Here is a 461,373-nt window from a genome sequence, read left to right on the forward strand (position 1 = left end):
GCGCAGAACCGCCAGGACGACAGGGACCGGGTCAATCTGGAGCAGGACCGCAACCAGAACGAACGGTCCATCGCCGACACCGAGTACCTCACCCGGGAGATCGCCGCGCTCCGGATGGGCCTGGGCGAGGTCGCCACCCGTGACTGGATCCGGTCCGAACTCCAGGACCTGGTGAAGGACATGGCGGAGCGGCGTCAGATATTCCCGCGGGAAAGTGACGAAGCCGACCACTGACCGCTCTTTCCCGGGTCCGCTGTCGGCGCCGTACCATCGACGCATGGCTATGGAAGACGCGGTGCGTGAAGCACTGGCGACAGTGAACGACCCCGAGATCCACCGTCCGATCACCGAACTCGGCATGGTCAAATCGGTCGACATCGGAGCGGACGGGGCGGTCGCTGTCACGGTCTACCTCACCGTCTCCGGCTGCCCGATGCGCGAGACCATCACCACCAACGTCACCGACGCGGTCGCCCGTGTCGAGGGTGTGACAGCGGTCAGCGTCGAGCTGGACGTGATGAGCGACGAGCAGCGCAAGGAGCTCGCGACCTCGCTGCGCGGCGGCACAGCGGAGCGCGAGGTGCCCTTCGCCAAGCCCGGCTCGCTGACCCGGGTGTACGCGGTCGCGTCCGGGAAGGGCGGCGTCGGCAAGTCGTCGGTGACGGTCAACCTGGCCGCCGCGCTGGCCGCCGACGGCCTGAAGGTCGGCGTGGTCGACGCGGACATCTACGGACACAGCGTGCCGCGGATGCTCGGTGCGGACGGCCGGCCGACCCAGGTCGAGAACATGATCATGCCGCCGTCGGCGCACGGCGTGAAGGTCATCTCGATCGGCATGTTCACCCCGGGCAACGCCCCGGTGGTGTGGCGCGGGCCGATGCTGCACCGCGCGCTCCAGCAGTTCCTGGCGGACGTCTACTGGGGCGACCTCGACGTGCTCCTGCTCGACCTGCCGCCGGGCACCGGCGACATCGCGATCTCGGTGGCGCAGCTCGTGCCGAACGCCGAGATCCTGGTGGTCACCACCCCGCAGCAGGCCGCGGCCGAGGTGGCGGAGCGGGCCGGCTCCATCGCCGTGCAGACGCACCAGAAGATCGTCGGTGTCGTCGAGAACATGTCGGGCCTGCCCTGCCCGCACTGCGACGAGATGGTCGACGTCTTCGGTACGGGCGGCGGGCAGAAGGTCGCCGACGGCCTGACGAAGACCACCGGGGCGACCGTGCCGGTGCTCGGCTCCATCCCGATCGACGTACGGCTGCGCGAGGGCGGCGACGAGGGCAAGCCCGTCGTGCTGACCGACCCCGACTCCCCGGCGGGCACCGCGCTGCGCGAGATCGCCAACAAGCTGAGCAGCCGCCAGCGGGGTCTGGCGGGCATGTCGCTCGGGGTCACCCCGCGCAACAAGTTCTAGGTCCTGTCCGGCCGAAGGGGACACACACGCACACCCGGGGGCGGTCCGCTTCGGCGGCCGCCCCCGGGTGTGTTCCGCAGTCGCGGTGTACGGCCGGCTGTGGTGCGGTTCTGTCTCTTGTCCGGTCTGTCTCTTGTCCGGTCTGTCTCGTGTCCGGTCTGTCTCTTGTCCGGGCCCGCTGTCACGTCACACGTACGTGGTGATGTCCTTGACCACGGCGAAGCCCAGCCCGTACGCGCTCATCCCGCGCCCGTACGCCCCCAGGTGGACCCCGGTCTCGGTGGCCCCGGCCAGCACCCAGCCGAACTCGGTCTCGCGGTAGGCGAACGGCGTCGGCACCCCGTCCACCGGCAGCGTCAGCTCCGACCACTCCGGGCCGGACAGGTCGTCCGCCAGCTCGAACGCGGCCTCGGTCTGCTGGTCGAGCCAGTCGTCGCGCAGGGAGTGGTCCAGCTGCGCGGGCCAGGTGCAGGCCAGCAGGCCGGAGCCCGCGAGCCAGGCCGCGGAGGAGACCGTGGTGGCCTCCAGCACGCCCGTACCGTCCCCGCTGCGCCGCACGGGGCTGGACGCGATGGTCACGACTGCCGCGAAGTGTTCCTTGTCCGGTTGTGCGTCCGGTCTGACAGCCGGCTCGTCACCGTGCCCAAGGGAGCCGTGCTGGACCGCGCCGTCCGCCGCGACGCCCACCTGCATCAGCCGCCGCGGGCCGGTGAACGCCTCGTCCAGTCCGTACCAGGAAAAGGGCGCCCTCAGATAGTCGTCGACCGCGTGGGTCCCTGTCCGACTCGTCGTCTCCATGTGCCGGCCGCCTCCTCGATCCTCAGCGTCCGAAGCGGCCCACCCCCACGGGCGCCCTCACTGCCGGACAGATGGAGAATACTCAGGTGGCGTCGGCGTCGAACGGCGGACGCACTTCGGTGTCGACCGTCACACTCTTCTTCTGCAGGTCAGGGCCGCTCTTCTTCAGCAGGTCCGGGCCTGTCGATGAGCCATTGGCACTACTCGGGGCGATCTCGGCCGCGGTCTCCGTGTCACTCCCGTCGGCGATCGACCTGCCGTTCACCACGTCGGTGATCTCGGAGATCTCCTTCTTCAGGTCGAAGCTGCTGCGGATCTCCTTGAGCCCGAGCTCATCACTGCCGTCCATGAGCTGCTTGCGCACGAACGTCTTGGGGTTCAGGTCCTCGAACTCGAAGTCCTTGAACTCGGGGCCGAGTTCGGTGCGGATGTCCTCCTTGGCGCTCTCGGAGAACTCGCGGATCTTCCGGATCGTACGAGTGACGTCCTGGATGACCTTCGGCAGCTTGTCCGGGCCGAAAACAATCACGGCGAGGACCACGAGCGTCACGATCTCAAGGGGGCCTACGTCATTGAACACTTTTGCTCCTGGTGTTCTCCGCGGCCCGCAGGTCGGGGTGTGGTCCGGGCCCCGACCACGGTACCCGGCGAATATGTCCGGACGGTACCTTCCGCCGGTCTTTCATGTGCCGTCGGCCGATCCAAGAGTCAAGGTCACAGGCCGGTCCCGGCCGTCCCGGCGGACGGTGAGGGCCAGCTCGTCGCCCGGCCGGTGCGCCCGGATCCTGACGATCAGATCCGGTGCGCTGTGCACCGGTTCACCGTCCACACCTGTGACGATGTCCCCCGCCTCGATGCCGGCGGCGGCCCCCGCACCCCCCGCTGCCACGGCCGCGCCGCCGTCGTTCGCCCGGTCCGCCACCCGGGCACCGTCACCCGCGTACTTCATGTCGAGTGTGACACCGATCACGGGGTGCGCGGCCCTGCCGTTGTTGATGAGTTCCTCGGCGACACGCTTCGCCTGGTTGATGGGGATCGCGAACCCGAGCCCGATCGAGCCGCCCTGGCCGCTCTCTGAGTCCGAGCTGCCGTCGGCGGCGCGGATCGCGCTGTTGATGCCGATGACCTGGGCCCTGGCGTCGACCAGCGGGCCCCCCGAGTTGCCCGGGTTGATCGGGGCGTCGGTCTGGAGCGCGTCGACATAGCTGACGTCGCTTCCCTCGTCCTTGCCGCCTCCCGAGGTGATCGGGCGGTCCTTGGCGCTGATGATGCCGGAGGTCACCGTGTTGGGGAGGTCGAAGGGGGCGCCGATGGCGACGACCGGGTCGCCGACCTGCACGTTGTCGGAGTTGCCCAACGGCAGCGGGGTGAGCCCGGCGACCCCGCTGACCTTGACCACGGCCAGGTCGTAACCGCTGTCCCGGCCGACGACCTGAGCCTTGGCGGTCTCGCCGCTGCTGAACGTGACGGTGATGTCGCCGGCGGATCCTGCGGGTTCGACCACGTGGTTGTTGGTGAGGATGCGCCCCTCACGGTCGAGGACGAAACCGGTACCGGTGTCCGCCTCGCTGCTTCCCCTCACATGCAGGGTGACGACGCTGGGCAGCGCGCTCGCCGCGATCCCGGCCACGGTGCCCCGCGCGCGGGCGGGGCTCTCCTTGGCGGCCTGCGGGAGCCGGACGTCCGCGAACGAGCCGTTCAGTACGGAGTACGCGCCGAGACCGCCGCCGATGACACCGGTGACCAGCGCGACCACCACCATGACCACGACCGTTCCGCGTCGGCGCCTCTCCCTGACCGGCGGCGGAGGCGGTGACGGGGGCGCGCCCCACGGGTCGTGGCGCAGCCACTGCGAGGGCTGCTGTACGGGGAACTGGACCGGCTGCTGCGCGGGCTGCTGCGCGGGCTGCTGCCCCGGCTGGTGCGGTGGTTGTGGGTGGGGTGGTTGTGGGTGGGGCGGTTGCGAGTGGGGCGGCTGTGGGTGGTGCGGTTGTTGTGGCGGGAGGGGCTGGTGATGCGTCTGCGGTATGTGGTGCTGCGGAGGCTGCACGGCACCCGTGTAGGGCGGTGGGACGTGAGTGCCACCGGCGGGGGTGGGGACGGGCCGCTGGACGGGCGGTGCGGGGGCCCAGGGGCCCGGACCACCGTAGGGCGGGGTGCCATAGGGGTCCGGGTCGTGCAGCGGGCGTGGGCGACCGGCAGGGCCGTCGCTCCGTACGGGCGGCGCGTGGGTACCGCTCGCCGGGGCCTCCGCGGATGGCAGGGGCTCAGCAGGTGCCGGCGGCTCCGCAGGTGCCGGGGCCTTCCCGGATATCAGGCGCTCCGCAGACGCCGGCGGCTCAGCAGATGCCGAGGCCTCATCGGATGCCCGCGGCTCGGCCAGGGGCAGCGGGTGGGCCGGCGACGGCTGGGGCTGGGGCTGGGGCTGGGCGCGAGGTTCGGACTCCAGCGGGGGCAGCGGCTCGCGCAGAGGCGATCCGGCCCCGGATATGTGGGGTGACACGACCCCGGCCGGAGTCCCGTCGGCCGGCGGGTGCGGCAACGGCGGCGCGGGACGTCCCGCCGCAGGGCTGCTCCACCACTTGACGTCCGGCCCGGTGGGCTTCCCGTCGTCCATGCTCTCCCCGCACCTGCCCCGCGCTCCGCGTGCCCTGTGGCGGGCAGCCTTTCAGGGATTCAACCAGGTTTCCAGGTGTCCGGAGCCCGCTCAGTGCCCGGCAGAAGCCGGCAGACCCGAGGCCCCCGGAGCGGCCAGCGGGGCGGGTGGCGGCGTGGTCGTGGGGCTTGCCTGCGCGCTCGGCCGGGCGGGCCCGGGCGGGGTGGCGGCCATCGGAGGACGTATGGCGGACAGCGACGAGACGGTGACCAGGGGCGTCGTGAGCGAGTACAGGGACTGCCGGGCCGGGCGGGCGCCGGATGCGGACGTCGAGTGCCGTCCGGCGAAGGCGGTGGGCAGGACCGGGGGCCGTCCATCGTTGGTCAGCCGGGCGCCGTCGCCGCTGCGGCGGCGGTGCAGGTCCGTCCCGATGCCGACCGGGTCGGTGGCGCTCATCGGGGTCACGTTGTTGGGCGGGCCGTCCGTGTGCACCGGGGCTTCCGCGCCGTCGAACGGCAGCGTGCCGCCCAGTGCGATGGCGGCCAGCGAGAACGCGCTGGCGGCCGCAAACGCGAATCTCCGGCCCCGCCAGGCCGACCGCTCCTGATCGCTGCGGCCCACGGGGTGGACCCGGAATCCGCTGGCCGGGCCGCTGTCCGGAATCGTGGTGGCGTGCGGTCCGGCGGGCACATAGCCGAAGGTGTCGATCCGGGGGTCGGACGAGCGCCCGTCCGACGACCGGGCAGGTCCGAAGATTTCGTCGGCGAAGCGGCCGCCGAAAGGTCCACGCCGACCGGGGTCGTCGGCGCCGGGTCCGCCGGGCAGTCCCTGGAGACGGGCGAGCAGTCCTTCGGAGGGCGGCGGGGGCGCGGTCTCGGCGAAAACGCTCTTCAGCCGACGCTGCGCGTCAGCTTCGGTCTTGCACTTCGCGCAGGTGGCCAGGTGCGCGAGCACCCGCTCGCGGGCGTCGTGCTTCAGCTCACCGTCGACCAGTGCGGCGAGCCGGTCCCCGAGGTGCTGCTCGGCCGGGGTCGGACTGGATCCACTCACGCGGTCCCATCCTCTCCATCCAGGCCGGGAGCCACCCCGGCCAGCGCGCGCTGCTCGGCGCGACGGGCCTCGGGCGAACGGTGCTTGAGAGCCTTGCGCAGGTGGGAGCGGCCGCGGTGGATCCTGCTGCGTACGGTGCCGAGCTTGACGCCCAGCGTCGCGGCGATCTCCTCGTACGACAGCCCCTCGATGTCGCAGAGGACCACGGCCGCGCGGAACTCCGGAGCGAGGGTGTCCAGCGCCTGCTGGACGTCCGCGTCGAAGTGGGTGTCGTGGAAGACCTGCTGCGGCGACGGCTCACGGCTCGGCAGCCGCTCGGCAGCGTCGTCCCCGAGGGCGTCGAAGCGGATCCGCTGCTTGCGGCGGACCATGTCCAGGAAGAGGTTGGTGGTGATGCGGTGCAGCCAGCCCTCGAAGGTGCCCGGGGTGTACGTCGACAGCGAGCGGAAGACGCGGACGAAGACTTCCTGTGTGAGGTCCTCGGCGTCGTGCTGGTTGCCGGTCAGGCGGTAAGCGAGCCGGTAGACCCGGCCGCTGTGCGTACTGACGATCTCCTCCCACGAGGGCGGAGTCCATGTCTGCGCGTCCGCGTCTGAGGCGAAGGTCGCGGTCTGTACGGAGTCAGCAGCGCTGGAGCTGTCAGCAATGTCGGTCACGGATTTCGGCTCACCCGCCGACCTGAGAAAGCGCCGCAGCACTCCTCCCCGATCCACAGGCGCAGCCGCACCTCCCCTGTCGGCTCTGGTGGTGTCCAGTGGAGCCCCTACCATAGCCACCTCGCCCGTTAGCTCCGGATAAGCCTGATTGCCGGACTGATTGCCGGAATCCTCGTACATCCGCATCCCCCCCTGCCCTCCTACAACGCCCGGTCCCATCTGCGGGTTCCCGGGCGCAGCGGATACAGTCACGAGTGCGCCAACTACGGGGACAGGAGAGGGCCATTACCGCCAACCGGCAGACGAGCTGGGCCTTCGCCGACGCTTTTGTCGCCGAGGACGAAGCCCTGCGCTGGGCCCGTGACCGGGCCCGCGACTCAGGCCTGCCCTCGGTCTCGCCAGGCACCGGAGCGGCGCTGCGGCTGCTCGCCGCCACCACGGACGCGAAATCGGTGGCCGAAATCGGTACGGGCACCGGCGTATCGGGCATCTATCTGCTGCAGGGAATGCGGCCGGACGGCGTGCTGACCACCGTCGACCCGGAGCCCGAGCGCCAGGGCTTCGCCCGGCAGGCGTTCCGCTCGGCCGGCTTCGCGGCGAACCGGTCGCGCTTCATCCCCGGCCGCGCTCTCGACGTACTGCCGCGCCTCGCGGACGGCGGGTACGACCTCGTGTTCTGCGACGGCGACCGGCTGGAGTCGCTCGATGTGCTCGCTGAATCGTTGCGTCTGCTGCGGCCCGGCGGACTGGTGTGCTTCGAGGGGGTTTTCGCGGACGGCCGCACCGTCGACTCCGCCGCCCAGCCCGCCGAAGTGCTGCATCTGCGGGACCTGCTGCGCACCGTGCGCGAGAGCCAGGAGCTGCTGCCCTCGCTGCTCCCGGTCGGCGACGGGCTGCTCTGCGCCGTACGCCTGGGCTGACCCAACGGCCGTCCCGGAAATCCGCCACCGCCGCAGACACCCGGACCGAGGCGCCGCGAACACCACACCGCGGAAGATCACGCCGCGGAAGATCACAGCCTCAAACACCACTGCCCCGGCCGGAGCCGGGGCAGTGGAGAGAACAATGGGGGGCGTCCGCGTCAGCCGACGACCTTCTTCAGCGCGTCGCCGAGTGCATCGGCCTCGTCCGGAGTCAGCTCGACAACGAGTCGTCCGCCGCCTTCGAGCGGAACGCGCATGACGATGCCCCGCCCCTCCTTGGTCACCTCGAGCGGGCCGTCGCCCGTCCGCGGCTTCATGGCCGCCATGCTCGTTCCCCTTCCTGAAACCAGCTCATCGCAGCCGACAACCCAGGTGTCACCGGCATCGAACATATTGCTTCCCAGCCATTATCCCGCATCCCAGGACCCGATGACCAACATCGGTCTGCATCGCTTGCGCAACGCACTTCCCCAAAACCACTCAATTCGGCGTTCCCCCTGCGATACTGCGCCGCCTCGTCCACCATTCTTGACCAGCATTGTTTGACGCAGGTCACATGTTCGCCGCTGATGATCTCCGGCATGCTGAGCTGCGGACGACGAATCAGCACCATCAGCAGCCGACAACCAGCAGCGGAGGGCCCCATGGCGGACACCGTGCTCTACGAGGTGACCGACGGACTCGCGACGGTCACCATCAACCGTCCCGACTCCATGAACGCGATGAACACCGAGGCGAAGGTCGCCCTGCGCGACGCGGTACGGACCGCGGCTGCGGCCTCCGACGTACGGGCCGTACTGCTCACCGCCACCGGGCGCGCCTTCTGCGTCGGGCAGGACCTCAAGGAGCACATCTCCTCGCTGACGGCCGACCGCGAGGCGGGCACCGGGCGCACCATGTCCACCGTGCAGGAGCACTACAACCCGATCGTGCGGGCCCTCACGGAGATGCCGAAGCCGGTCGTCGCCGGGGTCAACGGCGTCGCTGCGGGGGCAGGGCTCGGCTTCGCGCTCGCCGCCGATTACCGGGTCGTGGCCGACACCGCGAAATTCACCACGTCGTTCGCGGGTGTCGCGCTCACCGCGGACTCGGGCGTCTCCTGGACGCTCCCCCGGCTGATCGGCCAGAGCCGCGCAGCCGATCTGCTGCTGTTCCCGCGCTCGTTCGGCGCGCAGGAGGCGTACGAGCTGGGCATCGCCAACAAGCTGGTGCCGGAGGCCGATCTGGCGTCGGAGGCGCTGGCCGTGGCCCGCGCGCTCGCCGACGGCCCGACGGTCGCGTACGCGGCGATCAAGGAGTCCCTCGCTTACGGAGCCGGCCACCCGCTCCGCGAGGCTCTGGAGAAGGAGGACGAACTCCAGACGCGTGCGGGGGCGTCGGAGGACCACCTGATCGCGGTCGAGGCCTTCGTCGGCAAGACGAAGCCGCGGTATCTGGGGCGCTGACACCGCCGCCGCGGGGCAGCCCTTCGGTACAGGCCGGCCGGCCGCGCTGATCAGCCCGCCGGTACGAGCCGGCCGCACCCCCGGATCAGCCCGCCCCCGCCGGCGGTGTCAGCCGCCCGTGGAGGTCCGCCCGGCGAAGCAGTCCGCCAGGTGGTCGTCGACCAGGCCGCACGCCTGCATCAGGGCATAGGCCGTGGTCGGGCCGACGAAGCGCAGGCCGCGTTTTTTGAGTGCCCCGGCCAGCGCCGTGGACTCCGGCGTCACCGCGGGGATGTCGGCGATGCGGCGGGGCGCCCGGCGGGTGGCCGGATCCGGGGCGTACGACCAGATCAGCTCGTCGAGTACGCCGGGCTCCCAGCCCGCGAGCTCCCGGGCATTGGCGAGGGTCGCGTCGATCTTGGCGCGATTGCGGATGATCCCGGGGTCGGCGAGCAGCCGGTCCCGGTCTCCGTCGGTGAACGCGGCCACCGCGGCGATGGAGAACCCGGAGAAGGCCTTACGGAATCCCTCACGGCGGCGCAGGATGGTGATCCACGAGAGCCCCGACTGGAACGCCTCCAGGCAGAGCCGCTCGTACAGCGCGTCGTCGCCGTGGAGCGGACGGCCCCACTCGCTGTCGTGGTACTCGACGTAGTCCACGGTTGACACCCCCCACGGACAGCGCAGCTTCCCGTCGGCTCCCGGGACGGCGTCCGAGGTCATCGACCCGGGTCCTCGTCGTTGACGGCCGCTGCCCGCGCACCGGCGAGCGCCGCTTCCAGCTCGGCGATCCGCGCGTCGCGCTCGGCCAGTTCGGCGCCCAGCCTGCCCAGCACGTCGTCCACGTCGGACATCCGGTAGCCGCGCACCACCATGGGCAGCCGCAGCGCCTCGATGTCCGCGCGGCCGACCGGGCGGGCGGCGGGCAGCGGATCGACGGGCAGTTCGGGGGAAGCATCGGACAGTACGGCGCCGTCACTGCCGCCGATCACCGCGAGAGTGACCGCGGCGACCACCACGACCATCGCGATCAGCAAGAACCAGAACACGAGTGAGCCTCTCCCCGGATAGCGGAACCGTGCGGATCCGATCGTGCCATGCGTACCTGGCCGTTAGGGTCGCAGGCGACTCAGCGGGTGAATTCAGAGGGTGAGGAGCAGGCGGATGCTGCGGTTGGGACGGCGCGAGTTCGACGCGCACGAACCGGTGATCATGGCGATCGTCAACCGGACCCCGGACTCGTTCTACGACCAGGGGGCGACCTTCCGCGACGAGCCGGCGCTCTCCCGGGTGGAGCAGGCGGTGTCCGAAGGGGCGGCCATCATCGACATCGGCGGGGTCAAGGCGGGCCCCGGCGAGGAGGTGACGGCCGAGGAGGAGGCGCGGCGTACGGTCGGTTTCGTCGCCGAGGTGCGGCGGCGCCACCCCGATGTGGTGATCAGCGTGGACACCTGGCGCCACGATGTCGGTGCGGCGGTGTGCGAGGCGGGCGCGGATGTGCTGAACGACGCGTGGGGCGGGGTCGATCCGGAACTGGCCGCTGTCGCCGCCCGGTTCGGCGCGGGCCTGGTCTGTACGCACGCGGGCGGCGCCGAACCGCGTACCCGGCCGCACCGGGTCACGTACGACGACGTCATGGACGACATCCTGCGGGTCACGGTCGGCCTCGCGGAGCGGGCGGTCGCGCTGGGCGTCAGGCCCGACGGGATCATGATCGACCCCGGCCACGACTTCGGGAAGAACACCCGGCACTCACTGGAGGCCACCCGCAGGCTGGGCGAGATGACCGCGACGGGGTGGCCGGTGCTGGTCTCCCTGTCCAACAAGGACTTCGTGGGCGAGACGCTCGACAAGCCGGTCAAGGAACGGCTGCTCGGGACGCTGGCCACGACGGCGGTGTCGGCGTGGCTGGGGGCGCAGGTGTACCGGGTGCACGAAGTGGCCGAGACCCGGCAGGTGCTGGACATGGTGGCGACGATCGCGGGCCACCGGGCGCCGGCGGTGGCCCGGCGGGGGCTGGCCTAGGGGCTGTCCGTCCTCTGCGACTGAGCGCTCTGCCCGGCCTGTCCGGCCGTGCAGAGCGCTCGGTCGCACTCGTCATGTGCGCGGGCCGGACGTCAGCCCATCGTCACCGTCAGGTACGTCTCCCCGGAACCGGGCGGGCGTGTCCAGGACACCGACTCGAAGGAATGCAGTCGGCCCTCGGTCAAGGCGAGGCGTGGCAGTGTGACGCCGTACTCATCCGCGACGGCGTCCAGCGCACGAGCCGCTGCGGCCGCATGGGCAGCCATGTCCGGGGGGCCGAAACCCAGGACGGCCGGGTCCAGTTCGGCCGGGATGGCGCCGGAGCTGTCCTCCACTGCTCCGGCCCGCACCGTGAACGCGTACAGCGGCGCCCCGCCCCGGGCGACCGAGACATGGAAGAGCGGGGCGGGCCGGTTCCACTCGCTCCACACCACGATCGCCCGGCCGCCGCCCGCGGAAGCTGCCTGCGCGGGAGAGACGAACCGGTCGCTGGAGAACCTGGCCGGGGACTCCTCCACTCCGAAGCTCCAGCCCGCTCCCGCCCGTCCGACGCTGAGCAGCGCCTTGTCGTCGTAACTGGAGAAACTCCGCTGACCGGGCCGGTGGTGACCGCTGACGTCCCAGCGTCTCAGCGGTGGGGAGAGCGCGGTGCCGGGCGACGAGCCGAGGAGTCCGGGCAGTTCGTCCGGGGCGGCCCCTTCGACCAGGACCATGCGGTAGTCGCACGGCGACGACTGCCCCGGTCGCAGTCCTCCGCCGCGTACGAGCCAGGACAGGCCGCCCGGGTCCTGGTCGCGGGCGGGGACCGGAGCCGGCCCCTGCTCGCCGCCGCGCGGGGTTGCCAGCAGCTCCGATCGCCGCTCGGCGGTGAGCACGGGAGCGAGCACGGGGTCGGCGAGCAGACCCACCGGGGCGATGTGGTCGGGGCCGAGCGGCTCCCACATCGGGACCACGGTGCGCAGGATCCGCCAGGCGGCGTCGGTGTCGCCCCAACGGGCCAGTTCGCGGGCCTCGTCGACCGCCTCGCCGAACGCGCCGCCCGGCCGGTAGCGGAAAGTCCCCTCGGTCATCTCGCGCAGGATGTCCGCCGCGGCCCGCGCGGTTTCGGGGAAGCGGTCGGCGTCGGCGAAGGGCAGGCCGTCCACGGAGCGGTGGCTGCCGAGCAGGTCGGCGGCGTGCAGGGGGAGCAACTCGGTGAGGAAGCGGGGGTCGCTGGGGTGCGGTGGCCGCCGGCCCGCCCCGTACGGCCCGCCCAGCTGTCCGATCTGGTGCAGCAGCTCGGTCACGCGCGGCCGGCCGTACCGCTGGGCCTCTCTCAGCAGTTCGGCCGCCTCTTCGTAACGGCCGCGCAGCGCCGCGATCCGGGCCCGGTCCACAGCGGCGTCCTGGGCTCGCGTCGTCCCGTTGACGAAGGCGGCGGCGCCCCGCTCCCCGTCCCGGCCTGCCTCCAGGTGGTGGAACTCCTGGTGCATGGCGACCATGAATTCCGCGAACGACGGGTACCGCTCGGGGTCCGAGGCCCGCCAGGACGACCACACCCGCACCGCCCACTCGCCGTCCGGCCCGACGTCCTCCGGGTCGAGCAGCACATAGGTGGCGTCCGACTGGACATCCAGCTGGAGCGCGCGGGACCACAGGCCGACCTGCGCGCGCGTCTCCTCCGGGTTGTCCTCGTCGCCCCAGAACTCGTCGTAGTCCTCACCGAGACCGCTCGCGTCCTCGTGCCAGTGGGCCTCGCGGGTGCCTGCCAGCATCCAGACGAAGCCGCCCGCATGCCGCCAGCCGTCACTGACCCGTAAGAACTCCCGGTAGGACGGCGGTATTTCGCATCCGAGCCGCGCCTCCATGCGGGCGATGTCCGTATCGGTGGCAGGCGCGGCCCCGAGCCATCTGCGCTGTTGGTCCTCCAGGTCGTCCGGGCTCAAGTCCCCCGAGCGGCCCTGCGCGTCGGCCCACTCCTCGCTCCACCGGGTGAGGAACTGCCGCCAGTCGAAAGTCTTCGTATCCATACCGGTGAATGCTTCCACCGGGCACTGACAGTCGGTCTGGCCGGCGTTCCGCGTACCCCACCGCGCGGAGCGGGAGCGTGCTGTCAGTGCCAGTTCCAGTCGATGAGGGTGCGCAGCGTGTCCGAGTGGAAGTCCGGGAAGTCCATGGGGACGACGCCGAGGTGCGTGGTGTCCGACAGCCGGCCGTTCAGATAGCTCTGCACTCCGGGCATGATCGCGTCCGCGTTGGTCTTGGGCCAGCCGCCGCCCGCGTAGCTGGTGAAGTTGATGTACATCAGCGCCGAATTCTGGTCGCCGGTGGCGTTGTCGAACTGCTGGGTGACCTTCGCGGTCTTCCGGGACGGCAGGGACAGCCCCTGGTAGATGTCCTGGAGCGAGAACCACTGGTTGGACAGGAAGTCGTTGTCGCCGCCCGGCCATTGCAGGATCGGCAGGTCGTTGTCGAACTGGGCGATCAGGACGATGCGGCCGCGCGCCTCGCCGAGCGTCGGCGCCCGGTCGGTGAGGAGGAACCAGGGGCGCCAGCCCTTGGTGTCGAGGTAGCCGTTCAGGACGTCCTTGAAGCCCGCGCCGACATCGTTGTTGGTGCCGTCCTCCTTCTTCAGTCGCATCACGATCGTCTCTCCGGGATGCTGCTGAAGGAAGTCGCGGCACTGGGTGAGCACCCCGTCGAAGGTGATGCCCTGGTAGAACCCGGCGTGGTAGATCCCGAACGAGTCGCCCATATGGTCCTGGAGGCCGTTGGCCCGGATGTCCAGGAACCGTATGCCGCGCTGGAGTTGCTCGGTGATCCCCCAGTTCTGGGTGTGCGACCACTCGGTGCCGTTGGCGGGATCGGTACAGCAGGAGTCGTGAGTACCGGGGATCGTCATCCGCAGCAGGGACAGCGCGTCGGGCAGCGCGCCCATCCAGTCGGCGGGAACCGCACTGCCGGTGGCGGCGGCCGCGCGCCGGGCGGTCGCGGCGTGCGCGGTGCCGCCGCCGGTCACGAGGGCGGCGGTGGTGACAGCGGCGGCGGAGCGTATGAGGGAGCGACGGCTCAGTGTCATGGGGCGGTTCCTGCCCCGCCGGAAGGCGTTCGCAACATCGGGCCGCGCTTGTTGCGCCTGCCCGCCGCTCAGGTCCTGTCCGGCCGGTCCTCATGGGCCGTGATCCGGCCTTCGGCACCGCGGTCCCGGCGCCCCGTTGCCTCGGCGCTCCGCGGCCGGCAGGCCGGGTCCGCGAAGTCGCTCCTGGCTCACGACTTTCGCGGACCCGGCCTGCCGGGAGGAGCGGGCTACAGTCCCGTCTCCTTGGTCACCAGGGCGACCGCCTCGTCCACGTCGTCCGTGACGTGGAACAGCAGCAGATCGCGCTCCGACGCCTTGCCCTGGGCGATCACCGTCCCGCGCAGCCAGTCGACCAGGCCGCCCCAGTACTCCGTACCGAAGAGCACGATCGGGAACCGGGTGACCTTCCGGGTCTGGACCAGGGTCAGTGCCTCGAACAGTTCGTCCAGGGTGCCGAGGCCGCCCGGCAGGACCACGAAGCCCTGCGCGTACTTCACGAACATCGTCTTGCGGACGAAGAAGTAGCGGAAGTTCACCCCGATGTCGACGTGCTGGTTGAGGCCCTGCTCGAAGGGCAGCTCGATCCCCAGCCCGACCGAGACGCCGTTGGCCTCCCTGGCGCCCTTGTTCGCCGCCTCCATCGCACCGGGGCCGCCGCCGGTGATGACCGCGAAGCCCGCGTCGACCAGCGCGCGGCCGATCCGTACCCCCGCCTCGTACTCCGGTGAACCCGGCGCGGTGCGGGCCGACCCGAAGACGCTGATCGCGCTGGGCAGTTCGGCCAGTGCGCCGAAGCCCTCCACGAACTCCGACTGGATGCGCATGACCCGCCAGGGGTCGGTGTGCAGCCAGTCGGCCGGGCCCTTCTCCGTGGTGTCGAGCAGCCGCTGGTCGGTGGTGCCGGGCTGGACCTGGTCCCGGCGGCGCACCACCGGGCCGAGCCGCTGTTCCTCCGGCGCCGGTGCTCCCTCAGGGTTGCCCATGTTGTGCTCCCTCCGCTGTACGTGTTCACACAGCCTAGGTCTGCACGTGTGACGAATGAGGAAATTCAGGCCGTCAGCCAGGCGCGGAGTCGTTCCTCGGTGTGCGAGATCCTGGTGATGTCGACCCGCTCGTCGCGCTTGTGCGCGAGCAGCGGGTTGCCGGGGCCGTAGTTCACCGCGGGGACCCCGAGCGCGCTGAAGCGCGACACGTCCGTCCAGCCGAACTTGGGGCGGGCCTCGCCGCCGACCGCCGCCATGAAGGCCGCCGCCGCCGGGTGCGAGAGGCCGGGGAGCGCGCCGCCGGTGTGGTCGTCGACGATGAACTCGTCGATGTCGCAGTCGGCGAAGAACTCCTTCACGTACGCCAGTGCCTGCTCCTCGCTGCGGTCCGGCGCGTAACGGAAGTTGACCACCACCGTGCAGGCGTCCGGGATGACGTTGTTGGCCACGCCCCCCTCGATCCGTACGGCGTTGAGGCCCTCGTGGAACTCCAGGCCGTCGATCACCGGCCTGCGCGGCTCGTACGCGGCCAGCTTCGCCAGGATCGGGGCGGCGGAGTGGATCGCGTTGGACCCCATCCAGGCGCGCGCCGAGTGGGAGCGCTCGCCCTTGGTGCGCAGGATGACCCGGAGCGTGCCCTGGCAGCCGCCCTCGACCTCGCCGTCGGAGGATTCGAGCAGGACGGCGAAGTCCGCCGCGAGCCAGTCGGGGTGCGTCTCGGACACGTGCTTGAGGCCGTTGAGTTCGGCCGCGACCTCTTCGTTGTCGTAGAAGACGAAGGTGAGGTCCCGGTTGGGCTCGGGCACGGTCGCCGCGATCCGCAGCTGTACCGCCACGCCCGACTTCATGTCACAGCTGCCGCAGCCCCACAGGACGCCGTTCTCGTCGAGCCGCGACGGGACGTTGTCCGCGATCGGCACGGTGTCGAGGTGTCCGGCCAGCACGACCCGCTCGGCGCGGCCGAGGTGTGTCCGGGCGACGACGTTGTTGCCGTACCGGTCGACCGTCAGGTGCGGCAGTGCCCTCAGCGCCTCCTCCACAGCGTCGGCGAGGGGCTTCTCGGTGCCGCTCACGGACGGGAAGTCGACCAGCTGTGCGGTCAGGGCCGGGGCATCGAGTGCGAGGTCAAGCGGGGTCTCTGACATGGCTCTGACCCTAACCCGGCTCCAGTACGGTGGGCCTCGTGTCCCAGCCCACTGCCGCGCCACACTGCGGCCGCTTCTTCCGGATCGTGGCCGCCGTCGCCGTGCTGCTGGCGCTGGCGGGCTATGTCCTGGTGCAGTACATCAGCGGTGGCGGCAGTGGTCCGCGCTGCACGGCTCAGGGCGGCGACGGGACCAGCTACCGGCTGAGCCCGGAGCAGGCCGTCAACGCGGCGACGATCTCCGCAGTGGGAACCTCGCGCGGAATGCCGGAGCGCGCGGTGACCATCGCGCTGGCGACCGCGCTCCAGGAGTCGGAGCTGCACAATCTCGACCACGGCGACCGCGACTCGCTCGGGCTCTTCCAGCAGCGGCCGTCGCAGGGCTGGGGCACGGCCAAGCAGGTCATGGATCCGGTCTACGCGTCGGGGAAGTTCTACGAGCACCTCGGGAAGATCCACGACTACTCGCGGCTGCCGCTGACGGTCGCCGCGCAGGAGGTGCAGCGCAGCGGCTTCCCGCAGGCGTACGCGAAGCAGGAGCCGGACGCCCAGCTGCTCGCGGCCGCACTGACCGGCAGGTCGCCCGCCTCGTTCTCCTGCGCGGCGACGAAGAGCAGCCTGGCGGGCGATCCGGCCGCGGTGCGCGCCGCGCTGAAGCGGGACTTCGGGTCCGGCGTGCTGCCCTCCGGGAAGTCGGCGCAGCCTTCGGAGGTCCGGCTGCCGGTCCGTACGACCACGGCGCGGGCCGTCGGGGCGCCAGGCACCGGGTCCGTCCAGCAGCGCGGCTGGGAGCTCGCGTACTGGGCGGTGGCCAACTCGGCCGCCCTCCACATCCAGCAGGTCTCCTACGCGGGCCAGGAGTGGACCGCGGCGACAAACCACGCACCGTGGCGCAGAACGGACACCACGCAGACCGTTTCGACGGGGCGGAGTGCGGGCCAGGGCGCCACCGAAGTCCGTATCGCCCTCACGAAATAGCGCCGGAAACGGACTCGTACGGGTACGCGATCCGTCACCCGGAAGCGGCTCCCCCGGCCCGCCGGGGGCGCCTTTCGCGGCCCCTCCGGGCGTTCTCGGCGAGCCTCCGGGGACCCCGTGGGAGGCAAGGGGAGTGACGGTTCAGCAGCCCCGCCGACGGGCCTCTGTTTGTCCGTTTTTATCCGAAAACGATAATGCGACGCATTGCAGACTCTTTACCTTGGTGCACCGCAACTTCCCCCTCCCCCCGAGCGGTTGTCACAGCGTCCGAACGCCGGACAGTCCAGTCCCCTCCCGCTCAAGGAGCACCATGTCCCTCTCCCTGACCCGTCGGATCGCCCGTACCGCGCTGCTGATCGCGGCGGGCGCGGCCCCCGTGGTCGGTGCGGCCGGCGTCGCAAGCGCCGCGGAACTCCCGCAGACCCCGAACCTGGGCGGCGTGACCGCCCTCGACGGCGCCGGCCTGGGCAACTCCGTCGACAGTGCGGCCCGGACGACCACCGGTATGGCCGGTGACACCGGCAGCAAGGCCGTCAAGAAGACCGTCCCGGCCGCGGGCAAGACCGTCGGCGCCGTCGGCAAGACCGCCGCTCCGGCCGCCCAGAAGGCCGCGGGCGACACCGCGGGCAGCGCGGGCACCCTGGTCGGCGGCACCGCGCAGAGCGCCGGCGGCACCCTGCCGTCCGCGGGCAAGCTGCCGGTCAACGGCGGCCTGCCGCTCGGCCAGTAGGACCCGGCCGGCATTCGGCCGGCAGGACCGGCCACTACGACTCGGCCGACAGCAAGGGGCCCCGGGGAGTTCACAGCTCACTCCCCGGGGCCCCTTCCGCGTACGGACCGCGCTCTCGCAGCCGGCGGGCTGCTCAGTCGGTGGACTGCTTCTCGCCCAGCCGCTTCACCGCGGCGGCCACCCGCTCGTCCGTGGCCGTCAGTGCGACGCGGACGAAGCGCTCGCCCGCCACGCCGTAGAAGTCACCGGGCGCCACCAGGATGCCCAGCTCCGCGAGGTGGGCGACGGTGTCCCAGCACTCCTCGTCGCGGGTCGCCCACAGGTAGAGGCTGGCCTCGCTGTGCTCGATCCGGAAGCCGTGCGCCTCCAGCGCGGTCCGCAGCGCGGTGCGCCGGGCCAGGTACCGCTCCCGCTGCTCCGTCACATGGGCGTCGTCGCCGAGCGCGGCCACCACCGCGGCCTGTACGGGCGCGGCCGTCATCATCCCGCCGTGCTTGCGGATCTGGAGCAGCTCGCCGAGTACGGCGGAGTCGCCCGCGATGAACGCGGCACGGTAGCCGGCCAGGTTGGAGCGCTTGGAGAGCGAGTGGACGGCGACCAGACCCTCGTACGTACCGCCGCAGACATCGGGGTGGAGCACGGAGACCGGTTCGGCCTCCCAGCCCAGCTCGAAGTAGCACTCGTCGCTCGCGATCAGGATGCCGTGCTCACGCGCCCAGGCCACGATCCGGACCAGCTCGTCCCGGCCGAGTACCTGACCGGTCGGGTTCGACGGCGAGTTGAGCCAGAGCAGCCTGAGCCCCTCGGGGTCCAGCTCCGTCGGGTCGTCGTACACGACCGGCTCCGCGCCGCAGAGCCGCGCGCCCACCTCGTACGTCGGGTAGGCGAGCCGCGGGTACGCCACCCGGTCACCGGCGCCCAGGCCGAGCTGCGTGGGCAGCCAGGCCACCAGCTCCTTGGAGCCGACGACGGGCAGCACGTTGGTGTGCGCGACCTCGCTCGCGCCGAGCCTGCGCTCGCACCAGCCGCTGATCGCGTCCCGCAGCTCGCGGGTCCCCCACACCGTGGGATACCCCGGCGAGTCGGCCGCCGCGACGAGCGCCTCGCGCACGATCAGGGGGACCGGGTCGACCGGTGTGCCGACGGAGAGGTCCACGATGCCGTCCGGGTGGGCGGCGGCCGTCGCCTTGTACGGCTCCAGCTTGTCCCAGGGGAAGGCGGGGAGGCGCGATGAGAGTGCGGACACGGGCTTTCACTTTCTCGTACGGGCGGACAGCGAATGCCGCGGTCCCGTACGGCGAGAGTGCCGTACGGGACCGGTTCGCTACGGGGTCAGCCGTTCTGCGGAGGCAGCGCCGCGATGAAGGGGTGGTCGCGCTCGATCAGGCCGAGCTTGGAGGCGCCACCGGGCGAGCCGAGCTCGTCGAAGTATTCGACGTTCGCCTTGTAGTAGTCCTTCCACTCCTCCGGGGTGTCGTCCTCGTAGAAGATCGCTTCCACCGGACAGACCGGCTCACAGGCACCACAGTCGACGCATTCGTCCGGGTGGATGTACAAGGACCGGGAGCCCTCGTAGATGCAGTCGACGGGGCACTCCTCGATGCACGCCTTGTCCTTGACGTCGACACAAGGCTGCGCGATGACGTAAGTCACGCTGTCGTTCCTCCTCGGTAGGGCTGCTCTGCGCGGGAGCGCGGCGTCGTCGATGCCCGCACCTAGTATCTCCGTTCCTGGGCGCGATCCGAACAGGAGGGGCGGAGAGAGCTGTGGAATTCACTACCGGCGGACGGCTCAAGGTCCGAATTACACCTGTTGACGTGGGCAAACGGGTATCAGTCAGGCAGCTGGCCAACGAGGCCGCACCAGGTGCGAAGTTCACCGACACGGTGGGTGTTCTCACATCATGGGACGACGGTGTGCTGTCCATCACACAACGGTCGGGCGTGTCGGTCCGCATCCCGGAATCGGCGCTCGTGGCGGGGAAGACGGTGCCCCCCGCGCCCGCGCGCCGGCGGGGCCCGTCGGCGACCTTCCCCGAACTGGCGCGGGCGGCGGCCCGCGCCTGGCAGCCGGTGGAGAGCGAGCAGCTCGGCGACTGGCAGCTGCGGGCCGCAGTCGAGGAGGTGCCGAGCGAAGCGCGTCGTCGGGGGGCGGAGGTCGGGCGACGGGAGGGATTCACCCGCCGCGCCAACTCCGTACTGCCGCTCGGCGATCCGGGCCGGCCGCTGGACGAGGCGCTGGAGCGGGTGACCGCCTGGTACGCGGAGCGCGGCCTGCCCGCGTACGTCCAGGTCTCCACCGGGCACGAGGGCACCCAGGAACTGCTCGCCGCCGCCCTCGAACAGCGCGGCTGGACCCGTGAGGTGAGCGCGCTCGTCCGGACCGGCGCACTGGCCCCCATCGGCGATCCGGTCCGCCCGCTGGACGATGCGGTCTCCCGGGTCGCGCTCTCCCGGACCTTCGACACGTCCTGGCTCGCCCGCTACCAGCGCTTCAGGACTGCGGATTCCGGGACCGCGGATCCGGCCGTCGCGAAGGTGCTCGGCAGCGGCCCTTCGACCTGGTTCGCCTCGGTCGCCGGTCCCGGCGATGTGCCCGCGGCCATCGGCCGCTGTGTGGTCGACGGGCGGTGGGCGGGGTTCATGGCGGTGGAGGTGGACCCGGCGGCCCGCCGCCAGGGGCTGGCGAGCGCCGTCATGACCGCACTGGCCTGCCGGGCGCTCGACGAGGGCGCGTCGGCGGCCTGGCTCCAGGTCGAGGAGGACAACGCCGGGGCCCGCGCCCTCTACGACGGTATGGGCTTCCGGACCCACCACAGCTATCACCACTACCGGCAGCACATCCCCACGGCATAGGCGGGTACGAGACCGATATGGACGAGCAATCCACCGACTGGCGCCAGCAGTTCGCCGAGGAGGCCCGCGCCGAGCGGCCCGATCTCGCCCTGCTCTGCCTGCTGGTGGGCACGGAGGCCGATCCCTCACTCGGCCAGGTCGGCATCGACACGGCCCAGATCGAACTGGACCGGCTGGCCGGGATGGTGCCGTACGGGGTGACCGGTGCCCGCGCCTGGGCCACCGCGCTCGGTGAACTCCTCGGCGTACAGCACGACTTCAGAGGCGGCGCCGCCGACTACCAGCGGCTGGAGTCCTCACTGCTGCACGAGGTGCTGCGGCGCAGGCGCGGGCTGCCGATCCTGCTCTCGGTGGTGTGGACCGAGGTCGCGCGGCGGGCCGGGGCCCCGGTGTACGGCGTGGCGCTGCCGGGCCACTTCGTGGTCGGCTTCGGCGATCCGTCGGGCCCGCCGGACGAGCAGGTGCTCGCCGATCCCTTCGGCGGCGGCCGGCTGCTCAGCGGCGAGGACGCGGGGGCCCTGGTCGCCGGAGCGACGGGGGCGCCCTTCGACCCGTCCATGCTCGCCCCGGCGGGTCCACTGGAGATCATCCTGCGGGTCCTGAACAACATCCGCGCCTGGGCGGCGGCCCGTCCGGAGCGCACGGACGTCCAGCTCTGGGCGATCGAACTCTCCCTGCTGCTGCCCGCCCACCCGGCGCGGCTGCGCTTCGAGCACGCCCAGCTGCTGGTCGAGCGAGGCGAATTCGTGCGCGGTGCGGTGGAGATGGAGGAGTACGCGGAGGTGGTCGCCGCGATCGACCCGGGAACGGCCGAGGCGGTCCGCGGACAGGCGAGGTCGGCCCGCGCGATGCTCAACTGACGGTGGCCCGGGCCTTTCGTCCGGATGGGGCCGGTCCGTTACGGGCGTAGCGGCCCGGCGCGATGCCCACGACGCGCTTGAAGTGCCGGGTCAGATGGGACTGGTCGTAGAACCCGGTGGCCACGGCCACCTCACCGGGCTGCTGTCCTTCGAGCAGCAGCCCCCGGGCCCGGTCGACCCGGCGGGATGTCAGGTACTGGTGCGGGGTGATACCGAAGGCGGCGCTGAACGCCCGTACCAGATGGGCGGGGTGGGCATGCACCTCCGCGGCTGCCTCCTGAAGCGTCACCCCCTGGACCAGCCGTGCGTCGAGCAGCTCCCGCAGCCGGTCCGCGACGGACCTGCCGTCGTCCTCCCGGCTGCGGGCCGCGGCGCCGGGCGCCAGGTGTCCGCGCAGCCGCTCGCTGATCAGGGCCAGCCGGCTCTCCGCCTCCAGCTCGTCGCCCCGGGAGGCCAGGGACGTGTGCAGCCGGCCGACGCGGCTGCGCAGCACCGGGTCGACGAGGTCGGGCCGGTCGACGGCGGCGCCGATGTACCCGGCGCCCAGCTGTGTCATGTCCAGATAGAGCACCCGTTTGCGGAAGCCCCGCGGGGTGGCGGGCGAACCGTTGTGGGGCACGTGCGGAGGCAGCAGCGAGACGGTGTCGTGCGGGGTGCCGTGCTCATGGCGGTCGAGGTCGTACCGCACCGCCCCGTCGTCGACGATCAGCAGGGTCCAGGCGTCATGGACATGCATCGGGTAGGCGTGCTCGGTGAAGTGCGCATGGAAGACCTCCACGACACCCGCCACGGGCGGGCGCCATGCGGAGACCTCCGGCCCGGACACCATGCAAAGAACGTACAAGACGGCGCGCGGGACCGGTCGGCAGTCTCGGAGCATGAGAACCGAGACCGCCCCCGACCGCGCCGTCCCCGGCCACACCACTCCCGACCTCGCCGTGCCCGGCCCCGCCGCCGACAGCCTCACGGGCAGCGCCCGCGACGGCGCACCGGTCCGCTTCGACACCAAGATCGCTGTACTGCTGCACGAGGACCTGGAGACCTGGCAGCGGCTGAATGTCACCGCGTTCCTGGTCAGCGGCCTGGGCCTGACGGTGCCCGAGGTGGTCGGCGAACCGTACGCCGACGCCGACGACACCGCCTATCTGCCGATGTTCCGGCAGCCCGTGCTGGTCTTCGAGGGCACTGGCGCGACGCTGACCACCGCGCACTCCCGAGTCCTGTCCCGCGCACTCCCCCGGGCCGTCTTCACCCGCGATCTGTTCCGTACGGGCAATGACCGGGACAATCGGGCGGCGGTCCGGGCGGTCGGGCGTGACCAGCTCGATCTGGTGGGGCTCGCGGTGTACGGCCCGCGCAACGCGGTGGACAAGGTGCTGAAGGGGGCCCGGATGCACCCGTGAGCCGCTTCTCCGGTCCGTAGCGCCGGGCAGGGCAGGGCCGTAGCGCCGGGCAGGGCAGGGCCGTACTGCCGGGCAGGGCCGGACTGTACTGCCGGGCAGGGCCCGGGGCTTGTCCTCACAGGCGCCGCACAGGCGGATATCGCGGTTGCTTACGATGCGTGTCGGTGAGGCGCCCTCGCGGCTCCGACCCTCCGTCCTGTGCCGCAGCCGCTCCGGAAGCCTCCTTCATGTCCCTTGCCCACATATCGCGTCCGTCGCCCTGCTTCCCGGAGGCCGGACCGACGTCCGCCGCCGCTCCGGCCGGCCCGGACCGCCGCCGCGTTCTCGTCTGGTCGATACCGATGCTGTGGACCTTCTGTCTGGGGCTGTGGGGGCTGTCGCGACAGGGCAGTGTGTGGCGGGACGAGGCCGCGACCTGGCAGGTGGCCCAGCGCTCCACGGCTGAGATATGGCACATGCTGGGGAACGTCGACGTCGTGCACGGGTGCTACTACCTGCTGATGCACTGGCTGTTCGAGTGCTTCGGACCCAGCACCACCACGCTGCGGCTGCCCTCGGTACTGGCCACCGGGGTGGCGGCGGCCTGTGTGGCGGTTGTCGGCCGCCGGCTGGCCGGTATGTGGGCCGGCCTGGCGGGCGGGATGGCCTTCGGGCTGCTTCCGGCCGTGCAGTTCTATCTCCAGGAGGGTCGGCCGTACGCACTGGTCGCGGCCGGGGCCGGGATCTCCACGGCACTGCTGGTGACCCTGTTGCAGGGGCGGGGCCGGACGGCGTACTGGGCGGCCTACGGCGGCACCGTCCTGCTGGGCGGGCTCCTGAACTGGCTCTCGCTCATGATCCTCCCGGCCCATCTGGCGACTCTGGCCTGGAGCCGGGCCGGCCGCGCGGTGTGGAAACGCTGGGCGGCCGGCTCCGTGGCCGCCACGGTCTGTGTGCTGCCGTTGATCCTCTTCAGCCGGGGCCAGGCCGCGCAGGTGTCCTGGATACCGCCGCTGACCTGGCACATGATGATCGGCCCCGCCGTGCTGCTGGTGATCGGCGGAGTCTGCGTACTGTTCGACCGCCCCCGGGCGAGCCGGCTGTCGGTGACAGCCGTCGGGCTGCCGCTGCTGGCGGTGCCGCAGCTCGGCCTCATCGGTCTCTCGCTGATCCAGCCGCTGTTCCTGGACCGGTACATCCTCTTCAGTCTGCTGGGGCTCGCGCTGCTCATCGGTGCGGGGATCGGCTCGGCGATACGGGCGGTGAGACCCCGGCACCCGAGAGCGTCGATATGGGTCCTGCCCGCGGTGATCGCCGTGGCGACGGTGGCGTTACTGCCGCAGTCGCTGGCCAAGCGGTCCCCGTCGAGCCGGGTGGACGACGTCATGGCTGTGGCCTCGGACGTACGGCGGCTGAAGCAGAACGGGAACGCAGTGCTCTTCGTCCCGTCGGCGCGCCGGGACACCAAGTCCGTTTCCCCGAGCGCCTTTTCGGGGCTGCGGGACATAGCTCTGGTGCAGAGCCCGGAGAAGTCCGGGACCCTGAAGGGCCTGGAGGCCGACCCCGGCCGCATACGTGCGGCGATGCTGGCCCAGCAGTGGATCCTGCTGGTGACGGACACACCGGAGGTGGCGAAACCGGTGGCCGGCGAACGGGACAGGACGAAGACCGCCGTGCTGAAGAAGTACTTCAGGGCCGTTGCCGACCAGCAGGTCCATGGCCGCCGGGTCACGGTGTACGAGCGGCGGGCGACGGCTCACTGAGCCGCGGCTCCGGGGCGCCGCCCGGGCGCGCGGCAGCGCACCTCGCCACGACGGCGGGAGAGCCCCTCAGAGCCAGCCCTTCTCACGGGCGATCCGCACCGCCTCGGCCCGGTTGCGGGCCGTCAGTTTCTGGATCGCCGTCGAGAGGTAGTTGCGGACGGTCCCCTGCGACAGGTGCAGCGCCGCCGCCAGTTCCGCGTTGGTCGAGCCGTCCGCAGCCGCCCGCAGCACGTCGCGCTCGCGGTCCGTCAGCGGGTTCGCGCCGTCCGAGAGGGCCGCGGCCGCCAGGGTGGGGTCGATGACCCGCTCGCCGTCGAGCACCTTCCGTACCGCGGTGGCCAGTTGGGCCGCCGGTGCGTCCTTGACCAGGAAGGCGTGGGCGCCCGACTCCATGGCCCGGCGCAGATAGCCGGGGCGGCCGAAGGTGGTCAGGACGACGACCTTGAGCGCGGGCAGTTCACGGTGGAGCTGGGCCGCGGCGTCGATGCCGGTCATGCCCGGCATCTCGATGTCGAGCAGCGCGACGTCCACGGAGTGGGTCCTGGCCGCGGCCAGGACCTCGTCGCCGCGGGCCACCTGGGCCACGACCTCGAAATCCGGCTCCAGGCCGAGCAGCGCGGCAAGGGCCTCCCGGACCATGGCCTGGTCCTCGGCGAGCAAGAGCCTGATCATGCCCCGGATCCTATGGGGACGCGGGCGGTGAGGGTGAAGCCGGGACCGGCCTGCGTATCGAGCGTGCCGCCGGCCTGGGCGAGGCGCTCGGCCAGGCCGGTGAGCCCGTTCCCGCGCGGTCCGGCCACGGCGTGCCTGCCGTCGTCACGCACCATGAGTTCGAGGCGGCGGCCGTCCAGGGTCTGCCGGGAGCTGAGCGCCACCGTGCAGTGGCGGGCCGCGCTGTGCCGGACGACGTTGGTGATGCCCTCGCGCAGCGCCCAGGCCAGGGCGGCCTCCTGGTCCTCGTCCAGGTCGCCGGTCCGGCAGTCCTCCGGCACATCGGTGGGCACATCGGCCGCGATGCCCGCGGCCGCCAGCGCGGTGCGGGCGCCCGCCAGTTCACCGGGCAGGGTGGGGCGGCGGTAGCCGGTGACCGCTTCCCGTACGTCCGCCAGCGCCTGTCTGCTGACCTGCTCGATGTCCGCGACCTGGGCGGCAGCCTGCCCCGGCCGGTCGGGGAGCATCCGGCCGGCCAGCTCGGACTTGAGGGTGATCAGCGACAGGGAGTGGCCGAGGAGGTCATGGAGGTCGCGGGCCATCCGCAGCCGCTCCTCGTTGGCGGCGAGCTGGGCGACCGTGGCGCGGGCCTGCTTCAGCTCGACCGTCGTACGGATCAGCTGCCGCACCCCGGTCATCGCGAACCCGCCGAGCAGCGCCGGGATGAGCAGTGGTCCCGCGAGCTCCAGCGGATGGTCGTCGCGGAGCGAGAGGAGGCACATCAGCGCCGTGGTCCCGAGGATCCCCCAGGTCGCCCTGCGCAGGGGCAGGACCGCACCGCAGTTGACCGCCACGTACACGAAGAGCACGAGCCAGGGGGAGCCGAGGGTGAGGTTGAGGCCGATGGCGAGGGCGCCGAGGACGGCCAGGGTGAGGTGGATCGTCCTCGTCGGGAGCGAGCGGCTGGTGTTGCGGAAGACCATGACGAGATACAGGCCGACGAAGACGGTCAGCCCGGTCCAGCCGAGCGCCTGCTCGGCAGCCGAGTAGCGGCCGTCGAGCAGCGCGTTCAGCGGGGTGCTCAGGAAGATCAGCCAGATGCCGATCCAGACCATCTTCCTGGCGGCCTCCCGGCGGTTCTCGGGTACTTTTCCGATACCGACCGCTCTTTCCTCGTTCACGCCTTCAGTGTGTCCTTCCGGTACAGCCAGGCGGCGCCGCCTGCGAAGATCACGAAGTACACGAACAGGATGGCGACGTCCTTGATGTGCGGGGCGTTGCCCACCTCGATGGCCTGGCCGAGGCCGGCGTACGCATGGGTGGGCAGCCACTCCGCGATGTTCTGCAGCCACTGCGGGAAGGACGTCGTGGGCAGCCACAGGCCGCCGAGGATCGACAGGCCGAAGTAGATGATCATCGTGATCGGGCGGACCGCGTCACCGCTCGCGACGTACCCGATGGCGACCCCCAGCGCGGCGAAGACCAGGCTGCCGGCCCAGATGACTCCGGTCAGGGCCAGCCACTGCCAGGCGTCGAACCGTACGTCCTTGGCGAGCGCCGCGACGATGAAGACCACGACGATGCAGGGCAGGGTGACCACCGCCGCACTGCCGATCTTCGCGAGGACATAGCCGCGGCCCGGCAGCGAGGTGAGGCGCAGCTGGCGCACCCAGCCCTTCTCGCGCTCCTTGGCGATGCGCTCGCTGTTGCCCATCAGGACTGCGGTGAGCGCGCCGAAGGAGGCCATCGCGACCACGTAGAAGTTCTGCAGCGTGAGGTTGGTGCCGCCCACCTTGTCCGACGAGGACGCGCCGCTCGCGATGATCAGATAGAGCATCGACGGGTAGAGGATCGAGAAGAACATGAACTTCTTGTTCCGCAGGGTCCGGGTGATTTCGAGCTTGACCAGGGTGCTCATACTGCTTTGGCCTCCTCGGCCTCGGTGATGGCGACGAAGGCCTGCTCCAGGCCGAGCCCTGAGACTTCGAGGTTGCGGGGGAAGAGCCCGAGTCCGTACAGCGCGTGGACGGTGGCGTCGGCGTCGGACGACTGGATACGGACGGTGCGGCCCGAGACGTCGAAGGCCGTCAGGAACGGGAGACCGCGCAGCACGCCCTCGTCGATGGCGCCCTCCAGGTCGAAGGCGATCCGCCGGGCACCGGCCTTGGCCTTGATCTCGGACGCGGTCCCGTCGGCGAGCAGCCGGCCCTTGTGGAGGACCAGGACGCGGTCGGCGATGGCGTCCGCCTCCTCCAGGTAGTGCGTGGCGAAGAGGACCGTACGGCCCTGGTCGGCCTGTTCACGCATGGTGGCCCAGAAGGCGTGGCGCGCGGAGACGTCCATCCCGGTGGTCGGCTCGTCGAGGACGATCAGGTCGTTGTCCCCGGCCGTCGCCAGCGCGAAGCGGACGCGCTGCTCCTGGCCGCCGGAGAGCTTGTTGACCATGCGGTCGGCGATCTGTGTGATGCCCGCGCGGTCCAGTACGTCGGCGACCGGGCGCGGGTGGCTGTGCAGGTCGCAGGCCAGCTGGACCAGCTCGCGGACCTTGACGTCCTCCATCAGGCCACCGCTCTGCAGCATCGCGCCGACCCGGCCGTCCCTGATGGCCTGCTCGGGGGTGGTGCCGAAGACCCGGACGGTGCCCGAGTCGGCATTGCGCAGTCCGAGCAGCAGGTCGAGCGTCGATGACTTGCCCGCCCCGTTGGGGCCGAGGAGTGCGACGGTCTCGCCGGGGTGCAGGTCAAGGGTGAGACCGGCTACGGCGTGTACCTCGCCGTAGCTCTTGTTCACGTTCTCGAAGCTCACCACGGTGGTGGGCGGTGCTGTCGTCTTCGTCATGAGAACAGCGTCGCTCACCGGGCTGTGCGGCGGCAGAGCCGCCTGTCGTGAATCGTCGATGACAGATGTCATAGCGGGGCCCATGACACGGCCCCCGCCGATGTGGTGACGCCGCCGGTCGGCGTCAGGTGGTCGGCGGGGGCCGGGCAGTCCTGGTCGGACGCGGCTGCGGTCAGCTCGGGTTGAGGTTGATCGTGGCGACGCGCTCCGCCGGCGTCTTGCCGAGCAGCGCGGTCTGCATGGCCTGCGCCACGTCCGTCGCCGAGACCGGGTGCTTCTGCCCGTCGCCCTTGGTGATCATCACGCCGTCGAAGACGCCTTCCAGGAGCTGGGTGATGGCGGTCCGGTTGTAGACCTGTTCGAGCCGGCCGTTGACGGGCTTCATGGAGAGGATCTTGGGGAGCGACTTCTCCGGCCCGAACTGGATCTGCTTGCCACCCGCCTTGATCGTGATCAGACCGGACATCGCGGGCTGCGCGAAGTCCTTCATGGCCCGGTCGATCTCGGTCTGGGTGATCGTCGGCTGCCTGGCGGCGACGGGGAGTTGCACGGTGTGCGGCTTCCCGGTCTGGACCTGCGCGCGGAACGCGTCCCGGACGGCGACCATCGACTTGTTGACGTCCAGCGTCTTGCCCGCCTTGCCCGGTACGGCGACGGCCTTGCCGGGCTCGAACTTGATCGTGCCGTCGGACGCGGAGCCGGAGACACCCGCCAGATCGGTGAGCGCGACGCCGAGCTTCTCGTTGTCGGTGGGCAGGACGGGCTCGACCTGGCGCCGGTCGCCGAAGAGCGAACCGATCACCGAGACGGGGTTGTAGTCGCTGCCCGCGGCACCGCGGACGGTCGCCTGGGTGTCCAGGGTGAGCCCCGCCGTGGCCGGCCTGAGCTCGGTCCTGCGGCCGTCGACGCTCAGCTGGATCGGGGAGTTGACCCGGGTGCCGAGCGTGCTGTCGAGCTTGTTGACGGCCTCGTCCCGGGTGCCGCCGCCGATGTCGACGCCGAGCACGGTGGTGCCCTTGGGCACGTCGGAGTGGTTCATCAGCAGTCCTGCGCCGTACGCCACACCGGCGAGCACGACGATACCGACGCCGATGAGGCCCAGCTTCGAGCGGCCCTTCCTGGCCGGTGCGGCCGGGCGGACCGGGGCCGGCGCCGGGGTGGGGACCACGCCGGGGTGCTCGGACGGGCTGTACGGAGAGGGGCCGCCGGAGAGCCGCGGCCCGTCGGGACCGTCCGTACCGGGACCCGGACCGCCGCCGGGACCGGGCGGGAACGGCGCACGGCGATCGGACGGGGCCACCGGGACCCCGCTGCTGAGCGTGGAGCCCGAGACGTTGCCGCCGGCCGGCGGGCCGCTCTGGCCGCCGGGGCCGGTGCCGAACTCCGGCGCGGGCTGCTGCGGTGTCAGTACGGCGGTGTCGTCCGACAGCGGCGTCCCGGCGCCCCCCAGAGGGGACGGGGCGTCGCCGAGCGGCGGCGTCAGCGGGCTGGTGCCGGTGACGGGTCCGGTGGTCGGCCCGGAGGGGCCGGCGAGCCCGGCGGCACCGAGCGGCCCGAGCGAGCCGAGGGCCCCGGGAGGACCGGAGAGACCTGATGTGCCGGGCGCACCGGGTCCGCCGGTGTTCCGCTGCGGCGGCTCGGAGAAGTAGGGCAGGTCGGAGCGTGGAGCGCCGCCGTCCTGCGCTCCGGGTCCGCTCGGGGCGGACGGCCCCGACGCCCCCGGCAGGCCCGACAGCCCCGAGGATGCGGCGGAACGCGGCGCTCCGACCGCTCCGTTGGCCCCGGCCGGGGCGGAAGACGCGGAAGGCGCAGAAGGCGCGGCGGGCTTGCGCGGCGCGAACCAGTCGCTGGTCGGCCGCTCGGCCGGCGGCTCATCGGCCTCCGGCTCAGGACCGGGCTCGGGCGGCAGCTGCATCGCCGCGGTGCGCTCCTGGTCGGCGCCGCCGGCGCCACCGGCGCCACCGTTGATGGGCTCGCTCTCGCCCATCGGTGTCCGCATGACGACCGGCGGAATCGGCCGCGAGCCAGGGATGTTGATCCGGATACGCGTCGTCAGCGTGGTCTCGGTCCTGGGCTCGTCCGGCTGCGGCTCGGGGGCCGGCGCTGCGGCCTCCTCCGGAGACTGGCGGGTTCCGTACGGCGGCGTGCCCGAGGGGTACGCGGCCCCGCCACGCCCCTGGGGACCGGTGGACGAACTGTCAGTTTCACGACTCAAGGCAGGTTCTCCCGGTTGGCTCCGCCGCCCGTTCTTACTTGTGCGGGAGGTTCGGCGGCGCGCACCACCATACTGGCCACGGCGCGATCGCACCCCCCACCCAGTGGAATGCGAGGTTCCGACAGCCCCGCAGCCGCGCCCGGTTCACCGGGCGAAGCGGCACATCACTTGCCAGGTCGGGCGGAATCCGGCTCCGGCCGCGGCACCTTGCGCACGGTGGCACAGATCACAGCGGCCGCCATCCCGCCCAGCAGGAAGACGTACGAGCCCGTTCCCGCGCCGAAGACGAAGTCGCCCTCGGGGCGGGTGGCGGTCAGCAGTATGACGGCGACCAGCCAGCCGACGGCGGCGGCACCTGCCCCGATCGCCGTGCCGGTCGCCACCCGGCCGCCGTAGAAGACGGCCGCCGCGCCCAGCAGGGCGAGCACCAGGCCGCCGGGGAACCAGCCGGCCTGTACGAGCGCGCCCGCGAGGCCGGTGAGCGCGCCGAGGACGGCCAGCCCGAAGTAGGCAGCGATACGGCGGGGGTTCGGCGGTGCCGCCATGCCCGTATAGCCCTGGTTCATACTCATTCGTCCGCTCCTGCAGTGCTCGTCGTGCTGTCCGCCGGGATGCCCGCGAAGAGGTCCGTCTCACGCTCGCCGGCCGGCGCTCCCGGCGTGCCCCGCACCAGTTCGTAGTACTCGCGCGTGAAGAGCGGCTGGCCCAGGTCGTTGGAGAGCGCGAAGAACGGGCCGTCCACCGCGATCTGGCTGGCGTGCGCGCGCATCGCGGCCGACTTGGCGGCGGCGTACGCGGTGCCGTCGATCTCCGCCGTGATGACCGCGTCGTCCACGACCCCCGGCACATCTCCGATGTCCGCGACCCCCGGGAACCCGGCACCGGCCGCCCGCAGCCGGGCGAAGCCCTCCTCGGCCACTGACCGCGGGACCCGGTTCCAGTAGATTTTCGCGATCGTGTGCGGCTCGCCGAGGTCCGCCCGGAAGGCCTTCTCGGCGGCGAGTTCGGCGGCGCGCATCGCGACACGGTGCGCCTGGATGTGGTCGGGGTGGCCGTAGCCGCCGTTGGTGTCGTACGTCACCAGGACCTGCGGCCGTACGGAGCGGATCACCTCGACGAGATACACCGCCGCGTCGTCCACCGCCGTGTTCCAGAAGGCGCCCTCGCGGTGGTTCTGCGCGACGCCCATCATCCCCGAGTCCCGGAAGCGGCCGGGACCGCCGAGGAAGCGGTGGTCCGTGACGCCCAGCTCCCGCATCGCGGCGGCCAGTTCGCCGATGCGATGGGCGCCCAGACCGTCCTCGCGGTCGGACGCCAGATGCGCGAGTCCGGGCGGGATGACCTCGCCCTCCTCGCCGAGAGTGCAGGTCACCAGGGCGACGTGGGCACCCTGGGCCGCATACGCGGCCATGGTGACGCCGTTGTTGATCGACTCGTCGTCGGGGTGCGCGTGCACCAGGAGCAGGCGCCGGCCGGGGAGGTCCGTCGGCCGGCCGGGAAGGTCCGTCATGGGAACAGCCTACGAGCCGCGCCCGCTCCCGGAGCCGCCCACCCGCTGCCTCCGGTGTCTCTGGTGTCTCTGGTGTCTCTGGTGTCTCTGGTGTCTCAGAACTTGATACCGCCGATCATTCCAGCCACATTGGTCGTGAGCGAGTGAATGGTGGGCGCCACGGACGAGCTGGCCAGATAGAAGCCCAGGAGCGCACAGACCACCGCGTGCCCCGCTTTGAGCCCCGACTTCCTGACCATGAGCACGACGATGATCGTCAGCAGCACCACCGCCGAGATCGAGAGCGCCATGACGGTTCACCTCCACTTGCGTACGGTCCAGGGGCATGCCACAACTGCCGGTAGCGTCATACCCACCTAGCGCTACGGATCATAACTATCCGGCGGCGTGCATGATCGATGCACGGCAGCACGAGGGGCGCATGGACGTACGCCCCCGGCAGAACCGGTCGGCACATGCCCGCCGTCGGGGGCACTCCGCAGCACCTCCTCCGGTCCCGCCGGTCCCGCACTAGGTTCAGGCGCATGACATCGAACGAACACTCCTTTCCGCGCCGGTTCGCCAGGACCCAGCGCTTCACGCTCGGTGCCCCGCGCGCCTTCACGGTGTCGCCCGACGGCAACCGGGTCGTCTACCTGCGCTCCCCCACCGGAACGGACCGCGCGAACCGGCTCTGGGTGCTCGACCTCGCACAGGGCGCACAGGAGCGCGTCGCCGCCGACCCGGAGGCGCTGCTCGGCGGTGCGGCCGAGCAGCTCTCGGCCGGGGAGCGGGCCCGCCGTGAACGGAGCAGGGAGGGCTCGGCGGGCATCGTCGGGTACGCGGTCGACGGCGCGGCCGAACTGGCCGTATTCGCCCTGTCCGGACGCCTGTTCACGGCCGGGCTGCGGACCGGCCCCGGCCCGAGCACCCGGGAGATCCCGGTGCCGGGGCCGGTCATCGACCCCAGGCCGTCCCCGGACGGCAGCCTCATCGCCTATGTGACCGGCGGCGCGCTGCGCGTCGTGGGGGCTGACGACTCGGCCGGTACGGACGACAGGGCGCTCGCCGAGCCGGAGGACGCGCACATCACGTACGGGCTCGCCGAGTTCGTCGCGGCCGAGGAGATGCAGCGCTCACGCGGCTTCTGGTGGGCGCCCGACTCGCGGAGCCTGCTGGTGGCGCGGGCCGACGACAGCGCCGTACAGCGCTGGTGGATCGCCGATCCGGCGCATCCGGAACGGGAACCGGCGCAGGTCGGATATCCGGCGGCCGGCACCCCCAACGCCGAGGTGCGGCTCTTCCTCTACGCCCTCGACGGGACACGCACCGAGGTGGTCTGGGACCGCGCCCGCCACCCGTATCTGGCGGCCGTGCACTGGTCGTCCGACGGCGCCCCGCTGCTGCTGGTCCAGGCCCGTGACCAGCGCAGCCAGCGCTATCTGGGGGTCGACACGGAGTCCGGCACCACCAGGACCCTCCATGTCGACGAGGACCCGGTGTGGCTCGACCTCTTCCCCGGGGTGCCCGCCAGGTCGCCCGCGGGCGGTCTGGTCCGGATCGCCGACGAGGGCGGTGCCCGGGTGCTCGCGGTCGGCGACCGGCTGCTCACCGGACCGGAGTTGCACGTACGGGCGGTGCTGGACATCTCGGTTGACGACGTGCTGGTTTCCGCGTCGGCGGGCGAGGCTGCGGCCGCCCCCGAGACCGGCGAAATCCACGTCTACCGGGTCAACGAGCTGGGGGTCGAGCGTCTTTCGGCGGGGCCCGGCGTGCACTCGGCGGTGCGCTCGGGCGGTGTCACGGTGCTCCTGTCGGCCCGTACGGAGCGGCCGGGCACGGACGTCCGGGTGCTGCGGGACGGCAAGGAGGTGGCGACGATCGCCTCCTACGCGGAGACGCCGGGCCTCACCCCCCGCGTGAAGTTCGCCGAGGGGGGCGCACGGAAAATTCCGTGCGCCGTCCTGCTCCCCAGCGGCCACCGGGAATCCGACGGCGCGCTCCCGGTGCTCCTCGACCCGTACGGTGGCCCGCACGGCCAGCGGGTGGTCGCGGCGCACAACGCGCACCTCACGTCACAGTGGTTCGCGGACCAGGGATTCGCGGTGGTCGTCGCGGACGGCCGGGGCACCCCGGGCCGCTCCCCCGCGTGGGAGAAGGCGATCAGGGACGACTTCACGCTCACGCTCGACGACCAGATCGACGCCCTGCACGGCCTGGCCGGCCAGGGCTTCCCGCTGGACCTGGACCGGGTGGCCATCCGCGGCTGGTCGTACGGCGGCTATCTCGCCGCGCTCGCGGTGCTGCGCCGCCCCGATGTGTTCCACGCGGGTGTCGCCGGCGCCCCGGTCACCGACTGGCGGCTGTACGACACGCACTACACCGAGCGCTATCTCGGCGACCCGGCCGAGCAGCCCGGGGTGTACGCGGCGAGCGCGCTCGTCACCGACGACGGCCTCTCGGCCCCGGAGAACCCCGCCCGGCCGCTGATGGTGATCCACGGACTGGCGGACGACAACGTGGTCGCGGCCCACACCCTGCGGCTCTCGTCGGCGCTGCTCGCCGCGGGCCGTCCGCACGAGGTGCTGCCGCTCTCCGGTGTCACGCATATGACGCCGCAGGAACAGGTGGCGGAGAATCTGCTGCTGCTCCAGGTCGACTTCATCAGGCGGTCCCTGGGCCTGGCACCGCGACAGGACCGGTGACCGACCGGTTGCACGACCGGCCGGGGCGACACCTCGCCCCGGCCGGTCCACGGCACCCGCACGCCGTACGCTCTTCAGTCTGATGGTTCCGCATATCGGTCTCACGACAGGCGAGTTGCCGCCTTGTTAAGGAATTCGATCGCGCTTTGTCGGCCTTTGTCGCCCGACCGGACAACACGTCAAGCACGTCCGCGCGTCAGTCTGCAAAACCTTCACCCAAGAAGCGCGGGGACTGCGCCCCGGACGCCGCCAGGCCCTTGACTCGCGTCGTCGGGCCGGGCCACGCTCCGCTCAGCTGCGATGATTCCGGACAGCGGGGGCGGAGCAACGAAGAGCCCATATCGCACCGCTGGCAAGGGAGTTGATGGATCAAGCCACGGCCGGACCCACCGGCCGGGGCCAGGGCACCACACCTAGGAAGCGATACGACATGGCGCACGAGGCCACCATTCCCGCTCCCCGCGACAAGGCGCCCCGCCAGGGTGAGGTTCTGCTCTCCGCCGAGGGGCTGACCAAGCACTTCCCCATCATGGGCGGCTTTCCCTTCAAGCGCAGGATCGGCGCCGTCCAGGCCGTCGACGGTATCGACCTCTCGTTGCACGCCGGCGAGAGCTTCGGCCTGGTGGGCGAGTCGGGGTGCGGAAAGTCCACCACCGGACGGGTGTTGACCCGGCTGCTCGAACCGACCGCGGGCCGGCTGGTCTACCGGGGCCAGGACATCACCCGCGCGGGCCGCAGACAGCTCGCGCCGATCCGCCCCGAGATCCAGATGATCTTCCAGGACCCCTACTCGTCGCTCAACCCCCGTCAGACCGTCGGCAAGATCATCGGCGGGCCGATGGAGATCAACGGCATCCACCCCAAGGGCGGCCGGGAACACCGGATCCGTGAGCTCCTGGAGATCGTCGGCCTCAACCCGGAGCACTACAACCGCTTCCCGCACGAGTTCTCCGGCGGCCAGCGCCAGCGCATCGGCGTAGCCCGCGCCCTCGCGCTCGAACCGAAGCTCATCGTCGCCGACGAACCGGTCTCCGCACTCGACGTCTCCATCCAGGCCCAGGTCGTCAACCTCCTCCAGGAACTCCAGCGCGAACTGGACATCGCGTTCCTCTTCATCGCCCACGACCTGGCGATCGTCCGGCACTTCTCGGACCGGGTCGCCGTGATGTACCTCGGCAAGATCGTCGAGGTGGGCGACCGGGACTCCATCTACCAGCAGCCGCGCCACCCGTACACGCACGCCCTGCTCTCGGCGGTCCCGGAGGCCGCGCTCGTCAGCGACGAGGAGCGCGCGGCCCATCAGCGCATCCGGCTCGCGGGCGATGTACCGTCCCCGATCTCGCCGCCTTCGGGCTGCCGCTTCCGTACCCGCTGCTGGAAGGCGCAGGACAAGTGCGCGGCCGAAGAACCCCCGCTGGTACGGATCGACGGCAGCCGGGACGGGCACCTGACGGCCTGCCACTTCCCGGAGGACCCGACGACCGAGCGCGAGGCGGAGATCATCCTCGACCCGGCGCTGCGGGACCTGGAGGATCTGGGGGACCAGACCGGTCCGGGCGCACCCGGGGTGGAGGCCCAGGACCCCGCGTAAGAGCCCAGGACCCCTCGTAAGGTCGGGCCTCTAGGCGGGCGTCGCCCCGGACGGGGGCCCGGCCTGCCCTGTCGGCGTAGCGCCCGTGGCCGGTGCTGCGGGCGTCGCGCCGGTGGGCCCCGGCGTGCCACCGGACGGGCCCGGCGTGCCGCCACCGGAAGGCCCCGGGGCACCGCCCGTCGGCCCTGCCGGGCCGCCCTCGTCCGGTCCGCCGCCCGTGGTGTCCGGCACGACCTGGATCTCTTCGGCGAAGTGGCAGGCCGAGTCGTGGTGCACCGGTCCCTGCACGGTCCGGAACAGCGCGGGCACCGCGAGCGCCGGCACCTCCTGCGCACACCGCTCCTGCGCCTTCCAGCAGCGGGTACGGAAGCGGCAGCCGGACGGCGGGTTGGCGGGCGACGGCACATCGCCGGCCAGGATGATCCGCTCGCGCCGGTCCCGCGCCTCCGGGTCGGGCACCGGCACCGCCGAGAGCAGCGCCTGTGTGTACGGATGGGTGGGGTGCTCGTAGATCTCCGCGTCCGAGCCGACCTCGACGATCCGGCCCAGATACATCACGCCGACCCGGCTGGAGATGTGCCGGACGATCGACAGGTCGTGCGCGATGAACACGTACGCCAGGTCGAACTCCTTCTGGAGCCGCCCCAGCAGGTTGATGACCTGTGCCTGCACGGACACGTCGAGCGCGGATACCGGCTCGTCGGCCACGATGATCTCGGGGTTGAGGGCGAGGCCGCGCGCGATGCCGATGCGCTGGCGCTGGCCGCCGGAGAACTGGTGCGGATAGCGGTTGATGTACTCCGGGTTGAGCCCGACGACGTCCAGCAGGTCCTGGACCTTCCGGCGCCGGTCGCCCTTGGGCGCGACCTCGGGGTGGATCTCGTACGGCTCCCCGATGATGTCGCCGACCGTCATCCGGGGGTTGAGCGAGGTGTAGGGGTCCTGGAAGACCATCTGGATGTTCCGGCGTACGGCCTTGAGGGCGCGCCCGGACATCTTGGTGATGTCCTCGCCCTTGTAACGGATCGAACCGTGCGTCGAGGCCTCCAGGTTGACCAGCATCCTGGCCACGGTCGACTTGCCGCAGCCGGACTCGCCCACGATGCCGAGTGTCTCGCCCTGGGTGAGCGCGAACGACACCCCGTCGACGGCCTTGACCGCGCCGACCTGCTTCTTGAACAGGATTCCCTGAGTGAGCGGGTAGTGCTTGACCAGGTCGCGGACTTCGAGGATGGGCTCCTTGTCGTGGAAGGCCATCTCCGCGTGCGACTTCTCCATCAGGTCGCGTTCCGCCTCGGCCTCCTCACGCGCCGCGTCACGTGCCGCGTTACGCCGCGAGTGGTCAGCGTGCATTGAGCGTCTCCTTCCAGAAGTGGCAGGCGCTCCGGCGCTCCGGGGACACTTCGTACAGCGGCGGTACGTCGGTGCGGCACACCTCCTGGGCCAGCGGGCAGCGGGGGTTGAAGGCGCACCCGGGCGGGATGTGCAGCAGGTTCGGGGGCAGGCCCTTGATCGCGTAGAGCTCCTGGCCCTTCTGGTCGAGGCGCGGGATCGATTCGAGGAGGCCCTTGGTGTACGGGTGCGCCGGGGCCTTGTAGATCTGGTGGACCGGCGATGTCTCGACGATCCGGCCCGCGTACATCACCGCGATCTTGTCCGCGACGTCCGCCACCACGCCCAGGTCATGGGTGATCAGGATCAGCCCCATGTTGAACTCCCGCTGGAGTTCGGCGAGCAGGTCCATCACCTGGGCCTGGACGGTCACATCCAGGGCGGTGGTCGGCTCGTCGGCGATGATCAGGTCGGGCTCCAGGGCCAGCGCCATGGCGATCATGATGCGCTGGCGCATCCCGCCGGAGAACTGGTGCGGGTACTGGCCGACCCGTTCCTTGGCCGCCGGGATCCTTACCGTGTCCATCAGCTCGACGGCCTTGGCCTTGGCCTCCTTGCGGGACATGCCCCGGTGGACGGTGAACATCTCACCGAGCTGCTCGCCCACGCTGAGCACCGGGTTGAGCGAGGAGAGGGCGTCCTGGAAGATCATCGCCATCCTGGCGCCGCGGATCTTGCGCCGCTCCTCCTCCTTGAGCTTCAGCAGGTCCTGCCCCTGGAAGAGGATCTCGCCGCCGGCGATCCTGCCCGGTGGCACATCGAGGATGCCCATGATGGCCTGGGCGGTCACCGACTTGCCGGAGCCCGATTCACCGAGGACGGCGAGCGTCTCGCCGGAGTCCACCGTGTAGTCGACACCGTTCACCGCCTTCGCGACCCCGTCGCGGGTGTGGAACTCCACGTGCAGATCGCGTACTTCGAGCAGCATGGTCCGGACTCCTCAGCGCAGCTTGGGGTCGAGGGCGTCGCGCACCGCGTCGCCGAGCATGATGAAGGCGAGCACCGTGATCGCCAGCGCGCCGGCCGGCCAGAGCAGCATGTGCGGGGCGTTGCGGATGTACGGGGAGGCCGCGGAGATGTCGATGCCCCAGGAGACGGTGGGGGGCTTCAGGCCGACGCCGAGGAAGGACAGGGTCGCCTCCAGCGAGATGTACGTACCGAGTGCGATGGTCGCCACGACGATCACCGGGGCGACCGCGTTCGGCGCGATGTGGCGCAGCAGCATCCGGGAGTTGGAGGCGCCGAGCGCCCGCGCGGCCTGGACGTAGTCGTTCTGTTTGGCGGTGATGACGGAGCCGCGCGCGATCCGCGCGATCTGCGGCCAGCCGAGGAGCACCATGAAGCCGATCACCGGCCAGACGGTGCTGCTGGTGACCACGGACAGCAGCACCAGACCGCCGAGCACCACCGGGATGCCGAAGAAGATGTCGGTGACCCGGGAGAGGACCGCGTCGCCCGCGCCGCCGAAGAAGCCGGCGAGGCCGCCCAGGACACTGCCGATGAGGGCCACCCCGACCGTCGCGCAGACACCGACCGTCACGGACTGCCGGGCGCCGTAGACCGTACGGGTGTAGACGTCGCAGCCCTGTCCGGTGAAGCCGAAGGGGTGACCGGGCTGGGGGCCCTCCTGGGCCTTGTCCAGGTTGCAGGCGAGCGGGTTCTGGGTGGCGATGAGCTGGGGCCAGATCGAGATCACCACGAGGAAGATGATGATCAGCCCCGAGATGATGAAGATGGGGTTGCGGCGCAGGTCGCGCCAGGCGTCGGACCAGAGACTGCGGGCCGGTTCGTCGGGGCCGGGTCCGCCCCCGTCCTGCGGGTTCTCCAGCGTGACGCCCTCGCCCATGGCGAGGTCGGTGGCGCCGCCGGCCCCCGCGGCGGAGATCGCTTCGTCGGAATTCTGCGGCTCAGGCATACCGGATCCTCGGGTCGAGAACGGCGTAGAGGAGGTCGACGATGAGGTTCGCCACCAGGAAGACGATGACGAGGACGGTGACGAAGCCGACGACGGTCTGGCTGTTCTGGCGGACGATGCCCTGGTAGAGCTGGTAGCCGACGCCGTGGATGTTGAAGATGCGCTCGGTGACGATGGCACCGCCCATCAGGGCCCCGATGTCGGTCCCGATGAAGGTCACGACGGGGATCAGCGAGTTGCGCAGCAGGTGCCGGACGATGATGCGGCGCTTGCGGAGCCCTTTTGCGGTGGCCGTTCTGACGTAGTCGGCGCGTCGGTTCTCCGCGATCGAGGTCCTGGTCAGCCGGGTGACGTACGCGAGTGACACGGACGCGAGCACCAGACCGGGGAGGATCAGCTCGTTGAACGGGGCCGCCGGTGAGACCGCGGGTTTGATGAGCCCCCACTGCACCCCGAACAGCAGCTGGGCCAGCAGGCCGGTGACGAAGGTCGGCACCGAGATGACGACCAGGGTGAGCAGCAGGACGGACGAGTCGACCGGATGTCCGCGCTTGAGCCCCGTGATCACACCGAAGGCGATGCCGATGATCACCTCGAAGATGATGGCGACGATGGTGAGCCGGATGGTGACCGGGAAGGCGCTGCCCATCAGGTCGGTGACCTTCTCACCGTTGAACGCGGTGCCGAAGTCGCCGGTGAAGACGTTGCCCATGTAGGTCAGGTACTGCTGCCACACGGGCTTGTCGAGGCCGAACTCGCTGCGCAGCTGGGCGGCGGTCGCCGGGTCGCAGGCGCGGTCGCCGCAGAGTCCCGCGACGGGGTCGCCCATCACGTTCACCATCAGGAAGATCAGCAGCGTCGCGCCGATGAAGACCGGGATCATCTGCAGCAGACGCCTGATCACATAACGTCCCATGAGGGGCTCCGGGGGTCGTCGTTCCGGGAAGGTGTGCGGCCCGGCGCGCTCGGCGCGCCGGGCCGTGCCTCCTCAGGCGTCAGTGGACCTTGATCTCGTTGTAGACCGGCACGCTGAACGGGTTCAGCGCGACGTTCGAGACGCGGTCGGAGTAGCCGGCGCTGCCGTTCTGGTACCAGAGCGGGATGGCCGCCATGTTGTCCCGGACCACACCTTCGGCGTCCTGGAACTTCTTGACGGCTGTCGCCTTGTCGGTCTCCGCGTTGGCCTGGTTGACGAGGCTGTCGAACGACTTGTTGGTCCAGTGGCCGTCGTTGGACGAGGCGTTGGTGTAGTACAGCGGTTGCAGGAAGTTCTGGATCAGCGGGTAGTCCATCTGCCAGCCGGCCCGGAAGGGGCCCGTCATCTTCTTCGCCGTGATCTGGTTGCGGAAGTCGGCGAAGGTACCGATGGGGTTGCCGACACACGCCTTGTCGTTGCCGAGGGTGTTGTTGATGTTGTTGCAGATGGCGTCGATCCACTCCTTGTGCGAGCCGGTGTCCGCGTTGTACGAGATCTTCAGCTGGCCGCCGGGGATGCCGCCGCCCTCCTTGACCAGCTTCTTCGCCTGGGTGGGGTTGTACGTGCAGGAGGCACCGCACAGGCCCGCCTTGTAACCGCCGGCGGCGCCGAGGACCGGGGACGTCCAGTCGGTGGCCGGGGTCCTGGTGTTCTGGAAGATCGTCTTGGTGATCTGCGGGCGGTTGATCGCCATCGACAGCCCGATCCGCACCTTCTTGGCGCCCGCGGTGTTCCACTCGGGGCGGTAGAAGGGGAACGCGAGTGTCTGGATGATGCCCGCGGGGGTGTTGATGTAGCGCCCGTTCAGGTCGGCCTTGACGTTCTTGAGCTGCGCGGCGGGGACGTCGTCGACCAGGTCGAGGTTGCCCGCGGTCAGGTCGGTGTAGGCGGTGTTGTTGTCCGTGTAGACCTTGAGGTCGACGCCGCCGTTCTGGGCCTTGTCGGGGCCCGGGTACTTGTCCCACTTGCGCAGGCTCATCTGCGAGCCCTTGGTGTACGACTTCACGGTGTACGGGCCGTTGCCGATCGGCTTGGACAGCCAGGCGGAGTGGTTCTTGTAGAACGCGGTGGGCAGCGGGGCGAAGGCCGGGTACCCGAGGGTGTCCGGGAAGGTGGAGAACTTCTGGTTCAGCTTCACCGTGAAGGTGTTGTCGTTGACCACCTTCAGCCCGGAGAGCGTGGAGGCCTTGGCGCTGCCGGAGTCCGGGTGGACCTTGTCGTAACCGTCGATGTAGGCGAAGAAGTAGGCGTCCTTCTGGTTGTGCTTCAGATCCGCGCCGTAGTTCCAGGCGTCGACGAAGGACTTGGCGGTGATCTTCTCGCCGTTGCTGAACGTCCAGCCCTTCTTGATCGTGATCTTGAAGTTGACCGAGTCGCTGGTCGTGACGCTGGAGGCCAGCATGTTCTCGGCCTTGCCGGTCTTCGGGTCGTACTTCTTGAGGCCCCGGAAGATCATGTCGAGGACCTTGCCGCCCTGGACCTCGTTGGTGTTCGCCGGCTCCAGCGGGTTCTGCGGATCACCCCAGGAGGAGCTGAGGACCCCGTTCGCCCCGCCACTTCCGCCACTGCTTCCGCCGCCGCCGCAGGCCGTCGCCGCGAGGGCGACGGCGACCGCGCATGCGGCCCACTTGGCGTGTGTGGCTCCGCGCATGGAGTGCCTCCTCTAGGTCCTAAATCCCACTTAGGGCCCAATATCACTGGATAGCACCATCAATGCACCTTCTCTGCGGCCGTCTGTGTCCATCCGTCACCAGAAACGCCCGGATGCCCCGCATAACGAAATGGACACACCTTTGACCGGACGCAGCTGTCCGTGATCACACGATTTGCGGTTTTCAGAAATCACCTGTCCACCTTGAGGGCACCTTTTCTTTCCCAAGGCCGGGTCAAGAACCTAAAGACCAGGTGTGGAGTTGCTACGCGCATTGACCGTTGTCAACTCGATTGATTGGGTCCGTTCCAACCCCTTAGCTCCTCCTGCCCGGAGGATGCCGCTTTCCGTACGGGGACAGGAGTTCGATGACCACGCCATCCCCGGCCCCCCTCGTTCCGGTGGACACCACTTCCATCGGCATCGTTGAGGAGTCCCGGCAGCCCGACAGCCCCAACAAGGGCGCCGAAGCCCGGAGCCCGAGCCAACTGGCTTGGCGGCGATTCAAGCGCGACAAGACAGGCTTCGTGTCCGCCTGCATCGTCGTGTTCTTCTTCGTGATCGCCCTTGCCGCACCGCTGATCGCCAAGCTGTACGGGAAGAACCCGTACGACACGTACGGCCAGGACACCCCCGGGCTGCTCAACGGTTTCGGCTATCCGGTGAAGCCCAACGGCGGTATCAGCAGCGACTTCTGGTTCGGTCTTGAGCCGTCGCTCGGGCGGGACGTCTTCACGTTCCTGCTCTACGGGATACGCACCTCGCTGATGATCGCCAGCGCGATCACGATCCTCCTGACCCTCGTCGGTGTGGTCGTCGGCGTCACGGCCGGTTATCTGGGCGGCAAGACGGACTACTTCATCGGCCGGATCATCGACATCCTGCTGTCCTTCCCGTCGACGCTGTTCTTCATCGCCTTCATGCCGGTGATGTACGGGCTCTTCGTCGGCCCGGACGACGACATCCCCACCTCGCTGCGGGCGATCTCGCTGATCCTCGTCCTCGCGGGCTTCGGCTGGGCATCGATGGCACGTCTGCTGCGCGGTCAGGTACTGGCCCTGCGTGAACGTGAGTTCGTGGAAGCAGCGAAGGTGACCGGTGCGTCCCCCGCCCGGATCATCTTCAAGGAACTGCTTCCGAACCTCTGGACGCCGATCCTGATCCAGTCCACCCTGGCCCTGCCCGCCATGGTGACGGCAGAGGCGGGCCTCGCCTTCCTCGGTGTCGGCATGATCGACCCGACCCCGGACTGGGGCGTCATGATCGCGCGCGGTTCGTCCTACTACACGAACGACATCACCTTCATGCTCTTCCCGGGCATCTCCATGGTCATCTTCGTGCTCGCCTTCAATCTGCTCGGCGACTCGGTACGCGACGCGCTCGACCCCAAGTCGAGGCGCTGACCCTCCGCTCCAACAGCCCGGCCGCTGTGGTCCGGCCTGTCGCACCTGCCTCGTCCACCGATCCCAAGGACCGATACGCCATGTCTTTCTCCCGTAGAAACTTCCTCATCGCCACCGGAGTAGCAGCCGCCAGCTCCTCCGTCCTCAGCGCATGCAGCAGCGGCGGCGGTGGCGGCGACGGCAGCGACAAGGGCGCCCCGAACGTCAGCAAGGGCAAGGCCAGCAAGATCGTCATAGGCACCAAGGCCGACTCCGTCGGTCCCGCCCCCGAGGTTCCGGGCGCGGTCAAGGGCGGCACGATCTGGACGATGGACCAGCTCGACTGCGACCACCTGGACCCGGCGCAGATCTGGTCCAGCTACGAGGGCTGGATCACCCCGCTCTTCATGCGCGGTCTGGTCGGCTACAAGGTCTCCGCCGACGGCACGTCCACCCTGGTGGGCGACCTCGCCACGGACGCGGGCACGATGAAGGACGGCGGCAAGACCTGGTCCTTCACGCTGAAGGACGGCGGCAAGTGGGAGGACGGCTCCGACGTCACGATCGAGGACGTCCGCCACACCTTCGAGCGGCTCTTCGCCACCTTCATCACGTACGGTCCGCGCTACCCGCAGCAGTGGCTGGTCGGCGGCAAGGGCTACAAGGGCCCGTACGAAGGCAAGCACCTCGACTCGATCGAGATCAGCGGCAACACCGTCACCTTCCACCTCAACACGGCCCGCGCCGACTTCAACCTGTGTCTCGGTATGCGCGCCTTCTCCCTCGTGCCCAAGAAGCACGACACCAAGGCGGAGTACGACAAGAAGCCGTTCTCCTGCGGCCCGTACAAGATCGACGCCCGCCAGCCCGGCAAGTCGATGTCGATCTCCCGCAACCCGCACTGGGACCCGAAGACGGACCCGATCCGCAACGCGTACCCGGACAAGTGGCAGCTCCAGTTCGGCTTCCAGCTGCTCGCGTCCACGGACCGCTACATCGCCGACCAGGGCAACGACCAGCACACCGTGTCGATGTTCAACGAGGTCGCCCCCGAGCGCATGCAGAAGGTGCTCAGCGACCCGGCGATGAAGAAGCGTGTCTTCACGCACCTCGACAACGCGACGTACTACTACGCCATCAACACGACGCGGATCAAGGACGTCAAGGTCCGCCAGGCGCTCAACTACGCGTGGCCGTCGCAGCAGTGCCAGCTGATCCGCGGTGGCACCGCGTCCTCCGAGATCGCCACCACGATCATCAGCCCGCTCACCCCGGGCCACACCGACTTCGACCTCTACGGCAAGCGGAAGAAGCCGACCGGAGACCCGGAGAAGGCCAAGGCCATGCTCAAGGAGGCCGGCAAGCTCGGCCAGAAGGTCGTCATCGCCTTCCAGGCGTCGGACTACGCCGTCAAGACGGCCGTGGCCATCAAGAACGCCCTCACCAAGGCGGGCTTCAACCCGATCACCAAGCAGGTCGACAAGACGACCTTCTACACTCAGATCGCCCAGATCGACAACACCTACGACATGTTCGCGGCCGGCTGGTCCGCCGACTGGCCGGGCGGCTACACCGCCCTGCAGCCCACCTTCGACGGCCGCGTGATCGCCAACGGCGCCTCGAACTGGCCGCAGCTGAACAACGCGAGCGTCAACAAGGCCATCGACGCGGCGGCCCTGATCACCGATCAGAAGAAGGCCGACGCGGCCTTCGGCGCCATCGACCGCCAGATCATGGAACTCGCCGCGGTCGTCCCGGACTACTGGCCGATCCGTAACTGGTTCCACGGCTCCAAGGTCGGCGGCATGTTCTACGACGCCGGCGCGACCGGTATGGCGATCTGCAAGATGTACACCACGGCGTAGCACGTCACCCGGGGGCGGGCGGCCCGATCGGCTGCCCTCCCCCGGACCCGGCCCTCCCCCGCTCCCTACACCTCGGCGACGGCGCCCCACCCGGAAAGTCACGACCCCATGCTTCGATTTCTTCTCCGCCGCGTGACCGGCGCTATCGTCATCCTGCTGGTCATCAGCGCCATCGTCTTCTACCTCTTCTACGCGATCCCCCGTGACCCGGCGCGCCTGGCCTGCGGCAAGACCTGCACGCCCGAGCTGCTCAAGCAGATCCGGCTGAACCTGGGGATAGCCGACCCGATGCCCGTCCAGTACTGGCACTGGCTCGAAGGCATCTTCATGGGGCGTGACTACGGCAACTACGGCCACTGCCCGGCCCCCTGCCTCGGTTACTCCTTCACCAACCGCCAGCCCGTCCTCGGCACGATCCTGGACCGGCTGCCGCTGACGATCTCGCTCGCGCTGGGCTCCGCCGTCTTCTTCCTGGTCATCGGCGTCGGCGCCGGCATGATCGCCGCCGTCAAGCAGGGCAAGGCGCTCGACAAGATCGCCAGCTCGATCTCGCTGCTCGGCTCCTCGCTGCAGATCTACTTCGTCGGCTACATCGCGATGTTCATCCTGGTCCAGCAGATGGGGCTGCTCGACCAGCCCTCGTACACACCGCTGACGGAGGACCCGGTCAAGTGGGCGTCCGGACTGCTGCTGCCGTGGCTGGTGCTCTCGATCATCTTCACGGCGAACTACACCCGTATGACCCGCTCGCAGCTGGTCGAACAGCTCACCGAGGACTACGTCCGCACGGCGCGTGCCAAGGGACTCTCCCGGGCCTCGGTCTTCTTCCGCTTCGCCTGGCGCGGTGCCATGGGACCGATCGTCACCATCTTCGGCATCGACCTGGGCACGCTGATCGGCGGCGCGATCATCACCGAACAGGTCTTCAGCATCCAGGGGATCGGCCGGCTCGCGGTGCAGTCCGTCGACACGAGCGACCTGCCCATGCTCCTCGGTGTCACGCTCGTGGCGGCCGCGGCGATCGTCTTCTTCAACATCTTCGTGGACGCCATCTACGGCCTCATCGACCCGCGGATCCGTCTCGCCTGACCCGCTCCCGCCGTCTCCGCCCCACCCCCGATCCCCGCAACACTTCCTGGAGCGTCCTCGTGACGAGCACCGATCAGCAGCCCTTCCTCTCTGTCAGGGACCTACAGGTCCACTTCTCGACCGAGGACGGCACAGTCAAGGCCGTCGACGGCCTCTCCTTCGACGTGGAGAAGGGCAAGACTCTCGGCATCGTCGGCGAGTCCGGCTCGGGCAAGTCCGTCACCAACCTGACGATCCTGGGCCTGCACGACCGGGAACGCACCCAGATCAACGGTGAGATCACGCTCGACGGCAAGGAGCTGCTCGGCGCCACCGAGCGGGAGCTGGAGCGGCTGCGCGGCAACAAGATGGCGATGATCTTCCAGGACGCCCTGGCCTCGCTGTCGCCGTTCCACACCGTCGGCCGGCAGATCAGCGAGACGTACCGGAAGCACACCGGCGCCTCCAAGCAGGAGGCCCGGAAGCGGGCCATCGAGATGCTCACCCGGGTCGGCATTCCGCAGCCGGACCTGCGGGTCGACGACTTCCCGCACCAGTTCTCCGGTGGTATGCGGCAGCGCGCGATGATCGCGATGGCGCTGGTCTGCGACCCCGAGCTGCTGATCGCCGACGAGCCGACGACCGCCCTGGACGTCACCGTCCAGGCGCAGATCATGGACCTCCTCAAGGATCTCCAGCAGGAGTTCGGCACGGCCATCGTCTTCATCACCCACGACCTCGGCGTGATCGCCGACATCGCGGACGACGTGCTGGTGATGTACGGCGGCCGCTGTGTGGAGCGCGGCACCAAGCGCGAGGTGCTGCGGGCGCCCCAGCACCCGTACACCTGGGGACTGCTCGGCTCGATGCCGAGCCTGACGGGTCCGGTCGACATCCCGCTGATGCCGATCCCGGGCTCGCCGCCCAGCCTGCTGAACCCGCCGACGGGCTGCCGCTTCCACCCCCGGTGCACCTTCAAGGACCAGGTCGAGGGCGGTATCTGCTCCTCCGAGCAGCCGCCTCTGGAACTCGCCGCGGGGCGCGGTTCCGCCTGTCACCTCAGCCCAGCCCAGAAGAAGGACATCTTCGCCGACCAGATCCAGCCCCGGCTGAGCTGACCCAGAGCCAAAGGGAAAGAACGAACATGACCACCGACACCCCCCTGCTCGAAGTCACCGGCCTGACCAAGTACTTCCCGGTGATGGGCGGATTCCCGTTCAAGCGCAAGGTCGCGGACGTCCAAGCGGTCGACGGCCTCGACTTCGCCGTCCACCAGGGCGAGTCGCTCGGCCTGGTGGGCGAGTCCGGCTGCGGCAAGTCCACCACCGGACGGCTCATAACCCGCCTGATGGAGCCGACCGCCGGCAAGATCACGTACCAGGGCCAGGACATCACGCACGCCTCCCGCAAGGAACTGGCGCCGGTCCGCTCCGAGATCCAGATGATCTTCCAGGACCCCTACTCGTCGCTCAACCCCCGTCAGACCGTCGGCAAGATCGTCGGTGGTCCGATGGAGGTCAACAACATCAACCCCAAGGGCGGCCGGGAACACCGGATCCGTGAGCTCCTGGAGATCGTCGGCCTCAACCCGGAGCACTACAACCGCTTCCCGCACGAGTTCTCCGGCGGCCAGCGCCAGCGCATCGGCGTCGCCCGCGCCCTCGCCCTGGAGCCCAAGCTCATCGTCGCCGACGAGCCGGTCTCCGCGCTCGACGTCTCCATCCAGGCCCAGGTTGTCAACCTCCTTCAGAAGCTCCAGAAGGAGATGGGGATCTCCTTCCTCTTCATCGCCCACGACCTGGCGATCGTCCGGCACTTCTCGCACCGGGTCGCCGTGATGTACCTCGGCAAGATCGTCGAGATCGCCGACCGCGAGACGCTCTACAGCGCTCCGCGGCACCCGTACACGCGGGCGCTGCTCTCCGCCGTCCCGGAGGCCACGGTCTCCGACGAGGGCACGGAGAAGGAGGACACCCGCATCCGGCTGGTCGGTGACGTCCCGTCGCCGCTGAACCCGCCGAGCGGCTGCCGGTTCCGTACGCGCTGCTGGAAGGCCACCGAGAAGTGCGCCACCGACGAGCCGCCGCTCGTCCAGCTGACGGACAGCAAGCCCGGTCACCTCACGGCGTGCCACTTCCCCGAGGAGCCCCCGGCCGCTGCCTGACCCTCTCCACCCCGCACCTGGCCCTGCCCGGACCGCACGCGCGTCCTGGCAGCCCTTCCCGGCCACTCCCACAGCGCCCCGCACCCACCGTGCGGGGCTCTGTGCTGTGCTGTCGCCACACGGCTCACAAGCGCTGGGCCCGGCCAACTGCCCGGTCCCTCGCCGATCGGGCGGCATCCCTCGCCGTATGGCTGACACCGGCCGCTGCGGCACTACGTTCCGCAGTCAGAATACGGACATCCGGGAGATTATTCGCGAGGTGTGACACTCGGTGAAATCAAAAGCCGGGCCATTGCAACCGGTCCAAGCCTTTCCGTGACGGGCACTTGACGCCCGCACAGACCGCTGCCTATCGTCCTCCTGCCGCCGGTTGATATTTCGGACACTCGTGCGGAGATCCTCCAAGTCACTCTTTTTGTTCTTCTGTTCTCGGCAATCGTCGGACGACCAGCACGGACAGGCTTGAAAGGAGGATCGATGTCGACGCACGGCAAAAAGACCCCGCTCACCCAGGAATCCCTGCCGGATTCCGCTGTGCCGCGCTGGGACGTCTCATCCCTCTTTCCCGATCCGCAGTCCGCCACCGTGGACGCATTACTCGACGGCCCGCTCCGCGAGGCGCGGTGCATGGCCGACGACTACGCCGGCACGCTGGCCGGCCTGGACGCGGAATCCTTACGGACCGCCATCCAGCGGTACGAGCACTGCGTCGCACGGATCCAGGAGGCCTCCTGCTACGGCGAGCTCCTCCGGACGGACGTCGAGCTGCGCCCACGAGCGATGGCCCTGCTCTCCCGCTGCGACCAGGCCTGGGCGGAACTGACCTCCACGCTGGCCTTCTTCGAAACGGAACTGGGCACCCGGGGGCCCAACGCACCGCACGACCTGGGCCCCTACGCGAACTTCGTCGGCAAGGTGCGAGCCGGATCCACCGGACACCTCCCTGACGTGCAGGAATCCATTCTCGCCCAGCTGCTGCCGACGGGCGGGGAGGGCTGGGAACGGCTGTCCCAGCAGCTGCTGCACGACATCTCGGTCGACCTGAACGGCGCCTCGCACAGCATCGCGGAGACCGTCCCGGGTCTGTACGAGGCGGACCGCGACGCCCGGCGGGCGACCCACGCGGCCATCGGAGCCGCCCTCGCCGGCCAGGCCGGGCTGCGCGCCTTCGCCCTGTCGATGACGGTGGCGGACAGCGAGACCAGGGCCGGGCTCCGGGGGACGGACTGGCTGCGTGAACGGCTCCTGTTCGACCAGGTGACCCCGGCAGAGCTCGACGCGCTACTGGCGGCATCGGATGAATGTCTTCCGCTTGTCCACTCCTATTACGCCCTGAAGCGAGAAATCCTGGGAGTCGGCGACTTCGCGGACTACGACAGGTACGCGCCCGTCGTAACGACCCCGCCCGAAATATCATGGCCGGCAGCCAAGAACACAGCCATAGCAGTCATGGAATCCATATCGCCGACGGTCGCCGATCTTTCCCGCACCATGTTCGACAGCGGAAGAATCGATGCGGCACCTCGCCCCGGAAAGGCCAGAAGCGCCTTCACCCAGGCAATTCCGGGACAGCTCCCCTGCATTTCCATGAATTTCCGCGGAAAGCCGAGGGACGTACTGACCCTCGTCCACGAGCTGGGGCACGCCGTCCACCTTCAGCTCGCTGCGGAGCAGCCCTACCTGGCGGCCACCCCGGCTCCCGTGATGGCCGAAACCTTCGCCTTGTTCTGCGAAGGGCTGGCCGTACGGCAGCTGCTGGCCGGCACCGCCGACCCCGGGGTGCGGTTGCAGTGGCTGGCGCGCTGGCTGGAGGACCAGATGGTCGCGATCGGCCGTCATGCGACGCTGCACCGGTTCGAGGTGGCCCTGCACGACCGGGCGCGCGACGGGCAGGCCCTCGACGCGGCGCACATCGGCGAGGTGTGGACCGAGGGGCAGCGCCGGCTCTACGGTCCCGCGGTGCGGCTGACCGAGGGGTACCGCCTGTGGTGGAGCTATCTGGATTCGCTCTTCACCGCCCCTGGTTCGAACTACGCCTATGTGTACGGCCAGTTGTCCGCGCTCACCCTGCTGCGCCACTTCGAGGCCGATCCGCAGGGCGTCGGCGCACGGCTGACGGCGACGCTGCGGCTGGGCGACACCCGGAAGCCGACGGACCTGCTGACCCTGGCCACCGGTGACCCCGGCCGTACCTGGCACGACGCGGTCGCACAGCTCACGCTCTCCCTGGACGAGCTGCGCAGCCTCACAGACTTCCGCTCCCCGCATCTCGCGGGCAGCGGGAAATCCACGCCCTGAGGGGCCCCGAGGAGGTGATCACTATGTCCGTTGCCATGACGACCCGTAAGGCCAGCATCGCCGGCCAGGCGAACGAGGGCTGAGCCCTCGCGTGAGGGGCACCGACCCCTTGCTGTCTGTGACTCCGCGGGTGGGCGCGCCAATCGCCCACCCGCGGAGGTCCATTGGACGGTCCGGCAGCCGGTCCGTCCCAGCATCAGTATCGCGGAAGGAAGACGACCATGCCCCCCGACGGGACACGCAGGCCCCAGCTCAAGCACACCTCGCCCACCTTCGGCTCGGGCGACACGGTCTTCATCGGCGGCTACGGCGAGGTGACCGAGATCGCCGACCCGACCGGAGCCATCCGCCGGCTGCTCGATCTGCTGGACGGCACGCGTACCACCGGCGAGGTGCACCAGGCGCTGACGGCCGACTTCCCCGAGGTCACACGCCAGGACGTCGAGGAGGCGGTGGCCCAGTTCGACGAGGCGCAGTTCCTGCTGGACGCCCAGCTGACCTCGGACGGTGTCCTCGAAGCGCATGAACTGAAGCGCTGGGAACGCAATATCAACTTCTTCGGTTCGTTCGCGCGGATGGACGACAACAGGTACGACCAGCAGCGCAAGCTCCGTGACTGCCGGGTCACGCTGCTCGGCCTGGGCGGCCTGGGGTCCCACATCCTGCTGGACATGGCGGCGATGGGGATCGGGCACGTACGGGCGGTGGAGTTCGACCGGGTGGAGCTGTCCAACCTCAACCGGCAGATCCTGTACCGGGAGGAGGACATCGGGGAGCAGAAGCTGCACCTGGCGGTCGAGCGGGTGAAGCAGTTCAATCCGCACATCGACATCGAACCGGTCGACATGAAGATCGGCTCCGTCGAGGACGTACTGCGCGTGCTGGACGGGACGGACGTGGTCATCTCCGTCGCGGACCGGCCCAAGATGGAGATCGCGAACTGGGTGAACGAAGCCTGTGTACGGACCGGGGTACCGCTGATCACCGGCGGTCTCGAAACCCAGCGCGCGGTGTACTACACCATGCTGCCGGGCCGGACGGGCTGCATCGAGTGCTGGCGGCGCCAGACCTTCGCGTCCGACGCGGTCGCCGGGCAGCTCCTCGACGAGAAGCGGGAGCGGCAGATCGGCGGGGACAACGCGGCGTTCTGCCCGCTCGTCACGATGACCACCGGGTTCCTCATCGGTGAACTGACCAGGCTGGTCACGGGGATCGCTCCGCCGGTCGCCGCCGGGCGGCTGATGGAGCTGCGGTTCGCGGACTACGCCATGGGTGAGAGCGAGCGCTGGGAGCGGCAGAGCGACTGCCCGGTGTGCGGCACCGCGGCCGGCTCCGGTGCGCCGGTGGCGGGTCTGGCCGTATCGGGCTGAGCCGCCCGCTCCACGCCCGGCCGGCTTTCCGCCCAACCACCTGACATTTCAGCCCTGTTGACACATCGCGGGCCGCCCCGCGCGGGGCGGCCCGCCGGTCCTTCCGCCGCAACGGGCTGCCCGGGACCGGGCCTTTCACCGCCTGCCGGCGCCCGGAAAAATATAGAGTGTCGCCCGGCCCTCGCCGTCGGCGACCGCGGACGGGGCCCGGCTTCCCTGCCCAGAACTGGCTCGACTCCTGCGCACCGGCGCCGATTCGTCACGGACTCTCTGGAGAAGCGCCTGTGGGAAGTCGTTACTACACCCTGCTGACCGCCTACATCACGTCCTCGCTCGGCAACTGGCTCTACCGGCTCGCCCTGCCCCTGCTGGTACTCAAACTCACCGGGTCGGCGCTCAGTACGGGCGCGGTCTACGCGATCGAGTACATCCCCTTCTTACTGCTGTCCCTGCCCGGCGGGGTGTTCGCCGACCGCTTCGACCGCCGCAAGATGCTCGTCTTCGGTGACCTCACCGCGGCCGTCATCGCCACCGGGCTCGCCCTGGTGGTCTCGGCGGGCAGCCACGCCCTGTGGCCCATCTACCTCACGGCGTTCCTGCTGGCCTGCGTGGAGCCGGTCTACCACCCGGCGTTCCAGAGTTTCCTGCCGGAGATCGTGCCCGCTGACCGGCTCGGCCCGGCCAACAGCTGGATGCAGTCGGGCGACAACATCATGAGCATGATCGGTCCGGCCGCCGCGGGCGGGCTGGTGATGTTCCTCGGTTACGAGACCACGATCTACGTCAACGCGGCGACGTTCGTCATCTCGGCGGGCGCCATCCTGCTCATCCGGCACACCGCGGCCCCGGGCGAACGGCAGCCGCCCCGCAAGGCCACCTTCGTCCAGGACATCCGGGTGGCCCTGCGCTATGTGTTCCGGCGGAACCGGGTGCTCGCCGCGGGCTCGCTGATGTTCACCGGAACCAACTTCGCGATCTGGCTGATCCAGGCCAACTTCGTCTTCTACCTGACCACTTACCGGCATCTGACCCCGCAGGTGATCGGGGTGGTGCTGGCCGCTCAGGGCGTCGGCGCGGTGCTCGGCGCGGCGGTCGCGGGCCGTCTGGTGCAGAAGTTCCCGCCCGGCCGGATCCTGATCGCCACCACGGCGATGGCCGGTCTGGCCACCCTGCTGCTGATCCCGCTGCGCGGCGCCTTCGCCATCGGGGTCGTATGGGGGCTGCTGTACGCGCTGGGTTCCATCAACCCGGTGGCCTGGTTCACCCTGCGCCAGAAGATCGTTCCACGGGAACTGCTCGGCCGGGTGGTCGCCACCACCCGCATGCTGGCCTTCGCCTCCATCCCGGTATCCGCCCTGCTGGCGGGCGCCCTGGAGTCCGCCTTCCACGACATGTATCTGATCATCGCGGTCGGCGCGGTGCTCCGCCTGGGCATCGCCGGGCTCGCGTACCTCTCCCCGCTGCGCACCCCGGTCGAGGGCGTGATCGAGGCCGACGGCACCGGCCCCCGGTCGGCAGCGGGAGCGGCGGGCGCGGAACAGGCGTCCTGACAGGGCAGGAGGGCTGCTGCGTCAGTGCTCGTAAGGACCGCGCCGGTCCAGCAGCCTCCGGAAGGCGGTCGGGCGCGGGCGGACCGGCAGGAGGTCCCTGATCCGCTCCGCGCACTCCAGTGGGGTCAGCACGCTGGTGTCGCATTCGATGTCGTAGACGCCGTGGGCATGGACCTGGCCGAACTGCATCGCCGCCTGCCCCGGTGTGCGGTCCCCCGCGCTCCCGCTCGCGCCGCTCCAGTTCGGGGAGCGGGCAGCGGACCCCGACGAGCAGGACGTCGTCCGGGGCGAAGACGGAGAGGCAGTCGTCCAGCCGCCAGCTCCGGCTGAGCACATGGTCCACGACGATGTCGTTCCCGCCGGCCGCCATGCCGGCCGCAGCGCGGTGGAAACCTCGGGCGGTGCTGTCGATGACGTCCTGGAGCTCGTGCGGCAGGATCTCCCGCTCCGAACGCATCGCGTGGAAGGCGTCCACCGGGAAGTGGAAGTACCGCCCGTCCAGGATGCGCAGCAGCTCGGTGGCGATGCTCGACTTCCCCGAACTGGACGTCCCGTTCAGGAAGATGACGGTTCCGCCGGGTGGCGCGTGCGTACGGCCGGGGTTGCGCTGATCGATGCCGCTGTTCATCCGGTCAGCCAACAGGGCGGGCTCCGGCCCCGAAAGCCGTCTGTGTTTCGATGCTCCGATGACTGCTCACATCCGCCTGCGCCGGGACGCGGACCTGGCTGCCTGCGTCCGGATCCTCTCCGACGTACACACCAGGGACAGCTACCCCCTCAACTGGCCCGCCGACCCGGCCGGCTGGCTCACGCCGGACGGCCTGCTCGGTGCCTGGGTGGCCGAACTCGGCGGAGAGGTGACGGGGCACGCGGTGCTGTCACCGGGCGACGAGGCGGGCACCTGTCAGGTGAACAGGCTGTACGTGTCCCCGGCCGCACGCGGCCACCGCGTGGGTGAGCTGCTGATGGACCGTGTCACCTGCGCGGCAAGGAAGTCGGGGCTGCGCCCGGTCCTGGACGTGGTCACCACCAACACCGCGGCGGTCGCGCTCTACGAACGCCTGGGTTGGATCCGTACGGCCACCGTGCACGCGTACTGGACTGCGGACCCCGCGGTGATGATGCACCAGTACCGGGGACCGGTCTGACATCGTCCGGCAGACCGGCTGGACGCCGCTGCGTACCGAAAGTGCCCGGACGTCGCTCTCGCTACCCTTCGCGTATGGACTACGCGAAGATGCGCGCGATCGCAGAGGACCTCAGTGCTTACGCCGAGCACCTTGAGGGATCCTGGAGTGTCGAGATCGGCCCCGGCGGGCCGTTCCTCGCCATGATCAGCCCCTCGAAGCGCCACGAGGGGACAGTTCACCGCATCCGGAACCAGCTCAATCAGCAGCTTCCCGCCACTCATCCCGGCTACGTCTGCGCCAACGGCCCGGAGATCGAGCACCCCGAGATCGGCCGTATGCGGCGCCCCGACGCTCTCGTCATCCCCGAGGAGGCGCTCGACGAACCGGGGCTCGCCGTCGACGCCACCCAGGTCCTGGCCGTCATCGAGATCGTGTCCCCCTCCAACCCCGAGAACGACTACGGCGAGAAGCTAGCCGAGTATCCGGCCATGGGGATCGGGCTCTACATGATCGTCGATCCGCGCACCGGGACCATCGAGGTCCACTCCGACCCCTGCGGGGACCGCTACCGGCAGAAGGCCCCGTACATCTTCGGCGACACCGTCGCGCTCGGGCCGTGGACCGTGGACTCCAGCGGCTTCCGGCGGTACGGGAAGCCGGGCGACCGGGCACTCTGACCAGCACGCAGAACGCCCGGCCCCCCACCAGTCGTGGTGGAGGGCCGGGCGGGGTCCCAGTAAGGGCGGAGCGGTGTCAGCGCTTGGCGCGCGAGGCGCTGCGGCCGCGCTCCTTCTGGTCCAGGACGACCTTGCGGATACGCACGGTCTCCGGGGTCACCTCGATGCACTCGTCGTCGCGGCAGAACTCCAGCGACTGCTCCAGCGACAGCTTCCTGGCCGGCACCACGTTCTCCGTGGTGTCCGCGGACGCGGCACGCATGTTGGTGAGCTTCTTCTCCTTGGTGATGTTCACGTCCATGTCGTCGGCGCGCGAGTTCTCGCCGATGATCATGCCCTCGTAGACCTCCGTGGTGGCCTCGGTGAAGATGACACCGCGCTCCTGGAGGTTGACCATCGCGAACGGCGTCACGACGCCCGCGCGGTCCGCGACCAGCGAGCCGTTGTGGCGGGTCCGCAGGTCACCGAACCACGGCTCGTGGCCCTCGAAGATCGAGTGCGCGATGCCGGTGCCACGGGTCTGGGTGAGGAACTCCGTACGGAAGCCGATGAGGCCGCGGGACGGGACGATCCACTCCATGCGGACCCAGCCCGAACCGTGGTTCGTCATGGTCTCCATGCGGCCCTTGCGGGTCGCCATCAGCTGGGTGATGGCGCCGAGGTGCTCCTCGGGCGAGTCGATCGTCATGCGCTCGATCGGCTCGTGCGTCTTGCCGTCGATCTGCTTGGTGACGACCTCGGGCTTGCCGACGGTCAGCTCGAAGCCCTCGCGGCGCATCTGCTCGACCAGGATGGCGAGCGCCAGCTCACCACGGCCCTGGACCTCCCAGGCGTCGGGGCGCTCGGTGTCCAGGACGCGGAGCGAGACGTTACCGACCAGCTCGCGGTCCAGACGGTCCTTGATCTGCCGGGCAGTGACCTTGTGGCCCTTGCCGCCCTTGCCGACCAGCGGCGAGGTGTTGGCGCCGATGGTCATCGAGATGGCCGGCTCGTCCACCGTGATCAGCGGCAGCGCGATCGGGTTCTCGGGGTCGGCCAGGGTCTCGCCGATCATGATGTCCGGGATACCGGCGATGGCGCAGATGTCGCCGGGACCGGCCTTCTCGGCCGGCTTGCGGGTGAGCGCCTCGGTCATCAGCAGCTCGGTGATGCGGACGTTGGCGATCGTGCCGTCGCGCTTGATCCACGCGACGGTCTGGCCCTTGCGCAGCTCGCCCTGCTCGACGCGGCAGAGCGCGATACGGCCGAGGAAGTTGTCCGCGTCGAGGTTGGTGACGTGCGCCTGAAGCGGGGCGTCCTCGTCGTACTCCGGCGCCGGGACGCTGGAGAGGATCGTGGAGAAGAACGGCTCCAGGTTCTCGCTGTCCTGCGGGACGGTGCCGTCGTCGGGCTTGGTCAGCGAGGCGACGCCGTCACGGGCGCACGCGTAGACGATCGGGAACTCGATCTGGTCCTCGTCGGCGTCCAGGTCCAGGAAGAGATCGTACGTCTCGTTGACGATCTCGTCGATCCGGGAGTCCGGGCGGTCCGTCTTGTTCACGCAGAGGATGACCGGCAGCTTGGCGTCCAGGGCCTTGCGGAGCACGAAGCGGGTCTGCGGCAGCGGTCCCTCGGAGGCGTCGACGAGGAGAACGACCGCGTCCACCATCGAGAGACCGCGCTCGACCTCACCACCGAAGTCGGCGTGGCCGGGGGTGTCGATGATGTTGATCGTGATGACGTCGCCGCCATCCTTCGGGTGGTACTTCACGGCCGTGTTCTTGGCCAGGATCGTGATGCCCTTCTCACGCTCCAGGTCGTTCGAGTCCATCATGCGGTCGTCGAGGTGCTCGGCGGCGTGCGCGGCGAAGGCGCCGGCCTGCTTGAGCATGGCGTCGACCAGGGTGGTCTTGCCGTGGTCGACGTGGGCGACGATGGCTACGTTACGGATGTCGTGGCGCGTGGGCATGGGTGGCTTGCGCTTCTCTCAGCTCGTGGGATGCGGCGTCTGTCCTGGTACGCCCGCCGGGCGGACGCGCCACGGCCAGTCCCATGGTACGGGGCCTGCGCGCCCGGGGCTTCCCGGGCGATGGTTACCGGCCCCCGGCCCTTGCGTACCAAGGGTCGTACGGGGGCGGGACGGTTTTCCCGGCGGCCTGTGAGGCGGCCTGCGGCGCGAGAACCCAGCTTGCCCGCCGACAGGGCCGGCGGGCAAGTGGAGGGATTGACTCCGTTAGGCGCTCAGGACCTCTTGTAACTGCTCAGGACCTCTTGGCGGACTTCAGGAAGCCGATGTCCTGGTAGACGGGGGCGGCGAAACCGAAGGCTCCGGCGTTCGCGACGCCCCGCTTGGCCGCGACGAGGTCCGGGCGCTGATAGAGCGGAATCGATCCTGCGGTGGCCCAGATATGGGCGTCGGCCTGCTTCACCAGATCCCGCTCGGTCTTCTGGTTCAGCTCGCCCGACGCGCGGTCGAAGAGCTGGTCGATGCGCTCGGTGCCGACCCGGGTGTAGTTCTGGTCGACCAGGAGCGAGCCGTCGGACGCGACGGCCGGCTTGGCGTAGATCGGCCGGGCGTCGGTGGCCGGGTAGGCGCTGGCGGGCCAGGAGTAGAGAGCCAGGTCGTAGTCGCCGGACGCGATGTGGTCCTTGAAGTAACCGGCGCTGTCGACCTTGCTGACCACCGTGCGGATACCGACGGCGTCCAGCTCCTGCGTGATCTTGGCGCCGACGCTGTTGATCACCTCCGAGCCGGGTCCTGAGGGCAGCACGAACCGCAGGGTCAGCGACTTGCCGTTCTTGCCGAGCGCGGCGGCCGGTGCGGCGGCGGCCGGAGCCGCGGTGCCCTTGGGGGCGTACGCACCCGCCACCTGGTGCTTCTCGTCGCCGGACGCGGCACCGGACTTCGAGTCGCCGGACGTGGCACCGGGCTTCGAGTCGTCGAGGGAGCCCGCCGCGGGCTTGGCCGAGGCGTCGGACTTGGCGGACGCCTCGGGCTTGGCGGACGCATCCGGCTTCCCCGAAGCCTCCGGCTTGCCCGAGGCGGCAGGCTTGCCGGACGCATCCGGCTTGCTTCCCGCCTTGGTGCCCTGGTCCGTTTCGCGCGCGCCCTGGGCCGTCCAGCCCGCGTCGGCCAGCAGCGCCTGGGCCTGCCGCGCGTCATGGCCGCCGATGGCCCCGCTGTTGTCCGCGTAGTCCTCCTGGCCCGCCAGCGCCAGATGGCTGCCGGGCGGCAGGGCGGGCAGCCCCAGCGGCTTCAGTACGTCGGACGCGATCTCCTTGCGGTCCAGCGCCCTGGCGACCGCCCGGCGCACCCGCTCGTCCTGGAGCGGGCCCGAGCTGCCGTTCATGGCCAGCTGGGTGAAGGCCGGCTCCAGGGACTTGCGGACCACATAGCCGTGCAGGGCCGCCTGCTGCCGCGCGTACTCCTGGCGGTCCTTGCGGGTCTGCTCGGCGGCCCGGCTCGCGGCCTCCTGGGCCTCCGGGCCATCAGCGCCGTGCGCCGCGGCCCAGTTCAGCAGGGCGTCGGCGGGCTGCACATCGCTGCCGGGGCCGTGGGTCAGCGGCTGCCCGTTGTGCCCGTCCTTGCCCGCGAGGGTGATCCGGCCTGCGGCCTGTCCGTCGATGTCCGCCAGGTCCAGGGACCCTGCCGTGAGGGCCGCGGTGCGCTCCTCGGCCGGTACGGCGGTCAGGACGAGCGAGTCGAGCTTGGCCTCCCGCCCCCACCAGTGCGGGTTGCGGACCAGCTTGACCTGCTTGGCGTCCGTGTCCACGCTCTTGATACTGAACGGCCCCGCCGTCGCCGCGAGCGTCTTGCGCGCCCCGTCGTTGAAGGTGTCCGGGGTGCTCATGACCTCCTTCGGATACAGCGGCGTGAAGAGCGAACGCCAGTCTGCGTACGGCTTGTTGAAGGTGACCTGGACCTCCAGGTCGTTCTTGCCCTTCTCGATCTTCTCGATCCGGTCGTACCCGGCGTTGCGCGCGGTCCAGAACCCCGAGTCCCTGCCGCTGAGCGCCCGCCACTGGGCCACGAAGTCGGGCGCCCCGATCTCCCGGCCGTTGCTCCAGACCGCCTTCTGGTTGATCCGGTAGCGGACCACCTGCTTCGGCTCCTGCTTGATGACGTCGGCCGACTCCAGGTAGTCGCCGTTCAGCTTCGGCCGCCCCGAGCGGTCGAGCGTGAACAGCGAGGGCAGCGTCGCGCCCGCGATCCGCGAGGTGGACGCGTCGGCGTCGGCCTGGAAGGTGTTCAGCGTGGCGGGCATCGCGTCGACCGCCCAGCGCAGGGTGCCGCCGTCGGCCACCCGGGAACGCGACGCCGTACCGATGTCCGGCGCCACCGCCTTCGCGTTACTGCTGTGGTCATCACTCGAACCGCACCCGGCCAGCACGGGCAGCGCGAGTACACCGGTGGCGAGGAGCGCGACGCTGCGACGCTTCGCTCTCCCGTGTGGGACGCCGACGTGGGACATGGCTGATACCTCCGGGGCCGACCCCCGCCCATCCCTGCTGGGAATCCCATCCCTGCTGCGAATGAACGTGGATCTTCGGGTTTGGTGGCATTTCATGTTGATCACACCTATGACCCCTTCACTGAAGGGGAGGCCCCGCAGCGTCCGTGGGAGACACGTCGGGACACCGCCCGAACCCCACCCGTGCGGAGCAATGGGGGGGCGCTCGCCGGGGCCCGCGCCACCCGGTCGCACCCCTGACTCCTGGCGGATCCGTCCGTATCCCTTCCCAAGCGTGATGTGACGCGCGACACTCTCCGACGCGCGATCGTTTGCCGTCCGCACCGGCGGAAGTGAGGCAAGTCATGCCCCTGCACGACGATTTGACCGCCGCTCAGCGCTCTCTCGATGAGCTGGTCCGCTCGCTCGGCCTGCTGGAGGAGCGGCTCGGCAGCGGCCTGGAGGTCCGCCGGGTCCGCACGGACGCCGGCCATCTGCGCGAGAGCCTCGCCCTGCTGCGTGCAGCCGTACCGGCCGCCCGCCCCGCGGCCGGACCCGATCTGGTCACCATCTCCGACACCCCGTACGACACGGCCCTCTGGTCGTCCGCCGCGTCCTCCGCGACCGACGGCTACGTGGACGACGAGGGGATCGGCGCCCGCGACCGGCACGCCCCCTGATCCCAGATCGGCCGACGAAGTGGAGTCCCCGTTGGCAACAAGTACGGAACCCCGGCCCCGTCCCGGCAGGGGCGTGCACGACGCGTCGCGCGCCGCCATCGCCGCCCGCCATCTGCGGACCGACCGCTGGTGGCTCTCGCCCGCGGCCACCGCCGCCGGACTGCTCGCCTTCGTCGTCTACTCGACCTGGCGGGCCTTCGCGAACGCCGACTACTACACGGCGCCCTACGTCTCGCCCTTCTACTCCCCCTGCCTGGCGCAGAAGTGCGTGCCCATGCGGCACGGACCGAACTGGGACCTCTTCGGCAGCTGGTGGGGCATCTCCCCCGCCATCCTGATCCTGGTCTTCCCGCTGGGCTTCCGGCTGACCTGCTACTACTACCGCAAGGCCTACTACCGGGGCTTCTGGGCGTCCCCGCCGGCCTGCGCGGTCGCCGAACCGCACAAGAAGTACAGCGGCGAGACCCGCTTCCCGCTGATCATGCAGAACATCCACCGGTACTTCTTCTACGCGGCCGTGGTCATCGCCGGGATCCTGACGTACGACACCGTGATGACCTTCCGCGACGAGCGGTACCACTGGGGCCATATGGGCCTCGGCTCCGTGGTCTTCCTGGTCAACGCCGTGCTGATCTGGGCGTACACCGCCTCCTGCCACTCCTGCCGGCACATCGTGGGCGGTCGGCTGAAGCACTTCTCCCGGCATCCGGTCCGCTACCGGCTCTGGGGCTGGGTCAGCGCGCTGAATGCCCGTCATATGCAGCTTGCCTGGGCGTCGTTGGTCAGCATCGCGGTCGCCGACTTCTACGTCTATCTGGTCGCTTCCGGTGTCTTCGACGATCCGAGGTTCTTCTAGATGAGGTTTTTTGGATGACGACTCAGCTCGACCGGCAGCAGTGGGACGTCGTGGTCGTGGGCGCGGGCGGCGCCGGGCTGCGCGCCGCCATCGCCGCCCGCGAACAGGGCGCCAGGACCGCCGTGATCTGCAAGTCGCTCTTCGGCAAGGCCCACACGGTCATGGCCGAGGGCGGGATCGCGGCCTCCATGGGCAATGTGAACTCGGGCGACAACTGGCAGGTGCACTTCCGCGACACCCTGCGCGGCGGGAAGTTCCTCAACCAGTGGCGGATGGCCGAGCTGCACGCCCAGGAGGCCCCCGACCGGGTCTGGGAGCTGGAGACCTGGGGCGCGCTCTTCGACCGCACGCCCGAGGGGAAGATCTCCCAGCGCAACTTCGGCGGCCACGAATACCCGCGGCTCGCCCATGTCGGCGACCGGACCGGCCTTGAGCTCATCCGTACCCTCCAGCAGAAGATCGTCTCGCTCCAGCAGGAGGACGCGCGCGAATTCGGCGACCCCGAGGCGCGGTTGAAGGTCTTCCAGGAGTGCACGGTCACCCGCATCCTCACCTCGGCGCCGGACGGCTCCACCCCCACGACCGCCCCGGACGCCGCCTCCGCGGCCACGCCGGACGGCGGCTCCGCCACGGGCGATCGGGTCGCCGGGACCTTCTGCTACCAGCGCGAGTCGGGCCGGTTCTTCGTCCTGGAGGCGCCCAGCGTGGTCCTCGCCACCGGCGGCATCGGCAAGTCCTTCAAGGTCACATCGAACTCCTGGGAGTACACCGGTGACGGCCACGCGCTGGCGCTGCTGGCGGGCGCACCGCTGCTGAACATGGAGTTCGTGCAGTTCCACCCGACCGGGATGATCTGGCCGCCCTCGGTGAAGGGGCTGCTTGTCACCGAGTCGGTGCGCGGCGACGGCGGGGTGCTGCGCAACAGCGAGGGCAAGCGGTTCATGTTCGACTACATCCCCGATGTCTTCAAGGAGAAGTACGCGGAGTCCGAGGAGGAGGGCGACCGCTGGTACGAGGACCCGGACAGCAACCGCCGCCCGCCCGAGCTGCTGCCGCGCGACGAGGTCGCCCGGGCCATCAACTCCGAGGTCAAGGCGGGCCGCGGCTCACCGCACGGCGGGGTCTACCTCGATGTGTCGACGCGGATGTCCGCCGAGGTCATCAAACGCCGACTGCCCTCGATGTACCACCAGTTCAGGGAGCTGGCCGATGTCGACATCACCGCGGAGGCGATGGAGGTCGGTCCGACCTGCCACTACGTGATGGGCGGGATCGCGGTCGACTCGGAGACCGCGGCCGCGCTCGGGGTGCCGGGGCTCTACGCGGCGGGCGAGGTCGCGGGCGGGATGCACGGGTCCAACAGGCTCGGCGGGAACTCCCTCTCCGACCTGCTGGTCTTCGGCCGCCGCGCCGGGCTCCACGCGGCGCGGCACTCGGCGTCGCTCACCGTACGGCCGCAGGTCGACGAGGAACGGATCGACGCGGCGGCCGCCGAGGCGTTGCGGCCCTTCAGCGCCGAGAGTCCGGATGACGGGGGCGCCGATGCGGGAAGCGGGCCGGCAGCGGCGGCGGAGAACCCGTACACCCTCCACCAGGAGCTCCAGCAGACCATGAACGATCTGGTCGGCATCATCCGCCGCGAGGCCGAGATGGAACAGGCCCTGGAGAAACTGGCGGCGCTGCGGGTACGGGCCCGCCGGGCCGGGGTCGAGGGGCACCGGCAGTTCAACCCGGGCTGGCACCTCGCGCTGGACCTGCGGAACATGCTGCTGGTCAGCGAGTGCATCGCGCGCGCCGCGCTGGAGCGGACCGAGAGCCGCGGCGGGCACACCCGCGAGGACTGGCCCGCCATGGAGCGCACCTGGCGCGGGATCAATCTGCTGTGCCGGCTGGCCGCCCCGGCGGCGGCCGATCCGGCCCCGGCCGAGCCGGACACGGGCCAGATCGTGCTGGTCCGCAAGCAGACCGTGCCGATCCGTCAGGACCTGCTCGCCCTCTTCGAGCGGGATGAGCTGGTCAAGTACCTCGCCGAAGAGGAGTTGTACGAGTGAGTTCGTACGAAGCACGCTTCAGGGTCTGGCGCGGGGACACGGACGGCGGGGAGCTGCGGGACTTCACCGTCGAGGTGAACGACGGCGAGGTGGTCCTCGACATCATCCACCGCATCCAGGCGACCCAGGCGTCCGATCTGGCGGTTCGCTGGAACTGCAAGGCCGGCAAGTGCGGTTCGTGCAGCGCGGAGGTCAACGGGCGGCCGCGCCTCATGTGCATGACGCGGATGTCCGTCTTCGCGCGGACGGACACGATCACGGTGACCCCGCTGCGGGCGTTCCCGGTCGTCCGGGACCTGGTGACGGATGTGTCCTTCAACTACGCGAAGGCCCGGGAGGTGCCGGCGTTCGTACCGCCGGAGGGGGTGAAGCCGGGCGAGTACCGGATGCAGCAGGTGGATGTGGAGCGCTCGCAGGAGTTCCGCAAGTGCATCGAGTGCTTCCTCTGCCAGGACACCTGCCATGTGGTGCGCGACCACGAGGAGAACAAGGCGGCCTTCGCAGGCCCGCGGTTCCTGATGCGGGTCGCCGAGCTGGACATGCACCCGCTGGACGCCGCGGCCGAGGCGGGGCTCGACCGGAAGCGGACCGCGCAGGAGGAGCACGGCCTTGGCTACTGCAACATCACCAAGTGCTGCACGGATGTCTGCCCCGAGGGCATCAAGATCACCGACAACGCCCTGATCCCCCTGAAGGAGCGGGCCGTGGACCGGAAGTACGACCCGCTGGTCTGGCTGGGAAACAAGATCGGCCGCCGCCGCGAGTGAGCGGGGTCCGGGGCCGGTGCCCGGGTCAGGCACCCGGGCGCAGACCGGCAGGCCCCAGCGCCCGTCAGTTCCAGCCCTTCCGGTACGCCGTCCAGTCGGCCTCGGTCGCCGCGAAGTCGACGTACAGCGCGACACCGAAGTGCTCCCGGTCGCGGTCCTGCCTGCCGAGCGCGAGCCGCACCCCGCGCACCGCTGCCGCAACCGTCTCCGCGGACGCCAGATGACCGGGCTTGGTCTCGTGGTAGAAGGGCAGCCCCATCAGCAAGTCCGTTGATTCCGGGGTGACTTCGAGGGCCAGCGCGGTCTGCTCGGCGACATAGCCGCCGTACAGGCTCTGGAGCGGCAGCGCGGTGTCGTACGACATGACGGCTATCTGGTCCACCCGGCGGGCCACCTCGCCGAAGTACTTCTGCGACCAGTACTTGGGGTGCCCGGTGAGTGTGCCCGCGACGGTGTGCAGGGCGGGCAGCGGGTCGATCTGGTGGGAGGCCACGGAGAGCAGGACGCCCCGGTCCCTGGTGAGTGTGCGCAGGCGGTCGAGAAGTGCCAGATAGTCGCGGTCGCCCGAGTGCAGCGGCTCCAGGTCGAAGTGCGTCCCTTCGAACCCCGCGTCGATGATCCCGCGCGCGGAGCCGACGATGGCGCTGCGGGACGCGGCCCGGGTGAGGTCGAGGCCGTCCGGGGTCTCGGTGTTCAGCTGGTCGCCGAGCCAGGCCTGGACGCGTACGCCGGGGAGCTCGCGGTGCACGGCGGCGATGAGCCACTTCGCCCCGGCGTAGCGGGCGGGCGGCAGCGTGCCGTCGTGCTCCAGCGGGCCCGCGTGCACATAGAGGTCCCGCAGGCCGGTCCCCCGCAGCCGGGCCGCGAGTGCCTGCACGTCGGTGTCCTTCTTCCGGCCGTCGACCCAGGCGTGGCCGAGCCAGATGGCGTCCCGGCCGCGGGTGCGGGTGCCGTCGTGGTAGTCGCCCGCGTAGTTCGCGCGCAGGGCGATGCCCGCGGTGAGCGCGGGGACGAGAAGGAGTAGGGCGACCCCGAGTGCGGTCCGCTTGAGCCAGGTGAGCCAGGTGCGGCTGGGTCCTCGCGGCGTTCGTCTGCTCCGGACGGCCCAGTTCCGGACGGCCCAGTTCCGGCCGCCGAAGTGTCGCACCTGCACCCATGCCCCCCACGAGCTCGTACGGTAGGCCCCACAGAGTAGCTGCGGTCGCGGGGCGCCCAGGACGGCCATACGCTCCCCCATGTGACGCCGCACGAGCCATCCGCACGGCCGCACACCGCCGTCATCGCCACGCTGGCCGCGGCGCTCACCGCGGTGTTCCTGCTGGTGGCCCCGGTACCGGCCGCGCGCGCGGCCGACCCGCCCGTCCTCTCGGCGAAGGGACAGATCACCGACCAGGTCAACGCGCTCGGCGACCGCAGGGGCGCGGTGGCACGAGCCATCGACGCGCTGTACGAGAAGCGGCACATCCAGCTCTTCGTCGTCTACGTCAGGGACTTCTCCGGGCGGGCCGCGCAGGACTGGGTTCGGGCCACGGCGAACCGCAACGGCCTGGGCCAGGACGACATCCTGCTGGCGATCGGCACGCAGGCGCGCCAGTACGCGTACACGGGGCAGAGCGGCACCACCAAGTTCACCAATGCCCAGCTGGAGGCCGTCGCCCGTACGGCCATCGATCCGCCGCTCGCCCAGCACGACTGGGCGGGCACCGCGATCGGCGCAGCGAACGGATACAGCGCGGTCGTCGCCGGGCAGCCCGTCCCCACCCCGGCCATCACTCCGGGTGCGTCCGATCCGGGCGGCCACCACACCGTCGGCATGGGCAACGGCGCCCTGCTGGTGCCGCTCGCGCTGGTGGTCGTGGTCGGCGGTCTGGCGATCTACGCGTACACCCGCAGAAGGCGGCGCGCCGAGAGCAGGACCACCCCCGCGGGCAGCGCGCAGCAGCAGGGCTGGAGCGGCGAGGCCGAGGGGATCGCACTGGCCCAGCTCGACACGGAGGCCGGGAAGCTGCTGGTCACCACGGACGACGCGGTCCGGACGAGTACGGAGGAGCTGGGCCTGGCCGCCGCCCGGTTCGGGGACGGAGCGGTGGAGCCGTACACGGCGGCGCTGACGTATGCCAGGAGCGAGCTGGCCACGGCGTTCCGGCTCCGCCAGCAGCTCGACGACTCGCATCCCGGGGACGAACCGGCCCGGCGGCAGATGCTGGAGGAGCTCGTCGCCCGGTGTACGGAGGCCGGCCGGCGCCTGGACGAGGAGTCCGAGGGCTTCGACCGGCTGCGCGCCCTGGAACAGGATGCCCCGCAGGCACTGGCAGCGGTGGAGACGGCCTTCCGGGCAACCGCCGGGCGTACCGGAGCCGCCGAGTCCACGCTTACGGCGCTGCGTGAGCGGTACGCGGAACAGGCATCGGCGCCGGTCGCCGGGAACGTCGAACAGGCCAAGGACCGGCTGCTCTTCGCGACGAACGCCCTCAACCGGGCCCGGCAGGCAGCGGACATCGGGGAGCACGCGGAGGCCGCGCTGTACGTACGGGCCGCGGAGAGCGCGGTGGGCCAGGCGGCCACGCTCATCGACGCGGTCGACCGGCTGGCCCGGGAGGTGGCCGAGGCGGAGGTCCGGCTGACCGGTGCGCTCACCGAGACGGAGGCGGACCTGACGGAGGCCCGCGGCCTTCCCGAGGCCACCGCCGCAGGGGCCGCGGGGGCCGATCTCCAGGGCCGGATCGCGCGCGCGGAAACGGTCACGGCCGGTGTACGGCAGGAGCAGCGGACGGGCCCGTACGATCCGGTCGACGCGCTGCGCCGGGTCGGGGAGGCCGACGCCTCACTGGACAAGGCGCTGGCGGGCGGGGCGCCCGGGACGGGCCCCCGCCGGGCCGCCGAACTCCTCGAAGCAGCCACCCTGACGGCACGTTCCACGACGGGGGTGGCGGCCGACTTCATCACGACCCACCGCGGCGCGGTCGGCAGCCAGGCCCGCACCCGGCTGGCGGAGGCCCAGCGCCACCTGGAGGAGTCCGGCACGCTCGCCGCCGCCGACGCCCGGCAGGCCCTGTCCGCCGCCCGGCAGGCCGACTCACTGGCCGGACAGGCCCAGTACCTGGCCGAACAGGACGTGCGGACTTACGGAAGCCACCACGCCGGGGACCCGGTCGGCGCGGCCCTGGGCGGCATCATCCTCGGCGGACCGCTCGGCGCGGGCGGCGTCCCGGGCCGCTTCGGCGGCGCCGGAACCCGCGAGCGGATGCGCGGCGACCGGTGATCAGGCGGGCAACTCGCCGTTCCTGACGGCGGAGACGAACGACGCCCAGCCACCTGCGGCGAACGCGAGCACCGGCCCATGCGGGTCCTTGCTGTCGCGGACCGGCACGACTGCGCCGGAGCCCTCGGCGACCTCGACGCACTCGCCGCCGTCCTGATTGCTGTAGCTGCTCTTTCGCCATTTGACGGCGCTCAGGTCGGATCGCACGGCACTACCTCCAACACGCGCAGGCTGCGGTCATGCCCTCAACTCGCCGTCCCGCAGGGCGGATACGAACGACGACCAGCGGTCCGCAGCGAACGTGACCACAGGACCGTCCGGGTTCTTGCTGTCGCGGACCGGCACGAGTGCGCCACAGCCCGCGGCGACCTCGACGCACTGGCCGCCGTCCGAGTTGCTGTAGCTGCTCTTTCGCCATCGGAGGGCGCTCAGCTCGGTGGATCGCACGGTACTTCCTCCAACACGCGCAGGATGTGTTTACGCGACTCGCCCGGGGACAACGCCAAGTCACGTACCGAATCGTACATTTGCTGGAGTTCCTCGACGGGTGCCGTTCCTTCGATCAATTCGCCCTTGCTGGCCCCCTCCACGTACGCCACCGTGCGACCTTCGGGCACTCGCAGAAACATCACGTCGGTGTGCGCCAGGCTGTGTGGACCGGCGCTGTGGAGCAGCACCTGAAGGGCGACCCTGGGGCGCTGGGACATTTCGACCAAGTCCTCCAGCTGCTCACGCCAGGCGGCCCTGTTTCGCAACGGAGTCCGGAGCACCGTCTCCGAGAGAATGGAACGGAACTGGGGTGCAGAGTCCCCGTCCAACAGCTCACGTCGGGTCAACCGAGCCTGCACCTGCTTCTCGATCTCCTCGCCCAGAAGTCGCCCGGCAGCCAGCACTTCCCGCGCATAGGCTTCGGTCTGAAGTAGCCCAGGAAGCAATCCCACCGCAAAGTGCCACAGGCTGGTCGCATCCGACTCCAGCGCCATGTACTGCCGGTACCGCTCCCGGAACTGCGTACGGTCCCGCATCGCCAGCTCCCACAGGACCAGCAACATCCCCTGAGTGCCGAAGTAATGGTCCAGCGCCTGGGCCACCTCGGGCCCGCCCAGCGTCTCGCCCTTCTCCATCTTGCCGAAGAGCGAATAGTCCCAGCCGACGCGCTCGCCGAGCTGCCGCAGGCTGACCCCGCGTTCGGCACGCAGTTTCCGTAACTCTTCCGCGAACCGCTGACGCGGCTCCTGGCTGCGGCTGGTGACAAGGCGTCGTTGCGGCATGGCGCTCCTTCCGGGGCGCCCGTCCCACCCGGACGGTTCTTCCCGTAACGCCCCGGCTACGCAGCGTAGTTCATGGCGGGAGGGGCCGTCAGCGGAACCGCGCAGCACCCGCGCCCGGACGGCGTCACCCGGGAAGGCGGACAGCGAGGGCGAGGAGCAGCAGCACACACATCGCCATGCACGCGGCCCCGGCGACCGCCCACAGCGCCCTCAGCCGGGGCTGACCGCGCCACCACTGCTGCACCTTGCTGGTACTGCACGCCCACACCAGGAACAGCAGGGAGGCCATCGCGGCGCCCAGCACGCACACCCCGTTCCATCCGGCGTGCGCGTGGACCGTGCCGACCAGGGCCGAGCCGAGCGCGCCGCCGACGAAGTAGCACGTCATGTAGGCGGAGGTGATACGGCCACGGGAGTCCGGCCGCAGGGCGTAGATCAGTGACTGGTTGGTGATGTGTACGCCCTGGTGCGCCAGGTCGAGCAGCACGATCCCGGCGATCAGCGCGGCCAGGCTGTGGGCCCCCAGGGCCAGCAGCCCCCAGGAGCCGAGCAGCAGGAGGGCGCTCGCCACCGTGGTCAGGGTGGTCCGTCCGCGGTCCGCCAGCCGCCCGGCCAGCTGAGCGGCGATCGCTCCCGCCGCGCCGGCCAGGCCGAGCAGGCCGATCTCGGCGTCCGACCAGCCGTAGCCGGGCCCGGACAGCAGAAAGGCGAGGGACGTCCACAGCGCGCTGAAGCAGGCGAACGCCAGCAGTCCGATCAACGCCCGTGCGCGCAGCACCGGTTCGTCCGCGAGAAGGCGGGCGGTGGAGCGCAGCAGCTGTCCGTAGTTGAGGCCTGCGGATCCCCGGTACTGCGGGAGCGCCCGGTGGAGTGCCGCGGTCAGTACGAGCATCGCCAGGGCGGCGACCCAGTACACCGTGCGCCAGCCGCCGACCTCGGCCAGCGCACCGGACGCGGTGCGGGCGAGCAGCATCCCCAGGACCAGGCCGCTCATCACCGTGCCCACGGCGCGGCCGCGCTGGTGCGGGGCGGCCAGGTCCGCGGCGAACGGCACCAGGACCTGCGCCGTCACCGAGAGGAGCCCGGTGAGTGCGGTGCCTGCCAGGAGCAGTCCGGTGTTCGGCGCGATCGCGGTCAGTGCCAGCGAGCACGCCGTCGCCAGGGTCAGCCCGCAGACCAGCCGGCGGCGTTCCAGCAGGTCGCCCAGTGGCAGCAGCAGGACGAGGCCCAGGGCGTAACCGACCTGGGAGACCGTCACCACGAGCGAGGCACCGGTGGACGACAGGTGCAGATCGCGGGCGATGGTGTCGAGGAGCGGCTGGGCGTAGTAGTTGCTCGCCACGCACAGTCCCACGGCCACGGACATCAGCAGGAGCGTGCCGCGTCCGGCGCCACCGGCGGTGTCCGTGCCCGGACGGAGGTCCTGAGTGCCTGACGGGGAAATCGGTTGCGGGGTCGGGGAGGAAGCTGGGGAGGAAGCCACGTCCGTTTCCTTCCGGGAGTGCTCGTACGCGGGCCCTCTCGGAGCACCTGCGGAGCGGGGCGGTTCCGGCTCCCGTTCATGCTGGCTGAGCAGTGTGCATGAGTCCAACAGATGGTTGCCATCACAGCGATCTCGAATCACGATGAATCCATGGAACTCCGCCAGCTCACCTACGCCGTCGCTGTCGCCGAGACCGGCAGCTTCACCCGCGCGGCACACCGTTGTTTCGTGGTCCAGTCCGCGCTGAGCCACCAGATCGCCCGGCTTGAGGACGAGTTGGGCACCCGGCTGTTCGAACGCACCAGCCGACGGGTGCAGATCACTCCGGCCGGCGAGGTGTTCCTGGGCCCTGCCAGGGAAGCGCTGGCGGCCGTCGAGCGGGCGCGCAGCGAAGTGATCGCGTGCGGCAGCGAGGTGCGCGGCCGGCTGAGCATCGGCACCATCACGCCGCTGGCCGCGGTGGACCTGCCGGACCTGCTCGGCGCCTACCGGGACCGGTATCCGGCGGTACGCGTCACACTCCGCGCCCGTCTGGTCAGGGACCTGCTGCGGGAGGTGCGCGAGCACGCCTGCGACATCGCCTTCGTCGACAGCAGGCCGGAGAGCACGGCCGGGCTCGCCGTGCGGGTCCTGGCGCACGAGGACCTGGTCGCGATCGTCCCGCGCGGGCACCGGCTGGCCGGGGCGGACCGGGTGGCTCCGGCCCGGCTGGCGGAGGAGCACATGGTCGACATGCCGCCCGGCTCCGGCCTCCGCCGCCACAACGACGCCGCTTTCGCCGCGGCCGGTGTCCCCCGCACGGTCGCTTTCGAGGCAGACACCATGGCGCTGCTGGAACAGCTGGTGGCACGCGGCTTCGGCATCGGACTGATCTCGGCGCCGACGGCCGCCGGGATGCCCGCGGTGAGCACGGTGGCGCTGACCGATGTGCCTCCCCGGACGGTCCAGGCGGTGTGGCGCGCCTCCGGGGCCTCACCGGCGACGCGGGCCTTCCTCCAGCTCCTGCGGGAACGGACACCGGACACGCCGGCGCATGAGGCGTCGGAGTAGCGGCGGGGGCCGCCCCGCCGGAAGGCCCCGAGGGGCCCGGCCCGCGCGGAACCCCTCTCCGTCTCAGTACATGCTCAGCAGCTGCTCCACGCTCAGCTCCGGCGCCGACGCCCCGTCCGGCAGGGCCAGTTCGAACCAGACCGTCTTCCCGCGCGGAGTCCGCCGGGAGCCCCAGGCCGCGCTGAGCATTCCGACCAGCTGAAGCCCCCGGCCCCCCTCGTCCGTGTCGCGGGCGCGACGCCGGCGGGGCTGGATCAGGCCCGCGTCCCAGACCTCGCAGACCAGGGTGCGGTCGAGCAGCAGCCGGAGCCTGATCTCACCCTCGCCGTACCGCAGGGCGTTGGTGACCAGTTCGCTGACCAGGAGTTCGGTCGTGTCGACCAGATCTTCCAGACCCCAGGAGATCAGCTGCCCCCGGGCCAGTTCGCGGGCCCGGCCCACCGAGCGTGGTTCGCGGGGCAGTTGCCAGTCGCCGACCGCTTCGGACGGCAGGCCCTGGATACGCGCCATCAGCAGGGCGATGTCGTCCTCACCGTGCGAGGTGTCCAGCGTGTTGAGCACGTGGTCGCAGACGTCTTCGAGCGGGCGCTCCGAGTGGGTGAGGGCGTCGCGGAAGGCGCTCAGGCCCTCGTCCAGCGGATGTTCGCGGGACTCGACCAGGCCGTCGGTGTAGAGCGCGAGGAGTGCGCCCTCGGGGATCTCGACCTCGACCTCCTCGAACGGTTCGCCGCCGACGCCCAGCGGCATACCGGGCGGCACGTCGAGCAGCAGCGCCGGTTCGCCCGGTTCGACCAGGACGGGTGGCAGATGCCCGGCGTTGGCGAAGGTGCAGCGCCGGGTGACCGGGTCGTACACCGCGTAGACGGCGGTCGCGAGATAGACCTCGGAGAGGTCGGCCTCACGTGTCTTGTGCGCGGCGCGCGAAGCCTGCTGGGTGCCGCTCGGGGTACCCAGGCCGCGGGCGATCTCGTCCAGCGCTTCGAGTACTTCGGCGGGCTCCAGGTCCAGCAGGGCCAGCGTCCGTACGGCGGTGCGCAGTTCGCCCATCGCGACGGCGGCCCGCAGCCCGTGGCCCATGACGTCGCCGACGACCAGCGCGGTGCGGTGACCGGGCAGCTCGATGACGTCGAACCAGTCGCCGCCGACCTCGCTCGCCGTGTTGCCGGGCAGATAGCGGCAGGCGATGTCGAGCCCGGCCGCCTCGGGGTCGCCGGGCGGCAGCAGGGAACGCTGGAGTATCAGGGCGCGTTCGTGTTCGCGCCGGTACAGCCGGGCGTTGTCCATACAGACGGCGGCGCGGGCGGCCAGCTCCACGGCCAGCGAACGGTCCCGCTCCCCGAACGGCTCGCTCCCCTTCGTCCGGGAGAACTGCACCAGACCGACCACCGTGTCATGGGCCACCATCGGCACGGCGAGGGTGGACTGTACGTGGCTGCCCTGGGAGCCCGGTACGGAGCGCACCTTGCCGGTGCGCAGAGCGCTCGCGCACGGCGAGTGGAAGGCGTAGCGGTGGACGGCGCCCAGCGCAGGACCGTCGTCCGCCTCCTTCAGCAGGACGTCGGAGACAGCGCTGGCATAGGCGACGCGGCGCAGCTCGGCGCTGCCGTCCGCGCTGCCCTTCGGGGACTCGTCACCGGCCAGCAGGCCCTGGTACAGGTCGACGGACGCCAGGTCGCAGAAGCCGGGGACGGACACGTCGAGGAGTTCCCGGGCGGTGGTCTCCAGATCGAGCGAGTTCCCTATCCGGGCGCCCGCCTCGTTGAGCAGGGCGAGATTGCGCCGGGCGTTGGCGGCCTCGCGGGCCGCGACATGACGGCGGGTGACATCGGTCCCCAGACCGGCGACACCGATGGGGAGGCCCGCCCCGCTGTGCACGCGGTAGAGGTTGACCGACCAGTGCCTGCGCTCGGAGCTGCCCGGCGCCGAGCCGATCAGCTGGAGGTCGGTGACGGGACGTCCGGACTCCAGGACCCGCTTCAGCGCCGCCGTCATCCGGTCGGCCTCGGCGCGGGCGAGATAGTCGTGGACCGTACGGCCGCGGTGCTCCGCGACCTCGTCGCCGAAAAGCTCCGCGAACCGCTTGTTGACACGGCGCACCGTGAGGTCCGTACCGAACAGCAGGAAGCCGAAAGGAGATTGGCCGAATATGGCCTGCGAGGACGCGAGGTCGGTTTCGATCCGGCGCAGCACCCTGACGTCAACAATGATGCAGACAGCGGCCCTTCCACCGTCGGCCGTCTCCGTGGGCATCACATAGAGCTCGGCGAGCCCCTGTGTCTCCGGCCGGTCCGGCATCCGGAAGGGGACCAGACCGGTCCACTCCTTGCCGTCGAGGATTTCGGTGACCGCGCCGTGCCCTCTGCCGCGCAACTCCACGGGCAGGAAGACCTCGACCGGGTCCACGCCCACGGCGTCGCGTGCGTCCACCCCGAACAGCTCTTCGGCCCGCTTGCTCCACTGCTCCACCAGCCCGTCGGACCCGATCGAGAACGACGCAACCCTGATGTAGTCATAGATCGAACCGGGCGGACTGCTCTGCCATACGACATCGCCCGTCGCACCGGATATATCGCTCACGCGACCGTCCCCTCCAGCTCACCACGCACCGAACCGACCAAGGTGGCACCCGCAGTATTCAGCACTACGGACCCCAGCGACACGGCGTTCACGATCACAGCACGGTCTCAGTCACTTTCGGACACTTCGACCGCGATCGCGTCCCACCCTTCTCCTAACCAGGCTGGGCCAGCTCGAACCACACCGTCTTGCCCGATCTGCCGCGCGCCGTCCCCCAACGCTTCGCCGAACAGGCCACGAGCTGCATTCCCCGGCCACTCTCGTCGTCGGGCCCTGCCGTCCTCTCGCGGGGCGGATCCGGAATCGGATCGGAAACCTCCACCCGCAGCGTGGCTTGATCCAGTCGCGCGACCCTGACACCGATCGGGCCGGACGCGTGCCGCATGGAGTTGGTGACCAGCTCACTCACGAGCAGCGTGGCGACGTCACCGAAGGCACCGTCGAGCTCCCAGGTGCGCAGAGTGTCCCGAACCGCCCGGCGCGCGACGCGTACGGCATCGGGCTCGGCGGGGAAAGTCCACTCGGCGCATCCGCCTTCGGTGCCGATCAAGCCGATCACTTCCCCAGGCCGAGCACGGACATGCGCACTGACGAACAGGTACTAACCAGCACATACCCTGTATTACTCGCAGATATCGACAATGCCGTGCCATATGCCCTACAGGGCCACTAACGGCGCACATCGGCGCGCGCCTACGCGCACCTGTCGGGCGCGGTGCGCGCGGCTCCGTCCGCGCGTCACTCGTGGAGCCCGCCCCTCAGGCGGCGCGCCGCCTCGGCCACCGCGGGGCGGTCCTGGTCCAGCCAGTCCACGGTGCCGATCTCGTCCGGCCCGAGCCACCGCAGCTCGTCGTGGTCCTCCAGCGGACGCACCTCACCGGAGATCAGCCGTGCGGTCCACACCTGCAGCACGAAGCCCCGGCCGAGCGGCCATTCGCCGGGGATGCGCTCCAGCGGCTCCGTCTCGACGCCCAGTTCCTCGCGCAGCTCACGCACCAGCGCCTGCCCGGCGCTCTCCCCCGGCTCCAGCTTCCCGCCGGGCAGCTCCCAGCGGCCCGCGAGCTCGGGCGGCGCGCTGCGGCGCGCGGCGAGCAGCCGCCCCTGGTCGTACAACGCTCCACCCACGACGACGCGATCAGCCATGGGGCGAGCCTACCGAGACCCCGGCGGGCGCCCCCGGCCCACCAGGACCCGAACACCCGCCGCGGGGCCGCTACCGCGCTCTACTGCACACTCTGGCCGATGCGTTCGATCCAGTACATCTGCCGGTGCCCACGGGCACCGAGGGTGTCGGCGGTCTGCTGCGCCTCGTCCCTCGTCGCGTACCTTCCGACGCGATAGCGATTGCCGTTGTCGTCCTCTCGTATGACCTGCCACGGGAGCATGGCGTTCCCGCTGTCCGTCATCGCGTGCCCCCGTCGTACGCCGGCGTGCAGGCCATCTCTAATCCCCAGGAAACCGCAGTCTGCATATGCCCGAGCGTACGCCTGACCCTTACTGAGCGAATACGTGTTTTCACAAAGAGGTACGCATCAAGCCACTCTGCAATTTCCATTGAGTACACGGCGGAGCGCCAGGCACCGCCGGGGGCCCGCCCCGGGGCACACCACGGACACCCTTCAGTTACCCAAGAGAGCAGGCGCCGCAACGGATTCGGGCATGGCTCCGCCCAACTCCCGTTCAGGGAGCGGCATCCCCGGCCCTGCGGCGTCAACCGGTCCGGCGGATCACTTCACCGGCAGGTGGTACGCGATGCGGTAGCGGTCGGCCGGGACGACGATGTCCGCGGTCTCCACCGCACGCCCCGACGCGTAGTACGTACGGGAGATGACGACCACCACATGACCGGGCACCCCGCCGAGTGTCAGCAGTTCCTCGGCCAGACCGGGCCGGGCGCCGACCTCCTCGACGACGTTGTCCACGACGATGTCGATCGCGGCCATCCGTTCGACGACGCCGCAGCCGCCGAGCGGGCCCTCCTCGGGGAGCATCACCGGTGTGCGCCCGGTGATCCCCAGCGGCTCCCAGGAGGTGGACAGCATCATCGTTTCGCCTGCGTCGCGGTAGACGTACCGCGTGCGCATCACCCGCTCGCCCGGCGGGATGGCGAGCCGCAGTGCGATGTCGGTGTCCGCGACGTCCTGCTCGCTGCTGGACTCCCAGGTGCCGCGCACGCTCTCGTCGGCCTGCTCCTGACGGAACGGCGTCGCGCCCTCCGGCAGCCGGTAGCCGGAGCGGGCGATACGGCGCGGGACGAGCCGCTCCCGGACATACGTACCCGAACCGGAGCGGCCCTCGACCAGCCCCTCGGCCATCAGCACCTTGCGCGCTTCGAGAGCCACCGTGTCGGAGACCCCGTACTCCTCGCGGATGCGGGCCTGTGAGGGCAGTCTCGTGTGCGGTGGCAGCGAACCGTCGGTGATCTTCTGCCGAAGATCACTCGCGACGCGCAGATAGGCCGGCTGCTCACCGAAAGTCACTGGCCACTCCCCATGCAGGTTGACAGACCGCAACAGCGTGACAACCGTGGGTTGTTGGCCGCAAGCAGGGGCCAGGGTTTCACCCGAAGTGATGAAGGGTGCCCGGCGAAACCCTCCACCAGCACGACGGATGCGGCTGCGGCTGCGGCTGCGGCTGCGGCTGCGGCTGCGGCTGCGGCTGCGGCTGCGGCTGCGGCGCACGGCTCCCGGCCCCGGCTTCCGTACCGGGCGGGAAGAACAGCCGTGCGCCGCAACGGCGGTGAACGCCGGTGCGCCGTCACCGCGGCAGGTGAGCGGCAGGCGATCAGCCGAGCAGCTTGATGACCGCGTCCGTGGTGTCCGTCTCGCCGAGGCGCGGGAAGATCCGCTCGACGGCGTTGCGGTGGGCCTCCGGGTCCATGTCGGTGACGGCGTCGGTGGCGACGGTCACGTGGTACCCGTGCTCCTGCGCCGAGCGGGCCGTCGACTCGACGCCGATGGCCGTGGCGATCCCGGCCAGGACGACCTGGGTGATGCCCCGGCGACGGAGCTGCATGTCGAGGTCGGTTCCGTAGAAGGCGCCCCAGGTCTGCTTGGTGACGACGATGTCGCTGTCCTGCTGGTTCAGCTCGGGGACCAGATCGGCCCAGTCCGCCGGGGGCGTGCCCTGCCCGGCGGGCGACTCGTTACGGCCGGGCGCACCGCCCGTGACGCGTACGAGGACGACCGGCAGGTCGTGCGCGCGGAAGGCGTCGGCCAGCCGCGCGGCACGCTCGACGATCTCGGCGGCGGGGTGCGCGGTCGGCAGGCCGACGATGCCCTTCTGGAGATCGACGAGGATCAGCGCGGTCCGGGTGTCGAGGGTGGTGGCTGTCATGGAGTGGCTCACTTTCGGTTACGGGCACGGAGCGCCCGGTCGGAGACGGTCAGTGCGACGAGCACCAGACCGAGGACAACGGAGACGGCGGCCATCAGGTGCAGTCCGCCGTCGCTCGCCCGCTGCCCGTAGGCGAGGGCGATGAGGCTGGAGGCCGTGATGGCGCCGATGTACTGGGCGGTCCGCTGGAGGCCGGCGGCCGAGCCGACGGCGTCGGCGGGTGCGTACTGATAGACGGCGGCCTGGTTACTGGTGCCGATCAGCCCCTGCGGGATGCCGAAGCAGGCGCCGGTGAGTAGCAGTACGGCGACCGGGGTGGCGCCGGTGGCGAGGATCAGCAGGGCGCTGCCCGCCGTGACCAGGACGGCGGCGGTGACGAGCGGGGCCCGGATCCCCTTCGTACGGGCTCCGAGCAGCGAACACACCAGCGCGGCCACCGACATGGGAAGCATCAGCAGACCGGTGTGCAGGGAGGAGAAGCCGCGGCCCTCCTCCAGCCACTGGGTGAATCCGTACATCACGCAGTAGATGACGAGATAGCTCAGACCGTGGCGGAGGTAGGTGCGGGCGAGTGCGTGGTTGCGGCCGAGCATCCGCAGATCGATGAAGGGGTTCGGGCACCGCAGCTGCCACCGGGTGAGGGCGGCGGCGAGGACGGCGACGGGGCCGAGCAGCCACCACACCGGGTGGGCCAGGTCGAGGAGGAAGAAGACCAGGGCGGTGAGGGTGCCGGTGAAGAGCACGATGCCGAGCGGGTCGAGCCCGGCGGGTTCGCGCGTCGCGCGGTCGCCGGTGCCCGCGACCGCCCGCCGGCCGTCGTCCTTCGGGATCCACCACATGGCACAGACGAAGGCGACGAACGCGAGCGGCACATTGACGGCGAAGATCGCCCGCCAGCCCCAGGTCGCGACGAGCAGCCCGCCGAGGGTGGGACCGACCGCCGCGCTGCCGAGCGCGGCGAAGGAGAGGCGGCCCAGGACGGTACGGGGGGTCGGGCGTCCGAGCCTGCGGGACTCGGAACGCAGTACGGCCATGGCAGCCGGATAGGCGGCGGACGTGCCGATTCCGAGGAGCAGCCGGGAGGCGATCAGCCAGCCGAAGCCGGGCGCGAAAGCACCGACGAGCCCGGAGGCGGCCACGACGGCCAGCCCGGCGAGGAACACCCGGCGCGGGCCGATCGAATCGGCGAGCCTGCCGAGCACGGGCTGGGCGACGGCGCTGGCCAGGTAGAGCACGGACACCAGCCAGACGGTGCTGGATGCGCCGATCCCGAAGTGGTGGCCGATCGACACCAGGGCGGTGGAGATCATGGTGGTGTTGAGCGGATTGAGCAACGAGCCGAGCAGCAGGGGGGCGGTGAGGCGGCCCCCGAACCCGGCGTCGGCGGCCGACCCGGTGGCGGGGACCGGCCCGGTGGCTCGACGGGTGTCCGTGTCCGCGCCGGTGACTGCGTCCGTGCCTATGTGCGCATCGCCTGTGCCCGCATCGCCTGTGTCCGTGTCCGTGTCCGTGTCCGTGTCCGTGTCCGTGTCCGTGTCCGTGTCCGTGTCCGTGTCCGCGTCCATGTCCGCATCCGTCACCTCTGCACCAGCCGTTCGAGCAGCGCGACGGCGTCGGTGAGCGTGCGTCGCTCTGCCGAGTCCAGTTCGTCGCTGATGGCGAGCGCGAGCCAGCCCTGCTTGTCGGCGCGTACGCCTTCGAGCGTGCGGCGGCCGAGATGGGTGAGCGACATGACGGACTGCCGTCCGTCCCTCGGGTCGGGGGCGCGCCCCACCAGTTCCCGGGCCTCCAGGGCGGCGACGGTCAGTCGCATGGACTGCGGCCTGACCAGTTCGGCGCGCGCCAGTGCGGCCGTGGTCATCGGCCCCTCCCGGTCCAGCAGGGAGAGGGCCGACCGCTGCGAGTGCGTCAGCTCAAGCCCGGGCGACGTCTGCCGCAGCCGCCGTGCGACGTGCCCGAGAACGACCGCGAGCTCGGCTGCGATCTGCTCGGGACTGGGGTCGTCGTGGGAGGTGGCCATGGCATCACCGTAAAAGGTAGACAGGTAGCCTTGCAAGTTTCCCTGCCCATCTACTTCTGCCCATCTACTTCTGTCCACCTACTTCTGTCCACCTCCGCGCCCACCGCAGCACCCGCATCAGCGTGGCGTTCCGGCCGCCGGGTAGCCGTACCCCCATGGACTTCCACTCGAAGGCGCTGCTGGCACTCGTCGCGCTCGTACTCCTGGCAACGCTGGCAGTCACGGTCGTCCTCGCCGTACGCCTGTTCCGCGCCCGGCGCTTCCTGCGCGACGCGGGCATCCCCCTCCAGAACAAGCTCGCCTTCTGGGGTGCGCTGATCTACACCATCAGCCCGGTGGACCTGCTCCCCGATCCGGTCTACCTGGACGACATCGGCGTCCTGCTGTTCGCGCTGCACTCACTGGAGCGGGCGGCCCGCCGGGGAGTGCAGCGGAAGCCCGGACACCCGGCTGGAGAATTCGGCCCGGCAGGGCCGCAGGCCCCGTAACCGAACGACGGCCGGGCCTTCGCGGCTCCTCGCCACCTGCAAGGGATCTCATGGCCGACGGACAGCATGACCGCTACGGTTGGAGCATGACCGCGCTCCCCGACTGGATGCTCCCGCCTCGCGCCGAGGGCTGGTATGCGGAGGACCTGGACCGGCTGCCGGAAGCACCACGCCACACCGAGCTGATCGACGGAGCGCTCGTCTTCCTGATGTCCCCCCAGCGGTCGTGGCACGGCCGCGTCGTCACTGGCCTGACCGCGGCGCTGATGCAGCAGGCACCGGACGGTATCGAGGTCGAGCGGGAGATGACGATCCGCCTGGACGCGCGCAACCGCCCCGAGCCGGACCTTCTGCTGACCAGCGCTCCGTACGATCCGGACCGGACGTGGTACGCACCGGCGGATGTACTGCTCGTGGTCGAAGTCGTGTCACCCGAGTCCGCCCACCGCGATCGCACGGTCAAGCTGCGCAAGTACGCCGAGGCCGGGATCGGACACTACTGGCGCGTCGAGGACGAGAGTTCCGCCCCCGTCGCGCACGTATACGAGTTGGATGGTCCGACCGGGACATACGTCCCGGCCGGAATCGTACGTGGCGTACTGAGGCGGACGGTGCCCGTCGACGTCAAGATCGACCTGGACCGTCTCGCACCCGGCAGAAAGTTCTGACTTCACCTGACTCCAGGGGACGTTGGACACCGCAGACTCCGCTGATCTGTCGGGGCGGGGGTCGCGGTAGCGCGTCACGGCGGGGGACGACGGGTTCGAGGCCATCGGCGCAGGCGCGCGGCACACGGGGCGCGGCACACCCGGTGCAAGCGGCGTCGGGTGCAGGCGCGTCGGGAATCCCGCCGGGCGGAATTCGACCGCTGGAAAGGGTATCCGGGCGCGACATCGGGAGATTATGCTCGCGCAGTATCGCAGGCCCGATTGCGGCCGTCCCAGGGGGGATTCAACGCGTGCGCGATCCCATTTTCCCGTTCCTGCTCGCCAGCAGACCGACGCAGCACGAACGGGTTTTCGCGCCGACGCTGTGAGACTCGGTACCGGAAATGGACTTCCGGATACTTCCCTCCCTTTCTCCGAATACGGAACAGCGATATCGGCAATGTCCGGATCGATCCGGCCAGTCCGATCGGTCCGATCGGTCCGATCGGCACCAGCCGCCAGTCCCGACAGATTCGACTAAGTGAGGACGAACTCGATGAAGAAGCGGACGGTCTCCGCATTACGGCGCGTCGCGGCGCTATCTGCCGCGGTGACGCTTCTCTCGATCGGCGTGGCGGGTTCCGCTCCCGCCTCCGAACCCACCGCCCCCAACTGCCAGGCCACTACCGTCGACGTCCCGCTGGGCTCGGGCACCGGGCAGATGTGGGGCGAGCTGTGCCGTCCGGCCGGGACGTCACCGAGCACCGTGGTGACGATGGTGCACGGCGCCACCTACAACCACAACTACTGGGATTTCCCTTATAAGCCGGACACCTACTCGTTCAGCCGGATGCTGAACCGGGCCGGGTACGCCACCTTCGTCGTCGACCGGCTCGGCGCCGGCAAGAGCACCGTCCCGCCGAGCTCCGAGTTGAACCTGACCGTCGAGGCCGGCCAAATGCACAAGGTCGTACAGGACTTGCGGGCCGGCCGAATAGGCGGAACCGGCTTCAGCAAGGTGGTGATGGGCGGCTACTCCCTCGGCTCCGCGGTGTCGGAGATCGAGGCATCCACGTTCCACGACGTCGACGCGTTGCTGGTCACCGCCCTGGGCCACTACAACAACCCGGCGGGCACGCAGGCGATCATCGAGAACGGCCAGGACCCGAACACCGACCCGGTGACCGGTGGACGGCACCAGTACGACGCGGGCTACGCCACCACCAAGCCGGGCAGCCGCAAGACCATCTTCTACGCCGACCAGCCGATGGACGCGGGTGTGCTCGCCACGGACGAACTCACCAAGGACGCCAACGTCTTCGGTGAGGCGGGCGACCCGCTCATCTTGGATCCTTCGGTCAGCAAGGCGATCAACGTCCCGGTCATGTTCGCCCTCGGCGACCACGACCCGCTGATGTGCGGTGCCGGCTACGAGGACTGCACGTCGACGGCGGCTCTGCGCGCCCAGGAGGCGCCGTTCTGGAGCTCCGCGCCCAGCTTCGACGCACTGCTGCTCCCGCACTCCGGACACGGCCTGAACCTGGTGCCGAACACCGGCGTCTACCAGGCGGCGGCCAGGTCCTGGCTGGACCGAGTCGTCGGACACGGCTGACAGCCGGCCGGCTCCCGGAGCGCACGGGAAGCCCGCACTGAACCGAAGCCCCCGGTCGGCCGTGCCCCGAGGCGCGGCGGACCGGGGGCTTCGGTGCGGGCCCGTGCCGGACGTACGAGTGCCCGATGGCCCTGGTAGGGGCGCCATCGGGCACGCGTACGTCCGCCGGCTTCGAGCGAAGCTCAGGCAGCGGGGTCACCCGCTCAACCGGCCGGCCCGTCTCCGTCCGGGTCCGGCGGTCCGTCCTTGAACAGGAACACCGCGTTGGCCGGGCAGACCCGCGCCGCTTCGCGTACGGAGTCGGCCAGTTCGGGTCCGGGCCGGGGCCGCAGCACCTCGGCGACCTCCGCGACGTCGCTCATCCGGAAGACCTCGGGAGCGGCATCCACACAGTGGCCGTACCCCGCGCAACGGGTCAGGTCCACCTCGACGCGCGCCACCCGTCGCTGCCCGCCCTCCCGGCGCAGCGGCATCAGAGCAGCACGCCCATGTTGCCGGGCAGGGTCTCGGCGTCGAGGACGACGCGGTGCTCGACGAAGCGGAGCCCGCTGTCCGTCCGCGTGAGGAGGTCGTCGTAGCGACCGCAGACGTGGAAGCGGGACATTTCGATGCGGTCGGTGACGTACAGGACGACATACGCCTCGGCCTTGATCCGGCCGTCCTCGGTCTCCCGGGCGCGCACGTTGGTGACGGTGTGCAGGGTCCGGGTCGGGTTGTGGCGCAGATAGCCGTTCATGTAGGCGGCGCGCTCCTTCAGAGCGCCCAGGCCCCGGTCGGTGTACCACCACATGCCGGTCGTCGAGACATTGTTGTGCGTGCCGACGGCGTACAGCCCGGTGCCGAGGAACAGGCCGACCCAGTCATTGGGGCGTTTGTCGTCCATCGTCAGGGCGTAGGACACGTAATGGTCCTCGACCTCGCTGCGCAGGCCGGGTGGGGTCGTGACCACTGTGGACATAGCGGCGTCGTGCCTTCCTTCCGTCGTCCGGCTGCTCACGACTCGTCCTGGAGGTACTGCTGGTAGACCCGGAAGAATTCGCGCTGCGAGTACTCGTCCCGTACGTCGGCGCCCTCACCGCCACGGCCGGGCTCAACCCCGCGGGTGAAGAGGTTGTACCGGCCGCCCTCGCCGCGCACGCCGATCTGGCAGCGGGCGGCCGCCTCGGTGTCGTCGCAGCTGAGCTTGCCCCAGGAGCCCTGGGTGTCGGCGAGGTTCTCCAGCAGTTCCTGCCGCGTCGCCTCGTCGTCCTCGATGTCCGAGTAGACGGTGATGTCGACCCGGGCACGATCGACGCTGATCGGGGTGACCGTCTGGATGTACCCCGCCTTCATGCCGCGCGGGGTGTCCTTGGGGCCGGGCTGGACGTCGAGGTTGGGGAAGAGCGCGAGCACTTCCTGCCGGATCTCCGGCGGTTCGCCGCCCTCGAAACCCTCGGGCGGGCCGGGCGGCCCCTGGGCGAGCATGCTGCTCCAGCCGACCGGCATGGTGCCGTCCGAGAAGTCCACTCCGCTGAAGCGCTGCAGGGCGCGGGCGTACTTCGGCGGGTCGAGGGGCGGGAAGGCCCACTGGAGGACCGAGTGCCCCGGCGACGCGCCCCAGTTCCAGCCTTGTGCGGTGGTGCCGGCCAGCAGGTCGCGGATGCTGCGGTGGGTGAATTCGGCGTGGTAGTCGTCCTGGAAGTTCTCGTGCCAGAACTTCCAGTTGCCCTCGTATATCCAGCTGTTGCGGCCGATCGGCTCGATGCCCTGCACATACGGCGCGAGGTGGTCGGTCATCTCACCGAGGAAGTCGGTGAGTGACGGCACCGCCGGCCGGAGCGCGACGAAGACCAGGTCGTGGAAGGTGTCGCAGTGCACCGGCTTCAGGCCGTGGGCGCCGCGGTCGAAGTCCGGTCCGTAGCCCTCCTCGTAGGGCACGCCGGTGAGGTCGCCCTTCAGGTTGAACGACCAGGCGTGGTACATGCACTTGAGGACCTGACCCTGGTTGCCGCACCGCTCGCCGGTCAGGACCGCGCCGCGGTGGGTGCAGGCGTTGTGGAACGCGCGGATCTCCCCGTCATTGCCCCGCACCACGAGCACCGGCTGGTCGGCGATGGAAACCGTGAAGTAATCGCCGGGCTTTTTCAGATCGCGGGTCAAGCAGGCATAGTGCCAACTCCGGGCGAATATCCTGTCTTTCTCCAGCGCGAAGATCTTCTCGCTGGTGTAGATTTCCCGGTCCACCACCCCCGTGGCGAGATCGGTGCGAAAATCCGGGCTCAACTTCATGGTGCGACCTCCATATGGGCACGCGAACGTCGGCATACCCGCACAAGATTCGTGACGATTGTGGCAACCGCGTGAGTTCATCGTCAATGATCAGCGAAGCAGCGGCCCCCCTTGTCCGACTGGGGAAATTCCCCAGTCGGACAACCCCCTGGAACATTTCCCCTCTTCATTGACAGGCGACGGATTCCCGATGACCCTCGGACAGGGCATCGACCTGCCCGGGAAAACACTGACCAGCCGTCTCCAGCCGTTCGAGGGCGCCGCCCGCAGGGGCGGGGGCTGATGTTCCCGGCACGCCCGCACACACCCGACCTCCGGAGTACGTGATGTCTCTCTTCCGGCTGGACACCAGCATCCTCGGCACCCAGTCCAGCACCAGCACGCTCGCCGACCTCGTGGAGCAGGAGTGGCGCGCCGCGACCCCGGACGCACCGGTGGTCCGGCGCCACCTCGGTGAGGCCCCGCTGCCGCCGACCGCCTGGGCCGCCGCGGTCGCCACCCAGTTCGCTCCCCCGGACCGGCACACGCCCGAGCAGCGGGACGCCGTGGCGCTGGCCGCGTCGCTGGCCGACGAGCTGATCGCTGCCGACGCCGTGATCCTCGCGGCGCCGCTCTACAACTTCGGTGTCTCCCAGCACCTGAAGGCCTGGGTGGACCTCGTCATCACCGATCCGCGGATGGCCCCGGGCGGGGAGAAACCACTGACGGGCAAGCCGGCGGTGCTGCTGACCGCCCGGGGCGGCGCCTACGGGCCGGGGACCCCGCGGGATGGCTGGGACCACGCCATCGGCTGGATGCGCCGCATCTTCAGCGATACCTGGAACCTGCAACTCACCGTGGTCGAGCGCGAGTTGACCCTTGTCGGTTTCGATCCGGCGCTGGACCGGTTCGCCGAGCCGGCCGCGCGGTCCCGGATCGCCGCCGAGGAACAGGCCCGCGCGGCCGGCCGGGACCTCGCCCTGCGCGAGAGCGCCTCCCTCGGCTGAGCCGCAACTCCCACCCACCGCCCGACAAGGAGGACATCGTGCCCGCACGCACGGGGAAGCAGTACCTCGACAATCTGAAGTCGCTCAACCCCGAGATCTATCTCAACGGCCGCCGCATCGCACACGTCACCGAGGAGCCGGTCTTCGCCGGCCCGCTGCGGACCGTCGCGGAGCAGTACGACCTCCAGCTGGACCCGCGGTACGTCGACGTCTGCACCTATGTGTCCCCCACGACGGGTGAACGGCTTTCGCGCTCGTTCCAGCCGTGCCGGAGCAAGGAGGAACTGGTCGCCAAGCGGCGGCACTTCCAGCTCCGCGCCGGCCACACCTTCGGGATGATGGGCCGGACCCCGGACTTCATGAACGCCTTCGTCCTGGGCTGGAACACCAACGCCCCGGTGTTCGGTGAACTGGACGAGCGGTTCGGCGAGAACGCCCGCCGCTACTACGAGCGGGTGCGGGACAACGACCTCTTCCTGACGCATGTGCTGATCAACCCGGCGATCGACCGGTCGAAGACCTCCTCCCAGCAGGAGGACCCGTTCCTGCACCTGGGGAAGGTACGGGAGACCGACGAGGGAATCGTCGTCCGCGGCGCCAAGATGCTCAGCACCATGGCGCCGTTCGCGGAGGAGCTCGTGGTCGTCCCCTTCGGGGGCATCGCCCCGGGCGACGACGACTACGCGGTGGTGTTCGCGATCCCCATCGACACACCCGGCCTGAAGTTCATCTGCCGCGAGCCGGTGGCCCCGGCCGGCCGGACGGAGTTCGACCACCCGCTCAGCAGCCGGTTCGAGGAGATGGACTGCATCGCCGTCTTCGACGACGTGCTGGTCCCGTGGGACCGGGTCGTCGTCGACGGCCGGCCCGGCAGCCGTGACCTGGTCAACCGGGTGCTCGGCAGTGACCCGAGCGTCCTGGTGGTCAACGGCGCCCGGAGCCTCGCCTCGCTGGAACTGCTCTGCGGCATCGCGACGAAGATCGCCGACGCGACCGGGATCGACACCTTCCTGCATGTCCAGGAGAAGCTCGGCGACCTGATCTCCCGGCTCGAAACCCTGCGGACGCTGTTCCACGGCGCCGAAGCCATGGCCGCGCCCCTGCCGGACGGCACCTGGGTGCCGTACCTGCCGGGGATCATGGCCTTCCATATGCAGACCGCGCCGACGCACCGCCGGATGGTCGAGGTCATCCAGATCCTGGCGGCGGGCAACTTCTTCTACGCGCCGTCCGGCGGGGACTTCGCCAACGAGGAGCTGCGCCCGTTCATCGACCGGTTCGTCCGGGGCCGTCCGGGCGTCCCGGCGGAGGAGCGGGTCCGGCTGTTCAAACTCGCCTGGGACGTGGCCGGCGACGGGTTCGGCCAGCGGCTCATGCAGTACGTGAACTACTACAGCGGCGACCCGGTGCGGCTGACCGCCGGGCTCTACCTCGGCGCGGACAAGACGGAGATCCACCGGGCGGTCGACCGGGCACTGGCCGGCTCGGACCGGAGCCTGGACATCCCGCTCCCGCCGGAGGTTCTGGAAATGGCGCCCCCTCCCCCGCCGGCCAGGCCTCTCACCGGGATGTACCCGGCGAAGAGCCAGCCGTCGTCGTAGCGGCCGTGGCGGTGTGCGAGCGGGGAATCTCCCCACTCGCACACCGCGATCACCAGGCACTCCGGAGGCCGGAGGGCTAGCATTTACAGCCTCCGGCCCCTTTCCCGGCCGGCGCACGGCGGACACCTCGATTCCCGGCGCGGCCGGGGACACGGAAGGACGACGATGGCGAGCACGGGCCGGTTGATCATCAGGGGCGTCGTCGGCGGACTGGCCATCGGCTTCGGCGGCCGGAAGCTGTTCGGCTGGTTCGGCGGAGCGGGCCATGAGCGGACGGCGGAGACCTTCGAGTCGTTCGGGTACCGCAACGGCAGGGTGATGGCCACCCTGGCCGGAGCCACCGAACTGGCCGCGGGCGTGGGCCTGGTGACCGGGACGGCGACCCCGCTGGCCGCGTCCGCCCTCATCGGGGAGATGGTCAACGCCGCGGCCGTGCACCGGCGGCAGGGCCTGTGGGCCGAGAACGGCGGCTACGAGTACCCACTGGTTCTGGCCACGGCGGCGGTCTGCCTGGCCTGGGACGGCCCGGGGCCGCTCTCCGTCGACAGCGCGCTCGGCCGCGAGCGGACGGGTCCCGCCTGGGGGCTGGGCGCTCTCGCGCTCGGCGTCACCACCGGAACGGCCGTGTGGCGCCTGTTCCGCGACGAAGAGAAGTGATCTCACGCGGCCCGGCTCCCGCGCCGGAGCCGAGCCGCATCATCCCATCGGGTGAACGCGGCACGGTGGTGCGGGCCGGCGGAACACCGGCCGGGCAGGGTGGGTCCGCCCCCTCACGGACGGCGCGGGCGCAGTGCCTGCCCTGACGTGATCGGTGACCCGAACCGAGAGCGAGTACGTCATGCCTGCCCAGCGAACAGTCGCGCCCGAGTCGACAGCCGCGCGAGTGGCCCTCTGGCGGGCCATGCACGTCCAGGTCGACGAGCCCCCGCATGTCCTTGAGGACGAGATCGGCCTGGAACTCGTCGCGCCGGGTGAGAACTGGCGCCGCCGTCCCGACATGGGCAAGAACGCCACCAGCGGGTTCCGCGCGGGCGTCGTCGCCCGGGCGCGGTTCGTGGAGGACCTGGTCGCCGAGCGGTTCGCCGACGGCGTGCGGCAGTACGTGATCCTCGGCGCCGGTCTGGACACCTTCGCCCAGCGGCATCCGGAACGCGCCGCCGAGATGCGGGTGTTCGAGATCGACCAGTACGGCCCGCAGGAGTGGAAGCGGAAGCGGCTGGACGAGCTCGGCTACGGCATGCCCGAATGGCTGCGGATGGTACCGGTCGACTTCGAGGCGGACGAGGACTGGTGGGAGCGGCTCGTCGAGGCCGGCTTCGACCAGGACCGGCCGGCGGTGCTGGCCAGCACCGGAGTCAGCATGTACCTCACCAAGGACGCGGTCGCGGACACCCTGGCCAAGGCGGCGAAGACGGCGCCGGGCTCCGCCTTCGCCATGACCTTCCTGCTGCCGCCCGACACGGTCACTGCCGATGGCGAGAAGCCGCGGCACCCGATCCGGTTCCGCAGCTGCTTCACCGCCGACGAGATGCTGCAACTGGCGCGCGAGTCCGGGTTCCGCGAGGTCCGGCACCTCTCGACGGCGGACCTCACCGAGCGCTACTTCGCCGGGCGCCCGGACGGGCTGCTGCCGGAAGTCGGCGAGTCGTTCCTGCTGGCTGAGAGCTGAGGGCTGTCCCGTAATCCCTTGCGGACAGCCCTCAGCGACTACCTGACACCCCGGTGCCCGGACGCTCCGCCGGTTCCGCCGGTGGCGGCTGGGGAGCGGCGAAGTCCCGGCTGCGGATCAGTACGGTGGCCAGCGCGCCGCCCACCAGCGCCAGCAGGCCGGCGGCGAGCAGCACGGCGTTGAGGGAGTCGGCGTATCCGGTACGGATCGCGTCGGCCAGCGCGCCCCGGACGTCCGGCGGCGCCAGTGCCACCGCCTGATCGGCGACTCCCTGGTGCACCGCGCCAGTGATCTGCTCGACCCGGCCGCGCAGCGCCGGTACGCCGGCCAGCCGCTGCCGGAGCGTCGTGTGCAGGGACGCCACGAAGATGGTGCCGTAGCAGGCGACCCCGACCGCGATACCGATCTGCCGGAAGGTCTGGTTGGCTCCCGAGGCCATCCCGGACCGCTGCGGCGGCACAACGCCCACTGCCGTCGAGGCGAGCGGTGGGTTGACCAGACCGGCGCCGATACCGGAGACGACAAGCCCGGGGATCAGATGGGTCCAGTCGGACCCGGCGGTCAGGCCCCGCATCAGCAGCAGGCCGGCGCCCACCAGGCCCAGACCCGGGCCTATCAGCCACCGCACCGGGACCCGGCTGGTCAGCCGGCCCGCGGCGAAGGCGGCGACGAAGGTGAAGGCGGAGCCTGCCAGCAGCCGGACGCCGGTGGCCGTCGGGCTGCCACCCAGGCCGTTCTGGAGATAGAGCACGAGATAGAGGAAGACCGCGTACAGCGAGGCATTCATCGCGAAGGCCGCCACCGAGCCGCCGAGAAAGGTCGGGATGCGCAACAGCGACAGGCTGAACATCGGCTCCGGAACCCGCCGTTCGACCACCGCGAACGCCACCAGGCAGAGCACCGCCAGGCCGAGCCAGAGAGGCACACCGTGTCCGCCCCAGCCGGCCTCGCTCGCCGTGATCAGCCCGTAGACCAGGCTGAACAGCCCGGCGGTCAGGGTCACCACACCCGGCCAGTCGATCCGGCCGCCCCGCGGGGCGCGGGACTCGTCCACCCTGCACACCGTGACGACCAGTGCGGCGATTCCGACCGGCACGTTCACCAGGAAGATCCCCCGCCAGCCGACGCTGCCGGTGAGCACGCCGCCGAGCAGCGGACCCAGACCGGTCGCGATGCCCGCGACGGCGCCCCAGACGCCGAAGGCCACCCCCCGCTGTCTGCCCTGGAAGGAACCGGCGAGCAGGGCGAGGGAGGTGGCCGACAGGATGGCGCCGCCGATTCCCTGCACCGCGCGGCACAGGACCAGCACCGACGCGTTCGGCGCGAGGCCGCAGAGCAGTGAGCCACCGGTGAAGACCACCAGTCCGATGGCGAACACCCGCCGCCGGCCGTACTTGTCGGCGAGGAAACCTGCGGTGAGCAGCAGCGCGGCCAGCGTGAGGGCGTAGGCGTCCGTCATCCACTGCAGGCTGCCGAAGCTCGCGTCGAGCGCGTGCTGGATGTCCGGCAGGGCGACGACGACCACGTTGACGTCGATCAGCAGCATGAACATCGCCGCGCACACCACCAGCAGCGTCCACCATCGGCGTTCCATCGGGCGGGCCCCCTCGATTCGCTCGCAGTAGCTGCCGCGCCGTGGCCGCGGCGATGTCCGGGATCAGCCGCTCGCCGCCGTAGTACATCTCTTCAGGTGACCCGATTCGTCGGCACGGGCAGCGGCACCCTGCCGATTCTGGCACCGGCGCACCGCACACGGGAAAACAGCCTGAGGCTTCGTCAACTCGTATGGACAGCTCCGACTTGACGCACCCAGGGCCCCTGCTTTGACTGCGGGCGCCACCCCCGCGAAATTCAGAACCATGACCCCAACGAACACCGAGAGCCCGCTGTTGTGCGATGTCCGGGCGCGAACACAGGTCGCCGAGAAGGCATGACCGGGAGGAGGGGCGGAACATGCTGCTGCAACGAGTGGGAAATCGCGGAATCCGGCTGGGCACGCTTTTCGACCGGGCGGCCGCCCGCCACCCGGCCAACGTCGTGGCCCTCGACCACGATCTGGACCTGGCACCCGATCTGGGCCGCCGGCTGACCGTCGCGGAAATCGCGGACCTGGTCGCCGACTTCGCGTCCCGGCTGTGGGCGGCCGGGGTCCGCCCGGGGGACCGGGTGGTCGTCTACAAGACGAACAGCTTCGACATCACCCTGCTGGCATGTATGGCGTCCCGCATCGGCGCGGTGCCGGTACTGCTGTCGCCGAAGCTCGACGGCACGACCGTCGCCGAGCTGGTGCGCCGGGTCGACCGGCCGTATCTCATCACGGACCAGGCCAAGTTGGACGGCGAGCTGCCCGCCGCGGTCTTCGGCCATGCGCGCCGGGTGCTGCTCGCAGCGGGCGACCACCCCGACGCCCTGCGGCTGCACGACCTGGCCGGTGCGCCGCGGGTGGCCCCGGTCGCCATGTCCGCCCACCACCCGACGCTGATCACTCACACGTCCGGCACCACCGGCCTCCCGAAGCTTGCCGTGCACACCGGGTGGACACTGCAGGCCCGTTACCGGCCGCAGGCCGCTGCGGTCGCCCCGGTCCGCAAGCGCCGCCCGGTGGCGATGCATGTGTCCTTCGTGCACTCCCGGCTCTTCACCGCGGTGGCCATCGCGCTGCTGCGCGGCTTCCCGCTCGTCCTGCTGGCCGACGACGACCCGCGTCGGACCGCCGACCTGTTCGCACGGCTGCGCCCGGGGGTGGTCGAGGCCCACCCCAACACGTTCATGCGGTGGGAGGAGCTGGTGGACGACCCGCGGCGGCCGCTGGCCCAGGTGAAGTACTTCAGCAGCACCTTCGACGCCATCCACCCCCGGACCGTGCAGCGGATGCTGCGGGCCTCCCGGCACCGGATGCCGGTCTTCGCCCAGCTCTACGGCCAGAGCGAGGCCGGGCCTGTGGTCGGTCGGATCTTCACCCGCTGGCGCGGCAAGGGCGCCGACGGCCGCTGCGTCGGGCATGCGTTCCCCGGCATGACCACGGTCCGGGTGGTCAGCCAGGACGGGCAGCCGGTGTCCGAGGCCTCCCCCGGATACATCGAGGTCCGCACCAACGGCAGGGTCCTGACGTACCTGGGCGAAGCCGAGCGGTACGCCAGGCAGGAGCACGACACCTGGTGGCGGATGGGCGACGTGGGCTACCGCACCCGGTGGGGCTGTCTGCACCTGCTCGACCGCGAGGTCGATGTCATCCCCGGCTTCGGCAGCACGCTGGCCGCCGAGGACGCCCTCTTCTCCGCGCTGGACGAGCTGGTGGAGGTCATCATCGTGCCCGGCCCGGACGGCGCGCCGGTCCCGGTGGTGTGCACCCGGGACAACAAGCCGCTCGACATGGTCGCGTGGGCCCGCGCCACGGCCGGTCTGGCCCCGATGTCGGAGCCTGTCCAGTGGAGCCGGGCCGACCTGCCGCAGACCGCCACCACCAAGATCAAACGGCTGGAGCTGGCCGAGGCTCTGAGCAACGGGAACCGGGGCCGGTAGACATGGCGAAGGTAGTGATCGCCGGCGGCGGCATCGGTGGGCTGGCCGCCGCGCTGAGCATCGCGCGACGGGGCCACTCCGTGGTGGTACTCGAACGCGGCGAGCACTTCGCCGAACTCGGCGCCGGACTCCAGCTGGCGCCGAACGGGATGCACGCCCTCGCCCGCCTCGGGCTGGGCGCCGAGGTCCGGGCCCACGCGGTGCACGTCGACGAGCTGCGGTTCATGGACGGCGTCACCGGCGAGCACGTCACCAGCGTGCCTCTCACCGAGGGATACCGGCAGCGGTTCCGCAACCCGTACGTGGTCGTGCACCGCGGCGAACTCCACGGGCTGCTGCTCGCGGCCTGCCGCGACACCGCGCGGATCGAGCTGTGCCCGAGCCGGTCGGTCGCCGGATACGAGCAGGACGGCACAAGTGCGACGGCCGTCCTCGACAACGGCGAGCGGATCACCGGCTCCGCGCTGATCGGGGCGGACGGCATCCACTCCGCGCTCCGCCGGCAGCTGGTCGGCGACGGTCCGCCGCGCGTCTCCGGCATCACCGTCTACCGCGCGGTCATCCCGATGGACCAGGTGCCGGAGCGGCTCCGGTGGAACGCTGTGACGTGGTGGGCAGGACCCAGGTGCCACTTCGTGCACTACGCGATCGCTGGGGGCAAGTACCTCAACATGGCGGCCAGTTACGACGGTGGTGCCACCCGGGCGCTCGCCGGCGTCCCGGTGGGAGAGCACGTCATCCGTGACCTGTTCATGGTGCTCGACGAGACGCCGCGGCAGCTCCTCGGCCTCGGTGAGCAGTGGAAGTCCTGGGTGCTGATCGACCGGGCACCGGTCGACGTCTGGACCGACGGCCCGGTCGCCCTGCTCGGGGACGCGGCCCATCCGATGCTGCACTACGCGGCCCAGGGGGCCTGCCAGGCGCTTGAGGACGCGGTGGTACTGGGCGACCTGCTGGACGGCAGCGGAACGGATTTCGCCCGGTGCTTCGCGGCGTACAACCGGCTGCGGCGCGACCGCACCGCCGCGGTGCAGCGGATCTCCCGCGCGAGCATCGCGCTGTGGCACCCGGCCGGGGCGGCGGCAGCGGCCAGGAACGCGGCGCTGTCCGGGATGTCGCCGGCCGATCTGCACGACCGACTCGCGTGGATGCACGGCGCACGGGACTTCACCACGGACGTCCCGCCCGCCCTCCCCCACCGGGAAGCGGCCCGGTGACCGGCCGGCGCCTGGGGCTGTGCATCATCGAGGCCGGTCCCCCGCGGCCCGTCCGTCCTGGAGCGGCTGTGCGCCCACGCCCGGCGTGATCCAGGGCAGGGGCCCGCCTCGGCTCCCTTGCCGAGGCGGGCCCCTGCTGCTGTCTTCCTGCGTCACTGGCCCAGGACTTCACCGATCCGGTCGGCGGTGATGCGGACGCCGTCGACGGTGAGCACCGACTCCGCGTGGAACTGCACCGATGCGAACCGGGGTCCGCGCAGTGCGTGCACCTCCCCCGTCGCCGGATCGCGGCTGATCTCCACCACACCGGTCCCCGGGTACTCGATCTTGTCGTCGTCGCTGCGGGCGGCGAAGGAGTTGTAGAAGCCGACCCGTTCCGGGCGGCCGAACAGGTCGATCTCCCGCTGGAGGCCCTGGTTCGGCACTTCCTTGCGTATCACCTCCAGCCCGAGCCGGGCGCTGAGCACCTGGTGGCTGAGGCACACCGCGAGGAACGGCCGTCGCTCAGCCAGCAGCCGGTCGATCGCGTGGCGCAGCCGGTCGATCTTGGGGTGTCCGGCATCCAGCGGGTCACCCGGCCCCGGGCCCATGACGACCAGGTCGTATCCGTCGAAGGTGTACTGGTCGTCGAACCGGCGGACCGTCACCTCAAGGCCCAGAGCGCCGAGCTGGTGGTACAGCATGGCGGTGAAGGTGTCCTCGGCGTCGATGACCAGCACCCGGCGGCCGCGCATCGCGGGCCGGGGGCTCTTCCGCCGGTCCGCGTGGGTCAGCCAGAAGTCGGCGATGCCGGTGTTGCGGCGGGCCAGCGCGGCCTGGACGCGCGGGTCGTCGGCGAGGCGCGCGGGCCGGTCGGCCTGCAACGCGGCGAGCAGCCCCGCGGCCTTGGCCCGCGTTTCGGCGACCTCCGACGCCGGGTCGGAGTGGCGGACCAGGGTCGCCCCGACCCCGATCCGGAGCCGGCCGGCCCGGTCGATGTCGGCGGTGCGGATCAGGATGGCGGAGTCCAGCGTGCGGTCGCCGCCGGCGTCGCGGCCGATGAGCGCGACGGCCCCGCTGTAGTACCCGCGGCCTGCCGGCTCGTACCGGCTGATGATCCGGCAGGCGTTCTCCAGCGGGCTCCCGGTCACGGTGGGGGCGAACATCGTCTGCCGGAGGATCTCGCGCGGGTCGCGGTTGGTGCGTCCCTCGATGAAGTACTCGGTGTGCGCCAGCCGGGCCATCTCCTTGAGGTACGGGCCGACGACGCGGCCCCCGCCGTCGCAGATCCCGGCCATCATCTTGAGCTCCTCGTCGAGGACCATGTAGAGCTCGTCGGTCTCCTTGCGGTCGTCGAGGAAGGAGAGCACCTCCGGCAGGGCCGGGCCGCTCGGCGGGTAGCGGTAGGTGCCGCTGATCGGGTTCATCACGGCGGTGCCGCCGTGCACGCTGATGTGCCGCTCCGGGGTGGCGCCTACGAACGTCCGGTCGCCGGTGTGCACGATGAACGTCCAGTACGCGCCGCTCTCCTGCTGGAGCAGCCGGCGGAACAGCGACAGGCCGTGCCGGGGCGTGTAGTCGGTGATCTCCGCGACGTAGGAGCGCTTGAGGACGAAGTTGCCGCCCTCGCCCCGGCCGATCTCCTCGGTGACGACCGTCCGCACCAGGTCGGCGTAGGCGTCGTCGGAGATGTCGAAGTGCTGGCCGGAGAGCCCGGTCGGCAGGTCGGGCAGCTGTTCCAGCGCCTCGTGGCAGTCCACCGCGGCCTGTGCGGTGATGGTCATCGCCAGCAGCGGCTCGCCGTCGTCAGTGCAGGCGAAGCCTCGCTCGGCGAGCTGCCGGAACGGCACCATCACCAGCACGGAGTGCCCCGCGCCTTCGGCCCGTTCGGGCAGCGGAATGTCGGCCAGGGCGGCCACCTCGGACACCTCACCGACGAGGACGTCCAGGACCGGGCCGCCGGTCCGCTCCGGGCGGTGGATCAGCGCGAACGCCGGTGGCCGCGGCGACAGGACCAGGTCGAGCAGGTCCGGCGCCGCGGGCGTGGTGGGCTCGGTCATGGGCAGATCTCCTTGACCGTGGTGACCACCGCGCAGCGCTGGGCGGCGTAGCTGAGGGTGAGCCGGTGGTGCTCCGCTGAGAAGTCCCCGATCGCGTCGGCGACGAGGAACGTCTGGAGGTCGTGGGTGAACGCCTCGACCGCGGTCATCAGCACCCCGACGTGTCCGTACACACCGCAGATGACGAGTTGGTCGCGGCCGTGCCGCGCCATGCGTTCGCGCAGGTCCGACCGGAAGAAGGCGCTGTAGCGCCACTTGGTGAACTGCCAGTCGTCCGGGGCCGCCGCCAGTTCGTCGACGATCCGGCGGTCGGCGGGGTCGACCTGCATACCGGGTCCCCAGAAGTCCTTGAGCAGGCCGCGGTCGTCGTCGGTCATCCCGCCCGGCTGGGCGGTGTAGGCGACCGGGATGCCGAGGCTCACGCAGTGTTCCCGGAGCTGCGCCGTGTTGCGCACCAGTTGTTTGCGGACGGTGTCCGGGAACGGGCGCAGGAAGTAGCGCTGCATGTCGTGGATGAGCAGCACCGCCCGGTCCGGGTCGGCTTCCCACCCGGCGACGTTCTCGGGCAGGTCGCCCGCGGCCGGCATCGGGTAGGGCTCAATGGGGGGTATTCCTGCCATGACCATCTCCTTCACGCCCAAGGTTCCTCACACGCCCAGAGTGGCGCCGCCGTCGACGGTCAGGTCGTGCATGGTGATGTGCCCGGCCTGTTCGGAGAGCAGGAAGACCACGGCGTCCGCGATGTCCGCGGGCCGGGCCAGCTTGCCCAGCGGGATGCCCAGCTTGTAGGCATCGGGCCGGCCGTCGATCGTCGCCTGCGGGCCGGACTCGTCGTGCCACATGGACCGGAGCATCGCGGTGTCGGTGGAGCCGGGGGCGACGACGTTGCAGCGGATGCCGTGGCGGGCTACTTCCAGGGCCAGGCACTTGGTGAACATCGTCGCCGCGGCCTTCGACGCGGCGTAGGCCGCCATCTCCGTACGGGGCGTACCGGCCGCGTTGGACGCCACGGTGACGATGGCGCCGCGGGAGCGCGGCACCATGCGTTTGACCACCGCGCGCGACACCTGCATCACGCCGGTGGTGTTGACGGCGAAGGTCGCGGCCCAGTCCTCGTCGGCCAGTTGGCTCACGGGGCTCATGCGCAGCACACCGGCGGCGTTGACCAGGTGGTCCACCGGCCCCAGCGCGCTCTCCACGCCGTCCACCAGTTCTTCCACCTCGGCGGCGCTGGTGACGTCGGCGGGGAACGCCTCGACGGAGAGGCCGTCGGCGACCATCTTGCCCACCACCTCGTCGAGCCGACCGGCGTCCCGGTCCACCGCGGCCACCCGCATGCCACGCCTGCCCAGCGCGCGGACGACGGCAGCGCCGATACCGCCCGCTGCCCCGGTGACCAGGGCGATTGCGTCCTCCATTGTTCAGACCTCCATTGCTGGGTGGGCACGGGTACGTTCCGGTTCCTGTTGGCCTGTTGTGAGCCGGCCGGTGCTCACGCCCGCCATGCCGAGACCACCTCGACGGCCTGGTCCGGGTTGAGGCGCGGATCGCAGAGGCTGGTGTACTTGTCACCGACGTGCGGGATGTCCTCCCAGGTCCGGGCACATTCCGTGACGTCGTCCGGGGTGGTCTCAAGATGCAGGCCGCCGGCGATACCGCCGCCGTCACCGACCGCGTCCTGGAAGCGGGTCACCTCCTGCACGATCCTGTGCAGGAGCCGGGTCTTGAACCCGTCCGGTGTGGCGAAGGTGTTGCCGTGCATCGGGTCGCAGAGCCAGATCACCGGGTGCCCTGCGGTCCGCACCGCCGCGACGAGGGCGGGCAGCCGGCCACCGATCTCGTCGGCTCCCATCCGGGCGATCAGGGTGAGCCGGCCCGGCTCCCTGCGCGGGTCGAGCCGTGCGCACAGGGCCAGCAGTTCCCCGGTCGTCATGGTGGGGCCGACCTTGCAGGCCACCGGGTTGACGACCTGGGCGAGCAGCGCGACATGGGCCCCGTCGACCTGCCGGGTGCGCTCGCCGATCCACGGCCAGTGCGTGGACGACAGCCACGCCCGGCCCGACGCCGAGCGGCGCACCATCGGCAGCTCGTAGTCGAGCAGCAGGGCCTCGTGGCTGGTCCACACCTCGGGTGCGGTGCGCGGGCGCGTGCCCCGGTCTGCCCAGCCCAGGTACCGCATGACGGCGTCGGCGAGCCGGTAGCCGGAGAGGATCCGGGTCGGATCGGGGCGCCGGCGCTCCGGGGTGGGCTCGGGGCCGTTCACCATGTGCCCGCGGTACGGGGGCAGTTCGAGGCCGCCGACCTGTTCGGTCCGCACGGAACGGGGCTTGGCGAACTGGCCGGCCAGCCGGCCGGCCCGCAGCACCGGCCGGCCGGTGTTCTGCTCCATCCGGACCGCGAGGAGTTCCAGCAGATGGGACTTGCGGGCGACGTCGGCAGGGGTGCAGTCGGCGGGATCCTCCGCGCAGTCACCGGCCTGGACCACCTGGGCCGCACCGGTGGCGACCGCGGCGAGCCGGGTGCGCAGCGCGAGCACCTGCTGGGCTTCGAGGAGCCCCGGGAGGGTGGCCAGTTGGCCGCGGACCCGCCGGACGAGTGCCGCGTCGGGCCACTGGGGCTGCTGCCTCGCCGGACCCAGCTCCAGGTCGCATGCGGCGGCGGCCGGTGCGTCCTTGGGTGATGAACGAGTGAGCACGGTGATCTCCCGGACTTGCTCGACGGATGTCCGGCTGCGCGGGGGCAGCTGACATGTGGCCCGCACACGGCCACCCGGCGGCGGGAGGCGCACACGGTCTGATGGGGATGGACGGCATGGGGCGCCGGCGAAATCCACCTCGCCGGCGGGGCTACCCGGTCGATCTCCGTCGATCGGACGCCGGCTGACTGCGCCTCAGTCTTATGGCCCGTTCACGGCGGGGCCAATGTCCGTCGGGGAACTGTGTCAGGTGAGGTGCTTCCACATCAGGTCGGCCGCAGGCTGCGGATCCGGGGGGCCGACAGGGAATCCGGGGGTGGTGCCCGGCCGCCCCGATCGCCGTTCCGGAAATGCTGCCGGGCTGTCCGGGCCGCCGCCCGACCTGGTTGCGGGCGGGGCCGGTCCGACGTAGCGTCCGGGACGGCGACCGACCGCCGCCGCACATTCCGTGGATTCAACATCTCCCGTCCGACTGGGTATTCAGGCACTCCGTCCGACTGGGGAGAAACAAATCCAGCAGCGCGCTCGACGCGGTGATCAACTCACACACTTGTCGTCCATCGAAGGCCTGTATAGCCTGACGACAATATCTGCTTATTCAGCATGAGCCGGGGATCCGACGGGGGAATCTCTCGAAATCCGTTATAGCGTGCCTGAGTTCCCTCGCGCGGCGGGTGTTCTGCACACCGGCCGGCCACCCCACCATGACGTTTTCTCCAGGTACACCGACACGGATTTACTGGATGAGGGGACACCGATGCGCTGGGAACAAGCTGCGGTCACTCAAGTCGACAGCCCGGATGAGGTCATTTCGCCACCCGAGCAGCCAACGGCCCTGCAGACCTGCACCATTCCCATTCGCATTCTGCGGCACGGGGAAAATCTCAGAGCGCGCGGGGAGAACAAGGAATACGTCACCACGCTAGCTCTTTCACCGGTCAAACTCCCGCCCATCTTCGTGCACCGCAAGACCATGCGGATCCTGGACGGAATGCACCGGCTGAAGGCCGCGGAACTACGCGGTGACCAGTCGATCGAAGTGGTCTTCTTCGACGGGGACGAGGAGGACGCGTTCGTCGCCGCGGTGTCGTCCAACGCCCGGCACGGAATGCCCCTCTCCTTCGACGACCGCACCGCGGCGGCCACCCGGATCCTCAACTCGCGCCCGCACTGGCCGGATCCCACGATCGCCGCGGTGACCGGACTCGACCCGAGGACCGTACGTGCGCTCCGCGGCCTCCTGGACGTCCCCGACCCGCAGCCGACCAATCTGGTCCCGCTGCAACGCCCCCGCCCGGCGGCGGCGCCGCGGTACACCGGACTCCCCGGGAAGACGCCGGCCTCGCGGCTCTCCACCCCGGTCCACCAGGTGGCGCAGGAATTCGAACTGGAGCCGCGCACCGTCGTCGACGTGCTGAACCGGCTGCGCCGGGGCCTGCGCGAGGTACCCGAAGTCCCGTACGGCACCGGGCCGGAGAGCCCGTCCGTGGCACTGCCCGCCCCGGCGGCGCCGGCACCGCGCGCCCCGGGCGGCCGGGCGCCCCTGCTGGGGCACACCGGCCTGTCCGACGCGACGGAGATCCTCCTCGACCGGGTCTGCGACGAGTTGTTCGCCACCCTCACCCGGCGCGACCAACGGCTGAGGGCCCGCCAGTACCTGCGGGGGCTGCTGGGCACGCCCGGCCGGAAGAGCATCCGGAACATCGCGGCCTCCGTCGACGACCCGGGGATCGACCAGCGGCTGCACCACTTCATCAGCGACTCCACCTGGAACTGGGAACCCGTCCGCACCGCGCTCACCCGCTACGTGGCGCGGACCATGGAGCCCGAGGCATGGGTGATCCGCCCGGTGCTCATCCCCAAGGCGGGCCAGCAGGCGGTGGCGGTGAGCCGGCGGTTCTGCCCGACCCGGGGGAAGGCCGTCAACGGCCAGCAGGCGGTGGGCGTCCTCGCGGCGTCCGAGACGGCCAGCACCCCGGTGAGCTGGCGCCTCCAAGTGCCCAAGGACTGGGTCGAGGACCCGCACCGGCGCGGGCGGGCGGGGATGCCCGACGACATCAGCGCCGAGTCCCTCGGCGAGTGCACGGCCCATGCCCTTCTGCACGTACTGGCCCGCACCGGGGGCCCCGACCGTCCGGTGGTGCTCGACGGGCGCGACATGGAACACGTCCAGATCCTCCGGCCGCTGCACGCCGCGGAAGTGCCCCTGCTCGTACGGATCCCGGCGGCCATGCCCCTGCAGATCAACGACCCGGCGCTGGCCGGGCACCGCTCGCACGGGCCGCTCACCGCGCGCCGGATCGTGGAGGTGGCCCGGTTCCGCCGCCGGCCGGTCGACGGCCCCGATCCCGCGGTCGAGAAGGGCCACTTGATCACCACCGTCGGCGTCCAGTGGCCCGCCGGCTCCCAGCACCTCCACCCGGGCGCGGAGGCGCCGCTGCGGCTGATCGCGGTCAGCCCGGTGGGGGAGAACGTGTGCGAGGAGCTGTGGCTGACGACATTGACGACGGTGCCGGCCGCGACCGTACTGAAATTGTCCAGGCTCGTGCGCCGGGTGGACCGAGATCTGGATTCGGTTTCCCAGCACGTCGGAATCTGGGATTTCAGCGGCCGGTCCTTTCCCGGCTGGCACCGGCACGTCACGCTCGCTTCCATTGCGAATCTCGTGCGTTTGCTGGCCCGGACCGATTACCGGGCCGACCTTGCGTAACACCATTGCACGGGGAAATTCTCATCGACAGGGGAGGGCATATGCCTCGCCAGGGGAACACCACTGACATGCTCATCGTCGGCGGCGGAGTGACGGCGCTTTCGATCGCATATCACTGCGCACGGGCGGACATCGATGTCATCCTGCTCGGTCCTGACGACGCCGAGACCGCCGCCGCACCGGCCGCCCGCCCGGTACGCACCTATCAACCGGGGAAAGTCCACAACTCCGAGCTGACGGTACGCAGCCTCGCGGACTACCGTGCGTTCACCCCGGCCGGGGGCGCCGACCTGGTGCTCTCGGACGTCGGGTGGCTGGTCGTGCCGAACGGCCGGCGGGAAGCCGCCGAGCTGGAGCGGGAGCTGACGGCCCAGCGCGCCGCAGGCGTGGAACTGGAGCCGCTGACCGCGGACCGGGCCCGCGCGTACAACCCCTGGCTGGACCCGGCCGGCGACGGGTCCGCGATCTGGTGCCCGCAGTCCTATCTCCTCGACGTGGACAAGGTGATGCGGGGCTATGCCGCCGGCGCGCGGGAACACGGCGCCCGGCTGCTGACCGGCCATACGGTGACCGGGCTGGACGCGAAGAGCGGCCGGGTCACCACCGCCCGCGGTGAGTTCACCGCGGAGACCGTCGTCCTCGCGGCCGAGGCCGGCAGCGGCGAACTCGCGGCCTCGGCCGGGCTGGAACTCCCGCTGTGGGCGCAGTCCGCCGAGCTGTTCCGCACCGACCCGGTCCTCGCCGACGGAGAGCTCGGCGTGCCCTTCACCGTGCACCCGGCGACCGGGCTGAAGACACTGGGCGCCGGACGCTCCTTCCTGGTCGGTCTGGAGCGCATCTCCCGGCGGCAGGACATGCGGGACGTGTGGTTCAAGGAGGCCGCCGGTGAGCTGGCCACGCGGTATCCGAAGCTCAAGGGCGTCGGGCTGCACACCGTGTGGACCGGGACGGTGGACGTCACCCCGGCCAGGACGGCGTGCATCGGCAGAGCGAGCGGCGTGCACGAGCGGATCTTCGTCGCGGCCGGGTACACGGGCCAGGATCTCGGCCAGGCGCCCGCCACCGGCCGGATCATCCGCGATCTGTACCTCGGCCGCTCCCCCGGTGTCGACCTCACGCCGTTCGCGCTCAGTCCGTCCGCGCCGAAATGATCCGGTCCCGCCTGTGTCAGGTCGGGCCCCGAAATACCGACAAAGGCGCAGCGGAGCCCGGCAGACTGACAAACACCGAGTTTATCGCCGAGATATCGACGTGACAAAGTCAGCAGCTCTTCAGTGGTGTGGTCCTGTTTTCCCTACCGTGCGGTTCCGGCCGCTGATAACGTCCCGATGTCACTATCCGACCGACCCTCCAAACCTTTTGAACACATGCACGTAATTGGAGGAACGAGGAGAACGGGGTAGGAATAATGCGCCAAATTGAGATCGCCTGGCAGTCGATCGGCGCCAGGGTACGCATCACTCTGGACGAAGGCCGCAATGCCCAGATCGTCGAGCCGCTCTGGGCGTCACTTCCGTATCGGACCTTGCAGGGCCACGCACTCGTGGCCGGTGACTGCATTTATCACGTCCCGCCGGCGCACGACCTCCTCCATGCCGTGCCGGACTACAAGGTCGACCGCAAGATCCAGCCCGACGGCACGGTGTTCTGCTCCGCGGTGCAGCACCTCACCATCAAGTACGGCGACCTGACAGAACCGATGCCCACGGCGCCGATCGGTTCCGTCGTCCCGGAGGACCTCGACGCGCTGCCGAAGATCGGCCAGATGGTCTGGGACGCCGTGCACGGCAACGGCGCCCCGATCCTCGCCCAGGTGCGGCGGGTGGGCGGCGAGGCCGGCCACGCGGTACGGCGTATGCCGGCCGAGTCCGCCCGGGCGCGCGACCTGATCGAGCGGATCGCCGCGGAGACCGAGCGGGTTCTGATCGAGCCGCCCGAGGAACTGATCGCCGCGCACGAGGGCCGCTTCGACAGCGGGGCCGGGACCAAGGGCTCGGTACTGACCTCGCTCGTCTGCATCAACGGGGAGACCCGGCCGCTGGGTTATGTGTCCCACACCGGACTGGTGCGGGCCGCCCGGCTGACCGATGTGCCGTTCTCCGCACTGGTCGAGATGGCCAGGATCCTGCTCGTCAAGCCCACCGAATTCCTCGGCTACTGCGGGCTGAACACGCTGTGGGACCTCACCCGGGAAGTGGTCGCCGTCATCGAGGAGACCACCTCCAAAGAGGACTTCATCGCGCTGCTCTCCCACATGGCCACCTACACCAACGCCCTCGGTGCCTGGAACCTGCAGCTGTTCCCGTGGGAACTGGGGGGCGACACCTGGACGTTCCGTCCGACCATCACGAGGAGTGCGCATGCCTGACCGGAAGAACTCCACCGAACTGCTGATCATAGGCGGCGGCGTGATCGGCGTGTCGATCGCCTACCACTGCGCCAAGGCCGGCATCGACGTGATCCTGCTGGAGAAGGACCAGTTCGGCACGGCCACCACGTCGCAGACCGCGCGGGCGTTCCGCACCTACTTCCCGAAGAAGCCGCACGACACCGAACTGGCCGTCCGGAGCCTGCCCGACTTCAACTCGTTCGCGGCGACGATGAACACCGACCTCGGGATGAAGCGCCTCGGGCTGCTCACGATCCTGACCAGCCCCGAGCAGACGGCCGAGATCGAGGCGCTGCTGCCGGCCCACCGCGAGGTGGGCGCCGACGTCCAGCTGCTCACCCCCGCCCAGGCCGTCGAGTACAACCCCTGGCTGGACGCCTCCACCATCGAGGCCGCGGTCTGGTCCCCGGAGTGCTACCGCATCAAGCCGGAAGCGATGGTCAAGGGGTACGCGGACGCGGCGACGAAGCTCGGCGCCCGGCTGCTGACCGGCACCGAGGTGACCGGCATCGATGCCCGTACCGGTGAAGTGACCACCACGGCAGGCGAGTTCACGGCGGACGCGATCGTCATCGCGGCCGGGCCGTGGGGTGGCGACGTCGCCAAGCTCGCCGGCATGGAGCTGCCGGTGTGGGGCCAGTTCGCCGAACTGCTCTACACCGACCCGATCTCCGACCAGGAGGTCGATACGCCCTTCACCTTCCACCCCGTCTCCGGCCTGAAGACGATGGGGCGCGGCAACGGCTTCCTGGTCGGCCTGGAGCGCATCTCCAAGCAGAAGGGGTTGCGGGACCTCTGGTTCGAGGCGGCCGTCGATGAGCTGCCGAAGTGGTACCCCAAGGCGGCGGGCGCCAAGCTGCACAGCGCCTGGACCGGGACACTGGACGTCACCCCGACGAAGTCGGCGCTGATGGGCCGGGGCGAGGGCGAGCACGAGCGGATCCTCTTCGCGGCCGGCTTCACCGGTCACGGCCTGGCCCACGCACCGACCGCCGGCCGGATCGTCCGCGACCTGCACCGCGGCGTCAAGCCGGAGGTCGATCTGACCCCCTTCTCCCTCGCCACCAACCTGGCGCAGAAGCCGGCCTGAGCACGTTCCCGTGGCGGGCGGCCCATGCTGCCCGCCGCTCCCCCAGCCGCGGGACGGCGCCGGCGGGGGCGGGCCTCGGCACCGCCCCCGCCGCTGCACCGGTATCCGCGGTGAGATCTGAGAGGTGTGAATTGTCGTCGGCATACGCACTCCCTGCGGAATGGCAGGGCCAGGCGCTGACCCCGTTGAATCCGGACACCGCGTTCAACGGCTATATCTGCGCACATGTGGTGCACGCGCTCGAACAGCTCGGAGTTTTCCAGCAGTTGGCAGCTGACCGGACGCTCGACATTTCCTCGTTCTGCGAGAAGAACGCACTGGACGGCGCCGTTTTCCGGTCGCTCGTCCAGGCCGCGGAATCGTTCGGGTACCTCGACGTCCACGGTGACCGGGTCCAGGCGACCACCGTCAGCGAGGACATCGCCCGGGCCCTTGGTTTCTTCACCTGGGGCGTCGGCGGCTACCACGACGTGTTCGCCAACGCGGCGCCCCTCGCCCGCGGCGACCGCCGGTTCGGCGTCGATCTGCACCGCGACGAGGCCATGGTCGCGCTCGGCTCCGCCCAGGCGGACACCGCGCTGATGCGCCACATCCTCGACGAGGAGATCGCCGGCATCGACTTCCGTACCCTGGTCGACCTCGGCGCGGGCGTCAGCGAGCGGGTCTCCCGACTGGTCAAGAACCGGCCCGGCAGCCGCGGGGTCGGCATCGACATCAGCCGGCCCGCCACCGAGCTGGCGCACCGGACGGTCGCCAAGTACGGCCTGGACGGCACCGTGCAGCCGGTCTGCGCGGACGTACTCGACATCCTCTTCAAGGAGCACGAGGTCGACGGCAGCGGCGCGGCCGACATCGTGATGAGCTTCATGTTCCTGCACGACCTGCTGGCCGATCCGAAGCGCCGCGAAGAGGTCATCCCCCGGCTGCGCAAGGCATTCCCGCAGGCGCACACCTTTCTGCTGGCCGACACCACGATCCGGCCGCGCAGCGAAGGCGAGGACTCCCGGCTGCCGGTCTTCTCCAGTGGTTTCGAACTCGCCCACGCGCTGATGGGCGTGCCCATCTACACCCGCGAGGAGTACGAGCAGCTCTTCCAGCGCGGCGGGATGCAGTTGCGCCGCACGGTGCCGTTCGGCGCTCCGCACACGTATCTGTTCGTCCTGGAGGCGGCGTGACGGTACAGGACCCGTCGACCGCTGCGAATGCGGAGATCATCACCGCACTGCCCATCCCCCTCGCGATCGCCGGGCATCACCGGCCCGCGCCCTTCTACGTCACCGCGGACATGTTCGGCGGGCTGCCGGTGCAGCTCGCCGGCGGCGAGCTCAGCAAGCTCGTGGGCCGGCCCGTCGCCGCTCCGCACACCCATGACGTCGACGAGCTCTACGTCCTGGTCTCACCCGAGCCCGGCCAGGCCCGTATCGAGGTCCAACTCGACGGCGTGCGCCACACGCTGGTCTCACCGGCGGTGATGCGGATACCGGCCGGCAGTGAGCACTGCTTCCTCACCCTGGAGGCAGCGGTGGGGAGTTACTGCTTCGGGATCCTGGTGGGAGATCATCTGTGAGTTCCCCGGACCGGCCGCCCCGGCGTCAGGACAGGAGCGTCCGTCCATGAGCGCTCCGGCCCGGCAAGCGGCCCAGACCTACAACACCAGTGTGCCGTCGGCGGATTCGCTGGTGCGGTTGCACCTCAGTGAGAGTCCGTTCGGCGCGAGCCCGGCTGCGGTCGTGGCAGTGACCGGGGAGCTGGACCGGATCAACCGCTATCCGTCGCCGGAGCGCGAGGGGCTCGTCCAACGCCTCAGCAGGTACTGGGAGGTGCCCGAGGAGCAGATCGCGGTGGCCAACGGCAGCGACGAGCTGGTGCTGGCGACCGCGCTCACCCTCGGCGACCTGGAGCGCCCCGGTCTCGTCACCGCCGGCACCTTCCCCGGCTACCCGGCGGCGCTGGAGCGCATCGGCCGGGGCGCCGTCCAGGTACCGCTCGACGGTCCCCGGATCGACTCCGCGGCGTTCGCGGAGCGGCTCCCCGAATGCGGAATCGGCTATGTGTGCAACCCGCACAACCCGTGCGGCACCGCGCTGCCGGGGTCTGCGCTCGACACGCTGGTCGCCGCGGCGCGCAGCAGCGGCACCCCGCTCGTTTTCGACGAGGCGTACCACGAGTTCTGCCCGCCGGACCAGCCGCAGGCCAGGAGCCGGCTGCGGGACGGCACCCCGGTGCTCGCCCTGCGCACCTTCTCCAAGGCCTACGGTCTCGCGGCCCTGCGGGTCGGCTATGCGCTCGGTCCCGCCGAGCTGATCGCCGAGGTGCGCCGGACGCTGACGGTGCTGCCGTTCAGCGTGAACCGTGCCGCGCAGGCCGCGGCGGTGGCGGCCCTCGCGGACCAGGAGTTCCTGGGCCGCGTCCGGCAGGAGAGCGCGGAGCGGCGCCGCTGGTTCTGCGCCGAGCTCGACCGCCGCGGGTACCGCTATCTGCCCTCGGTCACCAACTTCGTGGCTGTCACGGTCGCCGCATCCGGCAAGGCCCAGGACATCCTTGCCAGGGACCACGGCATCCTCGTGCGCGACACCGGGATGTTCGGCTTCCCCGGTCATCTGCGGGTCTCCCTCGGCACCGAGGAGGAGCTGCGGACGTTCCTCGACGCGCTCGACCAGGTCACCGCGGGCGCGCGGTAGCCGCGCCCCAGCATCCGATCCATCTTTGGAGGTCAACCGTGGTCAAGCCGATTCCGGACGGCTACGCCGAACTGACGGCGTATCTGTCCGTGGCCGACGCGGACGAGGCGATCGCCTTCTACACCCGGGCTTTCGGGGCGAAGGAACTACAGCGGTACACCGCGCCCAACGGCACGGTGCCGCACGCGCAGATCCAGATCGGCGGCACCGTCGTGATGCTGTCCGACGAGTCCCCCGCGGCCGGACTGCCCGGCCCCAGGGCCCTCGGCGGCACGCCGGTCACCCTGTACCTGTTCGTGCCGGACGTGGACGCCGCCTTCGACCGGGCCGTGCAGGCCGGGGCGGAGGAGAAGCGCCCGGTCGAGAACCATTTCTTCGGCGAACGGACCGGGCAGGTCGTCGACCCGTTCGGCCACCGCTGGACGCTCGCCACCCGTATCGAGGACGTGAGCCCGGAGGAGTTCGAACGCCGCGCGAACGCGTACGTCCAGGGCAGGAGCTGACACCCCACCCTCACCCCCACAGACTCCGGGCCTGCCGCATCCGCGCGGCAGGCCCGGAGTCGTCTGCCGCACCCCGCAGGCCCGGCAGCCGTGCAGTTCAGGTGGTGGCGAGCAGCAGTTCCTCGATGGTCGACGGCCGGAGGCCGTCGGTCCGGCCGGCGAAGTAGCGCGCGGCGAGATCGCCCGCGGAGACATGCTCGGCGTCCCGGAACCCGGCTTCCTTGGCCAGCGCCAGGATGTCGTCCGGGCCGAAGAAGCTGTGGAACGGCGTCCCGTCGGCGCGCGCGGCGCGCTCCACGCCTTCCCGGGCGGCCCGCTCCTCCGGGTCGACCAGGCCGGCCGGCTGCATGAACGTGATGGCCACGGCGGAACCCTCGGCGAGGGCCGCGGCCTTGCGGAGTGTGGCGGCCACCGCGTCCCTGGTGAGGTACATGGTGACCCCGGAGCAGGCCAGCACCGCCGGCCGGCCGGGGTCGAAGCCGTTCTCCGTCAGGCGCTGCCACCAGTCGTCGTCCGCCTCGAAGTCGACAGGGACCATGCGGAGCCCCTCGGGGATCCCGTAGCCCAGCTCGTTCAGCCGCGCCCGCTTCCACGCCTGCGTCTCCGGCTGGTCCACCTCGAAGACCCGCACTCCCCCGGCGCCCTCCGGCCGCCGCTGCGCGAAGGTGTCGAGCCCGGCGCCGAGGATGACGTACTGGTCGATGCCCCGGGCGGCCTGCTCGACGACCAGGTCCTCGGTGAACCGGGCCCGGGCCACGATGGATGCGCGCGCCCGGGCGCTGCGCACCGGGTCCATGTCCGGCCGGGACCGCCAGTCGCCGCCCGGCGCCACCAGCCGTGCGCCGAGTTCGTCCTCGAACACATGCGGCCCGGGATCGGCCTGGACGTGCAGAGCACGCCACAACGCGGTCCGAATCGCGGTCTTGTCCGCCGTCGCCGTCACTGGTGGTTCCTTTCCGTTGGGGCCCGTCCGGGCCTCATGGTCGCGAGCTCCCGGTTGCGGCCGGGAGTCAGTCCGTCATCACGCGGGTGTGGGGCCGGTGCCGCCGGTGCCGGCGGCAACCTCGGATGGCAGGTACTCCGACTCCAGCACCAGGTCCTTGACCCACGACTGGTATTCGACGTGGGTGTGGCGCTCACGGGTGCGCCACTCCGTGCCCTCCCGCTCGCGCAGATACGCGCGGTAGCGCGGCGCGCCGGGCACCTTCATGTTGTCGGCGAGCACGGTCGAGCCCGGGTGCAGCCACCGCTGGTCGAGGATGCGTTGCAGGTCCGGCAGATAGGCCCGGGCGATGTGGTCGACGAAGACGAAGTCCAGCCGGCCGGGGCCGAAGCCGTGCTCGCTGGTGAGGCGCTCGATGGTGCGGCCGTCGTCCCCGAGCGTGCCGTGCAGCACGCTGACCCGGTCGCCCAACCCGGCGTGCTTCCAGATGCGTTCGGCCACCGAGGCGTTCGCCGCGCTGAACTCGATCGAGCAGAGTCGGGCCTCCGGCGGCATCACCCGGGCCATCCGCAGCGCGCTGTACCCGCAGTACGTACCGAGCTCCAGCAGCAGCCGGGGCTTGACCCGCCGCACCGCGGCGTCCAGCAGCAGCCCCTTCTCGTCGCCGATGTTGATCAGCGAGGCCTGCTGGTAGGCGTACTTGTCGATCAGCCGGATCGCGTCGTCGACGTCCCCGGGGACCGCGTGCGAGAGCACATAGTCGGCGAGCGCCTCCTCCCGCCCGTCACCGACCTGACCCGTCCGGGTCAGGTGCCCCATCCGCATCAGCATTCGCAGCCGTTTCGCCATCACCGATCTCCGATCCGGGTCCGCTCATAGGGGTACATGCCATCAGCGGCGGTGCGGGACGTCGCCGCCCGCCGGGCCGGCGGCTCGGCGTCACCGCGCGAGGTCCGCAGGAATCCGCACCGCGCCGGTGGTGGGCATACGCGTCAAGGCAGCATCATCTGAAGGCTTTTGACGCTCCGTGATGTCAGCGCCGACGGATCTCCGCCGGGCGACGGCTCCGGGAACGCAGTGCGGTTCGGCAGTCGGAATTGTTCCAGGTGGGTCCGCTCACGGGGAACCCCCAGCGCAGCCAGGGCGTCGACCGCACCGGCCACGAACGGCTCCGGGCCGCACACAAACGCGTCGCGGTCGCGGAACGGTGCGGCCGGCGCCCGCAGTCCGGCGGCGTCCGGCAGCCCGTGCCGGGACTCCAGCCAGTGCCGGACGGTGAACCGGTCCGGATGGGCGGCGGCCAGTCCGGCCAGCTGCTTCCCGAAGATCACCGAACGCTCGTCGCGGTTGGCGTAGATCAGGGTGAGCCGGCCGGAACCGGCGGCCAGCACCGACTTGATGATCGACATCACCGGGGTGATACCGCTTCCGGCAGCCAGGAAGAGGAAGTCGCCGTCGAGCGAGGCAGGGGTGAACCGACCCTCCGGCGGCTGGACGTGCACCACACTGCCGACACGCACGCCGCTGAGCAGCCAGTCGGAGCCGCGGCCGGCCGGCGTCCGCTTGACCGTCACCATCAAGGGATCCGCGGTGTGCGGTGAACTCGACAGCGAATAGCAGCGGGGGACGGACCCGTGCTCGGCATCGGGAATGCGCACCGTGAGGAACTGCCCAGGCCGGTAATGGAATTCCCCGGCGAGGTCGTCGGGAACGTCGAACACCAGCGAGCGGGCGTCCTCCGTCTCGACGATCACGTCGGCCACCCGTAACGCGTGGAAACGCTGGTTCATCGCCGTGCTCCTTCGTGAAGTGCGACGAGAAAGTGCTGGCAACGCTACCGTGCACGCCCCTGGCCGCGTACGCGTGTCCGACCGGGGATTCCGCCCAGTCGGACACCCGGATTTCCCGCTCGGCGTTCGCTTTCCGCCCCGTCCGTCAGAGCCGGTTGACGGGCTGGGCCCCGACTCGCGCGGGCGTACGGCGAGCGCCGGGAAGCCGGGATTCCGCCGACCCGGCCGGATCGGAGTGCCGGACCAGCCGGGGCAGGTCGTACCGGCCGCTCTCCGGCGCGGGGTAGCGCGCTCCGGACGACAGCGGCCGGCTGAGGTGTTCCAGCACCCACTCGGAAGCGCAGGAATCGAAGACCAGCCCGCCCGCGCGCACCATCTCCACCCCGAGCACCAGGTCCTGCCAGCGGGCGCCGTTGAGCAGATAGCCGCGGGCCCCGGCGCGCATCGCGGAGAGCAGGGCCTCCCGTTCGTCGAGCGGGCTGATGATGAGCACGGCCGTGTCCGGGCAGGAGCCGGTGATCGGGGTGATCACCTCGGCGATGCTCTGCCCCGGCTGGACGATGTCCATCACTACAACCTGGGGGCGCAGGGTGTGCGCCATGGCCACCGCGTCCGAACCCGTTCCGGACTCACCGACGACGTGGAACGACTCCACCTCGTCGAGCAGCATCCGCAACCCGGATCGGTAGATCGGGTGGTCACCTGCGAGCAGCACGGTGGTGCGCGTGACACCAGGTGGATTACGCGTGACGCCAGGCGAATTCAACATCGCTGTCCTGATCACCATTCTCCCGCGAACTAGTCGGTCGACAGTTGCCTTGCTGCCCGCCGCCGGGGGATGCGTGAGGCCCGGCACTCGGGACCGGGAGACGGTCCCCGGCGGCGCAACGGGCTCCGCTACAGACGGCTCTTGCGGCCCGTGCCACGGAGGGCCGAGAGGATCGCCGCGAGGATCATGATCCCCATCATCGTGTAGAAGGCCGCCCTGAGGCCCTCGGCGAAGGCGACCGCCAGCCGGCCGTCCAGCTTGCTGGTGCCGACGAAGATGGCGAACGCCATGTTCCGCGGGATCGAGTGCGAAGCCACGAGCATGGCCGTGGTGAAGGAGAAGACCATGCCGATGCTGGAGAAGGTGCGCAGCACACCGGAGGCGATACCCAGCCGGTCGGGCGGGGCCGCCTTCATCACGGCGGTGCTGTTGGCCGGGAAGAAGAAGCTGCCCCCGATCATGATCACGAGGTTGCCGATGGCGGCCAGCCACAGGCTGCTCGTCGCGGTCATCTGAGCGAAGATCGCCATCGCGACGACCGAGATGCCGAGCCCGATGGTCGCGGGGACGACAGAGCCGAGCTTGTCGGTGAGCCGCCCGGAGTAGGGCCCCACCACCGCCCCGACCACATAGCCCGGGACCAGCAGCAGCGAGGCGTCGATCGGATCCATCCCGCGGGTGCCCTGGAGATACATGATGACCAGGAAGAGCACCGCGAAGCTGCCGACGCCCTGGAGCATCGAGGCCAGCAGCGAGGGTGCCATCGTCGGAATGCGGAACAGGGACAGATCGAGGGTCGGCTCCTTCTGCTTCAGTTCGACGAAGACGAAGGCCACCAGGAGCACGATGCCGCCGACCAAGTACCCGATCAGGGTCCCGTCGAGCGGATGGGACGCCAGTCCGGTCATCGCCCAGAGCACCCCGAAGAGGCCCAGGCCCAGCGTGATCATGCCGGCGAAGTCGAACTTCCGGCGCTGCCGCTCGCCGTGGTCGCGCAGCACCCGCTGAGCCAGCACCAGCGCGACGACGCCGATCGGCACGTTGATCCAGAAGATCCACTGCCACGACACATAGGTCACCACGACGCCGCCGAGCAGGACACCGAGGACCGAGCCGAACGAGAAGCCGAAGGCGTTGAAGCCGTAGGCGCGGCCGCGTTCCTGCGGCGGATAGAGCTCCGAGATGATCGCGCCGCTGTTGGCCGCGATCAGTGCGGCGCCGACGCCCTGGACGAGCCGGAAGCCGATGAGGCTCGGCGCGTTCCAGGCCACCGCGCAGAGCACCGAGCCGATGGTGAACACCAGGAAGCCGGCTTTGTACATGCGCACCCGGCCGAACATGTCACCGAACCGGCCCAGCTGTGTGGCGAGCACGGTGACCACGAGCAGGTAGCCGACGACCACCCACGTGACGGCGGCCAGGGTGATGTTCAGGTCCTCTTCGATCGCCGGCAGGGCGAGTACCACGATCGTGCCGTCGACCGCGGAGATGAGCACTCCGATCATCACGACGAACATGCCGAGACCACGCCGCGGCGGTGGGGACGGCGCCGAGGCGTCCGCCGCCCTGGTCGAGATCTTTTCGCTGACCATCGATAACCCCGCATCTCGTTTCGTGACTACTTCCCTAGATTGCTAGCATCCTCGCACAGAAGGGGCCACGCAACACAAGGTCGATAGTCGGCCATTTCCAGCGGTCCGCTTCCCGCGGTTTCCGCCGTTCCCGCCGTTCAGAAAATTCGCCAGCCCGTTCGAGAGCTTTCCGTTACGGATAAGCACCGATAAGGGGGAACCGCGCCGGTGGGCCGGGTTCGAAGCACAATGCTCGCAGCGCATTGCTCGCAGCCCATTGCTTGCAGCGCATTCAGCGAATGCCGCCGCCGTTTCGGCCCTTTTCAGGGGCCGGAAAAAGGGAACGCCCCCGACCTCAGAAGGAATCGGGGGCGTTCGGCGAGACGGGAGCGCGCCGCACGTCAGGGGATACCACCGGGAGCCGGCGGCCGGCGGCCGCTCCCGCCTCGCGACAGACCCGCTCAGCCCTTGAGCGGCGCTTCGATGCTCCATTCGCGCCCGTCCGGGTCGCGCACCACCATCCGCTGGGTGCCGTAGTGGGTCTCCTCGAACGGGGAGACCACCTCGACGATCGGGTCGGGCTTGAAGGTCTCCGCGTCCTCGACGCGGAGGACGAGCTGCACCTGCGGCTCACGGTCCTCGGGGATCTCACCGACGACGAAGTACGGCCCGTCGTCGTTCTTGAGCATCCCGGAGCCGTGCTCGGTCGCGAACTCGACCTTGTAGCCCAACGACTCCAGGAATTTGGCCGTCTTCCCCCAGCTGCGGGTCTCAACGTAGACGCCTTCGACACCACGGGTCGTCATATCAGAACTCCTCTCACGAAACGGTTCCGTCTTGATCCTGCCTCGGGCGCTCGTCGAGATAAGCACGCAGCGCCTCGGCAACCAGCGCCGACAATGACAGTTCGCGGTCGATGGCGTGATGCTTCACCTGCCGAATGAGCTCTACCGGCAAGTAGACGTTGAACTGCCTAACCTCCTCAGCAGTCATGCTAGCAATCTAGCAGCCAGGGAGCAGGTTGCCAACCACCGCGTGCGGGGTGGCGACGAGAGCCCTGACGACCGGGGGCAGGGGCCCTGACGACCGGGCGCCTCTCTCGCCGGCCCCGTACGTCCGCGCAGAGACCGGTTGAAATCGCCGCACCGACACGGGAGACTCCGGGTCGGCCGCGGTCGGCCCCGGAGCAGCGTTTCCCCCGCTGCCGAAGTCCGCGTGGTCCAATGTCCGCTCGGCACAAGCCCGTTGACACCCACGGGACACCGCACCCCGGGTTGCCGCGAGCCCTGCCGTGCCGGCCCCGGCTCCTTCCCCTTCACTCGGCTCGGGCCGCTCCGCGTGCCGGTGCGGCGCCGCCGCCGTGCAGCGGGCGCGCGTGACGCGCGCCCCGACCACCGCCGACAACCTTCGCTGACAGGCGCATTCGAGAGCACACAGCTGAACCGACTTCCGGCCCACAGGTCAAAAGGAGGCTTCCATGGGAGGCGGCAGGACTGGTCAGGCCGAGAACGTGGAAGGGGGCGGCGCGGGGATTGCGGAGCAGCGCGCCACGACGGACCTCGATGCGCTGGTGGGCCGTTGCCGCGAACGCGACGCCGCCGCGTGGGAACGCCTCGTCCGCCTCTGCAGCCCTGTGGTGTGGACGGTGGCGCGCTCGCACGGCCTCAGCCACGCGGACTCGGAGGACGTCTGCCAGTTCACCTGGCAGCGCCTGGTCGAGCACATCGGCAGCCTCAAGCAGCCCGGCCGGGTGGCCTCCTGGCTGGTGACCGTGGCCAAGCGGGAGGCCATCCAGCACTCCCGGCAGAGCCGCCGCACCCTGAGCGTGTCCGACCCGGCCGAACTGACCGTGGCCGCCGCGCTGACCTCCGCGTCGCCGGAGGAACAGGCGCTCGCCCGGGTCGACAGTGCCCGCCTACGGGCCGCCGTCCGGAGCCTGCCGGACGACCACAAGGTGCTGCTGGGGCTGCTCTTCGCGGAGCCCGCGCTCAGTTACGACGCCATCGCCGCGGCGTCCGGGATGGCCCGCGGCTCCATCGGGCCGACGCGCAGCCGCATTCTGGCGAGCATCCGCGCCACGTTGAAAGCGCAGGCGGATCCCGATTAGAGGCTGTCGGGCCGCCTGGCGGTCAGCCGCAGGACGGGCCGCGGGACGGCCGGGCCGGCCGTCCCGGAAAAAGAAAATCCGCCCCTCGTGTATCCAGCGGCGCTCCCGCCCCTCTGTTCAGGCAAGAACGCAGCGCCACCACGAGGGGCTGCTGCGGGGAGCGACACGGGAAGGGAGCCAGACACATGGCCGGCGCCACCATCTGGAGTTTGCTCGAACCGAGTGCGCTGCTGAACCCTCACCCCATCTACCGCGAATGGTACGAACGTTCGCCAGTGCTGTGGGACCCGGACATCGAAGCCTGGCTCATCACCGGCTACGACGAGGCGTTCACCGTGCTGCGTGACGCCGACCGGTTCTGCCAGGACTGGCGCCGGGTGGGGGTGGACACTCCGCCCTCCCTGCTCAGCCTCCAGACCCTCGACCCGCCCGAGCACACCCGCATCCGCCACCTGATGCTGGAGGGGTTCAGGACCGCGGGCCTCGACGGCGTCGAACAGCACACCCGGGCCAGGCTCGACGAGCTCCTCGCCGAGGCCGAGGGGGCCGCCGGCTTCGACTTCGTCACGAGGATCGCCGAACCACTCACCCTGTACGCCGTCACCGGGCTGCTCGGCGTCCCGGACATCGACCCCGCCTGGTTCGTCCCCCGCTCGCACACCATCGTCGACAGCATGGACTCCAGCCTGCGACCCGAGTGCTACGAGCCCGGAGTGGCGGCGCGCGCCGAACTCTCCGCGCTGGTCGGCGCATGGATCGACGCGCCGCTGCCCGAGGGCTTCACCGCCCACGTGGTGCGCCGCGCCAAGGAGGTCGGCGTCGAACGGGACATACTGCACAACTCGCTGCGTGTCGTGCTCCAGGCCGGGTTCCAGACCGCGAGCCGCTTCCTCACCACCGGACTGCACGCGCTGCTGCGCCTGCCGCCGGAGCAGCGCGGACCGGTCGACAACGATCTCGCCGTCAACGAACTCGTCCGCTACGCCGGCCCCGTGCACGTCGAGAGCCGCGCCTGCGTCGAGGACACCGTGCTCGGCGGCCGGCAGATCCGCAGGGGCCAGATCGTGTCCATGTTTCTCGGTGCCGCCAACCGGGACCCGAGGACGTTCGACGACTCCGCCACGGTGCGCTGGGACCGCACACCCAACCGCCATCTCGCCTTCGGCCGCGGACCGCACGCCTGCCTGGGCGCCCAGGTGGCCACCGTGATCGCCCGGACCGTGTTCGGCACCATCGGACACCGCTACCCCGGCGCGCGCCTCCTCGCCGAGCCGCGCCCCCGGCCCAACGTCACCGAGCACGGGATGTTCGAGCTCCATGTGGCGCTCTGAGCCCCGGCCGCATCACCCCGAGTCTCGTCACGGGACCTCGTCCTCCGAGCAGGTCCCGCGGCGATGTCCCTGCCGCTCGCACAGAGAGGAGACCATCATGCGTCACGCCCACTGACTCCACTGACGTCCGGGACGGCCCCGATGCCGGACCCGGACGGAAGCGACCGAGCACCGCTCGGCGCACCGCAACACCAGCACCAAGCACCACCCCCGAGCACAACCCGGGGAACACCTCGTGGGGCCCGGCGAACGGAGCCCCACGAGGCACCCCACGGACCCACCACAAGGGGCAGACACGTGGCCCGGACGCTACCGTCCACCCGGCGCACCACCGGAATGAGCGCGGTGCTGCGCGTCCCCGGTATGCCCGTCGTCCTCACCGCTCACGCGGTGTCCATGGCCGGCACCCTAGCCGCCGAAGTCGCCCTGTCCATCCTGATCTTCCAGCGCACCGGCTCCGCGTTCCTCTCCGCGCTGGTGCTGGTCTGCTCCTTCCTCCCCTACGCGGTCGGCGGCACCCTGCTGTCCTCCCTGGCCGACCGGTTCCCGCCCCGCCGCCTGCTGGTCTGCTGCGATCTGCTGAGCGCCGCCTGCATCGCCGCCATGCTCGTCCCGGGCCTGCCGGTTCTCGCACTGCTCGGGCTGCTCCTCGTCACCGGGTTCGTCGCCCCGCTCTTCCAAGGGGCCCGCGCGGCCAGCCTCTCCCATCTGCTCGACGCCGACCTCTTCCCGGTCGGCCGCTCGCTGCTGCGCACCATCAGCCAGACCGCCGTGGTCTCCGGCTTCGCCCTCGGCAGCGTCCTGGTCGCCGCCGTCGGCCCGCTGTGGCTGCTGGCAAGCGACGCGGCAAGCTTCCTGCTGTCCGCCGCACTCATCGGCTGGGGCACCCGGGCCACCCCGGCCGCCGACCCCGACGGGGAACGCACCCTCCGTACCGTCGTCCGCGCCTCAGCCGACGGGCTGCGCCACCTGTGCGGCAACCCACCACTGCGCCGCCTCATCCTGCTGACCTGGGCCGTCCCAGGATTCTCCGCGGTGGGCGACGGGCTCGCCGTCGCCTACACCGCCCAGGCACACGCACCGGTCAGCACGGCCGGCGTCCTCTTCACCGGCTACGCGGTCGGCACGGTACTCGGCGAACTGCTCGTCGCCCGGCTGCGCCCCGAAACCCGCGGCCGTCTCGTCCTGCCTCTCGTACTGCTCTCCCAACTCCCCTTGCTCGTCTTCGTGTTCACTCCGCCCCTCCCCCTCGCCGGAGCCCTTCTGCTGCTCTCCGGCGCCGGGTTCGCCTGCAACCAGGGCATCGACCCACTGATCCTCAGAGAGAGCGAACCGGCCCTGCGCGGAAGGCTGTTCACCGTCCAGACGAGTGGGCTGATGACGGTCCAGGGGGTGGTCATCGCGGTGTCCGGGGCGCTGGGATCCCACGCCCGTCCGGGGCTCGTCATCGCCGCCTTCGGCGCGCTCGGCGCGTGCACCGTCCTCTGGCTGGCATTGCACAGCCCGGTGACCGAATAGGGGGGATCTCCCCCTGTCACGCGGAAATACGTGGCGGAAATGAATGGGATAGCGCGAACAACCGCGCACAGAACGGCAATTCACCGACTCCATGAGTTACCCGGCAGGGCACCCCACGTTATGCTCGGACCATGCGATTCGGCTTAATGGCAAGCAATCCACTTGAATGGCTGCTGGTCAAGTTCAATTTGATCGCGCGGCCCGTCCTCGACACCCAGGTAGCGGGCACGTACGTCCACGTCATCATGGCGGCCGTCAAGGTCGGCCTGTTCGACGCACTGGCCGACGGCCCCGCCACCGCCGAAAAGATCGCGGCCGGCTGCGGCACCCACCCCGACAGCACCGCGAAACTACTGCCCGCGCTGGCGGCGTCGGGATATCTGCGCGCCAGGGGCGATCAGTACGAGTTGAGCCCGCTGTCCCGCAAATGGCTGGTCACCACGAGCCCGCACGCGGTGAACGACAAGCTGCTGCTGCAGTTCTACGAGCTGGGGCTGATGCAGCGGGCCGACGAGTACCTGCGCAGCGGGAAGCCGCTGGACTTCCATACAGGTATGAGCGATGACGTGTGGGACTCCTACCAGCGCGGCATGAAGTGCCTGACGACAGGTCAGACCGATCTGGTGGCCAAGGCCATTCCGGTCCCCGAAGGGGCCACCGACATGCTCGACATCGGCGGTTCGCACGGGGCCTACTCGGTCGCGCTGTGCCGCCGCCACCCGTCGCTGAGCGCCGTCGTCCTCGACCTGCCCGACGCGGTGCGGCACGCCGCGCCGCTGCTGGCCGAGGAGGGGATGGGCGACCGGGTACGGCACCGTGCCGGGAACGCACTGACCGACGATTTCGGCGAGGAGTGCTACGACGCGGTAGTGATCATCGGTGTGGCGCACCACTTCAGCGACGAACAGAACCGCGAACTCGCCGCCAAGGTGGCCCGGGCGCTGCGACCCAACGGGGTCTACACGATCGCCGAGTTCCCCGCCGCCAGCGGCGGGGGAAAGACCCAGCAGCTGGCCGCGCTGCGGGACTTCTACTTCGCGCTGGCCAGCGAGTCCGGCACCTGGTCGCCTTCGCAGATGGCCTCCTGGCAGCGCGCCGCCGGCCTCCGGCCCGCCAAGACGGTACGGCTGGCCGCCGGCGGCGGCCTCAACGTCCAGTCGGGCCGCAAACCCCGGTGACATGACAGTTCCTGGCCCGGTCTCCACACGAACGGAGACCGGGCCAGGAACATGTCGCGGGGTGGGGATATTTCCCGGCCGGACAGGGGAATTCATCCCGTACTGCCGGAAGACGGCATGTCGAAAGAGCCGTCGGAACAGTGGCCAGCAGCCAGTTCCATTTATGCATGGCGCAGTTGACGGCCGTCGGGACAGAAGGGCTGAAGAAAAGCCCGGCTGTCCGACTGGGGAATCTTCCCAGCCCATCGGTGACTGCCGGGAAACGGGGGCGGAACGGCCGGACCGGGGGTGGCGGCCCGGCCGCTCGATCAGAGGTCGGAGGCCAGCGTTCCGCCGCGGCCCCAATGGTCCGTCTCGACATCGTTGATGATCACGGTGACGGCGACCTCGGGACACTTCGCGATCCGGGCGACCGTTTCCGTGACCTCTTCGACGAGCTGACGGCGTTCGGCCGCTCCGACGCCCTTCCACCAGTTCACTTGTACCAGGGGCATTGCTGCTTCCTCTCTGTTCGGTCCCGCTGTCCTCGCGGCTGCCGGCGCCATTGCCGACCGCCGCACCTGTCGGCGTCGCGGACGGTCCGCCCCGCCAAGATGTATGTGCCGGACCCCGGCCCTGATTCACCCGAAGGACCCCGGTCCCTACGCCTCCACCGCCTGCCGCTGCCGCTGCTCCACCGCGGCCGCGAAGTTCTGCCATATCCGGCCGCACTCCCGGGCCAACTGCGCGATGTCGGAAGCCCGGTGGGCGGGCAGATCCCCGCTGATCCGGGCCCAGTCGTCCGGGTCCAGTGCGTACAGGTCCAGCAGGCGCAGCAGGATGCGCCCCGATTCGGAGAACCGCAGTGAGGGATCGCTGCGCAGGCTGCGCACCAGCATGGACCGGTCCGCCGGACCGGACGGCTGGATCCGTACGCAGGCGCTGGTCCGCTTGGGCGCCTCCTGCCGCTCGTGGTCCGCGTCCGGCACGCTCCGGGGTTCGGGCGCCGTCAGGGTCTCGGCACGGCGCGAGTCGTCCCGCACGTTCCGCACGGTGTCCGGGCTGACCCCGGCCTCCCTCGCGATTTCGCGCAGCGAAGCGCCCTGCCGGTCAGCGAGCAGGCTGCTCACCCTGGCCCGGGCAGCGGCACCGTTGACCGGCCGCAGTCTGCCGTCCCTGCCGCGGCGATGGGTGACCGGCTCGGAGTCCTTGCTGAAACGCCGGCGGATCGACCCCACCGTCTTGTGCGAGAGCCCCACGACCGCGGCGACCGCACGGTCGGACCACTCCGGGTAGGCGCCGAGGATCCGCTCGGTGGCCGCCGTCCGTTCGGCCCGCGACAGCGGCAGCCCGTGCGTCGCGTTCTTCTCGACGGCGAGTACGAACGCCTCGTCGTTGTCGCATTCGCAGAAGTCGACGTCGATGGACTCCTGGCCACGCAGTTTCGCCGCCAGGAGGCGATGGGCGCCGTCGACGACGCGCATCGTGCAGCGGTTGACGAGGATGGGCGGCAGCGCGGCATCGGAGTTCGCCAGCAGACGGGCATGCTCGTCGTTGAGTCCGGACAGGCGAGGGGAATCAGGCTGCAAGATGTCGGTGAGCGGCAGCCGGGTCAGGGCCGCCGAGGGCACGGACTCTCCACCATCACTCTTCTCGACCGCGCCGACAACGGGCTGAGCGTTCACATTGAGGCCTTCCTGCTCGAAGCGACCGGCGCTGCTGATGCAGCTGGTCCTGCGGACTTCCTGACTCGGTGAGCGGTGCTGCGCCTGCTGAATCTCCTTACCTCCGCTGTCGGTTCGCCCGGTGCGCTCCCTCCGCGGGAGCCGGATGCGCCGGCGCACGCCGGTGCCAGTGGGCGACGAGCGGCCTGATCGTCACCGACCTTCCCAGCACGCTGCCAGGTGAGTTGTCCTATCGCCATGAGTCAGATATCCCGACCCCTCCCGGGTCCTATGGGATTCATGGCGGGCCCGGAGTTCCCACGCCGCCCGGGCCAGATGACTCACGACACCGCGGCGCCACGCCCGGTTCGATGGCCACCGTGCCTACCGGACAGGAGGTAGCGGAATGTGCCGTATCTACGGCTCTTTCAACTCAGTTGTGCCGTCGGACGACCTGGCCCGAGTCAGCGAGCTGCAACGTCACGGCGGCCCCGACTCGCAGGGCTGCTCGACCGGCCCCACCTGGGCGCTGGGCAGCAACCGGCTCGCCGTCATGGATCCCGCCGGCGGACGCCAGCCCTACCGCTCCGCGTCCGGGGCCGTCCACGTCGTCCTCAACGGCGAGATCTACAACCACGCCGAACTGCGCAGCCGGCTGGGCGCGTTCGGCCACCGGTTCACCGACCACTGCGACGGTTCGGTCCTTCCGGCGCTCTACGAGCGGTACGGGGACGCGTTCGTCGACCACATCGACGGCATGTACGCCATCGCCGTCCTGGACCTGCGCGCCGAACCGCGGCTGGTGCTGGCCACCGACCACCTGGGCATGAAGCCCCTCTTCTACCACTGGGACGAGCGCCGGAGCGCGCTGTACTTCTCGTCCGAGATCCCGGCACTCCTCGCGTTCCCGCACGTGTCCACCAGCATCTGGACGCCGGGCCTCGATTCCTACCTCGCGACCAGGACGCCGTTCGGCGAACAGACGATGTTCCGGGATGTCGCGGTGCTGCCGCCTGCCGTCACGGCGGTCTTCGACCGCGCGGGAGGGCTGCGCGTCCACCGCCGCCCGTCGCCCGGTCCTGTGGCAGGCCACCGGCCCGGCGACCTGCGCGCGCTCCTGCACCGGGAGGTCGACGGGCTGCTGGAGGCGGACGTGCCGGTCGCGTCGATCACCTCCGGGGGCCTGGACTCCAGCCTGGTGACCACCCTCGCCACCGGCAAGGCGCCGGGGCTGCACACGTTCAACATGGCCTACACCGGCTCATGGCCCGACGACGAGCGGCACTTCGCGCGCCAGGTCTCCGACCACGCAGGGACCCGGTACCACCAGGTCGAGCTGGATCCCGATGAGTTGCCCGAGCTGCTGCCGCGCGTCGTGTGGCACCTGGGCCAGCCCAACGCCGATCCGATCACGGTGAGCAGCTACGCCCTGTTCGCCGCGGTGCGGGAGGCCGGTTTCACCGTGGCGCTGACCGGAGACGGCGCGGACGAGGTGTTCGGCGGGTACCGGCGTATGCGGGCTGCGGCGGAAGCCGCCGAGATGGGCAAGGACTGGTACGAGGCGTATCTCGACGAGTTGGCCGTCCTGCCCGCCGCGCAGCGCAAGCGGCTCTACACCGCGGACTACGCCGCCGCTGTCGGCTCCGCGCCCCCGCTGCCCGAGCCGGCGACCGACGCGCTGCGGTCCGGGCCCGGCACCGTACTCGACCGGATCACCGCGTTCGAGATCGGCTACCGGCTCCCTGCGTACCACCTCCGGCGGGTCGACCACCTCAGCATGGCCAGCGCCGTCGAGGTCCGGCTGCCGTTCTGCCAGCAGAACGTCGTCCGGCACGCGGTGCGGCTGCCCGACCGGGACCGTATCCACGGCGGGGCGGTCAAGCGCGCCCTGTACGCCGCCGCGCGCGGCCTCCTCCCCGATGCCGTAATGGCCCGCGAGAAGCAGCCGTTCACCCTGCCGATCGCGGCCATGCTGACGCCCGGCCTGCGGCTCTGGGACTACGCCAGGGATCTGCTGGCCACCGACCGGTTACGGCAGGCCGGCCAACTCGACCCCCGCGCGGTGGACCGGCTCTTCGCGGACCAGGCCGCCCGACCGGGCAACACCACCGCCGTCGCCCTGTGGGCCCTGCTGGTCCACGAGATCTGGCGCGAGCAGTTCAACGTCGCGCCGCCCGTCTCACCGCCCCGGGAACCCAAGGTCGTGGCGTCATGATCGGGCACGTCGTCTACGCGCACGGGAGCCCGTGCCCCACCCTCGTCCTCGACGCGCGCCGTCTGCCGCGCACCGACGACGCGCTGCTCGACCGACTCGCCGTGGCCCGGAAGTGGCTCGACGACATCGGCGCCGGGCACATCCTGAAGTTCGCGCTGGTCGAGCCCGCCGAGCACCCGCTGTTCGACCTGGACTACCGGTTCGTACAGGCGCTGCCGGCCGGGCCGGGCGCGTTCGACCTGCGCGGCTCGTGCGGGCACTCCATCCTCGCGTCCATCGTCGCCGGTGCCGAGTCGGGGTCGCTGCCCCGGCTGAGCCCGGGTCTGCGGGTGCGCGTCATGGTCCGCAACAACGGCGACCACATCGTGTGCGAGATCACCGAGGCCGGCCGGGATTCGGCGCTGTTCGACATCCACTTCGTCCAGCCGGCGCCGAAACCGCTCAGCGAACTGCTGCTGGCCGGCGCGGCCACCACGACGGTCGAGGTGGACGGCAGGCCGATACCGGTCTCGCTGGTGTCCATGGGCAATCCGTACGCCTTCGTGGCGGCCTCCACCCTGGGGCTGTCCCGCACGGAGGACCTGTTCGCCGATGACCAGGGGATGTTCGACCGGCTGGTGCGGATCAGGCGGGCGACCGCCGCCCTGCTCGGCTGGCCCGCCGACGGCGCCTTCCCCAAGGTGGCCGTGGTCATGGCCGCGGAGAGCGGCCGGCTCGCCGTCCGCGCGATCTCGGTGCCCACCTGGCACCCGACCATCGCGCTGACCGGGGCCGCCTGCCTCGCCGCGGCCGTCCGGATCGAGGGCACCGTGCCCTGGGTCGCCGCGCAGCAGGCAGGCGTGCCCGACGGCGCGGTCGACATCGTCACCTCCGGTGGAAGCTCGCGCGTCACCTCCACGGTGCGCGACGGCGCCGACGAGCCGGAACTCACCTGGATCACGGTCCGCGGCAAGCGCACCACCACTCTCGGTTCGTTTCCGATCGAGCCCCTCGCCGGCCTCCAGTCGAAGGAGATCACCGCATGTCTGTCGCTCTACAGGTGATCGACCCCGAAGGCGCGCTGCCGGCCGCTCTCGTCGAGCGCCTCGACGCATCGGCGGCACGCAGCGCGTGCAACGGCAGGCCCGACGAGACGCTCCTGGCCGAGCTGGACCAGACCGGCCTGCTCGGCATCGCCGTCCCCTCCGCGTACGGCGGGGCCGGCGGGGACGCCACGCTGACCAATCACGTCGTCGCCCAGGTGGCCCGGGTCAACCCGTCCGCCGCGATCATGCTGTTCCAGCACTACGCCGTCAGCGCGCGCATCGCCGAATGGGGCGACGCGGCACAGCAGGCCCGGTTGCTGCCCGCACTGGCCAAAGGCGATCTGCTCGCCGCGTCCGGGTGGAGCGAACCCGGCGCGGGCGCGGCCAAGAAGCGCCTGAACACCACCGCGGTCCGGCTGCCGGACGGCCGCTGGCGGCTCAACGGCGCCAAGTCCTTCACCACCAGCGCCGGCGTGGCGGGGCTCTACCTCATCCTCGCGCGGACCTCCGACAGCGTGGCCGAGCCGAGCGGCGGCTACGGCTCGGCCGGCCAGACGTTCTTCCTCGTACCGGCCGGCATCGAAGGGGTACGCCCCGACCAGAGCCTCGACCTGATCGGTATGCGCGGCTCGGCGACCGGGTTTGTGTCACTGCACGACTGCGTCGTCGGCGACGAGGACCGGCTCGGCCCGGTCGGTGAGGCCACCCGCCTCATCGCCGGGGTCCGCCGGACCGGGGCGACGCTGGGCGCGGTCTCCCTCGGCATCGCGTCGGCGCTGCTGGACCTCGCGGTCGAACAGATACACCGCCGTTCGCAACCACCCGACGCGGTCACCCGCTTCCGGCTCGTCGACCTGGCCACCCGGATCGAGGCGACGCGCGCCGTCATCGACCGGTCCGGACGGCGGGACGCGGCCGATCCGGGCCTGGCCACCCTCCACAGCAAGCTGTTCGCCTCGGAGACGGCCGAGCAGGTGGGCGTCGAGGTGGCGCGCCTGCTGGGTTCCGCGGGGTACGTGGTCACCAACGGCATCAACCGGCTGATGGCCGATGCCCGCGCGGTCGCCCACATGGGCCCCACCAACGACCTGTGCCGGGAGCTGGTGAGCGCCACATGGCTCGGGTGAACGTGCAGCTCGCGGTGGTCAACGGGCGTCTGGTGACCCCGTCCGGCGTTCGCCCGGGCGTGGTGCTCGTCGCGGACGGACGGATCCTCCGGATCGCCGACTCCGCGCCCGACCACGTCCCCGTCCTGGACGCGGCGGGCCGGTATGTGCTCCCCGGGCTGATCGACTCGCACGTCCACTTCCGCACCCCCGGTCTGGAGCACAAGGAGGACTGGGAACACGGCAGCCGCGCCGCGGTCGCCGGTGGCGTGACCACCGTCATGGATATGCCGAACACGGTGCCCCCGGCCCTCCGTCCGGACGCGGTGGTCGCCAAGGCACAGCAGATCGCCGGCCGTTCACTGGTCGACTTCGCCTTCCACATCGGCGCGGACCCGCTGCACCCGGAGGTCCTGGCCGGCCTCGATCCGGCGATCGCCCGCAGCGCCAAGGTGTTCATGGCCGGGCACCACACCGCGCCCACGGTCTTCAGCGATCCCGCTGCCCTCGACACGGTGTTCGCCACCGCGGCCGCCTCCGGTGTGCGGCTCGTCCTGCACGCGGAGGACCAGCGGCTGCACGACCTGCTGGATGCCTGGCGAGGCGGTCCCCCCAGCTCCTACCGGGATTACGAGCGGTGGCGGCCTCGCAGCAGTCCCATCTCGGCGGTCGTCCGGGTGCTGGAACTGGTCCGGCGCCACGGCACCATGGCGCACATCCTGCATCTGTCGAGCGCGGAGGAAGCCGACCTGGTAGCGGCGGCCGCCGCCGACGGACTCCCGGTCACCTTCGAACTCACCGCCCACCACCTCTCGTTCACCGACGCCGACACGGTGCGGGGCGGCGCGCGGACCCGGCTGGCCCCGGCGATCCGCGGTCCGCACGACCAGGACCGGCTGTGGGCGGCCCTGCGGGCGGGAGAAGTGGCCACGCTGGGCAGCGACCACGCGCCGCACACCAAGGCCGAGAAGGAGCTCCCGGTCGCCGACGCGCCGCCGGGGCTGCCCGGTGTGCAGGAGCTGGCGACCGCGGTGTGGACCGGGATGCGGCGGCGCTGGCCCGACGAGGACCAGGACACCGCTGTCCGCCGGCTGGTGCGCCACCTGGGGGAAGTGCCCGCCGATCTGTTCGGGCTGACCGGCAAGGGACAGCTGGTCGCCGGGGCCGACGGCGACCTGGTGGTCTTCGACCCGGACCGCCGCTGGATGCTGTCCGCGCCGGACATCGCATCCAAGTGCGGCTGGTCCGCCTACGAGGGCTGGACGTTCACCGGCCAGGTGCAGGTGACGGTCAAGTCCGGGCAGATCGTCTACGACCGGGAGCGGGACATGTTCGGTGCCCCGGTGGGGCGTTGGCTGTCGCCGCTCGACCGACAGAAGGGACGCACCGGCAATGGCTGAACAGTCCGTGGTCATCGCGGGCGGCGGTATCGGCGGCCTCGCCCTCGGTATCGCACTCCGCCGCGGGGGCATACCCGTGACGGTCATCGAACGGACCGCGGCCCTGCGGGACGCGGGCGCGGGCCTCGTGCTGTACCCGAACGCGCTGCACGCACTGGCGGAGATCGACACCTCGCTCGCCTCGGCGGTGCGGGCCGCCGGGCACGTCCCGGAGGCGGACGAGGTCCGCCCGATCGTCAACACCCGCGGCGTGGTCGTCACCACCGACCGGGTGGGCGAACTGGCCCGGAAGTTCGGCGCGCCACAAGTATCGCTGCTGCGCACGGCGTTGCAGTCCCTGCTGCTGCGGTACGCCTGCGAAGCCGGAGTGCGGATGCGGCGCGGGACCAGCGTGACCGGCTGCACCGACCTGGGTGACAGGGTCGAGGTCGGTCTGTCCGACGGGAACACGGCGACGGCGGCGGCCCTCATCGGCGCGGACGGGCTGCATTCCGTGGTGCGGCGGTACCTGCTCGGTGTGGAGCCTCCCCGCTACTGCGGATACACGACCCTGCGAGGCCGCTCCCCCGCACCGGCGTTGTTCCCGCACGGGTTCATCGTGACCGCGGACGGCATCGGCGTCTTCGCCGCCCCGACCGGCTCCGGACGGCTGTACTGGACGGCGAAGGTGGCCGCACTGGCCGGCGTCTGGCCCGCCAAGTCCCCGGAGGAGGCATGGGCCGATCTTCTGACCCTGCTCAGCGGTTGGCACCCGGCGCTCGTGGACGTGGTGCGGTGCACCGATCCCGACGCGCCGGTCGTGGTCACCGACATCAACGACCGGGAACCCGTCGCCGACTGGAGCCGGGGCCGGGTCAGCCTCCTCGGCGACGCCGCGCACCCGATGTCACCGGGTGCCGGGCAGGGGGCGGGCATGGCGCTGGAGGACGCGGCCGTACTGGGCGGACTGCTGTCCCGCACCGCGAACATCCCTGATGCCCTGAGGAGTTACGTCAGACACCGGGCGCCGCGGACCGCCGTCGTCGTCAACCAGTCACGCCACCGCGATCACGTCGTACGCGACGAGCGGGGCGAGTTCAGCACGCATGACACAGAACTGACCGATCTGTTCGGCTGGCGCGCGGATTTCGGCCAAGCCACTGAGTGACGCAGCGACCGCACCGGACCGGCACGGACACGTACCGGACGAATGAAGGGTGGACCGTTATGGCATCGGACACGACTCACTGGAACAACGTCAAGATCGACTACGACAAGGTACTCAGCACCGACGCGTCCAATGTGGCCTTGCTGTCCGCGGCCGTGGACCAACTGCCGTCGGACACCGCCGACATCCTGGACATCGGCTCGGGCACCGGGCGGCTCACCTCGCTGTGCCGCACAGCGCTGCCCAAGGCCAGGATCGTCGGGGTCGACCCCGCCCCGGCCATGGTCGAGGAGGCGGTGGCCAAGTTCGCCGCCGACCCGCTGGCCTCCTTCCAGGACGGAGTGGCCGAGGACCTGTCGGCCTTCCCCGACGAGAGCTTCGATGTGGCCATCAGCAGCTTCGCGCTGCACCACCTCGAACTCGACACCTACCCGAAGGCCGCGGCGGAGCTGCTGCGCGTGCTGCGCCCGGGGGGCGTGTTCATCAACGCCGACCAGTTCTGCCGGGTGATGGGGCCGGCCGGCAGCAAACCGCGGGCCACCGACGTCCTGGAGCTGCTGACCGACAAGGCCAAGTACTACATGCGGGAGGCGAGCTTCGAACGCATGCTGCTCCAGCTCGATCTGCTGCCCCGGTTCCTGCGGGAGGACGGGGAAATCCTCACCACACCGGAGTTCTGGCGCGACTGTCTCCTCGACGCGGGCTTCGACCGGGCCGAGATCGTCGCGACCGAACCCGAGGAGCTGTACAACCGGGTGATCGTGGCGCGGAAGGCACCCCGCGCGGATTCCTGACGGGCCGGCCGCGGTGGTGGGTGTCACCGGTGGACCCCCACCACCACGTCGCCGTCCGGTTCAGTGGCCGAGACCGGCCTGTCTGGCCCGGACTGCGGCTTCGGCACGGTCGACCAGGCGGAGCTTGGCGAATATTCGCGACAAGTAGTTGCGCACTGTCTTGATGGACAGGCCGAGCTGATGGGCGATCGCCGCCGTACCCAGGCCGTCGGCGACGAGTTCCAGCACTTCCAGTTCCCGGTCGGTCAACTCGGGGAAAGGCTTGACCACCCTCGCGGGCTGGGCCAGATGCTCGGTGACCCACTCCGACGTGCTGGAGTCGAAGACCAGGCCGCCGGACTGGACGATCCTGATGGCCAGCACGAGATTTTGAGGGGGTGCGCCCCGGGACAGATAGCCACGTACGCCTGCTCGCATGGCGGCGAGGAAAGTCTCCCGGTCATGGGCGATGCTCACGATCAGCACGGCCGTATCCGGGCAGTGTCGCGCAATGGAGGTGATCATTTCGACAGTGGCGGCGCTCGACGGGGCCACGTGCAACAGCACCACGTCCGGGCGTAAGCGGTGAATTGCGGCCACCGTATCGGGCCCCGTGTCGACATCCTCGACCACTTCCAGTGCGTCGACACCGTCGAGCAGACTTCTCAGACTCGCTCTGTATACCGGTCGGTCTCCCGCGATCAGTACGGCGACTGAATCCGTGCGAGCAGACTTCATAGCCACTTGATCGAACACGTCAATCCCCCTGATGACAGCTCAGATAGCAGCCATCACAGTACCAAAGCAGGTTGCGCAGCACCGCTGATAAATACAACACAATCGAACATGATATTTCGGGCACTCAAAGACCTTGTCAAAAAAAGCACTTGCCTTCGAACTCGGACTTCCTGAACACCCCTTCATAAATCCCCCCGCAGTCATCCGCCACAACGACAGGAGCGGCGCACCCCCGAGCGGATTCCTCAGGTCACACCCGGCCCGGCCCCGCCTGTCGGGCGCCCGGCAGCTCACCCACCCGCCCTCCTTCCAAAAAAGGAGCCACACCATGCCGTACCTGGATAAATCAGCCGGGCACACGGGGCAGCACATCCGCCGAAACCGTCAGCCTGTCGCCACTCCAGGGGTAGCCTTCTCATATTCCAAAGTCCTATAGAACTTGGGAGTGGTGAATGTGACGTCCCAATCTCGAACTCCGGCTTTATCCCCAGCGGCACTGGACGAACCCGCGTCGCGGGGGCGGCTGTGGTGGCTGCTGGCCGCGCTGGTCGTGGTTTCCCTGAATCTGCGGGCCCCGATCTCGGCGGTATCCGCACTCCTGACCCCCATCGCGTCCGAGCTGGGCCTGTCCGGCCTGAGCCGGACAGGTCTGACCGTGCTGCCCACGGTCTGTCTCGCCCTGTTCGCCTTCGCCGGGCCCGCGCTGGTCCGCCGGATGGGCGAGGAACGCCTGGTGGCGACCGGCCTGGTCGTGCTGCTCGTCGGCAACCTGGTCCGTACGGTGCGGAGCGAGGCCGGGCTCTTCCTCGGCACACTGCTGGCGGTCGCCGCGATCGGGGCGATCAATGGCACCATCCCCGGCCTGATCAAGCGGAGGTTCAGCAGCCGGCTCGCGCCGGTGATGACGCTCTACACGATCGTCCTGACGCTGGGCGCGGCAGGCGCCTCCGCGCTCGCCCCCCGGCTGAGCGGCGGCGGGGGTACGCACTGGCTGGCCTCGCTCGCCTGGATCACCGTCCCGGTGGCGGTCGTCGCCTGCGTGGCCTGGCTGCCCGTCCTGCGGCAGCGCACTGTGGCCGCCGGGCGGGCCCGGATCCCCGCCGCGCTGTGGCGGGACGGGCTGGCCTGGCAGGTCACCGCCTTCTTCGGATTCATGGGCCTGTCCTTCTACTTCGTCCTCGGCTGGCTTCCCACGATCTGCCACCAGCGGGGCATGACGCTCGCCGAGGGCGGTCTTGTGCAGGCGGTCACCTCCCTGATCCAGGTGGCCGGCTCGCTCGCGGTTCCGGTACTGATCCGGCGGCTGCCCGACCAGCGGGGCATCGCAGTCGTCGTCGCCGTGCTCAACGCCGGCGGGCTGATCGCGCTGGTGCTGGCGCCGGTCTCCGCCGGCGCGTGGATCGCCGCGGTACTGCTCGGCCTGTCCCAGGGGGCCGGGTTCGCACTGGGGCTGACCTTCATCGGGCTGCGCGCCAAGGACGCGGACACAGCCGTCGGCCTCTCGGGCATGGCCCAGGGCGTCGGCTACCTCATCGCCATCCTGGGACCACTGATCGGCGGGATGCTGATCACCGCCTCCGCCGGCCTCCCGGCAGCGCTCGTCCTGCTGCTGGTCGTCACGGTCGGCGAACTGATCGCCGGCCTGGGCGCCGGGCGCAACCGTCACGTCCTCGAACCAGCCGAGCCCCGCTCCGGCGCCACCCGATAGGTCTGTCATGTCCGAGCTGAACACACAGAAGCTGAGCGCCCCGATCTACACCGAGCTGGCCCGGGTCGGCAAGGTGCTGGCCAGCCCCGTCCGGCTCCGTCTGCTCGACCTGCTCGACGGGCGCGAACGCACCGTCGAGCAGCTCTCCCAGGAGTCCGGCATCCCGTTCAAGAACACCTCGGCCCAGTTGCAGCAGCTCCGTTCGGCCCATCTGGTCAGCAACCGGAAGGACGGCACCCGCGTCCTGTACCGCCTGGCCGACGACGAAGTGGCCCGGTTCATCGGCGTGTTCCAGGAGTTCGCCGAACGGCGCCTGGCCGACCTGCGCGACGTCATCAACGACCAGCTCGGCGACCTGAGCGAGCTGGAGCCGGTGACCGTGGACGAGCTGACCAGCCGGGTCGGCGGCGGGGCGCTGGTCGTCGACGTCCGCCCGAGCGACGACTACGCGATGGGGCACGTGCCCGGCGCCTTCTCCCTCCCGTCCGACCAGTTGCTGAGCAGACTCGGCGAACTACCGGACGACGCCGAGATCATCGCCTACTGCCACGGGCCCTTCTGCGTGACCTCGGCCGCATGCGTCCAGCTGCTCCGGGAGCAGAACCGCAACGCACGTCACCTCGTGGGTGGCTTCACCCGCTGGCACCGCACCGGACACCCCGTACACACCGAGACCAGACCGTAGGGCCGAGCCGTTACGTCCCACCGAGGAGAGGGCAACCATGCGCATACGAGGAAGTCGGGTCGCCGTCGTGGGCGGCAGTATCGCCGGCTGTGCCACGGCCGTCGCCCTGGCGCGGGCAGGCTGCGAGGTCACCGTGCTGGAGCGCAGCCGGGGCGGCCTGCGCGACCGCGGCGCCGGGATCACGCTCCCTGCTTCGCTCTACGGTGAGCTGCTCGACGCGGGATACCTCGCTCCCGATATGCGGGTGCTGCAACGTCCCGAGCTGATCTGGCTCACCCGCGCGGGGCGGTCGGCCGAGGGCCGGGTGGTCGGCCGGCAGCCGTACCCGTCGATCATGGCGAGCTGGGCACTGGTCTGGCGAGGGCTGCGCGGACAGGTACCCGACCGCGATTACCACGAGGGCGCGACGGTCACCGACGTCCGGCAGCGGGAGGACGGCGTCGGGCTCCGGATCAACGGCCGCCCCGCCGGAACGTACGACGCCGTCGTCGGCGCCGACGGCTATCGCTCCACGGTGCGTCCGGTCGTCGCACCGGAGGCCGCCGTGCAGTACGCCGGGTACGCCGTGTGGCGCGGCGACTACCCCGCCGACCGGGGGGCGGACGGCCCGCAGTCCCCGTTGCTCGACGACTTCGTCGCGGTGGGCTTCCGCGGCGGCCACGCCGTGTTCTACCGCATTCCCGACGCCGGCCCCGGCGGCTTCCGGCAGAACTGGGCGCTGTACGGCAGCGTGCCGCAGGACCTCTACCCGGGCGGGGCCGCCCCGATCCCCCGGGGGCAGGTCACCGAGACCGCCGCGGCCTACCTGGACGAGCTCATCGCCCGCGAACTGCCGCCCCTGTGGGCCGACGCGATGCGGCGCACCGAGCGGCACGAACTGTCCATCAACCCCATGTACGACACCACGGTCTCCCGCTACGCCAAGGGCACTCTGCTGCTGGCCGGTGACGCCGGGGCGATCGCCCGCCCGCACACCGGCGCCGGCGCGGTGAAGGCGATCCAGGACGCCTGCGCCCTCGAACACGCCTGCCGGGAACACGGGACATGGGCGGAGGCACTAGCCGCCTTCGACACCGCGCGGCGCGGCGCCGGCAACGCCCTCACCGAACTCGGCAAGCACCTCGGAAGGATGCGCATCGCGGATTCCCCCGACTGGGCCGCCCTGACTCCGGCCGACTTCGATTCCTGGCTGCACGCGAACACGTACGGCTGGCAGAGCGCGTACGACCCGACCTGACCCGCCTGACCGCCCATAAGGAACGACGTCCACCACCCACCCAGGAGGAAGAGATGTTCACCCTGCCACCCATCACCCTGCCCGGCATCGACGAGTACGCGGAGGCCCACTCGGCCCCGGACCCGGCCCAGTTGGCCGGCGTCACCGGGAACGACCTGGGCATGGGCCACTTGGTCAGCGGCCAGCTCGTGAGCGGTCTGCTGCGGATGTTCATCCACACCCTCCAGCCGAAGCTGATCCTCGACATCGGCACCTTCACCGGCTATTCGGCGCTGTCCATGGCCGTCGCCCTGCCCGAGGACGCCCGGGTGATCAGTTGTGAGATCGACCCGGAGCGGGCCGAGGTCGCCCGGAAGAACATCGCGGAGGCCGGCTACGCCGACGTCATCAGCGTGCGGGTCGGTCCCGCGCTCGACACGATCGCCGGGATCGAGGAGCCGCTGGACCTGGTCTTCATCGACGCGGACAAGCCGAACTACCACACGTACTACTCCGCGACGCTGCCCAAGCTCGCCCCCCGGGGACTGATCGCGTGCGACAACACGCTGTGGCGCGGGGAGATCATCGATGCGGACAGCACCGATTCCGATGTCCGGGCGCTCCGGCAGTTCAACGACGCCGTCGCCGCCGACCCGCGGTGCGAGTCCGTGATGCTCACCGTCCGGGACGGGGTCACGCTCATCCGCCGCGTCTGAGGCGGGTCGAACGGTCGTGGGCGACGGACCTCACGCCTCGCCCAGGCCGTCCACCAGCTTCCTGGGCGCGATGAGCCGGTACGCGTCGACAACGAGTTCGCGCACTTCCGCCCAGTCGACCGGCCCGTCGAGGTAGACACCGACCCAGTCGCGCCCGCCGTAGGGCGGTGAGAAGAACCGGTCGGGTTCGGCGGCGACCATCGCCTCTTTGGCACCCACCGGAGCCGGTACCCAGAAGCTCCGCCGCCCGGCCGGGTGCCGTTCCGAGATCTGGGCCAGGGTCCGCCGCCGGATCCGCCACGACGGCTCACCGTGGTGGTTGGTCCCCTCAACCACCTCCGGCAGGCCCAGACAGACTGCGCGCAGCCGGTCCTCCACCTCGTCCACATCGCCCTTGTCCATACTGTGTTCGTCACTGTGTTCGTCAGCCATACGTATTCGTCCCCTCTCCGCCACGACCGTTACCGCACACTTCCGGCCATTCCCGCGCCGGCGGCGCACGGGCCCCTGGACTTCCACCAGTTGAGCACCCGTCACTTCGGTCGGAGAGTATAAGCAGCGCACACCTCCGGAACCGCTCACCGCAAAAGGGGCCCGTCTCGAAAAGACGGACCCCTTTTGGCCTGCACCTTCGCAGGGTGTTTCGAGTTAAGTTTAACTTTAATTAAACGTTGAACCGGAACTCCACGACATCCCCGTCCTGCATCACGTACTCCTTGCCCTCCATCCGGGCCTTGCCCTTGGCCCGGGCCTCGGCCACCGAGCCCATGTCGACCAGGTCGGCGAACGAGATGACCTCGGCCTTGATGAAGCCCTTCTGGAAGTCGGTGTGGATCACACCGGCCGCCTCCGGGGCCGTGGCGCCCTTCTTGATCGTCCAGGCGCGGGACTCCTTCGGGCCGGCCGTCAAGTAGGTCTGGAGGCCCAGCGTGGCGAAGCCGACACGGCCGAGGGTGGCCAGGCCCGGCTCCTCCTGGCCCATCGACTGGAGGAGTTCCAGCGCCTCCGCGTCGTCGAGCTCGATCAGCTCGGACTCGATCTTGGCGTTGAGGAAGATCGCCTCCGCCGGGGCGACCAGGGCGCGCTGCTCGTTCTTGAAGTCCTCGTCGACCAGTTCGTCCTCGTCGACGTTGAAGACGTACAGGAAGGGCTTGGTGGTGAGCAGGTGCAGCTCGTGGAGGAGGCGGCCCTTCTCGGTGTTGGCCGTGATACCCGCCGCGAACAGCGTGGTGCCCGCTTCGAGGATCTTCTGGGCCTCCTCGACGGCTGCCAGCACCGCGACCTTCTCCTTCTGGAGACGGGACTCCTTCGTGAGGCGCGGGACCGCCTTCTCCACCGACTGGAGGTCGGCGAGGATCAGCTCGGTGTTGATTGTCTCGATGTCGTCCTTGGGCGAGACCTTGCCGTCGACGTGGACGACGTTCTCGTCCTTGAAGGCCCGGATGACCTGGCAGATCGCATCGGACTCGCGGATGTTGGCCAGGAACTTGTTGCCGAGCCCCTCGCCCTCGCTCGCGCCCCGGACGATGCCCGCGATGTCGACGAAGTCGACGGTCGCCGGGATGACCTTCTGCGAGCTGAAGACCTCGGCCAGCACGGCCAGCCGGCTGTCGGGGACCCCGACGACGCCGACGTTCGGCTCGATGGTGGCGAACGGGTAGTTGGCCGCCAGCACGTCGTTCTTGGTCAGGGCGTTGAACAGGGTCGACTTGCCGACATTCGGCAGACCGACGATTCCGATCGTGAGCGACACGTTGGCGACTTCCCGTAGCGAGAGCTGATGTAGCGGCCCGGGGGTGGGCCGATCCCCCAGTTTACGGGCGTGTCGTACGGGTCCCGGCGCCCCGTCGGGTCGAACTGATCGCCAAGCTCGCCCAAAGCGCGTGTCCAACGCCGGATTCCTCCCGCCTTGCGACCTACTTTGGTCACGTGGAGCAGCGACCCAGGATTCGTACGACTCAGGCCGACGGTCCTCCCGAGAGCAGCATCGCGGCGCCCGCGCCGGCGACCGTCTACCGGGCGGCCCCGGTACGGGCCGCCCGCCCGGCGCCGCCGGTGGTGATCGCGCTGCGCCGGTTCCCCAACCCCCGGCTGACCGGTCTCGGCGGCGGGATCTTCAGCGCGGCGGTGATGTTCCTGCTCGGCTGCCTGGACTCGCTGCTGTTCGACGGCGGGCCGCTGATGTACGGGCTGCTGTTCCTGCCGGTCGCGGCGCTGACCGCGCTCTGGGTGCGCCCCGCCGACCTGGTGACCGCGCCGATCAGCGTGCCGATCTCGTTCGCCTTCGGCTCGCTGCCGATCGCCGGGGGCACCGGTGGGACCGGCGGCCGCATCGTGGCCGTGATCACGACACTCGCGCTGAATGCCGGCTGGCTGTACGGCGGAACGCTCGTCGCCGGGGTGATCGCCACCGTACGGAAGATCCGGATGATCCGGCGGCGCTACCGCTGACCCTGGCGCCGGCCCGGGCGGGGAGGCCTGCTGCGGCTGACGGGGCGGGCGCCACCTGCTCGTCGCCCCGCCCTCGCCCCCGCCTCCGTGCTCAGCGGCTGGACGCCGCCATCGCCGCGCCCACGATGCCCGCGTTGTTCTCCAGTTCGGCCGGCACGATCTCGGCCCGGGCCCCCTCGATCAGGGGCAGGAACTTGTCGGCCTTGCGGCTCACGCCGCCCCCGATGATGAACAGCTCGGGCGAGAACAGCATCTCGACGTGCTCCAGGTACTTCTGCACCCGGTGCGCCCAGTGGTGCCAGCTCAGATCCTCGTCCTCCTTGGCCTTCGTCGACGCGCGCGTCTCGGCGTCGTGGCCGTGCAGTTCGAGATGGCCCAGCTCCGTGTTGGGGACCAGGCGGCCGTTGCGGAAGACCGCCGAACCGATACCCGTACCGAAGGTGAGCAGGATGACCGTGCCCTTGCGGTCCCGGCCCGCTCCGAAGGTCATCTCCGCGATGCCCGCGGCGTCGGCGTCGTTGAGCACGGTCACCGGGAGACCGAGTCTGCCGCCGATCAGCGTGGCCGCGTCGACGTCGATCCAGCTCTTGTCGACATTGGCCGCGGTACGGACCGTGCCGTCGGTGACCACGCCCGGGAAGGTGATCCCCACCGTGCCCGACCAGTCGAAGTGCTTGACGACGTCGGCGACCCCGTCGGCCACACCGTCGGGCGTGGCCGGATGCGGGGTCAGCACTTTGTGGCGCTCCTGCGCCAGGTCTCCGCGGTCCAGGTCAACGGGAGCGCCCTTGATCCCGGATCCGCCGATATCCACACCGAAGATCTGCATGACTCCACGTTACGGCGTGGAGCCCTCCGTCACTTGTCGGAGCGGCTTCCGGGGCGCAGGAGCGTGAAAGCCCCCGGACACAAGCGCCTGGACACGAGCCCCCGGACGCTCCCGGACGCCCCCCGCTCCGCTGCGGCTACTTGCCCGAACGGTCGGCGGCCTCGGCGCGCAGGTCGCGGCGGAGCTCCTTGGGCAGCGAGAAGGTGATCGACTCCTCGGCCGCCTTCACGATCTCCACGTCGCCGAAGCCCCGGGCGGCGAGCCACTCCAGTACGCCGTCGACCAGGATCTCCGGGACGGAGGCACCCGAGGTCACGCCGACCGTGGTGACGCCCTCCAGCCAGGCCTCGTCCAGTTCCTCGGCGAAGTCCACCAGGTGGGAGGCGCGGGCACCGGCGCCGAGGGCGACCTCGACCAGCCGTACCGAGTTGGACGAGTTCTTGGAGCCGACGACGATGACCAGGTCGGCGTCCGCGCCCATCTGCTTCACGGCGGTCTGGCGGTTCTGCGTGGCGTAGCAGATGTCGTCGCTGGGCGGCGAGATCAGCTGCGGGAACTTCTCCTTGAGCGCGTCGACCGTCTCCATCGTCTCGTCCACGGAGAGCGTGGTCTGGGAGAGCCAGACGACCTTGGACTCGTCACGCACGGAGACGTTGGCGACGTCCTCGGGGCCGTCGACGAGCGTGATGTGCTCGGGCGCCTCGCCGCTCGTGCCCACGACCTCCTCATGGCCTTCGTGGCCGATCAGCAGGATGTCGTAGTCGTCGTTCGCGAAGCGGACGGCTTCCTTGTGGACCTTCGTCACCAGGGGGCAGGTGGCATCGATGGTGGCGAGACTGCGCTGGGCGGCCTCGTCGTGGACGACGGGGGCCACACCGTGCGCGGAGAAGACGACGATGGAGCCCTCGGGGACCTCCTGCGTCTCGTCGACGAAGACGGCGCCCTTCTTCTCCAGGGTCTGTACGACGTACTTGTTGTGGACGATCTCCTTGCGGACGTAGACCGGCGCGCCGTACTGCTCAAGGGCCTTCTCGACGGCGATCACGGCGCGGTCCACACCCGCGCAGTACCCGCGCGGGGCGGCCAGCAGGACACGGCGGGCGCCGCTGCCCCGCGCGGCGTCTCCGGTCGGGGTGGCGGCGGGTGACGGGCTGGGCGTAGCAGTCATGCGGTCCATCGTAACGGCCGGGCCTGCGGCAGGCGGCGGGTCGGCGGGCCCGCCGCCCGCAAGGGGGAACGCGCTGAGCCGTGTCAGGTGGGACGGGGTCCGCAGTTGTGGGAAGACTGATGCCATGACTTCTGACGAGACGGCTGCGGGCAGTGGTGTGAAGGCGCCTGAACTACACCGGAATCTAGGGTTCCGGGACCTGGTCGTGTACGGGCTGCTCTTCATCGCCCCGATGGCCCCGGTCGGCATCTTCGGCACCCTCGACGCCAAGTCGCACGGCGCCGTCGTACTCGTCTACATCGTGGCGACGATCGCGATGGGCTTCACCGCGTTCAGTTACGCACAGATGGTGCGGGTCGTCCCGCTGGCGGGATCGGTCTTCGCGTACGCCCGCAAGGGGCTCGGCCAGGGGCCCGGGTTCATCGCCGGGTGGATGGCGATGCTCGACTATCTGCTGATCCCGGCCGTCGCGTACCTCTTCTCGGGAATCGCGATGAACTCGCTGGTGCCCTCGGTCTCGCGGTGGGTGTGGACCGCGCTGGCCGTGGTGGTGACCACGGCGCTGAACCTGTGGGGCGTACGGGCGGCGGCCCGGGTCGGTTTCGCGGTGCTCATGCTGGAGATCGCGGTCCTGGGGGTGTTCGTGGTGGCCGCCGTCGTGGTGCTCGTCCAGGACGGCTCGCAGCGCGGCTGGCTGACGCCCTTCACCGGCGACGGCGGATTCTCGCTGACGGCGGTGCTCGGGGCGGTGTCCGTGGCGGTGCTGTCGTATCTGGGCTTCGACGCGATCGCCTCGTTCGCCGAGGAGGTCACCGGCGGGTCGGCGAAGGTCGCCAGGGCGGTGCTGTTCTGCCTGGTGCTCGCGGGTGTGCTCTTCATCGTGCAGTCGTATCTGGCGGCGGTCCTGGAGCCGATGTCCTCCGCCCAGCTGGCCGCGAAGCCCGCCGCGCAGGGTTCGGCCTTCTACGACACGGTGGACGCGTCGGTCGGCAGCTGGCTGCACGACCTGGTCGCGGTGAGCAAGGCGATCGGTGCCGCCTTCGCCGCCCTCGCGGGTCAGGCGGCGGCGGGCCGGCTGCTCTTCGCGATGGGACGCGACCGGCGGCTGCCGCACGTCCTGTCCAGGGTGAACGGCCCGTCCGGGGTGCCGCGGCTCGCGGTGCTGCTCGCGGCGGTGGTGACGCTGATCGCCGCGGTGTGGGCGGCGCGCCGCGACGACGGCCTGGACCGGCTGGTCTCGGTGGTCGACATCGGAGCGCTGACCGCGTTCCTGCTGCTGCACGCGTCGGTGGTGGGCTGGTTCGCGGTGCGGAAGGCGGAGGGGCCGCCGGTGTGGTGGCGGCATGTGCTGATGCCGGTGCTGGGCGCGGCGGTGACGATCGCGGTGATCGTGGAGGCGACGAGCACGGCCCAGTGGGTCGGGCTGATCTGGCTGGTGGCGGGGCTGATGGTGTTCGGTGTGCAGCGGAGCCGCCGCGCCGACAGCGAGGTGTGAAACCGGCGGCCGGACTGTCAGTGGCACGGCTTAACCTGCGTACATGGCTCTGAATACGAGTGCGGACGCGCCGCTGCCCGTCGGCGAGGTGTCACGGCTCATCGGGGGGTGGATCGACCGGCTCGGTGCGGTGTGGGTCGAGGGGCAGATCACCCAGCTCTCGCGCCGGCCGGGCGCGGGGGTGGTGTTCCTGACGCTGCGCGACCCCTCGTACGACATCTCGGTGTCCGTGACGTGCTTCCGCCAGGTCTTCGACGCGGTCGCCGACGTGGTGTCGGAGGGTGCACGGGTCGTGGTCCACGCGAAGCCTGAGTGGTACGCGCCGCGCGGCCAGCTGTCTCTGCGGGCCGTGGAGATCAAGCCGGTGGGAATCGGTGAACTGCTCGCGCGCCTTGAGCAGTTGAAGCGGACACTGGCCGCCGAGGGGCTCTTCGCCCCGGACCGCAAGAGGCCCGTCCCGTTTCTGCCGCAGCTGATCGGTCTGGTGACCGGCCGCGCGAGCGCGGCGGAACGGGACGTCCTGGAGAACGCACGGCGGCGCTGGCCCGCCGTCCGGTTCGAGGTGCGGAATGTGGCGGTGCAGGGGGTGCACGCGGTGCCCCAGGTGGTCGACGCCGTGCAGGAGCTGGACCGGCTGCCGGACGTGGACGTGATCATCGTGGCGCGGGGCGGGGGCAGCGTGGAGGACCTGCTCCCCTTCTCGGACGAACAGCTGATCCGCGCAGTGGCCGCGTGCGGTACACCGGTGGTGTCGGCGATCGGCCATGAGCCGGACTCACCGCTGCTCGACCTGGTGGCCGATGTCCGGGCGTCCACACCGACGGACGCGGCGAAGAAGGCGGTACCGGACGTCGGGGAGGAACTGGAGCGTGTACGGCTGCTGCGGGACCGCTCCCTGCGGACCGTGCAGGGGCTGCTCGACCGGGAGCAGCGCGGGCTGGCCGCCGCGCTCGCCAGACCGTCGATGGAGCGGCCGCAGCGGATGGTCGAGGAGCGGGAGGAAGCCGTCGACGCCCTCGTGGAGCGCAGTCGGCGGACCCTGCGGCATCTGCTGGACCGCGCGGACTCGGAGCTCTCCCACACCCGCGCCCGCGTCGTGGCGCTCTCCCCGGCGGCGACGCTGGAGCGGGGGTACGCGGTGCTGCAACGGGAGAACGGGGCGGTGGTGCGCGCACCCGGCGAGGTCACGGACGGGGAGCCGCTGCGGGCCAGGGTCGCCGGGGGCGAGCTGGGCGTGACGGTGAGCCCGCAGCCTCCGCAGCCCCGGGAGCCCGAAGAGCCGCAGTAGCCGCAGCAGGTTCAGCGGCTTCCGGGCTTCCGGGGCTTCCGGAGTGGGATTCAGTGTGGATGCGGCCCGAGTGAATGAGGCCGACGAGATCAGGGTGGATGAGATGGCAGAGGCGAAGACGGACGGAACGGCCCCCGGGTACGAGCAGGCGCGAGACGAGCTGATCGAAGTCGTACGGCGGCTGGAGACCGGGGGGACGACCCTGGAGGAGTCCCTGGCACTGTGGGAGCGAGGCGAGGAGCTGGCCAAGGTGTGCCGCGGCTGGCTGGAGGGGGCGCGGGCCCGGCTGGACGCGGCACTGGGGGAAGGTACGGAACCGGGCGAGGGGTGAGAGGCCGCCCGGCGCGACCCCTGCCTGCGCGACCCCTGCCTGCGCGATCCCTGCCTGCGCGATCCCTGCCGGCTCGATCTCCACGGCCCACATGCCGTCCCGGCCCGCTCACTGTCCCGGCCCGCATGCCGTGAGGCACGGACCGCTCACTGTGAGGCACGGCCCGCACGCTGTGAGGACGATCACGTCGGGCCAGATTTAGTTGAATCTTAATACATCCTGGTCGTACAGTCGGAGCATCCCTTGATCCACTGCATGTCCGGAAGGTACGAAAGATGTCGCTCGTTCTCGACCCCGCCGCCCAGGACCTCCTCTTCCGTGAGGCCCGCACCGCGAACACCTTCACCGACGAGCCGGTGACCGAGGAGCAGGTGCAGGCGATCTACGACCTGGTCAAGTACGGGCCGACCGCCTTCAACCAGTCGCCGCTGCGCATCACCCTGGTCCGCTCCCCCGAGGCCCGTGAGCGCCTGGTGCAGCACATGGCCGAGGGCAACCAGCCGAAGACCGCCACCGCCCCGCTGGTCGCGATCCTCTCCGCGGACAACGAGTTCCACGAGGAGCTCCCGCAGCTGTTCCCGCACTTCCCGCAGGCCAAGGACGCGTTCTTCTCGGAGCGCCCGGCCCGCGAGCAGGCCGCCCACCTCAACGCCACCCTGCAGGCCGGTTACTTCATCGTCGGCGTGCGCGCCGCCGGTCTGGCCGCGGGCCCGATGACGGGCTTCGACTTCGCCGGTGTCCAGAAGGAGTTCCTGGACGACGACCACACCCCGCTGATGATCGTCAACATCGGCAAGCCGGGCGAGGACGCCTGGTTCCCGCGCTCCCCGCGCCTCCCGCTCGACGAGGTCATCACGACCGTCTGAGCCACCCGCACGGCACATGGAGAGGCCGCCGCACCCCGAGGGATGCGGCGGCCTCTCCATGTCTCCCGGGCCACGGGCCACTCGGGCCCCGGGCCACGACTACGTCGCGGAACTCCCCGACTTGGCGGGGGTCGGCTTTGAGGAGCCCTCCGGCTTCGAGGAGTTCTCCGGCTTCGCGGGGGTGTCCGGCTTCTCGGCCTTCAGCGCCGCAGCCATCTGCGCCAGCTGCCCGTACGGCGCCGTCCCCGTCACCGCCGTCGTCGAGCCGTGGTCCCGGCGTACGAGCGCGTTGTACTTGGGGCCCTTCCAGCGCTGCCAGGTCTCGCCGCCCACCTGCTGGGTCTGCGACGTCTTCGACGCACCCTTGCTCACGGTCGTGACGAACCCGCCCGAGGGCCCGGTGCTCTGCTCCACCGCGACGTACTGCTCCTCCGGGTCCAGGAACCCCAGGTGCCACGCATGGCCGCTGTCCTGGTCGTACGAGACCGAGGTCGCCTTCCAGCCCTTCGGCAGCCCCACCGGCGCCTGTACCGGATACGGTGCCGCGCGCTGCGCGGTGAGCTGTTCCACGCGGTAGTCGACGGTCTTCACCGGCTCCGAAGTCCCACCGTGCGGAACGAACACGTAGATGACCGCGACGGCGGCCAGGATGACCACCATCGACTGGATCATTCCGCGCACTGTCTGCTTGCTTCGCGTACCTGCCACGGACCCATGGTCTCAGGTGGCCGCGCTGCTCATGCGTGGGCCCCGGTGCTCATTTTGTCGACCGGACGATAGAATCGAACGAACCCTCTACATACGGCCGTCGTCGTATCAGAAAGGTGCGTGCCGATGACCGAGCATCATCTCCCTTCCCAGCTGGAGGTCTCCCCGGAGGCCCCCGACCGCAACCTCGCCCTGGAGCTCGTCCGGGTCACCGAGGCCGCCGCCATGGCCGCCGGCCGTTGGGTCGGGCGCGGCGACAAGATCGGCGCGGACGGTGCCGCGGTCAACGCGATGCGTACGCTCGTCTCCACCGTCTCCATGAACGGCGTCGTCGTCATCGGCGAGGGCGAGAAGGACGAAGCCCCGATGCTCTTCAACGGGGAGCACATCGGCGACGGCACCGGCCCGGAGGTCGACATCGCCGTCGACCCGATCGACGGCACCACGCTCAACGCCAAGGGCATGCCGAACGCCATCGCCGTACTGGCCGCCGCCGACCGCGGCTCCATGTTCGACCCGTCCGCCGTGTTCTACATGGACAAGCTGGTCACCGGCCCCGAGGCAGCCGACTTCGTCGACATCAACGCCCCCGTCTCGGTCAACATCCGCCGGGTCGCCAAGGCGAAGCACTCCTCGCCCGAGGACGTGACGGTGGTCATCCTCGACCGCCCCCGCCACGAGGGCATCGTCAAGGAGATCCGGGAGACCGGCGCCCGGATCAAGTTCATTTCGGACGGCGACGTCGCCGGCTCGATCATGGCCGTACGGGAAGGAACCGGCGTCGATCTGCTGATGGGCATCGGCGGTACGCCCGAGGGCATCATCAGCGCCTGCGCGATCAAGTGCCTCGGCGGCACGATCCAGGGCAAGCTCTGGCCCAAGGACGACGCCGAGCGCCAGCGCGCCATCGACGCGGGCCACGACCTGGACCGGGTGCTCTCCACGACCGACCTGGTCAGCGGCGACAACGTGTTCTTCGTGGCCACCGGCATCACCGACGGTGAACTGCTGCGCGGGGTGCGCTACCGGGCCGAGACCGCGACGACCCAGTCGCTGGTCATGCGCTCCAAGTCGGGCACGATCCGTCAGATCGACTCGACGCACCGGCTGTCGAAGCTGCGCGCCTACAGCACGGTGGACTTCGACCGCGCCAAGTAGGCCCGGGCAGGACCAAGCAGGAAGGGGCGCCCCCCGTGTGCGGCTGGGGGCGCCCCTTCCGTGTGCCCGGTCAGCCCGCCTGTGCCATCGGATCCTGGACCGTGCTCCTGAGCTCCACCTCGCGGCGCCTGCGCCGGGCCAGGACCACGCGGCGCTCGGCGGCCGTCAGCCCGCCCCAGACCCCGTACGGCTCGGGCTGCACCAGCGCGTGTTCGCGGCACTCCACGAGCACCGGGCAGCGGGCGCAGACCCGCTTCGCCGCCTCTTCGCGGGCGAGTCTGGCGGCTGTCGGCTCCTTGGACGGGGCGAAGAAGAGCCCCGCCTCGTCCCGGCGGCACACCGCCTCCGAATGCCAGGGCCCTGCCTGATCCTCCCGTGCCGGAGCGCGCTGCGGCGGCACGGCAGCGGCCTGCAAGGACTGATGCGGCGGATGCAGCACGGTCTACTCCTGACGACGGATTCGCGAGCGAGAGACGATGCTGCAGTCCCTACCCGCTGTGCGCACGCCTATGCACTGAGTTCCGGCCGTCACGAACCCGTCCGCGGCACCGGTACCGGCGCGCGCCCGGCCCGAAGCGCCCGGGCGGTCCCGGGCTGCCCGGCGCGTGCTACCCGAGGTGCTTGCGCAGCTTCTTGTCGACCATGGAGCGCAGGTCCGCCACCAGCTTGCCCCGCTTCGGCTTGGCCTCGATGTTGCTGAAGACCGCGCACCCGTTCACCACCACGACCGGCGCCTCCGGGTTCTCCGATTCGAGCGTGCTGACCTCGAAGTTGCCGAAGATCCCGGTGCCGCTGCCGCGCAGAGTGACGTTCTCCGGAACCTTGACCTCGATGTTCCCGAAGATCGCGGTGGCGTTGATGACGGTCAGCCGCTGCTCGAACAGCGCCTCGGTGAGGTCGATCTCGACAGAGCCGAAGAGCGAGAAGGCGTTCGTCCTGCGGCCGACGCGCCAACGGCCCTTCCGGGTCGAGCTGGAGAAGACCGCGACCAGGTTGTCCGCGGTGACCGGAGTGTCCGGGTCGTCCGCGACCGCGTACGCCGCTGCGCCCGGGTCGGGACGGCTCCCGGTGGTGGCGGCCGGCAGATCCTGCACCAGCGGCTCCAGCTCGGCGAGGGTCTTCGCGCGGTAGACCGACTCGATCCGCTCGGAGTGCTCATCGGCGTCGAGGCGCCCCTCTGCCAGGGCGTCCCTGAGGATGTCCGCGATCCGGTCGCGGTCGGCGTCGGACGCGCGGATGCCGACGGGCTGCGGCTGCTGGGGGTGCTTTTCGAGGTCCACCGACCCAGCGTACCCAAACGCGATAGATCGCGACTAGTGCACGGGACGCGCAACTCCGCCCCGGGCGCGGGGAAACCGCCGCCTCCCGCCGCCCCGGGGCCGGGAAAGCCGCCGCCCCGCGCGGGACGGTGCCCGGGTACGGCCCCTTCGCGGGAGGTGAGTCCTACCTCACCACCGCGGGCCCCTCCCGTGGTTCTACGCTGGTGAATGCTGTGCCGATGGAGGCCAGCCCGCGTCTGCCGAGTGAGGAATGGCCGTCATGCCAGAGTTTGCGTACTCCGATCTGCTTCCCGTGGGAGCGGACACCACGCCGTACCGGCTGGTGACCGCCGAGGGCGTCTCCACCTTCGAAGCCGACGGGCGTACGTTCCTCAAGGTCGAGCCCGAGGCGCTGCGCACGCTCGCCGCCGCGGCCATGCATGACATCTCGCACTATCTGCGCCCGGCCCACCTCACCCAGCTGCGCAAGATCATCGACGACCCCGAGGCCTCGTCCAACGACAAGTTCGTCGCGCTCGACCTGCTGAAGAACGCCAACATCGCGGCCGCGGGCGTCCTCCCGATGTGCCAGGACACCGGCACCGCGATCGTCATGGGCAAGCGCGGCCAGAACGTGCTGACCGCGGGCGGCGACGAGGAAGCCCTGTCCCACGGCATCTTCGACGCGTACACCAAGCTCAACCTGCGGTACTCGCAGATGGCCCCGCTCACCATGTGGGAGGAGAAGAACACCGGCTCGAACCTGCCCGCGCAGATCGAGCTGTACGCCACCGACGGCGGCGCGTACAAGTTCCTCTTCATGGCCAAGGGCGGCGGCTCCGCCAACAAGTCGTTCCTCTACCAGGAGACCAAGGCCGTCCTCAACGAGGCGTCCATGATGAAGTTCCTGGAGGAGAAGATCCGCTCGCTGGGGACGGCCGCCTGCCCGCCGTACCACCTGGCGATCACCGTGGGCGGCACGTCGGCCGAGTTCGCGCTGAAGACCGCCAAGTACGCCTCCGCGCACTACCTGGACGAGCTGCCCACCGAGGGCTCCCCGACCGGGCACGGCTTCCGTGACACGGAGCTGGAGCAGAAGGTCTTCGAGCTGACGCAGAAGATCGGCATCGGCGCGCAGTTCGGCGGGAAGTACTTCTGCCACGACGTCCGCGTCGTCCGGCTGCCCCGGCACGGCGCCTCGCTGCCCGTCGCCATCGCCGTATCGTGCTCGGCCGACCGGCAGGCCGTCGCGAAGATCACCGCCGAGGGCGTCTTCCTGGAACAGTTGGAGACCGACCCGGCGCGCTTCCTGCCCGACACCACGGACGAGCACCTGGAGGACGGCGACGTCGTATCCGTCGACCTGAACCGGCCGATGGACGACGTCCTCGCCGAGCTGACCAAGTTCCCGGTCAAGACCCGGCTCTCGCTGACCGGGCCGCTGGTCGTGGCGCGCGACATCGCGCACGCCAAGATCAAGGAGCGGCTGGACGCGGGCGAGGAGATGCCGCAGTACCTGAAGGACCACCCGGTCTACTACGCGGGCCCCGCCAAGACCCCCGAGGGCTACGCGTCCGGCTCGTTCGGCCCGACGACGGCGGGCCGGATGGACTCGTACGTGGAGCAGTTCCAGGCCGCGGGCGGCTCCAAGGTGATGCTCGCCAAGGGCAACCGCTCGAAGCAGGTCACCGACGCGTGCGGCAGCCACGGCGGCTTCTACCTCGGCTCGATCGGCGGCCCGGCGGCCCGGCTCGCCCAGGACTGCATCAAGAAGGTCGAGGTCCTGGAGTACGAGGAGCTGGGCATGGAGGCCGTGTGGAAGATCGAGGTCGAGGACTTCCCGGCGTTCATCGTGGTGGACGACAAGGGCAACGACTTCTTCCAGGCGCCCGCCGAGTCCCCGACCATCCTCAGCATCCCGGTCCGCGCCCCCGGCCAGGCGTAGCAGCGGCAGCAGACCACGGATCACCCCTCACGGCCGGACGGCGGTGAGGGGTGATCTTCTCTCCGGGGCCGGGAACACCTCTCCGTCAGACGTTGCTGTCCGATGTGGAGGTACGACGATGACTGAGCAGTACCGGATCGAGCACGACTCCATGGGCGAGGTACGGGTGCCCGCCGGCGCCAAGTGGCGCGCCCAGACCCAGCGGGCCGTGGAGAACTTCCCCGTCTCGGGCCAGACCCTGGAGCGGGCGCACATCGAGGCGCTGGCCCGGATCAAGGCGGCGGCCGCGAAGGTCAACGCCGGGCTCGGGGTCATCGAGGACGATCTCGCGCAGGCGGTCCAGGACGCGGCGGCCGAGGTCGCCGACGGGCGGTGGGACGGCGAGTTCCCGGTGGACGTCTTCCAGACCGGGTCCGGCACGTCCTCCAACATGAACATGAACGAGGTCCTGGCCACGCTCGCCACCGAGCGGCTGGGGCGCCTGGTGCACCCCAACGACCATGTGAACGCCTCGCAGTCGTCCAACGACGTGTTCCCGTCGTCGATCCACATCGCGGCGACCGCGGCCGTCACCCGTGATCTGATCCCGGCGCTCGACCACCTCGCCGAGGCGCTGGAGCGCAAGGCCGCGGAGTTCTCGGACGTGGTCAAGTCCGGGCGTACGCATCTGATGGACGCCACACCGGTGACGCTCGGCCAGGAGTTCGGCGGGTACGCGGCGCAGATCAGGTACGGCGTCGAGCGGCTCAACTCCTCGCTGCCCCGCCTCGCCGAACTGCCCCTGGGCGGTACGGCGGTGGGCACCGGCATCAACACCCCGCCCGGCTTCTCGGCCGCTGTCATCGCCGAGGTGGCCGGGGCCACGGGACTCCCGCTGACCGAGGCCCGCAACCACTTCGAGGCGCAGAGCGCCCGGGACGGGATCGTCGAGACGTCCGGCCAGCTGCGGACGATCGGAGCCGGGCTGACGAAGATCTCCAACGATCTGCGCTGGATGGCCTCGGGCCCACGCACCGGCCTCGCCGAGATCTCACTGCCCGACCTCCAGCCCGGTTCGTCCATCATGCCCGGCAAGGTCAATCCGGTGATCCCGGAGGCGGTGCTGATGGTGGCGGCGCAGGTCACGGGCAACGACGCGACGGTCGCCGCGGCCGGGGCCGCCGGCAACTTCGAGCTGAACGTGATGCTGCCGGTCATCGCCAAGAACGTCCTGGAGTCGGTGCGGCTGCTGGCCAACGTCTCCCGGCTGCTCGCGGACCGCACGGTCGACGGGATCACCGCGCACCCGGAGCGGGCCCGGGAGTACGCGGAGTCCTCGCCGTCGGTCGTCACGCCGCTGAACAAGTACATCGGGTACGAGGAGGCCGCGAAGGTCGCCAAGCGGGCGGTGGCCGAGCGCAGGACCATCCGGGACGTCGTGCTGGACGAGGGGTATGTCGAGCGGGGCGATCTGACGGCGGAGGAACTGGACGCGGCGCTGGACGTCCTGAGCATGACGCGGCCGTGAACAGCGGCTGTGATCAGGCGGTCACCCGGGCATCCGGGTGACCCGCATCGCTGCGCCGCACCGTCCGTACTCCTAAGATCTCCGCATGACAGGTGCAGGAGGAACACAACGCTGGAAGCCCGGGGACCACATTCTCTGGCGTTACCGCGGCAACGCGTCCGACCACCTGCACATCTGCCGCCCGGTGACCGTCGTGCAGGACACGGACGACCTGCTCGCGGTCTGGCTGGCACCGGGTACCGAGTGCATGAAGCCCGCGCTCGCCGACGGGACCCCGGTGCACCGGGAGCCGCTCGCCACCCGGTACACCAAGCCGCGCACCGTCGTGCGGGACCACTGGTGGGGCATGGGTGTGCTGAAACTGGTGCGGCCCCGTGAGCCCTGGTCCGTGTGGCTGTGGTGGGACCGCGGCTGGCACTTCAAGAGCTGGTACGTGAATCTGGAGGAACCGCACCTCCGGTGGGCCGGCGGCGTCGATTCCGAGGACCACTTCCTGGACATCTCGGTGCTGCCCGACCGCAGTTGGCAGTGGCTGGACGAGGACGAGTTCGCCCAGGCCCAGCAGGTCGGCCTGATGGGCGCCGGTCAGGCGCGGCGCGTGCGGCGGGCGGGCCGGGCGGCGGTCGGGCTGATCGAGTCCTGGGGGTCGCCGTTCACCGACGGCTGGGAGGCCTGGCGGCCCGATCCGCGGTGGACCGTGCCCGTCCTTCCGGACGACTGGGACCGCACGCCCGCGCACGTGCCGTCGTGAGACCCTTGATGCGCCCCCGGGGATCAAACGTAGGATCGTCCTCCGCAAGGCTGCGCCCTACAGCGATCCCATGACAACAAACCCGTGCAGCAGTTGAACTGACCGAATGTCACTACAGGGGGGTGCAGCCATGACAGCGGGTATACGACCCCTCGAAGCGGTTGCATCGCACACCTGCCTCGGACGGACGGAATCCCTCGCGTGACGGAGCACACCACCTCCCACGAAGGCCGGCAGCCCACGGCTGCCCGGCCGCACGAACCCACTCGCCCCCGGCAGCAGGACGCCGACGTGGCGGCCGCGGGGGCCATCCCCGCGCCCCCACCGGCGCCCGCGGTCTCACCCGGACGCAGCGAGGGCGACAGACTCCGGTTCGTGGGGGCTGCCACCCGGCGTATCGCCCGGGGCATAGACCTGGACGAGATCGTCCTCGGCCTGTGCAGAGCGACCGTGCCGACGTTCGCCGACGCGATACTCGTCTTCCTCCGCGATCCGCTGCCGGTGGGCGACGAGCGGCCGGTGGTCCCGTTCGTGCTGCGGCTGCGGCGCACCGACCGGCTCCGTTTAGTGGACGAGGAAGCCTCCGACGAGCAGCCGGAGCCGCTCGCCGCCCAGCTGTGCGAGGTGGCCTCCGGGGGCGCACTGGCCGAAGTACTCCGGGGCGTGCGCCCGGTCTTCGGGGACTCCGCCGCGGCCCGCGCCGCGCTGCCCGAACTGCTGGGCCCCGACCGGACCGTACCGAACGGGCACCGCACGATCCTCGCCCCGCTGCGCGGCAGACGCCGGGTGATCGGCGCCGCCGTCTTCGTCCGCCGCCCCGACCGGTCCACGTTCGAGCCCAACGACCTGCTGGTCGCGGCCCAGCTGGCCACCCACACCGCGCTGGGCATCGACAAAGCCGTGCTGTACGGGCGCGAGGCGTACATCGCCGACGAGCTCCAGCGCACCATGCTGCCGGACTCGCTGCCCCAGCCGACCGGCGTCAAGCTGGCGTCCCGCTATCTGCCGGCGGCCGAGACCGCCCGGGTCGGCGGCGACTGGTACGACGCGATTCCGCTGCCCGGCAGCCGGGTCGCGCTGGTGGTGGGCGATGTGATGGGGCACTCCATGACATCGGCCGCGATCATGGGCCAGCTCAGGACGACGGCCCAGACGCTGGCGCAGCTGGACCTGCCGCCCGCCGAGGTGCTGCACCATCTGGACGAGCAGGCCCAGCGGCTCGGCTCGGACCGGATGGCGACCTGCCTGTACGCCGTGTACGACCCGGTGGCGCACCGGATCACCATCGCCAACGCGGGCCATCCGCCGCCCGTGCTGCTCCATCTGGGCGGCCGTGCGGAGGTCCTGGTGGTCCCGCCGGGCGCCCCGATCGGGGTGGGTGGCGTGGACTTCGAGGCGGTCGAGCTGGACGCGCCCGCCGGTGCCACCCTGCTGCTCTACACGGACGGCCTGGTCGAGTCACGGCTGCGGGATGTCTGGACCGGGATCGAGCAGCTGCGGGAGCGGCTCGCGGCCACCGCCGAGCTCACGGGGCCCGACCACTCACCGCCGCTCGAAGCCCTCTGCGACGACGTGCTGGACATGCTGGGTCCCGGCGACCGGGACGACGACATCGCGCTGCTCGCGGCGCGCTTCGACGGGATCGCGCCGAGCGACGTCGCGTACTGGTTCCTCGACCCGGAGGAGCAGGCCCCGGGCCGCGCCCGGCGGCTGGTGCGCAGGGCGCTGGAGCGCTGGGGCCTGGAGGAGATGTCGGACGCGGTGGAGCTGCTGGTCAGTGAGGTCGTGACCAACGCCGTGCGGTACGCGGAGCGGCCGGTGACGCTGCGGCTGCTACGTACCGACGTACTGCGCTGCGAGGTCGGTGACGACTCCCCGCAGCTGCCGCGCCAGCGCCGGGCCCGGGACACCGACGAGGGCGGCCGGGGCCTGTTCCTGGTGAACCGGCTGGCCCGGCGGTGGGGTGCGACCCGGCTCTCCACCGGCAAGGTGGTCTGGTTCGAGATCCAGGTGCCGGCCGCGCCGCCCGAGTAGGCCCGCCGAGCAGGCCCGGCCACTGAACCCGGTGGGCCCCCGGAAGCTCCGGGGCCCCACCGGGTTCAGTGCTGTCCGGGCCCGTACCCCCAACGGAACCAAATGTTGCCGACCGGGTGTCGGGGCGGTTCACTGGGGCACGCGGACGAAGCGACCTCAACCCCCTCGAACGATGGGAAGACGCTCGTGAGCGAGGCATCCCAGAAGGCCACCTACACCACCACCAACGCGGGAATCCCGGTGGAGAGCGACGAACACTCGCTCACTGTCGGCGCCGACGGCCCGATCCTGTTGCAGGACGCCTATCTGATCGAGAAGATGGCGCAGTTCAACCGGGAGCGGGTCCCCGAGCGGGTGGTGCACGCCAAGGGCTCCGGTGCGTACGGGACCTTCGAAGTGACCAACGACGTCAGCCAGTTCACCAAGGCCGACGTCTTCCAGCCGGGCAAGCGCACCGAGATGCTGGCCCGCTTCTCGACGGTCGCCGGCGAGATGGGCTCCCCCGACACCTGGCGCGACCCGCGTGGTTTCGCGCTCAAGTTCTATACGGAGCACGGCAATTACGACCTGGTCGGCAACAACACGCCGGTCTTCTTCGTCCGTGACACGATCAAGTTCCAGGACTTCATCCGCAGCCAGAAGCGCCGTCCGGACAGCGGGCTGCGCGACAACGACATGCAGTGGGACTTCTGGACGCTCTCGCCCGAGTCCGCGCACCAGGTGACGTGGCTGATGGGTGACCGGGGCATCCCCAAGACCTGGCGCCATATGAACGGCTACGGCTCGCACACCTACATGTGGGTGAACGGCGCGGGCGAGAAGTTCTGGGTGAAGTACCACTTCAAGACCGACCAGGGCATCGACTTCCTGACACAGGCCGACGCCGACGCGATGGCCGGGTGCGACACGGACTACCACCGCCGGGACCTCTTCGAGTCGATCAAGTCGGGGAACGCCCCTACGTGGACGCTCAAGGTCCAGGTCATGCCGTTCGAGGACGCCCCGGACTACCGCTTCAACCCGTTCGATCTCACCAAGGTGTGGCCGCACAGCGACTACCCGCTGATCGACGTCGGCCGGATGACGCTCGACAAGAACCCGGACGACCACTTCGTCCATATCGAGCAGGCGTCCTTCGAGCCGTCGAACATGGTGCCCGGCATCGGACCGTCGCCGGACAAGATGCTGCTGGGCCGGCTGTTCTCGTATCCGGACACGCACCGCTACCGGATCGGGCCGAACTACATGCAGCTGCCGCCCAACAGGCCGCGCTCGCCCGTGAACTCGTACGCGAAGGACGGGCCCATGCGGTACGAGCCGTCCGCGGCGTCCAGGCCGTACGCCCCCAACTCGTACGGCGGCCCGGCGGCCGACACCGCCCGCTACGGCGAGCCCGCCGGCTGGCAGACGGCTGCGGGCGAGATGGTCCGTGAGGCCTACACGCTGCACAGGGACGACGACGACTGGGGCCAGCCGGGCACGATGGTGCGCCAGGTCCTCAACGACGAGCAGCGCGCACGGCTCGTCGACAATGTCGTCGGCCATCTGGCGCAGGGCGTCTCGGCTCCGGTCCTCGACCGGACGCTGCAGTACTGGCGCAACATCGACCAGGCGACCGGTGACCGGATCGCGGCGAAGGCCAAGCCGGCGTAGCCGGCAGCAGAGACGACGGAGCAGGACCGGCGAGGCCGGTCCTGCTCCGTCGTTGTCAGTCCTGCTCCGTCGCCGTCAGTTCTGCCAGTCCAGCGGCCCACCGTTGGTGGTGCCGTTGTTCGTGCCGGCGTTGGTACCGGCATTGGTGCCGGCGTTGGTACCGGCGTTCGTATTGCCCCCGGCAGCGTTGCCGCCTCCACCGCCCGTCGACGGCCCGGCGTTCGAACTGCCCCCGGCGGCGTTGCCGCCTCCACCGTCCGACGACGTACCGGCGTTCGAACTGCCCCCGGTGGACGAGTTGCCCCCTCCCCCGTCCGTCGTGCTGTGGCCCGGATCGGGGCTGCCCGGCGGAGACGCCGGCGGTGACGACGGCGGCGGGGCCGCGGGGCTGGACGGCGGCGGGGTCGACGGGGGCGGCGGTGTGTTCGAGGGCGGCGGAGCGGTCGGTGCGACCGCCGCGCCCTGGTCGGTGTCCAGGCTGAACTTGCTCGGCTTCATATCGAGACCGAAGGTGTACGCGGCCCAGATCTCGGCCGGGAAGCCACCACCGTTGACCCGGGTGCCACTGCCGGCCGCGCCGCTGATGGTGACCTGGGCGCCTGCCTGGACCTTCTTGCCGTCCTCCACGTGCGCCTTGGCAGCCTCACCGAACATGCCGACCGAGGTCACCAGGTTCGGGGTGTAGCCGGTGAACCAGGCGGACTTGTTGTTGTCCGATGTACCGGTCTTGCCCGCGACCGGCTGTGCCTTGTTCTTGACGACGGTGCCGGTGCCCTGGTCGACCACACCGGTCAGGACCGAGGTGACCGCGTCCGCCGTCTGCGGGCTGATCACCTGGTCGCCGATCGCCTTCTGCGGCTTGAACGGCTCCAGTCCGGGGTGCGTGGCCGACTTCACGATGGTCGGGGTGACCTTCTTGCCGTGGTTGTCGAAGGTCGCGTAGATCCCGGCCATCTCCATCGGACTCGCGCCGTAGGAACCGAGGGTCATCGCGGGCACCGCCGGGGCGTTCTTCAGGGAGCTCATGCCCAGGTCGACACCGAGCTGCTTGACCTTGTCGAGGCCCACGTCCACGCCCATCTGGGCGAACACCGAGTTGACCGAGTTGTTCATGGCGGTCTGGACGTTGATCTGGCCGTAGCTCTGGTTGTCCTCGTTGGGTGGTGCGAAGCCGACCTTGTTGCCGTTGCTGTCGACCACCGGACGGCGGCTGTCACCGTCGTACACGGTGCTCGCCTTGATCGGCTGGCCCTCCTGCGTCTTCGCGCCGGACTCCAGGGCGGCCGCCAGGATCAGCGGCTTGAAGGTGGAGGCGGGCTGGTAGTCGACGCGCTTGGCGTTGCTGTACTCGTGCTTGAGGTAGTCCTCGCCGCCGTAGAGCGCCTCGATGGCGCCGGTGTGCGGGTTGACCGAGACCGCGCCCGCCTGGGTGTCCGCGTCGACCGTACTGGTCTTGGGGTGCAGTTTGCTGGTCAGCTGCTGCCGCAGCGTCTTCTCCAGCTGGGCCTGCTTCTTCGGGTCGATGTTGAGCGTGACCGTCCAGCCGCCGGCGTCGATCTGCGCCTCGGAGATGCCCTGCGCCTCAAGCTCCTGGTTGGCGGCCTTGACCAGATACCCGGTCTGGCCCTTCAGGCCGCTTTCGGGCTTGGGCTTCTGCGGGATCGGGAACTTCTGCTCGGCTCGCTTGGTCGGGTCGATCCACTTCTTCTCGACCATGTTGTCCAGGGTGTAACCCCAGCGCGCCTTGACCAGCTTCTTGCCCTCGGCGGTCGCGGACGACCAGTCGTACTGGCTCGGCGCCTGGAGCAGCGAGGCGAGATACGCGCCCTGGCTCACATTCAGGTTCTTGGCGTCGATCCCGTAGTACGCCTGGGACGCGGCCTGGATACCGAAGGCCCCCCGGCCGTAGTAGCTGGTGTTGATGTACCCGGCGAGGATCTGCTGCTTGGAGAACTTCTGGTCGATCTTGAGGGAGACCACCAGCTCCTTGAGCTTCCGGGTGACCGTCTGGTCGGAGCTGAGGTAGTAGTTCTTCACGTACTGCTGGGTGATCGTCGAGCCACCCTGCTTCCGGCCCTGGACCGTGTTGTAGAGCCCTCGGGCAGTGCCCTTGAAGTCGACTCCGTGGTCCTGGTAGAAGGTCTTGTTCTCGGCGGCGACGAAGGTGTGCTGGACGTCCAGGGGGACCTCGGAGAGGTCGACCTTCTCCCGGTTGACCTTGCCCGTGCGGGCGATCACCTTGCCGTTGCTGAGCTTGTAGACGTTGCTCTGGAGCTCCGCGTCGGCGTTCGCCTTCGGCACCGGCACGTACATGTAGAACACGACGAACGCGCCCATCAGCAGCAGGCAGAAGACGAAGAACCCGCCCAGGACCTTCTTCCAGGTGAAGAGCCTGCGTATCCCGCTCTTCCCGCTCTGCTTGCTGTTCGTTGATTTGCCCCGGCGCGCCCCGCGCTGCCGGGCTCGTCGATCGTCCGCACGGCCCATCGCTCTGTGACTCCGCCTTCTCTCACCCAGTCCAGCTGTCGAAAGCTAACACCGCTTCCTGAGCACCTTTGGACAGGGACCACTCCCAAGGGGCCCTTTCCACACGTGACAATCAGCACCTGTGTCATAGGGAACCGACGAGCAGGAAGCCCACAAGGTTGCCACTCCCGGACGATCTCCCTCTCAAGTCGCCCTGATTGCCCGTGAATGTCATGATTCTGCGGCACTATGCACCCCGGGTATACACAGTGGGTATACGTAGTGCGTATAGTCCCGGTCATGCCATCCCAGTCTCCGTTGCTCAGCGCAATAGACCTTCACAAGGTCTACGGACCGACCCCCGCCCTGGCCGGCGCGGACTTCGCCATCGCATCCGGCGAGATCGTCGCGGTGATGGGCCCGTCCGGGTCCGGCAAGTCGACACTGCTGCACTGCCTGGCCGGAATAGTGAGCCCCGACACCGGCACCATCCGGTACGCGGACCACGACCTCACCGCGATGAACGACATGGGCCGCAGCGCTCTGCGCCGTACGGACTTCGGCTTCGTCTTCCAGTTCGGCCAGCTCGTACCCGAACTGTCCTGTGTGCAGAACGTCGCACTGCCGCTGCGACTCAACGGCGTCCGGCGCAAGGAGGCCGAGCGCAGGGCGCTGGAGTGGATGGAGCGCCTGGAGGTCGCCGAGCTGGGGCACAAGCGCCCCGGCGAGGTCTCCGGCGGGCAGGGCCAGCGCGTCGCCATCGCCCGCTCGCTGGTGACCGGTCCGCGGGTGCTCTTCGCCGACGAGCCGACCGGCGCGCTCGACTCCCTCAACGGCGAGCGCGTCATGGAACTCTTCACCCAGGCCGCCCGCTCCACCGACGCCGCCGTCGTCCTCGTCACCCATGAAGCGCGCGTCGCCGCCTACTCGGACCGTGAGGTCGTCGTACGCGACGGCAAGTCCCGCGACCGCTTCGCGCAGAGCGCCGCATGAACCGCATGAGCAGCACGAGCCGCATCGACGACCTCGCCATGGGGGTCCGGTTCGCGGTGACCGGCGGCCGGGAGAGCTGGGTGCGCACCACGCTCACCGCCGTCGGTGTCGCGCTCGGGGTGGCGCTGCTGCTCGCCGCGTCCGCACTGCCCAACGCGGTGAGCACCCAGTCGGCGCGCGGAGCCGCCCGCACCTTCTCCGCAGCGGGGAATCCGGTCCCGCGCAGCGACACGACCCTGCTGTACGGGCAGGCCGGGAGCGAGTACCACGGCAACAGCCTGAACGGCTATCTGCTCCGCCCCGACGGCGGCCACCCGGTCGTCCCGCCCGGTATCGGCGCGATCCCCGCCCCCGGCACCATGGTGGTCTCGCCCGCCCTGAAGGACCTGCTGAGCTCGGCCGGCGGCAAGCTGCTGCGCGAGCGCCTTCCGTACCGGATCACCGGCACCATCGGCCAGTCCGGGCTGAGCGATCCGGGCGAGCTGTACTACTACGCGGGCAGCTCCACCCTCACTGTGGCGACCGGTGCCCACCGGATCGCGCACTTCGGCGGCGGTCCGCTGAGCCCGCCGCTCTCCTCCGCGCTGGTGGTGCTCACCATCCTGGGCTGTGTCGTCCTGCTCACCCCGGTGGCCATCTTCATCGCCACCGCGGTCCGCTTCGGCGGCGACCGCCGCGACCGGCGGCTCGCCTCGCTGCGGCTGGTCGGCGCGGACATCCGGATGACCCGGCGGATCGCGGCGGGCGAGGCGTTCGCGGGATCCGTCCTGGGGGTGCTGCTCGGCTGGGCGGTCTTCCTCGTCGGCCGGCAGTTCACCGGCGGAATCCGGCTCTGGAAGATGTCCGCGTTCCCGTCCGACCTGGCCCCGGTTCCCGCGCTGGCGGCGCTGATCTCGCTGGCCGTGCCGTTCTCGGCGGTGCTGGTCACGCTGTTCGCGATGCGGTCGGTCACCGTCGAACCGCTCGGTGTCGCCCGGCAGGGCGCCACCCGCGCCCGCCGCCTCTGGTGGCGTCTGGTGATGCCGGTCGCCGGTCTCGGCCTGCTGCTGCACACGGGCCGGATCACCGGCACGGCCGTCTCCGTCAATCCGTACCCCATCGCGATCGGCGCGATCCTGGTGCTGGCCGGGCTGACCACCCTGCTGCCGTGGGTCGTCGAGGCGGTCGTCGCCAGGCTGAAGGGCGGCCCCGTCCCCTTCCAGCTGGCCACCCGCAGGCTCCAGCTGAGCAGCGGATCGGCTGCCCGCGCGGTCAGCGGCATCACGGTCGCCGTCGCCGGGGCGGTCGCGCTCCAGATGTACTTCGTCGGGCTGCACGACGACTTCGACAAGAACACGAACCAGGACCCGAGCCGCGCCCAGATGCACATCGACGCGGACTACCCCAGCGCCGCACGGGCCCGGCAGATGATCCACGCGTTCCAGGGCACCAAGGGCGTCGAGGCGGTCATCGGCACCATCGAGTCCTACGCCGACAAGCCCGGCGGCGACCCCGATCCGAACGCGATGGGCCCCTGGCCCACCACCATGATCACCATGGGTGACTGCCCGACCCTGCGCGAGCTGGCCCACCTCCCGTCCTGCGAGGACGGCGACACCTTCGTCGCCCACGTCGAGGGGCAGAAGGAGATGAACGCCTGGGTGGACAAGACCGTACGGCCGGGCGGCAAGCTCAACGTCGGCCGGGACGCCAAGCCCGTGCTGTGGACGCTCCCGAAGGACTCGCCCACGGTCATGGCCCGCCCCGACCCGATGGGCGAGAAGCGCAACGGCATCCTCGTCACACCGTCCGCGATCAGCGCGGACCGGCTCCCGCAGGCGCAGACCCGCGCCCTGGTCAAGGTCGACCAGTCAGTGCCGGACGCCGCCGAGTACGTACGGAACACCGCCGCCCGCATCGACCCGGCCATGCGCGTGTGGGACCTCACCCTGGTCGACCGCGACAAGCAGTACGCGAGCATCGAGAACGGGCTGCTCGCGGGCGCCGTCGCGACCATGGCGCTGATCGCCGCCTCCATGCTCGTGTCGCAGCTGGAGCAGCTGCGCGAGCGCCGGAAGCTGCTGTCGGTCCTGGTGGCCTTCGGCACCCGCCGGCCCACCCTGGGCTGGTCGGTGCTCTGGCAGACCGCGGTCCCCGTGGCCCTCGGCCTGGCGCTCGCCGTCGCCGGCGGTCTCGGGCTCGGCACCGCGCTGCTGTGGCTGGTCGGCAAGTCCGTGACGGACTGGTGGGGTTTCGTCCCGCTGGCCGGTGCCGGGGGCGCGCTGATCCTGCTCGTCACCCTGCTCAGCCTTCCTCCGCTGTGGCGCATGATGCGCCCCGACGGCCTCCGTACCGAGTAACACCGTCCGGCCCGAACAAGGCCGGCCGGCCCCACACGACCGTCCAGCGAAGAAAGGTCCTCCCCCATGTCCATCGGTCACACCCTGCTCGGCATCCTGGAGTCGGGGCCGCGCCACGGCTACGACCTCAAGCGCGCCTTCGACGAGAAGTTCGGCCACGACCGGCCGCTGCACTACGGGCAGGTCTACTCGACCATGTCCCGGCTCCTGAAGAACGGTCTCGTCGAGGTCGACGCGATGGAGGCCGGGGGCGGTCCCGAGCGCAAGCGGTACGCGATCACCGACGCCGGCATCAGCGATGTCGACCAGTGGCTCGCCACACCCGAGAAGCCCGAGCCGTACCTCCAGTCGACGCTCTACACCAAGGTCGTCCTCGCGCTGCTCACCGGCCGCCCCGCGGCCGATCTGCTGGACACCCAGCGCGCGGAGCATCTGCGGCTGATGCGCGTCCTCACGGACCGCAAGCGCCGCGGGGACCTCGCGGACCAACTGATCTGCGACCACGCCCTGTTCCACCTCGAAGCCGATCTGCGCTGGCTCGAACTGACCGCGGCGCGCCTCGGCCAGCTCGCCAAGGAGGTAAGCCCGTGACCCCCGCCGGTTCACTGCTGTACGCCGACGACCTGCACAAGGCGTACGGCCCGACCACCGCGCTCGACGGCGCCGCGTTCTCCGTCCACGCGGGCGAAGTGGTCGCGATCATGGGGCCTTCGGGCTCCGGCAAGTCGACGCTGCTGCACTGCCTCGCCGGTATCGTCCGCCCCGACTCGGGCTCCATCACGTACCAGGGGCAGGAGCTGTCCGCGCTGCCGGAAGCCGAGCGGAGCGCTCTGCGCCGTACGGACTTCGGCTTCGTCTTCCAGTTCGGCCAGCTCGTACCCGAGCTGACCTGCACGGAGAACGTCGCGCTGCCGCTGCGGCTCAACGGGACCAAGCGCAAGGAGGCGGAGCGCCGGGCGCTGGAGTGGATGGAGCGCCTGGAGGTCGCCGAGCTGGGGCACAAGCGCCCCGGCGAGGTCTCCGGCGGGCAGGGCCAGCGGGTGGCCGTGGCACGGTCGCTGGTGACCGGCCCGCGGGTGCTCTTCGCCGACGAGCCGACCGGCGCACTCGACTCCCTCAACGGCGAGCGCGTCATGGAACTCCTGACCCAGGCCGCCCGCTCCACCAACGCCGCTGTCGTCCTCGTCACCCACGAGGCGCGCGTCGCCGCCTACTCGGACCGTGAAGTCGTCGTACGCGACGGCAAGTCCCGCGATCTGGAGCACCTGGTATGAGCTGGACCCAAGACCTCACGATGGGCATGAAGTTCGCTGTCGGCGGGGGCCGCGAGGGCTGGACCCGGACACTGCTGACCGCGGTCGGCGTCGGCCTCGGTGTGGCGCTGCTGCTGATCACCACCGCGATACCGAGCGCGCTCGCCGCCCGGGACGCGCGGGAGGACAACCGCAACGACTTCGGCGCGACGATGATCGACAAGCCGGGTGACAACACGATGCTGCTGGGCGTCGTGGACACCGTGTACAAGGGCACCGATGTCCGCGGCCGGCTGGTCCGCGGCGAGGGCCCGAGAGCGCCGATACCGCCCGGCACGTCCGCACTGCCCGGCGACGGCGAGATGCTGGCGTCGCCGGCGCTGCGCAGGCTGCTGGCGTCGGACAAGGGCGCACTGCTGCGTGAGCGCCTCCCGTACCGGATCACCGGCACCATCGCCGACGCCGGTCTGACCGGCCCGAACGAACTGGCCTACTACGCGGGCGACAAGCACCTCGCCCTGGACGAGACCGGCATGGTGCGGCGCATCACCTCCTTCGCGCATCTGCCGCCCCGCGAGGCCATGGACCCGGTCCTGAGACTGCTCGTCGTCATCATCTTCGTGGTGCTGCTGATGCCGGTGGGTGTCTTCATCGCGGCGGCCGTGCGCTTCGGCAGCGACAGCAGGGACCGCAGGCTGGCCGCACTGCGGCTGGTCGGTACGGATTCCCGGATGACCCGCCGTATCGCGGCCGGCGAGGCGCTGGCGGGCTCGCTGCTCGGCGTGCTTTTCGGCGCGGGTTTCTTCCTGATCGGCCGGGCGTTCGTCGGCGACATCGACGTGGCGGGGATCAACCTCTTCCCCGCTGACCTGGACCCGAGTGCGGCGCTGGCCGTCCTGGTCGCACTCGCGGTGCCCGCGGCGGCCATCGCGGTCACCCTGCTCGCCATGCGCGGTGTCGTCATCGAGCCGCTCGGTGTCGTCCGCACCTCGGTCCCGCGCCGCCGCCGGATCTGGTGGCGGGTGCTCCCGCCGGTCGCCGGACTCGCCCTGCTGGTGCCGATGCTGGGCAAGGGCCGCGACTCGGGCCACTTCAATAGCACGCTGGTGATCGGCGGCAGCGTGCTGCTGCTGGTCGGCGTGACGGCGCTGCTGCCCTGGCTGATCGAAGCCGTGGTGAACCGTCTGGGCGGCGGCAGCACCGCCTGGCAACTGGCCGTCCGCAGGCTCCAGATGACAAGCGGCACCGCCGCCCGGCTCGTCAACGGCATCGCCGTCGCGGTCGCCGGCGCCATCGCGCTCCAGATGCTGTTCGCGGGGATCGACGGCGACTACAGCAAGGAGACCGGGGCCGACACCTCACGTGCCCAGATGATCGTCCAGAGCGACCTCACGAAGACCCGGATGGTCGAAGCGCTGCGCTCCACGCACGGTGTGCGGAAGGTGCTCACATTCGGCCGGGCCACCGCCGGGGGGACGAAGAACGCTGAGGAGACCAGCGACATGTACACCGGCGACTGCGCGTCGCTCCGGGTCCTGGCCGCGCTCCCGTCCTGCGAGAACGGCGACGCGTTCATCGCCACCGGTGGGTGGGACGAGAACCTCACGAAGATCGCCGCGCCCGGCAAACGGCTGTTCATCAAAGCGCCCTTCGGTGACCGGCAGGACCGCACCCTCACCTGGACCGTCCCGGCCAGGACCCACACGGTGCAGGTCCTGGCCGACCCGGCCGGCGGCCCCGCCTCGGGGGGCATCCTGCTCACGCCGGGGGCCCTCCCCGCGCTGCGGCACCTCGCCCTGGTCAACACGGACTACATCTCGCTCGACCCTTCGGAGCCGGACGCCGTCGACCTGGTCCGTAACAGTGCGGCGAAGGTCACTCCGCTGACCTCGGTCGACGCCCTGCACGAGACACGCGAGGACAACCGCTTCGCGAGCGTCCGCAAGGGCCTGTACATCGGCGCCGCCGCGGTGCTGCTGCTGATCGGCGCGAGCCTGCTCGTCTCGGTCCTGGAGCAGCTGCGTGACCGCCGGAAGCTGCTGGCCGCCCTGACGGCCTTCGGCACCCGCCGCTCCACGATGAGCTGGTCGGTGCTGTGGCAGACGGCCGTCCCGGTCGCCCTGGGCCTGCTGCTCGCCACGGTGGTGGGCCTGGGGCTCGGCTCGGTCCTGCTCGACATGGTCGGCCACTCGGTCTCGGTCGACTGGACCGCGGTCGCGGCGATGGCCGGTATCGGCGGCGGCGTGGTCGTCCTCGTCACACTGCTGAGCCTGCCGCCGCTGTGGCGGCTGATGCGGCCGGAGGGACTGCGCACGGAGTAGCGGGGAGGGCTCCTGACGGTGCGGGGCCCGCACCGTCAGGCCAGCCAGACCGGCAGCGGCCGGACCCCTTCCCGCAGCGCCGCGGCGAACGCGGTGAACTCCCCCTGGCGCGCCGCCCCGGCCCGCATCGCCAGTGCGATCCGCCGCATCGGCGCGGGCTCCGCGAAGTACGCCGTGGCCAGCTGCTCGTTGCGCCCGGTCTCCACCCGTACCGCCGTACGCGGCAGCAGCGTCACCCCGAGCCCGCCGGCCACCAGCTGGACCAGCGTGGAGAGCCCGGCGGCCGTGGTCGTCACCGGCACACCGCCGGCGCGCCCGGCCTCCCGGCAGATGTCCAGCGTCTGGTCCCGCAGGCAGTGCCCCTCGTCGAGCAGCAGCAGATCCAGCTCGCGCAGGGCGTCACGCGGGATGTCGGTGCGCCCGGCCAGCCAGTGCTCGCGCGGGGTGACCAGGACGAACTCCTCGTCGAACAGCGGCAGTTCCACCACCCCGGGCATCCCGAGCGGCACCGCGAGCAGCAGCAGGTCGAGCCGCCCCGCGGTCAGCCCGTCGAGGAGCGAGGACGTCTGCTCCTCGTGCACCTGGAGGTCGAGATCCGGGTACTCGCGGTGGACGAGCCGCAGCACGGTCGGCAGCAGATAGGGGGCGACGGTGGGGATCACCCCGAGCCGCAGCACCCCGGTGAAGGGCGCCCGTACCGCGTCGGCCTCGTCCATCAGCGCGCCGACCGCGTCGAGGACCGCCCCGGCCCGCACCGCGAGCCGCTCCCCGGCGGGCGACAGCAGCACCCTGCGGGTGGTCCGCTCCAGGAGCTGTACGCCGAGGGCGTCCTCCAACGCCGATACGGCACCCGACAGAGCGGGCTGGCTCATGCCGATCGCCGCCGCCGCGTCCCGGAAGTGCAGATGCTCCGCCACGGCCGCGAAGGCACGCAGCTGCGACAGAGTGGGCTGCTTCCCCTTGTGGACGGTTCCGCCCGTATATACGTGGGTCACTGATAGGTACCTCCGATCACGACAAGCAAGTCTAGCTATTTCTGTGATCAATAGATCCTGTGTCACTCTGTAACCCGTCCAACCCCCAGGAACGCCCCAAAAGGGAATTCCGCAGCTGCAAGGAGAGTACGTGCTCACTGTCGGTGACCAGTTCCCCCAGTTCGACCTGACTGCCTGTGTGTCGCTGGAGAGCGGCAAGGAGTTCGCGCAGATCGACCACAAGACCTACGAAGGCAAGTGGAAGATCGTCTTCGCGTGGCCCAAGGACTTCACCTTCGTGTGCCCGACCGAGATCGCCGCCTTCGGCAAGCTGAACGAGGAGTTCGCCGACCGCGACGCCCAGGTCCTCGGCTTCTCCGGTGACTCCGAGTTCGTGCACCACGCCTGGCGCAAGGACCACCCGGACCTCACCGACCTGCCCTTCCCGATGCTCGCCGACTCGAAGCACGAGCTGATGCGCGACCTCGGCATCGAGGGCGAGGACGGCTTCGCGCAGCGCGCCGTCTTCATCGTCGACCAGAACAACGAGATCCAGTTCACGATGGTGACCGCCGGTTCCGTGGGCCGTAACCCCAAGGAGGTCCTGCGGGTCCTCGACGCCCTGCAGACCGACGAGCTGTGCCCCTGCAACTGGACCAAGGGCGAGAACACCCTGGACCCGGTCGCGCTCCTCTCGGGCGAGTGAGCTGATTCCACGATGTCACTCGACGAACTGAAGTCCGCAATACCGGACTACGCCAAGGACCTGAAGCTGAACCTCGGTTCGGTGATCGGCAACAGCGACCTGCCGAAGCAGCAGCTGTGGGGCACCGTCCTCGCCTGCGCCATCGCTTCGCGCTCCCCGCTGGTGCTGCGCGAGCTGGAGCCGGAGGCGAAGGCGAACCTCTCCCCCGAGGCGTACACCGCGGCCCGGTCCGCGGCGGCCGTCATGGCGATGAACAACGTCTTCTACCGGACCCGGCACCTGCTGTCGGACCCGGAGTACGGGACGCTCCGCGCCGGTCTGCGGATGAACGTGATCGGCAACCCCGGTGTGGAGAAGGCCGACTTCGAGCTCTGGTCGCTCGCCGTCTCCGCGATCAACGGCTGCGGCCAGTGCCTCGACTCGCACGAGCAGGTGCTCCGCAAGGCGGGCGTGGACCGCGAGACCATCCAGGAGGCCTTCAAGATCGCCTCCGTGCTGCAGGCGGTCGGCGTGACACTCGACGCCGAGGCCGTCCTGGCCGAGTAACGGTAACGGCATCCACGAAAGCCCCGGTGATGTGCGGAAACGCACCACCGGGGCTTTCTGCTGCCGTTGCGGGGCCGGCGGAGGACAGCTGTTCCTGACGCCGCCTCCGCCCCGGCTGTCACTCGGGCAGCTCGGTCCCGAGTGCCGGGCTCCCGACGTCGGGCTCCGGACCGGGCTCGGGCTCGGACTCCGGGGGTGCCGGAGCCTGAGCCGCCGCCTGGGGCGCTGTCCGGTCCGCTGCCTGAGCCGCCGCCTGGGCCGCCGCCTGAGCCTGGGTCTCCTTCTGCTGCTGGGGTGCGGCCCGCAGAGCGGTCTCCATGCTGTACGCACGGAGGTAGCCGACCACCGTGTTGGTCACCGCCACCAGCGGAACCGCCACCACCGCTCCGCCGATTCCGGCGATCATGCCGCCGGCGGCCACCGAGAGGACCACCGCCAGCGGATGGACCCGCACCGCACGGCCGAGGATGAACGGCTGGAGCACATGGCCCTCGATCTGCTGTACGGCCAGTACCACGATCAGGACCATCAGCGCCGTGAACGGGCCCTGGGTCACCAGCGCGACGACCACCGCGAGCGCACCGGACATCACCGCGCCCACCAGCGGGATGAACGCGAACAGAAAGATGAAGACGGCCAGCGGCACGGCCAGCGGCACATCGAGGAAGAACAGCCCAAGACCGATGAAGATCGCGTCGATCAGCGCCACTATCACCGTGCCGCGCACATACGCGGTCAGCGTCCGCCAGGCACGCGGCCCGGCGCCCGCGACCCCCGGACGGGCCTGCGCCGGGACGAGCTTGAGCATCCACTGCCAGATGCGCGCCCCGTCGTACAGCAGGAAGAGGGTCGAGAACATCGCCAGCAGCATCCCGGTGAGGAACTCCACCATGACCGTGACCCCTTGGAGGCCGGCCGACGTGATCTCGTTCGTGTTGGTGCCGACGGTGTCGCTGAGGTTCTTGGCGATCTCATTGATCTGCTTGTCCGTCACATGGAACGGGCTGTGCAGCAGCCAGCGCCGCAGCTCCTGGATGCCCTCCTGGACCCGGCTGGAGACCGTGTCCAGGTTCTCCATCACCTGCCAGACCACGAACCAGCCGACCAGGCCCATGATGACGAAGCCCAGGATCGCGGTCAGCGCGGTGGCCAGCCCCCGTGGCAGGCCGGCCCGCCGGAGCCTGGCGACCGTCGGCTGGAGGAGCGCGGTGACGAGCAGCGCGCCGACGAACGCGAGGACGACCAGCTGGATGGTGCTGATGACCCGCATCAGCACCCAGAGGGTCCCCGCGAGGACGAGGAGACGCCAGCCCGCCTCGGCGGCCACCCGCATCCCCCACGGCACGGCGGCCACCGGGTCGGGGCGGGCCGCGACGGCCGGCGCGTAGTCCGGGGGCGGCGGCACCTGACCGGGCGCCGGATGGCCGGGCCCGCCGGGTCCGCCGTGCGACGCGGTCCCCGTTCCGTCGGCGGCGCCGTCCGCATCGTCCGCGGAACGGCGTTCCTCCAACCTTTCACCCATGTGGGTGAGTTCAGAGCCCACGCGTCCGAGCCAGTCCGGCAGTTTCGACATCCTTTTCCTCTTCCCCCGAACGCGCGCCCCATCCGGAGCCGACCGTACACGCATGGAGCCCCCCACCGAAGGACGGCGGGGGGCTCCATGGAGTTGAGCGGACAAGCCGCTCTAATACCAGCTGTTGGCCTGCCAGAACGACCACGCACCACAGGGGCTCTGGTAGCGGCTGTTCATGTAGTTCAGGCCCCACTTTATCTGCGTGGCCGGATTGGTCTGCCAGTCGGCACCCGCGCTCGACATCTTCGAGCCCGGGAGAGCCTGCACGAGACCGTAGGCGCCGGAACCGGGGTTGGTCGCCTTGTAGTTCCAGCCGGACTCATGGCTCACGATGTTGCTGAAGCACTGGAACTGGTCGGACGGCATCATCTGCCGTGCCATGGCCTGGACCTGTGCGGCCGTGTACGAGCCCTGCGACGAGAAGCTGCTGGCGTCACGGACAGAAGAGCGGCTGGATTCCAGCTTCTTCTGCTCGGCACGCTTCTTCGCGGCCTCCTTGGCCTTGGCAACTGCCTCGTCAGCAGCTTCCTTCTTGGACTTCGCGTCCTTGGCGGCCTGGATGCGGGCCGACTCCTCCGCGGACTTCTTCGCTGCCGCGTCGGCCTGCACCGCCTGGGTGTCTGCCTGCTCCGTCAGCGACGCGACCTGGGCCTGCTGACCATCAGGAATGTCTGCGAGAGTCGTCGTGTCCGCGGCGGAGGCTGCATCGATGTTGTCGCCTGCGGGCATCGTGCTGCCCGATGCGACGCCGACAACTGCTCCTACGGTGGTGACCGCAGTGGCTGACGCCACCGCGAATCCCCGGACCGAAATCCGGCTCACACGGTTTCCTTCCAGCAGCGACCGCTCGTGACCTCGCGGACGCAATCGTGCCCCTGGCGCGGGCCTCCCTGGCGTACAGGTCACGGGAGGCACTGACCCGGTGGGCAACTCCCTTACGGAAGTGCCGCGTGGTGCTCGGGCGGCATACGGCGGCAAGTGTTGAGTTGTGTGGTGCTACACCCCTGAGGGTGGACGTGTGCCGTATGCGGGGCCTGACGGAAGCAAGACTCTGCCCGAAGCCCACGCTTCAAGGCAAACGTCGGCCGAGTGTTAAAGCTCACACCCCGTTTGGCGCACGAGTTTTCTGGAGAACGCTGCGCAACAGAGAACCGCCCGGCTAGGCTCCTGCGCCTTGCCGGGCGGCTTCAACTGACCAGTACCGTACGGGCCGGTGTCTGGCAATACCTACTGGCCACACCTTCTGGCCATACCTTCTCCGGCCGTATCTTCCGGCAGTCCCTCTAGAGCTGTCCGTCCTCCAGCATTTCGGTCACCAGCGCGGCGATCTGCGAGCGCTCGGACCGGGTGAGGGTGACATGGGCGAAGAGCGGATGCCCCTTCAGTTTCTCCACTACAGCGACCACTCCGTCGTACCGGCCGACCCGCAGGTTGTCCCGCTGGGCGACGTCGTGGGTCAGTACGACCCGCGAGTTCGAGCCAATCCGGGAGAGCACCGTCAGCAGGACGTTCCGCTCCAGGGACTGGGCCTCGTCCACGATGACGAACGCGTCGTGCAGTGAGCGGCCCCGGATATGAGTGAGCGGCAGGACTTCGAGCATGCCCCGTCCGACCACTTCCTCGATCACGTCCCGGCTCGTCACCGAGGAGAGCGTGTCGAAGACCGCCTGCGCCCAGGGCCCCATCTTCTCGGACTCGGAGCCGGGCAGATAGCCGAGTTCCTGCCCGCCGACCGCGTACAGCGGACGGAAGACCATCACCTTCTGGTGCTGCCTGCGCTCCAGGACGGCCTCAAGCCCCGCGCAGAGCGCCAGTGCGGACTTGCCGGTGCCGGCCCTGCCGCCCATCGAGATGATGCCGATGTCCGGATCGAGGAGCAGATCGAGCGCGATGCGCTGCTCGGCGCTGCGGCCGTGCAGCCCGAAGGCCTCGCGGTCGCCCCGTACGAGTTTCACATTGCCCTCGGCCGTGATCCGGCCCAGCGCCTTGCCGCGCTCGGACTGGAGCACCATGCCGGTGTGTACGGGCAGTTCGGCGGCCTCCGGTACATACAGGGTGTCCTCGGAGAAGAGCAGGTCCACCTGGTCGGGCGAGAGGGTCAGTTCGCTCATCCCCGTGTAGCCGGAGTCCGTGATCGCCAGTTCGGCGCGGTACTCCTCGGCGAGGAGTCCCACGGACGAGGCCTTGATGCGCAGCGGCAGGTCCTTGGAGACGACGGTGACGTCGAATCCCTCGGCCTGGAGGTTGCGCGCGACCGCGAGGATGCGTGAGTCGTTGTCCCCGAGCCGGTAGCCGGCCGGGAGCACGCTGGGATCCGAGTGGTTGAGTTCGACACGGAGGGTCCCGCCGAGTTCGCCCATGGGAAGAGGGGCGTCGAGACGTCCGTACCTCACCCGGAAGTCGTCCAGCAGGCGCAGCGCCTGCCGGGCGAAGTATCCGAGCTCCGGATGGTGCCTCTTGGCCTCCAGTTCCGTGACCACGACGATCGGGAGCACGACCTCGTGCTCGTCGAACCGGGTCATGGCGTTGGGATCGGCCAGCAGGACGCTGGTGTCAAGAACATAAGTGCGCCTGTCGGGCATGCGGCGCTTAGTGCTGGTCACCACGGAAGGACGTACCCCCTTTGGACACAAGCCTGAGGTCGGGGAGCGACGGCGTCGCGGGCTGCTGGGACCGGGGCGGGCCCCCACCAGCGCGGAGGCCGGACCCGGCCCTCCACGTCGCCCGCGCTCACCGCACGGTCGTCCTGGTGCAAAGGGCCTCCCGGGCGAGCGGACCGGGCCGCTCACTGAGATACGACATCCGTGGACCGGACGTCGACCTGGAAGGGGTATTCCCGCGAACGCCCGTTGCCATGCCAAGGCGTACGACCGGTTCCTGCCAGCGGCGGTGCGTACCGGGAGGTTTTCATCCGGCCGTCACCCTTGGCTGACCGGCGCGACGTCTGCGCGCCACCGGGTGTCCACCCTCGGAAAGCGCATAGTTCAGGCCATAACCCGAAAGGGTGCAAAGAGAGCGCGAACGGGGGTGCGGCGGGCGCGGGCCGGGGAGGCTCAGGCGCCGTAGCGCCGGTGGCGGGCCGCGTAGTCGCGCAGCGCCCGCAGGAAGTCGACCTTGCGGAAAGCGGGCCAGAAAACTTCGCAGAAGTAATATTCGGAGTGCGCGCTCTGCCAGAGCATGAACCCGGAGAGTCGCTGCTCCCCGCTGGTACGGATCACCAGATCCGGGTCGGGCTGGCCGCGCGTGTAGAGGTGTTCCGAGATGCGCTCGACGTCGACGGTCTCGGCCAGCTCCTCGAAGGAGGTGCCCTTCTGGGCGTGCTCCAGCAGGAGCGAGCGGACCGCGTCGGCGATCTCCTGGCGCCCGCCGTAGCCGACCGCGACATTGACGAGTATCCCGGTGTTGCCCGTGGTCGCCTCTTCGGCTTCCTTGAGGACGGCCTGGGTGTGGCCGGGGAGCAGGTCGAGCGCACCGACGTGGTGGACCCGCCAGCGGCCGTCCGCCGCGAGGCCCCTGACCGTGTCCTCGATGATGCCGAAGAGCGCGGTCAGCTCCTCCTGCGGGCGGTCGAAGTTGTCCGTCGACAGCAGCCAGAGCGTGGCGACCTCGACCTCGGTCTCGGCGCACCAGCCGAGGAACTCGGTGATCTTGTCGGCCCCGGCCTTGTGGCCCTCCGCGGCAGTGCCTCCGGACGCCTTGGCCCAGCGCCGGTTGCCGTCCAGAATGAGTCCGATGTGCTTGGGCACCTGGTCGTGGTCGAGGCGGCCTTCCACCCGACGTGCGTAGAGCCCGTACACCAGGTCGCGCAAGTTCACTGCGATTCACCTCGCGATGTCGTGCCGGACGCCCTGCCCGACGTGCTTTTCGGCTGGGGTCCCGGGAGGCGTACCCCCAGGACGGCACAGCACTGAGTCCGGACCTCCGTGCGGTGGCAATCGCCCGAGCCGCCACAGTACTGCGCAGGGGTCATGACAGCCCAACCCGGCCTGTCACAAGTCCGTGATAAGGAGGGGCCTGTGACTGATTCTCTTCGTTATTCCGCCGCTGATGACCGATACGACTCCATGGAGTACCGGCGCAGCGGCCGCAGCGGGCTGAAACTCCCCGCTGTCTCGCTCGGCCTGTGGCACAACTTCGGCGACGACCGCACGCTCGACTCGCAGCGTGAGATCCTCCGCCGCGCCTTCGACACCGGTGTGACCCATTTCGACCTTGCCAACAACTACGGCCCGCCGGCCGGCTCCGCCGAGCTCAACTTCGGCAAGCTCTTCGCCCAGGACTTCACCCCCTACCGGGACGAACTGGTCATTTCGACCAAGGCCGGCTATCTGATGCACCCCGGCCCGTACGGCGAGTGGGGCTCGCGCAAGTACCTGCTGTCCTCGCTGGACGCCTCGCTCACGCGGATGGGTCTCGACTACGTCGACATCTTCTACTCCCACCGCTTCGACCCGGACACTCCTCTTGAGGAGACGATGGGCGCGCTGGCCTCCGCCGTGCAGCAGGGCAAGGCGCTGTACGTCGGGGTCTCCTCGTACAACAGCGAGCAGACCGCGGAGGCCGCCCGCATCCTCAAGGAGATGGGCGTCCCCGCCCTGATCCACCAGCCCTCGTACTCCATGATCAACCGCTGGACCGAGGACGACGGGCTGCTCGACACCCTGGAGACGGCCGGAATGGGCTGCATCTCCTTCGTGCCGCTCGCGCAGGGCCTGCTCACCGGCAAGTATCTGAAGGGCATCCCGGAGGGTTCGCGTGCCACTCAGGGCAAGTCGCTCGACCCGGATCTGCTCTCGGACGAGGTCGTACGCCGGCTCAACGGGCTCAACGAGATCGCGAAGCGGCGGGGCCAGTCCCTGGCGCAGCTGGCACTCAACTGGGTGCTGCGCGATCCGCGGATGACCTCCGCGCTGATCGGCGCCTCCAGCGTGAAGCAACTGGACGAGAACGTCGCGGCCCTCGCGGCGGCTCCGCTCTCCGCCGAGGAGCTGACCGAGATCGACTCGTTCGCCGTCGACACCGCGGGCACCAACATCTGGGCCGGCCGGAGCTGACCCCCGGAAGCGGCGCGGGGCGGGAAAGCGCAGCGCCGGGAATCGGGGCATAAAAAAACGGGCCGGTCCGTGGGGGGGGATACGGACCGGCCCGAGGGGGGGGTTTCCACCATAACCCTTCATAAGTCGTGCTGGGGCCACGCCGTGCCCCCCGGCGCTCCGGGATTACGCTCCGAAGCCGCCGAGCAGCAGACCGGTGAGCGCGCCCGCCACCATGAAGGGGCTGAACGGCATCGCGGTCTTGCGGCCCGCGCGCCCCCGCAGGATCAGGCCGACGCCGTAGAGCGCGCCGTAGACGAACCCGGCGAAGGTGCCGAGCAGCAGCACCCCCCAGCCGTACCAGCCGAGGGCCACCCCGAGACCGGCCGCCAGTTTGACGTCGCCGAAGCCCATGCCGTTGGGGTTGATGAGGAAGAGCACGAAGTAACCGCCGCCCAGGGCGAGTCCGCCGAGCAGGGCGCCCGTCCACGAGCCCCGCGCGCCGGGCAGCAGCGCCGCGGCTCCCAGCAGGGCCGCGGTCGCCGCGACGATGGGCAGGGTGAGGACGTCGGGCAGCCGCTGCACGGCGCGGTCCACCAGGGCCAGCAGAACGAGGGCGGGCGCGAGCAGCACCCAGACGGCCGCTTCGGGGACCGGCCCAGCCGCCGCGGCGAGCGCGGCGCAGCACAGGGCGGTGACCGCGGCGGTCACCGGTGTACTGGGCCCGTACCAGCCGCCGGTCCCGCGCGCCGGGCCGAGCCAGCCGGCGATGGGCTGCCCCGACGGGGTGGCCCCGTGCCAGGGAGTCCCGGGGGCCACCGCGAGGCGGTAGGCGGGGCGCGGCAGCAGAGTCCCCACGGCGGCGCCGAAGCAGGCGGCGAGTACGACGATCAGCGCGGCAGACACCCGGCCGAGTTTAGACCGGCCGGGGGAACGGGGTCCGGGTCATGCGCCGCCCTCCCGGAAGGGGCGGGCACGGGCCGGGGAGGGGCGTGCGGGCGTGCGGGCGGGCGGGCGGGCGGGCCACTACAGCCGGTGGACACCGGGCCAAGGGATCAAAGGGGGGATCACCGCGGCTTGCGGGCCTCGATGAGGAAGCGCGTCGTGTGCGCGAGGAACGGTCCCTCGGCCTCGATCCGCTCGTGCAGGGCCCGGAGCTGCGGCAGATACGCCTCCGTGGTGAAACCGGGCACCATCCAGATCACCTTGCGCAGGAAGTAGATGACAGCGCCGATGTCGAAGAACTCGGTGCGCAGGCTCTCCAGCCGCAGATCGGTCACCTCCAGCCCCGCCGCCCGCGCCGCGGTGCGCGCCGCCTCCGGGTCGCGTCCCTTGCGCGCTTCGGGCTGCGGGCCGAGGAAGTACTCGACGAGCTCGAAGACGCTGGCCGGGCCGACCTCCTGGGAGAAGTACGTACCGCCGGGGGCCAGTACCCGGGCGATCTCCTCCCAGTGGGCCTTCACCGGATGGCGGCTGACGACCAGGTCGAAGGCCCCGTCGGCGAAGGGCAGCGGCGGCTCGTCCGGGTCGGCCACCACCGCCGCACCCAGCGGATGCAGCAGGGCGGTGGCCTTGGCCACGTTCGGCGGCCAGGCCTCGGTGGCCACCGTCAGCGGCGGCAGCTTCGCCACCCCGGCCAGCACCTCCCCGCCGCCGGTCTGGATGTCGAGGGCGGCCGATGCCCGGCCCATCCGCTCCCCCATCGCACGGGCGTACCCCCACGACGGGCGCTCCTCGGTGGCACGCCCGTCCAGCCAGGAGAAGTCCCAGCCGTCGACGGATACGGAGTCGGCCTCGGCCACCAGCTCTTCAAAGGTCCTGGACGTGACTCCTCCTCCGGCTGTAGCCGGGGGCTTCTCGCTAGGCCGGGTTGGCGTCGCGGCGGACCAGCCCGGCCCGTAGAACGTTGGTGGCTCCCACTGTATCGGCGTGCGCGTTGTGGCCGCAGCTGACGCAGTGGAACTTCTCCTGGGTAGGCCGGTTCTCCGCTGAGACGTGCCCGCATTCGGGGCAGGTCCGGGAGGTGTTGCAGGGGTCCACGGCGATCACTTCCCGTCCGGCGCTTTCAGCCTTGGCGTGCAGGATCATCAGGAACACCCCCCATCCGGCATCGGCGATGCTGCGGTTGAGTCCGGCCTTCGCCGCCGCTCCGTTGGGCAGGAATCCGCCTGCCTGCTCGGGATCGGGCTTCGGTGCCGGGGCCTTGATCATGTTGCGGATCTTCAGGTCTTCGTGCGTTTTGACCCTGCCGACCACCGGACGGTGCTGGTTGACCTTGATGTGTCCGACGCCCTGGAACCGGACACGAGTCACAGGGTCGCGCGGGGTGAAGTTCCGGATGACGGCCCGTAGTCGCGGTTCGACCGGTTCGTCCCCGTGCTGCGGGAAGGGCTCATCGAGCTGGTGGCGCTGCTCGGCCTGCGCAGCCATGACCCGAACCACGGCGACGAACCGCACACCGCACTGGTGGCGGCGGTCCGCCGGGGCGACGCGGACGCCGCGGGCCGGATCCTTCAGGCCGAGATCTCGGCCACGGTGGGGCTGCTCGGGAAGTAACCGGCCAGGCCGGTGACCCGCAGCATCCGCAGATGCAGCGCGCGGGTGCAGACCAGGTCGATGGAGCCGCCGCGGTCGAGCACCCGCCGTCTGGCACGGCAGAGCAACCCCAGCGCCGCGCAGTCGATGAAGGTCGCGGGGCGGAGGTCGACGATCACGCGCGCGCCCTGGGGCGCGGTGGCGGCGTCGGTGCACTCACGGATGTGGCCCGCCGCGAGGAGGTCGATCTCGCCGCGCAGCTCGACCACGGTGAAACGGCCCGCGGTGTAACTGCGGGCGGCCGGGCCCGACGGCTCCGTGCGCTGTGACTTCTCTGTGTGTTCCGTGTGCTCGTCCTTCGTATCCATGACGGACCCCCGTTCGGTCGCTGTGGCATCGGTCCGGTCGGCGGCAACGGGCCGGCCTGCGAGGGCCTGGGCGACGTGACACACCTTAGGAAGCGCCGCGGTGCAGAAACGTGCATGCTTGCCCTGATTCACCTGGCTGGGTGAAGCAGCCGGTGAACCGCCGCCCGCCCGAGCCGAGTTGTCCGCACAGGTCCGGGTCCATGGGTGGCGCGAATGACCCCGTGCGGGTGGGCCGGACACGCCCTAGGGTGGGCCGTACGGCATCGCGCGTCGGTCACCGGCCGGGTGAGGCGTGGAGGTGGCCCGTGAGATGCCCGTTGGAGGCATTCCACAGTGTCGGAATCAGAAGCAGCAGCAACAGAAGCAGCAGTAGCGGTGGAAGAAACAACAGCAGGGCCAGGGGCAGTGGTACCGGGATCAGCATCACAGCCCGGGGCCGATCCGGCATCCCGGCCCTTCCCCGTCGAGCTGAACCACACCATCGTTCCCTCCCGGGACAACCGGGAGTCCGCCGAGTTCCTGGCCACCGTGCTCGGTCTGCGGGCCGGGGCCGAATGGGGCCCCTTCGTCCCGGTGGAGCTGAGCAACGGCGTGACCCTGGACTTCGCGACCGTACCGCCCGGGTCGCCACTCCCCGTCCAGCACTACGCCTTCCTCGTCCCCGAGGAGGCTTTCGACGGGATCTTCGCCAGGATGCGGGCCACCGGTACGGACTTCTACGCCGACCCGTACAAGAAGCAGCCCGGCGAGATCAACCATCTGCACGGCGGCCGCGGGGTCTACTTCCTGGATCCGTCGGGGCACGCCATGGAAGTCATCACCCAGCCGTACGGCAACGCGGGCTGAACCGCGCCCGCCGGCGGGCGGCCCACCGGGGCCGGTGAGCCGGCCGCCGGTGAGTCGACCCCGGTGGGGCGGGCCCCCGGTGGGCGGGCCGCCTGATGGTCAGGTGCCGTACCGTACGCGGACCTCCCGCGGCCCCCGGGTGAACACCCCCTGCTCGACGGGGACATAACCGTCCTCGAAGCGCATGTCCGGCAGGGCGTCCAGGAGTTGGCCGACCCCGGTCGACACCTCCGCCCTGGCGAGCAGGGCGCCCACACAGAAGTGCCGGCCCAGCGCGAAGGCCAGATGGTCGGCCGCCGCCGAGAACGCGGTGGCCGACGTCAGGTCCGTACGGAAGATGTCGAACGTGTCGGGGTCGGCGTACCGCTCGCCGTCGCGGTTGGCCGAGCCGATCAGACAGGTCACGGTGGCGCCGGCCGGGACCGTGCCGCCGCTCAGGGTGACCTCCTTCGCGGTCTGCCGCATGATCATGTGGACGGGCGGGGTGAAACGCAGGGTCTCGGCGAAGGCCCGGTCGATGAGGGTGCGGTCGACCCGTACCGCGGCGAGCTGCTCCGGGTGGGCCAGCAGATTGGCGAAGATGCTCGCGATGGCCTTGTCGGTGGTCTCGCCGCCGGCCGCGAGGAGCAGGCTGCAGAAGGCCTTGATGTCCTCGTCACTCATCCGCACCCCGTCGACCTCGGCAGCGCAGAGCGCGGAGAGCAGGTCGTCGCCCGGGTGCTCCCTGCGGTGCTGGATCACCGGGATCATGTACGCGGCGAACTCCTGGCGGGTGCGCTCGCCCGCCGCAGCGACCTCCGGGTCCCCGGTCAGGTTCCCGAGGAACGCGATCACCGACGTGTACCAGCCGTGGAACTTGGCGTGGTCGGCCTTGTCCAGACCGAGCATGTCGGCGATGACGTTGACGGGGAAGCGCGTGGCGAACCCCTCCACGAGGTCCACGGTCCCCGACCCTGTCCCCGGAGCGGCCCCGTCGAGCAGCGTGTCGATCAGCTCGCGGGCGTTGCGCTCGATGACCGGCAGGAACTTCTGCTCCAGGTCGCTGCCCCGGAAGGCCGGCGCGACCAGGGCCCGGCGGACCGCGTGCTCACGCCCGCTGAGCTGAAGAATCGTCCGGCCGTGTACCGGTTCGAGCTGCCAGTCGTAGTTGTCCGTGGTGAAGGCGGCCTCGCGGTCCTTGAAGACCCGCTCCACGTCCTCGTACCGCGAGACGACATAGCTCTGCATGGCCTCGTGCCAGAGCAACGGCTTGTGCTCGCGCAAGGCGCGGTAGACGGGGTACGGGTCCGCAGCGAACTCCGGCGAGAGGATGTCCGGGATGTTCGGGGTGTTCGGGATGTCCTGGGCGGTGGACATGGTCACTCCTCGGGTGGGCGGACTCCCGGTCCGCGAGAGCGGGTCACCAGCACGGTAGTTGAAGGGCCGGGTCACGTTCAGGGGTGTCTCGGGACTGACCCGGAGCCGGGCGCAGGGCCGGGCTCGGGGCTTGTCATCGGATGGTCCGCGCCGGGCTCCGGCGGGTGCGGGCCGGAGATCACCCCGTCCGGTCCCTTGGCATGATGGTCTCCGGTCGGGCGGCCGTCGGCCGACCGGAGTACCGAGCATGAGGGAGCCCCTGTGGCGCGCCATCTGATCGTCGTGGACCCGGCAGGCGCGGGCGACCACCGCACCATCGGCGAGGCGCTGAACGCGGCGCGCGGCGGCTCGGTGATCAGCGTCAGGGCCGGGCGGTACGACGAGAACCTGGTCGTCACGAAGCTGGTCACCGTCGTGGCCCACGAGCCGGGCGGCACGGTCGAGATCGCACCGCGCAGCGGCAGCGCCGTACAGGTGCTCGCCGAGGCGGTGAAGCTCTCCGGTCTGCGGTTGGTCGCGGGCGGGGGCGGCGACGAGGACGAGCCGGTGGTGGATGTGCCGCACGGTCAGGCGGCCCTGGAGGAGTGCGAGGTGTTCGGCAACTCCTGGGCCGCGCTGCTCTCCAGGGACGAGGGCTCGCTCGCCATCCGCGACACCACCGTGAGCAATCCGGCGGGCGCGGGGATCGTCGACCTGTCGTCGCGGACCAGCGTCGTCGAGGGCTGTGTGCTGGAGCGGCTGGGCAGTTCGGGCATCGTGCTGGGCGAGGACGCCGCTACCGAGGTGCGCGGCTGCACGGTCCGGGACGCCGGGGGCAACGGCGTGCTGGCCAACGGCCGGGCGCGCGGCTCGTTCACCGATGTCACCGTGGAGCGGACCGTCAAGCCCGGTGTCGCCGTGGAGGAGAACGCCACGACCAGGTTCACCGGTGTACGGGCCGTCGACTGCGTGATCGGTTTCCACATATCGACGGCCGCGCAGACCGTACTGACCGACTGCGCGGCCACCGGGTCCACCACCCACGGCGTCACCCTGTCGGGCGCCACGGATCCCGAGCTGACCGGGCTGCGGGTCGACCGGCCCGGCGGTCACGGCATCGCGGTCACCGGGCGCTCGCGCGGCACGTTCACCGACGCCCGTGTCACCGGGGCCCGTTCGGCCGGCGTGCTCGTCCAGGACGGTTCGTCCACCGTGCTGGTCCGCACCGAGGTGGCCGAGGGCGCGGCGGACGGCATCCTGCTCACCGGCGCCAGCACCGCGCGGCTTGACCGGGTCACCGTGACGGGGGCGGCCGGGCACGGGATCGTCGTCACGAACGGTGCGGATCCGGTGCTGCGCCGGGTCGAGGTGACGGACACCGGCGGGCACGGCATCGACGTACGGGACGGGGCCCGCGGGAAGGCCGAGGCGTGCACGGTCACGTCGGCGGGCGGCTGCGGCATCCGCGCCGGGGAGGCCAGGCCGTCCTTCCAGGGCACGGCCGTGCGGTCCGCGGCACGGGCCGGTGTCTCGGTCCTGGCGGGCGGCGCAGTCACGCTCGTCGACTGCGAGATCGGGACACCCGGCACCGACGGGCTCGAATTGGAGGGCGCGGGGGCCGAGTTGACGGCCGTACGGGTACGGGTGCGCGGTGCGGGCCGGCACGGGGCGAGCATCGGGGCGGACGCGAGCGCCGAGCTGACCGAGTGCGTGTTCGCGGCGGGCGGCGGGGACGGACTGCGGACGGTGAGCGGGCTGCGGGTGCGCGCCGCCGGGTGCACGGTCACCGGGAACAAGGGCGCGGGCGTACGCCGCGGGTCCACCGCGGGCGAGCTGGTGCTCGACCGGCTGACCAGCGAGGAGAACGGCGAGCCCGACATCACGGGCGAGAGCGACGGGCAGGAAGGCGCCCCCGGTGACCCGCGCGGCCCGCTGGCGCGGCTGGACGAACTGGTCGGTCTGCGCGCCGTGAAGGAGCAGGTCGCCACCCTGGTCAACCTCAACCGGCTGGCCGAACGGCGCCGCGAGGCGGGGCTCCCCGTCCCGGCCACCGCCCGCCATCTGGTGTTCGCGGGCCCGCCCGGCACCGGCAAGACGTCGGTGGCCCGGCTGTACGGGAGCATCCTCGCGACGCTGGGGGTCCTGCGGTCCGGCCATCTGGTCGAGGTGGCCCGCGCCGACCTGGTGGCGAAGGTGGTCGGCGGTACCGCGATCAAGACCACCGAGGTCTTCGAAGAGGCCCTGGGCGGTGTGCTGTTCATCGACGAGGCCTATGCGCTGACCCAGGGCGGCCCTTCGGGCGGCGGCGCGGACTTCGGGCGGGAGGCGGTCGACACGCTGGTGAAGCTGATGGAGGACCACCGGGACGACGTGGTGGTCATCGCGGCCGGCTACTCCTCCGAGATGCACACCTTCCTGGCCTCCAACCCGGGCCTGGCGTCGCGTTTCAACCGTACGGTCGAGTTCGAGAACTACACGGTCCCCGAGCTGATCACCATCGTCCGGCTGCTGTGCGAGCAGAACCGCTACACGGTGGGCGAGGAGACCGAACGGGCGCTGGCCGTGCACTTCGAGCGGATGCACAAGGACACGTCGTTCGGCAACGCGCGCGCGGCCCGCAAGGTCTTCGAGGAGCTGATCGACCGGCAGGCGCTGCGGCTCGCCGTCATGCCTGAGGTCTCCGAGGAGGACCTCACGACGCTGCTCCCTTCGGACGTGGGCGAGCAGGCAGCGGCGGCGATCGGCGCGGGCGAGAGCGAGCCGGCCGACGCCGCCAGACTCGACGCGATCATGGCGGAACTGGCCTCGCTGGTGGGCCTCGACGACGCCAAGTCGCAGGTGCAGGACCTGGTCAATCTGCTGGCGACGGCGCGCAGACGGCGGGCGGCCGGGCTGCCTGCCCCTTCGGTCGGCCACCATCTGGTCTTCACCGGCCCGCCCGGCACCGGCAAGACGTCGGTGGCCCGGCTGTACGGGGAACTGCTCGGCGCGCTCGGGGTGCTGCCGCGCGGCCAGCTGATCGAGGTGGCGCGGGCGGACCTGGTGGGCCGCTATGTGGGGCACACCGCCCAGCTCACCCAGGAGGTCTTCGCGCGGGCGCGCGGCGGTGTGCTCTTCGTCGACGAGGCGTACGCGCTGACCCCGGCGGGCGGCTCGGGCTCGGACTTCGGCCAGGAGGCGGTCGACACCCTGGTGAAGCTGATGGAGGACCACCGGGACGACACGGCGGTGGTGGTCGCGGGTTACGAGCGCGAGATGGACCGCTTCCTCGGCTCCAACCCCGGTCTGGGCTCGCGCTTCTCGCGCCGGGTGACGTTCGGCGCGTACTCGGCGGAAGATCTGGTGGAGATCGTGCGGCGCCAGTGCGAACGCGACGGGTACGACTGCGCACCGGAGACGGTGGTGCGGCTCGGGCGGCACTTCGACGAGGTGCCGCGCGACGCGAACTTCGGCAACGCGAGGTACGCGCGGCGGGTGCTGGAGTCGATGATGACGCGGCAGGCGGGCCGGCTGAGCGGGATGCCGGATGCGGGGCCGCGGGAACTGCGGCTGCTGCTGCCGGAGGACCTGGTGGTGTGAGCTGATCCGGCCCGCCGCGAGCGGCAGCCACCTGTGATGTCGCATGAGGAAGCCCGGGACAGGACACTCCCGGCCCGCTCCTCCAGGGGGCCCAGGGAGCCGGACGCTGAATCCCGGGTCGGGGGGCTAGCCCCCGGGAAGGTGTCGGGCCGGCCCCAGCGCGCCCGGGCCGCTGCACGCGCGACGATCTTCTCGGCAGCGCTCGACAGCACACACCTTGGGAGTGATCACACATGATCGGCAACGGGAAGCGGCTCGCGGCAGCGGCTCTCGCCCTGGCCGCGACGCTGGCCCCCGCGGCGGCCGCGTACGCAGCGCCGGCGGCGTCCGCACCGGCCGTCGCGTCGGCCCCCGTCCGCGCACTGGACCGGATCGCCCATCCGCTGCGGTCGACGGAGCCGGGCGCCGGCACGGCCGACCTGCACGCCCTGGGGGTGATGGCCGGCGACGCCAAGGTGGTCGGCGTGGGCGAGGCCACGCACGGCTCGCACGAGTTCTTCGCCCTGAAGGACCGGGTCTTCCGCTACCTCGTGGAGCAGAAGGGATTCACCACCTTCGCCCTGGAGATCAGCTGGTCGGCGGGTATGCGGATCGACGACTACCTCCAGCACGGCGACGGTGACCGCGACGCGCGGCAGGTCGTGCACGAGGTGATGGCCGGATCTCCCTGGGACCGCGAGGAGTTCGTGACCCTCGTCCGGTGGATGCGCGACCACAACCGCCGGCACCCCGACCGCCCGGTCCACTTCCTGGGCGACGACATCGGTGCGCCCAAGCTCGACGAGCAGGTCTTCGACAGCGTCACCGACTACGTACGGCGGACCCGTCCGGAGTCCCTGCCGCGCCTGAACGAGATCCTCACCGGTCTGCGCCCGCTCGACGACGCCATCGCCTATCTGAACCGGCCGCTCGCGGAGCGGCAGCAGAACGCGGCCAAGGCGCGGCAAGTACTGGAACTCGTACAGGGCCAGAGGTCGGGGGGCGGCGACAACTACGAGTTCGCCCTGCAGAACGCCCGTAACATCGCCCAGACCTACACCTTCCTGACCGTCGACCCCGGCGACCAGGAGTCGCTGACCGCCATGGAGCGCTACCGCGACCAGGTGATGGCCGAGACCACGGCATGGTGGCAGCGGCACACCGGCGGCAGGATCCTGCTGTCGGCCCACGACGACCACGCAGGCTATGTGGCCTCCGACCCCACGACGTACCCGAAGACCCAGGGCTCGTTCCTCCGCGACACCCTGGGCGCGGACTACCTCGCCATCGGCACCACCTTCGACCGGGGCGCGTTCCTCTCCAAGGACGAGGCGCTCGGCGGCGAGTGGAAGAAGTTCACCGTCGGCCCGGCCGGTCCCGGCACGAACGAGTACACGCTCGACCAGGTCCGGTACCGCGACTACTACGCCGACCTGCGCAAGGCCCCTGCCGCAGCCCGCAGCTGGCTGGACATCTCGCGGCCGACATACAACGTCGGCACGCAGTACCCGAACGACAAGACGCCCGAGATCGCCGTCGGCAGGGCCTACGACGTCCTGGTCCACCTCCACACCGTCCGGGAGGCAGGCAAGCTGTAGCGCCCCGGCGCGAACCGGGCGTCAGCCGGTCACCGGGCGGGCCGGCCGACGCCCATCAGCGTCTGCTGCCCGTTCGCGACGAGCTGGCGCGTACCGTCACCGTGCACGCCGTACACCTCCAACTGGCAGACGGTCAGCGTGCGTCCGGACTTCAGCACCGTCCCGATGGCCTCGATGTGCTCGCCCACGGCGGGCGCCGGCAGGTTGATCTTGTACTCGACGGTGAGGATCTCGCTGTCCTCCCGCAACAAGGTCGGGCCCGCGTAGCCACCGGCCGGGTCACGCGGGCAATTCGTCCGCCGTCCACCGGGCGTCCACAACGGAGAGGCCGGGTGCGGCCCGGACCGCGGGACGCAGCACCGGCCCGCGCCGCACGGTCGATAGGATCACGCACATGCCGCCCCGCCTCGCTCAACTCCCGGCCACAGCCGCCCTCGTCACGCTCCTCGCGGGCGCGGCCACCGTCGCGGGGGCGGCCGCTCCCGCGGTGGCCGACGACTCCCCGACGCTGCCCGCCGTCTCGTCCGCGCCGCCCGCGGCGGGCGGTTGTGTCCGGCCGTCGAAGAAGCACTCCGACCTGACTCCCTGGCCGCAGCGGTACATCGCGCCCTCCCGGGCCTGGCCCTCCGCGCGCGGCGCCGGGGTGACCGTCGCCGTGGTCGACACCGGGGTCGATGCCGGCGGGGCACCCGCGCTGGCGGGGCGGGTGACCGCCGGGCCCGATGTCGTGTCGGGCGGGACCGCGGGCAAGGACTGCGTCGGGCACGGCACCTTCGTGGCGGGGATCGTCGCGGCCGGGCAGAAGTCCGGCGTCGGGTTCGCAGGGGTCGCGCCCGACGCGCGGATCCTGGCGGTCCGGGTGACCGGCGCGGACGGGTCGGCGACCGCCGACAAGGTGGCCGCCGGAATCCGGGCGGCGGTGGCGGGCGGGGCCCGGGTGGTGGATGTGCCGCTCGCGCTGAACCGCGGCAGCGCCTCGCTCACCTCGGCCGTACGGGATGCGGTGCGGCACGACGCACTGGTCGTGGCCCCGGCGTACGGGCCGAGCAACTCGTCCGGGGAGGCGGCACCGGCCGCCTATCCGGCAGCGCTGCCGGGCGTGCTGGCCGTCGCCGCGCTCACTCCCGGGGGTGGCCCCGACCAGAAGGCCGCGCCCGCGACGGCCCCCGGCATCGCGGCCCCCGGCACCAGCCTCATGAGCATCGGCCCGGGCGGAGGCGGGCACTTCAGCGGCAGCGGCGCCGACCTGGCGACCGGTTTCGTGGCGGGTACGGCCGCACTGGTGGACAGCTACCGTCCCGGCCTGACCGCCCAGCAGCTCACGGACCGGCTGACGTCGACGGCGTACCCGGGGGCGGCGGGCACCCGGTCACTGACGGGCGCCGGAACGGTCGACCCGGCGGGCGCGGTGACAGCCGTACTGCCCACGTCGGCGCCCCGCCCCGCACGCCCCGAACCCGCACCGCAGCTCGCGGCAAGTACCGGGCACAGCGCCCACGCGGGCGCGGTCGCGGTGGCCGGTGGCGCGGCGGGGCTCATCGCGCTGACGGCGTTCTTCGCGGTGGTGCTCCCGCGTGCACGGCGCCGGGGCTGGCGCGCGGGGGTCTGACTCCGGGGCCGCAGGGCTCCTGTACCCAGCCGTCCCGGGACTGTCGTCCCGGGGGCCTGCCGTGCACGTGTCTGCCGTGCACGGGCCTGCCGTGTGGGGTCGCCGCGACCAGGTTGATGAGAGTGTCCCCGCCGGTGAATGCGAAAGATCCGAAACCGAGGGGGCCCACCGCGCCGGTCACGGCGTGACGATGGCGAAATCGGGGTCGGGGGTGTCGAGCAGGCCGACCAGGGTCGCGAGGACCTGGGGATCACCCTGGACGTGGACGCCGTCCAGTCCCTTGCCGGCCAGGACGGCGAGGAGTTGCGGTTTGGTCAGGGTCAAGGTCAGGTCGGCGGCCGGGACCGGGTCGCTCGCCTCCGGGCCGGTGCTGCGGTAGGTGAGGGCTCCGTTGGACAGCAGCAGGTGCCAGGTACGGCCCTCGTCGGTGACGTTCCAGCTCATCGTGAGCTTCTCGTTCCACGCGCGCGGGCCGTCGACGCGGATGGCGAGGGAGTCGATGAGCATGTCGACGGTGAGCGCCATCGCCATCTCGGGGTTGGTCGTCTCCAGCGCGGTGTGCGCGACGGTGCCGCGCAGCTCCTGGGCGCCCATCAGGTAGAAGTTGCGCCAGGTGCCGTTCTCCGCGCCGTGGCCGAGCTTTTCGTACACCGCGGCCAGTGCCTGCGTGGCGGTGGCGTCGTCGGGGGCGGCGAAGACGGCGTGCCCCAGCAGGGTCGCGGCGAAGCGCAGGTCCCCGGAGGCCGCGTACTCCTGGCCCTTGGCGACCAGCGCGGACACGCCGCCGTAGTCGGCGGCGAACCGCTTGGCCTGCTCGACCGGCGGGTGCTCCCACAGGTGGGCGGGGTTGCCGTCGAACCAGCCCATGTAGCGCTGGTAGATGGCCTTCACGTTGTGACTGACCGAGCCGTAGTAACCACGGTTGGCCCACCGGTTCGCGATCGCCGGCGGCAGCTCGATCCGCTCGGCGATCTCCATGCCGGTCAGTCCCTGGTTGGTCATGCGCAGGGTCTGGTCGTGCAGGTACGCCCACATGTCCCGCTGGCCTGCCAGATGTTCGACGATGCGGTCCCGGCCCCAGGTGGGCCAGTGGTGGGAGGCGAACGCGACCTCCGCCCGGTCGCCGAACAGGGTGATCGTCTCGCCCAGGTAGTGGGCCCAGACGCGGGTGTCGCGGACCACCGCGCCGCGCAGGGTCAGGATGTTGTGCATGTTGTGGGTCGCGTTCTCCGCCATGCACAGCGTGCGCCGGTCGGGGAAGTAGAAGTTCATCTCCGAGGGGGCCTCGGTGCCCGGCGTCATCTGGAAGACGATCCGCACCCCGTCGAGGGTCTCCTCCTGCCCGGTTCGGGTGATGTCCACCGTCGGCGGCACGAGGGTGATGGTGCCCTTGGACGTCGTCATCCCCAGCCCCGCGCCGATGTGCCCGGCGGGGCCCTTGTCCAGTTCGGCGCCGTACATGTAGACCGCGCGGCGGGTCATCGCACCGCCCGCGTACACGTTCTCCGCGACCGCGTGCTCCAGGAACCCGGCCGGGGCGAGGACAGGCACCGGCGGGTGGCCGTGCGGCAGGATCCCGCGGGAGCCGCCGAAGTGGTCGCCGTGCGAGTGCGTGTAGATCATCCCGGTGACCGGGCGCTTCCCGCGGTGCTCGCGGTACAGGGCGAGCGCGGCGGCCGCGGTCTCGGCGGAGATCAGCGGGTCGATGACGATGACCCCGGTGTCGCCCTCGACCAGGGTCATGTTCGACAGGTCCAGGTCGCGGACCTGGTAGATCCCCTCGGTGACTTCGAACAGACCCTGTTTGTTGCACAGTTGACTCTGCCGCCAGAGGCTGGGGTGCGCGGTGCCGGGGCAGTCATCGTCGAGGAACGCGTACGCGTCGCTGTCCCAGATCACCCGGCGGTCGTCCGCCCGGACGACCCCCGGGGTGAGGGCGGCGACGAAGCCCCGCTCGGCGTCCTCGAAGTCGGACCTGTCTGCGTAGTCGAGATCATCCATGGACAATGAATAGCCCAAAAGGCACATTTTTCCCCGTACGCACGTCTCGCGCGCCATGCGACCACCGAAGCCGAGGAGGCCGCGGCGGACGACGGCCTGCCGCTGCGGTCCGGGGCCGGCTGTGGAGAACCATGCATTCCGGTACCGCGTCTGTTCTTGGTGAGGGAACGGAACGGCCCCGGGCCGATCCGCGCGGAACGCAGCCGAGAGGGAGATGAGAGTTCATGGGTCCAGAACAGGGGTCGATATCCGTCATGGCGTTCGGCTTGCTCTTCGGGGCCGTGGGCGGCGCGAGCCTGTTCAAGGCGCGTTGGCTGCGACGCCACGGGGCGCGGGCGTACGGCACCGTCGTCCGGCTGGCCAGGACATCCGGTGAAGGCGGGTCGAGCTACCACCCGGTGGTGCAGTATCAGACCGCCAACGGCCAGGTGATGGAGGTCAGGTCCTCGCAAGGGAAAAGCCGGCGGAGCAGCCTTCGTGCCGGCTCGCCCGTCACCGTCCACTACGACCCGGCCAAGCCGCAGCGGATGGCCATCGACGGCTACTCCGGCGGCGGTGGCATGGTCGTCTTCTGTGTCTTCGGAGCCGTGATCTTCCTGATTGGCGCGCGGGTGCTGTTGTCGACGGTGGCGTGACGGACCGCCCCGTGCCCGGCGGGTGATCCGGCGAGCTAGTGCCGCGGCAGGCAAGGTTTGCCCGTCAAGGAGCGGCGTTCGGTGCGTGCTCTCGGCGTGCCGGCCGGAAGCCCCCGTACTGGACGTACTTGGGCTTTCGGCCGGTGCGGCGAGAGTGTGTGCCGGGCGTCGCGACGGGGCAAACGTTGCCTGCCGTGGCACTAGCTCTGCGCCGTGGGGCGGACGACGATGTCGCCCACGTCGACACTGTCCGGCTGCTCGATGGCGAAGGCGATCGCGCGGGCGATGGCGTCCGGCGGGATGGCGATGTCGCCCATACGGGCGAGGGTTTCGGCCCTCATCTCCGGAGCCATGGAATCCGAGAACTCCGTGCGCGTGAACCCGGGCGAGACAACGGTGACGCGCAGACTGCCCCCGGCCTCCTGGCGCAGCCCCTCGGAGATGGTGCGTACGGCGTTCTTGGTGCCGGCGTACACCGACTGGAGCGGCACGATGCGCAGCCCGGCGGTGGAGACCGTGTTCACGAAGTGCCCGAAGCCCTGCTCCCGGAAGACAGGCAGCGCTGCGGCGATCCCGTACAGGACCCCCTTGAGGTTGACGTCGATCATCTCCTCCCAGTCCTCGACGCGCAGTTCGTCCAGCGGGGAGATCCGGCCGACCCCGGCATTGCTGACGAGGACATCGACCTTGCCGTAGCGGTCACGGGCCAGCGCGACCAGACCGGTCAGGTCCTCCCGGCGCTTCACGTCCGTACGTGCGTGCGCGGCCTGGCCGCCGGCCTGCTCGATGCGGGCGGCCAGCGCCTCAAGACGCTCCGGCCGACGTGCGCCGAGCACCACTTTCGCCCCCCGCTCGGCCAACAGCAGCGCGGTCGCCTCGCCGATCCCGCTGCTGGCGCCCGTGATCACAACGACCTTGCCTTCGATTCCCGACATGAGATCCTCCGAAGCCCCGACAGGGGTATGAGTGCAGCGCACCGTCCACAGCGTCTACAGTGGAAGTGGAGGCGCCGCCGGTTAGCTGCACTGTAAGTGGACACGCCTCCACTTCGCAAACAGGCATGAGGGAGCGAGCCGTTGACGGCACGGGATGCGGGACGGCCACTGAGGGCTGACGCACAGCGCAACCGGGACAAGATCCTGGCCACCGCGGTGCGGGTGTTCACCGAAGAGGGACTGGACGCCCACCTCGAACGGATCGCCAGGGAGGCGGGCGTGGGGACCGGCACGCTCTACCGCAACTTCCCGACCCGGGAGGTCCTGATCGAGGCGGCCTACCGCAACGAAGTGGCGCGGCTGTGCGACGCCGTCCCCGAGCTCCTGGCGACGATGCCGCCACGTGAGGCCCTGCGCGCCTGGACAGGTCGTTTCATCGACTACGTCACCGCCAAACTCGGCATGGCCGAAGCCCTGCGCGCCGTCGTCGCCTCGGGAGGCGACCCGTACGGCCACAGCCGCGACATGATCCAGGCCGCCATCACGACCCTCATGGAAGCCGGTACCGCCGCCGGCGCGCTGCGCTCCGACATCCGCCCGACCGACATGTTCGCCGCCCTCGCCGGCATCGCCGTCACTTCGGCGAAACCCGAGCAACGGGACCAGGCCGAACGCCTCCTCGACCTCATCCTGGACGGGCTGAAACCGCCACAGCTCCCCCAAAGCTGACGGCACGCATCGCGGGCCTCGGTTCAGTACGGCCCGCGTCGTGAGGTCGGCTCCGTGTTCGCTGCGTCAGACATGCAGGGTGGGGCGGTAGGTGAGTTCCTGGATATGGCTGTCGAGCGTTCGGGACTCGATCAGTTCCAGGTCGAAGTCGGCCGCACCCCGGAAGATCGGATTCTCTCCGGTGCGGCCGGTGACCACAGGGAAGAGCGTCACCTGTACGCGGTCGACCAGACCGGCGGCCATCAGCGCCCGGTTCATCGACAGGCTGCCGTGCGAGCGCAGCGGCACCCCGGACTCCTCCTTGAGCCGGGCGACGACGTCGACGGCGTCTCCGGCCACGACGGTCGCGTCCGGCCAGTCGAGGGGGCCTTCCAGAGTGCTCGACACCACCGTTGCGGGCAGGCTCCTCATCCGTGTCACCCAGGGGTCACGTACGTCCGACTCCTCGCTGCTCGCGGCCAGCAGCTGTGCGAACGCCCGGTAGGTGTTGGCCCCGAGGACCATCCGCTGCTCCTCGGCGTACAGGGCGAGGCGATGGGCCAGAAGCTCGGGGCCCTGCTTGCCCCAGTAGCCGCTCCACCCGCTGCTCGCGGTGCCGAAGCCGTCGAGGGTGGAGAAGACGTCGAAGGTGTAGGCGGCGGTCATGATGCGCTCCTCAGATGCGGCTGATCGCGTGGTGGGGTGCCGAGGTTAGGGGCGCGGCGCTGCGCCTGCCGGTAGACCCGCAGGGCCGTTCGGATAGGGGGGCTGACTCCGGAGTCAGCCCCACCTCGGCATCCCGCTCCGCCTACTCCCCCGCTTCCTGCTCCGCCCGCTCGTCGCGCAGCGCCGTCTGTACCTGCACCGTGCTGCGGCGCGTGATGTACAGACCCCGGCCGGGCGGGAGCAGCCTCGGCTTGGTGCCGGTGATGATCTGCCCCTCGGTGGGCGGGCAGGACAGCTGGAGCACCGGGGTGTTGGCCTCGACGAGGCGGCGCAGCAGCTGGTCGGTCATCATCGAGCGGGACGCGCCGTTGGCGCTGCGGGCCACGATGACGTGCAGCCCGACCTCGGTGCCCTGCGCCAGATACGGCAGCAGCGGGGCGAACGGGTCGGGTCCGCCGCTGCCGATCAGCTCGTAGTCGTCGATGACGACGAACAGCCGCGGGCCCTTCCACCAGTCGCGTTTCGCCAGCCGCTCCGGTGCGATGTCCGGGCCCGGCACCCGGTCGGCCATGGCGCGGGCGGAGCCGCTGACCATCTCCTGGAGCTGGGCCGGACCGACGGCGTACCCGAGGCGGTAGGGCTCCGGTACGGCTCCGGCCAGGCGGCGGCGGTAGTCGGTGACCATGACCCGGGCCTCGCCGGGGCCGTACCGCCGGGTGACGGCTTCGCAGACCATGGCGAGCAGGTTGGTCTTGCCGGACTCGGCGTCGCCGACCACGACCAGGTGCGGGTTCTCCTCGAAGTCGTGGCGGAAGGTGTCCAGTTGGACGTCCCGCAGGCCGATCGGGACGCGCAGGTCACCGTCCGGTTCGGGCAGTTCGGACGCGGGCAGGGTGAGCGGCAGCATCCGTACGGGCGGTGCCTTGGGCCCGTCCCAGGCGGCGGCCGTCTCGCGGACCAGGGCGTCCACGCCGTCCGAGAGGGTGTCGACCGAGGGGTCTCCGTCGATACGGGGCAGCGCGGCCAGGAAGTGCAGCCGCTCGTCGGTGAGCCCCCGGCCGGGGATCTTCGGCACGGTCGCGGCGGCCCGCATGTTGATCGCGGAGTCGACCGGGTCACCGAGCCGCAGTTCGAAGCGGGTGCCGAGCTGGTCGCGCAGGGCGCTGCCGATCTCGCCCCAGCGGGTGGCGGCGATGATCAGGTGGACGCCGAAGTTGAGCCCGCGGGACGCGATGAGGGTGAAGGTCGGCACCAGATCCATGAAGTCCTGGCGGATCGTGCTCCAGCCGTCGACGACGAGGAAGACGTCACCGTAGGCGTCGTCGGCGAACTCACCGGCCGCACGCTTGCGCCGGAAGTCGGCCATGGAGGCCAGGCCGTGATCGGCGAACTGCCGCTCACGGCGGGCGATCAGCGCGGTGATCTCGGCGACGGTGCGGAGCAGCCGCTCCGGGTCGAGACGGCCGGTGACACCGCCGACGTGCGGGAGTCCGGAGAGCGCGGAGAGCCCGCCGCCTCCCAGGTCGAGGCAGTAGAACTGCACCTCGCGCGGGGTGTGGGTGCGGGCGACGGCGGTGATGAGCGTACGGACGAGGGTGCTCTTGCCGCTCTGCGGGCCACCGGCGATGCCGACGTGCCCGCCCGCACCGGAGAGGTCCGCGGTCAGCTCGTCGCGCCGCTGGTCGAACGGCCGGTCCACGATGCCGACCGGCACGGTGAGAGGGCGGCGCGCTTCGGGCGATCCGGGCGGGGGCAGCAGCAGATCGAGCGTGGGCGGTTCGGCGAGCGGGGGCAGCCACACCTGGTGGGCGTGCGGGCCCGAATCCTCCAGGCGCTCGACGGCGATGGTGAGCAGGCTGGCGGTGGCCTCATCGGCCGGAGCCGTCTCGGCGGGCGTGCCTTCCGGCTCGACTTCACTCTTCGGCAGTTGCCTCGGCGGAACCCAGCCGGCCTGGAACGGCACGACCTGTCCGGCGACGACCGCCTGGCGTACCGCGGGGCGGACGACCCGGTAGGGCCCGGAGACGAAGGCGGCCTTGAACCGGGTGAGCGTGCCGACGTCGTTCTTCAGCAGGCCGCTGCCCGGCTGCGGCGGCAGCTCGTAGGCGTCCGGGACGCCGAGCACGCCGCGGCTCTCCATCGCGGAGAAGGTCCGCAGCCCCACCCGGTAGGAGAGATGGGACTCCAGCTGGTGGATGCGGCCCTCGTCCAGGCGCTGCGATGCCAGCAGCAGATGCACCCCGAGGCTGCGGCCGAGCCGCCCGATCATGACGAACAGGTCGAGGAAGTCCCGGTGGGCGGCGAGGAGTTCACTGAACTCGTCGACGACGACGAAGAGCGTGGGCAGCGGCGCGAGATCGGCGCCGCCTTCGCGGGCCTTCTCGTACTCAAGGAGCGAGGCGTAGTTGCCCGCCTTGCGCAGGAGTTCCTGGCGGCGCATCAGTTCACCGTGCAGGGCGTCCCGCATACGGTCCACGAGCGCTACCTCGTCGGCGAGGTTGGTGATGACGGCGGAGGTGTGCGGCAGCCGGTCGAGACCGAGGAAGGTCGCGCCGCCCTTGAAGTCGACGAGTACGAAGTTGAGCGTCTCGGACGAGTGGGTGAGCGCGAGGCCGAGCACCAGGGTGCGCAGCAGCTCCGACTTGCCCGATCCGGTGGCGCCGATGAGCATCCCGTGCGGGCCCATGCCGCCCTGCGCCGACTCCTTGATGTCCAGGACCACTTGGCTGCCGTCGGCGGCGAGACCGACGGGGACGCGCAGCCGGTCGCCGGACGCACGCCGTTCGTGCAGCCGGGTGAGGTCGGCGGAGTGCAGATCGTGGATGCCGAGCAGACCGGTCAGCTCCATGTCCTCCTGGAGCGGCTGCTCGGAGCGGGCGGTGGCGCCCAGCCGGTACGGGGCCACGGCCGCGGCCAGTGCGCGCGCGGCACGCGGGCCGAGGGTCTCGGGGCGGCCCACGGGCGTCTCAGCGGTCTTGCCGTCCGGGTCGGTGGTGACCATCGAGAGTTCGTCGGGGGTGACGCGGAAGCGCAGTGTGCCGCGCGCGGAGGCCCCGTCGAGGGCCCCGCGTACGTCGAGGACCAGGGCGTTGCGGTAGCCGGGCCCGGCTATCCGCGCGCCGGCGGGGACCGCGGCGGTGTCCAGGACGATGACGGTGTACGGCTCGTCGCGGCTCGGTTCGGCGCCCGGCTCGAACGCCGGGCGCCCGCCGAACTCCTCGCCCAGCAGCGGCTCCAGCTCGGAGACGGCTTCGGCGACGAGGCGGGAGGTGCCCGCGCCGTCGGTGTCGGACGGGTGCTGGGCGTGCGGCAGCCACTTCACCCACTCCCAGTCCGGGATCGCACCGCCGTCGGCGACGACCACGACGGCGAGATCCTCCGGTGCGTGCAGCACGGCGAGCTGTCCGACCATGGCGCGGGCGGCGCCGCGGGCGGTCTCCAGATTGCGCGCGGCCGTCGCGGCGGCGTCCGCGCCATGGGGTCCGGTCTCCTCCCCGGCCTTGCTGCCGGACAGCAGGATCACCCGGGCGAAGGAGCGCATCCGGACGGCGATCGGCTGCCCCGGCACCGTCGAGTACGCCCGGATGAAGCGGCGCAGCGCGTGTGCGCAGAGCGGTTCGAGGTCTTCGACGGGCTTGGTGGAGAGCGGGTTGAGGGTGAGCGCGAGCTGACGGGTGCCGGTGGCGACCCGGATCTCGGCGAAGTCCTCATGAGTGGTGCGGCGTTCCCAGAGCCGCCCGCCGCGCACCAGCGAGACGAGCGAACCGGGCTCGGGGTGGTGCCAGGCATCGGCGCGCCGCTGCTCGTCGATGGCCTTGCGGATACGGCGGCGGCTGGTGGCCAGGTAGCGCAGGTAGTCGCGCCGTTCGCCGCGCAGCCGCCGTTTGCGGTCTCCGGCCGCGCGGATGAACTGGCTGATGAGCATGCCGACCGCGGACAGCAGCATCATCCCGATGGCGACCCACATCAGGATGCCGCTGCTCTCGCCGGGCCTGATGAAGATCAGTACCATGCCGAGCGAGCTCAGCGCCATGGGCAGATAGGTGATGACGCCGCTCATGGCGCTCTGAGACTCGGGCAGTGCGGGTGGTTCCTGGAGGGTCAGCTCGCCCTGCGGCAGCTGCGGGCCCGGCCGGCGCGGGGGGCGCCTGAACGTGACGGTGCTCAAGAGGGCAGGGCCTTCCTGGTCCAAGGAGACAGAGTTGAATTACCTGTGGGTTAACGGGCGGATAAGAAACAGTTGTCCGTTGTGCCGCAGGAGAATTTCATCAACCACCCACCATTGACGGCCAGGTAGTTGATCCGATGATCGGTTCGAACTCACGATAGTGTTCGCCCCGTTCCCGGGTCGACCCGCACCCCCGGACGGGAGAGAATCGAAACGCCGTGAGCGACACCACCGTCGGATTGTGCCGAATAGCCGTAAGAGCGCCTGAAAATTCCTATGAGTTGGGCGTACCGGTCGACGTACCGCTGGCCGACCTCATCCCCGTCCTCGTCGAGTACGCCGGCGGGGAGCCGCACGAGCAGGGCGCCGTCCATGGCGGCTGGACCCTCCAGCGGCTGGGCGCCGCCCCCCTGGACGAGGAAGGGACCCCGCAGTCGCTGGAGTTGCGCGACGGCGAGACGCTGTACCTGCGGGCCCGTCACGAGACGCTTCCCGAAGTCGACTTCGACGATCTGGTCGACGGAATCGGCGAGACGCTGCGGGCCCGGCCCGACACCTGGCGTCCCGCGCTGACCAGACGGCTGCTGATCGGTCTTGCCGTGGCCGGTCTGACGGCGGCTCTGTTCACCGTCGCGCTGCCCGGCCCCACCGGATGGCGGGCCGCCGCTGCCGCCGTACTCGCCGTACTGCTGCTCGCCGGGGCCACGGCCGCGTCGCGCGCTGTCGGGGACGCGGGGGCGGGCGCCGCTCTCGGGCTGATGGCCGTGCCCCATCTGGCGCTGGCCGGGGCGCTGTTGCCGACCGCCGGGCACGGCGAGTCCGTGTTCGGGCCGCGGCTGCTGGCAGGCGGCGCTGCCGCGGCGGGCGCCGCGGTCCTCGCGCTGGCCGCGGTCGGCGCGTTCGCCCCGCTGTTCCTGGGGGCCTTCACGGTCGCCCTGTTCGCCGCGGTCGGCGGCATCGTCTGCGCGGGCGGTGTGCCGTTGTCGCACACCGCCGGCTATCTCGCGGTGGGCGCGGTCGCCACCGGAAGCTTCGTACCGGGTCTGGCCTTCCGCCTGGCCGGGCTGCGGCTGCCACCGCTGCCGTCCAGCGCCGACGAACTCCAGGAGGGCATCGAGCCCTTCGAGGCCGAGCGGGTCCGGGTGCGCGCCCGGTCCGCCGACGCCTACGCCACCGGCTGCTCCGCCGCGCTCGGGCTGATCCTCGCGGGCTGTGTGACGGCGCTGCTCACCGGGCCCGAATCCGACGGCTGGCCGGCGCCGGTCCTCGCGGTGACGCTCGGCCTCCTGCTGCTGCTGCACACCCGGACCGTCGGCGGTGCCTGGCAGCGTCTGGTCATGGCGGTGCCCGGGGCGTACGCCCTGGTACTCGCGGCCTGCACGGACGCGGTCGGTACCGGCCTGCCGGGGCGGCTGGAGGTCACCGGCATCCTGACGGCCGCAGCGGCGGTCACGGTGATCGCCGCCTGGACCGTGCCCGGCCGCAGGCTCGTGCCGTACTGGGGGCGCGCGGCCGACATGCTGCACAGCCTGACGGCGCTCGTGCTGCTGCCGCTCGCACTGCTGCTGGCCGGGGTGTTCGGCACGCTGCGCGGCATCTGGGGCTGACGGCCCCGCTCACGATCAGCACACTGAGGAAGCAGAGCAGTGAGGAACACCCATGCAGTCCAGGCGTGACCAGGTCCAGGCCCATTTGTTCGTCATGGGCCGGCTCTCCTCCGGTATGCAGCGCGCCGAACCGGACGCACCCGACACCCCGACCGCCCGGACCTGGCGCGGGATCATCTGGGGCCTGCTGGCCGCCTGTCTCGCCGCGCTGGTCACGACGTTGTACGGCCTGATCTCGCCCGGCGGCGCGACGTCCTGGCGCACCGACGGCGCACTGGTGGTGGTCAAGGACTCGGGGGCCCGGTACGTCTACGTCGGCGGCACGCTGCACCCCGTACTGAACGAGGCGTCGGCGCGGCTGCTGGCCGGGGACAAGCTGTCCGTCCAGCAGGTCGCAGCGGCCTCCCTCGGGGACACTCCGCGCGGGACGCCGCTCGGCATCGTGGGTGCGCCCGACGGGCTGCCGAAGGGCTCGCTCGACCGGGGCACCTGGTCGGTCTGTGCGGGCCGCAAGGACACCGGAACCGGCGGCACCAGCACGGTCACCTCCGCGGTGATCGGCGCCGAACCGGGCGGCAACGGACTGGGCGCCAAGGACGGCGTACTGGTGTCGTCGCCCCATGGAGGGGTCCAACTCCTCTGGCAGGGAAGACGGTTCGCGGTCGACACCAAGCACGGTGCGGCTGCGGCGCTCGGCTGGGCGGGGACCACCGCCCCGTACCCGGTCGGCGACGCCTTCCTCGCCTCGCTGGTGGCCGGGCCCGACCTGGCGGCCCCCGAGGTGCCGGGCCGTGGCGGGGCGGGTCCGCGGCTGGCGGGTGCGGCGAGCCGGACAGGCCAGCTGTTCACCGGCGACGGCGGCCAGCACTATCTGCTGCGCAAGGACGGCCTCGTACCGCTGACGGACACCCTGCACCGGCTGCTGCTCGGCGACCCGCGCACCCAGGCGCAGGCGTACGGCGGCGCCGCGGTGCGTGAACGCGCGGTGGGCGCGGCCGACCTGGCCGCCCATCAGGTCCCGGCGTCGGCAGGTGCGGCGCTCGCCGCCGACCTGCCCGCGACCGCACCGCATCCGGTGTCGGCCGCCGCAGGTCAGGACGTGTGCGCCCGGGTCGCTCCCAGCGGCTCCGAGCACACCACGACGGTGGCACTGGTCGACGCCACACAGGTGCCGGGCGGGGCGCCGGACGCCGAACCGGGTGTACGAGCCGGGTGCCTGGCCGCGGACCGGGTCTGGGTGCGACCGGGCTCGGGCGCCCTGGTGACGGCCCACTCCACGGCGGGCACCGGTTCCACCCGTTACCTGGTCACTGATGCGGGCGCCGCGTACCCGGTGCCCGGCGACGATGCTCTCAAGCGGCTCGGCTACCCGGTGAGCGAGTCGGTACAGCTGCCCGCGCCGCTGCTGGACCTGCTGCCGACCGGACCGAGTCTCGACCCGCAGGCGCTGGCGCGGGGCGGAATCGTAGGGGCCGGCCAGCCCACTGCGGAAGGTACCGGTAAGGAAAGAGTTGCAGGCACCCCGAATCAATCCAATGAACGATGCAGCAACAATTGACGTCAAAGCTCAAGCGAAGATCAAATGTTGATCCAGCAGGGTCAGTTGAGCGCTTCTCATGAGTATCGTGACGACACATGTCCGAATCCTGATGTGACCTGATGTGAATGGGGCCGACCATGAGCGATAACGCACCTGGACTGTTCAACCGGCAGCAAGTAGACGTCGACAAGGCCCGTACGGCCCTGGAGAACCACGTGGCCACCATGGCCCGCGCGGGTGCCACGGTGTCGGCGATCCACGACGACGTACGGATGGCGTACGTCGCCGACTCCTCCAGCATCTTCAGCAGCAAGCTCCAGCAGTGGATGCAGTCGTACAACGACATCAAGGGCAAGGTCGACGCTCTGCACTCCTCGCTGACGGCGGCCGACTCCATCCACAACACCAGTGAGATGGACGCCTCCCAGTACGCGAGCGCGTGGGACGGCGGCGGCAGCGGCTACTACCAGGCCCTCTCCGGCTGATCCACGGCCAACTCGCCCACCAGCACGGCCCCTTCCCCTCCCTCTCCCTCTCCCACATCTCCCGAAAGGACGACCGGACATGGCGGACGTCACACTCGAAGTCCAGCGTGCCAACGCGGCCATCGACGACATGGTCAAGGCCAACACGGACATGGTGAACGCGCTCCAGGAACTGCTCAGTCAGCTCGGCCCGCTCAAGGCGTCCTTCTCCGGTCAGACCGCGGCGGTGTACGAGGACTTCCAGAACCAGGCCAACACCGCCATCCAGACGATGAACGCCCAGTTCGGCACCGGCCAGCAGGCCCTGAAGGAAATGGTCGACGGCCAGGTCGCGGGTGACAAGCGCGGCTCAGGGATGTTCTGACCATGGCCAAGGACGACGGCGACGACGGGGACACCGGCACCTTCAAGGTGACCGAGGGCTGGCTCAAGGGTGAGGCCCGTACCAGGGTCCTCGGGCTCCAGGGCTGGCTCCAGTCGGGCCCCGACTACGCGACGCTGGGCGAATACGCAACCGAGTCGGGCGTCCACAAGGGACTCCTCGCGGGCTCGGGCACCCTGGGCGCCGACGCGACTCTGCACAAGGTGTTCACTCAGCTCTGCTCAAGCCTCAAGACGCAGCTGGACGTCATCGGGGACGGTTTCACCACCCTGTCGATCGACATGGCGACCGTCGACACCATTCTCCAGAACAGCGAGGACGACGCCGCCCTGACGGCGGCGGAAATGGACATGGAGCTGGCGAACGCCCTCAAGGAGTTCGGCGGCGCTCCCACCGCTCCTCCCAGCCCGTAACTCCGATACGCGGCACCGGCACCGTCCGACGTCAGCGTCGGGCGGTGCCGGACCGTCCGGCGCCTCCACCGCTCAGCCTCCGCACTGCGCAACTGTCTGCATCACACCCGTAAGGAACCCGCCATGGCCACCCCCTCGAAGCCGGAGGACTCATTCCCCGACCGGAAGTGGGAGGACGCACTCGCGTTCGTCGCCCCCAAAGACGGCGATCTGGCCAAGGTGACCAACCGCACGGATGTGACCAAGGATCCGTGGTTCAAGACCGATCACGTGGCAGTCTCGGATACCAACGGCGACGCCGGCCCTCCCTCAGGCTATGACTACGGCTGGTCGCAGGGCTGGGCAGCCAGTGGCGGCAGCAGGTACACGTACCAGATCGGGTTCAGCCTGACGCCCGAGGTCGGAGATAACGGCTCGGACACCGCGCTGTCCAAGTTCATCCACGAACCCTGGGCCATCATCGGGCCGCCGTTGAACACCCTGATCGGCAACTCCTCGATCAGCGTCGGCAGTTTCGACGACGGGGCGATGATGCTGCGCAACGTTCTCAATCACATGGATTTCCTGGAGAACGACATCAAGGCGTGGGTCAAGGACATCAACGTGCCGGACTCCGAGATGCAGGGCACGGCGGCCGGGGCCTTCAAGCGGGTCCTCGTGGCCGTGCAGCAGCAGGTGGCGTACCTCCACCAGGAGGTGGTGAACCGCGGGGACATCCCGACTCTCATGGACAGTGCGCGTGTCAAGCTCCACGATGCGATGGCCGCGTTGGTCAACGCGGCCGACACCTTCCGCAACGCCCCGGGCGGCTGGCCCGCCACCCATGTCCACGACATTTTCTTCAACGCCATGGCCGGCGCGACACTCACGTTCAGCGCGGACAGGGGTTCCGTCACTCTCGACGTCCCAGGACTCGGAAATCCAGTCAAGCCGGAATTCTGGTCCACGCTGGAGCAGCAGTCGAAGGATGCCTGGTTGAAGGGGGTGGCGGATGTGCTGGACATCGTCGCCAAGCCCCAGATGGGCTACGTGCAAACCGCCTACCAGGCCGCAATCGACGTGATCCCGGCGGCCGCCCTCACCAAGCCGCCGTACCGCGATCTCAACGCACCGAAGCCGCCGGGCGACGACACCGACACCGGTGACAAGAAGCCCCCCGGCGACGACACCGACACCGGTGACAAAAAGCCGCCCGGCGACGACACCGACACCGGTGACAAGAAGCCCCCCGGGGACGACACCAACACCGGTGACAAGCCGCCGGGTTCGGGCATCACCGGGCCGCCGAAGACCGAATCCAACGTCCCGCCCCCGCCGCCGCAGTCGAAGACGACCGGCCCCCCGCAGACCAACGAGGGTAACGGCGCCGGCAACACGCTGCTCGACAAGAACAACCAGTCGATCAAGGACTCGAAGGGCAACGAAACCCAGATCCCGCCCGGGTCCCACATCAACAAGGACGGCACGATCACCGGGCCCGACGGCAAACTGCTGTTGGGCGCCGACAAGAAGCCCCTCATGGCTCCGCCGAACTCCCACATCGGCCCCGGTACGACGACCGGCAACAGCAATAGCAACAGCAAGACCGGCCAGCAGCAGCTGAAGGAGCAGCAGGAGCTGGCGGAGAAGCAGATCAAGCAGCAGAAGGTCAACCAGCAGCAGCAGCTGAAGGACCAGCAGGATCTGCAGGAGAAGCAGCTCAAGCAGCGGAAGGCGCAGGAGGCCCAGGAGGTCGAGCAGGAGAAGGCCTACCAGAAGGCACTCTCCCAGATTCGCGGTGACGCCCGTACCGAGACCAGCGGCAACGGGTACGGGAACAAGACCGGAGGCGGCGGCAAGAACAAACTGAACCTGGAGGAGCTGCCGCCCCGGGGCAACGAGCGGCTCCCCAACGGCCGGAGCATCGGCGACCCCAAGACCTCGGTCTCGGACCGCGTCCGGACCCGCACCTCGGCCGACGAGCCCAATCTGGCCGCGGAGGAGTCCGCGGTCAGGCAGTCCTCCGCGATGAACCGCACGTCGTCCAACGGCCAGCCGATGATGCCTCCCATGGGTGGCGGAGGCGGTGGCGGGGGCGGCGGCGAGCGGGACCGTGAGCGCCGCACCTGGCTGGCAGAGGACGAAGAGACCTGGGGCACCTCCCAGGCAGCAGCACCGGGAGTGATCGGCTGATGGGTAACGGATTCCAGGAACAGCTCGACGAGATGATGGGAAAGCTCGCGGAGCACCGCGATTCCCTCCTCGCGACCCAGCGGGAGCTGGCCAAGTACACGGTCACCGTGCAGTCGAAGGACCGGTTGCTGACGGTCGTCGCGGGCGCCCAGGGCGACGTGCGGGAGATCAAGTTCCATACGGACGCGTACCGCGACATGGCGCCCGCCGAGTTGGGCGCGGCGTTGGTCGAGGTCATCGGCAAGGCCAGGGAGCAGGCCGGGCAGAAGGTCCGCGAGACCATGTCGCCGTTCCAGGGGGCGGGCGCCGCCATGCGCAAGTCGATGACGGGCGGCAGCGAATTCGACGACCTGATGGGTCCGTTGCGGGAGATGTGGCCGGGCCCCGAGGGGCCGGGCGGCACACCGGGCGCCGGGCGGAACGGCACGGGCAAGGGGAAGGGCGGTACCACGGGTGGCTGAGAAGATCACCACCATCGACCAGCTCAAGCAGCAGTTCGCCCAGTACCCGCAGATCGGGGAGCTGATCAAGCAGATCGGCGACTACCTGGCCCAGATCGACAAGATCAATATCGATGGCGGCGGCAAGGACGACGAGATCGCCAAGCAGTACCACGAGACCATCGACCCCGGTATGAAACACCTGCACGACCTGCTGACCCTGCTCAAGACCCTGGTCGAGCAGGTCGGGTACTCGGGATCCGACGTGATGGCCCTGTTCGACCGGGTAGAGGACGAAGCCAAGTCACTCGCGACCAGTTGGTCGAACGACTCCAAGTGATGAGAACCCACGGATGCTGACGCCCTCCCCCGCGATCGAGTGGATCATGCATGCCCTCACGGGCATGAAGTGGCCACAGGCCAACGAGGACGAGCTCCGCAACGCAGCGGATCTCTACGACTCCGTGGGCAACGACTACAAGCAGCTCGACGACCAGCTCGTACAGCTGCTCCAGAGCATCCGGCAGAACTTCGAGGGCGACGCGGCCACCGCGTTCCTCAATCTGGGCCAGGTCATCGCGGGCGGCGACAACTCGTTCCTCGATGCGGCGGCGGAGCAGTCCCAGCAAATGGCGAAGACCGCCCGGGACACGGCGAACCAGGCCGAGTACACGAAATGGATGATGCTCGCCCAGCTCATCGAGCTGCTGGCCGAGTTCATGTACGCCATGGCGTTCTCGTGGGTGCCCGGCTTCGGTGAGGCGCTGCTGGAGGGGCTGAGCTGGCGCACGCTCTTCACCCGGGTGTTCCTCAAGATGCTGATCAAGGAGCTGCTCAAGAGGATCGCCCAGCACGTCGCCCTCGGGGTCGGCATGGGCATCGCGATGGACCGCATCATCCAGCTGGTCCAGATCGGCCAGGGCAACCGGGACAAGTTCGACAACAAACTACTGCTGGACGCGGTCAAGTTCGGCGCGATCCAGGGCCTGGTCACCGGGCCGCTCAGCCTGCTCGCCCCGGGGATCGGCAAGTGGCTGGGCAACAAGCTCGGCAAGGGTCTGTCGAAGCTCCTCACCACGGAGCTGACGACGCTCTTCAAGACCCTGGAGAAGGTCGGGGGCAAGGGCGGAGCCAGTGACCTGGCCAAGAACGTGGCCAAGCTGCTGAGCGACCACGACCTCAGCCTCACCAAGGGCTTCACCAAGCTCGGTGGGAAGGAGGGCGCCAAGGCCACGACCGAGAACTTCATCAAGAACATGGGCAAGGAGTTCGCCAAATCCCCCATCAACGGGCTGACGAAGGAGGAGTCCCGTCAGATCGGCAAGACCTGGGCCAAGACCGTCACGGAGCACTGGTCGGGCCCGGCCAAGGGGGCGGCGGAAGCACTCAGCAAGGAACTCACCAGGGAACTGGGCAGCACGCTCGACAAGAACGCGCTGAAGGTGCTCGCCCACGACATGCCCCAGACCCTGATGCACATGGGTTTCCAGGGCAACAAGCGCTTCCGGCTGGGCATGGTCGGCAGTGGGCTGCTCGTCGAGTCCATAGGCCAGAACCTCGGTGAGGGTTTCTACAACCTGATCTACCAGGACGGCTTCTCCACGTCGTGGGACACCTTCGTCGCGGGCATGCTGACCGGCGGACTGAGTCACGGCGGGCACGTCTATCTCGTCCACCCCGTCGTGCATGCCATGTCCCACCACTTCGACACATCGGGACTCGACGGTGGGTTCGACAAGGGCCTGGACAAGAACTTCGACCTGGACCCGCCCAAGGGCCTGGACAAGAACCTGGACGGGCAGCTGGACGATCACCTCGACTATCTCGATGTGAGCGACACGGAGTCGCTGTACAGCAACACCACCGACGACACGTCCCATGACTCGGTGACGCCGGTGACACCTGTGCCGACGAGCTCCTCGAACACGACGGTCCACACGGTCAACCACTCGAACGACGTTCAGCACACGAACGACGTTCAGCACACGAACACTTCGGACTCCCGGAACGAGTCCGAGGCCCCGGTGACGCCGATCGCTCCCGTCTCGCAGGTAGCACCGGTCGCTTCCGTGCCCCACGCCAACACGGCATCGACCACCTCGCCGAACCTGTCGTCCACACCCTCGTCATCGCCCCACCTCCCCAATGCGGCGCCCCCGTCCCGCCGTCCGAACCAGTCCCCCCTTCTGCCGAACAACGGCGAAGGAAGCAGCAGTATCGAGCTGAAGCCCCTGCCGCGCCCGACTTCGACCCAGACCACTTCCACCGACTTCGACTCGTCGCTCACGCCGAACAACGAATTGGTCACGGCCCCGGAGTCGACGGCGAACAACGTCACGGAGACGGTGACCGAGACGGTCCATGTCAACGAGACGGTTGACGAGACGGTCTCGGAGACGCCCCCTCCGAGGCCGCTGTCCCACACCAACACCGTCTCCACCGAGCACCAGAACAACTCGGCACTCGACACGGATCAGCTCCAGAACAACCAGCACACCGATCAGCAGAACAACGACCAGGCCAACAACCAGATCACCGAACAGAACACCCAACAGGTCAATCAGCAGGTCAATCAGCAGGTCAATCAGCAGAACAACGAAGAAAGCCCGGCCGGCGGCCCCGAGCACGACGACACCCTGACGCCCCCCACCGCCGCGAACAGGCCCGGAGAGACCACCGCGGGCTCCCCCCGTCCGCCGCTCTGGCAGCATGACGTGAGTCAGTACGTCAAGCCGAACGCCACGCATCCCCGCCCCGCTGAGCGTCCGCTCCCCACCGGCTCCACCGCAGGCCACAGCAGCACCAAGCTGCTTCAGCCGGGCGGCAGGAGCATCGGTCGCACGCTCCACGACAAACTCAACGCCGCGCTCAGTCTCAAGCGCACCGGCGACCGGGCCGATGAATCCGTGATCAAGGAGATCGACGACGAACTGGCCCGGCACCCGGGCTCGTTCCTCGGCGACGGCCGCCGGTTCGTCGTCAAGCACAGCGTCCCCTTCCTCGGGACGAGTCTCACCAAGGCGAAGCGGACCGTGATGACCGTCACGGCCGTCCCGTACGCCGACAGGTGGACCCACCACCCGGATTCCGACGCCCGCGACCCGCACAAGCTGGACACCTCCCAGCAGCTCCAGCAGCAGACCGGTACGAACACCGGCACGTCCCGGGGCACCGGTCTCCAGCTGGGACTCGCCGCCGGGGCGCTGCCCTCCGACGCCCGGATGCTGTTCGACCTCCGCGGGAGCGCCAGTCACAACCAGAAGCATGTGATCGGCAGCCACGACCAGCGTTCGTTCCAGCGTGAGACGCGCACGACGGGCGGCAGCGAGTCCTTCCACCAGGACGTCTACTACAAGGTCGAGTTCCACCCGGACGAGCGGATCGACGCCTTCGGAACGGGCGTCAAGAACGGGATGACGACCCGGGTCTCCAAGGACTCCGCCGTGCCCAAGGAGTCGGAGCTGCGCGTACCGCACAACTTCACCCCGCCGCCCGGCGCGCGCCCCGGCTCGCCGAGCACCGAGGGCTTCGGGCCGGTGAAGTCGGTCTTCGACTGGGCGGTCCAGAAGCTCGACGCCAGGCCCGGCGGGTACAAGCACAAGCAGCTCAGCGACTACTTCAGCTCGGACCACTTCCACAGCAGGTCCGACGAGATCGCCCGCGGACCGCTGGCGCCACTCGACGTGCGCAGGCGCAACGGCCAGTCCGCAGGCACCTTCCAGGTGGGCAAGGCGATATCCGGCGAGCACCATCTGATCGAGGTCGTGGGCGACGCCGAGATGCGCATCACGGATGCCATCACCGTGAAGAACGAGGTCCTGGTCCAGGACAACCGGCGTTACGTGGTGGCCTTCTTCGGCGGTTCGCGGTTCGCCATCCCGACCGATCAGGCGCCGCACATCTTCATGCAGCTCGGGCTGACCCTGCACTACAGCCACGACTCCAGCGAGGTCTCGCTCCAGGGCGGCAACGTGGGCCGCAAGATCACCGGGCGGGTGAAGGGCAGCGACACGGCCCTCTACCTCCAGGAGCTCCAGGTCCCCGTCACCTTCGAGGGCGAGACGCACACCCTCGACACCTGGAGTCTCGTACGGCTGCCGGTGCGCGAGGCGCGCGAGCGGGCGGGCTGGGACCCCGACACGCATACCCGTCCCGAGGGGAGCGAGCCGCCGCTGCCCGCGCACTGGCGCAACGGCGACTACGACCTGACGCACACCAGGGCCACCGACCTCGTCATCGACAACACTCACGCCACGGACCCGGCGTCCCCGAACGTACTCGTCGACCGGGTACTCGACTGGATCAACCGGACGCACGGCGACTCGGTGCTGGTCGCCCCGCGTCCGGACGGGAACAGCGCCGATCCACGCGGCCAACTGACGAAGTTCCTGCAGGCCATCAGCGGCGAACGGAGCCGGGCGCAGGCCAACACCCGCATCATCATGGCCAAGTTCGACGAACGGAACCTGGCGACGACGCTCAACGAACTCGCCCACGACGGGCTGTCCGTCAAGCTGTTCGGCCGCAACCTCACCAAGGAAAACCTCTTCTCGCTGAACCTGAAGGCCGAGCTCGACCGGCCGGTCTACCAGGGCACCGACCGTGACCGGATGACCCGCCAGAACAACAACGCCGGTGAGCGCGTGGGCAACGCCCACAGCACCACGCACACCTTCGGGGCCCAGGCGGGCGGCACTGTCGAACTGCGCTCGAACGAGACGTTCCGTAAGGGCACGCCGGACCATATCGGCGTGCTGGGGGCCAGGGCGGGCGCGAGCCGCCAGCACACCCGGAGCAACGGCACCGTGTTCACCGCCGGCCGCGAGGACGTGACGGCCTCCCCGGCCGGGGTGCATTCCTTCTCGGCGACCGGCCGGTTCACGGCCGAGCTGGTGGGTGTGCACCAGTGGCACGCGACGTACCGGGCCCTCACACTCGGCCGAGCGGGGCGCAAGATCCACGAGCCGGTCACCGTGGGCGGTCCCGGGGCCACGCTCGGGGACTTCAGCGTGATGCTCCATCTGTCGGAGCAGTACATGCCGAAGGTCGACCCGCATGCGGAGGGCGCGGCCAACCCGTACGCCGTCGAACACGCGACCACCACCAGGGAGCTGACACAGGACGAGACCGAGGACCTGTGGGCGCCGTCGGCGTGGCAGCGCGCGGACACGCTCAAGAACATCCCGGTGATCACCCAGTACGTGCCGACGGACCATCACCTCCAGGAGGCGGGGCCGCTGGTCGCGAACCGGGCGACCCGCGGTGAGTGGTCGCTGACGACCGAGGGGACCAGCCAGCACCAGCGGATGAAGAACGCCCTCGGCTCGATGTCGCTGACCGCCGACTCCGACCAGGTGTTCTCCCCGACGGGCAAGCAGCTCAACGACGTACGCGCCCCCGGATTCCTGTACGGCGCGACGGGCGACATCCGCCTCGTCGGACGGCGTGGGAACCCGACCGCCGTGGGCGGCCCCGTCGATCTCAAGCCGGAGCTGAACAACAGCCTGGACCTGGCGGTGTCGGGAGGGGACGGCAAGGGCTGGGTGCTGTCGTTCGACCTGAACGCCGGGCACTTCCCCGCGCAGCACACGAGCGTGCCCACCACGACGCGTTACGGCTTCGGTGCCACTCCGTACTCGCGCTCCAGCATGACCTCGACGGGCGGCGGCCGGACCAACAGCCGGTCCGTCAACATCGTTCCGGAGAACGGTCAGTGGGTGCCGGTCGCTGCGAACGCCGAGTACCGGGTCGAGATGTCCGCCGACAAGCTCGGCGCCCTCACCCCGTTCCGCTCGAAGCTGCCCGCATGGACCGGGCAGCTGGTGGACAAGGCGAATGGCTGGCGCGGACTGGTCTCCGAACAGGCGGCCCACGCGCTGAACCTGTTCAACACCGGTATCACGCAGGTGCCCAGGCTCGCCGAAGGGGCCGGGGCCTGGTCGCACTCCTCGTGGTTCAAGGAGAGTCCGCTCGGGGTCGTCCCGGTGTCGGCGCCGAGCGGTCCGGACGCGAACCGTGCGCAGTTCATGCGGAGCCTGCGCAATCTGCGGTTCACCCGCAACAGCCTGGAGTCCATCAGGACACTGCTGTCCGAACGGCACGGGCAGGCCATGGTCGAGTCCGGTATTCCGCAGCAGTACCGGGGCCGTGCGCCCTGGCGCGGTTTCACCGAGAGTCTCCCGCTCGGGGGCAAGGAATACCGGGTGACGGTGAAGCAGGTCCCCGGCGCGCGGAGCGTCGAGGACTTCGGCTTCGGCGATGTGGAGAGCGGTCAGTCCGTCACCACCAGCACCACCGATTCGCGGGGCGTCACCCGTTCCCGCGGCCTTTCCGCGAACATCACCGAACGCATCACCGGGCCGAACGGTTCGTCGGGCGGCCCGCTGGGGAACTCCAGCGGCTCGACGGGAACGAGCGGTGGCCACAGCAGCTCGGAGTCGGACACCGTGGCACAGGTGACGGTCATCCCCGGCCCGCTCGCCACCGTCTCCACCTCGTACGACGTCGTGGTCACGGTCCTGGACAACAAGGGCGATGTCGTACTGGAACACACCTGGCCCGCGGGCAGCGCGAGGAGCCAGGAGCCACTGGCGCTGCTCAAGCCGGGCGGGGAGACCGAGGGCGATGTGTACACACCGCCGCCCGCCTCCGTGGACGTGTGGCAGTCGGCCAACGCGACGCCTGACAGGATCAGCCGGCACCTCGCCCAGCACGTGTCCGGCGACAACCGCCCCGCCGGGCTGGTCCCCAGCAACGGGGTGCACTTCACACGGGTACTCGGCTCGGAGAATGTCGAGGCGCTGGCCCACATCACCCTGGCGAAGGCCCAGACCCCGCACCTCAACGGCGGTCACGCGGGCAAGGGCCCGGAGACCCACGGGGTACTCACCGGTGACCAGCTGGCCCAGGCCCGCGCCAAGGCCGCGAACGTCAAGCTGCTGTCGCCCGGCAAGGGCGGCGGCGACACCCTGACCGCCGGCACCAACGAGCTGTCCCTGACCGGTTCGCTCATCGACGGTTCGGCACTCGGCGAGAACGGCTACCAGCCGCTCGGTCTGGTCGACGACACCCTCATCGGCGGCTCCACGGGCTCACTCCAACTCCACCCGGCCTTCGACCTGTCGGGGGCCAAACTGCTCGCGACGGCCGATGTGCGGATGGAGTTCGCCACCGGCACCGGTGAGAGCTTCGACGTGGGTGAGGGGCAGGTCCACGGCAAGAACGGCGGGCTGGGCGGTGACGCCATCGGGGCCGACTCGCACAATACGACCTACCAGATCACCCCGGTCATCGCGCCGGGCGTCGGCTCGTCGGAGGAGTACAAGTTCAACGAGGCGACCGCCGCCAAGATCAATATGAAGCCGGACACCGGGCGGGCCTTCCTCTTCTCCGTACCCACGAAGTGGCTGGCCGTCGCCGGGGTGCACCGCCACTTCAAGGACAGCTCGTTCGGCCAGGTGGCCACTCGCGGGCTGACCTGGGAAGGCTACGACCCGCCGGGCCTCCAGGCCGGTGAGACGGACACCGATGTGCTCGCCTGGATCCGCGAGGACGTGGCCCGGGATCTGGGGCTCATCACCGACCAGAACCACCCCGCGGCGCTGTCCAGCCAGTGGGACGACGTGGCCAAGGGGTGGAAGACCTGGAAGGCCAACCACGACGCGTACTGGAGCACCTACCGCCCGCTGACCGACCTGGCCTTCGTGGTGCAGGACGCGCAGCACCGGCTGGACGTGGCGACCACCCCCGAGGCCCGGCAAGCGGCCCAGCAGGCGCTGGACACGGCGAACGCCGAACTGAACGCGGCACGGGAGACGGTCCGGCCGAAGCTGGAGTCGCTGACCCAGAAGCTGCGGGACGCGGGCGAGCACTACCGCAATCTGCGGTCGGCCGCCGACGCCCTCAACGACTGGCACCGGCTCCCGGAGAACGAGCGCACCGGCACGGCGCCCGAGTCGCTGGCGTACGACGCGACCGTGGAGCACGACCACGGTGTGGAGAAGCCCGAACACGGCGCCGAGTACGAGGAGTTCACGAACGACGCCGGTGAAGTCACCAGCCTGAAGAACGTGGTGTCCGGGGAGATCCACGAGGTCGGTCCGACCACGAAGGACGGCAACGGCTTCTTCCACCACCTGGCCGCACACCTGGTCCGGATCGATCCGGACCTGCTGACCACGCAGGGCATCACCGTCCCGAAGGGCCACGACCTCACCGATACGGTGAACGAGTTGCGCACGCTGTTCGGCAAGAACCTCCGCGAGGACAGGGACAGTCCCAACCCCCTGGCGGACTACATCCACCCGGACCTCACCGACAAGTTCGAGCCCGACGAGATCCGCGCGGCCGGGCTGGACACCCTGCTGGACAGGTCCACCCCGCAGGGCCGGGAGTACACCGAGGGCAAGTGGATTCCGCACTCGGCGGGCCGCCCGACCGAGAACCACCGTGCGGTACTGACCCCGGAGCAGCGGACCTCGCTCGCCGCGTCGCAGACGACGCGGCCCGCCAACGAGGAGTCCGCTGCCAAGGACAGCGCGGGTGACCTGTATCCGCCGCTGGCTGCCCAGCTGTTCGGGGTTCCGGTGACGGTGATGGTGGGCGGCAGACGTCATACGTTCATGCCCAACGGCAGCGAGGCGACGGGCAACCCGGGCAACCGCGGCGTCGAACTGCTGCTGAAGGACGGCCACTACCGCTATGTGGACCAGACCCAGGACCTGAGGCCGCCGCAGGACCCGCCGTCCGACAACGAATCGGTCTCCGACGACGACTCGGTCTCCGACGGCGGGTCCGACCTCGAACCCGTGCCGGGTACGCCCCGCCCGGTGGTCAAGGTGCCGGACGACGGCTATTCGCAGCTCACTTCGCTGCTGGTCAGCGCGCCCTCGGCAGTCGCTCCGAAGCTCCCCCACCTCGGTCAGAAACTGCGGAACCTGGTCGGCTCCCCGGACGAGCTGCGCGCCACTGCCTCGGCCGCGTCCGACGTCGAGCACCACCAGGACCTGCACACGCTGGTGCTCGGCATGAAGGAGGCCGTGCACGCCCATGTGGTGGAGCTGGGCGCCCGCGGGCTCGCCATGCGGATGCCCCACCTCGTCCCGCAGTTCACCCAGGGCAACCGACGCGCCATGTACCGGGCCGTGAACCTCATGTTCAAGGAGGTGAAGACGGCCGTCGCCGCGTGGGAACACAGCGGGGACTCCCCCTGGTCCCAGAGCTTCCTGCCGCTGCTGGCCGATACCTTCGGGGTGGACCTCACCGTGCACACCGCGCCGTCCGGCGGTAACCCCGGCGGGTCGGACCGGTTCCGGCCCCCGCCCGGGGGTGGTGCACCGCTCTCCGTACACCTTCAGCAGAACGGCTCGCACTTCGACGGGACGACGGAGCCGACCGCCCGTCCGCGGACCGAATCGTTCCGTGTCCCGGGTGCCTCGCCGAACGCCCCGCTCCACACGCGGCACACCGGCCCGCTGGAGGCCCCGGCACCCGTTCCCCTGCACAAGCCTGCCGCCACGCCCACGCTCACCGCCGACTACTCCGTCGTCGAAATCCCCCCGCACCGCTCGGCCACGGCCCCCCATCCGATCGCCGACGTCAGTTCGCTGGGCACGGCCGAGATCCTGCCGCCCAGTGACCGGACCATGGACGAGGGCGGGGCCGCCGCGTCCGTCTGGGAGCGCGGGTTCGCCGTGGAGCGCACCCTGCTCAGCGACGGCAGTGTGCGCTCCGACGTCACGGTGCGCATCCATCTGGACGTGCAGCCGGGTGCCAACGCGAACCACGTGGCGAACGCCAAAGCAATGGCGAAGCGCGGCATCGACACGTACTACAACGACCCGAAACACCGTCTCCCGAACGGTGATCTGCTCCAGGTGAAGCTGGAGTTCGTCTTCGATCCCGCAGACGCGCACCGAAAGGTGAAGCTGCACCCGGACCCGGACGGCACGGGCCGCGACAACAGCGCCACCTGGTACGTCTCGGAGGGCGGGGCGGGCTCGATCGACAAGTCGTACGTCATCGCGCACGAGACCGGCCACCTCCTCGGCTTCCAGGACCAGTACCGCGAGGCCAAGCAGGGCCGTCCGTTCCGGCCGGTGTACGACGACCACTCGCTGATGTCCGGTTACGGCATCGACGCATCGGGACGCGTGCAGTTCGACATGGACCACATGACGTCCGACCACACCCTCTCGCCGTCGCTGCGGATCATGCCGCGAGATCTGCTGCTGCTCTCCACGGCCGTGGACGCCGCCTGGTCGCACACTCCGGGCGCGGGCGCGGCCCCGCACGACAAGGCCAGGGCACACATCCCGCTCGACGTACGCGAACGAGTGCTGCGTGGCAATGCCGGCACCGGCGCCAACGGTCTGCTCGCCCCACGCGGCCCGTCCGGACGCTTCCGCCCCGAAGCCACCGGACCGCTGAACCCCAACGGCACCTACCGGGCGGGCAAACGCCCCGACGGCACCGTCCAGACGATGTTCCCGGACCACTGGAGCCCCGACGAAGTCCTCCACGCGACCCGCCAGGTGTACCTCGACCATGTCAGGACCGGCAGCCTGAGGACGGACACCGAACGCTCAGGCCGCCAGACCTTCGACGGTGTGTACCAGGGCGTACGCATCAAGGGCACCGCCGACGCCATCGGCACCATCATCGACTTCGCACCCCACCCCGACCAGAGCGGCCTTCAGCCGCCCACCCACCTCGAACCGCCACCGCCCCGCAAGCTCACCGACGAGCCCGCGTTCAGCGACGCCTCCATGCGCTTCATGCTGCGCGGCGACGTCCCGACGCTGACCGGGGTGCAGTACGCGCACAGCGAGGACCGGCGCGAGCTGGCCCAGACGGACCGCGGAATCATCTTCGAGAAGCTGACGGACCCCGATTTCAACGGCGTGCGCCGGGCCGAGGTGTGGTTCCGGAACCCGCCGACGGGACCCGGGCCGAAGACTCTGAAGGTCGGCGACGGCGACTCGCCCGACGGGGTCGGCCAGGACGGCTGGGGCACCAATCCGCGGATGCTGTTCCCCGAGGAGTGGGCCCCCGGTGATCTGCGCGAGGCCGTACGGGACGCGCACAACAACGCCCTGGCCAACGGCCTCTTCGAAGTACTGCCCGACGGCGGCTACCTGTGGGAGGGCTCGGCGGGCGGCGTCCGGATGCAGGGGGTCGTGAAGGACGGCGAGCACCGCTGGTTCCGTCCGACCCGCTTCCAGCCGCACCCGGAGTGGGACGCGCACGACATCGCGGCGACCACCTCCGAGACCCCGATGACGTTCACCAGGGCGTCCGGCGGACTTGCCGAGTTCCGTGCGTCGCACGTGGTGTTCACCAACGGCGACCGCGGGCTGAACCTCACCCGGGTCGTCCGGTATTCGAGGGGCATGGACCCGGGGGCCCTCACCGAACTGCGCGAGAAGCTGTCCGACGTACAGGATCACATCGACGACACCTACAACTCCGGGGAGGAGAGCAAGGAGAACGGCCGGCTCCCCAAGACCCGGTTCACCGTGGAGCTCCGGCCGACGAGCAGGAACAACCCGTCGGAGGACGGCGCCGACATCGGAACGCTGTCCCTGCACAGCGCCGAAGACGCCGCGGCCCGGTTGCTGGGCTTCGACGTGGACCCGGACGCGGGCCGCCAGGACCTCGTACGCCAGGTCCTCGAACACCGCCGCCCGACGCCCCGGTCCACCCACTCCTGGAATCCCCCGAACCAGCAGCAGGGCGGGACACCGAGCCCGCTGCTCACAGCGGACGTCGAAGCCGCGCTGCGCCGCAACACGCACGCCGGGCTCTTCGACGAACCCGGTGTACTGGAACTGCTGGCCGCCCGCCGGTCCCAGGACCACGCCCCGCACGTCACCAAGGAATCGACCGAGGCAGCGCTCGCCGCCCTTACCGAGGACGAATTCGCGCCCGGCTACACCCGGACCCCGGACGACCAGCTCCCGGACGGTTGGACCCCGGACCGACTGCGACTGGCCGCACTGCGGGCAGCCCGCAGCAGCGCACCACGCACCCCCGACCCGCACCAGCCGGGCGCACTCACCATCGTCACCACGCCCGAACCGGGCGTACAGCTCACCACCCGCGTCAGCAGCACCTCGCTGGTCGTCCTCGGCGCCGAGATCGTCAGGGTGCCGCAGCCGGCAGCCCCGGCCGGGCACCCGCAGGCCCCGGCCCCTCAGCCGGGCAACCACGCCCCGGTCGACCTGACCAGCAACGTCACCCCGGTCAACCCGGTCCATCTGGCCGCCATATCAGGGGCGTTGGGCCTGCACCCCACCTATCTGCGCAGCGTTCTGCCCGTACTGCACCAGTCCGTCACGCCGAGCGAGGCGCTGCACACCCTGCAAACGCTGGCGACGCGGCTCGACGCGGGACCGCAGCTCGGCGAATTCGTCCGGCGGATGTCGGAACTCGGGGTCTCCGCCGACGACTGGTGGGACCTGTCGACCTTCCAGCACAGCCAGGGCGAGAGCATGCGCAGCCTGCTGGGCCCGGACCTGCAGCAGAGCCGGCAGCGCATCGACGAGTGGCAGCGCACCGAGGTGGTGGACACCGACGCCGTCACCGACGCCACCGCCCACGAGCTGGGCGTACATCCGCTCGCCCTGACCCGGCTCGCCGACGCCCTTCGGCTGTACTCCCCTTCGGACATCACCCGGCTGAACATGGACGCCGACTTCTGGCAGCGCCCCGCCACCCCCGAGGAACTGGCGCTGGAGTATCTGGCAGGGCACCGCACGGAGATCGAGGAGCTCCGCGCCGAGATCGACCGGGAGCGGTTCGACGAGCTCGCCGACGACCTCCTCGGCGAGGACCGTAACGAGACCGGCGATCCCGACCTCGACTACCACGGCTTCCTGCACTGGAGCAGGATGTCTCTCGAAGGTCTGCGGCACTTCACGACAGCCGAGCTGGACTTCCTGATCGGCAACTGGTCGGCGGTCAGGGACATCGTGCCGCCCCCGCCCGGCTTCGATCTCGCTGACCACCGGAGCGAGCTGTACGAGGTGGAACACCAGCGCAACATGGCCGAGTTCGCGGTCATCAGGGCGAACCGGGCCCAGGACCCGGTGGCGCTCAGCAGCGCGCAGGAACGCCTGGCTCAGCTGGATCCCTACGTCACGGACCACCGCGCCGAAATGGAGCAGCGGCTCGCCCAGCTGTGGTCCGAGAACCCCATGACCCCCGCCACTCCGGGGGCGCAGACCCCTTCCTCCCACCCGGCAACGCCGACGCACACGGTCTTCGACGAGGACATCGTGATGGGCGATGCCGACCAGATGGACTGGGACGGGGACATCGTGATGACCCCGAGCCCGCACCGGCCCCACTCGTCCCCGCACCTCACCACCCTGCACGAGACCACCGCACCCGTCCACGCCCCGACACCCGGCGTCGACTACTCCGTCGCCGAGATCCCCCCGCGCCCCTCCGCCTCGGTCCCCCGCCCCGAAAGGTCGCTGGGCACGGCCGAGATCGAGCGGCCCAGTATGCGGACCGTGGCGAAGGGCGGGGCCGCCGCATCCGTCTGGGAGCGCGGTTTCGCCGTCGAGCGCACCGAGCTGAGCGACGGCAGTGTGCGTTCCGACATCACGGTCCGTATCCATCTGGACCTCCAGCCCGGTGCCAACGAGAAGCACGTCGCGAACGCCAAGGACATGGCGAAGCGCGGCATCGACACGTACTACAACGCCCCGAAGCACCGTCTCCCCAACGGTGATCTCCTGCACGTGGAGCTGGAGTTCGTCGACAACCCCGCGCAGGCACACCGCAAGGTGGCGCTGCATCCGGACCCGGACGGCACGGGCCGCGACAACAGCGCCACCTGGTACGTCTCGGAGGGCGGGGCGGGCTCAGCCGACAAGTCACACGTCATCGCGCACGAGACCGGCCACCTCCTCGGCTTCCAGGACCAGTACCGCGAGGCCAGGACAGGCCGTCCGCTCCGGCCGGTGCACGACGACCACTCGCTGATGTCCGGATACGGCACCGACGACGCGGGACTCATCCAGTTCAGCATGGACCACGGGATCCACTCCACCCATCCCCTCTCGCCGACGCTGCGGATCGTGCCGCGGGACCTGCTGCTGCTCTCCACCGCGGTCGACACCGCCTGGTCGCACGCCCCCGGCGTGGGCGCGGGACCGCTCGACAAGGCGAGGGCACACATCCCGCTCGAAGTACGGGACCGAGTCCTGCGCGGCAACGCCACCACCGGCGCCACCGGCCTTCTCGCCCCACGCGGTCCCTCGGGACGCGTACGCCCTGAGCCCACCACACCACGCAACCCCAACGGCACCTACCAGGCGGGCAAGCGCCCCGACGGCAGCGACCAGACGATGTTCCCCGACCACTGGAGCCCCGAAGAAGCCCTGCACGCCACCCGCCAGGTCTACCTCGACCACGTCAGGACCAACAGCCTGACCACCGACCGCGAACGCTCGAACCGCCAGACCTTCGACGGCGTCTACCAAGGCGTACGCATCAAGGGCACCGCCGGCACCACCGGCACCATCATCGACTTCGCACCCCACCCCGACCAGAACGGCCTTCAGCCGCCCACCCACCTCCAACCGCCACCACCCCGCAAGCCCACCGACGAACCCGCGTTCGGGGACGTCGCCACGCGCTTCCTGACCTACGGCTCCACCGCCGACAGAACCGGCGTCCACTACACGCTGCCCGGCCCGAACGGGGCCCTCGCGCAGAACAAGCACGGCGTCTTCATCGAACCGCTGTGGCCTGCGCACCCGAACGGCACCCAGTGGGCCACCGTCTGGTTCAAGGACCCGAACCTGCGGGAGCAGACGGTACGGGCCCTCGCCAACGGCACCCCGCCGCCGCCCGCATTGCACCGCGGTGACCGGGAGAACGACGCCATGGTCGGCGTCGACGGCGAGGTGGCCACGCCCCATCTGCTCTTCCCCTCCGACTGGTCGACGCCCCAGCTCTTGGACTCGATCGTCGAGGCCCACCGCAACGCGCGCGGCAACGGTTCATGGGTGGAGGTCCCGGAGGGCGGCTACCTCTGGGAGGGCGTGCACGACGGCGTACGGATGCACGGCCACGTCCGCGACGGTGAACACCTGTGGGCCCGGCCCTCGACGGACCAACCACCGTCCCCGGACCACTCGCCCAAGGTGTTCGCGGTCACCCCCCCGGTAGATTTCGAGATGCCCAGGCCGGGCAGCACACCGGCACCGTTCCGTGTCCAGCGGGTAATCCACCTGGACGGCTCCCTGGGGATGCGCATCACCCGGGTGCTGTCGCATCCGGCGTTGTCCCCGGAGCAGAGCAACGAACTGGCCGGGCCGCTGCGCGAGGTACAGCTGCAAGTGGGCGCCGAACTCAACCGGCCCGACCCACTCGCACACCGCGAACTGAGCCTGATCACCTTTGCCGTGGAGCTGTCGCCGACGGACGACCCGGCGATGACCGAGTACAGCCCGGAGCTGTCGAACATCGCGACGGACTTCTTCAATCCGAACATGGTGCAGGACCTGATGGTGCTCGACCTCAACGACCAGGAGGCCGTGAACACCTTCCTGCGCGAGGCCGCCGACCGGCTGCCGCCGGTGTCGGAGCTACCGGCCGGCTGGCAGGGCCCGCAGGGGCAGCCGCACCACGAGCAGGACCCGGCCTGGACGTCGGACGTGACGACTTCGGTCCGCCGCAACACCCTGGCCGGACTGCTCGACGAGCCCGGAGTCAAGGCGTTGTTGGCGCAGCACCGAGGCCAGGAACCGCCCAGCCCGCTCACCAACACAGACACCAACACCACCGACACGAGCGCAGACACACACACCGTCGGCGCGGACGCGGGCGCAGGCACACACACCGACCGCATGGCCGCGGTGGCCGACGCCCTCGGACTGCAACCCTCCGACCTCACCAGCATCGAGAGCGCCCTGAAGGGCTCCGCCCTCATCCGCCCGGCCCTCGACGCACTCAACCAGCTGGCGGCCCGACTGGATGCCGGGCCCACAGGCCCCTTCGTGAAGCGGATGACAGAACTCGATGTGCCGCTCTCCGAGTGGTGGGACTTCTCCTCGTATCTGCACACCAAGAGGGCCTCGATGTCCGACATGGTCGCCCTGGACCGGACATGGGTCCAGCCGGTGCTCGACGACTCACGCGCCCATCCAGTGCCGAACGTCTCGGCCGAGGCGTCGGCCCAGGCGCACGCGCTGGGCGTGCATCCGCGCTATCTCACGCGGTTGGCCGACGCCCTCAAAGTAGGCACGGAAGACGTCGCCCTCCTGGGCAAGCGCAAGCCTTTCTGGCAGCAACCCCTGTCACCCGAGACCCTGGGACAGAAGGTCCGAGCCGAACTCGACAGCGAGCGCGAAAAGCGGGAAGACGCCCGCCTCGCCCGTGACCACAGACGCTTCGACGACGCCGCCGCCGAGCTGCTGGGCAGCCGATCCACCCGCACCGAGGAGGAGTTCCGCTCCTTCATGCACTGGTCCACGGTCGCGCACCTGGGCCTGGACGTCCTCCCGGATCAGCGACTGCGAGAGTTGGTGGGGCACTGGCGTCTGGAAACGAATGACGGCACCGACCCGGTGCCCGCGGACTTCGACCCGCGCAAGGCGGGGAAGCCCCAGGCCGAGCTGCTCCATATGGTGGCACTCGCCCATCGGTCGGGACCGCTACCCCAGAAACTGGAGAAGGCCCTGGCCAGGCGCGACGCGGACATCAAGGCGCAGTTGACGCTGCTGGACTTGTGGCACGAGGGGGACGTGCATCAGGACGACGGCCCGCCCGTGACGCTGCCCACGGCCCCGAACCCCGCCCAGTCGTCCTCCACTCAGCAGCACGCCTCGCAGAACGTCCCGCTCCGCATGCCGCACGCCAGCCCGCACAGGGCCCCGGCACCCACGCCCACACCCGCCGCCGGCCACGCCGTCACCGATGTCCCCACGGCCCCCGTCGCCCCGACCCCCATCGCCGAGATCCCCCCGCACTCCTCCGCCTCGGTCCCCCGCCCACCGGTCACCGACGTCCGTTCGCTGGGTACGGCGGAGGTACTCCCGCCCAGTGACCGGGTCATGGACCTGGGCGGGGCCGCCGCGTCCGTCTGGGAGCGCGGGTTCTCCGTCGAGCGCACCGAGCTCAGCGACGGCAGTGTGCGCTCCGACATCACGGTCCGTATCCATCTGGACCTCCAGACCGGTGCCAACGAGAACCACGTCGCGAACGCCAAGGACATGGCGAAGCGCGGCATCGACACGTACTACAACGCCCCGAAACACCGTCTCCCCAACGGGGATCTGCTGCGGGTGAAGGTGGAGTTCGTCGACACTCCCGCGCAGGCGCACCACACGGTGGAGCTGCACCCTGACCCGGACGGGGACGGCCGCGACAACAGTGGCACCTGGTACGTCTCCGAGATCGGGAAGGGCGCGGAGGACAAGGCGTACGTCATCGCGCACGAGACCGGCCATCTCCTCGGCTTCCAGGACCAGTACCGCGAAGCCAAGGCGGGCATCCCGCTCCGCCCGGTGCACGACGACCACTCGCTGATGTCCGGTCCCGACATCGACGAGTCGGGGCTCATCCAGTTCGACATGAACCTGCCTCCCTTCGATCGGCTCTCGCCGAACCTTCGGGTCGTGCCGCGGGACCTGCTGATGCTTTCCACGGCGGTCGACGCCGCCTGGGCACACACTCCCGGCGTGGGCACGGGCCCGCACGACGGGGCCAGGGCACACATCCCGCTCGACGTACGGGACCGGGTCCTGCGCGGCAATCCCAGCACCGGCGCCGCCGGCCTCCTCGCCCCGCGCGGCCCCGCCGGACGGTTCCGCCCCGAAGCGACCGGACCGCGCAACCCCAACGGCACCTACCAGGCGGGCAAACGGCCCGACGGCAGCGACCAGACGATGTTCCCCGACCACTGGAGCCCCGAAGAAGCCCTGCACGCCACCCGCCAGGTCTACCTCGACCACGTCAGGACCAACATCCTGACCACCGACTCCGAACGCTCAGGCCGCCAGACCTTCGACGGCGTCTACCAAGGCGTACGCATCAAGGGCACCGCCGACGCCATCGGCACCATCATCGACTTCGCACCCCACCCCGACCAGAACGGCCTTCAGCCGCCCACCCACCTCGAACCGCCACCACCCCGCAAGCCCACCGACGATCCCGCGATCGGGGACGTCGCACTGCGCTTCCTGACCTACGGCTCCACCTCCGACAGAACCGGCGTCCACCACACGCTGCCGGAGGAGGCCGGGACCTTCGCGCAGCGCCATCACGGCGTCCACATCGAACCGCTGTGGCCCGCACACCCGAACGGCACCCAGTGGGCCACGGTCCTGTTCAAGGACCCGAACCTGCGGGGGCGGACGGCGCAGGCCGTCGCCAAGGGCTCCCCGCCGCCTCTCGAATGGCAGCTCGGCGACCGGGAGAACGGGACCGTGTTCAACCCCGACGGCATGACCGCCGCCGGTCAGCTTCTCTTCCCCCACCACTGGTCGCTGCCCACTCTCCGGGACGCGATAGCCGGAGCCCACCGCACCGCGCGCAACGCCGGTTCGTGGGTGGAGGTCCCGGAGGGCGGCTATCTCTGGGAGGGCGTGCACGACGGCGTAAGGATGCACGGATACGTCCGCGACGGCGAACACCTGTGGGCCCGGCCCTCGACGGACCAACCGCTGATCTCGGCCATGTCTGCCAAGGTGCTCGCGGTCACCGATCCCGTACGGATCTCCTTGAACACACCGGACGGCACGCCGCTGCCGTTCCACGTCCAGCGGGTGATCCACGAGGACGGCACCCTGGGGCTCCACATCACCCGGGTCCTGGAGCGTCCCCCGCTGGCCGACGAGTTCCACGAATACCTGCGCGACGAGATGCTGCCGGACCTGCGTGAGCAGCTGGCCGCCGACTTCAATCGGCTCTCCCCCTACAGACACCGCGAGCTGAGCCTGGTCACCTTCGACATAGAACTGTCACCGACCGAAGACCCCGCGATGGAACTCGGGGACGACTCCGAGCTGGTCAAGATCGCACAGAACGACGGGGACCTGAGCTCCCTCCTGTCGGACCTGATGACGGTCGACTCCATCGACGAAGCGGGCATGGACGCCCTCCTGCAAAGCGTTCGAGGCATGCTGCCGCCGGTGTCGGAGCTACCGGCCGACTGGCAGGGCCCGCAGGGGCAGCCGCAGCACGAGCAGAACCCGGTCCTGAAATCGGTCTGGGAGTCGGACGTGACGACTTCCGTGCACCGCAACACCCCGGCCGGGATACTCGACGAGCCCGGCGTACGGGCGTTGTTGGCCCCATACCGAAGCCAGGAACCATCCAGCCCGCTCACGAACACCGGCACGGACACGGTCGTAAGCCCCCATCGCCTGGCGGCAGCGGCCGGGGTCCTCACACTGCGGCCCTCCGACCTCACCAGCATCACGGCCGCCCTGCAGGGGACCACCCCCCTCCGCACGGCCCTCGACTCACTCAACCAGTTGGCCGCCCGACTGGGCCTCGGGAGGTCCACGCGCCAGCTCGTGAAGCAGATGACGGACATTGGTGTGCCGCTCTCCGAGTGGTCGCACTTCTCGTCGTATCTGCACACCAAGGGGCACACGCTGTCCAGGGTGGCCTCCATGGATCCGGCCAGGGCCAAGAAGCTGTACGCAGACTCGCGCGCCCACCCGATGCCGCGGGTTCCGGACGACACACGCTTCTTCGCCTACACCCTGGGCATGCACCCGACCTATCTGCAACGGCTGGCCGACGCCCTCCACGTGCATCCGTCGGATGTCCTCAATCTGGGCGAGTACGAGACGTTCCGGCAGCAGCCCCACGCCCCTGAGGCCCTGGCGCGGAACTACTGGCTCGACAACCACCAGACGCTGGAGGATGTCCGCTTCGCCCGCAGTCACACACGGTTCAACACGGTCGCCGACGAACTGCTGGGCAGCGACCCCGACCTCGCATACGCGAGGTTCCGCTCCTTCATGCACTGGTCCGGGGTCGCGAGCGAGGGGCTGCACATCTTCACCGACCAGCGCCTGCGGGAGTTGGTGGGGCACTGGCGGGTGGAAACGAATGACGGCACCACCCACGTGCCCGAGGACTACGACCCGTTCGTGGAACGGGAGCAGCATGCCGATCTGCTCCATCTGGCCGACAAGTCGGCACCCCTGCTGGACCCGGCACGGGAGGAGGCCCTGGACAAGTACGAGCGGCACATACAGACCCGGCTGACCCAGCTGGACGAGCAGTACCCGGGGGGCGTGTCCCAGGGCGACGGGCCGCCCGTAACACCGTCCACGGCCCCGCCCGCGACTCAGCAGCCCGCGGCCCCGCGCCCGCACCTCCAGTCACCGCCCACCGTCCTCCCGCAGAGCCCCGCGAACCCCCCGCAGTCCTCTGCCGCCCCGCATGCCCCTGCCGCTCCACAGACCCCCGCCCCCACCGCCAGTTCCACTCCGGGCAGTGTCGAGATCCCCCGGCCCACCGCCGCCTTCAGGAACAGCGCGGGCTACACCGGACCCATCTGGATGCGCCAGTTCAGCGCCCGGCGCATCGAGCTGCCGAACGGTGTCAGCCGCTCGGAGATCACCGTACGCATCCACCTGGACGCCAAGGACGGTGTCACCCCGGAGGACATCGAAGCCACCAAGGACGTCACGGCCCGCAGCCTCACCAAGTACTTCAACGCGCCGCGCCACCGTCTGCCGAACGGCGATCTGCTGGTGGTGAAGGCCGAGTTCACCGACGACCCGGCCCAGGCGCACCACACCGTCGTGCTGCACCCCGACCCCAACGGCAACGGCCCGGACGACGCCGGAAACTGGTACGTCTCCGCGCAGTCCATCGAGTCCAAGCCGCACATGCCGGCCCACGAGATCGGCCATCTGATGGGCCTGTGGGACTACTACCGGCGCCACACCCCGGGGCTTGCCCACTGGCCGGTCTACGACGACCACGCGCTGATGGGCGGCAACTACGCCGACCCGCTCTTCGGCCGGATCTCGGTCGACAACCACTTCCCGCGCCCGATGACGTTGTCGCCGCATCTGCGTGTCATGCCCCGCGACCTGCTGGTGCTGGGCACCGCGATCAAGTCGGCGATGCCGCACGCGCCGTGGGGCACCGCCGACATCCCGCTCGACGTACGGGAACGCGTCCTGCGCGGCAACCCCCGCACCGGCACCCCCGGCCTCCTCGCCCCACAAGGCGCCACCGACCGGCTCCGCCCCACCCCCACCACAGAACGCAACCCGAACGGCACCTACCAGGCAGGCACCCACCCCGACGGCAGCGCACGGACCATGTTCCCCGACCACTGGACCCTCGAAGAGGCGCTCTACGCCACCCGCCAGGTCTACCTCCGCCAACAGAGCACCGGCGGCCTCGTGCCCACCACGGAAACCCCCGGGATCGAGCCGGGAAGCCACCACTTCGACGGTTACTACCAGGGCGTACGGATCAAGGGCACGGCCGACCTGACCGGCACGATCACGGACTTCGCGCCGCACTCCGACCAGGCCGACATCGTGCCGCCCGACCATCTCGTCATGCCGGCCCCGACCAGCAACGAGCCCGCGGTCGGGGAAGGCACGCTGCGCTTCGTGACGTACGGCTCCACCCACAGCAGGACCGGCGTCCACTACGCGCTGCCCGGCCCGGACGGGGCCGCCGCGCAGCGTGGCCAGGGCGTCCAGATCGACACACTGTGGAGCGCCCACCCGAACGGCACCCAGTGGGCCACGGTCTGGTTCAAGGACCCGAATCTGCGCGGTCACACGGCACACGCGGTCGCCAACGGCGCCGCGCCCCCGCGCCCCTTGAAGCTCGGCGACGCGGAGAACGGGACCGCGCTCGGCGCGGACGGCACGGGGATCACCGCCCATCTGCTGTTCCCCTCCGACTGGTCGCCGCGCAAGCTCTGGACCGCGATGGTCATGGCTCACCGCAACGCGCTCGACACCGGTTCGCTGGTGCAGGTCCCGGAGGGCGGATACCTGTGGGAAGGCGTGCACGACGGCGTGCGGATGCACGGACACGTCCGCGACGGCGAACAGCTGTGGGTCCGGCCCTCCACCCACCAGCCGCCGGTCCCGCACAGCTCGCCCGAGATACTCGCGGTCACCGCTCCCCTGCAGGTCGGCGCGGCCAAACCCGATGGCTCGACGGCGCTGTTCCATATCCAGCGGGTGATCCACCAGGACGGCAACCTGGGGATGCGCGTCACCAGGGTCCTGCCGCATCCGCCGATGCTTGAGGAACGGCAGACCGAGCTGACCGAGCACCTGCTGCCTGAGGTACGGAAGCAGCTGGCCGCCGGCTTCAACCGGCTCAGCCCGCAAGGACACCGGGAACTGAGTCAGGTCACCTTCGACGTGGAGCTGTCACTGACGGACGACCCGACGATGGTCGCGTTCAGCCCCGAGCTGATGAACATCCTGATCGGCTCCTCGGACACGAGCATCCTGAAGGACCTGACCCTGCTCGACCCCACCGACCAGCAGGGCCTGGACACCTTCCTGCACAACGTGGTCAACCTGCTGCCGCCGGTACCGCGGAAACCGGCCGGCTGGAAGCGACCGCAGGGGCTGCCGCACCACACACGACGCTCGGTGTGGGAGTCGGACGTGGCGACTTCGCTGCACCGCAACACCCCGGCCGGAATACTCGAAGAGCCCGGCGTGAAGGGGCTGTTGGAGCAGCACCGAAGCATCCAGGACAGGCCCGGCCCGCTCACCGACGCGGACGCGGACGCGGGGACGGGCGCCGACGGGAAGACAACAGCGAAGGCGAGCACGAGCACAGACACAGAAGCAGGCGCAGGAGCAGGCGCAGGCGCAGGCGCAGGCGTCGACCGTATGGCCGCGGCGGCGAAGGAGCTCGGCATACCCTCCTCCGCTCTCGCGAGCATCAAGGTCGCCCTGCGGGGCTCCGCCCTCCTGGGCCCGGCCCTCACCGGACTCGACCAGCTGGCCGCCCGCATGGAGGCCTGGAAGCACTCCACGGGCGCGCTCGTCCGGCGGATGACGGAACTCGGTGCGCCGCTCCCCGGGTGGTGGGACTTCTCGTCGTACCTGCACTCCAAGCAGCTGACGATGAACGACATGCTCGACATGGATCTGCCCCAGGCCTGGAAGCTGTACAAGGATTCGTTCGCCCACCCGCTGCCGCGCATCCCGCACGGGACGGCGGAACAGGCCTACGCACTGGGCGTGCACCCGGCCTATCTGCAACGGCTGGCGGACGCCCTCCAGGTGGACCCGGCGGACATCGTCGAACTGGGCGAGGACAAGTTCCGCTGGCAGCAGCCCCTCTCACCCGAGGCCGTGGCGCTGGACTACCGGATCAGCAAGCAGCAGAAGGTGGCGGATCTCCACTTCACCCGCGACCACGCACGGTTCGACACGGTCGCCGACAGACTCCTCGGCAGCGACCCCACCGTCACGGAGCAGCGGTTCCGCTCCTTCATGCACTGGTCCACGGTCGCGGACGTGGGGCTGCACATCTTCACGGACGAGCGCCTGCAAGAGCTGGCCGAGCACTGGCGTGAGGACACGGAGGACGGTACCGACCCGGTCCCCGAGGACTTCGACCCGCGCATGGAACGGGAGAAGCATGCCGCTCTCCTCCATGAGGTGGACCTCGCCGAGCAGTCGGGACACCTGTCCAAGGAACTGACGGAGACGCTGAACAAGTACAAGCGGTACATCCGGTCCAAGACGGAGCTGCTGGACCTCTGGTACGAGGGGGGCGTCGCCAAGGACGCCGTCCCGGGGGGCGTGGCCAAGGACGCCGTCGTGCCCGTGACACCGTCCACGGCCCCGCACCCGCCCCACCGGTCCGCGCCCGCCGTCCTCCCGCAGCGGCCCACAACCCGCGGCCGGTCGGATTCGGCACCGCCTCCGCTCCCCGTCCCCCCGCAGACACCCGTGGCCGCGAGCCTGCCGCATCCCGTAACGCCGCCCGCCCCTGCGCAGCCCAGCGCCGAGATCCCCCGCCCCTCGGCCCCGTTCATGAACAGCTCGGGCCACACGGGGCCCGCCTGGGAACGCAAGTTCAGCGCCCGGCGCACCGTGCTGCCGGACGGGGCCACCCAGGCGGAGATCACCGTACGCATCCACCTGGACCCGCAGGCCGGTGTCACCCCCGAGGTCGTGCAGGCCGCCAAGGACACGGCGGTCGGCGGTCTCAAGAAGTACTACAACGACCCGGACCACCGTCTGCCGAACGGCGATCTGCTGCGGGTGAGGGCCGAGTTCACGGACGACCCGAAACAGGCGCACCACACCATCGCGCTGCACCCCAACCCGGATGGCAACGGCCGGTCGAACAGCGCGAACTGGTACCTCTCCATGGAGACCATCGAAGCCCAGTCGCAGATGCCGGCCCATGAGATCGGTCATCTGCTGGGCCTGTGGGACTACTACCGGGATCACACCCCGGGGCTCGCCCACTGGCCGGTCTACGACGAGCACGCGCTGATGGGCGCCATCTACGCCGACCCGCTCTTCGGCCGGCCGGCGGTCGACTCCCAATTCCAGCGTCCGTCGGTTCGGTCGCCCTATCTGCGGATCATGCCCCGCGACCTCCTGGTCATGGGCACCGCGATCGGGGCGGCGATGCCCGGGTCGCCCCGGGCCACCGTCGACATCCCGCTCGACGTACGGGAACGCGTCCTGCGCGGCAACCCCCGCACCGGCACCCCCGGCCTCCTCGCCCCGCAAGGCACCACCGACCGGCCCCGCGCCATCGCCACCGAAGAACGCAACCCGAACGGCACCTACCAGGCAGGCACCCACCCCGACGACAGCGCACGGACCATGTTCCCCGACCACTGGACCCTCGAAGAGGCGCTCTACGCCACCCGCCAGGTCTACCTCCGCCAACAGAGCACCGACGGTCTGGTGCCCACCACGGGCGCCCGCGGCATCGAGGCGGGCAACTACCACTTCACCGGCGACTACCAGGGCGTGCGGATCAAGGGCACGGTCGACGGCAAGGGGACCATCACCGATTTCGCGCCGCACTCCGACCAGACCGGGCTCGTGACGCCCGTCCACCTCAGAACGCCCTCCGTTCCCGAACTTCCCCCTTATTTCGCCCATCTCGCACCGCCGCCCGGAGTCACCGGCGAACCCGCGATCGGGGAGGGCACGCTGCGCTTCGTGACGTACGGCTCCACCCACAACAGGACCGGCGTCCACTACGCACTGCCGGACCGGGCGGGGGTCGAGGCACAGTACGACCAGGGCGTCCTGATCAACCCGCTGTGGAGCGCCCACCCGAACGGCACCCAGTGGGCCACGGTCTGGTTCAGGGATCCCAACCTGCGCGGGCTGACCGAACAGGCCGCCGCCAAGGGCACCCCGCCCCCGCGCGAATGGCAGCTCGGCGACCGGGAGAACGGGGCCGTGCTCGGCGCCGACGGCACGGCGACCATCGGCCAGCTGCTCTTCCCCTCCTCCTGGTCGACGCACCAGGTCTGGGAAGCGATGGTCGTGGCCCACCGCAACGCGATCGGCTCGGGTTCGTGGGTCCAGGTCCCGGAGGGCGGTTACCTGTGGGAGGGCGTGTACAACGGCGTGCGGATGCACGGACACGTCCGGGGCGGCGAACAGCTGTGGGTCCGGCCCTCCGCGTACCAGCCGCCGGTCCCGCACAGCTCTTCCGAAGTGCTCGCGCTCACGGCTCCCGTGCATACCCAGGTGAACAAGCCGAATGGCACGGCGGCACAGTTCGCGGTCCGGCGCGTGATCCACCAGGACGGGGCGCTGGGGATACGCGTCACCCGGGTCCTGCCGTATCCGCCGCTGGACCCCGCGGAACACAGCCGTGTGACCGATGAGCTGCTGCCGCAGATACGTGCGCAGCTGACCGCCGGATTCCATCACCCCGACCCCGCCGGACGCCGCGACCTGAGCCGGGTCACCTTCGACGTGGAGCTGGCACCGGCGGCCGACCCGACGATGAAGCTCACACGTCGCTCCGACATCTTCACAGTCCTGATGGGCGACGTGGACAACAGCACCCTGCCGGATCTGATGGCGGTCGACGCCTCCGACCCGTCAAGCCTGTACCACTTCCTGAACACCGTCGCCCCCACGCTGCCGCCGCTGTCCGAGCTGCCGGCCGGCTGGCAGGGCCCGCAGGGGCAGCCGCACCACGAGCAGGACCCGGTCTGGACGTCGGACGTGACGGCTTCGGTGCGCCGCAACACCCCGTCCGGGCTGCTCGACGAGCCCGGCGTACGAGGGCTGTTGGAGCAGCACCGGAGCCTGGAGCCGACCGGCCCGCTCACGGACGCGACCACGAGCCCGAGCCCGAGCACGGACACGCATCCGGGCGGGACCGAGAACACCGGCACAGGAACCGGCACGAGCACCGCTGCCGACACCAGTACCGGCGTGGACCGTACGGCCGCGGCGGCCCAGGCCCTCGGACTGCACCCCACCGCCCTCGCCAGCATCAAGGTCGCCCTCCAGGGACCCGCCCCTCTCCGCTCCGCCCTCGACGCACTCGACCAACTGGCCGCCCGGCTGGAAGCCCGGCCGCACACCACGAGCGCGCTCATCCGGCGGATGTCGGAGATCGGTGCGCCGCTCTCCGAGTGGTGGCACTTCGCGTCCTATCTGCACACCCAGCAGGGCCTGATGTCCGACGTGATCAGCATGGACCGGGCCGGGGCCCAGAAGCTGTTCAACGACTCGCGCATCCATCCGCTGCCGCAGGTCCCGAACGAGACCGAGCTCCATGCCTACGCGCTGGGCGTACACCCGAGATACCTGACACGGCTGGCGGACGCCCTCCGGGTGCCCACGGCGGACATCATCTCTCTGGGCGAGGACAAGTCCTTCTGGCAGCAGCCCCTTTCGCCCGAGGCGGTGGCGCAGAAGTACCGGGACAACGAACGTCAGCGGCAGGAAGAGGCCCGCATCGGCCGCGACCGCGCACGGTTCCTTGCCGCGGCCGACGAGCTGCTGGGCAGCGAACCCGGCCTCGCGGACCAGCGGTTCCGCTCCTTCGTGCACTGGTCGGCGGAGGCGCAGCACCTGGGCCTGAACGTCTTCACGGATCAGCGCCTGCGAGAGTTGGTGGGGCACTGGCGCAGGAAGACGAACGACGGCACCGATCAGGTGCCTGCGGACTTCGACCCGCGCGAGAAGGGGAAGTTCCAGGCCGATCTGTTCCTGACGGTGGACCTCGCCCGGCGATCCGGGCCGCTGCCCACCAAGCTGGCGGAGGAACTGGCCCTCTACGAGCAGTTCGTCCAATTCCAGCTGACGCAGCTCAACGTGCGGTACCCGGGGGGTGTGTTCGAGGACGACGGTCCGCCCGTGACACTGTCCACGGACATCTTCGCCGCGCTGTCCGGCGCGGGCGACTGACACGCACCACTGCCGTACACGGCTGACGTACACGAACGAATGCACATGAGCAGTAAGAGCAGTACGAGAAGCAGGAGAGGCGAGGTGGCCATGGCGAGCACGGAACCCGAGTCGAACAGCGAGGTGTCCGCTGCTGCGGACACGTCCGATGAGGCGGCGCCGGGAGAGGGTACGCAGACCGGGACGGAGAAGGTGACGGAATCCGGCGGGGCTTCCCCGGAGGACGTCGCCGCGACGCTCGCCGGTGGCGTGATCGGTGCGGAGGTGCCTGCCGCCACCCGCGTGACGGAGAGCAAGGCAACGACGCTCGAATCGGCACCCGAGGCCGTGGCCGCCGAGAAGGCCGAGCCGCAGAAGGCCGAGAAGCCCCAGAAGCCCGAACCGGCCCCCGAACCGGCCTCGGAACCGGCTTCGGAACCGGCTTCGGAACCGGCTTCGGATGCCACGGCGGCCCCCGCAACCGAGCCGGAAACCACGGCCACCCCCGCCAGCGCCACAGCGACCTCGACCTCGACGGCCGCAGCCTCAACGTCCCGTGGGATACCGGCACTCACCGCCGTACTGGGCAGCCTCACCCGGAGCCGTACTCGCACCCGTACCTCCTCCGATGCCACCGCCGCCGTGAGCACCGCGGGCGGGAACGGCCCCGGCGGAACCGGTACGGAGGAGGAGGACTCGGCACCCGGCAAGGTCTCCCGACCGATGGTCGCGGCGGCCGCGATCGGGGGCGTGGTGCTGCTGTCCCTCCCGTTCGTCGTCGCCTCGTTCACCGGCGGGGACGGACCCAAGCACAACACCAGGAACGCCGCCGCCGGATACACCGACCCCGGCGCCGGGGCGGACGGCTACGTACCGCAGTCCGACGCCTCCAAGGCACCACTGGGCAAGGGCGGTTCGAAGGGGACCGGCGGATCGGGCCCGGCGGGCGGCGTGAACGCCCCGCCCATCCACGAAGCCGCGTCGGCGGACAGCGCCGACGGCCCCGGGGACACCAAGACGGACAGCCATCCCGGGAAGGGCACGACCGACTCGGACTCCTCCACGGGCAAGGGGAAGACCGACACCAAGACGGACTCCTCGTCGGGCAGCGGCGCCACCAACACGGCGAACAAGACGTCGTCCTCTCCCAAGGTGCTCTACTCCGCGATCGGCGGAATGCACTGCTCCAACAGTTCGGTCACCTACACCGAACGCGGCAAGTACACCGACGACCAGAAGGGCTGGACCACCCACGACGGCGCTTACGCCTCAGGTGGCTGCTCGGGCTGGTACCGCTCGATTCCCATGTCGGGCGACTCCAACGACAGCGACAACAGCGCGGTGTGGAACTTCCGGACCGGTGACGTGAAGTCCGGCAGCTGCAAGGTCAGCGTCTACATACCGAACGACAGCAACGTCGGACACGTCGGCGGCCAGCCCACGTACTACACCGTCCACGACGGCACCAGCACCGCGGGCTCCACCCAGCTCGGCCATTTCACGATCACCCAGGTGAGTCACCGCGGCGAGTGGATAGCAGCCCCCTCGTACAAGATCAACTCAGGTGTGCTGAGCGTCAAGCTCCACGACCGCGGCGACGACTGGAGTTCGTCGTCACGGGAGAACGCACACAATGCCTCGTCCGCGATCCGGGTGGAGTGCACGGCGTAACGCCCAACGGGCCCGGCCCGCCGTTCATTTCACCCTGGACGGCGGGCCGGTGCTGCCGGAGGCCAGCGGGGAGCGGGCCAGCTCGACGCAGCCGAGGCCGACCAGGGCGAGCGCGGCCAGCTCGGGCACCAGCCACCATCCGGTGCGCAGCGTCTCACCGAACAGGGTCACGCCGTACAGGATGCTGATGAGCGCGTCGCCGAGGGTGAGCATCGGCTGGACCGCGACCAGGGTGCCCGCCTGGAGGGCGTTCTGCAGCAGGAAGAGCGAGCCCACGCCGGCTGCGGCCGTGCCGTAGAGCTGCCAGGACTTGAGGAGTTCCACCCATCCGTCGGCGTCGCTGAGCCGCGCCATGGCGTCCTTCATGAGTGCGGCGGTGAGTGCGTAGCCGCAGGCGGCGGCCAGCCCGAGGAGAGCCCCGCGGGAGTTGCCACGGGTCTTGAGGGCCGCACCGATCAGGACCGTCTCGAAGATCCCGGTGAGGATCAGCGCCGGGATCCACCGCAGCCCGTCCACGGTCTCGCCACCGCCGCCCGGAGCCGCGGTGGCCATCCCGAGAGCGAGGCCCACGGTGACGGCGGCCACGCCGTACCAGATCGTGTGGGGCAGCCGTACCCGCAGGAGGTGGCCGGCGAGCAGCAGGGTCGCGGGCAGTTCGATGACGAAGATCGGCTGCACCACGGCGATCGGCCCGGTGGCCAGGGCGACGGCCTGGCAGACGGCTGCGACGATCACCAGACCGACCCCGGCCAGCCACACCCGCTGGCGGATCAGGTGGCCGAAGAGGGACACATGCATCGCCTCGGCGTCGGGCACCTTCGCGGCGGCACGGCGCTGGAACACGGATGCGGCGCCGTTACTGAGCGCGGTGAGCACGGCGAAGAGGACACTGATCACCGGTCCATGATGAAGGCCGGGGTATACGAAACGGGGATCTCCCCCCGTCCGGGCCGCGCCGCCGTGGCCCCGGGCGGCACGGGCCGGGCCGTGGAGCGCGGGGGTCCGGCCCCACCCCCGTAGGCGCAGGACCCCCGCACGACGCGGGTCGCCCGCCCAGGACGCACGTCTCGCATCGCGCGCCCCGGAACGCACGCCCCGGAGCCGAATGGCCTCGCGACACAGTGCCCGCACGCCCGTACACGGGGCAACCGAATTCGGCCACCAGCAGAAGCCGTTGCTGCCGCGCCCCGGCGGAGCCAGATCGTCGTGTCCGGTCCTGTCCTGCCCTGCCCTGCCCTGTCCTACGAGGCGGAGCCGGACCCGAGCTTCTCGCCACGGGGGAAGGAGATCTCGACGCGGCGGTTCTTCGTACGGCCCTCTTCGGTGGCGTTCGAGGCGATCGGGTAGTCCTCGCTGTATCCGCGGATGTCGAACGTGACATCGGAGCCGAGCGACTTGGCCAGCTCCTCCTGCACGGAGTCGGCGCGCCGCTTGGAGAGGACCTTGCCGTGCTCGTACGAGCCGAGGTTGTCGGTGAACCCGAAGACCCGGACCTTGGTGGCGTGCTGGGCGAGGGCTTCGTCGGCGATGGCCTTGATGCGCGCCCTGGCCTCCGGATTGAGCTTGGGGCTGTCCTTGGGGAAGAGGACTTCTGCCTGGAGCGCGAACGTCACATCGGCGTTGGTGTCCTCACGGCGCTCCTCACCGCCGAGGTCCTCGACGACGGACTTGATGTCGAGGACATGGGACGGCGCGAGCGTCGCCCCGTCGCCGAGCCGGAGCCCGGGGGCGGCGGGGTCGATGGCGGGCGGTGGCGAGGACGTCGTACTGTCCGGGGGCGCGCTGGGGCCGGGGCTGGGACCGGCGGCATGTGCCCCGGTGACGGTCAGCCCGGTGAGCAGGAGGGTGGCGGCGAGGGTGGCCGCGGGGCGGCGTGGTCGTCTCATCGGTCACTGCCCGTCGGAGATGTCGATGGTGGCAGGAGGCATGTCGCCGATCTGGAACTCCACGGACTTGGTACTGGCGGGCGGGGCGGGGAACTGGGCGTAGAACGGCTTCTCCTCGTCCGCCTGGATCCCGCCGCTGAACTTCGTGCAGAGGCAGCGTCCGTCGGTGTCCCGCAGGATGAGGTACTTCTTCTTGCCTGCCTGGTCGACGAGCGCGGCCCCGGCCATGGACGTGGAGTTGGCGGCCAGTTCCTTCTCGTCCCCCGCCCAGCTGGGTTCGAGCCAGTACTTGCCGCTTCCGTTCTTCACCGTTCCGCTGACGGTGAGGAAGCCACCGGTGTCGCGCACCGCCGAGGTGATGGTCAGGGTGATGTCAGCCCCGCCCTTGACCTGTGCCAGGGTCTTGTCGGCCGACGCGGACGGAGCCGGCTGTGCGGTGTCGCCGCTCCCCTTCGCACCGGCCGCGGGGGGCGACGCGCTCCCCTTGTCCGTTCCTCCGCCGTCGCCTCCGCAGCCCGCCACGGTGAGCGCCAGGCCCGCTGTGACTGCCACAGTGGCCAGCGCCCTGCGGGCCCTCAAGGTGCGACGCATGTTCATCTACTACTCATCCTCACTCGGCCAGGTGGACAGCGAACAGGTCCTTCGGCTGGGGCAGTTCAATCGTGTCCAGCTTCTTCGGGTCGATCTCCCAGTGCCGGCCGTCACAGTCGAATTCGACGAGCTTCGGGTCTCCGGACGGCGTGACGGAGCAGCGCGGCTCGATCATCGCGACGGCATGGGCCTTGGCGTGCCTGCCCTCCGTACCGGGGATGACGGACTTGCCGACGGTGAACCGGGTGGTGATGCTCGCCTCGAAGGCGGGATACCCCTTGACCGTCGTCGGCGCGAGCCCGTCGAGGGTGGCGTCGTTGTCGCCCGCGAGCCGGGCCGCTGCGGCACTCCCCGTACCGGCGACAGGGTGGTCGCCGAGCAGCCAGCCCGCCCATGCGTCCTTCTGCCCCAGCGAGCCGGTCAGGCCGTCGGCCATCTGGTCCCGGACGTCCTGGGCCGCCGCGAGTGCTGCGGCGTCCGCGGCCGACTGGGCACCGTTGCGGGCCACGGCAGCTTGCGCGAAGGCGAAGTAGGCGAAGGCCAGAAAGAGCAGTCCGCCCACCACGACGACGTAGATGAGGATGGTCTGGCCCCGGTCGTCCCCGGCGCGGGGCGCCCTCGCCCTCAGCCCCCGGTGATGGAGTTGACGGCAGTACCGATCGCCTTCGAGATGATGTTCTGCAGCCCCAGCCCCCGCACCGCCACCACGATCAGCGCCACGATCACCAGCAGCCCGCCGTACTCCACGATGCTCGCGCCGCTGTCGCCCGCGCGCCTCCGCATCCGGGAGACGACCGTGTCGCGCCAGGTGCCGAACGCCAGATACGCCTTGAGCGTGATGTCCTTCGCCATGCTCTGCCCCTTCGGGAACGTACGACTCCGTCTCTGCGGCCGGGCTGCCGTACGCGGCGCCCCGCCTCCCCTCACCGCGCAGGGATTCAGCCATGGCGGCCGGGCTCCCGCGCGGACGTTCCCAGCCATATCGCTTCCGCTGTACGGCTGTTGGTGCTGGTTCGGATGCTGCTGGCAGCGGCGAACTGCTGGTCGCTCCTGCCGGAGGCGGTACGGTGCATGACCTCCGCCTCCCTCGGACTCGGCCCGAAGTCATATCCCTGGGGAGAGGGTGGCACAAAGGGTTGCGGCCTCGAAGCAGCTGACAGAAAGTGGCCGGATCCCACCCTCCGTGTCAACAGCCGCGCCCTCCGTGGTCTCATCGCTCAGTTCCCGAACAGCGAGCCGAAGTCGGTGGTGGAGCCCAGGAACATGTTCGTCACGATCAGGATGAGCGTCGCCGGGACCATGGTGATCAGCGTGACCACTGTGGCCTGCGGGATCGCCTTCGCCGCCCGGCGGCGGGAGTTCTGGGCGTCGGTACGTCGCATGTCGTTGGCGATCTGTATGAGGGTGTCCGCGATCGGCGCGCCCAGTTCCTCGCCCTGCTGGAGCGCGCTGACGAACTGCGAGACCTGCTCGGACTCGTTGCGCCTGCGCAGTTCGTCGAACGCCTGGCGGCGGCTGACACCCATGTCCATCTGGCGCAGTGTGATGCGCAGTTCGTCGGCCCAGGGCCCCTCGTACTTCTCGGCGACCCGCTCCAGTGCCTGCCGGAAGCCGAGTCCCGCACTGACGACCACGGCCAGGACATCGAGGAAGTCGGGCAGCGTCCGCTCGATGATGTCCCGGCGCTTGCGGATGGCCTGCCAGATCGTCGCGTCGGCTGCGAACGCCCCGTAGGCGAAGGCGAAGACAGCGAAGATCCAGCTGCCGTTGGTGAGCAGCGCGAGGCCCGCGAGGCCGCCGAAGATGCCGTACACCGCGCGGCGGGCCGCATAGCGGTCGACGGTCAGGCCGCCCGGATTGCCCGCCGAGTCGATCCGGCGGCGCTTCTTCTCCACCGCCCGGGGGCCCATCACCCTCAGCACGGCGGGCGCGAAGCGCATCCCCGCCCGGTCGACCGCCGCCTCGGCGCCGCCCACCCGGGTGGCGCCGACTTCGAGGGCGACGGCGAGGTCGCTGGGAACCTTCACATCGGAGCGGTACATCCGGACGCCCAGGAACATCCCGGCGACGCCCGCGCCGAGTGCCAGTGCGAGCAGCAGTCCCACCATGGCGTTTGTCCCGTCCCCTCAGACGTCGATCTTGCCGAGGCGCCGCATCCCGATGAACCCGACGGCGTACAGAGCGAGGGCGATCAGCACGGCCGCCTGGCCCAGCGGGTGGCCGGTCATCCGGGCCAGCGAGCCGGAGTCCATCGAGTTGAGCATGATCATGGCGCCCAGGCCGAGCAACGGCAGCGTGTACGCGGTGGCGTTGACCTCGGAGAGCATCGTCACGACCTCGCGCCTGGTCTCCTTGCGCTCCTCCAGGGTCTCGGTGAGGTTGCGCAGGCTGCCGACGACCGTGCCGCCCGCACGGTTGGAGAGGACCAGGGTGGTGACGAGGACGACCAGTTCCCGGGAGGGCAGCCGGGCCGCCAGCTCGCCCAGGGTCTCGTCGATCGACCTGCCCAGCGCCAGCTGGGCGGTGACCGTGGCCAGTTCCTCGCCTGCGGGTGCCTCCAGCTCCTCCGCCGCCATGCCCAGTGCGGTACGGAGAGCGAGCCCGGCGGCCGTCGCGTTGGCCAGGATCCGGGACAGCTCGGGGAGCTGGTTGATGAACGCCTCGATGCGCTTCTGACGCTGCCAGTTGAGGAAGGTGTTGCCCGCCCACAGGGCGACCAGGCCGGCGACCGGGCCGAAGAACGGGGCCAGCGCGGCGGAGGCGATCAGCCAGAGTGCGGCGAATCCCCCGACGACGTACACGGTGAACTCGCCCGCCGTCAGATCCAGTCCGGTCGCGGACAGCCGCAGCTGGAGCCGCTTGCCGAAGGCCGTCCCGCGGAGTCTGCGGTCGACTCCGCCAAAGCGGCGGACGCGCAGCCCCTCCGGACGCGGTCCGCTGTACGAGAGCCGGTCGACCAGGGCTTCGCGCTGCGCCTTCCCTGTGGCGTACGTATGGATACCGGCGACGGCGAGCACACCGCAGAGCAGCGTGCCGCCGATCGCCAGCAGAGCGATGTTGGTCATGGTGCTGCCCTACCTCGCCTCTCTCGTGTTGAGCGGGTCGACGCCTTCCACCACACCGAACGCGGGCGGCAGCGCCTCGTTCGCGAGGTACAGCCGCTCCGCGATCCTGCGCGGCAGCGGCAGGTGTTCGAACCGGCCGTGCACGACCCGGTCCGCGGTCATCGGCTGGGCACGGAACCGCGAGACCGTGGAGATCTGGAAGCGCTCGCGCCCGTGACTGACGAGCAGCACCAGCTCGCTGACCTTGCGTGAGCCGTCGGCGTGCCGGGCCAGCTGGACGATGACATCGACCGCGCTGTTGATCTGGTCGCGCAGCGCCTCGAAGGGGATCTCCACCTCGGACATGGACCCCAGGGTCTGGAGTCGCATCAGCGCGTCCTCGGCGCTGTTGGAGTGCACGGTGGCGAGCGAGCCGTCGTGACCTGTCGACATCGCCTGGAGCATGTCGAGCGTCTCGCCGCCGCGCACCTCGCCGACGATGATCCGGTCGGGGCGCATCCGCAGCGAGTTGCGGACGAGGTCGCGGATGGTGATCCGGCCGTTGCCCTCGACATTGGCCGGCCGGGTCTCCAGGCGTACGACATGGGCCTGCTGGAGCTGGAGTTCGGCTGCGTCCTCGACGGTGATGATGCGCTCGTGGTCCGGGATGAGGCCGGAGAGCGCGTTGAGGAGCGTGGTCTTCCCCGATCCGGTGCCGCCGGAGACGATCACGTTGAAGCGGGCCCGGACGAACGCGGTGAGCAGCAGCAGCATCTGCTCGTCGAGCGTGCCGAGCGCGATCAGTTCCTGGAGGCGGTACGCGCGGGGGAAGCGGCGGATGGTGAGGGTGGGGCCGGTCAGGGAGAGCGGCGGGATGATGACGTTGACCCGTTCGCCGGACGGCAGGCGGGCGTCGACCATCGGATTGGACTCGTCGACCCGGCGGTTGACGGTCGACACGATGCGCTCGATGGTCTGCATCAGTTGCTCGGTCGAGGCGAAGCGCATCGGGAGCTGCTCGACGCGTCCGGCCCGTTCCACGAAGATCGAGTCGGGGCCGTTGACCATGATCTCGGTGATGGACGCGTCTTCGAGGAGCGGTTCCAGTACGCCGAGGCCGAGCGCCTCGTCCACGACCCGGCGGATCAGCTGGGAGCGCTCGGCGGTGGAGAGCACGGGGCCCTCGCGGCTGATGATGTGTCCGAGTACGCGCTCCAGCCTGGCGCGCCGGTCGGCGGCGGCCAGCGAGGACATCTCCGCGAGGTCGATCTCCTCCAGGAGCTTGGCACGGTAGACGGCGACCTGGTGGCCGTCCTCCCGGCCGCCGCCGTGCTCCTCGGGGGCGGCGATGCGGGCCCGCAGACTCATGGTGCCTCCCTGTCGTTCCCGGCTGTGGCACTCGCGGCTGTGGTGTCGTTCGGCATGGCGACGGTGCGGTGGACCGGGCCGAAGAGGTGGAAGCCCGGCAGCACGGACGGGACGGCGATGGTGGCGGTCGCGCTCACGGTGTCGCCGCCGCTGACACGGACGGTGGTGTTGCCCTGGAGCCAGCCGGACACGGCGTCCTGTCCGGCGGCGCTCCCCGTACCGGCCTCCAGGGCTTCGGTGCGGGCGGCGGCGCGGGCAGCGGTGCCTGCCTGGTTGGCGGTGTAGCCGACGATGCCGAGCTGGATGGCTGCCATGCCGATGAAGAGGAGGATCGGGAGCATGCCGGTGAATTCGAGGATGGCGGTGCCACGGTCGTCGCGGCGGCGGATGCGGGTTTCGGGGGCTCCGCCCCCGGGCCCCCGGTCCTCAATTGCCCCCGGACTTCGTCCGGGGGGACCCCCAGGACGGGCTTGTTCTTGCCGCTTCATCCCCCGTCCCCCTCAAGCGCCGCCCCCGCGCTCCCGTCCACCGGCCACGGAAAGTTTCCGGCCCCCGGGAAGAGCACCGGGGTGCGCAGGTGGACCGTCGCCTTCATCAGGTTTCCCGACGCGCCGCAGGACACCGTCGCCGCCCCGCGCCAGTTGGCCGGCAACCGTTTCAGGCCCGCCTCCCGGCAGCCCGCCGTCGAGCCGTCGACCGCGTACGAGGCCGTGGCCGTCCGTGCCGCCTCGTCCGCCGCGTTGCCCGCCAGGGAGAACGTGTAGCCCCACAGCACGCACTGCCACATCGCCACCAGGACGAAGGCGATCAGCGGGGCCATCCCGGCGAACTCGACCAGCACCGCGCCCCGGTCGCTGTCGAGCTTGCTGCCCCGGACGCGCAGCCGGCCTCCCCGGGCGCCCCTGCCGTGCGAGGCCGACGCGGGCGCCTTCACCAGGCCGAGTTCCCCGGCCAGGCCCCACATGGCCTGCTTGACCGTGGAGCGGCTATCCAGGTCCTGCATCCGGCCCGCGTCCACCGCCCCCTGGAGTTCCTTGAACCCGGCCGGGATCGCGGCGCGGGCCGCCTTCGTGCCGGTGATGCGCTCCACCAGCGGCGGCTGGATCTCGGCGCTCCGGGTGGCCCGGTTGACGACGGTGACCGTCTCCTCCGCCTTGCGGACCTGGAGCCGGTCCCACATCCGCACCATCCGCTTGGCGGCCCGGACGGCCACCACGTCGGGGGTGACCAACAGCAGCGCGTGGTCGGCCATTTCGACCGCCGCCGCGTTGGCGCCGGTCAGCTGGGTGCCGCAGTCCACGACCACGATCTCGTACCGGTTGCGCAGCGCGCCGATCGCCTGCCGGGCGACCCGGTCGGTGACCTCTTCGCCGCGTTCGCCGTCGCCCGGCGCAAGCAGCAGTCCGATCCCGGTCGGGTGCGCGTACACCGCGTCCTGGATGACCCGGGGCGAGATGTCGGCGATGCCCGCCAGGTCGGCGATGGAGCGGCGGAACTGTACGTCGAGGTAGGAGGCGACGTCACCGGACTGGAGGTCGAGGTCGACCAGGGCGACGGACCTGCCGGACGCCTGGGCGGCCAGCGCGAGCTGGACCGCGGTGACGGTGGCGCCGACCCCGCCCTTCGCCCCGGTGACCGTGACGACCGTGCCGCCGGGTCCGGCGGCCGGGTCGGGCCCGCCGCCGAGGTGGCGGCGTACGCCGGTGGACCAGGAGGCCGCGTTCTGCACCCGGGCCGCCAGCTCCTCGTAGCCGAGGGGCAGTCCGATGAGGCCGCGGGCGCCCGCGTCCATCGCCGATGTGTAGAGCAGCGGGCTGATGTCGGCGGTGATGAGGACGACGCCGACCGCCGGGAAGCGCAGCGCGACCTCCCTGATCAGTTCCAGCGCGGGGGCCGGGCCGATCCGTTCGTGGACGAGGACGACCTCGGGCAGCTCGTCGAGCGACTCGGCGGCCAGCCGGGCGAGCAGGTCGAGCAGCGAGGTCGAGTCGGCGACCGGCGGGAAGGGTTCCGCGTCGGGGAGCTGGCTGAGCAGGGTGATCACCGCGCGCGCCGCGTCCGGGTCACCGGCCACGGGGAGGATACGAGTCGTCATCGGTCCCTCACTTGTCGCCATCGAGGGTGTAGGTGCGGTCGCGCTGCGGGACGGCCGGGCTGCCGCCTGCCGCGACGAGCGCCAGCCGGACATGGGTCGCGAAGGACTCCGCGTACGCGACACGCTGGGCGTCGAGCGTCTTGAGGGCGAAGGTGATCGGGACGGCGTCGGTGGCCTGCCGGGACCGGTCGCTCTCGTTCTGACCGGGGTCGAGGGCGGTGAGCTTGCCGACGTCCACGACGCGCGCGTTGGAGACGATGACCTTGGAGGTGTCGGGGACACCCTTGTCGTCGCCCTTGAACGTCGCGTAGATGTTGACGTCGGAGCCCGGTGTGATCTTGCCCGCCACCCCGGTGGAGGCGTCGATCATGATGGCGATCTCCTGCTCGCCCGCGCTGAGTTCGGGCTGCTGGACGATCATGTCGCTCTGCAGCAGTGAGCCCTTGCGCAGCTGGGTGACGGCGATCTTGCCGCGCACCTGGGCGAGATCGGTCACCGCGTTGCCGGAGAGCCACTTCCGTGGCATCCGTGTCTCCTCGAAGTCGCCCGGGGTGAGCTGCTTGTACGGGGCTATGTCGCTTCTGACGCGGTACGCCGTGACCTCGGGGCCGACTTTCGCATTCACGTCGCGGATGACCGAGAGCACGCCGATGATCGCGGCGACGGCGCAGACGGCCGACAGGATCAGCAGGACGACGCCGCGGCGCTGGCGGGAGTTCACTGGGCGGGCAACCTCTCAAGCTGGGCGTGCGGATCGGCGAACGGCGCGGAGCAGAACCCGCAGCGGTCTCCTATGAGTTCGAGCCCGCACCAGCGGCACAGCTCGCGGCGTACGGAGGAGACCAGCTGGTGGAGGACGGAGAGCTCGGGGATGGCCGCGGCGAACTCCACGAGCCGGGGTGTCGCCCACCAGCCGGCCGAGTCGGCGGGCAGCGCGGTCTCCAGATGGCCCTGGACCCGCCAGGCCGGGGCGAGCACCGTGGTCACCCAGTCGGACTGGAGCTGGCCCCTGGCCACGAGCAGCCGGGTCGCGAACGACGGCCCTTCGAGCAGGCCGGGTTCGGCGCCGGTCACCTTGGCCAACTGCGGGACGGGCGAGGCCAGTACGGCGAACTGGGAGCCCGGCAGCCAGGACTTGGCATGCGCCGTCAGGGAGACCGGTACGTGGTCGAGCCGGGTGACCGTCGGCAGCAGCGCGCCCGCGTAGATGTAGTGGGCGAGCAGCCGGGCCGCCGACGCGAGGACACCGGGGCTGAAGTCGCAGACGGAGAGCTGGCGCAGCTGCCGGACGAGCACCGCGACACCGAGCGGCGGCAGGTCGACGGGCAGCAGGGCGATGCGGTCGCTCTCCAGGACCGAGCGGACGGCGTGCAGCCGCTGGACGCAGGGCGCGGGCAGCGCCGCCGCGTACGGCACGATGACGTAGCCGTGCTGTTCGAGAAGCGCGTGCAGGTCGGCGACGGCGGCTTCGAGCGACTGCGCGGACGGCGGCTGGAGCACGGCGGCGAGCGGGGTGTGCCGGTCGGACGACGGCAGCACGAGGTCGCCGCTGGTGACAGCTATGGCGGTCGGCACGTCGTGGTCCCCCGTTCACAGCGAGTTGCTCCTGCCTCAGCACTGTATCCAGGGGACACGCCGGAAGAACCACAACTGCCCAAGATTCATTGGATCTTGGCCGGCGGGCAACCGGCCCGGAAGACGGAGAAACGGTGGAGAAGATGCCGCCGCCCGGACAGATCCCTTGACATTGCAATTGGTCTGGACCAGCTTGGTGGCATTCAGCGGTGGCCACCGTTCCGTATCCCAGCCCCCACCCCCCACACCTGGAGGCCGTACGTGAAATCCAGACGATCCACCCGCGCCTGGCTGGGCACCGCCGTAGCCGCGCTCGCGGCAGCAGCCCTCTCCTTCGCCGGGGCGACGGCCCAGGCCGCCCCCAACACGGCGGGCAAGGCTGCCACTTCCACCACGACCGCCCGGGTCGCCACAGCCGCCCCGCCCGCCCACGCCGTCACGGGCTACTGGCAGAACTTCAACAACGGCGCCGCCGTCCAGAAGCTCAGCGACGTACCGGCGGACTACGACATCATCGCGGTCGCCTTCGCCGACACCGGCAGCTCACCGGGCGCCGTCACCTTCAACCTGGACTCGGCCGGGCTCGGCGGCTACACCCCCGACCAGTTCAAGGCCGACATCAAGGCCAAGCAGGCGGCGGGCAAGTCCGTCGTCATCTCGATCGGCGGCCAGAACGGCACCGTCTCGGTCAGCGACTCGGCGTCGGCCGACAACTTCGCCAACTCCGTCTACGCGCTGATGCAGGAGTACGGCTTCAACGGCGTCGACATCGACCTGGAGAACGGCCTCAACTCCACCTATATGTCGCAGGCGCTCAAGTCGCTCGCGTCGAAGGCCGGTTCGGGCCTGGTCGTCACGATGGCCCCGCAGACCATCGACATGCAGTCGACGTCGAACGAGTACTTCAAGACGGCGCTCGCCATCAAGGACATCCTGACCGTCGTCAATATGCAGTACTACAACAGCGGCTCCATGCTCGGCTGCGACGGCAAGGTCTACTCGCAGGGCACGGTGGACTTCCTCACCGCGCTCGCCTGCATCCAGCTGGAGGGCGGCCTCGACCCGTCGCAGGTCGGTCTCGGCGTCCCCGCGTCGTCGAGTGCGGCGGGCAGCGGCTATGTCGCACCGAGCGTCGTCAACAACGCGCTCGACTGCCTCACCAAGGGCAGCAACTGCGGCTCCTTCAAGCCCTCGAAGACCTATCCCGGACTGCGCGGCGCGATGACCTGGTCCACCAACTGGGACGCCACGGCCGGCAACGCCTGGTCCGGCGCGGTCGGACCGCACGTCCACAGCCTGTAGCCGGAACAGCCCGCAGCGATCGCAGCCCGTATCGACCGCTGCACCCAGCACGGCAGCGCCGCCGCTCCCCCGGCGGCGCTGCCGCCGTGCGTGCGGGACCGGCCGGCTACTGCGGCCGTCCGCCGAGGTAGTACCCGAGCACCGGGGCCAGTTCGGCGAACCACTGCTGAAGCGTGGCGCCGTTCCGGGCGTCCACGGCGCACTCGTAGTACAGGCCGTCGGCCAGCACCACCGCCACCATGAGCGTGGTGCCCCCGTAGGAACCCTTGTAGGGCACCGCCCGGATGTGGCTCCAGGCGAAATCGGCCGTCCGGCCGCCCCGTTCGAAGGAGACGCCCTCACTGTCGACGACCACGGCGTTCCGCCGGTCCGTGGCGAGGAAGTCGGGGCCGCCGTCCGCGAAGGACGCGGAGCCCGCGGGCTGTTGAGGCACGGGTGGCGGCGCCGGAGCGTACGGCGGGGGCGGCGGCCCGAAGCCCTGCGGCTGCTGGGCCGGGGAGTACGGCCCCGGGGCCGTGCCACCGTCCTGTCCGGTCCCTGACATGTGCGGGCCCCCTCCTGCTCTCGGCTCACCGCCCAGTATGACCGGGCGCACGACAGCGCCCGCCGGTCCCCCGGCGGGCGCCGTCACCGATGCGGCCGGAGCCCTACGGCTTGGGCAGGGTGCAGCCCGAGCGGCTCAGGTCGATCTTGCTGCCGGCGCCGACGCACGGCACGATCCCGTACGTCTCCTCGGCGTAGTTGATGCCCTGGTGGATGGTGACGTTGCCGTTCTCGTCCACCTCGCACGGGTTGTTCTCCGTGCAGCGCTCGCCGTCCTCGTTACCCGTGTTGTTCACCGCGACGACCTTGCCGGTCGCGGTGTCGACCACCGGCGATCCCGAGGTGCCACCGATGGTGTCGCAGGCCGAGGTGTAGCGGACCGAGTCCTTCCAGGTCCAGTCACCCTCCTTGAGGCGGTAGACGAAGCCGTCCACGTTGCAGCTGTAGATCTTCTTCCAGTACCCGGAGACCACACTGATCGCAGTGCCCTGCGTGGGATGGGCGGCGTTCAGCTCCAGCGCCGAAATCCCGTACTTGCTCTGTATCTGCGCGTACGTGGAGGTGAGCTGGTACAGCGAGATGTCCGTGTCGGTCATCGTCGCGTAGGCAACCTTGCTCGCCTTGAGCGTGGCGACCGAACTGCCCGCGGCATTGAGCAGCGAGAAGGTACGGCTGGACGGCTGGTCGGTGATGACCTGTCCGGCGGCCGGGAAGCCGGTCTCCAGGCAGTGACCGTTGGAGAGCACCAGCGCGGGGTCGTCCGGCTGGGAGTCCGGCGTGCGGACGACGGAGCCCGAGCAGTTGCTCAGCGCCACCGTTCCCGCGAAGTCGGCTGCTTTGACCGTGGGGCGGCTGGTGGCCGCCACCGCGGGTGTCGCTGCCGCGCCCATGAGGAAAAGGGCGAGCAGTGCGCCGACGAGAGGCTTCTTCATGTGGGGGGTCCCCTCTGTGACCGAAGTTCTTCCGGTTTGACATGCGCATTCTTAACGCAAGAGGGGGTTACGGGGAAGAGCACGCCCCTGGGGACAACCCCCACCACCCGGTCCAGACCCCGCTCCATCACCCGCCCCCATTTGCCAGTCGGTCCGAGGACTGGCGTCATGCCGTGTTGCTTCAGGGGGAGTTGGGGGTGCGAGACGGCTACTGGAACGGTCAGGCGCAAGCCATAGGAGATGGGGGACGCGCTGTGGGAGCGGGTCGAGCCACTGCGGCCGGTGGTGACGCGGCGTTTCCGTTACCCCGGTCGCAAGCGACTCGACCAGCGGAAGGTCAGGTGCGGGATCCCGTTCGTGCTGTACACAGGGATCCCGTGGGAGTTCCTGCCGCAGGAGCTGGGCTTCGGCTCAGGCATGACGTGCTGGCGGCGGCCGAGGGACTGGAGTGGGGGGAAACGCGAAACCGTCACGTAGACGGGTGGCGGGGGCTTCGGTTGAAGTGGCGTGGCCGGTTTGCGGGTCCGGCTATTGCTCGCGCAGCGACTCCGCCAGCCGCTGCAGCGCCGGGTTCGGGTTGTCGGGGCTCCAGCAGGCGTGCAGCGTCACCGAATGCGCGTCGGCTGTGTCGAGTTCGCGGTACCGGATGCCCTCGACCCTCATCGCCGTGATCGACCGCGGGATCAGCGCGCATCCCAGTCCGGCCCGCACCAGTGCGAGCATCGTCGGCACCTGTGACGCCAGTTGGCTCACGGCGTACCGGTCCATCCCGATCATCGCCGCGCAGATGTCGTGCAGGTACTGGGATCCTTCCGGGCTGTACCCGATGTAGTCGTCGGTGACGTCGGTCAGCGACACCAGCCCCTCGCCGGACGCCAGCGGATGGGAGTCCGGTACGGCGAGCACCAGGTCCTCCGAGTGCACCAGCAGCGACTCGAACTTCTCCGGGATCGGCGGCCGCACCAGCCCGAGATCGATCTCGAGATTCGCCAGCGCCTCGAACTGCGCCGGACTCACCAGCTCCGTCAGCTCCGCCGTCACGCCCGGCGTCCGCTTGCCGACCATGGTCAGGAAATCCGCGAGTACGGCGTAGGCGCCGATCGCGGTGAACGCGAGCCGCAATGTCCCGGTCGTCCCGTCGGCCGCGCGCCGGGTCGCCTCCGGAGCGACCTCGAGCAGCGCGAGCACGCGGCGGGCGTGCTCCAGGAACACCGCGCCGGCCGCGGTCAGCCGGACGCCGCGGCCGAGGCGGTCGAACAGGCGGACACCGAGTATCCGCTCAAGGCCCTGGATCTGCCGGGTCAGCGGCGGCTGGGTCAGGTTCAGGCGCTGCGCCGCCCGCCCGAAGTGCAGTTCTTCGGCGACAGCGACGAAGCCACGGAGTTGCTGAAGCGTGAAATCCATGCGCACACGGTATCGGTCGATGCGAAAACGGGCTTGGACCTGCATGACGGAGTGCACCTACCGTCAGATTCACGCCAACCCGCAGGAGTTCCCGTGCCGCATCCCAAACTCGCCGCCCTCATCTCCCCCGAACGTGCCGCTGAGGTCATCGACGCCGGCACGCGACGGCTTCTCGAGGAACGATTCGAGGTCGTCTGGGCGGAAGCCGGGCACGCGGCGGGCCCGGCCCGGCCGGGCCGGCCTCCTGCTCTCGACCCGGCCGCCCTGCCCGAACTGGCCGCCGGCGCCGACGTCCTGCTGACCAGCTGGGGTACGCCGAAGCTCGGCAACGAGCTGTGGGCCGACGGCCAGGGCCCGAAGGTGGTCGCGCACGCGGCCGGCACGGTGAAGCACCTGATCGACCCGGTCATCCTCGACCACGGCGTCGGCGTCTTCTCAGCCGGCCCGCGGATCGCGTGGTCGGTCGGCGAGTACTGCCTCGGCGCCCTGCTGACCCTCGCCCGCCGGCTTCCCCGGTTCGACGGCGCGATCCGCTCCGGCGGCTGGAAGCAGACGGAGTACCGCGGTCACGAGCTGGCCGGCGCCAAGGTCGGGATCATCGGCGCGAGCAGCACCGCCCGCGCACTGATCGCCATGCTCAAACCGTTCGGCTGCGACCTCGCCGTCTACGACCCGTACCTGTCGCACGCACACTCGCAGGAACTCGGCGTACGGACGACGACGCTCGAGGACGCCGCACGCAGTGCGTTCCTGAGCATCCACGTCCCGAACGTGCCCGAGACGAAAGGCATGATCACCCGCGAGCTGATCGAGAACCTGCCCGACGGCGCGGTCGTGGTCAACTCGTCGCGCGGACCTGCGATCGATCAGCAAGCACTCCTGGACCACGCGCTGAGTGGCCGGATCTACGCGGCCCTGGACGTCTACGACCCCGAGCCCTCGACGTTCGACGCGACGATCCTCCAAGCCCCGAACCTCCTGTTCACCCCGCACATCGCGGGCGACACCGCCGAAGGTCACCTCGCGCTCGCGGGCTATGTGCTGCGCGACGCCCTGCAGTGGCTGGCCGACGGCACCCGCGGACCGAGCTTCGTCGAGCCGGCCGCCTGGTCGATCACCGCCTGAAAGGACCACCGATGTCCCGCATCACCCAGGTCGAGGTCTTCCCGGTCGCCGTACCGTTCGCCCGCCGCTTCGTGCTCGGCAGCGGAGCTGTCGGCGCACCCGGCGCCGCGCCGGACCAGTCCGCGGCGGTGATCTTCGTCAAGCTGACCACCGAGGGCGGCGTGGTCGGCTGGGGAGAACAGCGCGCGCTCCCGAGCTGGAGCTACGAGACCGCCGAGACGATGGCCGTCATCATCCGCCGCCACCTCGCGCCGATCCTGCTCGAACTCACGCCGTTCGATGTCGAGCTCTTCCAACGGCGCGCCGCCCAGCGCCTGAGTCCCGCGGTCTCGAACGGCTTCCCGTTCGCCCGCGCGGCGGTCGACGTCGCGATGCACGACGCGGCCGGCAAGCTCGCGGGCGTCCCCGTGCACGCGCTGCTCGGCGGCAAGGTGCACGACGAGATCCCGCTCTGCTCGGCGATCGGGGTCGGCGACCAGGACGCGGTCCGTGAGCACGCACTCCAGTCGTCGGACTATGCGGCGTACAAGATCAAGATCGGTGGTGATCTGGACGCCGACACGGCGGCGATCGAGACCGCCGCGGAAGTTGCCGGCGACAAACCGCTGTGGCTCGACGCGAACCAGTCGTACCGCCCGGCCGCCCTCAAGCGACTCCGCGACCGGACGGCGCACGTCCGCACGATCCACTGCGTCGAGCAGCCCGTGCCGAGTACCGACACGCTGGCGATGGGCCGGTTGCGTGAGCTGATCGACCTGCCGATCGCGATCGACGAGGGCAGCTTCTCCGCGCAGGACCTGGCGCGCGCGATCCGGCTGGACGCGGCGGACCTGGTCGTGATCAAGGTCTGCAAGTCCGGCGGACTGCGCAACGCCCTGAAGACCGCCCAGACCGCGCTGGCCGGCGGTCTCGAGATCCTGGCCAGCGGCCTCACCGACTGCGGAATCGCGTTCGCCGCCGCACTGCACGTCTTCAGCCAGCTCGAGCTCGCCCTGCCCGCCGAACTCAACGGGCCGGAGCTGCTGACGGATCTGTACGTCGACGGGCTGACCATCACCAAGGCCGTCGCAACGGTCCCCACAGCCCCTGGACTGGGCGTCGAGGTCGACGAGGAGCGTATCCGGGCCGAGTCGCTCAACCTGCTCTATCGCTGAGGAGAACCATGATCAGCAAGCTGTCCCGCCGCAGCTTCGTCGAGCTCAGCTCTTCGCCTGTTTCCTGGTCACCGCGGTCACGCTGATCATCTTGTTCTTCCTCACCCAACGCTGGTTCGTCCGCGGAATCACCATGAGTGGCCTGGGAGGCCGCTGATGCCGAATCCGCGGCCTTCACCAAACCCTGGGCGGCACTGCCCGGTGACCAGGCCGGGCGGCTGATCGCCGGGACCGGATCCGACACCGCCCAGGTGCCGGCGCCCGCCACGGCGTACCGCACGCTCGCGGACGGACGAACTGCCCACACCCGCCTCGCAGTTGCGGAGTCAACCGCGCCGTGCCCCTTGAGAGAAAGGCAGCGCCAGATGCAAACGGTCCTGTTCACCAAGCTGTTCGGCGACCGCGAAGTCGCCGAGGTCGCCGACACGAGCGCCGATCTCGGCTTCGACGGCGTCGATCTCCTCATCCGGGACGGCTTCACCGCCTCCCCGACGAGCCCTGCCGACATCTCCACCGCGGTCTCCCGCTGCCGCGAAGGCGGATTGTCGGTGCCGCTGGCGACGACCGACCTCAGCGATCCCGCGGCCTACCCGGCCCAGTCCGTGCTCGACGCCTGCGCCGCGGCCGGGATCGGCACGGTTCGGCTCGGCTTCTGGAAGTACGACCCGCACACTCGGGTCACCGAGCAGATCGACCGAGCCAGGCGCGATCTCGACGTATTGGGCGAGATCGCAGAACGGGCCGGTGTCCGGCTCGCGCTGCAGCTGCACGGCGGCACCGTGCACAGCTCCGGCGCGCTCGCGCACCGGCTCCTCGACGGGCGTGATCCGGCCACGTTCGTCGCCTACCCGGACCCCGGGAACCAGGTGGTGCAGGAAGGCCGGGAGGACTGGCGGTTGACCTTCGACCTGCTGGCGACCTGGCTCGGCTGCGTGGGGGTGAAGAACGGCGGCTGGTACCCGGCCGCCCTCGACCCGAGCGGCCGGCGGGCATGGGCCTCCGACTGGTTCGGACTCGCCGACGGCATGGTCCCGTGGCCTGCGATCATCGCCCACCTTCGAGCAGCGGACTTCGGCGGCGTACTCACCCTGCACAGCCCGTACGCGCTGCCCTACGCCCAGGTGCTCGACCGGACCCGGACCGACGCGGCGTACATCCGGCGGCTGATGGCCGGATGAGCATCCCACCTTCACCGCAGGGCCCGCTGAGCGCACTCAGCCGGCGAAACGGGCCATCCACGCCTCGACCTCGTCCGCCGACCGGGGCAGACCGTCCGACAGGTTCTCGTTGCCGTCGTCGGTGACGAGCAGGTCGTCCTCGATGCGGACGCCGATGCCGCGCCACTCCTCGGGCACGGTGAGGTCGTCCGGCTGGAAGTACAGGCCGGGCTCGACGGTGAGCACCATGCCCGGCTCCATTACGCCGTCGACGTACTCCTCCTGCCTGGCCTGCGCGCAGTCGTGGACGTCCAGGCCGAGCATGTGACCGGTACCGGCCATGGTGAAGCGGCGCTGGAGGCCGAGTTCGTACGCGCGGTCGGCCGGGCCTTCGATGAAGCCCCACTCGACCAGCCGGGTCGCCAGGTGGCGCTGGGACGCCTCGTGGAAGTCGCGGTACGCGGCGCCCGGCTTGACGGCGGCCATGCCCGCTTCCTGGGCCTCGTACACCGCGTCGTAGACCTTGCGCTGCACGGGCGTGAAGGTCCCGTTGATCGGGAGGGTGCGCGTGACGTCGGCCGTGTAGAGGGTGTTCGTCTCGACGCCCGCGTCGAGCAGGAGCAGGTCGCCGGGGCGCACCGGACCGTCGTTGTCCGTCCAGTGCATGATCGTGGCGTGCTCGCCCGCTGCGCAGATCGAGCCGTAGCCGACGGCGTTGCCCTCAAGGCGTGCGCGGCGGAAGAACGTGCCCTCGATCCACCGCTCGGACGACGCGATCGCCGTGGAGAGTTCACCGATCACATCGGTGAATCCGCGCACCGTGGAGTCCACGGCCTTGCGGAGCTCCGTGATCTCCCACTCGTCCTTGACGAGCCGGAGATCGCTGAGCGCCTCGTCGAGTTCGGCGTCGCGCACCTCATCGGTGGTGACGGCGGCCGTCAGGGCCGGGTCGACACCGCGGACGATCCGGGTCGGCGCGGCGGGGGCGGCGGCCAGGTCGTCGGCGGCCGTGCGGATGTCACGGCAGGGCAGGCCGAGCACGAGCTCCGACTCGGCGAGGGAGCGGCGGCGGCCCATCCACAGCTCGGCCGTGGGGCCGGTCCAGAACTCGTCGTTGTCCCTGCTGTCGCGCGGCAGCTGGTAGCAGTAGGCGTCGTGGCCGCCGTCCGCACGGGGTTCGAGGACGAGCGCGCCGTCCCGGACCTGGTCTCCGGTCATGTGCACATAGCCCGAGTACGGCCGGAAGGGGTAGGTGTCGTCGTTCGAACGGACCTTGAGGTTCCCGGAGGGAATCACGAGGCGTTCGCCCGGAAAGCGCGCGGAGAGCGCCGCTCGGCGGCGGGCCGCGTGCGGGGACTGCTCGGCGAGCGTCAGGTCGTGCCGCTCGGTGTCCGCCCAGCCCGTCCGCATCAGAGCGGACAGCTCATCGGAGATCCCTGAGTAGAGACCGTTCCTCCGGCCTTTCGCCACGTCGTACACCTTCCTCTGGATGGATCCCGCAGCCACTCGGCGGCTCCCGGACGCTACCTCGCACCGCGCGCGTTCGGGGCGGAAGAGTGCCAGTGGCACAGATCGGACAGACACCCCGGCGGGAGCCACCGATAATGGGGCATATGACGAACGCGAAGCTCGGTGAGGCCCTGCGGCTCCTGGGAATCGATCACTCGGCGGTCCGGGTCTATCTGGCGCTGCTCGAACTGGCCCCGGCCCCGCTGAGTGCTGTCGGCGCCGCGGCCGGTCTGGACGGTGCGGAACTGACCACGGCTTACGGCGCACTGGTCGACGCCGGTCTGGCCAGTGCCGCCGGGTCGGGCGGGGACGTGGTGGCGCCGGTTCCGCCGACCGCCGGTCTGGAGATCCTCGCCAGACACCGGGCGGCCGAGGTCGAGGAGTCGCGCATCAGCGTCGGGGGCGCGTTCGAGTCGTTCCGGCGTCAGCGGCTCGCCGCGTACAACGACCACCTGGTCGAGGTCGTGACCGGCGAGGCCGTCGGACCCAGGATCCGCCAGGCGTGGGCGAGCGCCCGCGAACAGATCCGGCAGTTCGAGTCACCGCCGTACTTCCCGCTGTCCGGCGCCACGGACGACGCGCTGGCGACGCTGGCCCGCGGTGTGACACAGCGTGTCGTGTACTCGCGGGCGTCGCTGGAGCACCCGGGCCATCTGGAGGAGGCCGTCGAACCGTGCATCAAGGCCGGTGAGCAGGCGAGGGTGCTGCCGTCGGTGCCGGTCAAGCTCGTGATCATCGACGAGGCGTACGCGCTCGTGTCGCTGTCGATCAAAGAGGCCGACGTGCACAACACGATGCTGGTCGTGCAGCCGTGCGGCCTGCTCTCCGCGCTCATGGCACTGTTCGAGCAGTCCTGGCAGAACGCCCTGCCGTTCCACGGCCGCACCGCCCGCCCGGGCGGCCTGCCGCCCGCCGACCGCCGGCTGCTGTGGCTCCTCGCGGGCGGCACGAGCGACGACGTCATCGCCCGCGAGCTCGGAATCAGCCGCCGCACGCTCTTCCGCCGCCTGCAGATCCTGATGGCCCAGCTGGGCGCCGCGAACCGCTTCCAGATGGCCTTGCAGGCACAGCGCTCCGGATGGCTGTGATCGGAGCGCTGTGAAGCGGGACCGAGCAGCCGGGAACCCCACCGGCCCCGGCCGCCCCATGAGCATCTCCAGTGAACCTGCACACCGACTGCGCAGTCCGGTCACTGCGTCCCGAGAACACGCACAACCCGCAGAATTGACGTTGGTCATTAATGCGGGAGTGTCCACTTTGGTGAATGTCACAGCGCCCCGGGTAATGCGAACCTATCGATCCCGTGAAGGGGCTGTCCCGGGTCGGTGAACAGACCTGCACTCCGCCGCAATTCTGTGACCACACAGCCCCTGAGCGGGGACGCTCCGAGTGGATGTGCGAGGGGCCATCGTGCTTTGATCCTCCGCACCGCGGGAGTTGCACCACTGATTCCCGTTTTCTCGAATTACCCCTGAGAAAGGCCGCTCACATCATGAACTCCGTCCCCCAGGTTCAGACCCTTGAGATCTCCGACGCCGACCTCGACAACGTCTCCGGCGGTCTCGTCGGTGGCCTCGTCAGCAACGTGACCGGCACGGCCGACTCCATCGCCCCGGTCTCGGGCCTCGTCGGCGGCGTCGCCGGCACGGTCGCGGGTCTGACCGGTGTCAACACCGGCGCCGTCACCGGCACGGTCACCGGCCTCATCGCCGGCGCCTGAGCCACGGCTCCACACAGGCCCCGGAACCTTCCCCAGGGTTCCGGGGCCTGACGGCGCCGTCAGGGCCTGTCGGTCCACCGGCTCCGCAACGTAAGGGAAGAATGTCGTGCAGTTCCGCCAACAGGCCCTGTCCAAGCTGCAGTCGCCCGAGGAACTCGACCTTCCCGTGCGGCTCGCCAGACCGCAGGGACTGCTCGCCCTGGTCGTGACGGTCGTCGTGATGGCCGCCGCGTCCGTGTGGGCGGTCACCGGGTCGGTGTCGTCGACCCTCCGCGCACCCGGCATCCTGACGCACGCGCAGGGCAGTTACGTCCTCCAGAGCCCCGTCACCGGTCAGGTCACGGGCGTGCTCGCCAAGGAAGGACAGCGCCTGGCCGCCGGCGCGCCCGTCCTCAAGGTCCGTACGGAGCAGGGCGACCGGCTCGTCCGCGCCATCGACGCGGGCCGGGTCACCACACTGTCGGCCGGGATCGGCACGGTCGTGACCACCGGCGCCGATGTCGCCACCGTGGAGAAGACCCGCAGCGCCGGGGATCCCCTCCTCGCCATGGTCTACGTCCCCGCGGACAGCGCGGGGACCGTGCCGGTCGGCGCTGACGTCGATCTCACCGTCCAGTCGGCGCCGGAACAGCAGTACGGGATGCTGCGGGGCCGCGTACAGGCCGTGGGGCACGGCGCGCAGACCCAGCAGCAGATAGCCGGCTTCCTCGGTGACAAACAGCTGGCCGGGCAGTTCACGAAGGGCGGCCCGACGGTCGCGGTCCTCGTGAAGCTGGTCAAGTCCTCCGCCACGAAGTCGGGTTACGCGTGGTCGTCCGCCGGCGGACCGCCGTACGCGCTCGACTCCATGACCCCGGCCTCGGGCGCCGTGCACCTCGCCGGGCAGCACCCGATCGATTGGCTGCTTCCGTGAGCCCCTCCCCCGCCGCCCAGCAGCAGCTGCCGCCGGCCGGCCACGGCCGCCGCAGGGCACGCCCCGCGCCCGCGCCGCAGCGCCGCCGCCACCGGACGGTCCGGACGCCCACCGTCCTCCAGATGGAGGCCGTCGAGTGCGGCGCCGCGTCCCTGGCCATGATCCTCGCCCACCACGGCCGCCATGTCCCCCTCGAAGAGCTCCGCATCGCCTGCGGCGTCTCGCGTGACGGCTCGCGGGCCAGCAGTCTCCTGAAAGCGGCGCGGAGTTACGGCCTGACCGCCAGGGGCATGCAGATGGAGCCGGCCGCCCTCGCCGAGGTCAAGGCGCCCGCGATCCTCTTCTGGGAGTTCAACCACTACGTCGTCTACGACGGCATGGGCCGGCGCTTCGGCCGGCGCGGCGTACACATCAACGACCCGGACAAGGGCCGCAGGTTCGTGCCCGCCGAGGACTTCGACACCAGTTTCACCGGCGTCGTCCTCGTACTCGAACCGGGCGAAGGATTCCGCGAGGGCGGCCGCAGGCCGGGCGTCCTGAGGGCGCTGCCCGCGCGCCTGCGCGGCACCACGGGCACGATGCTCGCCGCGCTCCTCGCCAGCCTGCTGCTGGTCGCGACCGGCGCGGCGCTGCCCGCGCTCAGCCGCACGTACATCGACATGTTCCTGCTCGGCCATCAGACATCGCTCCTGGGCGCGCTGTTCGCCTCGATGGCCACGATGGTGGCGCTCACCGGCGTCCTCACCTGGCTCCAGCAGGCGAACCTGCTGCACGGGCGCATCATCGCTTCGACGCTCAGCAGCGCCCGCTTCCTGGGGCATCTGCTGCGGCTTCCCGTGACGTTCTTCGCGCAGCGCAGCCCGGCCGACCTGGTGCAGCGTCTCCAGTCGAACGACGCGGTCGCCGAGACCCTCGCGCGCGATCTGACCGCCGCCGGAGTCGACGGTGTGGTGGTGCTGCTGTACGCGGCGCTGCTGTGGACGTACGACCCGCAGCTGACGCTCGTCGGGGTGGGCATCGCGCTCGGGAACGTCGTCGCGATGCGGATCGTGATCCGGCTGCGCGCCACGCGTACGCAGAAGCTGCGCGCGGACACCGCCCGGCTCACCAACACCTCGTACACGGGCCTTCAGCTGATCGAGACGATGAAGGCGACGGGCGGCGAGAACGGCTACTTCCGGCGCTGGGCCGGGCAGCACGCCACCACGCTTGAGGAGCAGCAGCGCCTCGGGGTGCCGAGCGCGTGGCTGGGCATCGTGGCGCCGACCCTGGCGACGCTGAACAGCGCGCTGATCCTGTGGATCGGCGGTCTGCGCGCGGTCGAGGGGCATCTGTCGGTGGGGCTCCTGGTGGCGTTCCAGGCGCTCGTGGTCCGCTTCACCGCGCCGGTCACCCGTCTCAACGGCGTCGCGGGCCGCATCCAGGACTTCGCCGCCGACGTGACGCGGCTGAAGGACGTCGAGAACTTTCCGGTGGACTCCCTGTACGCCCGTTCCGACGATGCCCCGTCCGGAACAGCCGGGAGCACGCGCCGTCTGAAGGGGCACGTCACGCTGGACGACATCACGTTCGGCTACAGCCCGCTCGACAAGCCGCTCCTGACGGGTTTCTCGCTGACCGTCGGACCGGGGCAGCAGGTCGCCCTCGTGGGCGGTTCGGGCAGCGGCAAGTCGACGGTGTCGCGGCTGATCTCCGGTCTGTACACCCCCTGGGAGGGCACGATCCGGATCGACGGGCAGCGTCTGGACGACATCCCGCGCGGCGCGCTGACCGCGTCCGTGTCCTTCGTCGACCAGGACGTGTTCCTCTTCGAGGGCACGGTCCGTGACAACGTCGCGCTGTGGGATCCGTCGATCCCCGACGAGGCGGTCGTCGACGCGCTCAAGGACGCGGCGCTGTACGACGTGGTGGCGCGCAGGCCCGGCTCCATCCAGGGCCGTGTCGAGCAGGACGGACGGAACTTCTCCGGCGGGCAGCGCCAGCGGCTCGAAATCGCGCGTGCCCTGGTCCGGCGGCCGAGCGTCCTCGTGCTCGACGAGGTGACCAGCGCCCTGGACGCCGAGACCGAGCAGATCATCATCGACAATCTGCGGCGCCGCGGCTGCGCGTGCGTGGTGATCGCGCACCGCCTCAGCACGGTCCGCGACAGCGACGAGATCGTGGTGCTCGACCACGGCCAGGTCGTGGAGCGCGGCCGCCACGAGGAACTGGTCGCCGCCGGGGGGCCGTACGCCGACCTGGTCAGGGAGCACTGACGTGACGTACCCGCACCAGGAGCACACCGCGGGCGACCAGGTGACCGCCGCGTTCGGCGCGCTGGGCGTGCCGGTCGACTGCACCGGCCTGCGCAGCCTGCCGCTGGAGGGGCCGCAGGTCCTGTGGCTCGTCGTCGGGGGCGCGCTCGACCTGTTCGCGGTGGACGCCGCGGCGCAGGGGCACTGGCACTTCCTGGGCCGGCTGGAGGCGGGGACCCTGCTCCTCGGTCCGGTCGAGGGGCCGCAACACACGCTGGTGGGGCGGCCGTTGCAGGGCTGCGCGCTGCGCCGGATCGCGCTGCGGGAACTGCAGGGCCCCGACCACGGCGACGGCTCGTGGGCGTACGACCAGCAGTACCTCAGCCAGTACGACACCCAGGACGCGGCGCTGAGCCTCCTGGAGCACGCGTTCGCGCTGGGCGTGGGCCGCAGTCAGCGGGTGCTGTTCGAGGCCCCGCTCGACGGCAGGACCGCCGGCGACGACTCCGTGGGCGACGACGACATCCTGTGGCTGCCGGTCATGCCGGGCAGCGTGCAGTACGGGGCGTCGTACAGCGCGGACGCGGCCGGCGACCTGCTGGTCGACGGGTCGATGTGGCAGCGCATGGTCAACCAGCAGTTCCGGCTGCTTTCGGCCCTCGACCGGTGGATCGAGCGCCTGGAGAGCGCGCACGAGACCCGTACGGCGGCCGGTATCAAGGCGGGCGAGACCGTCCGCGAGAACGCCGACCGGACACTGCTCGCGTCCATCGGCAGCCAGAGCAGGGGAAGTTCACGGCGTACGTCCTCCGGATACGGTGACGACGCGACGTACGCCGCGTGCAAGCTGGTCGCCGACGCGGCCGGGATCACGCTCACCGAGCCCGCGCGCAGCGGCGCGGTCAGCGACCGGATCGACCCGGTCGAGCAGGTCGCGGTCGCCTCGCGGATCCGCAGCCGCGCGGTCCGGCTCGACGGCCGCTGGTGGCGCGAGAACACCGGCCCCCTGGTGGGACACCGGGCCGCGTCCGGCGCCCCGGTCGCGCTCCTGTGGCGGCGCGGCGGGTACGAGGCGGTGCACCCCTCCAGCGGACGGCCCACCCGGATCGACGAGGACAACGCGGACGAGTTCGAACCGCGGGCCGTGATGCTGTACCGGCCGCTACCCGACCGGCCGCTGAGCCCGCTGCGGCTGCTGCGGTTCAGTGCGCGCGGCACCAGGGGCGATCTGCGGAACCTGCTCGGCGCGGGCCTGGTGACGGTCGCGATCGGCGCCCTGGTGCCGGTGGCGACCGGGCGGGTCCTGGGCGAGTACGTGCCGAACGCCGAGTCGGACCTCATCGTCCAGGTGTCCGTCGCGGTGATGGTGACGAGCATCGTGTCGGCGGCGTTCATGCTGCTCCAGAACCTGACGATCCTGCGGATGGAGGGCCGGATCGAGAGCGCGCTCCAACCGGCCGTGTGGGACCGGCTGCTGCGGCTGCCGACGCGCTTCTTCGCCTCGCGCTCCACCGGCGAACTGGCCAGTGCGGCGATGGGCATCAGCTCGATCCGCCGGCTCCTGTCGGGGGTGGGCCCCGTGGTGGTGCAGGCGGGCACGGTCGGCACGCTCAACCTCGTCCTGCTGCTCTGCTACAGCGTGCCCCTCGCCCTGGCCGCTCTCGGGATGCTGGCGGTGATCGCGGCCGTGTTCCTCGCCCTCGGGCTGTGGGAGCTGCGCTGGCAGCGGCGCCTCGTGGTGCTCGGCAACAAGCTCAACAACCAGGCGTTCCAGACCCTGCGCGGACTGCCGAAGCTGCGTGTCGCGGGCGCGGAGAGCTTCGCGTACGCCGCGTGGGCCGGGGAGTTCGCGCGCAGCCGGGAACTCCAGCGGCGCGCGGGACGCGTCAAGAACCTCACCACGGTCCTCAACTCCGTCTATCTGCCGCTGTGCTCACTGGTGATGTTCATGCTGCTCGCGGGCCCGGCGCGGGGCAGCATGTCGGCGGGCGACTTCCTGACGTTCAGCACCGCGGTGACGATGCTGCTCACCGCGGTCACGCAGCTCACCGGCGCGGCGCTCTCGGCGGCGGCGGTCCTTCCGATGTTCGAGCAGATCAAGCCGGTGCTCGACGAGGCGCCCGAGGTACGCGCCGCCAGCACCCAGCCGGGCGCCCTGACGGGGGAGATCGAGGCGCGCGGGGTGTCCTTCCGGTACACGGACGACGGCCCGCTCGTCCTGGACGACGTGTCGCTGTCCGTCCGTCCTGGCGAGTTCGTGGCGGTCGTCGGCCCGAGCGGCTGCGGCAAGTCGACGCTGCTGCGGCTGCTCATCGGCTTCGACCGGCCGGTCTCGGGGGGCGTCCTGTACGACGGCCAGGACCTCACGGCACTCGACCAGGCGGCGGTGCGCAGGCAGTGCGGGGTGGTGCTGCAGAACGCCCAGCCGCTGACCGGTTCGATCCTGGACTGCATCTGCGGTGCTGAGGTGTTCACGCAGGAGGAGGCGTGGGAGGCGGCGGCGATGGCGGGTCTGGCCGAGGACATCAAACAGATGCCGATGGGCCTGCACACGATGATCGCCGGCGGCGGCGCGATCTCGGGCGGCCAGCGCCAGCGCCTGATGATCGCGCAGGCGCTGATCCGTCGCCCCCGCATCCTGTTCTTCGACGAGGCCACGAGCGCACTCGACAACGAGACCCAGCGCACGGTCATCGACAGCACGCGCGCACTGAACGCGACCCGGATCGTCATCGCACACCGCCTGTCGACGGTCATGGACGCGGACCGGGTGGTGGTCATGGCGGACGGCCACATCGTCCAGCAGGGCCCCCCGGCCCAGCTCCTCGCGGACACGGACGGCCGCCTGCACGAGCTGGTACGGCGGCAGATGGCATAGGGGCGGCCGGCCGGAGCAGGGCCGGCCTGGACTGCTTCCCCGGCACCTGAGGTCACGCGGTCGCACCCCATGGCCGTAACACGCAGTGCTACGCTTCTGTCATGGCGCCCAAGGAACGCTTCAGCATCAGCATGGACCCTGACCTCAAAGCCTCGCTCAAGGAGCACGCACGGGCGGCGGAGCTCGATGTGACGCGCTATGTGACCCTCGCCGTTCAGAAGCAGATGCAGGAGGACGCCGTCATCGCCCGTCGCTTCGCGACGATCGATGCGGACATCGCCGCGACCGAGGCCCTGCCCGCTCCGGAGGGCGCGGAGCTCGGGATCGACGACGCCGAGATCGCGGCAGCGCTCGCGGGTATCGCCCACGCTCTCGCACCTTCGTCGGAAGAAGCGGCGTGAGCCACCCGGCCTTCGTCTACGACGCAGGCATGCTCATCGCGCTCGACCACCAGGACCGCACAGCACACACCTTCCACCAGGCACTGATCCGGCTGGACCATCCGCCCGTGGTACCCCTCCCGGTGCTGGCCCAGGTCTGGCGCCCGGGACGCTGGACACCGCTGAGCCGGTGTGTGCCCCAGTGCACGGTCTTCGGCACCCGGGAGGCCCGGGTCGCAGGGTGCGGCCCCTGCGACGTGGGGCATCTCGAAAGCGACGCGAAGCGCGCCGGGCAGCTGCTCGCGCTCGCCGCCATCCCCGCCGAGAAACGCCCCGACGCGGTGGATGCCCTCGCCATGGTCATCGCCGCCCGCCATGTCAGCAGCGTGGTCGTGACCTCGGACGTACGCGACCTCGTGGCCTACCGGGATGCCCTGCCCCAGGCGGAACAGAGCGTCCGCGTCCTCCCCGTCTCGGGCCTCGCGGAATTCATGTCCGGCAAGCGCGTCACCGTGTGATCCGCCTGACGGTCGACCGCGGTCGCCCACCGCTCCGTTCCCCGCCCCGGATGCATTGCCGTATCCGGGGCGCCGCGGTGTCACCCGGTGTGCACCTCGGCCGACGGCCAGCCGTCGTCTGCGAACTCGCGGCCCCAGTAGTACGGGTTGACCTCGGCGAGGGTGCGCGCCTGCCAGCCGCCCTGATCGTCCGGGTCGGCGACCGCCACCTCGACGCCGGGCCCCCACAGGGCGAGCCGCTCCTGGCAGATCCCGCACGGCGCGAGGATGACGAGCCGGCCGGCGATCCGGTTGACGCACACCGACGCCGTGACCTTCCGGTCCAGGGTGTACGCCTGGCAGTACGCCCCGACCTCGTGGCAGAGCGTCACACCCGCGTTGAGGTTGTCGAAGCAGACGCTGGTGAGGATCCGGCCGTCGTCGAGGTAGACGGCGGCCGCCCCGGCGTCCTCGCGTCCCGGCCAGCGGCGGTCCATCTGCGCGATCGCGGCGTCCACCAGGGCCTGGTCGAGTTTCATCGTGGCATCCTGCCAGGCCGGCGCGGCGCGCCGGAACCGGTTTTCCGGGGCGCCGGTCCTGACGGTCTCAGATCACCAGGCTGAGCAGCGCGGCGACCACGAAGCCCGCCACCGACAGGACCGATTCCAGCACCGTCCAGGACTTCAGCGTGTCGCGTTCCGATATGCCGAAGTACTTGGCGACCATCCAGAACCCGCCGTCGTTGACGTGCGAGGCGAAGATCGAGCCGGCCGAGATGGCCATGATGATCAGGGCGAGGTGGGGCTGCGAGAGGTGCTGGCCGTCGACCAGGGGCAGGACGATGCCCGCCGTGGTCACGATCGCCACCGTCGCGCTGCCCTGGGCCACCCGCAGCACCAGCGAGATCAGGTAGGCCAGCACGATGACCGGCAGACCCACGTCGTTGAAGGTCTTGGACAGGGCGCCCGCGATGCCGCTGCCGCTGAGGACCGCGCCGAAGATGCCGCCGGCGCCGACCACCAGCAGGATGTTGCCGACCGGCTTGAGCGAGGCGGTCGAGACCGCCTCCAGGGACTTGCGCGACCAGCCGCGGCGGATGCCCAGCAGGTAGTACGAGAGGAGGAGCGCGATCGTCAGGGCGACGAAGGGGTGGCCGAAGAACTCCAGGACCGAGCGGAGCGTCGAGGGGTCCAGCGCGATCGAGGAGAACGTCGCCAGCAGGATCAGGATCAGCGGGGTACCGATGATCGCGAGGACCGTGCCCAGCGGGACCGGCTTCTCCTGCGGCTCGACCCCCAGGGCCTGCTGCTCGGCGACGACCGCGGCCTTGGCCTCCTCGGCGGCCTCGACCATGTCCTGCGGCACCGGGACGAAGAGGCGCTTGCCGATCCACGCCGCGTACACCCAGGCGGCCAGCACGGCGGGGATACCGCAGGCGGCGCCGATCAGGATGACCCAGCCGAGCGAGACGTGGAAGAGCGCGGCGGCCGCGACCGGGCCGGGGTGCGGCGGCAGGAACGCGTGGGTCATCGACAGGCCCGCGAGCAGCGGCATCGCGTACAGGACGATGGACTTGCCGGACCGCTTGGCGGCCGCGTAGACGATCGGCGCGAGGACGAAGATGCCGACGTCGAAGAAGATCGGGATACCGAAGATGAGGCCGGTGAGACCCATCGCGAGCGGGGCGCGCTTCTCACCGAAGAGGTTCAGCAGCCGGGAGCTCAGCACCTCGGCGCCGCCCGAGACCTCAAGGATCGAGCCGAGCATCGTACCGAGGCCGATGATGATCGCGATGTGCCCGAGGATGCCGCCCATGCCCGACTCGATCATCGAGACCGACGACGACTTCTGGACCGTGCCGAAGAGTTCGGTGACGGAGAGTCCGGCACCGAGGCCGACGGCTATGGAGACGCCGAGCAGCGCGACGAACGGCTGCAGCCTGACCTTGATGATCAGGAAGAGGAGCAGTGCTATGCCCAGGACGGCGACGGTCAGCAGACCGGTGGTGCCGCCGACGACGGCGAGCAGTCCGCCGGTGTGGGGTGGCGCTGCGGGGGTGTCAGCGGCGAAGTACATGGGGGAACTCCGTTGTTTCCTCGGGGACTTCAGGGGCGGGGGGCTGCCGGTGCACAAGGGGAGACTTCAGTGCACGGGAGATGCAGGGGTGCGGCGGAGCAGGGTGGTGCGCGGCACGGCGCCCCGGAAGGGGGAAGGGGCGCCGTGCCGGGTCGGGGTGAGGCGGTGTCAGCCGAGTACGGCGAGCGCGTCGATCTCGATGAGCAGGCCGGGCGGCAGGCCGACGTAGACGGTCGTACGGGCCGAGGCGGGCTGGGTGAGTCCCTGCTCCTCGAAGTACGCGTTGTAGATCTCGTTCAGCTCGGCGAAGTGCGCGACGTCCGTGAGGTAGACGCGCATCATCATCACGTCGTCCCAGGTAGCGCCACCCTCCTCCAGGATCGCCTTGACGTTGGCGAAGGTCTGGAGGGTCTGCTCGCGCAGGGTCGGGCCCGCCGGGGTGGGCGCCTGGCCCTCGACGGCCGGCAGGAAGCCGACCTGGCCGGCGACCTGGAGGATGTTGCCCTTGCGGACGCCGTGCGAGAACTTCGCGGGCGGCGTGGTGTGGGTGGCGGGGGTGAGAGCGGTCTTCTCGGTCATGCCCTTGCTTCCTTCGGGGGGTGGTGCGGGGAAACGGTCTTCGGCTGCGGTGCGGTGCCCGCGTACTCGCCGCTGATGGCGTCGGCCGTGCGGCGCACCAGCGGGAGCAGGGTGAGGAGTTCCTCTGCGGTCACGACCACATTGGGCGCCGACATCGACATGGCGGCGACAACCCGGCCGTCCACGCCCCGGATGGGGGCTCCGACGCAGTTGATGGACTCCTCGTGGCCACCGAGGTCGGTGGCCCAGCCCTGTTCGCGCACCGTGGCCAGCTCCTTGAGGAAGGCGCCGGCGTTCGGAGTCGAACGGGCCGTGTATGTGGGGTAGTCGAGCCGTTCGGCGACGCTGCGCCGCTCCGGCTCGGGGAGGTCGGCGAGCAGCAGTTTGGCGACGGCCGCCACGGTGATCGCGACGGGCCTGCCGATCCGCGAGTACATCCGGACCGGGTAGCGGCTCTCGACCTTGTCGATGTAGAGGACCTCGTTCTCCTCGTACACCGCGAGGTGCACGGTGTGCCCGCACTCCTCGTTGAGCCTGGCCAGATGGGGGTGCGCGATCTCCCGTACGTCGAGGTTCTCGACGGCCTCCTGGGCGAGCGCGAAGAGGCGGGTGCCCAGCCGGTAGCGCTGGTCCTGCTGGCGGTAGACGAGCCCGTGCTCGTGGAGGGTGCGCAGCAGCCGCAGCGCGGTCGACTTGTGGACGCCGAGGCTCTCCGAGACCTGGCCGAGGTCGGCCGGCCCCCGGGCGAGCAGCGGCAGGATGGACAGCGCGCGGTCCACGGTCTGGCTCATGGCGTACATGCCTCCTCTTCGGCGCCGGTCACGTCGGACACGGTCTCGGTCCAGCCGGGGCCGATGCGAAGTGTGCCCCAGGCGGTGTCGTCGAGAGCCGCGAGGCGGTCGGCCACACAACGGGACGGCGGGTCGGCCAGGTCGCCGTGGACGGTGAGGGCGGCGGCGGCCATCAGATGGCCGTGCCGGACGCGGTCGCGGACCGGGAGGCCGCGCAGCGTGCCGGAGAGGAAACCGGCGGCGAAGGCATCGCCCGCGCCCACGGGGGCCACGACGTCGACGCGCAGCGCGGGGACGGTGGTGACGGTGTCGCCCTGCGGACCGCCGGCGAAGACCGTCGCCCCCGCCGCCCCCCGCTTCACGACCAGCACGGCGGGCTCCGGCAGCGCCGCCCGGATCGCGGCAGCGCCCCGTACGTCCCAGGCCGCCGCCGCCTCGTCCTCGCCGACGAACACCACGTCCGCCCCGCGCGCCAGCTCCAGCAGCACCCGGGGGCCGGTCTCGTCTGCGTCGTCGTGCCACAGCCCCGGCCGGAAGTTCACGTCGAAGGAGACCAGCGGGCGGCCGGGCGCCGGCGCGGTCAGTTCGCGCATCAGGGCCAGGCAGCCGGGCGAGAGCGCGGCCGTGATCCCGGAGAGGTGGAGCACCTGCCCCGACCACAGCGCGGCGCGGTCCATCACGCCGGGCGCCATCGCGCTCGCGGCGGACCCGGCCCGGTAGTAGATGACCTCGTGGTGGTCGGCGTCACGGTCGTCGGCGGTACGGAAGTAGACACCGGTGGGCCGGTTCGGGTCGCGCTGGACGGCCGAGGTGTCGACCCCGTACGCCCCGATGGCCTCGGTCAGGTGGTCGCCGAAGCCGTCGGCGCCGACCCGGCTGATCCACCGCGCGGAGTGCCCGGCGGCGGCCAGCGCGCAGGCCACATTGGACTCGGCGCCGCCGATGCCCCGGTCGAAGGAGGGCACGTCGGCCAGTCGGCCGGGGCGGGAAGGCAGGAAGGTGACCATGGACTCGCCGAGACAGACGACGTCCACTGGGGGCCCTGGGGTGTACTGGGCGGTCACGATCGCTCTCGCTCCTCGGTGGTGGGTGGCCGGGGACTCCGTTGACCCGGCGATGGCTCGGATGTTAGACAGCGGTGAGCGATATACGCAATGAGCGTTGCGCATGTTGCAACGCACACTCTCTGGGAGGTTCCATGGCGGGCGCGGCAGGTACGGCGGGCGCGGCGAGTGCGGCGGACGCACGCGAGACCATCGGCGCGGAGGTGGCCGACCACCGCTTCAAGGGGCTGCCGCCCGGCGCCGACGGGCTGACCCTGGCCGCCCTCGCGGCGGAACGCCGCAACCTCTTCACCGGCGGGTTCACCACCCCCGTACTCGCGCTCTCGGCCGAGTCGGTCGAGCACAACCTCGCCCTCATGGAGACGTACTCCACACAGCACGGCCTCGCCTTCGCCCCGCACGGCAAGACGTCGATGGCCCCGCAGCTCTTCGACCGGCAGACCGAGCACGGCGCCTGGGGCATCACCCTCGCCGTCCCGCACCAGGTCCGCGTCGCCCGCGCCTTCGGCGTGCAGCGGATCTTCGTCGCCAACGAGATCGTGGACGCCCCCGCCCTCCAGTGGATCGCCGCCGAACTGGCCGCCAACCCGGACTTCCGCTTCATCTGCTACGTCGACTCCGTACGCGGGGTCGAGCTGATGGACGAGGCGCTGCGCGGCTCCGCCCGCCCGCTCGACGTGGTCGTGGAGCTGGGCGCGGGCGACGGCGCCCGGACCGGCGTACGGACCCCGGCCGATGGCGCTGCCGTCGCCGGAGCGGTGGCCGCGACGGACACGCTGCGCCTGGTCGGCGTCGCCGGTTACGAGGGCGAGGTGCCCGAAGCCGACAGCGAGCGGGTGCACGCCTGGCTGCGCCAACTGGTCGCGCTGGCCGCCGGACTCGACCGCGACGGCCACTTCGCGGGTCTGGACGAGATCGTGCTGAGCGCGGGCGGCAGCGCCTGGTTCGACGCGGTGGCCGACGTCTTCGCCGAGATCCCCGCGCTCTCGGCCCCCGTGCTGAAGCTGCTGCGCTCCGGCGCCTATGTCTCGCACGACGACGGCCACTACAAGCATCTGACGCCGTTCAACCGGGTGCCGTCCGAGGGCGCGCTCCAGCCGGCCTTCCGGCTCTGGGCGCAGGTCGTCTCGCAGCCCACCGGGGAGCAGGCGTTCGTCAACGCGGGCAAGCGGGACGCGGCGTACGACCTCGACCTGCCGCAGGCGCAGGTCGTCCGCGACGCGCGCACCGGCGAGGTACGCCCCGCCACCGGCATCACGCTCACCGGCCTCTCCGACCAGCACGGCTGGCTGCGTACCACGGCCGACGCGCGCCTCGAAGTCGGTGACTGGGTGGGGCTCGGGCTCTCGCACCCCTGCACCTCCTTCGACAAGTGGCAGCTGATCCCGCTCGTCGAGGCGGACGGCACGGTCACGGACTACATCCGTACGTATTTCTGACACAGCTTTCCGACACAGCGCCGGGCAGCGCCGGGAACAGGGCCAGAGGGAACAGGGCAAGGGAGCAAAGAGTCATGGATCTCGTCATCCGCGACGTCCGCGTCGTGGACGGGACCGGCGGGGCCTCGTACCGCGCCGACGTCGCCGTCGACGGCGGCCGCATCACATCCATCGTCCGCGAGGGTTCCGGCCAACGGCCGAGCGCTCCACGGGTGGTGGAGGCACACGGGCTCGCCCTGTCGCCCGGCTTCATCGACATGCACGCCCACTCCGACCTGGCGCTGCTGCGCGACCCCGGCCACGAGGCGAAGGCCGCGCAGGGCGTGACGCTGGAAGTGCTCGGCCAGGACGGCCTGTCGTACGCGCCGGTCGACGACCGCACCCGTACCGAGGTCCGCCGGGCCATCACCGGATGGAACGGCGACGGTTCGGACATCGACTTCGACTGGCACACCGTCGGCGGCTATCTGGACCGGCTCGACCGGGGCATCGCGGTGAACGCGGCGTATCTGATCCCGCAGGGCACCCTGCGGATGTACGCGATGGGCTGGGACGACCGGCCCGCCACCCCGGCCGAGACCGAGCGGATGAAGCAGCTGGTGGCCGAGGGCATGGAGCAGGGCGCCGTCGGCATGTCGTCGGGGCTCACCTACACGCCGGGCATGTACGCGGACGACGCCGAACTCACCGAGCTGTGCCGGGTGGTGGCGTCCTACGGCGGCTACTACTGCCCGCACCACCGCAGTTACGGCGCGGGTGCGCTCCAGGCGTACCAGGAGATGGTCGGCCTCACCCGGGCCGCGGGCTGCGCGCTCCACCTCGCCCACGCCACCATGAACTTCGGCGTGAACAAGGGGAAGGCACCCGAGCTGCTCGCCCTCCTCGACGAGGCGCTGGACGGCGGTGCGGACATCTCCCTCGACACCTACCCGTACACCCCGGGCTGTACGACGCTCGTCGCCATGCTGCCCAGCTGGGCGAGCGAGGGCGGGCCCGACGCGATCATGGGGCGGCTCAGGGACGAGGAGACGGTCCGGAAGATCCGCCAGGTCATGGAGGTCGAGGGCGCCGACGGCTGTCACGGGGTGCCCATCGAGTGGGACGCCATCGAGATCTCCGGGGTGTCCGATCCCGCGCTGAGCGGCTATGTCGGCCGGACCGTCGCGGCCAGTGCGCGCGAGCGCGGCGAGGAGCCGTGGGCGACCGCGCTGCGGCTGCTGATCGAGGACCGGCTCGGTTCGACGATCCTCCAGCACGTCGGCCACGAGGAGAACGTCCAGCAGATCATGCGCCACCGGGTGCACACCGGCGGCAGCGACGGGATCCTCCAGGGCGACAAGCCGCACCCGCGCGCGTACGGCACCTTCCCGCAGTACCTCGGCCGGTACGTACGGGAGCTGGGTGTGCTGTCCCTGGAGGAGTGCGTGGCGCATCTCACCTCGCGCCCGGCGGCCCGGCTGCGGCTGCCGGACCGCGGTCTGGTCCGCGAGGGCTACCGCGCCGACCTGGTGCTCTTCGACCCGGAGACGGTGGCGGCGGGCTCCACGTTCGAGGTCCCGCGCACCCTGCCGACCGGTATCCCGCATGTCCTGATCGACGGCCGCTTCGTGATCGAGGACGGCCGGCGCACGGATGTGCTCGCGGGGCGCTCGGTCCGCCGTACACCCGGCCGGCCCTGAGAGGCTCACCGCTCTCCGAGCCCGGGAGTCCCACCGGAACCGCGGCCCGTCCTGCTTCCCCCGGCAGGGCGGGCCGCTTCCGTGCCGCTCCCCCTGTGGGGGAAAACACCAGGCCGTCCCCGTTATGTGACCGTAAGGTTGCGGACATGCAGGTGATCCAGTCAACGAAGCTCGCCAACGTCTGTTACGAGATCCGGGGCCCGGTTCTCGATGAGGCAATGCGGCTGGAGGCAGCAGGTCACCGCATCCTCAAGCTCAACACCGGCAATCCGGCCGCCTTCGGTTTCGAGTGCCCGCCGGAAATCCTGGAGGACATGCTCCGCAACCTCGGCGACGCGCACGGCTACGGCGACGCCAAGGGGCTGCTGTCCGCGCGCCGCGCGGTGATGCAGCACTACCAGACCAAGGGCATCGAGCTGGGCGTCGAGGACATCTACCTCGGCAACGGCGTCTCCGAGCTGATCCAGATGTCGATGCAGGCGCTGCTCGACGACGGCGACGAGGTGCTCGTACCCGCCCCGGACTATCCGCTGTGGACCGCGTCGGTCTCGCTGGCGGGCGGCACGGCCGTGCACTACCGCTGCGACGAGCAGGCGGACTGGATGCCGGACCTCGCCGACATCGAGCGGAAGGTCACCGACCGCACCAAGGCGATCGTGATCATCAACCCGAACAACCCGACGGGCGCGGTGTACGACGACGAGCTGCTGCGCGGCATCGCGGACATCGCCCGCCGCCACTCCCTGACCATCTGCTCGGACGAGATCTACGACCGGATCCTCTACGACGGCGCCACGCACACGCCGACGGCGGCCATCGCCCCCGATCTGATGGTCCTGACCTTCAACGGCCTCTCCAAGAACTACCGGGTGGCCGGGTTCCGCTCCGGCTGGATGGCGGTGTGCGGGCCGAAGGCGCACGCCTCCTCGTACATCGAGGGCCTGACGATCCTGGCGAACATGCGGCTCTGCGCCAACATGCCCTCGCAGCACGCGGTGGCCACGGCGCTCGGCGGGCGGCAGTCGATCGAGGACCTGGTGCTGCCGGGCGGGCGCATCCTGGAGCAGCGCGACACGGCGTACGAGCTGCTGACGCAGATCCCGGGGGTGACCTGCGTCAAGCCGAAGGGGGCGCTGTATCTCTTCCCGCGGCTGGACCCGAAGGTCTACAAGGTGAAGGACGACCGTCAGATGGTCCTCGACCTGCTGCGCGCCGAGAAGATCATGGTGGTGCACGGCACGGGGTTCAACTGGCCGGAGCCGGACCACTTCCGCATTGTGACGCTGCCCACGGCGAAGGAGCTGGAGGACGCGGTGACGCGGATCGGGACCTTCCTGGACGGCTACTCCCAGCGGTAGCCGGCGCCGCCGGGAGGCCGGACCGGCGGGGTCACGCCGTCGGCACATCGCGACCCGGCTCAACTTTAGACAGAATCTAATATAGGACGCTAGGATGGAGTCCTGCCCGCGAGGAGGAGGCCATCCCATGTACGAACCGATCCGCACCAAGTCGGTCCACACGGTGGCCGAGGAGTCCGCAGCCGCCGGCTACCCCCGCCGCAGCCGCGACGAGGAGCTGGACATCCAGCTCGCGGGCCATCTGGCCGCACTCCTCGCGGTGACGGACGAGCTGGGCCTGGCGGCCGAGGGCGACCGCATCGCGGAGCAGGTGGCCAGGTTGCGCGGCACCCCGCCGACCCGGCACGCGGGCCTCAGCAACGCCTCCCCCGCCGACCTGCACGCACGGGCCCACCACCTCGCCGGCCGCGCCCTTCTGGTGGCGGCCTCCCGCGCGGACACCGCGGTGGCGATCCTCGCGGCGGAGCGGATGGACGCCCACCAGGCAGCCCGGCACCTCGCCGGCGCCCACTGACAGGCCCCGGTTCGCGGGCCGCGGAGGCGCGCGGACCGGGTGCCATCAACCCACGCCGCTCCTCACGCGGACGAAGGGCTCCTCACGCAGACAGATGGCCCGGCCCCCGAAGCCGGATCTGGCTTCGGGGGCCGGGCCGTTACGCGGCGGGCCTGGGATGACCCCACAGGTCAGGGCGGATGTCGGGTGGACCCGCCGCGTGGCTTCAGCTCGGCTCCGGACGGAGCCGCCGGGATCAGCCCAGCCGCTTCACCAGCGACCGGTACTCGTCCCACAGCTCCTTCGGCGCGTGGTCGCCGAACGTGTTGAGGTGCTCGGGGATCAGCGCCGCCTCCTCGCGCCAGACCTCCTTGTCCACCGTGAGCAGGAAGTCCATGTCGGCCTCCGAGACGTCCAGGCCGTTGGTGTCGAGCGCACCCTTGGCCGGCAGGACACCGATGGGGGTCTCGACGCCCTCGCCCTTGCCCTCCAGGCGCTCGACGATCCACTTCAGGACGCGGCTGTTCTCGCCGAATCCGGGCCAGACGAACTTGCCCGCGTCGTTCTTGCGGAACCAGTTGACGTAGTAGATCTTCGGCAGCTTCGCCGGGTCCTTGTCAGCACCGACCTTGACCCAGTGGCCCATGTAGTCGCCCATGTTGTAGCCGCAGAACGGCAGCATGGCGAACGGGTCGCGGCGCAGCTCGCCGACCTTGCCCTCGGCGGCGGCCGTCTTCTCGGACGCGACGTTCGCACCGAGGAAGACGCCGTGGTTCCAGTCGAAGGACTCGGTGACCAGCGGCACGGCCGAGGCGCGGCGGCCACCGAAGAGGATCGCCGAGATCGGCACGCCCTTCGGGTCCTCCCACTCGGGCGCGATGATCGGGCACTGCCCGGCCGGGGTGGTGAAGCGGGCGTTGGGGTGGGCGGCGGGGGTGCCGGACTCGGGCGTCCAGTCGTTGCCCTTCCAGTCCGTGAGGTGCGCGGGCGTCTCCTCGGTCATGCCCTCCCACCAGACGTCGCCGTCGTCGGTCAGCGCGACGTTGGTGAAGACGGAGTTGCCCCACAGCGTCTTCATGGCGTTGGCGTTGGTCCGCTCGCCCGTGCCGGGCGCGACTCCGAAGAAACCGGCCTCCGGGTTGATCGCGTACAGCTGGCCGTCCTCGCCGAAGCGCATCCAGGCGATGTCGTCGCCGATGGTCTCCACGGTCCAGCCGGAGATCGTCGGCTCCAGCATGGCCAGGTTCGTCTTGCCGCAGGCCGAAGGGAAGGCGGCGGCAACGTACTTGGACTCACCGCGCGGCGGCGTCAGCTTCAGTACGAGCATGTGCTCGGCCAGCCAGCCCTCGTCCCGCGCCATCACGGACGCGATGCGCAGCGCGTAGCACTTCTTGCCGAGCAGGGCGTTGCCGCCGTATCCGGAGCCGTAGGACCAGATCTCCCGGTCCTCGGGGAAGTGCGAGATGTACTTGGTGGAGTTGCACGGCCACGGGACGTCGGCCTCGCCCTCGGCGAGCGGGGCGCCCAGGGTGTGGACGGCCTTCACGAAGAAGCCGTCGGAGCCGAGCTCGTCCAGGACGTCCTGGCCCATGCGCGTCATCGTGCGCATCGAGACGGCGACGTAGGCGGAGTCGGTGATCTCCACGCCGATCGCGGAGAGCGGCGAGCCGACCGGGCCCATGCAGAACGGCACGACGTACATCGTGCGGCCGCGCATCGAGCCGCGGAAGACACCGCCCTGGCCGCCGGAGCCGGAGAAGATCTCGCGCATCTCCGCCGGGGCCTTCCAGCGGTTCGTCGGGCCGGCGTCCTCCTCCTTGGCGGAGCAGATGAACGTACGGTCCTCGACGCGCGCGACGTCCGACGGGTCGGATGCGGCGTAGTAGGAGTTCGGGCGCTTGATCGGGTCGAGTTTCTTGAACGTCCCCTTGGCCACGAGCTCGCCGCACAGGCGCTCGTACTCGGCTTCGGATCCGTCACACCAGACCACACTGTCCGGTTGCGTCAGCTCGGCGATCTCGTTGACCCACGAGATCAGTTCCTGGTGCTGGGTCGGGAGGACAGGGGGAGCCGCGATGTCGCGCGCCACGATTGCTCCAATGCACGTATGTGAAGGACTGAGGGTTGGTTTGCCCCTTGGGGGCTACGGCCCGGATGCTTCGTAGCCGCTCATCCGGTGCCGCTCGCACTCATCTGATGATCCGCGCAATCCGCCCATCTGTCCAGGGGGTCTCTCACGTGAGCGTCGCCACTCTCACCGCCGGCCTCGGCATCACTGCCGTCACTGCCGTCACTGCCGTCACCGGCCCGGCCTACCGCGCGGCCGGGAACCTACGGGTACGTAGGTAGCATCGCCATATGACTCCCGCCGCCCCGGAAGCGACCGCGCTCACCCCGGAGAACATCCAGCCGGTGAAACCGCTGCTGCGCGGCTGGCTGCACGCCGGAATGTTCCCGGCCGTGATCGTCGCGGGGCTCGCGCTCGTGGCCCTCGCCGACTCCACCCGCGCCCGTATCGCCTGCGCGATCTACATCCTCACCGCCTGCATGCTCTTCGGGGTGAGCGCGGTGTACCACCGCGGCACCTGGGGCCGCACCGGCGAGGCCATCCTGCGCAGGCTCGACCACGCGAACATCTTCCTGATCATCGCGGGCACCTACACACCGCTGACGCTGCTCCTGCTCCCCGGGTCGACGGCGGCGCCGCTGCTCTGGGCGGTCTGGGGGGCGGCGTTCGCCGGAATAGCGTTCCGGGTCTTCTGGGTCGGCGCGCCGCGCTGGCTGTACACGCCCTGCTACATCGCGATGGGTTGGGCCGCGGTCTTCTTCCTGCCCGACTTCATGCGGGTGGGCGGGGTGGCCGTCCTCGTCTGCGTCGTCGTCGGCGGGCTGCTCTACAGCGCGGGCGGCGTGATCTACGCGCTCAAGCGCCCGGACCCGTCACCGCGCTGGTTCGGTTTCCACGAGGTGTTCCACTCACTGACGCTGGCCGCTTTCATCACGCAGTACGTGGCGATCTCGCTGGTCGCCTACTGACGGCCCGCACCGCACACGGCAGTGGCCGGGACCCGCCTCCTTCGCTCCGAAGGGGACGGGTCCCGGCCACAGTTGTCGCTACGTGTCTGCCGCTACACGTCTGTTGCTACACGTCCTGCTGCGCACCGCCCAACTGCTCGGCCAGCACGGCCGGATCGGGAGTCGGCGCGCTACAGGTGAAGTTCCGGCAGACATACGCGGCGGCGCGCCCGTCGATCAGCGGCCGGTCCACAAGCAGCGGGAACTCGTCACTGCCGCTCTCCCCCGCGGCGACCACCGCGCCCGGGGCGGTGGCCAAGAGCGCGGTGCGGTGCAGGGCCGACGTACCGGCGTCACCCGCGGGTCCCACGACCGCCACCTCGCGCGGCCCGTCGAGGGCGGCTTCCGCCACCGCCAGCCCCCAGCCGATGAAGCGCGGCGCACGCGGGCCGAGCGCCTTCACCACACCGAGCGCCCGTTCGGCGGCGCTGCGATGGGCCTCGGAGCCGGTGTGCGCGGCGTACGAGAGCAGCGCTCCGGCGGCGGCGGTCCAGCCCGAAGGGGTCGCGGTGTCCGTCGGGTCCTGGGGACGGCGGATCAGCGGCTCGGCGTCGTGCGCGGTGTCGTAGAGCGTGCCGTCCGCACCGGTGAACTGGTCGAGTACGAGATCGAGCAGGAACCCGGCGAACTCCAGCCAGACCCCTTCCCCGGTGACCCCGGCCAGCGCGAGGAACCCCTCGGCGACATCGGCGTAGTCCTCAAGGACACCGGAGTTGGCGCCGGCCCGGCCGTCCCTGGACGTACGGGAGAGCCGGGCGCCCTCGTCCATGTGCAGCCGCACCAGCAGGTCGGCGGCCTCGGTGGCGCGCTCGACCAGGTCGGGGCGGTCGAAGTAGGCACCGGCCTCCGCGAGGGCCGCGACGGCCAGGCCGTTCCACGCCGCGACGACCTTGTCGTCCCTGCCCGGCCGGGCCCGCAGGCTCCGGGCGGCGAGCAGCCGTTCGCGCAGTTCAGCGGGTACGTCGTCGCCGGGCAGCTGGAGGACGGATGCGCCCTCCTCGAAGGTCCCCTCCTCGGTGACCCCGTACAGCTGCGCGGCCCGCTCGCCGTCCTGCTCGCCCAGCACCTCGCGCAGCTGGGCCGGGGTCCAGACGTAGTAGGCGCCCTCGACGTGCCGGCCGTCCGCGTCCTCGCTGTCGGCGTCCAGCGCGGAGGCGAACCCGCCCTCGGGGGTGCGCAGTTCGGTGGCGATGAAGTCGGCGGTCTCAAGCGCCACCCGGCGCGCCAGATCCGATCCGGTGGCCCGCCAGAGGTGCGCGTACACCCGGCAGAGCAGGGCGTTGTCGTAGAGCATCTTCTCGAAGTGGGGCACTCGCCACTCCCGGTCCACGGAGTACCGGGCGAACCCGCCACCGAGCTGGTCGTACATCCCGCCGCGTGCCATCGCCCCGCAGGTGTCGGCGGCCATCTGGAGGGCGCCGTCGGAGCCGGTACGTGCGTGGTGGCGCAGCAGGAACTCGACGGCCATGGACGGCGGGAACTTGGGCGCACCGCCGAACCCGGCGTTCTTGGCGTCGTATTCGCGGGTCAGCGCGAGCAGCGCCCGCGCGAGGTCGTCCGCGGCGGGAGGACCGGCCGCTTCGTGGGTGAGGGAGCGGCCGGCCAGATCCTCCACCACCTTGGCGGCGACCTCGTCCACCTCGCCGCGCCGGTCGGTCCAGGCACCGGTGACGCCTTCGAGCACCTGCCGGAAGGAGGGGCTGCCGTGCCGGGGCGCGGGCGGGAAATACGTACCGAAGTAGAAGGGCTGGGCCTCGGCGTTGAGGAACACGGTCATGGGCCAGCCGCCCTGTCCGGTGGCGGCCTGGACGGCCTCCATATAGACGGCGTCGATGTCCGGGCGCTCCTCCCGGTCGACCTTGACCGGGACGAAGTGCTCGTTGAGGTAAGCGGCGGTCGGCCCGTCCTCGAAGGACTCGTGCGCCATGACGTGGCACCAGTGGCAGGACGAGTACCCGACGCTGAGCAGCACCGGCACCCCGCGCCTGCGCGCCTCCTCGAAGGCCTCGGCCGACCAGGGCCACCAGTCGACCGGATTGTCGGCGTGCTGGAGAAGGTAGGGGGACGTCTCGTGGGCCAGGCGATTCGGCATGGGGCCAACCCTCCCACGTCCCTCTCAGCAGCCCGGCGATTCAGGCCTCGGACAGCGAAAACGCCCGGCCGTCAGCGGGCGGTGCGCCGGCCTCGCAGACGCGCCAGCCTCGGCAGGACGGCGAGCAGCAACAGGCTGTAGTACTGCAGGACGGGTACGGCGAGCGCGATGGCGAAGGCGATGACCAGGGCGAGGACGTTGAGACAGCTCTCGGTGTACAGGTCCTCGGTCCTCCGGCGGGCCGCCTGGCCGTCTTCCTCCAGGAGTGCCGGGGTGGTTTTCAGGATCCTCAGCATCGCGAACCGGCAGACCATGCTGGTCAGGAGGGTCGAGTAGTAGAACGCCCCCACGAATCGGTCGCGGCCGAAGGCGCCGAGCATCTCCGTCGGCAGAGGAAGTACGACGACGGAGAGCAGCCACCCCATGTTCCACACCATCAGGGAGCGGGTGAACGTCGCGACCGATGAGAAGGTCCGGTGGTGCTCCCGCCAGATGTTCGCGATGACCGCGAAGCTGAGCAGGAAGCTCCAGATCTGGTCGAGGTGACCGGTGATCACCTCGCTGGCGCCCTCGTGGGCGGACGCGGCTTCCGGGACGAGGTCCACCAGCGGCAGGATCAGAGGGTGATGGAGATCGCGGTGACCGCGTCGGTGAAGAGCACCAGGCGCTCCCCCGAGACGCCCCCCTCGATCCTGTCCGGCGCGGGAACCGACGGCTCTGCCGGGTCGGCCCCAGCTGTCTCGGTCCCTGCCGTCTCGGTCCCTTCCTTCTCGGTCCCTTCCTTCTCGGTCCCGTCGATGACGCCACTGGCATCCATGTGTTTGCACCTTCCCTTTGTCGTGTCCGCCGCGCCTGCGGTCGCTCAGGGCTTGGGTCAAGTACTAGACCAGTGGCCTGCGTTCGGGCCACCACCGCTGGACGGCCTCGACGGTTGTCGATGGGCTCACGTTGAAACAGAGCTTCGCACCGGGTGCCAGTTCATGGGTGGTGTCCACCAACACCTCGAAGAGCGGGGTCAGCGCCGGGTCCAGCCGGATGCCGGCGCCGATCACCACGATGTCGTAGTCCTTCCTGGACAGCGCGGCGCGGTAGACCGCCTCGGCCGTGCGGCCGTAATCGAGCGGGCAGACGTCGACCGCGAAGCCGAGTTCCTTGAGCCGGGCCCGCCCGGCGGCCACGCCGGCCCGGACCGCTTCGGCGTCGATCTCGGGGAACGCCGCCCGCGACGAGGGCGCGTCGTCCACCAGCGCGGGATCAAGCCCGACGATGAGCATGGACGGGGACATGCCGCGATACCTCCTGTGCCTTTGCCTTCCGCTTTCCGGACCGAGGGTAGCCACCAGGGCAACTGCCCGGCCCTCCCACACTTCTGGGTATCGTCCGGCCGGTGAGTTCCCCGGTTGCCCAGCGCGAGACCGTGCGTGACATCGAGGCGATCTGCCGTCTCGACCTCGGCTCCCGGGAGCTGCGACGCCGGATCGCCGAGCGGCTGACGCGGCTCGTCCCGGCCAACTCCTACTGTTTCGGCACGATCGACCCCGCAACGTTGCTGATCACCGACGACGTGAGTGCCGGACTCACGCCGGCCGCGGCCGCAGCCGCCGCGCACAACGAGTACCTGGTGGACGACGTACTGAAGTTCGCGGCGCTCGCCCGCTCCGAGAGGCCCGCAGGCACGCTCGGTGCGGCCACCGGCGGTGACCCGGAGTCCAGCCACCGGTACCGGGCCGTGCTCCCGATGATCGACGCGCGGCACGAGCTGCGGGCGAGCTTCGTGGTGGACCGCCGGTGCTGGGGCGCCATCGCCCTGTTCGGCGGCGGTGGGCGGCCCGACTTCACCCCGGCCGACGTCGACGTGCTGCGGCGGCTGTCCGCCCCGGTGGCTGCGGCCCTGCGCCGGGCCGTCCACCGGGCACCCGCCGACGCCGCTCCCGGCCCGGCCGAGGTTCCGCTTGCCACGGCCCAACTCGTCTGAATCCTCCCGGTCACCGTGGACCTGGGAACCATCCGACCGGTTGGTCAGTACTCAGTGCTCAGTGCCGCCGGCCAGGTCGTGGCCGGTGACGGCCCGTGCGTGGGCGTGCAGGGCGGTGATCACTTCGGCGCGGGTGCGGCGGCCGGCGAGAACCTCCATCTGATAGCCGTCCTCCATGGCGACGAAGTTGGCGGCGACAAGGCGGGGCGGGTCCTGGAGGGCGAAGTGGCCCTGGGCCTGGCCCAGCACCAGGATGCCTGCGTAGACAGAGATCTGACGTTCGGTCAGTGCACTGTCCAGGGCCGCGGCCCTGGCATCGCGCAGGCAGCGCGGCCAGTACTCGTAGAGCAGCCGGGTCAGAGCGTCGTCGGGGCCGCTGGCGACGCCGTTGTCGATGCAGGAGCGGAGCTTCTCGCGGGCGTCCGTGAAGCGGTCGGCGGCCTGCTCGCGCTCCTGGCTGTACCGCTCGATGGCCCGCTGATAGGTCTCGTGAACCAGGGCGTCCAGATCGCCGTAGTAGAGCACCGCGGCAGGTGTGACGCCGGCTTCCTCGGCGATGTCGCGCAGGCGCAGACCGTCCAGCCCGCGCGTCAGCAAGGCGCGCTGCACCGCTGCGCCCAGCTCGGCACGGCGGGCTTCCTTCCCGCCGCCCTTCTTCGCCGCCATGGTGTCCCCTTTCCCCGGTCCTGATCTCTCGTCGAGTTTAACAAACATCGACGCAGGCCTTGACGGTTCTGGCACAGCACTCTTAAATCCAAATTTAACAACAGCCGTGCCCGTGTCAGGAGCGCCACCGTGACGATGAACCCGACCGACACCGCCGAAGCAACCGGCAGCCCGCCCCCTTCCACCGGTAAAGGGCTGCGATCGGGCTCGGTCGGCCTGCTCGCGGCCGTCGCCCTCGGTCTGTCCTCGGTGGCCCCGGCGTACAGCATCGCCGTCACACTCGGCCTGGTCACCCTGGTCGTCGGACATCTCGCCCCGGCCGCACTGCTGCTGGGCTTCGTGCCGATCCTGCTCACCGCCTTCGCCTTCCGCGAACTCAACCGGCAGATGCCGGACTGCGGAACCACCTTCGTGTGGACCACCCGCGCCTTCGGCCCCCTGACCGGCTGGCTCACCGGCGGCTGGGTGGTGCAGATCGCCACCCTGATCGCGATGACGGCACTGTCCCAGGTCGGCGCCACCTACCTGCTCCAGGCGCTCGGCCTGCACGCGCTGGAGCAGAGCACCACCGCCGTGACCGCCACGGCCGTCCTGCTGCTGGCGGCCCTCACCGCTGTGGCCCGCAGGGGCCTGCAGATCGCCGCCCCGCTCCAGTACGTCCTGCTGGGACTGCAACTCACCGCCCTGTTCGGGTTCGGCGCCGCCGCCCTCCTGCGGCATCACGCCGCCACCCCGTCCCTGGCCTGGCTCAACCCCCTGGCCTTCGGGGGCTTCGGACCCTGCGCCCAGGCGGTGCTGCTGTGCCTGTTCATCTACTGGGGATGGGACGCGCTGATCACCGTCAACGAGGAGACCAGCGACAGCGACCGCGTCCCCGGGCGGGCTGTGCTCGTCTCCACCTTCGTCCTGCTGGGCACCTATCTGTTCACCGCCTTCGCCGCGATCAGCTTCGCCGGCACCGCCCGCACCGGCAACGGACTGGGCAACCCCGCCAACGCCACCGACATCCTGGCCACCCTCGCCCCCTCCGTGCTCGGCACGGCCCTGACCAAGGCGGTCCAGCTCGCCGTCTGCCTCTCCGCCCTCTCCGCCCTGCTCACCAGCCTCATCAGCAGCTCACGGGCCACCTTGTCCATGGCCTCGCACGGCGCCCTGCCCGCCCCGTTCGCCCGTATCCACCCGCGCCATCGCACACCCGCCTTCGGAACCGTCTTCTTCGGCGCCACCACCGCGGCCCTGCTGGTCATGCTCCAGCTGCTCTCGGCGAGGTTCCTGGGCGATGCCATCCTCTCCGTCGGCCTGCTGATCGCCGGCTACTACGGCACCACGGCGCTGGCGTGCGTCTGGCACTTCCGCAAGCAGTTGCGCGACTCGCCGCGCGACCTGTTGATGAAGGGTCTCTTTCCGCTGCTGGGCGCCGTGATGATGCTGGCGGCCTTCGCCCGGAGCGCCCACGACATGTACGCGCCCACCTACGGCAGTACCTCCTTCCACGGCGTGGGCGGGGTCTTCCTGCTCGGAGCAGGCTCCATCGCCCTGGGCGTGGCGGCCGTACTGATCGCCCGTTCCCGCTTCCCCCGCTTCTTCCGCGAAGGCCGCACCGCCGTCGCCCGGCTCACCATCACCGAGGACTGACCAACTTCCATGCGCACACTCGCCGTAGCAGCACTCCAGACCGCCCCCGTTCCCTACGACCTCGAAGCCACCTGGCTCCGTTTCGCCGACCAGGTCCGCACCACCCGTGACCTGTTCCCCCACGTCCAGCTGGTCACCGTTCCCGAACTGCACCTCGCCGCCGAAGGACCACTGCTGGGGCCGGCGCCCGACGACTGGATGGAACAGGCCGCCGTCACTATCCCCGGCCCGCTCACCGACCGGCTCCGCGCCCTCGCGGTGGAGACCGGACTGTGGCTCGTCCCCGGCAGCGTCTTCGAACGCGCCGAGGACGGCCGTATCCACAACACCGCGCTCGCGGTCTCTCCCCAGGGCGAGATCGCAGCCCGCTACCGCAAGGTCTTCCCCTGGCAGCCCTACGAGAAGGCGGCCCCCGGGACGGGTTTCACCGTCTTCGACATCCCCGGGGTCGGCCGGGTGGGTCTGGCCATCTGCTACGACGGCTCCTTTCCCGAGACCGTGCGCCAACTCGCCTGGATGGGCGCCGAGATCGTCATCCAGCCCACGCTGACCACCACCCGGGACCGTGAGATGGAACTCGTCTGCGCACGCGCCAACGCCTGGACGAACCAGCTGTACGTCCTCAACGTGAACGCCGCCGACCCGGCCGGCGTCGGCACCAGCGCGTTGGTCGACCCGGAGGGCATCGTCCGCCAGCAGGCCGGGAGCGGTGAGGAGATCCTCGTCGACGTCCTGGACCTGGACACGGTCACCCGGGTGCGCCGTTACGGTTCCGCCGGGATCAACCGCCCCTGGGCCCAGCTCGCGCGGTACGGATCGGCCATCGAACTTCCCATGTACGGCGGCACGTTCCACACTCCGCCCTGGCTGAACGACGAGAGCGCACAGTAGCCGCCCAGTACACCGCTCGTGCCGTCCGGATGTGGCCGGTTCCTGTCACTGGGTCGCTACTTCGATCCGCTGGGCCACCCCCGGGGGAATGGCCGGGCCGTCACCGTCGGCGGTGATGCGCACCCATTCGATCCGGCCGCTGAACCGGCCCTTCTCGGTCCGGTACTCGTCGGTCACCGGTGTTCCGAGGTCGATCCCCACATCCGTGGTGTCCGATGTGGGGTTCCGGAACGGCACGGTGCGGGCGATTCTGGCCTGCGCCACCTGCGCGCCGTCCACGGCCAGTGTGCCGGTCCCGCCCTTGCCGAATCCGCCCCCGTCGTAGTCGAACGTGAAGACCAGTTCGTGTCGACCGGGTGCGAGCGCGTAGTCGGCGCGCACGGAGAAGCGCTCGAATCCGAGCCAGTTGTGGCAGTACACCGGCACCCCGGCCGACAGGAACAGCGACCAGCCGCCGAAGCGCCCTCCTTGGGAGAGCACGACGCCGTCCGCACCGGAGTCCGGGAGGACGATCGACGCCCGGATCGAGTGCGACTTGTTCTTGATGTCGGGAACGCAGTTGTCGTTCAGCTGGCGCATCCCGGCATGCAGCTCGACGGTGCCGCGCCCGCCGTTGAGGTCGGGGCGGCCCGCCAGTTGAGCGATGAAGCGCTCCACGCGCCGGTCGTCGAGAGGCAGTACGGAGTTCTTCTCGGCCTCGGCGAGGAACAGCTGTTGCAGCTCTATGAGCTTCTCCGGCTGTTCACCGGCGATGTCGTGGGCCTGGCTCCAGTCGTCGGGAGCGTAGAGCTCCCAGCGATCGTCCCGGAACCCGGCCTCGGGAGCATGCTCCCCCGGAGCCAGGTGTTTGGTGCACGCGGACCATCCGTCGTGGTAGATGCCGCGGTTGCCGAACATCTCGAAGTACTGGGTGGTGCGCCGCTCGTCCGCTCCGGGTTCGTCGAAGGTGTAGCACATGCTCACCCCGTCGATCCGCTGCTGCGGTGTGCCGTTGACGGTTTCGGGGATGGGGATGCCCGCTGCCTCCAGGATGGTCGGATAGACGTCGTTCACGTGGTGCCACTGGTGGCGTACTTCCCCGGCAGCGCTGACTCCGGCCGGCCAGTGGGCGACCAGGCCCACCCGTGTCCCTCCCCAGTGCGAGGCCACTTGTTTGAACCACTGGTACGGAGTGTTGGTCGCGTGCGCCCATCCGGTGGGGAAGTTGTTGTACGCGGTCGGGCCACCGGCCTCGTCCAGTCGCTGCACCATGTTCGCGGCAGGCTCACGTACGCCGTTGAGACTGGCGGTCTCGTTGAACGAGCCGTACGTTCCGCCGCCCCCGCTGGCTCCGTTGTCGCCCAGCAGATACAGGAAGATCGTGTTCTCCAGCGTGCCCGAGGCTTCCAGTGCGTCCACCAGGCGGCCGACCTGGTGGTCGGTGTGCTCGGCGAAGGCGGCATAGGTCTCCATCAGCCGTGCGGCCACTGCCTGTTCGTCGCCGTCCAGCTCGTCCCAGGCGGGAATGTCATCGTGGCGCTGGGTCAGCACACAGTCATCGGGCACGACACCCGCTGCCCGCTGCCGTTCCAGGATGACTTCGCGTTCACGGTCCCAGCCCTGATCGAACCGGTTGCGGTACTTGTCGATCCACTCCTTGGGAGCGTGGTGGGGCGCGTGGGTGGCGCCGAAGGACAAGTACATGAAGAACGGTTTGGCGGGGGCCAGAGCATGCTGGGTGCGCATCCAGCCGATCGCCCGGTCGGTGATGTCGTCGCTCAGGTGGTAGTCGTCGGTGTCCGGCGGTTCGACCGGCTGGGTGCCGTCGAAGAGCAGGGGCTCCCAGTGGTTCATCTCGCCACCGAGGAAGCCGTAGAACCGTTCGAAGCCCTCTCCGGTCGGCCAGCGGTCGAACGGCCCGACCGGGCTGATCTCCCAGGGTGGCGTCTGGTGCATCTTCCCGAAGGCGCCGGTGGAGTATCCGTTGAGCCGCAGCACTTCCGCGAGGGTCGCGGCGGACTGCGGGCGTACGGCGGTGTATCCGGGGGTCGACGTGGCAAGGTTCGTCACCGTTCCCATGTTCACCGCATGGTGATTGCGCCCGGTCATCAGCGCCGCGCGGGTGGGAGAGCACAGCGCTGTGGTGTGGAAGCGGGTGTACTTCAGGCCGCCTGCGGCCAGACGCTCCGCCGTGGGCATCGCGCAGGGACCGCCGAACGCACTCGACGCGCCGAACCCCATGTCGTCGATGAGTACCACGACCACGTTCGGGGCGCCGTCCGGCGGCCGGAGCCGGTCGAGCGGCGGGTAGGAGGTGTCCCTGATGTCGAGGGTGGCCGTCGTGGGCGGACGGGACTCCGGTATGGGCAGGGTCCGGCGTACGGTGTCGAAGGGGCGAGTCATGTACGGATCTCCTTGGTGAGCGATTCCGGGTGCCTGGGGGCTACTTCAGGAGCCGGGGTTTCACGGCGGGGCCCCAGGGCGACTCCCGCTCCCACCGGTGTGCGACCTGGAGCAGGTCGAGCTCGGCGCGGCTCCGCGCGAGCACCTGCACTCCCATCGGAAGCCCGTCCGGGCCGAATCCCGCCGGCAGACTCACGGCGGGGACGCCCAGCAGGGTCGCGATGGTGGTGACCTCCATCCACCGGTGGTAGGACGACATGGCGGTCGCGTTCACCGTTCTCGGCCAGTCCATGTCGGCCTCGAACGGGAACACCTGGGCGGACGGCAGTACGAGGAAGTCGTAGGTGTCGAAGAGAGTCAGGAACGCGTTGTACATCGCGGTCCGTTTGACCGATGCGTCGAACACGTCCAGTGCCCCGATCGGGGGCCTTCCGCCGACGCCCTCGATGAGCCCTTCGACCTCATAGAGGGCCTCGGGCTTGAGCGCGGCACGGGTCTCCGGATTGCGATAGAGCGGATGGAGCTGTGCGCCGGCCAGCCAGTGCCGGAAGGTCAGCCACAGCGGCCACAGATCATCGGTACCGGCGAAGCCGGGCGCCGTCGGCAGCCCGGTGTACGGCTGAACCGTCATACCGATCCGCTCGAACACGCCGAGCGCCGTGGTGCACTGCTCAAGTACCCCCGCTTCCATGGGGAGGTAGCCGCCCAGGTCGCCCATCCAGGCCACGCGTAGGCCGGTGAAGTCGCGTTCCAGTGGCGACGACAGCGTGCCGGCCGGTTCGAGGGAGAGCGGGGCGCGCGGGTCGTAACCGGACATGGTTTCCAGGAGCAGGGCGAGATCGGTGGCGGTCCGGGCGAGGGGACCGGCGATCGCACCCTGCTGGACGAAGACGTCCGGGCCCACCATGGGGACCCGGCCGAAGGACGGTCGCAGGCCCAGGACGTTGTTCCAGGCCGCCGGGTTCCTCAGCGACCCCATGAAGTCGCTGCCGTCGGCGACCGGCAGCATGTGCAGAGCCACCGCGACCGCTGCGCCCCCGCTGCTGCCGCCGGCCGACCGGCCCTGGTGGTAGGCGTTGCGGGTCAGGCCGAACGCGTCGTTGTACGTGTGTGAACCGAGCCCGAACTCGGGGACGTTGGTCTTGCCGATGAAGATCGCTCCCGCGGCCCGGATGCGGGCGATGTGAAGGGAGTCGGTCCGCGCCGCCGGCAGGTCGAACCTGCCGTGGAAGAAGCCCCGGGTGGTCTTGAATCCGGCCGCGTCGGCGGTGTCCTTGACGGCGTGCGGGAAGCCGTGCATCCAGCCCATGTCGCGGCCCTGTGCCAGCAGCCGGTCCTTCTCCACTGCTTCCCGGAGCAGTTCCTCGCGCGGGCGGAGGCTGACAATGGCATTGACCGTGGGGTTGATCCCCTCGATGTGATCGAGGTAGGCGGTCATCACCTCCTCGCACGACACCCGCCGTGCGTGGATCGCCTTCGACAGTTCGACGGCCTGGAGCAGAACGATGTCGTTGACGTGAGGGGCCGGGCCGTCCTGATGGTTCGTGGTCACCGTGGTGTGTTCCTTCGTCGCGTAACTCTGGGATCGAGGTGTGGAGCCGGATTCTCAGGCCGGCGCTGTGATGGGTGCGCTCAGCCGGGCGCAGTCACGGGCGTACGGCCGGTAGAACAGCGAGATGAACGCGGCGTTGGCCACCATCACCACGACGAGGAGCCAGAAGAACGTCTCCCGCAGTCCGATGCGGTCGCCGAGATACCCGGCCGAGAGGGTGAAGACCACCCAGCCGATCGCATCCATGACGGAGAGCTTCAGCGCGAAGGCCAGTGCGCGCAGTTCCAGCGGAACGACGGCCATGACCATGGGTGTCTGCACGACCGGGGTGACGCCCTGCAGGCCGCCGAGAACCGCGAACAAGGCGGCCACCACCACCAGCGAGTGCCACGGGAACTGGGTCGCGACGAATGCGACGGCCGCGAAAGCCGCATGTGCCAGCTGGAACACGGCGACGCGTCCACGGACCGGGTAGCGCCGGTGCACCCGGTCGGTGATGTGGCCGCCGACGATCGTGCCGAGGAAGTATCCGGCCCCGTACGGCAGCATGGCCAGTGAGGCCTGCGCGTTGGAGAACCCGAGCACCTGCACCAGGAACACCACCCCGAACGCGACGAACAACAGCTGGGTGGAGAGCAGCCGTTGAAGCAGGATCAGGACGAACGAGCGGATCGTGAGCAACCGGGTGACGTCGGCCCATCTGATGGCTCGTTCCGGTTCGCGGTCGGGTGGAGGGGTGGCGGCGCCGAGGTCGGTGGCGCAGAGGTCGGAGGCGCCGATGCCCGGGTCCCGGAAGAAGACCAGAAGGGCGAGGCCGACCAGAACGCAGAGAACTCCGCAGATGGTGTATCCCCATCGCCAGCCGTCGCCGAAGTGGGAGAGCTGCCCGAACAGGGGCGCGCTGGCGGCGGAGATCAACGCGAGGGAACCGTAGAGATACCCCATGGCCCTGCCCCGGCGGTTGTCGCCGTACATGTCCCCCACCAGCGCGGCAGCCAGCGGCGCGACCCCGGCGAAGCCCGCCGCGGCCGCCAGGTGCAGCACGATCAGCTGCGCGAAGTTCTGCGAGGCACCGACGCCCGCGATGAACGCGCCCGCGCCGGCCGTGCACACCCCGAGAACGAAGGTGCGGCTGGTGCGGCGTGACACGGCGACCCAGAGGGGACCCGTGGCCACGCCGGTCAGCTTGGCTCCGGCGACCAGCCAGCTGAGCGCGGACAGGGACAGTCCCAAGGCGGACTGAACGGCGGGAAAGAGTACCGAGACCACGCTCGTCTCGGTGTTGTCCGCCGCGGATGCGGCGGCCAGCAGTGCCATGTTCCGGCGGCGGTGAGGGGGCGGCGGGGCGTGGGCCGGGGGCGCGGAGGCGGGGGGTGCAGGGTCGGGGGGTGCAGGGTCGGGAATGACACCGTTGGACAGGTCCACGGCGGATCTCCTTGCGTCGGTGCATCCGCGCGGACGAATGCGGGGAGCCCGGGGCGGCTCCGGGTACCGGGGCGGCGCCGGGTCGGAGCCGCCGTCGCTGCCGCCCCGACAGGCCCTAGGTGGCCGAGTAACGGGCGCTGCCTCCCCTGAGGTAGTTCATCTCGCCCAGTTGCTGCGTATCGGCCAGGGCTTTGGTCACCTCGACCAGGGTGACCGCGTCGAGTACCGAGTGGAACTGGCCTTCCGCGGTGAAGTTGATGTTCGCGCCATTGACGATGAACAGGACTTCGGTGTCCTCGGTGTTCGTCTCGGGGGCGTAGAACTGGTGCACGGATGCGCCGGGTTCATACAGGTAGGAGCCTGCCGTCTGAGGCTGGTCCGGGTACTCCCGGTACGCCCATGTGCCCTTCAGGGTGAAGCCGTGGACGGCGCCGGTGTGCAGGTGCATCGGCAGTTCCGCGCCGGGGGCGAAGTAGGCCATCACGACCCAGATTCCGGCCTCGGGATCGAGGAAGAGCGGCTGGTAGCTGACGCCGGTTCCCAGTGCGTCCTTGATGATCGGAATGTCGTTGACGCTCGCGGTGAGCAACTCTCCCTGGGGCAGGGCGATGACGGGCAGCGCGGCAGCGGGTGTGGACGCGGGTGCGGGTGCGGGTGCGGGTATGGGCGCGGTCACGGGAATCTCCGTTCGTGTGTGTGGGGGGGGCTGCGGTTCGTATGTGTGGGGAGGGGCGCCGGCGGCGCTGTCAGCCGAGGGCGTGGCGGACGAGGGCGATGATCGAGTCGGCTTCCTCGTCGCTGAGGGTGAGGACCGGCCGGAACGGCACGACGAGGTCGCTGCCGGAGGGAATGACGAGCACGCCGGCTTCGAGCAGTCGCACGGCGGTGGCCAGGGGCGTTGCCGTGCGCAGGCCCATGTTGGTGCCGATCTGCGAGAACGCGAAGGGTGCGTCGGCGAAGCCGTCGGTGAAGCGCTGGGCGACCTGGTCCACCCGGTCGAGGAAGCCCGGATCCGTGGTCAGGTCCAGGACCGCAGAGGCGATGATGCAGCCGATGTCCGTACCGGCGTAGGTCGACTCGTGCGGAACCAGCTGGCCTTGGGTGTACGAGGCCCAGACCGGCTCGGCCATCACCGCGGCCGATATCGGATACAGGCCGCCGCCGAGTCCTTTGCCGGTGGTGAGCACGTCCGGCACGACGTCGTGCTGCTGGTACTGCCAGACGACCCCGCCGCCGCACGACCCGAGTCCGGTCTGCGTCTCGTCGACGATCATGACCGTGCCCTGCTCGTCGCAGATCCGGCGGACTCCCTCCAGATAGCCGGGCGCCGGCACCGGATAGCCGGCCTGCGCCGGCGTGGGTTCGATGACCACGGCCGCTGTCTCCCGGGTCACCGCCCGGCGCATCGCGTCAAGGTCGTTGAACGGCACCATCGTCACGTCCGTGCCGTCGACGAGGTATCGCTCGCGATGGTGCGCGCTGATCCCGCTCAGGCTCAGACAGAGGTCGGTCCCCCCGTGGTAGGAGTTCTGGGCGATCGAGACGAGCCGGGTGCGGCGGGTGTGGGCGCGGGCGGCGTGCACGGCGATCTCGATCGCGTCGGCCCCGCCGACGCCGAACGTCACGCCCGTCAACGCGTGGTGGGTACTGGCGGCCAGCTTCTCCGCCAGACTCGCCCGGTACCCCGAGGCCAGGGCCCAGTTCCCGGCGTCGACGTGGTGGATGGCCTCGCGGTATGCCGCGACCACGGCCGGATGGCGGTGCCCCAGGTTGAACTTCGACCCCTGCCGCCAGCAGTCCCAGTACCACGTGCCGCTGTAGGCGTCCTGGACCCGTGCGCCCTCGCGCTCACCGAGATGGATGTTCAGCTGCGGGGGCAGGAGCGCGACGTGGGAGGCGCTGACGTGGCGCGCGTAGACCGCGTCGTTCTCGGCGGCCGTTCCGTACGGCGGATAGGGGGCGGCACCGCGCGGGCGATGACCAGGCCCCCCGTCCGTCGTGGTGCTGGACTGCGACATGGAGTTCTCCTTGTCCGTTCGGATCAGTGCGTGGGAGCAACGGCCGCTCGGCGGGCGGCGCCCGGGCGGGCCGCCTCGGCCTGTGGGTGGCATGAGCGCGGAGGCTCCCCAGTGCCTTCCACGGGGATGCCGTTGCCCAGGATCACCACGGGATCCTTGGGCCGGCGTCGGGCGGGTGGCCCGTCCTGCCGTCCATTCAACGCAGCCTGGATCACTAGGATCCAATAGCGAATGTGGGGCTCCCGACAACCAGGACCTATGGCTGCAGGCCAGGCAGGGTGGGCAGAATGCAGATTCACCAGGTCGAGCACTTCGTCGCCGCCGCGGACCACGGCAGCGTCCGTAACGGCGCCGCGGCCCTCGGGCTCACGCAGCAGGCGCTGTCCCGCAGCATCGCCGCGCTGGAGAGGGAACTCGGCCTCAAGCTGTTCGACCGGCTCGGCCACGGCGTCGCTCTGTCGTCCGCCGGCCGGGCCTTCCTCGGATCGGCGCGGCGGATCGTCCGGGACGCCCGCATCGAAACCAGCCCGGACAGCGGACTGCTGGACATCGCGACGTGGAGCACCCTCGCCATCCACCCGACCGCGACCCTCGTCGGGCTCCTGCACCGCGAGAATCCCACGATGCGTTCCCGCATCGAGCAGGCCCCCGACGAGGAATCGGTGTGCCGCCTGGTGAGAGAGGGACACTGCGACGTCGGAACGGTCCTCCTGCCGTCGCTGTGGCTGCACGACCTCACGGCGACCGCGCTGGGTCATCTCAGGGAATGGCTCATCCTGCCGCCCGGTACCCGGATCGATCCGGGTCCGGTGGCGTGGAGCACGGTGGCCGAGCACCATCTCGTCGTCCCGGCCGGCGGAACACCGATCTCGTTCGTGGGGCAGGAACTCGCCGGCGCGGGAGCCGAACTCAAGCTGGGCGTGCGGAGCGCACACCGCGAGGCGCAGGTGTCGCTGGTGCTCGCCGGGGCGGGGGCCGCGCTGGTGACGGAACGCTATGCCGAGATGGCCCGGGCACGCGGCGCGGTGATCCGTGAGCTCGATCTGCGGCTCGCCCGGCAGATCGGCATCGTCCATCGCCGTGACAGGCGATCACCGCTGGTCGACCGGTTCACCGAACTCGCGGTGGCTCATCTCCCGCCGCGATGACCGCGAGCAGCGCCTCCAGGGCGGGCGAGCGCGGACCCGCGCGGTGGACGAGGAACAGCCGGCGTTCGATCGGCGGGGCCGTATCGCGCACCGTCAGTCCTTGCTCAGCAGCCGCGGCCGCCATGCCCGGCGGCAGGATCGCCGCACCCACACCGTCGAGAACCAGCGGCCAGATCATCTCCCGCGGCCCGCATTCGCAGACCACCACCGGGCTGACCCCGCACCGCGTGAACTCCGCGTCGAGCCGGACTCGTTCGGGTGTTCCGGGCAGCGTGAAGATCATCGGGACCGAGGCGAGACCTGTGAGAGGGACGGCGCCGGAGTCCGGGAAGCCGAACCCCGCAGCCGCGACGAGGAGCAGCCGCTGCGTGCCCAGCGAATGGCATGTGAGGGCCCTGGTCTCCGCCTGCTCCGTGGACAGCTCGACGTCGCAGTGCCCGGTCTGGAGTGCGCGGAACGGCGCGCCGGCGGCGGAGTCGACGATCTCGACAACGACTCCCGGATGCGCCTGCCGGAACCGGCCGATCATGGTGGCCAACGGGTCGTCCACCAGGTCCGCCGCCACCGCGATCGTGAGGGTCCCTGTCCGCAGGCTCCGGACGTCGTTCATGACCCGACCCGCGTCCGCGACGCTCTCAAGGAGCCGCTCGGCCGCCGGGACGAGACTCCGCCCGGATTCCGAGAGGACCAGTCCCCGCCCCGAGCGGACGAAGAGGTCCATCCCGAGATCCCTCTCCAGGGAGCGGATCGACAACGACAGCGATGGCTGGGAGAGATAGAGCGCCGACGCCGCACGGGTGACGCCTCCGTGCTTCACGACGGCGAGGAAGTGCTCGGCCCGGCGGACATCCATGGGTCTCCTCAGCCTGTGCCACCGGACATCACAGGGACAGCCGGCCGGACATACCGGTTCGGGATGGGGGGCCAAGCCTCCCACGCGCCCCTGTACCACCGCGTAACACCCCGCGTCGTCGCTACGCGTGCACCCCGCCCAGTCGCGGCGCGCGCATACCCCCCAATCCGCACCGCTGCGCCCCCATCGGCACCGCACCGCTGCGCCCCCATCGGCACCGCACCGGTGCCGTGCGGAACCGGTGCCGTTTCCCGGTACACGGCCCGGTTCCCTCGCGTTCGGGCGCCCCGCGCAGGACACTTGCATTCCGAACGGAGTATCCCGGAGGGGGAATGCATATGCGGGACGGCCATCGGGCGGAAGCAGAGCGGCTGTTGGCGCGCGCCGTGGAGGAAGAGGTGCGGCGGGCGGGCGGCCGGGCCGATGCGGGGACGCTGCTGGCGCGCGGGCGCGGTGCGCTCGATTCGCTGGCCGGGAGCGCCGCCGACGAGTACGCCGCGTACACCCGCGCACTCGACGCGGCGGAGGCCGAACAGCATCCGCTCTCCGCGCACTTCAACCGCGCGTCCCTCGCAACACCCGCACTGGTCACCGTGGTTGCCGCCATCGCCGCGTGCGGTGCGGACCTCGCCCTCGGCACCGGCGGCGGGACCGCGGTCGGGTCGGGCGTGGTCGTCGCCGTGGCCGGGGCCGCCGCCACCGTCGCCAGGGTGACCGCCGCGCACTGGCCCGCGGCCCACCGCAGAGCCGGGGCCCAGGGGCAGCCCGGCGGGACCGAGCAGCTGCGGCTCCAGTGGCTGACCGCGCTGGAGGTACGCGGCATCCGCCCGTACCTGGACCAGCAGCGGATGCTCGCGGTGCCCCAGAACCAGAAGAAGGCCAAGAGCACCGTGCCGCCGCAGTTGCGCGGCACCGACAAGAGCGCGGCGGCGCGCAGGCGGTCCACGCTCGACCAGTCGTTCAGCCATCTGCCCGAGGCGGACGGGCCGTTCGCGGGACGCCGGGCCGAGCTGGCGCAGATCGCCCAGTGGGTGCACGCCGCCCGCGCCTCCACCGAGACCCGGCCGACGGTCGTGGTGCTGCACGGCGCCCCCGGCTCGGGGCGCACCACGCTCGCCGTCCGCGCTGCGCACCAGCTCAAGGACCAGTTCCGCGGGGCCTGCGTGGTCGATCTGCGCGGCGCGACCCGCGACGAGGCCCCCCTGTCGACCAGGGACGCGCTGCTCCATCTGCTGAACCGGCTCGGCGCCCCGCGCGAGCAGCTGCTCTTCCGGGAACGCTCGTCGCCGGAACAGCAGTTGAAGCGGCTGAGCGAGCTGTACCACCAGCATCTGACCGAGCTGGCCGTCACCGTCGTACTGGACGACGCGTCGGACCCGGCGCAGGTGCGCGCCCTGGTGCCGGAGCGCTCGGACAGCCTGGTCCTGGTGACGTCGGGCGCCCCGCTCGAACTGCCCGGCGACATCCGGGCCTGGGTGCACCAGCTGCCGGTGGAGGCGCTGGACGCGGCGGGTGCGGAGGAGCTGCTGCGGGAGACCGCGGAGGAGCCGGAGAGCCCGTACGACGCCGAATCGACCGATCGGGTCGCGGAGTTGTGCGGCGGACTGCCGCTGGCGCTGCGGGTGGCGGGCTCCTCGCTCGGCCGCCGGTCCACCCGCGAACTCGCCGCGCACCTCGGTACGTACCGGCAGCTCGACCCGGTGGATCGGGCGCTCGCGCTGCGCTACAGCGACCAGCCCGATGAGGGGCGGCGGCTGCTGCGCCGGCTCGCGCTGGCCGGGCGCGCCAGTCTGGGCGCGGCCGCAGCGGCGGCGCTGCTGGGCGCCGACGACCAGGAGGCGCGGCGGCTGCTGACCCTGCTGTCCCGGGCCGGCCTGATCGACCACGTACGCGGCAGCCGCTACCGGCTGCACGACACGGTGCGCACCTTCGCGCAGGCCCGGCTGGAGGACGAGGAGCAGCCGCAGGAGCGCACGGCCGCGCAGGAGCGGCTGATCCAGAGCTACGCCGAGCTCGCGGACGCGGTGATCCGCCTGGTGGACGGCAAACTCTCCACCCGGGCGGGCCAGTTCGGGCCGCACGGCTTCGCCTCGCTGGACGCGGCGCTGCGCTGGCTGGACGAGGAGTCGAGCTTCATCACCTCCGCGCTGCGCCAGGCGGAGGGCGTCGACCAGGACGTGGTGCTGCATCTGCTGGGCGCCCTCTGCGACTACTGCCTGCTGCGCGGCGACCTCTACCGGCTGGGCGAGATCAGCGAGCTGACGCAGGCCGTCGGGAAGGGGCTGCTCGCCAGGTCGGTGCAGTGGCGTACGGGGATCGCGGCCCGCCAGCTCGGCGAGCTGGACAAGGCCCGTACGACCCTGACCTCGGTCGTCGACCTCTACCACGAGGCGCAGCACGGCGCGGGCGAGGCGCTGGCGCTCTGCTCGCTCGGCATCACCCTGCACCACCAGGGGAATCTGACGGAGGCGGCGGCGCGGCTGCGGGAGGCGATCGCACTCCAGGCGGCGCCGGAGCTGGCCGCGGACCGCGCCTGGTCGCTGCACGCGCTGGCGGCGGTGGAGCGCGACCTGGGGAATCTGCCGGAGGCACTGACGCTGCTCTCGACGGCGCTCACCCTGCACCAGGAGAGCGACTCGCTGCACGGCGAGGCATGGACGCACTTCCAGCTGGGCCAGCTCTGCCTGCGCCTGGGCGAGGTGGTCCGGGCGGACGAGGAGCTGCGGACGGCGCTCGACGCGTACGGGCAGACCAGGGACGGCCGGGGCGAGGCCTGGGCGATGACCCAGCTGGCCCGGGCCAGGCTGGTCGAAGGCGACGCGTCGGTCGCGGTGGACCAGCTGCGTCAGGCGCTCTCCCGCCACCGGGACAACGAGGACGCCCGGGGCGAGGCCTGGACGCTCTACTACCTGGGCCAGGCCCTGGAGGAGCGCGGCGCCCGCGACCAGGCGGTACGGGAGCTGGAGCGGGCCCGGACGATGTTCTCCCGGATGCGCGACGGGTACGGGCTGGCCTGCGCCCGGCACCACTCGGGGCGGGTCACCCGCGACCAGCGCGCGGCGCAGACGGGCAACCTCCGCAACAGCGGTTTCGCCCGCCAGCTGCTGGTCGACGCGCGCACCGACTTCCACCGGATCGGGGTGGCGCACGGTGAGGCGTGGACCTGTCTGGAGCTGGCCCTGATCGACGCGGGCAACGACCGCGCGGCCCAGGCGCTCCAGCTCTGCGACGAGGCGGCGGCGCTCTTCGCGACGTACGACGACGGGCGGGGCGGCGACTGGGCCCGTTTCCTGCGCTGCACGCTGCTGCCGTACGCGTCGCCCGGCGGCTCGGAGGTGGGCACCGCGGTGGCGGCGGAGGAGCTGTCCCGGCTGATCCGGGCGGAACACCCGGCCCGCGACCCCGGTCTCGCCGAATGCGCGGAGGCGTACGCCCTGATCCTGGAGCGCGGGGTGTCACTGGACGACGGCTGGCAGGCCTGGCTGCTCGGCATGGTGCCGGGCCGGAACGCCCGCGAGATCATGGGCGTACCGGTGCCGGCGGCGCGGCCGTAGGCAGCGCGGCGCCACCGGACGGCGGCAGCCCGCTGGTGCGTACGGCCCGAGCCGTACGCACCAGCGGCCGTGCGCCCGCTCCGGGGCCGGGACGCGGCCCCGGAGGCGTCAGCCCTGCTTGCTCCCGGACCCGGACTGCCGGGCGGCGGGCTCCGGCTTCTGCTGCGGCTCCGGGGCCTCCTTGAAGGCCACCTGGCCCATGTGCCGGCTCATCGACTTCATCAGCAGCCACACCCCCACGGCCAGGGCCGCGAAGACGAGGAAGCCGAGAAGCCCGGGAGTCACCTTGTTGTCGTCGACCTCGGCCAGAGGGACGAGGTGCGTCAATGCCTGGCTAGCGCTCATAACTAGGCATTGTCGCGGATGCCCGCAAAGAGGTCGTCCTCGGGGAGGGATGTCGGCACGAGAGACTTCGCGAGCTCGTACTCCTCGGTCGGCCAGACCTCCTGCTGGATCTCCATCGGGACGTGGAACCAGCCGCCGTCGGGGTCGATCTGCGTGGCGTGCGCGATGAGCGCCTTGTCCCGGATCTCGAAGAAGTCCGCGCAGGGAACGTGCGTGGTCAGGGTGCGTTCGGCGCGCTCGAACGTCTTCCAGCGCTCCAGCCACTCCGCGTACGGCGACTCCAGGCCGCGCGCCAGCAGCGCCTCGTGCAGCGCCACGGTGCGCGGCTTGTTGAAGCCCTGGTTGTAGTAGAGCTTCTGCGGCTGGAAGGCCGGACCGAACTCGGCCTCGGGGTACTTCTCGGTGTCCGCCGCCGCATCGAACGCCACCATCGAGACCTGGTGGGTCATGATGTGGTCGGGGTGCGGGTATCCGCCGTTCTCGTCGTACGTGGTGATGACCTGCGGCCGGAATTCCCGGATCAGCCGCACCAGCCGTCCCGCGGCCACATCGACGTCCTCCAGTGCGAAGCAGCCCTCGGGCAGCGGAGGCAGCGGGTCGCCCTCGGGCAGGCCCGAGTCGACGAAGCCCAGCCAGGCCTGGTCGACCCCGAGGATCTCGCGCGCCTCGTCCATCTCCTTCTTGCGGACTTCGTGAATGTTCTCCTCGATGTAGGCGTCACCCTGGAGTTTGGGATTGAGGATGGAGCCGCGCTCGCCTCCGGTGCAGGTCACGACCAGCACGTCCACCCCCTCGGACACGTACTTGGCCATGGTCGCCGCACCCTTGCTCGACTCGTCGTCGGGGTGGGCGTGGACGGCCATCAGGCGAAGCTGCTCAGTCAAGACAGGATCCTCAGTGATTCGTCGCAATCGGCGGCTTCTATAGTGACCGACTGAGGGGACGGAAAATTCCGGGATCCCCTGCACTGGAGGAACGATCATGACGGCGGTTGGCGAACAGCTTCCCGAGGGCCGCTACGGCCGCTCCGCGGACCAGCGCGCGGACCGCAAGCTGAAGATCATCGGCGCGGTGCTCGGCGCCGTGGTGATCGGAGTCGTCGGCTGGTTCGGTTACCAGTCCGTCGGCGGCAAGTCCGTCAGCGGCGAGGTCATCGCCTGGGACATCGCGTCGGACCACGCGGTCGACGTCCATCTGGAGGTCCGCAAGGACGCCGGACTCCACGGGACCTGCACCCTGCGCCTGCGGGCCACCGACGGTGACGAGGTCGGCCGCAAGGACGCCAGGTTCGACGAGAAGAAGACCCGGATCGACCAGGTCGTCACCGTACGGACCACGTCCAGGGCCACCAGCGTCGAGCTCGTCGGCTGCCAGACCACCACCTGACCCGCCCGGCGGGTGCTGCCTGCCGGACCAGCTCCTGCCCGGCCCGGCAGCCGGACACGGCGCCCGCGGAGACGGCGCGGCACGCGGTTCCGGATCCGCCGGTGCACCTTCCTGACGCTTCGGTCCTCCCCCTTCGGCTCTTGAATTGTTAGGCTCGTGGTTTCGCCCGCCCCTGGAGGCACATCCTTCTGGGTAGGGCGATGCTTTGTATTTCCGGTACCTACGAGGAGCACCAGTGACCCAGACCAGCGAAAACGTCACCTGGCTGACCCAGGAGGCGTACAACCAGCTGAAGGCTGAGCTGGAGTATCTGTCGGGTCCCGCACGCTCGGAGATCGTCACCAAGATCGCGGCCGCCCGCGAGGAGGGTGACCTGCGCGAGAACGGCGGGTACCACGCGGCCAAGGAGGAGCAGGGCAAGCAGGAGCTGCGCGTACGCCAGCTGACCCAGCTGCTCGAACACGCGAAGGTCGGCGAGGCCCCCGCGGCCTCCGGCGAAGCGGCTCCCGGCATGGTCGTGACCATCGCCTTCGACGGCGACGAGGACGACACGATGACGTTCCTGCTCGCCTCCCGCGAGTACGCGAGCTCGGACTTCGAGACGTACTCCCCCCAGTCCCCGCTGGGCACTGGTGTGATCGGCAAGAAGGTCGGCGAGAACGCCGACTACGAACTGCCGAACGGCAAGACGGCCACGGTGAAGATCCTCAAGGCCGAGCCGTTCCAGGGCTGACCCCGACCCGGACACACAGCACCGCATGAGCCCCCGGCCGCGCACCGCGGCCGGGGGCTCAGAGGTTGTGAGATCAGAGGTCGTGGGCTCAGAGACTGTGGGCGGCCTGCCCGGTGTCAGGCCGCTGCCGAGCGGTACTTGCGGACCGCCAGGGTGCGGAAGATCGCGAAGATGACCAGCGACCAGATCAGCGAGGCCCAGACCGGGTGCTGCATGGGCCAGGCGTCCGACGTCGACACACCCGGGTTGCCGAAGAGGACGCGGCAGGCCTGGACGGTCGCGCTGAAGGGGTTCCACTCGGCGATCGGCTGCAGCCAGCCCGGCATCATGGACGTCGACACGAACGCGTTCGAGACAAAGGTCACCGGGAAGAGCCAGACGAGCCCGCCCGATGTGGCCGCTTCCGGTGTCCGGACCGAGAGGCCGATCAGCGCACCGATCCAGGAGAAGGCGTACCCGAGCAGCAGCAGCAGTCCGAAGCCGCCGAGCACCTTCCCGATGTTCTCGTGGGTGCGCCAGCCGACGAGCAGCGCCACGATCGCCAGCACCACCAGGGTGAGCGCCGTCTGGACCAGGTCGGCGATCGTACGTCCGGTGAGCACCGCGCCCCGGGCCATCGGCAGCGAGCGGAACCGGTCGATCAGGCCCTTGTGCATGTCGTCGGCGATACCGGCGCCCGCACCGGCCGTGGCGAACGTCACGGTCTGGGCGAAGATACCCGCCATCAGGAAGTTGCGGTAACCCACAGCGCTGGTCGAGCCGTTGACGACCAGGGACCCGCCGAAGACGTAACTGAAGAGCACCACGAACATGATCGGCTGGACCAGGCCGAAGACCACGATCTCGGGGATGCGGGTCATCCTGATCAGATTGCGTTTGGCGATGACCAGGGAGTCGTTGACCGACTGGATGATCCCGCCGCGCGGCCGCGGGGCGAGCGGCTTGGGTGCGGCCTCCGTGACGGCGCTCATTCGCCGGCCTCCTCGGTGCTCGTGGTTGCGCTGCTGGTGGTTGCGGTGCCTGTTGTTGCGGTGCCTGTGGTCGCGGTGCCTGTGGGGGTGCCGCCACCGGCGTCGGGGTCGGCCTCCGCCTCGGCCACATGGCCGGTGAGTGAGAGGAACACGTCGTCGAGCGTGGGGCGGCGCAGCCCGATGTCGTCGATCTCCACGCCTCGCCCGTCCAGGTCCCTGATGACCTCGGCGAGCAGCTTGGCGCCGCCCGTCACCGGGACGGTCAGTTTCCGGGTGTGTTCCGCGACGGCGACCTCGCCCTTGCCCAGAGCAGCCAGCACCTCGCGGGCGGGGCCGATCTGGCCGGGCTGGTGGACGACGACCTCGACGCGCTCGCCACCCGTGCGGGCCTTGAGCTGGTCCGACGTACCGCGGGCGATGACCTTTCCGTGGTCGATGACGCAGATGTCATGGGCCAGGTGGTCGGCCTCTTCGAGGTACTGGGTGGTGAGCAGCAGCGTCGTACCCCCTGCCACCAGGTCCTGGATCACCTCCCAGAGCTGCTGACGGTTCCGGGGGTCGAGCCCGGTGGTCGGCTCGTCCATGAACATCACGGGCGGCGACACGACGAGGGCGGCGGCGAGGTCGAGCCGCCTGCGCATCCCTCCGGAGTACGTCTTGGCCGGGCGGTCGGCCGCGTCGGCGAGGTGGAAGCGGTCGAGCAGCTCGACCGCACGCCGCTTCGCGTCGCGTGCGGACATCTGGTAGAGCTGCCCGACCATCTGCAGGTTCTCCCGGCCGGTGAGGTACTCGTCGACCGCGGCGAACTGCCCGGACAGACCGATCGACCTGCGTACCTCCGTCGGGTGCTTGAGCACGTCGATCCCGGCCACGACCGCCCGCCCGGTGTCGGGCTGCAGCAGGGTCGTCAGGACCCGGACGGCCGTCGTCTTGCCGGCGCCGTTGGGCCCGAGCAGGCCGAGGACCGTGCCTTCCGGCACATCGAGATCCACGCCGTCCAGTGCTCGTACGTCGCCGAAGGTCTTCACCAGACCCTCGGCATAGATGGCGCCAGGCATGTGCGCTCCCCCATGTTGCATTTTTGGGTACTTTTACGGACACATCGTAGATTTGCCGCAGCCACACCGCCCCCCGGCGAGTGACGCAGGCCACACGCTAACGCGATGTATCGCGTCTTCGCAGGGGGTTCCGCGAATCGGTGTCCGGGGCCCCGCATGACCACGGGCCGGCGGAGTCGCTCCGCCGGCCCGTGGTCATGCGTCGTACGCAGTCGCGATCAGGTGATGTCTCACGAGGTCCAGACGCCGCTGATGTCGGACGCCGAGGCCGACTTGCCGGCGTGCGGCAGGCCGTACATGTCCTCGACGCTGTGCAGCAGGTCGTAATGGCTGTACCGGGCCGACGAGCTGCTGCCCGCGGTGACCGGCTGGCCGTAGAGGACCGTCGGGATGTTGTTGCTGGTGGTGCCCTCGTCCTCGTCGGTGGTGATGGCCAGCACGCTGTTGTGGGTCTTGGCCCAGGTCGCGTACGCGCCGAGGTTGTTCCGCAACCAGGTGTCGCCCTGCTTCACGGTGCCGTCGTGCATGTCGTTCTGCAGGTTCGGGATGACGAACGACACCTGCGGCAGCTTCGTGAAGTCGGACGGGAACTGGGCGAACGTGTCGGCGGTCGAGGCCGGCACGTTGCTGAAGCCGAACCACGGGTTGTGCTTCTGCGCGTACGAGCCGCTTTTGCAGGTGGTGCTCCCCTGCGCCGGCAGTGACTCGTTGTAGCTGCCCCAGCTCCTGCCCGCGGCGATGAGTTCGGAGCCGAGGTTGTGCGCCGCGCTGAAGCCGGGGGTGACACAGGAGTCGTCGGTGATGCCCTGGGTGTTGCCCGAGAAGAGCGCGTAGTAGTTCGGCTGGCTCGGGTGGGTCTCGGCGTGCATGTTCGTCAGGTTCGCCCCACCGGCCACCAGAGAGTTGATGTACGGGGCGTCCGGGCTGCCGATGATCTGGTCGTACCCGTGGTTCTCCAGCACCACCACGATGACGTGGTCGGGAGTGGGAACGCCGGCGGCCTGCGCCGGGGTGGCTCCGGCCCAGGCGGCAGCGATGCCCACGGCGGATGCCAGGGCGACGAGGGTGCGGCGGGTGGTACGGAGCATGGTTCCAGGCACAGCGGTCCTCCGATGAGTGGGGAAGTACGCGTGGTGCGGAGCCTCGCAAGAGTAGGAACCCGGCTGTCCCGTGGTCTGTCGTTGGACGGTGAACGTTCAGGGAACATTCTGGCCCCATGGTGAGCACCCGGCCAGGCGTCGCCGCCCTCATGTGCCACCAGGCCTCATCCGCCCCCAGGCCTCATCCGCCACGCCTCACGCCCCACGCCCCACGCCTCACCCGATGGCGGTGTACCCCGCGTCCCGCAGCGCGGCGCTGACCTCGGTGCAGTGCTCGGGGCCCTTCGTCTCCACATGCAGCTCCACCTCGACCTCGGTCAGGCCGAGCCGCGGATCCGTCCGCACATGGCTCACATCGAGCACGTTGGCGTCGGCCGCCGAGAGCACGCGCAGCAGCGTCGCGAGCGCACCCGGGCGGTCGGTCAGCCGGAGCCGTAGCGACAGGAAGCGGCCCGCGGCCGCCATCCCGTGCGTGAGGATGCGCTGCATCAGCAACGGGTCCACATTGCCGCCCGACAGCACCGCGACCACCGGCCCCTCGAACGCGCCGGGGTCGCTCAGCAAGGCGGCGACCGGGCTGGCGCCGGCCGGCTCCACGACCATCTTGGCCCGCTCCAGGCAGAGCAGCAGCGCGCTGGACAGCTCGTCCTCGGAGACCGTGCGGACCTCGTCCACCAGCTCCCTGATGATCCCGAACGGCACGTCTCCGGGGCGGCCCACCTTGATGCCGTCGGCCATCGTCGCCTGCGCCTCGACCGACACCGGGCGCCCCTCGGCGAGCGAGGGCGGGTACGCGGCGGCGTTCGCCGCCTGCACACCGACCACCTTCACATCGGGCCGCAGCGCCTTCACCGCGACCGCGATGCCCGCGGCAAGACCCCCGCCGCCGATCCCGACGACGATCGTCCGCACCTCGGGGCACTGCTCCAGGATCTCCAGGCCCACCGTGCCCTGCCCGGCGATGATGTCGGCGTGGTCGAAGGGGTGGATGAAGACGGCGCCCGTCTCCTGCGCGTACTCCTGGGCGGCAGCGAGCGTCTCGTCGACGACCTGCCCCTGCAGCCGGACCTCGGCGCCGTACTCACGGGTCGCGGCGACCTTCGGCAGCGGGGCGCCCATCGGCATGAAGACCGTGGAGCGCACCCCCAGAAGCGACGAGGCGAGGGCGACGCCCTGCGCGTGGTTGCCCGCGCTGGCCGCGACGACCCCGGCGGCGCGCTCCTCGGGAGTCAGCCCGGCGATCCGGACATAGGCGCCGCGCAGCTTGAACGAACCGGTCCGCTGGAGGTTCTCGCACTTGAAGCGGACCGGTGACCCGACGAGACGCGAGAGATGTCTGCTGCCCTCGACAGGCGTCATCCGTGACACTCCGGAGAGCATCTTCTGCGCTCCGAGGACGTCATCAAGGATCAGCGGCGGCAGGGGGTGTGACGTACCGAAGCTCATGGCGCCAAGTCTCGCAGCTCGGCGCCGTCCTGGCCGCCGGAGCCGACGGACAGGCAACGGCTGGACCGTCATGTTCACAACGGTTGAAGCAGCGCAGGTACGGGCCCGCTCCGGGCCGCGTACTCTGTCCCCCACTGTCCGCCCACCGTACGAAGAGAGCCCCCGGCCATGCCCCTTTCTCAGGACATGACTTCTGATATCGACCCCGGCTTCCTCGATGCCCTCCAGCACCAGGTGGCCCTCTTCGCCCGCCGCGCCGAGCAGACCCGGATGGGAGGCGTCGGCCAGGCGCGCAACTCGATGGACCGCGCGGCCTATCTGCTGCTCAACCGGCTGGACCGGGAGGGCCCGATGGGAGTGAAGGCCCTGGCCGCGAGCATGGGCATCGACTCCTCGACGGTGACCAGACAGGTCGCCCCGCTCGTCGACACCGGTCTGGTCAAGCGCACCTCGCACCCCGAGGACGGGCGTGCCGTCGTCCTGCAGCTCTCCCCGCGCGGCCAGACCCGCCTGGAAGAGGTGCGCTCCTCGCGGCGCGAGCTGATGGTCCAGGTCACCGAGGGCTGGACGCAGGAGGAGCGCGAAACCTTCTGCGCCCTGTTGACCCGCTTCAACTCGTCGCTCCCCACCCGTACGGCAGGCACCCAGGAGCCGGGCGCGCCGACCTCTTGACCGGGTGCCGCGGCCTGCTCTCAGATGAGAGCAGGGAGGCACTGTGCGGGAGCGGACAGCAGCACGGGAACGCCGCCGCGACGAGGAGTTCGAATCGTTCGTCGCGGGTGCGGCCGGACGGCTCCTCCATGCGGCCGTACTGCTGACGGCCGAGCCCACCGGAGACTCCCCACGGGCGCAGCGGCTGCTGCTGGCGGCGCTCTCCCGTACGTACGCGCACTGGGACCGGCTGCGCGGCGACGATCCGTACGAACACACCCGTCAGGAGCTGGCGGCCCACTTCGCCCACAGCGCCTGGCGCCACCACCGGCCGCAGCTGCCGGGCCGGCCGGGACGGACGGCAGGCGCAGGCCGTCCCTCGAACCCGGCGGGCGGCGGCGTACTGGGGCGGCTGACCCCGCAGGAGCGCCTCATCGTGGTGCTGCGGCTGTACGAGGGGATCGCCGAGGAGCAGGTCGCGGCGGCGGTCGGCCTGCCGGCGGAGCGGGTCCGTGCGATCTGCGGCCATGCGACGGCGACCCTGCGCAGCACCCCGCCGGAGGCCGCGCCCCGGCGGCCCGAGGTGGCGACGCCATGAGCCTGCCGGACCGCAAGGAGGAGATGGTCCGCCGGATGCTGAAGGGCCCGCATCCGCCGGTCCCCGCCGACCTGGCGGTCCGTGCGGCGGAGCGCGGCACCCGGATACGGCGCCGCCGCACGGCGGGCCGGAGAGCAGCGTGGCTGCTGCTGGCGGCGGTGCTCGTGGGATTCGTGGTGTGGGCGACCCTGACCCAGCCGTGGGCGCCGCCCCCGGCCCGGATCACACCACCGGTGGAGGGCTACTGAGCGGGGGCCACGGATGACTGCGAGCCCGTCCGCAGTCGTCCGCCGCCCCGACCGGACGGGCCCCCTCAGCCCAGTTCTCGGTCCAGCCGTCAGCCCAGTTCCCGGTCCGGTTCCGGCCCGGCCGTCAGCCCAGCGCCTGCTGCAGATCCGCGAGCAGGTCGTCGGCCGACTCGATGCCCACCGAGAGCCGCACCAGATCCCCCGGAACCTCCAGCGCCGAACCGGCCACCGAAGCGTGCGTCATCCGCCCCGGGTGCTCGATCAGCGACTCCACCCCACCGAGCGACTCACCCAGCGTGAACAGCTTCGCCCGGTCGCAGACCGCGACCGCCGCCTCCTCGCCGCCCCGGACCCGGAAGGAGACCATCCCGCCGAACGACCGCATCTGCTTGGCCGCGATCTCGTGGCCGGGGTGGTCGGGCAGCCCCGGGTAGAGGATGCTGCTGACCTTCGGGTGCCGGGTCAGCATCTCCGCGATCCGCGTGGCGTTCTCGCTGTGCCGGTCCATCCGTACGGCCAGCGTCTTGATCCCGCGCAGCACCAGCCAGGCGTCGAACGGACCGCAGACCGCGCCCATCGCGTTCTGGTGGTACGCCAACTCCTCACCGAGGTCGTCGGAGTTGACGACCAGCGCACCGCCGACCACGTCCGAGTGGCCGCCCATGTACTTGGTCATCGAGTGCACGACGACGTCCGCGCCGAGCGCGAGCGGCTGCTGGAGGTAGGGGCTGGCGAAGGTGTTGTCGACGACGAGCTTCACGCCCGCCGTGCGCGCCACGTCGGCCACCGCCGCGATGTCCGTGATCCCGAGGAGCGGGTTGGAGGGGGTCTCCACCCAGATCACCTTGGTACGGGGGGTCATGGCGGCCCGCACCGATGCCGGGTCCGTGGTGTCCGCGACCGACCACTCGACGCCCCACCGGGACACGACCTTCGCGAACAGCCGGAAGGTGCCGCCGTACGCGTCGTTCGGGATGACCACGTGGTCCCCGGGCGTCAGCAGCGTACGGAGCAGGCAGTCCTCGGCGGCGAGGCCGGAGGCGAAGGCGAGCCCGCGCCGGCCGCCCTCCAGGGCCGCCAGGTTCTCCTCAAGGGCGGTACGGGTCGGGTTGCCGCTGCGGCTGTACTCGTAGCCGCCGCGCAACCCGCCCACGCCGTCCTGCTTGTACGTGGAGACCTGGTAGATGGGGGGCACGACCGCGCCCGTGAGGGGGTCAGCGGTGTTGCCCGCATGAATCGCGAGGGTCTCGAAACTCTGGTGCACGCTGTGCTCGTCGCTCATGGGAACCGAGCGTAGTGGTCAGATGTCGGTCGTGTCTGGTTCGCTTGACTCATGGAGATTCTCTGGTTCCTGCTCGCGGTTGGCATGTTCGCGGCAGCGCTCGGCCCGTTCCTGCTGCGCAGACGCGGCGGCATCCACCAGGTGCTGCCCGGTTCCCCGGACGCCGCTGACCCCGATGACTACGGGTTCCTGCGCCAGGAGGAGCTGGACATACGGCTGCCGGGCCCGGACCAGGATCTGCTCGATGTGCTGGAGGTGGTGCAGCACACCCAGAACTGGCGGCCCGCCGCCCAGCTGCTCGCGGGTACGCCCCGGCAGGGCGAGCTGCGCTGGCAGCGGGTGCAGGCCTTCGCGGGGGCGGCCTCACTGGAGCTGTCGCAGCGGCCGGGCGTCGGCGGGGCCTGGCTGCGCAACTGGCGCTCCGAGTCCCCCAAGGACGCGGGCGCGGCCCAGGTGCACGCCGCGTTCCTGGTGCAGCAGGCGTGGCGCTCCGAGTCGCCGGACGGCGCACGGACCGACGACTTCCGGATCATCCTGGAGGAGGCGCGCACCGTCTGCGGCGAAGCGGCGCTGCTCGCCCCGGGTGACCCCGTCCCGTACATCGTGGAGCTGGCCGTCGGACGTGGACTCGCCTACCCCGAGCCGCAGTTCGAGGAGTTGTGGGCGAAAGTGATCGACCGCGCGCCCGAGCACATGGGGGCGCATCTGGCCGCGCTGCACTACTGGTGCGAGAAGTGGCACGGGTCGCGCGACCGGGCGGACGAGTTCGCGCACGCGGCGGCGGCCCGCGCGCCCCGTGGCTCGCTGCTCGCCGCGCTCCCGCTCTTCGCCGTGTACGAGCACCTGCCCGAGGTCACGCTGGTGCGCAGCTTCTACCAGAGCGTGGTCGTCACCAGGGCGGTGGAGGGGGCGATGCACGCGGTGCACACGGCCCGCGCCGACGACCCGGTGCTCGCGCACGTACGGCATCTGCTGGTGCTCTTCCTGGTCCGGTCCGAACGCTGGTCGGAGGCGATGAACCAGCTGGTCCGCATCGACGGCCATGTGGGGGCGCTGCCGTGGACGCTCGACGAGGATCCGGCCGGGGTGTACGCGGTGTACCGGGCGCTGGCGGTCGCGGGGTACGAGGCGAACGGCGGCAGCCCGGCCACCCTGCCCCGTTGAACCCGCCGAGCCCGCCGGGCCCGCTGAGCCCGCTGAGCCCGCTGAGCCCGCTGAGCCCGCTGAGCCCGCTGAGCCCGCTGAGTAGGCTGGCGGCACACCGCACGGCACCCCCGCACCGCATCCCCGCGGGCGGGAACCCGAAGAGGAACGAGCGAGCCCGATGACACGCCTCATACCGCTGGTCCTGATCGGCTTCGGCGCCTACTTCTGGCTCCGGTCCAGGAGGAAGACGGCGGCGTGGCTGGAGCGCCGGACGTCCTCCGGGGACCAGCAGGAATCCTGACCGGGACCCGTGCGTTGCACGGGGTGCACCCATACTCCCCGAGGAGCCGCAGCCGATGTTCCTGAACCGCACCCCCCAGCTCCCCACCCCGGACCAGGCCCTGAAGGGCCGGGACACCCCGGAATTCGAGCTGCCCGCCCGCCACACGGTCCTGGGCAATCCGCTGGCCGGCCCGTACCCGGCGCAGCTGGAGACCGCCGATTTCGCCCTGGGCTGTTTCTGGGGCGCCGAGCGCATCTTCTGGCAGACGGAGGGCGTCTGGACGACGCTCGTCGGCTACCAGGGCGGCTCCACGGTGAATCCGGCGTACGAGGAGGTCTGCTCGGGCCTCACCGGTCACACGGAGGCGGTCAGGGTGGTCTTCGACCCGGAGGTCGTCCCGTACACGACCCTGCTCAAGATCTTCTGGGAGTCCCACAACCCGACCCAGGGCTTCCGCCAGGGCAACGACGTGGGCACCCAGTACCGCTCAGCGATCTACACCCACTCCCCGGCCCAGGCAGCCGCCGCGACCGCGTCCCGCGAGGCGTACCAGCAGGTCCTGACGGGCTCGGGGTACGGCACGATCTCGACGGAGATCCAGCCGGCCGAGGGCCGCGAATTCTACGCCGCTGAGCCGTATCACCAGCAGTACCTGGACAAGAACCCGGCGGGCTACTGCGGCATCGGCGGCACGGGCGTGAGCTGCCCGATCGGCGTGGCCAAGGCCGACGGCTGACAGCCGCCGCTACTGGGCTCGATTACTGGGCTCGATCGTGGCGTTCGTGCCCAGCGGTCCGCGGCTCGTTCTGCCGGCAGCGGTCAAGTTCGACCGGATCATGGGCGGAGAAGATGTCAATCTGATCGCCATGGTCTCTGGCCAGTTCGCGCAGCCGGGCCTGGTTGCGGTGGCGGGCCGGGCCGTCGGCCTGGACCAGGGTCTGGAAGAGGGCCAGTCCCGGGGTGGAGCGTGGAGCGAGTGGGTCGATCTCACCGGGTGAGAAGTAGGCGTCCCCGGCGTGCAGCAGCCATTGGGGGCCGGTCGCGCTCTCCGTTCCCTCGTGGCGGCGCACCGCCACACCGGCGTGGCCGCGGGTGTGGCCGGGCAGCGGTATCAGCGCGATGTCGGCGGATATTCCCCGGAGTTGCCGTACGGCCTCGAAGCCGAACCAGTGGTCTCCGCCGGTGGGGTTGTAGGTGACCCAGTCGGGTCCATGGGCCAATTGACCGGCTCGGTAACGGAATCGTTCAGCCCGTGCGGTGGTTCCCGTCGCGGCTCGGTGCTCGGTCGCATGGAGGTGGACCTTTGCCTTGGGGAAGTCGGGCAGCCCGCCGGCGTGGTCGAGGTCGAGGTGGGTCAGGATGATGTGCCTGACGTCGTCGGCCGAGTATCCCAGCCCGGTCACTTGACGCACCGCTGTCTCGGCGAGGTCGAGGCGCGGACGGGTGAGGAACAGGAATTCGCGGCCCAGGGATCGCCTGGGGTCGGCGATGTCGCGCAGGCCGATCCCGGTGTCCACCAGCACCAGTCCCTGGTCGGTCTCGATCAGCAGGCAGTGGCAGATCATCCGGGCGGTCCGGAACGGCAGCCGGTTGCCGTTGATGAGCCGGCCGCCGACCGGCTGCATCGTGCCGCAGTTCAGGTGATGGATGCGCATCAGGTTCCCCTCCAGATATGCGGTTCGGGATCGGTGACGAACAGCCGGTTCGCGGCGCGGTGGGCCACGAACCGGGTCACCGAGCGGACCGCGGTGGCGTCGTGCTGGGCAGCAACGCTTCACGCTAAACAGTGGAGTACGCTCCAAGGTCAAGCCACGATCCGACGGAGGGGCATGCGTATCGGAGAGCTGGCCGCACAAGCGGGCGTCACGAAGGACGCCATCCGGTTCTACGAGAAGCTCGGCCTCGTCGCAGGCCGGCGGCTGGCCAACGGCTATCGCGACTTCCCGCCCGAGACGGTGACCTGGCTGCACTACATCCGCACCGCGCAGGCGCTCGGATTCTCACTGGCGGAGGTCGCACGGCACGGCGAGGCACTGCGCGACGCGCCGGATACCGCGGAAGCGCTGTCCGCGTTGTTCGAGGAGAAGATCCACGTCATCGACGCGCGCATGGCCGAACTCGCCGCCCTGCGAGCCGATCTTGAGGTGCGCGTCGGCACCGGATGCCCGTTGCAGGCGGCTGATGGAGAGTAAGAGAAATTGCCAGACCCTGTGGATCGTGTGTTCTGCGATCCCGGGATGAGCGCTGAGCTTCCGCCGCGGTGCGCTCGACGGGCCGACCGCGTTCGGAGCGGGCACCGGGGCGGACCGGGGCGGTGCTCCGGACGCCGTACCGCCCCCGCCCCTCCGCTCACATCAGCGGCTTCACCGACATCAGCAGATGCCGGTGGGACGGGTCCGGTTCGGCGTCCGGGGTGGACAGGCCGGTCAGCAGGGCCCGCTGGCCGGGGCCGAGCAGATCGAACCGTACGGAGTGGCTGTCCATGGCGCTCAACTCATCCGTCAGATAAGCCGGGTTGAAGGCGTCCATGATGTCGTCGGCGCCTTCCAGGCGGGATGGCAGGCGCTGTGAGGCCACGTCGTCCTCGTACCCCGCGTGCAGGTGGACCGCTTCGGGTGAGAAGTCCAGGCGTACGGGGCTGTCGCCCTCGGCGACCACCGCGACGCGTCTGACCGCCTCCAGCAGCGGGGCCCGGTCCGTCACCGTGACGACCGGGCTCTCCATGGTGAACAGCTTGTCGTGGCGCGGCAGTCGGCCGTCGAGAAGACGCACCGTGGTCCGCATCCCGGCGTTGCCGAAGCCGATGGAACCGTCGCCCAGGGCCACCCGGACCATCCCCGTACGGCTGAGGGAGCGGGCGATCTCGGCCAGGCGGCGGGCCGGGACGACGACGTCGGCCGGGCCGGCGCCGGAGTCCGGCTTCCAGCCGAGCGTGCGCACCGCGAAGCGGTAGCGGTCGGTGGCGGCCAGCGTCATCGTGCCGCCGTCCAGGCTCACCCTGATCCCGGTCAGCACCGGCAGGGCGTCGTCGCGGCCGGCGGCCACCACGACATGCGCGACCGCCGCCGCGAACTCGCCCGCGTCCACCGCCCCGCGCAGCTCGGGCAGGTCCGGCAGGGCCGGATAGTCGTCGAGCGGCAGCAGGGAGAGCCCGAAACTGGTTCCGGCGCCGGTCACCGTGAAGCGGGAGGCCTCGATCGCGCACTCGACCGGCCCCTCGGGCAGCACCCGGCAGATGTCGAGCAGCCTGCGCCCCATGACGAGGGCCTTCCCCGGCCGCACGGTGTCCACCGGCACTTCGATGCACGCCGACGCCTCGTAGTCGAGGCCGGAGACGCGCAGCGTGGAGCCTTCCGCCGCCAGGAGCAGCCCGCCGAGCACGGGCATCGGCGATCTGGCCGGGAGCACCCGGGCCGCCCAGGTCACGGTCTCGGCGAATGTGCTGCGGTCGGTGCGGAACTCCATGGCGGGGCGCCTTCCCTGTCGGTGATGCGGGGCTCGTTCGGGCTGGCCGGGCCGTTTCGGGCTGGCCGGGCCGGTTCGGGCTGGCCGGGCTGACCGGGCTGGCCGGGCTGACCGGGCCGGTCGGGCCCGTTGCGGTGGCTGGGCCGGTGTGCGCCCGAGGATCCGTGACCGTACCGGCTGCCGCTGACAATCCGGCCCGTCACCGGCAGCCCCGCCCGGCCCCCGCACCCCCCGGTAAGCGCAATCAGAAGTGTCACTCCGCGTCGGCTGCCGCAGACTGCAGACAGAAAGCCAGCCGAAAGGCGACCGAACACCGACAGGACGTGCCAAGGCCGGGCAATCCGCCTGGCCCTTCCTCGTCGCAGTGGAGGCGAGAGCTTTGATACCGATCAGCCGCATTCGGATCCGATGGGCCGTCCTGCTGGCCCTGCTCAGCGTCGGGGCGCTGGCACTCGCCGCCTGCTCCGCGGGGTCCGGCGGCGGCAGCGGCGGTACGAAGACCCCGGTGCCCACCAGTACGAGTACCCCCCGGGCCCGGCTCACCACCACACCCGGGGACGGCGCCAAGAACGTCGGCATCAACACCGGGGACATCCGGGCCGCCGTCGAGAACGGCACCCTGACCTCGGTCACTCTGACGGACCAGAACACCGGCCGGGCCGTGCCGGGTGCGATGGCCGGGTCCAAGGTCTCCTGGCGGCCGGACAAGGGCCTGGAGCGCGGCACGCCGTACGTGCTCACCGCGAAGGCCAAGGACCCGGGCGGCAAGACCCTGGCGAAGATCGCCCACTTCACCACCGTCTCCGAGGCCAATTCGGTGATCGCGTTCTTCACTCCGGAGGCCAGCACCAAGGTCGGTGTCGGCATGGAGGTCTCCTTCAACCTCGACAAGCCGGTGAAGAACGAGAAGGCCGTCGAATCGGCCGTCACCATCACGTCGAGCGGCGGCGAGCAGGCCGTGGGCCACTGGTTCAACCCGCAGCGGCTGGACTTCCGGCCGAAGGCGTACTGGACACCCGGGTCGGTCGTGGAAGTGCGGCTGAATCTGGCCGGCGTCGAGGTCTCCCCCGGTGTGTTCGGGGTGCAGGACAAGACGTTCACGTTCACCGTCGGGCGGTCGCAGATCTCCACGGTGGACGCGGCGAAGCAGTCGATGACCGTGGTGCGCGACGGCAGCCCGCTCAAGACCATCCCGGTCTCCAGCGGCTCCCCCGCCCACGGCACCTACAACGGCACGATGGTGATCTCGGAGAAGTACCAGCAGACCAAGATGGACAGCACGACGGTCGGGCTCGGCAGCGAGTACAACATCCCGGACGTGCCGCACGCGCAGCGCCTGACCCGTTCGGGAACCTTCATCCACGGCAACTACTGGGCCGCGCCGAGCACGTTCGGCGCGCAGGCCACCAGCCACGGCTGCGTCGGGATGCGGGACGCGCAGGGCGGTACGGACACCTCCACCCCGGCCGGCTGGTTCTACACCAACTCACTGATCGGTGACGTGGTCATCGTGAAGAACTCCGCGGGCGGCGGCAATGTCGCCCCGGACAACGGCATCAACGGCTGGAACCTCTCCTGGGACAAGTGGACGGCCGGCAGCGCCCTGAAGTGACCCGGAAACACTGGGGCTCGGCCTGCCGCACCCCCTAGGGTTTCCCTGTGGGGATGACTGAGAGCGTTGTTCGGCTGCGCGCCGGGGGGAACATACGGTCCGGACAGAGTTCCGGAGAGAACTCCGGGCTGCGGTCCGGACGGATATCCGGCCGGATATCCGGACGATGGTGGTTCGTGCCGCTGGTGGCCACCGGCTGCGTCCTTCCGCTGTACGCGGTGTGGGCGGCCGTGCTGGCCACCGGGGGCGGGGATCTGGCCGCCCAGTTCGCCTGGGCCGGTTTCGCGTCCCGGCATCCGGCGTCGGCGTACAACCTGTTCTGGTACGGCGGGACCCACACCGCCAACTACAGCCTGCTGACGCCGTATCTGATGGCCTGGTGCGGTGCCAGGACCGTCTCCGTACTGGCCGGAGCCGGCGGGACCTGGGTGCTCTCCTGTCTCGTCGTGCGCACCGGCGTGCGGTGGCCGCTCGTGCCCGCGGTGCTCGGTGCGCTCGCGCTCTGGTGCAATGTCGCGTCCGGCCGGACCACTTTCGCGGTGGGGGTGGCGATCGGGCTGCTCGCCGTGCTGTGGCTGGAACGCCGGGTCGCGGCGCCCGTGTGCGCGGCGCTGACGACCATGGCGAGTCCGGTGGCCGGGCTGTTCCTGTTGGTCATCGCGGGCGCCCTGCTGCTCGACCGGCAGTGGCGCCGGGCCCTGCGGCTCGCGCTGCCGCCGTGCGTGGTGGTCGGCGCGACGACGCTGGTCTTCCCGTTCCAGGGTGAGCAGCCGATGGCGGCGGGGAAGCTCTGGATGCCGCTGGCCGCGTGCGCCGTGCTGGGGTTCGCCGCGCGGCCCCGGATCGTCCGGTACAGCGCGCTGGTGTACGGCGCCGGCGTCGTCCTGACGTATCTGATCCCCTCCCCCATCGGGACGAACGTGGAGCGGCTCGTCGGTCTGGTGGGTCCGGTCGTGCTGCTGGTCGCGGTCCTCTCCGAGCACGCCCGGATGCGGTGCGCGCTGCTCGCCGCCGCGCTCTGCCTGAACTGCTACTGGCTGGCCGACAAGACCGCTGACGATCTGCGAGTCTCCACCACCGTGCCCGCTTGGGCCTCCGACACGAAGGGCGTTGTGACCGCGCTGGACGGGCTGCGCGCCGACCGCACCCGGGTCGAGGTGGTGCCCGCCCGCAACCACCGCGAGGCCACCCTGCTCGCCCCGCATGTGAACATGGCCCGCGGCTGGAACCGCCAGCTCGACGTGGAGCGCGGGCGGCTCTTCTACGACGGGTCGCTGACGCCCGTCACGTACCGGGCGTGGCTGGACCGGTTCGCCGTCGGGTACGTCGTGCTGCACGACGGCCGCCCCGACGGCCCGGCGGAGGGCGAGGCCGCGCTCGTACGGTCGCGGCCGCGCTGGCTCCAGCCGGTCTGGCACGACGCGCACTGGCGGATCTACCGGGTACGCGGTGCGACGCCGCTGGTGGAAGCACCCGCGAGCGTCGTGAGCGGCGGCGACGCACGGCTGGTGGTGCATGTGCCGCGGCCGGGGACGGTGACGGTACGGATCGCGTACTCGCCCTGGCTGCGGTCGAGCGGCGGCGGGTCGGTGCACCGGAGCGGGAAGTGGACCGGGCTGACGGTGCGGCACCCGGGCGACTACCGGCTCGGCTCCGGATACCGCGCGCTGGTGGACTGAGCGGGCCCGCCAGGGACAGAACAGGGCTCTACTTCTCCGCCGCCGCCCGGTAGCCGGCCGCTGTCGCTGCCGCGTCGTATCCGGGTGCCACACCCTCCACGAGTACGACGTCGCCCGGGATGTGGTCGGCGCGCAGCGGTATCAGCTCCCGGTAGGCCGGGGAGTCGTACCAGGCACGGGCCTCCACGATCCCGGGGAAGCCGATCATCACCAGTGCTCCCGGCCACTGGCCCTCGCGGACCTCCACCTGGGCGTCGTGGACGAGGAAGCGCCCGCCGAACGGGTCGAGGGTCGACTGGATCTTCTCGATGTAGACGAAGACATCCTCGACGAGCTGGTCGGTGGGGCGCAGATGGGCGACGGCGTACGCGGTCATGGGGGCTCCTCGGCAGGATCAGGCGCGGGTGGCGGATCGCGGTGGGCGATGCGCTCTGTGCCCGATCCTGCCGGGGTGGCGGCCAGGCGTCGATTACCCCGGAGGTAGTGGCCGGAGTGAGGGGGGAAGCCCGACGACGCCTCAGATGGTCGCGGTGTCGATCACGAAGCGGTAGCGCACATCGCTGCTGATCACACGCTCGTACGCCTCGTTGATCCGGTCGGCGCCGATCACCTCGATCTCCGCGCCGAAGCCGTGCTCGGCGCAGAAGTCCAGCATCTCCTGGGTCTCGCGGATACCGCCGATGCCGGAGCCCGCGAGGGTCTTGCGGCCGCCGATGACCGAGAACAGGTTGAGCGAGACGGGCTCCTCGGGGGCGCCGACGTTGACCATGGCGCCGTCCGTCTTGAGCAGGCTCAGATACGAGTCGAGCGGGAGCGGCGCGGAGACCGTGGAGACGATCAGGTCCAGGGTGCCCCGGAGCTCGTCGAAGGTCTTCGGGTCGCTGGTGGCGTAGTAGTGGTCGGCGCCCAGCTTCAGCCCGTCCTCCTGCTTGCGCAGCGACTGGCTCAGTACGGTCACCTCGGCGCCCATCGCGTGCGCGATCTTGACACCCATGTGACCGAGGCCGCCCAGGCCGACGATGGCGACCTTCTTGCCGGGGCCGGCGTTCCAGTGGGCGAGCGGCGAGTAGGTGGTTATCCCGGCGCAGAGCAGCGGCGCGGCCACGTCGAGCCCGATGCCCTCGGGGATGCGCAGGGTGTAGTTCTCGTCGACCACGATGTGCGTGGAGTAGCCGCCGTAGGTGGGCTCGCCCTGCTTGTCGAGGGCGTTGTACGTGCCGGTGTTGCCCTGGGCGCAGTACTGCTCAAGGCCGGCCTTGCAGTTGTCGCACTCCCGGCAGGAGTCGACCATGCAGCCGACACCGACCCGGTCGCCGACCGCGAACTTGGTGACCCCGGGGCCGACCTCCGCGACGATTCCGGCGATCTCGTGGCCGGGGACCATCGGGAAGATGCCCTCGCCCCAGCCGTCGCGGGCCTGGTGGATGTCGGAGTGGCAGATACCGGCGAACTTGATGTCGATCAGTACGTCGTGCTCGCCGACCGGCCGGCGCGGCACGGTGGTGCGCTCCAGCGGAGCCTTCGGTGCGGGGGCGGCGTACGCGGCGACGGTGGTGACAGTCATCCGGAAACGTTCTCCTCAGAAAAAAAGGGGTGGTCGCTCCAGCCTGCCTGATGGTTCAGCGTTCACACACCGCAGGCCGTCTCCCTGCTGTGCCTACGTCCACTGTGCGTACCACTGGCAGGGTCAGGATGGTCCGCGTACGACCACGGATACTGGACGTATGGACCAGCGTGCCGAACTCAGTGAATTCCTCCGTTCCCGCCGGGCCCGCCTCCAGCCTCAGGACGTGGGCCTGCCGGACCTGGGCAGGCACCGCAGGGTCCCCGGGCTGCGGCGCGAGGAGCTGGCGCAGCTCGCCGGGGTGTCCGTGGCGTACTACACCCGGCTCGAACAGGGTCACGGCAGCAATGTCTCCAGCGGGGTCCTGGATTCCGTGGCGCGGGCGCTGCGGCTGTCGGACGCGGAGAGCGCGCATCTGACGCACCTGGCGGGTCCGAAGCCGCGGAAGAAGCGGGCCGCCGCGGCCAGGCCGCAGCGGATGCGGCCCGAGCTCCAGCATCTGATGGACGCGATGGACAGTGTGCCGGCGTACGTCCTGGGGCGGCGGATGGACGTCCTCGGCTCGAACCGGCTGGCGCGGGCGCTGTTCGGCGACTTCACGGCGCTGCCGGCCGAGGAGCGCAATATGGCGCGGATCGTGTTCCTCGACCCCAACTCCCGTGATCTGTTCACCGAGTGGGAGTGTGTGGCCGCGGAGGTAGTGAGCACGCTCCGGCTGTTCGCGGGCTGCTTCCCCGACGATCCGCAGCTGTCCGCGCTGGTGGGTGAGCTGTCGGTCAAGAGCGACGAGTTCCGGGTGCTGTGGGCGGCGCACACCGTGCGGGACAAGGGCCACTGTGTGAAGCGGCTGCACCATCCGCTGGTGGGCGCGCTGACGCTGACGTACGAGACGCTGAATCTGCCGGGCGACCAGGACCAGAGCCTGATCGCCTACCACGCGGAGCCGGGCACGGACTCGGTGGAGGCGCTGCGGCTGCTGGCGTCCTGGGGTGTGGACGAGACCCCGCGCCTCACCCGGTAGGCCCGCGCCTCACCCGGTAGGCCCGGCAGCGGGCCACCACAGGGCTGGAGGCCGCACCGCGACCGGGTCCGTGCGGCCCGGCTCACGGCTGGTACGGCGGCGCGGCCCCCCAGCCCCAGTGCGGTACGGGTGCGCGGCGCGGCGGTTCGGCGCCGGCGCGGAGTTGGCGACGGCCAGCCGGGTGCCCCACTCGATATAGGCGGCGAACGCCGACCTGAACTCGGGGTCGTCCGGCAGCCCCACCTCGTCGGCCGCGTCCATCAGCAGCGAGACCCAGCGGCGGCGCTGCGGCTCGCTGATGTTCCGGCCCACGTGGTGGCCGAGCATCGCGGGGTAGCCGCCGTGGTGTTCGGTGTACTCGGCGGGGCCGCCGAAGACCTCACCGAGCCAGAGGGCCACATGGGCGGGATGGTCGGCGGACATCCCTGCGAAGAGGGGGCCGATGAGCCCGTCCTTGAGCACATGCACGTAGAACGCCTCGGTCAGCCGCCGCAGCGCCTCGCCACCGCCGGCCCACGCGTAGAGGGTGGGCACCGCGGCGCCCGTGCCGTGCACCGCCGTCGGCTCGTAGTGGCGCATCTCCTCGATCTGCTCGACGTAGGGCCGGATCTCGGCGAAGAAGGCCCGGAACTCCTCGCTGCCCCGGAAGCGGTCGATGTGGTCATCGGCCGAGGTCCAGGTGATGCGCAGGACGTAGGCGGCCGGCTCCTCGCTGCAGCGCGTCAGTTCGTAGTCGGCGCAGTACACGGACCGGGCGAGCGGGACTGCGGCTCGCGCGCAGGCCGCTTCGAACCCGGCGGTCCGGTCCTCGGGAATCAGGTAACGGATGTACTCGACGGTCATGCGACTCTCCCGGGCGGGTGCAGCAGCTGCGAGCGGATGCGGGGCCCCGCGCGCGGCCGGGCCCGCCGACACATTAGGTCCGGGGCGCGGGCGGAGGCCGGACCTGCCGCGCCGCCACGCGGACCCGGCCCCCGCCGCCACGCCGACCCGGCCTGCGCCGCCACGCGGACCCGCAGCCCTGCCCGCGCTCCGGTCCGGACCGGAGCGCGGGCCGCCGTGCTGGGGCCTTTCGTTCGGATCAGGCGCGAGCCCGGCCCTGATCCGAACGAAAGGCCCTACGCCGCCGCGTTCTCGGTGATGGTGACCTTGCCCTTGCGGATGGTCGCGACCCGGGGAGCCCTGCGGGCGAGCGCCGTGTCGTGGGTGACCATGATGAACGTCAGCCCGTGCTCCTTCCAGAGCACTTCCAGCACCTCCATGATCTCGTCGCGCATCCCCTCGTCGAGGTTGCCCGTCGGCTCGTCGGCGAGCAGCACCTTGGGGTTCTTGACCAGCGCGCGGGCGATGGCGACACGCTGCTGCTGACCGCCGGACATCTCGGACGGGAGGTGCCCGAAGCGTTCGGCGAGGCCGACGGATTCCAGGGCGTCGGCGGCCCTCCCGCGCCGTACGGACGGCTTGAGGCCGAGCGGGACGAGCGCGGTCTCGACGTTCTCCTGGGCGGTGAGCGTCGGTATCAGGTTGAAGGACTGGAAGACGAAGCCGATGTTCTGGGCGCGCACCTTGGTGAGCTTGGCCTCGCTGAGCTTCCCGAGGTCCACCCCGTCCAGCACGACGCTGCCCCCGGTCGGCCGGTCGAGGCCGCCGAGCATCTGGAGGAGGGTGGACTTGCCGCCGCCGGTGGGGCCCTGGATGACCAGCCGGCCGCCGTCCTCGATGGTCAGGTCGACGCCTGCGAGCGCGTCGATGGTCTTCTTGCCGCGCTGGTAGCGCTTGGTGACTCCGCTGAGTTCGTACATGGAACGGTCTCAACTCCTGCTGTACGGAGGGTGGATGGGGGTGGCGGCGGCGCTGCTACTCGACGCGGCGCAGGGCGTCCGCGGGGCGCAGCCGTGCGGCACGCCAGCCGCCGAAGCCGCCCGCGATGAGCCCGCCGGCCACGGCGAGGGCGACCGCGAGGCCGATGACGGAGACCGAGACGGGCGCGGTGAGCGCGATGTCGAGGGCCTTCGACGCTGCCTGCCTGCCGCCGCCGAACCCGCCCCTCATACCGCCGCCGAAGCCGCCGCCCCCGAAGCCGCCCCGCGCTCCGCCGGACGAGCCGGCCGACGATCCCACCGATGCGGACAGGGTCGGGCTGATGGCGGTCACGATGTAGGCGCCCGCCAGCCCGAGCGCGATCCCGATGACACCGCCGAGCAACCCGTTGACCAGCGCCTCGCCGACGACCTGGCGGGTGACGCGGCTGCTCTTCCAGCCCAGCGCCTTCAGCGTGCCGAACTCCCGCACCCGGCGGCTGACGGCCGACGAGGTGAGCAGACCGGCCACCAGGAAGGCGGCGATCAGGACCGCGATCGACAGCCACTTGCCGACGTTGGTGGCGAGGTTGGATGCGGTGGACAGCGAGCCGGACACCGTGTCCGCGAGGTCGGCGGAGGTGGTGACCGTGGTGCCGGGGACGTTCTTCTGGATCGTCGACTTGACGCCGGAGATCTGCTTCGAGTCGGTGGCCTCGACGTACACCGTGGTGACCTTGTCCTTGGCACCGGCGAGCGTCTGGGCCTGCTTCAGCGGCAGATAGAGGTTGGCCGCCGCGTCCCCGCTGTCGGGGGTGGCGATGCCCACGATCTTGTACGTGACCGAGGAGATGGTCACGGTGGAGCCGACCTTGAGCTTCTTCTTCTTGGCGTAGGAGGCGTCGGCGACGGCGACCTTGGCGTCGGTCTCCGCGCTGGTGAACGTACGTCCGCTGCTGATCTTGGACGAGGTCAGCGGGCCGAGGCCGAGGTGGGCCACGTCCGTGCCGTACACGGTGTACGAGTCGACGTCGAAGTTGGCACCGCCGCCCTGGACCTCGCCCTGCGGGGCTCCGCCGCCCCCGCCCCCGCCCCCGCCCCGGCGGCCGGTGGCGCCGCCGCCGCCCGCCCGCTGCTTGTACTCGCCGCGCTTGAACTGGCCGTTGACCTTCAGCACGTTCAGGCTCAGCCCGCCGACGGCGCTGGAGACGCCGCTCTGCTCGCCGACCTTGCCGACGGTCGCCGACGACAGGGTCTGGAAGCCCTGCACCATCACCCGGTCGCTGCTCTGCTTGGAGTCGTCGCTGCTGCCCTTCGCACCGAACTGGAACTTGGGCCGCGCGTTGCCCCCGGTGGTCCCGGCGGGGGCCTCGGCCTTGGTGACGGTCATGTCCGTACCGAGGCCGTACAGGGACTGCAGGACCTTGTCCTGCGCCTGGCCCATCCCTGCGGAGACCGAGCTGACGACGATGACCAGCGCAATCCCGAGGGCCAGCCCGGAGGCGACGACGAGCGCCGCCTTTCTGCGTCGGCGCAGCTCGCGCCGGAGGTAGGTGAAGAACATGCGGTGAAAGTAGGACCCGCCCGTGATGGCGGGATAAGGCCGGCGTGAGAGCCGGATGAGAAGGCCCCGGTGGGACCTGCGGCGCGCCGGAACGCCGACGGCGGCCCGTCCACAGAGGAGGGGCCGCCGTCGTACGGGGACGGGGTGGGCTCGCGCCCGGTCCGGTCAGGCCTGCGAACCGGCCTTCCACGCCGACCAGTTCATGTTCCAGCCGTTGAGGCCGTTGTCCGGCTGGATCGTCTTGTCGTGGGAGTTCTTCACCACGACCACGTCACCGATGAGCGAGTGGTTGTAGAACCACGCGGCCGAGGTGTTCGGGTCGTTGGCGCCCTTGGTGTCGGAGAGCCCGACACAGCCGTGGCTGGTGTTCGACGAGCCGAAGAGGGACTTGGCGCCCCAGTAGTTGCCGTGGATGAAGGTGCCGGAGCTGGACAGCCGCATGGCGTGCGGGACGTCCTTGATGTCGTACTCGCCCTTGCCGTCGGCGTTGGTGAAGCCGACCGTGGAGCCGTCCATCCGGGTCTGCTTGTACTTCTCCGAGATCACCATCTGGCCGTTGTACGTGGTGTGCTCGGGGGAGCCGGCCGAGATCGGGATGGTCTTGATCGTCTTGCCGTCCTGGGTGACCTTCATCGTGTGCGTGGCTGCGTCCACGATGGAGACCTGGTTGCGGCCGATCTTGAAGCTGACGGTCTTGTCCTGGACGCCGGTGACGCCGCCGGCGCCCTCGACCCCGTCCAGGGCCAGCTTCATCGTGACGGTCGACCCTTCCTTCCAGTACTGGTCGGGGCGGAGGTCCAGGCGGGTGGAGCTGAACCAGTGGCCGACGACCTGCTGGCCGCTGCTCGACGTCACCTTGACGGCGTCCTCGACGGCCTTCTTGTTGGTGATCGGCTTGTCGAAGTTGATCGAGACCGGCATACCGACGCCGACGGTCGAACCGTCCTCGGGCGTGAAGTTGCCGATGAAGCTGTGCGCAGGCGAGACCGTCGTGAACGACGAGTTCTCGTGCGCCTGACGACCCTTGGCGTCCTTCGCCGTGACAGCGATCTTGTACGTGGTCGAGCGCTCCAGCGGGGCGTCCGGCTTCCAGCTGGCGCCGTCGGCCGAGATGGTGCCCTTGACCGTGGTGCCCGTGGTGCTGGTCATCGCGACCTGGGTCAGCTTGCCCGAGGTGACGGCGACCTTGGCGTCCTTGTTGATGCCCGCGTTGTCGGCACCGCTCTTGGGCGTGATCGCTATTCGGGCGTCGGATGTGTCCTTCGCCGCGGCCTCGTCGACCGCACTCTGCGAGGACTTCGCACCGTCCGGGCCGCCGGCCTTGCTGTCGCCACCACTGCAGGCCGACAGCACCAGTACGCCGCCGAGCAGAGCGGACGCAGCCATCAGGCCCTTGCGCCGCCTACTTACCGTCATCACACGCTTCTCCATCGTTGCCGAATACCCCGAAAATCCCCGAGCAGGTCACCTTGAGCGCCGGGACTGTGTGCCCGCACTGTGCCCGTACCGCTCTTCAAGAACGTCTGCCCTTTAAGAACATCTGGACCGATGTGTCGGTTCCCCATCCGGTGAAGATGTGTGAAACAACACGTGCAGATCTGTGGTCCCCGCGGCCCCCGGAGTGCGGTGCCCGCACTCCGGGATCCCGTTCCACCGCTGTGTTCCCCCGTGGATGCCCTGTCACACAACGGAGTTACGGAGTCACTTCCGCCCCGTCGTCGTCCAGCTCATCCTCCTCGTCCAGGTCCCATTCCAGCGAATCGGGGTCGTAGTCGATCTGCTCGCTCGACCACCCGGCCTGGACGAGCTCGACCCCTGGCACATCGCCGAGCAGGTCGAGCGGGTCCACCAGGTGGGCGACCGCTTCTGCAGCGTCTTCCCTGACCGCGGCGTCGGCATGCACACGGTCCTCACCGAGCATGCCGGGCTGCGCCCCTTCCGCGTCGTCAGCGATCCGTTCGAGCGCGGCCTCACGGAGCGCGGGAGCGTCGTGCACCTCCAGCACCAATTCGACCTTCAGGCGCACATAGCGGGATGTTTCTTCGTTGGTCATGCGACGGAGCGTAAGGCTCCGCACGTCCACGACTTTCCTGCGACCCGCTGCTTTCACTAGCATCAGCGCGCAGAGCGCCAATTCACGTTTGCAGTAAGGGAGATCGATCCTGTGTCAGCCCGCCGGCCGCTGTTGACCGCCGCATCGGCGGGGGCCCTCCTCTGCGCCCTGTGGTTCGTGCCGTCGGCACACGCCACAGGCGATCAGCGGACCGGCGGCGCCCCCGCACACCAGGGTCAGCGGCACACCGCCGCTCTCCCGGCGACGGCCGGAAGAGCGGACACCACCGGGTATGTGGTCGGTGGATCGCTGTTCCTGGGACTCGGCGCGGCCTCCGTCGTCTACGCGCGCCGGACACACACCGGCTGACCTGCGGCCTCTCGTCCGGATCAGGACGGGGTGGGCCCCCTTGGCGTAAGGGCATCCGGCCGCGTATGCAGGTACGGGAATCCGGCCGTGTACCGGAAATCAGCCGCGTATCACGTACGGGAGTCCGGCCGCTTGCCCCGGAGGTGGCGCCGGTCGCCGGTCGGCGGAGGCGTGTCGGCGAGCCGCATCACCGCACCGTCCCGCCCCGCCACCACCGGCTTCACCGACCGTGCGGCCTTCGCCCGGTACTGCGCGGCGTCCGCCAGCCGGAACAGCCGGCGGGCGGACTTGAGCGGCCCGATCGGATCACCCGTGGACGCGACCCCGCACGCCACCCCGTCCCCGAGCTCCAGCTCGGCCGCCCGCACACAGAGATCGTCCGCGACCGCGATCACCGCGTCCGCCGAAGGGCCCACCGAGAGCAGGCAGAACTCGTCACCACCGAGCCGGGCCGCCAGCGCGCCGGGCAGCATCGCGCCGCAGACGGAGAGGACCGAGCCGAAGCGTTCGAGGAGGCGGTCGCCGGCCGCGTGGCCGTGGGTGTCGTTGACGCGCTTCAGGCCGTTGAGGTCGCAGACCATCAGGCTGACGACCGTCCCGTCGGCCAGGAACCGGTCCACCGCAGCATCCAGTCCGATGTCGACCGCGCGGCGGTTGGCGAGCCCGGTCAGCGGGTCCGTGAAGGCCAGCTTCCTGACCTCCTCCAGGCGCTCGGTCTGCGCGAGACCGGCCGCCACCACCGCGGCCAGCACCGTCGCGAAGTCCGCGTCGGACCGGTCGAAGACCGGCGTCCCCACCGGCCTGGCCACGTACAGCTCGCCCCAGGCCCGGCCGCGCAGCACTATCGGCGCGACCACACAGCTGCCGCGCCCCCGCCTGCGCAGCGCGGCCACCCGCTGGTGGCAGTAGCCGGCCGATGCCGCCGACGACTCCGCGGGCCCGTCGGCCGTCTCGACCCAGGCGTTGGGCTCGCCGCCGCTCGCCCACCGCTCGTGCAGGAATTCGGCGATCTCCGGGAAGTGGTTCACCGGGTAGGTCTCGGCATCGGGGAATTCGGCCTCGTCCTCGACCCGCTCCCCCACGTTGGCGAGCACCTTGAGCCGGCCCAGCTCCCGCTCCCAGACCGAGAGCGCGGCGAAACTGCCGCCCAGCGCCTCACAGGCACCGAGCGTCGCCGCCCGCCAGGACGCACGCGGCGTGTGCGCCGCAGCCATGGCCTGCGCCAGCGTCACCACGGCCCGCAGCCGCACATCGTCACCCATTGCTTCAGCTTAAGGACGATGTGCGGCTTTTGAGTAGTTATGCGTTACAGGCTGTGACATGCAGGCGTACGGATCCGGCCCCGGAGGCCCTCACCCTGGACGCCTGTGCCGGTCGGTCCTACTCCCCCGGCCACTGCGGCTTCCGCTTCTCGTTGAACGCCGCCACACCCTCCGCCCGGTCCCCGGAGAAGGCCACCGACCGCCAGGCCGCGTCCTCGACCTCAAGACCGGCGCGCAGATCAAGACCGTGCCCCAGCCGCAGCGCCCGCTTGGCCGCCCGCAGCCCGACCGGCGAGTTCGCCGCGATCCGCCCCGCGAGCTCCAGCGCCCCGGTCCTGGCGTCGTCGGCCAGGATGTCGATCAGGCCCAGCTCCCGCGCCTCGGCCGACTCCACCCGCCGGGCGCTGAACACCAGCTCGGCCGCGCGGGCTGCGCCGACCCGGCGCGGCAGCAGCTGCGTACCGCCGCCGCCGGGGATCACACCGACGGACACCTCGGGCAGGCCCACCACGGCGGTGGCGTCGGCGACGATCAGATCGCAGGCCAGGGCCAGTTCGAAGCCGCCGCCCAGCGCGAAGCCGTGCACGGCGGCCACGGTGGGCATCGGCAGCTCCAGTACGCCGGTGTACGCGGCGCGCGCCGTGGGGCGCTGGCGCACCAGCTCGGCGTCCGTGAGGGAGTTGCGCTCCTTGAGGTCGGCGCCCACACAGAAGGCCCGGTCGTGGGTGGAGGTCACCACCACGGTCCGCGCCGACGGGTCGGCCGCCAGCGCGTCGCAGGCCGCCGCGATCGACCGTGCCATCGCGGTCGACACGGCGTTCATCGCCTTGGGCCGGTCCAGGACCAGTTCGGCGACATGGCCGTGCCGGCGCACGACGACGTACTCGCCGAACCGCTGCCCGGCCGCCGCGCCCGTTCCACTATCTGAGATTTCTGAGGTCATCCGCGCACGATAGCCAGCGGATCCGGCGGGCGTCAGCCCCCCGCAGCGGTCAGCCGGGTGCGCCCGTCGTACGGCGGGTGAGCAGCCACGGTTCGACCACGCCGAGCCCGCGCACCGGCCGCTGCCACATCGGCTGGAGGGCGAAGCGGTAGACGGGCGGCTCCTCGCCGCTCTTCTCGGCGCGCTCGGTCTCCGCCGCCGCCTCCGACTCGGAGACCGGGGCGTCACCGTGGCGCCCCAGCTCCTCGGCGAGCGCGCCGTCCACCAGGACCGTGTCCTTGGGAGCTATCGAGGTGAGCCGCGATGCCAGGTTCACCGTCGTGCCGAACACGTCGCCCATCCGGGTCGTGACGGTGCCGAAGGCGATACCGACCCGCAGTTCCGGCATGGTCTCGTCGTTGCTCATGGTCTCGATGAGCCGCAGCGCGATCTCGGCCGCGGTGCCGGCGTCGTCCGCCGCGTACAGCACCTCGTCGCCGAGGGTCTTGATGAGCCGGCCGCCGTGCGCGGCGACCAGGTCGGCGCAGGTCGTCTCGAAGGCCTCGACCAGCTCGCCGAGCTCCTCCTCCTCCAGGCGCCGGGTCAGCCGGGTGAAACCGACGAGGTCGGCGAAGCCCACCGCGAGCCTGCGGTCGACCATCTCCTCGTCGTCGGCCGCCTGCACGACCCGGCCGGTGGCGGCCGCCAGCTGGCGCCGCCACACATAGCGCAGGAACTCCTCCAGCTCCGGCAGCAGCAACTCCACCAGGGGGTACGTGACCTCGGTGCGGGTCATCCCCGGCTCGGGCGGCTCGGTGAGACCGGCCAGGAAGGAGTCGATCTGCCACTCGGCGAGCCGGGCGGTGGTCTGGCCGGTGGACCGCGCGACCTGTACGGCCATCGGCTCGCTCAGCAGCCCCGCCTCGACGAGTCCCGCCAGCCGGCGCAGCGCGAGGACGTCCGCCTCGGTGAGCGCCTTGGCCTGGCCGATGTCCGGGAAACCCATCGCCCGCCAGAAGCGGGAGGCGAGCTCCATCGAGACGCCGGCCGTACGCGCGGCCTGGAAGGGGGTGTAGCGGCGGTCGGCGCCGAGGATCAGCTGCTCAAGGCGGATCGCGAGCGGATCGTTGGTCGGCTCCGCGGTGTGATCGACCTCATGGTGGGGGGTGCGGTACGGAGAGGAAGGGGGCTCCTCGTCCGCGCCCGACGAGATGTTGTCGACGGTCACCTGCCGCCTCCTGCCCATTCCCTGCGCACTGCCCTGCCGATCTGGCTGACGCTCCGTGCTGATCTGCCCGCGGATCGCCTCAACCATACGGCAGGTGTGCCGTAGCTCACGTGCCTGCCGCGGTTCGGACCCGCGCGGACGGGTCTCAGACCGGTCGCAGATGCACGATGTCACCGGCGCCGACCGGCTGCACCCCGTCCTCCGTGGCCAGCACCAGCCGGCCGTCACCGTCGACGGCGACGGCCTCCCCGGTCATCGAGGTGCCGCCGGGCAGCTCGGCCCGGACGGTGCGGCCCAGGGTCGAGCAGCCCGCCGCGTACGCCTCCTGGAGCCGTGAGGCGGCCGGGTCGCCCTCCGCCGCGCGCCACTCCCCGTACCACTGTTCGAGCGAACGCAGCACGGCCCGCAGCAGCGGGTCCCGGTCGGTGGAGACCGCGCCGGCGAGGGCCAGCGAGCCCGCGGTGGGGACGGGCAGCTCCTCCGTGCGGAGCGAGACGTTGAGGCCGACACCGACCACGACCGCGCCGTCCGCGGTGCGTTCGGCGAGGATGCCGCCCGCCTTGCGCTCGGCGCCGGACGGGGCCTCACCCGGACGGAGCCCGTCCGAGTCCTTGGGGTCCTCGGGCTCCTTGGGGTCCTTGGGCTCCTTGAGGTTCTCGGGGGCCTCGGGGACCGTGACCAGCAGGTCGTTCGGCCACTTCAGCGCGGTGTCGACGCCCGCCGCCCGGGAGAGACCGGTGGCCACGGCGACGCCCGTCAGCAGCGGCAGCCACCCCCAGCGCTCGACCGGGACCCGCGGAGCGGGCCGCAGGAGTACGGAGAAGAAGAGCCCGGAACGCGCGGGCGCCGACCATGTGCGGTCCAGCCGCCCGCGCGCCGCGGTCTGTTCCTCGGCGACCAGCACCGCCCCCTCGTCCAGTCCGGCGGCCCGCCCCACGAGGTCGGAGTTGGTGGACCCGGTGGTCGCGACCACGTCGAGCGAGGTCCACAGGGATTCCGGCCGCACCAGCGCGCGGCGCAGGGCCGTCGCGTTCAGCGGCGGTCGCTCCAGGTCCGACCAGCGGTTCTCAGGTACATCGGATGACGTCATGCAACCCACAGTAGGTGTGGCAAACGACGCACTGCCGAGGCGCACCCGCGCCGATACGCTTACGTGCCAGTAGCCGAACCAGTAGCCGAAACGCCCTGTCAGACGCCTGCACACCCAGGGAGCCGCATCCCGATGTCCGAGCCGGAAGAGATCAACGTCCACACCACCGCGGGCAAGCTCGCGGATCTCCAGCACCGCATCGAAGAGGCGACACACGCCGGTTCGGCGCGCGCGGTGGAGAAGCAGCATGCCAAGGGCAAGCTGACAGCCCGTGAGCGGGTGGAACTGCTCCTCGACGAGGGGTCGTTCACCGAGCTGGACGAGTTCGCCCGGCACCGCTCCACCAACTTCGGCATCGAGAAGAACCGCCCGTACGGCGACGGCGTGGTGACCGGCTACGGCACGGTCGACGGACGCCCGGTCTGCGTCTACTCGCAGGACTTCACCATCTTCGGCGGCTCGCTCGGCGAGGTGTACGGCGAGAAGATCATCAAGGTCATGGACTTCGCCATGAAGACCGGCTGCCCGGTCATCGGGATCAACGACGGCGGCGGCGCCCGCATCCAGGAGGGCGTGGCCGCGCTCGGCCTGTTCGGCGAGATCTTCCGCCGCAACGTGCACGCGTCGGGGGTGATCCCGCAGATCAGCCTGATCGTCGGCCCGTGCGCCGGCGGCGCCGTGTACTCCCCCGCGATCACCGACTTCACGGTGATGGTCGACCAGACCTCGCACATGTTCATCACCGGGCCCGACGTCATCAAGACCGTCACCGGTGAGGACGTCGGCTTCGAGGAGCTGGGCGGCGCCCGGACGCACAACTCCACGTCCGGTGTGGCGCACCACATGGCGGGCGACGAGAAGGACGCGATCGAGTACGTCAAGTCGCTGCTCTCCTACCTCCCTTCGAACAACCTCTCCGAAGCGCCCGCCTTCCCGGAGGAGGCGGACCTGGAGACCTCGGACCTGGACCGGGAGCTGGACACGCTCGTCCCGGACTCCGCGAACCAGCCGTACGACATGCACACGGCCATCGAGCATGTGCTGGACGACGGTGAGTTCCTGGAGACCCAGGGCCTGTTCGCGCCGAACATCATCACCGGTTTCGGCCGGGTCGAGGGCCACCCGGTCGGCATCGTCGCCAACCAGCCGATGCAGTTCGCGGGCTGTCTGGACATCAACGCGTCGGAGAAGGCCGCCCGGTTCGTCCGCACCTGCGACGCGTTCAACGTCCCGGTAATCACCTTCGTGGACGTGCCCGGCTTCCTGCCGGGTGTCGACCAGGAGTACGGCGGCATCATCCGGCGCGGCGCCAAGCTGATCTACGCGTACGCGGAGGCCACGGTCCCGCTGATCACGGTGATCACCCGCAAGGCGTTCGGCGGCGCGTACGACGTCATGGGCTCCAAGCACCTGGGCGCCGACCTGAATGTCGCCTGGCCCACCGCGCAGATCGCGGTGATGGGCGCGCAGGGCGCGGTGAGCATCCTGCACCGCCGCACCATCGCGGCTGCGGACGATGCCGAAGCCACCCGCGCCGGGCTGATGTCCGAGTACGAGGACACGCTGCTCAACCCGTACGTGGCGGCCGAGCGCGGCTACATCGACGCGGTGATCATGCCGTCGGAGACCCGGCGGCACATCGTGCGGGGGCTGCGTCAGCTGCGTACGAAGCGGGAGTCCCTGCCGCCCAAGAAGCACGGCAACATCCCGCTGTAGACCGGACTTCCGCCATCCCACGAAGGGCTCGACGATGATCAAGGTCGTACGGGGAAACCCGACCCCGGAGGAACTGGCCGCCGCGGTGGCGGTGGTGCAGGCACGGGCCGCCGCCGCGGTCTGCGCACCGTCGGGACCGCCGCTGCCGCCCGAGGAGTGGTCCGATCCGGCGCGTATCGCCCGGCACCGGATACAGCAGCCGGGACCGCGCGCGTGGGCGCGCACCTACTGGCCGGCGTAGGTCCTGTCCGGGCGCGGGGACTCAGACCGCGGCAGGGGGCTCATCGGCGGGCGCCGATGAGCCCCCTGCTGCCGCCCGGCCAGTCCCCGCCGCGGCGGCGGCCCTGCGGGGTTCGCCCGGACCGCGCGGGTCAGGCGGCGCGTACGTGCGCCGCGGCCCGCTCCGCTGCGCGGACCACCCGCTCGGTGTCCACGTTCACCAGCTCGCCGCCCGACTTGCGCAGACAGCCGTCGATGAAGACCTCGCTGACGTTCGGGGGCTGGCCGTTGAGCACGATCTGGCTGATCCAGTCGAAGCGCGGCGCGAAGTTGAGGGTGCCGGGGTCCAGGACGAGGACATCGGCGCGCTTGCCCGGCGTCAGCGACCCGACCTGGTCCGCCATCCCGATGCACTCGGCGCCGCCCATCGTCGCCAGCCGCAGCACGGCCGGGATGGTCGGATGGATCTCGGCGTCCTGGTGGAGCGCCCGCTGCAGTCCGACGGCCGCTTTCATCACGTTGAACATGTCGGACGTGTCGTTGGTACCGCCGTCGTGGCCGAGCCCGGCCTTGACGCCGTGCCGGTGCATCGCGGGCAGCGGCATGATGCCGGAGGCCAGCCGCATGTTGCTGAGCGGGCAGTGCGCCACCCGCACATCGTGGTCACCGGTCAGCGCGATCTCGTCGTCGGTGAGGTGGATCGCGTGGTTCATCAGCAGTTCGGGGCCGAAGGCGCCGACCTCGCGCAGGGCGCGGATCTGCTCGTCCTTGCGGTCGGTCGCGGCCTCCAGCACATGGGAGTTGATCATCAGGCCGAGATCGCGTGAGACCTCGTGCAGCAGCCGCAGGTCCTTGATCCCGGACATGGCCGCGTGCACCGCCACCTGGGCGGAGGCCAGCGGCAGCGGGTCCAGGAAGTCCTTCTTGACCTCCGGGATCAGATGGCGGTCGGCCCCGCTCTGCGTCATGGCGTAGACGAACCGCAGTCCCGAGTCGTGCAGCGCCCTGACATAGCGCTCGCTGGTGTCGTACGGGATGGGGTGCACCCAGTCCACGACGGTGGTGACGCCGGTCTGCAGGGCGTCGAGGGCCGCGAGGTGGACGAAGCCGTACATGTCCTGGGCGTCGATCTTCGGCAGGACGGCCCGGTTGCAGGCGTCCAGCCAGCCGGTCACGTTCCGGTCGGAGCAGCCGCCGCGGATGCTCGACTGCCAGAGGTGGTTGTGGATGTCGACGAAGCCCGGCAGGACCAGCCTGCCGGTGGCGTCCACCACCCGCGCGCCGTGCGGCACGTCGAGCCCCTTCCCGACAGCGGCGATCTTCCCGTCCCGCAGCAGGACGTCGGTGCCGCCCTCCATCGTGCCGAGCACACCCTTGCCGATGGCGGGGTCCATGGTGAGGACCAGGTCGGCGCCGCGCAGCACCGTGGTCCGCCGCTCACCCGGGTTCTCGCTGTGGCCGCCCGGCCGTTCGCGGGCGGCGGCCGGTAACCCGGCGGCTGCCGCCAGCGGAACACTGCCCAGACCTGCGAGAACGCTGCGCCGGCTCATTTTCGGAAAGTTCATTCCATTTTTATACCGTGGCAACAACACGGCGCAGCAAGGCGGCTTCCGGCCAACTGACTGATCGTCACATACCGTCGGAGACCCGGATACGCCCGGCCGGCCTGAGTACCCGTACTCAGGCGCCGGACCCCTTCCCGGCCGCACCATCGAGTGCATGCTGTGGTCCGACCCGGAGAACAAACCGCCCAAGGAGCTGCGAGACGTACAGGCGATGCTGCGCCGTGCCGGTCTCGTGCTCGCCGCGGCGATGATTCTCGTGATGGCAGTCCTGAGCCTGCGCTGAACCGAGCCTGCACTGAACGAGCCTGAGCTGAACGAGCCTGCGCCGAACCGCCCCCGCACCGGTCCGGGCGCTCCGGGGTGCGGTCATACGATGGCCCCATGACTGCTCAGCGCCGGCTCGTTCTCGGTTCCGCATCGCCCGCCCGTCTCGGACTGCTCCGCAACGCCGGTCTCGACCCCGAGGTGATCGTCAGCGGCGTGGACGAGGACGCGATCAGTGCGCCCACCCCCGCCGAGCTCGCTCTCGTACTGGCCGAGGCCAAGGCGCGCTCCGTCGCCGCACGCGACACCGCGGCCGGCGCCCTCGTCATCGGCTGCGACTCCGTGCTGGAGCTGGACGGTGAGGCGCTCGGCAAGCCCGCCGACGCCGAAGAGGCCACCGCACGCTGGCTGTCGATGCGCGGCCGGGCGGGCGTCCTGCAGACCGGCCACTGCGTCATCGACACCGCGAACGGCCGCAGCGCGTCGGCCACCGCCTCCACCACGGTCCGCTTCGGCGAGCCGACGGACGCCGAGATCGCCGCGTACGTGGCGAGCGGCGAACCGCTCCATGTCGCGGGGGCGTTCACCCTCGACGGCCGCTCGGCGCCGTTCATCGACTCCATCGAGGGCGACCCCGGCAACGTCATCGGCCTCTCGCTTCCGCTGCTGCGCAAGCTGCTGGCGGGCCTCGGCGTACCCCTGACGGACCTCTGGGTCTGACGGGTCCGAACTGCGGCGGCTACCGGCCCGGTACCGGCCCGTCGGTGCAGTGCAGCGGGCCGGGCGCCGCGCCGGGAACTCCGGTCCGTACGAAGCCGAGCCAGGTGGCGCGCAGTGCGGCGCCGAGCGCGTCGACCTCGTCCCAGGGCGTGCTGCCCAGCATCGGGGCGCCCTCCCAGGCCGCCCTGCCGCCCAGCAGCAGCGGCAGTTCGACGCAGTGCGTCGCGCCGAATGCCGAGCCCGCCGGGCGCCAGTCGAGGCGGTAGGAGTGCACGCGGGCACCGGCCCGTACGAGCCGTTCGCCCAGCTCCGCGAGCGGGGCGGCGTACATCCGCGCGGTGAGTTCCGCCGGATCGCCCTCCACGCCGGGGAAGGCGGTCATGTCGTCGGCGTTCCAGCCATACAGGACGTCCAGGCCGCGGACGTTCTCCGCGAAGGCCGCACCGTTCCGGGCGAGCACGCCGTCGACCGGGCTGAACGGAGGCTCCATCGCGCTGCCCGACCTGAGCAGATGGGCCACCGCGGTCTCCCGCTGCGCCTCCAGGAGCGCCGCGTGGCCCGCCGTCGAAGGGGACTCGCCCCGCGCGGCGAGGTGGTCCGCGAAGATCCGGCCGAGCTCAGCGGCGTCGTCGCGGGACCGCTCGGTGAGCGCCAGCGGGGCGCTCTGCAGGATCGCCCGGCCGAAGAGCCCGCGGGCCTCGTCCATCTCCATGAGCAGCCGGATCGAGATCCCGCCCGCCGACTGGCCGAACACGGTGACGCTGCCGGGGTCGCCCCCGTACTCCGCGATGTGCTCCCGCACCCAGCGGAGCGCTTCGAGCTGGTCGTACAGGCCGAGGTTCCCCTCGCTGACGCCGTCGAGGCAGAGGTAACCGAGGGCTCCGACACGGTAGTTGACGCCGACGACCACCACGTCGCCCTGGGCGGCGAGCGCTCTGCCGTCGTACCAGTCCATGAGCCCGGCGCCACTGCTGAACCCGCCGCCGTGGAACCAGACCATCACGGGGCGCGCCCCGCCGTCGGCGGCCGGGGTGGTGACCGTCAGATTCAGGCAGTCCTCGCCCTGGGGGCGGCTGTCATGGGGCGGACCCATCACCGCGTCGAGCCGGGACGGCGGTTGCGGGCAGATCTCGCCGCTGGAGGGGCGGGTGTCACCCGCCGCCACGGGGCGCGGCCGCCCGAAGCGTTCGGCCGTCGCATAGCGGATGGGCCCCGTCCGGACGACCGGCTCGATGCCGGTCCGTCCTGCGTCGGCCGGTCCTGCGTCCGGTCCGGTCCGGGTCAGTCCTGCGCCGGAGCCCGTCATCTCGTACCTCCTGTATCGGTCACCGGCGGTCAGCCGGTGAGGGAGTCCGCGGCAACAGTGTCCGCCGGTTCCACCGTGGCGGGCGTGGACGTGGTGGCGTCGTCCGGGCTCTCCGCAGGGCGTGGCCGGTTCACAGGGGGCTGGTTCACGGGGGATCGATTTACGGAGGATTGATTCACGGGGGATGGGTTCACGGGGGTGACCTCTCGCTTGTTCCGTGGATCGTGGCGCCATGTGCCATGACGCACAAATGCCGATTCCGGACTCCCTCATAGCCGTTTCGGTATACCGGAAGCCTTCTCTCCAGGCCGTTTCCGGCCAGGGATCAGGTATGCCCATTTAGTTATGGCAGAACACAGGAAGTGCATTTGTCCGGCATGGCTCGGCGGATCACAGTGGGACGCATGACGGCAGATGCAGGGCGGTGGATCCGCAACTTCGTAGACGGACGGTTCGTGGACCCGGAGGACTCGGGGGCCCCGGAGGACCCCAAGGGCGCAGTCCGCGGATTCGACGCGGTGGACCCGGCCACCGGGCGGGTGTTCGCCCGGGTGCGCGAGGCGGACAGATCGCTGGTCGACCGGGCCGTACGGGGGGCCAGGCGGGCCCTCCACGACGGCTGGGCGAGTACGCCCGTCGCAGAGCGGACCGCGCTGCTGCGGCGGGCCGCCGACCGGATCGAGGCCCGCTTCGACGAGTTCGTGGCGGCCGAGGTCGCCGACACCGGCAAGCCGGTGACCCAGGCGCGGTCACTCGACGTCGCGCGGGCCGTCGCGAACTTCCGCGCCTTCGCGGACGTGGTCGCGGCGGCCGGCCAGGAATCGTTCCTCACCGATCTCCCCGGTGGCCGGCAGGCTCTCAACTACGCGGTGCGCAAGCCACTTGGGGTCGTCGCGGTCATCGTGCCGTGGAACCTGCCGCTCCTGCTGCTGACCTGGAAGGTCGCCCCGGCGCTCGCCTGCGGCAACGCGGTGGTCGTCAAGCCCAGCGAGGAGACCCCCGCCACCGCGTCCCTGCTCGCCGAGGTGCTGGCCGAAGCCGGCCTGCCCGCCGGGGTGTACAGCGTGGTCCACGGCTTCGGCGGCGACTCGGCCGGCGCGTATCTGACGTCCCATCCGGGGATCGACGGGGTGACCTTCACCGGGTCGTCCGCCACCGGCTCGCACGTGATGAAGACCGTCGCGCCGCGCGTCCGCCCGGTCTCCTTCGAACTGGGCGGCAAGAACGCCGCCATCGTCTTCGACGACGTCGACACCGACGAAGCGCTCACCGGACTGGCCAGATCCGTCTTCACCAACACCGGCCAGGTCTGCCTGTGCACCGAGCGGGTGTACGTGCAGCGCTCGGTGTTCGCGGACATCGCCGACGGCCTGACCGAACGGGCCCGCGCCCTGCGCCTCGGCTCACCGGGCGACGAGCGGACCACCACAGGACCGCTGATCTCGCAGGCCCACCGCGCCAAGGTGCTGGGCTACTTCGACCTGGCCGAGCAGGCGGGGGCGAAGGTGCTCACCGGTGGCGGCGTACCGGAGCTGGGCCCGGAACTGGCAGGCGGTTCATGGATCGAGCCGACGCTCTGGACAGGACTGACCAACGCGGACCGCCCGGTACGCGAGGAGATCTTCGGCCCGGTGGCCGCGCTGATCCCCTTCGACACCGAGGAGGAGGCCATCGCGCTCGCCAACGACACCGAGTACGGCCTCGCGGCCTCCGTCTGGACCAACGACCTGCGCCGCGGCCACCGGGTGGCCCAGGCGATGGACACCGGCATGGCCTGGGTCAACACCTGGTTCCTGCGCGATCTGCGCTCCCCCTTCGGCGGGACCGGGCTCTCCGGCATCGGCCGGGAGGGCGGCGCGTCCTCGATGCACTTCTACACCGAGCCCACGAATGTGTGTGTGCAGCTGTGAACGATCACCCCTCCCCCTCCGGAACAGGCGGTCCCGCCGCCGGAACAGCCGCCGCGCCCTCCGCGCGGATCGGCTCCGCGGTCGCGCGGCTCACCGAAGCCGCCGCCACCCGCACCCCGTGCGCACCCGTCAGGGAGTTCATCGGCAGTACGGATCTGAACGCCGCCTATGAGGTGCAGCGGCGGCTCGCCGAAGCCAGGAGCGCCGCCGGCGCACGGGTCACCGGCGCCAAGATCGGGCTCACCGCCCCCGTCGTACAGCAGCAGTTCGGCGTGTTCCAGCCGGACTTCGGGGTGCTCTTCGACGACATGGTGTACGCCCATACCGAGCCACTGCCGCTCGGCCGGTTCCTCCAGCCGCGCGCCGAGGGCGAGATCGCCTTCGTGCTCGGCAAGGACATCGACCGGCCGGGCGCGGGCGTCGCGGACGTCCTGCGGGCGACCGAGTTCGTGCTCCCCGCCATCGAGATAGTGGACTCCCGTATCGCCGGCTGGGACCTGTCCATCGCCGACACCGTGGCGGACAACGCCTCCAGCGGCGCGGTGGTCCTCGGCACCACCCCGTACTCACTGACCGGCCTCGACCTCGCCCGGGTCGGGATGACGCTCCAGCGGGACGGCGAGCCGGTCGCGTTCGGCGCCGGGCACGCCTGCCTCGGCTCACCGGTCGTCGCGGTGGCCTGGCTGGCGCGCGAACTCGTCGAGCGGGGAAGGCCGTTGCGCGAGGGCGACGTGATCATGTCCGGCGCGCTCGGGCCGATGGTGCCGGTCACCGGGCCCGGCCGGTTCCGGCTCGCACTGGACGGCCTCGGCGAGGTCGAGGCCGTCATCGAGGAGGCGGCCGCGACCGCCGGCGAGGAGAAGACCCAGTGAGCACATCGGCATCAGCGTCCCCTTCCGTCCCGGTCGCCGTCATCGGCTCCGGAAACATCGGGACCGACCTCATGATCAAGGTGCTGCGGCTGTCGAAGACGCTGCGCATGGGTGCGATGGCGGGCATCGACCCGGCGTCGGACGGCCTCGCGCGCGCCGCACGGCTCAAGGTCGCCACCACCCACCGGGGCGTCGAAGGACTGGTGGAGATGGCGGAGTTCGCCGACATCAAGGTGATCTTCGACGCCACATCGGCCGGTGCCCATGTCCGTAATGTCGAACTCGCCCGTGCGCACGGGAAGTTGATGGTGGATCTGACACCTGCGGCGCTCGGCCCCTTCGTGGTGCCCCCGGTCAATCTCGACGAGCACCTGGACGCGCCGGACGTCAACATGGTGACCTGCGGCGGGCAGGCGACCATCCCGGTCGTCGCGGCGGTCTCCCGCATCGCCCCGGTCGCGTACGGCGAGATCGTCGCCTCCATCGCGTCCCGTTCGGCGGGCCCCGGTACCCGCGCCAACATCGACGAGTTCACCGAGACCACCAGCGAGGCCATCCGGGTGGTCGGCGGCGCCGCGGTGGGCAAGGCGATCATCGTGCTCAACCCGGCGGAGCCGCCGCTCGCCATGCGCGACACGGTGCACTGCCTGGTCGAAGGAGCGGTGCCGGCCGGCGTACGGGAGCGGATCGCCGCCTCCGTACGGGAGATGGCCGACGCGGTACGCGCGTACGTGCCCGGCTACCGGCTCAAGCAGGACGTGCAGTTCGAGGACATCACCGACGTCCTGGTTCCGGCGCTCGGGCGGCGGGTCACCGGGGTCCGGGTCTCGGTGTTCCTGGAGGTCGTCGGCGCGGGCCACTACCTGCCCGATTACGCAGGCAACCTCGACATCATGACCTCCGCCGCGGTCCGCACGGCCGAGAAGATCGCCGCACTCCGAGGATGGGTGACCGCATGAAGCTCTACGTCCAGGATGTGACCCTCCGCGACGGAATGCACGCGATGGGGCACCTGTACACCGTCGACCAGGTGCGCCGGATCGTCGGTGCGCTGGACCGGGCCGGGGTTGCCGCCATCGAGGTCGCGCACGGCGACGGGCTCGGCGGGTCGAGCGCCACCTACGGCTTCGGCGCGCACACCGACGAGGAGTGGATCGAGGCCGCCGCCGACGTGCTGGTCCACGCCAAGCTCACCACCCTGTTGCTGCCCGGCATCGGCACCATCGAGCACCTGCGCCGGGCGCACGCGCTGGGCGTACGGAGCGTGCGCGTCGCCACCCACTGCACGGAGGCCGATGTCGCCGCCCAGCACATCGCCTGGGCGCGCGAGCACGGGATGGACGTCTCGGGATTCCTGATGATGAGCCACCTCAACTCCCCCGAAGGCCTGGCCGCACAGGCCGCGCTGATGGAGTCGTACGGCGCGCACTGCGTGTACGTGACGGACTCCGGTGGCCGGCTGACCATGCGGGACGTCGCCGCCCGGGTCGACGCGTACCGCGAGGTGCTCGACCCGTCCACCGAGATCGGCATCCACGCCCACGAGAACCTCTCCCTCTCCGTCGCCAACAGCGTCACTGCGGTGGAGCACGGCGCACGCCGGGTCGATGTGGCGCTGGCGGGCCAGGGCGCGGGGGCGGGCAACTGCCCGGCGGAGTCGCTCGTCGCGGTCGCGGACCTGATGGGCTGGGAGCACGGCTGTGACCTGTTCGCGCTCCAGGACGCGGCCGACGACATCGTCCGGCCGATGCGCAGCCGCCCGGTGCAGGTCGACCGGGAGACCCTGACTCTCGGGTACGCGGGCGTCTACTCCAGCTTCCTGCTGCACGCCGGGCGCGCGGCCGAGCGGTACGGGCTCGACACCCGGCAGATCCTTCTTGAGGCCGGCCGCCGGCAGCTGGTCGGCGGCCAGGAGGACCTGATCGTGGACATCGCACTGGACCTGGCCGCGCGGCGCGGGTCCCTGACGGACGGGAGCGGCCAGTGACCGCGGAAGAGACCACCACCGGCCCCGGGTCACTCGACGCGGCCACCGTGGACGGGCTGGCGGCGCGGCTCGACGCGGCGCAGACGTCCCGGACCGACACCCCGAGCCTCGCCGGCACGCACGCCTTCGGCATCGACGACGCGTACGCGGTCCAGGCGGCGCTGCTGGCCCGCAGGCAGGCGCGCGGTGAGCACATCACGGGGGTGAAGCTGGGCTTCACCAGCAAGGCCAAGATGGCCCAGATGGGCGTGTCGGACGTGATCGTCGGCCGGCTGACCGACGCGATGCGGATCGCGGACGGCGACGATGTGGCCCTGGACCACTTCATCCATCCGAAGGCCGAGCCCGAGGTCGCGTACCGGCTCTGCCGCGATGTCGATCCGGACGACCCGCTGACGGACATCGAGTCCTGTGTGGACGCGATGGCCCCGGCGATCGAGATCATCGACTCCCGGTACCGGGACTTCCGCTTCACCTACGGCGATGTCGTCGCGGACAACACGTCGGCGGCCGGCTATGTGATCGGCCCCTGGCGACCGTTCGGCGAAGCGGCCAACCGCGCGGTCCTGCTGCGTACCGGCACGGCCGAGGTGACCGGTTCGACGGCGGCCGTCCTCGGCGACCCGGTGCACGCGCTGCACGCACTGCTCGACATGTGCCGCCGCCGGAACATCCCGCTGCGGGCCGGCCACGTCGTGCTCGCGGGCGCGGCGACGGCGGCGGTCCCACTGGCGGCGGGCGTGACCACGTGCGACGTGGCCGGGCTCGGCTCCGTGTCGCTCAAGGCCGTGTCGCCCAAGACCCGGTCGCCGAAGCCCCGGTCACCGAAGTCCGTGTCGCCGGAGTCCGTGTCGCCGGAGGGAGCACGATGAGCGGCGCACAGGTGATCGCACAGGTGATCAAGGGGCGGGCCACCCCGCGCGGCAGGTTCCCGCACGTGAAGGTCGTAGGCGATGTGGTCTATGTGTCGGGCACCAGCTCGCGCAGGCCGGACAACACCTTCGTGGGCGCCGAGGCCGACGAACTGGGCACCACTCGCCTCGACATCAGGGCGCAGACCCGCGCCGTGATCGAGAACATCCGGGCCATCCTCGCCGAGGTGGGCGCGGAGCTGGCGGACATCGCCCAGCTCACCACGTATCTGGTCTCCATGAACGACTTCGGCGGCTACAACGAGGTCTACGGCGAGTACTTCGACGAGCAGGGCCCGACCCGGACCACGGTGGCGGTGCACCAGCTGCCGCACCCCCATCTGCTGATAGAGATCCAGGCCGTAGCCCATCTGCCCCACCCCGCAGAGACACCCGGCCCGCACCGCACAGACTCACACAGCACAGATGCACACAGCACGGAGGTGCTCTCATGACCGCCATCCCCCCGGTCATCGATTTCCAGGGCTGGATCACCGAGCACGAGCACCTGCTCAAGCCCCCGGTGAACAACAGGGCCATGTCGCTCGGCGAGGACTTCATCGTCCAGATCGTCGGCGGCCCCAACGAGCGGGCCGACTACCACCTCGACCCGTACGAGGAGTGGTTCTACCAGGTCAAGGGCGATATGCACGTCAACGTCATGACCGAGGACGGCCCGCGGACCGTGCACATCAAGGAGGGCGAGGCGTGGCTGCTGCCCGGCAGCCTCCCGCACTCCCCGCAGCGGCCCGACGCGGACTCGATCGGTCTGGTCATCGAGCGGGTACGCGAAGAGGGGACCCTGGAGCGGTTCCAGTGGTACTGCCCGGAGTGCGCGGCCCTCGTCCACGAGACCGAACTCCAGGTCCGGGACATCGTCGCCGATCTGCCGCCGGTGTTCGCCGAGTTCTACGACAACGAGAAGGCCCGGAGCTGTCCGCAGTGCGGCGCTCTCCACCCCGGGAAGGGCTGACCGTGGACCGTACGATCGACATCCACACCCACTACGTGCCGCGAGGCTGGCCGGACCTGACGGCCGACGCCGGGCCGGACGCGCCGTGGCTGCGGATCGAGTCCGAGGCCGAAGCCATGATCATGATGGGCACCCGGGAGTTCCGCCGGGTCCAGCGGGACTGCTGGGACGCGGAGACCCGGCTGCGCGACATGGACGCGGACGGCGTACGGGCCCAGGTGGTCTCCCCCACTCCGGCGTTCTTCCAGTACGGCCGCAGCGGCGCCGAGGCCACCAGGATCGCGCGGATCTTCAACGATCTGGCCCTGGAGATCGTCGCCCCCGCGCCCGACCGGCTGATCCCGTTCTGCCAGGTGCCGCTGCAGGACACCGACGCGGCCTGCCGTGAGGTGGAGCGCAGCGTCGCCAACGGCCACCGGGGGGTGGAGATCGGCAACCATGTCGGCGATCTCGACCTGGACAGCGAAGGTGTGGTGACCTTCCTCCAGCACTGTGCCTCGCTGGATGTGCCGGTCTTCGTACACCCCTGGGACATGGCCAGCTCGCCCCGGCTCGACCGCTGGATGGCTCAGTGGCTCACCGCGATGCCGGCGGAGACCCATCTGTCGATCCTCGCGCTGATCCTGGGCGGGGTCTTCGACCGGATCGACGACCGGCTGAAGATCTGCTTCGCGCACGGCGGCGGGTCGTTCGCCTTCTGGCTGGGCCGGATGGAGAACGCGTGGCACGGCCGCCACGACGTCATCGGCACCTCGCAGTTCCCGCCGTCGCACTACCTCGGCCGGTTCTCCGTGGACTCGGTGGTCTTCGACGACCGCGCGCTGCGGCTGCTCGTCGACACGGTCGGCGCCGACCGGGTGATGGTGGGCAGCGACTACCCGTACCCACTGGGCGAACGCCCCGTCGGCGACGTCGTCCGCAAGAGCGGCTTCCTCACCGAAGCGGACCGCGCGCTGATCACCCACGGCAACGCGGAGCGCTTCCTGGGAACAGCCCGCTGAGAGCCGGATCGGCTCAGCCGACAGCGGGCCCAGCCGACGGCATGGCCAGCCGGACCCGCGCGCGGCTGGGACCGGGGATCAGCTCATGCCGGAGCTGTCGCCGCCGGCGCCCTGCGGGGCCATGCCGGCGGCGACCTCCTCCAGGCCCCGGATCAGCGCCCGCGCGGAGGGACTCGGCGTACGGGCGGCGGGCAGGGTCAGTCCGACGCTGTGCCCGATCGGCTCCAGCGGGACACCGAGGCGGACGATCCTGGGGTCGTCGCGGGTGATCAGGCCGGGCAGCGCCGCCACCACATCGGTCTCCAACAAGAGTTGGCGCACCGTCAGGAACGAGGTGGTCTCCACCCGGTTCATCGGCAGGGCGATCCCGTGCCGGGCGAAGAACTCCTCGATCTCCCGGCGCAGCGCGGTCTCGGCGCCCGGCAGGATCCACGGATAGTGCGCCAGCTCCGCGAGGTCCACCGTCCGCTGCCGGGCGAGCGCGTGCGAGGCCCTGACGACCAGCTCGACCGACTCGTCGTACAGCTTGCGGCGCACGGTGCGCTCGTCGGACGGTACGGTCAGCCGCCCCACGATGAAGTCGATGCGCCCGGCGTCCAGTTCGAGGAGCAGCGCCTCGGGTGACGCCTCCCGGACGACCACGGTGAGGTAGGGGCGCTCCTTCTTGACCGCGGCGATGGCGCGCGGGAGCAGCACGTTCGAACCGGCGAGGTGGGTGCCGACGATCACCGTGCCGCGGTCGGCGTCGGCCAGCTCGACCACATGGCGGCCCGCCTGCGCCAACTCGGCGAGCACGGTGCGGGCGTGGGCGGTGAAGGCCTCGCCGAAGACGGTCGCGGTGACACCGCGGGGGCCGCGCTCGAAGAGCGGCACACCGAGGATGTCCTCCAGCTCGTGCAGGCTGCGGGTCGCCGCCGGCTGTGTCACATGCAGTTCGGCGGCGGCGCCGACCACGCTGCCCCGGCGGGAGAGCGCGTCGACGAGAACCAGATGACGGAACTTCAGCCGGCCGTCGAGCAGGCGGGGAATCTTCACCCGGCCGACCCTAGGGCCTTCGGGGCAGCGTTCGCCCGTCGGACATATGGCGGTGTCAGACAGCCGCGGGGGCGCCTCCGGACACGTCCGGCTCGCCTCCGGCCGCCTCCGGTTCCGGGCGGTCCCTGTCGTACGCCACCAGGGTCAGGACGATCAGCCCGAGCACCACGATCATCACGACGAAGGCCGGCCAGCCGACCAGGCCCCAGGTGAGCGCGCCCAGGACGCCGTGCACCACGGCGCAGGTGACCAGCAGGATCCGGCCGAAGCGGCCGGGCGCCCGGTCCGTGATCCCGGCGCGCAGCGGGAAGAACGCACAGAGCAGCAGATAGGCGCCGAAGACACCCCCGGCCACCCAGGAGCCGGTGCTTATCGCGCTCGGTTCCAGGCCCGCCATGGACATGTTCTGGTTGTCGGCGACCTTGCCGAGTATCAGGTTCACGAAGGCGATCCCGAACGCCTCAAGGAAGAGGACGATCGCAGCCACCAAGGCCACCGGCCTGCGCGCCATGAGCCACCCCCAGTCAGATGCCAGTCGGATCCGGTCGGACCCCGGTCGAATCCGGTTCGGATCCGGGTCGAATCCGGTTCGGACCCCAGCTGGATCCGGGTCGAATCCGAGTCGAGTCCCTGTCAGATTCCGCTTGTTACCGCAAGTATGTGCGACACCGCGCAGGCTACTAACGGGTAGTCGCCGGGACAAGGGGTCTGAACGGTCCGAACGGGCGGCAAAAGAATCACCCGTCCGTTCGTAGGGACCCCACAAAGAAACGCGAGCCGCAGCGGTCCCGACTGACAGAGACCTAACCCGCATGGCGGGGCTACTGTGGGTTCTGAGAACCCTCCGTACCGTGGTGTGACAAGGGAATTCGCGGCACTGCCGAAGCTCGTGTCACACCGCGTGTGGGGAAGCTCACCTATGGGGACAGGTCGAAACGCGGTGTCGGCAGTCCCTAAACTCAGCTTGTTTCAGCGAACTCTTCGGCACGATGACCTGCCGAGTAAACCCGGCTCGGGTGCGAGCGGGGAAGACACAGCAAGGAGGGAGCCATCGTGCACAAGGTGCTCATCGCCAACCGTGGCGAGATCGCTGTCCGTGTCGCACGGGCCTGCCGGGACGCCGGGATCACGAGCGTAGCCGTCTACGCCGAGCCCGACCGGGACGCACCGCACGTACGCGCGGCCGACGAGGCGTTCGCCCTGGGCGGTGACACCCCGGGCACCAGCTACCTGGACATGGGCAAGGTCCTGCAGGCCGCGAAGGACTCGGGCGCCGACGCCATCCACCCCGGATACGGCTTCCTCTCCGAGAACGCCGAATTCGCCCAGGCCGTCCTCGACGCGGACCTCACCTGGATCGGCCCCCCGCCCCAGGCCATCCGCGACCTCGGCGACAAGGTCGCCGCCCGCCACATCGCGCAGCGCGCCGGCGCACCCCTGGTCGCCGGCACCCCGGACCCGGTCGAAGGCTCCGCCGAAGTCGTGGCGTTCGCCCAGGAGAACGGGCTGCCGATCGCGATCAAGGCGGCCTTCGGCGGCGGCGGGCGCGGCCTCAAAGTCGCCCGCACCCTCGAAGAGATCCCCGAGCTCTACGACTCCGCCGTACGCGAGGCCGTCGCCGCGTTCGGGCGCGGTGAGTGTTTCGTCGAGCGCTACCTCGACAAGCCCCGGCACGTGGAGACCCAGTGCCTGGCCGACCAGCACGGCAACGTCGTCGTCGTGTCCACCCGTGACTGCTCCCTCCAGCGCCGCCACCAGAAGCTCGTCGAGGAAGCCCCCGCCCCGTTCCTGAGCCAGGCGCAGAACGCCGAGCTGTACGCGGCGTCCAAGGCGATCCTCAAGGAGGCCGGTTACGTCGGCGCGGGCACCGTGGAGTTCCTGGTCGGCGTCGACGGCACGATCTCCTTCCTGGAGGTCAACACCCGCCTCCAGGTCGAGCACCCCGTCACCGAAGAGGTCTCGGGCATCGACCTGGTCCGTGAGATGTTCCGTATCGCCGACGGCGAGGAACTCGGCTACGACGACCCGAAGCTGCGCGGTCACTCCTTCGAGTTCCGTATCAACGGCGAAGACCCCGGCCGCGGGTTCCTGCCCGCCCCCGGCACCGTCACCACCTTCGCCCCGCCGACCGGCCCCGGTGTCCGCCTCGACGCGGGCGTCGAGTCCGGCTCGGTGATCGGCCCCGCCTGGGACTCCCTCCTCGCCAAGCTCATCGTCACCGGCGCCACCCGCCAGCAGGCCCTCCAGCGCGCCGCCCGCGCACTGGAGGAGTTCACCGTCGAGGGCATGGCCACCGCCATCCCCTTCCACCGCGCGGTCGTCGCCGACCCCGCCTTCACCTCCGACCCGTTCCGTATCCACACCCGGTGGATCGAGACCGAGTTCGTCAACGAGATCCCGCCCTTCGCCCCCGCCGGCGGCGACACGGACGAGGACGAAGCGGGACGCGAGACGATCGTCGTCGAGGTCGGCGGCAAGCGCCTGGAAGTCTCCCTGCCCTCCTCGCTGGGTATGACCCTGGCCCGCACCGGTCTGGCCGCGGGCGCCAAGCCCAAGCGCCGGGCCGCGAAGAAGGCCGGCTCCGCCGCGTCCGGCGACTCCCTCGCCTCCCCCATGCAGGGCACCATCGTCAAGGTCGCCGTCGAAGAAGGCCAGGAAGTCAAGGAAGGCGACCTCGTCGTCGTCCTCGAAGCGATGAAGATGGAACAGCCCCTCAACGCCCACCGCTCCGGCACCATCAAGAGCCTCACCGCCGAAATCGGCGCCTCCGTCTCCTCCGGCGCCACGATCTGCGAAATCAAGGACTGACGCAGACAGGACCGACGCGGACAGGACCGGCCGGCCACGGAAGTGGCCGGCCAACAGCTACGGAGCGAGCCCCCGGCCGGACACACACCGGCCGGGGGCTCGCTCCGTGTACGGGCTTGCAAAGCCCTGGCGTCGGCAGCCTCTAGCGCCGGCGCATGTCGGCCACCCGCGCCTGCTGTTGCTGCTCGGCGAGCGAGACCGCGCTGCGCAGCGGCTGCGGCCCCGGTCCGCCCGGGTGCGTACGCCGCTGCCCGGGGAGCGGCATGTCCCTGCGGGGCGGTCGCCCGGCAGGGGTGGTCTCACCGCCCGCTCCGGAGCCCGCGCCACCTCCCGGCCCGGCCACCGCGATCTGCACGCCCTGGTCGGCCAGCGCCTGCAACTCCGTTGCCGCACGGTCGTCCTGGGCGGACGGCTCGTCGGTGACCAGCCGGGTGATCACATCCGTCGGCACGGTCTGGAACATGGTGTCGGTGCCCAGCTTGGTGTGGTCCGCGAGGACGACGACCTCCGCGGCGGCCTGGACCAGCGCCCGGTCGACGCTGGCCGAGAGCATGTTGGAGGTGGAAAGGCCGCGCTCGGCGGTCAGCCCGCTGCCGGAGAGGAAGGCGCGGGAGACCCGCAGCCCCTGGAGGGACTGCTCGGCTCCGCTTCCCACCAGCGCGTAGTTGGACCCGCGCAGCGTGCCACCGGTCATCACCACCTCGACCCGGTTGGCATGGGCCAACGCCTGGGCCACCAGGAGGGAGTTGGTGACCACCGTCAGTCCGGGGACGCGTGCGAGCCGGCGGGCCAGCTCCTGTGTGGTCGTCCCCGCGCCCACCACGATGGCTTCGCCTTCTTCGACGAGCCCGGCGGCGAGATCGGCGATGGCCGTCTTCTCGGCGGTCGCGAGATGGGATTTCTGCGGAAAGCCGGACTCTCGCGTAAAACCACCCGGCAGTACCGCACCGCCATGGCGGCGGTCGAGGAGTCCTTCTGCCTCCAGTGCCCGCACGTCCCGCCGTACGGTCACTTCGGAGGTCTGGACGACACGGGCGAGCTCACGGAGCGACACGGCCCCGTTGGCACGCACCATTTCAAGGATCAATTGGCGACGTTCAGCAGCGAACACGAAACAGACAGTAACCTGACCGGCCGATAGTTCTCAGCACTTTGCGCCGAAAAACAGAAGTTGCGCACAGATGGGGTCAGCAAGTGGTATAAGGGGCGCGGTCGCCGGCCGACCGACCACCGGCGCCCCTCGCGTCAGGCCTCGCCGGCCATCTTCCGGGTGTGCAACTGCCGTGCCACTTCGGCGATCGAGCCGGAGAGCGACGGGTACACGGTGAAGGCGTTCGCGATCTGCTCCACCGTCAGGTTGTTGTCGACCGCGATCGAGATCGGGTGGATCAGCTCGCTGGCCCGCGGGGACACGACCACCCCGCCGACCACGATGCCGGTACCGGGACGGCAGAAGATCTTGACGAAGCCGTCCCTGATGCCCTGCATCTTGGCGCGCGGGTTGCGCAGCAGCGGCAGCTTGACGGCCCGCGCCTCGATCTTGCCCGAGTCGACGTCGGCCTGGGTGTAACCGACGGTGGCGATCTCCGGGTCGGTGAAGACGTTGGAGGAGACCGTCTTGAGGTTCAGCGGCTGCACCGCGTCACCGAGGAAGTGGTACATCGCGATGCGGCCCTGCATGGCCGCGACCGAGGCGAGAGCGAAGATCCCGGTGACGTCACCGGCCGCGTAGACGCCGGGGGCACTCGTACGGGAGACCTTGTCGGTCCAGATGTGGCCGGACTCCTTGAGCCGGACCCCGGCCTCGTCCAGGCCCATGCCCGCGCTGTTGGGGATGGCGCCGACCGCCATCAGGCAGTGCGTGCCGGAGATGACCCGGCCGTCGGCCAGGGTGACCTCGACCCGGTCCCCCACCCTCTTGGCGGCGGCGGCGCGCGAGCGGGCCATCACGTTCATGCCCCGGCGGCGGAACACGTCCTCCAGGACCGCGGCGGCGTCCGGGTCCTCGCCGGGGAGCACCCGGTCACGGCTGGAGACGAGCGTGACGCGCGAGCCGAGCGCCTGGTAGGCGCCCGCGAACTCGGCGCCGGTGACACCGGACCCGACCACGATGAGCTCCTCGGGGAGCTCGTCCAGGTCGTACACCTGCGTCCAGTTCAGGATGCGCTCGCCGTCCGGCTGCGCGTCCGGGATCTCCCGGGGGTGGCCGCCGGTCGCGAGCAGGACCGCGTCGGCCGTCAGCGTCTCCTCGGTGCCGTCCGCGGCGGTGACGACCACCTGGCGGGAGCCGTCCATCGCCTGCTGCCCGACGAGCCGGCCGCGGCCGCGCATCACCCGGGCGCCGGCCCTGGTGACCGATGCGGTGATGTCGTGGGACTGGGCGAGCGCGAGCCGCTTGACCCGCCGGTTCACCTTGCCGAGGTCCACGCCGACCACCCGGGCCGCCTGTTCCAGCGGCGGGGTGTCGTCGGCGACGATGATGCCCAACTCCTCGTACGAAGAGTCGAAGGTCGTCATCACCTCGGCCGTGGCGATCAGAGTCTTGGAGGGCACGCAGTCGGTGAGCACGGATGCCCCGCCGAGACCGTCGCAGTCGACGACGGTCACCTCCGCGCCGAGCTGGGCGCCCACCAGGGCAGCCTCATATCCGCCAGGTCCGCCGCCGATGATCACGATCCGGGTCACGAAAAATCCGCCTCGCGTTGTCACCCCGGCCGCACTGCCGCCCCGGCCGGGGGTCCGGGGGGTGCCCCCGGGGAATGCAGTACGTGCCTCATTGTCCCGCACTCTTCAAGATGCTTCACCCCCGGGGGCACCCCGGCCCGTCGGACGCGCCCGGGGGTGCCCTTCCGGCCGGCTGTCGCGGCGAAGTGACCCGGCCCCGAAATGCCACTGTCGTACCCTCGACAGCATGTCGCTCTACGCCGCGTACGCCGGCAACCTCGACGCGCGGCTGATGAGTCGCCGCGCTCCGCACTCCCCCCTGCGCGGCACCGGCTGGCTCAACGGCTGGCGGCTGACCTTCGGCGGGGAGCAGATGGGCTGGGAGGGCGCGCTCGCCACGCTGGTGGAGGCCCCGCGCTCGCAGGTCTTCGTCGCCGTGTACGACATCGCCCCGATGGACCAGGACTCGATGGACCGCTGGGAGGGCGTCGGCCTCGACATATACCGGCGGATGCGGGTCCGGGTGGACACCCTGGAGGGTGAGGAGCCCGCCTGGATCTACGTACTGAACGGGTACGAGGGCGGGCTGCCGTCGGCGCGGTACCTGGGCGAGCTGGCCGACGCGGCCGAGTCCGCCGGCGCGCCGCACGACTATGTGATGGAGCTCCGCAAGCGCCCCTGCTGAGGGCCGCGGGGCCGCCCCGCACGGGCTCCCACCCGGCTCTCACCTGGCGCCCGCCGGGCGTCCGCCGGGCATTCGCGGGCTGTCCGCCGGGCATTCGTCGGAAACGACAAGACAACGATCCCAAGTCCGTCCACCGAGACATCTACGCGCGTAGGCCCAGAACGGTTACCCTCTTCGGCGTGAACGCTTCAGTTAACCCGGACATCCAGGGCGCCGCCGACAACCCCACTGTCGCCGCCGACGCCGCCGCCACCCGCCTCCGTGAACTCACCGGCGCAGAGACCCACGATGTGGCCCTCGTCATGGGCTCCGGCTGGGCGCCGGCCGTCGACGCACTGGGTACGCCCGTGGCCGATTTCGCCGTGACCGAACTGCCCGGGTTCCCGCCGCCCGTCGTCGAGGGCCACGGCGGCCGCATCCGCTCGTACGCCGTCGGAGGCAAGCGCGCGCTGGTCTTCCTGGGCCGTACCCACTACTACGAGGGCCGCGGTGTCGCCGCCGTCTCGCACGGCGTGCGTACCGCCGTCGCGGCAGGCTGCAAGACCGTCGTCCTGACCAACGGCTGCGGTGGTCTGCGCCCCGGGATGCGCCCCGGCCAGCCGGTCCTCATCAGTGACCACATCAACCTGACGGCCACCTCGCCGATCATCGGCGCCAACTTCGTGGACCTCACCGACCTGTACTCGCCGCGGCTGCGCGCGCTCTGCAAGGAGGTCGACAACACGCTGGAAGAGGGCGTGTACGTCCAGTTCCCCGGCCCGCACTACGAGACGCCCGCCGAGATCAACATGGTCCGGGTGCTCGGTGGCGACCTGGTCGGCATGTCCACGGTGCTGGAGGCCATCGCCGCACGCGAGGCCGGCGCCGAGGTGCTCGGCATCTCACTGGTCACGAACCTGGCGGCCGGACTGACCGGCGAGCCGCTCAACCACGAAGAGGTACTGCAGGCCGGGCGGGACTCCGCCACGCGGATGGGTGCGCTGCTCTCGCAGGTGCTGGAGCGGATCTGAGGCACCTGTTTCCCTGTGGCCTCGATCTCCCCCAGCTACCGCTGGGAGGTGCCCCCAGGGGGCTGGATTCTGCCGACGCCGGGCACCTGTTCAGCCCCTCCGGCAATTGAGGAGCGGGGGCCCGGGGGCGGAGCCCCCACCCACCGTGAGGAACGAAAGGCAGAACCACCGTGCAGCAGGACCTGATCACCCGCGCCAAGACCTGGCAGGCGGAGGACCCCGACACCGACACCCGCGACGAGCTGGCACGGCTCATCGAGGCCGCCGCCGCCTCCGGGGACACCGCCGAGCTGGCGGCGCGCTTCAGCGGCACCCTCCAGTTCGGCACGGCCGGTCTGCGCGGCGAGCTGGGCGCGGGGCCGATGCGGATGAACCGCGCCGTCGTCATACGCGCCGCGGCCGGCCTCGCCGCGTACCTCAAGGCACAGGGCCGGGCGGGCGGCCTGGTCGTCGTCGGTTACGACGCCCGCTACAAGTCCGCGGACTTCGCCAGGGACACCGCGGCCGTGATGACCGGCGCGGGTCTGCGCGCCGCCGTGCTGCCCCGCCCGCTGCCCACCCCGGTGCTCGCCTTCGCCGTCCGCCACCTCGGCGCGGTCGCGGGCGTCGAGGTCACCGCGAGCCACAACCCGCCGCGCGACAACGGCTACAAGGTCTACCTCGGGTGGGGGGACCCCGGAACGGAGTCTGGGGGAGGTTCACAGATCGTGCCGCCCGCGGACACCGAGATCGCCGCGCAGATCGACGCGGTGCGGAGCCTGCACGACGTACCGCGCCCCGAGAGCGGCTGGGAGATCCTCGGCGAGGACGTCCTGGGGGCCTATCTGGCCCGTACGGACGCCGTGCTGACCCCCGGCTCCCCCCGCACCGCCCGCACCGTCTACACGGCGATGCACGGCGTCGGCACGGAGACCCTGCTCGCCGCGTTCGCCAGGGCCGGCTTCCCGGAGCCGGTGCTCGTCACCGAACAGGCCGAGCCCGACCCGGCGTTCCCGACGGTCGCCTTCCCCAACCCGGAGGAGCCGGGCGCGATGGACCTCTCCTTCGCGACCGCCCGCCGCGCCGCCCCCGACATCGTCATCGCCAACGACCCGGACGCGGACCGCTGCGCGGTGGCCGTCCCGTACGAGGGCGACTGGCGGATGCTGCGCGGCGACGAACTGGGCGCGCTGCTCGCGGCGCACCTGGTCCGCCGCGGGGTGACGGGCACGTTCGCCGAGTCGATCGTGTCGTCGTCGCTGCTCGGCCGGATCGCGGAGGCGGCCTCGCTCCCGTACGAGGAGACGCTGACCGGCTTCAAGTGGATCGCCCGCGTCGAGGGCCTGCGGTACGGGTACGAGGAGGCGCTCGGCTACTGCGTCGACCCCGACGGCGTACGCGACAAGGACGGCATCACGGCGGCCCTGCTCGTCGCCGAACTGGCCTCGGTGCTGAAGGCCGAGGGCCGCACACTGCTCGACCTGCTCGACGAACTCGCCGTCCAGCACGGGCTGCACGCGACGGACCAGCTCTCGGTGCGCGTCGAGGACCTGTCGGTGATCGCGGACGCGATGCGCCGGCTGCGCGAACAGCCGCCGACGGAACTGGCGGGCCTCAAGGTCACCAGCGCCGAGGACCTGTCCAACGGCACGGAGCACCTCCCGCCCACGGACGGCCTGCGTTACCACCTGGAGGGCGCCCGGGTGATCGTCCGCCCGAGCGGCACCGAGCCGAAGCTCAAGTGCTACCTGGAGGTGGTCGTCCCGGTGGACTCCATCGGCGAGGTCCCGGCAGCCAGGACCCGGGCGGACCGGGTCCTGACGGCGATCAAGGCGGACCTGTCACGGGCGGCGGGACTGTAGGAACGGGGATCCGGGTGGGGCGGGCCGGAGGGCCCGCCCCACCCGGCGAACTCCGGGGGCCATACTGCTTCTTGTTGCCAGGAGGCCGGGAAGCCAGCAGGCCAGGGGGTCCGGGAATGGGCGAGCTGTACGCACCGATCGAGCCGTACGACAAGGGAATGCTCGACGTCGGCGACGCCAACCTCGTGTACTGGGAGGTCTGCGGCAATCCGGCCGGGAAGCCGGCACTCGTCGTCCACGGCGGGCCGGGGTCGGGGTGCGGCCCGCAGGCACGCCAGTTCTTCGACCCGGACCGGTACCGGATCGTCCTGTTCGACCAGCGCGGCTGCGGACGCAGCACACCGCACGCGAGCGACCCCGCGACCGACATGCGGCACAACACCACCCAGCACCTGATCTCCGACATGGAGCGGCTGCGCGAACACCTGGGTGTCGGCCGGTGGTTGCTGTACGGCGGCTCATGGGGCTCCACGCTGATCCTGGCCTACGCCCAGGCGCACGCCCAGCGGGTGTCGGAGATCGTCATCCCCGCTGTCACCACCACCCGGCGTTCCGAGGTCGACTGGCTGTTCCGGGGCGTCGGCCGCTACTTCCCCGAGCAGTGGGAACGCTTCCTGGCAGGAGCTCCCGGCACACCGCGGGACGGCGACGTCGTCGCGGCCTACGCACGCCTCGCCGAGGACCCGGACGCCGCCGTACGGGAGAAGGCGACGGCCGACTGGTGTGCCTGGGAGGACACGGTCCTGTCCGGGGAGACGAAGGGCGCGTCCAACCCGTACGGCGACCGCCCGGCGGCAGCCCAGCTGGCCCTGGTACGCATCTGCTCGCGCTACTTCTCCCACGGCGCCTGGCTGGAGGAGGGGACGTTGCTGCGCAACGCCCACCGCCTGGCCGGTATCCCCGGCGTACTGATCCACGGCAGGCTGGACATGGGCGGCCCGCTCGACACGGCGTGGGAACTCGCGCGCGCCTGGCCCGACGCGGAGCTGATCGTCGTCAGCGACGCGGGCCATCTGGGCAGCGCGACCACACGCGGCCACATTCTCGGAGCCCTCAACCGGTTCGCCCGCCAGGAATGAGCCCGGTCCGCGCTCTCGGAGTCCGGACCGGACCGCGGACCGAGCCGCAGACCGGGCTGGAAACCGGCCCGGGGGCTCGACCGCCCACCGGATCTACCAGGGCAGGGTGCCCTCGGCGTCGAAGAATCCCCCCGTCGGGCCGTCCGGCCCCACCTGGGCCATGCGCACGATGATCTCGGCACCCTGCTCGACGGTCTGGGTGCCCGTGTTCCCGTTCAGGTCGGTCTTGGTGAAGCCGGGCTCCACCGAGTTGATCCGCAGGTCCGGGAAGGCCTTCGCGTACTGCGTGGTGAGCATGTTGACCGCCGTCTTCGACGCCGGGTAGGCGACACCCGGGTACGCGTACGCCGGGTCGTCCGGGGTGCTGACCCGGGTCAGTGAGGCAAGACCGCTGCTCACGTTGACCACCACCGGGGCAGCCGAGCGGCGCAGCAGAGGAAGGAAGGCGTGCAGGACCCGGACCGGACCGAAGACGTTCGTCTCGAACGTGGTCCGCATCGCGTCGGCTGTCACGTCCGCGGGGCCGAGCACGGTGTTGTTCTCGCCGCGCGTCTCGATCCCGGCGTTGTTGACCAGGACATCGAGCCCGCCCCCGGCCTCGATGACCTCGGCCGCTGCCGCCACGGACGCATCATCGGTGACGTCGAGCTGGACGGCCCGCGCGCCCAGCTCCTCGGCGGCCCGGCGCCCGCGTTCGGCATTTCGGCTGCCCAGGTAGACGGTGTGGCCCGCGGCGATGAGGCGGCGGGCGGTCTCGTACCCGAGACCCTTGTTCGCTCCGGTGATCAGTGTTGTCGTCATGCCTCCACGATGCGGCGCGGGCGGGCGAACAGCCAGGCGTCCCGCCTTCCTGTGACTGCCAGTACCAGGACGATCCACGCGGGTGGGGGCACAGTGGTGGCATGGCGACCACGGAGTTCGGACAGGCGGTGCGGCGCTGGCGCGACCGGGTCTCCCCGGAGGCGGCCGGGCTCCCGGTCGGCGGCCACCGGCGCGCGGCCGGGCTCCGCCGCGAGGAGCTGGCCCTGCTGGCCGGAATCTCGGTCGACTACGTGACCCGCCTCGAACAGGGCCGGGCCGCCAACCCGTCGCTACAGGTCGTCGAGGCCCTGGGCCGGGCACTGCGCCTGTCCGGAGCCGAGCGCGAGCATCTGTTCGGCGCCGCCGGGCTCGTACCGCCGGGGCGGGGCACAGTGCCCGCGTACATCACGCCCGGCGTCCAGCGGATGCTGGACCGGCTGACCGGCACACCGGTCGCGGTCTACGACGCGGCGTGGACGCTGCTGCTGGCCAACCCGCTGTACACGGCGCTGATGGGCGAGTGGCACGGCAAGGACCGCAACGCGGTGTGGCGCAACTTCCTCGGCTCGGGCACCCGCGCCCGCCACACCCCGGAATCCCGGCACGCGCTGGAGATCACGCAGGTTGCCGGGTTGCGTGCGACGGCGAGCCGGTATCCGGCGGACCAGCGGCTGCGGCGCCTGATCGCGGAGCTGCGCGCCGGGAGTGAGCGCTTCGCGGAGTTGTGGGATTCCGGGGCGGTGGATCAGCACGACGCGCCGCACAAGACCATCGATCACCCGCAGGTGGGCGAGCTGACGCTGGACTGCGACCTGCTCAGCGTCTCGGGCAGCGACCTGCGCATCATGATCTACACGACCGAACCGGACACCCCGGACGCCGAGAAGCTCGCGCTGCTCGCGGTCCTGGGTACGCAGGCGCTGGCCGGTCCGTGACCGAAGACGGTCACCGGGGCAGCGGTGTGATCGGGCCCGCGACACAAGGCGGGGCACGTCACAAGCGGGCCCGCGTCACAAGGCGGGGGCGCGGCGGGGCGTCACCCGTAGTGGCGCAGTTCGGGCCACATCGTGCCCCAGGGGCGGCGTGGGCCGGTGCAGACGTAGACGTGGCCGCCCCATTCGACGTTGTGCACGCCGTCGGGGTTGGAGAGGGTGGCGGCCACGCGGACGTGCCGGAAGTACCGGCGCAGATGGGCGGTGTACCCGGGGGCGTGGTCGGGGCCAGGGGCGATGGCCACCACGGTCGTGGCGTGCGGGTTGCCGGGACCCCACCACCAGTCGGTGTTGTGGGCGCTCACGGCGGTGGGCAGCCCGGTACCGCGGCCGAGTTCGTTGACGGCGCCGGCCTCGCCGTAGTCATCCGCGAAAATCACCGCGTCGGCACGCTGCTCGGGCGGGAGCCCGGTCCATATCTGCCGTACGGTGCCGACCAGTTGGGGCCAGCCCAGGGTCTCCCCCGAATTCGCGCTGATGCCGTACGTCCAGGCCACGTCCGAGGGCGGCAGCACCGGCAGCACGATCACGGCGAACATCGCGGCCGAGACGGCGGTTCCGATCATCAGGTCGCGCAGCCGGCCCCGGCGGGAGTACAGCCACCCGTCGAGTCCCACCGCCCCGGCCGCCAGCAGGCACACGTACAGTCCGCCCAGGTAGTACACCTGCGCTCCGGTCGTCACGGCGAACAGCACGAACAGCACGGCGTACGCGGTCACCAGGCACCGCCACAGCGGCCGGCCGGACCGCCGGAGGAACCGCAGGCCCGCCACCCACAGAACCGTCATCACCAGGCAGGACATGCCGAGCTGCCCCACGATCCAGGTGGGGACGTTCCCCAGGCCTCCGTTCTCTCCGTTCAGCGCCCGCGTCATCGCGAACATGGCCCAGCCGTGCCGCGCCTGCCACCACACGTCGGGCAGCACGAGCAGCACCGCGATCGCTGCGCCCGCGAGCAGCCGGCGATCGGCCACGGTCCGCCGGGCCGGGCCGAGCAGCACGGCGGCCAGCAGGACGATCCCGAAAAAAGCCGCGAGGTGGTTGAATTCCGAGCCGAGGCCGACCAGCGCCCCCGCGGCGAGCCACCACCGCGTGTCGCCCGTGCGGTCGATCCGCACGACCACGAGCGCGATCGCGGCCCACGCCAGCACCTCGTACGACGTGGTGTTGGCGACGTGCGCGCCGCCCAGCAGCACGGGCATGGTGCCGGTCGCGATCGCCGCGAGCAGCTGGGCCCGCCGCGCGCCGCCGAACTCCCGCGCGGTCAGCCCGCCCACGACCACCGTGCCCGCGGCGGCCAGCGCGGGCCACAGCCGCAGGCCCGCCTCCGAGACCCCGAACAGTGACAGCGAGACCCTGGCCAGCAACGGCGCCAGCGCAGGCTGGTCCACATAACTCGCCTGGAGGTGCCGGGCGGAGTCGAGGAAGTACAGCTCGTCGATGTGGAAGCCGTAGCGCGGGGACAGCGCCATCAGCACGGCGAAGACCGCCCCCGCGACGACGAACAGTCGCCGGTCCAGCGGTGCGATCCGCCCGTCGGCCTCCCCGGCCTCGTCCGCACGTCCTATGTCAGTCTTGTCCGCCATCCCCGCCGCCCCCGGTCTCTGCCCATCGGTCGCGCCGTCCGCACGGCCGGTGTGCACGGCTCCTCCCGGGCCGCTCGTACCTTATGCACCCGGCCCGCGGGCAGCAACGCGCCCCGGGCGGTGGGTTCGTGGCGGACCGGGACGGGCGGGGAGCGGCCGGGCGCTGAGCGCGAGGACGGTATCCCCGGAGCTCGGCGCCTACCGGAAGCCGAGGTGCGGATCGGTGCCGGTCAGCTCGCCGCTGGCGGCCCACAGACGAGCGGCGACGGCCCGGTCGGCCATGTGGGAGGGGACCGGCTCACGCCGTGGTGTGCCCCGCAGGCCGAAGACCCTCGGCCCCCACAGCTGCCCTCCCCGCACCGCCGGATCGAGGGCGGCACGCACGGCGGGCCATGCTCCGGCGTCCTTGCCCTGCACCAGGAGCCCGGCGGGCAGGGCGCGCAGCCGCTCGCCGGGCGGTGTCACGCGTACCGGCGGGCGGGACGGGGTGAGGGAGTCCAGTGCGCCGCCGGGGTGGGCCACCACACTGAGCACCGTGCTGTCGAGGGCGCGCAGACGCCGGTCAAGTTCGAAGGCGAAGCTCATCTGCGCCAGTTTCGACCGGCCGTAGGTGCGCTTGGGCCGGTAGTCCCGGGTCGACTGCAGATCGTCCAGGTCCAGCCGCTCGGACCGCGCCGCGAAGCTTCCCACCGTTACGATGCGGCCGGCCGGCGCCGCGGACAGCAGGGGGGCCAGCCACTGGGTGAGAGCGAAGTGGCCGAGGTGGTTGGTGCCGAACATCAGCTCGTGGCCGTTCTCGGTTTCCCGACGCGGCGGGTCGTCGAGCGCGACCCCTGCGTTGAGGACCACCGCGTCGAGATGACCGAGGTCCAGCCTGTCCACGGCGGTTTTCAGCGAAGCCAGGTCGGCGAGGTCCAGTTGAAGGTGCCGTACGTCTGCTCCGGCGACGCGCGAGTGGATCGAGGCCATCGCGGCTTCGGCCTTGGCTGCGTCCCGGCTGCCGAGTACGACGAGGGCGCCCGTGGCGGCGAGCTGCTCGGCGACGAAGTAGCCGATCCCGGCGTTGCCCCCGGTGACCAGGAAAGTCCTGTCCTCGGCAGATGGCAGCCGGTGAACGTCCCACTGCGGTCGGCTCTGGGATACGGAAGACACGATGACGGGCTCCTTGTGCTGGGCGTTCCGGGCCTTACGGCGGCCGCGTGCTCACGGCGAGCACCGACCCGTTCAAAGTCGCAGCCTCCACCGACATTCCGCTGACAGATCACGGTCACCGCCGACAGGCTTCCGACACCCGCTTCCGACACCCTCCTCAGAAAAGGGCTGGACCGGACGATGCTCCGGCTTGTAGCTTGCGCTTGCTGACCGCGACACCGCCCAAGGAGGTGAGACCCATGAACGCTGTATCGATGTGGGTGCTCCCCCTTTCCGTCACGGTCGGGCGATTGACGTAGGTATCGCCGGGAGCGCCTCGACAACAAGGCACTCCCGAAAGGCAACACCTATGCACTCTCTGCAGTTCACCGCCGAGTCGTCGTCGAACGGCATGGTCGAGCGCGACTTCACCGTGGGCGGGGTCCCCGGCGTTCTCTGGTCACCGGCCTCCGATGCGGCCGAGCGCGCACCCCTGGTCCTGATGGGCCACGGCGGCGGCGCCCACAAGAAGCATCCTGCGATGGCCGGCCGGGCACAGCGCCTCGTGACCGGCTGCGGCTTCCATGTCGCCGTCATCGACGCGCCCGGTCACGGCGACCGGCCGCGCACCGCGCACGACGAGCAGGAGATCGCCCAGCTGCGCGAGGCGCAGGCGGCGGGCGAGCCGGAAGGCCCGATCGTCGTCCGTTACAACGCCCGCCTGGCGGAGCTCGCCGTGCCCGAGTGGCAGGCGACCCTGGACGCCCTTCAGGGACTTCCGGAGATCGGCACCGACGGTCCGGTGGGCTACTTCGGCATCGCCCTGGGCACCGCGCTCGGGGTGCCGCTGGTGGCGGCCGAACCCAGGATCACGGCCGCGGTATTCGGCCTGATGTGGCCCGATGCCCTGGTCGAGAAGGCGAAGCAGATCACCGTCCCGGTCGAGTTCGGCCTGCAGTGGGACGACGAGCGGATCCCGCGTGAGGCCTGCCTCGCGCTGTTCGACGCCTTCGCATCGAAGGAGAAGACGTTGCACGCCAACGCGGGCAAGCACTTCGACTTCCCCAGGTTCGAGGCCGACAGCGCGGTCCGGTTCTTCGCCCGGCATCTTGGCCGGACGGTGACCTCAGCGGCCTGAAGGTGAGCGGCCGCGGCGTCCGGTGTGTCCACCGGACGCCGCTGCCTTACTTCTGTCTGCTCTGCCTGCTCTGCCTGCTCCTGCTTCCTTCAGACCGAAGGCAGCCAACGGGCAGTCGCACGGGACGCGCAGGCCGGTCAGCCTGTGGGCAGGCCGATCTGGTCGCGTTCGAGCACGGAGCGCAGCTCCGAGAAGATCTGTACGGCCGCCGGTCCTGAGGGACCGCCGAGGACGTCCGCGGTCAGCTCGGCCAGTGTTCTGGTGAAGGTCGCCTCCGCCGCCTCGACCAGTTCCAGACCTCCGGCGGTCAGGTCCAGCAGTGATGAGCGGCGATCCGATGGATTGGTCTGCCGTATGACCCATGCCTGCTTCTCCAGGCGGTCGATGCCCTTGCTGGTCGCGCCGATCCCGATGGCGAATTCGGTGGCGAGGTCCGCCACCCGGGACCCGGGGTGGTCGCGCAGGAAGCGCAGGGACTCGAACTGCGAGGTGACGATCCCGTGCCGCTCGCGAAGGCGGTCGTTCAGCGCGTTGTAGAGCCGTGTCTCGCAGCGGACGAGATCGGCGAAGAAGCCCGGGAGGTCGATCGGGCCACGGCGTGACTTGGATGCCATGGCATATAGTCTAACCTAGATTCCAAGGCATATAGTTCTTTGGCATGCATCTGTGATGGAGGCGGCAATGAGCAGGCAACAGCGCGCGGAGATCGACGCGATGGTCCGACAGCCTCACCCGGAGGGCCCCCGGTCGGTGGAGGAGCTCCGCGCCGGGTTCAGGGCGATGATGGGGAAAATGATCGTCCCGGCCGGTATCCGCACCGGGACTGCGACGCTCGGCGATCGGCCCGCGGTGCTCGTCGAGCCGACCGGCACTCCGAAGGCCGGGACGATCCTCTACTTTCACGGTGGCTCCTACGTGATCGGTTCACCCGAGACGGCGATGTCGCTGACGGGGAACCTGGTGACCAGAACCGGGTTCAGGGCGTTCTCGCTGGATTACCGGCTTGCCCCTGAGCACCCGTTCCCGGCCGCGATCGAGGACGCGCTGAGCGCCTACCGTGCACTCCTCGACAGCGGCGAAGACCCTTCGGCGATCGTGTTCGCCGGAGACTCCGCCGGTGGCGGCCTCACGGTCACGACCTGCCTCGCCGCCCGCGACGCGGGCCTGCCCATGCCCGCCGCCATCGTGGCGTTCTCCCCCGGACTCGACGCGACCCGGACAGGCGAGAGCATGGACACCAGGGCGAGCGCCGACCCGTTCTTCACCCGCGAGGGCCTGGAACAGACCGGAGCCATGTACCGCGCGGGACAGGACCCCCATCAGCCCATGCTCAGCCCCGCCACCCTCGCCGACCTGACCGGCCTCCCCCCGATGCTCCTGCAGGCGGGCACCAACGAAATGCTCCTGGACGACTCCGTACGCACCTCCGCGCGCGCGAGGGACGCCGGGGTGGACGTCATCCTGGACATCACCGCTGACGTTCCCCATGTCTTCCAGGCGTTCGCCGGCGTCCTGGATGAGGCCGACGAGGCACTGGACCGCGCCGCTCTCTTTCTCAGCCAGCACATCCGCACCAGGGACACGGCACGCACGCCGGCAGGCTGAAGCAAGCCGACAGCGAAGGGGAGTTCGCCGATCCGTACCTGCCGATCGGCGGGGGCGCGGCTCACGCCTCGGCGGATGCGCCCGTCGCCGCCGCGATCAGGGCGGCCGCCGCCGCGTGGGAGGTCGCGGCCACCGTGGAGTCACGGTCCATCAGGGCGGAGATACCGGCGCCGTCGTAGAGGAGCTGGAGCTGGTGGCCCAGGGCGTCGGGGTCGGCGGCGCCGGCCTCGGCGGCGAGGCGGGTGAAGAGTGCGCGCATCCAGCCGCGGAAGGCGTCCGCCGCTTCCTGGACCAGCCCGCCGGGGCCGGCCTCGGAGCCGGCGCGGATGAAGGCGCAGCCGTGGAAGTCGGGCCGGTCGAACTGCCGCCCCTGGGACTCGAAGACCGCCAGCATCTGCTCGCGGGGCGTGTCCCGCTCCGCGATCGCCCGGGTGATCCGGTCGACGGTGCCCGCGTGCCGGGTGTCGAGGTAGGCCCGGACGAGCTGCTCCTTGCCCCCGAAGGTGTTGTACAGCGACGCCTTGGCCACGCCCGCGTGCTCGATGACCCGGTCGATCCCGACGCTCTGCACGCCCTCGGCGTAGAACAGCTCGTTCGCGGCGGCGCGCAGACGCTCACGCGCCGACGGCTTCGCGGTGCTCTGCACACTCGCCATGACGGTCACTCCTTCAGACAGATCTGTCTACCATTATGCCCCGGTTGCGCCCCTCTGACCGAGGCCCCACCGAGTCCCCCGCCGGAGGCCACCCCTCAGGCGCTGCCGCCGACCCGCTCGCCCGGCAGGACCGCCGCCCCGCCCCGGCCGCCGCGCACCAGCCCCAGCAGCGCGAACGCCGCGAGGACGATCACGGCGACGCCGTACTCCTGCGCGGTGGCAGTCAGCCCGCCCGCGTGGACGACGAGGAACCCGGCGATCACGGCGGGCACCCCCATGCCCAGATAGGAGACGACGAAGAGCAGCGACAGCACCCCGGAACTCTCGTGCGGCCGGGCCAGCGGCATGACCGTACGGATGCCGCCCTGGAAGCCGCTGCCGAAGCCGACGCCCGCGATGGCGGTGCCGGCGAAGAAGCCGGTGGCGGAGGAGTGGCGGATCGAGACGAGGGTGAGGGCCACCCCGGCTATCAGCGCGAGGATGCCGGTGAGCATGACCGTCCGGGTCGCCGCCTTCCGCAGGACCAGCACCGAGACGGCGGCCACCCCGGCGAGCACGAACAGGCTCAGCCCGCCGATGACTTCGGACCCGGAACCGGTCAACTGCCGTGCGAGGGACGGACCGAGCGACCCGTAAAGACCGGCCAGCGCCCAGACGGCGAACAGCACCGGCGCGGCCACCAGCATCGGACGGCGTACGGCGCGCGGCAGCTTGATCTCCGGCGCCAGACTGGCCAGCGCCCCCGGCTTGCGGGTCACCGTCTCCGCCATCAGCGCGACGGCGACGGCCTGGAGGACGAAGACCGCCAGCAGCCCGAGGTAGACCAGATGCGTGGGGGCGGGCAGGAACTGGACGACGAGGCCGGAGACCAGCGCACCGGTCGCCGTGCCGATGCCCGGGACGACCGCGTTGGTGATCGTGCCGCGCGGCCGGTCGATGTCCATCATCCCGGCCCCGATCGCGCCGAGCGCGGCGCCGGTCGACAGTCCCTGGACGATCCGGGCCACCATCAGCCCCGGCACGCCGCCGGCGGTGGCGAACACGATCATCGAGATGGCCTGCGCCGCCAGCGCGGCCAGCAGCACCGGCCGCCTGCCGACGTGGTCGGAGAGCTTGCCCATGGTGAGCAGCCCGAGCAGTACGGCCACCGCGTAGACGCCGAAGACCACGGTGGTGGTGATCGGGTCGAAGCCCCATTCGGCCTGGTAGACCGCGTAGAGAGGGGTCGGCGCGCTGGAGGCCGCCAGGAACGAGATGGTGATCGAGGCGAGTACGTACAGCGCCACGTTCGGCGGCAGCCGCCGGCCCCGCGCGGATACGGCAGCGGATCCGGAAGCGGAGTCGGAAGCGGAGTCGGAAGCGGAGTCGGAAGCGGAGTCGGCGTCGGGCGCCGTATCCGAGGTGCGCGCCGGTTTGGGTGCCGGGACGACCGAGAGATTCGTCATGACCATTCCCGTCCGAAGGATGAGTAGACCTGTCTGTCTAATCGGCGTACATCAGATTAGACAGACAGGTCTACTCAGGTCAAGCGGGAGAGGGAGGGGCGGACGCCGCTCGGGAATCGATCAGCTAGTTGGCCGGGATGCAGCTGGGCACCTGGTGCACCAGCCTGGTGGCCAGCACCCCCGGCGGGTTGCTCTCCGTGGCCGCGATGAACAGCAGGTGGTCCCCGGGCTGGATGGCACTGGGCTTGATGTCATGGACCCCGTTGCTGTGGAAGCCGGACTGCGGCATCACCTTCAGGAGGCTGCCGTGCGGTGTGCTGCCGGGGTGGCCGGTGGTGTGGCAGGAGGCCGAGGGCGCCAACACCTTCGCGGGGATGCCGGCCTTGTCCAGCGCGGCCTGCAGACCGGGGATGCCCTTCACGTTGAACAGCTGCACGGAGACCATGCCGCCCGGCTTGGACCGCACGGCGTAGTCGGCGTTCACGATGTTCAGTCCGGTGTTCGGGACGCTGTGGGTGCTCGGGGTGTTCTCGGTGCTCCGGGATGCCGGCGCGGCCTGCTGCGCCCCGTTCGACCCGGACACCATCGGGACGGCGACAGCCACAGCGGCAGCCGCCGCAGCAAGACCCACGGTGAGCGCCAGCCCTCGGCGCGGCGCGCGGAACCGGAGCGGAGTCCGGTGGCCGGCGGGGGCGGACAGGGCTGTCGCGCGGACGTTCAGCTCGTCGGCGAGCTGCTGCTTGAAGTGCACGGGGGCGTTCACTGGGCGGCCTCCAGAAGGGTGTCGTGGGTGGCGGCGTGGGTCTGGCCGGCGGTGCGCAGGACCTTGCGGGCGCGGTGCAGTCGTACGCGGGCGGTGGTCGAGCTGATGCCCAGTGCCTGCGCCGCCTCGCGGACCGTGAGCCCGTCCAGGACGACCAGGTCGAGCACCTGACGCAGTGGTTCGGAGAGCGCGGCGTGGGCGGACGCGAACTGCCGGACGGTGCGGTCCGCGTCGATGCGTGCCTCGATGGCGCTGACGTCCGCGTCGTCCAGCAGCCGCCGCCCGCTGATCCGGGCGACCGCCTGCTGCTCCCGGGCGGCGCCGTGGAAGTGGGCGTTGATGACGTTGCGGGATATGCCGTAGAGCCAGGCGACGGGTGCGCCGCGCCGGGCGTCGTAGGTGTGCGCGCCCTCCAGGGCGGCCACGAAGATGTCCGCCGTCAGGTCGGCGGCGAGGTGCGCGTTGTCGACGCGCCGGGTGACGAACCCGAGCACAGCGTCGAATTGCTGCTCGTAGAACGCGGCGAACCCGGCCGGGTCCCGCGTAGGTGGTGCTGTCGGATGCTCCGCTGGCACGGACGGCTCCTCAAGACAGGTCAAAGGTGCGATGCCTTACACCCGGTACTAGTCCGAGGCGCTCCAAAGCGTTACATCCGCAGTCCGCCCGCGTTCGTGCGGCCAACGCCCTGACCACCCGATCTTTGGAGCTTCTGCCAGTACGGGCTCACTGCCGCGTGTGGAGAGACTGTCGGTGTCCGGGAGACATGGACACCACAACGGGAGGGGTGCGCGATGAGCGCGCAGCAGACGTACGACGAGATCGGTGAGGCCTTCGAGGGCTTCAAGGCCCTGCCGCTTGCCCAGTACGTGGAGGCGCCCAGCTTCCTCGGCATGGTCGGGGACGTCACCGGCAAGAGAGTGATCGACCTGGCCTGCGGCACCGGCTTCTACAGCCGCGAGCTGAAACGGCGCGGCGCGGCGGACGTGTTCGGCGTCGACATCTCCGGCGAGATGATCGCCGCCGCAGAGGGTATCGAGAAGACCGGCCCGCTGGGTGTGCGCTACCAGGTCGGCGATGTGGCGGACCTGTCACTCGCGGATGAGCGATTCGATGTGGCGACCGCGGTGATGCTGCTCAACTACGCGGAGACCGTCGAGGAGTTCCAGCACCTGTGCCGCAAGGTGCACGAGGGTCTGAAGAGCGGCGGCGAGTTCTTCATGCTCCACCAGACGCCGGACTACGACTTTTCCGGTCCGTCGCCGCGCCCGTACGGATTCCTCACCGAGCTGACGGGCGAAGAGTCCGGTACCGGGCCCCGGGTGAAGACCACCGCGTTGCTGGAGGGGGTGCCGATCTCGTTCACCTCCGGACTGGCGCGCCGCGAGGTGTTCGAAACATGCCTGGCCAAGGCGGGGTTCAGCGAGATCACCTGGGTGCCGACCGAGGTGTCGGCCGCCGGGATCGCCGCGTACGGCGACGAGTTCTGGGCGGACTACCGCACGAACCCGTCGTTCGAGATGCTGCGCTGCCGCGCCTGACGCCGGATCAGACGGTCAAGGACGGCCCGGCCTCCGGGACTTGCCCGTACCGGCCGGGCCACCGTCACATGCCGAGGCCGGCGAGGAGCCTCCCCAGCCGTGCCGCGAACCCGGCTGGGCCCGGCCTCCCCGTGGGGGCACGGCTACGAGCGCAGGGCTTCGACCGGTTCCATACGGGAGGCCCGCAGTGACGGGTAGAGGCCGGCCAGGAGCCCTACCAGGGCTCCGGCGACCGGGGCTCCGAGGGCGAGGCGGACGTCCAGGACGGGAGTCCACTCCCTGACGGCGGAGACGATCACCACCACGACCATGCCCAGGGCGGCGCCCACGACACCGCCGAGGAGTCCGATTGCCGTCGACTCCGCCAGGAACTGGCCGGCGACCTGCCGCCGTGAGGCCCCGAGGGCGCGGCGCAGTCCGATCTCCCCGATCCGCTCCATGACCGTCACCAGCGTCACGTTGGCGATACCGATGGCCCCGACCACCAGCGAGACCAGCCCGAGGACCAGGAACAGGCCGTTGACATCGCCCTGCACTCCCTTGCGGGCCTTGGCCGGATCGGGCGGTGCCGTCACGGTCAGGGAAGCCTCGGCACCGGGGGCCAGTGCGATCGGCGCCTGGCGGGCGACCTGGTTCGCCGCGCCGAGCGAGGTGTTGATCAGTACCCGGGTCACGGTTCCCAGCCCCATCCGGTCCGCGGCCGTCGTGGGCGGCAGGATCACCGCGGTGGCGAGCTGCTGTTCCCGCTCCACTCCGCCGAGTATCCCGATGACCGTGTACGCCTGCCCCTTCAGGAAGACCGCGGGAGCGTCCTCGACCGAGCTGATACCGAGGAGCCGCGCCGCCTGGTCGCCGAGGACCGCCAGCCGGCCGTGCCGGGCGATGTCCCCGTCGTCGAAGAAGCGCCCGGCGGTCATCCCGCCCCGTACCGCGGCCGGCAGCGCGGAGGACGCGGCGACGACCGCCATCGTCTGGCCGCTGACCGCGCCGGGAGCGACCACGTCGTTGGAACGCACCTCGACGCTCGCGGTCTCCTGGGAGTCCGCGATCGCCGCCACCGACTCGACCCCGGCCAGCCGGCGCACCGCGTCGACACCCGACCAGTCCACCAGCGGACCGGAGTCGGCCGATGCCGCGGAGGGCACCCCCACCGTGACCGAGGTGGCGGTGAGGGCGTCGAACCGGCCCACGATCTGGTTGCCCGCCGTGGACGAGATCCCGATGGTGATGACCAGGGTGGTGATGCCCAGAACGGTGCCCAGCGTGGTCAGGGCGGAGCGCATCGGCCGGGCGAGCACCCCCGCCAGCGCCTCGGACCACAGGTCCCTGAGATCCATCCAGGGGCGCTCGGCGGCGGCCCTGCCCGGTGCCGTGCTCACGGGAGCCGCGGCTTGCACGTCGCGTGTCCTGGACCTCATCGGCGCTCCTCGACGAGACGGCCGTCGCTGATCCTGACCTGCCTGTCGGCCCGCCGGCTGACCGCCTCCTCGTGCGTGATCACCACCAGGGTCATGCCCTGCTCCCCGAGTTGGCCGAAGAGGTCCAGCACCGACTCGGTGTTCTCACTGTCGAGGTTGCCGGTCGGCTCGTCGCAGAGCAGCAGGGCGGGCTCGCTCATCAGCGCCCGGGCGATCGCCACACGCTGTCTCTCACCACCGGAGAGCCGGTCCGGCCGGAAGCCGGCCCGGTCTGCCAGACCCACCCGTTCCAGGGTCTGCTCGGCCCTGGCGGCGCGGCCCGCCCGGCTGCGCCCGGGGCGCGGCCGGCGGTAGGTCTCGGCCAGCATGACGTTCTCGTCCACGGTCCGGTACGGCAGCAGGTGGAAGGACTGGAAGACGAACCCGATCCGGCTGCCGCGCAACGAGGTGCGCTCCAGGTCGCCGAGCGCGTTGGTCTCCACCCCGTCGAGCCAGTAGGTGCCCGAGGTGGGACGGTCCAGCAGCCCCAGGGTGTTGAGCAGTGTCGACTTGCCGGAACCGGACGGGCCGACGATCGACAGGTGCTCACCGCGCCGGACGGTCAGGTGTACGTCCCGCAGGGCATGGACCGGCGGTTCGGAGTCGAAGGTCCGGTCCACGGCGGTCAGTTGGATGACGGTGTCCGCGTCGGGTGCGGCGCAGGACGGCAGAGCGGTCATCGCCCGACCACCACCTGGTCGCCGGCCTTCAGCGCGACACCGGACGCCGGAGTGACCTCCACTTGGCCGTCCGCGGAGAGGCCGGCCTCGACGGGGAGATCCACCACCTTGCCGCCCCGCAGGACCTGCACCCGGGCCTTTTCGTCGGCGGAGGTGTGCAGCGCGGCGACAGGCACCGTCAGCACCTTGCCGTCCGACGAGCCCACCTCAATGGTGACCTTCGCTGATTCGGTGGCGTTCTTGGTCAGTTTCCCCGCCGGTACGGAGATCTGCACCGGTACGGGAGCCGAGGTGCCCTCGCTCCCGCCGTCCGAGGTCCCCTGCTGCTTGCCGGCGTCGGTCGAATCGTCCTTCGGTACGTCGTCGGCGAGTGCCACGACTTCTCCGTCCACCGTCGTGCCGTCGGTGGTCTCCACCCGGGCCCGCATGCCCTTGTGGAGCAACTTGGCGTCCTGGGCCGGGACCACGGCCTGCACCACGACCTTGGAGCTGGTCACCGTGGCGACCGGTCCGGAGGGGGTGTCTCCAGTCTTCGCGGTCGCCTTGTCCAGCCGGGCCGGGAGGTCCGGCAGGAAGACCACCTCACCGGCGGGGACCTTGGTTCCATAACCGGCCTGGAAGGCGGAGAGCGCGGCGTCGGCCGCGTCCAACTGCTGCTGCGCCGACTTGAGTTGCAGCTTCGCGGTGTCCCCTCCTGCGCCCGCGCCGCCGCCTGAACCGCTGCCGGTTCCCTTGGAGCCGCCCGTTCCCTCGGAGCCGCCCGTCCCCTTGGAGCCGCCACCCGGGTTCTGTGCCGCGAGGAGGGCCTGCTGGGCGGTGGTCACCGCCGCTTCGAGCGTTCCCAGCTGCTGCTTGTCGGCGACGGTGGGCTCCATGGCGCGGTAGCCCTTGCTCTTGTACCAGCGGCTCACCGCCGCGGCGTCCGACTGCCCGTACGTCCCGTTGGCCGGGCCGGGGTTGAAGCCCAGCCGGGTCAGCGCCTGCTGGAGCTGCCTGACATCGTCCCCGGAGGCGCCGGGGCCGAGCGTGCGGTACATCGGCACGGTGCCCCTCAGTACCAGGACCGGCCGCCCGCTCACCTGCATCAGTACATCCCCCTCCTTCAGCTCCACTCCGGCGGCCGGTGCCTTGGTGACCCGCTGGGCGACGTCGTCACCGACCCCCGGATTGCCGGACCCGGAGCCGGAGTCCGGAGAGCCGACGAGGCCGGCCAGGGTCACTTTCCGCGGCGATCCGAACCCCACCGAGCCCTGGGCCACCACACTCGCGGTCAGCGAGCGCCGCTCGACCGTGACGGTGACCGGACGAGCCTTCGGCGGCTGGTGCGCGGCGGCGGCATCCGCAGGCGACTGCATCCGCGATCCGGCGAACCAGCCGCCCGCTCCGACCAGCGCCACCGCGGCGACGACGACCGTCAGCTGTCCGGGACGGGTGCCGATCAGCCTGGGGCGCTTCCTCACCCGGCACCGCCACCGCTCGTCGGGGCCTTGAGGAACTTCGGGAAGTAGGCGGCCCGGAACGCCTTGCCGCACTGCAGGTCCTGCATCGCCAGCTCGATGTCCTTGGTGAGCAGAGGGAGAGCGTCCTTCTTGCTCAGCGACTTCCCGGTGTTCCCGTCCTCGCCGACCGGGGAGACACCGCCGGCGCCCGCCGGAGCGGACCCGAGCGCCTGGAGCCTGACCATGTCCCCGATGCCGGTCGGCTGCGTGGTCGTCACGGAGACGCCTTCCTTCCTCAGACACGAGGCGTACGACTGCGCCAGCGCCACCAGCTTCGGATCGCCGTTGAGTGCTTGTGCGTTGGCCTGGTTCTGGCTCGCGGTCCTGGTGCTCCGGTCCTGGGCCGAAGCGGAGCCGTAGGCCACCTTGTTGGCGTCTCCCTGACAGCCGGTCCAGTTCTTCTCTCCGGTCTTCGGGTCGGGGGGAGTGCCCAACGCCTTGTTGTACGAGGTCTTCTGATTGGGCGTGAGCGTTTCCACGTAGGCCGCGTTGGGCGTCTTTCCGGAGTCCTTCCGGGCGCCCGCACTGCCCGGCGCACCGGCGTCGTCGGGGTAGACGATTCCCGAGAAGATCCCGAATCCGTACTTCTGCCGGTACTTCTTCGTCAGCGCGTAGTCCGCCCCGTCGGTGGCCCAGGAAGCGGCGGGATCCTCGGGGGCCACGGGGGTGTAGGTGAAGCCCTGCTTCTTCATGCAGGCCGCGATCGCGTTCTCCAGGAGGTACTGCTTCCTGAGATCGGCGTTCGCGTCGGCGGGAACGTCGAGTTGCCCCGACGATCCGGCCGTGGTCTTCCCTCCGGTCGCCGAGTGGGAGTGCGAGCCGGAGCCGCAGGCCGCCAGCAGCGGCAGCAGGCTCACCGCCGCGGCCAGACTCCGGACAGCGCGGGATCGATTCATTGGCTTCCATCCGATCGAGAGGGGGTTCTGCCTGTGGGGCGCGAAGCACGCGGAGTTCACAGTGGCGCCGGCAGTTCATGGCCATGGGTTCGGCACATGACCGAGCCGTAACGGCCGCCCGCCGTGGCTGCCGGCCCCCGGCGACCGGCGCCGGTCATGCGGGCGGCCCGGTGACGAGGTCACCGCTCTTGTCATAGGGCCAGGCGTTGGCGACACATCCGTGCAGGCCCTTGATCTGCTGCATCATCACGGGGGCCAGTCGTCCGGCACCCCCGCAGGTCACGTGCGAGTAGCCGAGGAAGTGCCCCATCTCGTGGTTGACGATCAGCGCCCGGTAGTCATGGATGGGCCCGTCGAAGGTGGGCGAGCCCTTGACCCAGCGCTTGAGGTTCACCACCACCCCGCCGGGCACCTCGCAGTTGTACTCACCTCCGGTGGACTGGTGGATGCCCGCCCAGCACAGGGAGTCCGCCGTCCCCGGTGTCGCGATCTTCACCGTGAGATCGTGCGGTGCTCCGGCGCTCACCAGCTCGAACGCGTAGTGCGGATTGTGGGTCCAGCCCCGCGGGGCGGCGAGTATCCCGGCGATCTCTTTCGCCGCCTGGGACGCCGAGATGTCGAGGCCGGTCTCGACCTCCACGACGTAGCGCAGCGGGTGGGAACCGCTGCCCGCCTTCGCGCCACTGGCCTGCGCCGTGACGAACGTCCCCCTGCCCGTCGAGGGGACGTCGATCCCGGTCCGGCTCGGGGTGGGGGCCGGCGTGGGGGTGGGGGTCGGCGTGGGAGTCGGCGTCGGAGTGGGAGCGTGAGTGACGTATGTGCTCGGCGGGTGCGGCGCCCCGTTGGACGCGTCGCTCCGCCCGCCCCCGAGGAAATACGTCGCCGGGCCCAGCAGACCGACGGCCACCAGCGCGCCGATCAGCAGGCTCCGGCCCCGGCTGCGCGGACGCCCCCGGCGGTGGGAGGTCCGGCGCCGACGACCGCCGCGGCGAACGGACGCGGTGCTGCCGGCAGGGGGTGCGGATGGTCGCCGTCGTGCCGAATTCATAACAGCTCAAAGTGGCCGGGCCAGTTGACCACCATGAGCCGGAGACATCACGAAATGGTGACGACGCGCGGTTCATGGCGGCTTCCGCCGATTCTGACCGGAAGACCCGCATCCCAGGCCCGTTGTGATCGTTGTGTAACGGCACTCGGTGCGGGTCCTCCACAGGACAGCCACCTCATCCGAGCTGCTTACACTGTCGAAATGCCACGGATTCTGATCGTCGAGGACGACCACGATGTCCGCAGGGCCGTCCAGTTGGGCCTGCGGCATCAGGGGCACGAAGTCCTCGCCGTGGAAACGGGTGAAGAGGGCCTGGAGCAGCTCCGCCCCTTCCGGCCGGACGTCGTCGTACTCGATCTCATGCTGCCCGGCATCTCCGGCCTGGACGTGTGCAGCCGGATCAGGGACCGCGACCAGGTGCCGATCATCATGGTGACGGCCCGGGGCGATGACATCGACGTGGTCGTGGGACTGGAGGCCGGCGCGGACGACTACGTGGTCAAGCCCGTGCAAGCGCGGGTGCTCGACGCACGCATACGGGCCGTACTGCGCAGACAGGATGCGTCGGTACCGGACGGCGCCCGGCCCCGGGTGGAGACGCACGGCGAGCTGGTCGTCGACCGGGCCGGCCTCGTGGTGACCTACCGCGGCGGCCCCGTCGCCCTGGCCCCATCGGAACTGCGGCTGCTGCTGACCCTGTCGGCCTCGCCCGGCCAGGTGTTCAGCCGCCAGCAGCTGCTGGAAGCAGTCTGGGAACACAGCTACCACGGCGACATACGGCTGGTGGACGCCTGTGTGAAGCGACTGCGCAACAAGCTCGGCGAGGGCAGGAATCCCCGCTACGTGCAGACCGTACGCGGATTCGGCTACCGCTTCGGCACCCCATGAGCGGCCCGCCATCCACGCGGACTCGGAAGACCACGCCGACGCGGAGAACCGTGCGGGCACGCAAGGGCGAGCACCAGGACGAGGCCGGCACGGCCGACGAGGGCCGCGCCGCCGTACGGGGAGCCGGCCCCCTGCGGTTCCTCCGGACGACCCTGGCGCGCATCCCGCTCCCCCTGCGTGGTCTGCGCCCTCGCCTGCTGGCGGCCTTCGTCCTGGTAGCCATGGCCAGTGCCCTGGGCACCGGCCTCCTCGCCTTCCGCGAGGCGCGCACGGGGGTGCTTCAGCAGAGCCAGGACTCCGTCATCCACCAGTTCCGTACGAGCGTCGACGCCGTCGCGCCCTACCTCACCACTGCACCGCGCCGGTCGGATCTCCAGTCCGCGGTGAACCAGGTGCTGTACGCGAACCCGTCGTCGGGGTGGCGGGTCATGGGCACCTACGGACGCCTCCGCGCCTATGCGCCGAGCGCTGATTTCGACGAGCCGAGCCCCGCACTGCTCCGGTCCGTGCGGGAGAGACGTGCCGCGGTGTTCCAGCGGGTGAACATCGGCGGGCATCCTCGTCTCGTCGTCGGCATGCCCGTCACGTACTCCTCCGGCGAAGGCACGGAGCCCAGGCTCTCGGGGATCGTGATGTACCTGGAGGTGCCGCAGAACGCCGAAGAGGCGTACGTCAAGGCCATGGTCAGCGGCGTCGAGCGAGCCACCTTGGTGGCCCTCTGCCTCGCCGTCGTCCTGGCGCTGCTCGCCGCGAGCGGCGTACTGCGTCCCGTACGGGCGTTGCGCGGGGCGACGCGCCGGATGGCCGCGGGGCACCTCGACGTACGGCTGGCCGTCACCGGCTCCGACGAACTGGCCGACCTCTCCCGCTCCTTCAACGAAACGGCAGCCGAACTGGAGCGGACCGTCACTGAGCTGCGCCGCCTGGAAGCCCAGGCGCGCCGCTTCGTGGCGGACGTCTCCCACGAACTGCGCACGCCGCTGGCGGCGATGTCGGCGGTCACCGACGTGCTGGACGAGAACGCGCTGAGTACGGGAGGGGAGACCGGTGACGCCCTGCGGCTCATCAGCGAGGGAACGGGCCGGCTGAGCGGACTGGTGAACGACCTGATGGAGATCTCCCGCTTCGACGCCGGGGCGGTCGAACTCAACCGGGACGAGATCGATTTGGCCGAATCCGTACAGCGCACCCTCGCCTCCCGGGGGTGGCAGGGGCAGGTGGAGACCCGGCTGCCCGGGCCGGGTGTGCTCCGCGCGCGCGTCGATCCGCGCCGGCTCGATGTGGTGACGGCCAACCTGGTCGGCAACGCGCTACGGCACGGGGTGCCGCCCGTATGGCTGACCGTGGGGGTGCGGGAGGAAGGTGCGGGCCCGGCGTGGGCCGTCATCGAGGTGACCGACAACGGACCAGGGATCACCGATGAGGCCATGCCGCACGTCTTCGATCGGTTCTACAAGGCGAGTACCTCCCGGACCAGGAGCGAGAGCAGCGGGCTGGGCTTGGCCATAACTGCGGAGAACGTGCGTCTGCACGGAGGGCGCATCCGGGCGGCGAACTCGCCTCATGGCGGCGCGGTGTTCACGGTCGAACTCCCGCTGCGGCTGGACGACACCGATACCGGCGTCGGCGTCGGCGGGGGTGTCCGGTGAGGGGCTCGCGGGCGGCGGCGCTGCTGTTCGGACTCACGTCCGCGGTCACGCTCACGGCGTGCGGAGTCCCCCCGTCCGGTGCCATCGAGGCCGGTGAACCGGCGAGCGGCATCGTCTCCACCAGCGCGCCACCCTCGACGCCTCCCACCATCTCCCTCTTCTTCCTGCACGACGGAGACCTGACGGCCTACCCCCGACGGACCGAGGACACCGAGGACCTCGGAGCCGTTGTCCGTCTGCTGTTCGAGGGGCCGACCGCGAGCGAGTCCGCGACGGCCACCACGGAGCTGCCTCACCTGACGGACGCGATTCGGGTGTCGACCGGCAAAGACGGTTCATTGTCCGTCCAACTCCCCGGTGTCGCGGCCCCGCTGAGCCATCAGGCCATGCTCCAGCTGGCGTGCACGGTGGCTCCGTCGCTTGCGACCACCGCCCCCCTCCCGAAAAGCGAAGCAGTCGGTGGTTCCCCGCGCACCGCGTCCACGCACAGCAGCGTCCATGTGCTCGGGGACGGGTGGACGATGACGCAGTCGCCCTACGCGTGCCCCGTCGCGGACCAGCCGCAGGACGCGCGGAAACACTGACCCCACTGCGGCGCCCGGCACCCCGCCGATCTGCGCCCAGCGCGCTGGGGGCAATTCAGCGAGAAGCCCCACCGTGCACCGCCGCACGATGGGGCAACTCCGAGCCGGTGTACGGCCGGGGGCGGTCAGACGGCGCCGAACTCTCCGGCCTTGACGCCTGCCACGAAGAAAGCGAACGAACCGGCGGCGAGGTCCAGGACCGGGCCACCCGGGTTCTTGGAGTCACGGACGGGAATCGTGCCGCGCGAGGCAACCAGGTTGGTGGCGACCTCAACGCATTCACCACCGTTGTTGCTGTACGAGGACGTGAACCAACGGGGAGCTTCGGTCGTCATGGGGTGCCCTTTCGCAACTGGTTGATCACTGCCGCTGATGCCGCCTGCGGGCGGATTGGTCAGACGGCGCCGAACTCTCCGGCCTTGACGCCTGCCACGAAGAAAGCGAACGAACCAGCGGTGAGACCCAGGACCGGGCCGCCCGGGTTCTTGGAGTCACGGACGGGGACCACGCCCCGCGGGGCGACGAGGTTGGTGGCGACCTCGACACACTGGCCACCGTTGTTGCTGTATGAGGACTTGAACCAGCGGGGAGAGTCGGTCGTGGTCGTCACGGGGTGCCCTTTCGTACCTGTTCGATCATGGCCACGGATGCCGCCTGGGAGGGCGATTCGGCCTGTAACTGATGGTAGGCCGTCAACATGGGAAGTACCGCGGTACTTTCTCGTTCGAGATGACCCCGCTGGGAGGACTCGGCGTACGACATCAGCGAGCGATCCGGCATCGTCAGCACCGTTACCGGAAGGTCGAAGGGTCGGTGCGCCCCCAAGTCGAACGGGGCGACCTGAAGCATGGTGTTCGGCTGCCCGGCGAACTCCACCAGCCGCGTCAACTGTGCGTCCATAGCAGCAGCATCACCGATGGACCGGCGGATACAGCTCTCGTCCAGCACCACCATGAGCACTGGAAGGGTCGGCCGAAAGAGCGCCGCTTGCCGCTCCGCGACGAGCGTGACCCGTTCGTCGGCCTGCTCAGCCGTGATAGCTCCGCGCCGTACGGCGTTCGCGGCAAGCACCGACGCGTACTCGGGGGTCTGGAGCAGACCGGGGACGATTCCAACTTCGTACAACCGGATCTCCACGGCCCGGCCTTCGTGCCCGACGTACTGCGGGAAGCCCTCCAGCAGCGACCCATGCCGGATCTCACGCCACTCGCGCTCGAACGAATCAGCAGTGTCGGCGATCCCGAACGCAACATCAGTACTGCGTGTGAAACGCAGAGTTGGAGGTTTGCGGCCGGTTTCAATTGCCGAAATATGCCTGCCCGTGTAACCGACCAGCGCGGCCAGTTCGTCCTGAGTCCAACCGCGCGCCTCGCGTAATCTGCGTAAACGCGCCCCGAAAGCCGCTTCCGGGCTTGCTTCAGGATTCAACTCCTTGCGGTTTACCAATGTGCCCTCCGCTGGCGCAACGTTGAAGACTGACTCGACTGTAGGTCACGCTGAGCCCGCTTGGTAGTGGAATGGCTACGGAGAGGAGCGGTGGTGCTCGCACAGAACACCCCGAATGGGCAGGAACCTTCCTACGTCCCGGACCTCGGCACGCTCATGGTCGATACGGGGCACGGCAATCAAACCGGGGAATTCCGGGGGCTCGCCGGCCCGTACTGGTCACTGCGGCCGGTCAACGGCGGCGCCGAATGGGAAGCCGTCCCCGAGCAGGTTCGGACCCCAACTCGCATAGAGCTTCTTGCCGCTGAGATCGCACGCATCAACGCCCGGAGCCGGAGCCGCAGGAGGCTGGAATCGTGACCCCCACCGGCACACCATCACCCGACGAGAACGATCATGAGTTCTGTCAGGAGTGCGAGGAGTACGACCTCGCGGAGGCGGTCGCCAGAGCCGAAGGCGACGCGAGCAGAGAGACCGACTGCCGGGTGCTGCGCAGGCGCCACCGGCAGGCCGAGCACGGAGGGCAGCAGCCGTGACGCTCTCACTGATCCGGCTGGTCTTCGCCGCAGGCGTCGTACAGGCCCGCTTACGCCGGTACCTGCCCCGCCTCACCCGCATACTCGCCCCGCAACCGCCCGGCCTGCCCGCCCTGTTCGCCGAACTCCAGCGCATCGAGTCCGACCTCGCCTACCGCACCCGGTTCTTCGCGGGCCTCAACGCCGCCGTCGCCGAACGCAACGCAGAACGCATCGCCGAACTCGAAGCACTCCGGACCGCACTCGACCAGCTCCAGAACCTGGTCTCCCCGGCAACAGCGAGCCTGCCGTACGACTGACAGCTCCCCCAGGATCGAGGTGTGAGCCGACATCACGGGCTTCGCATCCTCAGCGCCGCCGCCCGGGCTCAGCCCCGTTCATCAGCCCTGGACTCGGAAAATCCGACATCGAGCGAGGTATCGCGATGGAATCCGGCTGTTATGACGAGATCGATCTTCAGATCCTCCACGCTCTGCACCTGGACGCACGGGCGCCCTTCTCCCGGATCGCCTCCGTCATCGACGTCTCCGACCAGACCTGGCCCTCGTCCTGGCGCTCGCCCTGGCGCTCCTCCGCAAGCCTCACTGTTTCGCGACACACGACAGCCCCGGCGGGGTCCAGTACGAGGACCGCCCCGCCGGGGCTGTGATGTCACGTCATCTCAACTGCCAGGTGGGGCAGGACTGTCAGGTGGGTCCGGTCTCCCACCCCTGGCGCAACTGGCTCTCCGACGACGGCGCACGAGCCGCCCGTCTGCCCGCGCTCGGCACGCACCCTAGTACCAAGGGCGGGTGTCGGGTGCGGGCAGCGGCCGCAATGTTGGCCAGCATTCCAACAGGCGCACGGCCAGGGTGGAGCTGAGGCGGCCCACGGCGTGCAGGAGGTCGTGGTCGCGGGTCATGTCGGCGACCACGCCGAGGCGGTGAACAAGCCGCTCGCGGGCGGAGATGTAGCCCCACTCGAAGTCCTCGGTGGGTACCCGAGCGAGCTGGTCGACCGTCCCGCGGTGGGCCCGCTCGACGAGCGCGTCTCCCTGGATCAGCCAGCCGGCGCACGCATCGGCGAGGTCGCCCGGCACATCCCTGCCGGTAAGGCCGTGCCAGGTGGTCCGGTAGATGTCCTCGACCTCCGCGAGCGGGGCCGCGGTGACCGACATCGCGCACCAGCAGGTGGGGAAGCCGATGCGGAAGTACGCGAGCTCGACCAGTCCGTTCCCGAGCGAGGCCCGTTCGAAGTCGACGAAACGGACACCGTCGGTGGCGCGCAGGTCGTTGCCGGGGCACGGGTCGCCGTGCAGCAGCGCATGATGCGGAGTGGGGTCCAACCGGTCCAGGAGAGCGGTGAGTTCATCGAGAACCGCGGACGGGACGGACACGTCGAGCGCCCGGGCCAGGGCGAGGAAGGACTCCGCGTCGGCGGCCGTGGGCCCCGACCAGGCCGGGAGTGCGCCCGCGTCGGAGGGTCCGGTCAGGGCGTGCAGGCGGGCGAGCGACTCGGCGTACCCCGGCATCCAGTCGTCCGTCTTGCCGAGGTCGTCCAAGTGATCGAGGACCATCACCCGCGAGGGCAGGTCCGTGGCAAGCACCGCGGGAGCCACGGTGGGCCCGATCGCCCGTCCCGCCAGGCGCAGCCCAGCGACCTCCCGCGCGAAGCGCGTGTCCGCGTCGGCACCCGTGTCCCCGCCGTCGGTGATCTGCTTAACGATCACCAGACTCCGGTCGGCCAGCCGCACCCGCCACACCCGTGACCGCGGACTGCTGTCCAGAAGCTTGCTCCGCTTGGGGATGCCTACGGTGGAGCGCAGCGCTTCGCCGAACGGAAGCCGGTTCAGCATGCGGATGAGCCTAGCCTTGGCTCCGTACGCATGCGAGAGCCATGACCTGGGCCGATCCCCATTCCAAAACGCGCCCCAGGACGTGACGGCACGCCGCCCATGGGGCCGGAGCGTCCCCGTTCGTGCCGCTCATGGTGATATGGCCCCCGGTCTTCCAGCTGCCGCCTGGTCATCGGCGTAAGTCGGCGTAACTCGTCGGAGAATACGCCCGGTTGAAGCGCACGGTGAAGGTGGACACGGCTGGTGGGGCGGGTCACCAACTGCCTCACCCGTCCCGGGTCCGTACCGCCTCAGCCCCGCCCGCCCGGCGATTCCGCCGCCGCCAGCCACTCCAGCGCAGCGACCGTCAGCGCCGCCACGCCCGTGTCCAGGGTCGGTTGCATCACCGGGGCGAAGTGCGGGCTGTGGTTGACCGGGATGTCCTGGGCCACCGTGTTCTTCCTGACCGCGTCCGCGTACTTCTCCGGGTCCGCACCGCCGAACCCCCAGTAGGCGAACGGCGCGTCGAAGGCGCGCGGGATCTGGCTGAAGTCCTCGCTGGCCGTCTGGAGTTCGATCGTGCCCGCGTCGTCGCCGAAGTGCGCCGCGAAGGCCTTCGCCAGCCGGTCCGCGACATCCGCGTCGTTCACCGTGGCCGGGAACGAGGTGATGTGCTCGATGGCCGGCTCCTTCGGTGCGTTCGATGCGGTCGCCTCCGCCCTGACGCAGCGTTCGATCGCGTCCAGCACCTGGCGGCGGGTCGTCTCGTCGTACGTGCGGACGTTCAGCAGGATGACGGCGCTGTCGGGGATGACGTTCGGGCTCGCACCCGCCTGGATACTGCCGACCGTCAGCACGGCGGGCGTGGTGGCGGCCAGTTCGCGGGATACGACCGTCTGGAGCCGCACCACGCACAGCGCCGCCAGCACCACCGGGTCGACGGCGAACTGCGGCATGGAACCGTGGCCGCCGCGCCCGTACAGCGTGATGCGCAGACTGTCCGCCGCCGACAGGAACGAGCCGGGGCGCACCCCCACATAACCCGCCGGATACGGCAGCACATGCTGGGCGAGAGCCACGTCCGGGCGCGGGATCCGGTCGGCGAGACCGTCGTCGACCATCGCGTCGGCGCCGTCACCGTTCTCCTCCGACGGCTGGAACAGCACGGTCAGCGTGCCCCGCCACGCCTGCGGGGCAGCGGCCATCAGCCGGGCGAAGCCGAGCAGGCAGGTGACATGGGTGTCGTGTCCGCAGGCATGCATCACCGGCACTTCCGCACCGTCCGCGTCCGTGGTGGTCACCGTCGACGCGTACGGCAGCCCGGTGTCCTCGCGGACCGGCAGCGCGTCCATGTCCGCGCGCAGCAGCACCGTGGGGCCGTCGCCGTTGGCCAGGACGCCGACCACGCCGGTGCCGCCGATTCCTTCCGTGACCCCATACCCCCACTCGCGCAGCCGCTCGGCCACCCGCGCCGCGGTCCGCCGCTCGGCCAGGCCCAGCTCGGGGTGGGCATGGAGGTCCCGGTAGAAGTCCTCAAGATCGTCGCGGATGCCGTCCAGACCGCCGAGGATGTCGTCGGCACGGGAGGTGCTGGTCATGGGGATCCTTCCCGAAGCGTGGGGATACTTCCCGGGGCACAGGGATCCGAGATCCCTCACGAAGGCCGAGAGCAGGTGCGGGACCGGGGCACGGCCGGTGCGCGGCCGGTGCGGGACCGGCGCCCCCACCATCGTGGCCAGCCCCGGGCGGGCTGTCACCTGCGGGCTCAGCGACCGCCGTGCCGCCCCCGCCGGGCCCGTCAGGCAGAATCGGTGCATGACCCCTGAGCACCCCACACCGAAGCCCCCCGACCCGGTCTACGCCGACCGTGTCTACCGGTCACTCGCCGGGCTCGCGGGTGGCGTGCTGCTGCTCGCCCTCGCCCTCTGGCTGGGCATCGACGCCCTCGTCAACGGCCACGGGAACACTCCCTGGCTGGCCCTCGCCGGGCTGGTCCTCGTGATTCCGCTGGTGGTCGCCTTCACCCTGCGGCCCGCCGTGTACGCCAACGACGACCGGCTCAGGATCCGTAACCCCTTCCGTTCGATCACCCTGCCCTGGGCGTGCGTCGACGACATCCGCGCCGCGTACTCCACCGAGGCGTTCGTGGGCGGCAGCAAGTACCAGCTCTGGGCCGTGCCGGTCTCGCTGCGCCGCCGCAAGCGGGCCAACATCCAGCAGATGCGGGCTGCCGCGCCCGGTGCCGGGCAGCGCCAGAACCGCAATCCGTTCGCCCAGGGCGCGGACGCGGATCAGGGCCGCGCGCCGTCCGACCAGTCGGTCATCGAACTGCGCGAGCTCTCGGAGCGCGGCAGCGACCGGCCGACGGCACAGGGCACCCCCGAGGTCCGCTGGGCCTACGAGATCATGGCCCCGGCCGTGGCGGGCGCCGTCCTGCTCGCCGTGCTCCTCGCCGTGGGCTGACCCGGCGGATTCCCGGGGCCCGGAACCGGGATGGGCCCAAGTCCCGCGGGATCAGCTCCACTTGTGCTGGAATCTGGGCCATGACCGATGCTTGCGAGGGGGCCGGGACGGCCTCGTTCAGCGACCCGCCCGGTGGCCCGGCGTGCCGGCTGCTCGCCGAGTCCGAGCGGTTGCGCAACGAAGCACACCGGAAGACGACTCTCGCCGACCGACGAGCCGCGTTCTGGGCGGTCGCCGATATCGTCCTGGGCTTCCCTGCCGCCCTGCTCGCCGCGGTGTCCGGCGCGGCGGGTCTGACCACGCCGGATGCACGCACCCCTGCGGCGCTGCTGGCCCTGGCCTCTGCGGGGCTGTCGGCAGGGGCCGGGTTCCTGCGCAGCGACACACGGCGAATAGGCCACAAACGCGCCCGGAAGGCGTGGGCCGCCCTGGAGGGCGAGGCCACCGTTGCGCTGACGCGGGAGCATCTGGATCAAGAATCCCTCCGCCGCCTGTTCGAGATGCGCCAAGCCGCGCTGGCGGCCTACGAAGGTGACGACGCCTGATCGCAGAGCTGATCGCTGGTCGCTGGTCGCAGGACTGATCGCAGGACTCTCCGCGGGCCTGATCGCAGGTCCGACCGCAGAGCTGATCGCAGGACTCTCCGCGGGCCTGATCGCAGGTCCGACCGCAGAACTGATCGCGGGCCCGACCGCGGGCGCCATGCGAAGGGGGCCGGGGCCCTGTGCGGCCGAGGGAGGCGTGCGGCACAGCGGCGGATGCGTTGTCCCCCATGCCCGCACTCCGCGGCGCCTCAGCACACGGAGGCACCCCGCCCCCACCAGGAGGTTCACCGGCCCCCTGTACAGGTCGCTACGCGCGTAGATATGCTCATCTGGTGACCATGCCCACCACCGCCCCCTCCCCCGGCACCCCCGGCGAAGGACCCGCCTCCCGCCCGGGAGACGCACCCTCCGCAGGCGGCCTCGCCGACGTGACCGCATCCGACAGCGCGCTGCGCCGCTTCCTGCACGGCCTGCCCGGCGTCGACGCCGTCGGCCTCGAAGCGCGCGCCGCCGCCCTCGGCACCCGTTCGATCAAGACCACGGCGAAGGCGTACGCCATCGACCTGGCCATCTCGATGATCGACCTGACCACGCTCGAAGGCGCCGACACCCCGGGCAAGGTCCGGGCGCTCGCCGCCAAGGCCGTCCACCCCGACCCGACCGACCGCACCACCCCGATGACGGCCGCCGTCTGCGTCTACCCGGACATGGCCGCCACCGCGAAGGCCGCCCTGAACGGCGCGGACGTGAAGGTCGCGTCCGTCGCCACCGCCTTCCCGGCGGGCCGGGCCGCGCTGCCGGTGAAGCTCGCCGATGTGCGGGACGCCGTCGCGGCGGGGGCCGACGAGATCGACATGGTGATCGACCGGGGCGCGTTCCTCTCCGGCCGCTATCTCTCGGTGTACGAGGAGATTCAGGCCGTCAAGGCGGAGTGCGTGCGGCCCGGGGGCACCGCGGCACGGCTGAAGGTGATCTTCGAGACCGGTGAGCTGTCCACGTACGACAACATCCGCCGCGCCTCCTGGATCGGCATGATGGCGGGCGCGGACTTCATCAAGACGTCGACCGGCAAGGTCGCGGTCAACGCCACCCCCGCGAACACCCTGCTGATGCTGGAGGCGGTCCGCGACTTCCGCGCGCAGACCGGCATCCAGGTCGGCGTGAAGCCCGCGGGCGGGATCCGCTCCACGAAGGACGCGATCAAGTTCCTGGTGCTGGTCAACGAGACCGCGGGAGCCGACTGGCTGGACAGCCACTGGTTCCGCTTCGGCGCCTCCAGCCTGCTGAACGACCTGCTGATGCAGCGTCAGAAGCTCAGCACCGGCCGCTACTCCGGTCCCGACTACGTGACGGTGGACTGATCACCATGGCACTCTCATCCGCATTCGAGTACGCACCGGCTCCCGAGTCGCGTTCGGCCGTCGACATCGCCCCGTCCTACGGGCTCTTCATCGACGGCGAGTTCACCGAGGCGGCGGACGGCAAGGTCTTCAAGACCGTCAGCCCCTCCACCGAGGAGGTCCTGTCGGAGGTCGCCCGCGCGGGCACCACCGATGTGGACCGCGCTGTGCAGGCGGCCCGCAAGGCGTTCACGAAGTGGTCGGCGCTGCCCGGCTCCGAGCGCGCCAAGTACCTCTTCCGTATCGCCCGGATCATCCAGGAGCGCTCGCGCGAGCTGGCCGTCCTGGAGACCCTGGACAACGGCAAGCCGATCAAGGAGACCCGCGACACGGACCTCCCGCTGGTCGCCGCGCACTTCTTCTACTACGCGGGCTGGGCCGACAAGCTCAGCCATGCCGGGTTCGGTGCGAATCCGAGGCCGCTGGGCGTCGCGGGCCAGGTCATCCCGTGGAACTTCCCGCTGCTGATGCTCGCCTGGAAGATCGCCCCGGCCCTCGCCACCGGCAACACCGTGGTGCTCAAGCCGGCCGAGACGACCCCGCTGAGCGCGCTGTTCTTCGCGGACATCTGCCGCCAGGCGGGCCTGCCGAAGGGCGTCGTCAACATCCTCCCCGGATACGGGGACGCGGGCGCCGCACTGGTCGAGCACCCGGACGTCAACAAGGTGGCCTTCACCGGCTCCACCGCCGTCGGCAAGGCCATCGCCCGCTCCGTCGCGGGGACCGACAAGAAGGTCACCCTGGAACTGGGCGGCAAGGGCGCGAACATCGTCTTCGACGACGCACCCGTCGACCAGGCCGTCGAGGGCATCGTCACCGGCATCTTCTTCAACCAGGGCCAGGTCTGCTGCGCGGGTTCACGGCTGCTGGTCCAGGAGTCGGTGCAGGAAGAGGTGGTGGACGCGCTGAAGCGGCGGCTGGCCACGCTGCGCCTGGGCGACCCGCTCGACAAGAACACCGACATCGGCGCCATCAACTCGGCCGAGCAGCTCGCACGTATCCAGAAGCTCGCGGACACGGGCGAGGCGGAGGGCGCCGAGCGCTGGTCGCCCGCGTGCGAACTCCCCACGTCCGGCTACTGGTTCGCGCCGACGGTCTTCACCGGTGTCACCCAGGCGCACACCGTCGCGCGCGACGAGATCTTCGGCCCGGTGCTCTCGGTGCTGTCGTTCCGTACGCCCGACGAGGCCGTCGCCAAGGCCAACAACACGCAGTACGGCCTGTCCGCCGGCATCTGGACGGAGAAGGGCTCGCGCATCCTCGCGGTCGCGAACAAGCTCCGCGCCGGTGTGGTGTGGGCCAACACATTCAACAAGCTGGACCCGACCTCGCCCTTCGGCGGCTACAAGGAATCGGGCTACGGCCGCGAGGGCGGCCGGCACGGCCTGGAGGCGTACCTCGCCCCGTCGAGCCCGGAGGGCAAGCGCTGATGAGCACCGTTGAGCAGCAGAACCGGCTGAGCGTCTTCAAGACCTACAAGCTGTACGTCGGGGGCAAGTTCCCCCGCTCCGAAAGCGGGCGCGTGTACGAGGTGACCGACTCCAAGGGCAACTGGCTGGCCAACGCCCCGCAGTCCTCCCGCAAGGACGCGCGGGACGCGGTCGTCGCGGCGCGCAAGGCGTTCGGCGGCTGGTCGGGCGCGACCGCGTACAACAGGGGCCAGGTCCTCTACCGCGTGGCCGAGATGCTGGAGGGCCGCCGGGACCAGTTCGTACGCGAGGTGGCGGACGCCGACGGCATCTCCAAGCAGAAGGCCGGCGCCGTGGTGGACGCGGCGGTCGACCGCTGGGTCTGGTACGCGGGCTGGACGGACAAGATCGGCCAGATCGTGGGCGGGGCGAACCCGGTCGCGGGCCCGTTCTTCAACCTCTCGACCCCCGAGCCGACGGGTGTGGTGGCGGTCGTCGCCCCGCAGGACTCCTCGTTCCTGGGTCTCGTGTCGGTCGTCGCCCCGGTCATCGCGACCGGCAACACGGCGGTCGTCATCGCCTCCGCGAAGTCCCCGCTGCCCGCGCTCTCGCTCGGCGAAGTGCTGGCGACGTCGGACCTGCCGGGCGGTGTGGTCAATGTGCTGTCCGGAAAGACGGCGGAGATCGCCGCGCCGCTCGCCGCGCACCAGGATGTCAACGCCATCGACCTGACAGGTGCGGATGCCGAGTTGGCACGCGACCTGGAGATCGCCGCTGCGGACAACCTCAAGCGGGTACTGCGTCCACAGGCTGTGGACTTCACGGCCACGCCCGGCACGGAGCGGCTCACGGCGTTCCTGGAGACGAAGACGGTCTGGCACCCGACGGGCGCCCTGGGCGTGTCGGGCTCGTCGTACTGAGCCTGGCACTGAGCCCGGACCGGCGGGCCGCCGCCCGCCACGGGGACGGCTGCACGGGAGGCCCCCGCCGCCGCTGAATGTCGAGTTCAGCGGCGGCGGGGGCCTCTCCGGTACGCGGCCGCGGTGGACCCGCTCTCCGGTCTTCAGCGGCCGGGCAGCAGGTCCTTGAGCGCACCGCCGCTGGTCAGCGGGGAGGTGAGCACGGCCGTCGAGACGGGCTTGAAGTCCGCGACCTGGGTGCCGACCGCGTTGTCCAGCGGGTCGACCCCGGTCTTGGCCAGCGGGTCGAGCTGGAGGGCCGCCACCGGAGCGGTGGCATGGCCGACCGCACCGGTCAGCACCTGGACCGGCGACGGGCCGAGGCTGCCGAGGACCGCGGTGGGGCCGCCCGAGCCGGTGGCCGCGGGCGTGGCAGCCTGCGCGGCCGCACCGCCCATACCGAGCGCCGCACCGGCCACGGAGACGGTGAGGCCGATACGGAGCAGGGAGTTCCGCCGGGGCTTGGGGGCTGCATGTGATGCCATGGGATTCCTGACTCGCAGAGTAAGCAGATGAGCACAAAGAGTAGTTGCTGTGCGCTCTTCGCTCCAAAGACCGCAGCAACCTCACTCCTGGGAGTAGCACGGACCGCTGAATGCGGGAGAATGTTCTTCCGTGAGTTCCTCCCGGTCCATCCAGCCCATACCGGCCCGTGTCGTCCTGCTCGCGGGCCCCTCCGGATCCGGCAAGTCGTCCCTCGCCGCGCGCTCGGGCCTGCCCGTGCTGCGTCTGGACGACTTCTACAAGGAGGGCGACGACCCGACGCTGCCGCAGGTCCTCGGCAGCGCGGACATCGACTGGGACTCACCGCTGTCGTGGGACGCGGACGCGGCGGTCGCCGCGATCCAGGAGCTGTGCCGGACGGGCCGTACCGCCGTGCCCGTGTACGACATCTCCGCCAGCGCCCGCGTCGACCGCGAGACGTTCGACACCGGCGGGGCACCCGTGTTCATCGCGGAGGGCATCTTCGCGGCGGACATCGTGCGGCGGTGCGAGGAACTGGGCGTACTGGCGGACGCGCTCTGTCTGCGCGGGCGGCCTTCCACGACGTTCCGGCGACGGCTGCTGCGGGATCTGCGCGAGGGACGGAAGTCGGTGCCGTTCCTGCTGCGGCGGGGGTGGCGGCTGATGCGGGCCGAACGGGGCATCGTGGCACGGCAGTCGGGCCTGGGCGCGTACCCCTGCGACAAGCAGGAGGCACTGGACCGCCTGGCGGCGGCCTGCGCACCGGCCGGCTCCCTGGCCCCCGCCCGTCGGGCCGGGTCGGCCCGGCCGGTCTGACTCTGCCGGAGCACGGCGGGTCAGGTGCGGGTCACCGTTCCGCGACGGCGAGCACGAGCTTGCCTGTGGTCGTACCCGACTCGATGCGGCGGTGCGCCTCGGCGGCCTGGTCCAGTGGCAGAGTCTCCACCTGTACCCGCAGCTCCCCCGCGGCCCCGGCGGCCACCGCGCGGCGCAGTGCCTGGCCGGTCTCCTCGGGGAAAGCGGCGGAGAAGGCCGCCAGGTTGAAGCCCGAGACGGTCTTGTTGGTGAACCACAGGTCGTTGGCCGGGATGCCGACGTCCTCGGCTCCTGAGGCGTTGCCCATCACCACCAGGCGTCCCATCGGGGACAGCTGGTCGAGGCCGGCGCGGCGGGTGGGACCGCCGACCATGTCGACCACGATGTCGAACTCGCCGGCGTCCGCGGCCTGGTCGCGCAGGATCACCTCGTCGTAGCCGAAGCCCTTGGCGATATCGATCTTGGATTCGCTGCCGACGGTCCCGACCACACGGCCCGCGCCCAGCAGGCGAGCGGCCTGGCCGAGCTGGCTGCCCACGCCGCCGGCCGCCGCGTGGACCAGAACGCTCTCTCCGGGCTCGATCCGGGCCACCCGGTCGAGCACCAGAAACGCGGCGGTGCTGTTGGACGGCAGCGCCGCGGCGACGTCGAGCCCGACACCGGAGCCGTCCAGCGGTGCGACCAGGCTCGCGGAGGTGAGCACCACCTCGGCGTAGCCACCACTGTCGACGATCGTGAGTGCCGCCACCGGCTGCCCGACGCGCAGGTCCGCGACGCCGTCGCCCAGGGCTCGGATCCGCCCCGCCACCTCGATGCCGGGCACGAAGGGGAGCGGCACGTCGACGACGCCCCGCCGGTAGAGGATCTCGGCGAAGTTGGCTCCCGCGTACGCCACATCGATGGCGACCTGGCCGGGCCCGGGTTCGGGGACCGGCACTGTGGCGATGCGGAGCACCTCGGCTTCGCCGAACTCGGGGATGGTCACTGCCTTCATCTGCGCGCTGCTGCTGTTCATGTCACCGATCCTGCCGCCACGACGGCAGAGCAGGCAGTGCCTCCTCATCCTGGGTGTGGCACCACCAGGCTGTACGGCCGCACCGGCGTCTCCTTCCGCTGCCGGGTACCGGCACCGGAAGGAGGTGGGCTGCGCGGGATCAGGGTGTGACCAACCCCCGTCCGACGCTAGACGGTTCGCCGTATGGCGAATGGCCGGACGGCGGTCACCGGCCACGGGGCGGCCACCGCCCGTGTGTCGGCACGTGAGTTGTCCGGGACACCCGGTGCGGCAGGGCACGAGACCGCGGCCCAGACCGCCTTGCCGTCGTTGTCGGGAGTGGTCCAGCCCCAGGTCTCGCTCAGGCAGTCGATGATGTGCAGACCGCGGCCCGACTGGGCCATGAAGTCCGGTTCCTTGACCCGCGGAACGGCAGTGCTGGAGTCGCAGACCGCGAACAGCACGGTCCCGCGTCTGCGCAGCATCCCCAGCCAGACCGCCGGGCCGGGGGCGGACCGGGCCGGCAGGGCCCCGAGTCCGTACCGCAGGGCGTTGCTGAGGAGTTCGGAGACGATGAGCGCCGCGTTGTCGACGAGGGGGCTCAACGCCCAGTCGCGCAGCAGGGATCCGCTGAAACGGCGGCCCTCGCCGACCGCCTGGCCCCCGGCCGGCAGTGCGCAGGCCGTGAAGCGGACGGACGCGGCGTCTGTCTCCTCGTGCCCCTCGTGCCGGAACGCGTCGCACAGCGCACGGCCCAGCAGTCGGTGGACGGTCGGCCCGGGTAAGGCGCCAATTGGTCCGGTCGAGCGGGATGTCATCGCGATCTCCGAGGAGCAGCCAGACGTCACGAGCGGTTGATCGGCTGCCACTATCCCCCTCCGAGGGATGGTGCCGCAACTGCATCTGCAATTACAGTTCCGGCTGACGCAATTGCCGCGGCAAGTGCAGCTGCAATTGCATCTGCATGATGCCTGGTCAGACGTGCGCACCACGACGAGGAGTGATCAAAATGCAACAGATTGCGAACGGAACACAATCCGACTTGATCGACAATGCGCACTGGAAGAAGAGTCGGCACAGTGCTCCCGGAGGCAACTGCGTGGAGGTCGCCGCGCTCCCCGACGGCAGCGTCGCGATGCGCAACTCCCGTCATCCGCAGGGTCCCGCGCTGGTCTACACGCGTGCGGAGATCGCCGCGTTCATCGCCGGGGCCAAGGACGGCGAGTTCGACGCACTGTCCATCTGAGGCCATCGGTAGCGGCGGGCACCGCCCTGCTGTACGCGCCCCGGGGGCAGATGGAACACTGGCACTCTTCGTGTCCGTCCAGTCGCCTTACGGGAGTTGGCATGACCGCCATACAGCGGCCGAGCAGGGAACAGCTTTCGATAAGGCGGTACCTGGACCACCAGCACATCGGTCCGACCGCCCTGCGCATCCTGCTGGGGGCACGGCTGCGGCGGCTCCGGCAGGACCGCGGTGTCTCGCGGGTGGACTCAGGCAGGGCGATCCGGGCGTCGGACGCCAAGATCACCCGGCTCGAACGCGGTCAGGTCGGATTCAAGCAGCGCGATGTCATCGACCTGCTGACCCTCTACCGCGTACTGGACGAGGAAGTCCGGGCCGACTACCTGGAGATGACCCGGCAGGCCAACCTGCCGGGGTGGTGGCACCGTTACAACGACGTGCTGGAGAACTGGTTCGAGCTGCACGTCGGCCTGGAGGAGGCCGCGTCCCTCGTCCGTACCTACGAGGTCCAGTTCCTCCCCGGTCTGCTCCAGACACCTGAGTACGCCCGGGTCATCACCCGCCTCGGCTACCCGAACGCTCCCGAATCCAAGGTGAGCCGCCTGGTCGAGCTCCGTATGGAGCGGCAGAAGCTGCTCACCCGGCCGGATGCGCCGACGCTGTGGACGGTCGTGGACGAGGCCGTCCTGCGCCGCCCCTTCGGCGGGGCCGATGTGATGCGCGGACAGCTCGAACATCTCCTCGAAGTGGCCGAACTGCCCAATGTCACAGTACAGATCGCCCCGTTCAGCGTGGGCGCGATGGCGGCGGCCGGCACCCCCATCACCATCCTGCGGTTCAACGAACCGGACCTGCCGGACAAGGTCTACCTGGAGCAGCTGACCGGCGCGGTCTACCTCGACAAGCAGGACGAGATCGACCACTACTCGCTGATCATGGACCGCCTGGTCACCGAGGCGGACCCGCCGCAGGACGCCGCCCCGTTCATCAAGCGGCTCCTCGACCGGGCATAGCCCGGCCGCGGTCGGCCACGGAGCGCCGCACGCGGTGAGGCCACGGTCGGCCACGTATCGCCGCGGGCCGGCCGCAGACCAGCCGCGGACCGGACACGGGAAGAGGGCCGGACAGGCCACCCCCGGCCTGTCCGGCCCTCTTCCGCTTCCCCCGGGCTCCCCCGAACCCCGCCCCCATCAACGCCCGCCGTTTCCCCCCGGAACGGCGACCCTCCCCCGATCCCTCAGGCGACGAGTTCGCCGAAGGACTCCTGCTCGTCACGGCCGAAGCTGAGGACGTCGTCCTCGCGCAGCCGGCGCAGGGAGCGCCAGATGCTGGACTTCACCGTGCCGACACTGATGTCGAGAATCTCCGCGATCTCGGGATCCGTACGGCCCTCGTAGTACCGCAGCACCAGCATCGTGCGCTGCGTCTCGGGCAGCCGGGCCAGCGCCTGCCAGAGCACCGCGCGCAGCTCCGTGCCGCGCATCGCGTCCGTGTCGCCCACCGTCTCCGGGAGCTGCTCGGTCGGGTACTCGTTGAGCTTGCGCCGGCGCCAGGCGCTGATGTGCAGGTTGGTCATCGTGCGGCGCAGATACCCGCCCACGGCCGCCTTGTCGCTGATCCGGTCCCAGGCGCGGTACGTCGAGAAGAGCGCGCTCTGGAGCAGGTCCTCGGCCTCGAAACGGTCGCCGGTCAGGTGGTAGGCGGTGGCGTACAGGGAAGCGCGGCGCTCCTGTACGTAGGCGGTGAATTCCGCCTCCGACGCGGAGGGCCCCTCCTCCGGGGTCTCCCGGCGCACCACCGGCTGGCTCGGCACGGCCGCCTTCGCGACCGGCGCTGGTGCGTCAACCACCGTCATGTACGCCGGGTGCTGACGCCCGGTGCCACGAGAGCACCCCCGCCCTCCCGCGGCACCGGACTTCTCGATGTTGCGTGCGGTCACCACGTCGTGGAGCCGCGTGATTACTGCGCCGGAGTTGTTGCTGTGCAGTGTGTTCATCTCGCGCCCCCCGCCGTGGAGTCGTGCTTCGGTCTGTTGATGAAGAGCTTGCCTCCGCAGTTTCATGGGGTTGTCTGTCGACTGTCACAGGCGCGTCACAAGGGGCGGGGCGGGAGGTGATGTGAGTGACAGCAGAGGCGACAGAGGCGGCAGGCCAGGGGCTCTGCCCGCGGCCCCCGGAGCGCCTGCGGCGGGGCTCTCGGCGGGTTCCGGGAGCCGTCCCCGGGAGGTTCGCCGCGCGGTGACGGAGGCCTCCACGCAGAGTCACGGCAGCCACGTAACCGCTCCAGAGGTCGAACTCCCCTGTCCCATGGGCCAGAATGGCCCCCGTGCCTTTCCTGTTGCTGATTGAGGACGACGACGCCATCCGTACGGCTCTTGAGCTGTCTCTGTCACGCCAGGGGCACCGGGTGGCCACAGCCGCCACCGGCGAGGACGGTCTTCAGCTGCTGCGCGAGCAGCGGCCCGACCTGATCGTGCTGGATGTGATGCTGCCCGGAATCGACGGATTTGAGGTGTGCCGGCGGATCAGACGCACCGACCAACTGCCGATCATCCTGCTGACCGCGCGCAACGATGACATCGACGTGGTGGTCGGCCTCGAATCCGGTGCCGACGACTATGTGGTGAAGCCGGTGCAGGGGCGGGTGCTCGACGCCCGTATCCGCGCCGTGCTGCGCCGCGGGGAGCGCGAGTCCACCGACTCCGCCGCCTTCGGGAGTCTCGTCATCGACCGTTCGGCGATGACCGTGACGAAGAACGGCGAGGATCTCCAGCTCACCCCGACCGAGCTGCGCCTGCTGCTGGAACTGAGCCGCAGGCCCGGACAGGCGCTCTCCCGCCAGCAGTTGCTGCGGCTGGTCTGGGAGCACGACTACCTCGGTGACTCACGGCTGGTCGACGCCTGCGTGCAGCGGCTGCGCGCGAAGGTGGAGGACGTGCCGTCCTCACCGACCCTGATCCGTACGGTCCGCGGCGTCGGCTACCGGCTGGACACGCCTCAGTGACTCGTCCGTCCCTCCACGGGCTGCGCCTGACCAGCCTGCGGCTGCGCCTCGTCGTCGTCTTCGCCCTGGTCGCGCTCACCGCGGCCGTCTCCGCCTCCGGCATCGCGTACTGGCTCAACCGCGAGGCGGTGCTGACCCGTACCCAGGACTCCGCGCTCAAGGACTTCCGCCAGGAGATGCAGAGCCGGGCTGCCCCGCTGCCGCTGAAGCCGACGCAGAACGAGCTGCAGACCACGGCGGCGCGGATGGCCGCGTCCAGCAACCCCGGTTACAGCGTGCTGCTGGTCGGTGAGCGCGCCAAGGGCAAGCCCGTCATCGGCTACTCCGACCTGGACACCTTCACGCTCGCCGATGTGCCGCACCAGCTGCAGGAAGCGGTGGCCAGGCAGCAGAAGGTCGGCTCGGACGAGCACTCCACGTACCACCTCTTCTGGCAGCGCATCACGCTGCGCGGGAAGCCGTACCTGGTGGGCGGTGCGAAGGTCATCGGGGGCGGGCCCACCGGCTACATGCTCACCTCGCTCGACCAGGAGCGGCAGGACCTCAGCTCCCTCGCCTGGTCGCTGGCCATCGCCACGGCGCTGGCCCTGATCGGCTCGGCGCTGCTCGCCCAGGCCGCGGCGACGACGGTGCTCCGGCCCGTGCAGCGCCTCGGCGAGGCGGCGCGGCGGCTCGGTGAGGGCAAGCTCGACACCCGGCTGAGGGTCTCGGGCACGGACGAGCTGGCCGAGCTGTCCAGGACGTTCAACAAGACGGCCGAGGCACTGGAGAAGAAGGTCAGCAACATGAGCGAGCGGGAGGAGGCCAGCCGCCGCTTCGTCGCCGACATGTCGCACGAGCTGCGGACGCCGCTGACCGCGATCACCGCCGTCTCGGAGGTCCTGGAGGAGGAGGCGGACAGCCTCGATCCGATGATCGCGCCGGCCGTGCAGCTGGTGGTGAGCGAGACCCGCAGGCTGAACACCCTGGTGGAGAATCTGATGGAGGTCACCCGCTTCGACGCGGGAACGGCCCGGCTGGTGCTCGACGACGTGGACATCGCCGACCAGATCACCGCGTGCATCGACGCCCGCGCCTGGCTCGACGCGGTGGAGCTGGACGCGGACCGCGGCATCATGGTGCGCCTCGACCCGCGCCGTCTCGATGTGATCCTGGCGAATCTGATCGGGAACGCGCTGAAGCACGGCGGTTCACCGGTCCGGGTGGCCGTGCGGATCGAGGGCGAGGAGCTGGCCATCGCGGTGCAGGACCACGGCCCCGGCATTCCCGAGGACGTACTCCCGCACGTATTCGACCGCTTCTACAAGGCGAGCGCGTCCCGGCCCCGTTCCGAAGGCAGCGGGCTCGGCCTCTCCATCGCGATGGAGAACGCGCACATCCACGGCGGCGACATCACCGCGTCGAACGCGCCGGACGGCGGCGCGGTCTTCGAACTGCGGCTGCCGCGCGACCCGGTGGATCCGGCCCGCGACGCCCAGGAAGGCGACGGCGCATGAGGGCCGGACGAACGAAACCCGCAGCGATACTGATGGGCCTGGCCGCTCTGTGTGCCCTGACGGCCGGGTGCGGCATCCGGGACACCTCCGTACCGGTGGATGCCGGCGCCGCGCCGTCGCGGGTGCCGTGCAACCTCCCCGCGGACGGTGACACGGCGCAGGCGCCGCAGGGCATCCCGGTCCGGGTCTATCTGGTCTGCGGGAGCCGGCTCGTCCCCGTCGACCGCACGGTGCAGATAGCGGAGGGCCGCACGCTCTCCGACGGTGTGCGGGTCGCGGAGAAGCTCCTCGACGAGCTGCGCGAGAAGCCCACCGTGACCGAGAAGGAGGCCGGGTTCAGCACCGATGTGCAGGACTCCCTGTCCGTGAGCGAGGGGCGCAAGAGCGACCCCGCGGGTGCGCTGCGGCTGAGCCGCGACCCGGCGGACCTGCCGGCCAACGCGCTGGCCCAGATCGTCTGTACGTACGCGGAGAGCGCGGCGGCGGAGACGGACGGCTCGGTGGTACTCGGCGGCCCGGACGGGGATCCGCCGCGCGCGTACTCCTGCACCCAGCAGCTGAAGACCCGGCCGGACGCCGACCCGGAGCTGGGCGACCTGCGGCGGTAGTGCCGCAGTGCCCCGCCCCGCGCCCGGTACCGGTGCGGGCCCAGTGGGGATTCGGTGACGGCACGGTGACAAAGCCAGCGGAACCGATCCCACCGGTAGCCGCGTCCTGTGTGGTGTGCGTCAAGGTACGGGCGGTCGCTCCGTCATCCGTTTTCGCGTCGTGGGGGTTGTCCTCCTCGCCGCGCATCTTCTGATTGTCGGCTGGCTGACCCTGCGCCCGCTGGACGTGATGTGGGTGACCGCCTCGAACTTCACGCCGTTCGCCGGCATCAGAGCGGATCTCGCTCTGGGCGCCCTGCAGGCGACCCGCAGAATCGGTGAGGCGCTGCTGCTGCTCGCCCCGCTGGGGGTGCTGCTGCCGCTGGCCGGCGGCCGGCTGCGGGTGTCGCCCTGGGCCTCGCTGGCCCGCACGGTCGCGGCGGGCGCGCTGATCTCGCTGGCCATCGAGCTGCTGCAGACCGGAGTGCCCGGGCAGGTGGTCGATGTGGACTCGCTGCTGCTCAACACGGCGGGCGTCGCGATGGCGCACGTGCTCGTGGTGCCCGCCGTGCGGTGCCGGCTGCGGCGCCGGGGGGTGGAGCGCTCGGAACGCGCCGCCGTCCTTCCGGATGAGGCCCTTCAGGGAGCCACCCCGACGATTCCCAGGGTCGGGATCGCACCGTAGAGCGATGCTCCTTCCGCCACGGCGCGTCATGATGGATGTACAGGGAGCGCGACGGAGCCGCTCCCGCAACGCTTCGCGAAGGAGCCCCACATGTCCGCACTTGCCCGCCCCCGTGAAGGCCGTGTCCTCGGCGGAGTGTGCGCAGCGCTGGCTCGGCGCTTCGGCACCTCTGCGACCACCATGCGCGTGATCTTCGTCGTCTCCTGCCTGCTGCCGGGGCCGCAGTTCCTGCTGTATCTGGCGCTGTGGATCCTGCTGCCCGGCGAGAAGTCGCCGTCGGCGGCCTGGTAGTCCGGAGCCCGCCCGGCGGTCCGGGACCCGTACACGACAGACGGGGCGCACACCCCTGGGACGGGTGTGCGCCCCGTCTTCGACTGTGCCGGGGGGGGCTGCCGGGTGTCAGCGGCCGATGCTGCCCACCGCGTCCGTCACGGTCCCGGTCGGCAGACCGCCGAGGAGGCCCTTGTTGCCGCTACTGCCCTGGAGCGCCCGCTTCGCACCGCCGACCGTGTGCTGTCCGGACTGCACGGAGTTCCCCTTGCCGGCCGGGATCTTCGACGTGACCTGGTCCAGCGGGAGCGTGCTGGTGACCGAACCCAGCGTGCCCGTCACGTCCGGAGTGACCGGTACGACGGACGCAGAGGCGGTACCGGCGGCGGTCGCGGCGAAAGCGGCACCGAGAACGGCGACACCGAGGGTCTTGGCAGCAGACTGCTTCATGAGGAGAACGTCCTTGTGATGCGAGGGGAGGGGGAATTGAGCGGCTACGCAAGGTAGCCAGCCCGGCACGCCCCCCGCAAACGCGGCGAAGCGGCCGGGAAAGTCGCTCCCGGCCGCCCGTTCGACGGTATGGTCAGCGCGCCCCAGCCGCGGAACCACTGGTCACAGCGGTCTGACGGAAGAGCCACTCGGCCTTGAGTTCCGCGTATCCGGGCTTGATGACGTCGTTGATCATGGCAAGGCGTTCATCGAAAGGAATGAATGCGGATTTCATCGCATTGACCGTGAACCACTGCATGTCGTCGAGCGTGTAGCCGAACGCGTCGACCAGGTGCTCGAATTCATGGGTCATGGTGGTGCCCGACATCAGCCGGTTGTCCGTGTTGACGGTGGTCCGGAAGTGCAGCTTCCGCAGCAGCCCGATGGGGTGCTCGCCGTACGAGTCGGCGGCGCCGGTCTGCAGGTTCGAGGTGGGGCACATCTCCAGCGGGATCCGCTTGTCCCGTACGTACGAGGCGAGGCGCCCCAGCTTCACCGTGCCGTCGTCGGCGACCTCGATGTCGTCGATGATCCGCACCCCGTGCCCGAGCCGGTCCGCGCCGCACCACTGGAGCGCCTGCCAGATCGACGGCAGCCCGAAGGCCTCACCCGCGTGGATGGTGAAGTGGTTGTTCTCCCGCTTCAGATACTCGAAGGCGTCCAGGTGACGGGTGGGAGGGAAGCCGGCCTCGGCGCCCGCGATGTCGAAGCCGACGACGCCCAGATCCCGGTAGCGGTTGGCGAGTTCGGCGATCTCCAGGGCGCGGGCCGCGTGCCGCATCGCGGTGAGCAGGGCGCCGACCCGGATCCGGTCGCCGTTCTCCCTGGCCAGCCGCTCGCCCTCGCGGAACCCCTCGTTCACGGCCTCCACGACCTCTTCGAGGGTGAGACCGCCCTCCAGGTGCTGCTCGGGGGCGTACCGGACCTCGGCGTACACGACGCCGTCCTTGGCGAGGTCCTCGGCGCACTCGGCGGCGACGCGCACCAGCGCCTCGCGGGTCTGCATGACGGCGCAGGTGTGCGCGAAGGTCTCCAGATACCGCTCCAGCGAACCGGAGTCGGCCGCTTCGCGGAACCAGACGCCGAGCTTGTCGGCGTCCGTCTCGGGGAGAGCCGTGTACCCGGTCGCGCGGGCGATCTCGATGATCGTGCCGGGGCGCAGGCCCCCGTCGAGGTGATCGTGCAGGAGCACCTTCGGAGCTCGGCCGATCTGATCCGTGGTGGGCGATTGCATGGTCTGGCTCGTCATCTGGGCACTTTAGCCCCTACGCGCGTAGATCGTGCCCCGTCGATATGTAACAGTGACCGTTCGGAAGGGTGGAGTACACCTCCGCTTCTGAGACTGTTCCGTTATGGCACAGCAAGCACCAGCCCCGCCGGAAGCCAGGCTGGGACGGGCAGTTGGGGCAGGCGGGACACAGTCCGCGGTCAGCGGTGTGGTCCTGCTGCTCCCCGACGGCGACCCGGTCTCCCGGCGCCGCTCCTCCCCCCTGCCGTACGCGTCCCTGCGCCCGCCGGCCCGCAGGCTGGCCCGCGCGGGCCGGGGCGACGGGCTCGCGGCCCATGTCGTGCGCTACCGCTTCCGCGGCTGGAACGGTACGGACGCACACCTCGCCGAGGACGCGTCCTGGGCGGTGGACGAGGCGCTGCGGCGGTACGGCGACGTCCCGGTCTGCCTGGCGGGCCACGGCATGGGCGGCCGCGCCGCGCTGCACGCCGCGGGCCACCACGCGGTCACCTCGGTCCTGGCCGTCGCCCCGTGGCTGCCCGACGACGACGTGGCCGCCGAGCCCGAACCGGTGAAGCAGCTGGTGGGGCGGCAGGTCCTCATCGTGCACGGCACCACGGACGCCCGCTCCGACCCCGAACTCTCCTACCGGCTCGCGGAACGCGCCAAGAAGACCAACCGCGACACCTGCCGCTTCGAGGTCCACTCCGACGGGCACTCCCTGCGCCAGCACCGGTCCGAAGTGGTGGCGCTGGCTTCGGACTTCGTACGGGGGGCGCTGTTCTCGCACGCGTACGCGCGGCCGGTGGTGGACGCGTTCGCGGCGCCGCCGCCGCTGGGGCTGCGGATGCCGCTGGCCGCGGGGTTCGGCCGGACGCTCCAGTAGCGGGGCGTCCGGCGGTGGGGGCGGCGGGGCGTTCCCGGTGCTACTCCGGCAGCAGCCGCCCCCGCCGCGCCAGCAGGAACTGCTTGAACGCGGCCACCGGGGCCGTGTCCGGATGTCCGTCCAGCCACGCCACCCCGATCTCCCGCACCGCCCGCGGAGCGGTCACCGCCAGCTCCACCACGCCCGGCCTGGCCACCGCGGGCGGTGGCAGCAGCGCCACTCCGAGCCCCGCGGCGACCAGCCCGCGCAGCGTCTCCGCCTCCTCGCCCTCGAAGGCGATCCGCGGGGTGAACCCGGCCTCGGCGCACAGGTCGTCGGTGATGCGGCGCAGCCCGAACCCCGGCTCCAGCGTCACGAAGGCCTCGTCGGCGGCCTCGGCGAGCCTGACCCGTCTGCGCCCGGCGAGCCGGTGGTCGTCCGGCACCACGAGCCGCAGCCGTTGCTCGTCCAGACGCCGGGCGACCAGATCGGGCGCGTCCGGCACCGGGGAGGTCAGACAGAGGTCGAGCTCCCCGGCGCGCAGCCGTTTGATCATCGCCTCGCCGTAGTTCTGGACGAGCTGGAACCGCACCCTCGGGTGGTCGGCCCGGAAGGCGCGGATCAGCCCGGGCACGGTCTCGGGGCCCAGGGTGTGCAGGAAGCCGAAGGTGATCCGGCCGGAAGCGGGGTCGGCGTCCGCCCGTACGGAGTCCGCGGCCCGCTCGACCTCCGTGAGCGCCCGCTCCACGGTCGACAGGAAGGTCCGGCCCGCGGGCGTCAGCGAGACGGAGCGGCCCCGGCGCGCGAACAGCGCCACGCCCAGGTCCGTTTCGAGTCTGACCATGGCGCGCGACAGCGTGGACTGCGGCACCGACAACTCGTGTGCGGCCCGGGTGACATGTTCGTGGCGCGCGACCGCCGCGAAGTACGCCAGCCGGGGCGCGAGCAGGAGCTGGATGTCTTCTTCGTAACTACTGGGTGACAGCCGCGGCTGTGAGCTGTGCTGATGCGCCATGGGAACGATTATGGCCAGTCCATGCATTGGACGCATGAGAACCCCGGACCTACGTTCGGGGTATGCCTCCTGCCAGTACCGGGGCACTCACCACCGTGAGTGCCTCCGCCGCGCCGTCCCTGCCCGAGCAGCTCACCCCCGGCCGCCCCGGCTACCGCCGCATGAGTTTCGCGCTCTTCTCCGCGGGCATGGCGACCTTCGCCCTCCTCTACTCGACCCAGGCTCTGCTGCCCGCGATCAGCTCCGGCCTCGGCGCCACGGCGGCCCAGGCCAGCTGGACGGTCTCGGCGGCGACCGGCGGGCTCGCCGTGTGCGTGGTGCCGCTGAGCGCGCTGTCCGAGCGGTTCGGGCGGCGGACGATGATGACGGCGTCCCTCTCGGTCGCCGTGGCCATCGGCCTGCTGGTGCCCTTCGCGCCGAACGTGAGCTCGCTGATCGTGCTGCGCGCCGTGCAGGGCGCCGCCATCGCCGGGCTCCCGGCATCGGCGATGGCTTTCCTCGCCGAGGAGGTGCGGCCCAAGGCGCTGGTCGCCGCGATCGGGCTGTTCGTCGCCGGGAACTCCATCGGCGGCATGAGCGGGCGCATCCTGGCCGGCTGGGTCGCCCAGGCCTGGGGCTGGCGCGCGGCGCTCGGCGCGCTCGGGCTGATGTCGGTCGTCTGCGCGGTCGTCTTCCGGCTGATGCTCCCCCGGGCCCGGAACTTCACCGCGGCCCCGCTCGACCCGCGCGCCCTGGGCCGCACCGTCGCCACCCACATCGGCGACCCGCTGCTGCGCAGGCTGTACGCGATCGGCGCGCTCTTCATGACGGTCTTCGGCGCCGTCTACACGGTGATCGGCTACCGGCTGGTGGGCGCCCCGTTCAACCTGCCGCAGGGGCTGGTCGGCTCGGTCTTCCTGGTCTATCTCGTCGGTACGGTCTCCTCGGCGACGGCCGGCCGGCTCGTCGGCCGGCTGGGCCGCCGGGGTGCGCTGTATCTGGCGGTGTCGACGGCCGCGGCGGGGCTGCTGCTCTCGCTGTCCGACTCGATCGCCGCCGTGCTCCTGGGCCTCGTCCTGATCACCGCCGGGTTCTTCGCCGGGCACGCCGTCGCGTCCTCGTCGGTGAGCCGTACGGCGAAGACGGGCCGCGCCCAGGCGTCGGCGCTGTACCAGGCGGCGTACTACCTGGGCAGCAGCGCGGGCGGTGTGCTCGGAGCCGCCGCCTTCCACGCCGGGGGCTGGGCGGGCACCGTGGCGCTGGGGCTGCTCGCGCTGGCCGGCGTGCTGGCGATCACGCTGTACGGGTCGCACAGCGCGCGGGCGGCCGCACGGCGGACACCGGTGGGTGTCTCCCCAGCGGCGGGTTCCCCGAAAAGGTGGCCCGTCGGCTGATCCGTGTGCCGTTGTCAGTGGCCCCCTGTAGTTTCGGAATCGCTGGTGCGATCGGGACCGAGCCCGGAATCAAGCCCGGAATCAAGCTCGGAATCAGGCTCGGGAAACAAGCAGGGGGCACCCTTATGAGCGACCTCGCGACAACAGACCTCGACGCGCGTCTTGAGGGACACCGGACGGAGCTCGCCGGTTACTGCTACCGGATGCTCGGTTCGTCCTTCGAGGCGGAGGACGCCGTGCAGGACACGATGGTCCGCGCCTGGCGGAGCTTCGACCGGTTCGAGGGCCGTTCGTCGCTGCGCTCCTGGCTCTACCGGATCGCGACCAACGTCTGTCTGGACATGCTGAACGCGGGCAACAAACGGGCCCGCCCGATGGATCTGAACGAGCCCACCCCGGTCGCGCAGGCTGCGCTCAACGCGCAGCCCGAGGCGGCCTGGCTGGAGCCGGTGCCGGACGGCCGGGTGCTGCCGTCCCTGGTGGACCCGGCGGAGAAGGCGGTCGAGCGGGAGACGATCCGGCTCGCCTTTGTCGCCGCGCTCCAGCATCTGCCGCCCAAGCAGCGGGCCGTGCTGATCCTCCGCGAAGTGCTCGCCTGGAAGGCGAGCGAGGTCGCGGAGCTGCTGGAGACCACGGTCGCATCGGTCAACAGCGCGCTGCAACGGGCCCGTTCGACCCTCGCCGCGTGCGCACCGGCCGAGACCGACGCGGCAGATCCCCTGGACGAGGAGCAGCAGAAGCTGCTCGCCCGCTATGTCGCGGCCTTCGAGGGGTACGACATGGAGGCGCTGACCGCTCTCCTCCATGAGGACGCCACGCTCTCCATGCCGCCGTACGACCTGTGGCTGCGCGGCCACGACGACATCGTCGGCTGGATGCTGGGCGTCGGCTCGGTCTGCCGCGGCTCGCGGCTCGTCCCGACGGTGGCCAACGGCACCCCGGCCTTCGCCCATTACCACCCGAGCGAGTCGGGCAAGGGGTTCGACCCCTGGGCGCTCATGGTCATCGAGATCACGGACGGCCGGGTCGCCGGGATCACCTCGTTCCTGGACACGGAGCGCTGGTTCCCGCTCTTCGATCTGCCCAAGCGCCTGGAGGAGTAGCGGCGGGCCCCGCTCCGGGCTCCGGGTGGGCCGGGGGGAAGCCGCGGGGAGCCGCCCTCAGGCCTCGGCCAGGTGGCGTGGCGGACGCCGGTGGCGGCCCTCGGGCTCCGGTGCGAGGGCGATGCTGACACGCGGCACGCGCCGTGCGACCAGCGACACCGACATCGCACGGAACGCCGTCATCACCACGACGATCGCCGCGACGGCCAGCGTCACCGCAGCCCCGCCCCACGCGATCGCCGGACGGGGCCCCCAGGTCTGCGCCACCCAGGTCGCGGCCAGGGTGCCCAGGAACCAGCCCGCGCGGTAGACGAGTTGGAAGATCGCCATCACCCGGCCGCGGAACTCCGGCAGCGTCTGGAGCTGCGCCAGGCTGAGCAGGCCCGCCCGCAGGATGAGGGAGACCATTCCGACCGGCAGCAGCACCAGGCCGAGGGTCAGCAGGGACGGCATGGCCGCGGTGACGAGTTCGAGGATCCCGAGCAGGAGACTGCCCACCAGCACCGTGCCCAGCACGACCTTGGTCCGCCAGGTCAGCCAGGCCCCGATGAGGGAGCCGACGGAGATGACGGCGAGCAGAATGCCGTACGCCCCGGCCTGCCCGGTGAGTTCGCTGGACGTCAGTAGGAGCAGCAGCGAGGGGAGACTCGTGCCGAAGAGGCCGACGGTGCCGATGACGAGCAGCAGGAGCACGAGGCCGGGACTGTGCCGCACATATCCCCAGGCGCCACGCACCCGGGGGCGCCCGCCCGTCCGCGGGGGACGGGCGTGGAGTTGCGCCGGGCGGACGAGGAGGAGCGCTGTGAGCATCGTCAGGTAGGAGAGCCCGTTGAGCAGGACCACCCCGCCCAGGCCCAGCGCCCCCATGAGGGGGCCCGCCAGGGAGGAGCCGACGACCAACGACAGGTTGAGGATGACGTTGTTGAGCGTGACCGCCCGCCTGAGCAGGGCGTCGCCCGCGACTTCCGAGACGAAGACCTGCTCCGTCGGCAGACCGATCGCGTTGATGCTGCCGACACAGAGCGCGCTGACCACGAGGTGCCACACCGCGAGCGATCCGCTGTACGCCAACAGGCCCAGCAGCAGGGCCAGCAGAGCGAGCAGGGAGTGGGTGCACAGCAGCACCCGGCGGGGCGGGAAGCGGTCGGCGGCCAGCCCGCCCACCTGACTGAACAGCAGCATCGTGAAGATCGGTGCCGCGGTGACGACGCCGAGCACGATGGCGTTGTGGCTGAGTTGGTAGGTGAACCAGCCCAGGGCCACGAGCTGTGTGTTGGTGCCGATCTGGGAGACGATCAACCCGGCGTAGTAGAGCCGTGGATTACGGGACGCGAGAAGCCCGGGCGACGTTCCGACCGTCCCGTCCGGGGCCGCGTCGTCCGTTCCCCCCGCTGTTCCGCCTGTTGTCCCGTCCGTCATCCGGCGACCTGTGCGTACAGGTCGGACACGCCCTCCATGAAGGCGTCGGCCGACAGCCGTTCCTCCGCCAGCGTTCGCACCGCCTGCCGGTCGCTCTCCAGTGCCTCGCGGATGTCCGCCATGACGAGGGACGGGTGGCGGTCGCTGTCGGCGCCGGTGAGGTTGTAGCGCAGGAGGGAGTCGATGTTGTCCGCCGTGATGGGGCCGGCGTAGTGGTGGCCCGCGCAGAGGGTCGGAATACCCGTCGCCATGGCCTCCATCGCACCGCGCCCGAGCGAGATCACCACGTCCATCTCCCCGAGGAGGTTGGGGATCGACTGGCACGGCACGTGGTTGATGAGGATGATCTCGCTGCCGAAGCGGTCGCTGATGTCCCAGAACCCGGGGCCGTCGCCCGCCACGTACACGAGGAGTTCCTCGCGGTCGATGTTCTCGATGATCCGGCCGAGGAGGGCCTCCCGCCCGGAGTCCAGCCGGCAGTAGAGCAGGACCCGCGGTCGCCGCGCGCCGCTCCTGTCGAGGACGGCGGGGAAACGTTCCAGGTCGACGCCCTGGTGGGCGAGGACCGCCCGGTCCGGGGGGAGGTACCTGCGCTGTAGTGACAGCGCGTTCTCCGTCATGCACAGGAAGCGCTCGCAGCGCGAGACAAGGTAGTCGGACGAGCGGCGACCCGCGTGGTGGACGATCCTGAACGCCGGTATCTGCTCGTCGAACTGCATCAGCATCTCGTCCGGCACCTCGTCGACCAGGATCAGATCGGTCTTGTCCGACGGATCCGTCTCCTCCCTCACGGTGACGGCGTCCATGCCGCGGAACGTCGAGGTCAGGGCGAAGCTGGCGGGGGTGTCGACGACGAGCCGCACGGTGTGGCCCGCTCTGCTCATGGTCCGGATCAGGTCGAGGACGAAGCTGTGCTGGCCGTAGGTGTGGAAGCGCCCGTGCCGGCTGTACTTTCCGTCGTAGATGGCGTTGCTGCCGGTGGCGAGCAGGTAGGTGATGTGCACGCTTCCTCATCGGGTCGCTGAGTGGGGGGGGCGGGGCGTGGACCGTGCCCTGATGCCGGACACGCCTAGGGGCGGCGGCTCCATGCGGAGCCGTCGCTCTTTCAAGGCAGTTGGTGGCGGGGTGTCCTGACGGCGGACGGGCGTCGGCCGTGCTGCGTGGGCAGACGGCGCGGCGCGTGGGCGAAGGGCGCGGTCAGGCGACCTTCGGGTACTGCTCGAAGCCGAAGCGCCGGTCGAACTCGGCCTGGCGGTCCTTGTCGAAGAAGCGCACCATCTTGACCATCGGTCCCCAGCGTTCGTCCAGGCTCATGCCCTCGATGCTGAAACCGTGCTTCAACTGGAAGATCATCGCGGTGCGGTTGCTCGGGTGGTGCTCGGACGTCACCCGCTCGTATCCGACGGCCTGCAGGTACTCCAGCAGCTTGACGTAACAGAGGGCGGCGACGCGCTGCGCGCGGTATTCGGGCAGCATTCCGCTGGTGCCCAGGTAGAAGGTGTCGGGGTCGGCCATCCGGCCCTTCAGCCACCCCATCACCTTTCCGTCGCCGTCCTCCATGAGGATCCGCTCCTGGTGGAGCGACCGGTATTCGGTAACCAGCTCTTCCGACTTGGGGCGGTACGGGTAGGCGTCCCGGTCGGGGAAGACGGACGCGTAGATCTGGCCGACCGCCTCCCGGAACGTCGCTTCGTCGACGCACCGGCCGACTCCGCTGCCCGCGCCCGGGAGCCGCACGGGAAAGAAGCGACGGCGTATGTCGTCGATGGTTTCGGCGGTCTCTGCGGGTTGTGCGGTCGCTGCGGCTTCGAAGGCGTTGGGGGTGTCGAGAGTGGCGGAAGAAGGCATGGAGTTCACCTGAGTCTGTTCTGTGTCATGTACGGGCGGCACGAACGAGGCCCCTTGCTGTTTTTCGCATCACAGGATTCGATGATCGACCCGGTGGAAAAGTTCCCCAACCGGGCGGAACAGTCCCGCAGTCCCGTTCCCGGGCGGGCGGACGGGTCAGCCGCCCTGGCCGGCGCTGCCGATCGGGCCGACCTTCACCGGGGCACCGGAGCCGTCCGTGACGGGCAGCGAGCGGGCGCCCGGCCAGTTCAGGGTGACCGTCTTCGTCTCGTTCGGCGGGGTCACCAGCAGCCCGGTGATGCGGACGCCGGTGCCGCCCGTCTTGTTGAAGGGGTAGCTGATCGCGAAGGACACCGACTCCCCGCTCTTGAGGGTGCCCGGGTCGGGCTTCTGACCAGTGCGCTCCGCGGAAATGGTCCCCGCGTTGGTCTTCAGGTCGACGCCCGCGTACCCGGACATCACGCACTCCTGGCCGCCGACGTTCTTCAGCGTCACCGCGACGGTGCCATCGGGGTCGCCGGAGATCGTGTTGTCGATCGCCGTGATCTTCAGCTGGTCGGTGGCACACCTGCCGAGCTTGCCGTTCCCCGCGGAACCGTTCCCACTGGAGCCGGACCCGGCGGCGGCCGTGCCCTGCGTACCGGAACTCTTCCCTGCGGAGCCCTGCCCCGCGGATTCCTTCCCGCTGCCCTGAGCGCTGTCCGTCGCCGAGTCGGACCCGGTGACCGCATCGCCGGACTGCGAGGTGGACGAAGAGTCCTGCGCGGCGCCCGAGTCGGTGTCCTGACATGCCGTCATCAGCATGGCCCCGCCGACGAGCACTGCGGAGGCAAGAATGGCCCTGTGACGGTTGCCGGACATGAAAGACCCCTTGGTATCCAGTAGTTGAAGCCGGAGCGGTTTACGGCTCCTCGGTGCTTGCTTGATCACTATGAGGGAGCTGTGAACCGAGGGGATACCCGCGTCGTCGTTCCACGACAACGCTGTCGCAGACCGGTGACATGGTTACGGCGAGAGGAACGCAAGGAACAAGGGGCAGTCCGGTACACCCCGTTCGGCGCTGCGGGGCACGTCGGCTACCGGGGCTCCGCGAGGCCGGCGAGGGACAGCAGCTCGGTCAGCTCGGGCGGCGCGTTGCGGAGCCGCAGCCGGCCGCCGTGCCGCAGAGCGGTGAGCCGGAGCCCCGCGACCGCCTCCACGGCGGCCAGGCCGGGGCGGACGAGACCGCCCATGTCGCAGTCGACCGGGACCGCCGCCCGCCCGGCCGCCCCGGCGCCGCGCAGCAGCAGCCGCAGCTCCTCGCACAGGCGCGGGACATCGGCCCGGCCGACCGGGCCGGTGACCACCAGGACGAGCGGGTCGGTGACATCCACATCAGGGAGACCGGCGCGGCGCCCGGAACTCATCGCCGCTGCCGGTCCCGGCCCGTCCGGACGGTCAGGCGATGCGGTCCAGGACGATCGGGCTCGCGGTGAACGCGGTGCCCGCAGGAGCGATGTCGTACGCGGCGGGCAGCGACTCCAGCGCGTACGCGAACCGCTCCGGGGTGTCCGTGTGCAGGGTCAGCAGCGGCTGGCCCTCGGTCACCGTGTCACCGGGCTTGGCGTGCAGCTCGACGCCCGCGCCCGCCTGCACCGGGTCCTCCTTGCGGGCGCGACCCGCACCGAGACGCCAGGCGGCCACCCCGATGTCGTACGCGTCGAGCCGGGTCAGCACCCCGCTCGACGGGGCGGTGACGACGTGCTGCTCGCGGGCGACCGGCAGCGCCGCGTCCGGGTCGCCGCCCTGCGCGGCGATCATCCGGCGCCAGTGGTCCATCGCGGAGCCGTCTGCGAGCGCCTTCGCCGGGTCGGCGTCCTTCAGGCCGGCCGCGTCCAGCATCTCGCGGGCCAGCGCCAGGGTCAGCTCCACGACGTCCGCGGGGCCGCCGCCCGCGAGGACCTCGACGGACTCGCGCACTTCGAGGGCGTTTCCGGCGGTCAGGCCGAGCGGGGTCGCCATGTCGGTGAGCAGCGCGACCGTACGGACACCGTGGTCGGTGCCGAGTCCGACCATCGTCGACGCGAGTTCGCGGGCATCGTCCAGGTTCTTCATGAAGGCCCCGGAGCCGACCTTGACGTCCAGGACGAGCGAACCGGTGCCCTCGGCGATCTTCTTGGACATGATCGAGGAGGCGATCAGCGGAATCGCCTCGACGGTGCCGGTGACATCGCGCAGCGCGTACAGCTTCTTGTCCGCGGGGGCCAGACCGTCGCCCGCCGCACAGATGACCGCGCCGACCGAGTCCAGCACGTCCATCATCTCGGCGTTGGAGAGCAGCGCGCGCCAGCCGGGGACGGACTCCAGCTTGTCGAGCGTGCCACCGGTGTGGCCGAGACCGCGGCCGGACAGCTGCGGCACGACGGCCCCGCACGCGGCGACCAGCGGAGCGAGCGGCAGCGTGATCTTGTCGCCGACACCGCCGGTGGAGTGCTTGTCGGCGGTCGGCCGGGACAGCGCCGAGAAGTCCATCCGCTCACCGGAGTTGATCATCGCGGCGGTCCAGCGGGCGATCTCGGTGCGGGTCATGCCGTTGAGCAGGATCGCCATCGCCAGCGCCGACATCTGCTCGTCGGCGACCGCGCCGCGGGTGTAGGCGTCGATCACCCAGTCGATCTGCTCGGGGCTCAGCTCGCCCCGGTCCCGCTTGGTGCGGATGACAGAGATGACGTCCATGGAGTTGGCGTTCCTTCCGGCAGGGGGTTCGTGACGTGATGCGTAACGCGCGACTCTACGCGCATAGAGAAGTCAGGGAAAAGGGGCCGGGGCCCTCCCGCGGGTGCGGGTGGGCCCTGGCCGTCGACCTGTCAGTTCAGATGCTGCGGGCCGAACGCCTGCGGCAGCATCTCGGAGAGCGGCAGCACTCCGTCGGGGGTTTCGAGCAGCAGCTCGGGCCCGCCGAACTCGTACAGCAGCTGCCGACAGCGCCCGCACGGCACGAGCACCGCGCCCGCGCCGTCGACACAGGTGAAGTGGGTCAGCCGGCCGCCGCCGGTCGCCTGGAGCTGGGAGACCAGACCGCACTCGGCGCACAGCCCGATGCCGTACGAGGCGTTCTCGACGTTGCAGCCGATGACCGTGCGCCCGTCGTCCACCAGGGCCGCGACACCGACGGGATACTTCGAGTACGGCGCATACGCATGGGACATCGCGCCGCGCGCGGCCTCCCGCAGCACGTCCCAGTCGACCTCTGTCACTTGCCCTGGCCCTTCCGGTAGCGCATACCGTCCGCCTTGGGCATCCGCAGCCGCTGCGCGGAGAGCGAGAGCACCAGCAGGGTCACCACATACGGGGTGGCGCCCACGAAGTCGGACGGGACATCGTCGGTCAACAGGTACCAGACCAGGATGAGTACGGCCATGACCGCGCTGATCGCGCCCTGGAGCACGGCCTTGCGGTAGAGCTTCCACCCGGCGAGCAGGACGAGCAGCACCACGATGAGCAGCAGCAGGGCGTGGACGGTCTCGCCGCCGTTGCGCAGCTGGAGCGCGTCGGAGAAGCCGAACAGGCCCGCGCCCATGGCGAGTCCGCCGGGACGCCAGTTACCGAAGATCATCGCGGCGAGACCGATGTAGCCGCGGCCGCCGGTCTGGTTCTCCAGGTAGATGTGCGTGGGGACCATCGCGAGGAAGGCACCGCCGAGCCCGGCCAGACCGCCGGAGATGGCGACCGCCGCGTACTTGTACGTGTAGACGTTGACGCCCAGCGACTCGGCGGCGATCGGGTTCTCGCCGCAGGAGCGCAGCCGGAGGCCGAACGCGGTCTTCCACAGCACCCACCAGGTGCCGATGAAGAGCAGCACGGCGATGATCGTCAGCACCGACACATCGGTGACCAGGCCGCCGAGTACACCGGCCAGGTCGGAGACGAAGAACCAGTGGTGCTTCTCGACGGAGGACAGCCCGTCCGAAAGACCCGGCACCGTGAAGTTCGGCATCGAGTCGACGGGTGGTGACTGCTTCGGGTTGCCGCCGGCGGCTTCGGCGGCGCCGTGGTTGAAGAAGATCTTGGCGAGGTACTGGGTGATGCCCAGCGCGAGCAGGTTGACCGCCACACCGGAGACGATGTGGTCGACGCCGAAGGTGATGGTAGCGATCCCGTGGATCAGCCCGCCGAGCATCCCGAAGGTGATGCCCGCGAGCAGCCCGAACCAGGGGCTGGACTGCCAGCCGATCCAGCCGGCTCCGAAGGTGCCCAGGATCATCATGCCTTCGAGGCCGATGTTGACCACACCGGCCCGCTCGGACCAGAGGCCGGCGAGACCGGCGAGGCCGATCGGCACGGCGAGCCCGAGCGAGGCGCTGATCTGCCCCTCGGAGGTCAGCTGGTCCGCACCGGTGACGATCCGGACCAGCGAGAGCAGGGCCAGCGCGACCGCGACGATCAGCAGGATCTTCGGGAGCGAGAGCCGGGAACGGCCGGACGTGGCGTTCGCCGCCTTGGGAGCCGCTGGCGGCGGAGTCTCGGTCATGGTCGCGGTCATGCCGTCACCTCCTGCTGGTTCGAGTGGGCGGCGGCCTGCGCGGCGAGTTCGGCGCCGACCTTCTGCTGCTGGCGCTTGAGTCCGTAGCGGCGCACGACCTCATAGGCGATGACGACGCACAGGACGATGACGCCCTGGATCACGCCGAGGATCTCCTTGTCGTACCCCATGAACTCAAGGTGGTTGGTGGTGCGTTCCAGGAAGCCCCAGAGGAGCGCGCCGAGCGCGATGCCGACCGGGTGGTTGCGGCCCAGGAGCGCGATGGCGATCCCGGTGAAGCCGATGCCCAGCGGGAAGTCGTTGCTGTACATGTGGCTGTCGTTGAGCAGCGTCGGCATACCGATCAGACCGGCCATGGCACCAGAGATGATCATGCTGGTGGCGACCATCTTCTTGACGCTGACACCGCTCGCGGAGGCCGCGGACTCGGACTGGCCGACGGCCCGCAGGTCGAAGCCGAAGCGGGTGCGGCCCAGCACGAACCAGTACGCCACACCGGCCAGCGCCGCGATGAAGATGAAGCCCCAGAGCATTCCGGCCGGGCCGGTGTTGATGGAGAAGAACCAGGAGGACTGCGGCAGCGGCTTGGTGGAGACGAGCGTGCCCGCGTCGTCGAGCTGGCCGAGCCTGCCGGGCTGCATCAGATACGCGATGACCGCGGTGGCGATCGAGTTCAGCATGATCGTCGAGATGACCTCGCTGACGCCCCGTGTCACCTTCAGTACGCCCGCGATACCGGCCCACATCGCACCGACCAGCATGGCCGTGACGATCATCAGCGGGACCGAGACGATGCCGGGCAGCGTCAGCGCGCCACCGACGACGGCGGCGAAGAAGGCGGCCATCCGGTACTGGCCGTCGACGCCGATGTTGAAGAGGTTCATCCGGAAGCCGACGGCCACCGCGATACCGGCGAGGTAGTACGTCGTCGCCTTGTTGAGGATGTAGATCTGGCTGTCGCTGGCCGAGCCGTACGTCAGCATGTCGCTGAACGCGGACAGCGGGTTCTTGCCGGTGGCCAGGATGACGAGCGCGGTGACGACGAGGGCCGCCACCACCGCGAGCAGGGGCGCCGCTATCGCGAGGATCAGCCGCTCACGGTCGATGCGCGAGGTGTACTTCTTCATCGGTCCTCTCCCCCGGCTTCGCCGCCGGCGGTGTCCGGGGTCTCCAGGGCCCTGCGCGGCTCCGGGACCCCCGGCTTCTTGGGGGCGCCCGGAGTCTTCGGGGCGCCCGCGCCGCCGCCCGGAGCGGCGTCCCCGCCGTGCTCCAGGTGGCCGGTCGCGGCGCCCGTCATCGCCGAGCCGAGTTCCTCGGGGGTGATCGTGGCGGGGTCCGCGTCGGCGACGAGCCGGCCGCGGTACATCACCCGCAGGGTGTCGGACAGGCCGATCAGCTCGTCCAGGTCGGCGGAGATCAGCAGGACGGCCAGCCCTTCGCGGCGGGCCTCCTTGATCTGGTCCCAGATCTGCGCCTGCGCGCCGACGTCCACGCCCCGGGTGGGGTGCGCGGCGATCAGCAGCTTGGGGCGGTGGCTCATCTCGCGGCCGACGATCAGCTTCTGCTGGTTGCCGCCGGAGAGGGAGGCCGCGGTGACGTCGATACCGGGCGTGCGCACGTCGTAGTCCGCGATGATCCGCTCGGTGTCGGCGCGGGCCGCCTTCGCGTCGATCAGCCCGCCCCGGGAGTTGGGCCGCTCGGTGACATGGCCGAGGATCCGGTTCTCCCAGAGCGGGGCTTCCAGGAGCAGGCCGTGCCGGTGGCGGTCCTCGGGGATGTAACCGACGCCGCTCTCGCGGCGCTTGCGGGTGGGCGCGTGCGAGATGTCGGTGGTGTCGAGCGTGATGACACCGCCGTCGGGGTCGCGCATCCCCATGATCGCTTCGACCAGTTCGGCCTGGCCGTTGCCCTCCACGCCCGCGATGCCCAGGACTTCACCCTGGTGGATGGTGAAGGAGATCCCGGAGAGCACTTCCCGTACGACACCGTCGGTGTCGACCGCGGTGAGCTTCAGACCGTCGAGGGTGAGCATCGGCGCATCGGTGACCGTCGACTCGCGCGTCTCGGGCGAGGGCAGCTCGCTGCCGACCATCAGCTCGGCCAGCTGCTTCGACGTGGTGGTCGCCGGGTCGGCGGTACCCACGGTCGTGCCGCGCCGGATGACGGTGATCTCGTCGGCGACGGAGAGCACTTCACCGAGCTTGTGGGAGATGAAGATGACCGTCAGGCCCTCGGACTTGAGTTCACGCAGGTTGTCGAAGAGCGCGTCGACCTCCTGCGGGACCAGGACCGCGGTCGGCTCGTCGAGGATGAGCGTGCGGGCACCGCGGTAGAGGACCTTGAGGATCTCCACGCGCTGGCGGTCGGCGACACCGAGGTTCTCGACGAGTGCGTCCGGGCGGACGTTCAGGCCGTACGCGTTGGAGATTTCCTGCACCCTGGCGCGGGCCTTGGTTCCGATGCCGTACAGCTTCTCGCCGCCGAGGACCACGTTCTCCAGGACCGTGAGGTTGTCGGCGAGCATGAAGTGCTGGTGCACCATGCCGATGCCACGGGCGATGGCGTCGGCGGGACTGGCGAACACGGCCTGGTCGCCGTCGATGGCGATGGTGCCCTCGTCCGGCTTCTGCATGCCGTAGAGGATCTTCATCAGGGTCGACTTGCCGGCCCCGTTCTCACCGCACAGCGCGTGCACGGTGCCCTTGCGGACGGTGATGTCGATGTCGCGGTTGGCGATGACACCGGGGAATCGTTTGGTGATGCCGCGCAGTTCGACGGCAGGAGGGCTGGACGCGTTGATGGCGCACTCTCCTCGGGAGAAGGAGCGGTGGAGGCTCCTCGGAGAAGGAGCAGCGGAGGGGCCCCGGCGGAGGCAGGGGGCGATGGAGTGACGCTAGCGCGTCAACTACGCGCTACACGCGTAGAGTTGACACATTGTTATGGGCCCGGCAGAGGGATGGAACCCCTCTCACCGGGCCCAGGGGACACGGTAGGTCAGGGGGTGGTCCTGACCTTGACCGCGCCATCGGCGATCTTCTTCTTCGCCTTGTCGAGCTGCGGCTTGATGTCGTCGATGAAACCCCCGCTGGTGGACAGCGAGACGCCGCCCTTGGCGAGCGAGTAGGTGTTGGTGCCCGTGACGGGCTTACCGTCGTGGACCGACTTGACCAGGTCGTAGACGCCGATGTCGACGTTCTTCACGACCGAGGTCAGGATCGAGGACTTGTACTTCGCCAGCGACGGGATCTTGTACTGGTCCGAGTCGACGCCGATCGCCCAGGCGCCCTTCTTGCCGTTGACGGCCTCGATCGCGCCGTTACCGGACGAACCGGCCGCGGCGAAGACCACGTCCGCTCCCTTGTCGAGCATGCCCTGCGCGGCTTCCTTGCCCTTGTCGGGGCTGGCGAAGCCAGAGGTGTCCGAGCCGTGGCTCAGGTACTGCCGGTCGATCTTGATGTTCTTGTTGGTGTCCTGGACACCCTGGACGTAACCCGCCTCGAACTTCTTGATCAGCGGGATGTCCACACCACCGATGAAGCCGACATGCTTCGTCTTGGTCTTCAGCGCCGCGGTGACACCGGCGAGGTAGGAGCTCTGCTCCTCCGTGAAGACGATGTTGTCGATGTTCTTCGCGTTGACCGCGGCGTCCACGAGGCCGAAGGTGACCTTCGGGTACTTCGCGGCAACCTTCGCCATCGAAGGCGCGTAGGAGTAGCCGATACCGACGATCGGGTTGTAGCCCGCGTCGGCCAGGTCGGTGAGCCGCTGCTCGCGGTCCGCTTCGGTGTCGCTGGTCTTCGCGGTCAGTTCCTTGACGCTGCCGCCGAACTCCTTCTTCGCCTTGTCCATGCCGCGGGCGGCGGAGTCATTGAAGGAGTGATCGCCGCGGCCACCGACGTCGTACGCGACGCCGACCTTGACACCACCCTTGGATGAGCCGGACGACGAAGAGCTGGAGTCTTCCTGAGTCGACGTGCTGCCACAGGCGGAGACGGAGAGAGCGAGGGCGGCGGTGGCTATGCCAGACGCAGCGATCTTGGTTACCCGGCGCAAGAGGAGGTCCCTTCAAACCAAACCTGGAGCGCCTCTTCCGGCGCTGGTTTTCGCGAGGATCGTAACGCGCGTAGATGTCAGGTAAAGGCCCGTTCGGAACCTGTTATCGGATCGACGCGAACGGGGCCGGGCCGGTCCGGTTACCTGTCCGCCTACAGCCGGTGTCCATCCAGCAACGCGGCAGCGGTGAACAGCTCCACGCCCACCTCGACCGACGCCTCGTCAGGGTCGAAGTCCCCCCGGTGCAGGTCGCCCCGGGCGCTGTCACCGGGGGTCCGCACGCCGAGCCTGGCCATCGCACCCGGCACATGCTCCAGATACCAGGAGAAGTCCTCACCGCCCAGGCTCTGCTCGGTGTCCTCGATCGCGTGCGGTCCGCGGCGTGCGGTCATGGCGTCGCGCAGCAGCTCGTTCATGGCGCTGTCGTTGACGACGGGCGGCACCCCGCGTACGTAGTTGATCACCGACTTGGCCCGGTGCAGGTCGGCCACTTCGGCGATGGCCGCGTGCACCAGGTCGGGGGCGTCCCGCCAGGTGTCCAGGTCCAGGCAGCGCACAGTGCCGGAGAGTTCGGCGTGCTGCGGGATGACGTTGCAGGCGTGGCCGGCCTCGATCCGCCCCCAGGTCACGGCGAGCCCGGCCCGGGCGTCGACCCGCCGGGCCAGCAGCGCGGGCACCTCGGACACGACCTTGGCGGCGGCGGTCACCAGATCGGTGGTGAGGTGAGGGCGCGCGGTGTGCCCGCCGGGCCCGTCCAGGCTGACTTCGAGCCGGTCGCAGGCTGAGGTGATGGCCCCGGTCCGCAGCGCGACCCGCCCGGCGTCGACCTTGGGGTCGCAGTGCACGGCGAGGATCCGGCCGACCCCTTCGAGCACTCCGGCCTCGATGGCGTCGGGGGCGCCGCCCGGGAGCACTTCCTCGGCGGGCTGGAAGATCAGCCGCACGGGGTGCGGCAGCTGCCCGGCGCGGTGCAGCCGGGCGAGCACCAGACCGGCGCCGAGCACGACGGTGGTGTGCACGTCGTGCCCGCAGGCGTGCGCCATACCGGGCACGGTGGAGCGGTAGTCGCAGTCGGTCTTGGTGTCGGGGATGGGCAGCGCGTCGATGTCGGCACGCAGGGCGAGCATGGGGCGGTGGGCGGAGAGCGGGGCCCCGGACCCGTCCGCACTCTCCGTGCTCTCCGTGCTCTCCGTGCTCTCCGTGCTCTCCGTGCTCTCCGTGCTCTCCGTGCTGTCCGTGCTGTCCGTGCTGTCGATGCCGATGTCACAGATGAGGCCGGTCCCGGTGCTGAGCACGCGGGGCGCGAGCCCGGCCAGCTCCAGCCGTGCCTTGAGGGCGGCGGTGGTACGGAACTCCTGATTTCCCAGCTCCGGGTGCCGGTGCAGATCACGGCGGAAGGCGATCAGTTCGGCGCGGAGGTCGGCGGACAGCACACCGGGCAGAGCCGCACCGGCCGCACCGGCAAGGACGGGGACCCCGGCGCCGGCGCTTCCGCTGGCATCACTGGCGCCGTCGGCGTCACCGGGCTGGTCGGCATAGGACTCACGGGACATCAACTGGTTCACCCGTTCAAGGGTAGGCCCCTTCACTGCTCAACTAACCACCGATCAACAAAAGTTCAGCCGCTTAGGCGAAAGAATCTTGGCGCGCCGGGCTTGGAGCGAGGGTTCCGTGGGTATTGCGGTGTGCCGCCGCGGTTGCCGAATCCCGGCGGCGGCGCCGCACCCACCTGGACCCGGGCGGTCGCGGGGCGGTCCATAGGCTGGCGGTGAGGCGGGTCCCGTACGTGGGTCCGTGAGCGCGAGCCGGGACACGACCGGGTGGCAGACATGAGGTGGCTGAACGTGACGAATCCGGTGCCGGACGTGGAGGCGGAGGGCAAGCGGCGCACCCCGCTGCTGCTCGGCGTGGCGGCGATCGCGTACGCGCTCGACCTGGGCAGCAAGCTGGCTGTGGTCGCGAAGCTGGAGAACCACGCCCCCGTCAAGGTGCTCGGGGACTGGCTGGAGCTGCGGGCGATGCGGAACCCCGGTGCGGCGTTCGGTATCGGCGGGGCGACGACCATCCTGTTCACGCTGATCGCCGTGGCCATCGCGCTGGTGATCATCCGTATGGCGCGGAAGCTGTACAGCGGACCCTGGGCGATCGCGCTGGGGCTGCTGCTGGGCGGCGCGCTCGGTAATCTGACGGACCGTCTCTTCCGTTCACCCGGAGGTCTGCGAGGGGCGGTCGTCGACTTCATCGCGGTCCGCGACTTCAGCGTGATGAACCTCGCCGACTGGGCCATCTCCTGCGGCGGCGCCCTGATGGTGATCCTCGCCTTCCGCGGCCGGGGGCTGGAGGGCGCCGACAGGGAGCAACCGGTGGCCGAAGCCGACTGACGCCGCTGCCCGGCTTCCCACCGACGGTCACCGAACGGGACGCCCGCGGCTCTCGGCAGCGCGCACCACATCCGTCAGCGCTCAGGTCAGCCGGGCTGAGAGATATCGCAGCTGCCCGGCACCGGTGTCGGTTCACGGATGCGGATACCGTGCCCGACGAGCTGTGCGCCTCGGCCCACGCTCCCTCGATCCGGTACGAGGACGTGGCCATGCCCCCGGCCGAGAGCCAGGGAGCGCCGGCTTCTTGTCCACCGCACCTCGGGACCGCTTCGACGAGTTATTCCCCGGACGTCCTCAGGAGGTATGCCTGGGTTCGCGCGAGGACGGTGTGGTAGGCAGAGTTGCCGTTCGGATCGTGGTTGAAGAAGCCGTGTCCGGCGCCGGGGAATTCGACGAGTTCGCACTCCGTGCCGGTGTCGGTCATCAGTTGGCGGAAGCGGCGGGCGAGGGTGATCGGCACAAGTTGGTCGTCGGTTCCGTGGAACATGACAGCGGGGGGCATACCGGGTCGCACGTGGTGCAGCGGCGAGAACGCTCTGGCCTGCTGGGGCGTGACCTTGAGCAGCTGGGCGATGGCTGCGCCTTCGCAGCAGGCGTCCAGGGCGGGGTTGAAGAGCACGAGGCTGTCGTAGTGCCGTGCGGGCGAGGCGGCCAGGCTGAGCGCCAGTTGGCCTCCTGCGGATCCGCCACCGACGCTGATCGTGGCCAGACCTGCGTCTGCTGCGATCGTCCGGAAAAGATGGTCGGCGATCTCGGTGTCGGCCATGCAGTCGAGGGGACTGTCGGCGCCCGCCCCGATGAGCCGGTAGCCGGCGCTGGCAGTGAGGATCCCGGCCTGGGCCAGGGCCTTGGCCTGGGGGAAGAACATGGCCGGTGACCCGATCATCCACCCGCCCCCGTGGAACAGCAGGAGGGCAGCTCTGGCCTCGCCCTGGGGAGCGAACACATGCAGGGGCAGCGGGGTCCCGTCGGCAGCCGCGAAGGTCTCGGTGAACTCGGTGTACGGCCGGGTCATGCGGGGACCTCCGTGTCGGCAGTGGCGAGATCGGCTTCCAGTTTGCGCAGTTGGTCGGCGCTGATCGCCGGTGTCATCGCGGCGAGGCGGTAGGGCGAGAGGTGGCTGACCATCTGGCGCAGGCCATCGGCGGCGAGCATGGGCAGGTGACCGACCAGCGCGTCACGGCTGCGCGGATCGTTGAGGAGTTCCCCGATGGGGGTCAGCACACCCGGCCTGCCGGTGCGGAAGTCGGCGGAGGGCGGCAGCGGGGCGTGGGAGCGGGCGACCTGTTCGCGTTGCGCGTGGGCCAGCAGGTGCTGCGCTCCGACCTCGCCGGTGGCGGGCAGCCCCATCCGCTCGAACTGGCCGGCAGGGGCGTCCTGCTCGCGCATGAGTTCAGTCATCAGTGTGGCCATGCGCAGTTCGATGTCGTCGTCGACCAGCGGGTGCTGCTGCTCGGGGTCGTGTTCCAGGTCGAACAGCAGGGTGCCGAAGTGGTGGGGGTTGCCCCAGGCTGCGCCGGGGATGCGCAACAGGGGGACACCCTTGGTGAAGGCGAACGGCTCGGCGAGTTCGGCGGCCTGCAGCTCGGCGGTGGCGAAGCGGGAGGCCATGTGGGTCGGCATGAGCGTGTACTCCTCCAGGGGCTGGTTGGAGGGGTCCGCGCAGGCGCGCATGTAGACGTAGCGGCCGTCGGTGACGTTGACGTGGCCCCCGTGGTTGCCGAACAGTCCGCCAACGCGCACCGCCTGGTCGGTGGCGACGGTGCCGGCGAGTGGCACGCCCTGCATGTCAGGGGTGGGCCGCAGACCGAAGTACTCCAGGAGCGTGGGCCCGAAATCGATGGTCTGCACCAGGCTGGCACGGCGCTCGCCGCGGATGGCGGTGCGCGGGTCCCAGATGAACAGTGGGGTGTGGATGTTCTCGTCGTACCAGGGCTGGACGTTCTTGCCCCACCAGCCGTGCTCGCCGAGCAGCAGGCCGTGGTCGGTGCAGACGATCAGCATCGTGTCGTCCCACAGCCGGTGGGCATCCATCGCGTCCAGTACCCGCCCCAGGGAGGCGTCGCACATGGTCAGCAGCGCCGAGTACTCGGCGCGCAAGTGGTCCACCGTCGGCTGGTCCTCGGCGACACGGCGGTAGTCGGGCCAGTCGAAGTGGTCGCCGTCGTAGGTGTGCAGGTAGTGGGCGCGGTGCTCCGGGTAGCTCAGGAAGGGCTCGTGCGGGTCGAAGCACTCGATCTGCAGGAACCAGCGGTCGCTGTCGTGGTTGGTCCGGATGAACTCCAGGCCGGCGTCGACGGTGAGGGTCTGCGGGTGGGTGGCGGCGGTGGACATGTGCTGCCGGTTGACCCAGTCCTGACGCCAGGCGGGCGACCCGGCCCGCCAACTGGCCGTCGCCGGCGGCATGGGCGGGTCGGCGACCTGCCCCTTCCACTTGTCGCCCTCCTGGCCGCGGAAGAGCTCGTAGCTGCTGAACCGGTTGTGGTAGGTGGCGCCGCCGTCCTGCCAGTAGTGGTAGTGATCGGTGACCAGATGGGTGTGGACACCGGCGGTGGACAGCATCTGCGGGACCGAGTCGTCGAACGGCTCCAGCGGCCCCCAGGAGCGGTGCAGGAAGTTGTATCGCCCGGTGTGCATCTCCCGCCGGGCCGGCATACACGGCATGCTCCCGCCGTAGCAGTTGTCGAAGGTCGCGCTCAGTTCCGCGAGGCGTTCGAAGTTGGGCGCATGAACCCCGTCGGCACCGTAGGGCGGCAGATACCGGCGGTTCAGTGTGTCGAACATGAGCATGATCGCCTTCATGGGCGTCCCTTTCCTTCACGGCCCCGCGTCCGGCGCGGGCGAACGGCCCACGGCATCGCGTGCCGACCGACGTCCGCCCACAGGGTAGCTATGTACATTAGAACATAGCTACCCTGCGGACGTGGATGTCCGCCGACCGGGAACGGAACCTGCCACCATGAGTGATCCTTCGCCGCCTCCGCGCTGCTGCATGCCGCCCACCCGGGGCGCCGTCCGGGCCGCGCCGACGGCCCGGCCACGCACTGCGCGGCCCTGCCCGGCAGGGCCCATGCGTGAACCGGAGGGGATGGTGCTGCTGCCGGGCGGCGATTTCCTGATGGGCACAGGCGACCGGGAAGGGTTCGCCGGGGACGGTGAGGGGCCGGTGCGGGAGGTCCGGCTCGATCCGTTCCGCATCGATGCCTGCGCGGTGACCAACGACCGGTTCGCCGGCTTCGTCGCGGCCACCGGGTACCGCACCGACGCCGAACGCCTGGGCTGGTCGTACGTGTTCGCCGGCTTCCTGCCGGCCGCAGTGCGGCGCGGCGCCGCGCGCCCCGGGCGCACCCCCTGGTGGTGCGGGGTGAGCGGTGCCGCCTGGGATCACCCGGAAGGCCCCGGCAGCACCCTCGGCGGGCGCGGCGACCACCCGGTGGTTCATACGTCCTGGAACGACGCGGCGGCCTATGCCGCCTGGGCGGGCAAGCGGCTGCCCACCGAGGCCGAGTGGGAGTACGCCGCCCGCGGCGGCCTTGAGCAGCGACGCTACCCCTGGGGGGACGAACTGGACCCGGGAGGCGATTACCGCTGCAACATCTGGCGCGGCGCCTTTCCCACCCGTAACACCGCAGCCGACGGCTACCGCGGCACCGCGCCCGCCGACGCCTTCGAGCCCAACGGCTTCGGCCTGTACAACACCTCGGGCAATGTCTGGGAGTGGTGCGCCGACTGGTGGACCACCCAGCACGGCGCCGCCCGCCCCCTGGTCAATCCGAGCGGCCCGCCCACCGGTACGGACAGGGTCATCCGCGGCGGCTCCCACCTGTGCCACCGCTCCTACTGCAACCGCTACCGGGTCGCCGCCCGCACAGCCAACAGCCCGGACAGTTCCAGCGGCCACGCGGGCTTCCGGTGTGCGGCACCCGCACCCCCGGCGCCCATACCCCCGACGCCCGTACCCCCCGGGGCTTGACAGTCCGGATCCGGTAGATAACCTCAACCCATAGGTACTCAGGAACATAGGTGTAGGAAATGCAACTCGACTACGTGATCCTCGGCGTCCTGGTGCTGCGCCGCCTGTCCGGCTACGACCTGCGCCGGTGGATGGAGGGCCGGGGCCGGTACATCGGCTACGGCGTCCAGCTGCCGCAGATCTACCGCCGGCTCGCCAAGCTGACCGAACGTGGCTGGGTGGACTTCGAGGTCGACCCGCGCGAGGGACGCCCGGACGCCAAGGTGTACCGGATCACCGACACAGGCCGCACGGCCCTGCTGGAGTGGGCCCGGTCCCCCTTCGAGCCGTCCCCTCGCCCGATGGACCCCGACTTCACGCTGCGTTTCGTCTTCGCAGGGCAGCTCGACCCCCAGGTCGCCCTGGAGGTGGTGCGCACCGAGCTGGAGTACCGGCGCAAGCACGACGCGCTCTCACCGGCCCTGCCCGTCGCCGACCAGCTGGAGCCGCAGATCCCGGAGCTCGACCCCGCGTGGGCCGGCGAGGTCCACGCCCTGGCACACGAACACGGCTACGCCACCGCCTCCGCCTACATCACCTGGCTGGAACTGACGCAGGCGCGTCTGGAGGCGCAGCTGCGCCGCCGCTGAACCACCCGGCGCCTGTCCGCCGTCCGCACTTTCGCCGCTCGCGCGTCACAACAGCGGCGAACGACGAGGTGCCTGCGAACACCCCGGACCACGCCCGGCACGCACTCCGCGCCCGGACGCGCCCGGTGCTGCCCGAAATCGCCCTGCCGCCTCACCCTGGAGCCGAGCATGCGCATCATCTACATCGACGTGGACACCCTGCGCGCCGATCACACCACGCCGTACGGATACCACCGCCCCACCACACCTCACCTGCAGAAGCTTGCCGACAAGTCGGTCACCTTCGACCGCTACTACTGCTCCGACTCCCCCTGCCTGCCCTCGCGCACCGCCCTGACGAGTGGTCAGTTCGGCATCGCCAACGGAGTCATCGGACACTTCGGCCCGGCCGCCCAGTTCCGGCTGGACGCCGGCCACGGTCCCGAACCGGACCGGCCACTGCTGGGCCAGCGACTCGGCTGGGGCGGCTACTACACCGCCGCGGTCTCCGTCTTCGCCGAACGGCACCGCGCGTACTTCTTCCACGCCAACTTCCGCGAGTCGATCCGCGCCACCGACCGCATGGGCGACGAGGAAGCGCACGACGTCAACCACGCCGCGATCGACTGGCTGCGCCGCCACGCCGACCAGGACGACTGGTACCTCCACCTGACCTACTGGGACCCCCACACCAACTACACCCAGCCCGCCGAATGGACCGACCGGATGGCCGCCTGCGGACCGGTGCAGGCGTGGCCCGACGAAGACACCATCGCCGCACACGCCGAGATCTACGGGCCCCGCAGCGCACTGGACCTGCACTACTCCGCCTTCGGTGCCGGTACCTCCCCCGTCCCGCACAACATGCCCGACGCGATCCGCTCCCGGGCCGACTTCGAACACCTCATCAACGGCTACGACGGGGCCGTCGCCTACTGGGACCACCACCTCGGCCTTCTCCTGGCGGCCCTGGAAGAGCTGGGCATCGCCGAGGACACCGCCGTGATCGTCAGCGCCGACCACGGCGAGTCCTTCGGCGAGATGGGCTCCTACGCCGAGCACGGCCTGGCCAACGAACCCACCCACCGGCTCCCCCTGGTCTTCTACTGGCCCGGCCTCACCGACACCTTGCCCGAACCCGCGCGCCACAACGACGCCTTGCTCTACAACATCGACCTCGCCCCCACTCTGTGCGACCTGCTCGGCATGAGCGCCCCTGCGGGATGGCACGGCACCTCGTTCGCCGACGCGGTGCGCGGCGAACCGATCGAGTCCCGCGAGTACCTGGTCCTCGGACACGGCGCCCACACCTACCAGCGCTCTGTGCGCACCCGCGACCACCTCTACATCCGCACCTATCACCCAGGCTGCTTCCGCGCCGAGTGGGAACAGCTCTTCCACGTCACCCAGGACCCCTACCTGACCAGCGACCTGATCGCCCGGGAACCGGAGCTGGCCGCGCAGATGCGCTCGCACCTGGCTGAGTGGTGGAACCAGTACGCGGGCCGGCCCGGGGCACTGCCCGACCCGATGCAGGCCACCCTGCAGACCGGGCCGACCTACTACAACGACCCCGTCAGCTACGCGGCGCACCTGCGCGACACCGGGAGGGCCCACCTGGCCGAAGACCTGGAAGCGCGGCTGGCCACCTTGGACATCCCGGTGTCCTGGCACGCCCCGGACCGACCGCGCACCGCCGACCTTCTCCACCGCTGGGTCCAGCTCCTGCAGACCCGCGACCAGCAGCCCGCCACGTCCGACGGAGCGGATCGGCCGAAGCCATGACACGAACCCACGCACACCGACAGGGGCCTTCGCCCCGCGCCATACGCGTCGTCTTCATCCTCACGGGCCTGTACTTCGGCTGGCGCTGGGCCGCCGGCGGCCACGGGCCGGCCTGGCAGCACGCCCTCCAGGTCCTGGCCACCATGCTGATCGCCATGACCCTCGTGCAGTCCATCCGATGGTGGCGCACCCGCCGGGGCAAGCGCCAAGGCGCCATGAACCGGTTCCCCTGGCGGAACCTGATCCTGTTCAAACTGCTCCTGGTCGCTCTGGCGCTGGGCGCCGAATATCTCCTGCTCCACTGGATGCCGCTCGCTCACGCCCGACTCCTTGTCGGTGCCTGCCTCGGCACGGCGATCGCCGTCGGCGCACCGATCCTGCACCGACGCCACAACAGCCCCAGCCGCACCACATCGCCCACCACCACGTCCGCCCCCACGTCCTGAACCGGCCAACACGCTCACCCCGGGCAGAGCAGGTACGCAGCCGGACCCGGCAGACCAGTCTGCCGCGCCGCACGCCCAGCCCCGGCAAGGAGACCGCATGATGAAAATCCTCCGCCGCAGGCGCAACCTCGTGGCCGCTGTCCTGGCAGCAGTTGTCACGCTCGGCGCCACTGGCACCGACCTCGCGATCGAGCACGTCGCCGACCAGCGCATGGCCCGCACCATCTCCTGCCGGCTCAAGCCCGCCGGTCCTGTCCGAGCGCAGTTCCTCGATCCCGTCGCAGGCCTGAAAGCCCTCACCGGCACCCTCGGCACCGCGCAGATCGACGCCGACGGCATTCACCGGGCCGGCACCGACCTCAACCTCCGGATCGTCCTGCACGACGTGAGCACCAAGGGCACCTACGGCGCCGGCACCGCGAGGGCCACCATCCCCTACGCCTCACTCCAGCAACGACTCAGCAAAGGCAAGGACAGCACCCTCACTCTCGGCACCGACGGCACAGGCCTCACCCTCAACACCTCAGCCGGATCAAGCGGACTCCCCGTCACGGTCCACACCAGGCTCACCGTCACTCCGCGCTCGCTCACCATCACCCCGACCACCATCGACCTCATGGGCCGGCAACTCCCCGTCAGCGCCCTCGCCCACCTCCCCAAGGCCTCCGCCGGTCTCACCAGCCGACTCGCCCCCCACACCATCAAGCTCCCTCAGCTGCCCGCGGGCACCGAGCTCGCCGCCGCGCACACCGACCCGTCCGGCCTCAGCCTCGTCCTCGCCCTCCACCACCACACCGCCGACCACACCCAGCCCTGCCCCGCCTCCACATGAGGCTGTCAAGCCGCAGCGGTTGCAGGGAGTTCACTGTGGTGGCTCTGTCCGTTGCGGAGAGGGCCTCCCCGTCTCGCCACCGGTGCCGGCCGGCGCCGCGCTCACACCCCCGGCGCCAGCCGCTGCACGTCGCGGGCCGTTCCCGTCACCCCCGCCAGGAATCCCTGCGCCCGCGGTGACGCCGTGTCCGTGAGCCAGGCGGGGTCGATGTCGCAGACCGCCACCCGGACCTCCGTGCCCGCCAGGGCGAGCGGGAGGGTGTGGACCACCGTGGACGGGAAGCTCACGATCGTGCGGCCGATCGGGCCGCGGCGGGCGATCAGTTCCAGCGGGAGGTCCGGGCGGACGATCTCAAGACCCGTCTCCGCGTGGAGGCGGTGCAGCTTCTCGGTGGATTCGCGGCGGTGGGCGAAGTACCGCGTCACCTGGTGGGTCCGGGCCAGGCCGGTCACTGCCGCGATGTAGCGGTCCTGGTCCACCACCCCCGTCTCCACGAGCGAGGTGCCCACCAGGTCGGAGGTGCGGGTGATCCTCGGCGGGCCGAAGCGGGAGCGGGTCCAGGCGAAGTCATTGGTGGTGACCGTCAGCCCGGGGGGCGCGTCCGTCACCGGCATCGAGCTGAAGACCTCGACCGCGCGCCGGTCCGACGGGGTGAGGCGGCGGCGGGCCGCCGACGACATGGGGGCGAACAGCAGGTCGCGGGGGCCGCGACGGCCGCGTCTGTGCCAGCGGACCAGGGGCTCCTTCGCGGCGAGTTGGGCGATGAACTCCATGGTGGCCGTGCCGTCGTCCACCACCGTCAGGTCCCGGGCGCCGGCCAGCGCGAGGAGGAGCTGCACGTACCGCGAGAAGGGGTCCCCGATGACGATCCGGCCGGCCCCGCGCAGCAGGGGTGTCAGCCCGCCGATCGTCTGGAACGGCGCCGCCACTCCCCCACGCGCCTCCTCCCAGCGCACCGTGATCCCCTCGCCCCGGGCCAGTTCGGCCATCCGGCGCAGCTGGCCGCGGGACATGGGGTCGAGCGGTGAGAGGACGACCACGGTCAGGTCCATGGTCGTCGTGTGGGCCCACTCCAGCAGGTTGAGCAGCTGGACGGGGCTCTCCACGAAGGCGAGCGTGGCGGGGGCGCTCTTCACAGTGGCGGTTCTCCTCCTGGAGCAGTCTTCTCCGGCTGTCCTTGCCGCCGGATCAGACCGACGCGGGCTCGCGGTCCGCGCCCTCGGCGACGACGCCCGTGACACGGCGCAGCTTCTTCATCGGGGCCAGCTCCGATTCGTAGACCTTCTTGACGCCGTCACCGAGCGACGCCTCGATGGTGCGGATGTCGCGGACGAGGCGCGTGAGGCCCTGCGGCTCGACGGACGCCGCCTGGTCGGAGCCCCACATGGCGCGGTCCAGGGTGATGTGGCGCTCGACGAACGCCGCGCCGAGCGCGACCGCGGCCAGGGTGGTCTGGAGGCCGGTCTCGTGGCCGCTGTAGCCGATCGGGACGTTCGGGTACTCCCCCTGGAGGGTGTTGATGACGCGGAGGTTCAGCTCCTCGGCCTTCGCCGGGTACGTCGAAGTGGCGTGGCAGAGCAGGATGTTGTCGCTGCCGAGCACCTCGACCGCGTGCCGGATCTGCTTCGGGGTCGACATGCCGGTGGAGAGGATCACCGTACGGCCGGTGGCACGCAGCGCGCGCAGCAGCTCGTCGTCGGTGAGCGAGGCGGACGCGACCTTGTGCGCCGGTACGTCGAACTTCTCCAGGAACGCGACGGCCTCGGTGTCCCACGGCGATGCGAACCAGTCGATGCCGCGCTTGGCGCAGTGATCGGAGATGGCCCGGTACTCGGTCTCGCCGAACTCGACGCGGTGCCGGTAGTCGATGTACGTCATCCGGCCCCAGGGGGTGTCGCGCTCGATGTCCCACTGGTCGCGCGGGGTGCAGATCTCCGGCGTGCGCTTCTGGAACTTGACCGCGTCGCAGCCGGCTTCGGCGGCGATGTCGATCAGGGCGAGGGCGTTGTCCAGCTCACCGTTGTGGTTGATGCCGATCTCGCCGGTGATGTAGACGGGGTGGCCGGGGCCCGCGGTCTTGGTGCCGAGGGTACGGAGGCGGGTGGTGCTCATGAGGGGGATTCCTTACTTGTTGAGGGTGGGGCCCAGGAGCCAGGCGGCGATCTCGCGGATCGCGCCCTCGCCGCCGGGGGTGGTGGTGACCGCGCGTGCGGCGCCGCGTACGGCGTCGTGGGCCTGGGCGACCGCGACGGGCCACCCGACGAGGCCGAAGCACGGCAGGTCGTTCACGTCGTTGCCGACGTAGAGCACGCGCTCGGGCGCGACACCCTGTTCTTCGCACCACTGCTTGAGTGCGAGGTCCTTGCGGTCGATGCCGTGCAGCACGGGCACCCGCAGCTTGCGGGCGCGTGCCGCGACGACCGGGTTCTGCTCGGTGGAGAGGATCAGGATCTTGAGGTCCGTGGTGTCGCGGAGCGCCGCGATACCGAGGCCGTCGCCGCGGTGGACGGCGACGATCTCGTGGCCGTCCGAGTCGATGAGGACGCGGTCGTCGGTCTGGGTGCCGTCGAAGTCCAGGACGACGGCGTCGACGTCGTCGCGGCCCGGCAGCGTACGGACGTCCAGGAGCGGCGCGAGGGCGCGGGCGCGGGCCAGGTCGTGCGGGTCGTCGATCTCCAGGACGCGGGCCGGGTCGGTACGGACCAGGGCGGTCTCGCCGAAGAAGCGGTGCCGGGCGGCGCGGAAGCCGCCGGCGTTCATGGCGTAGGCCGCGCCGGTCTCCAGGTAGTCCTGCGGGCGGTCCTGGCGGCGGGGGCGGAACGCCTTGTCGTGGTTGACCCCGGCGGTGTCCGTGCCGCCGCCGTCGGCGTCGGCGCGCTGCTCCTCGCGCCAGACGAAGCCGTGTGTGGGGGCGACGGTGAGCGCGGTGTCCGCGCCGCCTCCGGCGACCGCGGCCGCCACTCCGTCGATCTCCTCGCTGGTGAGGAAGGGGCTGGTGCACTGCACGAGCAGCACGACATCCGTTCCGGGGTACGCGTCGAGCGCGTGCAGCACGGCCGCCTCGCTGGTCGCGGTGTCCCCGGCGATCTCGGCGGGGCGCAGCACCACGTCGGCGCCGGCCTCGCGCGCCGCCGTCGCGATCCGCTCGTCGTCCGTCGACACGGCGACGTCGGTGACCTGGCGGGCGCCGAGGCAGGCGCGGACCGCGCGGGCCACCAGTGGTACGCCGCCGACCGCTTCGAGGTTCTTTGCGGGCACGCCCTTGGATCCCCCGCGAGCCGGGATCACGGCCAGGACCCGGGGAGCCCTGGCCGGGGTTGCGGGGTGTGCGGGCCGATCGGTCCTGGCCGGCCCGGCCGGTTCAGCGGCCCCGGTGGCTCCGGTGGCTCCAGTGGTTTCAGCGACTTCGGTGGCTTCGGTGGCTTCGGTGGGCATCACAGTTCTCCCATGCGGCGGATGACGGGGGCCACGCGCTGGACTCCGTGGCGGTACGCCCCGCGCGCCGCGTCCCGCACGGCGTCGCGCACCACTCGCCGTACACCGCCGGTCTCGGCGGCCGGGGCGGCGTCCAGGCGGTAGCGGGCGAGGATGCCGGGGAGGTATCCGGGCGCGGTGACGTGGGTGTAGTAGGGCTCGATCGGCGGGAGTTGAGGCGCCAGGAGCAGCCGCGCGATCCGTTCGCGTACGGCGTCGAAAGCCGTTCCGTACGAGCCGCCCCCGGAGGCGGGACCACCGGCTGCCACCCCCTGGCGGGCCAGCCAGGCGGGATCGGCCGCCGGGCTCGCGCCGGAGTCCAGCTGGTCCCAGGAGGCGAAGCAGCCCGAGCCGAGGAAGTGGTGGTTGCCGAGCGCCTCGCGGATACCGAGGTCGGTGAGGACTGCGGTGGGGATCCCCCGGTGCAGGGACTCCAGGGCCGCGGTCGAGGAGACCGTGACCAGCAGGTCCGTGCGGTCCAGCACATCGCCCATGTGCCCGTACACCAGACGGAAGTTGGCGGGGAGCCCGCCGGGGAGCTTCTCGGCCAGCTTCTGGTAGGGCAGTTCCTCGATGTGCGTGGTGTGCTCGCCCGGCTGGGAACGGAGCTTGAGCAGCACCTCGCGGTCCGGGTGCAGCCGGGCGTGTTCGACCAGGCGGCGCAGCAGATAGGTCCGGCCATCGCGGGAGGCGGGGACGGAGGGCTGGGCCGCGAAGACGACGGTCTTCAGCGCGCCCCCGGCGTACGGCGCCCCGCCCAGGAAGGGCAGCGCGCTCCCGGTCACGGCGGACGCGTCGGCACCCACTCCCTCGTACACCGCGCGGAACCGTTCCGCGTCGTGCAGCGAGTTGGCGAGGACCACGTCGGCGCCGTGCCGCAGCAGGAGTCCGTCGGCCAGCTTCTCGTAGACCACGCCGACATAGCCGGTGACGACGACAGGGCGCCGCGCCGACTTACTGACTGCGGCGGTTCCGGCCGCGGAGGTTCCATCTGCGGCGGTTCCGGCTGCGGCCCCCGGGCTCCCGAGCGCGGCGAGTCCGTGCAGCATCGCCTGGACGGCGCCGCCGACGAGCGCGAGGACCACCACGTCGTAGCCGTCCTGCTCGACGGCCCGGAGGAACTCCGCCCCCGTCACCTCCCGGACGGCGGCCGTGTCCACACCGGCGCCGACCTCGGCGAGCTGGCGCGGGGTGGGCGTGGCCCGGCCCCGCAGCAGAAAGCCGCTGAGCTCGGCCTCCCCCACGGAGAGGCGGCGTGCGGTGAGCGCGCCCCATTTCCAACGGGTGTCGGAATCGGCGATCACGGCAACGCGGAGAACATCGCTGGTACTTGCTTGCACAACGACGAAGGTAGAAAGGCATTCGGTTCGGCGGCCCAACTCAGCCGCAACAAAGGGTTAACAGCGGGCCGACAGCGGGAGAAACGGCGAACGGGACTGACCGGTTCACTGTTCCGCCATATTCAGTTCACCTGCCATCCCACCGGGCTTCAGGGCAAATGCCGGGGAGCCTCTTAGCGTCACGCAGGTGGTCAAGCTCTCCGTCATCGTGCCGTTCTACAACGTGCAGACATACGCCCCCGACACCCTCAGAAGCCTGCGCGCGAACGCACGCGACGACTTCGAGTTCCTGCTCGTCGACGACTGTTCGACGGACGGGACCCCGGAGATCCTCGAACGTGCGGAGCGCGAGCTTCCCGGGGCCGTCCTGCTGAGACACCGGGAGAACGGAGGACTCGCCACCGCCCGCAACACCGGGCTCGACGCGGCGAGCGGCGAATACATCACCTTCCTGGACGGCGACGACTGGCTCGCCCCCGGGTACTACGAGCGGCTGCTCGCCGGCATGGAGGCGCTGGGCTGCGACTTCGTCCGCACCGACCATGTGCAGTGCACGGGCAGCACCCGTACGGTCCACCGCGTCCCGTACGGCAGGCGCGGCGAGGTGACCGCTCCGCGCGAGGTGATTCTGCCCGCCGACCGCTCCACCCCGGTCGACTACGCGTACGCCTGGGCCGGTATGTACCACCGCAGGCTGCTGGACCGCGGGCTGCTGCACTTCACCCACGGGCTGCGCACCGCCGAGGACCGCCCGTGGATCTGGCGGCTGCACAGGGAAGCGGAGTCATTCGCCGTACTCGGGCTGCTGGGAATGTTCTACCGGCGCGGTGTCGCCTCGTCCCTCACACAGATCGGCGATGTGCGCCAGCTCGATTTCATCCGCGCATTCGACCAGGTTATCGACGACACATCGAAAGACCCGGAAGCCGATCTCCTTCTTCCCAAGGCCGTGCGCACCTATTGCGCCATTATTTCGCACCACTTGGGATCCATCGAAAGGTTCGAACCAGCTGTGGCACGTAAATTGCGGACGCTCAGCGCGGCCGCGCTGAAACGGATGCCGCAGGATCTGCTGAGCGACGCGCTCGACTCGATGGACACCGCGCGCGCCTCGCGGCTGCGGCGGCTGCGCCGCCGTCCGGCCCCGCTGACGACGGAGGCCGCAGCGTGACGTCGACCGCCGCTCCTGAGATCAGCGCCCCCGGTACGCCCCGTACGACGCAGATCTTCTACGCCTCCACGCTGTACGGCGCCGCCACCCTGGCCGCCGCGCTCGACAGCGGCTGCTTCGACGCCGCCGACCGGCGGCTGCTGCTGGTCAGCAACAACGCGGCGATCCCGGAGACCACTCCCGCACTGGACGCGATGCCCGGCTTCGCGTCGCTGCGCGACCGGTTCGACGGCGTGCTCTCCTGGAACGACACCATCGACCCGCTGCACCCGGGCGGCTGGTCCCCGCGCACCGACGACATCCCGCTGTGGGAACGGCAGTTGAGGCTGCTCTGGAACCTCGGTGACGACCGGATCGAGCTGGCGGTCGAGTCCGTCCAGGTCAACCCGGCGCAGGCGCTCGCCCTGCTCTTCCAGGACGCGCCGGTCACGGTGTACGCGGACGGGCTGATGTCGTACGGCCCGACCCGCAACAAGATCGATCCGCTGATCGGCACCCGGATCCGGCGGCTGCTCCATCTGGATCTGGTGCCGGGCCTGAAGCCGCTGCTGCTCGCCGAGTTCGGGGTCGAGCCGGAGATCGTGCCGGATGCCGCCTTCCGCAAGGTCCTGGGCGAGCTGGCCGCGTCCGCGACGGGCCTGCCCGAGTGCGCGGAGCCGCCGGCGCTGCTGCTCGGCCAGTACCTCTCGGCACTGGAGATCCTCACTCCGCAGGAGGAGGAGGACCTCCATGTACGGATGCTGCGCGGGGCGGTCGCGCGCGGCCACCGCACAGTCGTGTTCAAGCCGCACCCGACGGCGCCGGCCCGCTGGTCGCGGCTACTGGAGCAGGAGGCGGAGCGGCTGGGCGCCGAACTGACCGTGGTGACCGAACCGTTGCTCGCCGAGACACTGTACGAACGGACGCGTCCGGCGCTGGTGGTCGGCTGCTTCTCCACCGCGCTGCTGACGGCGAGCGCCTTCTACGGGATCCCGGTCGCCCGCACCGGTACGGAGCTGCTGCTCGACCGGCTCGCCCCGTACCAGAACAGCAACCGTGTCCCGGTGACCGTCGTCGACGCGCTGCTGCCCGGTCTGGAGGAGCCCGGCGCCACGACCGGGACCGCGCCCGCCGGCGATCTGCCGGGGCTTGTCGCCGCCGTGGGCTTCGCGATGCAGCCGCAGTTGCGGCCCGATCTGCGGCCGGCGGCCGAGGCGTATCTGAGCCGCCATCTGGACGCCCACACCTGGCGCTACTTCAAGCGCCGCCGGCTGACCGTGCTGGGGCTGCCGGGCGCGCTGCCGGCCCAGCTCGCCTTCATCCCGCGCAACGCGACGGTACGGCGGGTGGCCCGGCGGGCCCGTTCCCTCAAGAGAGTCGCGCTGGGATGACGCCCGGTCCGGCCTCCGTGCCACTCCCCGCCGCTGTCCCGGCCGCCGTCTCCGCGCCGGGGTCCGCGGTGGCGTCCGCGGCAGTCCAGGACCAGGGACCGGGGTCCGCCGCCGCGCCCGGCTCCGGCGAAGCGCCGCTGCCGATACCCGCCGCGCGTACGGGCCATGGACGGCCCGTACGCGCGGGCGGCCGGCTGCGCGCGCTCGACGGTCTGCGGCTGGTCGCCGCCCTGATGGTCGCCGCGTACCACTACGGCGGCCGGGACGGCGACATCAGCCGGGCCTGGGGCGGGTCGCCCCGCCACCAGTTCCCGACGCTCTCCGAGTGGTTCGCCTACGGCTGCCTCGGGGTCCAGATCTTCTTCGTCATCAGCGGTTTCGTGATCTGCATGAGCGGCTGGGGCCGGCCGCTGCGCTCCTTCTTCGCCTCGCGGGTCTCCCGCCTCTACCCGGCGTACTGGGCGGCGATCGTGATCGTCACGGCGACGTTCGCGCTCCCCTGGGTCGCGTACCGGACGGTCTCGCCCAGCGACGCGCTGGTGAACCTCACCATGCTCCAGCAGCCGGTCGGCGCCGACCGGGTCCTCGGTGTGTGCTGGACCCTCTGGGCCGAACTGCGCTTCTACGCGCTCTTCGCCCTCTGTGTGGTGCTGCCCGGCGCCAACCGGCAGCGCGTCCTCGTCTTCTGCGGGGTGTGGACCCTGGCCGCCGCGATCACCGACGCGGTGCACCAGCCGGTGCTGAGCATGGTGCTGATGCCGGAGTACGCGCCGTTCTTCATCGGCGGGATCGGTCTCTACCTCCTGCACCGCGACCGGCGGGACGTCATCGCCTGGGGCGTGACCGGCGTCAGCTGGGCGATCGGCCAGCACTACGCGGTCACCGGCCTGTGGCACCGGGCCGACCCGGCGTTCTTCTCCTACCGGCACACCGCGGTGATCGTCACCGTGGTCACGCTGGGCTTCGTGCTGGTCGGCGCGGTGGCACTCGGCTTCTTCCGCTGGGCCGACTGGCGCTGGCTGACGGTCGCCGGGGCACTGACGTACCCCTTCTATCTGGTGCACGAGCATCTGGGCTGGGTGGTGGTGGCCGTACTCCACCGGAAGCTGGGGATCCCCTCGTACGGGACGCTCGTCCTGACCGTCGCGCTGATGCTGGGGCTGGCCTGGCTGCTCAACCGCTACGTCGAGAACCGGCTGACGCCACTGCTGCGCGCCGCGCTGTCGAGGAGGGTTGCCGGTGCACCGGGGAGCCGGTGAAGGCCAACCGGGCTGGGCCAACTACGTTGATGCGGAAGCCTGGTTGGCGGACAGCCCGGCGAGCCGACGTGGCGTCACGGTGACGCGAGCCGCGCCTTTACTTATCCGGGGGCACGGGTGAAACTGATACGCCTCGTACGGCCCGGCTCACGCGTGCCGCCCCACATCTCACCGCGCAAGCCATCGGTCCGTACGTGCACCAAGTAGGTACGGACTTACCCTGATACGCCCGTTCCGCGAGACGGTTCCCCACCCCGGCTCCACTGCCCCGGTGAGGACACCGATGCGACGCTCCACCCTGATCACCCGCGCTCTCGGCAGCGTGGCCCTGGCCTGCGCGGCAGTTGCCCTGGCTCTGGTCTTCGTACATTTCGACGCGCCTGCCCCGCGCTGGGACATCCTGTCGGCCCTCGGAGCGGCCGCCGTCGCCGCCGGGGGATGGGTGCTTGCCTGTCGCGCGGCACCTCGCTTCACCAGGGCGCGCTCAGCGGGACGGCCGTCCGCGGTGCCTCCGCTGCCGGGCCGGCTCCCGCTCCCCGCCCGGGACACGGGCCGTACGACAGGGGCGATCATCCTCCTGCTGACCCCGCTGTCGCTCGCCCGGCTGTCCGCCGGGGCCGGTGGTGTGCTCTCCGGGGTCGTGGTCCTCGTTGTCATCGTGGTGACCCTGAAGGCGCTCCTGTTCGCGCGCCGGCAGGTGAGCGAGGCCGAGACGCGCCGCAAGTTCCGGGTACTGACCGCTGACGCCGGCGGGGGCGAACTGCACGCCGCGCGGGTCCTGGTGGGGGAACCCGTCCGGATGCGTTTCCTGAATCGGGGCGACAGGCCGGGCGAGCAGGACGTCACGCAGTACCACTGGCTCGTCCTCCGCGACGGCGGACACGAGTTCAGGTTGTCCGGTCCTCCCGAGGAGGTCGGCCGGGCGGCCGTGCGCTTCGCAGGCCAGGAAGGGTGGATCTGCTGGCCGCGGCGGTGGAAGCTGATCGAGGGGGAACTCCCCGCGGCGTTCGTCGCGGACAGCGGAGAGGTGTTCATGGGCCTCGCGGATCCGGACGAGGCACGCCGGTATCTGACCGCCACCCAGCCGCTCCGTGCCGACCGCACCGTCCGGCGGCTGCCCCGTACCGCCAAGTTCTCCGCGCCTGTGCACGCCCGGATCCTCGGCGGCGCCCTGCTGGCCGCGCTGATTGTCTCCCCCGTCCTCTACTGGGGCCCCGCCCATCTGCCCGGCGTGGTCGACTGGCTCCTCTGCACGCTGGCTGCGGTGGCGGTCGGCATATCCGCTCTGAAGGGCACCGGAGCAGCGAACCAGGCCCTCCCGGACGGACCGTCCTGGACGGTGAGCGAGGAGTCGGATCCGTCGATCGCCTGAGCCGGAGTGCGACAGCCGGCGCGTGGCGGTGAGTGCGACAGCGGGTTCGCTCTCAGCCGCCGTCCGGCCGGTACGTCGCCTCGATGCCCGCGACGATCAGCCGCAGCCCCTCCTCGAAGCGCCGGTCGTAGTCGGTGAAGATCTCCCAGCCCGCCGCCGCGGTGAGCGGGTAGTCGGCGAACAGCTGGGCGCGCTCCGCCATCTCGTATCCCTCGCGGCGCTCGTCCGGCATCGGCTGGACGCCCTGCTCCTCGATGACGAAACCCACCGTGTACGAGTACGCCGTGGTCCCGGCCCGGACCGCCTGCGCCAGGCCGAACCCGCGGGAGGTCATCTCGCCCAGATGCCGCTCCATCGACTCCGCGTGGTCGGTGCCGGTGAACCGGGCGCCGCTGTAGACCCTGGCGCCGTCGCGGTGGCGCAGCAGCATGGCGCGCAGGGCGCGGTTGTGGGCCAGCAGCCCGTCCTGCCAACTGCGGCCCGCCGCCCGGGGACCCGTATCCGGCAGATCCTCGGCGATCATCCGCCGGTACATCAGCGTCGCCATCTCGTCGAGCAGCGACTGCTTGTCCTTGAAGTGCCAGTAGAGCGCCGGCGCCTTGACGTCCAGCTCCTTGGCGATGGCACGCAGCGACAGACCGTCGAGCCCCACCTCGTTCAGCAGCCGCAGCGCCGTTTCCGCGACGCGCGCGCGATCGATCTTCGTCGTTCCCACCTTGACAATTTAACAGCGTTAAGGGCACTCTCGAAACCATGGAACTTAACAGCGTTAAGGAACCTGGCGGACTGACCGGCGCACGGGCCGATGTGCTGATCGTCGGCGCGGGTCCCACCGGGCTCGCGCTGGCCACCGATCTGGCCAGGCGCGGAGTGCGTACGACCGTGATCGAGAAGGCGGACCGGCTCTTCCCCGGCTCCCGGGGCAAGGGCCTCCAGCCCCGCACCCTTGAGGTCTTCGACGACCTCGGCGTGATCGGCGAGGTGCTGGCTTCGAGTGCGCCGGCCCCGGTCCAGATGATCTGGCAGGACGGCGAGCGGCAGGGCGAGCACCATATGTTCGACCCGGTCGAGACGACCACGGCGGCGCCGTACGCGGGCACGCCGCGCATCATGCCGCAGTGGCGCACCCAGGAGATCCTCTCCGCGCGACTGACCGGTCTTGGCGGCGAGGTCTCGTTCGGCAGCGCTCTGACGTCCCTCACCCAGGACACGTCCGGAGTGACCGCGACACTCTCCACCGGCGCCACCGTCCGCGCGGCGTACGCGGTCGCGGCCGACGGCGGCCGCAGCACGGTACGCGCCGCGCTCTCCATCGCGATGACCGGCGAGTCCGTCGACCCCTCGTCCATGCTGGTCGCCGATGTGCGCGTCCCGGCCCTGGACCGGCTCAACTGGCATGTTTTCCCGGGCGACGCGGGCTTCCTGGTGCTCTGCCCACTGCCCGGCACCGAGGACTTCCAGCTGGTCGCGCGCTTCCCGGACGGGGAACGCCCCGACCTCTCCGCCGACGGCGTACGCGCTCTGATCGCCGCCCGTACGCATCTCGACGCGGCCGATGTCACCGAGGTGCTCTGGTCGTCGGACTTCCGGCCGCGTGCGGCCCTCGCCGACCGGTTCCGCGCGGGCCGCGTCTTCCTGGCGGGCGATGCCGCCCATGTCCACTCGCCGGCCGGCGGCCAGGGACTCAACACCAGCATCCAGGACGCGTACAACCTGGGGTGGAAGCTCGGCCGGGTGCTGCGCGACGGAGCTCCCGAGTCACTGCTCGACTCGTACGAGGCGGAGCGGCGCCCCAACGCGGCCGAGATGCTGGGCCTCTCCACCCGGGTCCACCGCGGCGAGCAGCGACGCGGCTCCGCCACCCAGCAACTGGGCATCGGCTACCGCGGCGGGCCGCTGTCCGAGGGCGCCGCGGGCGCGCTGGAGGCGGGCGACCGCGCACCCGACGGACCGCTCGACGGCGGGCGGCTCTTCGACGCCTTCCGCGGCCCGCACTTCACGCTGCTCGCGGTGGCCACCGACGCGGAACTGCCACCGCTGGACCCCGGTGCGGTCCATGTCCACCGGCTCGACGCCTACGAGCCGTACGGCAAGGGGCTGTTCCTCGTCCGGCCCGACGGATACATCGGCTGGGCCGGCGACGACGCCACCGGGCTGACCGGCTACCTCACACGCTGCTGAGCGAGAGCTTCACCGCGAAACCCAGGAAGAGCGCGCCCGCCGCCGTCGTCACGCCGGCGGAGAGACGCCTGCGGCGGCGGAAGGCGGCGGCCAGGCGGGTGCCGCCGAATATCAGCAGGGTGAGGTAGAGGAAGCTCGCCAGCTGCGCCAGCCCGCCGAGCACCACGAAGGAGAGTGCCGGGTAGGCGTAGTGCCGGTCGACGAACTGCACGAAGAAGGAGATGAAGAAGAGAATCGCCTTCGGGTTGAACAGGCTGACCACCAGGGCCCTGCGGTACGGCCGCTCCGCCGCGGCCGCCGGCTCGTCGGTGGTCTCCGCGGCCCCCTCGCTCTGCTCGCTCCGGTCGTTCCGGTCGCGCCAGAGCGCGCGGGCCGTGCGGACCATGCCGAACGCCAGATACGTGAGGTAACCGGCGCCCGCGTACTTCACCAGGCCGAACAGCAGCGGGTTGGCCTGGAGCAGCGAGGCGACTCCCGCGGCGGAGAGTGTCATCAGCACGGTGTCCCCGCAGAACACCCCGGCAGCCGCCGTGTATCCGGTGCGGACGCCGCGCCGGGCGGCAACCGAGAGCACATACAGCGAGTTGGGGCCCGGCAGCAGAATGATCAGCGCCAGGCCGGCGAGGTAGGTGGGGAGATCCGTGACACCGAGCATGAACCGAGTCTCGCACGCGGGTACGACAGCCCGGGAGTGACCCTCAGCACCCCGGGCCGCCTCGCCAACTGAGGAGGGGCCCCGACAGCTCAGAAGGCATCGGCAGCTCAGGAGGCATCGGCAGTTCAGAAGGCCCGGCATTTCAGGGGCATCGACAGTTCAGGAGCATCGGCAGTTCAGAAGGCGTCGACCGGCACGTACGTCCCCCACACGTCCCGGAGCGCGTCGCAGACCTCGCCGACCGTGGCCCGTGCCCGCAGCGCGTCCTTCATCGGGTACAGGACGTTGTCCGTGCCCCCGGCCGCCTGCTTCAGCGCGGCGAGCGCCGCGTCCACGGCCGGCTGGTCGCGGTCGGCGCGCAGCGCGGCCAGCCGGGCCGCCTGCTGGGCCTCGATGGACGGGTCGACGCGCAGCGGTTCGTACGGTTCCTCGGTGTCGAGCCGGTAGCGGTTGACGCCGACCACGACCCGTTCGCCGCTGTCGGTCTCCTGCGCGATCCGGTAGGCGCTGCGCTCGATCTCGCTCTTCTGGAAGCCGTTCTCGATAGCGTTCACCGCGCCGCCCAGGTCCTCGACCCGTTCCATCAGTGCGAGGGCCGCCGCTTCCACGTCGTCGGTCATCGCCTCCATCACGTACGAGCCGGCGAAGGGGTCGACGGTGGCGGTGACATCGGTCTCGTACGCGAGGACCTGCTGGGTGCGCAGGGCCAGCCGGGCGGACTTGTCGGTGGGCAGGGCGATGGCCTCGTCGAAGGAGTTGGTGTGCAGCGACTGCGTACCGCCGAGCACCGCGGCGAGCCCCTGGACGGCGACGCGCACCAGGTTGACCTCGGGCTGCTGGGCGGTGAGCTGGACGCCCGCGGTCTGCGTGTGGAAGCGCAGCATCAGCGATTTGGGGTTCTGCGCGCCGAACTCCTCGCGCATCACCCCGGCCCAGATCCTGCGTGCCGCACGGAACTTGGCGACCTCTTCGAGAATCGTCGTGCGGGAGACGAAGAAGAAGGAGAGGCGGGGTGCGAAGTCGTCCACGTCCATCCCGGCGGCGACGGCGGTCCGTACGTACTCGATGCCGTCGGCGAGCGTGAACGCGATCTCCTGCGCGGGCGAGGCCCCCGCCTCCGCCATGTGGTACCCGGAGATGGAGATGGTGTTCCAGCGGGGGATCTCGGCCCGGCAGTACTTGAAGATGTCCGCGGTCAGCCGCAGTGAGGGCTTGGGCGGGAAGATGTACGTCCCGCGCGCGATGTACTCCTTCAGGACGTCGTTCTGGATGGTCCCGGTCAGCCGGTCGGCGGCTACGCCCTGTTCCTCGCCGACCAGTTGGTACATCAGCAGGAGCAGCGCCGCCGGGGCGTTGATCGTCATCGATGTGGAGACCTGGTCCAGCGGGATCCCGCCGAACAGCACCCGCATGTCGTCGACCGAGTCGATCGCGACCCCGACCTTCCCGACCTCGCCGGACGCGATCTCCGCGTCGCTGTCGTGGCCCATCTGCGTCGGCAGGTCGAACGCGACGGACAGCCCGGTCGTTCCGTGCGCGATGAGCTGCTGGTAACGGGCGTTGGACTCGGTGGCCGTACCGAAACCGGCGTACTGGCGCATGGTCCACGGCCGGCCCGTGTACATCGACGGATACACACCCCGGGTGAAGGGGTACGCGCCGGGCTCGCCCAGCTTCTCGGCCGGATCCCAGCCGTCCTGCGCTTCGGGGCCGTACACGGGCTCGATCGGAAGTCCGCTCTCGGTGAGCCGGTCGCCGCCGGTTTCGTGTGCCATCTGCTGCTGCCTCCCGCGTGGAAAGGTTGCCCACCAGAAAAGCCACCCGCCATGAACCGGCACGAAGGCGACCTGGCAGTAAGTCCGACCCCCGCGACGGACTGTAGCGGTGGGCGTGGCGCGGGTGGAGACGCACACGCTGGGACCGCGCGCACAGCATTGGCTTTCGCGACGCCCGGAGGGGAAACACGCGGATCCCGGTGGGGGGGGTTGGGGCGGCACGAGAGCCCCGGGAGGGACGGGAGGGATTGGGGGCGCGGGTGGGTCCGGGGGAACGTAACCCACCCGCGCCGGGTGCGCGGAGCCGCAGGTACGGGGGGAACCCCGGCTCACACGCGGCCGATGACCAGTCGGCTCACTCTCTACTGCGCCGGGCCCCCGGAAAGTGTCACACCTGCGGATCGAACCCAGTGGCGGAGCACCTCGGTCACGGCAACGGAGCGGGTCCGGCACGACGGCGGAGGGCATCCGGTACGGCGACGGAGGGGGTCCGGCACGACGGCGGAGGGCATCCGGTACGGCGACGGAGAGGGTCCGGTACGGCGGCGGAGGGCATCCCTCACGACGGCCGAGCGGGTCCGGTACGGCGGCCGGGCGCATCCGGTACGGCGACGGAAAGCGGCCGGGCACGGTAGCGGAATGAGTCCGGCACAGTGGCGGAATGAGTCCCGCACGACGGCCGAGCGGACTGATCACAGCGGCGGAGCCGGTTCCGGTGAGCGTCCGTCAGCTGTTCGCCACTGCCGCTGCCGCCGCGCCGTTCCTTCCGCCCGGTGAGGGCGAGGCCGGCAGGTTGAGCGTCGGCGAGGGCGAGGGGCCGGGCGACAGGGAGGGCGCGGGGGCGGGAGACGTGGCGGGGGCGGCAGGGGTGAGCGGGGACGAGGGCGTGAACGAGACCCGGTGGCCGTCGGAGTTGCCGGTGCCCAGCACCCGTCCGCAGAACTTCTCGACGTTCGCCGCGCCGCCGGCCTTCGACTCCAGGGCCCGTCTGCGCTCACCGTCGACCCGGCCCGCACGGTAGTCGCGGCAGGCCTCGGCCAGCTTGTGCAACACCCCGGCACCCAGGCGGTGACCGCCTTCGGACGGCGTCGGCCTGTGCTGGTTCCCGGCGCCGGACTCCCGCCCGGTGCCTCCGGCCCTCGTCCCGTGCGTGCTGCCCTCTCCGCTGCCGCTGTCCCCGCCGCTCGCGTCGCCGCCGGGCTCGCTCGCCGGGGGCGAGGTCCGCGGGTGGTGCTGTCCCGGGCCGGGTTTCCCGCTGCCGTGGCTGCTGCTGTCCGGCCCCGGCGAGGAGCTGGTGGGCGTATCGGAGGGAGTTCCGGAGATGAGCGGCCGCGGTGTCGCGGCGGATGACACGGACGAGGCGGGCATCGGTGCGCTGCGGCCGAAGGGCGAAGGCAGCATGCCGGTCCCCGCGGCGACCGCCACCCCGCTCAGCGCGCAGCCCGCCACCAGGGCGGCGACACTGAACCGCACCGGTCGGCACCAGCGGCCGCCGGCCGTTGCCGGGGACTGCGCCGGTTCCTGCGCCGGTTCCTGCGCCTTCGCCGTACGCCGCACCGGTCCGAGCGCGTCCGCGCCGCCGTCCCTGGCCAGCCGGAAGGCCTCCAACGCGGCTTTCTCACCGGGGAGTTCATCGGTCCCGGCCCAGGAGGCCGCCGGAGCCGCACCGTCCAGCGCGGCGTGCAGCCGCGCGGCCTGCGCCCTCGCATGATCGTCGACGGCACCGACAGGCCCACCGCTCAGCAATCGCTCAGCCGTGTCCTTGTCAAGCCATTCGCACCGCTCGTCGGCCATCACATGTCCTTCTGCGTCCACGGACGCGAATGCGTCACACCGACCGCGTCTTTCGTCCCCTCGTGCGAGGAGCGCTGCGTGGGTACGGCGTCGAGTCCGTGCGGGCCCGCGTCGGGGCCCAGCAGTTCGGCCAGCTTCTTCAGCCCGCGATGCGCGGCGGTCCGCACCGCACCGGGCCGCTTGCCGAGCGCTCGCGCCGCGCTCTTCGCGTCCAGTCCCACGACGACCCGCAGCACCACCGCTTCGGCCTGGTCCTGCGGGAGCTGGGCGATGAGCCGCATCGTGCGTCCGGTGGCCAGGGCCTCGATGGCTTCTCCCGCGGTGTCCGAGTCGCCCGGCTCCGCCACCAGTTCGGACTCGTCGCCGCCGCCCGCGGGGCGCCTGCCCCGCATCCGTATGTGATCGAGCGCACGGTTACGGGCTATCCGGGCCGCCCAGCCGCGGAACCGGTCCGCGTCGCCGCTGAACCGCTGGAGGTCGCGGGCGATCTGGAGCCACGCCTCGGACGTGACGTCCTCGGCGTCCGGATCGCCCACCAGCGTCCGTACATACCCGAGCAGTCGCGGGTGCACCGCACGGTACACAGTCCGGAAGGCGTCCTCGTCCCCGTCCTGCGCCGCGAGCACCGCGGTGGTCAGCTCCGCGTCGTCCCCCAGCACTTCCTCAACCTGTCCTGCTGCACCGCTCCCCGCTGTGCAGCTGGTCGCCACTGCCGCGCCGCTGTGCGCAATCCGTCACGCTACGGCCTGTGCCCGGCCCGCGTCCACGTCTTGTACGACCTGCGACAACGCGCTGACTCTGCGCGGTGTGACAGAAAACGCACGCCCGGCGCTGAGAGAGGTACGGGGCCGTACCGCGGCTCCGGCGGACGGCGACCGGGGCCTCTCCTGTGGGGGGTGGCGGCCCCGGTCGTCCTCCCGTCTTTTACCGCCTTGACCTGCGGTTATGTCGTGTACATAACATGAACGTGACCAACCACGTGACCAACGCGCCAGCCGGTTCATGTGAGCTTCCCCGAACCGACGCGCTGCGCCGTCCCCGAAGCCGGCTTGTGGGCCCCCTCGACTCGGCGCTTGCCGTACTGGAACATCGTGCAGCCCGGAGACTGGTGCCGTTCGTGACACCCGACAGGATGTTGTGGATATGGCGAACGGACTTGGCCCCCAGCGGCTTCCCCCTGTTCGATCCCCCCTTCAGGCAGTCTCCGCCGGGCTCGGCCACCCAGGCGCCGTCGCGGACCTCGCCGCCGGGCTCGACGGCCGGCGTCCAGGCGCTTGGACCATGGGCGCCTTCAGCTGCTCCGACCTGAATACACCGCTGCGCGCTGACAAGCCCCTCGGTATGTGGTGAGGGCCCGACCGGTGCCTGCTGGTCGGGCCCTCGCTGTTGTTCTGGTGGCGGCTCGCGCCTGCCCCTCGGTCAGACGGCGGCAGGGGCGCCGAGCGTCGCGGAAGCCCGCTGGAACGGGGTGGGCGCGTGCTTGGGCGCGGCGGTGTGGGGGAGGCCGGGGCAGGTGAAGCCGAGCCGGGTCATGGCCCGGATGATTTCACCGGCGCTGAAATCGCGACGGTCCTGGCGTGTGATGACCTGCCCGACCTGCTTGATCGGGTAGGTGCGGCGGCCGATGATCACGGACTCGCCGATGACCTGTTCGGGCTTGACGCCCTTCATGGATTCCAGAACGCCGCTTTTGGTGAGGTCGAACGGGAACCGGGCGATGACACAGCGCATGATGCCTCACAGGGAGAAGGAAGAAGGGGACGGTGCGGCGGTGAAGCGGTTCAGCGAGCGAGGGCGAGGACGCCCGGCGCGCTGCCCTGCCCATCGACGACCGGCAGGGCGGCGGGCCGACGACCGCGCACTGCCTGCCTGGCTTCTTCGGCGATCGTGGTCACGGGTGAGGTGAACGGCCCGCGGTGGCCGAGCATGTCGCGCGGCTGGGCCCGGTCCGTGTCCGCGGAGCTGTCACGGACCGCAGCGAGCTGAGCCTGGGTGGCCTGTTGCGCGCACAGGCCGTCGTGGTCGCAGACGAGCAGGTGCCCGGCGCGGGCACTGGCCATGACGGGCAGGGCCACCTCGATGGTCATGTCGTCACCGGCCTGCGATCCAGCGGTGTCCGTGGCGTCGGCCACCGTCCCGTACACGGTTGCGGCGCTCGCAGGGCGGGGTTGCATCTGAACCAGTGCCAAGATGTGCCTCCTGCAGAGATGGGCCAGTTTCCGGATCAAGGGTTCTAGGGCCTGTCGTCAAGGTGCCGCCTGCCGCGCGGCGTCTGGCCCTAGGCCGCCGCGTCGAAGGAGGACTGACGCACGGTGACACGCCGGGCAGCTGATGCGGGGCTGCGACGGCCGCGAGAGGCCGTGTTGCGGGTGCGCTCACGCCGTGCGGCCACCGGCGCGGTGATCGTCACGGGAATGCCCGAGGGTGTCCGGGCGCCGGTGATCCGGCTGAGTGCCTCTTCCCCGGAGCGGACCGGGGTGGTCTGGGGGACGATGCCTGCGGCTGCCATGAGCCGGGTCATGTCGCGGCGCTGGTTGGGGGTGACCAGGGTGACGACACTGCCGGACTCGCCGGCCCGCGCGGTACGGCCGCCCCGGTGGAGGTAGTCCTTGTGATCGGTCGGCGGGTCGACGTTGACGACGAGGTCGAGGTTGTCGACGTGGATCCCGCGTGCCGCGACGTTCGTCGCGACGAGCACGGTGACGTGCCCGGTCTTGAACTGGGACAGGGTCCGGGTGCGCTGCGGCTGCGACTTCCCGCCGTGCAGGGCAGCGGCCCGCACTCCGCTGTTGAGCAGGTCCTGGGTGAGCCGGTCGACGGCGTGCTTGGTGTCCAGGAACATGATCACCCGGCCTTCGCGCGCGGCGATCTCCGTGGTCGTGCGGTGCTTGTCGGCGCCGTGGACGTGCAGGACGTGGTGCTCCATCGTGGTGACCGCGCCTGCGGACGGGTCGACGGAGTGGACCACGGGGTCAGTGAGGTAGCGGCGGACCAGGAGGTCGACGTTGCGGTCGAGGGTGGCGGAGAACAGCATGCGCTGGCCCTCCGGGCGTACCTGGTCCAGGAGCGCGGTGACCTGGGGCATGAAGCCCATGTCGGCCATCTGATCGGCCTCGTCCAGGACGGTGATCGCGACCTGGTTCAGCCGGCAGTCCCCCCGGTCGATGAGGTCCTTGAGGCGCCCCGGCGTCGCGACGACGACTTCGGCACCACGGCGCAGTGTGCTGACCTGCCTGCCGATCGGCATTCCGCCGACAACCGTGGCCAGACGCAGCCTGACCGAACGGGCGTAGGGAGTGAGTGCGTCGGTCACCTGCTGTGCCAGCTCACGCGTCGGCACGAGGACCAGGGCCAGCGGCTGGCAGGGTTCGGCGCGCTGTCCTGCTGTGCGGGCCAGCAGGGCCAGGCCGAAGGCGAGGGTCTTGCCCGATCCGGTGCGCCCGCGACCGAGGACGTCGCGGCCCGCGAGGGTGTTGGGCAGGGTCGCGCCCTGGATCGGGAACGGGACACTCATGCCCTGCGCGGTGAGCGATGCCAGCAGCCGCTCGGGCATGTCCAGATCGGCGAACGCCTCGACGGCGGGCAGCGCAGGAGTGATCGTCTTCGGCAGAGCGAACTCGCCCGAGGCCGCCGAGGGCCGCCGGCCATGGCCGCCCTGGCGGCTCGGCCCTGCGGAACGCCGCGGGGCGGGCGAGCCGGAGCGGTCGCTCCGGTGCGAACCGGCATCGGAGCCAACGGCGGGGCCACCGGTACGACGGCGGGAGGAGCGGTTGTTCGTACGTGAGGGGTTCATTGGAACCTTCCTTGACACGGCACGTATCAAGGAATTCTCGCAGCAGAACAACAGCGCGGGGAATCACAAGAACGGACCGAACGAAATGTAAAATAGGATCTGGCCTGCGGCGAATTCGGCGCGAGTGCAGGCGATAAAACGGCGACGTCATGTCGGCAGGAAACGCAGGACGTCCACCGGTGCGGTTACAGAGAGGTCCGCATTCCTGAGGAGGAATTCGCGGGCGTCGTTGCCCCGCGGGCGGAGTCCCGGGAAATGCCCGTAGCTGGGGCCCGCACCCCGAGGGATGCGGGCCCCAGCTACGAAGTACGCGTCGGCGTCAGACGGGAACGATGTTCTCGGCCGTCGGGCCCTTCTGGCCCGCCGCGATGTCGAAGGTCACCTTCTGGCCTTCGAGCAGCTCACGGAAGCCCTGGGCGGCGATGTTCGAAAAGTGGGCGAACACGTCGTCGCCGCCACCGTCCTGCTCGATGAAACCGAAACCCTTGGCCGCGTTGAACCACTTCACAGTGCCAGACGCCATGTCATATCTCCTTGTGGGGCAGTACGCCGGGATCCGCAAGCCACGGATACCGGGTCGCCGAGATGATGCCCCGCCCGGAGAATAGCCGGAAATACAAAACGCTTCCTGTAGCTTAAATACCGGCGGAAGCGTTGAAGTTTTTGGGAACCACGACTGCAACTGAGATCGACAGTAGCATGCGGTAGTGACCTGCGTACGATTAACAAATCCACTCTGTTCGCTGCGGTAAACACACTGTCCGCGCGGCACATTGAACTCTCGTCTCGCGGTCATAGATATTGACCCACCCGCAACGCAACGTTCCAGCAAGAGCTCTCGTACATTACGGCTCAGAGGGCATAACTGTCGCTGTGGCACCCTCTGTCCGGACCGCGGCCCATCAGCCCGTATGCCGGTACTGAAGTAGATCAAGACCGCGCAGCGCTGCTGCTGCGCGGCCTGTCGCAAGTGCCCGGATCCCACCGCCATCGCCTGACGGCCGGCGCCCACCGTTCGTGGCGAACGGTCGAAGAGCAGCCTGCCGGGGCAGCTACACACCCCACAGTGCGGGCCGCGATGGCAGGGCGGGCACTCTGCGCCTCAGCCTGCGGTCGTCGGGTTCTCCGACTCGGAGGCGCGACGGTATTCGGCGTTGATGCGCTGGGCTTCTTCGAGCTGGTCTTCGAGGATGACGATGCGGCAGGCAGCCTCGATAGGGGTGCCCTGGTCGACGAGTTCCCGTGCTCGGGCGGCGATACGCAGCTGGTAGCGGGAGTAGCGACGGTGGCCGCCCTCGGAGCGCAGCGGGGTGATGAGGCGGGCTTCACCGACAGCGCGGAGGAAGCCCTGGGTGGTGCCGAGCATTTCGGCGGCCCGGCCCATGGTGTAGGCGGGGTAGTCGTCGTCGTCGAGACGGCCGAAGGAGTCGCCTGCTGTCATTTGCACCTCTCTGTGGAACGCATCGAGGGGCCCGAGTGCCGCATGGCACCCGGGCCCCGAAGGAACTGCTACACCATCTGTCGGCCCTGGTACTGCGCCGACCTTCTGCTTCCGCTGACCCGACCTGGAAGTTGTCGGGGTTGCGGGGATCGCGGTTGCTTGACCGGAGACCACCTCACTATCGATGTCCTGCGGTACCCGGGCTCAAGACTCCGCCCGGGCGATCCTGATGGCGCCTGCTCCTCCGTTCTTCCCTCTGGGATCAATCACTTACCTACTGCTGATACCGCCGTCCTGCGCCCTGCTCTGTGGCCTGTGGCAGCGCCACTCTTCGACAGCCAGCCCCGTCGCCCGTCCTGCGTCTGCTCCGGCTTAGAACCCCACTGCCGAACCTCCCGGTGCGCGCGTCCGCAGCCGACGCCTTCACCGAGGTGCTGCTCACTCAACTTCGCTGCTGGATACCGCTACTGCGTGACCTGCGGTACTGCTCGTGGCGGCCCCTGATCACCGCGGGCCACCCGGTCCGGTCGTCAGTCCCGTCGCCGTCCTGCAACAACTCTGGCTTCGAAACTCCACCACCGCACCGTCCTGCGAACTACAACTGCGGATACCGCTCCCCGGCAGTTCGTTTCTGCCGGGCCCTGCTGTCTCTCTGGGCTACGAGAGAAACCATAACCACACCACCACCCAATGTCTATTCCGGCCGACATAGATTTCCGTGACCCGGGTGGAGAGATAGTCGGCCTCGGCCACGGGGCGGGTACGTGGCCGTGTCGTTCCAGTCAGGCTTGCCCACTCCGACCTGGCCGTTGGGCCGGCCTCGACGCCGTGCATGCCGCAGCCGCCCCGCCTGGGGCTGTGCGGATGACGATCTCCTTGTCCGTGACCAGGCAGACAAGGCGGTGCTCGTCGTCGATCCGCCTCGACCACGCCCCAGGCAAGTGGTACTTGAGTGGCTCGGGTTTGCCGATTCCTGTGAAGGGATCACGCTTGACGTCTGCGATGAGCCTATTGATCCGGGCGAGCATCTTGCGGTCGTTCTTGAGCCAGGACGTGCAGTCCTCCCAGCCCTGATCCTCGAACACGAGCCTCACGCAGCATCCACAGCAGGGCCCGTGACATCCGGATCGATCAGCTCGCGCTCCGATACGTTGATGTCGCCCAGAGCTTCTCGTACGCCTTGAGCAGACGCCGGGCATTCGCAGGCGAGCGCAGGAGATCGGGGTCGGGCCCCGATCACCCTCCCGACTTTTCCGGTTCGAAACTGCGGTTGCGTCGCCTACATACCAACCGCATGCCCAGCGCGCCAACCAAATCCATCCGGGCCTCCCCGGAGCGATGCGTTCTTGCGCCCCGCCCGTCACGGCTGCCGTCGTCGCGGCGGGGTCGGCGTCCGGCAGGACCAGCGTTGCGCATCAGCCGTTTCCGCGCGCCCCGGACGGTGCAGGTCAGCCGGAACCGTCGGCCGTCCTCACTGGGACGAAACGCCCTTTCAGGAACAGTCGCAGTTCGTGACCCAGGTCCGGTTCACCGCTTCGCCGAAGCGTCGGTGGCTGCGGCTTTGGCTGTGGCTGTGGCTCGCGACCGGGATGAGGTGGCGCCGGCACGGTCGCGGTTGGCACGGATCTCGTCGTGATGGTCGGCGGCCCAGCCGATCAGCTGCATGACGATCTCGTGCAGGCCGCGACCGAGTGGGGCGAGGGCGTACTCCACACGCGGCGGCACCTCGGCGTAGGCGGTCCGCGTGATCAAACCGTCCTCCTGGAGCTGGCGCAGGGTGTGGGTGAGCATGCGCTGGGAGATGCCGGGGATCTGGCGCTGCAGGTCGGTGTAGCGCAGTGGGCCGCCCTCCAGGACGCCGACGATCAGCATGCTCCACTTGTCGCCGACCCGGTCCAGGACCTGCCGGATGAAGGCCATGTGGTCGGCGGGGATGCTCGCGCACGGCCCGATCGCCGCCGCCATATCCGTACCTGCGCTGTCCTGCATGGCGCCCATTCCTCTCCGTCGCGCACACCGGTGTGCCTTTTGTAACGCCTTCCATACTGGCGCATCATGGCGTTACGAACAAATGAGAGGAATTGGAGGTCAGGCCATGAAGGTAGAGATCTGGGCCGAGATCACCTGCCCCTGGTGCGGACTCGGCGGCTGCGCCGTCCCGGCCCGCCCCTGACCCGTCACCCCATCCCCCACTCACCCGTCTCGTTTCACCCGTCTCGTTCTCCTCGAAAGGCACAACCACCATGTCGTACCTGCTCCACATCGACTCCTCCTCACTCGGCGAGGCCTCCGTCTCCCGTCAGGTCGCCCAGTCCTTCCGCGACCAGTGGCAGGGCCCTGTCGTCCACCGCGACCTCGCTGCCGCCCCGGTCCCCCACCTGACGGCGGCGGGCATCACCGCCCGCATCACCGACCCCGGCCGGCACACCCCCGAGCAGGCCAAGGCCGCAGCTCTCCAGGACGAGTTGATCGAGGAGTTCCTCGGCGCCGGCACGTACCTGTTCACGGTGCCGATGTACAACCTGTCGATGCCGTCGGTGTTCAAGGCGTGGCTGGACCAGATCATCATCAGCGAACGCACCCTGAGCCTCACCGGCCCTTCCCCCGCCGCGGGCCGCCCTGCCCTGGTGATCTCGGCCCGGGGCGGTGGCTACGGGCCCGGCACCCCCAGGGAGGGTCTCGACTACGTGGTGCCCACGCTGGAAGCCGTGCTGGGCCGCGCCGTCCTCGGCCTGGACGTCACCACCGTGATACCCGAGCTGACCATGGCCCCGGTCGCTCCGGCCCTGGCCCCTCTCCTCCCCTTGCACGAGGCGTCCATGACGGCCGCCCACGACAAGGCCCGCACCCTCGCCACGACCTTCGGCACGGCGGCTGCCGCCTGACGTATCTCTCCAGGTGATCCAGACCCCGGCCGGTGTCGAACTGATCCAGGGCAGCCCGCGCCTGACACACAAGTCGGCGCAACCACCGCCCTGTCCGCAGGAGTTGGAGGAGATGTCCAAGGTCCTCGTGTCTTCGGCGCCGGCGCCGACCTGTCCGCCCCCCCGAGGAGATCCGGGGGCGGCCGGGGCCCAGAGCGTCACACCCGGCCGCCCCCTGTGCGCCCTCGTTGAGTCCACCGTTGGCGGGAAGAACCCCTCATGTTCAGTACACAGGACGAATGGAACACCGGCTACGCCGAAGGCAGCCGCTATCGCCGGCTCAGCGACAGTGAGCGCTCGCTGCTGGCTGCCCATGCCCCGGCGCCGGCCGGCGGAAGAGCTCTGGACGTCGGGTGCGGGGTCGGTGAACTCGCAGCCCACTTGGCCGTCCTCGGCTACACCGTGGACGCCGTCGACTGGTCCGAAGCCGCCCTCGCCGACGCCGGCACCCACCATGGCGAGGCAGCCCGATGGCTACGCCTCGACGTCGAAAGCGACGACTGGGCACCCCTCGCCGACGGATACGACCTGATCACCCTGCGGTTCGTGGCTCCGTTCCTCACGTCCCGCGACCGCACGCTGCATGCCCTGGGGCACCGTCTGCGCCCGGGGGGCGCCCTCGTGGTCATCACGCCGCTCGCCGCCGATACCCCGGCCGAGCGGCGTGGGATCGCACTCGACGAAGACGAACTCACCGCGCTCCAGGCCCGCTGGTCCACCTCCGAGCGCCACAACACCGAAGGGCTTGCCTTCCTGATCCTGCGCGGCCCGGGTACGGACGAAGCCCCCTTGCAAGGCAGTCCCCCGGCCGCCGGAGCGCAGAGCAGCCTGCCCGACACCGGGAGTCTCGGTGCTGCCGGGTCCACGTCGTCGCGGCGGCATGACTTCCACCTCCCGGGGCGGCATTACGGGCAGGTGGAGTCGGGCCGAAAGACGATCGAGGTACGCGTCCGCACTCCCACGACGGCGGCCGTCGAAGTCGGGGACACAGTCGTCTTCCACGACCAGGACAGCGGTCGGGAACTCGACATCATCGTGAAGCGGGTCACCCCTTACGCCTCGTTCGAGGAACTGCTCAGCGCGGAGGACCCCGCCCGCATCGATCCGGACGGACTGCGCGAGGACCTGCTGACCGGACTTCGCACCGGCTGTCCGGCGGCCGAGGCGTCTCCCGGTCCCCTCGCCTTCGAGTTCGACCACCGCCCCGCTCAACCCGGCCGCCCCATGCCGATGACACCCACGGAGTACGCACAGACCGTCCCGCACCACACCGTATACGGCTGCCTGTACGTACGTGACGCGTACGACCGGCCGGTACAACTGCGCTCGGTCTACGGATCCCGGCTCTGGCAGTTCCCTGGCGGCAACCTCGACACGCTGGGGGAAGACCCACTGCAGACCGCCCGCCGCGAAGCCGTGGAGGAGACCGGCCTCGAACTCGGCCTGGACACACCGCGGCTGCTCCTGACGCACTTCCTGCACGCCGGCCCCCGGTCGCCCCTGAACAAGGTGGGTCTCATCTTCGACGGAGGCCGGCTCAGCGCGGAGCAGCTCAGCCGGATCCGCCTTGATCCCGTCGAGCACGACATGTGGGCCGTCCACGACCTCGCCGGCTGGCGGGAGTTGATGGCGCCCCGGGGCTTCGTCCGTCTCGACGCCGTCGAACGAGTCCGGCTCGGCGAAGGCCCCGCGTACCTCATCACGCACACCTGACCGCGTCGATGACCGCGTCATGTACCGGGGAAGACGCGGGCCGCCGCCCGCCGTGGGGATCCGCCGCGTGACCCACCGGCCGGCACCTCACGCGAACCTCTCCGGACCAAAGCGGCGGGGCCCGCCGCCGTCAGAACGCGGGGCGGACGGCCCCGACCGGCTCGCCGTGGCCGAGTACCGGTGCGGTGGCGAGCGCGGTGAGCGTCTCGTCGCCGTCCACGTCCACTCCGAGGCGGCGCAGCGCGGCGACCATGACCACCGGGCGGGACCGCTGGGAGCCGTCCGCGATCTTGAGCGCCACCGCGGACCCGTCCGGCAGGCCGAGCGCGTACACGCCCTCGGCGCCGTCCTTGGCGACGGCCCCGGGCAGGGCGCCCATGATCCGCGTCACGTCCCGGCCGGTGCCGCCGACGTACCGCGGGTGGGTGTTCATCGCGCGGGCCACGCGGTGTTCGAGACTGCCCTCCGGCGCCGAGGCCAGGCGGCCGAACGCCCGGGCCAGGCCCCGCAGACTGATGGCGAACAGGGGCGCGCCGCAGCCGTCGATGCCCGTGGCCGCGATCCTCTCGCCCGCCAGCTCCTCCAGGGTCTCGCGCAGCACCACCTGGAGCGGGTGTTCGGGGTCGAGGTACGTGGCGGTGTCCCAGCCGTTCACGACGCAGGTCGCCAGCATGGCGGCGTGCTTGCCCGAGCAGTTCATCGTCAGGGGGGTGGGCTGCCCGCCGCCCACCAGGTAGGCGCGCAGCGCGCCCTCGCCGATCGGGAGGGCAGCCGTGCAGCGCAGCGCGTCCGTGCCGAGCCCGGCCGAGCCGAGTATCGCCCGCACACCCTCCAGGTGGATGTCCTCGCCCGAGTGGCTGGCGCATCCCAGTGCCAGGAGTTCGCCGTCAAGACCGAGCCCGGCACGGAGCATGCCGAGTGCCTGGAGGGGCTTGTTCGACGAGCGCGGATACATCGGAGCGTCGACGTCCCCGATCCGCAGGACCTCCGCACCGTCCGGGCCGGTCGCGAGGACCGTCCCGTGGTGCACGGACTCCAGGAAATCCCCACGCCAGACCTCGGCCACCACGGTGTGCATCAGTTATGTCCGCCTCTCCAGTCTCTCCTGTTTCGGTCAACTGTTGACAGTTACCACTTGGCGACGGGCATGTCGAATGTGCGGCCGATTTCGCGGACACCCCTTGACACCTGCGGAAACACGCCTGTCAACTGGCAACTGTCAACACCTTGGTGGTCCAGAGGAGGCGTCATCCGTGAGTGAGACACTGCAACGAGGCCTCGCCGTCCAGGTCGCCGAGGTGCTGCGCGAACGTCTGCTCGGCGGCCACCTGCGACCGGGAACCCGGATCAACGAGGTGGTGCTCGCGCGGGAACTCGACATCAGCCGGGGACCGTTGCGCGAGGCCGTGCGGCAACTCGTCAGTGAGGGCCTGCTCGTGCACAGCCCCAACCGCGGTGCCACGGTGTTCACGGCGGAACCGGACGACGTAAGAGCCCTGTTCGAACTCCGTACGGCGCTGGAGACAGCGTCCGCCCGGCTGGCCGCGGAGCGCCGCGACGAGAAGGACATCGCTGCGCTGCGTTCGGCCTGCGCCCGGGCGCGGAAGACCATCCAGGGCGGGCGGCGCTTCGTCCACCGGCTGGACCTGGACTTCCACCGGACCCTGACGGACACCGCACGAAGTCCGCGCGTCGCGGAACAGTTGTGGCGGGTGCAGCAGCAGATCATCCTGCTGCGCAGTCCGCTGGACGTCCCGGCGGCTCACACGGCCGACTCCCTGGACGACCACGAGGAGATCGCCGCCGCCGTCGCCGACGGTGACGGGGAGCGGGCCGCGGCGCTCATGGACCTCCATCTCGGGCGGGTACGGGCCCACATGACGGGCTCCCCGACCGGCTGACCCTGCCGGCCGACCTCACCGGGTGACCCCACCGGCTGGCCCTGCCGGACCGATCCCACCGGCCGACCCCACTGGCTGACTCCACCGGCTGACCCTGCCGTCCGAACCCCGCCGGCCCACCCCACGGCCGACCCCACCGGCTGACCCTGCCGGTCGAACCCACCGGCCGACCCTGCCGGACCGATCCCGGCACAGTGGCGGGGGTGCGTCCGCGCCCCCGGAACCGGCTCCGCATGCCGTCGCGCCTCCGCCTCCGCCGCGGCGTCCCCAGCGGCCGGCTCGCCCTTCCCCCACACCGTCCAACTGCCCGGCCCCGCCGGGCCACTGGAGTACCCGAATGACCGACTCCTCCACCGCGGCCGCGCCCCCACGCGAGCGCCGCACCCCCGGACTGCTCGTCGCCGCACTGCCCGTGGTGCTGATGCTGATCGTGATGATCGCGGGCACCGTCTGGCTCGGCCTCGACCCCGTGGTCCTCCTCGTCGCGTCCTGCGCCGTCACCGGCGTCATCGCCCGGTGGCTCGGCGTGACGTGGGACGAGATGCTCACGGGCATCCGGTCGAAGATCGACGCCGCGATGCCGGCGCTGCTGATCCTGATCTCCATCGGCATGCTCATCGGCACCTGGACGCTGAGCGGCACGATACCCATGATCGTCGACTGGGGGCTCAAGGCCATCCAGCCGTCGTGGATCGTGGTGCTGTCGTTCCTGATCACCATGGTCGTCTCGACGGTGACCGGTACCTCCTGGGGCTCCGTCGGCACCGTCGGTGTCGCCCTGATCGGCGTGGCCGGCGGGCTCGGCGTGTCCCTGCCCATGACGGCGGGCGCCATCATCTCGGGCGCCTACTTCGGCGACAAGATGTCCCCGATGTCGGACACCACCAACCTGGCTCCCGCCGTGGCCGGTTCGAGCCTCTTCGAGCACATCCGGCACCTCCTCTACACGACGGGTCCGGCGGCGGTCCTCTCCTGCGTCCTGTACTTCTTCCTGGGCCGCGCCCAGCACGCCGACGGGCAGGCCGCCCGGCGCACCGACGCCCTGCGGGGCGTGCTGGAGCAGGGATTCCATTTCAACCTGCTGCTCCTGCTGCCTCCGGCGGTGGTGCTCGTGGGCGCGATCGCGAAGAAGCCGCCGCTGCCGACCATCATCGTCTCGTCGGCGGTCGCGGGGATCCTGGGCGGTGTCTTCCAGGGCTTCTCCCTCCAGCAGATCGGTTCCTCCGCCTCGACCGGTTTCACCGTGTCGATGCTGAGCGGCCACGGAGGCATCGATCCCCAGCACCTGTCCGCCGCGGCCGGCACGCTCCTCAACCGCGGCGGCATGGCATCGATGGCGTCGACCATGCTGATCGGCCTCGCCGGCTTCGCCTTCGCGGGCATCCTGACCGAGACCGGCTGCCTGGACGTCCTGATGCACCGGCTGCTCGCCAAGGTCCGCAGGACGGGCGGGATCATCCTCGCCACCGCGCTGACCTCGGTGGGCACCGCGCTCGCCATGGGGGTCTCGTACCTGACGATCATTGTGCCGGGCCAGGCGTTCCGGGACATCTACCCCGAGCGCGGCCTCGCCCCGAAGAACCTGTCGCGCACGCTGGAGGATTCCGGCACGGTCTTCGTGCCCCTGGTGCCGTGGACCGAGGCCGCCACCTACATGTCCACGACCCTGGGTGTCGCCACCATGGCGTACGCGCCGTACGCGTTCCTGAACTACTTCGGCGTGATCATCGCCGTGATCTGCGGCTACACCGGTTTCGGCATCGCCCGCCAGGAGCCGGTGCACCGGACCGCCGTGGAACCCGCTCCGGCCGCCGTCTGATGCGCGTCCCGCCGGAAGGCCGCCGTCTGATGTGCGTCCCGCCGGAAGGCCGCCGTCTGATGTGCGTCCCGCCGGAAGACCTCGGGAACCATGCCCGCTCTTCCCTGTCTCCGGTCAGGGCTGGATGTTCTCCAGGTCCTCCAGAAGGCCGGGCTGCTTCGGTTCCCAGCCGAGCACCTGCCGGGTGTGCGCGCTGGACGAGGGCTGGTCGGTCGCGAAGATCGGACCGAGAGGACCGTAGGTCTCCGCCGGCACGGATTCGACCGGCAGGTTCAGCCGTCGGCCGATGACCGCGGCGATGTCACGCACCTCGCCCCCCTCGTCGGCCACGGCGTGCCAGGAGCTGCCGGCCGGCGCGTGCTCCAGGGCGAGCCGGAAGAGAACGGCCGCGTCGAGTGCGTGCACGGCCGGCCAGCGCTGTGCGCCGTCGCCCGGGTAGCCGGACACTCCCGTCCGGCGTGCGATGCCGGTCAGCATTCCGGCGAACCCGCCCGTGCCCCGATGGTGAACGGTGCGCGGCAGGCGTACGGCCGCGCTCCGGACTCCGCGCGAGGCCAGGCCCAGGGCCGCCGTGACCGCGCGACCGCGGCCGCCGACCGGCCCGTCGGTCGGCACCGGGTCGGCCTCGGTGGAGGCGCGGCCCGGCACAGCGGGGGTACCCGAGACGGTGACGAACGGGCGGTCGCTGCCGACGAGTCCCTCCCCGAGGGCCGCGAGGGCGGCACTCTCCTCGGCGACCGCCCGCGCGAGGGCTTCGGGGCTGCTGAAGTCGTTGCTGAACGCCAGGTGGATCACCCCGTCGGCCTGGTCAGCGCCGGCGCGAAGGACGTCCAGATCGGCGAGGCCGCCCCGGAGCGGCTCCGCGCCGGCCGCCTCGACGGCCAGCGCGGAAGCGTCCGAGCGGGCGAGCGCGAGCACGGCGTGACCGTTGCCGAGCAGTTCGGCGACGACTGCGGACCCGACCAGGCCGGTGCCACCGGTGACGAAGACACGCATGAGACTCTCCCTAAGCGATGGGACTCTTGTCCCATCACCATAACAAAGTAATGGGACAAGAGTCCCGTCACATGCGGTTCACCTACGATGGGCTCATGGGTCGATGGGAACCAGGTGCACGCGAACGCCTCGTCGTGGCTGCCGTCGACCTGTTCACCGAGCAGGGGTACGACGCCACCACGGTCACGCAGATCGCCGAGCGCGCCGGAGTCACCAAGAGCACCTTCTTCCGGTACTTCCCCGACAAGCGCGAGCTGCTGGTGGCGGGGCAGGAGACGCTGTGCCGGCTGCTGACCGAGGGGATCGCCGAGGCCCCCTGTGACGCCGGCCCGCTGGAGGCGGTCGCTGCCGGTCTCGTGCGCGCCTCAAGCGCGATGGGCCCCATGAACCGCGAACTCGCCCCCCGCCTGAAGGCGGCTGTCACCGCCAGCACCGAACTTCAGGAGCGTGACGCCCTCAAGAGCGTCAGCCTCGCGGCGGCGGTCACAGCCGCCCTGGTCGCCCGCGGCATACCTGAACCGACCGCGGCTCTCGCGGGCGAGCTGGGCGTCCTCGCCTTCAAACGGGGCTACGCCGAATGGTCCGACGGCGTCCGCGACACCGAGGACGGCCTCGCCGAGCACACCCTGGCGGCCCTGGACGAGCTGCGTACGGCGAGCGCGTCGCTGCGCTGACCGGAGTTGAGCATCGCAGGGACCAGCCGGAGTGCCCGGTTCAGGCAGTGGCGGCGGGACCGGGCGGCAGGTGGACGGTCATGATCAGGTGGCAGGTGGCATCGCCTGATCCCCGGTAGGCGTGCGGGGCGTCGCCGTCGGAAAGCGGGGTCGCGCCGCTGATCATCGGCAGGGCGGTCTCCTCGGCCGTCACCCTGGCCGCGGCCGGGGTCATGCACCGCAGGCTCGGCCCCGAGAAGCCCGCCTACGCCATGTCGGTCACTGCCGGCGTGCTGGACTCGCTGGCGAACCTGCTGTTCCTGCTCGCCGCGCGCAGCGGAGACCTCACCGTCGTCGCCGTGATCACCGCCCTCTACCCAGCCGGAACCGTCCTGCTCGCCCGCAGCGTGCTCTCCGAGCGCCTCCACCGCGGCCAGCTCATCGGCCTGGGCACCGCCGCCGTCGCCGTCAGCCTCCTCGCCCTCACCTGAGCGCCCCCGGGGCGACGAAACCGATCAGCGCAGATTCCCGCAGCGCCGGCGCGGCGCGGACCCGCCCAGACACGCCGTCAGTCCGTCAGCCGGTGAGGCCCAGTGACGTCATGACCGCTGCGAGTTCCTGGCGCGCCTGTGGCGTCAGTCCGCGCAGGGGGCGCGGGAGATTGGGGCCGTCGACCAGGCCGAGGTGTTCGGCGGCGGCGGACATGACGCGCAGGCCGCCATACCTGCGCAGCAGCTGCCACAGCGGCTCCAGCCGCTGCGACATGGCGGTGGCCCGGGCGGCGTCGCCGGCCTGCGCGGCGCGGGTGAGGGCGAGGGCCGTCGCGGGGAACAGGCCGCCGGCGACCGAGTACCACACGTCGCATCCGGCGTTCAGTCCGGTGGCCGCCGTCCAGTCGCCGCTGACACCGATCGTGACCGTCGCCGGGACCAGTGCCCGCAATGCTTCGACGCGCCTCTTCGCGGCAGTCGGGTCGTCGGGGACCGGGGGGATCTTGATGGCGGCGACATTCGGCAACTGCGCGACGCGGGCGTGGAGTTCATCGGTGAACTTGACGTGGGTGGTGCCGGGGTTGTCGTACACGCAGAGCGGCACCGAGAGCTCGCGGGTGACGTCCTCGTACAGGCCGAACACCTCGTCATCCGTGAGGGCCTGGTACGTCATCGGGGCGAGCAGGACCGCGGACGCGCCCGCCTTCTGGGCGTCCTCGGCGAGCGCGAGAACGTGCGAGGTCCGCAGGGCGCCGATGCCGACCATGACCGGGACGCCGTCGGCGGCCCCGACCGCGAGGGTCGCCACACGGGCGCGCTGCTCGCGGGTGAGGTAGGCGTAGCCGCCGGTGGAGCCGAGGGCGCCGATGGAGTCGACTCCGGCGGCGGCGAGGCGGGCGACGAGGGTGCCGAACGCGTGCTCGCCGATGCCGCTCTCGGTGGTCGGCGTGAGGGGGAAGGCGCTGAGGCCGCGGAACATGGCTGTCTCCTCGGGGACGGGGAAATGTGTGATGCCGTATCAGAGGTCGAGGTCGGGTCGGAGGACGAGGACGAGACGTGGGCAGGCCCGCGTGGGAGATGCAGATCATCATTGTGCCGTGAGCGGCCCTGCCCCTCGGGAGTGAGTACGGAATTGAGTGAGTACGGAATCGCCGTGGTCGACGGCGCCTTCGAGCGGGCCGACGCACCCCTGCGATCTTCTGGGCCCGGTCTTCAACACTCGGCGGAGCAAGCGCGTATCCCCTTGTGTGACGCCCACTGAGACGAGGACCGAGATGCCGCTGTGCGGCCACGCGGACACACCCGGACGCACTGGTGGCTAGCGCGCTGCAATGGGTGCGCCGCCGACAGAACAGAGGCGCACACCGGGATGCGAACCCCTTCGCCACCGACAGTGGCGTGCAGCGTGCCTACGAGCTGTACGGGGGAGAGCTGTTCGGCTATGTGTACAACGCGCTGCGGGACCGGCAGCTGGCCGAGGACGTCGTCCAGGAGACGTTCATCCGGGCCTGGAAATCATCCGGCGGATTCGATCCCCGCCGTGGCAGTCTTCGTACCTGGCTGTTCTCGATAGCCCGCAACGGCGCGATCGACGCCATGCGCCGGCGCGGCGTCCGGGACGCGGTCGGGGTGGACTTCCGGGAAGCGCTGGCCGAGGAACCGGCGCGCCATGACCCGGTCGAAGTCCTGCTGGAACACATCCAGTTGGACGAGGCGCTGAACCGGCTGAGCGCCGAACACCGGCAGACCGTGGTCAGTGTCTACTACGGCGGCCGTACCTGCGCCGAACTCGCCGCGGAGTGGGGCATCTCGGCTTCCACGGTCCGCAGTCGGCTGTATTACGGCGTACGCGCGCTGCGCCTGGTGCTGGAGGAGAACGGATGGCTGGCGCCATGAATCCGGACTGTGCGGCAATCCGCCCCGTGATGACCGAACACCTGATGCTCGGGATGCGTCTGCCCGCGGAGGTCTGGGGTCATCTGACCGGCTGCACCGCCTGCGCCCACGAGGCCGCCGAAATCGGCGATGTGGTCAGAACACTGGCCCGAGCCGAGAACGGTGTACACCGCACCGGGAGACCTCGGGCCACACCACAGGTGCCACCGGTCCGAGCGGTGGACATGCCCCCTCCGCGCACCGCCGGCAGCCGCCGGGGCCTGCGTCGGCGCCTCGTCCAGTACGCGAGCGTCGCGCTGCTGACCGCTGCCGCGCTCGCCGCCCCCTTCACTCTCCATGACCGGGGCCAGGGCTCACCGGGCACCGTCTCGATCGCACGCCAGGGCCGGATGATCAGTCAGCCCTGGGGCACCGAGGTGCCGGTGGCGCTGAACGGGCTGCGGCGCGGGGAGACGTACCGCCTGATGGCGGCGGACTTTACGGGACTCCGCGTCCCGGGCGGCAGCGTGCGGACGATGACCGGCGAGCCGGTGCACGCCCAGGTGATGACCGCGCTGAGCCGCGAGGCGATCAAGGAGGTCATCGTGGAGGACACCCACGGCCGCGTGGTCGGCCGCGTGTCCACGACCGGGCCGCCCCCCACAACTGCCTGAGCTGTAAGACCTCTTCACCGGTCGGCGCATCCGCGCCACCGGGCGAACCGCGACGTCCGCGAAACCGCGAAGACGTCCCTTTTTCATGGATATGGAGCATTCCTCATGCTGTCAAAACAATGGGCCGGGTGGCTCCTCGCGGCCTCCCTGGGGCTGGGGGGCTTCGGCATCGCCGCCGCGTCCGTGGCCGACGCGCACTCGGGCCACGTCGACCCCCGGCCGGCCGCCGCGAGTCCCGGCGCCGCCCGGGCGGCGGCCCGCTACGGCGGCGGGGCCGGCCGCAACGCCCCGAAGCCGATCCCGGTGTCCGGCAAGGACCGGGTCTACACCGCGGACCAGACGTCCAACACCGTCAGTGTGATCGACCCGTCGGCCAACAGAACGCTCGGCACGATCGCCCTCGGCGACCAGCGGCTGGGGGCCGGTCTCAGCCCGCAGTACACCGGCGACGTCGACGTGCACGGACTGGCCTTCTCGCCCGTCACCAAGCGGCTGGCGGTCGTCAGCATCACGAGCAACACGGTGGACATCGTCGACACGGCGACCAACAAGGTCGTCAACCACACCGATGTGGGCCGGGCGTCGCACGAGGGCAGCTTCACCGCAGACGGCAAACAGTTCTGGGTCGCCGACCGCGGCCGCGACACCGTCACCGTCGTCGACGCCGTGCACGGCGGAGTGCTCGCCAGCATCCCGGTGGGTGCGGGGCCGTCCAAGGTGGTGATGAGCCCGGACGGAAAGCTGGCCTATGTCAACCACATCAGCCTCGCCGAAGTCACCGTCGTCAAGGTCGCCACGCACCGCCCGGTGGACCACATCACCGGACTCGGCGACGCCTTCTCCTCCGACGAGGCGATCTCGCCCGACGGCAAGGAACTGTGGGCGGTCCACAAGCGGGTCGGAAAGGTCAGCGTCATCGATCTGACGCATGACAAGGTCACATCGGTGCTGACCACCGGCCCGGACTCCAACCACCCGCAGTTCGCGGACACACCCCAGGGGAAGTTCGTCTACCTCACCGTCGGCGGCCTGGACGAGACGCTGTCCTTCCGCCGTACGGACAGCGGCGTCCCGGACGCGACCACCGCCCCCGCCACCGTGATCCACGACAACGGCCATGCCCCGCACGGCATCTGGCCCAGCGGTGACGGCAGCCGTCTCTACGTCGGCCTGGAGAAGTCCGACAAGGTGGACGTCATCGACACCGCGACCAACAAGGTGACCGGCACCATCCCGATCGGCCAGGAACCGCAGGCCGTCGTCTACGCGCCACTGGCAGCGCCGGCCGGTTCAGCCGCCCACCTCGGCAGCCAGGGACTGGACGAGCAGGCACGCAACGTGCCGACCACCCTCCCGGACGGCACCGCGGGCGAGACACTCGACCCGGTCAAGGGCCGCGCCCTGGAGGCCACGGTCCGCCCGGTCAACGGGCTCGACATGATCCAGCTCCAGGCGCGGGGCCTGAAGCCGAAGACGACCTACCAGGCGTTCTCGGCAGGGGCGGACGGCCGAAAGGCCGCGGTCGTGTCGTTCAGCACCGACGCGAACGGCAACGCCCCCATGGTGCTGGCGTTCAGCGCCTTCGACGGCCGGAGCATCTCGCTGGCCGTGAAGAACGCCGGAGTCGCCAAGGCCACGTCCTTCCAGCTCAACCGGATGCACAGCGGCAGCGCCAACGGTGCCGTCACCGCCACCGACCTCCTGTACTGCGACTGCTGCTGACAGCCCGGCCCACCTGAGGAGTTCACCATGCCCCACCGCACCGGACGCCGCTCCGCACCTCTCGCTCTCGCCGCTGCCGGTGCGGTCGGGGCGGTGTTCCTCCTGGCCGCTCCGGCCTCCGCGCACGTCCGGGTCATCTCGCAGGACGCCGAACCGGGGGGTGCCGCGAAGCTGGAGTTCCGGGTCCCCAGCGAGGAGGCCGATGCCACGACCGTCCGCCTTCAGGTCAGGCTGCCGGCCGGCGTCCACCTCGCCTCGGTGCTACCGGTCGAGGGCTGGCAGGAGCAGACCGCCGCTCCGGCGTCCGACGGCTCGGTGTCGCTGACCTGGACCGCCATGGCCGGGCACGACATCAAGCCCGACGAACACCAGTACTTCGGCATCAATGTCGGCCCGCTTCCCGATGATCGGCCCACGCTGGGCTTCAGTACCGTGCAGACCTACTCCGACGGCTCCGTCGTCACCTGGGACCAGCGGCAGACCGGCAGCACGGAGCCGCCGTTCCCCATCCCGCTGCTGGTCCTCGATCCCACCGCCGCGTCCCGGGCACCGGACGGCGGCACGGGGGCCGCTCCGCAGGCCGGCGCCGCGCCCGCGGCACCTTCACCGACCGCCTCCGCGAGCCCGGCCGCGCCGTCGGTCACCACCGCCGCCACCACGCGCGGCTCCGGTTCCGGTTCCGGCTGGGCGCCCTCTGCGGTGGCCGCCGCTCTGCTGGCGCTGTCGGGCGGTACCGCTCTGGCGACCGCACGCCACCGCAGGAACAAGAACCGCGGCCGCGCGGCCTCCTGAGTTCACCGGCGATGAGCGAGAACCCGGAGCTCGGCCCCGGTGTCGCATCAACTGCCCGGCGGCGCACTGCACGAATGGGCACACGACACAGCAGTGCGCCGCGAGCGGGCCCACTCGCGGCGCACCTGATGTCACCTCAGCCGTCAGTGGTGACGGTGCCCCAGACGCTCGACGTCCACCACGTGGCCGCGCGCGTCGCGCAGGGTCGCGGTGTCGACGCGGTCCCAGATCGGCGCGCGCCGGTTCTGGTAGACGTCGTTCCAGGTGTCACGGCCATGGCCGGTGTGGACCTTGACCGACTTGTGTGCGCCGAGCCGCAGCGCGTGGAAGCGGTACGAGTGGTGCTGAGCGTCACTCAGCGTCCAGCCGCGCAGCTCCACGGGCCTGCGGGAGTTGTTGGTGACGGTGATCCACTCCGCGTCCACCCGGTTGCCACGGTGGTGCCCGCGGCCGTGGCTGTCGATGTGGTGGACGGCGCCCACCACCACGGCCGAGCGCTCAGGGCGCGAGGCGGGGTGGTGGTGGTCGGCGGCCGCTGCCGGGAAGGCGGCGGCCAGCAGGGCCCCGGAGGCCAGTACAGCTGCGGCGAGACGGGAACCTGAAGACAAAGACGACATGGAACCCCCAGATCAGGGCATGCGTGCACCGGTCGGCCCACGCATGGTGCAGATGAACTTCCGGCTCTGTGCCGGACCACCACACTCTGAACCGAGCGGGTTCCGATGTCCGGATAACCTTCACCACTTTGCCAAAACCGGACAAAACACACACCGTCAGATCATCCGGCGCATACGCCCCCGCGCACCTCGACAGGTAACGCGCTCCCCACGGACACCGGCCCGCGCGGCGGCCCTTCCCCTGACCGGACACCTGAACGGATTCCCTCCCGTACCCCGGAAGGTGAGCCCGGACCAGCTCCACGACCACCCCAGCACCCGACTGCCGCACAGCGGGCAACTCCGCCATCCAGCCCCGCAGATGGTGACCGATCCGCTACTGTGCGTGATAAAGCCCAGTCGGGTTTCAGGACACAAGGGGACCTTGAGTGAACCGAATTCGCACCGTTCTCGCAGCGCTGACCGTCACCGCGGCGACCGCGGCGGCACCCGCAGCCGCGAGCGCCGATCCGCAGCAGCACCCGGACCGGTCAGCGGCCTCCGAGCCGCAGCACGCCCCCTGCTCGGGGGAGTTCCAGGGCGACGCCAGGCTCGGGCCGCAGTGGCTCCCCTCGAAGCACGAGAAGCCGGTGGGCCCGCTGCTCAAGGGCTACCACCGGACCGGGAAGCTGTCGTCCGGGGACTTCCTGAAGAAGTACTGGGAGGGGCCCGCGGATTCGGGCAGTTGGAAGTACCCGCCGAACGACGGGTTCAAGGAGGTCAACGGGCGGGTGGACAAGGAGCCCGAGAAGCTGCGCACCGGCGAGCGCCTGGACCGCTTCGGCTCCGAGTACGGCTCCTACCTGGCGCCCGCCGGCGACTCGTACGCCAAGCGCGCGCTGCCCCCGCAGAGCCTCAACACCCGTGACGCCGCGGTGCCCTGCGACTATCACGTCTACCGGGTGGCCAAGCCGTTCTGGGTGTGGCAGGGCGGCATCGCGCCGTGGTTCGAGCAGCCGGGCAACGGGCAGCAGATCAAGCTCGATCCGGTATTCCTGAGCCCGGGTGAGGGCCAACGGCTGAACGTGAAGTGGCTGCTCGACCACCACTACCTCGCTCAGGCCGCCCGAGCCGGCGAGTAGCACACCCATGGACCGCCACGAACTGCGTGCCGCGCTGCGCGACGCCGGGGTACCCGACGGCTACTACCGGATCGAGGGGGTCCATGAACCGTCCCCCGCGCCCACCGACTTCCTCTATCTGAAGCGGACCGAGGACGGCACGGCGTGGGAGACCGGTGCGTACGAACGCGGCCTGTCCGAGGTCATCGGCCGGCACGAGACGGAGCCGGACGCCTGCGCGCACCTGCTGCGGCTGCTCGTCTGACGCCGGCCGGAATCACCGGCGGGCAAAGGCAGTAGGGGCCGCGGCCACCGGCGGCAACGGCTACTGGTCGCCCACGTCCCGCCGGTTCGACAGGGCCGACTCCGCGAGGGACGACAAACCCTCGACGTAGACCGTGCCGTCCGGCGCGGGCCGTACGACGAGCCACCCACGCGCACCCAGGCTGCGCACCTGCCCCCGCACCTCGTCGCCGAGCTCGGCCGCGAGGTCGTCCTCGCGGGGGGTGCTGCCCGCGTGCAGATGCTCGCGGATCCGGAGGAGCAGCGCCTCTTCCTGCGCGGTGATGTTGAAGTCCATCCCTGGACGCTACGGCCCGCCGGACGGCGCCGCGCGCGGAGGGGCCGAACTCGCCCCGGACCCGCCCCGCCTCCACCCGGTATCCGCACTCCGCGACCGGACCGGACGCACCGGCTCGGACGCACCGGCATGGAGAGGCCCGCGGGCGCCTTCGCAGGGCGCCGCGGGCCTCTCGCATACGGGCTCGGTCCGCTCACTCAAGTGGGCACGGGCCGGTCAGGCACCCGGCACGGCCGGCAGCTGGGCGACGCCCGGCACCGTCGGAAGCGCCGGGAGGCCCGGCAGGTTCGCGGCCGGGAGACCGCCGCCGAGCAGGATGGCGACCAGGACGTTCACCTGGGCGGTGAGTACGGCCTGGACCGCCGCCGCGACCTCGGTGGGCTTGCCGGTGGTGACCGCCTTGACGAGGGCGTCGACCTTGGCCTGGAGGTCGGCCGCCGCCTTCGCCTTGAGCGCGGCGCCCGGGTCGGGTGCGGCGGGCGCGCCGGACACCCCGGTCGCACCGCCGGGGATGCCGGGGGCCGCGGGCGCCGCGGGCGCGGCTTCCGTGACCTTCGCCAGGGCGGCCTTGACGGGGTCGGCCAGCTTGGTGGCGTCCGCGGCGGGAAGCTTGCCGTCGGGGGCCTTCAGTACGGCGTTGACCAGGTCCGTCACCGGCTTCAGGACACCGCCGGCGTCGCCCAGCAGCTTCGCCTGACTCGCGAGCTTGTCGGCACCCGGCACCGGGACGGCCGGGGCGCTCGCGGGGCGTGCCGCGGGGGCGTCGCCGACCGCCGCGTAAGCCGCCGGGCCCGCTATGCCGAGGGTGAGGGCGCCGCAGACGGCGGACGAGACGAGGAGGCCGGCCTTCGGGGACATGCGCATGGAAAGCGTTCCTTTCGGAAGTGCGGGAAGTACTCACCGCCACCGTGCAAACGCTTGAATACGGCGCGCAATCGCTGAGTCACTTGGCGTAACCCGCGACCGGTCGCCCAAAGCAGCTCTGACCTGCGCGTCTGCCGAACACCCGGGGGCCGGGCCGATGCATCCGTTAGGGGGAGCGCACCCGGGCCGCCGGACACCGCGTACGGACACGGCTGCGGCCCCCGGGACGGGTCCCGGGGGCCGCAGTCACGAGGCGGTCAGTCCAGCTTCGCCGCCAGCGACTGGAACTGTGTCCACGTCAGCTTCGGCTTGCCCGGGTCCCAGAGCTTCTGGGCCGTCGCCGCCAGCGGCATCCGGATGCCCGCGGCGACCTGCGCCGGCGTCTGGGCGTTCGGGAAGTCGCCCCAGACCGCGAACCCGCCGCCGTCGATGAGGTGCGCGTACTTGGCAGGGACCGCCTTGGTGCCGCGCACCACCAGCGGGGTCCACTGCTCGTAGATGCGCTTGCCGGTGGGATAGGTGAAGTTGTTGGGCTGGCCGAGCACGTAGTACAGGTACTCGTCGTTGAGGTTCACCACCCGCTGCCCCGCGGCCAGATACTCCTCGGGCGGCCGGACCCCGAACTCCTTGCCCGTCCAGTACTCCACCTGGATGTTCTTGTCGGGCTTGGCCACCCCGCCGCGGAAGAACCCGTCGTTCCACGCCTGCGGCGTCCTGCCCGCCTTGGTGATGACCGCGGCCCGGTCGTTCAGCCAGGCCACCGCCAGGTCCTGGACGGTGCCCTTCGCGCCGTACTTCTTCCGGGCCAGGGCGGCCAGCTGCGGGAAGGACGCTTCCGGGTTCTTCACCGTCAGCGCCTGGTACTCGTCACCGCCGACGTTCCAGTACGGGCCGGGGAAGAGCTTCATGTACTCGCGCAGCAGCGAGTCGACGATCTGCGCCGCCTTCGGATTGGACACGTCGACCGCGCCCTTGATGGGGGTGCCGTCGGCCGTCTTCAGCTGGAGGTCCGGGTGCGCCTTGATGACCGCGCCCAGGTGTCCGGGCGAGTCGATCTCCGGGACGACAGTGATGTGCAGGCTGGAGGCGAGCGAGACGATCCGGTGGACCTGCGCGATGGTGAGGTGGTCGGGAGAGACCACCTCGGGGTGCGACGTGGACTCGATCCGGAAGCCCTGGTCGTCCGAGAAGTGCAGCCCCAGCTGGTTCAGCTTGAGGTCGGCCATCTCGTGCAGCCGGTCCTCGATCCAGGCGGCGTCGAACGGTTTGCGTGCGATGTCCAGGTTGAACCGCCGCTGCGCGCTGGCCGGCTCGTCGTGCACGACGCCCTCGGGCACCTTCCCGTCGGCCCGCACGGACTGCTTGAGGGTCCGGGTGCCGTAGAACACCCCGGCCTCGTCGGGACCGGTGATCGTGACCCGGCTGTCGCGGGCGCTGAGGGTGTACGACTCGCGCGGGGCCTTCTTGTCCGGCTTCAGCGCGAGCTCGATGTCGCCCGCGCGGGCCGTGCCGCCGTACGCGTAGCCAATCTTCAGTTCGTGCGAGAGGAGCTTGCCCTCGTCGGTGAGGCCCTTGCACCCCTTGTCCACCAGGACCCGGGAGCCCTTCTCCGGGCGCCAGCCGGGACCGCGCGCCGGGCCGTGTTCGCGTACCGCGGGGATGGCACGGGGCGCCGCCGAGAGCGGGTAGTTCGTCGCCGACGGGTCGGACGAGGGGGCGGTCACCGCCGAGCCGCGGCCCGCGGGGCCGCTTCCGCCGTACGTGTCGTCGTCCGGCCAGACCGTGACGGCGAGCGCGACGGCGGCAACCGTGGCGGTCAGGCTCACGGCAAGAACCGGTGCGTTGAGTCTTTTCATCAGTCCGAAACCTCCCGTGCACGGCTGGGCGAGGGTGAAAGCGAGGGTGAAATGCCGGCCAATTCGTCCATCACGCGCCTTGAAACTCTCCCTTCCGGGTGAAAATCGCGCATCCGTCGGACACTTAACTCCCCGCATCGATAGCGTTGCGGCTCATTCACCGCCGTCATCCGACCCTCCTGTCGTGTTCGAGGAGCCCACGCTGTCCAGCGAGTCCCACGCCGGCCCTCCGATGCGACCGCCGTCACTTCACCACAGAACGGACGGCCCGGCACGCCCAGCCATACCGGCGCAGAACCGTGGCCCGTCCGGCCTCCACCGGTTCAACTCTGCACCCCCCGGCAGCGCCGAGAGCGCACTGCTCGGCTGCTGCGGCAGCCCCCGCTGGGCCCGGCGGCTGGCCGCACACCGCCCCTACCCCGATCTGACGGCGCTGCTCGCCGCATGTGACGAGGCGAGTTACGACCTGTCCCCGGCCGAGCTCTGCCAGGCCCTGGCGGGCGAACCGGCGTCCGGGCCGCTCCACGGCCGGGCCCCGCGGGCCGCCCACACCGCGCTGAGCGCCGCTCACGCCGCGTACGAGAGCCGCTTCGGCCACCCCTTCGTGATCTGCCTCGACGCCTTCCGCCCGTCCGAGCACCTCGACCAGGTGCTGGCGAGCATCCGTTCCCGGCTCTCGCACGAGCCCGACGAGGAGCGGGCGGTCGCCGCCGACGAGCTGCGCCGACTCGCCCGGGGGCGAATCACCCGTCTTGTGGCGGATACGGGCCACGCCGGTAGCCCGTCCGTGGCTGTTTGATTGCCTGTTTGATCACACCGGAACCCCCCGCGCGAAGGAACCGACAAGTCGTCGCTACGATGGCCAGGGCCGGTGGACCGTACCCGGCCGGGCCAGACCGACACAGCTCCTCTCAGCGAGAGAAGCTGGCGGCATGACCCCCGTCCCCCGCTCCCGGAGGGTTTTTCCGTGCCGGCTGGAACGCTGTACCGCGGCCGGGAAGGTATGTGGTCCTGGGTGGCTCATCGAGTCACCGGCGTCCTCATTTTCTTCTTCCTGTTCGTACACGTCCTGGACACTGCTCTCGTCCGTATCTCCCCCGAGGACTACGACAAGGTCATCGCTACTTACAAGACGCCGATCGTGGGCGTCCTTGAGTACGGCCTCGTCGCAGCGATCCTCTTCCACGCTCTGAACGGCCTGCGCATCATCGCCGTGGACTTCTGGTCCAAGGGCCCGCGCCACCAGAAGCAGATGCTGTGGTCGGTCGTGGGCATCTGGGTCCTGCTGATGATCGGGGCGATCTACCCCGTACTCGGCCACGCCGCACGCGAACTGTTCGGGAGCTGAGGACTGAATGTCTGCTGAGACCTCCGCCGCTGTCGGCCCCGTCGAGGGCGTCTCCCTCTTCGACGCCGATCACCCCGCGCCGCTCATCGAGGCCCCGCGCCAGCGCACCAGGAAGACGCCGAAGACCACACGCGGCAACTTCGAGATGTACGCCTGGCTCTTCATGCGCCTGTCCGGGATCGTCCTGGTCGTCCTGGTCCTCGGCCACCTGCTGATCCAGCTGGTGCTCGACGGCGGTGTGACCAAGATCGGCTTCGCCTTCGTGGCGGGCCGCTGGGCCTCGCCGTTCTGGCAGGGCTGGGACCTCACCATGCTCTGGCTGGCGATGCTTCACGGCGCCAACGGCCTCCGTACCGTCATCAATGACTACGCGGAGCGCGTCGGCACGCGCCTGTGGCTCAAGGGCCTGCTGTACACCGCCACGGTGTTCACCATCCTGCTGGGCACGCTGGTGATCTTCACCTTCGACCCGAACATCTCCTAGAAGCCCGGGACCGAGGCGCTTTCATCATGAAGATCCACAAGTACGACACCGTCATCGTCGGCGCCGGCGGGGCCGGTATGCGCGCGGCCATCGAGTCGACGAAGCGCAGCCGCACCGCCGTGCTGACGAAGCTCTACCCGACCCGCTCCCACACCGGCGCTGCCCAGGGCGGCATGGCCGCGGCCCTCGCCAACGTCGAGGAGGACAACTGGGAGTGGCACACCTTCGACACGATCAAGGGCGGCGACTACCTGGTCGACCAGGACGCCGCCGAGATCCTGGCGAAGGAGGCCATCGACGCGGTCCTCGACCTGGAGAAGATGGGCCTGCCGTTCAACCGGACGCCCGCCGGGGAGATCGACCAGCGCCGCTTCGGCGGCCACTCGCGCAACCACGGTGAGGCCCCGGTCCGCCGTGCGTGCTACGCCGCGGACCGCACCGGCCACATGATCCTCCAGACCCTCTACCAGAACTGCGTCAAGGAGGGTGTGGAGTTCTTCAACGAGTTCTACGTCCTGGACCAGCTGCTGGTCGAGGTGGACGGCGTCAAGACCTCCGCGGGCGTCGTGGCCTACGAGCTGGCGACCGGCGAGATCCACGTCTTCCAGTCGAAGTCCGTGATCTACGCGTCCGGCGGCACCGGCAAGTTCTTCAAGGTCACCTCGAACGCGCACACCCTGACCGGTGACGGCCAGGCCGCCTGCTACCGCCGCGGTCTGCCCCTGGAGGACATGGAGTTCTTCCAGTTCCACCCGACGGGCATCTGGCGCATGGGCATCCTGCTGACGGAGGGCGCCCGTGGTGAGGGCGGCATCCTCCGCAACAAGGACGGCGAGCGCTTCATGGAGAAGTACGCGCCGGTCATGAAGGACCTCGCGTCCCGTGACGTCGTCTCCCGCTCCATCTACACGGAGATCCGGGAGGGCCGCGGCTGCGGACCCGCCGGTGACCACGTGTACCTCGACCTGACGCACCTCCCGCCGGAGCAGCTGGACGCCAAGCTCCCGGACATCACGGAGTTCGCGCGTACGTACCTGGGCATCGAGCCGTACACGGACCCGATCCCGATCCAGCCCACCGCGCACTACGCCATGGGCGGCATCCCGACCAACGTCCAGGGTGAGGTCCTCGCGGACAACACCACGGTCGTGCCCGGCCTGTACGCGGCCGGCGAGGTCGCCTGCGTCTCGGTGCACGGCGCCAACCGCCTGGGCACGAACTCGCTGCTCGACATCAACGTCTTCGGGCGCAGGTCGGGCATCGCGGCCGCCGAGTACGCGGCGAAGAATGGCTACGCCGAGCTTCCCGAGAACCCGGCGGCGCAGGTCGAGGCCCAGGTCGAGCGGTTGCGTGACGCCACAGGCACCGAGCGGGTCTCCGTGCTGCGCACGGAGCTCCAGGAGTGCATGGACGCCAATGTGATGGTGTTCCGCACCGAGCAGACGATCAAGACGGCCGTCGAGAAGATCGCCGAGCTGCGCGAGCGCTATCTGAACGTGTCGGTCCAGGACAAGGGCCGCCGCTTCAACACCGACCTCCTCGAAGCGATCGAGCTGGGCAACCTGCTGGACCTCGCCGAGGTCATGGCGACGTCCGCCCTGGCGCGCAAGGAGTCCCGCGGCGGTCACTACCGCGAGGACTTCCCGAACCGCGACGACGTCAACTTCATGCGCCACACCATGGCGTACCGCGAGGTGGGCGACGACGGCTCCGAGTCGATCCGGCTCGACTACAAGCCGGTCGTCCAGACCCGCTACCAGCCGATGGAGCGTAAGTACTGATGGCTACCCCGACCATGGACAAAGCCGAAGCGGCCGGCAAGCCGGAGGCAGGCTTCGCCGACACCCCGTTCATCACGGCCACCTTCCGGATCCGCCGGTTCAACCCGGAGATCTCGGACGAGGCGCAGTGGCAGGACTTCGCGGTCGAGATCGACCCGAAGGAGCGTGTGCTCGACGCCCTCCACAAGATCAAGTGGGAGCTCGACGGCACGCTGACCTTCCGCCGCTCGTGCGCGCACGGGGTCTGCGGTTCGGACGCGATGCGGATCAACGGCAAGAACAGGCTCGCCTGCAAGACGCTGATCAAGGACATCAACCCTGAGAAGCCGATCCTGATCGAGGCCATCAAGGGCCTCACGGTCCTCAAGGACCTCGTGGTCGACATGGACCCGTTCTTCCAGGCGTACCGCGACGTGATGCCCTTCCTCATCACCAGCGGCAACGAGCCGACGCGCGAGCGTCTGCAGTCCGCCGAGGACCGCGAGCGGTTCGACGACACCACGAAGTGCATCCTCTGCGCCGCGTGCACGTCGTCCTGCCCGGTGTTCTGGAACGACGGCCAGTACTTCGGCCCGGCCGCGATCGTCAACGCGCACCGCTTCATCTTCGACTCGCGTGACGAGGGCGGCGAGCAGCGCCTGGAGATCCTCAACGACAAGGACGGCGTGTGGCGTTGCCGCACGACGTTCAACTGCACGGACGCCTGCCCGCGCGGTATCGAGGTCACGAAGGCGATCCAGGAAGTGAAGCGCGCACTCATCACCCGCCGCTTCTGACCTTTCGGCCACCCTTTCAGGCCACTTCACGAGGGCCCCGTTCTCCCGGTTTCCGGGCGGCGGGGCCCTCGTGCTTTTCCGGGTGCATCCGTGCCGGGCAACCGTATTGAACATGTTCAAAAGAAGGTCTACAGTCCATGACATCAGCTTTTGAACATGTTCAAAGGAGGGTGGGGCATGGACCTCACAGTTGTCGCGTACGTCATCTACCTGGTCATCAGCGTCGCGCTGACCGTCTGGGTGGCCCGGACGCTCAGCCACCACGGGCGGGTCTTCCTCGCCGACGTACTCAAGGGGAACGAGAAGCTCGCCGAGGCCGTCAACCACCTGCTGGTGGTGGGGTTCTACCTGGTCAACCTGGGCTTTGTGGCCCTGTATCTCCAGGACGGCAGCACCGTCACCGACGCCAGGGGGATCTTCGAGGCGCTGTCGACGAAGCTCGGCGTCGTCCTGCTCGTCCTCGGCGCGATGCACCTCGGCAACGTCTACGCACTCAACAAGTTCCGCCGGCGCGGCATCATGGAGCGCGAGCAGACTCCGCCGGTCCCGCCGCAGGGCTGGGTCGCGCCGACTGCCGGGGCCTGAACCGCGATGAGCGACACCGCCGTCAGGAGACTGACCGTGCTGTACGACGCCCAGTGCCCGCTCTGCGTCCATCTGCGCCACTGGCTGCTCGGGCAACGCCAGCTCGTACCGCTCGACCTGGTGCCGGCCGCGTCCGCCGCGGCCGTGGAGCGGTTCCCCGGACTCGACCACGGAAGCACCCTGCAGGAGATCACCGTGATCGGCGACCAGGGCCAGATCTACCGGGGACCGGCCGCCTGGATCGTCTGTCTGTGGGCGCTCGCCGCCCACCGGCCCAAGGCGTACTGGCTGGCCACCCCCGCGGGCGCGCCCTTCGTCAGGGCCGCGATGCTCACGGCGGCCAAGTACCGCGACGTCACAGCGCCGCCCTGCGGCGAGCGGTGCGCGGTCCCCGGTTAGGCTCAGGCACCGTGACTGATGTGAAGCCTGCCAAGAGCGAGCAGACCCGGACGCTCATCCTCGAAACCGCGCTCCGGCTCTTCCAGGAGCGCGGTTACGACAAGACGACGATGCGGGTCATCGCCCGGGAGGCCGGTGTCTCCGTCGGGAACGCGTACTACTACTTCGCCGGCAAGGAACACCTGATCCAGGGGTTCTACGACCGCATCGGTGCGGAGCACCGGGCGGCGGTGCGCCACGTGCTCGACCACGAGAGCGATCTGGAGAAGCGGCTCGCGGGGGTGCTGACGGCCTGGCTCGATGTCGCGGCGCCCTACCACGAGTTCGCCGCACAGTTCTTCAAGAACGCGGCCGACCCCGAGAGCCCGCTCAGCCCCTTCTCGGTGGAGTCGGAGTCCGCACGCGAGACGGCCATCTCGATCCACCGTGAGGTGCTGGCGGGCGCCAAGGCCAAGATCCCCGGCGAACTGGCTGACGTACTGCCGGAGTTGATGTGGCTGTCCCAGATGGGACTGGTCCTGTACTGGGTCTTCGACCGGTCGCCCGAGCGGGAACGCAGCAGGCGGCTCGCCGGGCGCGGGGCCCGGCTCACCACCAGGGGCATCGCGCTGGCCCGCTTCAAGGCGCTGCGCCCGCTGGTCCACGAGGTGCACGAGCTGTTCACGGACTTCCTGCCGGGCATGGCCGAAACGGCGACGGCCCGCAAGCGGTCCTGACCGCGGGGCCGCCCGCTCCCCCGCCGCGCGGTCCCGCAGGCCGCTGCGCAGGCCCGCAGGCCCGCTACAGCCAGCCGAGTTCCCAGATCCGCCAGACACCCGTCCCGTCGGACAGGTACTGCCCGCCCGAGACGTCGTCGCTGGTCAGTACGTAGTCCTTGCGCTGCCAGAGCGGGATCAGCGGCACGTCCTGCGCGACGTCGTCCTGCAGCGCCTTGAAGTCGTCGGCGGTCCTGCCCCGGTCGGTGTACTGCTGGGTGCGGCCGATCAGCCGGTCGACGTCCTTGCTGCTGTAGCCGTTGTAGAGGCTGTTGCCGGTGCCGACCAGCGGCTGCGCGTAGTTGTCGGCGTCCGGGTAGTCCGCGATCCAGCCGACGGCGTACGCGTCGAACTTGCCGAGCCGGTAGTCGTCCTGGAACTTCGTCCAGTCCG

General features: G+C 70.5%; 405 protein-coding genes and 9 pseudogenes (2 of these 414 only partly in view). 206 read left to right on the plus strand and 208 right to left on the minus strand.

The annotated features are described in order from the left end of the window. Positions 1-234, plus strand: partial view of a DUF1003 domain-containing protein gene (locus OG385_RS08765; protein WP_266853390.1) — the 3' portion only. 285 nt of this gene lie to the left of the window's left edge; 234 of the gene's 519 nt are visible here — the last part of the coding sequence; its start codon lies off the left edge, out of view; it ends in the stop codon at positions 232-234. Positions 235-277: 43 nt separating this feature from the next. Beyond that, the gene (locus OG385_RS08770; protein ID WP_266853391.1) at positions 278-1,411 is read left to right on the plus strand and encodes an Mrp/NBP35 family ATP-binding protein; all 1,134 of its coding nucleotides are present in this window, start codon (positions 278-280) and stop codon (positions 1,409-1,411) included. 186 nt (positions 1,412-1,597) lie between these two features. Here OG385_RS08770 and OG385_RS08775 read toward each other — a convergent pair whose 3' ends face one another. The 5 genes from OG385_RS08775 to sigE form a co-directional block, all read right to left on the minus strand. After that, on the minus strand, positions 1,598-2,209 hold the full coding sequence (locus OG385_RS08775) for a hypothetical protein (RefSeq protein WP_266853393.1): 612 nt from the start codon (positions 2,207-2,209) through the stop codon (positions 1,598-1,600). 82 nt (positions 2,210-2,291) lie between these two features. Further along, the gene (locus OG385_RS08780) at positions 2,292-2,789 is read right to left on the minus strand and encodes a sec-independent translocase (RefSeq protein WP_266853395.1); all 498 of its coding nucleotides are present in this window, start codon (positions 2,787-2,789) and stop codon (positions 2,292-2,294) included. Between the two features lie 102 nt (positions 2,790-2,891). Next, a complete protein-coding gene (locus OG385_RS37365) occupies positions 2,892-3,971 on the minus strand; it encodes a trypsin-like peptidase domain-containing protein (protein WP_323183666.1) in 1,080 nt (359 codons plus the stop codon). A gap of 945 nt (positions 3,972-4,916) precedes the next feature. Beyond that, positions 4,917-5,855: an anti-sigma factor gene (locus OG385_RS08790; RefSeq protein WP_266853398.1), complete on the minus strand. Its 939-nt coding sequence runs from the start codon at positions 5,853-5,855 to the stop codon at positions 4,917-4,919. Beyond that, a complete protein-coding gene (sigE, locus tag OG385_RS08795) occupies positions 5,852-6,625 on the minus strand; it encodes an RNA polymerase sigma factor SigE (RefSeq protein ID WP_203600723.1) in 774 nt (257 codons plus the stop codon). Before sigE ends, OG385_RS08790 begins: the two co-directional genes overlap by 4 nt. A 140-nt stretch (positions 6,626-6,765) precedes the next feature. Here sigE and OG385_RS08800 point away from each other — a divergent pair, with 140 nt between their 5' ends. Further along, a complete protein-coding gene (locus OG385_RS08800) occupies positions 6,766-7,431 on the plus strand; it encodes an O-methyltransferase (protein ID WP_266853401.1) in 666 nt (221 codons plus the stop codon). A gap of 161 nt (positions 7,432-7,592) precedes the next feature. Here OG385_RS08800 and OG385_RS08805 read toward each other — a convergent pair whose 3' ends face one another. Next, complete coding sequence (locus OG385_RS08805) at positions 7,593-7,760, minus strand: DUF3117 domain-containing protein (protein ID WP_003966491.1); 168 nt, start codon at positions 7,758-7,760, stop codon at positions 7,593-7,595. Between the two features lie 318 nt (positions 7,761-8,078). On the opposite strand from OG385_RS08805, the gene OG385_RS08810 reads away from it, so the two are divergent. Next, positions 8,079-8,879: an enoyl-CoA hydratase/isomerase family protein gene (locus tag OG385_RS08810; protein ID WP_266853403.1), complete on the plus strand. Its 801-nt coding sequence runs from the start codon at positions 8,079-8,081 to the stop codon at positions 8,877-8,879. A gap of 108 nt (positions 8,880-8,987) precedes the next feature. Here OG385_RS08810 and OG385_RS08815 read toward each other — a convergent pair whose 3' ends face one another. Together OG385_RS08815 and OG385_RS08820 are read right to left on the minus strand one after the other, a co-directional pair. Then, positions 8,988-9,581 (minus strand): DNA-3-methyladenine glycosylase I, encoded by a 594-nt coding sequence (locus OG385_RS08815; protein WP_266853405.1) that lies wholly within the window; start codon positions 9,579-9,581, stop codon positions 8,988-8,990. Continuing rightward, positions 9,578-9,907: a DivIVA domain-containing protein gene (locus tag OG385_RS08820; RefSeq protein WP_266853407.1), complete on the minus strand. Its 330-nt coding sequence runs from the start codon at positions 9,905-9,907 to the stop codon at positions 9,578-9,580. The genes OG385_RS08815 and OG385_RS08820 overlap by 4 nt, the downstream gene beginning before the upstream one ends. Before the next feature lie 115 nt (positions 9,908-10,022). Between OG385_RS08820 and folP the strand changes: the two genes are divergently transcribed. Beyond that, positions 10,023-10,883, plus strand: a complete 861-nt coding sequence (folP, locus tag OG385_RS08825) for a dihydropteroate synthase (protein WP_266853409.1) — start codon at positions 10,023-10,025, stop codon at positions 10,881-10,883. Positions 10,884-10,975: 92 nt separating this feature from the next. On the opposite strand, the gene OG385_RS08830 is transcribed toward folP, so the two are convergent. From OG385_RS08830 to dapE, 4 genes are all read right to left on the minus strand, one after another. After that, on the minus strand, positions 10,976-12,892 hold the full coding sequence (locus OG385_RS08830) for an SMI1/KNR4 family protein (RefSeq protein WP_266853411.1): 1,917 nt from the start codon (positions 12,890-12,892) through the stop codon (positions 10,976-10,978). 83 nt (positions 12,893-12,975) lie between these two features. Next, positions 12,976-13,941 (minus strand): phosphatidylinositol-specific phospholipase C, encoded by a 966-nt coding sequence (locus tag OG385_RS08835; protein ID WP_266853413.1) that lies wholly within the window; start codon positions 13,939-13,941, stop codon positions 12,976-12,978. A 227-nt stretch (positions 13,942-14,168) separates the two neighbouring features. After that, complete coding sequence (locus OG385_RS08840) at positions 14,169-14,924, minus strand: TIGR00730 family Rossman fold protein (protein WP_266853415.1); 756 nt, start codon at positions 14,922-14,924, stop codon at positions 14,169-14,171. A 65-nt stretch (positions 14,925-14,989) separates the two neighbouring features. Continuing rightward, positions 14,990-16,069, minus strand: coding sequence for a succinyl-diaminopimelate desuccinylase (gene dapE / locus OG385_RS08845; RefSeq protein ID WP_266853417.1), 1,080 nt, complete (start codon positions 16,067-16,069; stop codon positions 14,990-14,992). A 38-nt stretch (positions 16,070-16,107) separates the two neighbouring features. Here dapE and OG385_RS08850 point away from each other — a divergent pair, with 38 nt between their 5' ends. Further along, complete coding sequence (locus tag OG385_RS08850) at positions 16,108-17,046, plus strand: heavy metal transporter (RefSeq protein WP_266853419.1); 939 nt, start codon at positions 16,108-16,110, stop codon at positions 17,044-17,046. Positions 17,047-17,356: 310 nt separating this feature from the next. Next, complete coding sequence (locus OG385_RS08855; RefSeq protein ID WP_266853421.1) at positions 17,357-17,776, plus strand: ATP-binding protein; 420 nt, start codon at positions 17,357-17,359, stop codon at positions 17,774-17,776. A 133-nt stretch (positions 17,777-17,909) separates the two neighbouring features. Here OG385_RS08855 and dapC read toward each other — a convergent pair whose 3' ends face one another. Then, positions 17,910-19,022 (minus strand): succinyldiaminopimelate transaminase, encoded by a 1,113-nt coding sequence (gene dapC / locus OG385_RS08860; RefSeq protein WP_266853423.1) that lies wholly within the window; start codon positions 19,020-19,022, stop codon positions 17,910-17,912. A gap of 86 nt (positions 19,023-19,108) precedes the next feature. Beyond that, entirely contained in the window at positions 19,109-19,429 is a 321-nt protein-coding gene (gene fdxA, locus OG385_RS08865; RefSeq protein ID WP_164267011.1) for a ferredoxin, read from the minus strand. A gap of 113 nt (positions 19,430-19,542) precedes the next feature. Between fdxA and OG385_RS08870 the strand changes: the two genes are divergently transcribed. Further along, a complete protein-coding gene (locus OG385_RS08870) occupies positions 19,543-20,631 on the plus strand; it encodes a GNAT family N-acetyltransferase (protein WP_266853426.1) in 1,089 nt (362 codons plus the stop codon). A gap of 17 nt (positions 20,632-20,648) precedes the next feature. Next, on the plus strand, positions 20,649-21,491 hold the full coding sequence (locus OG385_RS08875) for a transglutaminase-like domain-containing protein (protein ID WP_266853428.1): 843 nt from the start codon (positions 20,649-20,651) through the stop codon (positions 21,489-21,491). Here the strand turns inward: OG385_RS08875 and OG385_RS08880 are convergent. Next, positions 21,484-22,320, minus strand: a complete 837-nt coding sequence (locus tag OG385_RS08880; RefSeq protein ID WP_266853430.1) for an AraC family transcriptional regulator — start codon at positions 22,318-22,320, stop codon at positions 21,484-21,486. The genes OG385_RS08875 and OG385_RS08880 overlap by 8 nt on opposite strands. Positions 22,321-22,369: 49 nt before the next feature. Between OG385_RS08880 and OG385_RS08885 the strand changes: the two genes are divergently transcribed. After that, entirely contained in the window at positions 22,370-22,894 is a 525-nt protein-coding gene (locus OG385_RS08885) for a DUF2000 domain-containing protein (RefSeq protein WP_266853432.1), read from the plus strand. A 341-nt stretch (positions 22,895-23,235) separates the two neighbouring features. Continuing rightward, positions 23,236-24,636: a glycosyltransferase family 39 protein gene (locus OG385_RS08890; RefSeq protein WP_266860728.1), complete on the plus strand. Its 1,401-nt coding sequence runs from the start codon at positions 23,236-23,238 to the stop codon at positions 24,634-24,636. A 66-nt stretch (positions 24,637-24,702) separates the two neighbouring features. Here OG385_RS08890 and OG385_RS08895 read toward each other — a convergent pair whose 3' ends face one another. From OG385_RS08895 to OG385_RS08930, 8 genes are all read right to left on the minus strand, one after another. Next, complete coding sequence (locus tag OG385_RS08895; protein ID WP_266860729.1) at positions 24,703-25,317, minus strand: response regulator transcription factor; 615 nt, start codon at positions 25,315-25,317, stop codon at positions 24,703-24,705. Beyond that, positions 25,305-26,468, minus strand: coding sequence for a sensor histidine kinase (locus tag OG385_RS08900; RefSeq protein WP_266853433.1), 1,164 nt, complete (start codon positions 26,466-26,468; stop codon positions 25,305-25,307). The genes OG385_RS08895 and OG385_RS08900 overlap by 13 nt, the downstream gene beginning before the upstream one ends. After that, a complete protein-coding gene (locus OG385_RS08905; RefSeq protein WP_266853435.1) occupies positions 26,465-27,205 on the minus strand; it encodes an ABC transporter permease in 741 nt (246 codons plus the stop codon). The genes OG385_RS08900 and OG385_RS08905 overlap by 4 nt, the downstream gene beginning before the upstream one ends. Beyond that, positions 27,202-28,125 carry an ABC transporter ATP-binding protein gene (locus OG385_RS08910; RefSeq protein ID WP_266853437.1) on the minus strand — a complete coding sequence of 308 codons (924 nt, stop codon included), beginning with the start codon at positions 28,123-28,125 and terminating at the stop codon, positions 27,202-27,204. The genes OG385_RS08905 and OG385_RS08910 overlap by 4 nt, the downstream gene beginning before the upstream one ends. A gap of 172 nt (positions 28,126-28,297) precedes the next feature. After that, the gene (locus tag OG385_RS08915) at positions 28,298-30,340 is read right to left on the minus strand and encodes a hypothetical protein (RefSeq protein ID WP_266853439.1); all 2,043 of its coding nucleotides are present in this window, start codon (positions 30,338-30,340) and stop codon (positions 28,298-28,300) included. Positions 30,341-30,504: 164 nt separating this feature from the next. After that, positions 30,505-30,906, minus strand: a complete 402-nt coding sequence (locus OG385_RS08920) for a DUF6113 family protein (RefSeq protein WP_266860731.1) — start codon at positions 30,904-30,906, stop codon at positions 30,505-30,507. 2 nt (positions 30,907-30,908) lie between these two features. Beyond that, the gene (mshB, locus tag OG385_RS08925; RefSeq protein ID WP_266853441.1) at positions 30,909-31,850 is read right to left on the minus strand and encodes an N-acetyl-1-D-myo-inositol-2-amino-2-deoxy-alpha-D-glucopyranoside deacetylase; all 942 of its coding nucleotides are present in this window, start codon (positions 31,848-31,850) and stop codon (positions 30,909-30,911) included. Positions 31,851-31,945: 95 nt separating this feature from the next. Then, positions 31,946-32,140, minus strand: coding sequence for a hypothetical protein (locus OG385_RS08930; protein WP_164263029.1), 195 nt, complete (start codon positions 32,138-32,140; stop codon positions 31,946-31,948). A 234-nt stretch (positions 32,141-32,374) separates the two neighbouring features. Between OG385_RS08930 and OG385_RS08935 the strand changes: the two genes are divergently transcribed. Continuing rightward, on the plus strand, positions 32,375-34,534 hold the full coding sequence (locus tag OG385_RS08935; protein WP_266853445.1) for a S9 family peptidase: 2,160 nt from the start codon (positions 32,375-32,377) through the stop codon (positions 34,532-34,534). Positions 34,535-34,964: 430 nt separating this feature from the next. Continuing rightward, a complete protein-coding gene (locus OG385_RS08940) occupies positions 34,965-36,125 on the plus strand; it encodes an ABC transporter ATP-binding protein (protein WP_266860733.1) in 1,161 nt (386 codons plus the stop codon). Between the two features lie 30 nt (positions 36,126-36,155). Here OG385_RS08940 and OG385_RS08945 read toward each other — a convergent pair whose 3' ends face one another. From OG385_RS08945 to OG385_RS08965, 5 genes are all read right to left on the minus strand, one after another. After that, positions 36,156-37,478 carry an ABC transporter ATP-binding protein gene (locus OG385_RS08945; protein WP_266853447.1) on the minus strand — a complete coding sequence of 441 codons (1,323 nt, stop codon included), beginning with the start codon at positions 37,476-37,478 and terminating at the stop codon, positions 36,156-36,158. Next, entirely contained in the window at positions 37,468-38,445 is a 978-nt protein-coding gene (locus tag OG385_RS08950; RefSeq protein ID WP_266853449.1) for an ABC transporter ATP-binding protein, read from the minus strand. Before OG385_RS08950 ends, OG385_RS08945 begins: the two co-directional genes overlap by 11 nt. 12 nt (positions 38,446-38,457) lie before the next feature. After that, the gene (locus tag OG385_RS08955; protein WP_266853450.1) at positions 38,458-39,432 is read right to left on the minus strand and encodes an ABC transporter permease; all 975 of its coding nucleotides are present in this window, start codon (positions 39,430-39,432) and stop codon (positions 38,458-38,460) included. Further along, positions 39,425-40,348, minus strand: a complete 924-nt coding sequence (locus OG385_RS08960) for an ABC transporter permease (RefSeq protein ID WP_266853452.1) — start codon at positions 40,346-40,348, stop codon at positions 39,425-39,427. Before OG385_RS08960 ends, OG385_RS08955 begins: the two co-directional genes overlap by 8 nt. Before the next feature lie 79 nt (positions 40,349-40,427). Continuing rightward, positions 40,428-42,059 carry an ABC transporter substrate-binding protein gene (locus tag OG385_RS08965; protein ID WP_266853454.1) on the minus strand — a complete coding sequence of 544 codons (1,632 nt, stop codon included), beginning with the start codon at positions 42,057-42,059 and terminating at the stop codon, positions 40,428-40,430. A 368-nt stretch (positions 42,060-42,427) separates the two neighbouring features. Here OG385_RS08965 and OG385_RS08970 point away from each other — a divergent pair, with 368 nt between their 5' ends. The 8 genes from OG385_RS08970 (at position 42,428) to OG385_RS09005 (ending at position 53,756) form a co-directional block, all read left to right on the plus strand. Next, positions 42,428-43,462, plus strand: a complete 1,035-nt coding sequence (locus tag OG385_RS08970) for an ABC transporter permease (RefSeq protein WP_266853456.1) — start codon at positions 42,428-42,430, stop codon at positions 43,460-43,462. Between the two features lie 80 nt (positions 43,463-43,542). Beyond that, positions 43,543-45,306: an ABC transporter substrate-binding protein gene (locus tag OG385_RS08975; protein WP_266853458.1), complete on the plus strand. Its 1,764-nt coding sequence runs from the start codon at positions 43,543-43,545 to the stop codon at positions 45,304-45,306. 108 nt (positions 45,307-45,414) lie between these two features. Further along, positions 45,415-46,395: an ABC transporter permease gene (locus tag OG385_RS08980; RefSeq protein ID WP_266853460.1), complete on the plus strand. Its 981-nt coding sequence runs from the start codon at positions 45,415-45,417 to the stop codon at positions 46,393-46,395. 59 nt (positions 46,396-46,454) lie between these two features. Next, the gene (locus OG385_RS08985) at positions 46,455-47,492 is read left to right on the plus strand and encodes an ABC transporter ATP-binding protein (RefSeq protein ID WP_266853462.1); all 1,038 of its coding nucleotides are present in this window, start codon (positions 46,455-46,457) and stop codon (positions 47,490-47,492) included. A 26-nt stretch (positions 47,493-47,518) separates the two neighbouring features. Continuing rightward, entirely contained in the window at positions 47,519-48,538 is a 1,020-nt protein-coding gene (locus OG385_RS08990; RefSeq protein ID WP_266853464.1) for an ABC transporter ATP-binding protein, read from the plus strand. Positions 48,539-49,015: 477 nt separating this feature from the next. Then, the gene (locus OG385_RS08995) at positions 49,016-50,836 is read left to right on the plus strand and encodes a M3 family metallopeptidase (RefSeq protein WP_266853466.1); all 1,821 of its coding nucleotides are present in this window, start codon (positions 49,016-49,018) and stop codon (positions 50,834-50,836) included. A gap of 221 nt (positions 50,837-51,057) precedes the next feature. After that, a complete protein-coding gene (locus tag OG385_RS09000) occupies positions 51,058-52,206 on the plus strand; it encodes a ThiF family adenylyltransferase (RefSeq protein ID WP_266853468.1) in 1,149 nt (382 codons plus the stop codon). Between the two features lie 284 nt (positions 52,207-52,490). Then, complete coding sequence (locus OG385_RS09005) at positions 52,491-53,756, plus strand: MFS transporter (protein ID WP_266853470.1); 1,266 nt, start codon at positions 52,491-52,493, stop codon at positions 53,754-53,756. 21 nt (positions 53,757-53,777) lie between these two features. Here the strand turns inward: OG385_RS09005 and OG385_RS09010 are convergent. Next, positions 53,778-54,384, minus strand: a pseudogene (locus OG385_RS09010) (chloramphenicol phosphotransferase CPT family protein). A 58-nt stretch (positions 54,385-54,442) separates the two neighbouring features. Between OG385_RS09010 and OG385_RS09015 the strand changes: the two are divergent. Together OG385_RS09015 and OG385_RS09020 are read left to right on the plus strand one after the other, a co-directional pair. Next, positions 54,443-54,904 (plus strand): N-acetyltransferase, encoded by a 462-nt coding sequence (locus tag OG385_RS09015; RefSeq protein WP_266853472.1) that lies wholly within the window; start codon positions 54,443-54,445, stop codon positions 54,902-54,904. A gap of 74 nt (positions 54,905-54,978) precedes the next feature. Further along, positions 54,979-55,563, plus strand: a complete 585-nt coding sequence (locus tag OG385_RS09020) for a Uma2 family endonuclease (RefSeq protein WP_266853474.1) — start codon at positions 54,979-54,981, stop codon at positions 55,561-55,563. A 76-nt stretch (positions 55,564-55,639) separates the two neighbouring features. On the opposite strand, the gene typA is transcribed toward OG385_RS09020, so the two are convergent. Then, entirely contained in the window at positions 55,640-57,511 is a 1,872-nt protein-coding gene (gene typA / locus OG385_RS09025; RefSeq protein ID WP_266853476.1) for a translational GTPase TypA, read from the minus strand. A 292-nt stretch (positions 57,512-57,803) separates the two neighbouring features. Beyond that, entirely contained in the window at positions 57,804-60,014 is a 2,211-nt protein-coding gene (locus OG385_RS09030; protein WP_266853478.1) for an ABC transporter family substrate-binding protein, read from the minus strand. 344 nt (positions 60,015-60,358) lie between these two features. Between OG385_RS09030 and OG385_RS09035 the strand changes: the two genes are divergently transcribed. The 4 genes from OG385_RS09035 to OG385_RS09050 are packed head-to-tail and all read left to right on the plus strand — an operon-like array spanning position 60,359 to position 64,347. Continuing rightward, positions 60,359-60,673, plus strand: a complete 315-nt coding sequence (locus OG385_RS09035; protein WP_266853479.1) for a hypothetical protein — start codon at positions 60,359-60,361, stop codon at positions 60,671-60,673. A 31-nt stretch (positions 60,674-60,704) separates the two neighbouring features. Continuing rightward, positions 60,705-61,529 (plus strand): hypothetical protein, encoded by an 825-nt coding sequence (locus OG385_RS09040; protein WP_266853481.1) that lies wholly within the window; start codon positions 60,705-60,707, stop codon positions 61,527-61,529. Positions 61,530-61,543: 14 nt separating this feature from the next. After that, the gene (locus OG385_RS09045; protein WP_266853483.1) at positions 61,544-63,580 is read left to right on the plus strand and encodes a fumarate reductase/succinate dehydrogenase flavoprotein subunit; all 2,037 of its coding nucleotides are present in this window, start codon (positions 61,544-61,546) and stop codon (positions 63,578-63,580) included. Continuing rightward, positions 63,577-64,347: a succinate dehydrogenase/fumarate reductase iron-sulfur subunit gene (locus OG385_RS09050; RefSeq protein ID WP_266853485.1), complete on the plus strand. Its 771-nt coding sequence runs from the start codon at positions 63,577-63,579 to the stop codon at positions 64,345-64,347. Before OG385_RS09045 ends, OG385_RS09050 begins: the two co-directional genes overlap by 4 nt. A gap of 64 nt (positions 64,348-64,411) precedes the next feature. Here OG385_RS09050 and OG385_RS09055 read toward each other — a convergent pair whose 3' ends face one another. Further along, positions 64,412-65,500, minus strand: coding sequence for a hypothetical protein (locus OG385_RS09055; RefSeq protein WP_266853487.1), 1,089 nt, complete (start codon positions 65,498-65,500; stop codon positions 64,412-64,414). 84 nt (positions 65,501-65,584) lie between these two features. Here OG385_RS09055 and OG385_RS09060 point away from each other — a divergent pair, with 84 nt between their 5' ends. Next, positions 65,585-67,609: a TPM domain-containing protein gene (locus OG385_RS09060; RefSeq protein WP_266853489.1), complete on the plus strand. Its 2,025-nt coding sequence runs from the start codon at positions 65,585-65,587 to the stop codon at positions 67,607-67,609. On the opposite strand, the gene OG385_RS09065 is transcribed toward OG385_RS09060, so the two are convergent. The 4 genes from OG385_RS09065 to OG385_RS09080 all read right to left on the minus strand — a co-directional run bounded on the left by OG385_RS09065 (position 67,610) and on the right by OG385_RS09080 (position 70,246). Further along, positions 67,610-67,816, minus strand: coding sequence for a DUF397 domain-containing protein (locus OG385_RS09065; protein WP_266853490.1), 207 nt, complete (start codon positions 67,814-67,816; stop codon positions 67,610-67,612). It lies immediately after the preceding gene. Positions 67,817-67,846: 30 nt separating this feature from the next. Beyond that, positions 67,847-68,056: a DUF397 domain-containing protein gene (locus OG385_RS09070; RefSeq protein ID WP_266853491.1), complete on the minus strand. Its 210-nt coding sequence runs from the start codon at positions 68,054-68,056 to the stop codon at positions 67,847-67,849. After that, entirely contained in the window at positions 68,038-68,880 is an 843-nt protein-coding gene (locus OG385_RS09075) for a helix-turn-helix transcriptional regulator (protein WP_266853493.1), read from the minus strand. The genes OG385_RS09070 and OG385_RS09075 overlap by 19 nt, the downstream gene beginning before the upstream one ends. Before the next feature lie 124 nt (positions 68,881-69,004). Further along, entirely contained in the window at positions 69,005-70,246 is a 1,242-nt protein-coding gene (locus tag OG385_RS09080) for an MFS transporter (protein ID WP_266853494.1), read from the minus strand. 267 nt (positions 70,247-70,513) lie between these two features. Between OG385_RS09080 and OG385_RS09085 the strand changes: the two genes are divergently transcribed. Next, positions 70,514-71,413, plus strand: a complete 900-nt coding sequence (locus tag OG385_RS09085; protein ID WP_266853496.1) for a LysR family transcriptional regulator — start codon at positions 70,514-70,516, stop codon at positions 71,411-71,413. 63 nt (positions 71,414-71,476) lie between these two features. On the opposite strand, the gene OG385_RS09090 is transcribed toward OG385_RS09085, so the two are convergent. From OG385_RS09090 to OG385_RS09125, 8 genes are all read right to left on the minus strand, one after another. Then, positions 71,477-73,990: a SpoIIE family protein phosphatase gene (locus tag OG385_RS09090; protein WP_266853498.1), complete on the minus strand. Its 2,514-nt coding sequence runs from the start codon at positions 73,988-73,990 to the stop codon at positions 71,477-71,479. Positions 73,991-74,144: 154 nt separating this feature from the next. Further along, positions 74,145-74,549, minus strand: coding sequence for an ATP-binding protein (locus OG385_RS09095; RefSeq protein ID WP_266853500.1), 405 nt, complete (start codon positions 74,547-74,549; stop codon positions 74,145-74,147). A gap of 179 nt (positions 74,550-74,728) precedes the next feature. Continuing rightward, positions 74,729-75,133 (minus strand): (deoxy)nucleoside triphosphate pyrophosphohydrolase, encoded by a 405-nt coding sequence (locus OG385_RS09100; RefSeq protein ID WP_266853501.1) that lies wholly within the window; start codon positions 75,131-75,133, stop codon positions 74,729-74,731. 80 nt (positions 75,134-75,213) lie between these two features. After that, on the minus strand, positions 75,214-75,396 hold the full coding sequence (locus OG385_RS09105) for an SPOR domain-containing protein (RefSeq protein WP_266853503.1): 183 nt from the start codon (positions 75,394-75,396) through the stop codon (positions 75,214-75,216). Positions 75,397-75,717: 321 nt separating this feature from the next. Continuing rightward, a complete protein-coding gene (locus OG385_RS09110; RefSeq protein ID WP_266853504.1) occupies positions 75,718-76,470 on the minus strand; it encodes a GntR family transcriptional regulator in 753 nt (250 codons plus the stop codon). Positions 76,471-76,774: 304 nt separating this feature from the next. Then, on the minus strand, positions 76,775-77,326 hold the full coding sequence (locus OG385_RS09115; protein WP_266853506.1) for an isochorismatase family protein: 552 nt from the start codon (positions 77,324-77,326) through the stop codon (positions 76,775-76,777). A gap of 8 nt (positions 77,327-77,334) precedes the next feature. Continuing rightward, on the minus strand, positions 77,335-78,891 hold the full coding sequence (locus OG385_RS09120; RefSeq protein ID WP_266853508.1) for an MFS transporter: 1,557 nt from the start codon (positions 78,889-78,891) through the stop codon (positions 77,335-77,337). A gap of 11 nt (positions 78,892-78,902) precedes the next feature. Further along, positions 78,903-79,346: a MarR family winged helix-turn-helix transcriptional regulator gene (locus OG385_RS09125; protein WP_266853510.1), complete on the minus strand. Its 444-nt coding sequence runs from the start codon at positions 79,344-79,346 to the stop codon at positions 78,903-78,905. 155 nt (positions 79,347-79,501) lie between these two features. Between OG385_RS09125 and OG385_RS09130 the strand changes: the two genes are divergently transcribed. The 3 genes from OG385_RS09130 to OG385_RS09140 all read left to right on the plus strand — a co-directional run bounded on the left by OG385_RS09130 (position 79,502) and on the right by OG385_RS09140 (position 82,093). After that, positions 79,502-79,834, plus strand: a complete 333-nt coding sequence (locus OG385_RS09130; protein ID WP_266853512.1) for a YkvA family protein — start codon at positions 79,502-79,504, stop codon at positions 79,832-79,834. Positions 79,835-79,920: 86 nt separating this feature from the next. Beyond that, positions 79,921-80,502, plus strand: a complete 582-nt coding sequence (locus tag OG385_RS09135; RefSeq protein ID WP_266853514.1) for a Uma2 family endonuclease — start codon at positions 79,921-79,923, stop codon at positions 80,500-80,502. 520 nt (positions 80,503-81,022) lie between these two features. Further along, a complete protein-coding gene (locus OG385_RS09140; RefSeq protein WP_266853516.1) occupies positions 81,023-82,093 on the plus strand; it encodes an alpha/beta fold hydrolase in 1,071 nt (356 codons plus the stop codon). Between the two features lie 203 nt (positions 82,094-82,296). On the opposite strand, the gene OG385_RS09145 is transcribed toward OG385_RS09140, so the two are convergent. From OG385_RS09145 to OG385_RS09155, 3 genes are read right to left on the minus strand one after another with little or no spacing between them, the layout of a single operon-like run. Further along, positions 82,297-82,566, minus strand: a complete 270-nt coding sequence (locus OG385_RS09145; RefSeq protein ID WP_266853518.1) for a ferredoxin — start codon at positions 82,564-82,566, stop codon at positions 82,297-82,299. After that, complete coding sequence (locus OG385_RS09150; RefSeq protein WP_266853519.1) at positions 82,566-83,051, minus strand: aromatic-ring-hydroxylating dioxygenase subunit beta; 486 nt, start codon at positions 83,049-83,051, stop codon at positions 82,566-82,568. Before OG385_RS09150 ends, OG385_RS09145 begins: the two co-directional genes overlap by 1 nt. Before the next feature lie 35 nt (positions 83,052-83,086). Further along, on the minus strand, positions 83,087-84,361 hold the full coding sequence (locus OG385_RS09155) for an aromatic ring-hydroxylating dioxygenase subunit alpha (RefSeq protein WP_266853521.1): 1,275 nt from the start codon (positions 84,359-84,361) through the stop codon (positions 83,087-83,089). A 326-nt stretch (positions 84,362-84,687) separates the two neighbouring features. Between OG385_RS09155 and OG385_RS09160 the strand changes: the two genes are divergently transcribed. From OG385_RS09160 to OG385_RS09175, 4 genes are all read left to right on the plus strand, one after another. Then, positions 84,688-85,347 carry an FMN-dependent NADH-azoreductase gene (locus tag OG385_RS09160; RefSeq protein ID WP_266853523.1) on the plus strand — a complete coding sequence of 220 codons (660 nt, stop codon included), beginning with the start codon at positions 84,688-84,690 and terminating at the stop codon, positions 85,345-85,347. Between the two features lie 38 nt (positions 85,348-85,385). Next, entirely contained in the window at positions 85,386-86,948 is a 1,563-nt protein-coding gene (locus tag OG385_RS09165; protein ID WP_266853525.1) for a 4-hydroxyphenylacetate 3-hydroxylase family protein, read from the plus strand. Positions 86,949-87,113: 165 nt separating this feature from the next. Then, positions 87,114-87,605 carry a DoxX family protein gene (locus OG385_RS09170; RefSeq protein ID WP_266853527.1) on the plus strand — a complete coding sequence of 164 codons (492 nt, stop codon included), beginning with the start codon at positions 87,114-87,116 and terminating at the stop codon, positions 87,603-87,605. Positions 87,606-87,786: 181 nt separating this feature from the next. Continuing rightward, positions 87,787-88,617: a class I SAM-dependent methyltransferase gene (locus OG385_RS09175; RefSeq protein WP_266853529.1), complete on the plus strand. Its 831-nt coding sequence runs from the start codon at positions 87,787-87,789 to the stop codon at positions 88,615-88,617. Between the two features lie 31 nt (positions 88,618-88,648). On the opposite strand, the gene OG385_RS09180 is transcribed toward OG385_RS09175, so the two are convergent. After that, positions 88,649-90,211: an MFS transporter gene (locus OG385_RS09180; RefSeq protein WP_266853531.1), complete on the minus strand. Its 1,563-nt coding sequence runs from the start codon at positions 90,209-90,211 to the stop codon at positions 88,649-88,651. 359 nt (positions 90,212-90,570) lie between these two features. Between OG385_RS09180 and OG385_RS09185 the strand changes: the two genes are divergently transcribed. Both OG385_RS09185 and OG385_RS09190 read left to right on the plus strand, forming a co-directional pair. Beyond that, positions 90,571-92,139, plus strand: coding sequence for a class I adenylate-forming enzyme family protein (locus OG385_RS09185; RefSeq protein ID WP_266853533.1), 1,569 nt, complete (start codon positions 90,571-90,573; stop codon positions 92,137-92,139). Between the two features lie 2 nt (positions 92,140-92,141). Next, the gene (locus OG385_RS09190; RefSeq protein ID WP_266853535.1) at positions 92,142-93,356 is read left to right on the plus strand and encodes an FAD-dependent monooxygenase; all 1,215 of its coding nucleotides are present in this window, start codon (positions 92,142-92,144) and stop codon (positions 93,354-93,356) included. 152 nt (positions 93,357-93,508) lie between these two features. On the opposite strand, the gene OG385_RS09195 is transcribed toward OG385_RS09190, so the two are convergent. The 4 genes from OG385_RS09195 to OG385_RS09210 all read right to left on the minus strand — a co-directional run bounded on the left by OG385_RS09195 (position 93,509) and on the right by OG385_RS09210 (position 98,090). After that, on the minus strand, positions 93,509-95,395 hold the full coding sequence (locus OG385_RS09195) for an anthranilate synthase family protein (RefSeq protein WP_266853536.1): 1,887 nt from the start codon (positions 95,393-95,395) through the stop codon (positions 93,509-93,511). Continuing rightward, positions 95,392-96,015: an isochorismatase family protein gene (locus OG385_RS09200; protein WP_266853538.1), complete on the minus strand. Its 624-nt coding sequence runs from the start codon at positions 96,013-96,015 to the stop codon at positions 95,392-95,394. The genes OG385_RS09195 and OG385_RS09200 overlap by 4 nt, the downstream gene beginning before the upstream one ends. 27 nt (positions 96,016-96,042) lie before the next feature. Next, entirely contained in the window at positions 96,043-96,813 is a 771-nt protein-coding gene (locus OG385_RS09205) for a 2,3-dihydro-2,3-dihydroxybenzoate dehydrogenase (protein ID WP_266853540.1), read from the minus strand. 74 nt (positions 96,814-96,887) lie between these two features. Next, positions 96,888-98,090: a 3-deoxy-7-phosphoheptulonate synthase gene (locus OG385_RS09210; protein WP_323183692.1), complete on the minus strand. Its 1,203-nt coding sequence runs from the start codon at positions 98,088-98,090 to the stop codon at positions 96,888-96,890. Positions 98,091-99,048: 958 nt separating this feature from the next. On the opposite strand from OG385_RS09210, the gene OG385_RS09215 reads away from it, so the two are divergent. The 8 genes from OG385_RS09215 (at position 99,049) to OG385_RS09250 (ending at position 107,463) form a co-directional block, all read left to right on the plus strand. Then, positions 99,049-100,800, plus strand: coding sequence for a transposase (locus OG385_RS09215; RefSeq protein WP_266853542.1), 1,752 nt, complete (start codon positions 99,049-99,051; stop codon positions 100,798-100,800). Positions 100,801-100,841: 41 nt separating this feature from the next. Further along, positions 100,842-101,951 (plus strand): FAD-binding oxidoreductase, encoded by a 1,110-nt coding sequence (locus OG385_RS09220; RefSeq protein WP_266853544.1) that lies wholly within the window; start codon positions 100,842-100,844, stop codon positions 101,949-101,951. Between the two features lie 257 nt (positions 101,952-102,208). Beyond that, positions 102,209-103,168: a hypothetical protein gene (locus OG385_RS09225; RefSeq protein WP_266853546.1), complete on the plus strand. Its 960-nt coding sequence runs from the start codon at positions 102,209-102,211 to the stop codon at positions 103,166-103,168. Then, on the plus strand, positions 103,161-104,279 hold the full coding sequence (locus OG385_RS09230) for an FAD-binding oxidoreductase (RefSeq protein ID WP_266853548.1): 1,119 nt from the start codon (positions 103,161-103,163) through the stop codon (positions 104,277-104,279). Before OG385_RS09225 ends, OG385_RS09230 begins: the two co-directional genes overlap by 8 nt. A gap of 131 nt (positions 104,280-104,410) precedes the next feature. Further along, a complete protein-coding gene (locus OG385_RS09235) occupies positions 104,411-105,454 on the plus strand; it encodes a cyclopropane-fatty-acyl-phospholipid synthase family protein (protein WP_266853549.1) in 1,044 nt (347 codons plus the stop codon). Beyond that, complete coding sequence (locus OG385_RS09240) at positions 105,451-105,846, plus strand: cupin domain-containing protein (RefSeq protein WP_266853551.1); 396 nt, start codon at positions 105,451-105,453, stop codon at positions 105,844-105,846. The genes OG385_RS09235 and OG385_RS09240 overlap by 4 nt, the downstream gene beginning before the upstream one ends. A gap of 46 nt (positions 105,847-105,892) precedes the next feature. Beyond that, positions 105,893-106,960, plus strand: coding sequence for a histidinol-phosphate transaminase (locus OG385_RS09245; protein ID WP_266853552.1), 1,068 nt, complete (start codon positions 105,893-105,895; stop codon positions 106,958-106,960). A gap of 38 nt (positions 106,961-106,998) precedes the next feature. Next, on the plus strand, positions 106,999-107,463 hold the full coding sequence (locus OG385_RS09250; protein ID WP_266853554.1) for a VOC family protein: 465 nt from the start codon (positions 106,999-107,001) through the stop codon (positions 107,461-107,463). Between the two features lie 97 nt (positions 107,464-107,560). On the opposite strand, the gene OG385_RS09255 is transcribed toward OG385_RS09250, so the two are convergent. The 7 genes from OG385_RS09255 to OG385_RS09285 all read right to left on the minus strand — a co-directional run bounded on the left by OG385_RS09255 (position 107,561) and on the right by OG385_RS09285 (position 113,529). Beyond that, complete coding sequence (locus OG385_RS09255; protein WP_266853556.1) at positions 107,561-108,406, minus strand: class I SAM-dependent methyltransferase; 846 nt, start codon at positions 108,404-108,406, stop codon at positions 107,561-107,563. A 78-nt stretch (positions 108,407-108,484) separates the two neighbouring features. Continuing rightward, positions 108,485-109,255 (minus strand): O-methyltransferase, encoded by a 771-nt coding sequence (locus OG385_RS09260; RefSeq protein ID WP_266853558.1) that lies wholly within the window; start codon positions 109,253-109,255, stop codon positions 108,485-108,487. Between the two features lie 143 nt (positions 109,256-109,398). Beyond that, on the minus strand, positions 109,399-110,196 hold the full coding sequence (locus OG385_RS09265) for an FAD-binding oxidoreductase (RefSeq protein ID WP_266853560.1): 798 nt from the start codon (positions 110,194-110,196) through the stop codon (positions 109,399-109,401). A gap of 145 nt (positions 110,197-110,341) precedes the next feature. After that, positions 110,342-110,965 carry a response regulator transcription factor gene (locus OG385_RS09270; RefSeq protein ID WP_266853561.1) on the minus strand — a complete coding sequence of 208 codons (624 nt, stop codon included), beginning with the start codon at positions 110,963-110,965 and terminating at the stop codon, positions 110,342-110,344. A gap of 128 nt (positions 110,966-111,093) precedes the next feature. Next, positions 111,094-112,557, minus strand: coding sequence for an MFS transporter (locus OG385_RS09275; protein WP_266853563.1), 1,464 nt, complete (start codon positions 112,555-112,557; stop codon positions 111,094-111,096). 440 nt (positions 112,558-112,997) lie between these two features. After that, positions 112,998-113,342: a VOC family protein gene (locus OG385_RS09280; RefSeq protein WP_266853565.1), complete on the minus strand. Its 345-nt coding sequence runs from the start codon at positions 113,340-113,342 to the stop codon at positions 112,998-113,000. Between the two features lie 13 nt (positions 113,343-113,355). Then, a complete protein-coding gene (locus tag OG385_RS09285; RefSeq protein WP_266853566.1) occupies positions 113,356-113,529 on the minus strand; it encodes a CopG family transcriptional regulator in 174 nt (57 codons plus the stop codon). Between the two features lie 484 nt (positions 113,530-114,013). Here OG385_RS09285 and OG385_RS09290 point away from each other — a divergent pair, with 484 nt between their 5' ends. The 4 genes from OG385_RS09290 to OG385_RS09305 all read left to right on the plus strand — a co-directional run bounded on the left by OG385_RS09290 (position 114,014) and on the right by OG385_RS09305 (position 118,670). After that, positions 114,014-114,643: an RNA polymerase sigma factor gene (locus OG385_RS09290; protein WP_266853567.1), complete on the plus strand. Its 630-nt coding sequence runs from the start codon at positions 114,014-114,016 to the stop codon at positions 114,641-114,643. A 185-nt stretch (positions 114,644-114,828) separates the two neighbouring features. After that, on the plus strand, positions 114,829-115,974 hold the full coding sequence (locus OG385_RS09295) for a cytochrome P450 (RefSeq protein ID WP_266853569.1): 1,146 nt from the start codon (positions 114,829-114,831) through the stop codon (positions 115,972-115,974). Positions 115,975-116,271: 297 nt separating this feature from the next. Next, on the plus strand, positions 116,272-117,492 hold the full coding sequence (locus OG385_RS09300; RefSeq protein ID WP_266853571.1) for an MFS transporter: 1,221 nt from the start codon (positions 116,272-116,274) through the stop codon (positions 117,490-117,492). Positions 117,493-117,638: 146 nt separating this feature from the next. Continuing rightward, positions 117,639-118,670, plus strand: coding sequence for a class I SAM-dependent methyltransferase (locus tag OG385_RS09305; protein ID WP_266853573.1), 1,032 nt, complete (start codon positions 117,639-117,641; stop codon positions 118,668-118,670). Between the two features lie 308 nt (positions 118,671-118,978). Here the strand turns inward: OG385_RS09305 and OG385_RS09310 are convergent, their stop codons facing one another. Beyond that, positions 118,979-119,164 (minus strand): tautomerase family protein, encoded by a 186-nt coding sequence (locus OG385_RS09310; protein WP_266853575.1) that lies wholly within the window; start codon positions 119,162-119,164, stop codon positions 118,979-118,981. 147 nt (positions 119,165-119,311) lie between these two features. Further along, entirely contained in the window at positions 119,312-120,334 is a 1,023-nt protein-coding gene (locus OG385_RS09315; protein ID WP_266853577.1) for a ParB N-terminal domain-containing protein, read from the minus strand. Between the two features lie 385 nt (positions 120,335-120,719). Between OG385_RS09315 and asnB the strand changes: the two genes are divergently transcribed. Genes asnB through OG385_RS09345 form a run of 6 tightly spaced genes read left to right on the plus strand, consistent with a single transcriptional unit; the run spans position 120,720 to position 128,000 of the window. Beyond that, positions 120,720-122,528, plus strand: a complete 1,809-nt coding sequence (gene asnB / locus OG385_RS09320) for an asparagine synthase (glutamine-hydrolyzing) (RefSeq protein ID WP_266853579.1) — start codon at positions 120,720-120,722, stop codon at positions 122,526-122,528. Continuing rightward, positions 122,525-123,571, plus strand: coding sequence for a PrpF domain-containing protein (locus tag OG385_RS09325; RefSeq protein WP_266853580.1), 1,047 nt, complete (start codon positions 122,525-122,527; stop codon positions 123,569-123,571). The genes asnB and OG385_RS09325 overlap by 4 nt, the downstream gene beginning before the upstream one ends. After that, the gene (locus OG385_RS09330; RefSeq protein WP_266853582.1) at positions 123,550-124,680 is read left to right on the plus strand and encodes an acyl-CoA dehydrogenase family protein; all 1,131 of its coding nucleotides are present in this window, start codon (positions 123,550-123,552) and stop codon (positions 124,678-124,680) included. Before OG385_RS09325 ends, OG385_RS09330 begins: the two co-directional genes overlap by 22 nt. Beyond that, entirely contained in the window at positions 124,668-126,059 is a 1,392-nt protein-coding gene (locus OG385_RS09335) for a dihydroorotase family protein (protein WP_266853584.1), read from the plus strand. The genes OG385_RS09330 and OG385_RS09335 overlap by 13 nt, the downstream gene beginning before the upstream one ends. After that, positions 126,052-127,206 carry an FAD-dependent oxidoreductase gene (locus OG385_RS09340; protein WP_266853586.1) on the plus strand — a complete coding sequence of 385 codons (1,155 nt, stop codon included), beginning with the start codon at positions 126,052-126,054 and terminating at the stop codon, positions 127,204-127,206. The genes OG385_RS09335 and OG385_RS09340 overlap by 8 nt, the downstream gene beginning before the upstream one ends. Positions 127,207-127,265: 59 nt before the next feature. Beyond that, positions 127,266-128,000, plus strand: coding sequence for a class I SAM-dependent methyltransferase (locus OG385_RS09345; RefSeq protein ID WP_266853588.1), 735 nt, complete (start codon positions 127,266-127,268; stop codon positions 127,998-128,000). Positions 128,001-128,060: 60 nt separating this feature from the next. Here OG385_RS09345 and OG385_RS09350 read toward each other — a convergent pair whose 3' ends face one another. Then, positions 128,061-128,735 (minus strand): response regulator transcription factor, encoded by a 675-nt coding sequence (locus tag OG385_RS09350; protein WP_266853590.1) that lies wholly within the window; start codon positions 128,733-128,735, stop codon positions 128,061-128,063. A gap of 436 nt (positions 128,736-129,171) precedes the next feature. On the opposite strand from OG385_RS09350, the gene OG385_RS09355 reads away from it, so the two are divergent. The 4 genes from OG385_RS09355 to OG385_RS09370 are packed head-to-tail and all read left to right on the plus strand — an operon-like array spanning position 129,172 to position 133,042. Beyond that, positions 129,172-130,425 (plus strand): MFS transporter, encoded by a 1,254-nt coding sequence (locus tag OG385_RS09355; protein WP_266853592.1) that lies wholly within the window; start codon positions 129,172-129,174, stop codon positions 130,423-130,425. Positions 130,426-130,432: 7 nt separating this feature from the next. Next, positions 130,433-131,110 (plus strand): ArsR family transcriptional regulator, encoded by a 678-nt coding sequence (locus OG385_RS09360; protein ID WP_266853594.1) that lies wholly within the window; start codon positions 130,433-130,435, stop codon positions 131,108-131,110. 37 nt (positions 131,111-131,147) lie between these two features. Continuing rightward, on the plus strand, positions 131,148-132,347 hold the full coding sequence (locus OG385_RS09365; protein WP_266853596.1) for an FAD-dependent monooxygenase: 1,200 nt from the start codon (positions 131,148-131,150) through the stop codon (positions 132,345-132,347). Positions 132,348-132,400: 53 nt separating this feature from the next. Further along, positions 132,401-133,042 (plus strand): O-methyltransferase, encoded by a 642-nt coding sequence (locus OG385_RS09370; protein WP_266853598.1) that lies wholly within the window; start codon positions 132,401-132,403, stop codon positions 133,040-133,042. 30 nt (positions 133,043-133,072) lie between these two features. Here the strand turns inward: OG385_RS09370 and OG385_RS09375 are convergent, their stop codons facing one another. Both OG385_RS09375 and ychF read right to left on the minus strand, forming a co-directional pair. Continuing rightward, positions 133,073-133,474, minus strand: coding sequence for an MmcQ/YjbR family DNA-binding protein (locus tag OG385_RS09375; protein ID WP_266853600.1), 402 nt, complete (start codon positions 133,472-133,474; stop codon positions 133,073-133,075). Between the two features lie 232 nt (positions 133,475-133,706). Then, on the minus strand, positions 133,707-134,795 hold the full coding sequence (gene ychF / locus OG385_RS09380) for a redox-regulated ATPase YchF (RefSeq protein WP_266853602.1): 1,089 nt from the start codon (positions 134,793-134,795) through the stop codon (positions 133,707-133,709). 302 nt (positions 134,796-135,097) lie between these two features. Between ychF and OG385_RS09385 the strand changes: the two genes are divergently transcribed. Then, positions 135,098-135,493, plus strand: a complete 396-nt coding sequence (locus OG385_RS09385) for a DUF6542 domain-containing protein (RefSeq protein ID WP_266860736.1) — start codon at positions 135,098-135,100, stop codon at positions 135,491-135,493. Between the two features lie 91 nt (positions 135,494-135,584). Here OG385_RS09385 and ppgK read toward each other — a convergent pair whose 3' ends face one another. Together ppgK and OG385_RS09395 are read right to left on the minus strand one after the other, a co-directional pair. Continuing rightward, positions 135,585-136,322, minus strand: coding sequence for a polyphosphate--glucose phosphotransferase (gene ppgK / locus OG385_RS09390; protein ID WP_266853604.1), 738 nt, complete (start codon positions 136,320-136,322; stop codon positions 135,585-135,587). A gap of 136 nt (positions 136,323-136,458) precedes the next feature. Next, entirely contained in the window at positions 136,459-137,490 is a 1,032-nt protein-coding gene (locus tag OG385_RS09395; protein ID WP_266853606.1) for a 4-hydroxy-3-methylbut-2-enyl diphosphate reductase, read from the minus strand. A gap of 124 nt (positions 137,491-137,614) precedes the next feature. Between OG385_RS09395 and OG385_RS09400 the strand changes: the two genes are divergently transcribed. From OG385_RS09400 to OG385_RS09415, 4 genes are all read left to right on the plus strand, one after another. After that, a complete protein-coding gene (locus OG385_RS09400) occupies positions 137,615-138,985 on the plus strand; it encodes an APC family permease (protein WP_266853607.1) in 1,371 nt (456 codons plus the stop codon). Between the two features lie 43 nt (positions 138,986-139,028). Then, positions 139,029-140,273, plus strand: coding sequence for an exodeoxyribonuclease VII large subunit (gene xseA / locus OG385_RS09405; protein ID WP_266853609.1), 1,245 nt, complete (start codon positions 139,029-139,031; stop codon positions 140,271-140,273). A gap of 103 nt (positions 140,274-140,376) precedes the next feature. Then, positions 140,377-140,604: an exodeoxyribonuclease VII small subunit gene (locus OG385_RS09410; RefSeq protein WP_266853611.1), complete on the plus strand. Its 228-nt coding sequence runs from the start codon at positions 140,377-140,379 to the stop codon at positions 140,602-140,604. 275 nt (positions 140,605-140,879) lie between these two features. Continuing rightward, entirely contained in the window at positions 140,880-141,470 is a 591-nt protein-coding gene (locus OG385_RS09415) for a malonic semialdehyde reductase (protein WP_266853613.1), read from the plus strand. Between the two features lie 99 nt (positions 141,471-141,569). On the opposite strand, the gene OG385_RS09420 is transcribed toward OG385_RS09415, so the two are convergent. Beyond that, a complete protein-coding gene (locus OG385_RS09420) occupies positions 141,570-142,178 on the minus strand; it encodes a DUF4245 domain-containing protein (protein WP_266853615.1) in 609 nt (202 codons plus the stop codon). Between the two features lie 126 nt (positions 142,179-142,304). On the opposite strand from OG385_RS09420, the gene glpX reads away from it, so the two are divergent. Continuing rightward, positions 142,305-143,336: a class II fructose-bisphosphatase gene (gene glpX, locus OG385_RS09425; RefSeq protein ID WP_266853617.1), complete on the plus strand. Its 1,032-nt coding sequence runs from the start codon at positions 142,305-142,307 to the stop codon at positions 143,334-143,336. Positions 143,337-143,406: 70 nt separating this feature from the next. Here the strand turns inward: glpX and OG385_RS09430 are convergent, their stop codons facing one another. Both OG385_RS09430 and OG385_RS09435 read right to left on the minus strand, forming a co-directional pair. Beyond that, positions 143,407-143,775: a WhiB family transcriptional regulator gene (locus OG385_RS09430; protein ID WP_266853618.1), complete on the minus strand. Its 369-nt coding sequence runs from the start codon at positions 143,773-143,775 to the stop codon at positions 143,407-143,409. Between the two features lie 169 nt (positions 143,776-143,944). Then, complete coding sequence (locus OG385_RS09435; RefSeq protein WP_266853620.1) at positions 143,945-144,616, minus strand: DUF1707 domain-containing protein; 672 nt, start codon at positions 144,614-144,616, stop codon at positions 143,945-143,947. A 259-nt stretch (positions 144,617-144,875) separates the two neighbouring features. On the opposite strand from OG385_RS09435, the gene OG385_RS09440 reads away from it, so the two are divergent. The 5 genes from OG385_RS09440 to OG385_RS09460 all read left to right on the plus strand — a co-directional run bounded on the left by OG385_RS09440 (position 144,876) and on the right by OG385_RS09460 (position 152,485). Then, a complete protein-coding gene (locus OG385_RS09440; protein ID WP_266853622.1) occupies positions 144,876-146,540 on the plus strand; it encodes a fumarate hydratase in 1,665 nt (554 codons plus the stop codon). Between the two features lie 118 nt (positions 146,541-146,658). Continuing rightward, on the plus strand, positions 146,659-148,047 hold the full coding sequence (locus tag OG385_RS09445) for an aspartate ammonia-lyase (RefSeq protein ID WP_266853623.1): 1,389 nt from the start codon (positions 146,659-146,661) through the stop codon (positions 148,045-148,047). A gap of 85 nt (positions 148,048-148,132) precedes the next feature. After that, a complete protein-coding gene (locus tag OG385_RS09450; protein WP_266853625.1) occupies positions 148,133-148,798 on the plus strand; it encodes a DUF402 domain-containing protein in 666 nt (221 codons plus the stop codon). A gap of 201 nt (positions 148,799-148,999) precedes the next feature. Beyond that, positions 149,000-150,832, plus strand: a complete 1,833-nt coding sequence (locus OG385_RS09455) for a SpoIIE family protein phosphatase (protein ID WP_266853626.1) — start codon at positions 149,000-149,002, stop codon at positions 150,830-150,832. Positions 150,833-151,018: 186 nt separating this feature from the next. Next, positions 151,019-152,485: a catalase gene (locus tag OG385_RS09460; protein WP_266853628.1), complete on the plus strand. Its 1,467-nt coding sequence runs from the start codon at positions 151,019-151,021 to the stop codon at positions 152,483-152,485. A gap of 75 nt (positions 152,486-152,560) precedes the next feature. On the opposite strand, the gene OG385_RS09465 is transcribed toward OG385_RS09460, so the two are convergent. Next, complete coding sequence (locus OG385_RS09465) at positions 152,561-154,972, minus strand: transglycosylase domain-containing protein (protein WP_266853630.1); 2,412 nt, start codon at positions 154,970-154,972, stop codon at positions 152,561-152,563. A 279-nt stretch (positions 154,973-155,251) separates the two neighbouring features. Between OG385_RS09465 and OG385_RS09470 the strand changes: the two genes are divergently transcribed. The 5 genes from OG385_RS09470 (at position 155,252) to OG385_RS09490 (ending at position 161,857) form a co-directional block, all read left to right on the plus strand. After that, positions 155,252-155,944: an ABC transporter ATP-binding protein gene (locus OG385_RS09470; RefSeq protein ID WP_266853631.1), complete on the plus strand. Its 693-nt coding sequence runs from the start codon at positions 155,252-155,254 to the stop codon at positions 155,942-155,944. 5 nt (positions 155,945-155,949) lie between these two features. Further along, positions 155,950-158,283, plus strand: a complete 2,334-nt coding sequence (locus tag OG385_RS09475; protein ID WP_266853633.1) for an FtsX-like permease family protein — start codon at positions 155,950-155,952, stop codon at positions 158,281-158,283. A gap of 66 nt (positions 158,284-158,349) precedes the next feature. Further along, entirely contained in the window at positions 158,350-158,874 is a 525-nt protein-coding gene (locus OG385_RS09480; protein ID WP_266853635.1) for a PadR family transcriptional regulator, read from the plus strand. After that, positions 158,871-159,557 carry an ABC transporter ATP-binding protein gene (locus tag OG385_RS09485; protein WP_266853637.1) on the plus strand — a complete coding sequence of 229 codons (687 nt, stop codon included), beginning with the start codon at positions 158,871-158,873 and terminating at the stop codon, positions 159,555-159,557. The genes OG385_RS09480 and OG385_RS09485 overlap by 4 nt, the downstream gene beginning before the upstream one ends. Continuing rightward, positions 159,554-161,857, plus strand: coding sequence for an FtsX-like permease family protein (locus OG385_RS09490; RefSeq protein WP_266853639.1), 2,304 nt, complete (start codon positions 159,554-159,556; stop codon positions 161,855-161,857). Before OG385_RS09485 ends, OG385_RS09490 begins: the two co-directional genes overlap by 4 nt. Positions 161,858-161,892: 35 nt before the next feature. Here the strand turns inward: OG385_RS09490 and OG385_RS09495 are convergent, their stop codons facing one another. Further along, on the minus strand, positions 161,893-162,852 hold the full coding sequence (locus OG385_RS09495; RefSeq protein WP_266853640.1) for a hydrogen peroxide-inducible genes activator: 960 nt from the start codon (positions 162,850-162,852) through the stop codon (positions 161,893-161,895). Positions 162,853-162,982: 130 nt separating this feature from the next. On the opposite strand from OG385_RS09495, the gene OG385_RS09500 reads away from it, so the two are divergent. Next, the gene (locus OG385_RS09500) at positions 162,983-163,537 is read left to right on the plus strand and encodes a peroxiredoxin (protein WP_266853641.1); all 555 of its coding nucleotides are present in this window, start codon (positions 162,983-162,985) and stop codon (positions 163,535-163,537) included. Positions 163,538-163,549: 12 nt separating this feature from the next. Next, complete coding sequence (locus OG385_RS09505) at positions 163,550-164,083, plus strand: alkyl hydroperoxide reductase (RefSeq protein WP_266853643.1); 534 nt, start codon at positions 163,550-163,552, stop codon at positions 164,081-164,083. A gap of 118 nt (positions 164,084-164,201) precedes the next feature. On the opposite strand, the gene OG385_RS09510 is transcribed toward OG385_RS09505, so the two are convergent. The 4 genes from OG385_RS09510 to OG385_RS09525 all read right to left on the minus strand — a co-directional run bounded on the left by OG385_RS09510 (position 164,202) and on the right by OG385_RS09525 (position 169,471). Continuing rightward, complete coding sequence (locus tag OG385_RS09510) at positions 164,202-165,656, minus strand: AI-2E family transporter (RefSeq protein ID WP_266853645.1); 1,455 nt, start codon at positions 165,654-165,656, stop codon at positions 164,202-164,204. A 111-nt stretch (positions 165,657-165,767) separates the two neighbouring features. Beyond that, on the minus strand, positions 165,768-166,478 hold the full coding sequence (locus tag OG385_RS09515) for a transglycosylase SLT domain-containing protein (RefSeq protein WP_266853647.1): 711 nt from the start codon (positions 166,476-166,478) through the stop codon (positions 165,768-165,770). Positions 166,479-166,939: 461 nt separating this feature from the next. After that, the gene (locus OG385_RS09520) at positions 166,940-168,262 is read right to left on the minus strand and encodes a PhoH family protein (protein ID WP_266853649.1); all 1,323 of its coding nucleotides are present in this window, start codon (positions 168,260-168,262) and stop codon (positions 166,940-166,942) included. A gap of 447 nt (positions 168,263-168,709) precedes the next feature. Then, a complete protein-coding gene (locus tag OG385_RS09525; protein ID WP_266853651.1) occupies positions 168,710-169,471 on the minus strand; it encodes an isoprenyl transferase in 762 nt (253 codons plus the stop codon). A 201-nt stretch (positions 169,472-169,672) separates the two neighbouring features. On the opposite strand from OG385_RS09525, the gene mgrA reads away from it, so the two are divergent. Next, a complete protein-coding gene (gene mgrA, locus OG385_RS09530; protein ID WP_266853652.1) occupies positions 169,673-170,710 on the plus strand; it encodes an L-glyceraldehyde 3-phosphate reductase in 1,038 nt (345 codons plus the stop codon). Positions 170,711-170,875: 165 nt separating this feature from the next. Here mgrA and OG385_RS09535 read toward each other — a convergent pair whose 3' ends face one another. From OG385_RS09535 to OG385_RS09545, 3 genes and pseudogenes are all read right to left on the minus strand, one after another. Continuing rightward, positions 170,876-171,595: an A24 family peptidase gene (locus OG385_RS09535; RefSeq protein WP_266853654.1), complete on the minus strand. Its 720-nt coding sequence runs from the start codon at positions 171,593-171,595 to the stop codon at positions 170,876-170,878. A gap of 161 nt (positions 171,596-171,756) precedes the next feature. After that, positions 171,757-172,503 (minus strand): annotated as a pseudogene (locus OG385_RS09540) (class I SAM-dependent methyltransferase); the annotation flags it as partial. Between the two features lie 46 nt (positions 172,504-172,549). Next, positions 172,550-173,071: pseudogene (locus OG385_RS09545) on the minus strand (RNA-guided endonuclease InsQ/TnpB family protein); the annotation flags it as partial. On the opposite strand from OG385_RS09545, the gene OG385_RS09550 reads away from it, so the two are divergent. After that, positions 173,066-173,245 carry a hypothetical protein gene (locus OG385_RS09550; protein ID WP_266861324.1) on the plus strand — a complete coding sequence of 60 codons (180 nt, stop codon included), beginning with the start codon at positions 173,066-173,068 and terminating at the stop codon, positions 173,243-173,245. The pseudogene OG385_RS09545 and the gene OG385_RS09550 overlap by 6 nt on opposite strands. Here OG385_RS09550 and OG385_RS09555 read toward each other — a convergent pair. Beyond that, complete coding sequence (locus OG385_RS09555; protein WP_266853657.1) at positions 173,203-173,592, minus strand: STAS domain-containing protein; 390 nt, start codon at positions 173,590-173,592, stop codon at positions 173,203-173,205. The genes OG385_RS09550 and OG385_RS09555 overlap by 43 nt on opposite strands. 468 nt (positions 173,593-174,060) lie before the next feature. Here OG385_RS09555 and OG385_RS09560 point away from each other — a divergent pair, with 468 nt between their 5' ends. Then, a complete protein-coding gene (locus tag OG385_RS09560) occupies positions 174,061-174,438 on the plus strand; it encodes a VOC family protein (RefSeq protein ID WP_266860738.1) in 378 nt (125 codons plus the stop codon). A 99-nt stretch (positions 174,439-174,537) separates the two neighbouring features. On the opposite strand, the gene OG385_RS09565 is transcribed toward OG385_RS09560, so the two are convergent. After that, the gene (locus OG385_RS09565) at positions 174,538-175,794 is read right to left on the minus strand and encodes a cytochrome P450 (protein ID WP_266853659.1); all 1,257 of its coding nucleotides are present in this window, start codon (positions 175,792-175,794) and stop codon (positions 174,538-174,540) included. A gap of 261 nt (positions 175,795-176,055) precedes the next feature. Between OG385_RS09565 and OG385_RS09570 the strand changes: the two genes are divergently transcribed. Further along, on the plus strand, positions 176,056-179,352 hold the full coding sequence (locus OG385_RS09570) for a right-handed parallel beta-helix repeat-containing protein (RefSeq protein WP_266853660.1): 3,297 nt from the start codon (positions 176,056-176,058) through the stop codon (positions 179,350-179,352). A gap of 233 nt (positions 179,353-179,585) precedes the next feature. Then, complete coding sequence (locus OG385_RS09575) at positions 179,586-180,929, plus strand: erythromycin esterase family protein (RefSeq protein WP_266853662.1); 1,344 nt, start codon at positions 179,586-179,588, stop codon at positions 180,927-180,929. 29 nt (positions 180,930-180,958) lie between these two features. On the opposite strand, the pseudogene OG385_RS09580 reads toward OG385_RS09575, so the two are convergent. Beyond that, positions 180,959-181,210 (minus strand): annotated as a pseudogene (locus OG385_RS09580) (PaaI family thioesterase); the annotation flags it as partial. 113 nt (positions 181,211-181,323) lie between these two features. On the opposite strand from OG385_RS09580, the gene OG385_RS09585 reads away from it, so the two are divergent. After that, entirely contained in the window at positions 181,324-182,538 is a 1,215-nt protein-coding gene (locus tag OG385_RS09585) for a S8 family serine peptidase (protein ID WP_266853664.1), read from the plus strand. A gap of 177 nt (positions 182,539-182,715) precedes the next feature. Here the strand turns inward: OG385_RS09585 and OG385_RS09590 are convergent, their stop codons facing one another. Next, positions 182,716-184,539, minus strand: coding sequence for an alkyl/aryl-sulfatase (locus OG385_RS09590; protein ID WP_266853666.1), 1,824 nt, complete (start codon positions 184,537-184,539; stop codon positions 182,716-182,718). Positions 184,540-184,763: 224 nt separating this feature from the next. Between OG385_RS09590 and OG385_RS09595 the strand changes: the two genes are divergently transcribed. Continuing rightward, positions 184,764-185,174: a DUF3592 domain-containing protein gene (locus tag OG385_RS09595; RefSeq protein WP_266853668.1), complete on the plus strand. Its 411-nt coding sequence runs from the start codon at positions 184,764-184,766 to the stop codon at positions 185,172-185,174. A gap of 200 nt (positions 185,175-185,374) precedes the next feature. Here OG385_RS09595 and OG385_RS09600 read toward each other — a convergent pair whose 3' ends face one another. Then, positions 185,375-186,109 carry an SDR family oxidoreductase gene (locus tag OG385_RS09600; protein WP_266853669.1) on the minus strand — a complete coding sequence of 245 codons (735 nt, stop codon included), beginning with the start codon at positions 186,107-186,109 and terminating at the stop codon, positions 185,375-185,377. 141 nt (positions 186,110-186,250) lie between these two features. Between OG385_RS09600 and OG385_RS09605 the strand changes: the two genes are divergently transcribed. Next, positions 186,251-186,838, plus strand: coding sequence for a TetR/AcrR family transcriptional regulator (locus tag OG385_RS09605; protein ID WP_266853671.1), 588 nt, complete (start codon positions 186,251-186,253; stop codon positions 186,836-186,838). Positions 186,839-186,904: 66 nt separating this feature from the next. Here OG385_RS09605 and OG385_RS09610 read toward each other — a convergent pair whose 3' ends face one another. Further along, a complete protein-coding gene (locus OG385_RS09610; protein ID WP_266853672.1) occupies positions 186,905-187,483 on the minus strand; it encodes a dihydrofolate reductase family protein in 579 nt (192 codons plus the stop codon). A 142-nt stretch (positions 187,484-187,625) separates the two neighbouring features. After that, complete coding sequence (gene eccCa / locus OG385_RS09615; protein WP_266853674.1) at positions 187,626-191,651, minus strand: type VII secretion protein EccCa; 4,026 nt, start codon at positions 191,649-191,651, stop codon at positions 187,626-187,628. A gap of 218 nt (positions 191,652-191,869) precedes the next feature. On the opposite strand from eccCa, the gene eccD reads away from it, so the two are divergent. From eccD to OG385_RS09665, 10 genes are all read left to right on the plus strand, one after another. After that, positions 191,870-193,258: a type VII secretion integral membrane protein EccD gene (gene eccD, locus OG385_RS09620; protein WP_266853676.1), complete on the plus strand. Its 1,389-nt coding sequence runs from the start codon at positions 191,870-191,872 to the stop codon at positions 193,256-193,258. Between the two features lie 52 nt (positions 193,259-193,310). Next, a complete protein-coding gene (gene eccB / locus OG385_RS09625) occupies positions 193,311-194,816 on the plus strand; it encodes a type VII secretion protein EccB (protein WP_266853678.1) in 1,506 nt (501 codons plus the stop codon). A 119-nt stretch (positions 194,817-194,935) separates the two neighbouring features. After that, positions 194,936-195,283: a hypothetical protein gene (locus OG385_RS09630; RefSeq protein ID WP_266853680.1), complete on the plus strand. Its 348-nt coding sequence runs from the start codon at positions 194,936-194,938 to the stop codon at positions 195,281-195,283. A gap of 79 nt (positions 195,284-195,362) precedes the next feature. Beyond that, positions 195,363-195,647, plus strand: coding sequence for a WXG100 family type VII secretion target (locus OG385_RS09635; protein ID WP_266853682.1), 285 nt, complete (start codon positions 195,363-195,365; stop codon positions 195,645-195,647). A gap of 2 nt (positions 195,648-195,649) precedes the next feature. Beyond that, positions 195,650-196,078 (plus strand): hypothetical protein, encoded by a 429-nt coding sequence (locus OG385_RS09640; protein ID WP_266853683.1) that lies wholly within the window; start codon positions 195,650-195,652, stop codon positions 196,076-196,078. 123 nt (positions 196,079-196,201) lie between these two features. Further along, complete coding sequence (locus OG385_RS09645; protein ID WP_266853685.1) at positions 196,202-198,250, plus strand: hypothetical protein; 2,049 nt, start codon at positions 196,202-196,204, stop codon at positions 198,248-198,250. Then, positions 198,250-198,711, plus strand: coding sequence for a YbaB/EbfC family nucleoid-associated protein (locus OG385_RS09650; protein WP_266853686.1), 462 nt, complete (start codon positions 198,250-198,252; stop codon positions 198,709-198,711). The genes OG385_RS09645 and OG385_RS09650 overlap by 1 nt, the downstream gene beginning before the upstream one ends. Further along, positions 198,704-199,030 carry a hypothetical protein gene (locus OG385_RS09655; protein WP_266853688.1) on the plus strand — a complete coding sequence of 109 codons (327 nt, stop codon included), beginning with the start codon at positions 198,704-198,706 and terminating at the stop codon, positions 199,028-199,030. Before OG385_RS09650 ends, OG385_RS09655 begins: the two co-directional genes overlap by 8 nt. 13 nt (positions 199,031-199,043) lie before the next feature. Then, positions 199,044-226,079: an EndoU domain-containing protein gene (locus OG385_RS09660; RefSeq protein WP_266853690.1), complete on the plus strand. Its 27,036-nt coding sequence runs from the start codon at positions 199,044-199,046 to the stop codon at positions 226,077-226,079. 90 nt (positions 226,080-226,169) lie between these two features. Next, positions 226,170-227,729, plus strand: coding sequence for a hypothetical protein (locus tag OG385_RS09665; RefSeq protein WP_266853692.1), 1,560 nt, complete (start codon positions 226,170-226,172; stop codon positions 227,727-227,729). 24 nt (positions 227,730-227,753) lie between these two features. On the opposite strand, the gene OG385_RS09670 is transcribed toward OG385_RS09665, so the two are convergent. From OG385_RS09670 to OG385_RS09725, 12 genes are all read right to left on the minus strand, one after another. Further along, on the minus strand, positions 227,754-228,626 hold the full coding sequence (locus tag OG385_RS09670) for a DMT family transporter (RefSeq protein WP_266853694.1): 873 nt from the start codon (positions 228,624-228,626) through the stop codon (positions 227,754-227,756). A gap of 344 nt (positions 228,627-228,970) precedes the next feature. After that, positions 228,971-229,615, minus strand: coding sequence for an OmpA family protein (locus OG385_RS09675; protein WP_266853695.1), 645 nt, complete (start codon positions 229,613-229,615; stop codon positions 228,971-228,973). 3 nt (positions 229,616-229,618) lie between these two features. Next, on the minus strand, positions 229,619-230,212 hold the full coding sequence (locus OG385_RS09680; RefSeq protein WP_266853697.1) for a hypothetical protein: 594 nt from the start codon (positions 230,210-230,212) through the stop codon (positions 229,619-229,621). Positions 230,213-230,225: 13 nt separating this feature from the next. Beyond that, the gene (locus tag OG385_RS09685; protein ID WP_266860740.1) at positions 230,226-230,834 is read right to left on the minus strand and encodes a pilus assembly protein TadG-related protein; all 609 of its coding nucleotides are present in this window, start codon (positions 230,832-230,834) and stop codon (positions 230,226-230,228) included. Next, complete coding sequence (locus tag OG385_RS09690) at positions 230,831-231,058, minus strand: hypothetical protein (RefSeq protein WP_266860742.1); 228 nt, start codon at positions 231,056-231,058, stop codon at positions 230,831-230,833. Before OG385_RS09690 ends, OG385_RS09685 begins: the two co-directional genes overlap by 4 nt. Before the next feature lie 365 nt (positions 231,059-231,423). Further along, entirely contained in the window at positions 231,424-232,314 is an 891-nt protein-coding gene (locus tag OG385_RS09695; RefSeq protein ID WP_266853698.1) for a DUF5936 domain-containing protein, read from the minus strand. Between the two features lie 18 nt (positions 232,315-232,332). After that, complete coding sequence (locus OG385_RS09700; RefSeq protein ID WP_266853700.1) at positions 232,333-233,271, minus strand: type II secretion system F family protein; 939 nt, start codon at positions 233,269-233,271, stop codon at positions 232,333-232,335. A gap of 9 nt (positions 233,272-233,280) precedes the next feature. Continuing rightward, on the minus strand, positions 233,281-234,618 hold the full coding sequence (locus tag OG385_RS09705; protein WP_266853702.1) for a CpaF family protein: 1,338 nt from the start codon (positions 234,616-234,618) through the stop codon (positions 233,281-233,283). Beyond that, on the minus strand, positions 234,615-234,959 hold the full coding sequence (locus OG385_RS09710; protein WP_266853703.1) for a TadE/TadG family type IV pilus assembly protein: 345 nt from the start codon (positions 234,957-234,959) through the stop codon (positions 234,615-234,617). Before OG385_RS09710 ends, OG385_RS09705 begins: the two co-directional genes overlap by 4 nt. Positions 234,960-235,102: 143 nt before the next feature. Then, on the minus strand, positions 235,103-236,713 hold the full coding sequence (locus OG385_RS09715) for an AAA family ATPase (RefSeq protein ID WP_266853704.1): 1,611 nt from the start codon (positions 236,711-236,713) through the stop codon (positions 235,103-235,105). 7 nt (positions 236,714-236,720) lie between these two features. Then, complete coding sequence (gene cpaB / locus OG385_RS09720; protein WP_266853705.1) at positions 236,721-237,434, minus strand: Flp pilus assembly protein CpaB; 714 nt, start codon at positions 237,432-237,434, stop codon at positions 236,721-236,723. Then, positions 237,431-238,288, minus strand: coding sequence for a hypothetical protein (locus tag OG385_RS09725; protein ID WP_266853706.1), 858 nt, complete (start codon positions 238,286-238,288; stop codon positions 237,431-237,433). Before OG385_RS09725 ends, cpaB begins: the two co-directional genes overlap by 4 nt. 429 nt (positions 238,289-238,717) lie before the next feature. On the opposite strand from OG385_RS09725, the pseudogene OG385_RS09730 reads away from it, so the two are divergent. Further along, positions 238,718-239,590: pseudogene (locus tag OG385_RS09730) on the plus strand (chitinase); the annotation flags it as partial. 106 nt (positions 239,591-239,696) lie between these two features. Here OG385_RS09730 and OG385_RS09735 read toward each other — a convergent pair. Further along, positions 239,697-240,134, minus strand: coding sequence for a hypothetical protein (locus OG385_RS09735; RefSeq protein WP_266853707.1), 438 nt, complete (start codon positions 240,132-240,134; stop codon positions 239,697-239,699). A 103-nt stretch (positions 240,135-240,237) separates the two neighbouring features. Beyond that, positions 240,238-241,065 (minus strand): serine protease, encoded by an 828-nt coding sequence (locus OG385_RS09740; RefSeq protein WP_266853708.1) that lies wholly within the window; start codon positions 241,063-241,065, stop codon positions 240,238-240,240. Between the two features lie 240 nt (positions 241,066-241,305). On the opposite strand from OG385_RS09740, the pseudogene OG385_RS09745 reads away from it, so the two are divergent. Beyond that, a pseudogene (locus OG385_RS09745) lies at positions 241,306-241,515 on the plus strand (transposase); the annotation flags it as partial. Positions 241,516-241,593: 78 nt separating this feature from the next. Here the strand turns inward: OG385_RS09745 and OG385_RS09750 are convergent. Beyond that, on the minus strand, positions 241,594-242,469 hold the full coding sequence (locus OG385_RS09750; protein WP_266853709.1) for a LysR family transcriptional regulator: 876 nt from the start codon (positions 242,467-242,469) through the stop codon (positions 241,594-241,596). 93 nt (positions 242,470-242,562) lie between these two features. Here OG385_RS09750 and OG385_RS09755 point away from each other — a divergent pair, with 93 nt between their 5' ends. From OG385_RS09755 to OG385_RS09765, 3 genes are all read left to right on the plus strand, one after another. After that, complete coding sequence (locus OG385_RS09755) at positions 242,563-243,594, plus strand: hydroxyacid dehydrogenase (RefSeq protein ID WP_266853710.1); 1,032 nt, start codon at positions 242,563-242,565, stop codon at positions 243,592-243,594. A gap of 11 nt (positions 243,595-243,605) precedes the next feature. Continuing rightward, positions 243,606-244,748 carry a mandelate racemase/muconate lactonizing enzyme family protein gene (locus OG385_RS09760; RefSeq protein ID WP_266853711.1) on the plus strand — a complete coding sequence of 381 codons (1,143 nt, stop codon included), beginning with the start codon at positions 243,606-243,608 and terminating at the stop codon, positions 244,746-244,748. A 365-nt stretch (positions 244,749-245,113) separates the two neighbouring features. Further along, positions 245,114-245,926 (plus strand): sugar phosphate isomerase/epimerase, encoded by an 813-nt coding sequence (locus OG385_RS09765; RefSeq protein ID WP_266853712.1) that lies wholly within the window; start codon positions 245,114-245,116, stop codon positions 245,924-245,926. A 36-nt stretch (positions 245,927-245,962) separates the two neighbouring features. On the opposite strand, the gene OG385_RS09770 is transcribed toward OG385_RS09765, so the two are convergent. Then, positions 245,963-247,375 (minus strand): aminopeptidase P family protein, encoded by a 1,413-nt coding sequence (locus OG385_RS09770; protein ID WP_266853713.1) that lies wholly within the window; start codon positions 247,373-247,375, stop codon positions 245,963-245,965. Positions 247,376-247,518: 143 nt separating this feature from the next. Here OG385_RS09770 and OG385_RS09775 point away from each other — a divergent pair, with 143 nt between their 5' ends. From OG385_RS09775 to OG385_RS09805, 7 genes are all read left to right on the plus strand, one after another. Further along, positions 247,519-248,502 carry a LuxR family transcriptional regulator gene (locus OG385_RS09775; RefSeq protein ID WP_266853714.1) on the plus strand — a complete coding sequence of 328 codons (984 nt, stop codon included), beginning with the start codon at positions 247,519-247,521 and terminating at the stop codon, positions 248,500-248,502. A gap of 404 nt (positions 248,503-248,906) precedes the next feature. Continuing rightward, positions 248,907-249,134, plus strand: a complete 228-nt coding sequence (locus OG385_RS09780; protein ID WP_266853715.1) for a type A2 lantipeptide — start codon at positions 248,907-248,909, stop codon at positions 249,132-249,134. 106 nt (positions 249,135-249,240) lie between these two features. Continuing rightward, positions 249,241-250,047, plus strand: coding sequence for an HlyD family efflux transporter periplasmic adaptor subunit (locus tag OG385_RS09785; protein ID WP_266853716.1), 807 nt, complete (start codon positions 249,241-249,243; stop codon positions 250,045-250,047). Beyond that, complete coding sequence (locus tag OG385_RS09790; protein WP_266853717.1) at positions 250,044-252,302, plus strand: NHLP family bacteriocin export ABC transporter peptidase/permease/ATPase subunit; 2,259 nt, start codon at positions 250,044-250,046, stop codon at positions 252,300-252,302. Before OG385_RS09785 ends, OG385_RS09790 begins: the two co-directional genes overlap by 4 nt. 1 nt (position 252,303) lies before the next feature. Then, positions 252,304-255,159, plus strand: a complete 2,856-nt coding sequence (locus tag OG385_RS09795) for an NHLP bacteriocin export ABC transporter permease/ATPase subunit (protein WP_266853718.1) — start codon at positions 252,304-252,306, stop codon at positions 255,157-255,159. Positions 255,160-255,260: 101 nt separating this feature from the next. Beyond that, positions 255,261-255,560 carry a hypothetical protein gene (locus tag OG385_RS09800; RefSeq protein WP_266853719.1) on the plus strand — a complete coding sequence of 100 codons (300 nt, stop codon included), beginning with the start codon at positions 255,261-255,263 and terminating at the stop codon, positions 255,558-255,560. Further along, a complete protein-coding gene (locus OG385_RS09805; RefSeq protein WP_266853720.1) occupies positions 255,557-256,057 on the plus strand; it encodes a hypothetical protein in 501 nt (166 codons plus the stop codon). The genes OG385_RS09800 and OG385_RS09805 overlap by 4 nt, the downstream gene beginning before the upstream one ends. A gap of 80 nt (positions 256,058-256,137) precedes the next feature. Here OG385_RS09805 and OG385_RS09810 read toward each other — a convergent pair whose 3' ends face one another. The 5 genes from OG385_RS09810 to OG385_RS09830 form a co-directional block, all read right to left on the minus strand. Continuing rightward, entirely contained in the window at positions 256,138-256,575 is a 438-nt protein-coding gene (locus OG385_RS09810) for a cytidine deaminase (RefSeq protein ID WP_266853721.1), read from the minus strand. Between the two features lie 67 nt (positions 256,576-256,642). Beyond that, the gene (locus OG385_RS09815) at positions 256,643-258,112 is read right to left on the minus strand and encodes a GntP family permease (RefSeq protein ID WP_266853722.1); all 1,470 of its coding nucleotides are present in this window, start codon (positions 258,110-258,112) and stop codon (positions 256,643-256,645) included. 168 nt (positions 258,113-258,280) lie between these two features. Beyond that, positions 258,281-258,691 carry a RidA family protein gene (locus OG385_RS09820; RefSeq protein ID WP_266853723.1) on the minus strand — a complete coding sequence of 137 codons (411 nt, stop codon included), beginning with the start codon at positions 258,689-258,691 and terminating at the stop codon, positions 258,281-258,283. Continuing rightward, positions 258,688-259,482: an IclR family transcriptional regulator gene (locus OG385_RS09825; RefSeq protein WP_266853724.1), complete on the minus strand. Its 795-nt coding sequence runs from the start codon at positions 259,480-259,482 to the stop codon at positions 258,688-258,690. The genes OG385_RS09820 and OG385_RS09825 overlap by 4 nt, the downstream gene beginning before the upstream one ends. Continuing rightward, positions 259,479-260,546 carry a sugar kinase gene (locus tag OG385_RS09830; protein WP_266853725.1) on the minus strand — a complete coding sequence of 356 codons (1,068 nt, stop codon included), beginning with the start codon at positions 260,544-260,546 and terminating at the stop codon, positions 259,479-259,481. Before OG385_RS09830 ends, OG385_RS09825 begins: the two co-directional genes overlap by 4 nt. Before the next feature lie 134 nt (positions 260,547-260,680). Between OG385_RS09830 and OG385_RS09835 the strand changes: the two genes are divergently transcribed. From OG385_RS09835 to OG385_RS09850, 4 genes are all read left to right on the plus strand, one after another. Further along, positions 260,681-261,985, plus strand: coding sequence for an amino acid deaminase (locus OG385_RS09835; RefSeq protein WP_266853726.1), 1,305 nt, complete (start codon positions 260,681-260,683; stop codon positions 261,983-261,985). A gap of 74 nt (positions 261,986-262,059) precedes the next feature. Continuing rightward, positions 262,060-263,664, plus strand: coding sequence for an amidohydrolase family protein (locus OG385_RS09840; protein ID WP_266853727.1), 1,605 nt, complete (start codon positions 262,060-262,062; stop codon positions 263,662-263,664). Between the two features lie 146 nt (positions 263,665-263,810). Further along, on the plus strand, positions 263,811-265,022 hold the full coding sequence (locus OG385_RS09845) for a pyridoxal phosphate-dependent aminotransferase (protein ID WP_164262923.1): 1,212 nt from the start codon (positions 263,811-263,813) through the stop codon (positions 265,020-265,022). A gap of 127 nt (positions 265,023-265,149) precedes the next feature. Further along, a complete protein-coding gene (locus OG385_RS09850; RefSeq protein ID WP_266853729.1) occupies positions 265,150-265,536 on the plus strand; it encodes a hypothetical protein in 387 nt (128 codons plus the stop codon). 235 nt (positions 265,537-265,771) lie between these two features. On the opposite strand, the gene OG385_RS09855 is transcribed toward OG385_RS09850, so the two are convergent. Further along, complete coding sequence (locus OG385_RS09855; RefSeq protein ID WP_266853731.1) at positions 265,772-267,604, minus strand: phosphoenolpyruvate carboxykinase (GTP); 1,833 nt, start codon at positions 267,602-267,604, stop codon at positions 265,772-265,774. Between the two features lie 269 nt (positions 267,605-267,873). On the opposite strand from OG385_RS09855, the gene OG385_RS09860 reads away from it, so the two are divergent. Beyond that, a complete protein-coding gene (locus OG385_RS09860; protein ID WP_266853732.1) occupies positions 267,874-268,551 on the plus strand; it encodes a hemolysin III family protein in 678 nt (225 codons plus the stop codon). Between the two features lie 106 nt (positions 268,552-268,657). Here OG385_RS09860 and OG385_RS09865 read toward each other — a convergent pair whose 3' ends face one another. From OG385_RS09865 to OG385_RS09880, 4 genes are all read right to left on the minus strand, one after another. Continuing rightward, a complete protein-coding gene (locus OG385_RS09865; RefSeq protein WP_266853735.1) occupies positions 268,658-270,682 on the minus strand; it encodes a thioredoxin domain-containing protein in 2,025 nt (674 codons plus the stop codon). A gap of 71 nt (positions 270,683-270,753) precedes the next feature. Then, a complete protein-coding gene (locus OG385_RS09870; RefSeq protein ID WP_266853737.1) occupies positions 270,754-271,287 on the minus strand; it encodes a TMEM175 family protein in 534 nt (177 codons plus the stop codon). 11 nt (positions 271,288-271,298) lie between these two features. Continuing rightward, positions 271,299-271,499 (minus strand): hypothetical protein, encoded by a 201-nt coding sequence (locus tag OG385_RS09875; RefSeq protein ID WP_266853739.1) that lies wholly within the window; start codon positions 271,497-271,499, stop codon positions 271,299-271,301. 64 nt (positions 271,500-271,563) lie between these two features. Next, positions 271,564-271,968, minus strand: coding sequence for a hypothetical protein (locus tag OG385_RS09880; RefSeq protein WP_266853741.1), 405 nt, complete (start codon positions 271,966-271,968; stop codon positions 271,564-271,566). 101 nt (positions 271,969-272,069) lie between these two features. On the opposite strand from OG385_RS09880, the gene OG385_RS09885 reads away from it, so the two are divergent. Beyond that, positions 272,070-272,657, plus strand: coding sequence for a hypothetical protein (locus OG385_RS09885; protein WP_266853742.1), 588 nt, complete (start codon positions 272,070-272,072; stop codon positions 272,655-272,657). 51 nt (positions 272,658-272,708) lie between these two features. On the opposite strand, the gene OG385_RS09890 is transcribed toward OG385_RS09885, so the two are convergent. After that, a complete protein-coding gene (locus OG385_RS09890; RefSeq protein ID WP_266853744.1) occupies positions 272,709-273,323 on the minus strand; it encodes a TetR/AcrR family transcriptional regulator in 615 nt (204 codons plus the stop codon). A gap of 135 nt (positions 273,324-273,458) precedes the next feature. Between OG385_RS09890 and OG385_RS09895 the strand changes: the two genes are divergently transcribed. Further along, positions 273,459-274,958 (plus strand): APC family permease, encoded by a 1,500-nt coding sequence (locus OG385_RS09895; RefSeq protein WP_266860743.1) that lies wholly within the window; start codon positions 273,459-273,461, stop codon positions 274,956-274,958. 9 nt (positions 274,959-274,967) lie between these two features. Further along, positions 274,968-275,849 (plus strand): carbon-nitrogen hydrolase family protein, encoded by an 882-nt coding sequence (locus tag OG385_RS09900; protein ID WP_266853746.1) that lies wholly within the window; start codon positions 274,968-274,970, stop codon positions 275,847-275,849. Between the two features lie 45 nt (positions 275,850-275,894). Here the strand turns inward: OG385_RS09900 and OG385_RS09905 are convergent, their stop codons facing one another. From OG385_RS09905 to OG385_RS09925, 5 genes are all read right to left on the minus strand, one after another. Then, the gene (locus OG385_RS09905) at positions 275,895-278,231 is read right to left on the minus strand and encodes an arylsulfatase (protein WP_266853748.1); all 2,337 of its coding nucleotides are present in this window, start codon (positions 278,229-278,231) and stop codon (positions 275,895-275,897) included. A gap of 40 nt (positions 278,232-278,271) precedes the next feature. Further along, positions 278,272-279,783: an amidase gene (locus tag OG385_RS09910; RefSeq protein WP_266853750.1), complete on the minus strand. Its 1,512-nt coding sequence runs from the start codon at positions 279,781-279,783 to the stop codon at positions 278,272-278,274. 54 nt (positions 279,784-279,837) lie between these two features. Then, a complete protein-coding gene (locus OG385_RS09915) occupies positions 279,838-281,208 on the minus strand; it encodes an MFS transporter (protein ID WP_266853752.1) in 1,371 nt (456 codons plus the stop codon). 115 nt (positions 281,209-281,323) lie between these two features. Then, positions 281,324-281,884 (minus strand): 2,4'-dihydroxyacetophenone dioxygenase family protein, encoded by a 561-nt coding sequence (locus OG385_RS09920; protein WP_266853753.1) that lies wholly within the window; start codon positions 281,882-281,884, stop codon positions 281,324-281,326. 70 nt (positions 281,885-281,954) lie between these two features. Then, positions 281,955-283,226, minus strand: coding sequence for an aminotransferase class III-fold pyridoxal phosphate-dependent enzyme (locus tag OG385_RS09925; protein ID WP_266853755.1), 1,272 nt, complete (start codon positions 283,224-283,226; stop codon positions 281,955-281,957). 287 nt (positions 283,227-283,513) lie between these two features. On the opposite strand from OG385_RS09925, the gene OG385_RS09930 reads away from it, so the two are divergent. Then, the gene (locus OG385_RS09930; protein ID WP_266853757.1) at positions 283,514-284,374 is read left to right on the plus strand and encodes a LysR family transcriptional regulator; all 861 of its coding nucleotides are present in this window, start codon (positions 283,514-283,516) and stop codon (positions 284,372-284,374) included. Here the strand turns inward: OG385_RS09930 and OG385_RS09935 are convergent. Continuing rightward, positions 284,337-285,227 carry a LysR family transcriptional regulator gene (locus OG385_RS09935; RefSeq protein ID WP_266853759.1) on the minus strand — a complete coding sequence of 297 codons (891 nt, stop codon included), beginning with the start codon at positions 285,225-285,227 and terminating at the stop codon, positions 284,337-284,339. The two genes, OG385_RS09930 and OG385_RS09935, sit on opposite strands and share 38 nt — an antisense overlap. A 338-nt stretch (positions 285,228-285,565) precedes the next feature. On the opposite strand from OG385_RS09935, the gene OG385_RS09940 reads away from it, so the two are divergent. Beyond that, positions 285,566-288,781 carry a tetratricopeptide repeat protein gene (locus OG385_RS09940; protein ID WP_266853760.1) on the plus strand — a complete coding sequence of 1,072 codons (3,216 nt, stop codon included), beginning with the start codon at positions 285,566-285,568 and terminating at the stop codon, positions 288,779-288,781. Positions 288,782-288,889: 108 nt separating this feature from the next. Here OG385_RS09940 and OG385_RS09945 read toward each other — a convergent pair whose 3' ends face one another. Both OG385_RS09945 and mca read right to left on the minus strand, forming a co-directional pair. After that, positions 288,890-289,126, minus strand: coding sequence for a hypothetical protein (locus OG385_RS09945; protein WP_266853761.1), 237 nt, complete (start codon positions 289,124-289,126; stop codon positions 288,890-288,892). 2 nt (positions 289,127-289,128) lie between these two features. Next, a complete protein-coding gene (gene mca, locus OG385_RS09950; protein WP_266853762.1) occupies positions 289,129-290,010 on the minus strand; it encodes a mycothiol conjugate amidase Mca in 882 nt (293 codons plus the stop codon). Positions 290,011-290,107: 97 nt separating this feature from the next. Here mca and OG385_RS09955 point away from each other — a divergent pair, with 97 nt between their 5' ends. Together OG385_RS09955 and greA are read left to right on the plus strand one after the other, a co-directional pair. Next, positions 290,108-290,512: a DUF4307 domain-containing protein gene (locus OG385_RS09955; RefSeq protein ID WP_266853763.1), complete on the plus strand. Its 405-nt coding sequence runs from the start codon at positions 290,108-290,110 to the stop codon at positions 290,510-290,512. Between the two features lie 235 nt (positions 290,513-290,747). After that, entirely contained in the window at positions 290,748-291,245 is a 498-nt protein-coding gene (greA, locus tag OG385_RS09960) for a transcription elongation factor GreA (RefSeq protein WP_266853765.1), read from the plus strand. A gap of 116 nt (positions 291,246-291,361) precedes the next feature. Here greA and OG385_RS09965 read toward each other — a convergent pair whose 3' ends face one another. The 4 genes from OG385_RS09965 to ilvA all read right to left on the minus strand — a co-directional run bounded on the left by OG385_RS09965 (position 291,362) and on the right by ilvA (position 295,820). Next, positions 291,362-292,216, minus strand: coding sequence for an ABC transporter permease (locus OG385_RS09965; protein WP_266853767.1), 855 nt, complete (start codon positions 292,214-292,216; stop codon positions 291,362-291,364). Next, positions 292,213-293,274, minus strand: a complete 1,062-nt coding sequence (locus OG385_RS09970) for an ATP-binding cassette domain-containing protein (protein WP_266853769.1) — start codon at positions 293,272-293,274, stop codon at positions 292,213-292,215. The genes OG385_RS09965 and OG385_RS09970 overlap by 4 nt, the downstream gene beginning before the upstream one ends. A gap of 230 nt (positions 293,275-293,504) precedes the next feature. Next, on the minus strand, positions 293,505-294,362 hold the full coding sequence (locus tag OG385_RS09975; RefSeq protein WP_266853771.1) for an alkaline phosphatase family protein: 858 nt from the start codon (positions 294,360-294,362) through the stop codon (positions 293,505-293,507). 228 nt (positions 294,363-294,590) lie between these two features. Continuing rightward, positions 294,591-295,820: a threonine ammonia-lyase gene (gene ilvA / locus OG385_RS09980; protein ID WP_266853773.1), complete on the minus strand. Its 1,230-nt coding sequence runs from the start codon at positions 295,818-295,820 to the stop codon at positions 294,591-294,593. 168 nt (positions 295,821-295,988) lie between these two features. Here ilvA and OG385_RS09985 point away from each other — a divergent pair, with 168 nt between their 5' ends. The 3 genes from OG385_RS09985 to OG385_RS09995 are packed head-to-tail and all read left to right on the plus strand — an operon-like array spanning position 295,989 to position 297,317. Beyond that, positions 295,989-296,492: a MarR family winged helix-turn-helix transcriptional regulator gene (locus tag OG385_RS09985; protein WP_266853774.1), complete on the plus strand. Its 504-nt coding sequence runs from the start codon at positions 295,989-295,991 to the stop codon at positions 296,490-296,492. Between the two features lie 43 nt (positions 296,493-296,535). Then, the gene (locus tag OG385_RS09990) at positions 296,536-297,069 is read left to right on the plus strand and encodes a sigma factor-like helix-turn-helix DNA-binding protein (RefSeq protein ID WP_266853776.1); all 534 of its coding nucleotides are present in this window, start codon (positions 296,536-296,538) and stop codon (positions 297,067-297,069) included. Beyond that, positions 297,066-297,317, plus strand: a complete 252-nt coding sequence (locus OG385_RS09995; RefSeq protein WP_266853777.1) for a hypothetical protein — start codon at positions 297,066-297,068, stop codon at positions 297,315-297,317. The genes OG385_RS09990 and OG385_RS09995 overlap by 4 nt, the downstream gene beginning before the upstream one ends. Positions 297,318-297,441: 124 nt before the next feature. Here the strand turns inward: OG385_RS09995 and OG385_RS10000 are convergent, their stop codons facing one another. Beyond that, positions 297,442-298,599, minus strand: a complete 1,158-nt coding sequence (locus OG385_RS10000) for a cystathionine gamma-synthase (RefSeq protein ID WP_266853779.1) — start codon at positions 298,597-298,599, stop codon at positions 297,442-297,444. Between the two features lie 51 nt (positions 298,600-298,650). On the opposite strand from OG385_RS10000, the gene OG385_RS10005 reads away from it, so the two are divergent. The 3 genes from OG385_RS10005 (at position 298,651) to msrA (ending at position 300,764) form a co-directional block, all read left to right on the plus strand. Continuing rightward, positions 298,651-299,763, plus strand: coding sequence for a hypothetical protein (locus OG385_RS10005; RefSeq protein WP_266853781.1), 1,113 nt, complete (start codon positions 298,651-298,653; stop codon positions 299,761-299,763). A gap of 160 nt (positions 299,764-299,923) precedes the next feature. After that, entirely contained in the window at positions 299,924-300,046 is a 123-nt protein-coding gene (locus OG385_RS10010) for a hypothetical protein (protein WP_266853782.1), read from the plus strand. Positions 300,047-300,101: 55 nt separating this feature from the next. Beyond that, positions 300,102-300,764, plus strand: coding sequence for a peptide-methionine (S)-S-oxide reductase MsrA (msrA, locus tag OG385_RS10015; protein ID WP_266853784.1), 663 nt, complete (start codon positions 300,102-300,104; stop codon positions 300,762-300,764). A 22-nt stretch (positions 300,765-300,786) separates the two neighbouring features. Here the strand turns inward: msrA and OG385_RS10020 are convergent, their stop codons facing one another. Continuing rightward, positions 300,787-301,683 carry an MBL fold metallo-hydrolase gene (locus tag OG385_RS10020; RefSeq protein ID WP_266853785.1) on the minus strand — a complete coding sequence of 299 codons (897 nt, stop codon included), beginning with the start codon at positions 301,681-301,683 and terminating at the stop codon, positions 300,787-300,789. A gap of 174 nt (positions 301,684-301,857) precedes the next feature. Here OG385_RS10020 and OG385_RS10025 point away from each other — a divergent pair, with 174 nt between their 5' ends. Then, a complete protein-coding gene (locus tag OG385_RS10025; RefSeq protein WP_266853787.1) occupies positions 301,858-302,220 on the plus strand; it encodes a MerR family transcriptional regulator in 363 nt (120 codons plus the stop codon). Positions 302,221-302,377: 157 nt separating this feature from the next. Here the strand turns inward: OG385_RS10025 and dnaN are convergent, their stop codons facing one another. Further along, positions 302,378-303,493 carry a DNA polymerase III subunit beta gene (dnaN, locus tag OG385_RS10030; RefSeq protein WP_266853789.1) on the minus strand — a complete coding sequence of 372 codons (1,116 nt, stop codon included), beginning with the start codon at positions 303,491-303,493 and terminating at the stop codon, positions 302,378-302,380. A 379-nt stretch (positions 303,494-303,872) separates the two neighbouring features. On the opposite strand from dnaN, the gene OG385_RS10035 reads away from it, so the two are divergent. Continuing rightward, complete coding sequence (locus tag OG385_RS10035; RefSeq protein ID WP_266853791.1) at positions 303,873-305,105, plus strand: Ig-like domain-containing protein; 1,233 nt, start codon at positions 303,873-303,875, stop codon at positions 305,103-305,105. A gap of 176 nt (positions 305,106-305,281) precedes the next feature. Then, entirely contained in the window at positions 305,282-306,784 is a 1,503-nt protein-coding gene (locus OG385_RS10040) for a hypothetical protein (RefSeq protein WP_266853793.1), read from the plus strand. A 28-nt stretch (positions 306,785-306,812) separates the two neighbouring features. On the opposite strand, the gene OG385_RS10045 is transcribed toward OG385_RS10040, so the two are convergent. Both OG385_RS10045 and OG385_RS10050 read right to left on the minus strand, forming a co-directional pair. Further along, complete coding sequence (locus OG385_RS10045; RefSeq protein WP_266853795.1) at positions 306,813-307,160, minus strand: DUF1330 domain-containing protein; 348 nt, start codon at positions 307,158-307,160, stop codon at positions 306,813-306,815. 141 nt (positions 307,161-307,301) lie between these two features. Next, on the minus strand, positions 307,302-308,348 hold the full coding sequence (locus tag OG385_RS10050; protein WP_266853796.1) for an NAD(P)-dependent alcohol dehydrogenase: 1,047 nt from the start codon (positions 308,346-308,348) through the stop codon (positions 307,302-307,304). A gap of 160 nt (positions 308,349-308,508) precedes the next feature. Here OG385_RS10050 and OG385_RS10055 point away from each other — a divergent pair, with 160 nt between their 5' ends. Further along, positions 308,509-309,369, plus strand: a complete 861-nt coding sequence (locus tag OG385_RS10055; RefSeq protein ID WP_266853798.1) for a helix-turn-helix domain-containing protein — start codon at positions 308,509-308,511, stop codon at positions 309,367-309,369. A gap of 9 nt (positions 309,370-309,378) precedes the next feature. Here the strand turns inward: OG385_RS10055 and OG385_RS10060 are convergent, their stop codons facing one another. The 5 genes from OG385_RS10060 to OG385_RS10080 form a co-directional block, all read right to left on the minus strand. Then, positions 309,379-310,212 (minus strand): antibiotic biosynthesis monooxygenase, encoded by an 834-nt coding sequence (locus OG385_RS10060; protein ID WP_323183710.1) that lies wholly within the window; start codon positions 310,210-310,212, stop codon positions 309,379-309,381. Positions 310,213-310,487: 275 nt separating this feature from the next. Then, on the minus strand, positions 310,488-311,171 hold the full coding sequence (locus tag OG385_RS10065; protein ID WP_266853800.1) for an ABC transporter ATP-binding protein: 684 nt from the start codon (positions 311,169-311,171) through the stop codon (positions 310,488-310,490). A gap of 55 nt (positions 311,172-311,226) precedes the next feature. Then, a complete protein-coding gene (locus tag OG385_RS10070; RefSeq protein ID WP_266853802.1) occupies positions 311,227-312,732 on the minus strand; it encodes an ABC transporter permease in 1,506 nt (501 codons plus the stop codon). 165 nt (positions 312,733-312,897) lie between these two features. Further along, positions 312,898-314,163 (minus strand): Ig-like domain-containing protein, encoded by a 1,266-nt coding sequence (locus OG385_RS10075; protein ID WP_266853804.1) that lies wholly within the window; start codon positions 314,161-314,163, stop codon positions 312,898-312,900. Between the two features lie 262 nt (positions 314,164-314,425). Next, positions 314,426-314,785, minus strand: coding sequence for a hypothetical protein (locus OG385_RS10080; protein WP_266853806.1), 360 nt, complete (start codon positions 314,783-314,785; stop codon positions 314,426-314,428). Between the two features lie 111 nt (positions 314,786-314,896). Here OG385_RS10080 and OG385_RS10085 point away from each other — a divergent pair, with 111 nt between their 5' ends. Further along, positions 314,897-315,154 carry a hypothetical protein gene (locus tag OG385_RS10085; RefSeq protein WP_266853808.1) on the plus strand — a complete coding sequence of 86 codons (258 nt, stop codon included), beginning with the start codon at positions 314,897-314,899 and terminating at the stop codon, positions 315,152-315,154. 110 nt (positions 315,155-315,264) lie between these two features. On the opposite strand, the gene OG385_RS10090 is transcribed toward OG385_RS10085, so the two are convergent. The 4 genes from OG385_RS10090 to OG385_RS10105 all read right to left on the minus strand — a co-directional run bounded on the left by OG385_RS10090 (position 315,265) and on the right by OG385_RS10105 (position 319,656). Then, a complete protein-coding gene (locus OG385_RS10090) occupies positions 315,265-316,416 on the minus strand; it encodes a GGDEF domain-containing protein (protein ID WP_266853810.1) in 1,152 nt (383 codons plus the stop codon). A gap of 118 nt (positions 316,417-316,534) precedes the next feature. Beyond that, positions 316,535-317,359, minus strand: a complete 825-nt coding sequence (locus OG385_RS10095) for an enoyl-CoA hydratase/isomerase family protein (RefSeq protein WP_266853812.1) — start codon at positions 317,357-317,359, stop codon at positions 316,535-316,537. Positions 317,360-317,408: 49 nt separating this feature from the next. Then, positions 317,409-318,566 carry an adenylate/guanylate cyclase domain-containing protein gene (locus tag OG385_RS10100; protein WP_266853814.1) on the minus strand — a complete coding sequence of 386 codons (1,158 nt, stop codon included), beginning with the start codon at positions 318,564-318,566 and terminating at the stop codon, positions 317,409-317,411. Positions 318,567-318,711: 145 nt separating this feature from the next. Beyond that, a complete protein-coding gene (locus OG385_RS10105; RefSeq protein ID WP_266853816.1) occupies positions 318,712-319,656 on the minus strand; it encodes a biotin--[acetyl-CoA-carboxylase] ligase in 945 nt (314 codons plus the stop codon). Positions 319,657-319,788: 132 nt separating this feature from the next. Between OG385_RS10105 and OG385_RS10110 the strand changes: the two genes are divergently transcribed. Together OG385_RS10110 and OG385_RS10115 are read left to right on the plus strand one after the other, a co-directional pair. Next, positions 319,789-321,372, plus strand: coding sequence for an acyl-CoA carboxylase subunit beta (locus tag OG385_RS10110; RefSeq protein ID WP_266853818.1), 1,584 nt, complete (start codon positions 319,789-319,791; stop codon positions 321,370-321,372). A 34-nt stretch (positions 321,373-321,406) separates the two neighbouring features. Further along, positions 321,407-321,613, plus strand: a complete 207-nt coding sequence (locus tag OG385_RS10115) for an acyl-CoA carboxylase epsilon subunit (protein WP_266853820.1) — start codon at positions 321,407-321,409, stop codon at positions 321,611-321,613. Positions 321,614-321,743: 130 nt separating this feature from the next. Here the strand turns inward: OG385_RS10115 and OG385_RS10120 are convergent, their stop codons facing one another. Next, positions 321,744-323,156, minus strand: a complete 1,413-nt coding sequence (locus OG385_RS10120; protein WP_266853822.1) for an amidohydrolase family protein — start codon at positions 323,154-323,156, stop codon at positions 321,744-321,746. Positions 323,157-323,310: 154 nt separating this feature from the next. Between OG385_RS10120 and mmpB the strand changes: the two genes are divergently transcribed. Then, entirely contained in the window at positions 323,311-323,439 is a 129-nt protein-coding gene (gene mmpB, locus OG385_RS10125; protein WP_266853824.1) for a morphogenic membrane protein MmpB, read from the plus strand. Positions 323,440-323,537: 98 nt separating this feature from the next. Further along, positions 323,538-324,140 carry a nucleoside triphosphate pyrophosphatase gene (locus tag OG385_RS10130; protein WP_266853826.1) on the plus strand — a complete coding sequence of 201 codons (603 nt, stop codon included), beginning with the start codon at positions 323,538-323,540 and terminating at the stop codon, positions 324,138-324,140. Positions 324,141-324,159: 19 nt separating this feature from the next. Here the strand turns inward: OG385_RS10130 and OG385_RS10135 are convergent, their stop codons facing one another. Further along, positions 324,160-325,446, minus strand: a complete 1,287-nt coding sequence (locus OG385_RS10135; protein WP_266853828.1) for a carboxylesterase family protein — start codon at positions 325,444-325,446, stop codon at positions 324,160-324,162. Between the two features lie 404 nt (positions 325,447-325,850). Here OG385_RS10135 and OG385_RS10140 point away from each other — a divergent pair, with 404 nt between their 5' ends. From OG385_RS10140 to OG385_RS10175, 8 genes are read left to right on the plus strand one after another with little or no spacing between them, the layout of a single operon-like run. Then, positions 325,851-327,356 carry a 2-hydroxymuconic semialdehyde dehydrogenase gene (locus tag OG385_RS10140; RefSeq protein ID WP_266853830.1) on the plus strand — a complete coding sequence of 502 codons (1,506 nt, stop codon included), beginning with the start codon at positions 325,851-325,853 and terminating at the stop codon, positions 327,354-327,356. Then, positions 327,353-328,228 carry a 2-keto-4-pentenoate hydratase gene (locus OG385_RS10145; protein ID WP_266853832.1) on the plus strand — a complete coding sequence of 292 codons (876 nt, stop codon included), beginning with the start codon at positions 327,353-327,355 and terminating at the stop codon, positions 328,226-328,228. The genes OG385_RS10140 and OG385_RS10145 overlap by 4 nt, the downstream gene beginning before the upstream one ends. Beyond that, complete coding sequence (locus tag OG385_RS10150) at positions 328,225-329,187, plus strand: acetaldehyde dehydrogenase (acetylating) (protein WP_266853834.1); 963 nt, start codon at positions 328,225-328,227, stop codon at positions 329,185-329,187. Before OG385_RS10145 ends, OG385_RS10150 begins: the two co-directional genes overlap by 4 nt. Continuing rightward, positions 329,184-330,215, plus strand: a complete 1,032-nt coding sequence (dmpG, locus tag OG385_RS10155) for a 4-hydroxy-2-oxovalerate aldolase (protein WP_266853835.1) — start codon at positions 329,184-329,186, stop codon at positions 330,213-330,215. The genes OG385_RS10150 and dmpG overlap by 4 nt, the downstream gene beginning before the upstream one ends. Next, a complete protein-coding gene (locus tag OG385_RS10160) occupies positions 330,212-331,087 on the plus strand; it encodes a 2-keto-4-pentenoate hydratase (protein WP_266853837.1) in 876 nt (291 codons plus the stop codon). The genes dmpG and OG385_RS10160 overlap by 4 nt, the downstream gene beginning before the upstream one ends. Next, positions 331,084-331,581, plus strand: coding sequence for a RidA family protein (locus OG385_RS10165; protein ID WP_266853839.1), 498 nt, complete (start codon positions 331,084-331,086; stop codon positions 331,579-331,581). Before OG385_RS10160 ends, OG385_RS10165 begins: the two co-directional genes overlap by 4 nt. Beyond that, positions 331,578-332,099: a 3-hydroxyanthranilate 3,4-dioxygenase gene (locus OG385_RS10170; protein ID WP_266853840.1), complete on the plus strand. Its 522-nt coding sequence runs from the start codon at positions 331,578-331,580 to the stop codon at positions 332,097-332,099. The genes OG385_RS10165 and OG385_RS10170 overlap by 4 nt, the downstream gene beginning before the upstream one ends. A 2-nt stretch (positions 332,100-332,101) precedes the next feature. Continuing rightward, entirely contained in the window at positions 332,102-333,100 is a 999-nt protein-coding gene (locus tag OG385_RS10175; RefSeq protein WP_266853842.1) for an amidohydrolase family protein, read from the plus strand. 78 nt (positions 333,101-333,178) lie between these two features. On the opposite strand, the gene OG385_RS10180 is transcribed toward OG385_RS10175, so the two are convergent. Both OG385_RS10180 and OG385_RS10185 read right to left on the minus strand, forming a co-directional pair. Further along, positions 333,179-334,135 carry a LysR substrate-binding domain-containing protein gene (locus OG385_RS10180; RefSeq protein WP_266853844.1) on the minus strand — a complete coding sequence of 319 codons (957 nt, stop codon included), beginning with the start codon at positions 334,133-334,135 and terminating at the stop codon, positions 333,179-333,181. A gap of 55 nt (positions 334,136-334,190) precedes the next feature. Continuing rightward, positions 334,191-334,646, minus strand: coding sequence for a hypothetical protein (locus OG385_RS10185; RefSeq protein WP_266853845.1), 456 nt, complete (start codon positions 334,644-334,646; stop codon positions 334,191-334,193). 542 nt (positions 334,647-335,188) lie between these two features. Here OG385_RS10185 and OG385_RS10190 point away from each other — a divergent pair. Then, a complete protein-coding gene (locus OG385_RS10190; protein WP_266853847.1) occupies positions 335,189-336,943 on the plus strand; it encodes a biotin carboxylase N-terminal domain-containing protein in 1,755 nt (584 codons plus the stop codon). 142 nt (positions 336,944-337,085) lie between these two features. On the opposite strand, the gene OG385_RS10195 is transcribed toward OG385_RS10190, so the two are convergent. Beyond that, a complete protein-coding gene (locus OG385_RS10195) occupies positions 337,086-338,054 on the minus strand; it encodes a DeoR/GlpR family DNA-binding transcription regulator (protein WP_266853849.1) in 969 nt (322 codons plus the stop codon). A 134-nt stretch (positions 338,055-338,188) separates the two neighbouring features. Then, positions 338,189-339,628, minus strand: a complete 1,440-nt coding sequence (locus OG385_RS10200; protein ID WP_266853851.1) for an NAD(P)H-quinone dehydrogenase — start codon at positions 339,626-339,628, stop codon at positions 338,189-338,191. Positions 339,629-339,854: 226 nt separating this feature from the next. On the opposite strand from OG385_RS10200, the gene OG385_RS10205 reads away from it, so the two are divergent. The 4 genes from OG385_RS10205 to pip all read left to right on the plus strand — a co-directional run bounded on the left by OG385_RS10205 (position 339,855) and on the right by pip (position 344,222). Continuing rightward, positions 339,855-340,292: a gamma-glutamylcyclotransferase gene (locus OG385_RS10205; protein WP_266853853.1), complete on the plus strand. Its 438-nt coding sequence runs from the start codon at positions 339,855-339,857 to the stop codon at positions 340,290-340,292. A 179-nt stretch (positions 340,293-340,471) separates the two neighbouring features. After that, positions 340,472-341,302 carry a purine-nucleoside phosphorylase gene (locus OG385_RS10210; RefSeq protein WP_266853855.1) on the plus strand — a complete coding sequence of 277 codons (831 nt, stop codon included), beginning with the start codon at positions 340,472-340,474 and terminating at the stop codon, positions 341,300-341,302. Positions 341,303-341,472: 170 nt separating this feature from the next. Next, the gene (locus OG385_RS10215) at positions 341,473-343,143 is read left to right on the plus strand and encodes a phospho-sugar mutase (RefSeq protein ID WP_266853857.1); all 1,671 of its coding nucleotides are present in this window, start codon (positions 341,473-341,475) and stop codon (positions 343,141-343,143) included. Positions 343,144-343,259: 116 nt separating this feature from the next. Beyond that, entirely contained in the window at positions 343,260-344,222 is a 963-nt protein-coding gene (gene pip / locus OG385_RS10220; protein WP_266853859.1) for a prolyl aminopeptidase, read from the plus strand. Between the two features lie 93 nt (positions 344,223-344,315). On the opposite strand, the gene OG385_RS10225 is transcribed toward pip, so the two are convergent. Continuing rightward, positions 344,316-345,023: an SDR family NAD(P)-dependent oxidoreductase gene (locus tag OG385_RS10225; RefSeq protein WP_266853862.1), complete on the minus strand. Its 708-nt coding sequence runs from the start codon at positions 345,021-345,023 to the stop codon at positions 344,316-344,318. 101 nt (positions 345,024-345,124) lie between these two features. Here OG385_RS10225 and OG385_RS10230 point away from each other — a divergent pair, with 101 nt between their 5' ends. Then, the gene (locus OG385_RS10230) at positions 345,125-345,958 is read left to right on the plus strand and encodes a helix-turn-helix transcriptional regulator (RefSeq protein ID WP_266853864.1); all 834 of its coding nucleotides are present in this window, start codon (positions 345,125-345,127) and stop codon (positions 345,956-345,958) included. 101 nt (positions 345,959-346,059) lie between these two features. On the opposite strand, the gene OG385_RS10235 is transcribed toward OG385_RS10230, so the two are convergent. Together OG385_RS10235 and OG385_RS10240 are read right to left on the minus strand one after the other, a co-directional pair. Next, positions 346,060-347,601 carry a glycosyltransferase family 39 protein gene (locus OG385_RS10235; RefSeq protein WP_266853866.1) on the minus strand — a complete coding sequence of 514 codons (1,542 nt, stop codon included), beginning with the start codon at positions 347,599-347,601 and terminating at the stop codon, positions 346,060-346,062. A 198-nt stretch (positions 347,602-347,799) separates the two neighbouring features. Continuing rightward, complete coding sequence (locus OG385_RS10240) at positions 347,800-348,753, minus strand: SDR family NAD(P)-dependent oxidoreductase (protein ID WP_266853868.1); 954 nt, start codon at positions 348,751-348,753, stop codon at positions 347,800-347,802. A gap of 349 nt (positions 348,754-349,102) precedes the next feature. Between OG385_RS10240 and OG385_RS10245 the strand changes: the two genes are divergently transcribed. After that, positions 349,103-349,870 carry an alpha/beta hydrolase gene (locus OG385_RS10245; RefSeq protein ID WP_266853870.1) on the plus strand — a complete coding sequence of 256 codons (768 nt, stop codon included), beginning with the start codon at positions 349,103-349,105 and terminating at the stop codon, positions 349,868-349,870. A 137-nt stretch (positions 349,871-350,007) separates the two neighbouring features. On the opposite strand, the gene OG385_RS10250 is transcribed toward OG385_RS10245, so the two are convergent. After that, positions 350,008-350,484 carry a MarR family winged helix-turn-helix transcriptional regulator gene (locus OG385_RS10250; RefSeq protein ID WP_266853872.1) on the minus strand — a complete coding sequence of 159 codons (477 nt, stop codon included), beginning with the start codon at positions 350,482-350,484 and terminating at the stop codon, positions 350,008-350,010. Positions 350,485-350,551: 67 nt separating this feature from the next. Here OG385_RS10250 and OG385_RS10255 point away from each other — a divergent pair, with 67 nt between their 5' ends. Then, the gene (locus OG385_RS10255; RefSeq protein WP_266853874.1) at positions 350,552-351,475 is read left to right on the plus strand and encodes an alpha/beta hydrolase; all 924 of its coding nucleotides are present in this window, start codon (positions 350,552-350,554) and stop codon (positions 351,473-351,475) included. A 61-nt stretch (positions 351,476-351,536) separates the two neighbouring features. Here the strand turns inward: OG385_RS10255 and OG385_RS10260 are convergent, their stop codons facing one another. From OG385_RS10260 to OG385_RS10275, 4 genes are all read right to left on the minus strand, one after another. Beyond that, complete coding sequence (locus tag OG385_RS10260; protein ID WP_266853876.1) at positions 351,537-352,130, minus strand: TetR/AcrR family transcriptional regulator; 594 nt, start codon at positions 352,128-352,130, stop codon at positions 351,537-351,539. Positions 352,131-352,225: 95 nt separating this feature from the next. After that, the gene (locus OG385_RS10265; protein ID WP_266853878.1) at positions 352,226-353,575 is read right to left on the minus strand and encodes an MFS transporter; all 1,350 of its coding nucleotides are present in this window, start codon (positions 353,573-353,575) and stop codon (positions 352,226-352,228) included. Between the two features lie 124 nt (positions 353,576-353,699). Further along, entirely contained in the window at positions 353,700-354,338 is a 639-nt protein-coding gene (locus tag OG385_RS10270) for a hypothetical protein (RefSeq protein WP_266853880.1), read from the minus strand. Continuing rightward, positions 354,335-354,913, minus strand: a complete 579-nt coding sequence (locus OG385_RS10275) for an RNA polymerase sigma factor (protein WP_266853882.1) — start codon at positions 354,911-354,913, stop codon at positions 354,335-354,337. Before OG385_RS10275 ends, OG385_RS10270 begins: the two co-directional genes overlap by 4 nt. 216 nt (positions 354,914-355,129) lie before the next feature. Here OG385_RS10275 and OG385_RS10280 point away from each other — a divergent pair, with 216 nt between their 5' ends. Further along, positions 355,130-355,876, plus strand: coding sequence for a bifunctional 2-polyprenyl-6-hydroxyphenol methylase/3-demethylubiquinol 3-O-methyltransferase UbiG (locus OG385_RS10280; RefSeq protein WP_266853884.1), 747 nt, complete (start codon positions 355,130-355,132; stop codon positions 355,874-355,876). Between the two features lie 143 nt (positions 355,877-356,019). On the opposite strand, the gene OG385_RS10285 is transcribed toward OG385_RS10280, so the two are convergent. The 5 genes from OG385_RS10285 to OG385_RS10305 form a co-directional block, all read right to left on the minus strand. After that, positions 356,020-357,294: an ABC transporter permease gene (locus OG385_RS10285; protein WP_266853886.1), complete on the minus strand. Its 1,275-nt coding sequence runs from the start codon at positions 357,292-357,294 to the stop codon at positions 356,020-356,022. After that, the gene (locus tag OG385_RS10290) at positions 357,291-358,013 is read right to left on the minus strand and encodes an ABC transporter ATP-binding protein (RefSeq protein ID WP_266853888.1); all 723 of its coding nucleotides are present in this window, start codon (positions 358,011-358,013) and stop codon (positions 357,291-357,293) included. The genes OG385_RS10285 and OG385_RS10290 overlap by 4 nt, the downstream gene beginning before the upstream one ends. Then, complete coding sequence (locus OG385_RS10295; protein ID WP_266853890.1) at positions 358,010-359,473, minus strand: peptidoglycan-binding protein; 1,464 nt, start codon at positions 359,471-359,473, stop codon at positions 358,010-358,012. Before OG385_RS10295 ends, OG385_RS10290 begins: the two co-directional genes overlap by 4 nt. After that, a complete protein-coding gene (locus OG385_RS10300) occupies positions 359,470-360,408 on the minus strand; it encodes a hypothetical protein (protein ID WP_266853892.1) in 939 nt (312 codons plus the stop codon). The genes OG385_RS10295 and OG385_RS10300 overlap by 4 nt, the downstream gene beginning before the upstream one ends. 154 nt (positions 360,409-360,562) lie before the next feature. Next, positions 360,563-361,315: a DUF3152 domain-containing protein gene (locus OG385_RS10305; protein WP_266853894.1), complete on the minus strand. Its 753-nt coding sequence runs from the start codon at positions 361,313-361,315 to the stop codon at positions 360,563-360,565. 342 nt (positions 361,316-361,657) lie between these two features. On the opposite strand from OG385_RS10305, the gene OG385_RS10310 reads away from it, so the two are divergent. Genes OG385_RS10310 through OG385_RS10320 form a run of 3 tightly spaced genes read left to right on the plus strand, consistent with a single transcriptional unit; the run spans position 361,658 to position 364,577 of the window. Further along, complete coding sequence (locus tag OG385_RS10310) at positions 361,658-362,344, plus strand: response regulator transcription factor (RefSeq protein ID WP_266853896.1); 687 nt, start codon at positions 361,658-361,660, stop codon at positions 362,342-362,344. Further along, positions 362,341-363,993, plus strand: coding sequence for a cell wall metabolism sensor histidine kinase WalK (locus tag OG385_RS10315; protein ID WP_266853898.1), 1,653 nt, complete (start codon positions 362,341-362,343; stop codon positions 363,991-363,993). Before OG385_RS10310 ends, OG385_RS10315 begins: the two co-directional genes overlap by 4 nt. Next, the gene (locus OG385_RS10320; protein ID WP_266853900.1) at positions 363,990-364,577 is read left to right on the plus strand and encodes a hypothetical protein; all 588 of its coding nucleotides are present in this window, start codon (positions 363,990-363,992) and stop codon (positions 364,575-364,577) included. Before OG385_RS10315 ends, OG385_RS10320 begins: the two co-directional genes overlap by 4 nt. Before the next feature lie 125 nt (positions 364,578-364,702). Here the strand turns inward: OG385_RS10320 and OG385_RS10325 are convergent, their stop codons facing one another. The 3 genes from OG385_RS10325 to OG385_RS10335 are packed head-to-tail and all read right to left on the minus strand — an operon-like array spanning position 364,703 to position 366,023. Further along, the gene (locus OG385_RS10325; RefSeq protein WP_266853902.1) at positions 364,703-364,912 is read right to left on the minus strand and encodes a DUF397 domain-containing protein; all 210 of its coding nucleotides are present in this window, start codon (positions 364,910-364,912) and stop codon (positions 364,703-364,705) included. A gap of 59 nt (positions 364,913-364,971) precedes the next feature. Further along, positions 364,972-365,187, minus strand: a complete 216-nt coding sequence (locus tag OG385_RS10330) for a DUF397 domain-containing protein (protein WP_266853904.1) — start codon at positions 365,185-365,187, stop codon at positions 364,972-364,974. Beyond that, positions 365,184-366,023 (minus strand): helix-turn-helix transcriptional regulator, encoded by an 840-nt coding sequence (locus OG385_RS10335; protein WP_266853906.1) that lies wholly within the window; start codon positions 366,021-366,023, stop codon positions 365,184-365,186. The genes OG385_RS10330 and OG385_RS10335 overlap by 4 nt, the downstream gene beginning before the upstream one ends. 93 nt (positions 366,024-366,116) lie before the next feature. Between OG385_RS10335 and OG385_RS10340 the strand changes: the two genes are divergently transcribed. The 4 genes and pseudogenes from OG385_RS10340 to OG385_RS10355 form a co-directional block, all read left to right on the plus strand. Further along, positions 366,117-366,383, plus strand: coding sequence for a hypothetical protein (locus OG385_RS10340; RefSeq protein ID WP_266853908.1), 267 nt, complete (start codon positions 366,117-366,119; stop codon positions 366,381-366,383). Next, positions 366,380-366,559: a hypothetical protein gene (locus OG385_RS10345; RefSeq protein ID WP_323183717.1), complete on the plus strand. Its 180-nt coding sequence runs from the start codon at positions 366,380-366,382 to the stop codon at positions 366,557-366,559. Before OG385_RS10340 ends, OG385_RS10345 begins: the two co-directional genes overlap by 4 nt. After that, positions 366,556-366,858: a hypothetical protein gene (locus tag OG385_RS10350; protein WP_266853910.1), complete on the plus strand. Its 303-nt coding sequence runs from the start codon at positions 366,556-366,558 to the stop codon at positions 366,856-366,858. Before OG385_RS10345 ends, OG385_RS10350 begins: the two co-directional genes overlap by 4 nt. A gap of 125 nt (positions 366,859-366,983) precedes the next feature. Continuing rightward, a pseudogene (locus tag OG385_RS10355) lies at positions 366,984-367,097 on the plus strand (AsnC family protein); the annotation flags it as partial. A 237-nt stretch (positions 367,098-367,334) separates the two neighbouring features. On the opposite strand, the gene OG385_RS10360 reads toward OG385_RS10355, so the two are convergent. Both OG385_RS10360 and OG385_RS10365 read right to left on the minus strand, forming a co-directional pair. Further along, positions 367,335-368,393 (minus strand): phosphotransferase family protein, encoded by a 1,059-nt coding sequence (locus OG385_RS10360; RefSeq protein ID WP_266853912.1) that lies wholly within the window; start codon positions 368,391-368,393, stop codon positions 367,335-367,337. 290 nt (positions 368,394-368,683) lie between these two features. Continuing rightward, entirely contained in the window at positions 368,684-369,970 is a 1,287-nt protein-coding gene (locus OG385_RS10365) for an amidohydrolase (protein ID WP_266853914.1), read from the minus strand. 217 nt (positions 369,971-370,187) lie between these two features. Here OG385_RS10365 and OG385_RS10370 point away from each other — a divergent pair, with 217 nt between their 5' ends. The 5 genes from OG385_RS10370 (at position 370,188) to OG385_RS10390 (ending at position 375,109) form a co-directional block, all read left to right on the plus strand. Then, positions 370,188-370,835, plus strand: a complete 648-nt coding sequence (locus OG385_RS10370) for a PH domain-containing protein (RefSeq protein WP_266853916.1) — start codon at positions 370,188-370,190, stop codon at positions 370,833-370,835. An 80-nt stretch (positions 370,836-370,915) separates the two neighbouring features. Further along, positions 370,916-371,380 (plus strand): hypothetical protein, encoded by a 465-nt coding sequence (locus OG385_RS10375; protein ID WP_266853918.1) that lies wholly within the window; start codon positions 370,916-370,918, stop codon positions 371,378-371,380. Positions 371,381-371,718: 338 nt separating this feature from the next. Further along, positions 371,719-372,741: a deoxyribose-phosphate aldolase gene (gene deoC, locus OG385_RS10380; RefSeq protein ID WP_266860747.1), complete on the plus strand. Its 1,023-nt coding sequence runs from the start codon at positions 371,719-371,721 to the stop codon at positions 372,739-372,741. A 5-nt stretch (positions 372,742-372,746) separates the two neighbouring features. After that, complete coding sequence (locus OG385_RS10385) at positions 372,747-374,210, plus strand: aldehyde dehydrogenase family protein (RefSeq protein ID WP_266853919.1); 1,464 nt, start codon at positions 372,747-372,749, stop codon at positions 374,208-374,210. Then, complete coding sequence (locus OG385_RS10390) at positions 374,210-375,109, plus strand: aldehyde dehydrogenase family protein (RefSeq protein ID WP_266853921.1); 900 nt, start codon at positions 374,210-374,212, stop codon at positions 375,107-375,109. The genes OG385_RS10385 and OG385_RS10390 overlap by 1 nt, the downstream gene beginning before the upstream one ends. 143 nt (positions 375,110-375,252) lie before the next feature. Here OG385_RS10390 and OG385_RS10395 read toward each other — a convergent pair whose 3' ends face one another. After that, positions 375,253-375,633, minus strand: a complete 381-nt coding sequence (locus OG385_RS10395) for a hypothetical protein (protein ID WP_266853923.1) — start codon at positions 375,631-375,633, stop codon at positions 375,253-375,255. Positions 375,634-375,739: 106 nt separating this feature from the next. On the opposite strand from OG385_RS10395, the gene OG385_RS10400 reads away from it, so the two are divergent. Continuing rightward, complete coding sequence (locus tag OG385_RS10400; protein WP_266860749.1) at positions 375,740-376,429, plus strand: uridine kinase; 690 nt, start codon at positions 375,740-375,742, stop codon at positions 376,427-376,429. A gap of 31 nt (positions 376,430-376,460) precedes the next feature. Here OG385_RS10400 and OG385_RS10405 read toward each other — a convergent pair whose 3' ends face one another. Continuing rightward, on the minus strand, positions 376,461-377,444 hold the full coding sequence (locus tag OG385_RS10405) for a zinc-binding dehydrogenase (protein WP_266853924.1): 984 nt from the start codon (positions 377,442-377,444) through the stop codon (positions 376,461-376,463). A 167-nt stretch (positions 377,445-377,611) separates the two neighbouring features. Continuing rightward, a complete protein-coding gene (locus tag OG385_RS10410) occupies positions 377,612-378,241 on the minus strand; it encodes an ATP-binding protein (RefSeq protein ID WP_266853926.1) in 630 nt (209 codons plus the stop codon). 191 nt (positions 378,242-378,432) lie between these two features. Between OG385_RS10410 and OG385_RS10415 the strand changes: the two genes are divergently transcribed. Then, positions 378,433-378,669 (plus strand): DUF397 domain-containing protein, encoded by a 237-nt coding sequence (locus tag OG385_RS10415; RefSeq protein WP_266853928.1) that lies wholly within the window; start codon positions 378,433-378,435, stop codon positions 378,667-378,669. A 101-nt stretch (positions 378,670-378,770) separates the two neighbouring features. Further along, a complete protein-coding gene (locus OG385_RS10420) occupies positions 378,771-379,682 on the plus strand; it encodes a helix-turn-helix transcriptional regulator (protein ID WP_266853930.1) in 912 nt (303 codons plus the stop codon). Between the two features lie 224 nt (positions 379,683-379,906). Here the strand turns inward: OG385_RS10420 and OG385_RS10425 are convergent, their stop codons facing one another. Then, on the minus strand, positions 379,907-380,665 hold the full coding sequence (locus tag OG385_RS10425) for a SigE family RNA polymerase sigma factor (protein ID WP_266853932.1): 759 nt from the start codon (positions 380,663-380,665) through the stop codon (positions 379,907-379,909). A 329-nt stretch (positions 380,666-380,994) separates the two neighbouring features. Here OG385_RS10425 and afsQ1 point away from each other — a divergent pair, with 329 nt between their 5' ends. The 5 genes from afsQ1 (at position 380,995) to OG385_RS10450 (ending at position 384,731) form a co-directional block, all read left to right on the plus strand. After that, complete coding sequence (gene afsQ1 / locus OG385_RS10430) at positions 380,995-381,672, plus strand: two-component system response regulator AfsQ1 (RefSeq protein WP_266853934.1); 678 nt, start codon at positions 380,995-380,997, stop codon at positions 381,670-381,672. After that, positions 381,669-383,168: a HAMP domain-containing sensor histidine kinase gene (locus OG385_RS10435; protein ID WP_266853936.1), complete on the plus strand. Its 1,500-nt coding sequence runs from the start codon at positions 381,669-381,671 to the stop codon at positions 383,166-383,168. Before afsQ1 ends, OG385_RS10435 begins: the two co-directional genes overlap by 4 nt. Then, positions 383,165-383,776: a hypothetical protein gene (locus OG385_RS10440; RefSeq protein ID WP_266853938.1), complete on the plus strand. Its 612-nt coding sequence runs from the start codon at positions 383,165-383,167 to the stop codon at positions 383,774-383,776. Before OG385_RS10435 ends, OG385_RS10440 begins: the two co-directional genes overlap by 4 nt. 115 nt (positions 383,777-383,891) lie before the next feature. Continuing rightward, complete coding sequence (locus OG385_RS10445; protein WP_266853940.1) at positions 383,892-384,440, plus strand: VanZ family protein; 549 nt, start codon at positions 383,892-383,894, stop codon at positions 384,438-384,440. A 90-nt stretch (positions 384,441-384,530) separates the two neighbouring features. Then, positions 384,531-384,731: a PspC domain-containing protein gene (locus OG385_RS10450; protein ID WP_164258416.1), complete on the plus strand. Its 201-nt coding sequence runs from the start codon at positions 384,531-384,533 to the stop codon at positions 384,729-384,731. A 108-nt stretch (positions 384,732-384,839) separates the two neighbouring features. Here the strand turns inward: OG385_RS10450 and OG385_RS10455 are convergent, their stop codons facing one another. Continuing rightward, on the minus strand, positions 384,840-385,160 hold the full coding sequence (locus OG385_RS10455) for an ATP-binding protein (RefSeq protein WP_266853945.1): 321 nt from the start codon (positions 385,158-385,160) through the stop codon (positions 384,840-384,842). 133 nt (positions 385,161-385,293) lie between these two features. Continuing rightward, positions 385,294-386,448, minus strand: coding sequence for an adenosine deaminase (locus tag OG385_RS10460; protein WP_266853946.1), 1,155 nt, complete (start codon positions 386,446-386,448; stop codon positions 385,294-385,296). 103 nt (positions 386,449-386,551) lie between these two features. On the opposite strand from OG385_RS10460, the gene OG385_RS10465 reads away from it, so the two are divergent. Then, positions 386,552-387,313: an alpha/beta hydrolase gene (locus tag OG385_RS10465; RefSeq protein WP_266853948.1), complete on the plus strand. Its 762-nt coding sequence runs from the start codon at positions 386,552-386,554 to the stop codon at positions 387,311-387,313. A gap of 40 nt (positions 387,314-387,353) precedes the next feature. Here the strand turns inward: OG385_RS10465 and OG385_RS10470 are convergent, their stop codons facing one another. After that, a complete protein-coding gene (locus OG385_RS10470) occupies positions 387,354-388,307 on the minus strand; it encodes a LysR family transcriptional regulator (RefSeq protein WP_266853950.1) in 954 nt (317 codons plus the stop codon). Between the two features lie 62 nt (positions 388,308-388,369). Between OG385_RS10470 and OG385_RS10475 the strand changes: the two genes are divergently transcribed. Further along, entirely contained in the window at positions 388,370-389,680 is a 1,311-nt protein-coding gene (locus OG385_RS10475; RefSeq protein WP_266853951.1) for an MFS transporter, read from the plus strand. A 125-nt stretch (positions 389,681-389,805) separates the two neighbouring features. Continuing rightward, positions 389,806-390,783 (plus strand): sigma-70 family RNA polymerase sigma factor, encoded by a 978-nt coding sequence (locus OG385_RS10480; RefSeq protein WP_266853953.1) that lies wholly within the window; start codon positions 389,806-389,808, stop codon positions 390,781-390,783. A 57-nt stretch (positions 390,784-390,840) separates the two neighbouring features. Here OG385_RS10480 and OG385_RS10485 read toward each other — a convergent pair whose 3' ends face one another. The 12 genes from OG385_RS10485 to OG385_RS10540 form a co-directional block, all read right to left on the minus strand. Next, entirely contained in the window at positions 390,841-392,202 is a 1,362-nt protein-coding gene (locus OG385_RS10485; protein ID WP_266853955.1) for an MFS transporter, read from the minus strand. Further along, on the minus strand, positions 392,199-393,206 hold the full coding sequence (locus OG385_RS10490; RefSeq protein WP_266853957.1) for a hypothetical protein: 1,008 nt from the start codon (positions 393,204-393,206) through the stop codon (positions 392,199-392,201). The genes OG385_RS10485 and OG385_RS10490 overlap by 4 nt, the downstream gene beginning before the upstream one ends. A 193-nt stretch (positions 393,207-393,399) precedes the next feature. Then, entirely contained in the window at positions 393,400-394,050 is a 651-nt protein-coding gene (locus tag OG385_RS10495) for a GNAT family N-acetyltransferase (RefSeq protein WP_266853959.1), read from the minus strand. 156 nt (positions 394,051-394,206) lie between these two features. After that, positions 394,207-394,911 carry a DUF4232 domain-containing protein gene (locus tag OG385_RS10500; protein WP_266853961.1) on the minus strand — a complete coding sequence of 235 codons (705 nt, stop codon included), beginning with the start codon at positions 394,909-394,911 and terminating at the stop codon, positions 394,207-394,209. A gap of 215 nt (positions 394,912-395,126) precedes the next feature. After that, positions 395,127-395,456 carry an STAS domain-containing protein gene (locus OG385_RS10505; protein ID WP_266853963.1) on the minus strand — a complete coding sequence of 110 codons (330 nt, stop codon included), beginning with the start codon at positions 395,454-395,456 and terminating at the stop codon, positions 395,127-395,129. 31 nt (positions 395,457-395,487) lie between these two features. Beyond that, the gene (locus OG385_RS10510; RefSeq protein WP_266853964.1) at positions 395,488-396,765 is read right to left on the minus strand and encodes a thymidine phosphorylase; all 1,278 of its coding nucleotides are present in this window, start codon (positions 396,763-396,765) and stop codon (positions 395,488-395,490) included. 131 nt (positions 396,766-396,896) lie between these two features. Further along, a complete protein-coding gene (locus tag OG385_RS10515; RefSeq protein WP_266853965.1) occupies positions 396,897-397,286 on the minus strand; it encodes a cytidine deaminase in 390 nt (129 codons plus the stop codon). Beyond that, on the minus strand, positions 397,283-398,572 hold the full coding sequence (locus tag OG385_RS10520; RefSeq protein ID WP_266853967.1) for an ABC transporter permease: 1,290 nt from the start codon (positions 398,570-398,572) through the stop codon (positions 397,283-397,285). The genes OG385_RS10515 and OG385_RS10520 overlap by 4 nt, the downstream gene beginning before the upstream one ends. Continuing rightward, a complete protein-coding gene (locus OG385_RS10525; protein ID WP_266853969.1) occupies positions 398,569-399,699 on the minus strand; it encodes an ABC transporter permease in 1,131 nt (376 codons plus the stop codon). The genes OG385_RS10520 and OG385_RS10525 overlap by 4 nt, the downstream gene beginning before the upstream one ends. Beyond that, positions 399,696-401,372, minus strand: coding sequence for an ABC transporter ATP-binding protein (locus tag OG385_RS10530; RefSeq protein ID WP_323183934.1), 1,677 nt, complete (start codon positions 401,370-401,372; stop codon positions 399,696-399,698). Before OG385_RS10530 ends, OG385_RS10525 begins: the two co-directional genes overlap by 4 nt. 194 nt (positions 401,373-401,566) lie before the next feature. Continuing rightward, positions 401,567-402,625, minus strand: coding sequence for a BMP family protein (locus OG385_RS10535; protein WP_266853971.1), 1,059 nt, complete (start codon positions 402,623-402,625; stop codon positions 401,567-401,569). 152 nt (positions 402,626-402,777) lie between these two features. Beyond that, entirely contained in the window at positions 402,778-404,178 is a 1,401-nt protein-coding gene (locus tag OG385_RS10540; RefSeq protein ID WP_266860751.1) for an amidohydrolase, read from the minus strand. Positions 404,179-404,469: 291 nt separating this feature from the next. Here OG385_RS10540 and lspA point away from each other — a divergent pair, with 291 nt between their 5' ends. Beyond that, a complete protein-coding gene (gene lspA, locus OG385_RS10545; RefSeq protein ID WP_266853972.1) occupies positions 404,470-405,006 on the plus strand; it encodes a signal peptidase II in 537 nt (178 codons plus the stop codon). 277 nt (positions 405,007-405,283) lie between these two features. Here lspA and OG385_RS10550 read toward each other — a convergent pair whose 3' ends face one another. Next, entirely contained in the window at positions 405,284-406,021 is a 738-nt protein-coding gene (locus OG385_RS10550; RefSeq protein ID WP_266853974.1) for an alpha/beta hydrolase, read from the minus strand. After that, entirely contained in the window at positions 406,018-407,808 is a 1,791-nt protein-coding gene (locus OG385_RS10555) for a sulfatase (RefSeq protein WP_266853976.1), read from the minus strand. Before OG385_RS10555 ends, OG385_RS10550 begins: the two co-directional genes overlap by 4 nt. A 268-nt stretch (positions 407,809-408,076) precedes the next feature. Between OG385_RS10555 and OG385_RS10560 the strand changes: the two genes are divergently transcribed. The 5 genes from OG385_RS10560 (at position 408,077) to OG385_RS10580 (ending at position 412,650) form a co-directional block, all read left to right on the plus strand. Beyond that, on the plus strand, positions 408,077-408,979 hold the full coding sequence (locus OG385_RS10560; protein WP_266853977.1) for a formylglycine-generating enzyme family protein: 903 nt from the start codon (positions 408,077-408,079) through the stop codon (positions 408,977-408,979). 59 nt (positions 408,980-409,038) lie between these two features. Beyond that, complete coding sequence (locus OG385_RS10565; protein ID WP_266853979.1) at positions 409,039-409,608, plus strand: PadR family transcriptional regulator; 570 nt, start codon at positions 409,039-409,041, stop codon at positions 409,606-409,608. 168 nt (positions 409,609-409,776) lie between these two features. Next, on the plus strand, positions 409,777-411,372 hold the full coding sequence (locus tag OG385_RS10570; protein WP_266853980.1) for a sulfatase: 1,596 nt from the start codon (positions 409,777-409,779) through the stop codon (positions 411,370-411,372). Then, positions 411,369-411,818 carry a hypothetical protein gene (locus OG385_RS10575; protein ID WP_266853981.1) on the plus strand — a complete coding sequence of 150 codons (450 nt, stop codon included), beginning with the start codon at positions 411,369-411,371 and terminating at the stop codon, positions 411,816-411,818. Before OG385_RS10570 ends, OG385_RS10575 begins: the two co-directional genes overlap by 4 nt. A gap of 97 nt (positions 411,819-411,915) precedes the next feature. Further along, on the plus strand, positions 411,916-412,650 hold the full coding sequence (locus OG385_RS10580; RefSeq protein WP_266853983.1) for a DUF2993 domain-containing protein: 735 nt from the start codon (positions 411,916-411,918) through the stop codon (positions 412,648-412,650). Between the two features lie 101 nt (positions 412,651-412,751). Here OG385_RS10580 and OG385_RS10585 read toward each other — a convergent pair whose 3' ends face one another. The 4 genes from OG385_RS10585 to OG385_RS10600 all read right to left on the minus strand — a co-directional run bounded on the left by OG385_RS10585 (position 412,752) and on the right by OG385_RS10600 (position 417,464). After that, positions 412,752-413,786 carry a hypothetical protein gene (locus OG385_RS10585; protein ID WP_266853985.1) on the minus strand — a complete coding sequence of 345 codons (1,035 nt, stop codon included), beginning with the start codon at positions 413,784-413,786 and terminating at the stop codon, positions 412,752-412,754. 52 nt (positions 413,787-413,838) lie between these two features. Next, positions 413,839-414,762 carry an N-acetylneuraminate synthase family protein gene (locus tag OG385_RS10590; protein ID WP_266853987.1) on the minus strand — a complete coding sequence of 308 codons (924 nt, stop codon included), beginning with the start codon at positions 414,760-414,762 and terminating at the stop codon, positions 413,839-413,841. A 12-nt stretch (positions 414,763-414,774) separates the two neighbouring features. Beyond that, positions 414,775-415,944: an acylneuraminate cytidylyltransferase gene (locus OG385_RS10595; RefSeq protein ID WP_266860753.1), complete on the minus strand. Its 1,170-nt coding sequence runs from the start codon at positions 415,942-415,944 to the stop codon at positions 414,775-414,777. A 140-nt stretch (positions 415,945-416,084) separates the two neighbouring features. Then, positions 416,085-417,464: a DUF6716 putative glycosyltransferase gene (locus OG385_RS10600; RefSeq protein WP_266853989.1), complete on the minus strand. Its 1,380-nt coding sequence runs from the start codon at positions 417,462-417,464 to the stop codon at positions 416,085-416,087. Positions 417,465-417,651: 187 nt separating this feature from the next. On the opposite strand from OG385_RS10600, the gene OG385_RS10605 reads away from it, so the two are divergent. The 4 genes from OG385_RS10605 to OG385_RS10620 all read left to right on the plus strand — a co-directional run bounded on the left by OG385_RS10605 (position 417,652) and on the right by OG385_RS10620 (position 422,636). Continuing rightward, positions 417,652-418,635 (plus strand): glycosyltransferase family 2 protein, encoded by a 984-nt coding sequence (locus OG385_RS10605; RefSeq protein WP_266853991.1) that lies wholly within the window; start codon positions 417,652-417,654, stop codon positions 418,633-418,635. Continuing rightward, positions 418,632-420,005: an alpha-2,8-polysialyltransferase family protein gene (locus OG385_RS10610; protein ID WP_266853993.1), complete on the plus strand. Its 1,374-nt coding sequence runs from the start codon at positions 418,632-418,634 to the stop codon at positions 420,003-420,005. Before OG385_RS10605 ends, OG385_RS10610 begins: the two co-directional genes overlap by 4 nt. Continuing rightward, positions 420,002-421,264, plus strand: coding sequence for an acyltransferase (locus tag OG385_RS10615; RefSeq protein ID WP_266853995.1), 1,263 nt, complete (start codon positions 420,002-420,004; stop codon positions 421,262-421,264). The genes OG385_RS10610 and OG385_RS10615 overlap by 4 nt, the downstream gene beginning before the upstream one ends. Before the next feature lie 283 nt (positions 421,265-421,547). Then, positions 421,548-422,636, plus strand: a complete 1,089-nt coding sequence (locus tag OG385_RS10620) for a hypothetical protein (protein WP_266853997.1) — start codon at positions 421,548-421,550, stop codon at positions 422,634-422,636. Between the two features lie 52 nt (positions 422,637-422,688). Here OG385_RS10620 and OG385_RS10625 read toward each other — a convergent pair whose 3' ends face one another. Then, positions 422,689-423,351: a TetR/AcrR family transcriptional regulator gene (locus OG385_RS10625; RefSeq protein WP_266853999.1), complete on the minus strand. Its 663-nt coding sequence runs from the start codon at positions 423,349-423,351 to the stop codon at positions 422,689-422,691. Between the two features lie 38 nt (positions 423,352-423,389). Between OG385_RS10625 and OG385_RS10630 the strand changes: the two genes are divergently transcribed. Beyond that, positions 423,390-424,817 (plus strand): FAD-dependent oxidoreductase, encoded by a 1,428-nt coding sequence (locus OG385_RS10630; protein ID WP_266854001.1) that lies wholly within the window; start codon positions 423,390-423,392, stop codon positions 424,815-424,817. Here the strand turns inward: OG385_RS10630 and leuE are convergent. The 11 genes from leuE to OG385_RS10685 form a co-directional block, all read right to left on the minus strand. Further along, entirely contained in the window at positions 424,804-425,472 is a 669-nt protein-coding gene (gene leuE / locus OG385_RS10635) for a leucine efflux protein LeuE (protein WP_266854003.1), read from the minus strand. The genes OG385_RS10630 and leuE overlap by 14 nt on opposite strands. 176 nt (positions 425,473-425,648) lie before the next feature. Further along, positions 425,649-427,247, minus strand: a complete 1,599-nt coding sequence (locus OG385_RS10640; protein ID WP_266854005.1) for a methylmalonyl-CoA mutase — start codon at positions 427,245-427,247, stop codon at positions 425,649-425,651. A gap of 726 nt (positions 427,248-427,973) precedes the next feature. Continuing rightward, entirely contained in the window at positions 427,974-429,062 is a 1,089-nt protein-coding gene (locus OG385_RS10645) for a hypothetical protein (RefSeq protein WP_266854007.1), read from the minus strand. Continuing rightward, entirely contained in the window at positions 429,041-429,700 is a 660-nt protein-coding gene (locus OG385_RS10650; protein ID WP_266854009.1) for an RNA polymerase sigma factor, read from the minus strand. Before OG385_RS10650 ends, OG385_RS10645 begins: the two co-directional genes overlap by 22 nt. 760 nt (positions 429,701-430,460) lie before the next feature. Continuing rightward, positions 430,461-430,772 (minus strand): SCO5918 family protein, encoded by a 312-nt coding sequence (locus OG385_RS10655; protein WP_266854011.1) that lies wholly within the window; start codon positions 430,770-430,772, stop codon positions 430,461-430,463. Positions 430,773-430,822: 50 nt separating this feature from the next. Next, on the minus strand, positions 430,823-431,230 hold the full coding sequence (locus tag OG385_RS10660; protein ID WP_266854013.1) for a hypothetical protein: 408 nt from the start codon (positions 431,228-431,230) through the stop codon (positions 430,823-430,825). An 89-nt stretch (positions 431,231-431,319) separates the two neighbouring features. Beyond that, positions 431,320-432,834 (minus strand): DEAD/DEAH box helicase, encoded by a 1,515-nt coding sequence (locus tag OG385_RS10665; RefSeq protein ID WP_266854015.1) that lies wholly within the window; start codon positions 432,832-432,834, stop codon positions 431,320-431,322. 319 nt (positions 432,835-433,153) lie between these two features. Then, a complete protein-coding gene (locus OG385_RS10670; RefSeq protein ID WP_266854017.1) occupies positions 433,154-433,357 on the minus strand; it encodes a cold-shock protein in 204 nt (67 codons plus the stop codon). Between the two features lie 579 nt (positions 433,358-433,936). After that, positions 433,937-434,275, minus strand: a complete 339-nt coding sequence (locus tag OG385_RS10675; RefSeq protein ID WP_164258491.1) for a MerR family transcriptional regulator — start codon at positions 434,273-434,275, stop codon at positions 433,937-433,939. Between the two features lie 782 nt (positions 434,276-435,057). Further along, positions 435,058-435,369: a Txe/YoeB family addiction module toxin gene (locus OG385_RS10680; protein WP_266854021.1), complete on the minus strand. Its 312-nt coding sequence runs from the start codon at positions 435,367-435,369 to the stop codon at positions 435,058-435,060. A gap of 433 nt (positions 435,370-435,802) precedes the next feature. Further along, positions 435,803-436,264 (minus strand): helix-turn-helix domain-containing protein, encoded by a 462-nt coding sequence (locus OG385_RS10685; protein ID WP_353963164.1) that lies wholly within the window; start codon positions 436,262-436,264, stop codon positions 435,803-435,805. Positions 436,265-436,518: 254 nt separating this feature from the next. On the opposite strand from OG385_RS10685, the gene OG385_RS10690 reads away from it, so the two are divergent. Both OG385_RS10690 and OG385_RS10695 read left to right on the plus strand, forming a co-directional pair. Further along, complete coding sequence (locus OG385_RS10690; protein WP_266854025.1) at positions 436,519-437,160, plus strand: FMN-dependent NADH-azoreductase; 642 nt, start codon at positions 436,519-436,521, stop codon at positions 437,158-437,160. Positions 437,161-437,418: 258 nt separating this feature from the next. Next, positions 437,419-438,912: a methyltransferase domain-containing protein gene (locus tag OG385_RS10695; RefSeq protein ID WP_266854027.1), complete on the plus strand. Its 1,494-nt coding sequence runs from the start codon at positions 437,419-437,421 to the stop codon at positions 438,910-438,912. 130 nt (positions 438,913-439,042) lie between these two features. On the opposite strand, the gene OG385_RS10700 is transcribed toward OG385_RS10695, so the two are convergent. Then, positions 439,043-439,990 carry an asparaginase gene (locus tag OG385_RS10700; protein WP_266854029.1) on the minus strand — a complete coding sequence of 316 codons (948 nt, stop codon included), beginning with the start codon at positions 439,988-439,990 and terminating at the stop codon, positions 439,043-439,045. A gap of 175 nt (positions 439,991-440,165) precedes the next feature. Between OG385_RS10700 and OG385_RS10705 the strand changes: the two genes are divergently transcribed. Together OG385_RS10705 and nhaC are read left to right on the plus strand one after the other, a co-directional pair. Beyond that, complete coding sequence (locus OG385_RS10705; RefSeq protein WP_266854031.1) at positions 440,166-440,813, plus strand: GntR family transcriptional regulator; 648 nt, start codon at positions 440,166-440,168, stop codon at positions 440,811-440,813. Between the two features lie 337 nt (positions 440,814-441,150). Next, on the plus strand, positions 441,151-442,632 hold the full coding sequence (gene nhaC, locus OG385_RS10710; RefSeq protein WP_266854033.1) for a Na+/H+ antiporter NhaC: 1,482 nt from the start codon (positions 441,151-441,153) through the stop codon (positions 442,630-442,632). 114 nt (positions 442,633-442,746) lie between these two features. Here the strand turns inward: nhaC and OG385_RS10715 are convergent, their stop codons facing one another. Continuing rightward, positions 442,747-443,628 (minus strand): SDR family oxidoreductase, encoded by an 882-nt coding sequence (locus OG385_RS10715; RefSeq protein ID WP_266854035.1) that lies wholly within the window; start codon positions 443,626-443,628, stop codon positions 442,747-442,749. A 95-nt stretch (positions 443,629-443,723) separates the two neighbouring features. On the opposite strand from OG385_RS10715, the gene OG385_RS10720 reads away from it, so the two are divergent. Next, positions 443,724-444,302 carry a TetR/AcrR family transcriptional regulator gene (locus OG385_RS10720; RefSeq protein WP_266854037.1) on the plus strand — a complete coding sequence of 193 codons (579 nt, stop codon included), beginning with the start codon at positions 443,724-443,726 and terminating at the stop codon, positions 444,300-444,302. Positions 444,303-444,342: 40 nt separating this feature from the next. Here OG385_RS10720 and OG385_RS10725 read toward each other — a convergent pair. Then, a pseudogene (locus OG385_RS10725) lies at positions 444,343-444,441 on the minus strand (XRE family transcriptional regulator); the annotation flags it as partial. Between OG385_RS10725 and OG385_RS10730 the strand changes: the two are divergent. Beyond that, positions 444,434-444,772 (plus strand): annotated as a pseudogene (locus OG385_RS10730) (EamA family transporter); the annotation flags it as partial. The pseudogenes OG385_RS10725 and OG385_RS10730 overlap by 8 nt on opposite strands. A gap of 85 nt (positions 444,773-444,857) precedes the next feature. Here the strand turns inward: OG385_RS10730 and OG385_RS10735 are convergent. After that, a complete protein-coding gene (locus OG385_RS10735) occupies positions 444,858-445,751 on the minus strand; it encodes a dihydrodipicolinate synthase family protein (RefSeq protein ID WP_266854041.1) in 894 nt (297 codons plus the stop codon). Between the two features lie 419 nt (positions 445,752-446,170). On the opposite strand from OG385_RS10735, the gene OG385_RS10740 reads away from it, so the two are divergent. From OG385_RS10740 to OG385_RS10755, 4 genes are all read left to right on the plus strand, one after another. After that, positions 446,171-446,668 (plus strand): sigma-70 family RNA polymerase sigma factor, encoded by a 498-nt coding sequence (locus OG385_RS10740; RefSeq protein WP_266854043.1) that lies wholly within the window; start codon positions 446,171-446,173, stop codon positions 446,666-446,668. Next, positions 446,653-447,321, plus strand: a complete 669-nt coding sequence (locus tag OG385_RS10745) for a hypothetical protein (protein WP_266854045.1) — start codon at positions 446,653-446,655, stop codon at positions 447,319-447,321. Before OG385_RS10740 ends, OG385_RS10745 begins: the two co-directional genes overlap by 16 nt. Positions 447,322-447,426: 105 nt before the next feature. Next, a complete protein-coding gene (locus tag OG385_RS10750; protein WP_266854047.1) occupies positions 447,427-449,043 on the plus strand; it encodes a beta-propeller fold lactonase family protein in 1,617 nt (538 codons plus the stop codon). A 27-nt stretch (positions 449,044-449,070) separates the two neighbouring features. Beyond that, positions 449,071-449,835, plus strand: a complete 765-nt coding sequence (locus OG385_RS10755) for a DUF1775 domain-containing protein (protein ID WP_266854049.1) — start codon at positions 449,071-449,073, stop codon at positions 449,833-449,835. 143 nt (positions 449,836-449,978) lie between these two features. On the opposite strand, the gene OG385_RS10760 is transcribed toward OG385_RS10755, so the two are convergent. Further along, the gene (locus OG385_RS10760; protein WP_266854051.1) at positions 449,979-450,443 is read right to left on the minus strand and encodes a lamin tail domain-containing protein; all 465 of its coding nucleotides are present in this window, start codon (positions 450,441-450,443) and stop codon (positions 449,979-449,981) included. 437 nt (positions 450,444-450,880) lie between these two features. Between OG385_RS10760 and OG385_RS10765 the strand changes: the two genes are divergently transcribed. Together OG385_RS10765 and OG385_RS10770 are read left to right on the plus strand one after the other, a co-directional pair. After that, positions 450,881-451,573, plus strand: coding sequence for a TNT domain-containing protein (locus OG385_RS10765; RefSeq protein ID WP_266854053.1), 693 nt, complete (start codon positions 450,881-450,883; stop codon positions 451,571-451,573). Between the two features lie 7 nt (positions 451,574-451,580). After that, positions 451,581-451,817 carry a hypothetical protein gene (locus OG385_RS10770; RefSeq protein WP_266854055.1) on the plus strand — a complete coding sequence of 79 codons (237 nt, stop codon included), beginning with the start codon at positions 451,581-451,583 and terminating at the stop codon, positions 451,815-451,817. A 60-nt stretch (positions 451,818-451,877) separates the two neighbouring features. On the opposite strand, the gene OG385_RS10775 is transcribed toward OG385_RS10770, so the two are convergent. The 3 genes from OG385_RS10775 to OG385_RS10785 form a co-directional block, all read right to left on the minus strand. Beyond that, complete coding sequence (locus tag OG385_RS10775) at positions 451,878-452,132, minus strand: hypothetical protein (protein WP_266854057.1); 255 nt, start codon at positions 452,130-452,132, stop codon at positions 451,878-451,880. 216 nt (positions 452,133-452,348) lie between these two features. Then, positions 452,349-452,996, minus strand: coding sequence for a hypothetical protein (locus OG385_RS10780; protein WP_266854059.1), 648 nt, complete (start codon positions 452,994-452,996; stop codon positions 452,349-452,351). Positions 452,997-453,253: 257 nt separating this feature from the next. Then, positions 453,254-454,852: a glycoside hydrolase family 20 protein gene (locus tag OG385_RS10785; protein ID WP_266854061.1), complete on the minus strand. Its 1,599-nt coding sequence runs from the start codon at positions 454,850-454,852 to the stop codon at positions 453,254-453,256. 184 nt (positions 454,853-455,036) lie between these two features. Between OG385_RS10785 and OG385_RS10790 the strand changes: the two genes are divergently transcribed. The 8 genes from OG385_RS10790 to OG385_RS10825 all read left to right on the plus strand — a co-directional run bounded on the left by OG385_RS10790 (position 455,037) and on the right by OG385_RS10825 (position 460,941). Further along, positions 455,037-455,651, plus strand: a complete 615-nt coding sequence (locus OG385_RS10790; RefSeq protein ID WP_266854063.1) for a 2-oxo-4-hydroxy-4-carboxy-5-ureidoimidazoline decarboxylase — start codon at positions 455,037-455,039, stop codon at positions 455,649-455,651. A gap of 168 nt (positions 455,652-455,819) precedes the next feature. Then, a complete protein-coding gene (gene sdhC / locus OG385_RS10795; protein ID WP_164258559.1) occupies positions 455,820-456,200 on the plus strand; it encodes a succinate dehydrogenase, cytochrome b556 subunit in 381 nt (126 codons plus the stop codon). 7 nt (positions 456,201-456,207) lie between these two features. Then, entirely contained in the window at positions 456,208-456,684 is a 477-nt protein-coding gene (locus tag OG385_RS10800) for a succinate dehydrogenase hydrophobic membrane anchor subunit (protein WP_266854066.1), read from the plus strand. Positions 456,685-456,710: 26 nt separating this feature from the next. Next, the gene (gene sdhA / locus OG385_RS10805; RefSeq protein WP_266854068.1) at positions 456,711-458,465 is read left to right on the plus strand and encodes a succinate dehydrogenase flavoprotein subunit; all 1,755 of its coding nucleotides are present in this window, start codon (positions 456,711-456,713) and stop codon (positions 458,463-458,465) included. Further along, entirely contained in the window at positions 458,465-459,241 is a 777-nt protein-coding gene (locus OG385_RS10810; RefSeq protein WP_164258566.1) for a succinate dehydrogenase iron-sulfur subunit, read from the plus strand. The genes sdhA and OG385_RS10810 overlap by 1 nt, the downstream gene beginning before the upstream one ends. Before the next feature lie 177 nt (positions 459,242-459,418). Next, complete coding sequence (locus OG385_RS10815) at positions 459,419-459,826, plus strand: hypothetical protein (protein ID WP_266854072.1); 408 nt, start codon at positions 459,419-459,421, stop codon at positions 459,824-459,826. A gap of 6 nt (positions 459,827-459,832) precedes the next feature. Further along, the gene (locus OG385_RS10820) at positions 459,833-460,225 is read left to right on the plus strand and encodes a thiol-disulfide oxidoreductase DCC family protein (protein WP_266854074.1); all 393 of its coding nucleotides are present in this window, start codon (positions 459,833-459,835) and stop codon (positions 460,223-460,225) included. An 11-nt stretch (positions 460,226-460,236) separates the two neighbouring features. Further along, the gene (locus OG385_RS10825) at positions 460,237-460,941 is read left to right on the plus strand and encodes a TetR/AcrR family transcriptional regulator (RefSeq protein ID WP_266854076.1); all 705 of its coding nucleotides are present in this window, start codon (positions 460,237-460,239) and stop codon (positions 460,939-460,941) included. A 64-nt stretch (positions 460,942-461,005) separates the two neighbouring features. On the opposite strand, the gene OG385_RS10830 is transcribed toward OG385_RS10825, so the two are convergent. Then, positions 461,006-461,373, minus strand: partial view of an ABC transporter substrate-binding protein gene (locus tag OG385_RS10830; protein ID WP_266854078.1) — the 3' end only. Its footprint extends 1,186 nt past the window's final position; only the last 368 of its 1,554 coding nucleotides appear in the window; the start codon falls outside the window, past its right edge — the gene reads right to left on this strand; the stop codon is at positions 461,006-461,008.

The sequence above is a fragment of the Streptomyces sp. NBC_01306 genome (assembly GCF_026340465.1).
Lineage (GTDB): Bacteria > Actinomycetota > Actinomycetes > Streptomycetales > Streptomycetaceae > Streptomyces.

Coding starts and splice junctions, on each gene's coding strand:
- OG385_RS08770 (WP_266853391.1), top strand. CDS start 278: ATGGCTATGGAAGACGCGGTGCGTGAAGCACTGGCGACAGTGAACGAC.
- OG385_RS08775 (WP_266853393.1), bottom strand. CDS start 2,209: ATGGAGACGACGAGTCGGACAGGGACCCACGCGGTCGACGACTATCTG.
- OG385_RS37365 (WP_323183666.1), bottom strand. CDS start 3,971: ATGGTGGTGGTCGCGCTGGTCACCGGTGTCATCGGCGGCGGTCTCGGC.
- sigE (WP_203600723.1), bottom strand. CDS start 6,625: ATGGTAGGGGCTCCACTGGACACCACCAGAGCCGACAGGGGAGGTGCG.
- OG385_RS08805 (WP_003966491.1), bottom strand. CDS start 7,760: ATGGCGGCCATGAAGCCGCGGACGGGCGACGGCCCGCTCGAGGTGACC.
- OG385_RS08810 (WP_266853403.1), top strand. CDS start 8,079: ATGGCGGACACCGTGCTCTACGAGGTGACCGACGGACTCGCGACGGTC.
- OG385_RS08815 (WP_266853405.1), bottom strand. CDS start 9,581: ATGACCTCGGACGCCGTCCCGGGAGCCGACGGGAAGCTGCGCTGTCCG.
- folP (WP_266853409.1), top strand. CDS start 10,023: ATGCTGCGGTTGGGACGGCGCGAGTTCGACGCGCACGAACCGGTGATC.
- OG385_RS08830 (WP_266853411.1), bottom strand. CDS start 12,892: ATGGATACGAAGACTTTCGACTGGCGGCAGTTCCTCACCCGGTGGAGC.
- OG385_RS08835 (WP_266853413.1), bottom strand. CDS start 13,941: ATGACACTGAGCCGTCGCTCCCTCATACGCTCCGCCGCCGCTGTCACC.
- OG385_RS08840 (WP_266853415.1), bottom strand. CDS start 14,924: ATGGGCAACCCTGAGGGAGCACCGGCGCCGGAGGAACAGCGGCTCGGC.
- dapE (WP_266853417.1), bottom strand. CDS start 16,069: ATGTCAGAGACCCCGCTTGACCTCGCACTCGATGCCCCGGCCCTGACC.
- OG385_RS08855 (WP_266853421.1), top strand. CDS start 17,357: ATGTCCCTCTCCCTGACCCGTCGGATCGCCCGTACCGCGCTGCTGATC.
- OG385_RS08875 (WP_266853428.1), top strand. CDS start 20,649: ATGGACGAGCAATCCACCGACTGGCGCCAGCAGTTCGCCGAGGAGGCC.
- OG385_RS08880 (WP_266853430.1), bottom strand. CDS start 22,320: ATGGTGTCCGGGCCGGAGGTCTCCGCATGGCGCCCGCCCGTGGCGGGT.
- OG385_RS08885 (WP_266853432.1), top strand. CDS start 22,370: ATGAGAACCGAGACCGCCCCCGACCGCGCCGTCCCCGGCCACACCACT.
- OG385_RS08890 (WP_266860728.1), top strand. CDS start 23,236: ATGCTGTGGACCTTCTGTCTGGGGCTGTGGGGGCTGTCGCGACAGGGC.
- OG385_RS08905 (WP_266853435.1), bottom strand. CDS start 27,205: ATGAGCACCCTGGTCAAGCTCGAAATCACCCGGACCCTGCGGAACAAG.
- OG385_RS08910 (WP_266853437.1), bottom strand. CDS start 28,125: ATGACGAAGACGACAGCACCGCCCACCACCGTGGTGAGCTTCGAGAAC.
- OG385_RS08920 (WP_266860731.1), bottom strand. CDS start 30,906: ATGAACCAGGGCTATACGGGCATGGCGGCACCGCCGAACCCCCGCCGT.
- mshB (WP_266853441.1), bottom strand. CDS start 31,850: ATGACGGACCTTCCCGGCCGGCCGACGGACCTCCCCGGCCGGCGCCTG.
- OG385_RS08930 (WP_164263029.1), bottom strand. CDS start 32,140: ATGGCGCTCTCGATCTCGGCGGTGGTGCTGCTGACGATCATCGTCGTG.
- OG385_RS08935 (WP_266853445.1), top strand. CDS start 32,375: ATGACATCGAACGAACACTCCTTTCCGCGCCGGTTCGCCAGGACCCAG.
- OG385_RS08940 (WP_266860733.1), top strand. CDS start 34,965: ATGGCGCACGAGGCCACCATTCCCGCTCCCCGCGACAAGGCGCCCCGC.
- OG385_RS08945 (WP_266853447.1), bottom strand. CDS start 37,478: ATGCACGCTGACCACTCGCGGCGTAACGCGGCACGTGACGCGGCGCGT.
- OG385_RS08950 (WP_266853449.1), bottom strand. CDS start 38,445: ATGCTGCTCGAAGTACGCGATCTGCACGTGGAGTTCCACACCCGCGAC.
- OG385_RS08955 (WP_266853450.1), bottom strand. CDS start 39,432: ATGCCTGAGCCGCAGAATTCCGACGAAGCGATCTCCGCCGCGGGGGCC.
- OG385_RS08960 (WP_266853452.1), bottom strand. CDS start 40,348: ATGGGACGTTATGTGATCAGGCGTCTGCTGCAGATGATCCCGGTCTTC.
- OG385_RS08965 (WP_266853454.1), bottom strand. CDS start 42,059: ATGCGCGGAGCCACACACGCCAAGTGGGCCGCATGCGCGGTCGCCGTC.
- OG385_RS08970 (WP_266853456.1), top strand. CDS start 42,428: ATGACCACGCCATCCCCGGCCCCCCTCGTTCCGGTGGACACCACTTCC.
- OG385_RS08975 (WP_266853458.1), top strand. CDS start 43,543: ATGTCTTTCTCCCGTAGAAACTTCCTCATCGCCACCGGAGTAGCAGCC.
- OG385_RS08980 (WP_266853460.1), top strand. CDS start 45,415: ATGCTTCGATTTCTTCTCCGCCGCGTGACCGGCGCTATCGTCATCCTG.
- OG385_RS08990 (WP_266853464.1), top strand. CDS start 47,519: ATGACCACCGACACCCCCCTGCTCGAAGTCACCGGCCTGACCAAGTAC.
- OG385_RS08995 (WP_266853466.1), top strand. CDS start 49,016: ATGTCGACGCACGGCAAAAAGACCCCGCTCACCCAGGAATCCCTGCCG.
- OG385_RS09000 (WP_266853468.1), top strand. CDS start 51,058: ATGCCCCCCGACGGGACACGCAGGCCCCAGCTCAAGCACACCTCGCCC.
- OG385_RS09015 (WP_266853472.1), top strand. CDS start 54,443: ATGACTGCTCACATCCGCCTGCGCCGGGACGCGGACCTGGCTGCCTGC.
- OG385_RS09020 (WP_266853474.1), top strand. CDS start 54,979: ATGGACTACGCGAAGATGCGCGCGATCGCAGAGGACCTCAGTGCTTAC.
- typA (WP_266853476.1), bottom strand. CDS start 57,511: ATGCCCACGCGCCACGACATCCGTAACGTAGCCATCGTCGCCCACGTC.
- OG385_RS09030 (WP_266853478.1), bottom strand. CDS start 60,014: ATGTCCCACGTCGGCGTCCCACACGGGAGAGCGAAGCGTCGCAGCGTC.
- OG385_RS09035 (WP_266853479.1), top strand. CDS start 60,359: ATGCCCCTGCACGACGATTTGACCGCCGCTCAGCGCTCTCTCGATGAG.
- OG385_RS09045 (WP_266853483.1), top strand. CDS start 61,544: ATGACGACTCAGCTCGACCGGCAGCAGTGGGACGTCGTGGTCGTGGGC.
- OG385_RS09075 (WP_266853493.1), bottom strand. CDS start 68,880: ATGCCGCAACGACGCCTTGTCACCAGCCGCAGCCAGGAGCCGCGTCAG.
- OG385_RS09080 (WP_266853494.1), bottom strand. CDS start 70,246: ATGTCCGTGGCCGTGGGACTGTGCGTGGCGAGCAACTACTACGCCCAG.
- OG385_RS09085 (WP_266853496.1), top strand. CDS start 70,514: ATGGAACTCCGCCAGCTCACCTACGCCGTCGCTGTCGCCGAGACCGGC.
- OG385_RS09100 (WP_266853501.1), bottom strand. CDS start 75,133: ATGGCTGATCGCGTCGTCGTGGGTGGAGCGTTGTACGACCAGGGGCGG.
- OG385_RS09105 (WP_266853503.1), bottom strand. CDS start 75,396: ATGACGGACAGCGGGAACGCCATGCTCCCGTGGCAGGTCATACGAGAG.
- OG385_RS09115 (WP_266853506.1), bottom strand. CDS start 77,326: ATGACAGCCACCACCCTCGACACCCGGACCGCGCTGATCCTCGTCGAT.
- OG385_RS09120 (WP_266853508.1), bottom strand. CDS start 78,891: ATGGACGCGGACACGGACACGGACACGGACACGGACACGGACACGGAC.
- OG385_RS09125 (WP_266853510.1), bottom strand. CDS start 79,346: ATGGCCACCTCCCACGACGACCCCAGTCCCGAGCAGATCGCAGCCGAG.
- OG385_RS09130 (WP_266853512.1), top strand. CDS start 79,502: ATGGACTTCCACTCGAAGGCGCTGCTGGCACTCGTCGCGCTCGTACTC.
- OG385_RS09135 (WP_266853514.1), top strand. CDS start 79,921: ATGACCGCGCTCCCCGACTGGATGCTCCCGCCTCGCGCCGAGGGCTGG.
- OG385_RS09145 (WP_266853518.1), bottom strand. CDS start 82,566: ATGCCGCTGCGCCGGGAGGGCGGGCAGCGACGGGTGGCGCGCGTCGAG.
- OG385_RS09150 (WP_266853519.1), bottom strand. CDS start 83,051: ATGTCCACAGTGGTCACGACCCCACCCGGCCTGCGCAGCGAGGTCGAG.
- OG385_RS09155 (WP_266853521.1), bottom strand. CDS start 84,361: ATGAAGTTGAGCCCGGATTTTCGCACCGATCTCGCCACGGGGGTGGTG.
- OG385_RS09160 (WP_266853523.1), top strand. CDS start 84,688: ATGTCTCTCTTCCGGCTGGACACCAGCATCCTCGGCACCCAGTCCAGC.
- OG385_RS09170 (WP_266853527.1), top strand. CDS start 87,114: ATGGCGAGCACGGGCCGGTTGATCATCAGGGGCGTCGTCGGCGGACTG.
- OG385_RS09175 (WP_266853529.1), top strand. CDS start 87,787: ATGCCTGCCCAGCGAACAGTCGCGCCCGAGTCGACAGCCGCGCGAGTG.
- OG385_RS09180 (WP_266853531.1), bottom strand. CDS start 90,211: ATGGAACGCCGATGGTGGACGCTGCTGGTGGTGTGCGCGGCGATGTTC.
- OG385_RS09185 (WP_266853533.1), top strand. CDS start 90,571: ATGCTGCTGCAACGAGTGGGAAATCGCGGAATCCGGCTGGGCACGCTT.
- OG385_RS09190 (WP_266853535.1), top strand. CDS start 92,142: ATGGCGAAGGTAGTGATCGCCGGCGGCGGCATCGGTGGGCTGGCCGCC.
- OG385_RS09195 (WP_266853536.1), bottom strand. CDS start 95,395: ATGACCGAGCCCACCACGCCCGCGGCGCCGGACCTGCTCGACCTGGTC.
- OG385_RS09200 (WP_266853538.1), bottom strand. CDS start 96,015: ATGGCAGGAATACCCCCCATTGAGCCCTACCCGATGCCGGCCGCGGGC.
- OG385_RS09205 (WP_266853540.1), bottom strand. CDS start 96,813: ATGGAGGACGCAATCGCCCTGGTCACCGGGGCAGCGGGCGGTATCGGC.
- OG385_RS09220 (WP_266853544.1), top strand. CDS start 100,842: ATGCCTCGCCAGGGGAACACCACTGACATGCTCATCGTCGGCGGCGGA.
- OG385_RS09225 (WP_266853546.1), top strand. CDS start 102,209: ATGCGCCAAATTGAGATCGCCTGGCAGTCGATCGGCGCCAGGGTACGC.
- OG385_RS09230 (WP_266853548.1), top strand. CDS start 103,161: ATGCCTGACCGGAAGAACTCCACCGAACTGCTGATCATAGGCGGCGGC.
- OG385_RS09245 (WP_266853552.1), top strand. CDS start 105,893: ATGAGCGCTCCGGCCCGGCAAGCGGCCCAGACCTACAACACCAGTGTG.
- OG385_RS09260 (WP_266853558.1), bottom strand. CDS start 109,255: ATGGCGAAACGGCTGCGAATGCTGATGCGGATGGGGCACCTGACCCGG.
- OG385_RS09265 (WP_266853560.1), bottom strand. CDS start 110,196: ATGAACCAGCGTTTCCACGCGTTACGGGTGGCCGACGTGATCGTCGAG.
- OG385_RS09270 (WP_266853561.1), bottom strand. CDS start 110,965: ATGTTGAATTCGCCTGGCGTCACGCGTAATCCACCTGGTGTCACGCGC.
- OG385_RS09275 (WP_266853563.1), bottom strand. CDS start 112,557: ATGGTCAGCGAAAAGATCTCGACCAGGGCGGCGGACGCCTCGGCGCCG.
- OG385_RS09280 (WP_266853565.1), bottom strand. CDS start 113,342: ATGACGACCCGTGGTGTCGAAGGCGTCTACGTTGAGACCCGCAGCTGG.
- OG385_RS09285 (WP_266853566.1), bottom strand. CDS start 113,529: ATGACTGCTGAGGAGGTTAGGCAGTTCAACGTCTACTTGCCGGTAGAG.
- OG385_RS09290 (WP_266853567.1), top strand. CDS start 114,014: ATGGGAGGCGGCAGGACTGGTCAGGCCGAGAACGTGGAAGGGGGCGGC.
- OG385_RS09295 (WP_266853569.1), top strand. CDS start 114,829: ATGGCCGGCGCCACCATCTGGAGTTTGCTCGAACCGAGTGCGCTGCTG.
- OG385_RS09305 (WP_266853573.1), top strand. CDS start 117,639: ATGGCAAGCAATCCACTTGAATGGCTGCTGGTCAAGTTCAATTTGATC.
- OG385_RS09310 (WP_266853575.1), bottom strand. CDS start 119,164: ATGCCCCTGGTACAAGTGAACTGGTGGAAGGGCGTCGGAGCGGCCGAA.
- asnB (WP_266853579.1), top strand. CDS start 120,720: ATGTGCCGTATCTACGGCTCTTTCAACTCAGTTGTGCCGTCGGACGAC.
- OG385_RS09325 (WP_266853580.1), top strand. CDS start 122,525: ATGATCGGGCACGTCGTCTACGCGCACGGGAGCCCGTGCCCCACCCTC.
- OG385_RS09330 (WP_266853582.1), top strand. CDS start 123,550: ATGTCTGTCGCTCTACAGGTGATCGACCCCGAAGGCGCGCTGCCGGCC.
- OG385_RS09335 (WP_266853584.1), top strand. CDS start 124,668: ATGGCTCGGGTGAACGTGCAGCTCGCGGTGGTCAACGGGCGTCTGGTG.
- OG385_RS09340 (WP_266853586.1), top strand. CDS start 126,052: ATGGCTGAACAGTCCGTGGTCATCGCGGGCGGCGGTATCGGCGGCCTC.
- OG385_RS09345 (WP_266853588.1), top strand. CDS start 127,266: ATGGCATCGGACACGACTCACTGGAACAACGTCAAGATCGACTACGAC.
- OG385_RS09360 (WP_266853594.1), top strand. CDS start 130,433: ATGTCCGAGCTGAACACACAGAAGCTGAGCGCCCCGATCTACACCGAG.
- OG385_RS09365 (WP_266853596.1), top strand. CDS start 131,148: ATGCGCATACGAGGAAGTCGGGTCGCCGTCGTGGGCGGCAGTATCGCC.
- OG385_RS09370 (WP_266853598.1), top strand. CDS start 132,401: ATGTTCACCCTGCCACCCATCACCCTGCCCGGCATCGACGAGTACGCG.
- OG385_RS09375 (WP_266853600.1), bottom strand. CDS start 133,474: ATGGCTGACGAACACAGTGACGAACACAGTATGGACAAGGGCGATGTG.
- ppgK (WP_266853604.1), bottom strand. CDS start 136,322: ATGCAGATCTTCGGTGTGGATATCGGCGGATCCGGGATCAAGGGCGCT.
- OG385_RS09395 (WP_266853606.1), bottom strand. CDS start 137,490: ATGACTGCTACGCCCAGCCCGTCACCCGCCGCCACCCCGACCGGAGAC.
- OG385_RS09400 (WP_266853607.1), top strand. CDS start 137,615: ATGACTTCTGACGAGACGGCTGCGGGCAGTGGTGTGAAGGCGCCTGAA.
- xseA (WP_266853609.1), top strand. CDS start 139,029: ATGGCTCTGAATACGAGTGCGGACGCGCCGCTGCCCGTCGGCGAGGTG.
- OG385_RS09410 (WP_266853611.1), top strand. CDS start 140,377: ATGGCAGAGGCGAAGACGGACGGAACGGCCCCCGGGTACGAGCAGGCG.
- OG385_RS09415 (WP_266853613.1), top strand. CDS start 140,880: ATGTCGCTCGTTCTCGACCCCGCCGCCCAGGACCTCCTCTTCCGTGAG.
- glpX (WP_266853617.1), top strand. CDS start 142,305: ATGACCGAGCATCATCTCCCTTCCCAGCTGGAGGTCTCCCCGGAGGCC.
- OG385_RS09440 (WP_266853622.1), top strand. CDS start 144,876: ATGCCAGAGTTTGCGTACTCCGATCTGCTTCCCGTGGGAGCGGACACC.
- OG385_RS09445 (WP_266853623.1), top strand. CDS start 146,659: ATGACTGAGCAGTACCGGATCGAGCACGACTCCATGGGCGAGGTACGG.
- OG385_RS09450 (WP_266853625.1), top strand. CDS start 148,133: ATGACAGGTGCAGGAGGAACACAACGCTGGAAGCCCGGGGACCACATT.
- OG385_RS09465 (WP_266853630.1), bottom strand. CDS start 154,972: ATGGGCCGTGCGGACGATCGACGAGCCCGGCAGCGCGGGGCGCGCCGG.
- OG385_RS09470 (WP_266853631.1), top strand. CDS start 155,252: ATGCCATCCCAGTCTCCGTTGCTCAGCGCAATAGACCTTCACAAGGTC.
- OG385_RS09475 (WP_266853633.1), top strand. CDS start 155,950: ATGAGCAGCACGAGCCGCATCGACGACCTCGCCATGGGGGTCCGGTTC.
- OG385_RS09480 (WP_266853635.1), top strand. CDS start 158,350: ATGTCCATCGGTCACACCCTGCTCGGCATCCTGGAGTCGGGGCCGCGC.
- OG385_RS09490 (WP_266853639.1), top strand. CDS start 159,554: ATGAGCTGGACCCAAGACCTCACGATGGGCATGAAGTTCGCTGTCGGC.
- OG385_RS09505 (WP_266853643.1), top strand. CDS start 163,550: ATGTCACTCGACGAACTGAAGTCCGCAATACCGGACTACGCCAAGGAC.
- OG385_RS09510 (WP_266853645.1), bottom strand. CDS start 165,656: ATGTCGAAACTGCCGGACTGGCTCGGACGCGTGGGCTCTGAACTCACC.
- OG385_RS09555 (WP_266853657.1), bottom strand. CDS start 173,592: ATGGATACGAAGGACGAGCACACGGAACACACAGAGAAGTCACAGCGC.
- OG385_RS09565 (WP_266853659.1), bottom strand. CDS start 175,794: ATGTCCACCGCCCAGGACATCCCGAACACCCCGAACATCCCGGACATC.
- OG385_RS09575 (WP_266853662.1), top strand. CDS start 179,586: ATGATCGGCAACGGGAAGCGGCTCGCGGCAGCGGCTCTCGCCCTGGCC.
- OG385_RS09585 (WP_266853664.1), top strand. CDS start 181,324: ATGCCGCCCCGCCTCGCTCAACTCCCGGCCACAGCCGCCCTCGTCACG.
- OG385_RS09590 (WP_266853666.1), bottom strand. CDS start 184,539: ATGGATGATCTCGACTACGCAGACAGGTCCGACTTCGAGGACGCCGAG.
- OG385_RS09595 (WP_266853668.1), top strand. CDS start 184,764: ATGGGTCCAGAACAGGGGTCGATATCCGTCATGGCGTTCGGCTTGCTC.
- OG385_RS09600 (WP_266853669.1), bottom strand. CDS start 186,109: ATGTCGGGAATCGAAGGCAAGGTCGTTGTGATCACGGGCGCCAGCAGC.
- OG385_RS09610 (WP_266853672.1), bottom strand. CDS start 187,483: ATGACCGCCGCCTACACCTTCGACGTCTTCTCCACCCTCGACGGCTTC.
- eccB (WP_266853678.1), top strand. CDS start 193,311: ATGCAGTCCAGGCGTGACCAGGTCCAGGCCCATTTGTTCGTCATGGGC.
- OG385_RS09630 (WP_266853680.1), top strand. CDS start 194,936: ATGAGCGATAACGCACCTGGACTGTTCAACCGGCAGCAAGTAGACGTC.
- OG385_RS09635 (WP_266853682.1), top strand. CDS start 195,363: ATGGCGGACGTCACACTCGAAGTCCAGCGTGCCAACGCGGCCATCGAC.
- OG385_RS09640 (WP_266853683.1), top strand. CDS start 195,650: ATGGCCAAGGACGACGGCGACGACGGGGACACCGGCACCTTCAAGGTG.
- OG385_RS09645 (WP_266853685.1), top strand. CDS start 196,202: ATGGCCACCCCCTCGAAGCCGGAGGACTCATTCCCCGACCGGAAGTGG.
- OG385_RS09650 (WP_266853686.1), top strand. CDS start 198,250: ATGGGTAACGGATTCCAGGAACAGCTCGACGAGATGATGGGAAAGCTC.
- OG385_RS09660 (WP_266853690.1), top strand. CDS start 199,044: ATGCTGACGCCCTCCCCCGCGATCGAGTGGATCATGCATGCCCTCACG.
- OG385_RS09665 (WP_266853692.1), top strand. CDS start 226,170: ATGGCGAGCACGGAACCCGAGTCGAACAGCGAGGTGTCCGCTGCTGCG.
- OG385_RS09675 (WP_266853695.1), bottom strand. CDS start 229,615: ATGAGACGACCACGCCGCCCCGCGGCCACCCTCGCCGCCACCCTCCTG.
- OG385_RS09680 (WP_266853697.1), bottom strand. CDS start 230,212: ATGAACATGCGTCGCACCTTGAGGGCCCGCAGGGCGCTGGCCACTGTG.
- OG385_RS09690 (WP_266860742.1), bottom strand. CDS start 231,058: ATGGCGAAGGACATCACGCTCAAGGCGTATCTGGCGTTCGGCACCTGG.
- OG385_RS09695 (WP_266853698.1), bottom strand. CDS start 232,314: ATGGTGGGACTGCTGCTCGCACTGGCACTCGGCGCGGGCGTCGCCGGG.
- OG385_RS09700 (WP_266853700.1), bottom strand. CDS start 233,271: ATGACCAACATCGCTCTGCTGGCGATCGGCGGCACGCTGCTCTGCGGT.
- OG385_RS09705 (WP_266853702.1), bottom strand. CDS start 234,618: ATGAGTCTGCGGGCCCGCATCGCCGCCCCCGAGGAGCACGGCGGCGGC.
- OG385_RS09710 (WP_266853703.1), bottom strand. CDS start 234,959: ATGCTCCCGATCCTCCTCTTCATCGGCATGGCAGCCATCCAGCTCGGC.
- OG385_RS09715 (WP_266853704.1), bottom strand. CDS start 236,713: ATGACGACTCGTATCCTCCCCGTGGCCGGTGACCCGGACGCGGCGCGC.
- OG385_RS09735 (WP_266853707.1), bottom strand. CDS start 240,134: ATGTCAGGGACCGGACAGGACGGTGGCACGGCCCCGGGGCCGTACTCC.
- OG385_RS09740 (WP_266853708.1), bottom strand. CDS start 241,065: ATGAAGAAGCCTCTCGTCGGCGCACTGCTCGCCCTTTTCCTCATGGGC.
- OG385_RS09750 (WP_266853709.1), bottom strand. CDS start 242,469: ATGGATTTCACGCTTCAGCAACTCCGTGGCTTCGTCGCTGTCGCCGAA.
- OG385_RS09760 (WP_266853711.1), top strand. CDS start 243,606: ATGTCCCGCATCACCCAGGTCGAGGTCTTCCCGGTCGCCGTACCGTTC.
- OG385_RS09765 (WP_266853712.1), top strand. CDS start 245,114: ATGCAAACGGTCCTGTTCACCAAGCTGTTCGGCGACCGCGAAGTCGCC.
- OG385_RS09775 (WP_266853714.1), top strand. CDS start 247,519: ATGACGAACGCGAAGCTCGGTGAGGCCCTGCGGCTCCTGGGAATCGAT.
- OG385_RS09780 (WP_266853715.1), top strand. CDS start 248,907: ATGAACTCCGTCCCCCAGGTTCAGACCCTTGAGATCTCCGACGCCGAC.
- OG385_RS09800 (WP_266853719.1), top strand. CDS start 255,261: ATGGCGCCCAAGGAACGCTTCAGCATCAGCATGGACCCTGACCTCAAA.
- OG385_RS09810 (WP_266853721.1), bottom strand. CDS start 256,575: ATGAAACTCGACCAGGCCCTGGTGGACGCCGCGATCGCGCAGATGGAC.
- OG385_RS09815 (WP_266853722.1), bottom strand. CDS start 258,112: ATGTACTTCGCCGCTGACACCCCCGCAGCGCCACCCCACACCGGCGGA.
- OG385_RS09820 (WP_266853723.1), bottom strand. CDS start 258,691: ATGACCGAGAAGACCGCTCTCACCCCCGCCACCCACACCACGCCGCCC.
- OG385_RS09825 (WP_266853724.1), bottom strand. CDS start 259,482: ATGAGCCAGACCGTGGACCGCGCGCTGTCCATCCTGCCGCTGCTCGCC.
- OG385_RS09835 (WP_266853726.1), top strand. CDS start 260,681: ATGGCGGGCGCGGCAGGTACGGCGGGCGCGGCGAGTGCGGCGGACGCA.
- OG385_RS09840 (WP_266853727.1), top strand. CDS start 262,060: ATGGATCTCGTCATCCGCGACGTCCGCGTCGTGGACGGGACCGGCGGG.
- OG385_RS09845 (WP_164262923.1), top strand. CDS start 263,811: ATGCAGGTGATCCAGTCAACGAAGCTCGCCAACGTCTGTTACGAGATC.
- OG385_RS09850 (WP_266853729.1), top strand. CDS start 265,150: ATGTACGAACCGATCCGCACCAAGTCGGTCCACACGGTGGCCGAGGAG.
- OG385_RS09860 (WP_266853732.1), top strand. CDS start 267,874: ATGACTCCCGCCGCCCCGGAAGCGACCGCGCTCACCCCGGAGAACATC.
- OG385_RS09865 (WP_266853735.1), bottom strand. CDS start 270,682: ATGCCGAATCGCCTGGCCCACGAGACGTCCCCCTACCTTCTCCAGCAC.
- OG385_RS09875 (WP_266853739.1), bottom strand. CDS start 271,499: ATGGATGCCAGTGGCGTCATCGACGGGACCGAGAAGGAAGGGACCGAG.
- OG385_RS09880 (WP_266853741.1), bottom strand. CDS start 271,968: ATGTCCCCGTCCATGCTCATCGTCGGGCTTGATCCCGCGCTGGTGGAC.
- OG385_RS09890 (WP_266853744.1), bottom strand. CDS start 273,323: ATGGCGGCGAAGAAGGGCGGCGGGAAGGAAGCCCGCCGTGCCGAGCTG.
- OG385_RS09895 (WP_266860743.1), top strand. CDS start 273,459: ATGAACCCGACCGACACCGCCGAAGCAACCGGCAGCCCGCCCCCTTCC.
- OG385_RS09900 (WP_266853746.1), top strand. CDS start 274,968: ATGCGCACACTCGCCGTAGCAGCACTCCAGACCGCCCCCGTTCCCTAC.
- OG385_RS09905 (WP_266853748.1), bottom strand. CDS start 278,231: ATGACTCGCCCCTTCGACACCGTACGCCGGACCCTGCCCATACCGGAG.
- OG385_RS09925 (WP_266853755.1), bottom strand. CDS start 283,226: ATGTCGCAGTCCAGCACCACGACGGACGGGGGGCCTGGTCATCGCCCG.
- OG385_RS09930 (WP_266853757.1), top strand. CDS start 283,514: ATGCAGATTCACCAGGTCGAGCACTTCGTCGCCGCCGCGGACCACGGC.
- OG385_RS09935 (WP_266853759.1), bottom strand. CDS start 285,227: ATGGATGTCCGCCGGGCCGAGCACTTCCTCGCCGTCGTGAAGCACGGA.
- OG385_RS09940 (WP_266853760.1), top strand. CDS start 285,566: ATGCGGGACGGCCATCGGGCGGAAGCAGAGCGGCTGTTGGCGCGCGCC.
- OG385_RS09945 (WP_266853761.1), bottom strand. CDS start 289,126: ATGAGCGCTAGCCAGGCATTGACGCACCTCGTCCCTCTGGCCGAGGTC.
- OG385_RS09955 (WP_266853763.1), top strand. CDS start 290,108: ATGACGGCGGTTGGCGAACAGCTTCCCGAGGGCCGCTACGGCCGCTCC.
- OG385_RS09965 (WP_266853767.1), bottom strand. CDS start 292,216: ATGAGCGCCGTCACGGAGGCCGCACCCAAGCCGCTCGCCCCGCGGCCG.
- OG385_RS09970 (WP_266853769.1), bottom strand. CDS start 293,274: ATGCCTGGCGCCATCTATGCCGAGGGTCTGGTGAAGACCTTCGGCGAC.
- OG385_RS09975 (WP_266853771.1), bottom strand. CDS start 294,362: ATGCTCCGTACCACCCGCCGCACCCTCGTCGCCCTGGCATCCGCCGTG.
- ilvA (WP_266853773.1), bottom strand. CDS start 295,820: ATGAGCTTCGGTACGTCACACCCCCTGCCGCCGCTGATCCTTGATGAC.
- OG385_RS09985 (WP_266853774.1), top strand. CDS start 295,989: ATGCCCCTTTCTCAGGACATGACTTCTGATATCGACCCCGGCTTCCTC.
- OG385_RS09995 (WP_266853777.1), top strand. CDS start 297,066: ATGAGCCTGCCGGACCGCAAGGAGGAGATGGTCCGCCGGATGCTGAAG.
- OG385_RS10000 (WP_266853779.1), bottom strand. CDS start 298,599: ATGAGCGACGAGCACAGCGTGCACCAGAGTTTCGAGACCCTCGCGATT.
- OG385_RS10005 (WP_266853781.1), top strand. CDS start 298,651: ATGGAGATTCTCTGGTTCCTGCTCGCGGTTGGCATGTTCGCGGCAGCG.
- OG385_RS10010 (WP_266853782.1), top strand. CDS start 299,924: ATGACACGCCTCATACCGCTGGTCCTGATCGGCTTCGGCGCCTACTTC.
- msrA (WP_266853784.1), top strand. CDS start 300,102: ATGTTCCTGAACCGCACCCCCCAGCTCCCCACCCCGGACCAGGCCCTG.
- OG385_RS10020 (WP_266853785.1), bottom strand. CDS start 301,683: ATGCGCATCCATCACCTGAACTGCGGCACGATGCAGCCGGTCGGCGGC.
- OG385_RS10025 (WP_266853787.1), top strand. CDS start 301,858: ATGCGTATCGGAGAGCTGGCCGCACAAGCGGGCGTCACGAAGGACGCC.
- dnaN (WP_266853789.1), bottom strand. CDS start 303,493: ATGGAGTTCCGCACCGACCGCAGCACATTCGCCGAGACCGTGACCTGG.
- OG385_RS10045 (WP_266853795.1), bottom strand. CDS start 307,160: ATGACCGCGTACGCCGTCGCCCATCTGCGCCCCACCGACCAGCTCGTC.
- OG385_RS10050 (WP_266853796.1), bottom strand. CDS start 308,348: ATGACTGTCACCACCGTCGCCGCGTACGCCGCCCCCGCACCGAAGGCT.
- OG385_RS10055 (WP_266853798.1), top strand. CDS start 308,509: ATGGACCAGCGTGCCGAACTCAGTGAATTCCTCCGTTCCCGCCGGGCC.
- OG385_RS10060 (WP_323183710.1), bottom strand. CDS start 310,212: ATGACCGTCGAGTACATCCGTTACCTGATTCCCGAGGACCGGACCGCC.
- OG385_RS10065 (WP_266853800.1), bottom strand. CDS start 311,171: ATGTACGAACTCAGCGGAGTCACCAAGCGCTACCAGCGCGGCAAGAAG.
- OG385_RS10070 (WP_266853802.1), bottom strand. CDS start 312,732: ATGTTCTTCACCTACCTCCGGCGCGAGCTGCGCCGACGCAGAAAGGCG.
- OG385_RS10075 (WP_266853804.1), bottom strand. CDS start 314,163: ATGGAGAAGCGTGTGATGACGGTAAGTAGGCGGCGCAAGGGCCTGATG.
- OG385_RS10080 (WP_266853806.1), bottom strand. CDS start 314,785: ATGACCAACGAAGAAACATCCCGCTATGTGCGCCTGAAGGTCGAATTG.
- OG385_RS10090 (WP_266853810.1), bottom strand. CDS start 316,416: ATGGGTGACGATGTGCGGCTGCGGGCCGTGGTGACGCTGGCGCAGGCC.
- OG385_RS10095 (WP_266853812.1), bottom strand. CDS start 317,359: ATGACCTCAGAAATCTCAGATAGTGGAACGGGCGCGGCGGCCGGGCAG.
- OG385_RS10105 (WP_266853816.1), bottom strand. CDS start 319,656: ATGACGTCATCCGATGTACCTGAGAACCGCTGGTCGGACCTGGAGCGA.
- OG385_RS10110 (WP_266853818.1), top strand. CDS start 319,789: ATGTCCGAGCCGGAAGAGATCAACGTCCACACCACCGCGGGCAAGCTC.
- OG385_RS10115 (WP_266853820.1), top strand. CDS start 321,407: ATGATCAAGGTCGTACGGGGAAACCCGACCCCGGAGGAACTGGCCGCC.
- OG385_RS10120 (WP_266853822.1), bottom strand. CDS start 323,156: ATGAACTTTCCGAAAATGAGCCGGCGCAGCGTTCTCGCAGGTCTGGGC.
- mmpB (WP_266853824.1), top strand. CDS start 323,311: ATGCTGTGGTCCGACCCGGAGAACAAACCGCCCAAGGAGCTGCGAGAC.
- OG385_RS10130 (WP_266853826.1), top strand. CDS start 323,538: ATGACTGCTCAGCGCCGGCTCGTTCTCGGTTCCGCATCGCCCGCCCGT.
- OG385_RS10135 (WP_266853828.1), bottom strand. CDS start 325,446: ATGACGGGCTCCGGCGCAGGACTGACCCGGACCGGACCGGACGCAGGA.
- OG385_RS10140 (WP_266853830.1), top strand. CDS start 325,851: ATGACGGCAGATGCAGGGCGGTGGATCCGCAACTTCGTAGACGGACGG.
- dmpG (WP_266853835.1), top strand. CDS start 329,184: ATGAAGCTCTACGTCCAGGATGTGACCCTCCGCGACGGAATGCACGCG.
- OG385_RS10165 (WP_266853839.1), top strand. CDS start 331,084: ATGAGCGGCGCACAGGTGATCGCACAGGTGATCAAGGGGCGGGCCACC.
- OG385_RS10170 (WP_266853840.1), top strand. CDS start 331,578: ATGACCGCCATCCCCCCGGTCATCGATTTCCAGGGCTGGATCACCGAG.
- OG385_RS10185 (WP_266853845.1), bottom strand. CDS start 334,646: ATGGCGCGCAGGCCGGTGGCCTTGGTGGCTGCGATCGTCCTCTTCCTT.
- OG385_RS10205 (WP_266853853.1), top strand. CDS start 339,855: ATGTCGCTCTACGCCGCGTACGCCGGCAACCTCGACGCGCGGCTGATG.
- pip (WP_266853859.1), top strand. CDS start 343,260: ATGGGCGAGCTGTACGCACCGATCGAGCCGTACGACAAGGGAATGCTC.
- OG385_RS10225 (WP_266853862.1), bottom strand. CDS start 345,023: ATGACGACAACACTGATCACCGGAGCGAACAAGGGTCTCGGGTACGAG.
- OG385_RS10230 (WP_266853864.1), top strand. CDS start 345,125: ATGGCGACCACGGAGTTCGGACAGGCGGTGCGGCGCTGGCGCGACCGG.
- OG385_RS10235 (WP_266853866.1), bottom strand. CDS start 347,601: ATGGCGGACAAGACTGACATAGGACGTGCGGACGAGGCCGGGGAGGCC.
- OG385_RS10245 (WP_266853870.1), top strand. CDS start 349,103: ATGCACTCTCTGCAGTTCACCGCCGAGTCGTCGTCGAACGGCATGGTC.
- OG385_RS10250 (WP_266853872.1), bottom strand. CDS start 350,484: ATGGCATCCAAGTCACGCCGTGGCCCGATCGACCTCCCGGGCTTCTTC.
- OG385_RS10255 (WP_266853874.1), top strand. CDS start 350,552: ATGAGCAGGCAACAGCGCGCGGAGATCGACGCGATGGTCCGACAGCCT.
- OG385_RS10260 (WP_266853876.1), bottom strand. CDS start 352,130: ATGGCGAGTGTGCAGAGCACCGCGAAGCCGTCGGCGCGTGAGCGTCTG.
- OG385_RS10265 (WP_266853878.1), bottom strand. CDS start 353,575: ATGACGAATCTCTCGGTCGTCCCGGCACCCAAACCGGCGCGCACCTCG.
- OG385_RS10280 (WP_266853884.1), top strand. CDS start 355,130: ATGAGCGCGCAGCAGACGTACGACGAGATCGGTGAGGCCTTCGAGGGC.
- OG385_RS10285 (WP_266853886.1), bottom strand. CDS start 357,294: ATGAGGTCCAGGACACGCGACGTGCAAGCCGCGGCTCCCGTGAGCACG.
- OG385_RS10290 (WP_266853888.1), bottom strand. CDS start 358,013: ATGACCGCTCTGCCGTCCTGCGCCGCACCCGACGCGGACACCGTCATC.
- OG385_RS10300 (WP_266853892.1), bottom strand. CDS start 360,408: ATGAATCGATCCCGCGCTGTCCGGAGTCTGGCCGCGGCGGTGAGCCTG.
- OG385_RS10310 (WP_266853896.1), top strand. CDS start 361,658: ATGCCACGGATTCTGATCGTCGAGGACGACCACGATGTCCGCAGGGCC.
- OG385_RS10315 (WP_266853898.1), top strand. CDS start 362,341: ATGAGCGGCCCGCCATCCACGCGGACTCGGAAGACCACGCCGACGCGG.
- OG385_RS10325 (WP_266853902.1), bottom strand. CDS start 364,912: ATGACGACCGAAGCTCCCCGTTGGTTCACGTCCTCGTACAGCAACAAC.
- OG385_RS10360 (WP_266853912.1), bottom strand. CDS start 368,393: ATGCTGAACCGGCTTCCGTTCGGCGAAGCGCTGCGCTCCACCGTAGGC.
- OG385_RS10365 (WP_266853914.1), bottom strand. CDS start 369,970: ATGACCAGCACCTCCCGTGCCGACGACATCCTCGGCGGTCTGGACGGC.
- OG385_RS10370 (WP_266853916.1), top strand. CDS start 370,188: ATGACCCCTGAGCACCCCACACCGAAGCCCCCCGACCCGGTCTACGCC.
- OG385_RS10375 (WP_266853918.1), top strand. CDS start 370,916: ATGACCGATGCTTGCGAGGGGGCCGGGACGGCCTCGTTCAGCGACCCG.
- deoC (WP_266860747.1), top strand. CDS start 371,719: ATGCCCACCACCGCCCCCTCCCCCGGCACCCCCGGCGAAGGACCCGCC.
- OG385_RS10385 (WP_266853919.1), top strand. CDS start 372,747: ATGGCACTCTCATCCGCATTCGAGTACGCACCGGCTCCCGAGTCGCGT.
- OG385_RS10390 (WP_266853921.1), top strand. CDS start 374,210: ATGAGCACCGTTGAGCAGCAGAACCGGCTGAGCGTCTTCAAGACCTAC.
- OG385_RS10395 (WP_266853923.1), bottom strand. CDS start 375,633: ATGGCATCACATGCAGCCCCCAAGCCCCGGCGGAACTCCCTGCTCCGT.
- OG385_RS10405 (WP_266853924.1), bottom strand. CDS start 377,444: ATGAACAGCAGCAGCGCGCAGATGAAGGCAGTGACCATCCCCGAGTTC.
- OG385_RS10410 (WP_266853926.1), bottom strand. CDS start 378,241: ATGACATCCCGCTCGACCGGACCAATTGGCGCCTTACCCGGGCCGACC.
- OG385_RS10415 (WP_266853928.1), top strand. CDS start 378,433: ATGCAACAGATTGCGAACGGAACACAATCCGACTTGATCGACAATGCG.
- OG385_RS10420 (WP_266853930.1), top strand. CDS start 378,771: ATGACCGCCATACAGCGGCCGAGCAGGGAACAGCTTTCGATAAGGCGG.
- OG385_RS10425 (WP_266853932.1), bottom strand. CDS start 380,665: ATGAACACACTGCACAGCAACAACTCCGGCGCAGTAATCACGCGGCTC.
- OG385_RS10440 (WP_266853938.1), top strand. CDS start 383,165: ATGAGGGCCGGACGAACGAAACCCGCAGCGATACTGATGGGCCTGGCC.
- OG385_RS10450 (WP_164258416.1), top strand. CDS start 384,531: ATGTCCGCACTTGCCCGCCCCCGTGAAGGCCGTGTCCTCGGCGGAGTG.
- OG385_RS10455 (WP_266853945.1), bottom strand. CDS start 385,160: ATGAAGCAGTCTGCTGCCAAGACCCTCGGTGTCGCCGTTCTCGGTGCC.
- OG385_RS10460 (WP_266853946.1), bottom strand. CDS start 386,448: ATGACGAGCCAGACCATGCAATCGCCCACCACGGATCAGATCGGCCGA.
- OG385_RS10465 (WP_266853948.1), top strand. CDS start 386,552: ATGGCACAGCAAGCACCAGCCCCGCCGGAAGCCAGGCTGGGACGGGCA.
- OG385_RS10470 (WP_266853950.1), bottom strand. CDS start 388,307: ATGGCGCATCAGCACAGCTCACAGCCGCGGCTGTCACCCAGTAGTTAC.
- OG385_RS10475 (WP_266853951.1), top strand. CDS start 388,370: ATGCCTCCTGCCAGTACCGGGGCACTCACCACCGTGAGTGCCTCCGCC.
- OG385_RS10480 (WP_266853953.1), top strand. CDS start 389,806: ATGAGCGACCTCGCGACAACAGACCTCGACGCGCGTCTTGAGGGACAC.
- OG385_RS10485 (WP_266853955.1), bottom strand. CDS start 392,202: ATGACGGACGGGACAACAGGCGGAACAGCGGGGGGAACGGACGACGCG.
- OG385_RS10495 (WP_266853959.1), bottom strand. CDS start 394,050: ATGCCTTCTTCCGCCACTCTCGACACCCCCAACGCCTTCGAAGCCGCA.
- OG385_RS10500 (WP_266853961.1), bottom strand. CDS start 394,911: ATGTCCGGCAACCGTCACAGGGCCATTCTTGCCTCCGCAGTGCTCGTC.
- OG385_RS10505 (WP_266853963.1), bottom strand. CDS start 395,456: ATGAGTTCCGGGCGCCGCGCCGGTCTCCCTGATGTGGATGTCACCGAC.
- OG385_RS10510 (WP_266853964.1), bottom strand. CDS start 396,765: ATGGACGTCATCTCTGTCATCCGCACCAAGCGGGACCGGGGCGAGCTG.
- OG385_RS10520 (WP_266853967.1), bottom strand. CDS start 398,572: ATGACCGCGACCATGACCGAGACTCCGCCGCCAGCGGCTCCCAAGGCG.
- OG385_RS10525 (WP_266853969.1), bottom strand. CDS start 399,699: ATGAAGAAGTACACCTCGCGCATCGACCGTGAGCGGCTGATCCTCGCG.
- OG385_RS10540 (WP_266860751.1), bottom strand. CDS start 404,178: ATGTCCCGTGAGTCCTATGCCGACCAGCCCGGTGACGCCGACGGCGCC.
- OG385_RS10550 (WP_266853974.1), bottom strand. CDS start 406,021: ATGACCCGGCCGTACACCGAGTTCACCGAGACCTTCGCGGCTGCCGAC.
- OG385_RS10555 (WP_266853976.1), bottom strand. CDS start 407,808: ATGAAGGCGATCATGCTCATGTTCGACACACTGAACCGCCGGTATCTG.
- OG385_RS10560 (WP_266853977.1), top strand. CDS start 408,077: ATGCGTGAACCGGAGGGGATGGTGCTGCTGCCGGGCGGCGATTTCCTG.
- OG385_RS10565 (WP_266853979.1), top strand. CDS start 409,039: ATGCAACTCGACTACGTGATCCTCGGCGTCCTGGTGCTGCGCCGCCTG.
- OG385_RS10570 (WP_266853980.1), top strand. CDS start 409,777: ATGCGCATCATCTACATCGACGTGGACACCCTGCGCGCCGATCACACC.
- OG385_RS10575 (WP_266853981.1), top strand. CDS start 411,369: ATGACACGAACCCACGCACACCGACAGGGGCCTTCGCCCCGCGCCATA.
- OG385_RS10580 (WP_266853983.1), top strand. CDS start 411,916: ATGATGAAAATCCTCCGCCGCAGGCGCAACCTCGTGGCCGCTGTCCTG.
- OG385_RS10590 (WP_266853987.1), bottom strand. CDS start 414,762: ATGAGCACCACCCGCCTCCGTACCCTCGGCACCAAGACCGCGGGCCCC.
- OG385_RS10615 (WP_266853995.1), top strand. CDS start 420,002: ATGACGCCCGGTCCGGCCTCCGTGCCACTCCCCGCCGCTGTCCCGGCC.
- OG385_RS10620 (WP_266853997.1), top strand. CDS start 421,548: ATGCGACGCTCCACCCTGATCACCCGCGCTCTCGGCAGCGTGGCCCTG.
- OG385_RS10630 (WP_266854001.1), top strand. CDS start 423,390: ATGGAACTTAACAGCGTTAAGGAACCTGGCGGACTGACCGGCGCACGG.
- leuE (WP_266854003.1), bottom strand. CDS start 425,472: ATGCTCGGTGTCACGGATCTCCCCACCTACCTCGCCGGCCTGGCGCTG.
- OG385_RS10640 (WP_266854005.1), bottom strand. CDS start 427,247: ATGGCACACGAAACCGGCGGCGACCGGCTCACCGAGAGCGGACTTCCG.
- OG385_RS10655 (WP_266854011.1), bottom strand. CDS start 430,772: ATGCGCTGTGTCATCGCCCGGTTCCCGTTCGACCTCACCAAAAGCGGC.
- OG385_RS10665 (WP_266854015.1), bottom strand. CDS start 432,834: ATGAACCCCTCACGTACGAACAACCGCTCCTCCCGCCGTCGTACCGGT.
- OG385_RS10670 (WP_266854017.1), bottom strand. CDS start 433,357: ATGGCGTCTGGCACTGTGAAGTGGTTCAACGCGGCCAAGGGTTTCGGT.
- OG385_RS10675 (WP_164258491.1), bottom strand. CDS start 434,275: ATGACAGCAGGCGACTCCTTCGGCCGTCTCGACGACGACGACTACCCC.
- OG385_RS10685 (WP_353963164.1), bottom strand. CDS start 436,264: ATGCAGGACAGCGCAGGTACGGATATGGCGGCGGCGATCGGGCCGTGC.
- OG385_RS10690 (WP_266854025.1), top strand. CDS start 436,519: ATGTCGTACCTGCTCCACATCGACTCCTCCTCACTCGGCGAGGCCTCC.
- OG385_RS10695 (WP_266854027.1), top strand. CDS start 437,419: ATGTTCAGTACACAGGACGAATGGAACACCGGCTACGCCGAAGGCAGC.
- OG385_RS10700 (WP_266854029.1), bottom strand. CDS start 439,990: ATGCACACCGTGGTGGCCGAGGTCTGGCGTGGGGATTTCCTGGAGTCC.
- nhaC (WP_266854033.1), top strand. CDS start 441,151: ATGACCGACTCCTCCACCGCGGCCGCGCCCCCACGCGAGCGCCGCACC.
- OG385_RS10715 (WP_266854035.1), bottom strand. CDS start 443,628: ATGCGTGTCTTCGTCACCGGTGGCACCGGCCTGGTCGGGTCCGCAGTC.
- OG385_RS10720 (WP_266854037.1), top strand. CDS start 443,724: ATGGGTCGATGGGAACCAGGTGCACGCGAACGCCTCGTCGTGGCTGCC.
- OG385_RS10735 (WP_266854041.1), bottom strand. CDS start 445,751: ATGTTCCGCGGCCTCAGCGCCTTCCCCCTCACGCCGACCACCGAGAGC.
- OG385_RS10745 (WP_266854045.1), top strand. CDS start 446,653: ATGGCTGGCGCCATGAATCCGGACTGTGCGGCAATCCGCCCCGTGATG.
- OG385_RS10750 (WP_266854047.1), top strand. CDS start 447,427: ATGCTGTCAAAACAATGGGCCGGGTGGCTCCTCGCGGCCTCCCTGGGG.
- OG385_RS10755 (WP_266854049.1), top strand. CDS start 449,071: ATGCCCCACCGCACCGGACGCCGCTCCGCACCTCTCGCTCTCGCCGCT.
- OG385_RS10770 (WP_266854055.1), top strand. CDS start 451,581: ATGGACCGCCACGAACTGCGTGCCGCGCTGCGCGACGCCGGGGTACCC.
- OG385_RS10775 (WP_266854057.1), bottom strand. CDS start 452,132: ATGGACTTCAACATCACCGCGCAGGAAGAGGCGCTGCTCCTCCGGATC.
- OG385_RS10780 (WP_266854059.1), bottom strand. CDS start 452,996: ATGCGCATGTCCCCGAAGGCCGGCCTCCTCGTCTCGTCCGCCGTCTGC.
- OG385_RS10785 (WP_266854061.1), bottom strand. CDS start 454,852: ATGAAAAGACTCAACGCACCGGTTCTTGCCGTGAGCCTGACCGCCACG.
- OG385_RS10800 (WP_266854066.1), top strand. CDS start 456,208: ATGTCTGCTGAGACCTCCGCCGCTGTCGGCCCCGTCGAGGGCGTCTCC.
- sdhA (WP_266854068.1), top strand. CDS start 456,711: ATGAAGATCCACAAGTACGACACCGTCATCGTCGGCGCCGGCGGGGCC.
- OG385_RS10810 (WP_164258566.1), top strand. CDS start 458,465: ATGGCTACCCCGACCATGGACAAAGCCGAAGCGGCCGGCAAGCCGGAG.
- OG385_RS10815 (WP_266854072.1), top strand. CDS start 459,419: ATGGACCTCACAGTTGTCGCGTACGTCATCTACCTGGTCATCAGCGTC.
- OG385_RS10820 (WP_266854074.1), top strand. CDS start 459,833: ATGAGCGACACCGCCGTCAGGAGACTGACCGTGCTGTACGACGCCCAG.